Annotated in this window: 278 protein-coding genes and 7 tRNA genes (1 of these 285 cut by a window edge); 117 read left to right on the forward strand and 168 right to left on the reverse strand. The window is 31.2% G+C overall.

Annotated features, from left to right (window positions below; all coding sequences use genetic code 11):
- The 7 genes from V9L04_RS07400 to V9L04_RS07430 all read right to left on the reverse strand — a co-directional run.
- Positions 1-48 carry the start of a hypothetical protein gene (locus V9L04_RS07400; RefSeq protein WP_338793452.1) on the reverse strand. It extends 1122 nt beyond the left edge of the window, so the window shows 48 of its 1170 coding nt (coding positions 1-48); the start codon lies at positions 46-48; the stop codon falls past the left edge of the window.
- Entirely contained in the window at positions 41-979 is a 939-nt protein-coding gene (locus V9L04_RS07405) for a MoxR family ATPase (RefSeq protein WP_338793453.1), read from the reverse strand. Before V9L04_RS07405 ends, V9L04_RS07400 begins: the two co-directional genes overlap by 8 nt.
- Positions 979-2064 carry a hypothetical protein gene (locus tag V9L04_RS07410; protein ID WP_338793454.1) on the reverse strand — a complete coding sequence of 362 codons (1086 nt, stop codon included), beginning with the start codon at positions 2062-2064 and terminating at the stop codon, positions 979-981. Before V9L04_RS07410 ends, V9L04_RS07405 begins: the two co-directional genes overlap by 1 nt.
- A gap of 9 nt (positions 2065-2073) precedes the next feature.
- Positions 2074-3456 (reverse strand): caspase family protein, encoded by a 1383-nt coding sequence (locus V9L04_RS07415; protein ID WP_338793455.1) that lies wholly within the window; start codon positions 3454-3456, stop codon positions 2074-2076.
- A 103-nt stretch (positions 3457-3559) separates the two neighbouring features.
- Complete coding sequence (locus V9L04_RS07420; protein ID WP_338793456.1) at positions 3560-4213, reverse strand: metallophosphatase domain-containing protein; 654 nt, start codon at positions 4211-4213, stop codon at positions 3560-3562.
- A 27-nt stretch (positions 4214-4240) separates the two neighbouring features.
- Positions 4241-5029 (reverse strand): metal ABC transporter ATP-binding protein, encoded by a 789-nt coding sequence (locus V9L04_RS07425; RefSeq protein ID WP_338793457.1) that lies wholly within the window; start codon positions 5027-5029, stop codon positions 4241-4243.
- A 62-nt stretch (positions 5030-5091) separates the two neighbouring features.
- A complete protein-coding gene (locus V9L04_RS07430; protein WP_338793458.1) occupies positions 5092-5649 on the reverse strand; it encodes a hypothetical protein in 558 nt (185 codons plus the stop codon).
- A 288-nt stretch (positions 5650-5937) separates the two neighbouring features.
- Here V9L04_RS07430 and V9L04_RS07435 point away from each other — a divergent pair, with 288 nt between their 5' ends.
- Positions 5938-6672: a M50 family metallopeptidase gene (locus V9L04_RS07435; protein WP_338793459.1), complete on the forward strand. Its 735-nt coding sequence runs from the start codon at positions 5938-5940 to the stop codon at positions 6670-6672.
- Positions 6673-6750: 78 nt separating this feature from the next.
- Here V9L04_RS07435 and rffA read toward each other — a convergent pair whose 3' ends face one another.
- The 11 genes from rffA to V9L04_RS07490 form a co-directional block, all read right to left on the reverse strand.
- The gene (gene rffA / locus V9L04_RS07440) at positions 6751-7881 is read right to left on the reverse strand and encodes a dTDP-4-amino-4,6-dideoxygalactose transaminase (protein ID WP_338793460.1); all 1131 of its coding nucleotides are present in this window, start codon (positions 7879-7881) and stop codon (positions 6751-6753) included.
- A gap of 106 nt (positions 7882-7987) precedes the next feature.
- Complete coding sequence (locus tag V9L04_RS07445; protein ID WP_338793461.1) at positions 7988-9166, reverse strand: acyltransferase; 1179 nt, start codon at positions 9164-9166, stop codon at positions 7988-7990.
- A 16-nt stretch (positions 9167-9182) separates the two neighbouring features.
- The gene (locus tag V9L04_RS07450; RefSeq protein WP_338793462.1) at positions 9183-9821 is read right to left on the reverse strand and encodes an acetyltransferase; all 639 of its coding nucleotides are present in this window, start codon (positions 9819-9821) and stop codon (positions 9183-9185) included.
- Positions 9818-10759 carry a glycosyltransferase family 2 protein gene (locus V9L04_RS07455; RefSeq protein ID WP_338793463.1) on the reverse strand — a complete coding sequence of 314 codons (942 nt, stop codon included), beginning with the start codon at positions 10757-10759 and terminating at the stop codon, positions 9818-9820. Before V9L04_RS07455 ends, V9L04_RS07450 begins: the two co-directional genes overlap by 4 nt.
- Before the next feature lie 14 nt (positions 10760-10773).
- Complete coding sequence (locus V9L04_RS07460) at positions 10774-11418, reverse strand: HAD family hydrolase (RefSeq protein ID WP_338793464.1); 645 nt, start codon at positions 11416-11418, stop codon at positions 10774-10776.
- A gap of 3 nt (positions 11419-11421) precedes the next feature.
- Positions 11422-12414, reverse strand: coding sequence for an ATP-grasp domain-containing protein (locus tag V9L04_RS07465; RefSeq protein WP_338793465.1), 993 nt, complete (start codon positions 12412-12414; stop codon positions 11422-11424).
- 128 nt (positions 12415-12542) lie between these two features.
- The gene (locus tag V9L04_RS07470) at positions 12543-14069 is read right to left on the reverse strand and encodes an HTTM domain-containing protein (RefSeq protein ID WP_338793466.1); all 1527 of its coding nucleotides are present in this window, start codon (positions 14067-14069) and stop codon (positions 12543-12545) included.
- 19 nt (positions 14070-14088) lie between these two features.
- The gene (locus V9L04_RS07475; RefSeq protein ID WP_338793467.1) at positions 14089-15198 is read right to left on the reverse strand and encodes a BT_3928 family protein; all 1110 of its coding nucleotides are present in this window, start codon (positions 15196-15198) and stop codon (positions 14089-14091) included.
- A gap of 52 nt (positions 15199-15250) precedes the next feature.
- Positions 15251-15865 (reverse strand): DUF1599 domain-containing protein, encoded by a 615-nt coding sequence (locus V9L04_RS07480; protein ID WP_338793468.1) that lies wholly within the window; start codon positions 15863-15865, stop codon positions 15251-15253.
- An 82-nt stretch (positions 15866-15947) separates the two neighbouring features.
- A complete protein-coding gene (locus tag V9L04_RS07485; RefSeq protein ID WP_338793469.1) occupies positions 15948-17333 on the reverse strand; it encodes a tetratricopeptide repeat protein in 1386 nt (461 codons plus the stop codon).
- An 18-nt stretch (positions 17334-17351) separates the two neighbouring features.
- Positions 17352-18605, reverse strand: coding sequence for a SpoIIE family protein phosphatase (locus V9L04_RS07490; RefSeq protein WP_338793470.1), 1254 nt, complete (start codon positions 18603-18605; stop codon positions 17352-17354).
- Positions 18606-18791: 186 nt separating this feature from the next.
- Between V9L04_RS07490 and V9L04_RS07495 the strand changes: the two genes are divergently transcribed.
- From V9L04_RS07495 to V9L04_RS07515, 5 genes are all read left to right on the forward strand, one after another.
- The gene (locus V9L04_RS07495; protein WP_338793471.1) at positions 18792-20006 is read left to right on the forward strand and encodes a hypothetical protein; all 1215 of its coding nucleotides are present in this window, start codon (positions 18792-18794) and stop codon (positions 20004-20006) included.
- Positions 20007-20388: 382 nt separating this feature from the next.
- The gene (locus V9L04_RS07500) at positions 20389-21714 is read left to right on the forward strand and encodes a hypothetical protein (RefSeq protein WP_338793472.1); all 1326 of its coding nucleotides are present in this window, start codon (positions 20389-20391) and stop codon (positions 21712-21714) included.
- 120 nt (positions 21715-21834) lie between these two features.
- The gene (locus tag V9L04_RS07505) at positions 21835-22416 is read left to right on the forward strand and encodes a Crp/Fnr family transcriptional regulator (protein WP_338793473.1); all 582 of its coding nucleotides are present in this window, start codon (positions 21835-21837) and stop codon (positions 22414-22416) included.
- 83 nt (positions 22417-22499) lie between these two features.
- Positions 22500-23441 (forward strand): 2-dehydropantoate 2-reductase, encoded by a 942-nt coding sequence (locus tag V9L04_RS07510; RefSeq protein ID WP_338793474.1) that lies wholly within the window; start codon positions 22500-22502, stop codon positions 23439-23441.
- A gap of 47 nt (positions 23442-23488) precedes the next feature.
- The gene (locus V9L04_RS07515; RefSeq protein WP_338793475.1) at positions 23489-24259 is read left to right on the forward strand and encodes a metallophosphoesterase; all 771 of its coding nucleotides are present in this window, start codon (positions 23489-23491) and stop codon (positions 24257-24259) included.
- Positions 24260-24391: 132 nt separating this feature from the next.
- On the opposite strand, the gene sppA is transcribed toward V9L04_RS07515, so the two are convergent.
- Together sppA and V9L04_RS07525 are read right to left on the reverse strand one after the other, a co-directional pair.
- The gene (gene sppA / locus V9L04_RS07520) at positions 24392-26350 is read right to left on the reverse strand and encodes a signal peptide peptidase SppA (protein WP_338793476.1); all 1959 of its coding nucleotides are present in this window, start codon (positions 26348-26350) and stop codon (positions 24392-24394) included.
- A 764-nt stretch (positions 26351-27114) separates the two neighbouring features.
- Positions 27115-27564 (reverse strand): hypothetical protein, encoded by a 450-nt coding sequence (locus tag V9L04_RS07525; protein WP_338793478.1) that lies wholly within the window; start codon positions 27562-27564, stop codon positions 27115-27117.
- A gap of 255 nt (positions 27565-27819) precedes the next feature.
- Between V9L04_RS07525 and mdh the strand changes: the two genes are divergently transcribed.
- The 4 genes from mdh (at position 27820) to bshC (ending at position 33817) form a co-directional block, all read left to right on the forward strand.
- Complete coding sequence (gene mdh / locus V9L04_RS07530; RefSeq protein WP_338793479.1) at positions 27820-28761, forward strand: malate dehydrogenase; 942 nt, start codon at positions 27820-27822, stop codon at positions 28759-28761.
- A gap of 212 nt (positions 28762-28973) precedes the next feature.
- On the forward strand, positions 28974-30056 hold the full coding sequence (gene galE, locus V9L04_RS07535; RefSeq protein WP_338793480.1) for a UDP-glucose 4-epimerase GalE: 1083 nt from the start codon (positions 28974-28976) through the stop codon (positions 30054-30056).
- A 457-nt stretch (positions 30057-30513) separates the two neighbouring features.
- Positions 30514-31884, forward strand: coding sequence for a hypothetical protein (locus tag V9L04_RS07540; RefSeq protein ID WP_338793481.1), 1371 nt, complete (start codon positions 30514-30516; stop codon positions 31882-31884).
- A gap of 310 nt (positions 31885-32194) precedes the next feature.
- Positions 32195-33817 (forward strand): bacillithiol biosynthesis cysteine-adding enzyme BshC, encoded by a 1623-nt coding sequence (bshC, locus tag V9L04_RS07545; RefSeq protein WP_338793482.1) that lies wholly within the window; start codon positions 32195-32197, stop codon positions 33815-33817.
- Between the two features lie 22 nt (positions 33818-33839).
- Here bshC and V9L04_RS07550 read toward each other — a convergent pair whose 3' ends face one another.
- The 3 genes from V9L04_RS07550 to V9L04_RS07560 form a co-directional block, all read right to left on the reverse strand.
- A complete protein-coding gene (locus V9L04_RS07550; protein WP_338793483.1) occupies positions 33840-35948 on the reverse strand; it encodes a TonB-dependent receptor in 2109 nt (702 codons plus the stop codon).
- A 69-nt stretch (positions 35949-36017) separates the two neighbouring features.
- On the reverse strand, positions 36018-37403 hold the full coding sequence (locus V9L04_RS07555; RefSeq protein WP_338793484.1) for a sorbosone dehydrogenase family protein: 1386 nt from the start codon (positions 37401-37403) through the stop codon (positions 36018-36020).
- A 157-nt stretch (positions 37404-37560) separates the two neighbouring features.
- Positions 37561-38610 (reverse strand): alpha/beta hydrolase, encoded by a 1050-nt coding sequence (locus tag V9L04_RS07560; RefSeq protein ID WP_338793485.1) that lies wholly within the window; start codon positions 38608-38610, stop codon positions 37561-37563.
- Between the two features lie 282 nt (positions 38611-38892).
- Between V9L04_RS07560 and V9L04_RS07565 the strand changes: the two genes are divergently transcribed.
- Together V9L04_RS07565 and pyrR are read left to right on the forward strand one after the other, a co-directional pair.
- Positions 38893-41790 (forward strand): DNA translocase FtsK 4TM domain-containing protein, encoded by a 2898-nt coding sequence (locus V9L04_RS07565; protein WP_338793486.1) that lies wholly within the window; start codon positions 38893-38895, stop codon positions 41788-41790.
- A gap of 169 nt (positions 41791-41959) precedes the next feature.
- Positions 41960-42493, forward strand: coding sequence for a bifunctional pyr operon transcriptional regulator/uracil phosphoribosyltransferase PyrR (pyrR, locus tag V9L04_RS07570; protein ID WP_338793487.1), 534 nt, complete (start codon positions 41960-41962; stop codon positions 42491-42493).
- A gap of 87 nt (positions 42494-42580) precedes the next feature.
- Here the strand turns inward: pyrR and V9L04_RS07575 are convergent, their stop codons facing one another.
- Both V9L04_RS07575 and V9L04_RS07580 read right to left on the reverse strand, forming a co-directional pair.
- Positions 42581-43003, reverse strand: a complete 423-nt coding sequence (locus V9L04_RS07575; protein WP_338793488.1) for a hypothetical protein — start codon at positions 43001-43003, stop codon at positions 42581-42583.
- A 10-nt stretch (positions 43004-43013) separates the two neighbouring features.
- Positions 43014-43871, reverse strand: a complete 858-nt coding sequence (locus tag V9L04_RS07580; protein ID WP_338793489.1) for an energy transducer TonB — start codon at positions 43869-43871, stop codon at positions 43014-43016.
- Positions 43872-44155: 284 nt separating this feature from the next.
- On the opposite strand from V9L04_RS07580, the gene V9L04_RS07585 reads away from it, so the two are divergent.
- The 4 genes from V9L04_RS07585 (at position 44156) to V9L04_RS07600 (ending at position 46781) form a co-directional block, all read left to right on the forward strand.
- The gene (locus tag V9L04_RS07585; protein WP_338793490.1) at positions 44156-44680 is read left to right on the forward strand and encodes a hypothetical protein; all 525 of its coding nucleotides are present in this window, start codon (positions 44156-44158) and stop codon (positions 44678-44680) included.
- A gap of 55 nt (positions 44681-44735) precedes the next feature.
- Entirely contained in the window at positions 44736-45167 is a 432-nt protein-coding gene (locus V9L04_RS07590) for a hypothetical protein (protein WP_338793492.1), read from the forward strand.
- Positions 45168-45252: 85 nt separating this feature from the next.
- Positions 45253-46068: a hypothetical protein gene (locus tag V9L04_RS07595; protein WP_338793493.1), complete on the forward strand. Its 816-nt coding sequence runs from the start codon at positions 45253-45255 to the stop codon at positions 46066-46068.
- 119 nt (positions 46069-46187) lie between these two features.
- Positions 46188-46781, forward strand: a complete 594-nt coding sequence (locus V9L04_RS07600; RefSeq protein ID WP_338793494.1) for a hypothetical protein — start codon at positions 46188-46190, stop codon at positions 46779-46781.
- A 36-nt stretch (positions 46782-46817) separates the two neighbouring features.
- On the opposite strand, the gene V9L04_RS07605 is transcribed toward V9L04_RS07600, so the two are convergent.
- A complete protein-coding gene (locus tag V9L04_RS07605) occupies positions 46818-47999 on the reverse strand; it encodes a hypothetical protein (RefSeq protein WP_338793495.1) in 1182 nt (393 codons plus the stop codon).
- A gap of 182 nt (positions 48000-48181) precedes the next feature.
- On the opposite strand from V9L04_RS07605, the gene V9L04_RS07610 reads away from it, so the two are divergent.
- The gene (locus V9L04_RS07610; RefSeq protein WP_338793496.1) at positions 48182-49297 is read left to right on the forward strand and encodes a hypothetical protein; all 1116 of its coding nucleotides are present in this window, start codon (positions 48182-48184) and stop codon (positions 49295-49297) included.
- 105 nt (positions 49298-49402) lie between these two features.
- Here V9L04_RS07610 and V9L04_RS07615 read toward each other — a convergent pair whose 3' ends face one another.
- The 6 genes from V9L04_RS07615 to V9L04_RS07640 form a co-directional block, all read right to left on the reverse strand.
- Positions 49403-49819, reverse strand: a complete 417-nt coding sequence (locus V9L04_RS07615) for a hypothetical protein (protein ID WP_338793497.1) — start codon at positions 49817-49819, stop codon at positions 49403-49405.
- Between the two features lie 33 nt (positions 49820-49852).
- Positions 49853-50719, reverse strand: a complete 867-nt coding sequence (gene murI / locus V9L04_RS07620; RefSeq protein ID WP_338793498.1) for a glutamate racemase — start codon at positions 50717-50719, stop codon at positions 49853-49855.
- A gap of 108 nt (positions 50720-50827) precedes the next feature.
- Entirely contained in the window at positions 50828-51250 is a 423-nt protein-coding gene (locus V9L04_RS07625) for a YraN family protein (protein WP_338793499.1), read from the reverse strand.
- Between the two features lie 4 nt (positions 51251-51254).
- Positions 51255-51650 carry a hypothetical protein gene (locus V9L04_RS07630; RefSeq protein ID WP_338793500.1) on the reverse strand — a complete coding sequence of 132 codons (396 nt, stop codon included), beginning with the start codon at positions 51648-51650 and terminating at the stop codon, positions 51255-51257.
- A 222-nt stretch (positions 51651-51872) separates the two neighbouring features.
- The gene (locus V9L04_RS07635) at positions 51873-52946 is read right to left on the reverse strand and encodes a M42 family peptidase (protein ID WP_338793501.1); all 1074 of its coding nucleotides are present in this window, start codon (positions 52944-52946) and stop codon (positions 51873-51875) included.
- A gap of 262 nt (positions 52947-53208) precedes the next feature.
- Positions 53209-53748 carry a GNAT family N-acetyltransferase gene (locus V9L04_RS07640; RefSeq protein WP_338793502.1) on the reverse strand — a complete coding sequence of 180 codons (540 nt, stop codon included), beginning with the start codon at positions 53746-53748 and terminating at the stop codon, positions 53209-53211.
- Between the two features lie 301 nt (positions 53749-54049).
- Here V9L04_RS07640 and V9L04_RS07645 point away from each other — a divergent pair, with 301 nt between their 5' ends.
- From V9L04_RS07645 to V9L04_RS07660, 4 genes are all read left to right on the forward strand, one after another.
- Positions 54050-55366: a 7TM diverse intracellular signaling domain-containing protein gene (locus V9L04_RS07645; protein ID WP_338793503.1), complete on the forward strand. Its 1317-nt coding sequence runs from the start codon at positions 54050-54052 to the stop codon at positions 55364-55366.
- A gap of 11 nt (positions 55367-55377) precedes the next feature.
- Positions 55378-55602: a SpoIIE family protein phosphatase gene (locus tag V9L04_RS07650; protein WP_338793504.1), complete on the forward strand. Its 225-nt coding sequence runs from the start codon at positions 55378-55380 to the stop codon at positions 55600-55602.
- Positions 55603-55800: 198 nt separating this feature from the next.
- Positions 55801-57705: a M23 family metallopeptidase gene (locus V9L04_RS07655; protein ID WP_338793505.1), complete on the forward strand. Its 1905-nt coding sequence runs from the start codon at positions 55801-55803 to the stop codon at positions 57703-57705.
- Positions 57706-57813: 108 nt separating this feature from the next.
- On the forward strand, positions 57814-58458 hold the full coding sequence (locus V9L04_RS07660) for an oxidoreductase (RefSeq protein ID WP_338793506.1): 645 nt from the start codon (positions 57814-57816) through the stop codon (positions 58456-58458).
- 60 nt (positions 58459-58518) lie between these two features.
- On the opposite strand, the gene V9L04_RS07665 is transcribed toward V9L04_RS07660, so the two are convergent.
- The 8 genes from V9L04_RS07665 to V9L04_RS07700 all read right to left on the reverse strand — a co-directional run bounded on the left by V9L04_RS07665 (position 58519) and on the right by V9L04_RS07700 (position 67059).
- The gene (locus V9L04_RS07665; protein WP_338793507.1) at positions 58519-59244 is read right to left on the reverse strand and encodes a hypothetical protein; all 726 of its coding nucleotides are present in this window, start codon (positions 59242-59244) and stop codon (positions 58519-58521) included.
- A gap of 84 nt (positions 59245-59328) precedes the next feature.
- Positions 59329-60951, reverse strand: coding sequence for a thioredoxin-like domain-containing protein (locus tag V9L04_RS07670; protein WP_338793508.1), 1623 nt, complete (start codon positions 60949-60951; stop codon positions 59329-59331).
- A 124-nt stretch (positions 60952-61075) separates the two neighbouring features.
- Positions 61076-61645 carry a glutathione peroxidase gene (locus V9L04_RS07675; protein WP_338793509.1) on the reverse strand — a complete coding sequence of 190 codons (570 nt, stop codon included), beginning with the start codon at positions 61643-61645 and terminating at the stop codon, positions 61076-61078.
- Between the two features lie 176 nt (positions 61646-61821).
- The gene (locus V9L04_RS07680) at positions 61822-62331 is read right to left on the reverse strand and encodes a DUF6691 family protein (RefSeq protein WP_338793510.1); all 510 of its coding nucleotides are present in this window, start codon (positions 62329-62331) and stop codon (positions 61822-61824) included.
- Between the two features lie 70 nt (positions 62332-62401).
- Complete coding sequence (locus tag V9L04_RS07685; RefSeq protein ID WP_338793511.1) at positions 62402-62965, reverse strand: YeeE/YedE thiosulfate transporter family protein; 564 nt, start codon at positions 62963-62965, stop codon at positions 62402-62404.
- A 67-nt stretch (positions 62966-63032) separates the two neighbouring features.
- Positions 63033-64454, reverse strand: coding sequence for an MBL fold metallo-hydrolase (locus tag V9L04_RS07690; RefSeq protein WP_338793512.1), 1422 nt, complete (start codon positions 64452-64454; stop codon positions 63033-63035).
- A 401-nt stretch (positions 64455-64855) separates the two neighbouring features.
- Positions 64856-65899, reverse strand: a complete 1044-nt coding sequence (locus V9L04_RS07695) for an IS630 family transposase (RefSeq protein ID WP_338790635.1) — start codon at positions 65897-65899, stop codon at positions 64856-64858.
- 149 nt (positions 65900-66048) lie between these two features.
- Positions 66049-67059: a M23 family metallopeptidase gene (locus tag V9L04_RS07700; protein ID WP_338793513.1), complete on the reverse strand. Its 1011-nt coding sequence runs from the start codon at positions 67057-67059 to the stop codon at positions 66049-66051.
- A 713-nt stretch (positions 67060-67772) separates the two neighbouring features.
- Here V9L04_RS07700 and V9L04_RS07705 point away from each other — a divergent pair.
- The 6 genes from V9L04_RS07705 to V9L04_RS07730 all read left to right on the forward strand — a co-directional run bounded on the left by V9L04_RS07705 (position 67773) and on the right by V9L04_RS07730 (position 74752).
- Entirely contained in the window at positions 67773-68243 is a 471-nt protein-coding gene (locus tag V9L04_RS07705) for a hypothetical protein (RefSeq protein ID WP_338793514.1), read from the forward strand.
- Positions 68244-69086: an AraC family transcriptional regulator gene (locus tag V9L04_RS07710; RefSeq protein WP_338793515.1), complete on the forward strand. Its 843-nt coding sequence runs from the start codon at positions 68244-68246 to the stop codon at positions 69084-69086. It abuts the gene before it with no gap.
- A gap of 104 nt (positions 69087-69190) precedes the next feature.
- A complete protein-coding gene (locus V9L04_RS07715) occupies positions 69191-69736 on the forward strand; it encodes a YbhB/YbcL family Raf kinase inhibitor-like protein (RefSeq protein ID WP_338793516.1) in 546 nt (181 codons plus the stop codon).
- Between the two features lie 145 nt (positions 69737-69881).
- Positions 69882-70685 (forward strand): hypothetical protein, encoded by an 804-nt coding sequence (locus V9L04_RS07720; RefSeq protein ID WP_338793517.1) that lies wholly within the window; start codon positions 69882-69884, stop codon positions 70683-70685.
- Positions 70686-70832: 147 nt separating this feature from the next.
- Positions 70833-74015: an N-6 DNA methylase gene (locus tag V9L04_RS07725; RefSeq protein ID WP_338793518.1), complete on the forward strand. Its 3183-nt coding sequence runs from the start codon at positions 70833-70835 to the stop codon at positions 74013-74015.
- Positions 74015-74752, forward strand: coding sequence for a hypothetical protein (locus V9L04_RS07730; protein WP_338793519.1), 738 nt, complete (start codon positions 74015-74017; stop codon positions 74750-74752). The genes V9L04_RS07725 and V9L04_RS07730 overlap by 1 nt, the downstream gene beginning before the upstream one ends.
- A gap of 88 nt (positions 74753-74840) precedes the next feature.
- Here V9L04_RS07730 and clpB read toward each other — a convergent pair whose 3' ends face one another.
- A complete protein-coding gene (clpB, locus tag V9L04_RS07735; RefSeq protein ID WP_338793520.1) occupies positions 74841-77456 on the reverse strand; it encodes an ATP-dependent chaperone ClpB in 2616 nt (871 codons plus the stop codon).
- Between the two features lie 437 nt (positions 77457-77893).
- Positions 77894-79219, reverse strand: a complete 1326-nt coding sequence (hemA, locus tag V9L04_RS07740) for a glutamyl-tRNA reductase (protein WP_338793521.1) — start codon at positions 79217-79219, stop codon at positions 77894-77896.
- Between the two features lie 359 nt (positions 79220-79578).
- On the opposite strand from hemA, the gene V9L04_RS07745 reads away from it, so the two are divergent.
- The gene (locus V9L04_RS07745; protein ID WP_338793522.1) at positions 79579-80763 is read left to right on the forward strand and encodes an RsiV family protein; all 1185 of its coding nucleotides are present in this window, start codon (positions 79579-79581) and stop codon (positions 80761-80763) included.
- A gap of 78 nt (positions 80764-80841) precedes the next feature.
- Here the strand turns inward: V9L04_RS07745 and V9L04_RS07750 are convergent, their stop codons facing one another.
- Complete coding sequence (locus tag V9L04_RS07750) at positions 80842-81705, reverse strand: TauD/TfdA family dioxygenase (RefSeq protein ID WP_338793523.1); 864 nt, start codon at positions 81703-81705, stop codon at positions 80842-80844.
- A 278-nt stretch (positions 81706-81983) separates the two neighbouring features.
- Positions 81984-82775, reverse strand: coding sequence for an alpha/beta fold hydrolase (locus V9L04_RS07755; RefSeq protein ID WP_338793524.1), 792 nt, complete (start codon positions 82773-82775; stop codon positions 81984-81986).
- A gap of 588 nt (positions 82776-83363) precedes the next feature.
- Here V9L04_RS07755 and V9L04_RS07760 point away from each other — a divergent pair.
- Entirely contained in the window at positions 83364-84038 is a 675-nt protein-coding gene (locus tag V9L04_RS07760; protein ID WP_338793525.1) for a regulatory protein RecX, read from the forward strand.
- A gap of 432 nt (positions 84039-84470) precedes the next feature.
- Here V9L04_RS07760 and V9L04_RS07765 read toward each other — a convergent pair whose 3' ends face one another.
- Positions 84471-85718, reverse strand: a complete 1248-nt coding sequence (locus V9L04_RS07765; protein WP_338794191.1) for a GTP-binding protein — start codon at positions 85716-85718, stop codon at positions 84471-84473.
- Positions 85719-85855: 137 nt separating this feature from the next.
- Here V9L04_RS07765 and V9L04_RS07770 point away from each other — a divergent pair, with 137 nt between their 5' ends.
- From V9L04_RS07770 to V9L04_RS07780, 3 genes are all read left to right on the forward strand, one after another.
- Entirely contained in the window at positions 85856-87493 is a 1638-nt protein-coding gene (locus tag V9L04_RS07770; protein ID WP_338793526.1) for a hypothetical protein, read from the forward strand.
- A 130-nt stretch (positions 87494-87623) separates the two neighbouring features.
- Complete coding sequence (locus V9L04_RS07775) at positions 87624-88889, forward strand: methyltransferase domain-containing protein (protein WP_338793527.1); 1266 nt, start codon at positions 87624-87626, stop codon at positions 88887-88889.
- 74 nt (positions 88890-88963) lie between these two features.
- On the forward strand, positions 88964-89596 hold the full coding sequence (locus tag V9L04_RS07780; RefSeq protein ID WP_338793528.1) for a hypothetical protein: 633 nt from the start codon (positions 88964-88966) through the stop codon (positions 89594-89596).
- A gap of 29 nt (positions 89597-89625) precedes the next feature.
- Here the strand turns inward: V9L04_RS07780 and V9L04_RS07785 are convergent, their stop codons facing one another.
- The 5 genes from V9L04_RS07785 to mazG all read right to left on the reverse strand — a co-directional run bounded on the left by V9L04_RS07785 (position 89626) and on the right by mazG (position 94468).
- Positions 89626-90153: a hypothetical protein gene (locus tag V9L04_RS07785; protein WP_338793529.1), complete on the reverse strand. Its 528-nt coding sequence runs from the start codon at positions 90151-90153 to the stop codon at positions 89626-89628.
- 17 nt (positions 90154-90170) lie between these two features.
- Positions 90171-90590 carry a hypothetical protein gene (locus V9L04_RS07790; RefSeq protein WP_338793530.1) on the reverse strand — a complete coding sequence of 140 codons (420 nt, stop codon included), beginning with the start codon at positions 90588-90590 and terminating at the stop codon, positions 90171-90173.
- Positions 90591-90794: 204 nt separating this feature from the next.
- The gene (locus V9L04_RS07795; protein ID WP_338793531.1) at positions 90795-92186 is read right to left on the reverse strand and encodes a bifunctional UDP-3-O-[3-hydroxymyristoyl] N-acetylglucosamine deacetylase/3-hydroxyacyl-ACP dehydratase; all 1392 of its coding nucleotides are present in this window, start codon (positions 92184-92186) and stop codon (positions 90795-90797) included.
- A gap of 274 nt (positions 92187-92460) precedes the next feature.
- The gene (gene lpxD, locus V9L04_RS07800; RefSeq protein ID WP_338793532.1) at positions 92461-93489 is read right to left on the reverse strand and encodes a UDP-3-O-(3-hydroxymyristoyl)glucosamine N-acyltransferase; all 1029 of its coding nucleotides are present in this window, start codon (positions 93487-93489) and stop codon (positions 92461-92463) included.
- A gap of 85 nt (positions 93490-93574) precedes the next feature.
- On the reverse strand, positions 93575-94468 hold the full coding sequence (mazG, locus tag V9L04_RS07805; RefSeq protein WP_338793533.1) for a nucleoside triphosphate pyrophosphohydrolase: 894 nt from the start codon (positions 94466-94468) through the stop codon (positions 93575-93577).
- A gap of 343 nt (positions 94469-94811) precedes the next feature.
- Between mazG and V9L04_RS07810 the strand changes: the two genes are divergently transcribed.
- A complete protein-coding gene (locus V9L04_RS07810; protein ID WP_338793534.1) occupies positions 94812-95789 on the forward strand; it encodes a MoxR family ATPase in 978 nt (325 codons plus the stop codon).
- A gap of 199 nt (positions 95790-95988) precedes the next feature.
- Here the strand turns inward: V9L04_RS07810 and V9L04_RS07815 are convergent, their stop codons facing one another.
- From V9L04_RS07815 to V9L04_RS07845, 7 genes are all read right to left on the reverse strand, one after another.
- Positions 95989-97761, reverse strand: coding sequence for an ATP-binding protein (locus tag V9L04_RS07815; RefSeq protein WP_338793535.1), 1773 nt, complete (start codon positions 97759-97761; stop codon positions 95989-95991).
- Between the two features lie 188 nt (positions 97762-97949).
- Positions 97950-98351: a response regulator gene (locus V9L04_RS07820; RefSeq protein ID WP_338793536.1), complete on the reverse strand. Its 402-nt coding sequence runs from the start codon at positions 98349-98351 to the stop codon at positions 97950-97952.
- Between the two features lie 55 nt (positions 98352-98406).
- On the reverse strand, positions 98407-102273 hold the full coding sequence (locus V9L04_RS07825; protein ID WP_338793537.1) for a PAS domain-containing protein: 3867 nt from the start codon (positions 102271-102273) through the stop codon (positions 98407-98409).
- 65 nt (positions 102274-102338) lie between these two features.
- Positions 102339-103004, reverse strand: a complete 666-nt coding sequence (locus V9L04_RS07830) for a redoxin domain-containing protein (protein ID WP_338793538.1) — start codon at positions 103002-103004, stop codon at positions 102339-102341.
- 615 nt (positions 103005-103619) lie between these two features.
- Positions 103620-103895, reverse strand: coding sequence for a PIN domain-containing protein (locus V9L04_RS07835; RefSeq protein ID WP_338793539.1), 276 nt, complete (start codon positions 103893-103895; stop codon positions 103620-103622).
- Between the two features lie 106 nt (positions 103896-104001).
- Positions 104002-104250 carry a hypothetical protein gene (locus V9L04_RS07840; RefSeq protein WP_338793540.1) on the reverse strand — a complete coding sequence of 83 codons (249 nt, stop codon included), beginning with the start codon at positions 104248-104250 and terminating at the stop codon, positions 104002-104004.
- 75 nt (positions 104251-104325) lie between these two features.
- Positions 104326-104655: a hypothetical protein gene (locus tag V9L04_RS07845; RefSeq protein WP_338793541.1), complete on the reverse strand. Its 330-nt coding sequence runs from the start codon at positions 104653-104655 to the stop codon at positions 104326-104328.
- Between the two features lie 516 nt (positions 104656-105171).
- On the opposite strand from V9L04_RS07845, the gene V9L04_RS07850 reads away from it, so the two are divergent.
- The 3 genes from V9L04_RS07850 to V9L04_RS07860 are packed head-to-tail and all read left to right on the forward strand — an operon-like array spanning position 105172 to position 107415.
- Positions 105172-105513, forward strand: coding sequence for a PadR family transcriptional regulator (locus V9L04_RS07850; RefSeq protein WP_338793542.1), 342 nt, complete (start codon positions 105172-105174; stop codon positions 105511-105513).
- Positions 105503-106096 (forward strand): hypothetical protein, encoded by a 594-nt coding sequence (locus tag V9L04_RS07855; RefSeq protein ID WP_338793543.1) that lies wholly within the window; start codon positions 105503-105505, stop codon positions 106094-106096. The genes V9L04_RS07850 and V9L04_RS07855 overlap by 11 nt, the downstream gene beginning before the upstream one ends.
- 2 nt (positions 106097-106098) lie before the next feature.
- Entirely contained in the window at positions 106099-107415 is a 1317-nt protein-coding gene (locus V9L04_RS07860) for a serine hydrolase domain-containing protein (protein WP_338793544.1), read from the forward strand.
- 89 nt (positions 107416-107504) lie between these two features.
- Here the strand turns inward: V9L04_RS07860 and carB are convergent, their stop codons facing one another.
- The gene (carB, locus tag V9L04_RS07865; RefSeq protein ID WP_338793545.1) at positions 107505-110318 is read right to left on the reverse strand and encodes a carbamoyl-phosphate synthase large subunit; all 2814 of its coding nucleotides are present in this window, start codon (positions 110316-110318) and stop codon (positions 107505-107507) included.
- 498 nt (positions 110319-110816) lie between these two features.
- On the opposite strand from carB, the gene V9L04_RS07870 reads away from it, so the two are divergent.
- The 3 genes from V9L04_RS07870 to V9L04_RS07880 all read left to right on the forward strand — a co-directional run bounded on the left by V9L04_RS07870 (position 110817) and on the right by V9L04_RS07880 (position 113052).
- The gene (locus V9L04_RS07870; RefSeq protein ID WP_338793546.1) at positions 110817-111338 is read left to right on the forward strand and encodes an outer membrane beta-barrel protein; all 522 of its coding nucleotides are present in this window, start codon (positions 110817-110819) and stop codon (positions 111336-111338) included.
- Positions 111339-111971: 633 nt separating this feature from the next.
- Complete coding sequence (locus tag V9L04_RS07875) at positions 111972-112499, forward strand: outer membrane beta-barrel protein (RefSeq protein ID WP_338793547.1); 528 nt, start codon at positions 111972-111974, stop codon at positions 112497-112499.
- A 91-nt stretch (positions 112500-112590) separates the two neighbouring features.
- A complete protein-coding gene (locus tag V9L04_RS07880; protein WP_338793548.1) occupies positions 112591-113052 on the forward strand; it encodes a macro domain-containing protein in 462 nt (153 codons plus the stop codon).
- Between the two features lie 93 nt (positions 113053-113145).
- Here the strand turns inward: V9L04_RS07880 and V9L04_RS07885 are convergent, their stop codons facing one another.
- Positions 113146-116232 (reverse strand): glycosyl hydrolase, encoded by a 3087-nt coding sequence (locus V9L04_RS07885; protein WP_338793549.1) that lies wholly within the window; start codon positions 116230-116232, stop codon positions 113146-113148.
- A 542-nt stretch (positions 116233-116774) separates the two neighbouring features.
- On the opposite strand from V9L04_RS07885, the gene V9L04_RS07890 reads away from it, so the two are divergent.
- Together V9L04_RS07890 and V9L04_RS07895 are read left to right on the forward strand one after the other, a co-directional pair.
- Complete coding sequence (locus V9L04_RS07890; protein ID WP_338793550.1) at positions 116775-122360, forward strand: translocation/assembly module TamB domain-containing protein; 5586 nt, start codon at positions 116775-116777, stop codon at positions 122358-122360.
- 307 nt (positions 122361-122667) lie between these two features.
- A complete protein-coding gene (locus tag V9L04_RS07895; protein ID WP_338793551.1) occupies positions 122668-125895 on the forward strand; it encodes a tetratricopeptide repeat protein in 3228 nt (1075 codons plus the stop codon).
- A 110-nt stretch (positions 125896-126005) separates the two neighbouring features.
- Here the strand turns inward: V9L04_RS07895 and V9L04_RS07900 are convergent, their stop codons facing one another.
- Complete coding sequence (locus V9L04_RS07900) at positions 126006-130019, reverse strand: hypothetical protein (protein ID WP_338793552.1); 4014 nt, start codon at positions 130017-130019, stop codon at positions 126006-126008.
- A gap of 264 nt (positions 130020-130283) precedes the next feature.
- On the opposite strand from V9L04_RS07900, the gene V9L04_RS07905 reads away from it, so the two are divergent.
- Positions 130284-131474, forward strand: a complete 1191-nt coding sequence (locus V9L04_RS07905) for an ATP-grasp domain-containing protein (protein WP_338793553.1) — start codon at positions 130284-130286, stop codon at positions 131472-131474.
- Positions 131475-131557: 83 nt separating this feature from the next.
- Here the strand turns inward: V9L04_RS07905 and V9L04_RS07910 are convergent, their stop codons facing one another.
- Both V9L04_RS07910 and V9L04_RS07915 read right to left on the reverse strand, forming a co-directional pair.
- Complete coding sequence (locus V9L04_RS07910; protein ID WP_338793554.1) at positions 131558-132055, reverse strand: DUF6252 family protein; 498 nt, start codon at positions 132053-132055, stop codon at positions 131558-131560.
- A gap of 260 nt (positions 132056-132315) precedes the next feature.
- Positions 132316-134691, reverse strand: a complete 2376-nt coding sequence (locus V9L04_RS07915; RefSeq protein ID WP_338793555.1) for a two-component regulator propeller domain-containing protein — start codon at positions 134689-134691, stop codon at positions 132316-132318.
- 228 nt (positions 134692-134919) lie between these two features.
- On the opposite strand from V9L04_RS07915, the gene V9L04_RS07920 reads away from it, so the two are divergent.
- Together V9L04_RS07920 and V9L04_RS07925 are read left to right on the forward strand one after the other, a co-directional pair.
- The gene (locus V9L04_RS07920) at positions 134920-135162 is read left to right on the forward strand and encodes a hypothetical protein (RefSeq protein ID WP_338793556.1); all 243 of its coding nucleotides are present in this window, start codon (positions 134920-134922) and stop codon (positions 135160-135162) included.
- 206 nt (positions 135163-135368) lie between these two features.
- Positions 135369-136457 carry an alkane 1-monooxygenase gene (locus V9L04_RS07925; RefSeq protein ID WP_338793557.1) on the forward strand — a complete coding sequence of 363 codons (1089 nt, stop codon included), beginning with the start codon at positions 135369-135371 and terminating at the stop codon, positions 136455-136457.
- 116 nt (positions 136458-136573) lie between these two features.
- Here the strand turns inward: V9L04_RS07925 and rplI are convergent, their stop codons facing one another.
- The 4 genes from rplI to V9L04_RS07945 form a co-directional block, all read right to left on the reverse strand.
- Entirely contained in the window at positions 136574-137017 is a 444-nt protein-coding gene (gene rplI / locus V9L04_RS07930) for a 50S ribosomal protein L9 (protein WP_338793558.1), read from the reverse strand.
- A gap of 53 nt (positions 137018-137070) precedes the next feature.
- Entirely contained in the window at positions 137071-137328 is a 258-nt protein-coding gene (gene rpsR / locus V9L04_RS07935) for a 30S ribosomal protein S18 (protein WP_338760526.1), read from the reverse strand.
- 66 nt (positions 137329-137394) lie between these two features.
- Positions 137395-137778 carry a 30S ribosomal protein S6 gene (rpsF, locus tag V9L04_RS07940; RefSeq protein WP_338793559.1) on the reverse strand — a complete coding sequence of 128 codons (384 nt, stop codon included), beginning with the start codon at positions 137776-137778 and terminating at the stop codon, positions 137395-137397.
- Positions 137779-137863: 85 nt separating this feature from the next.
- Complete coding sequence (locus V9L04_RS07945) at positions 137864-139093, reverse strand: hypothetical protein (protein WP_338793560.1); 1230 nt, start codon at positions 139091-139093, stop codon at positions 137864-137866.
- Between the two features lie 283 nt (positions 139094-139376).
- On the opposite strand from V9L04_RS07945, the gene V9L04_RS07950 reads away from it, so the two are divergent.
- On the forward strand, positions 139377-139571 hold the full coding sequence (locus V9L04_RS07950; protein ID WP_338793561.1) for a hypothetical protein: 195 nt from the start codon (positions 139377-139379) through the stop codon (positions 139569-139571).
- A gap of 22 nt (positions 139572-139593) precedes the next feature.
- Here V9L04_RS07950 and V9L04_RS07955 read toward each other — a convergent pair whose 3' ends face one another.
- On the reverse strand, positions 139594-140514 hold the full coding sequence (locus tag V9L04_RS07955) for a hypothetical protein (protein WP_338793562.1): 921 nt from the start codon (positions 140512-140514) through the stop codon (positions 139594-139596).
- Between the two features lie 226 nt (positions 140515-140740).
- Here V9L04_RS07955 and V9L04_RS07960 point away from each other — a divergent pair, with 226 nt between their 5' ends.
- Positions 140741-143596 (forward strand): OmpA family protein, encoded by a 2856-nt coding sequence (locus tag V9L04_RS07960; protein WP_338793563.1) that lies wholly within the window; start codon positions 140741-140743, stop codon positions 143594-143596.
- A gap of 39 nt (positions 143597-143635) precedes the next feature.
- On the opposite strand, the gene V9L04_RS07965 is transcribed toward V9L04_RS07960, so the two are convergent.
- The 5 genes from V9L04_RS07965 to V9L04_RS07985 all read right to left on the reverse strand — a co-directional run bounded on the left by V9L04_RS07965 (position 143636) and on the right by V9L04_RS07985 (position 147228).
- Positions 143636-144475, reverse strand: a complete 840-nt coding sequence (locus V9L04_RS07965) for a hypothetical protein (RefSeq protein WP_338793564.1) — start codon at positions 144473-144475, stop codon at positions 143636-143638.
- A 28-nt stretch (positions 144476-144503) separates the two neighbouring features.
- Positions 144504-144983, reverse strand: coding sequence for a hypothetical protein (locus tag V9L04_RS07970; RefSeq protein WP_338793565.1), 480 nt, complete (start codon positions 144981-144983; stop codon positions 144504-144506).
- Positions 144984-145085: 102 nt separating this feature from the next.
- A complete protein-coding gene (locus tag V9L04_RS07975) occupies positions 145086-145601 on the reverse strand; it encodes a hypothetical protein (protein ID WP_338793566.1) in 516 nt (171 codons plus the stop codon).
- Between the two features lie 293 nt (positions 145602-145894).
- Positions 145895-146200 (reverse strand): hypothetical protein, encoded by a 306-nt coding sequence (locus V9L04_RS07980; RefSeq protein WP_338793567.1) that lies wholly within the window; start codon positions 146198-146200, stop codon positions 145895-145897.
- A 155-nt stretch (positions 146201-146355) separates the two neighbouring features.
- On the reverse strand, positions 146356-147228 hold the full coding sequence (locus tag V9L04_RS07985) for a DUF2911 domain-containing protein (RefSeq protein WP_338793568.1): 873 nt from the start codon (positions 147226-147228) through the stop codon (positions 146356-146358).
- A 220-nt stretch (positions 147229-147448) separates the two neighbouring features.
- On the opposite strand from V9L04_RS07985, the gene V9L04_RS07990 reads away from it, so the two are divergent.
- Entirely contained in the window at positions 147449-148312 is an 864-nt protein-coding gene (locus V9L04_RS07990; RefSeq protein ID WP_338793569.1) for an undecaprenyl-diphosphate phosphatase, read from the forward strand.
- A gap of 470 nt (positions 148313-148782) precedes the next feature.
- The gene (locus V9L04_RS07995; RefSeq protein ID WP_338793570.1) at positions 148783-150573 is read left to right on the forward strand and encodes a PDZ domain-containing protein; all 1791 of its coding nucleotides are present in this window, start codon (positions 148783-148785) and stop codon (positions 150571-150573) included.
- Between the two features lie 90 nt (positions 150574-150663).
- On the opposite strand, the gene V9L04_RS08000 is transcribed toward V9L04_RS07995, so the two are convergent.
- The 3 genes from V9L04_RS08000 to V9L04_RS08010 form a co-directional block, all read right to left on the reverse strand.
- Positions 150664-151464, reverse strand: a complete 801-nt coding sequence (locus V9L04_RS08000; protein WP_338793571.1) for a hypothetical protein — start codon at positions 151462-151464, stop codon at positions 150664-150666.
- Positions 151465-151560: 96 nt separating this feature from the next.
- Entirely contained in the window at positions 151561-152406 is an 846-nt protein-coding gene (locus V9L04_RS08005; protein WP_338793572.1) for a hypothetical protein, read from the reverse strand.
- A gap of 55 nt (positions 152407-152461) precedes the next feature.
- Positions 152462-153310: a hypothetical protein gene (locus V9L04_RS08010; protein WP_338793573.1), complete on the reverse strand. Its 849-nt coding sequence runs from the start codon at positions 153308-153310 to the stop codon at positions 152462-152464.
- A 178-nt stretch (positions 153311-153488) separates the two neighbouring features.
- Between V9L04_RS08010 and V9L04_RS08015 the strand changes: the two genes are divergently transcribed.
- Positions 153489-154586: a VWA domain-containing protein gene (locus tag V9L04_RS08015; protein ID WP_338793574.1), complete on the forward strand. Its 1098-nt coding sequence runs from the start codon at positions 153489-153491 to the stop codon at positions 154584-154586.
- A gap of 320 nt (positions 154587-154906) precedes the next feature.
- Positions 154907-156433, forward strand: coding sequence for a TonB-dependent receptor (locus tag V9L04_RS08020; protein WP_338793575.1), 1527 nt, complete (start codon positions 154907-154909; stop codon positions 156431-156433).
- Positions 156434-156504: 71 nt separating this feature from the next.
- On the opposite strand, the gene V9L04_RS08025 is transcribed toward V9L04_RS08020, so the two are convergent.
- Positions 156505-157575 carry an alanine/ornithine racemase family PLP-dependent enzyme gene (locus V9L04_RS08025; RefSeq protein ID WP_338793576.1) on the reverse strand — a complete coding sequence of 357 codons (1071 nt, stop codon included), beginning with the start codon at positions 157573-157575 and terminating at the stop codon, positions 156505-156507.
- 181 nt (positions 157576-157756) lie between these two features.
- Positions 157757-159751 carry a proton-conducting transporter membrane subunit gene (locus V9L04_RS08030; RefSeq protein WP_338793577.1) on the reverse strand — a complete coding sequence of 665 codons (1995 nt, stop codon included), beginning with the start codon at positions 159749-159751 and terminating at the stop codon, positions 157757-157759.
- Between the two features lie 53 nt (positions 159752-159804).
- Here V9L04_RS08030 and V9L04_RS08035 point away from each other — a divergent pair, with 53 nt between their 5' ends.
- Positions 159805-160290, forward strand: coding sequence for a dual specificity protein phosphatase family protein (locus V9L04_RS08035; protein ID WP_338793578.1), 486 nt, complete (start codon positions 159805-159807; stop codon positions 160288-160290).
- 7 nt (positions 160291-160297) lie between these two features.
- Here V9L04_RS08035 and V9L04_RS08040 read toward each other — a convergent pair whose 3' ends face one another.
- From V9L04_RS08040 to V9L04_RS08050, 3 genes are all read right to left on the reverse strand, one after another.
- Complete coding sequence (locus tag V9L04_RS08040) at positions 160298-161236, reverse strand: hypothetical protein (RefSeq protein WP_338793579.1); 939 nt, start codon at positions 161234-161236, stop codon at positions 160298-160300.
- A 330-nt stretch (positions 161237-161566) separates the two neighbouring features.
- Positions 161567-162733, reverse strand: a complete 1167-nt coding sequence (gene aroB / locus V9L04_RS08045; RefSeq protein ID WP_338793580.1) for a 3-dehydroquinate synthase — start codon at positions 162731-162733, stop codon at positions 161567-161569.
- 118 nt (positions 162734-162851) lie between these two features.
- Positions 162852-164972, reverse strand: a complete 2121-nt coding sequence (locus V9L04_RS08050; protein ID WP_338793581.1) for a GAF domain-containing protein — start codon at positions 164970-164972, stop codon at positions 162852-162854.
- A 290-nt stretch (positions 164973-165262) separates the two neighbouring features.
- Between V9L04_RS08050 and V9L04_RS08055 the strand changes: the two genes are divergently transcribed.
- The 3 genes from V9L04_RS08055 to V9L04_RS08065 all read left to right on the forward strand — a co-directional run bounded on the left by V9L04_RS08055 (position 165263) and on the right by V9L04_RS08065 (position 170741).
- The gene (locus V9L04_RS08055; RefSeq protein ID WP_338793582.1) at positions 165263-166063 is read left to right on the forward strand and encodes an alpha/beta hydrolase; all 801 of its coding nucleotides are present in this window, start codon (positions 165263-165265) and stop codon (positions 166061-166063) included.
- Positions 166064-166281: 218 nt separating this feature from the next.
- Positions 166282-169779, forward strand: coding sequence for a DUF4175 family protein (locus V9L04_RS08060; RefSeq protein ID WP_338793583.1), 3498 nt, complete (start codon positions 166282-166284; stop codon positions 169777-169779).
- A gap of 17 nt (positions 169780-169796) precedes the next feature.
- Positions 169797-170741 carry a DUF4393 domain-containing protein gene (locus V9L04_RS08065; RefSeq protein ID WP_338793584.1) on the forward strand — a complete coding sequence of 315 codons (945 nt, stop codon included), beginning with the start codon at positions 169797-169799 and terminating at the stop codon, positions 170739-170741.
- Between the two features lie 90 nt (positions 170742-170831).
- Here the strand turns inward: V9L04_RS08065 and V9L04_RS08070 are convergent, their stop codons facing one another.
- Positions 170832-171845 (reverse strand): IS110 family transposase, encoded by a 1014-nt coding sequence (locus tag V9L04_RS08070; RefSeq protein WP_338790811.1) that lies wholly within the window; start codon positions 171843-171845, stop codon positions 170832-170834.
- 415 nt (positions 171846-172260) lie between these two features.
- Here V9L04_RS08070 and V9L04_RS08075 point away from each other — a divergent pair, with 415 nt between their 5' ends.
- The 4 genes from V9L04_RS08075 to V9L04_RS08090 are packed head-to-tail and all read left to right on the forward strand — an operon-like array spanning position 172261 to position 173964.
- On the forward strand, positions 172261-172497 hold the full coding sequence (locus V9L04_RS08075) for a DUF433 domain-containing protein (protein ID WP_338793585.1): 237 nt from the start codon (positions 172261-172263) through the stop codon (positions 172495-172497).
- A 1-nt stretch (position 172498) separates the two neighbouring features.
- Positions 172499-172840, forward strand: a complete 342-nt coding sequence (locus V9L04_RS08080) for a DUF5615 family PIN-like protein (protein WP_338793586.1) — start codon at positions 172499-172501, stop codon at positions 172838-172840.
- A 27-nt stretch (positions 172841-172867) separates the two neighbouring features.
- Positions 172868-173197: a barstar family protein gene (locus V9L04_RS08085; RefSeq protein WP_338793587.1), complete on the forward strand. Its 330-nt coding sequence runs from the start codon at positions 172868-172870 to the stop codon at positions 173195-173197.
- A 29-nt stretch (positions 173198-173226) separates the two neighbouring features.
- Positions 173227-173964 (forward strand): hypothetical protein, encoded by a 738-nt coding sequence (locus V9L04_RS08090; RefSeq protein WP_338793588.1) that lies wholly within the window; start codon positions 173227-173229, stop codon positions 173962-173964.
- A gap of 13 nt (positions 173965-173977) precedes the next feature.
- Here the strand turns inward: V9L04_RS08090 and V9L04_RS08095 are convergent, their stop codons facing one another.
- The 5 genes from V9L04_RS08095 to V9L04_RS08115 all read right to left on the reverse strand — a co-directional run bounded on the left by V9L04_RS08095 (position 173978) and on the right by V9L04_RS08115 (position 179660).
- Positions 173978-174787, reverse strand: a complete 810-nt coding sequence (locus V9L04_RS08095) for a 2OG-Fe(II) oxygenase (RefSeq protein WP_338793589.1) — start codon at positions 174785-174787, stop codon at positions 173978-173980.
- A gap of 33 nt (positions 174788-174820) precedes the next feature.
- Positions 174821-175750: a hydroxymethylbilane synthase gene (gene hemC, locus V9L04_RS08100; RefSeq protein ID WP_338793590.1), complete on the reverse strand. Its 930-nt coding sequence runs from the start codon at positions 175748-175750 to the stop codon at positions 174821-174823.
- Positions 175751-176030: 280 nt separating this feature from the next.
- Entirely contained in the window at positions 176031-176642 is a 612-nt protein-coding gene (locus V9L04_RS08105; protein ID WP_338793591.1) for a phosphatase PAP2 family protein, read from the reverse strand.
- Positions 176643-176752: 110 nt separating this feature from the next.
- Positions 176753-178186 (reverse strand): phosphoglucosamine mutase, encoded by a 1434-nt coding sequence (gene glmM, locus V9L04_RS08110; RefSeq protein ID WP_338793592.1) that lies wholly within the window; start codon positions 178184-178186, stop codon positions 176753-176755.
- Between the two features lie 136 nt (positions 178187-178322).
- On the reverse strand, positions 178323-179660 hold the full coding sequence (locus V9L04_RS08115; RefSeq protein WP_338793593.1) for a glycosyltransferase family 4 protein: 1338 nt from the start codon (positions 179658-179660) through the stop codon (positions 178323-178325).
- A gap of 166 nt (positions 179661-179826) precedes the next feature.
- Between V9L04_RS08115 and cdd the strand changes: the two genes are divergently transcribed.
- Complete coding sequence (cdd, locus tag V9L04_RS08120; RefSeq protein WP_338793594.1) at positions 179827-180324, forward strand: cytidine deaminase; 498 nt, start codon at positions 179827-179829, stop codon at positions 180322-180324.
- Between the two features lie 227 nt (positions 180325-180551).
- Entirely contained in the window at positions 180552-184604 is a 4053-nt protein-coding gene (locus tag V9L04_RS08125) for a LamG-like jellyroll fold domain-containing protein (protein WP_338793595.1), read from the forward strand.
- A gap of 110 nt (positions 184605-184714) precedes the next feature.
- Here the strand turns inward: V9L04_RS08125 and V9L04_RS08130 are convergent, their stop codons facing one another.
- From V9L04_RS08130 to V9L04_RS08140, 3 genes are all read right to left on the reverse strand, one after another.
- Complete coding sequence (locus V9L04_RS08130) at positions 184715-185359, reverse strand: HAD family phosphatase (RefSeq protein ID WP_338793596.1); 645 nt, start codon at positions 185357-185359, stop codon at positions 184715-184717.
- A 129-nt stretch (positions 185360-185488) separates the two neighbouring features.
- A tRNA-Val gene (locus V9L04_RS08135) sits at positions 185489-185563 on the reverse strand.
- 53 nt (positions 185564-185616) lie between these two features.
- Positions 185617-185691: transfer RNA gene (locus V9L04_RS08140), tRNA-Val, on the reverse strand.
- 351 nt (positions 185692-186042) lie between these two features.
- Between V9L04_RS08140 and V9L04_RS08145 the strand changes: the two genes are divergently transcribed.
- Positions 186043-187728: an Ig-like domain-containing domain gene (locus tag V9L04_RS08145; RefSeq protein WP_338793597.1), complete on the forward strand. Its 1686-nt coding sequence runs from the start codon at positions 186043-186045 to the stop codon at positions 187726-187728.
- A gap of 60 nt (positions 187729-187788) precedes the next feature.
- Here the strand turns inward: V9L04_RS08145 and ftsA are convergent, their stop codons facing one another.
- From ftsA to V9L04_RS08195, 10 genes are all read right to left on the reverse strand, one after another.
- A complete protein-coding gene (gene ftsA, locus V9L04_RS08150) occupies positions 187789-189132 on the reverse strand; it encodes a cell division protein FtsA (protein WP_338793598.1) in 1344 nt (447 codons plus the stop codon).
- A gap of 76 nt (positions 189133-189208) precedes the next feature.
- Positions 189209-189979, reverse strand: coding sequence for a cell division protein FtsQ (locus V9L04_RS08155; protein WP_338793599.1), 771 nt, complete (start codon positions 189977-189979; stop codon positions 189209-189211).
- Positions 189980-190152: 173 nt separating this feature from the next.
- On the reverse strand, positions 190153-190752 hold the full coding sequence (locus tag V9L04_RS08160; RefSeq protein WP_338793600.1) for an OmpH family outer membrane protein: 600 nt from the start codon (positions 190750-190752) through the stop codon (positions 190153-190155).
- 131 nt (positions 190753-190883) lie between these two features.
- Positions 190884-191405: an OmpH family outer membrane protein gene (locus V9L04_RS08165; protein ID WP_338793601.1), complete on the reverse strand. Its 522-nt coding sequence runs from the start codon at positions 191403-191405 to the stop codon at positions 190884-190886.
- A gap of 67 nt (positions 191406-191472) precedes the next feature.
- A complete protein-coding gene (locus tag V9L04_RS08170) occupies positions 191473-192051 on the reverse strand; it encodes an OmpH family outer membrane protein (protein ID WP_338793602.1) in 579 nt (192 codons plus the stop codon).
- A gap of 149 nt (positions 192052-192200) precedes the next feature.
- Positions 192201-192563, reverse strand: a complete 363-nt coding sequence (locus V9L04_RS08175) for a four helix bundle protein (RefSeq protein ID WP_338793603.1) — start codon at positions 192561-192563, stop codon at positions 192201-192203.
- Between the two features lie 132 nt (positions 192564-192695).
- Complete coding sequence (bamA, locus tag V9L04_RS08180) at positions 192696-195323, reverse strand: outer membrane protein assembly factor BamA (protein WP_338793604.1); 2628 nt, start codon at positions 195321-195323, stop codon at positions 192696-192698.
- 75 nt (positions 195324-195398) lie between these two features.
- Positions 195399-196235: an isoprenyl transferase gene (locus tag V9L04_RS08185; protein WP_338793605.1), complete on the reverse strand. Its 837-nt coding sequence runs from the start codon at positions 196233-196235 to the stop codon at positions 195399-195401.
- 395 nt (positions 196236-196630) lie between these two features.
- A complete protein-coding gene (locus tag V9L04_RS08190; protein WP_338793606.1) occupies positions 196631-197797 on the reverse strand; it encodes a SpoIIE family protein phosphatase in 1167 nt (388 codons plus the stop codon).
- Positions 197798-197986: 189 nt separating this feature from the next.
- A complete protein-coding gene (locus tag V9L04_RS08195) occupies positions 197987-198436 on the reverse strand; it encodes an OmpA family protein (protein WP_338793607.1) in 450 nt (149 codons plus the stop codon).
- 44 nt (positions 198437-198480) lie between these two features.
- On the opposite strand from V9L04_RS08195, the gene V9L04_RS08200 reads away from it, so the two are divergent.
- The 3 genes from V9L04_RS08200 to V9L04_RS08210 are packed head-to-tail and all read left to right on the forward strand — an operon-like array spanning position 198481 to position 200319.
- Positions 198481-199077, forward strand: a complete 597-nt coding sequence (locus tag V9L04_RS08200) for a Crp/Fnr family transcriptional regulator (RefSeq protein ID WP_338793608.1) — start codon at positions 198481-198483, stop codon at positions 199075-199077.
- Positions 199078-199132: 55 nt separating this feature from the next.
- A complete protein-coding gene (locus V9L04_RS08205) occupies positions 199133-199582 on the forward strand; it encodes a DMT family transporter (RefSeq protein WP_338793609.1) in 450 nt (149 codons plus the stop codon).
- 2 nt (positions 199583-199584) lie between these two features.
- Positions 199585-200319 (forward strand): GNAT family N-acetyltransferase, encoded by a 735-nt coding sequence (locus V9L04_RS08210; RefSeq protein WP_338793610.1) that lies wholly within the window; start codon positions 199585-199587, stop codon positions 200317-200319.
- Between the two features lie 73 nt (positions 200320-200392).
- Here the strand turns inward: V9L04_RS08210 and V9L04_RS08215 are convergent, their stop codons facing one another.
- Positions 200393-202192, reverse strand: a complete 1800-nt coding sequence (locus V9L04_RS08215; RefSeq protein WP_338793611.1) for a M14 family zinc carboxypeptidase — start codon at positions 202190-202192, stop codon at positions 200393-200395.
- Positions 202193-202548: 356 nt separating this feature from the next.
- Here V9L04_RS08215 and V9L04_RS08220 point away from each other — a divergent pair, with 356 nt between their 5' ends.
- The 3 genes from V9L04_RS08220 to V9L04_RS08230 are packed head-to-tail and all read left to right on the forward strand — an operon-like array spanning position 202549 to position 204929.
- Positions 202549-203094, forward strand: a complete 546-nt coding sequence (locus V9L04_RS08220) for a hypothetical protein (protein ID WP_338793612.1) — start codon at positions 202549-202551, stop codon at positions 203092-203094.
- 37 nt (positions 203095-203131) lie between these two features.
- Positions 203132-204175, forward strand: a complete 1044-nt coding sequence (locus V9L04_RS08225) for an IS630 family transposase (RefSeq protein WP_338793613.1) — start codon at positions 203132-203134, stop codon at positions 204173-204175.
- A 58-nt stretch (positions 204176-204233) separates the two neighbouring features.
- Positions 204234-204929, forward strand: coding sequence for a transposase (locus tag V9L04_RS08230; RefSeq protein WP_338793614.1), 696 nt, complete (start codon positions 204234-204236; stop codon positions 204927-204929).
- 241 nt (positions 204930-205170) lie between these two features.
- On the opposite strand, the gene V9L04_RS08235 is transcribed toward V9L04_RS08230, so the two are convergent.
- From V9L04_RS08235 to V9L04_RS08260, 6 genes are all read right to left on the reverse strand, one after another.
- On the reverse strand, positions 205171-206694 hold the full coding sequence (locus V9L04_RS08235; protein ID WP_338793615.1) for a hypothetical protein: 1524 nt from the start codon (positions 206692-206694) through the stop codon (positions 205171-205173).
- Between the two features lie 230 nt (positions 206695-206924).
- Complete coding sequence (locus V9L04_RS08240) at positions 206925-207629, reverse strand: hypothetical protein (RefSeq protein ID WP_338793616.1); 705 nt, start codon at positions 207627-207629, stop codon at positions 206925-206927.
- Positions 207630-207634: 5 nt separating this feature from the next.
- On the reverse strand, positions 207635-209821 hold the full coding sequence (locus V9L04_RS08245) for a M48 family metallopeptidase (protein ID WP_338793617.1): 2187 nt from the start codon (positions 209819-209821) through the stop codon (positions 207635-207637).
- Positions 209822-210293: 472 nt separating this feature from the next.
- Positions 210294-211859 (reverse strand): Rne/Rng family ribonuclease, encoded by a 1566-nt coding sequence (locus V9L04_RS08250; RefSeq protein WP_338793618.1) that lies wholly within the window; start codon positions 211857-211859, stop codon positions 210294-210296.
- 748 nt (positions 211860-212607) lie between these two features.
- The gene (locus V9L04_RS08255) at positions 212608-213546 is read right to left on the reverse strand and encodes a tetratricopeptide repeat protein (protein ID WP_338793619.1); all 939 of its coding nucleotides are present in this window, start codon (positions 213544-213546) and stop codon (positions 212608-212610) included.
- Between the two features lie 164 nt (positions 213547-213710).
- Entirely contained in the window at positions 213711-214049 is a 339-nt protein-coding gene (locus V9L04_RS08260) for an HU family DNA-binding protein (RefSeq protein ID WP_338793620.1), read from the reverse strand.
- A gap of 902 nt (positions 214050-214951) precedes the next feature.
- Between V9L04_RS08260 and V9L04_RS08265 the strand changes: the two genes are divergently transcribed.
- Complete coding sequence (locus tag V9L04_RS08265; protein WP_338793621.1) at positions 214952-215572, forward strand: chemotaxis protein; 621 nt, start codon at positions 214952-214954, stop codon at positions 215570-215572.
- A gap of 12 nt (positions 215573-215584) precedes the next feature.
- Here the strand turns inward: V9L04_RS08265 and thrC are convergent, their stop codons facing one another.
- The 4 genes from thrC to V9L04_RS08285 form a co-directional block, all read right to left on the reverse strand.
- A complete protein-coding gene (gene thrC / locus V9L04_RS08270) occupies positions 215585-216892 on the reverse strand; it encodes a threonine synthase (RefSeq protein WP_338793622.1) in 1308 nt (435 codons plus the stop codon).
- Positions 216893-216978: 86 nt separating this feature from the next.
- Entirely contained in the window at positions 216979-218469 is a 1491-nt protein-coding gene (locus V9L04_RS08275; protein WP_338793623.1) for a SpoIIE family protein phosphatase, read from the reverse strand.
- Positions 218466-219122 carry a hypothetical protein gene (locus V9L04_RS08280; RefSeq protein ID WP_338793624.1) on the reverse strand — a complete coding sequence of 219 codons (657 nt, stop codon included), beginning with the start codon at positions 219120-219122 and terminating at the stop codon, positions 218466-218468. Before V9L04_RS08280 ends, V9L04_RS08275 begins: the two co-directional genes overlap by 4 nt.
- A 12-nt stretch (positions 219123-219134) precedes the next feature.
- On the reverse strand, positions 219135-220877 hold the full coding sequence (locus tag V9L04_RS08285) for an FAD-dependent oxidoreductase (protein ID WP_338793625.1): 1743 nt from the start codon (positions 220875-220877) through the stop codon (positions 219135-219137).
- A gap of 274 nt (positions 220878-221151) precedes the next feature.
- Here V9L04_RS08285 and V9L04_RS08290 point away from each other — a divergent pair, with 274 nt between their 5' ends.
- A complete protein-coding gene (locus V9L04_RS08290; RefSeq protein WP_338793626.1) occupies positions 221152-222480 on the forward strand; it encodes a deoxyribodipyrimidine photo-lyase in 1329 nt (442 codons plus the stop codon).
- Between the two features lie 104 nt (positions 222481-222584).
- Positions 222585-223826: an exonuclease subunit SbcD gene (gene sbcD / locus V9L04_RS08295; RefSeq protein WP_338793627.1), complete on the forward strand. Its 1242-nt coding sequence runs from the start codon at positions 222585-222587 to the stop codon at positions 223824-223826.
- 104 nt (positions 223827-223930) lie between these two features.
- Here the strand turns inward: sbcD and V9L04_RS08300 are convergent, their stop codons facing one another.
- From V9L04_RS08300 to V9L04_RS08320, 5 genes are all read right to left on the reverse strand, one after another.
- Positions 223931-224470 (reverse strand): DUF1573 domain-containing protein, encoded by a 540-nt coding sequence (locus V9L04_RS08300; protein ID WP_338793628.1) that lies wholly within the window; start codon positions 224468-224470, stop codon positions 223931-223933.
- A gap of 136 nt (positions 224471-224606) precedes the next feature.
- Positions 224607-224912 carry a YtxH domain-containing protein gene (locus V9L04_RS08305; protein WP_338793629.1) on the reverse strand — a complete coding sequence of 102 codons (306 nt, stop codon included), beginning with the start codon at positions 224910-224912 and terminating at the stop codon, positions 224607-224609.
- A 172-nt stretch (positions 224913-225084) separates the two neighbouring features.
- Positions 225085-226257, reverse strand: a complete 1173-nt coding sequence (gene nusB, locus V9L04_RS08310) for a transcription antitermination factor NusB (RefSeq protein WP_338793630.1) — start codon at positions 226255-226257, stop codon at positions 225085-225087.
- Positions 226258-226494: 237 nt separating this feature from the next.
- A complete protein-coding gene (locus tag V9L04_RS08315; RefSeq protein WP_338793631.1) occupies positions 226495-226896 on the reverse strand; it encodes a hypothetical protein in 402 nt (133 codons plus the stop codon).
- 106 nt (positions 226897-227002) lie between these two features.
- Positions 227003-227815 carry a sulfite exporter TauE/SafE family protein gene (locus V9L04_RS08320; RefSeq protein WP_338793632.1) on the reverse strand — a complete coding sequence of 271 codons (813 nt, stop codon included), beginning with the start codon at positions 227813-227815 and terminating at the stop codon, positions 227003-227005.
- 340 nt (positions 227816-228155) lie between these two features.
- Here V9L04_RS08320 and V9L04_RS08325 point away from each other — a divergent pair, with 340 nt between their 5' ends.
- From V9L04_RS08325 to V9L04_RS08345, 5 genes are all read left to right on the forward strand, one after another.
- Positions 228156-229031, forward strand: coding sequence for an RNA polymerase sigma factor (locus tag V9L04_RS08325; RefSeq protein WP_338793633.1), 876 nt, complete (start codon positions 228156-228158; stop codon positions 229029-229031).
- 68 nt (positions 229032-229099) lie between these two features.
- Complete coding sequence (locus V9L04_RS08330; RefSeq protein WP_338793634.1) at positions 229100-229864, forward strand: SDR family NAD(P)-dependent oxidoreductase; 765 nt, start codon at positions 229100-229102, stop codon at positions 229862-229864.
- Positions 229865-229875: 11 nt separating this feature from the next.
- Positions 229876-230346 carry a hypothetical protein gene (locus tag V9L04_RS08335; RefSeq protein WP_338793635.1) on the forward strand — a complete coding sequence of 157 codons (471 nt, stop codon included), beginning with the start codon at positions 229876-229878 and terminating at the stop codon, positions 230344-230346.
- 4 nt (positions 230347-230350) lie between these two features.
- Complete coding sequence (locus tag V9L04_RS08340; RefSeq protein WP_338793636.1) at positions 230351-230812, forward strand: anthrone oxygenase family protein; 462 nt, start codon at positions 230351-230353, stop codon at positions 230810-230812.
- Between the two features lie 18 nt (positions 230813-230830).
- On the forward strand, positions 230831-231325 hold the full coding sequence (locus V9L04_RS08345) for a hypothetical protein (protein WP_338793637.1): 495 nt from the start codon (positions 230831-230833) through the stop codon (positions 231323-231325).
- Between the two features lie 176 nt (positions 231326-231501).
- On the opposite strand, the gene V9L04_RS08350 is transcribed toward V9L04_RS08345, so the two are convergent.
- Complete coding sequence (locus tag V9L04_RS08350) at positions 231502-232776, reverse strand: patatin-like phospholipase family protein (protein WP_338793638.1); 1275 nt, start codon at positions 232774-232776, stop codon at positions 231502-231504.
- A 268-nt stretch (positions 232777-233044) separates the two neighbouring features.
- Between V9L04_RS08350 and V9L04_RS08355 the strand changes: the two genes are divergently transcribed.
- Both V9L04_RS08355 and V9L04_RS08360 read left to right on the forward strand, forming a co-directional pair.
- Entirely contained in the window at positions 233045-234685 is a 1641-nt protein-coding gene (locus V9L04_RS08355) for a hypothetical protein (RefSeq protein WP_338793639.1), read from the forward strand.
- A gap of 156 nt (positions 234686-234841) precedes the next feature.
- On the forward strand, positions 234842-235651 hold the full coding sequence (locus V9L04_RS08360) for a hypothetical protein (protein ID WP_338793640.1): 810 nt from the start codon (positions 234842-234844) through the stop codon (positions 235649-235651).
- A 61-nt stretch (positions 235652-235712) separates the two neighbouring features.
- Here V9L04_RS08360 and V9L04_RS08365 read toward each other — a convergent pair whose 3' ends face one another.
- The 3 genes from V9L04_RS08365 to V9L04_RS08375 form a co-directional block, all read right to left on the reverse strand.
- Complete coding sequence (locus V9L04_RS08365; protein WP_338793641.1) at positions 235713-236507, reverse strand: hypothetical protein; 795 nt, start codon at positions 236505-236507, stop codon at positions 235713-235715.
- A gap of 90 nt (positions 236508-236597) precedes the next feature.
- Positions 236598-237134 carry an NAD(P)H-dependent oxidoreductase gene (locus V9L04_RS08370; RefSeq protein ID WP_338793642.1) on the reverse strand — a complete coding sequence of 179 codons (537 nt, stop codon included), beginning with the start codon at positions 237132-237134 and terminating at the stop codon, positions 236598-236600.
- A gap of 56 nt (positions 237135-237190) precedes the next feature.
- A complete protein-coding gene (locus tag V9L04_RS08375) occupies positions 237191-237961 on the reverse strand; it encodes an SH3 domain-containing protein (RefSeq protein WP_338793643.1) in 771 nt (256 codons plus the stop codon).
- 227 nt (positions 237962-238188) lie between these two features.
- Here V9L04_RS08375 and V9L04_RS08380 point away from each other — a divergent pair.
- The 4 genes from V9L04_RS08380 to V9L04_RS08395 all read left to right on the forward strand — a co-directional run bounded on the left by V9L04_RS08380 (position 238189) and on the right by V9L04_RS08395 (position 239681).
- Positions 238189-238261 (forward strand) — tRNA-Lys (locus V9L04_RS08380).
- A gap of 55 nt (positions 238262-238316) precedes the next feature.
- A tRNA-Leu gene (locus V9L04_RS08385) sits at positions 238317-238399 on the forward strand.
- Positions 238400-238435: 36 nt separating this feature from the next.
- Positions 238436-238508 (forward strand) — tRNA-Lys (locus V9L04_RS08390).
- Positions 238509-238637: 129 nt separating this feature from the next.
- Positions 238638-239681, forward strand: a complete 1044-nt coding sequence (locus V9L04_RS08395; RefSeq protein ID WP_338793644.1) for a M28 family peptidase — start codon at positions 238638-238640, stop codon at positions 239679-239681.
- Between the two features lie 264 nt (positions 239682-239945).
- Here V9L04_RS08395 and V9L04_RS08400 read toward each other — a convergent pair whose 3' ends face one another.
- Entirely contained in the window at positions 239946-241805 is a 1860-nt protein-coding gene (locus tag V9L04_RS08400) for a BamA/TamA family outer membrane protein (protein ID WP_338793645.1), read from the reverse strand.
- A gap of 172 nt (positions 241806-241977) precedes the next feature.
- Here V9L04_RS08400 and V9L04_RS08405 point away from each other — a divergent pair, with 172 nt between their 5' ends.
- Both V9L04_RS08405 and V9L04_RS08410 read left to right on the forward strand, forming a co-directional pair.
- Positions 241978-242865 carry a transglutaminase-like domain-containing protein gene (locus tag V9L04_RS08405; RefSeq protein ID WP_338793646.1) on the forward strand — a complete coding sequence of 296 codons (888 nt, stop codon included), beginning with the start codon at positions 241978-241980 and terminating at the stop codon, positions 242863-242865.
- 217 nt (positions 242866-243082) lie between these two features.
- On the forward strand, positions 243083-244342 hold the full coding sequence (locus V9L04_RS08410) for an acyl-CoA dehydrogenase family protein (RefSeq protein ID WP_338793647.1): 1260 nt from the start codon (positions 243083-243085) through the stop codon (positions 244340-244342).
- Positions 244343-244442: 100 nt separating this feature from the next.
- Here V9L04_RS08410 and V9L04_RS08415 read toward each other — a convergent pair whose 3' ends face one another.
- The 8 genes from V9L04_RS08415 to V9L04_RS08450 form a co-directional block, all read right to left on the reverse strand.
- Positions 244443-245003, reverse strand: a complete 561-nt coding sequence (locus V9L04_RS08415) for a hypothetical protein (RefSeq protein WP_338793649.1) — start codon at positions 245001-245003, stop codon at positions 244443-244445.
- Positions 245004-245132: 129 nt separating this feature from the next.
- Positions 245133-246860: a hypothetical protein gene (locus tag V9L04_RS08420; protein WP_338793651.1), complete on the reverse strand. Its 1728-nt coding sequence runs from the start codon at positions 246858-246860 to the stop codon at positions 245133-245135.
- 61 nt (positions 246861-246921) lie between these two features.
- Positions 246922-247665: a tetratricopeptide repeat protein gene (locus tag V9L04_RS08425; RefSeq protein WP_338793652.1), complete on the reverse strand. Its 744-nt coding sequence runs from the start codon at positions 247663-247665 to the stop codon at positions 246922-246924.
- A gap of 69 nt (positions 247666-247734) precedes the next feature.
- Complete coding sequence (locus V9L04_RS08430; protein ID WP_338793653.1) at positions 247735-248865, reverse strand: CapA family protein; 1131 nt, start codon at positions 248863-248865, stop codon at positions 247735-247737.
- Between the two features lie 3 nt (positions 248866-248868).
- The gene (locus V9L04_RS08435) at positions 248869-249129 is read right to left on the reverse strand and encodes a DUF3098 domain-containing protein (protein WP_338793654.1); all 261 of its coding nucleotides are present in this window, start codon (positions 249127-249129) and stop codon (positions 248869-248871) included.
- A gap of 86 nt (positions 249130-249215) precedes the next feature.
- Positions 249216-250103, reverse strand: coding sequence for a tetrahydrofolate dehydrogenase/cyclohydrolase catalytic domain-containing protein (locus V9L04_RS08440; protein ID WP_338793655.1), 888 nt, complete (start codon positions 250101-250103; stop codon positions 249216-249218).
- Positions 250104-250245: 142 nt separating this feature from the next.
- Positions 250246-250806 carry a hypothetical protein gene (locus tag V9L04_RS08445; protein WP_338793656.1) on the reverse strand — a complete coding sequence of 187 codons (561 nt, stop codon included), beginning with the start codon at positions 250804-250806 and terminating at the stop codon, positions 250246-250248.
- Between the two features lie 416 nt (positions 250807-251222).
- Positions 251223-251876, reverse strand: coding sequence for an RNA ligase family protein (locus V9L04_RS08450; RefSeq protein WP_338793657.1), 654 nt, complete (start codon positions 251874-251876; stop codon positions 251223-251225).
- A 195-nt stretch (positions 251877-252071) separates the two neighbouring features.
- Between V9L04_RS08450 and V9L04_RS08455 the strand changes: the two genes are divergently transcribed.
- Positions 252072-253091, forward strand: coding sequence for a hypothetical protein (locus V9L04_RS08455; RefSeq protein WP_338793658.1), 1020 nt, complete (start codon positions 252072-252074; stop codon positions 253089-253091).
- A gap of 170 nt (positions 253092-253261) precedes the next feature.
- Positions 253262-255502 carry a cytochrome c biogenesis protein CcdA gene (locus V9L04_RS08460; RefSeq protein WP_338793659.1) on the forward strand — a complete coding sequence of 747 codons (2241 nt, stop codon included), beginning with the start codon at positions 253262-253264 and terminating at the stop codon, positions 255500-255502.
- 106 nt (positions 255503-255608) lie between these two features.
- Here the strand turns inward: V9L04_RS08460 and V9L04_RS08465 are convergent.
- Positions 255609-255683 (reverse strand) — tRNA-Val (locus V9L04_RS08465).
- A gap of 304 nt (positions 255684-255987) precedes the next feature.
- On the opposite strand from V9L04_RS08465, the gene V9L04_RS08470 reads away from it, so the two are divergent.
- Both V9L04_RS08470 and V9L04_RS08475 read left to right on the forward strand, forming a co-directional pair.
- A complete protein-coding gene (locus V9L04_RS08470; protein WP_338793660.1) occupies positions 255988-257148 on the forward strand; it encodes an efflux RND transporter periplasmic adaptor subunit in 1161 nt (386 codons plus the stop codon).
- 54 nt (positions 257149-257202) lie between these two features.
- Positions 257203-260424, forward strand: a complete 3222-nt coding sequence (locus tag V9L04_RS08475; protein WP_338793661.1) for an efflux RND transporter permease subunit — start codon at positions 257203-257205, stop codon at positions 260422-260424.
- A gap of 329 nt (positions 260425-260753) precedes the next feature.
- On the opposite strand, the gene V9L04_RS08480 is transcribed toward V9L04_RS08475, so the two are convergent.
- From V9L04_RS08480 to V9L04_RS08540, 13 genes are all read right to left on the reverse strand, one after another.
- A complete protein-coding gene (locus V9L04_RS08480; RefSeq protein ID WP_338793662.1) occupies positions 260754-261575 on the reverse strand; it encodes a hypothetical protein in 822 nt (273 codons plus the stop codon).
- A 42-nt stretch (positions 261576-261617) separates the two neighbouring features.
- Positions 261618-262430 carry a hypothetical protein gene (locus V9L04_RS08485; RefSeq protein WP_338793664.1) on the reverse strand — a complete coding sequence of 271 codons (813 nt, stop codon included), beginning with the start codon at positions 262428-262430 and terminating at the stop codon, positions 261618-261620.
- Positions 262431-263074: 644 nt separating this feature from the next.
- On the reverse strand, positions 263075-263797 hold the full coding sequence (locus V9L04_RS08490) for an RNA pseudouridine synthase (RefSeq protein ID WP_338793665.1): 723 nt from the start codon (positions 263795-263797) through the stop codon (positions 263075-263077).
- Positions 263798-264325: 528 nt separating this feature from the next.
- Positions 264326-265651 carry an isocitrate lyase gene (aceA, locus tag V9L04_RS08495; RefSeq protein WP_338793666.1) on the reverse strand — a complete coding sequence of 442 codons (1326 nt, stop codon included), beginning with the start codon at positions 265649-265651 and terminating at the stop codon, positions 264326-264328.
- Positions 265652-265866: 215 nt separating this feature from the next.
- On the reverse strand, positions 265867-267504 hold the full coding sequence (gene aceB / locus V9L04_RS08500; RefSeq protein WP_338793667.1) for a malate synthase A: 1638 nt from the start codon (positions 267502-267504) through the stop codon (positions 265867-265869).
- A gap of 798 nt (positions 267505-268302) precedes the next feature.
- Positions 268303-269634 carry a hypothetical protein gene (locus V9L04_RS08505; protein ID WP_338793668.1) on the reverse strand — a complete coding sequence of 444 codons (1332 nt, stop codon included), beginning with the start codon at positions 269632-269634 and terminating at the stop codon, positions 268303-268305.
- On the reverse strand, positions 269621-270580 hold the full coding sequence (locus V9L04_RS08510) for a type III pantothenate kinase (RefSeq protein WP_338793669.1): 960 nt from the start codon (positions 270578-270580) through the stop codon (positions 269621-269623). Before V9L04_RS08510 ends, V9L04_RS08505 begins: the two co-directional genes overlap by 14 nt.
- A 105-nt stretch (positions 270581-270685) precedes the next feature.
- A complete protein-coding gene (locus V9L04_RS08515) occupies positions 270686-271780 on the reverse strand; it encodes an AAA family ATPase (protein WP_338793670.1) in 1095 nt (364 codons plus the stop codon).
- Positions 271781-272466: 686 nt separating this feature from the next.
- Positions 272467-273060 carry an NAD(P)H-dependent oxidoreductase gene (locus V9L04_RS08520; RefSeq protein ID WP_338793671.1) on the reverse strand — a complete coding sequence of 198 codons (594 nt, stop codon included), beginning with the start codon at positions 273058-273060 and terminating at the stop codon, positions 272467-272469.
- Positions 273061-273148: 88 nt separating this feature from the next.
- Positions 273149-273673: a Crp/Fnr family transcriptional regulator gene (locus tag V9L04_RS08525; protein ID WP_338793672.1), complete on the reverse strand. Its 525-nt coding sequence runs from the start codon at positions 273671-273673 to the stop codon at positions 273149-273151.
- A 145-nt stretch (positions 273674-273818) separates the two neighbouring features.
- Positions 273819-274955, reverse strand: a complete 1137-nt coding sequence (locus V9L04_RS08530; RefSeq protein WP_338793673.1) for an ATP-binding protein — start codon at positions 274953-274955, stop codon at positions 273819-273821.
- A gap of 82 nt (positions 274956-275037) precedes the next feature.
- The gene (locus V9L04_RS08535; protein WP_338793674.1) at positions 275038-275736 is read right to left on the reverse strand and encodes a response regulator transcription factor; all 699 of its coding nucleotides are present in this window, start codon (positions 275734-275736) and stop codon (positions 275038-275040) included.
- 277 nt (positions 275737-276013) lie between these two features.
- Positions 276014-276086: transfer RNA gene (locus V9L04_RS08540), tRNA-Met, on the reverse strand.
- A 209-nt stretch (positions 276087-276295) separates the two neighbouring features.
- On the opposite strand from V9L04_RS08540, the gene era reads away from it, so the two are divergent.
- The 4 genes from era to V9L04_RS08560 all read left to right on the forward strand — a co-directional run bounded on the left by era (position 276296) and on the right by V9L04_RS08560 (position 279661).
- A complete protein-coding gene (era, locus tag V9L04_RS08545; protein WP_338793675.1) occupies positions 276296-277231 on the forward strand; it encodes a GTPase Era in 936 nt (311 codons plus the stop codon).
- A gap of 115 nt (positions 277232-277346) precedes the next feature.
- On the forward strand, positions 277347-277700 hold the full coding sequence (locus tag V9L04_RS08550) for a hypothetical protein (RefSeq protein WP_338793676.1): 354 nt from the start codon (positions 277347-277349) through the stop codon (positions 277698-277700).
- Between the two features lie 46 nt (positions 277701-277746).
- On the forward strand, positions 277747-278988 hold the full coding sequence (locus V9L04_RS08555; protein ID WP_338793677.1) for a CDC27 family protein: 1242 nt from the start codon (positions 277747-277749) through the stop codon (positions 278986-278988).
- 97 nt (positions 278989-279085) lie between these two features.
- Entirely contained in the window at positions 279086-279661 is a 576-nt protein-coding gene (locus tag V9L04_RS08560; protein WP_338793678.1) for a DUF4199 domain-containing protein, read from the forward strand.
- A gap of 69 nt (positions 279662-279730) precedes the next feature.
- Here V9L04_RS08560 and V9L04_RS08565 read toward each other — a convergent pair whose 3' ends face one another.
- Together V9L04_RS08565 and V9L04_RS08570 are read right to left on the reverse strand one after the other, a co-directional pair.
- Positions 279731-281362: an NADH-quinone oxidoreductase subunit M gene (locus tag V9L04_RS08565; protein WP_338793679.1), complete on the reverse strand. Its 1632-nt coding sequence runs from the start codon at positions 281360-281362 to the stop codon at positions 279731-279733.
- Positions 281363-281404: 42 nt separating this feature from the next.
- A complete protein-coding gene (locus V9L04_RS08570) occupies positions 281405-281941 on the reverse strand; it encodes a hypothetical protein (protein ID WP_338793680.1) in 537 nt (178 codons plus the stop codon).
- Between the two features lie 147 nt (positions 281942-282088).
- Here V9L04_RS08570 and V9L04_RS08575 point away from each other — a divergent pair, with 147 nt between their 5' ends.
- Positions 282089-282844: a SiaC family regulatory phosphoprotein gene (locus V9L04_RS08575; RefSeq protein ID WP_338793681.1), complete on the forward strand. Its 756-nt coding sequence runs from the start codon at positions 282089-282091 to the stop codon at positions 282842-282844.
- A 1-nt stretch (position 282845) separates the two neighbouring features.
- On the opposite strand, the gene V9L04_RS08580 is transcribed toward V9L04_RS08575, so the two are convergent.
- The 5 genes from V9L04_RS08580 to V9L04_RS08600 all read right to left on the reverse strand — a co-directional run bounded on the left by V9L04_RS08580 (position 282846) and on the right by V9L04_RS08600 (position 288087).
- Positions 282846-283763 carry a sterol desaturase family protein gene (locus tag V9L04_RS08580; protein WP_338793682.1) on the reverse strand — a complete coding sequence of 306 codons (918 nt, stop codon included), beginning with the start codon at positions 283761-283763 and terminating at the stop codon, positions 282846-282848.
- A gap of 79 nt (positions 283764-283842) precedes the next feature.
- On the reverse strand, positions 283843-285087 hold the full coding sequence (locus tag V9L04_RS08585; protein WP_338793683.1) for a competence/damage-inducible protein A: 1245 nt from the start codon (positions 285085-285087) through the stop codon (positions 283843-283845).
- A gap of 106 nt (positions 285088-285193) precedes the next feature.
- Complete coding sequence (locus tag V9L04_RS08590) at positions 285194-285856, reverse strand: DsbA family protein (RefSeq protein ID WP_338793684.1); 663 nt, start codon at positions 285854-285856, stop codon at positions 285194-285196.
- 82 nt (positions 285857-285938) lie between these two features.
- Positions 285939-287213 (reverse strand): site-2 protease family protein, encoded by a 1275-nt coding sequence (locus tag V9L04_RS08595; protein ID WP_338793685.1) that lies wholly within the window; start codon positions 287211-287213, stop codon positions 285939-285941.
- A gap of 301 nt (positions 287214-287514) precedes the next feature.
- On the reverse strand, positions 287515-288087 hold the full coding sequence (locus tag V9L04_RS08600) for a ferritin (RefSeq protein ID WP_338793686.1): 573 nt from the start codon (positions 288085-288087) through the stop codon (positions 287515-287517).
- A gap of 371 nt (positions 288088-288458) precedes the next feature.
- Here V9L04_RS08600 and V9L04_RS08605 point away from each other — a divergent pair, with 371 nt between their 5' ends.
- Together V9L04_RS08605 and V9L04_RS08610 are read left to right on the forward strand one after the other, a co-directional pair.
- On the forward strand, positions 288459-288851 hold the full coding sequence (locus tag V9L04_RS08605) for a hypothetical protein (RefSeq protein WP_338793687.1): 393 nt from the start codon (positions 288459-288461) through the stop codon (positions 288849-288851).
- 190 nt (positions 288852-289041) lie between these two features.
- Positions 289042-291996, forward strand: a complete 2955-nt coding sequence (locus tag V9L04_RS08610) for a glycosyl hydrolase (protein ID WP_338793688.1) — start codon at positions 289042-289044, stop codon at positions 291994-291996.
- 118 nt (positions 291997-292114) lie between these two features.
- Here the strand turns inward: V9L04_RS08610 and V9L04_RS08615 are convergent, their stop codons facing one another.
- The 5 genes from V9L04_RS08615 to V9L04_RS08635 all read right to left on the reverse strand — a co-directional run bounded on the left by V9L04_RS08615 (position 292115) and on the right by V9L04_RS08635 (position 295369).
- Entirely contained in the window at positions 292115-292558 is a 444-nt protein-coding gene (locus V9L04_RS08615; RefSeq protein ID WP_338793689.1) for a hypothetical protein, read from the reverse strand.
- Positions 292559-292783: 225 nt separating this feature from the next.
- The gene (locus V9L04_RS08620; protein ID WP_338793690.1) at positions 292784-293500 is read right to left on the reverse strand and encodes an ATP-binding cassette domain-containing protein; all 717 of its coding nucleotides are present in this window, start codon (positions 293498-293500) and stop codon (positions 292784-292786) included.
- The gene (locus V9L04_RS08625) at positions 293451-293750 is read right to left on the reverse strand and encodes a rhodanese-like domain-containing protein (RefSeq protein WP_338793691.1); all 300 of its coding nucleotides are present in this window, start codon (positions 293748-293750) and stop codon (positions 293451-293453) included. The genes V9L04_RS08620 and V9L04_RS08625 overlap by 50 nt, the downstream gene beginning before the upstream one ends.
- 149 nt (positions 293751-293899) lie before the next feature.
- Positions 293900-294415: a hypothetical protein gene (locus V9L04_RS08630; protein WP_338793692.1), complete on the reverse strand. Its 516-nt coding sequence runs from the start codon at positions 294413-294415 to the stop codon at positions 293900-293902.
- Between the two features lie 177 nt (positions 294416-294592).
- On the reverse strand, positions 294593-295369 hold the full coding sequence (locus V9L04_RS08635) for an IS5 family transposase (protein WP_338793693.1): 777 nt from the start codon (positions 295367-295369) through the stop codon (positions 294593-294595).
- 373 nt (positions 295370-295742) lie between these two features.
- On the opposite strand from V9L04_RS08635, the gene V9L04_RS08640 reads away from it, so the two are divergent.
- From V9L04_RS08640 to V9L04_RS08650, 3 genes are all read left to right on the forward strand, one after another.
- Positions 295743-296126, forward strand: coding sequence for a hypothetical protein (locus V9L04_RS08640; protein WP_338793694.1), 384 nt, complete (start codon positions 295743-295745; stop codon positions 296124-296126).
- A gap of 132 nt (positions 296127-296258) precedes the next feature.
- Complete coding sequence (locus tag V9L04_RS08645) at positions 296259-297347, forward strand: alkene reductase (RefSeq protein ID WP_338793695.1); 1089 nt, start codon at positions 296259-296261, stop codon at positions 297345-297347.
- 106 nt (positions 297348-297453) lie between these two features.
- Positions 297454-297972 carry a metallophosphoesterase family protein gene (locus tag V9L04_RS08650; RefSeq protein ID WP_338793696.1) on the forward strand — a complete coding sequence of 173 codons (519 nt, stop codon included), beginning with the start codon at positions 297454-297456 and terminating at the stop codon, positions 297970-297972.
- A gap of 2 nt (positions 297973-297974) precedes the next feature.
- Here the strand turns inward: V9L04_RS08650 and V9L04_RS08655 are convergent, their stop codons facing one another.
- Both V9L04_RS08655 and V9L04_RS08660 read right to left on the reverse strand, forming a co-directional pair.
- Entirely contained in the window at positions 297975-298571 is a 597-nt protein-coding gene (locus tag V9L04_RS08655) for a hypothetical protein (RefSeq protein ID WP_338793697.1), read from the reverse strand.
- Positions 298572-298674: 103 nt separating this feature from the next.
- Positions 298675-300429, reverse strand: coding sequence for a phospho-sugar mutase (locus tag V9L04_RS08660; RefSeq protein ID WP_338793698.1), 1755 nt, complete (start codon positions 300427-300429; stop codon positions 298675-298677).
- Positions 300430-300827: 398 nt separating this feature from the next.
- On the opposite strand from V9L04_RS08660, the gene V9L04_RS08665 reads away from it, so the two are divergent.
- A complete protein-coding gene (locus V9L04_RS08665) occupies positions 300828-301916 on the forward strand; it encodes an IS4 family transposase (protein WP_338791486.1) in 1089 nt (362 codons plus the stop codon).
- 256 nt (positions 301917-302172) lie between these two features.
- Here V9L04_RS08665 and V9L04_RS08670 read toward each other — a convergent pair whose 3' ends face one another.
- Positions 302173-303222 (reverse strand): hypothetical protein, encoded by a 1050-nt coding sequence (locus V9L04_RS08670; RefSeq protein ID WP_338793699.1) that lies wholly within the window; start codon positions 303220-303222, stop codon positions 302173-302175.
- A 327-nt stretch (positions 303223-303549) separates the two neighbouring features.
- Between V9L04_RS08670 and V9L04_RS08675 the strand changes: the two genes are divergently transcribed.
- On the forward strand, positions 303550-304365 hold the full coding sequence (locus V9L04_RS08675; protein WP_338793700.1) for a hypothetical protein: 816 nt from the start codon (positions 303550-303552) through the stop codon (positions 304363-304365).
- A gap of 218 nt (positions 304366-304583) precedes the next feature.
- On the opposite strand, the gene V9L04_RS08680 is transcribed toward V9L04_RS08675, so the two are convergent.
- The 4 genes from V9L04_RS08680 to V9L04_RS08695 all read right to left on the reverse strand — a co-directional run bounded on the left by V9L04_RS08680 (position 304584) and on the right by V9L04_RS08695 (position 307874).
- Positions 304584-306065, reverse strand: coding sequence for a leucine-rich repeat domain-containing protein (locus V9L04_RS08680; protein ID WP_338793701.1), 1482 nt, complete (start codon positions 306063-306065; stop codon positions 304584-304586).
- Positions 306066-306269: 204 nt separating this feature from the next.
- Entirely contained in the window at positions 306270-307253 is a 984-nt protein-coding gene (locus V9L04_RS08685) for a hypothetical protein (RefSeq protein ID WP_338793702.1), read from the reverse strand.
- Positions 307254-307344: 91 nt separating this feature from the next.
- Positions 307345-307656, reverse strand: coding sequence for a membrane protein insertion efficiency factor YidD (gene yidD, locus V9L04_RS08690; protein ID WP_338793703.1), 312 nt, complete (start codon positions 307654-307656; stop codon positions 307345-307347).
- The gene (locus V9L04_RS08695; protein ID WP_338793704.1) at positions 307653-307874 is read right to left on the reverse strand and encodes a DUF4177 domain-containing protein; all 222 of its coding nucleotides are present in this window, start codon (positions 307872-307874) and stop codon (positions 307653-307655) included. Before V9L04_RS08695 ends, yidD begins: the two co-directional genes overlap by 4 nt.
- 256 nt (positions 307875-308130) lie before the next feature.
- Between V9L04_RS08695 and V9L04_RS08700 the strand changes: the two genes are divergently transcribed.
- The 8 genes from V9L04_RS08700 to V9L04_RS08735 all read left to right on the forward strand — a co-directional run bounded on the left by V9L04_RS08700 (position 308131) and on the right by V9L04_RS08735 (position 319071).
- Entirely contained in the window at positions 308131-309501 is a 1371-nt protein-coding gene (locus V9L04_RS08700) for a hypothetical protein (RefSeq protein ID WP_338793705.1), read from the forward strand.
- 148 nt (positions 309502-309649) lie between these two features.
- A complete protein-coding gene (locus V9L04_RS08705) occupies positions 309650-310057 on the forward strand; it encodes a hypothetical protein (RefSeq protein ID WP_338793707.1) in 408 nt (135 codons plus the stop codon).
- Between the two features lie 80 nt (positions 310058-310137).
- Entirely contained in the window at positions 310138-311607 is a 1470-nt protein-coding gene (locus V9L04_RS08710) for a hypothetical protein (RefSeq protein WP_338793708.1), read from the forward strand.
- Positions 311608-311670: 63 nt separating this feature from the next.
- Positions 311671-315498, forward strand: a complete 3828-nt coding sequence (locus V9L04_RS08715) for a hypothetical protein (RefSeq protein WP_338793709.1) — start codon at positions 311671-311673, stop codon at positions 315496-315498.
- Positions 315499-315609: 111 nt separating this feature from the next.
- Positions 315610-317274 (forward strand): hypothetical protein, encoded by a 1665-nt coding sequence (locus tag V9L04_RS08720; protein ID WP_338793710.1) that lies wholly within the window; start codon positions 315610-315612, stop codon positions 317272-317274.
- A 116-nt stretch (positions 317275-317390) separates the two neighbouring features.
- Positions 317391-318113 (forward strand): hypothetical protein, encoded by a 723-nt coding sequence (locus V9L04_RS08725; protein WP_338793711.1) that lies wholly within the window; start codon positions 317391-317393, stop codon positions 318111-318113.
- Positions 318113-318625, forward strand: coding sequence for a hypothetical protein (locus V9L04_RS08730; RefSeq protein ID WP_338793712.1), 513 nt, complete (start codon positions 318113-318115; stop codon positions 318623-318625). Before V9L04_RS08725 ends, V9L04_RS08730 begins: the two co-directional genes overlap by 1 nt.
- A gap of 5 nt (positions 318626-318630) precedes the next feature.
- Positions 318631-319071: a hypothetical protein gene (locus V9L04_RS08735; protein WP_338793713.1), complete on the forward strand. Its 441-nt coding sequence runs from the start codon at positions 318631-318633 to the stop codon at positions 319069-319071.
- Here V9L04_RS08735 and coaE read toward each other — a convergent pair.
- From coaE to V9L04_RS08750, 3 genes are all read right to left on the reverse strand, one after another.
- Positions 319056-319703 (reverse strand): dephospho-CoA kinase, encoded by a 648-nt coding sequence (gene coaE, locus V9L04_RS08740; RefSeq protein WP_338793714.1) that lies wholly within the window; start codon positions 319701-319703, stop codon positions 319056-319058. The genes V9L04_RS08735 and coaE overlap by 16 nt on opposite strands.
- 93 nt (positions 319704-319796) lie before the next feature.
- Complete coding sequence (locus V9L04_RS08745; protein ID WP_338793715.1) at positions 319797-320471, reverse strand: DUF3124 domain-containing protein; 675 nt, start codon at positions 320469-320471, stop codon at positions 319797-319799.
- A 104-nt stretch (positions 320472-320575) separates the two neighbouring features.
- The gene (locus V9L04_RS08750) at positions 320576-322306 is read right to left on the reverse strand and encodes a cation:proton antiporter (protein ID WP_338793716.1); all 1731 of its coding nucleotides are present in this window, start codon (positions 322304-322306) and stop codon (positions 320576-320578) included.
- 474 nt (positions 322307-322780) lie between these two features.
- On the opposite strand from V9L04_RS08750, the gene rpmB reads away from it, so the two are divergent.
- The 5 genes from rpmB to V9L04_RS08775 all read left to right on the forward strand — a co-directional run bounded on the left by rpmB (position 322781) and on the right by V9L04_RS08775 (position 325798).
- Entirely contained in the window at positions 322781-323047 is a 267-nt protein-coding gene (gene rpmB / locus V9L04_RS08755; protein ID WP_338793717.1) for a 50S ribosomal protein L28, read from the forward strand.
- Positions 323048-323255: 208 nt separating this feature from the next.
- Entirely contained in the window at positions 323256-323438 is a 183-nt protein-coding gene (rpmG, locus tag V9L04_RS08760; RefSeq protein ID WP_338760108.1) for a 50S ribosomal protein L33, read from the forward strand.
- Positions 323439-323531: 93 nt separating this feature from the next.
- Complete coding sequence (locus tag V9L04_RS08765; RefSeq protein ID WP_338793718.1) at positions 323532-323690, forward strand: DUF4295 domain-containing protein; 159 nt, start codon at positions 323532-323534, stop codon at positions 323688-323690.
- Between the two features lie 304 nt (positions 323691-323994).
- The gene (gene ftsY / locus V9L04_RS08770; RefSeq protein WP_338793719.1) at positions 323995-324954 is read left to right on the forward strand and encodes a signal recognition particle-docking protein FtsY; all 960 of its coding nucleotides are present in this window, start codon (positions 323995-323997) and stop codon (positions 324952-324954) included.
- Positions 324955-325078: 124 nt separating this feature from the next.
- Positions 325079-325798 (forward strand): hypothetical protein, encoded by a 720-nt coding sequence (locus tag V9L04_RS08775; protein ID WP_338793720.1) that lies wholly within the window; start codon positions 325079-325081, stop codon positions 325796-325798.
- A gap of 103 nt (positions 325799-325901) precedes the next feature.
- On the opposite strand, the gene V9L04_RS08780 is transcribed toward V9L04_RS08775, so the two are convergent.
- The 4 genes from V9L04_RS08780 to V9L04_RS08795 all read right to left on the reverse strand — a co-directional run bounded on the left by V9L04_RS08780 (position 325902) and on the right by V9L04_RS08795 (position 332336).
- Entirely contained in the window at positions 325902-328430 is a 2529-nt protein-coding gene (locus V9L04_RS08780; protein ID WP_338793721.1) for a ribonucleoside-diphosphate reductase subunit alpha, read from the reverse strand.
- Between the two features lie 474 nt (positions 328431-328904).
- Positions 328905-329258 (reverse strand): hypothetical protein, encoded by a 354-nt coding sequence (locus tag V9L04_RS08785; protein ID WP_338793722.1) that lies wholly within the window; start codon positions 329256-329258, stop codon positions 328905-328907.
- Between the two features lie 202 nt (positions 329259-329460).
- Entirely contained in the window at positions 329461-329934 is a 474-nt protein-coding gene (locus tag V9L04_RS08790; protein WP_338793723.1) for a hypothetical protein, read from the reverse strand.
- A 965-nt stretch (positions 329935-330899) separates the two neighbouring features.
- Positions 330900-332336 (reverse strand): Glu/Leu/Phe/Val dehydrogenase, encoded by a 1437-nt coding sequence (locus tag V9L04_RS08795; RefSeq protein WP_338793724.1) that lies wholly within the window; start codon positions 332334-332336, stop codon positions 330900-330902.
- Positions 332337-332572: 236 nt separating this feature from the next.
- On the opposite strand from V9L04_RS08795, the gene V9L04_RS08800 reads away from it, so the two are divergent.
- The 5 genes from V9L04_RS08800 to V9L04_RS08820 all read left to right on the forward strand — a co-directional run bounded on the left by V9L04_RS08800 (position 332573) and on the right by V9L04_RS08820 (position 337140).
- The gene (locus V9L04_RS08800; protein WP_338793725.1) at positions 332573-332989 is read left to right on the forward strand and encodes a hypothetical protein; all 417 of its coding nucleotides are present in this window, start codon (positions 332573-332575) and stop codon (positions 332987-332989) included.
- Between the two features lie 202 nt (positions 332990-333191).
- The gene (locus V9L04_RS08805; protein WP_338793726.1) at positions 333192-334193 is read left to right on the forward strand and encodes a hypothetical protein; all 1002 of its coding nucleotides are present in this window, start codon (positions 333192-333194) and stop codon (positions 334191-334193) included.
- A gap of 154 nt (positions 334194-334347) precedes the next feature.
- A complete protein-coding gene (locus V9L04_RS08810; protein ID WP_338793727.1) occupies positions 334348-335028 on the forward strand; it encodes a hypothetical protein in 681 nt (226 codons plus the stop codon).
- Between the two features lie 232 nt (positions 335029-335260).
- Positions 335261-335842: an ISAs1 family transposase gene (locus tag V9L04_RS08815; protein ID WP_338793728.1), complete on the forward strand. Its 582-nt coding sequence runs from the start codon at positions 335261-335263 to the stop codon at positions 335840-335842.
- Between the two features lie 665 nt (positions 335843-336507).
- Positions 336508-337140 (forward strand): DNA-3-methyladenine glycosylase 2 family protein, encoded by a 633-nt coding sequence (locus V9L04_RS08820; RefSeq protein WP_338793729.1) that lies wholly within the window; start codon positions 336508-336510, stop codon positions 337138-337140.
- Positions 337141-337189 lie beyond the last annotated feature (49 nt).

Raw genomic sequence — 337189 nt, forward strand, 5'->3', positions numbered from 1 at the left:
GGAAATGAAAGTATTATATAAAGGCAAATCATCGTTTTGGCTATTCATTTTCTTTGTATTTGTTTCTACTTTCTACTGTTTTGAGTAAAATCTGACTGTATGGAATCATATCATTGTCTCCCTCAAATTTTTCTAATTCTTCTATCAAAAGTTTTTGCTGGTCGCTAAGTCCTTCATTATCTCTAATAGAATTATAATAACTTATCATCTTAAACCAATCTATCAGTTCGCTAGTAGAAGGTTTTTTATCGTCTATTTCTGTATTGAGTTCTACAAACGTATCAAGAGCTTTTTCAAAATGTTTGTATTCCTTCAAAGCTCCATAATGAGCAAGAACAATTTTTTCTAGGTCTTCTTTATTAGGAAATTTAATAAAATGAAACAAACAACGTCTCAAAAATGCAGGAGGTAACTCCTTTTCTTCATTGCTAGTAATGAAAATCAAAATATTGCTTGTGGCTTTTATTGTTTTCTCTAATTCTTTGACTTCAAACTCTTTTTTGTCTAGTTCTAAAAGCAAATCGTTTGGAAAATCAATATCAGCTTTATCAATCTCATCAATCAATAAAATATTAGGTTGGTCGTTGTGGGGTTCTGTTTGAAAAGCGTCTGCCAGTTTTCCATAATTGATGTATTTATCAATCTTTTTGAGGTCTTTTACATTGGCATCGTACATTCTTTCAAGTGTATCTACTTCATAAATTCCATCTTGTGCTTTTGTGGTAGATTTTATGTTCCACGTAAAAAAATGGTCGTACATCTTTTCGCCATGTAGTTCATACGCCACAGCTTCGGCAAGACGAGTTTTGCCACACCCTGGTTCGCCCATAATGAGCAAAGGACGGTTTACTTGAAAAGCCAAATGAACAGCTTTTATGAGTTCTGGAGAAGGAAGATAAACGTCGATTATTTTTCCATTTTCTAGAGGTATTTTTTTCTCTTTTAGGGTTTCGCCTGTGTAGTTTAGAGTTTTTTTCATTAGTAGGTATAGTTAATTAAGCTGCAAATATCATCGATTATCTTTTTTGGATTGCCATTTTCATACTCTTCTTTCAGAAGCCTTTCTATGGTTTCTTTGTTTTTTAATTTTTGTTTAATAGAAATCTCTGTAATTTTATTTCTACGCCAATTCCATAAAAGATTTGTATCAAATGCTTCTATTCTATGCAAATCTATGATATAAGGTTTAGTAATATTTTTTTGCCAATCAGCATCAAACTTAGTGTCGTCTTTTCCAGTTTCACAACACCAATAATTGATTTGTTCTGATATTTGATAAGAAGTATCTGTCGAATCTTTTAGAAATAATATAACTTTAGCTTCTAGCTCACTTGCTGCACGAGGAGTAATATGAGAAATGAAATTTTCATAAAAAACACAAAACTCTTCAGTAGTAACAAAACCGTGAGAACAGTCTATAACTATATAATGGTCTTCCTTTTTTTGATTAGACAACTTTTCAGCTATCATTTGTAGCTTTGTACTGTTTTCATACTTGATACCTTCTTTGAATGTCGCTTTTGCATATTTTTGTAGTTCTTCGATAATTATTTCTAAGGTAATTTGACTAAGTGAACCAATATTTATTTTTATCCCTTTGGGAAAGTTTTGTTCAGCTAGTTGATGAATAAGCCATTCCTGTCCACAATTTTCTTTACCACGAATAAAAAAGGTAGCAAATTTTCTGTAACGAATAAAACTTTTAAAAATTTTTTCTTGGTTTTCAAAGTTTATGGTTGCTATGATTTCGAACAACTCTTCTGTTGTTATTCCATCTTCTTCATTATGTATTTCTTCTTCTTTCATGGCTACTGAATATTCAGCAAACTCATCAATTAAGTCGAATATATTATCTTCTATTTTTGAGAAATACTTATTGTATTCTTCTTTAGTCAATTCCTCTTTTTTAAACTCTTTTCTACTTCTTTTCCATTTATTTTTTTGACTTAATAAAGTATTGAAAAAAGTATCCTCGTTTTCTAGTATTTCTTGCATATACTTGAAAAATGCTTTTGTATCATCAGAAAATAACTCTTTAAGTTTGTTTTTTTCTTGCTTGTTCATCAGTAAAATCTAGTTTAATTCATCAATCATTTCTAATAAATATCGCTCTACTTTAGTACAACCTATATCATAGGCTTCCTTAGTAATAAGCTCATCTTTAAAATCTTTTTTCAATCGTTTGAGTTTGTTTTTCTTTTGCAATAAACTATTTTCTTTATCCAAATCACCATCTACAATATTTTCCATTTTTTCGAAGAATAAACCTATGTCTTCTGACAAATCATTTTTCAATTCTTTCTTGTTTACTTGAGGCATTTCTACTTCTCTTTTAGTTTCTGAAATTATTTGTTCCTCTTCTACCTTTGCAGAGTCGTTTGTATTTGTCTTAGTTTCTTGTGGTTTACTTTGATTGTTTCTGTTGATTGCAAAAATAATATTGTCGCCTTCATTATCTGCTCTGTGTGTAGGTCTTGGCAAATCAATTTCACTTTCTTGGTAAAGATATTTTATATTTTCATAAACATCTGAAGTAGTTAGAAAACCTTCTTTTCCTTTTATTCCTTCTTTAAGCGTTTGGATAATACTTTCTGTAAAGTAAGTAGGACGATTGGGATTTTTTGAATCGAATAAAGATGTTTTGGTTCGTTCAGAAGAAGTTATCACAAAATAACCTTTTATTTTTTCTGCTAAACTACTAATTTCTATTCTTACTGTTTGCTCAATAGAAGCCATTTTATTATTGAAATCTCCACTAAAACAACAGTCCAAAATAATTATTTTTCTATCAATTCGATAATTACTGATTATCTCTCTGATTGAAGAAGCTAAAATACCTGTTCCTTGAATAGTTTTTGTACGACTTTTTGGTGTTGTAAAATATAATTTATGGTCTTTTTCTCCTAGCACACCATGTCCTGCAAAATAAAATATAAAAGTAGATTTCGGAGAGATTTCTTCTAAAATTGTACATAACTCATGTTTTATATCGTCTCCTGTTTGATTCAAAAATGAGCGTATATTTTCTTTTTTTATCCCTTGTTCTTTTGTAAAGACTTCATAAAGCTGCTTTAGATTTACCTCTACATTGAGCATTTGAGAAAGCTCTGAGTCTTCTGCATACTTACTTGTTCCAAAAAGAAAAACATAGGTTTGTTCGTGCAGGTCAGACGTAGTAAAGTTATGAGTAGTATTCATTTTTTCTTTTGGTTGCTGTGTATTTTTTCTAATATCTATCTGCTGATTTTCTTCAAGTTGCTTGTTTAGTTCTGATGAAAAAGCTCTTAATTGTTGGTCAAAATTCCACTCATCTTTTCCTGCTATAAACTTCCCTTTATAAGTAGCATAGATTGTTTTGAGAGATTTTGGAATAGAAATTTTATCAATTTCATCAAAATAACCTGCATAATTAGCATTTTCAAGACAACCTAAAGCTTTTTCTATAATCGGATTCACTCTACTGTTTTATGATAATTTTGAATATCTATTTTTATTTGAAATACCAATATAATCATTTTCTTTTTTATGTAAATTTTATTGTAATAAATCATATATTAATTTATAACTCTTTCCAATCTATCAAAATAGACTGATTTGTAAGTTTGTAACGTATATCTAAAACACTAGCATTTATAAATAGGGTATCAGAATTATTTGATTTTCCGTATGCTTCATGAATATGCCCAAAAGCGTGAATTTTGGGTTTTATTTTTTCTACAAATCCGATAAGTTCTTCACAACCCACTTGCAAACCGTTTATCGTTTGATCTAAAATTCCATAAGCAGGTCCGTGAGTAAGCAAAATATCTGTATCATTGGGAATTTGCTGCCAGTGTTTTCTTATTTTTTCACCTCTATCACAGTTGAAAGCCCAATCATAAAAACGAGGCGTAATGGGCGAACCCCAAATTTTGATTCCTTCTATTTCGACAGAAGAATTATTGAGATAAATACAATTATCAGGAATAAATGATTCGGCTAAAGTAGGATTCATTTCAAATAAAAAATCGTGATTTCCAGCTATAAAAATTTTGTAGGTGTAATCTTGGACTTCAAACCAGTTCAAAAAATCTATAATTTCATCTTCTTTTCCTCTCTTGCTAATATCGCCTGTATGAATTAGCATCGTACTTTCTGCATCTGTTACATCTAATTTTGGCAGTTTAAGGCTTTCATGTTCTCCATGTGTGTCTGAAATAAAAAGGATTTGCATAATTTTTATGAAATTTTAAAAATTGAATTAATCTTCCCTTGAAGGAAATTGTGCTTTCTTTAATAAATCGCCTACTTCGGACAAAACGGTCAGTCTTCCTCCATACGTTTCTTCTAAAAGAGCTTTTGTAAGTGTTGTTTTTGTTTGTCCACTAGCTACCAAACGCATATTGAGAAGTACCACCCAATCAAAATATTCGGCTGCTGATTGCAAATCGTGATGAACAACAATAACTGTTTTGCCTGCTTCTCTCATTTCTCTCAAAAGGGTAATAATAGCTGACTCAGTAGCTGCATCTACTCCCACAAAAGGCTCATCCATCAAATACAAATCTGCTTCTTGTGCCAAAGCTCTAGCCAAAAAAACTCGTTGCTGTTGTCCTCCAGAAAGTTGTGAAATTTGGCGAGAAGCAAAAGCACTCATTCCGACCTGTTCCAAAGAGTGCAAAGCAATTTCTTTATCTTTTTTAGAAGGACGACGCATCAAACCCATTTTACCATAACGTCCCATCAAGACTACCTCAAAAACAGAAATTGGGAAATCCCAATCTACTGATTCTCGTTGAGGAACATAACTTATTTTGTCTCTTACCTCATCAAGATTTTTGTCCATAAGTTTTACATAACCACTACTCAATGGCAAAAGTCCCATGACAGCTTTTATGAGTGTTGATTTTCCTGCTCCATTAGGACCAATTATTCCTACTAAAGAACCTTTTGGGATGCTCAAATCGATGTCCCAAAGAACAGGCTTGCGCTCATAGCTAACTGTAAGATCGTGTATTTCTAAAACTGGATTTTCTACTTGTGTTATCAATTTCTTTAATTATTAATGGTCAGTGATTAATTATAAATGAATTTCAATCTAATTTCTATAGTCTAATATTTTCCAAAAAACCAATTTCCTAACGCATTTTCATCATTACTTTCATAAAATTCTCTCCAATAATTTGTTATTTGTTCTTCTGTTAAATATCCTTTTTTATTTATATCTAATTTCTCAAATGTTTGTTGAGCAAGCTCTTTATCAATTCCATAAGCTCCAAAAAATTTCTCAAAAACAGATACATCTATCTTAAAATCTTCTTTTTTATTTTGGTCTGCAAAAAGACGAATTACATAACAAGTAATAGGTAAAATATCTTCTTCATACGAGTCTTTTTCTATCAATGAATTGCAATAGGCGACCCATTCATCTATACTAATTTGTTCATTTTTATCACTATCAGCAAAAAAAAGCATCTTTTTCCAACGATTTTGATAGAGATAGTTGAGTCCACGATAGGTTTCTGACTGCCGAGAAAAAGGAACAACTTCAGCTAGTTTATTTAAAATCAAAGTAAAATCATTTCTTTCGACAGTTCCATCATTATTCATATCAAAAACTTCAAACATGCGTCTAGCTTTTCGTTCTTGAAGTGGAGTAAGTGTGTTCATTTAATAGTAGGATTAAGGATTTGGTAGGATAAAAATGATAAGGCAAGTTACTTAAAAAATAAAATTCTGTTCAATAAAATTATAAATTCTCTAGCAGTCTATCAAGAAATATTTCATTTCTTATCAACAAGGAAAGTATAAAAAAACACAAAATCCTCAAAAAAAACGTTAGGAATTAAAACACCTAGTTGTACTTTCCAACTTTTTACCTATTTTTTTCGTAAATTATACCATACATTGTTAAGCAAAGTGGCAAGCATACAGTTTTAAACTTTATAAATTAAATACATGAAAAATTCAGCCTTAGACAAAGATTATACTTCTTTATCATCCAAAAATTCTCAAGCTGCTCAACACAGTTCACTTACAGGACTTTTAATCGCTGCTGTTATTACAGTCGTTCTTTTTAATGTTCCTTATGGACAATATATAAGTTATCCTTTTTTAATTTTGGGTACTTGGTTTCACGAAATGGGACACGGACTTATGGGTCTTATTTGGGGTGGGAAATTTTCTCACTTAGATATGTTTCCAAATGGCTCGGGAGTAGCTTATACAGCTACTTCTGGTATAATGTCTAGGGCTTGGGTAGCTGCTGCTGGACTTATGTCACCTCCTATTGTTGGTGCTATTTTGATTATGGCTGGTCGTACTCAAAAAGGTGCAAAAATAGCTATGAGTATTTTGGGTGCAGTTCTGCTTTTATCTGTTGTTATTTGGGTTCGCTCTATTTTTGGAGTTGTTGCTGTGGGGCTTTGGGGAGCTGTTATTATGGCTTGTGCTTTCAAATTACCTCACTCATATAAACCTTTTGTAGTTCAGTTTTTGGGAGTACAGGCTTGGGCAAGTGCTTTTGTAAGTTTAGATTATATGTTTAGTGACAATGCTGGTTCATTGGGCGTTTCAGATACACAAGCTATTGCCAATCTTCTTATTTTACCTTACTGGTTTTGGGGTGGAGCAATTGCAGCTTTTGCTATTGTGATGCTTTTGGTAAGTCTGAAAGTTGCCTTTAAGAAATAAATTTTTAGGTAAAAAAGCCGTTTTGTTATTCTTTTGTGGAATAATAAAACGGCTTTTTTATTGAAAATATCTATTTCTCTAAGAATAAAATTCTGATATTGTATTGATTACTCTTTGTATTTCTTCTTCTTTCAATTCGTAATAAAATGGAAGACGAACCAAACAGTTTGCATATTTATCACAGTTTGGAAGTTCTCTTCCATCGTGTTTGTCTCCATAAAAAGGAGATTTGTGTAAAGATAAATAATGAAAAACAGCATATATATCATTTTGTTTTAACTTTGAAATTAGTGCAGAACGTTCTTCAATATTCTTGCAAACTAAATAAAACATATGTGCATTATTGGTCGCATAGTTAGGAATTTGAGGAATTTTGACTACTCCTTTTTTATCTAACTCTTTCAACCCTTCATAATATTTATTCCAAATATCAGTTCTACGTTTTTGAATATCTTCCAAATTTTCTAACTGTGCATACAAAAAAGCTGCAATAATATCAGAAGGCAAAAAGGAAGAACCAATATCTACCCAACCATATTTATCTATCTCTCCTCTAAAGAAAGCAGAACGATTTGTTCCTTTTTCTCTAATAATTTCAGCTCGTTTGATAAATCTATCATCATTGATGACTAACATTCCACCTTCTCCTGAAATAATATTTTTAGTTTCATGAAAAGAAAAAGCAGCTAAATGTCCGATACTTCCAAGAGGTTTTGTATTATAAAAACTATCTACAGCCTGCGCTGCATCTTCAATAACAAAAAGATTGTGTTTGTTTGCAATTGACATTATTTTGTCCATATCACAAGCCATTCCTGCATAATGAACAACTACAATTGCTTTTGTTTTTTCAGTAATGAGTTCTTCTATTTTATCAGCATCAATATTTGGTGTGTCTTTTTCACTATCTGCAAAAACAATTTTTGCACCACGCAAAACAAAGGCATTTGAAGTAGAAACAAATGTATAAGAAGGCATAATAACCTCATCTCCTTCTTTCAAATCAATAAGCAGAGCTGCCATTTCTAGTGCGTCTGTACAAGAGGTGGTCAGTAAACACTTTTTGAAGCCATATTTTTCTTCAAAAAATTGATGGCTTTTTTTAGTAAACATACCATCTCCAGAGATTTTCTTACTTTCGACAGATTGACGAATATACTCCGTTTCTTTACCTGTCATATAAGGTTTATTGAAAGTTGTAGGGTTCATAATTAAATGAGTAAGATAAAGATATTACAGACAAATAAATTTACTGATGCTATTTATGTAAACTTATAAACTTTATTTCAAAAAAGACACAAAATAGATTTGTTTTTTAGTTCTCTCCACTTTTTACTTTAGAAAATTTATGTTTGAAACTTAAAAAGTATTTTTCAAAATAAGTATACGACAAATAACTTATTCCAATAGTTAGAAAAATAATTGAAGAATAAACCAAAATATTATATAAAACTAAATTTTGAATACCTAATGAGTTTATTAAACCAAAACATAAAAACATTATGATAGGATGATACATATAGATACCGTAAGAAATTTTACCCAAAAAATTCAAAATTGTTTTTTGATTTTCTAATACTCCTTTTGCTGTAATTACATGAAGTATTATTCCTCCAAATAATACAGGAAGTCCGTGATGCAGAATACGAATAGGATAAAAAAGTAATATACCTGTTGAGATATAGAGTCCAAAGACAATAATTTTATAGCTGAATAGTTTAAGAACAATTTCTTTATGATAATAAAATAGATAGGCAAATAAAGCTCCTACACACATAAAATGCACAGGAAATGTTTCAAAATAAATTAGTAGATATTGAAATAGTTTGAAATCAAATATAGGATAATGGTTTACTAAATAATTTAAAAGTTTTACTCCTAATGGTCTAAAGACAATAATACTTATGGCAACATAGATTATATTTTTCTTAAATACTTTCAATAAAATAGGCCAAAAAAGATAAAATTGTTCTTCTACACTAACCGACCAAGTTTGAGATGCTCCTGCTATATAATATCCAGATGATAGAGCAATATGAGAAAAGAACACTAAAAAAAGACCTAATTTGAAATAAAAAGAATCAGAAATGATATTTATTCTATTCATATAACTTGTTTCGCCATTTAAGAAGGGAAGCAAATCGGGAAGCAGAGGTACAATAAAAAAAGATAAAAAAACAATCATATAATAAAGAGGCCAAATACGAAGCACTCTTCGTACGTAAAAATCTTTTACATTTATCTTATCGTATCTTTCTTGCTCTGCAAATAATAAATAAGTAATTAAAAAACCACTCAAAACAAAGAATAAATAAACTCCATTTTTACCTATTGTAGATATAAAATAAGAAAAATAAGTAATATCCAAGAGGGATGGCAAATCTCCCATTCGTTTATAAAGTTCAATATGATGAAAAACAACTGCTAATGCTGCAATAGCCCTAAGTTCATTTAGTCCTTTAAAAAAAATTCGTCCTTCTTTATTATTATCCATTATTTTTATTGTTGTTTTATGATTTTATTTTTTTAGCAGGTACTCCTACATACAGACCTTTATCTGTAATGGATTTAGTAACAACAGAACCTGCTCCAATTTGTGTATCTTGACAAACAGAAATATTATCTATAATAGTACTATTAATTCCTATAAAACATCTCTTTTCTATTTTGATAAACCCTGCTAAAGCTGCCGAAGGAGCAACAAAACAACATATTTCTATTTCAGTATCATGGGCAATACAAACAGCTGTATTAAGTAAAACACCATTACCTATCTTACAACCAGCATCCACAGTCACATGAGGCAAAATAACAACTCCTTTACCTATTTTCACACTAGAATCTACATAGGCAGAAGGATGAATAATAGAAGCTAAGGGAATATTCTCAGACAATAGTTTTTGAAGTATTTGCTCTTTAAATTTAAGATGTTTGTAGCCTATGGCAATACTAATTTCATCAAACTTATTTACTTTAAAATCGTTTTCTATATCAGAAATTTTGCCTAAAAGAGTAAATTTATCGGCAGCATTTTCACTAGTTTGAAAATCATCATAAAAACCGACTACTTCAAAATTACAGGATTTAGCGTGATGTGCAATAAGTTGTCCTAAGTCTCCTGCTCCAATAATGGCTAACTTTATTTTCATTTTTCTTCTAAATTAGTAACTGTTTTGACTGAGTAGAGAGGTCTTTGTTTGACTTGTTTATATATCTTACCTACATAAACCCCAACAATTCCTACCATTATTAATTGAACACCAAACCCAATGAGCATAGAGACCATAATAGAAGCCCACCCCATTTGAAAGTCAATGAGAAGAAGTTTGGCAACAATAATAAAAAAAGCTGCAAAGAATCCAAACATAACCATATAAGAACCTATACGAATAATATTTTTGAGAGGAAGGTCTGAAAAATCTAAAATAGCATCAAAGGCTAGGTTGAGTTTTCGGCTAAAGTTAAATTTACTGACTCCTGCAAAGCGTTCTCTTTGTTCGATGGTAATTGTAGTTTGTTTCATTCCAACATGCATAAACATTCCTTCTATAAATCTGCTAGACTCATTGTATTTTAAAAACTGATTTGTAAAGCGACGATTAAAAATACGCATAACAGCTAAACCTCTAGGTAGATTAAGCCCTGTAAAATGTTCTAAAATCCACCAAAAAAGTTTAGAAAAAATCACATTTATAATATTGTCTTTTTTCTCCTTACGTACACCAAACACCAAATCATATCCCTCTTCAATTTTTCTTATAAAGTTAGGGATTTCTATAGGAGGGTCTTGTAAATCTGGATCCATCATTAGCAAATAATCTCCCTTAGCATAGGTTATTCCTGCCGTAAGTGCTGCTTGTTTGCCATGATTGTATGAAAATTCTACTAATTTGAGGTTTGTATTATTTAGAGCTTGTGTTTTTATCAATTCTACTGTATTATCTTTACTTCCATCATCAACAAAAATGATTTCGTAATTGATAGAATGCTCTTCTAATACTTTCGTAGTTTCAGTGATAAATTGTTTGATACATTCTTCTTCAAAATATACAGGAACAACTAAAGAAAGTAATTTGTCTTTTAACATAATCTAAAAATGAATCAATCTAAAAATGTAGAAAGTTGATGTAATGAATTAATTTTAGGTTCTTTATAATATGGAAATACATTTTCTCTATCAATCAGAATGGCTTCTATTCCTAGTTTACGAGCTGGCTCTGTATCTAATTTTATAGAATCTCCCACATAAAGAATTTGGTTAGCAGGGCAGTCTAGGTTTTTGATGGCTTTTTTATAAAAATCTAAAGCTGGTTTTTTAATTCCTTCTTTTTGTGAACCATAAATTTCAAAAAAATCACGATTAAAGTAAGATTTTAATTTTGACTCTAAAGATATATCCCAATTTGAAATAATACCTGTTGGTATAGTAATTTGATTGAGAAAATCTGTATCATCAAACGGTTGCCATTCCATATAGGTACAGGCAGCAAAAATATCTTCTAAGAGTTTGAAGTTTGGTAAAATGCCTACAGCATACAGTAACTCTGTATTGAAATGATGATAAAATTCTTTAGATGTTTTGTCAGGAAAAATAATAGTTTCACTAAGAAGTTTATGAATACGTTTCAGATAATGAATATCTATTTCATAGCCGTGTTCTACTAATACTTGATGTATTTTTGCAAATAGTTGAGGTTTTTGAAGTAGTGTATTAGCAACATCAAAAAATATATAATTGTAAGGCATTTTTTAATAAATAAAATGGTCTGTTTGATTGTTTTTAGGTTCTTTCAGTTCTGAATTTGGATAAATAATATCCATCAAAATACGTATTGCACTTCCTTTTGTAATTTTGGGAACAGTCGGTTCTTTATCAAAAACATATTCTTCTAGTATGTATTCTATGTCTTTAAATCCAAATTGTGAGCGTATAGAATTTGTTCCTGATATTCTTCCATTGATTTCGAAAGGCATAATTTTTCCTTCTTCAGTAACAATAGCTTGAATATTACAAGAACCTACAATTTTTAAATGAAGCATCATTTTTTTAATGATTTTCTCTAATTCTGAATCATATTTTTGTATCACTTCACAAAAAGCAGTTGCTCCACTTTGCAATTCTCTTTCAAAGGTAATAAATCCATGCAATTTTTGTTGGCGAGTAACATAGAAGGCACAAGTAATTTCTTTTCCTGTCCATAACTCTTGAACCATATAGTCATCACTAAAATCTTTTATATTCTTAGGATTAATATGTATTCCTCTTGAACCTCTTCCTTCTTTTGGCTTGAGTATATAGGATTGAAAAGCGTTTTCTGGATAGGTAGAAGGTAAATAGGAATGAGCAAAAGGAATTTGATGTTTGGCGAAAAACTCCCATGTTTTGTATTTATCTAAAAAAACTTCATTTGTTTCTGTAGGAGAAACAGCCATTTTAGGTAATTTATGAGCATTTTTACTCAAATAATAAACTTCATAATCTGTACTGGGAAAAACAACATCTATCTTTTCAGTCTCACAAATAGCAATAATTGAAGGAATATAATTTTCATCATAAGCATATTCTATTTCATAGGTTTTATCACAGAGATGATTTCCAGCCGAAATGGGTATTACGTTTATACCTATAATACGAAAAATAAATTGCTCATTTTCTTTTGCGTAAGCCTGTATATTTCTCAAAATGCCTTGTCCAACATTTCCTCCTATTCCAGTAACTAGTATACTAATTGTCTTTTTCATCAACTATAAGATTCTTTATTTGAGTTTCTAGATTATTTTTTGGTATAAAGTTAAGTTTTTCTGCTAAACAATAAAAAAAGTAATAAAAATACCTTATCAGACTGATAAGGTATTTTTATTACTTTTTTTTATAGAGATTCTATATCTGGAAGATCGATAAAATATTTACCATCTATCCATTTTGCTTCACTTACATCTTGCCATGGTTGTGCCATTTGGGTCTTAAGAAAGTCTTTTTCCCATTCCATCGGAATATCGATTTTTTTAACTTTGACTTTGAATGTAGCATCCTCTAAGTCAATATCATTTTTCACAGCATAAAATTCTGTAAAGCGTTTTATACCATTAGAAAGAGCTGTAGAATCTACTTGAGGACCGACCATACCAAAACCAATATATGTCCAATTTCTCCCTACATTATACCAAGAAGCTTGTCCTTGAGGGTTAGTAATAGGTAGCCAAGTTTCTGATCCATTTTTTTCAATATAAGTTATTGCTATAATATGATTATATCCTGTATAATGAAAATCAAGAAATACACTATGACTAACTATACCAAAGAAACCTTGACTTATTAAAGGACTTATGTTTGAAGAGATTTTAGCAAAAACCTTGTTTGGAAAAGAAACTGTCCAACCATTATTGATTACAACCTTTTTGACAAGTGGAGAACGATAGATTACTCCCAACTGTAAACTCATAATTAGCACAAAATAGGTAATAATAGCATAAATATGTATTTTTTTGAATAGTGGAATCTGTAAATTATCTCTAATTTGCTGTTCTGTTGTTTGTCCAAATATTCTATTCAAAAAAGCCTTATAAGATGTATTAATTTTTTTGATAAAATGTAAAGGTATTAATAATATATATAAAGCTATCATAGTTAAGGCAAACCCAGGAATTGGAAAAGTAATAAAAATACCTATATGTAAACCTAAACCCACAATAAAAATAGGTAACCGAGCTTTCTTATTCCAAAATATAAATATAAATATGAACTCTAAAAATAACGTTAAATAGCTCAAAAAAACTATTATATATTTTTGGTTCATTAACCAGTTTAAATCTAAAAATGTAAATTGGGGCAAGGATGCAGGTTTCCATACTCCCAATCCAGTAGTCCAAGTTACAGAAGCTAATTTATGAAAAATTGAATCAAAATATATAAAACCTATACCCACCAAAACAATAGAAAAATAATTAAGGACTGAAATATCACTAATGAAAACAGGTTGATTTTTTATTTTACTTTTATAAGCTTTAATAAAGCTATCTACTGATAGAGTTTCAGATGATGAAGTAAAAATCAATAAAAAACTAACTCCTATGTATATATAATCTGCATGATAACTAGCTATTAAAGATGTTCCAAAGATAAGTACACAACAAACATAACTAACTATAGCCACATAGCGTGTAAATAAACCTATGACAAGAAAAAGAAGACTAAAACACCAAATCCATAACAAACCATCAAAAATAAATACCTTACCAACAGTCATTTGATTTATAAAAATCAAATATTTAAAATTAAATATTTGTACCACTTCTCCCAAAAGAACTAAACCAAAAAACATGCGAAAAAGAGCCAATCCAGTAGGATCTATTTTCTTATCATATAGCTTCTCAAAAAGGTTATATATCTTTTTCATATGATAACTAATAAAGTGGTTATTCAAATAATCTTAATACTTCTTGCGATTCAGGAGTTTCATTAGGAGAATATTTTCCTATGACAGTTCCTTCATTGAGCATCCAAAGTGCAGGATTTGAGCGAGCTATTGTCTTGATAACAGTTGCATCAATATAATAAAAAGGAAAATTAATATTCTGACTCGTTTTAAAAGAATTAATAGCTTCTTGGGTGTCAGAAGTAAGAATGGCTACTTTTATATTTGCATTCTTAGCTGTAGTTTCATTAATCAACTTCTTAATTTCCTCAAATTTATCAAAGTTTCCTTTTGCTACATTCTGAACCAAAATAAAAATACGTTTTTCTGTTAAAGATTCTTGTGTAAAATCTCCTTCGTCATTCCAAAGACTATAATCTGTAATTTTAGGTTTACTTTCAGCTTCATTCAAAAGTTCATTACTCACATATTTATAAGCAGGGTCAGTTGGATATTCTTCCATACGAAACTCTTGCCCATCCTTTTCCATTACATAAATATAACGAGCAGGCTCTTTAGATTTCATTTGTTCAGAAATATTCTTACCTACTGCATAGGCTCTAAAATCAATAGGAGCTTCATATTCAATAGCATAATAAGTCAAAAAACCTGAAAGAAGTGTTATCGAACTCAAAACTACAAAAGTGAGAAAGTTAGATTTATTAGTTAATTTCTTTACCTGAACTAATAGAATTGTAATCAAGACAAACAGAACTACATCTTTTGTAAAAGACTCCCAAGGCTTTAGAGGAAGAAAATCACCAAAACAACCACAGTCAGTTACTTTATTAAAATAAGCTGAATAAAAAGTCAGAAAGGTAAAAAAGGTAATCATCAAGAATAAAAGCCAAACCGTAATTTTTCGTTTGAAACCAATCAAAAGAGCTGTCCCCAATACTATCTCAGAAACTACAAAAATGACAGCCAAAATAGTTGCATTTTGATTAAGGAAATGAAAAAAACCGTGCAAAGAAGGCACATCAGTTGCAAAAACTTCAAAGTATTCACCTAGTTTGATAGCTGTTCCGATAGGATCAATAGCTTTTACAGCTCCTGAAAAAATAAATAATGCACCTACAATAAAACAAATGATTTGGTTGAGGAATTTCATAGCGTTTTTTGATTTTTCTTTACTGTTGTTGATATTTTACTAACAACATGTTTTATTTTTGTTCTTGTAATTTTTTATCGGCATTTTGTTCTTGCATATTGACCGAATTGCCTGCTTGGTTTTGGTTTTGTTCCATCATCAAAATGAGAGCAAAAACAGAATAGTTTATCATATCCTTATATCCTGCATCAATACCTTCTGAAACCAATGTTTTGCCTTGATTATCTTCAATGCGTTTGATACGAAGCAATTTCATCAAAATAATATCTGTAATACTGGTAATTCGCATAACACGCCAAGCCTCTCCATAATCGTGATTTTTACGATTTAAGAGCTGTTGTGAAACTTCCGAATGTTTTTGATAATATTCTGTTACTTCTCTAAGTGGAATCTCCAAGCGAGCATCACTTCGAAGCTGAATTTGAATTAAAGCCATCAAAGAGTAATTTATGATTCCAATAAACTCTGAAGCAATATCATCACCTACCATTTGTGAACCTTTATCTTGAATAGTTCGGATGCGTTGTGCTTTGATATAGATTTGATCTGTAATACTTGGAAGACGCAAAATACGCCATGAAGTACCATAATCTTTATTTTTTTGGTCGAATAGTTGCCTACACGTAACCATTATTTGGCGATATTGAGCTAGTGTTTTGTCAGTCAAGGCTTTTTATATTTTTAATGACTAGTTTTGATTCTATCCACAAAAATACATAATCTAGTTTATTTATTCGAATTTATAAAGATTACTCTGTTTTATTTTCTTGTTTACTTTTTCCAATAAAAATAATCATCAACTTTTTTTCTAGCCAACTGTGTAAAGGTACAATTGGAAGTGCAATAATTAAGTTTGCAATGAGTTTTATTAGAATATTTCCTGCAGATAATACTTCTATTTTTGGCTCTAACAAAAGAAGAATAAACTCAAAGAGAAGTAACAAAACGAAAAACAAACCTGCTTTAAGCACATTTTCAGAAGCATTTAATGTTTTGAGAAGATATAAAAATCCAATAATTACTATGAGAATAATTGTTATTCCTGTATAGATAAGCATATTTTGTCTTTCTATTTTTTCCTTTAATAGTTGGCTTTTCTTTTCTTCCTCTTCTTTCTCTTGGGCTACTTTTCTTTCTATTTCAAAATTTCCCTGTAAACGAGCAGCATCCTTTTGACTTTCTAAATTATTTATGGAGTCTGTATATATTTGTTGCTGACGTTCGTGAAATAATGCTTTTTCATACTCTTTAACTGCCTCATTGTATGTAGTTGCTAATCTATGATACTGTAAGGCTATGTTTATATCATAATTATTTTCTAAAAAATAAGCTATTTGATTTAATACATCTCTTGCTTGCTCATTTTTATTTTGTAGTAAGTACAATTCAGTTTGAATCAATAGGAGACTATTTTTTGTAATCTTTTCTTTTACTATTTCTATTGTTTCTAAGCCTTTTTGCACATAGTATTCAGCAGAATCGTAATTTCCTAAATACATGTAATCTGTTGCTATATTCTCACATACCATTGCAATGCTACTATAATCTTGTAGTTTTTCATAGATTTGTTTTGCTTGATAATTATAATCCAAAGAAGTTTTATATTCTTCTCTGTCACTATAAGCAGCTCCCAAATTTTGTAGAACCCAAGAAGCTCTCAACAAATCTCCATCTTCTTTATACAGTTTTAATGATTTTTCATAGTAAGGGAAAGCAACATCATATTGTCCTTGTATATCATAAATTGCACCTACCACAAGATATACCCAAGCACGAGTTTGTAATGTAGTAATTTTGGCAGAATCTAATAATTTAGCAGATTGAATACCATAATCAAAGGCTTTATCAATTTGTCCTCGTAACTGATAAAACCAGCTTAGATGAGAAAGTGAAACTATTTCTCCTTCTGTGTAATTTATTTCCAAAGATTTTTGATAGGCTTTTTGAGCATACTCTCCATACTTTTCTGTATCAACCATAAAATAAGCCCAACCTATCTTATTGAGTAAATCAATTTTTTCTTCTTCTGTATTTGTCTTTTTTAGCTCTATTGAAAGGCTATCTATTGTTTTTGTTTGACTATATAAATAAAACGGAAATAAAACAAATAAAAATAATAATAAAAAATGTTTCATCAGTGTTGGGTTTAAAACTTACCTTTTCACTCTACAAGAAAGCAAAGTAATATCATCAGGATAAGGAGTATTTCCTTTAAAAAGATGAAGTTTATCAAATAAGCGTTCATGAAGCTCTTGATGCGAATGGTCAAAATTTTCTTTTACTCCTTCTAATAGATTCTCTTCTCCAAATTCTTCTCCATCTTCGGCTGCCGTTTCAGTAAATCCGTCTGTATAACAGAAAATTAAAAAATCATCTAATCCATTTAGATTTGCCACAGAAAGAAAAGGAAGTTTGTCAAATGTACCTAAAATGGTTGTTCCTTCTTCTAAGTGCTGAACTTGATGAGCATTGAGCATCAAAATAGGTGCATTATGACCAGCATTGATATAAACTGCCGTTTTTTGACTCTTATTATATAGAAAAAAGAAAGCTGTAATAAAATGTCCACCACCTGAATTTTGAATAATTAAATGATTGAGTTCTTCTACAATTTTTTTCAAATCTGTTGTTTGACGTGCCATTGTACGAAGGGCTGCTTGAAAATTTGACATCAGAATAGCAGCAGGAAAACCTTTTCCAGAAACATCAGCTACACAAAGTAAAAATTCATTTTCATTAATTTGAATATAATCATAATAATCTCCTCCTACATTGTGGTGAGGATAATAGCTTGCCACCACACTAAACTTTTCTTCATTAGGCAAATGCTTTGGTAGAAGTAATGATTGTACTTCACTAGCAATTTCTAATTGACGATTAAATGCTTCCTGCACTTTTTGTTTTCTAGCCATCTTTTTATTCTCCACAGCAACAATAATAATATCACTGAGTGCTTGAATAAAAGGCAAATCCAAATCTTCTTCTAATAAATTATCATAAGCTCTTCCTAAGAAAAGATACGCCAAAACCTCATCTTTATGATGAATTGGAATAATAAAGCAAAATTCATTAAAAGGAGCTAAATGATTAAATTCATTAGTAGCTGAAACTTTATGAATATCTAAAATTTCATTAGGCAAAAGTACATCTCTATAATTTGCCAGCGTACCAAAACTTTCTTTATTAAACCACTTATTTCTATTTGCATCTACTTCTGTATCTTCATCCAAAACATACAAAGTCATTTTCGAAATATAGGGATAAGAACGGAGTGTAAACATAAAGGTACGGTACAAATCCTGTTCAGCAATATTTCCATTGATAGACTTTATAATATCGATAAGTGAATCCAACTCAATTTTTTTGAGTTCTAATGCGTTTACTGTTTCAGTAGTTTTTTCTGACATAATTAATATAGAAAGAGTAATATACTCTACTTGTATTGGTTAATACTTTTGTTTGTATTTTTTAATACTCGTTGTTTATAGTGGTTAAATTTGATAGGCAATTTACAAAAAAGGAATGTATTTTACAGCATTGTTTTTTATCTTGTTTGGTTGAGTTATTTTCACTCTTGTTTTCTATTCATATCTATGCCTTCTAATTTACTATTTTTAAAATCATTTTATAAAAATTTAGCTTCTAACTCTAAAGCTCGCTTCCTAACAGGGTTTTTGATTATTCTTATTTTTCAAATTTGGAGTACCTATAAAGGAGAAGGAGTAGCCAAAACACACGATTCACTTCAATATCTCAAAACGGCTGAAAACTTAATTTTACAAAACGATTTTATTCAGACCAATTCTCAACCTTATATTGCTTGGGCTTTAGGATTTCCTTTTTTACTGATTCTTTTTAAAGATTCTATTTTTCTTAATCTACTTTGTATCTTGACAACTTATGTCTTTTATTTTGATTTAACTCATAAATTATTTCAAAAAACCTGTATAAAATGGTGGCTTATTGTAGCTTTTGTTTCTGCTACTCCTCTTTATCTTATTCATCATTTTGTTTGGTCAGAACCTCCATTTTTACTTTCTTTGATAGGCTGTATTTGGGCGTTTTATTATTTAGTTGATAATCTGAATAATAAAATCCCTACCAAAGCCATCTATTTATTCTGCTTTTTTGGTTTTCTTTTTTGTGCTATGCGAAATGCAGGACTTTATTTTGTGATTGGGATAAATAGTGGAATAATTTTATTTTATCTGATTCCATTTACACTTAAAAACAACAAAGGGTTTGTAAATTCTATTTTATGGAAAAATCCGTATTTCAAACCTCTACTTTATTTTTCCTTATCTTCTATTTTACCTATTTTTTTGTGGTGGTTTCATGCCAAAATCAAGACACAAGGAAATTTTGATACGATTTATAACCTTGCCCTACGGACGTTTTCAGAAGAATGCATAAATTATGGAGATATTTTGAGTCGTTGGTTTCTTCCTCCTTCTATTACTTTAGAAATTCGAATTTCTATTCTTTCGTTACTAATAGTATTATTTCTTATTTTTTTTATTAGAAAAGTAAAATTAGAAACTGACAAAAACTCAAAATTCATTCTATTTATTTTTTGGATAACATTTGTTTATCTAATCGGAATGCTTTTCAGTAGGGCAGGAATGAAAATAGATGCAGAGCGTTTTTTGGCTATTGTTTATCCTTTTTTGTGTATTTTAATAGGTTTTATTCTTAATTTATCTTTGGATAAAATGAGAATCAATAATATCTTAAAATATGGAATTGCTTTTTTGTGGCTCGTTTATCCCTTCTTACGAACATTAAAAAACATTGTTTTTTGGAATTGATTTTTTGTAAGAAGAAGTTGTTTTAAAATAATAATGAATTTTAAGAACTATAAATAGATTTGAAGTAACTTATACTACAATTGTGGCGTACCTATTAATAGGCTCTTTACACATTTATTTTGCAAAAAAAGAAGAATGCAATATTCATTTTTGAAAAAAAATTACTATATTAAGTATTGAAATAAAACAAGAATAAAATTGATTCAATCAAGATATATTTTTAAGAAAAAAAATAGAATATTACGTATTTGTTGATGTATCTACACTAACAAAGACAGAAATTATGAGTTTTAAGATAAAACAAGCCCTTTTCCTTAAAAACCTCCTAAACTAATTTTAGCCAATAGCTAATGCAAGACTTAGGTAACAGAAAAATTATAGTATGAAAGATTTTATAAATGATTTTAAACCCTCTAACACAAATCAGAGGAAACCTTATGTTCCAGATTATAACTCACCTTACACATCTACTTATGCAAAGGATGCTGTTTATGAGTTGGATACAATGCGTCCAATGAGCAATATTTTTATAGGAAAGCTCGTCATGGGACTTACGTTTGCATATAGCATGATTTGGATGCCTCTTTTTTTCAAAATTTTATTATGCTTTGTAGCTGTTTCTATTCTAATACCACTTGTTAAAGAATACTGGACAAAACAAATAAAAGCTATTCGTTTGACTAATAAATATTTAGAAATCCGAAGAGGAGCAAATAATGATTCTATACGAGTAGATTTGAAAGATATTAAAAAAATTGAACTCATAGAAAGACAAAAACATCGTAAATATAGACGCAGAAGTGGAGAAGTAGCTACAATTCTTTTCGAACGTCCAAATACACGAACACAAGATTTTCACCCAGAGACAAAATGTGTAGTTACTGATACAAGAGGAAACAGAGTGGAAATTGAATATCGTTTCTTTTTAGAAGGTGATTTTGAAGAGTTTTTAGGTGTTTTGGAAGATACCTATTCAAAAATCTATAATAAGCATATCACAACAAAAGATAAAGACAAAAAAATTGCTCCTATTTCATTTCAAGAAGCTAGTAAAACAAAGGAAAATCCTTTCAAAGAACAAAAAGATGAACCTCCTTATGATGAAAATATTGCTAGATTAGATGATTTGATTACCAAAAATAATTCTATGTTAGAAAATGGAATTATGCTTACTGAAAAGCTAGAAGAAAGCTTAGATGAGATTTATAAATCAATCTATTATATTAGAAGTGCTTTTGATATTGCCAAAATGCCAAATGCTATCATTATTTATGAATTTAAGAATGCAAATAATTTGACTTCTTATATTTTGGAAAATGATTTTTATAAAGAATTAGATGAAGAAAATATAGAAATGGGTTTGCAACTTATAGAGACAGCAGAAAAAAATATTAGAGTTGCTCAAATGCGTATTAATAGCTTCAAAAAAATTAATAAACGTTTGAGAAATATTAAATTTCAAAAAGAACGTCGCTTACAATTGCAAGGAATTATGCACCGTCTGAATGACTTACAAGAACAAAACACAAATCAAGATATAGAACAAAAAACAAATCCGATTCAAACAGACGAAGATATTGATTTACATTTATTGGACGAGTTGGAAGATTTGTCCTATCAAGTAGATTCTGCTGATGACCTGCAAAAAGCAATGTCTTTAAATGAACATATTTCACTTTTCGATGAGGAAAATAAGAAAAATGATTAGTAGAAAAACAGAAACTCCAAGTTTATAATTTCATAAAACCGTATTCTATCTATTGTAGAAATACGGTTTTTATTATTGTGCATTTTCAAACAGCATTCCGTATTAAAAGAGCATTATCTAATGGATAAAACAATACTTAATCACTATTTCCATTCTTTATTTCCTATTCAAGAGGAAGTGGTAAACAAGATAACAGAAACTTTTACTCATTTTAGATTAGATAAAAATTCTATATTACTGGATATAGATACAGTTAGTACAAAGACCTATTTTTTAGAACGAGGTTACATGCGCTCCTATATCCTAAATGAAGATAATGAAGAGATAACTACACATATTTATTCTGCTCCATGTTTTGTGAATGATTTTTTGTCATTTTTTAAGCAGCAGCCAACGAATCAAATTTATCAAACTTTGTCAGAATGTTCATTTTGGGAAACAAGTATTGAAAATGTTCAATCAAACTTTCATACTATTCCTGATTTTAGAGAATTTAGTAGGCTTTTATTTGTCATTAATTATCATAAACTCAATGATAGACTCATAGAAACAGTAAGCCAAAAAGCAGAAACACGCTATCTAAAACTTTTAAAAGAGCAACCTCATATTTTTCAAAATATCCCTCTCAAAATAATTGCTTCCTATTTAGGTATTACAGATAGTAGCCTAAGTAGAATTAGAAAAGAAATTAGCAAAACATAATTTCTTGTCATTTATCAAGTAATCATTCCAAATTATAGTAGGAAATTTGACAAAATAGAAATTTCAAAAAAAACAAGCAAAACATGAATATTGTAATAATTGGTCTTGGTGGTGTTGGTGGTTATTTTGGGTTCAAAATTAACCAAATCAACGAAATTGATAAAAAACACCAAATAGCATTTGTGGCAAGAGCCAAAACATATCAAACTATCAAAGAGAAAGGACTTAAACTAATTTCTCCTGAACATATAAATAGTGTAACCACTCCTGATGCCATTTACCAAGATATAACAGAAATACAGAATCCAAACTTAATTTTAATTTGTGTCAAGGAATACGATTTAGAAAATGTTTGTACTCAGCTTAGTGGTGTCATCACAAAAGACACTATTATATTACCCATGATGAATGGAGTAGATATTTATGATAGAATAAGGAAAATTCTACCAAATACTGTTATTCTACCTTCTTGTGTTTATGTTGCTTCACATATCAAAGAGAAAGGTAGTATAGAACATAAAGGAATAGCTGGTAAGTTAATTTTTGGTAGAGATCCTGAGCATTTTTCTGAAGATATTAATTGGGTAGAAACAATAATCAAAAATAGTGGAATAAAATACGAATTTAAAGATAATTCCTTAGTAGATATTTGGACTAAGTTTATTTTTATTGCAAGTTTTGGTTTGGTAACTGCTAAATACAATTCATCTATTGGAGCTGTTTGTACTAATGAAATCCAAAGAAAAGAAGCTACTGAAATAATGGAAGAAATTAGGTGGATTGCAAATCAAAAAGGAATTCCTTTGCCAAATGATATTGTTGATATAACTTTTGAAAAAGCATCTTCATTTCCACCAACAACACCAACATCTTTACAGTTAGATATAAATTCTGGAAAAGAAAATAGTGAATTAGAGTTATTTGCTGGTGCGATTTTAAAGTATGGTGCTGATTTTAATAAAAAATGTCACTTTACTCAAAAAATATATAATGAAATAAAAAGTAAACAGACTCTCAATTATTAAACAGCTTTTCTATTAACAAAAAGCATTTGTTCAAAAATATCATAAAAATGAAGCCCCAAGTATTCCCAAAATCATTAACTCAAGAAATCACAAAAAATACAGGAAGACGTTTTGCCATAAGTGACATTCATGGTTGTGGCAAAACATTTATTTATTTGGTGGAAGATATTCTAAACCTTAAAAAAGACGACCAACTTTTTATTTTAGGAGATTTGATTGATAGAGGAAAAAATTCTATTCTTTTAATAAATTATATTATTGAAAAGCAAAAAGAAGGGTATGCAATTTTTGTTTTGATAGGCAATCACGAACAAATGCTTTTAGAGTTTTATCAGAAAAATAATAATGAACTCTCAAAGAAAATACTAGCTCATAATTATTTAGAAGACTTAGTCAATAAGGAAAGAGAAATCAAACCAAAATACGCTGAGTTTTTTAATAAAATGCTTTTCTATATAGAATTAGAAAATTGTCTTTTAGTGCATGCAGGTTTTGATGTAAATTATGAACCTATCAATGGAGAAAATCTTTTTACAAATGCACATGCTATGCTTTGGGTAAGAAAATTTAAAGGAAATCTATACAAAACCAAGCAGAAACCTGTTGTTCATGGTCATGTTGTTCATAACTTGGAGGAGATAAAAGAAAATCTAAAACTAGCAAAGGAAAATAAAACAGCTATTGTTCCAATTGATAACGGTTGTGTCTATGTAAGTCTAGGAAAATATCAAAAATATAAGGGAGCAGTAGGAAACCTTTGTGCAGTAGAATTAAATACATGGGAGCTTTTTTATACGCCTTTTCGTGATAGAGATTAGTTACTCAGCCTTGCAACTTTGACAAAAAAAGTTATTTAAATTTATTTATCACTAAGTAAAACAAGAAAAAGTCAATTCAAAGAATCCTTTGAATTGACTTTTAGCTTAAATAGAATTTGATTTCAAAATTAATTATTCAATATTTTGAACATCTAAAATCAAACGAGCTTGCATTCCCTGCATTAATTTTAATTCATTATAATAATGATAGAATTTATAAAACTCACCCATTTCTTCTTTTATAGCTCTTTGTTTAGCCTCTTGACCTTGATTTAGAATTTGCTCTAAAAATGTTTTTTCTTCAGGGTAATAACGAACTTGATAATCTTCACCCAAACCTGCACTAGTTGCAGCAATTTTGATAGCATCATCCAAATCTCCTAAAACATCAACTAAGCCACGCTGTTTGGCATCAATTCCAGTCCAAACACGTCCTTCTGCATATTCTCTTAATTTTTCTACTGGCATCTTACGTCCTTGTGCAGCCTTTGTTGTGAAATCAATATAACCACGATTTACAGAATTTTGGATAATAGAATCTTCTGCTGATGAAGGCTGACGAGTAGGATAACCCAAATCTGCAAACTCTGCTGTCTTTACACCATCAAATGTAATTCCGATTTTGTTTTCGGCAAACTGGTCTATTCCGAAAAGCATTCCAAAAATTCCTATTGAACCTGTAATTGTATTCGGATGTGCCACAATGGTATCACAAGCCATTGCCATATAATATCCACCTGAAGCAGCTACATCAGACATAGAAGCAATAATAGGTTTTTCTTTCTTAGTAAGCATTACTTCACGCCACATAATATCAGAAGCTAATGCACTTCCACCACCCGAATTGATACGTAAAACTACAGCTTTCACTCGTTTATCCTTACGAGCTTTGCGAATAGCTGCTGCAATGGCATCTCCTCCAATTTGTCCTTGTCCTCCATTTCCATCAACAATATTTCCTTCTCCTACAATAATAGCAATACGTTTGTCTGTGTCGCCTTTATTTTCTTTATTTATTGTTTTGATGTATTTAGGTAGAGAAACAAAAGAAATTTTCTCTTTATCATCATCTTCATTTTCTTCTATTCCTAAAGCAGTTTTGATTTTGTCTTCTACTTGGTCGTAATAAAGTGTATCATTAACAAGTTTGTAATTAACTGCATCTCCAGCTTCTCTGATAAGCATTTTATTACTAATTTCTCTTAGTTCTTCTGCTGACATTTTACGACCACTTTTTGTGTTTGTAGTAGCTACATTATTCAAATAAGTATCATACAAAGAATTTAGATATACACTTGTTTGTTCACGATTTGCTTCACTCATTTCTTCTAAAATAAATGGCTCAACAGCAGATTTGAATGTTCCTACTTTATAGATTCTTGGTTCGATATCTAGTTTTTCAAGCATTTTTTTGAAGAAAGGAATTTGAGAGAAAAATCCATTCATTTCTAAAGCTCCTTGAGGATAAAGATAAACTTGATCAGCTGTAGAAGCTAAATAATATCCCTTTTCACCATAATATTTACTATAGGCATAAATAAATTTATTAGAAGTCTTGAAATCTTCTAAAGCTGCATGAATCTCTTCCAACATAGCAAAACCAACAGGAACATCTGTTACTTCTAAATAAACACCTTTGATATTATCATCTGTTTTAGCTTTTTTGAGAGCTGCTTTTATACTTACTAAACTTAGTGGTGTAGAACTTCCTTGTAATTCTGCCATCAAATCAGCAAAAGGATCATCTTTACTATATTCTGCAATTGTTTGGTTCAAAGAGATTTTTAAAACACTGTTGTTATCAATTTTGACTTCATTATTACTTGTTAAACCAGCAATTAAGAATAAAAATCCCATTACTAAAAAGAAAATTCCGATGCCAAACGCACAAGCAAAAGCAACTTTTATAAATCCTAATATTTGCTGACCAATAGATGGACGGTTGGCATTTCTCTGACGGGCTGCTGCTTGTCTTCTCTGACTAGCTTGATTTTGACTTTGTTTTTTCTCAGAATTTATATTTTCTGATGGATTGCCTTGATTAGACAAATTAGAATTCTCTGGATTTAGTGGGTCGGTTGGCTCACTCATAAATTTATTATTTGTTATAGCGTTATTTTGAATTGATTTATATTAAAACTAAGTAATTACTGCTCTGTTCAGAATAGGTAGCCAAAAGCATTTCTTTATTACATTTTTGGTTAAAAAATCTATAATTCTTATTTTTTTGGGAGTTTTGTTTGTTTTGAATAAAAATAGATTTTACCTTCGCTTTTACATTTACAGAATACTAAGAATAATACAATTTTTTCAAAATGAAAATTCAACCCTTCCAAAATGAAAAAATAAGTCATTCTGAAAAAAAGCTGTAAAATAGAAAAAATGCGTTTTTGAACTCTAAACGCCTATTTGATATTATTTTTCAAAATAAATAATAAAAAACTCAAGTTGGCAAATAGATTGAACTATGTTTAATACAATTCCAATAAAAGATTGGAAATAAAAGACTTTCGCTTCACAAAGATTTTGATTAGTAGTTTATAAATAATAAACCATCTAAAAATTTTAACAAAAACTTTATTTTTTGAAGCAACAGACAAAGGAAATAGTAGTAGAATAACAGGACGTTTGCGATAGAAAAATCTATCAACTTTTAGCAGCGACTTATCTTTTCAGTTATTCAACTAGATTTTCTAATAGTTAAGTAGTAAAGTAAGTAAGTGGACAGAAAAAACTCCTTTCAATCGAAAGGAGTTTTTTTATTGATTTTGGTAAAGAACTCTAAACATATTTGTTTTTTGAGGAATTATATAGCAAAATGTAGTTTGCTTTTTTGAGAACCAGTCAAATCAAATTTAGCAATCGTTTGGTAATTTTCCATCTCTCCATTCATCAACAGTTATGTAATTATTCCACTCAACTTCACAACTGTTATAGTTAAAAGTCCATTCAATCCAAAAATCACCTTCTTTATCAGTAAAGCATCCACTAAATTTAATTTTTTTAGCTGTTTCGTCTATTATACTCTCACCAATTGCCTGCCATAATTTTACAATATCTTTTGGAGCTTCAATCGATTTTGTTATTCCTTCTTTACTAAAATAACCTGTAAATTCTTCATTTGAAATTCCTTTTATACTCAATTTAGTTGCACCTAATATTATTGCTTCTGCGATATTACCTTCAATAAAATTTTCTAATTTTCCCCAATCAAAAGCCAGTTCGATATTTTGTCCTATGCGTTCTAGGTTTGTAAAACAAGAGTCATTCAAAGACAGTCTATTTAGATTTGAGTATAGTTTCAATTTAATTGCTTTTTGAATTATAATTATGGATTAGTTTCTGAGTGTTTGCTTATCCAATAACACACAAATCTAATAGAATATACAAAGAAGATAAAATTATTTTTTCTTAGTAATTCAGAATTCCGAAAAATCTATAAAGTTTTGTACCTTTGAAGCATAAGAAAAGGTGATTTATTCAAAAATTTTCCTTTTCGTTTTAATCGTATCTTAAAATTGTATTTGTAATACTATTTTTTATAAAAAATATATAATAAAATGACAAAAGTAACCGTAGTAGGCGCAGGAAACGTAGGCGCAACTTGTGCAGATGTATTAGCAACTCGTGAAATATGTCAAGAAGTAGTTTTAGTAGATATCAAAGAAGGTTTTGCTGAAGGCAAAGCATTAGATATTTGGCAAAAAGCTCCAATTAATGTTTATGACACTCGTACAGTAGGTGTTACAGGCGATTATGCTCGTACAGCAAATTCTGATGTTGTTGTTATTACTTCTGGTTTACCTCGTAAACCAGGTATGACTCGTGATGACTTAATTGCTACAAATGCAAAAATTGTAAACGAAGTTACTTCAAAAGTAATTGAGCATTCTCCAAATGCAATCATTATTATCGTTTCAAATCCTTTGGACGTAATGACGTATGCTGCTCACTTAGCTTCTAAAAAAGACCGTCGTCAAGTAATGGGAATGGCTGGTATCTTGGATACAGCTCGTTACCGTGCATTTTTGGCTGAAGCTTTAGATATTTCTCCAAAAGAAATTCAAGCTATTTTGATGGGTGGACACGGTGATACAATGGTTCCACTTCCTCGTTATACAACTGTTGCTGGTATTCCTGTAACTGAGCTTATTGATGCAGATAAATTAGACGCAATCGTAGAACGTACTAAAAAAGGTGGTGGAGAACTCGTTAAATTAATGGGAACTTCTGCTTGGTATGCTCCAGGTGCTGCTGCTGCTCAAATGGTAGAAGCTATTGTTAAAAATCAGCGCAGAGTATTCCCTGTTTGTGTGAAATTAGAAGGAGAATATGGTATCAATGATTGTTACTTAGGAGTTCCTGTAATTTTGGGTAAAAATGGTATCGAAAAAATCATTGAACTTGACCTTAACGATGACGAAAAAGCACTTTTAGAAACTTCTCGTCAGCACGTTAAAGAAGTAATGGATACTTTTGACAACATGAATGCAACTGTATAAAGAAAGAATAAAAAATTATAAGTGGTAAATTGATTTCAATTTGTTTACTTTAATAACATTCTATTTATAAAAAAGTCCATAATTTATTTTGTGGACTTTTTTTGTTATTTTTATTTTTGAAATTCAAGCGAGGACGCTTGAATCAGAATAGATTTTATAAATTATAAATGTCTAGTTTAAGCGTCCTCGCTTGAACTACTTTTTCTATAAAAATGCAAAAGAAAATAATTATTACAGGAGGTTGTGGCTACATTGGCTCGCACACCGTTGTCGAATGCTTAGAAAATTACACAAAAGAAAATGGCTATGAGCAAGATTATCAAGTTATTTCTATTGATAGTCACTTGAATTCTTCTTCTTCTGTCATTAAAAATATTGAAAGTCTAACAGGTAGAAAAATAAAAAACTATGATGTAGATTTGTGTGATTACGAAAAGACAAAAGAAATTTTTGAAAAGGAAGTAGGTATTAATTCTGAGTCAAATTCTCAAATCATTGGAATTATTCATTTTGCAGCTCTAAAGTCTGTTCCTGATTCGGTGGCTGATCCTGTTTTTTATTATCAAAACAATCTAAACTCTTTACTCAATATTTTGAAGTTAAGTAAAGAGTATAAAGTAGAGAATTTTATTTTCTCTTCTTCGTGTTCGGTGTATGGAAATACAACTGAATTACCTGTTTCTGAAAATACAGCTTTTGGAAGTGCAGAATCCCCTTATGCTTACACCAAACAGGTAGGCGAAAGAATGATAATTGATTTTGCCAAAACATCTAAAAGTCAAAAATTTGTTTTGCTTCGTTATTTCAATCCAGTTGGAGCACATGTTTCGGCACAAATTGGAGAAGACCCAAAAAACCCACCAACTTCGCTTGTTCCAATTATTACACTAACGGCAGCAGGAAAAAGAGATAAAATGTTAGTTCATGGAAGTGATTACGGAACTAGAGATGGTTCTTGTATTAGAGATTATATCCACGTTTCAGATATTGCAGAAGCTCACCGTTTGGCGATTGATTTTTTAGTTAAGAATAATTTAGATAATAAAAAAATAAATCAAGTAGAGATATTCAATCTAGGAACAGGAAATGGAGTAACCGTTTTAGAAGCCATAAAAGCCTTTGAAAAAGTAAGTAACAAAAAACTCAATTATGAATTAGGAGGACGAAGAGAAGGCGACGTAGTAGAGATTTATGCAGATAATGCAAAAGCAAAAACTCTTTTAGGCTGGATTCCTAAATATGGAATTGAAGAAATGATGCTTTCAGCTTGGAAATGGCAAGAGAAGATTTTGTAAAAATAAAAACTTAGTTTTTATTTTCTACTTAAAGGTCGGTGGTGAGACAACAGCAAAACTCGTTTGAATGGAGTTTGAACATTTTTTTAAAACTCACAACCAAAGTTGTGGGCAATCTTTTGACTACTTTCGTATTTTATCTAATAAAATTATCAATTCTATATTGCTATTATCATTTTTTGTCAATTTTTCTCATTTTATGTCATTTTTAGCCTTTTTTGGCACTTTTGCTTTACCCAATAAAAATAGCCTTTTACCTTAAAGTATATTTGTGTTTATCGAAAACGAAAGCAGTTTGGCACTTCTACGTAATTTCTTGCGTGGATTTTGAATAGTATCTATCAATTCTGAGTAACTCTAAAGCAGCAAACTTAAATTTAAGAATGTAGTAAGACTTACAAGAATTTCTCAAAGAAATTTATACTATAAAGACCAACTAGCTACACGATTTTCAATTATGATAAACTATATATTCTATAAATCCGAAGAACTATTCTATCAGCTATTTTCAAATAATAGTCGTTATCGCAAGACTGCTGAAGCAATGAATGCAGAGAACTATTATGAATTGCAAGCTGTTTTAGAATCACATCTGCGTAGAGGATATGGATATGCAGAATTTCAAAATTGGAATGATGCGGTCAGAGAATTTGAAAAAGTATTGGGCATTCATCCTAATCATACAGAAGCTCTTTTTGGATTAGCTGTTTCATTTTATAATCGTTGGTTGGATTATGGAAAAGCAACTGACAAATATCGTGCAGCAGGCTTAGCTCGTCGTTGTGTAGATAACGAACCTCAACATTATAAAGCCATGCAACTCTTGAGTCAAATTTATAAAGGAGCTGCCTTTGAAGAGGCAATGAAAAAACGCTCTTGGCACACTAACATTATGATGGGGCTTGTTGGTGTAATGTTTCTTTCTAGTGGATATTTAGGATATAGTTATTTAGAGCAAAATTCTAATCAAACTCCATTTGCAGATGAACTACTAACTTTAAACAATATTACTAATAATACAGCCAATTTAGCATTTGATAATGAGAATGCTCCTATGCAAGCAGAAGGTTCATTAAAATCAATTACTATTTTGGAAGATGAGGGACTTCATTTGCCAGTAGAATGGATAGTAAACCCAAAATTTGAAGGTCTAAAGTTAGAAGTAGAACAGTCTAAATTCAAAAACTTTAATGGTTCATATTCCTATAATTTATTAGCTGATTTGTATGTTTCTAGTGGTGCAATTTCTAGTCTCAAACTCAAAATTGAGCTTTTAGATAGAGATGGAAATGCCATCGCACAAGATGTAGTACAAGCTATAGAAACCTTTGACCCAATTGCTAGAAAAGGAGAATCAATTCCGTTTCGTTATTTGGAATACAGAGAAGAATTTGTAGAAAATGCAACACTCGTACGAGTACGAGTAGAAAAAGTAGAATATCAAGCAAATACAGAAATGAATACTGTTCCCGTAAATTTGGAATGGAATAATATGAGCAATTTTAATCCTAATATTTTGCTTTCTGAAAGAGTAAGTAATTTACAAGAAGCAGATGAAAATGGTACAACTGGAGCTTTTCAACACTTTGAATGGGAAATCCAAAATGCCACTGAAAAAGGACAAGTAAAATTATTACAAGCAGAAATTAAATGGATAGGACATCAGGGACAAACATTAGACAGCAGAACAACTTATTTAATAAACTCTTCTGAGCCAACTTTAAAAGCAAATCAGATTCGTAGTATTGGAAGAGCCTACCGTTTGGAAGGAATAAATAAAGAAGATATTGCTCGTTACTCAGTAACGATAAAAGAAATTGAAGATTAAGTAATGCTGTCATTGGTGAGTACACCAACAACAGCATACTAATCAAACAAAAGACATTCAAGATTAAGGATAGGATAGGATTGAAAATGGCGTAGGAATTTTTCCTACGCTATTTTTGTGTTTTTAAATTCCAACTTACAGAATCAAAACAGTAGTTTGCAGCATAAAAAATCATAATTCAAAATGGAAGAATCAAGTAGAAAGTTAAAAAGTCTGTATCTTACCTCTTTATTTTAAGACTTTCAAAACTTACTTTAGTTACTTGTCGTTACTCAAGTTTTAACCTCAACGCTACCCTTATTTTTTGCTTATGCGCTCCAATTATTCTACCTACCAATTAGATTTTTCTAAAACCAATCAGTTTTCTGGACTATTTTTAGACTACATTTCTCAGAAAGAAGAGCTAAAAGAGTTTTATGGAAATTTACCTCAACTAGAATACTTTGAAAAACAGATTGATTTAAAGATACAGAATAATTCATTTACTATTGAAAAACGAAATATTTTAGTAAATGCTTTGCATAATCAGTATGCTAATACAGAAAATCCACCAACAGAAACTATAAATTTACTCCAAAGAGAAACAACTTTTACAGTTACTACAGGTCACCAACTCAATATTTATACAGGCACACTTTATTTTCATTACAAAATTCAGACAGTGATTAATGCCTGTAAAATTTTGAAGGAAAAATATCCACAATATGATTTTGTACCCATTTATTGGATGGCGACTGAAGACCACGACTTAGAAGAAATTGCTTCTTTCAATATGTTTGGAAAAAAATATACGTGGCAAACTGAACAACAAGGCGCAGTTGGAAGAATGAACACAAAAGGTTTAAATGATTTGGGTTTTAAGGAAGAAAAAGCAAAAGAGCTAGGAAAATTTTATAAAACAGCAGAAAGTAAAAACGAAAATCTAGCACACGCCACACGAAATATTGTGCATTCGTTTTATAAAAAAGATGATTTAGTGATTTTAGATGGCGATGATGCAGCTTTGAAAAGACTATTTATTCCGATTATTAAAAATGAATTAGCAACTCAAAAAAGTCATTTAAAAATTGAGGAAAGTAGCAAAAAATTAGATAAACTAGGTTATAAAACACAAGTTACACCACGAGAAATCAATCTTTTTTATTTAGAAGATAATTTGAGAGAACGAATAGTAAAAAATGAAAACTCTCAGAATAATGAAATTTCTTTTGAAATTCTCAATACAGATATTAGTTTTTCAGAAACTCAAATGATGGATTTGGTAGAATCAAATCCTGAAAAATTTAGTCCTAATGTTGCACTTCGTCCTGTTTATCAAGAAATTATTTTACCAAATCTTTCCTACACAGGAGGACCTGGTGAGCTGGCATATTGGTTGCAACTCAAATCTATGTTTGAGTATTTTGAGGTAGATTTTCCAATTCTTTTACCTCGTAATTTTGTCTTATTTATTCCCAAAGTCATTCATCAGAAAATGACTAAAACAAATCTTTCTTTGGAAGATATTTTTAATCCTTTTGATAATCTAAGAATTGATTATGCTACTAAAAATGCTCAGAACGATGTTTTATTAGAAGACGAAAGAAAGAGTTTAGAACAAATTTTTGATAAAATAGAATCTAAATCTATAAAGTCTATAAATACGACAGATAATTCTCTTCAAAAATCTATTGCAGGTGAAAAACATAAAGCCTTAAAGCGAATGGAACACATATCTAAAAAGCTGCGAAAAGCAGAAGAAAGAAAATTATCAGATTCTATCAATCAAATAAAATCAGTAAAAGAAAATTTGTTTCCAAAAGGTAGCTTGCAAGAGCGTCATGATAACTTTTTGAGTTTTATAATAAATGACCCAGCATTTTTAGATAAAGTACAAGCAGTTTTGAATCCTTTTGATTTACGTTTTTTGGTGCTTGTAGAAAATGATATTTGATTATCTGAATTTAATGATAAAATCAAAATCTGTATTCAAACCTCAAATTACCAAAGTAATTTCTAGGCAAACCTGAGTAATAAAAACGTGGTTCGTTGTTTCCAAAACCTGTTGCATTAATCAAGATAGAAGAAGCATACTTTTTATTTAATAGATTATCAACTCCTACACTTGCCTTTATAAAAATTGTGTTGAGCAAGCTGATTTGATAATCTACTTTCAAATTTAATAGATTATAGGCTTCTGAATACAATAAATTTGCATCATTCATAGGCATTTTTCCAACATGTTGATAAATGAAATGAAAAGCGAAACTTTTATTCTGTTTGAGAGAAAAACCTGCATAGAGTTGTTTTTCAGGAACTCCTGTAAGCTGATTTCCAGAAAAATCTTTTTCTTCATCTACAAAATCTACAAACTCGTGAAAATTAAGTGTTCCATTGGCAAAAGTTTGAAACAACCAATTTTGATTTAGTTTTAAAGTATAATCTGAACTTAGCTCTAAACCTTTGTGCGAAGTTTTTCCTGCATTTCTACCAATATATTGGTCTTCATTAATTCGTTTGGCAACCAAAAGACCATTAATTTGAAGTAAATATGCTGAAAGATTAAAATGTAGATTATTGTTTTTTAGAAAAAACAAATCTGTTCCTATTTCATAGTTCCACCCTTTTTCTGCTGTAATTTTTGGGTTTACAAGTCCGTTTGGTGTGAGTGTTTCCTCTAAACTAGGATAATTAAAACCTCTACTCACATTGGTATAAATACTTTTTTGAGGTGAAAAAGAATAGGTAAAACTAATATTTGGAGCAAGGATAGGTTCAAATTTTCTATTTATATCCGAATTATCCAACTCATTTTGATAATCGTAATAAGTATGATTAAGATTGAGTCCAAACTGTGAAGATAATTTTTCAGAAAGCTGTAAAGTTGTTGTCGCAAAAACAGAATAATTCCATCTTTTTTCTATGTTTTTACTCAAATTGTTTCCTTCTAAACTTCCATTTCCATTATTCTGTTGATATAAATTTTCGTATGTTTTCCAGTCATAATTATCATAATAAATTTCTGTTCCTGTGCTTATTTCTGCATCAAAAAAAGAAGGAAGAGAAACTGCAAAAAGTGTTCTTGTGCCTAAACCATCTGTATTTTCTGTTAGAATATTAAATGGGCGAGGCTCATAATTTTCATTCTTACTATAAAAAACGCTTGTTGTATTACTAAAATTAGAATTGAAACGATGTGTCAAAGTGATGGCAGAAAACAACTGTTTTTGATCTTCGTAACCTTTTGCTTCTTTCCATGTAAAAGCAGCTTTTTCAGGATTTTCTTCAAAATCTGTTTTGGAAATAGAGCTTGGAATCTGTCCAAAATAATCTACATAATTAAATAGGAGACTAATTTCTGTCTTTTTGGAAAGATAAAAAGTAGGTAACAAGAAATAATTTTTCCTATCAAAATTACTATTTTCTCTATATCCTTTTTGTTCAAAACGGTCATAATCGAAATGTAAACTAAACTTTTCACCTCCATAATTTCCTCCTATATTATTTTTCATTAGTCCAAAAGAACCTAAAGTCAAGCTATTTACAATGGAAGAACTTCCTTGTTTTGGAGTTTTAGAATTTAGTAAAATTGTTCCACCCAAATTTGTTCCGTATTGTGTCGCTTTTGCACCTTTTACAATCTCTACACTTTCTAAGTCTTCAGGATTAAAGATATTAATCACTGTTTCACTCACCCCATTTGTAATTGGAATTCCATTAAAGTAAGCACGAATTTTATTTGTTCCATAAAGAGTTCTTGAACCTACTCCACGAATCGTAATTCGGTTAGTATTTATTGCTCCTTGCTGAATAAAAACTCCTGCCGTCTGATTCATTATGTTTACCAAATCTTTAGGAGAATGTCTATCAAAATTTTCTTTTTTTAGTTGAGTTGTAGGAATAATTACCTCGCTACTTTTGAGATAATTAGAAGAAATAATGACACTTTCTAAAGTTTTATCTAAAGAATCGGTATCATTTTGATTTATTGTTGTTTGACCCAAAACAGTGTTTTGGAAAATGAATGCAGTAAAAAAGATAGCAATTAGAGATTTAATTGCTATCTGTAAATTTAAAAATTTCATTGTTTAATTCATTTGTCGCTCAGAGAAATATTATATCTAGTCGTCATTGAGATTTATGCAATCTATTTTCTATTCTGAATAAGAAACTTTCCAAATAACTCCACCTGTATCATCATTAACCAACAAATCTCCATTTGGCGTTACAGTAGTTGCAACAGGGCGACCAAAAACGGTTGCTTTTTCTCTGTCATCAATAAATCCTGTCAAGAAATCTTCAGCTTGTCCACTCGGTTTTCCATTTTCGAAAGGAATAAAAACAACTTTATAACCTGCCATTTCCGAACGATTCCAAGAACCATGTTGCCCTACAAAAGCTCCGTTGTGATATTTTTGAGGAAACTTAGTATTATCATAAAAACCCAAACCCAAAGAAGCCGTATGTGAACCCACAGGAACATCAGGCATAACTGATTTTGCAACTAATTCTGTTTCTAGTCCAGACATGCGAGGGTCTTCTATTTGTCCATAATACGAATAAGGCCAACCATAAAAAGCTCCTTTTTTTACACTTGTAACATAATCAGGAACTAAATTATCGCCAAGCATATCACGCTCATTAACGGCTGTCCAAAGCTCTCCACTTACAGGATTCCAGTCCATTCCAACAGGATTACGTAAGCCATTAGCATAGATAATTTCATTTTTTCCATCCAAATCTACCTCCAAAATATTCGCTCTTCGAATCTCTTCCTTCATTCCATACTCTCCAACATTAGAAGCCGAACCGACCGAAATATAAATTTTGTCTTGTGCTTTATTAGTAATAATATTTCTTGTCCAATGATGATTGTAACCACCAGCAGGAAGTTCTACTATTTTTGTTCCTTTCACATCTTTTAGAGAAGTTTGTCCTTCTTTGTATGGATATTTCCAAAGTCCGTCTGTAGTTGTTACATAAAAATTATCTCCAATAATGAGCATTCCGAAAGGTTGATTTAGATTTTCTATGAAAACTTCACGCATATCAATTTTCCCATCATTATCTGTATCTCTCAAAAGAGTAATTCGATTGGCACTCTTTACTGTGTTTGCTTCTGATACAAAATAATCTCCATTTGTAGCAATATACGTCCAACGAGGATTATCCAAATTATCAGCAAATTTTGTAACTGTAAAACCAGCAGGAGCTTTTGGTGTTTTGTCTTCCCACTTGCTAAGTCCATATCGTTTGGCAACTGATTCGGTGGCATAAGGTGCAGGAATTTCCAAATTACCAACAGCTGTTTCTACTGTCGAAGGAGTGTAATTTCCTTTAGCTTTGGCTTTATCATTTTCTAGAGCTTTTTGATTTTTAGATTTTACGTTTTCAGCTTCAAGAGCATCATTGATGAGTTCGAAGTCAGTTACTACTTCAACTTCTGATGCTTCTGTTTTATTTTGAGGAGTAGATTTGCAAGCTGTTAGTAGGAAAAAAGCTACAAAAAAGAGGGAAAAATATAAATTAAGTTTTTTCATAGTTCTGATAAATTGAAATAAAAATAAGAGTTTAAAAAATAGTTTTTTGTTTAGAATCAAACTGTCAAGACACTTCTGAGGTATCAGACAGTTTATAGCAGGTTTATTTAATTGTCTGACTCTTTAAAGTTTACTGACAATTTTTAACAAAAGATTTTTACTCTTCAATAAATTCTATTAAAGGAGTAATAAATTTTTCAAAACTCTCAATATGAGGCAAATGCCCAATATTTTTAATTTCGACAAGTTTTGAATTTGGAATTTTCTGTTGTGTTTTTTTGCCTAACTCTTCATATAAGCCCATTGTTTTACGAACTTGTTCATCTACCAAAGGTTTTCCTAAAGCTGTTCTGTCTCGTGTGCCAATTATCAAAAGAGTAGGACATTTGATATTTTCAAATTCATATAAAACAGGCTGCGTAAAAATCATATCATAAGTAAGAGCTGCATTCCAAGCAATTTTTTGATATTCCGAATTGAGTGTCCAGCCTGCCAATAGGTTTACCCATTTATCATATTCGGGTTTCCATTTTCCATCATAATAACTTTCTAATTGATACTTTTTGATGTCTTGAGCTGTCTTTTTGAGTTCGCTTTGATACCACCATTCTATATTTTGATAAGGAACTTTAAGTTTCCAATCTTCTAATCCAATTGGATTTTCCAAAATTAATTTTTGTGTAATTTCAGGATACATCAGCACAAAACGAGTAGCCAACATTCCACCCATTGAATGTCCCAAAACAATAGTTTTCTTGATATTCAAACTATCTAAGAGTTTTTTTGTATTCTGTGCAAGGGTTTGAAAAGTATATTGGAAATTATCTGGTTTAGATGATTTTCCGAAGCCAATTTGGTCAGGAATGATTACTCTAAATCCTTTTTTGGTAAGTTCTTTTGTTGTTTGTTCCCAATATGCACCATTAAAATTTTTACCATGAAGAAGCAAAATTGTTTTACTCTCACTTTCTTTATACTCTGTTGGCTTTACATCCATATAAGCCATTTTTAGTTCTTGTTTTTGGCTATTAATTGTAATATAATTTACCTCAAAAGGATATTGATAATTAGAAAGCATTATATCCAACCAAGCGAGTTCTGCCAAGTCATTGGGTACTTTATCAGAAGCAGTAACTTCATTTTGAGCAAAAGCAGAAATAGAAAATAAATATAAGAACAGAAAAAATGTAAAAAATTGAATTTTCATTAGGTTAAAAAATTAGATAAAACAAAGTTATTTCAAATCATTAATTCTAACCTTAAAACCTTCTTAATTGTTAGGTTATTCTTAAATTAGAAGAACGACTTGATATATGAGGTTTTGAACAGTTTATATTTTATATAAAAATTAGATTCATTTTTTGATAAAAATTTAAGCAAAACAATAAATTATAGTATTAAACTCTAAAAAATTGCTATTTTTGTTAGTTACTCATTCTATACTATAAAGACATTTTATATAAGCCAATATTTTAGATATTTATTTTTTATGGCAGATAATTCATTTAAAAAATCCATTTTCGATAATCAAAATTCTTCTCTAGAATCAGAAGAAAAAATACTAGAAGATGGAGACACACAAAGCTCTACTTTTTCATTTTCTCAAAAAATGAAAGATACTTTCTCGGCTTCAAATCCAGAAAAACAAAACTCAACACTTATCAATTTGCTTTCTGCAATTGGTATTTGGGTTTTTGTTGTACTTCTAGCTGTTTCTTTTATATCTTTCATTTATACAGGAGAAGCTGACCAAAGTCTTGTTTTGGGATTCTTTTCAGACACACCTACTGAGGAAACACCTCAAAACTGGTTAGGAATGTTTGGAGCTGTGCTTTCTCACTTTCTGATTGAGCGTTGGTTTGGAATTGGTGCATTCTTACTTTTGGTTATTGGTGCAACTTCTGGACTTGTTTTGATAAAAAAATATGAATTAAATAAATGGAAAGAATTATCTATTAGTCTGTTTTTTGTCATTTTTGTAATGAGTTCTATTTTGGGTTATTTGGTCTATATGACCGAAACTCAAACAGCTTGGGCATTTCTTTGTGGTGGCATTGGTTATGCTATTTCTGCACTTTTTGGACAGATTTTTACACCTGTTTTCATTATTGCTGCCTTAGTTGGCTTTGGTTATTTCTTTGGAAAAGACCGTTTGAATATAGAATTATATACGAATTTTTCAGATAAAAAAGACAGAAATAAATATAAGGAACAACAAACTCAAAACCCTGTTCCCTCAGCTGCTGTTGATGCTTTTAAAGAAGTTGAAGCAAGTAAAACACAAACTACTGTACAAGAGAATGATGAAAAACCTAGAGATGAAAAACCAAGTAAAGAGGAAACTAACCCAAATACGGTCACTTCTCCACTAGTAAAAATTGAAGACAAAACACAAAAACAACCTAATGTAAAGATTATAAAAGACAAAAAAGAAAGCAATCAGCCTAAAAAAACATCTTTCTTTGATAAAATATTTGGTCAAAATTCTGAAATAGATAAACAAGAAGAATCAAAACAAAAGGAAAAGAAAGAAACAAATCCATTTGAGAGTACTACTAAAATAAAGGATAACCTTAATAGACAACTTCCTCAAAAAGAAATTAAAAACGAGCAGTTTGGAAAAGAAATCCAGAAAGAAGAACCTGCAACTGATTTGAGAAGCGAAATTGAAAAGGCTAGAGAAGAGGCAAACTCTAAAAATAAATATAATAAGAAAGACGGAAAGAAAGAAGAAGACCCAAAAGACAAAGATGGTTTCTTTATTCCATCAGCTAGAGATTTTGGAATTAATAGTGAAGATAAAGACAATAAAGAAGAGCAAGAAGAAGAAAACCCTTTTGCTATTCATATTCCATCTACCAAAACAACAAGCCAAGAACTTCCAAAAGAAGACACAACAGAAAAAGTAGAAAACACTATACAAAATACAGAAAAAGAGCAACAGAAAAATCAAAACGTCGAAGAGCAGGAAGAAGAAAAACAAGACGAACTAGATTTGGATTTGCCAATGCCTCCATCTGTAAGCCGAGTAAGAGATTTGTATGGTGAAAATGTCGAAGAGTTGATAGAAGAAGAAAATGGGAAACCTCTTTATACAGGAATTACACCTTACAATCCGAATGATGAACTTCCAAAATATGCAACTCCTCCAACCGATTTATTAGATAATCCAGTTGTAAAAAAACATCAAATTGATAAAGAAGAACTTACTGAAACTAAGTTAAGAATTGAACAAACTCTCAAAAATTTCAAAATTGATATAAAAAGGATTCACGCAGAAGTAGGACCAACTGTTACACTTTACGAAATTGTGCCAGCACCAGGGGTCAAAATTGCACAAATCCGAAATTTAGGAGATGATATTGCGCTTAATCTTTCAGCTTTAGGTATTCGTATTATTGCGCCAATGCCTGGGAAGGGAACTATTGGAATTGAAGTTCCAAATAAAGATAGAGAAATTGTACCTCTCCGAACGCTTTTAGAACACGAATCTTTTAAGCATTCAAGAAAAGAATTACCTTTAGTTTTGGGAAGAGATATTTCAAATCAAATTTTTATTGCTGACCTTACCAAAATGCCTCACCTTTTGATTGGAGGAGCAACAGGACAGGGAAAATCAGTTGGTATAAATGTAATTTTGACTTCGCTTATCTATAAAAAACATCCAAGTGAACTCAAATTTGTGATGATTGACCCTAAAAAGGTAGAATTTTCACTCTTCTCAAAACTAGAAAAGCATTATCTTGCTCATCTTCCAAATGCTGAGCCGATTGTTACAGATTCTGTTGATGCTGTCAAAACTTTAGAAGCTCTTTGTAGAGAAATGGATAATCGCTATGACCTTTTGAAAGATGGTGATTGTAGAAATGTAAAAGAGTATAATCAAAAATTCAAAACTCATCAACTTTTAGATGAGCAACATCGCTATTTGCCTTATATTGTTTTGGTAATTGATGAACTTGCCGATTTGATGATTATTGCAGGAAAAGCAGCCGAAAAACCAATTGCAAGACTAGCTCAAATGGCTCGTGCAATTGGAATTCATTTGGTTGTCGCTACGCAACGTCCGTCTGTAAATGTTGTTACAGGTATTATTAAAGCCAATTTCCCTGCTCGTATGGCATTTCGTGTTACTTCAAAAATTGATTCTAGAATTATTTTGGATACAGGAGGAGCAGAACAGCTGGTCGGACAAGGTGATATGCTTCTTTCGAATGGTTCGGATATTTTACGTTTGCAATGTGCCTTTGTAGATACGCCTGAGGTAGAGCGAATTTGTAAACACATTCAAGACCAAAAAGGATTTTTTGCTGCTTATCCACTTCCAGAAGAAACTAATTTTGATGTAGGAGAAGATGAATATTTGGCTGGCGATGAGCTTTTTTAAAAATTAAAATTCAGTATATTCAATATTGTGTAACATAAACTATTTTGTATTTCTTTGTAAAACTGTTCAATTTATAATTCTGCCATTGTCAGTAAAACGCAAACAAACGCATTTTACACTGTATTCAATTATTTTATATAAATAACTTTTGCTTTCAACTATCAGTACAATGAAAAGATTACTTTTTTCTTCTGCATTATTAGACCTTACAGTAAGTCGTCTTTGTGAACAACTTATAGAAAACTATTCCGATTTTTCTGATACTGTTCTTTTGGGAATTCAGCCACGAGGAACACTCTTTGCAGAGCGCATTCATCAGCGTTTAGAAAGTCGTTTGAATAAAAAAATTCCTTTTGGAAAGCTAGATGTCACTTTTTATAGAGATGATTTTAGAAGAAGAAATGAGCCTTTGAGAGCCAATATGACAGAAGTTCCTTTTGTAATAGAAGATAAAAAAGTCATTTTGATAGATGATGTTCTTTACACAGGAAGAACAATTAGTGCAGCGATGAGCGCAATGGCAGCATTTGGAAGACCAAAAAAAGTAGATTTGTTAGTATTGATTGATAGAAAATATACGAGAGATTTGCCAATTGCTCCCAACTACACAGGAAAAACTGTAAATACTATTTTATCCGAACACATAGACGTAGAATGGACGCAAGAAGGAGCAAAGGAAGATAAAATTTGGCTCATTTCTTAGTAGCAAGTTATCGTCGGTGGAGACACCGACAATGGCAAAAATAGCTGTTGTTGGTGTCCCCACCAACGACAAATATCTATCTTATGTTTATTCTGAAAGACGAATAATAATAGGCAAGTTCATTCTAAAAAACACTTTTTCCCCTTTATGAACAGCAGATTTCCAATTATAATTCTCGTTTATAAAGTCTAAGGTTTTCAAAAACCCTTCATTATTTTTTTTAGAGAAATTACTTTTTAATATTTTAAAATCTGTCATTTTTCCTGTTGTGTCTATTACAAATTCTATAAAAACTCTTGAGCCTATTCCATTAGGTTCTTCTGCTATTCTGAGATTTTTACTAAAAATTTTATAAAAATTATTTGTTCCTCCTCCAAAAATAGGTAGGTTTTCAACCATTGTATAAATTTTAGTTTCTTCTATCTGTGTAGTATCTTTTTGCTGTCCAAAAACAGGAAAACTAAATAGACAAGTTGATAAAAGTAGTAGTTCTAAGATTATATTTTTCATTGTCTATAAATTATTTCTGTGTTGATTTTTTCTTTTTGTCTAAATAGAATTTAATAGGAAGAGTCATTCTAGCTTTTATTTTTTTACCTCGTTGTTTGGCAGATTTCCAACTATAGTTTTCATTTATTAGGTTCATCACTCTCAAAACTTCGTTACTATTTTGCTCACTTGGACTTTCCATTATTTCAAAATCTGTCATTTTTCCAGTTGTGTCTATTACAAATTTGATAAATACTCTTCCTACTTTTCCTTCTTCTAGAAAACGTAAATTTTCTTTAATGACCTTATAAAAATTATTCATTCCACCTTCAAAAGTAGCAATAGAACCATCAAAATGACAAAAAACTATTTCTTCCTCTTCTTCCTCTCTTTTTATTTCCACAGTAGGAATTTTAATCGAATCAAGAAAATACAAATCAAGTTCTACATTTTGTAAAGAATCATTTATTTCTATTGGAATCGTGTTCTCTTCTTTAAAAACGATAGGTAAAGACTGTTTAGTTTTTACTTTTTGTCCCCTAACCAAACGAGGTTTCCAGCTATAATTTTCATTTATCCAATTCATCAACCTTAAAACCTCAGCATCACTTTTTTCAGAAAGTCCTTTTAAAATCTTAAATCCTGTCATTTTTCCAGTTGTATCTATCAAAAAATGAACAAAAACTCTCCCTATTTTATCATCAACAGAACGAAGGTTTTTATTTACAACTGTATAAAAATTATTCATTCCTCCCTCAAAAACAGGAGGGTTTTCTATTACATTAATAAGAACTTGGTCTCTTTGCTCCTCATTTTGTCCAAAGACAGAGAAATTAGAAACAAAAAATACTAAAAATAAACGAGTAAAAGACTTTACAAATCGTTTCATAAAATTGAATTATCAAATCAGATAAAAAATAACTCAAGTTATGTATCACAGACTTCCTAGTCTGTGTAACTAGTAAAATGCTATTTATTCAGACTAGAAATTCTGAAATACTTATAACCCACAAATTGAATTAAAAAATAAAGAATCTACTTTTTACAATTCGGAGAAGCCAAGAAAGTAACATTTTGATTTGTTCTACATCTAAAATTTTGTTTTGTACTTAGCTTGTTATTGTTTTTGAAATAGAATTTGATTATTATGCACACTCAAATACTATTCAATTTATGATTTTTGATACAAACCCAGATTTATACGAACGTTTTATGCATGCTGATGCCATTATTAAAGAAAATAAGATTGGCGAAGCTGTAAAAGAATTACAACAAATTCTTAGAGAAGACCCTACTTTTGGAAGGGCTTATAATCATTTAGGTTGGGTCTATCACAACAAATACCAAGACTTAAAAAATGCTGAAGAGTGCTATAAATTAGCCTTGCAATATTCGCCTGATTATCCTCCTGTTTATTATAATTATGCTGTTTTGCTTTCTTCTACAAAAGCATTTGATGAGCTAAAAAAATTACTAAACAGAGCCTCAGAATTTGAAGGAATCAACTTGGGAACAATTCATAATGAATATGGAATTATGCACGAAATAGAGGCACACTATTCAAAGGCTATTGAGTCGTATAATGAAAGTATAAAATATCTTTTTGATACGCATCAAATCGAACAGCGTTTGGCTTCTATTGAAAGATGTAAACGAAAAAGTGGAATCTTTGGTGGTTCACACGTTTCGGATAGGTAATAAAAGTAAGTCCAAATTTATAATTAACAATTTATAATTAATCATTAGAAAAATTATGGCATTAGAAGATAATAATCCTGCAAACGGAGGAAGTGGTGCAGTTGTTCCGACCAACACAAGTATTAATAGTGTTGAGAAAACAAATGTAAGTACGTTCCAAGATTTCATTAAATACGTCGAAGAGCGTGTAGTAGACTTGACAAACCTAGAAATCAAGACAATTGTAGGCGATTTTGATGTAGATGTAAACGAAAAGGTTTCTTTAAAAAGAGATCACGATTACAAGCTCATGAATAGCCGTATCAATTTGATTGATGGAGATATTACAACACATATTAGTAAAGAGTTGGTAAGCGATGAATACGAATGGATGCGTAATTTCCATGCTCATAAAGAAGAAAAAGGACACGAAATTATTCAAGGAAACATACAAGCAATTGCTTCTTTGATTGACCTTTTTAGAGAACTCAATCGTTCAGAAAAATAAGTAAATACTATTTCTTTCTTATTTGTTTATTAGTTTTATACTATTGAGTTAATTATTTATAAGGTTAAAGCGTTTTGTAATTTTTATGAAAAAGGATTTTATTACCAATTTGGCAAATGACCTTTTACGATTAGAAGTAAACACTATCGTAAAAGACCAATTACTGTGTGACAAACCTCGTTCGCACCGTTGGGAACTTTATGATATTGCTAGTGGATATCGTGAGCTACTTACTTCTTATACTGTTTCTCCTATCAATCCAGAAATTGGAGAAAGTAAAGACAGTCAAGAAATGCGAAAAGAATTTAAAAACTTGAATGCTGGTTTGGATTCTTTTTTAGAAATTCAGCATTTTGCAGAAGTAAAACGAGATGAGTTTAAGCAAGAATTAGAGCGTGTTCACCTTACCGATTTAGAAACAGATATACTCAACGAAAGAGTAATGCTTTGTGAACGTATTGTAAGACAAAGCCAACAAATGATTGATATTTTTTTAGATTTACAAAATGAATCTAATGATCCTATTGAAAGTGATAATGACTTTCCTGTTATGCGTCTGAATCATTTGGAAGATTTGAAACTCAATCCTAGTCAGATTTCTATCATCAGAAAGGCAAATGAAATTGGAACTCAGCGAGTGTTGCTTCAAACAGTTGTTCAAGTAGAAGGAGATATTACTTCTTATATCACAACACGCTTTTTACACTTTCCAGAACGAGAACAAAAGATGATTAAAGAAGTACATGAATCTTCAATAATGACTTCTATCCGAATGTGGCAATATCTATTTCAAGCTGTTTCTAGGCTTGCAGGAACTGTATTTACAAGTGTAACAGGAAAGCAAGTCAATACAGGAAGTGCTGCTGATACTCTGACGAGTAAACCAAAGCGAATAGGATAATCAGTAAGTAGTAACCAGTTAATTTTAATTTATAAACAAACTGTCAAAACTGTATTCTCGCTGTTCTACTTAACTCTGTGTTAAAAAATCTTTTTTAATTTTTAATTTGTAATTGATTCGTGTGGAAAATAATCCTAAAAAACTTCTGGGTTAAATTTAAAAGATGGCTAGACATTCGTTTAGGTTATATTTCTGCTGCGCCACGTCTTATTTTATATTTGATTGAAATTATACGATATGGAGCTTATACGATTGATACAGAATTTGAATATGTTTTGGAAGATGGAGTAAGTACCGAAAAATTCCTTCTTCGAACACTCATAGAACTAGATGGCGATGTTACTAATTTTGTTCCTGACCCAACAAAATATAAAGAAGAATCATGGTTTTGTTGTTTTGAAGATGCTTTTAAGTTGCATTCAGAAAACATCAAGTTTTTCTTTACCAAGCTAGAAGAAAGTGCTACTTTTTGGGCATTTATGACTACACTTCCTTTTCTTATTGCTGTCAATTATCGTTTATTAGAAGATATTTGGCTATTCATCACAACAGGACATTTCTCTGAAAAGCTACAAGACCAAGTTTTGGAAATCGGTCTTTTTGTAGCTTCTGCTATTCTTTTACCTCAACTTATTAGACTCCTTATTCCTCGTCTTTTAGCTCTTGTTTTAAAACGAATTGAAAGGTATTTAACAGAAGAAGAGAAAAAATAATTTGTGATTATTTTTTTACAATTTATTTTAAATAAATCATTTCCAATGCTTAACAAAAGCAGCTCTCCACATAAAAAAGCGAATAGAACAATATAAAGGAGCTAAAATAAATCCTGCAATTGAGCCAAAAAAGATTACTATGAAAATAAGTAGTTTAGTCAGAATTTGAACACCTACAGCTTTTATAGTCGGAATTTGCCTTTTTAGAGGTGCAAAAACGTACAAGTTAGCACCCAAAACAGCAATAGCAATTCCTAAAATTGGAATAAAACCTAATGCTATACTCAAAGGAAACCAAAGTGCATAGCGTTTTTGTACAAACATAATATAGGCTTTTCTATTTTCAGAACTATTCAAAATATGTTCTTTTCTACACGTAGGACACACTTTTTTATTTGTCTTTACTGCACAATATCCACAGCGTTCTTGAGTAAGAAGACTAAGCATTTGTTTTTTTCTAGCTTTCGCATCATCATTTATTTGCTCTTCTTTTTTCTGTCCTAAAAACCCTATTTTATAAATTTCTTTTTGTGGAGTATGGCAGTTACTACACTCTAACGCAAAAGGAGGATTTTTATGCTGACACGAAAAACACGTAATTTTTTGTTTTTCTTCATTGGATTTGATTTTTCGTTGCCATAAATAAACAATACCTACAATAATTCCAAAGAAAATAACAGCTCCTATTCCTGTCGCCAAAAGTAAAAGAAAACCAAAGAAAACAAATGTATCTTCAATACTAGAAAATATAAAATTGAGAAAAAGATCACCATCTCCATCAATTTCTAAAAGCCATTGTTGTATGGATGCTCTCAAAATTGTAAGTCCATAAACAGCACCTGCTGTAAAGAAAATCATTACATAATCTCCCATTCCTGCTTGATAAATTCCTTGCATAATTGCCTCCGAATCATTATCAACAACGCCTAAAAGCATTATTGAATAAATAATTGGTTTCAAAAAAGGTTCTGCTTGTAACCAAAGAACTTTTATATCTGTATTCTTATCTGCCAAAATCTCTAAAACTGCCAAAATACCAAGGACAATAATTACAGGAGTTTGTGTAATAAAAAGTTCTGCCGAAGGGGCATCTACCTCTGTAAAAGGAAAAATATTCGGAAATCTAAAAAGCAATGAAGTCAGAAAAGCAGGTAAAAAGGCACGAGAAGCAAAAAGTGGAATTGTTCCGACGGCATGCAAAATAATAGCTAATGACATAATAGTAAAATAAGAAGTTAGACTTTAGGAATAAAAGAGTTTTCTGAAATAAGAATAGAGTTGTTATATACGTATATTTCAGAATTTTATTAAACAATAAATAGGATTTTATTGTTATAAAAGAGTATTTTAATCAATATAAAGATATTGATTACCATTTTTTAACCTTAATTTTTATAGTTATGAATCGCAACGAAATTTTAGAACTCGCCTCACAAGAATCCAAACATTGTGTTAGTATTTATATTCCTACTCATCAGAAAGGACACGAAGTAAAAGAAGGATACGACAAAATTAATCTAAAAAACCAAATCAAGGAAGCAGAACAACAACTGCAACGAAAAGGTCTTTTAGAAAACGAAATTACAACATTTTTAAAACCTGTTCAAAATCTTTTAGAAGATAGTAATTTTTGGTCAAATCAAAAACAAGGATTAGCTATTTTTGTCGGAGATAATTTTTTTAAGACTATTTCTTTGCCTTATGAAGTAGAGGCGCATACAACCGTAAACGGACGCATGCACATAAAAGAGCTTATCAAAGATATAGAAGACAACGATAAGATGTATTATATTTTACGTCTTTCTCAGCATCAACCTGCTGCTTTTATGGTTTCGAATGGTGCAATTTCGCCTATTGCTTGTGATATGCCACAAGATATTAAAGAAGTCACCAAATTTTATGATGTCGAAAAAGAAGTTCAGGGTCGCCCTTACACAGGAAATGCAACTCATGCAAATGCACCAATAGAAGACCGAGAAAAAGAGTTTGTTCTTGAGTTTTTTAGAAGAATAGATGAAGCCATTCGTCCTGCTATCAATACGGGTGGAAGTTTTGTTCCTTTGGTTTTGGTAGGCGATGAGCGTATGCATGCCATTTATGAAGAAGCTAATACATATCCAAACTTGATTGCACATCAGTTTACTAAAAACTTTGATAATCATTCAGAAAAAGAAATTTTGGAAGCTGTCAATCCTACTGTTTCACTTCGCTTTTCAGAAGACAGAAATAAGAAAATGGAACAATACAACTCTAAAGCAAAACCAACAGTTTCAGAAATTGCTGATGTGGTAGAAGCTGCTTATGAAGGTCGTGTAGATACCCTTTTTGTAGGAAAAGGACACCGTTGGGGAGAATTTGATAAAGAAAATTATAAAGTTAGAACCAATCAAGGTAGTGAATGTCTTTACAATGAAGCTGCATTTTATACACTTAAAAATGGAGGAGAAGTCTTTGTAGATGATGCCGAAAAAGTAATGGGTGGAAAAGAAGAAATTGCAGCTATTTTGAGAAACTAAATTTACAATATTCTGCATTCTAAAAAACCAATTTCACTTTTGATGAAATTGGTTTTTTTGTATCTGATACTTTTTGTCGCTCGTGAGGACAACGGCATAAAAGATTTAAAAACGGGGAAATATATCATGAGGGTTATCAATTCTAAACCATTGTCCATTTTGAAATAAAGCACCCTCTGGATTTTCAAACCAAATAGCTATTTCATTTTTCTCTCTCTCATACACTATTAAGGCAACAAAATCATCTAAATATAATTTTGAAGAAGCATTTTCTAAACCCTCTATTTTGAGTAATAAACTATCAAATTCGTTTGCATTATAATCATCCTTATTATAAACAAATGGTTTGGATGTAAAACTGTAACAATACTCTTTTTTATAGCGTTTAACACTTATGCTTTTAACACTTTTGAAACCTCTAAAGATGCGTAAAATCTCATTTCTTTCTGCCTCTTTTGTTCGATAATAGTTTTGGCAAGAACTAAAAGCCAAAATAAAGAAAAGTAAAATTATATTTTTCATAAGAAATTTGCCTTTAACTGGTAACTGTAAAAATCACTCCCAAAGTTTATATAACTCTAATTCTACCTGCTTTCTGAAAAAAATTTTTGTTGTTTCTTCAAATGATTTGGTAAGGTCAGACACATAAAAAATATCTTCTTTGGTAGAATAAGGATTCAATAAATTATTTTGTTCTAAGAAAATTCGAACTTCTTCAGCTACAATAAAAGAACCATCTATAATTTCCACTTTTTGAGAAAAATTTTCTTGAAAGAATAAATCAATATCTTTTTTAATGAGTGGATAATGCGTACAACCCAAAATCAGACCTTCAATATTTTGTAAAGATTCATCTGATAGATATTCTGCAATAACTGATTTACTAATCGTATTATTAAAAAAACCTTCTTCAATCATAGAAGCCAAAAGAGGTGTTGCAACGGATGAAAGATTAATATTTTTATCTGTTTTATCTATTTTTTGAAGGTAGGCATTTGAATTTATAGTTTGACGAGTGCCAATAAGACCAATATTTTTTCCTTCAAAACGATTAGCAACATAATTTACAACAGGCTGAATAACGTCAATTACCTTTGCTTTAGTTGCTGTGTATTCTTTTATAAGTTCGAAAGCTGCCGAAGAAGCCGAATTACAAGCAAACAAAATTACCTTACAATGATGTTTTAAAAGAAAATCAACAGCTTTGATAGAATAAGCCTGTAAAGCTGCCGTAGATTTTTCGCCATAAGGTAAATGTGCAGTATCTCCAAAATAAATAATTTGTTCGTGTGGCAAAAGTTCTTTGACGGCATAAGCCACTGTAAGTCCTCCAATTCCACTATCAAAAATTCCTATTGGGTTAGTATTTTTGGTTTCTTGAAGATAGGTTTTTAGAGTGTTTTGTTCGTCTTTATTTGACATTAATTTATGTAAATCTGCTTACTTAATAATTTTGAATGAGGAATGTAAAAGTACGACTATTTTACAAAAACCCTAAGATTATTAAAGACTCTTAGGGCTTAAATTTCACTAAAAAGCATCTTCTAAGTGCAAAATTTCTTTTAAAATATCCTTTTCAAAGAGTATTGAGATTATATCAAACTGAATAAATCCCTTAAATCCATAAGTAGATTCTTGATTGTTTTCTTCTTCCAATTTCTCTAAAAATAATTCGGCTGTTTGGGAGATTTTTGAGGCTTGTGCTTCACTTACAAACTCTTCTGGATTGCCAAAATTATCATTTTTTATTGTCTTTACTTCTACAAAATGAATGACATTTCCTTTTTTTACAATAATGTCAATTTCGCCATTACTTCCTATACCGTTTCCTTTGCCAGCTCTATAATTTGTAGCTAGTTTTTCAAATCCATTTTCTATTAAAAATTGTAATGCTAACTCTTCGCCTTTTTTACCTGTGTTTTGTTTTTGAGTGAGTTTAGGTTTTTCTTTCATAAAATTATCTTTTTCTGACATCCATGGAATTAAAACTTATCCTTTCAGGAATTTTGCCTTGACAAGGACGATATGCTAAAAGTGTAACCGAATGACGTGGATAAATTGCTGTTTGTATTCTCCCCTGCAATTGCATTTTGCTTTCTCCTTCACAACCAAAAGAAGGTGTAAAACTTACCTTTACCTCATATGTATTTGTGTTTCGAAGTCTAACAAGTGTATTATAACGAGTATCGTACATCGAACTTCTATGCTGAATATAAAACTCTACTCCACCTTCTTTTTGAAACAAAACCCAACGATTTATAGGAATTGGGTCTTTTGAAAATACAGTAAAAGAGCTAGACAGAAATAAAATTGATAGAAGAAAAAAAAGAAGTAAAGTAAAATTTAATTTCATGAGTTGTTCTTGAAGTGGTAGTATTTTTATATAAATCTTATCCTTTATTATAAATTATTCAAGATAAAATAAAATTAAGATTAGATTTGTTAATTACTTGATTATCAGTAATTATAAAGTAGATAAAATTGCAAAAAATAAGCCTAACTCAAAAACTGTAATTTAATTAGCATAAAAAATAAAATGGATTCAAGCATTGAGACTTAAACCCATTTTTCCAATTTATTTTATATATCTAAAATCTGTTCCACCTTTCAAACTAATTACACTTTGGTAAATCAGATCAATAACTGCTTCTACATCTTTTTTAGAAGCTGTTTCTACTGTTGTGTGCATATATTTCAAGGGAATAGAAATAAGCGCAGAAGCTGTCCCTTTTCCAGAATATGCAAACGCATCTGTATCTGTTCCTGTGGCACGACTTGATGCCAGACGTTGGAATGGCACTTTATTTTCTTCAGCAGCTTTAACAATATGCTTTAAAAGATTGTTCTGAACAGCAGGTGCATAAGTAAGAACTGCACCACGCCCACAACGAATATCACTTTGTTTGATTTTGTTATACATTGGAGAAGCAGTATCATGACAAACATCTGTAACAATCGCTACATCTGCTTCAATAGTACGAGAAATCATTGTTGCTCCATTTAGACCTACTTCTTCTTGAACAGCATTTACGATATATAAACCAAAATCTAGCTTATCTTTATTTTTATGAATTCTGCGTGCTACTTCTGCAATCATAAAACCACCAATACGATTATCTAAAGCTCGTCCAGTCCAAAATTTATCATTTAAGTCAATAAGTTCATCTTCAAAAGTAGCTACACAGCCTACATGAACGCCTAGCTCTTCGACTTCTGTTTTGCTTGTTGCACCTACATCTAAAAAAATATTATCTATTTCTGGAAGTGTATCTGCTTTTCCACGCTCACGAACATGGATTGCAGGCCAACCAAAGACACCTTTTACAATTCCTTTGTCTGTATAAATATTTACACGTTTTGAAGGCGCAATGATAGCATCAGAACCTCCATTTTGTTTGACATAGATATAGCCATCATCAGTAATATAATGAACAGTCCAAGCAATTTCATCAGCATGTGCTTCAATGACGACTTTATATTTTGCTTCTGGATTAATTACAGCCACAGCAGTTCCGTATGTATCAGTAAAATAAGAATCAGTATAAGGCTTGATATAATCTAACCAAATTTTTTGTCCACTTTGCTCATAGCCTGTTGGAGAAGAATTATTGAGGTAATTGAAGAGAAAATCACGACTTTTTTTATTCATTTTTGCCATTTTGTTTTTTTAGGAATGTTTTAGTTATGTTTAATTTACTACTACACTTTTGAAAGTGTGTTCTATGGTAGAATATAAATACCAATATAGCAAATCTAATGACTATGAAAAAAGTTTTTTTTGATACTGTATTTTGATTTTTGGATGTATAAGTAGCTTCAATGGGTTCAATCTTTTAGAGAAAAAGCATTAATTTTATTCTAGATGCCTGTCAAAATATTTATCTTAAATGAATAAATAAGCTACATTAAATTTAATGTATTTTGTCTAGTTTTAATTTATTAGATGAAGGTTGTTTTGTGGAAAAATATAAAAATTCTTCTCCATCTAAAGCTCTTTTGTCTATAAAATGTAATCCAATTTTTGATAGAATTTTCTGAGAAGCCAAATTTTCTTCTGTTGTGAAGGCTACTATTTCTTTTAGATAAAGTTTATCTTGTCCGTATTCTAAAATAGCTTTTGCTGCTTCACTTATATATCTTTTACCTTCATGATTTGGTAAAATAGCATATCCAATGTCTGGAAACTCTAAGTAATCACGTTTCAAAAATCCAATAGCTCCAATTGCTTGATTAGTTTCTCTTAAATTCATTTTATAGAATCCATAGCCATTTTTTCTGTAGTTATCTATCAAAGATTCTTGAACATATTTAGTCGCATCTTCTAATGACTTGATGTTTCTATCTCCAATAAATTCTATCCAATTTGGACTATTTAATAACCGAAGAAAAAAAGGTGCATCACTCAAATTAGCTTCTTCGATAATCAATCTTTCTGTTTCTAAGATTTTCATGTTTTCTTGTAATTAGTATTTTATATTGATTTTCAATCAAAGTTAAGCACAAAATATTATATTAATCCATTTTAACCAAATAATAACAAATAACACTCAAAAATAGCACTTTTAAAGAGTTTATTTCATAAATAAAAATTATCTTTTGTTATTTAATACATTTACCAAATATGATGTAACCTTCAAAAAAGAGTCTTTTTAACTTGTATAGGCTATTACAATTGTACTTTAATAAAAAAAATTATTCTTTTTATTAAAGCAATTTCAATAGGGCTACTATTTTGAGTTCTTGTGGAGTTCTATGCCTATTTTTAACTTTTATATTCCTGTGGTTTCTTCCACAGCAATAATTTTTATGTTACTCTTTGCAAGAACTTTTTTAGAGTTAAAAAATAATAATCCTATATTAGATAAAATTTTTTATGTATTAGTAGGATTATCTGTAATAAGTGTAATACTAGGTTTAATAGGCATATACGATATAAGTGCTAAAATTGGACAACTTACAGTAGTTTTAATAGCTATTTATCTTTTAGGAACAAGTATATACTTACTTATAAAAGGATACAAGCCTGCTCGTTTCTTCTTAGTAGCTTGGTTTGCTTATTTAATAGAATTGATTGTATTTATTTTACAACTTAATGCAGTTATTCCTAATACTTGGTTTACAGATAATTCTGTTCTTTTTGGCTCTGCCATAGAAGTAGTATTATTATCTTTTGCACTTGCAGATAGAATAAACGTCTATAAAAAACAAAAAGAAGAAGCACAAAAAGAAGCCTTAGAAAAGACAAAAGAAAACGAGAAATTAGTAGTAGAACAAAATAAAGTTTTAGCTATAAAAGTAAAAGAAGCTACTGAGGAATTGAGTATTTCGAATGAAGAACTCAACTCTACTAATGAAGAACTCAATGCAATGCTAGAAACTGTACAGAAACAAAAAGATACCATTGAAGAGCGTTCGGCAGAAATTGAGTCTATCAATGAAGAAATAAAAGCCACTAATGAAGAGCTAAATTCTACTAATGAAGAACTTTACTCAACAGTAGAAACAGTAAAACAGCAAAATAAACTGATTGCAGATGCTAACCGAAGTATTACAGATAGTTTGCGTTATGCACAGACTATTCAAGATGCAATCTTACCTTTTGAGGAACGTATGGATAGTCACTTAAAAGATTATTTTACATTTTATCGTCCAAAAGATATTGTTTCTGGTGATTTTTATTGGCTAACAGATCTCAAAGGAAAAGTTTATTTAGCTGTTGCAGACTGTACAGGACACGGCGTACCAGAAGCATTTATGTCTATGATTGGTTCGGCTGCTCTTGATGCTCTTGTCGATAGAAATGAATTAGAAGCTCCTGATGATATTTTGGCAGAACTTCATCTCACTATTCAAAAAGCTCTAAAACAAGAGAATAGCACAAATGATGATGGAATGGATGTTGGTTTGTGTGTAATAGAATATTTGACAAATGGAAGATGTAAAATTCTTTTCTCTGGAGCAAAACGACCATTATATTACTACAAAAAATCTACTCAAGAACTTATAGAAATAAGAGGAACACGCCAAAGTATTGGAGGATACTCAAAGAAAGAAGAGATTTTGAGGTAAACGAACTTATTTTGGAAGAGGGAGATTGTTTTTACTTGTCTAGTGATGGATATGCAGACCAAAATGATAAAAATGATTTGAAATTTGGTTCTCATAAACTAAAACAACTCATTCACGATGTAGCTCATCTACCTATGAAAGAACAAGGAAATATCATTAAACAAAAATTTGATCAGCACAAAGGCAAAGAAGCACAACGTGATGATATTGCTATTATTGGTGTACGTATTTCATAGAAATCTGTTCTTATAAATACTCATTGAATAGTGAATCCTGTAAAGGTTCACTATTTTTTTTAAACACAAATCAAACATTACGAGTTAACTTTCTTGATACATAATTTTATAGTTGTTTACTTTACATACTGTTTGAGTCCTCAAAAAAACTCTACCTATTCTATTTCATATTTTTATATTAAAACTCCTTATTTCCAATTGAAGTCTATCCATTTTTTGCTTATCTTTCTCATTTCCTTTTTATTTGTTTCTTTTAGTTTTGCCCAAAAACGAGGAGAATATATGTATCCTATCAATCCAAATACAACAAATTCGCTATCAGGTGGAATGGCAGAACTTCGTTCAAATCATTTTCACATGGGAATTGATGTAAGAACTAATAATCAAATTGGTTTGCCTGTCCATGCAGCAGCTGATGGATATGTAGCTCGGGTAAAAGTAAAAGGTTCAGGCTACGGAAATGCCATTTATATCAAACATAAAAATGGAACAACTACACTTTATGGTCATTTGAGTGAATTTAATAAAGAAATTGCAGCTTATGTCAGAAAAATTCAATATCAACGAGAGAGTTTTGAAGTAGATTTATATCTTTCGCCCTCTCAATTTCCAGTCAAAAAAGGAGAAATTATAGCTCTTTCTGGAAATAGCGGTTCATCTGGAGGTCCTCATGTACACTTCGAAATTCGTGATGCAGGCGAGCGAGCTTTGAACCCTTTAGATTATGGCTTTGATGAAATTAAAGACAATATCGCACCAATTATGGATAGAGTAGCTTTTATTCCATTAGAAAAAAATGCAATGATAAGAGGAGAGTATAATAGAGAAATTGTGGGAGCTTATTCAACAGGAAAAAACAAATATGGTTTACGAGTTCCTAAAATGACAGCTTACGGATTGATAGGATTAGAAATTGATGCAAAAGACAAAGCTGATGAAGTTTACTTTAGTTATGGAATGGATGAAATTGAAGTTTTTGTAAATGAAAAACAGACTTTTAAGGTTCATTTTGATAGAATTTCGTTTGCCAATCAAAGGCACATGAATAATTATATGAATTATGAATACTATGTCAAGACAAGAAAAAGATACAGAAAATGTTATGTACCTGATGGTGGAGAACATTTACATTTTTACGCAGCTTCTAAAAATAAAGGGAAATTATTTATAGAAGATGGCAAAACCTATCAAGTCAGAATCCGAATGACTGATGCTTATGGCAATGAATCAAATACAGAATTTGAAATTGTGGGTGATAAAAATCAAAAAGCAGTCAAAAATTATCCTGTAAAACTCAATGATTATAAGATTGAAGATAATTATATGATTTTTAATGCACTGACTTCTGATAAACAACAAGAAGCAGAAGTTTGTGTATCCCATTTAGCTTATAAAATCAAACCTCAATTTGAAGTAGGAAGCACAGGAACATTTTTTTGGGATTTGAGAACAGGCTTACCTGATTCTTTGGTGTTGCCAAATGGAACAACCATTTATCCAAATATAAAAGCACAAGTTCCTTCAAATACTAATTTTTCTTTCTATCATAAAGATTTTGATATTTACTTTCCAAGTGGAGCATTATACGACACTACTTATTTAGCTTTTCAAACAAAAGAAAATTATCTCAATACAGAAGATTTTGTGATTGACCATTCTGATTTGGCTCTTCAAAAATATATTACTGTCAAATTAAAACCTAAAAATCCTTCTTCTATCAAAAATAAATCAAAAGTTCATGCCTATGCTGTTTATGGAAGAAGTTTGGGCTTTGCTGGTGGAAAGTGGAAAGGCGATATTTTTGAGTTCAAAACTCGTAATTTAGGAACATTTCGCTTAGTAGAAGATGACGATAAGCCAAATATTAGAATTACTCGTAAGAATTCGAAGAGTATAATTTGCAAAATTTCTGATAGTCGTTCTGGAATAGACTCTTTTCGTGCAACAATTGATGGAAAGTGGCTTTTAATGAATTTTGATGCAAAAACAGCTTCACTGACTTCTGAAATGTCTGACCAAATGGAAAACTTGAAAGGCGAATTTGTATTGACAGTTACTGATAATGCAGGAAATAAAGAGGTTTATACAACTACAATTTACTAGAAAATCATTATTTTGTCTTTCTCAAAAAAACATTCACATCCTAATTTGTTTTAATAGAATAGAATCATACACATTTTTTAGAAACAACTCTTTAATCAGAAAAATAAAATGGGAAAAACAGCCGTAATTGCAGGAAGTACAGGACTTATCGGACAACAGCTTATCAAACACCTTTCAGAAGATAATCGATATGATAAAATTTTGGCTCTCACTCGCAAAGCAAAAGCATCCGATTTGCCAAAGGTAGAATATGTAGTTGTAGATTTTGATCATTTACCTATTTATCAAAAAGAAATAAATGGTGATGATGCCTTTTGTGCATTAGGAACAACACGTCAAAAAGCAGGAAGCAAAGAAGCATTTTACAAGGTTGATTACACCTATATTTGGGAATTTGGGCGTATAATGGCACAAAATCAAGCTCAATCTTTTACTTTAGTCTCATCAATGGGAGCAGATAAAGATTCTTTTTTTTATTATAATGAAGTAAAAGGAAAAATTGAAGATTCTATTTCTCAATTAGATTTTGAAAAAATAACGATTGTTCGTCCTTCACTTTTATTAGGAGATAGAGAAGAGGAACGCTTGGGAGAAGGAATTGCACAAACTTTTTCTAAACTTTTTAGTCCGATTATTCCAGCAAAATACGATGGAATTGAGGCTTCACAAGTTGCAAAAGCAATGATAAAAGCTGCCAATGATGGAAAGAACGAATTAGAAATTATTGAGAATGATGAATTGCAGAAGATGTGATTTTGTTTTTTATAGACGAAGTAATTACCCACGAATAAATTCGTGGGTTTTATTTGGTTATCAGCTTATTGTTTTAGGTTTGTAATATCCATCTCTTTTTTTGTCTATACTTCCTCCATCATATCCACAAATTCCAGCTCTAGGTGAATTGACTATTTTAGTTTTTGCATAATCATCAAAATCCTCACACTCTTTAGCATGTTCTTTAGAACATTTTTTACAAAAATATCCATCTTTATAATCGTAATCGATATCAACTAAACAAATTTCTCTTGCATATTCTTTCTTACACATTGTACAAACAATAGGTAAAGGTTCATTACGAGAGATTAATTTGATTTTTTTCTTCTGTTTTGGCAAAATATATTCATTTACAAATTTGACTTTCAAATAAGTAGTCGAACCAAAATCGTATTCATAGTCCATAATCAGTCCCTTTTCATATATATCTGAGAGAGGAGTCTTCATGGATTGTGAATCATAATCAGCATCCATTATACTAATACCTGATTTTGTTCTAAAACTACTCATATGTCCACAACACTCTACCCAAATATCTCTCAAGAAAACATCTAAGGTAGTAAAGCTAACTTTACTTTCTATAATTATTACCAAAAACATTTCATCTGCTGTTATAGAAATTTGATAATAAGTATCTGTACTTTTTGTATCATAATTTATCTCTTTTTCCATCTTTTTAAGATGAGAGGATATATGCTTTGTTATTCCTTGTTTGCTTACTATTTCATTGCAGTAGAAGCAAACGCCTTCTGATTTTAATGCCATAATTTTATTTCTTATAGTGAAAATACTATTCGCACCTTGAAAAGTACGTTACATTTTTTATATCTTCTCACGCTAAAGCGTAAGCTACAAAATCACTTCTTTTTCAAAAGTCTTTGTATTTACTCTCAAAATTTGATGATTATTTGTATCGGAAATATATAAATAATTTCCAATTAAAAGAACATCATTTGGCTCTGAAAGTCCACTTATTAACGTTTTAACTCTATTTTTTTCTAAGTCTAAAACTTTTATTTTTCCATTATAGGTATCAGCAATATAAACTTCATTTTTTGTGTAAAAAACTCCTATTGGATGCTGTAAAACTGCTTTTTGTGCTGTTCCATCTGTATCTCCAAAATCAAAAAGTCCTGAACCTACAAGCGTTCTGACTTCTTTTTTCTGTAAATCTACCTGACGAATCGCACTCGCTTCTGCATCAGCTACATACAAGAAATTCTCAAACTGTGTAAGTCCACTTGGTTGATTAAAGGCTACCTTTTTAAAATCATCACCATCTGTGAGCTGTTCTCTTCCACTTCCTGCAAAACGTTCAGTTTTGTAATCCTGCAAGTTCATTTTCAAAATTTGATGATTTCCTGCATTAGCGATATACATTGTATTTGGGTATTTTTTATCGATAAGCAAATCCCAAGGCGAATTCGGATTTACATTTTCTCCCCATTTTTTGTCTCCAAAATAATAACTTGTTTCACCTGTTCCACTGATGGTCTTGACTATTTTATTTATTAAATCAGCTTCTTTGATTACATTATTTTTTGTGTCAGCAATATATAATTTTTCTCCATTTTGAGAAAGAGCCAGTCCATGAGGTTCATAAAAAGTAGCTTCTTCAAAATTTCCATCTGTGTTTCCTTTTTTACCATTTCCAATAGTCTCTAAAACTTTGCCTTTCAAATTTATTTTTAAAACCCTATTATTTCCACTATCAGCAATCCAAAAAATAGGTTCATTTTCATTGCTATCATTTTCTGCTGTTGCTTCTATTATTTTTGAAGGAAACATAAGTTCTTTTTCCTCTACTTGAGCAAGCTGAAATTCAAATTTTTGCGTATTTAGTTCTGCTTTGTGTTTTTCTTTTAAAGCTAATATTTGATTGCGAGCATCTTCATAAAATGATTCTCCTGCACGTTGCCAAACAACTTTTCCAGTCGGCGAAATAAGTGTAATAGTAGGCCAAGCACGAATTCCATAGTTCTGCCAAACTTTCATATCTGCATCATTAACAACAGGATGATGAACTCCAAATTTTAAGGCAGCTTGACGAATGCGTTGTGTAGATTGTTCTGCACTAAATTTTGCTGAATGAATACCAATAACGACAAGTTGATTTTCAAATTCTTTTTCTAATTTCTCAAGGTTTGGAATAATATGTTGGCAATTGATACAACCAAATGTCCAAAAATCTAATAAAACTATTTTTCCTTTAAAGTCTGCTAATTTATACGATTTTTCAGTATTTACCCAGCCAAATTCTGTATCAATTTCGGGGGCAGTAGTCGGAGGAACAACCATATATTTTGGATTAATTTTGATTACTTTTTTTTCTGATTTGTCTTTATTGAGTTCATTTGCCGAACTAGATTTTTCATTGCAAGATGTAAAGGAAAAAATGAGTAAAAGAGAAAAAAGTAAGATTTTTATGCCGTTGGATGGAACACCAACCACGGCGAGTTTATAATTTTTCATTGAATTGGTGTTTTGGTATATTAAAAGGAATTAGGATTTTATTTTATAAAAAAAGGAAAAGGCAAGCCTTTTCCCTACAAATTTGAAATACAATTATTCATTTCTGAGTAAATGAACACACATTTTATAATTTCTCTGCAATTTCCATTGGGTTTACTCTTGAATTATAAAACTGAACTGTTTTTCCGTCTTCACTCACAATATATTTACAGAAATTCCAAGAAGGCTCTTCACCTGCTTTTTCTACTAACCACGTATATAATGGCGCACGGTCATCTCCTGTAACAGAAATTTTTGAGAACATATCAAAATCTGCATTGAACTTTGTCGAACAAAATTCTTTAATCTCTTCATTTGACCCTGGTTCTTGTCCCCCAAAATTGTTAGCAGGAAAACCCAAAACTGTTACTTTGTCACTGTATTTTTCTTTTACGTTTTGTAAATCTTCATATTGAGGAGTAAAACCACATTTTGAAGCTACATTAACAATCATTAATTTTTTACCTTGGTATTGTGATAAATCAACTTCGTTTCCGTCGATATCTTTTACTTTAAATTCATAAATTGTTTTTGCTGAAGTTGGATTTGTAGTCGTCATATCTGATGCATTTGAGGTTTTTGGAGAATTATTGCAGCTTGCTAAAAATAAAATTAGTGAGCTTAAAAGGAATAAATTAGAAAATAGAATTTTCATATCTTTAAAATTGGGTGGAATAAATGAATATGGTTTACCTGCTAAACGTTTGAATAGATTTGAATGTTTATTTTTCAAGATGAGATTTAGAAAATATAACACATAAAAAAACCATCCTTCATCAAAAAGAATGGTTCTACTTTAAACTCTAATAATTTGTATTTTCAATTATAAATTTAATGAGGCAAACGTTCTCTCAAAAATCCATACGTCCAAGTTCCGAAAATAGCACTCAGAAGTGTAATCAAAACCACTGTTGCACCTGTACCTATTTGAGCAAACAAAGGACCTGGACATGCGCCTGTCATTGCCCAACCCAAGCCAAAAATAAGTCCTCCATAGATTTGCCCTTTGTTAAATACTTTATCTTTAAAGACTATTTTCTCGCCTGATAAAGTCTTGATATTAAATTTTTTGATGATAAAAACAGAAAGCATTCCTACCAAAATAGCTGTTCCGATAACACCATACATGTGGAAAGATTCTAAACGAAACATTTCTTGTATTCTGAACCAACTAATTATTTCAGCTTTGACAAAGACAATTCCGAAGGCAATACCAACAAGTAAATATTTAAAATTATGATACCATTTTTCTGTTTTATCACTTTCATTGACACAAATAGCATCCTTTCGGCGAGTTGTGTCTGCTATCGTTTTCTGAAATGGCAGTGTTTGATTTTTCATTCGTATTATTTTTATCAGATAAGAAATACTTTTTGTAAAGATTGTAAAGGGATATAAATAAACACATTTTTTATAATGATAAAATTAAAGGCAAAATCCAGTTTGCCATAATGAATCCTCCTATCATAAAACAACAAGTGGCTACAAAAGAAGGAAATTGAAAGGTAGACATTCCCATAATGGCATGTCCACTTGTGCACCCACCTGCATACCGAGTTCCGAAGCCTACCAAAAAACCTCCTACTACCATCAATAAAAATCCTTTAAGTGTAAAAAAACTATCCCAATTCATAATATCTAAAGGAACAAGGTTTGAATAATCTATAATCCCGTAAGTAGTTAAATCTGCTTGTAAAGTTGCTGCAATCTGAACATCATTTGGATTTGATAAAAAATTGGCTGCAATCATTCCACCTAAAAGAATTCCTACTACAAAAAACAAATTCCATATTTCTTTTTTCCATTCATATTGAAAAAATGGAATTTTGGCAGGAATACACATCGCACAAACATGGCGCAACGAAGAACTAATTCCAAAAGATTTATTACCTATTATTAAAAGTGTAGGCACAGTTAAGCCTACCAAAATACCTGCCACGTACCAAGACCATGGCTGTGTTATAAATTCTATCATTTTTTATTTTTTATATAAACCTATAAGGTTTTCAAAAACCTTATAGGTTTGGCACCTGAGAAAAAATCTATTTAGAAAGTGTTTTGCTCTGACACACAAAATTTGAAGTAGGGATAGCTTCTTGTTTTTGGATTTGTCCAAAACCACCTTCAATTTCTGTAAAATTACGGTAACCCCTTGCTTGCAAAATACTAGCAGCAATCATAGAGCGATAACCACCTGCACAGTGCATAAAGAAATGTTCATCTGGATTAATATCTCTTACCCACTCATTAATAAAATCTAACGGTTTATTATACGCTTCTTCTACGTGTTGGGCTGCATATTCACTCTCTTTTCTGACATCAACAACTTTGCTTGTTTCTTTATCAAATTTTTGAGCAAACTCTTCAGGAGCAATTCTATCAATTGTATCAATTTCTTTTCCTGCTGCTTTCCATTCTGCAAAACTACCTTTGAGGTAACCCAAAACATTATCAAAACCTACTCTGCTAAGTCTAATAATTGTTTCTTCTTCTCTTCCTTCGTCTGTGATGAGCAAAATAGGTTGTTGTACATCCATAATCATCGCACCTACCCAAGGCGCAAAACCTCCATCAATTCCGATATTGATAGATTGTGGTACAAAACCTTGATAAAACTCTTTTGGGTTACGTGTATCCAAAATAAGCGCACCACTTTCCTCAGCTGCTACTTCAAAAGCATTTGGTTCTAACGCCTGTTTACCTTTTTTCATAACATCGTCCAAACTATCATAGCCTTTTTTGTTCATGGCTACGTTCATTCCAAAATAAGCAGGAGCTGGTAAAAGTCCATCTGTAACTTCATTTACAAATTCTTGTTCTGTCATGTCTGCACGAAGGGCATAATTGAGTTTCTTCTGCTCTCCGATAGTAGAAACTGTTTCTTTACTCATATTCTTTCCACACGCACTACCTGCGCCATGTGCAGGATAAACGATAGTTTCGTCTGGCAAAGTCATGATTTTATCTCTTAACGAATGAAAAAGAGTTGCTGCTAATTGCTCTTGTGTCATGTGAGCTGCTTTTTGAGCCAAATCTGGGCGACCTACATCGCCAATAAAAAGTGTATCACCTGAGAAAATAGCATGTTCTTTTCCATTTTCATCTAAAAGCAAATAGGTTGTACTTTCCATCGTATGCCCTGGTGTATGAAGAGCTTTGATAGTAATATTTCCTACTTTGAATGTCTGTCCGTCTTCTGCAATGATAGCATCAAATTCGGGTTGTGCTGTCGCACCATAAATGATTGGTGCACCTGTCTTTTTAGATAAATCTAAATGTCCTGAAACAAAGTCTGCATGAAAATGTGTTTCGAAAACATACTTAAGTTTGACATCATCTTTTGCTAAGCGATCAAGATAGGGTTGCACTTCACGAAGTGGGTCAATAATGGCAGCCTCGCCATTTGAAGTAATATAATATGCACCTTGTGCCAAACAGCCTGTATAAATTTGTTCTATGTTCATAATTTTGGATTTTTTTCTAAAAAATGGTCTTTAGAAATGATAAGTTTAAAAAAATTCGTGTAAAGTAATTGATTATACGTTTGTTTTTCATTCTAAGATACTACAAAATTAAGCTATTAGTTGTTTGGGTACAGTTACTTTTGTTACAGAAGTTTTTTTTTAGTCTAAATTTTAGCACAAATACTATTTTATACATTGAAAGACCTAGCAATATACCCTTAACAAACTGAAAAACAAACACTTAAGCAACAAGCTATTGTTAGAGTTGTTTTGAGTTACTAAAAAATTACTATTTAACTCCTTTATCTTTACAGTAATTAATTATTGTAAAAACAGCAAACAATGAAAGTAAGTGTAATAAAAAAAATATTCAATTTAATTACTTGAATTTTAATTTATACTCAATAGAAATTGGTTTTCGAAAATTGGACGTGAAAATTAGGGGCTAAAAGTGTTTCTAGCTCATCTTTATAATCAACGATATATTCAAAAAATGCAAGGACGTTAGTCCTAAATTTTTCAAATGTATTGTAGTATTCATAATCAATTATTTTCTTTCTCATCAACTTCCAAAGTCTTTCAATTAAGTTTAAATTAGGCGAGTAGGCAGGCAAGTAAATGAGTTCTATTTTAGAGCCATATACCCAGTCTTGCACCAAATAAGATTTGAAATAGGAGGCTTGGTCTAAGACCATATACACCTTGCTTTTATCTAAATACGCTGCTTCTACTTTATCTAAAAATTCTCTTACACTCTCTGAATCAACTGTTTCTGATTCACTAATGAGTATATCGCTTGGATTTTGAATGTTTACTGTACCTGTCAAATTTATGCGCTTTCTACCACTACTACTTTTAATTTCTCTTTCCTCTCCTGTTGGAATCCAAGCATAATTACTTCGGGTATTCCATTGAGGATGAACAGCATCTGCGTAGAGTAGAACAGCATTTTCTGAATCTAAACGCTCTATCAAAGCCTCTATATCTTCTATAAAGTGAGTTTGAAGTTCTTTATCAGCTTTAGCAGGAACTGTTTTTGTCTTTTTATAAGAAAAACCTAGACGTTTCATCAAACTAGGAAGACTTTTAATAGCGTAATCAATACCTAAATTTTCTTTTATCCAATAAGCAATAGACTGGCAGTTTTTATGCAAGTGAGAACGAAGTTCTTTATCTAAAGCTGCCAAATCAAAACTATCCAACTTACCCCAAAAACCTAAATAATTAGAAGAAATAAAACCAGAAAGACCACAGGAATTATAACTTTTTACATAATTATAAAAACTACTTAAATCAACACCTAAAAGCTCTGACAACTCTTTTGCTGACTTACCTTGGTCAAGACCTAAAAGAACAGTACAACGAATATAGTCCTTCTTTCCTGAAGAACTTTTACGATAATCTTTTAAAATATCTCGTTCAGAAATACTAAGTTGAAAATTCATAAGCTAAAAATAATCAAAATTTAGATATTTTTGAAATCTAATTACGGATGAGTATAAACTATATTTTGTAGAATTAAGAACACAAAAAAAGCATTATAAAAAATATAATGCTTTTTTGTATCTATGAAAAATCTAAAATTAAATCTTTATTACTTAATATGATTGTGGTCTTCTTCGTCTGAACCACCACCGAGTGATTGTCCATCATGAGAAGAAAGTTCTACTAATTGTTGATATTCTGTTGGCGACAAATCATTAAAGAAGTAATTAATTGGATTTACTGGCTTACCATTATAGCGTACTTCATAATGCAAATGAGGTGCTACTGAAAGTCCTGTGCTTCCTACTTTTCCTAATAACTGGCCACGTTTTATTTTTTGTCCTTTTTTACAATCAAAAGCTGAAAGGTGAGCATATCTTGTGATATATCCATAACCGTGATCTACTTCTACTAATCTTCCGTATCCACTAGACCAGTCTGCTTTAATAACTACACCATCTCCTGTTGCATGTACAGCTGTTCCTGTTCTTGCGCTAAGGTCACAACCTGCATGCATTTTACGAACTTTATAAATAGGGTGTGTACGCATTCCAAAACCAGATGCAAAACTTGTTTGGTCTTTTTTGGAAAGAGGCTGAATAGCTGGAATAGAAGCCATCATATCATTTTTGTTTTGAGCCAGTTTCATAAGCTCATCATACGATTTGGTTTGGATATACATTTGTTTTTTCAAATTATCCAACTTCTCGTGTGTATTTACAATAAGTGTTTCATTTACTAAATTATCATCTAATAAATGCTTATACTTTTCTGCTCCTCCTGTACCACCTTTTCGCATTTCCATTGGAATAGGTTCTACTTCAAACATCGAACGATAGAGTTTATTGTCTCGCTGTTGAAGGTGTGAGAGCATATCAGTTGCCTGACTAATTTCTTTATTAAGAACTGTATATTTTGTAAGAAGTTCCTGTTTTTCTTCTTTTAATTGTGCCACTTCCTTTGAAGGGAACATTTGAGTGTAAAATGTCGCAAAACCGACTGCTAATACTGCTGAAACTACTAAGAGTCCAAGGATATTGAAGGCTATATCTGCTTTAGACGCTTTTACTTTTTCGTAACGACACGTTTCGGTATCGTAATAATATTTTACTTTTGCCATATAATTAGTGTTTGTTTCTAATCTTTGTCAGAAAAAATAACTAATAATCAAGTTTGTTTGGGTTCAAAACCTACTTCAATACTTGGGTTAAAATTTATTTAAAGAACATTTATTAAACTGTCTTTGAGTTAAATTAGAATATATTTAATATACTTTTCTTTATTAACTAACTACGTGTGTTTTAATAAATTGAATATTTTTTAAAGGAATGATAAGTAATTGATAATCATAACATTTGTATGTATCCAACTAAAGATTAGTAATGCAAAGAAGCAAAAAAAATAGAAAATTTCCAAGAAACCTAAAACTTTTTTCGATTAAATACCGTATTGTAGCCTCAAATTTTAAAAAAACCTCTTATATTGAACTAATAAAAGTTTTTTTTGTGTTTAGAAAAGAATTTTATTTTCCATCCAAAAAAAGTATCTGATTTGTAGTGAGTAATTTTTGTTAACAATGTTAATACGTTAATAATCATTATCTCAAACTATTACTTTCTCAAAAGCTTTTCGTTCAAATCTAAAAAGGCACACACTATTCTCACACCATTTTATAATTTTACTAAATTGTAAAAAGAAGTATTTTTTTTGAAATCTGGAAGTAGAATAATTAGCAAAAAGGAAGTAATTTTGTATGTTTTCTAAAATCAAAAGGATTTATATTAAAAGAGCTATAAATTATATGAATAATTCTAACTTCACAATTTTCCAACAATGAACTCAAAATTAAATTTCGTTTCCTTTTTACTTATTTTCTTTTCTTTGGTTGCCTGTACTAGCAATTCAGATAATAAAGATAATACTCTAGTTATAGCAGAAAATAAAGAACCAAAAGATTCTATTTTAGTGCTAGATGAAGAGCAAAAAAAGACGATAACAAACTTAGAACTTTTGCAGGGAAAGTGGCAAAGTACGGATGACGAAACAAACTTTCTAAAGTTTGAAAATAATCATAGAATGGAAATTGCTGCAGGAATGACTCAATGGAGTGATGAAATTTTCACTTTATCTGATAAATGCACCAATGAATCTGATAAAAGTAAAGATTTGAAGCCTGAAAAAGACCTTTATATTACTTCTGAAAGTTCGGATATGTGTTGGTATATTATAGACCTCAATGAAGAGATCTTGACAATTGCTTATATGGCTCGTGGAAACACACTAGCTTACAAAAGAGTGAAATAAATGAATACCTATTTGCTTCCTAATGACTTATTTGAAAATGCAAATAAAACAGAAGACAAAACCTGTATTTATGACTATGTGATAAATAATTCTCTTACGAGAAATAAAATTACGCTTAATCAGAATGTGTTTAGTTTTTTGCAAGATGGAACAAAAGAAGTTGTGCATTTTGACAAACAAACAACAATCAAAAATAATCAATTTCTTCTCATTAAATCAGGTAAATGTTTGATGACTGAAAAATTATCACAAGCCAATCAATATAGAAGTTTGTTGTTTTTCTTTGATGATAATTGGCTTATTGATTTTATAGAAAAATACAAAATCAAAATTCAATCAAGCAGCGAAACAAATCCGTTTTTGGTATTTGATTATGATAATTATATCAAGAATTTTGTGTTTAGTGTCCTACAAATCAATCAGCAATCTCTAGCTTTACAAAAACAGGTTTTACCTGTAAAACTAGAAGAAATTTTCCTTTATTTAATTCATAAAAATGGAACAGATTTTCTCTATAAGTTTTTAAACAGCAATGTTTACAGTAGAGAACATTTTACATCAGTCATTGAGAATAATATTTATACAAACTTGAGTGTAGAAGAATTAGCTTTTTTATGTAATAAAAGCGTTTCAGCTTTCAAAAGAGAGTTTAAAAAAATATACAATGATAGTCCAATAAAATGGTTTAGAGAGCGAAGGTTAAAACACGCTGCATTTTTGTTAGAACACAAAAAACTTCGTTCTAGTGATATTTATATGCAAATTGGTTATGAAAATTTATCTTCTTTCATACAAGCCTACAAAAAACAATTTGGCAAAACTCCCAAACAACACTTTATATAAAATGGACGTTTAGCAACACTTTTAGAACGTCTATCTCTATCTCATCAGCAAGGCAATACTGTAACTTTGTATTTTAATCTTAGTAAATCTAAACCCCAAATAAAATGCAAAAAGTAACATCATTCTTATTTTTCTTTCTTATCTCTACCCTTTCTTTTGCTCAAGAAACTTTTACTCTTAGCAGTACAGATATAGGAGGACAAGCCACAAAGACAGAAGAATTTAATGGATTTGGCTGTACAGGAGAAAACCAATCACCTCAATTATCTTGGACAAATGCACCAGAAGGAACAAAAAGTTTTGCCATTACAGTATATGACCCAGATGCACCAACGGGAAGTGGGTGGTGGCATTGGGTAGTTTTTGACATTCCTGCTAACATAAATGAGCTAGTAACAGGTGCAGGAAATTTGAAATCTAATCTTACTCCAAAAGGAGCTATTCAAAGCGTAACAAATTATGGTGTAGCTGGATATGGTGGTCCTTGTCCTCCAGAAAATCACGGTTTGCACCAATATATAGTTACTGTTTACGCACTCAAGACTGATAAATTAGGCTTGGATGCTACTACAAACCCTGCAACTGTGGGATATTATTTGTGGAATAATACTATTGCAAAAGCGAGTTTGGTGTTTTATTACCAAAGATAATTTTTGATAATATTGTATGATTTAGCAAAACCTCATTTCTCTTTATTTATTGAAGAGGGATGAGGTTTTCAAAAACATATTTATCTTTGTTGTTGGTCGTCATAATAGCATTCCAAAACTAAATACCAGCCACAACATCTAAAAAATGAGTCATTCACACACTCTTACTGAACATCATCAAAATTTTCTAAACCAAAACCGAACTGACCCTATCACAGGAGAAAAAATAGAAGAAGGTCATACAGTCGTGATTTGTGCTGCTTGTAAATCTGCTTTTTTTATAGAGAGTTGGGAATACTTAGGAAATTCTCACTGTGACCAAACCGAAACTCTCAAATTTTTGCCTTTACCTCAAACTCTTTATCTTAAAGCGAATGATAAATATACACAAGAAGTACTAAGTTTTGGCTTTGCTGATAGTCCTATGTTTATGAGTAATAATAGTGGAGGTTGCTTTTTATCTATTGTATTAGGATTCGCATCTATAATAGCAAGTAGTTTTATAGGAGAAATTTTTGGTGGGGCTATAGGGCTTCTTTCATTTATGCTCTGTTTTATGGCTTGTATAACTTTTGGAATAATCAGTATTATTCCAAAAAATAGAAATATATCTATCAAAGAAATGGAAAATATAGAATCCAAACTGACTATTTATATAGATTATAAATCAAAAGGATTAGTTATACAACATATCAAACAAAAAGTCTTAAAAAGTTTTTTTGCCTTTGAAGACATAACAGAGTTTAAGTATCATATTATTTATCATCCTAATACAGACATTGATGCACTTTATTGTCAATTGCAAATAAGAATAACAACGAGAAGTGTATCAAAAAATTATTTTGCAACTATTCATAGAGATACTATACCAGAATGGAGTGATTTTATTTCAAAGTTACCTACTGATTTGAGAATTATTAATACGCCTTTTGTTTATGAATTGAGGTGATTTTGTATGAATGAAATGCCTTATTTGGTTAAACTAATTGTGATTTTTTTTAAATTATTTTAGGTTATTTGTCATAATTATTAGTAACTTTGCAAGTTTTTTTATATTATTGCTAATTATTAGAGCAATGTTATTCCCAAATTGAATATGTCTGCTACCATCTCATTTTTAGAGGAAGATTTGAATAAGTTACATTTTTCTGAACAGACAGGATTAGTAACATTAGCTAACTATGAGAAAATTTACCAGCACCCTGCTGAAAAATTGCACATTCAAGAAAAATTTAAAAGGCTATTAATTGATAATCAAGAAGGAATTACACCTTATGGTGTTCTTTTTAGAAGGTTCTATAAAGATATTAGTTCAGAAAGCCCCTTCAATTCTCAACCTGCTGTTTATATTTTTGGCATTACGAATAGAGATTTTATAAATAGTAAAGAACATCAGGTTTTACATTCAAAGATTTGGAGTGCAAATGAGATTGAGGTTTATTTATTAATAGAACAAAATCAAATACATATATTCAATGCTCGTTCTCCTGCAAGTAATAAAGGAAATGAAATAGATTTATCTTCTTTAGAGTTAGCAAGTGAAAGTGTTGATAATTTAAATAAAGAACAATTTTCTGCTCATGTTTTTGCAAAAGGTTTATTTTGGGAACAAGAAGAAGCCACATGGGATTTAGACGAAAAGCAAACTCCTTTCTATCATTTTCTCAAACATCTTGAAGATACAAGAAAAGAATTACAGAATATTCATACTAATTCAGAAAATAGACTGGCTTTAGATAGACTACTCCTTTTGAGTATCTTGATAATGTTTTTGGAAGAAAAAAAAGATAAAAACAACCAATTTGCACTCAAGAAAATCTATCAAGAATATAAAAAAGAGTTTGGTGTAGAAAACTATTATGAGATTCTAAAAAAAGATAATAATGGAAAGTTATGTATTCATTTTTTGAAAAAATTAGCTTCTACGTATAATGGAAAAATATTCGATATTCTTGATTCTGATGAAGTAGAATTTATAGAGAATACAGATTTAAGTGGTATTGCTAATTTTGTTGAAGGTAAAATTTCTCCAGAAAATAGACAAATATCAATTTGGAGAATGTATTCTTTTGATTTTTTGCCTGTCGAAACGATTAGTGCTATTTATGAAAATTTTCTTCAATCAGAAATCATAGAACAAGGTAAAGACAAAGATAAAGGAGTAGTTTATACACCTCCATTTTTAGTCAATTTTATGATTGATGAGGCTATGCCTTTAAATTTGGATTGGTTAGAAAATGAAAAATCTTATATAAAAAATGGCAAGATAGATTATAAGATTCTTGACCCAAGTTGTGGTTCAGGTGTTTTTTTGGTGGCTGCCTACAAAAGATTATTAGAATGGTGGTTGATTAATAATTTTGATAAAAGTCATAATGAAAATTATAAATCTGAAAAATTTGCTGAAGTATTCAAGCAGATATTAGAAGATAATATTTATGGTGTAGATATAAACAAAACCGCTGTACAAATTACAATATTCAGTCTTACGATTGCTTTTTTGGATAAAATAGACCCAAAACTTTTATGGGAAGATTTTCATTTCAAAAATTTAAAGGAAGAGAATATTACAGAAAAAAGTTTTTTTGAGTGGACTACAACAACAAACAAAAGATTTGATTTAATTATTGGTAATCCTCCATTTAACCATGATAAATCAAAACATAAAAAGTTTAAAAATTACAAAACGAAAGAAATAACGCCTTATAAAGAACAAATAACTGACTTCGATTATTTAAGTAAAGTTCCTGATAATTTTGCCTTTTATTTTTTAGAATTTAGTCGTTATTTACTTAATACAGATAGTAAATTATGTTTGGTTATTCCTACGACACTTCTTTTGTATAGTCCTCAAGCTACTTCTCAAAAATATCGTCAAGCCTTGCTAGAAAAAACGAATGTAGAGAAGATATTTGATTTTACTCATTTAAGAGAAGTTTTATTTAGAAAGTCGGTAAATACTGTAAAACTATCAAGTTCTAAGAATTCTAATAATGGTAGAACAGCAGTTTCAGTTACTGTTTTGAATAATAAAGAACCTCAAAAAAAGGATATAGAACATATTGTAGTCAAACGTCTTTTTGAAACAGAGAAAAAAAAGCGTTTTGAAATAGATGAATATGATAGACATAGTGTAAAATGGCAATGGGCATACAATTATTCATTTATTTGGAAATGTAATCTTTTAGGAGGTGGAAGGCTATTTCATCTTGCATATAGATTGAGTTTGTTAGATAACTTGAAGAGTTTTATTGATGAGAGAAAAGAAGAAAATAATGAATGGATTTTTCAAGATGGATATAAAGACTTTGTTGCTGATGATAAACTAGGAATAGTAGAATATATATATAACAGGGATAAAGTTTCTAAAATAGAAAATGGAAACATTATTTGTAGTAATAAAGAAGTTCGAAAGTTTTTTAAAACTCCTCGTCCTAAAAAATTATATGAATTGCCTTTAATTATAATTCATAAGAAAATAGGAGAGAATCATTTACCGATAGGAATTAAAGAAAGTCATGAGGATGAATATTTAGTATTTCCAAGCAGTTTCGTTGGAATTCATGCCCCTAAAAAAGATTATGAGAAATTAAAACATATATATGAACGATTTATTAAATATCCTTATACTTATCTTTTTTGGATGGTAGTAAATAGTTCTGCAAGTCTAATTAGGCAAGAAACGGTTGTCAATAAAGCTGATTTAGAAACTCTACCTTTTCCACCCTTTGAAGAAGAAGAATATTTAGAATTATCTGAAATTGAATCAATATTAAGAGATGATGTATTGAATCATTATATTCATTTAGGTAAATCTATCAAAATTGGAGATGATGGTTATGAACCATTAGAAAGAAAATTAAGAATTACTAAAAAAGAAGATAAAGTAATTTTAGGAAATTTTGGAAATACATTTTGTCTAATACTCAATGAAAGATATGCAAAAAATGAAAAATCTTGGCAAATAAAAGGCATTCATCAAACTACGAATGAAGAGGAAGTTTTGCCACAAGGTTTTATTATTTATCAATTAGGTTTTGGCGAAAATAAAGATTTATCTATTTCTAACATTGATGAAAAAATCTTAAAAAATCTTGTTTATGATACTCAAACAAGTAGAGGAGCTATTTTTACAAGGTCAATCAGATTGTATGAACACATAGATGGATATGATTCTGTTTTTCTAATTAAGCCTAGTAATATCCGTTATTGGTTGCCTTCAATTGCTATTAAAGATGCAGGTTATACTTTTCAAGACCTAAAAAAATCTGGATTCTGATGATAGAAGATTTCAATCAATTAGAAGGTTATGAACCTATAAAAGAGATTGTTCAACTTATAGAAAATAGGTTGGATGATTTTGCAGCTTCCTCAACACTTCGCAAACAGACAGCTAAAACTACAGGAGAAGGACAACACTCTACAGCTTATTTTAAATTTATGTCAAAAGAAGATAGTATTTACAGTTTTTGTAGAGAAGTTTCTCAAAAAGGTAGTTCTTCTGTTGATTTTGGAATTTATGATAAAGACACAGACGATTTAATGTTTACAGTAGAAGCAAAGGTGTTGCCTACTCCTAAAAAAGGAAATAGAGATGAACACGAATATATTTATAGAAATCAAGGAAATGGTGCAGCAATAGAAAGGTTTAAACACGAATTTCACGGACTAGACGATAATAAAGATTTATTACCTCACAATGCTATTTTAGCCTACATAAAAGAAGAAGATTATAAATATTGGCTAGAAAAAATTAATGGGTGGATAAAGGATTCTAATTGGAATAAAGAAAGCTTGTATTTAAAATTCTTTTCAGAAGAGATAATAAAGAATCATCAAATGGATTTTAAAGAATTAGTAAAGAAAAGTGTCTTGATAGAAAATACTACTGAAAATCTAAAATTAAAATACTCTACAAAAGAAAATATTTTGCAGTCTGTACATCGTCGTAAAAGTGGAGCAACTGTTCATTTACATCATTTTTGGATAATTGTTCCTAATTTAAAGAAAAAGTGATTGATAAAAACCATAAAAAACCTCATTAATCCTTCCCAAAAAAAGAGAAAAGAAAAATGAGGTTCTAAAAAATCGTATAAAGAAAAACTTACTCTTCAAAAACAGAATTTACAAAAGCAATTTTTCCATCTTCCAAAACTACACCCACAGGCGAATCTTTCGTTACTTTTCCTGCTAGTATTTCTTTTGAAAGTTCGTTTAAGATTTCTCGTTGAACAACTCTTTTGAGTGGTCTTGCTCCAAATTGTGGGTCATAACCAATCTTTCCGATATAATCTAAGGCTTCTTTCGAAACTTCTAAAGTGATTCCGTTTTCGTCTAATCGCTTCTGAACTTGCTTTAATTGTAAATCTACAATCTGACGAATTTCTAATCTTGAAAGTGGTTTGAAGATTAAGACTTCATCAATACGATTCAAAAATTCTGGTCGCATACTCGCTTTCAAAAGCTCTGTAACTTGTATTTTTGTATCCTCATAAAGTTGTTCTACTTGCTCATCTGTTTTTTCAGTAGCAAGTGCAAAATTATTTTGAATAATCTGCGAACCTGTGTTTGAAGTCATGATGACAATCGTATTTTTGAAATTCGCTATTCTGCCTTTATTATCAGTCAGTCTTCCATCATCCAAAACTTGTAACAAAATATTGAAAACGTCTGGGTGTGCTTTCTCAATTTCATCAAGTAAAATAACACTATACGGTTTTCTACGAACAGCTTCGGTAAGTTGCCCACCTTCATCATAACCCACATACCCAGGAGGTGCACCAATCAAACGGCTTACACTATGGCGTTCTTGGTATTCCGACATATCAATTCTGACCATTGCATCATCGTCATTAAACAAATATTCAGCTAAGGCTTTGGCAAGTTCTGTTTTTCCTACGCCTGTTGTTCCCAAAAATATAAACGAACCTATCGGACGATTTGGGTCTTGAACGCCTGCACGACTTCTACGCACCGCATCAGAAACAGCTTGAATAGCTTCGCTTTGTCCTGCTACTCGTCTTCCTAACTCAGCTTCTAAGTTTAATAATTTTTCTTTATCACCTTGCAGCATTTTAGTAACTGGAATACCTGTCCATTTTGAAACCACTTCAGCAATATTTTCAGCCGTTACAATTTCTTTGAGCATTGATTCTTCTGTTTCTTGCTGCTCATGTTTTTTCTGTAATTCTTCTAATTTCTGTTCTGCATCTGTAATTTTCCCATAACGAATTTCGGCCACTTTTCCATAATCTCCTGCTCGTTCGGCTTGTTCAGCTTGTATTCTAAGATTTTCTAGTTCTTTTTTGGTTTCTCTTATTCCATCTATTGCACCTTTTTCAGATTCCCAACGTCCCATGAGTGCATCTTGTGTAGTGCGAAGGTCTGCAATTTCTCTTGAAAGTAATGTATTTTTTTCTTTGTCACCTTCTCTTCTTATTGCTTCTCTTTCAATTTCAAGTTGCATTACTTTTCTACGAATCTCATCTAATTCTTGAGGCATAGAATTCATTTCTATTCTCAATTTTGCTGCTGCTTCATCCATTAAATCAATTGCTTTATCTGGTAATTGACGGTCTGGAATATAACGATGAGAAAGTTGTGCTGCTGCAATCAAAGCATCGTCTTTTATCTGAACCCCATGATGCAATTCATATTTTTCCTTGATTCCACGCAAAATAGAAATAGCATCTTGTACGCTTGGTTCATCTACTGTAACGGTTTGAAAACGGCGTTCTAGAGCTTTGTCTTTCTCAATATATTTTTGATATTCTTTGAGTGTTGTCGCTCCGATTGCACGAAGTTCGCCACGAGCCAAAGCAGGCTTTAATAAATTGGCTGCATCCATTGCCGAATCTCCCCCTGCACCTGCACCGATAAGCGTATGAATTTCATCAATAAATAAAATGATTTCTCCGTCAGAATCTGTAACTTCTTTGATGACAGATTTTAAACGCTCTTCGAACTCTCCTTTATATTTTGCTCCTGCAACGAGCATTCCCAAATCCAAAGAAGCAATTACAACTGACTTCAAATTTTCTGGAACATCGCCATCAACAACACGCTGTGCCAAGCCTTCAATAATTGCCGTTTTTCCTACCCCTGGTTCTCCAATAAGCATCGGATTATTTTTGGTTCTTCTTGAAAGAATTTGTAGAACTCTACGAATTTCATCATCACGACCAATAACTGGGTCTATTTTTCCTTTTCGTGCAAGTTCTGTCAAATTATTAGAATAACGCTCTAAAGAACGATATTTTGATTCTGCATTTGGGTCAGTTACTTTACGCCCTCCACGAAGTTCTTTGATTGCTCTTACCAAATTATCTTCATTGAAACCAACTTCACGCATGAGGTCAGCCGTTTTGTCTTTTCCTTTCAAAAGTCCTAAAAGAATATGTTCAACGGCTATAAATTCATCTTTGAATGTTTTGAGATAATTTTCAGCTTCACGAATGGCAGCATGAGAATCGTTAGATAAATATGGGTCTGCACCACTTGATTTTGGATAAGAAACCATGTATTCGTCCAAAACTTGATTGAGAAGAGTTACATTGACTTCTAATTTACTGACCAAAAACTTTGTCATATTTTCATCAGCGTCTAAAGCAGCTTTCAAAATATGACCTGTCTGAATGATTTGTTGTTGCGAACTTGTCGCAATTGTTGAGGCTTTCTGAACTACGTCTTGTGCCTTTATAGTGAATTTATTAAAGTTCATAATTGAATGTTTTTAGTAGTTTTAAGTATTTGTTTTCTGATTGAATACATCGCACCTTAAAAGGTACGATACATTTTTTGTAAGCTAAAGTGTACGCTACATATATATTACATTCTTATCAAAAGCTATACAAATATCTCAAAACTGACTTTTTGGCTAGTTGTATTCAATTTAAAACTTCAATAGTAGAAATTTGTTTTTAAATAGTGTCACATTGACACTTACATTGTTTTCAAAAACTAATACTTTCTTATTTTCTATGTCATATTGTCGTTTTTTCGAAAAGAAAAAACCCACATTCAAAGAATATAGGTTTTTTTATGCACTTATGAAAAACTATTACCGTCCGTAGTAACGAACAGTATTAGGTTAAAATTGTTTAAGGAAGAACAAAAAAAAGGTGTTTTTTTGAAAAAAAAATTAATCAAAACAAAGTTTTATACTTTTTCATCTTGTTCTAGGTTGAACAAATCATTCAAAACATCGACTAATGTTTCTGCTTCTCCACGCTTACAAGCTGCTTTAAGCTGAATGACAGGAAGTTTAATTATTTTTTGCATTATTCCTTTTGTTATCATTTCTATTTTTTCTATTTCTTTTTCGTCTAAGTTTTTCAAATGACGATTTATTTCTTCTTTTCTGATTTGCTCTAACGCATTTTTCAGACGATGAATAGTAGGCGAAACTATCATTTCTTTACTCCAATCTTCAAATCCTTGTATTGCTTCATCGATGATAGATTGGACATGTGGAATAGCTGATTTTCTACGTTCTATTACCTCTGCTGTACGATTTTGTATTTGATCGATGTTATATACCATAACATGAGCAATCTGTTCTACCTCTGGCTCAATACTTCTAGGAACAGACAAGTCAATGAAATATTTGAAACGAATATCTTGTACTTCTTCTACTAATTTCTTTGTCAAAATTGGTTCATTGGCAGCCACTGAACAAATTATAACATCTGCTTTTTTGACCTCTTCTTTTAGGTTTTCTATTCTTGCTACTTCAAATCCCTCTGCATTTGCAAACTCCTTTGCTTTTTCGAAAGTACGATTCATAACTGTTACAGTATGATAATCAGTGGCATCTAGGTTTCGAACTACATCTCCTCCAATTTCTCCTACTCCAATAACCAAAATTTTTGGTTGAAGAACCGTTTGTGCAAGTTCAGAGGTCATTTCTGCTGCTGCATAGGCTACAGAAGCAGCTCCATCTCTAAAACTTGTCTCTTGTGCCACACGCTTGTTTGTAAAGAAAATGGTATGCAAAAGACGATGTAAAAATGGACTTGCAAGGTTCAAGTCTGCGCTATATTGATAGGATTTTTTTACTTGATTACTAATTTGAATATCTCCAATTACTTGTGATTCTAATCCCATTGAAACCGAAAAAAGATGTTGTACAGCTTCTTTATGCTCTTCAATAGATTGGAAATAAGGAAAGTAGCTTTCAGAATCTGAAAGTCCCTTTTGAGTAATAAGTAATGCAATTAGCTTTTGAGAGAGTGGCTTAGAAGATGAAAAAGGACAGGCTTTAGGAATATTTGAAGTTGCATTTGCAACACTATTTTCTGGTAAACTATAATAAATTTCTGTCCTATTACAGGTAGAAAGCACAAAAAGCTCACTCAAAGCAAACATCTCAGAAGCCTTTTGCAAAAAGCTATGGCACTCTGTTTCACTCAAAGATAATTTTTCACGTACTTCGACAGGAGCAGTTTTATAATTTATGGTTAAAGCCTTGAAATTCAGTTGCATAGTAGGTGTTATTTTTATTCTATACTACAAAATTACTACGCAAAGAACTATAAGTAAAATCATTTGTTCTTTTTGCACCTTATTTAGAATTAATACAAATAAATGACATAGCTAATTCCTAAAAATATATTCATTTTTTATAAAAAGATACACAATGTACTAAAAAATAGCATCGTTATTGATTTAATATTAATTACTACTGATTATACCTACTGTTTTTAGTCAGTAGATTGTTAATTGCTTATATTTGTGAATCTTAAAACTATTTATGATATAGAGTTTTAAACAAATTTAGAGTTTTGCCTATCCAAAAGTTAGATAAAAATTATTTTAATTTACATATTTAATAATTTCTTACAATGAAGTTAAATAAATTTACTCATTTCTTTTTTTTCAAGAAAACATTTTTGTTGATATGTATTCTTGTTTTTGCAGGTTCTTTCTTGTGTTTAGCACAAAATGAAACGAAAAAGGAGGAAAAAAAACCTGTTAAGATTGCCAAATATTTCTATAAAAAATTGGATGGACAGCTTGGTGACCAACGTATAGAGTTTGATTTGATGCGTTTTGGTTCTACCTTAGAAGGACATTTTTATTTTTTAGATAAGGAAGAAAAAGGAACTATCAGAGGAACAATTTCTGAAACGGGGCGTGTCTCCTTAGAAGAAATTGAAGGAAATACAGCAGAAGGTGAGCCAAATGTAGTTGGTTTTTTTGATGGAAAATTTATGTCTCCTACAGAAATTGCAGGTACTTGGCATTCGTTTGATGGTGAGCAGTATAATACATTTACTGTAAAAGAAAATTATCCAGAAAAATCATCTAGTTTTTGGGTGGTTCACGAAGGCAGAAGTTATAGTGGTACAGCTACTGTTGATTTGGTGTATATAGTAATGGGAGAAGAAAAGCATAAAGCAACTGCCGAAAAAATCAATGCTTTTATTAATAGTCATATCTTAAATTATGACCATCCTAAAAGTGCTAAAAAACAGTTTGGTGACCATAGTGAATTTTTAGATGATTTTGTAAATCGTTATAAAAAGGCAAGTGAAGAAGCTCAAAAAGCAGAAGGACAAATGCCAATATGGGATAATCATCATCAAATTATCTTAGATTATAATAACCATAATATTATAGTTTTGGAGTTTATAGAAAGTGTTTTTGAAGGTGGTGCTTATGCCCATGAAAAAGTGAACTTTGTGAATTTTGACTTGGGAACAGGCAACCATATAAAATTAGAAGAGCTTTTTGAGAAAGATTTTATACCAAAACTCACAAAAATAGCAGAAAATATTTTTCGTAATAAATATGGCTTTAAAGATATTGAAGACTTCTCAAAAGAAGGAATCAATTTTAAGGACAATAAATTTACTTTAAATGATAATTATGCGCTTAGCAAAGGTGGAATTATATTTCGTTTTAATGAAGATGAAATTGGAGTACATTCAATGGGTTCTTTTGAGATTTTCATTCCTTATTCAACAATCACTGACCTAGTAAAAAAAGATAGTCCATTACAAGAAATTATGGAAAATCATTATTAAAATAAATTGAGAGGTTAAAAGCTAGATTTTAGAAGTAATGCCAAAGGTAACTTCTAAAATCTAGCTTTTAAATAAAATCTATTTGGCATAGGCTTGTGTACGATACATTAAACGAGGATAATTTCCATATCCACCCAAACTACGGTGCATGGTTGAAGTATTATCCCACATCAAGAGGTCATTTGGACTCCATTTGTGTGCATAAACATATTCATTTTTTTCTACTTCTGCCATTAATTCTTTTAAAAGCTCTTGACCTTCTTCTCTACTTAGTCCTTCAATATCAGAAGCCGTACACCCAAAATACAAACATAGTAATTTAGTTTCTGGATGTAAATAAGCAATATTATGATACGCATCTGGTGGAAGTTCAGACTCTTTTGCACCTTCGAAATCGGGAATATTTTTAGGTGAAACCCAAACACGAAGATTCTTTATTTTATCTTTTAATTCTTGGCTAAGTCCATTATATGCCAATCTTAAATCTGCAAAACCTGTTTCTCCTCCCGATGGTGGCACTTTTTCAGCATACAAACAACTGAAAACATAGTTTTTTGGTGCTTGCCAAAAATCGCCATCACTATGCCAATATTCTGCACCTGAATAGTTTTGTAATAACTCTCCATTAGGCAAAATATTTGAAATACGTGTAACCTCTGGATATTCTTTATGAAAATTATTAAAACGAAGTCCGTCAGGAAGTTCGACTGGCTCACCAAAACGTTTTGTCCAAGCTACCAATTCATCTAAAGAAAGGTGTTGGTTTTTGATAAGAATAACACCATTTTGAGGAACTGCTTTACGTATTTCTTCAAATTCTTCATTACTAAGATTTTTGACATCTATATTTTCAAAAACTCTACAAGGAAGTGTATAATTAGGGAAAGCATCCGAACTTTTTACTGTCGGTCTTTCATTTGTTGTTTCTAGATTTGTATTCATTATGAATTAGATTTTAAGTGTAATAAGTGTAAATAGATAAAGCAAAATACAAAATTTCAGTTGAAAAAAGTAATTTGATTAAATTATGAATTGTGTTTTTTTGAAATCTGTACGTTCTACACAACTAAGAAACAAATAACATTTTTTTGCTCTTCTTATATTTAATATTCCCTATACTTGATAGAGAAAGTTTCTCAACAACCTTCTCTCTGAATAGAAAAGGAAAGTCAAATTTTATCTAATTTTTTACCTGCTTTTCTATCTTCTTCTAAGAATATTTAACTTTGAAGAAAGCTCATCACTACTTCAAAAAACTCTTTTGGAGTTTGTGCATGTACCCAATGCCCAGCTTCTTCAATAGTATGTATATGAGCATTTGGAAAATATTTTGTAATCATAGTAATATCTTTCTCTTGAATATAACGAGACTGTCCTCCATTTATAAACAACACAGGTTTTTCATTATAATCTACTGACGAATCTACATTTTTATTCTTAGTCACTGCACCTCCTATTTTTAGTATAGATTTTTCTAAGATAGGTAAGTTCATTTTCCACTCATATCCTTCTTTTGTACGAGCCAAGTTTTTGAGTAAAAACATTCGAACCCCTTCTTCATCTATATATTGTCCTAACTTTTCATCAGCATCGTTTCTACTTTCTAAATTTTCTATATCAATTGCCTTTAATCCATTCAAAATAGCTTCATGATGCGAAACGTTATATTTTCTAGGAGCAATATCGACGACTACCATTTTTTCAAAAGCTGTAGGATAGGTTAAAGCATATTGCATTACAACCTTTCCTCCCATCGAATGTCCAATAAGAAGTAGGTTTTTGAGTTGATGTTCTTCTATAAAATTATGTAAATCATCTGCCAAGACAATATAATTCATTTTATCATCGTGTGGTGAGCGTCCATGATTTCGTTGGTCTATTAAAAATACTCGGTATGTTTCTGAAAACTGACGACCTAAAGTAAGCCAATTATCAAGTGAGCCAAATACGCCATGTAAAATAAGCAAAGGTGGTGCATTTACATTTCCTAATTCTTTATAATTGAGTTTCATATTTTATTTGATGGTTTTACAATGAATTTGATATTTTTTATACATAAGTGAAATCACTCATTTTTGACCCCACTAATCAGACAAAGATAATGCTTTATCAACTACTGTATTTAATCTGTCCTTATGAATTGTTTTTTTGAGTGTAAAATTGAAAAAATAAAATTGACTCTTCTGACTTTTTAGCAAAACATTGTGTGTTCAGTTCCTCAGAACTGAAAAAAATGCTTCCTCAGAAGCGTGATTTAAGCAATATCACGCTTCTGAGGAAGCGTTTCATGCGTTTTTGAGAACGGTGTAACCCTCAGCGAAGCTAAAACGAACGCACACCCTTTTATAATTTCGCTAAATTGTCGGAAGAGCCATAAAATTTGTAAAACGAGGATAAAAAAATGAGAGAAATCTTGTTTTGCTTTTTCACTCATTTTTTTAAGTTCCACTCTTAAAAGTTATCTTAAGATAACGTGAACTTGGGATTAGAAATGAGTTGATAAATAGTTTAGAAGTATTTAAGAAACAAAATAAATAAAATAGAGTTAGATTGTAACCATTGCTTATGTTCTCATGAGTGATTTTTTATAAGAAATAGTTATGGCTAAAAAAAAACAAAAACCACTAAAAAGAACGCCTTTAAAACGTACACCACTAAAGAAAAAAGAATATAATCCAGATGACTATAAAAATGCAGATGGTTCTAAGAAAGAATACAAACCCAAAACCTACAAAAAAAGAGAGTACAAAGTAAAAGATTATAGAGAACTCAAAAAACGAGAACCAAAACCCTTTGTACAACTCACACCCAAAGAAGCCTTTTTAAAACTAGCTGCCTTTTGTGCCTATCAAGAAAGATGTTATCAAGAAATTTATGCAAAATTAGAAGAATGGAAAATGGATGAAGGTGACCATTATGCCATCGTGACACTTTTGGAAGAAGAAAATTTTTTGAATGAAAAACGATTTGCAGAATCGTATGTGAGAGGAAAATTTAGCTATAAAAAATGGGGAAAAAGAAAAATAAGATATGGACTCTTGCAAAAAGATATTTCTGAAAACATGATTCAAGATGCTTTTCATTCAGAAATTGATAACCAAGAATATTTCTCAACTCTAGCCGAACTTTTAGAAAAAAAATGGTCAGACTTACTAGAAAAAGAAGATGATAATTTTAAAAGAAAACACAAGGCTACTAACTATGCTCTTCAAAAAGGATATGAAAATGAGCTTATTAGAGAGATTTTGGAGGATATAAGTAGAAATAACGAATAATAAAACAAAAAATCCCTTTTTTCAAAAAATGAAAAGGGATTCTTCTTGTTTCTTATAAAAGTATAACTGAATAGTTAAAAAATAAGGAGTTGCTAAAAATAATCATTACTGATTGACAACACACATACTATTCAATTTTGACTTTCCTAATAAATGATTCTTAAAAAATAAAGTTACTGCTAAAAATTTTTTGTTAGACTTTTCAGTTTTACAAATCAGTTACTTTGAAAATCACTTATTTTGTTTTGCTTACTTGACTTATATATTTCAATAGGCTTGCCAATGCCAAAAGTTAGTTGAAAATAACTTGAAATAATTGAAAAACACTGTTTAAAGCTCATAAAAGGCAATTTTAACTTTTTAATGATTAATGAGCAATCCTTATTTTTTTTCATAATGGAAAGTTTTTTTTCTATTTTGAAAAAAAATGAATTAAATAATCATTCCAGCAGCTACTGTAGCATTTGTCTGTAAATCTATCAAAATCAAACTTCCTGTTCGCTTGTTTTTGGAATAGCTATCATAAAAAATTGGTTTTGCTGTTCTTATTCTGATTCTTCCAATATCATTCAAGCCAATAGTTAAATCATTTTCAGTTCTATGAAGTGTATTAATGTCAATTTTATAAACTACTTCTTTCAGAATAGCTTTTACTTCTTGAGTTGTGTGTCTTAGTAAATATTTTCCATTGGGTTGTAATTTCTGTTCATTGAGCCAACAAATCATTACTTCTAAATCTTGTCCTATTGTTGGTTTGTTGTCTGCCTTTACAAGCATATCGCCTCTACTAATATCAATATCATCTTCCAAAAGCATTGTTATATTTTGAGGAGGGAATGTTTTTTCTTGTTCTCCATCAAAAGAATCTAGTTTTTTTATAGTCGTTGAGAATCCAGAAGGCAAAACAGTAACTTTATCACCTTTCTTAAAGACACCTCCCAAAACTTCGCCTGCATAACCTCTATAATCATGTAAATCCTCTTCTTTAGATTGTGGACGAATAACGTGCTGAACAGCAAAACGAGAATTTATAAAATCCCATGTGTTTCCGATATAAGCATTTTCTAAGTGATACAAAAAACTTGTTCCCTTATACCATTTCATATTCTCTGATTTCTCAACCACATTATCGCCTTTCAATGCACTTATTGGAATAAAACTAACTTCCGAAATACGTGTTTTTCGTACAAAACTCAAATATTCGGCTTTTATTTGTTCATAGATTTTTTCATCATATTCTACCAAATCCATTTTATTGACACAAACTACTAAATGTTTGATTCCTAAAAGTTCGGCAATGAAAGTATGACGACGAGTTTGCTCTACAATTCCCTGTCTTGCGTCAATCAAAATAACTAAAAGTTGTGCCGTCGAAGCACCTGTTACCATATTGCGAGTATACTGAATATGCCCTGGACAATCGGCTAAAATAAATTTTCGTGATGGTGTAGCAAAATAACGATAAGCAACATCAATTGTAATTCCTTGTTCACGTTCAGCACGCAAGCCATCAGTAAGCAAAGCAAGATTTACATGTTCTTCTCCTCTTCTTTTACTAGCAGCTTCAATGGCTGTCAGTTGGTCTTCAAAAATACTTTTTGTATCATATAAAAGCCTTCCAATAAGTGTACTTTTTCCGTCGTCGACGCTTCCTGCTGTGGCAAAACGCAATAAATCCATCTTTTTACTTTTGTTTGTTTTGAGTTGATATGGCAAAGTTATGAAAAGGAATTTTAAAATACAGTTTTCCATTTCTCCCAAAAAATCACTACATTCAATAAAAGAAAAAGTCATTTTTGAATTTTAATAAAAAAACAATGAAATTACCTGTTCGATTTTTGGCTATTGCATATATTCTAGCCATTCTTGTTTATTCTTATATGAGTTTTCCTGTTCTGAATTATGGATTTTCGGAACTTCCTACGGTACTTATATTTTTTAGTATTCCATTTTTTAGTATGTATTTTGGGAAGAAATTTGTTGCTACAAAAGATAAATCTATTCTCAAAGTGATTATGGGAATTGGTGCAGTAGCAGCTTTGTATGCAATTGTTTGGGCTTCGTTTGTTTCGTGGTCAATTTTTAGAGCTGATGATTACAGAAATTTGATAGGGGAAATAGCAATAGGAGAAAGTTTTGCTAGTGAAGTTGCGCCTGTTTCTACGGATAATATTCGTGTAGTTGATGAGCAAGTAGCACAACGATTAGGTGATAAAGTAATGGGAGAAAAGGCTTCTTTGGGTAGTCAGGCTTATTTAGGAGAGTTTCATATTCAGAAGGTAAAAGACAAACTCTACTGGGTTGCTCCTCTTTTGCACTCTGGTTTTTTGAAGTGGCTTACAAATACAGAAGGAACTCCAGGTTATGTAATGGTTTCGGCAACTAATGAGCGTGATGTAAAACTAGTTCAAGAAGTAAATGGCAAACAAGTAAATTTAAAATATCAAACGGCTGCTTTTGCGTTTGATGATTTGCACAGGCATGTTTATTTTAATGGTTATATGACAAAAGGTTTGGCTGATTTTACGTTTGAAATTGATGATGAAGGAAATCCGTTTTGGGTACTTACTCAATATGAAAAAAGAGTTGGTTTTTTGGGTAGTGATGCTGTTGGAGTTGTGGTTGTAAATGCTCAAAGTGGAGATATACAAAACTATTCTATAGCTGATGCGCCTCTTTGGATTGACCGTATCCAACCAGAAGATTTTATTGAAACACAATTAGACGACTGGGGAGAGTTTGTACATGGTTATTTCAATTTTGCCAACAAAGACAAACTTACTACAACCCCTGGAATGTCGCTAGTTTATGGAGAAGATAATCGTTCGTATTGGTACACAGGTCTGACTTCTGTAGGTGCAGATGAAGGAACAGTAGGTTTTGTTTTGGTAGATACTCGTACAAAAGAAGCAAAATGGTATCGCCAAACAGGAGCAACAGAATGGGCTGCACAGCGTTCAGCAGAAGGAAAAGTACAGGAAAAAGGCTATTATAGTTCATTTCCAATAACTTATAACATCAATGGAGTTCCTACTTATGTGATGTCTTTGAAGGATAATTCTGGACTGATAAAAATGATGGCATTAGTTTCTGTTCAAGATTATACAATTGTGGGAGCTGCTGATAATTTGCAGGAAGCTCTTCGTGAATATAAAAGCTCATTGAATAGTGTAGGAAATTCTATTCGTCCGACAAGTGAAAGCAAACTCAACGAAATAAAAGGGCGTGTTTTGCGTGTTGCAGAAGATGTAAATGGTGGAACAACTTTTTATTATTTACTTTTAAATAATGAACCTAACAAACTTTTTGTAGCTTCTTCGTCTGTCTCTCAAGAACTTCCAATTACACAAGCTGGCGATTCGGTAACTGTTTTTTATGATGAAGCCATGCAATCAGTTGTAGATATTATGTCGTTTGATAACCTTGAAATTGGTTTGAAAAATGATAAAAAGTAAATAATCTTGTAAGAAAAATAATTTCTAAAAAAACAGTTCTAGCCAAGTGTTAGAACTGTTTTTTGTTTCCGAATAGAAAGTAGCGTAATTTTATAGTTTCTATCAAACTTCATTTTCAAAAAATACTTCTATGCGTTTACATCGTAATTTAGTTTTGGCAGTCATTGACTCACTGTCTCAAATTTTTAATCAAGGTAAATATGCTGATAAAGTCGTGGCTACTACATTAAAACAAGACAAACGTTGGGGAGCAAGAGATAGAAATTTTGTGGCAGAAACCATTTATGAAATTGTCAGATGGAAACGTTTGTATGCAAAACTAGCAGGGTTAGAAAAGCAATATGATAATGATGATTATTCTACTCAAAATCTATTTCAACTTTTTTCTATTTGGGCAATCTTAAATGAAATTGAATTACCAACTTGGGAAGAAGTTGAAGGAATAAATCAAGAGAAAATAAATGAGATAAAACAAAATTTAGGTCAGCTTCAAGAAATTAGAAAGTATAAAGAATCTATTCCAGATTGGTTAGATAACTTGGGAGAAACAGAATTAGGAAATGAAACTTGGACAAGAGAAATTGCTGCTCTAAATAATCAAGCTCCTGTTGTTTTGCGTGTCAATACATTGAAAACAAGCATCGCCAAACTTCAAAAACAACTTTCAGAACAAAACATTGAAACTAAGAAAATTACTCAAAATAATACGGATTATCCAGATGCACTTCAGTTAGTGCAGCGAAAAAGTATTGTCAGAAATTCTTTGTATAAAGACGGATTTTTCGAAATCCAAGATGCTTCTTCACAGCTTATTGCTTATTTTTTGGATGTAAAACAAGGAATGCAAATCATTGATACTTGTGCAGGTGCAGGAGGAAAATCTCTTCATATTGCTTCTCTTTTAAAAAATAAAGGACAAATAACAGCAATGGATATTTATGAAAATAAACTCATTGAACTACGAAAAAGAGCCAACCGAGCCGACGTTCATAACATCAAAACACATACTATAAAAAGGCAAGATAATAAAGTAGATTACAATCAATTTAGTCAGTTTCATAATTCGGCTGATAGAGTTTTGATAGATGCACCTTGTAGTGGTTTGGGTGTTTTGAGTAGAAATCCTGATGCAAAATGGAAACTTAGTCTTGCCTTTTTGGAAGAGATAAAACAGACTCAGCAAAACATTCTACAAGAATATTCTAAAATGACTAAAAAAGGAGGAAAACTAGTTTATGCAACATGTTCTATCTTACCTTCTGAAAATCAAAAACAAGTAGAAATATTTTTGAATAGTGAAAATGGAAAGGATTTTAAATTTGTTGAAGATAAAAAAATACTTTCTCATCAAACAGGTTTTGATGGATTTTATATGGCTTTGTTGGAAAGAATATGATTTAGTGTAACTTAACAGGATTAAAAACAAATTAATTATCGTATATTGAAACACTAACTTAAACAAAAAATAAGATGACAGATAAAATTCTAAAAGCAAAACATTGGCAATTATTTTTCCTTTTGGTGGGTGTGCCTGTTGGTTTATTCCTTACAATAGGAGTAATTATATCATCCATAATAAAAGGAGGAACACCACCAGAACCAGAAGATTTTTTTAAGCTAATCAGTATAGCAAAGTTTTTTCCATTAATAATGGTACTTTTTGTTTCATTGATTTTTAGTTGGTTTTGGTCGGTTTCTGTCGGACTGCAAAACAATATGCCAAGTAGCGTAGAAATGAAAACCACAAAATTCAAAATCTTTTCTTGCATTCCTTTACTCTATGTTAGTGGATTTTGTGTTTTTATGTTTGTCGCACTTAGTAAAGTAAAACCACAAGTACTACTACAAGACCTACCTCAAATTCCTATGGAATGGCTAACACCAATTCTTTTTATTTTACATATTTTGTCTGTCTTTGGAATATTTTATTCTATGTATTTTGCTGCAAAGACACTCAAAACTGCCGAGTTACAAAGAGAAGTAACTTTTAAAGATTTTGCTAGTGAGTTTTTTATGTTTTGGTTTTTTCCTATTGGAGTTTGGATATTACAACCTAGAATTAATGAAATGGCTGAGAAAAATGGTGTTGAGAACAATGTTTAAAATAAAGAAATATTATATCTTATTTGTAATTATCTCCTTAAACTAAATGAGTAAAATATAAATTCATTCTGACTTACTGTTTCTGAACGTAAAGTGTATTCTTCATCATTTTCATCTTCAAGTCCTTCTAATATAAATCCTAGATGTACTCCAGATTCTAGTTCTAGTCTGACAGATTTTGATTCATATTGATTAGTTTTTTTGCTAAAATTAATTCTTTCTACGTTTAGATATTCAATGACACTGAGAAGATTGATTTTATCTGATTTTTCTAAAAACCATTTCTTAATTTCAAGATATTCTCCTCCATTTAGGTCATTTTCATCTAAATATTTTGAATGAAGTAGTATCAGCTTTTCTTCATGAAAGATTAGCTCCACATTTCCATACCTCCAAATATCGTTCTGATATATTTTATCATCTTTCCCAGTAAAGAAATCAGGATCAGGAAAATTATTTATTATCCATTCTTTAGTTTTACCAATTTTGAGATAATCAAATTTACCTGTTTTCAGAAACTCTTTAAAATCTATTACCATTTTGTTGTTTAAATTCATTTTATCTTTGGTATTAATTAATCAGAGGATTTAGAAAAAGGTTTCCAAGCTTCAAAAAACGCCATAAATAAGGTAGCAATTCCTATTATAATCATTCCCAAAAACACAAAAATATAAGAATAATGTCCTTCTGTATATCCATATAAAAACGTATCTTTCTCCTCACTATAAATAAGTTTAATAATTTCTCCCTTTTTGTAATCATTACTTCCTCCTTTCACATAATAGGTTTCTCCTTGAAATAAAACATCCATTGAGTGAATTTTATTTACATAACTTTTAGACAGGACTTTGACTTTTACTTCTCTGCCACTTTTTTTTATATCCTTTAAATCCATATAATCTTGAATAGAAAAATAGGAAATAAAGCCTCCAAATAGTATTGCAAAAATTCCAGTAATTACATTTATTTTATTCAATCGTCTGATAAAACTCATCTTTTACAGTTTTATGTAAAAAAACGCATTTACCCAAAAGCAAATGCGTTTCAAATTTTTAATAAATATTCTATCTAATAAACCTTATCACGCTTTATATTAAGGTAGTTCAGACTTCCAGTCTGAACATCAGAAACAGTATTTTATCAAATTCAACAGTCTGGCAGACTGTTATACAAAAAATAACCTTGATAACCTTTAATCTTAGTCTTTCTTTACAATACCAGCTGTAAGTGTAGCTTCACAAACTAATTTTCCTGCTACGTAGGCTTGTCCTTTCATTTTGGCAATTCCTCTGCGAATAGGCGCAACAAGTTCACATTTGAAAATAATTGTGTCCCCAGGTAAAACTTTCTGACGGAAACGACAATTATCAATTCCGATAAAATAAGACCAATAGTTATTTGGATCTTCGACTGTATTTAAGACCAAAATACCTCCCGTTTGTGCCATGGCTTCTATTTGCAAAACCCCAGGCATTACTGGATTTTCTGGAAAGTGTCCTTGAAAAAATGGTTCATTCATTGTTACATTTTTTACTCCAATAACCGAAGTTTCATCTAAATAGATGATTTTATCGACAAGCATAAATGGATAACGATGAGGAAGAATTTTAGATATTTGATTTACATCTAAAACTGGAGGTGTTTTTGGATCGTATTTTGGAATTTGAACGCCTGATGCTTTCTGAATTCTTTTCTTTATTTTTTTAGCAAAAGCAACATTTGCAGCATGCCCTGGGCGAGCAGCCAAAATTTGAGCTTTCAATGGACGACCAACTAAAGCCAAATCGCCAACTAAATCTAATAGTTTGTGTCTTGCAGGTTCGTTTTTATAACGAAGTTCTACATTATTCAATGTTCCTTCTTTCTTAACTTCTATTTTGTCTTTATTGAACATTTTTGCAAGACGAGCCATTTCTTCATCTGACAAAACTCTATCTACAATTACGATGGCATTATCAAAATTGCCTCCTTGTATAAGATTATTGTTATAAAGCGTTTCTAATTCGTGTAAGAAACAAAAAGTACGACAACTTGCAATTTCCTTTTCAAACTCTGAAATATCATTTAAAGCTGCATACTGACTTCCCAAAACAGGCGAATTATAATCTACCATTACAGTAAGGCGATAATTATCTAATGGAAGAGCTGCAATTTCTATATTTTTATCAGCATCAGAATAATGAATGCTTGTATCAATTTCGAAGAAGTTACGAGGTACATTTTGTTCTTCTAGTCCTGCTTCTTTCAAATGATTAATAAAATCGATAGAGCTTCCATCCATAATTGGAGGTTCAGGACCATCCAATTCAATCATTACATTATCGATTTCCAAACCAACAAGAGCAGCCAATGTATGTTCCACAGTGTTTACTCGTGCTTCTCCTTTTTCGATAGTTGTTCCTCTTGACACATCAACTACAAAATCTACGTCTGCATCTACGACAGGTCTTCCTTCTATGTCTATTCTACAAAATTTTATTCCATGATTTGGTTTGGCAGGTAAAAAAGTCATGGTAGATTTTACGCCTGTATGCAGACCGATTCCTGAAACGGTAACGGATTTTTGTATAGTGTGTTGATTGGTTTTCATATATATAAAGACAGATTTAAAAGCAAGTTATTGAGCCAGTTATGACCTTATTATCAATTTCTAATACAGATTAAGAGAAATAACGAAATAGGCTTAGTTTATTAGTTTTACAAAGGTAAAAACTTCTTTTGAATAATGGATTATTGATAATGGTTAATTGTAAATGATAGAGTATAAATGAATATAATTCTTTTTCTAGTAAATAGCATTTTTCTTTTCATAGAAGTTTCAGTAATTCCTGTATCACTTACAATTTACAACCTATCACTTATCACTAACCATTCACTTTCCTATCCAACTCATCTACTTTTTTCTTCAAAGAAGCTAAGTTTTTAATGACGACAAAGTTTTTTATTTGTTGTCCGTGTTCGTTGGCAGGAGAACCTAAAAGGTTTCCTCCTTTTTTGGTATAGGTTTTCGAAACGCCACTTTGTGCAGCAATGGTTACTTTATCAGCAATTTTGATATGCCCGACTACTCCAACTTGTCCAGCCAAAATACAGCTTTCTCCAATTTCAGATGAACCAGAAACGCCAGTTTGTGCAGCAATAACGGTATTTTTTCCTATTTGAACATTATGAGCAATCTGAACCAAATTGTCAATCTTGACACCTTGTTTTATCAAAGTAGAACCCATTGTAGCACAATCAATGGCAGCATTTGCACCAATACTGACATTATCTTCCAAAACTACATTTCCAATTTGAGGAATAGCTTGGTACGAACCATCTTTTTGAGGCGCAAAACCAAAACCATCACTTCCGATGACTGCGCCCGAATGAATAATGCAATTTTTACCAATTTTAGTGTTTGAATAGATTTTTACGCCTGCATAAATAACAGTATCATCATCTATTTTACAATTATCTCCAATATAAGAGTTAGGATAAATCTTTACATTATTTCCTATTTTGGTATTCTCACCTACATAACTAAATGCCCCCAAATAAACATCTTCGCCCAAATCACTTGTGCTAGACTGAAAAGAAGGCTTTTCGATTCCTACTTTTTTCATCAATGTCATTTGTTGATAAGCTGTAAGGAGTTTTCCAAATGCTGTATAAGCATCAGGAACACGAATAAGTGTAGTAGAAATAGGTTCTTTTGCTTCAAAATTTTCACTTACCAAAACAGCCGTTGCTTTGGTTTCATAAATGAAGTTTTCGTATTTTGGATTTGCCAAAAAAGCAATCGCACCTGCTGTACCTTCTTGTATTTTGGCAACTGTATTAATTTTTGCCTTCTCATCTCCTTCCACTTTTCCACCTACCAAATTGGCAATAGCCTGTGTAGTTAGTTCCATTTGTTATGTATTATTTCCCTACTTTCTATTAAACCCTAAGGGTCTTCAAGACCCTTAGGGTTTTGAATTGTTATGTATTTATTGGTTATATTTTCTTTGCCTTTTGCCAGTAATTTTCCATTTCAGCTAAGGTCATTTCTTCTAATTTTTTTCCGTCTTTATGTGCTTCTGTTTCCAAAAACTCAAAACGACCTATAAATTTTCTGTTTGTTTTTTCAAGTGCATTTTCAGGATTTATACCCAAAAAACGAGCATAGTTAATCATTGAAAAGAGCAAATCGCCAAATTCTTGTTCGGCTTCTTCTTGATTGGTTACTTTATGAATAGTTTCATCAGAAGTATCAATATGTTCGAATAATTCACTTTCTTCTTCCTTGACTTTCTCCCAAACATCAACTGCTTTATCCCAATCAAAACCCACTCCACGAGCTTTTTCTTGAATTCGGATTGCTTTTACAAGCGCAGGCATAGATTTAGGAACACCTTCAAAAAGACTTTTATTTTTTTGTTCAGAATTTGATACAGAGTCAGAATTATCTAAACTACTTTTTTCTTGTAATTTGATTCTTTCCCAATTTAGTTTTACTTCTTCCTCTGTTTCTGCAATAATATTGCTATAAATGTGAGGATGGCGATGAATAAGTTTTTCACAAACAGAATTTAAAACATCTGTAATATCAAAATCATTAGTTTCAGAAGCAATTTTGGAATAAAAAACCAAATGTAGCATCAAATCGCCTAGTTCTTTTTTGATTTCTGTTTTGTCTTTCTTATCTTTTTGTGATAAAATGGCATCAGAAAGCTCATAGACTTCTTCAATTGTAAGGTATTGAAGCGATTCTAGTGTCTGTTTTTTGTCCCAAGGACAGTTTTCTCTAAGGTCTTCCATCACAAAAAGCAATCTTTGAAAAGCCTTTGTAGGTTCAGTTTGGGTTTCTTTTACCCGAGCAAGAAGAGATTCTGATTTAGTTTTTTGCAAGAGATATATTCAAAAGTAACTAAAATTACTAATCATCAAAAAAGAAACATGTATTTTCTTTCAAGTTATTTAATTCGTAATTTTTAATTTGTAATTCGTAATTGATTTGTACAAATTTCTTAAAAAAAACTGGATTGACAAAAGATAGCTAATTATTACTTATCTTTCAGAATAATTCTTAGAAAGAAACTAAAAGAAATGGCTACAATTTGCAAAATACAATTTTTAAACAAATCTTTGTCTTATGTTGTATTCAAATTTTAATTAGAAAGTTTTTATACCAAAATCATTCATGTAGAAGTTTGATTTATCAAACCCTCAAAAAACGTAATTTATCATTAATATGACTGCTGATAATCAAGAGCTTAGAGCTAAAATAGAACAGGTTTATACAGAAATGGGAAAAGTTGTCGTGGGACAGCGTTATATGGTCAATCGTCTTTTGATTGGACTTTTTACACAAGGACACGTACTTTTAGAAGGTGTACCAGGTCTTGCCAAAACTTTGACTGTCAATACACTAGCAAAAGTATTGGATTTAGGCTTCCAACGTATTCAGTTTACGCCAGACCTTTTGCCTGCTGACCTTATCGGAACAATGATTTATAATCAAACAAGAGGAGAATTTGAGGTAAAAAAAGGACCTATTTTTTCAAATATCATTCTTGCTGATGAAATCAACCGTTCTCCTGCCAAAGTACAGGCTGCACTTTTGGAGGCGATGCAAGAAAGGCAAGTTACGATTGGAGAAACTACTTTTAAGTTGGATAAACCATTTTTGGTATTGGCAACACAGAATCCAGTCGACCAAGAAGGAACATATCCTCTTCCAGAAGCACAAGTCGATCGTTTTATGATGAAGGTTTTTATTACTTATCCTGATAAAAAATCGGAATTAGAAATTATGCGTCGTATGGCAAATACGAATTATAAAGAAGAAGTAAATCCAGTTCTGTCTAGTGATGAAGTTTTTGCTATTCGTGAAGCTATCAATCAAGTAAAAATGAACGAGCAGCTTGAAGAATATGTAGTCGAACTTATCTTTGCTAGTCGTTTTCCTAAAGATTATGGCTTGAAAGAAGAAGCAAAATATGTTCAGTTTGGTGTTTCACCTCGTGCAGGTATTGCTCTTAATCGTGCTGCAAAAGCAATGGCATTTATGGAAGGAAGAGATTATGTAATTCCAGAAGACATCAAAGAAGTAATTTATGATATTTTCGGACACCGTATTATTCTAAACTTTGAAGCCGAAGCAGAAGGAATAACTACAAGAAATATCATTGATGGAATCTTGCAGAAAGTAGCTATTAATAAAGTGTAATTTATTGCAAATTATGCTTTTGTGTGAGCTTTTAAAAAGCATGAAAGTCCTTATTTCATTTTTTAGAAATAAGGACTTTTGTATTTATATTAACAAGGTTGTGTCTATAAGTCAATGGAAATAATACAGCCTTTATTGTTTTTTGCAGTATAACCACAGCGATACCATTAAACCTATCCAACTTACTACTTTTCGAATCTTAAACACTTTCTAAAAGTAGAGGAATTTCAATAAAAAAAGTAGTTCCAATTCCTTCTTCTGTTTCAAACCAAATTTTTCCATCATGTTTATCTATTATTTTTCGTGTAATATCTAAACCCAAGCCACTTCCTTCTCCTATCGGTTTGGTAGTAAAGAAAGCATCAAATACTCTATCTTGAATTTTTATTGGAATTCCACTTCCTGTATCTTGAATAGAAACCAAAACCATTTTCTTGCCTTGTTTTTCGATAGTTTTGGTAGAAACAATCAATTCTCCTTTGCCTTTCATAGCTTGAATAGCATTATGAATAAGATTTGTCCATACTTGCAAAAGTTCATCTGGGTATCCTAAAAAAATAGGTACATAATCTAAGATTCGATTTATATCAATTCCCTGTTTAATTTGATTATGATATAATATTAGTGTCGTTTCTAAACTTTGATTGATATCAACATTTGATTTTTCTTCTGAATGATCTTGTCGTGCAAAATTTTTGAGAGCAAACACTGTTTTTGCAGCTCGTTTAGTGGCTTCCTTTATGGTTTGGTTGCTTCTGATAACTGTAGAAAGTTGATATGCAGTTTCGAAAACTTCTTCTTTATTTTGAGTTTGAAGTAATATTTTAATTAACTTTTTCTCTTCGTGCATGTTCAAATCAGCAATCAAATCAGCATATTCTTCTACATTCTCAAAACCTAGATTTTCTAATTCATCTATCAATTCATATTTTACAATTCGCTGTTCTCGTGTAGAAAGTAAATCCGTCTTTTGGGAAGATTTTTCGACAAACTCATTAAATACAGCTACTGTATTATCATCTAATTTTTTGAGAAAATTAGATAGATTGGGAAGAGTTTCTAATAGAATATTTTCAATGCTATCAGCCGAAGAACGAATTGCTCCTAAGGGTGTGTTTATCTCGTGTGCAATATTTGCAATGAGCTGTCCTAAGCTGGCAAGTTTTTCGGACTGGATAAGTTGTTCTTGAGTAAATTGAAGTTCTTTATATGCGTTTTCTACTTCTGTTTTTTGTTTTTTTAGTTGTTCTTGAGTAGCTTTTAGTTCTTCTAAATTTCGCTTTAATTCTTCTTCAGATAATTGTAATACTTTGTTACTTTCTTGAATAGTCAATGTTTGTATTTGTATTTTTTTGCGTTGTTGCTCTCTGTCTTTAGATTTTTTGTAATATGAATGTCGGTCTCTATCTACTAAAAAAGCAAATACAAAAGCTAAGATGATAGCACTTACTAAGTCGTTGAGGCTATATTTTGAAATATCCTGCATAATATTAACCTCTAACAACAATAAAGTGATAAAGAAGCAAATTACAGATAAGGTCAGAGCAAGATAATACACATATATGCGAAGAGGAACAAACAAAGAAGCCACCAAAACCATACAATAACCTCCCATATAAGAAGGATTGCCTCTTGTAAGACCTGTAATAATAGCTGTACTGATAAGAGCATATGCTCCTAATACACTCATCAAATAAATAGCTTTTTTTCTAAAAAACGGAATCCAATACAATCCAAAAGCAATAAAGCTAACTACAGATAAGCCTATTCGGAGGTAAAAAATTCCATTTACATTTGGATACAATTCTGCATCTAAAGGAATATAACCTATCCAAATAAAACTAAAAACTAAACTAACAAGTGGCAACAGCCTTGCACATTGGTAACTTTGTTCTTCAAAATAAGTATCTGGATATTGTCTATTATCATCTCCATAAACAATAAGACGCAATACTGTTTTTAGTTTATTCATGTTGTACTTGTAGTAATAGGAATTTCTACAAAAAAAGTAGTCCTTACTCCTACTTTACTTTCAAACTAGATTATTTGTTTAAAATCTATTTTTTTTGTCAGTTCCATTAAAAAAGAGTTTTTCTAAGAATTAATTTCTGACAATCAAAAAGAGGAATTGATTGTCAGAAATTAAGTACTACAAATTAGTTAACTTTTTAGTATTTCATTCACTTTATCAACCAAATCTTGTTTGTTCCATGGCTTAGAAATAAAATATTTTAGATTGGAGTTTTTAAACGCATTTTGTACGGCTTCATTTTGAGCTTGTCCTGAAAGCATAATTTGTCCTACTTTCGGAAAACGATCTTTTATTTTTACTAAAAGCTCATCACCTTTCATTTTTGGCATCAGCCAGTCGCTAATAATTAGAAGTGTATCAATATCTCTTCCTCCCAAAAAGTCTATAAGCTCTAAAGCTTCTTCTCCACTTTCTGCTGTTTCTATGATAAACTGACCATCAAAACTTTGAGTAAGCTGCAATTTGAGACTCATCAATATCATTGGATCATCATCTACACAGAGAATTGCTTTGTTTTTTTTAGCTGCCATAATTTAAATTTTTAAATAAGGTAAGTGAATAATTATTTCCTGATTTTTATTATATTTAACTAAGAGGAAGTTGGATGAAAAATGTTGTTCCGATTCCTTCTAAGGTTTCGAACCAAATTTTTCCATTGTGTTTTTCTACAATTTTTTTAGTAATATCTAGCCCTAGACCACTGCCTTGTCCTGCTTGTTTGGTAGTAAAGAAAGCATCAAAGACACGGTCTTGAACTGCTTTAGGAATACCTCCACCGTTATCTTGGATAGTTACTAAAACATTATCTTTCTCTAGGCTTGACTGAATAAATAACCTACCATTATTTTTCATAGCTTGTAGTGCATTATGAATAATATTTGTCCAAACCTGTACAAGTTCATCAGGATAACCCATAAATTCAGGAATTTCCCCTAAATCACGAGTAACATCAATACCATGTTTGATTTGATTGTGATAGAGAGTAAGTGTTGTTTCAAGACTTTCATTAATATTAACTACTGATTTTTGTCCTGTTTGGTCTTGACGAGCAAAATTTTTGAGAGCAAAAACAATTTTTGCAGCTCTGTCTGTTGCTGTTTTGACAGTTCTATTACTTCTCACAATGGTAGAAAGCTGATAAGCTATTTGGAAAATTTCTTTTGCATTTTCGTTTTTTAGAAAAGGAATAAATAATGCTTTTTCTTCATACATATTCATGTCGACAATTCTGTCAGCAAATTCATTTACATCATCTAGTTGAAATTCTTCAAATTCTTCTACCAAATTATATTTTATTGTTCGTTTTTCTCTACTAGAAAGTATATCAGATTTTTGAGAAGATAGCCTTACAAACTCATTAAAATTATGAAGAGTAGCATCATCTAACGTTTTCAAAAATTTTGGTAGAGTAGGCAATGTTTCTTGTAGAATATCTTCAATACTAATAGCCGAAGAACGAATTGCACCTAGAGGTGTATTAATTTCGTGGGCAATATTAGCAACAAGCTGTCCCAAACTTGCCATTTTTTCAGATTGAATAAGTTGGCTTTGAGTAGTTTGAAGTTCGTTAAAAGCACTTTCTATATTTTCTTTCTGCTGCGAAAGAAGTTGATTTTGTTCTTGTACAGCTATTTCAGTTTTTTTAATATAAGTGATATTACGAGTTACACACAAAATATCTTCTACTTCTTCTTGTTGGTTTAAAATAGGAGAAGCTATCAAACTAAACCACTCATCACCATGAAATAATTCAAGTTTGTACTCAGCAGTTGCTTTTTCCTTATTTTTAAGAGCTTTCTGTAAAGCTGTGATAATATGATGTAACGGTTTTTCAGGAAAGCCAACTTCTGTAATTTTCTTGTTTAGGAAATTTTCAGGCTCTAAGGCTAAATCTTTATCAGATGAAGCATAGTATTGCTTAAATACTAAATCACTATCTAATAAAAATACTAAATCACCTACATTTTCGATAAGATTTTGTAGTCTATTGTTAGTCGCTTTAATTTTATCTTCAAAGTCTTTTTGGTCATTATAGTTTGAAGCTACTTTAATAATTTTTACTACCTGACCTTCTTTATTTTTGACTGGGCAATATGCACCATAGAGCCAAACTTCTTTTCCTTCTTTATTTTTTCGTTTAAAAACATCTGTAAAAGTTTCTCCTTTTTCAAGGGTTTGCCAAAGTTTTTCATATTTTTCTTTGTCTTCTGATGTATCTGGAATAAGCTCAGCATGTCTGTGTCCTTGTAATTCTTCAACAGAATACCCCAACCAATCAGCAAATAATTGATTTACTCGTTCTATTTTTCGGTCTGTATTCATTTCTACATAGCCAAGTGTTGTGCTTATAGCTATAAACTGAGCATCAAGTTCTGAGAAAGCATTATTTATAAGTTCTTGTGTAGTTTGAAGTTCTTCATAATTTTGCTGCAACTCCTCTTCTGATGCTTGTAGTTCTTGATTTTTAGCTTGAATTTCCTGTTCTAATTCTTTGTATTGAGTTATTTCTTGCACAATTCCACTCCAAATAATACTTCCGTCTTCTTGCTTTTTAGGCTTTGAATTTCCTCTTATCCAATATTGTTTACCATTGATTACAGCACGCAAATCAGCTTTCCAATCGGTCATGTTTTGTGCAGACTCTCCCAAACTATGTTGAAAAAGTAATCTATCGTCCTCATGAATAGATGAAATAACAGAAGTTGCATCATTCATAATTACTTGAGGAGATAATCCATACACTAACTCTGAACCTTTGCTCACAACAGGAAAAGACATATGCCCATTTTTTTCTAGTTTAAATTGATAAATCATAGCAGGAACACCATCAAAAATCTGTTCTAAACGTTGCGTTTGAAAATGCAATTCTTCTTGTGTGGTTTGAAGCTCTTCATAATTTTGTCTTAATTCTTCTTCAGAGGCTTGTAATTTATTATTTTGTTCTTTTATTTCTTGTTCTCTTTTTTGCTGTTCAGTTATATCTCTAGATACAGCTACCATAAATCCTTTATTATTGATTTCTGTATATTTTATAGAGACCTCAACAGGAAACTCTCTGTTTGTCTTCTTATCCAAATTTGTGCTTTGCAAAATAAATGTATCGACAGTTTTCACTTCTTCTACATGTTTTTGCCAAGCTCCTTTTTCTTTAAAGACCGACTCAATATCGGCTGTCGTATAATTTGTAATGTCTTTACCTAATAATCCAAGTCTACTCCTTCCTACATCATTCATATAAATAAAATTTCCCTCAGTAGAAGCCACTTGTACAGCATCAGACGTATTATTAATTAATGTTCTTAAAAGCTGATTATCTTCTTCTCTTTGCTTTGTTTCTGTAATATCTTGCACAGTACCTAGAAGTTTTTCAGGGTTACCTATTTGGTCATATATAAGTTCTCCAACGGCTCTATAATATTTATATTCTTTAAAATTTGTTCCTTTCGAACGATAGCAAATATCATAATTTTCTATTTCACCTTTGACAGCTTGTTTTAATGTATTAACCACTGTATCAGCATCTTCTGGATGAGCAATTTCGATAACTTTTTGCACATCGTTTAATTGACTTTCTCCATAGATAAAAGGCAAATTATCAGAATGAGTGAGTTTTTGAGTAACCAAATCAATTTCGTAGCTTGCTAATCCTACTAACTTTTCAGCTCTATTCAATAGTTTTTGTTTTTCTTCTATTTCTCTTTGAATAACAAACATTTGGTCATTTGTACTCTGTAGTTCTTCTGAGTTTTGACGTAATTCTTCCTCTGATGAGCGTAATTCTTCATTTTGTGCTTGTGTCTCAAACTGTTTTTCCATCAGTTTAATGCTGTTTTCTCTAAAAATAACAGCCCACCAACCACAAACAAATCCCATCATGGAAGCGAGTCCAAAATGAAAGAACAATTGAAAAGTAGTAATATAAGGTACAGTTTCGCCTTCAATTGTACGCCCTGAAAAACCAATAAAATAATTACCTAGATTTATTCCATCTAAGAATCTCAAATCAGTCGCATTAGCTTGAAGAATAGCCAGTATGCTATGATGACCAATAGCAAGAAAGGTGTAAGGAATCATAATACGCCAATCTTGATAAATAATCAGAAGGGCAATATTAATGAAAAAGAAAAAATGAGCTTCTGCCATTCCGTGCATCTGTCCAATAAATTGCAGCATAAAAACTGCATAGACTACACTAATAATCATGCGAGCATGAAATTTATTATTTAAAACAAAACGAGCTATCGCATAAAGTCCTGCTATAATAATGCTGTTAGCAATTGTGAATGTCCATGTACCATACACAGGAGCAAGACATAAACCTAAAATAAAAAACATTACCACAAATCTATCTGATATTTTATCAGCCTTATTTTGTACATTGGATAAGTAGGTTTCCAACTCTAAGGTATAGATGGTTGGTTTTTTATCACGAGGATTTGTCAATGGTTTCATAGATTAAAAAATGAATTCTCTTAATTTTTTTAATTTTATTTAGTATTGTTTTACTTAAAATTGTTTTACTTAAAATAGTCTTCTGGAAGCTCACAGCCATATGCTTTAGTAGCTAGTTCTCCAAAGTCAGGAGGATTTTTTCCTTCCAATAATGCACCTAGAGCTTGTTCAGCAAAATTTGTATCTCTATTATTACAATATCTACTAACATTATAATTTCCTTTATAGAATAATTTGCCTTCTGATGTAATAATGGCAGCTTGAGGGGTTGCATAAACTCCACAAGAAGAAGCAATCATATTTTTTTTATCTAAAATAGTAGGAATAGAAATATTATATTTTTCTGAAAAATCAATAAATTCCATATCGTATTCTGAATCATTAAAAATAATAGCATAAAAGTGTACTTGTTCTCCATATCTTTCAACAAGATAGTTAATATGAGCAATATTAAACTTCGAACAAGGACAAAAAGGACTAAAAAAGTGCAGAAAGATAGGTTTCTGTGTAGTCTCTTGTTTGTTATTTTTTTGAAATTCAGAAAATTGAAGTAAAACTTTTTGAGGAATTTGTTTGCCTACAAAAACATCTTGATAACCTTCAGGAATAGGAGTAGGGAGTAAATACTGCCATTCTTGCCACCAAAAAGAAGCAAAAACAGCACCTATAAGACCAAGACAGGTTGCCAATGCCAAACGTTGAAACCATTTGGTGTTTTTTATTTTTTGCATATTTCTTAACACTTAACAATGGGGAATAAATAGGAAGTAGATAACACTAATCCATGAGATACAATTATTTAATATAAGGGAATAAATACTTGTATATAAATCATTTAGCTACCTAATTGTTTGATAAGAAAACAGTTCAATTATGTAACCAAATTAACCATTTTTTAGAAAAAAACAAGTTTTTTAGATGTTTTATTCGATAAGATATTTTATTGCAAAACTTGTTAATATATATATTCTTGTTATTATCCTATTTTTATTCCTACTACTAATTTGTTATTCCTAGTCTTCTTGTAATTACCAAAAGTAACTATTTATTTTTCTTCTTTGAATTCTAACACTTCTATATAGTTTTTACTTTTTGTTTAGAATGACGAGGTAATTGATGCTTCTGTTGAATAGGGAAAATTTTAATTTATACAAAAAAACTACTTGCTTTTTTAAACTTTGACAGTCCTTTCAGAAGGCTGTCAATAGTTGAAAAAGATACATTTGTACGAAACTATTGTCAGAGTTATTTTGGATTACCAAAAAACTACTGACAAAGATTTTATGAATATGCCCTAAATTGGATATGAAGTTCTGTTTTTTTTAGAAAAAACAAAAATAAAGACTCTACTTTTTAAAATTATCTATGTTAGAAACAGTAATTGAATTATTTATATTTTGAAAATCATCCCAATCATCTGTTATCAACTCTGTATTTAGGTATTTTGCAGTAGCTAAAATAATAGCATCAGGTAATTTGATTTTCTTATTTTTATTCTTGCGATAGATAATTACTTGTTCTGCTATTTCTCTATTTACCTCCACAATTTCTAATCCTTCAAAAAAAGAATCTATCAACTGTTTTTCCTCTTGACTTTCAAATTCATAGCCATAAATCTCCATATAAGTAATTATGGAAACATAAAACTCATCATAGTTTTCTAATAATTTTTAAAAATCAATAGTTTGCTTAGATGCAAATATGATAACATTTGTGTCTAGTACTACTTTATTCCCACTCATTACGTAATTTTTTTTGCCAAGTAACTGGATTGTCTATTTTTGAAAACATATTAATATCAGTCATTTTCTGAAAGGCTAAACGTAATTTTTCTTTCTTATTTATTGAATTTTCGTTTTCTACAGACTTTTTTATAAGCACAATTACCTGTACTTGCTCTTGGTCATAATCTTTATATTCTGACGGCAAACGAATAATTCCCTTTTCTATTTTTCCTTTGAATTCTAATGCTTCCATATAGTTTTTACTTTTTGTTTAGAATAACGAGAGAAGAGAATTTTGAGTTGTGGTTATCCAATCATTAATCATTTTCTAGCAAAGGATTTTGTTCAATTTTCCATATTCTTCTTTAAGTGATTCTAACCCGTTTATCATTTGATTTTCTTTTAGACTATTCAATACGATTTTTGGATTAAATTTCTCTTCATTAATTTCAAGATGTATATCAAGGTAGTCTTTCTGCTCCCAAATAAGATTGACATTAAATTCAATTTGCTCTTCTAATATAGGTTTGGTTATGAAATAGACCAAATTATCATCAATAGTAATATCTAAATTATCAATTCCATTGTACTCCTTCAAGACAGCAATAGGAAATCTAAAATAATAACTTTGTTTGTTGGGAATGTAATAATGAATCAAAGTAATAGGATTTAAGTAGCTAATCAAAATTAATTATATCTATTTTCTATTTTAAATTGGTCTGTACTGAAGGTCTAACCAGTTTAAAATCAGCGTTTAAAGCTCTTAAAAGACTTATTTTCTCTAAGTCAGACCTAAAGGTACAGAATTAAACAAAATACAAGATATATTTTAGGTGTAAATAATTAAGCTCAGTTATTTATTGTAGAAAAATGTTTACAAGACTAGCAGTTTTAACTATACAAAAAAGTTAATCCTATTTTTGACAAGGAGTTAAAAATTTATCTCAATTAAAATGAATTAAAAGAGTGGGATTTTCTAAAATCCAAATATACTACCTTTAGTTTTTATAATCTTAATATGACGTTATAATTAGCAATATTTTTTAAAATTATAAAGTGTTGATAATCAAATTGTTATGGATATAAATAAAAAAAATCTTAATTACCTTGCAATACTATGTATCTTTTTCTATATTTACATCGTAATACTAGGTACTAACTAAAACGATGTATTTTGAATGAATTTTTAGACAAATGGAAATCACAAGTCAAAAAGGGAACACTTTCCTTTATTGTCTTAAATGCCATCAGTAAAAAAGAATTGTATGGCTACGAATTAATCGAAATTATAAAGCAATCTACTGCCATTGAAATAGCAGAAGGGACTTTATATCCTTTGATGAATCGATTAAGTAAAGAAGGCTTAACCACTTCAAAATGGGTGGAACAAGAATCGGGCATTCCTCGCAAGTATTATCTAATTACCCTAGAAGGTAAAGTTACTTTAAAGGAAATGCGTAACTATTGGAACGAGCTACAAGAATCAATCACTAAAATAACTAGCCATGAAATTTAAGAAAATAGAATTTGAAGACAAAAATGCTCAACGAATCTATGACAACTACATTAAAAGTTTGCAAAATACATTAAAGCCTATTCTTGAATCAGACCAGCAAGATGTATTGATGGAGTTTAATAGTCATATTTATGAACATATTCAAAATAATGATTCTGACTCTGAATTAAGCAAATTATTAAATGCCCTAGATAAATTGGGTTCGCCAGAAGAGGTTTTGAAGCCTTTGATAGCAGACAAATTAATGGAAAAAGCGACAAGATCCTTTAATCCATTGCATATACTAAAAGCATTAGTATTCAATTTTACTAACGGTATAAGTTACATTATTTTCTTTTTGCTCTATTTGTCATTAGGCACTTTTGTATTTCTAATTTTTGCAAAACTGTTTAGCAACAATGTAGGATTGTATTTTAAAGATGATAAGTTTCAAGTTGTAGGATTTGTCAAGGAGACAGCAGATTATCAAGAAGTTTTGGGGTATTGGTTTATACCAATAATGATACTTTTGACAGTCATCTTCTACTTTATAATAACCCTTTTATTAAAATTTAAAAAATCAGTAACCACAAAAAAATCATAACCATGAAAACCTTAATCACATTGGTGCTTTTACTAGTAAGCACAAGTTTATTTGCACAAAACAACATTATTACCTCTGATAAACAGAAACAAATTGTAGAGTATATCAACCATTTTGAAACCAACAAACAATTGATGGGAAATGTATCTATTTTTGAAGATGGAAAAGAGATTATCAACAAAACATTTGGAGATAAAAATAATACAGATACGACAAAATATACAATTGGGTCAATAACAAAGATGTTTACGGCTGTACTTTTTGCTCAACTGTCTGAAAAGAAGAAAATTGACTTAAATGAAAAATTGAGCAATTATTTTCCTCAAATTCCAAATGCAAAAGAGATAAGCATCAAGCAAATGCTTAACCATACAAGTGGGCTACAGGATTATGTAGTAAAACAAGATACTTTATACACTTGGCTTTTCGAACCTGTAAAACATGAAGATATAATGACCGAGATTATTCGTCAAGGTTCTGCTTTTGCTGCTGGCGATACAGTTAGTTATTCGAATGGAGCATATTATCTTTTAGCACGAATTTTAGAACAGAAATACCAAAAAAAGTATAAAGAAATAATAGCTAAGAATATTATTAAGCCATTACATCTCAAAAATACAATTAGTATTGATGAAGAAAATAATTATCTAAATTCTGCGAGATCTTACCAAAAGAAAAATGGAGAATGGCAAGAAATAGCAGATTTTTATTTTCCAAATGTTTCTGGAGTGGGAGGTATTATCTCTAACACACATGATTTGAATGTATTTGTACAAGCATTATTTTCAGAAAAATTAATCAAATTATCTACACTAAAAAACATGCTACCTGTTGATAAGGATTGGTTTGGAATGGGAGTTATGAAAGTTCCTTTTTATGAACATATTGCTTATGGTCATGGAGGAGATACCTTTGGAACGCACTCAGTAATGTCTTACAATTCAAAAAATAAACTAGCTATAAGTTATATCATAAATGGTGAAAATTATCCAACAAATAATTTTGCAGTGGGTTTATTGAGTATTATCTATGACAAAAAATTTAACCTGCCTGAGTTTAAAGAATACATACCTGAAAAGAATCTTTTAGAATTATATCAAGGAACATATGGTGCAGAGGTTTTTCCTATAAAAATTAAAATCTATTTAGAGGAAAATGAATTAAAGGCAAAAGGAGAAGGTCAACCTTCTTTTACTTTGACTGCCATCGAAAAAAACATTTTTGAATTCGCTCAAGCAGGACTACAAATAGAATTTAAACCTTATGAAAATAAACTTATTTTAAAACAAGGAGGACAAGTTTTTGAACTGAAAAAATAATAAAGTATAGTTTTGGCTTATAATTTCAAAATCCTTTAAAAACAAATTAATGTCTTTAAAGGATTTTAAATTGCCAAAAAATACAAGAATTACCTACTCAAATACAAATTACGTTCATTATAAATCTCTTTAAAGAAAGGGTCTTTTAAGTGATGAATAAAATAAATGGCTTCTCCAGTAGATTTCATTTCAGGTCCTAATTCTTTGTTTACATTAGGGAATTTATCAAAGGAGAAAACAGGAATTTTGATAGCATAACCGTTTTGTTGTGGCTCAAAATTAAAATCTTTTACCTTTTTGTGGTCTAGCATTACCCAAGTGGCATATTTGATATACGGTTCTTGGTAGGCTTTACAGATAAAAGGAACTGTTCGGGATGCTCTTGGATTGGCTTCAATGATATAAACAATTCCATCTTTAATAGCGAATTGAATATTAATGACACCTTTTGTTTTGAGAGCCAACGCAATTTTTTTGGTGTGGTCATGAATCTGTTTCATGATATTCTCATCCAAATCAAAAGGAGGCAAAACGGCATACGAATCGCCAGAGTGAATCCCAGCAGGCTCAATATGTTCCATTACACCAACAATATAAACATCTTCGGTATCACAAATTGCATCGGCTTCGGCTTCGATTGCACCATCTAAAAATTCATCTATCAAAATGGTTTGTTGTCCCAAGTCTTTAAAAATATTGATGATGTGTTCTTCTAATTCTTGCTCATTAATAACGATTTTCATACGTTGTCCACCCAAAACATAAGACGGACGAACAAGCAAAGGAAATTCCATTTCAGCAGCTTTTTCGATGGCTTCTTCTGCCGTTTTGATAGCGTGGTATTTTGGATAAGGAATATCATTTTCTTTCAATAAATCAGAAAAACGCCCTCTATCTTCTGCCAAATCTAAGGCTTCATAACTCGTTCCCAAAATTGGAATTCCATAACGCTCTAATTTTTCAGCAAGTTTTAGAGCCGTTTGCCCTCCTAATTGGACGATAACACCTTCTGGTTTTTCATTCAGAATTATATCATAAATGTGTTCCCAAAAAACAGGTTCAAAATAGAGTTTATCAGCAATATCAAAATCTGTAGAAACGGTTTCAGGATTACAATTTATCATAATGGTTTCGTAACCTGCTTCTTTTGCAGCCAAAACACCATGAACACACGAATAATCAAACTCAATTCCTTGTCCGATACGATTAGGGCCTGAACCCAAAACGACAACTTTTTTCTTATCACTTCGGATGGATTCATTTTCGGTTTCGAAAGTAGAATAGTAATAAGGCGTTTGTGCTTCAAATTCGGCTGAACAAGTATCCACCATTTTCCAAACACGATTTATTCCTAAATCTGTTCTTTTTTTATGAATATCACTTTCTAAGCAGTTCATCAAATGTGCAATTTGACGGTCTGCCAATCCTTTTTTCTTTGCTTTTAGAAGTAAATCGTAAGGAAGTGTATCTAATTTATATTTTTGAATTTCGTTTTCTAATTCTACAATTTGTTCGATTTGGTGTAAGAACCATTTATCAATCCTTGTCAAATCAAAAATACGTTTCATTGGTATTCCTAATTTGAAAGCATCATAAATTCTGAATAATCTATCCCAAGAAGGCACTTTTAGTTTTTGATGAATTTCTTCTTGATTTGTAACTTCTTTTCCGTCTGCACCTAATCCATTTCTGCGAATTTCTAAAGACTGACAGGCTTTTTGTAGTGCCTCTTGGAAATTGCGACCAATTCCCATTGCTTCTCCTACCGATTTCATTTGGAAGCCCAAACGAGAATCCGAACCTTCAAATTTATCAAAATTCCAACGAGGAACTTTTACAATTACATAATCAATAGAAGGTTCAAAAAATGCAGAAGTTGTTCCTGTAATGGCATTATCTAGCTCATCAAGATTATAACCGATAGCTAATTTTGCAGCAATTTTAGCGATTGGATAACCTGTTGCCTTTGAAGCAAGGGCAGACGAACGAGAAACACGAGGGTTAATTTCGATAGCAATTATATCATCGTTGTCAGGATTGACAGCAAACTGAACATTACAACCACCTGCAAAATTTCCGATTCCGTTCATCATTTTTATAGCAAGGCTACGCATTTCTTGATAAACAGTGTCAGGCAATGTCATTGCTGGTGCAACTGTAATTGAATCTCCAGTATGAACACCCATTGGGTCAAAATTCTCAATCGAACAGATAATGATTACATTTCCTGCCGAATCTCTCAAAAGCTCTAACTCAAATTCTTTCCAACCTACTACACATTGTTCTATCAAAACTTCGTGAATAGGCGAAGTATGCAAACCTCTTGAAAGTGAGCTATCAAATTCTTCTTTGTCATAAACAACACTTCCTCCTGTTCCTCCAAGTGTAAAAGATGGACGAATTACCAAAGGAAAACCTATTTGTTGAGCAATTTTTTTTCCTTGTAAAAATGATTTTGCTGTTTGTCCGACAGCTACTCCAACTCCCATATTTTCCATACAGAGTTTGAATTTATCTCTGTCTTCTGTTGTATCGATGGCTTCAAAATCTACTCCAATTACTTTGACATTGTATTTTTCCCAAAGTCCAATATCGTTACATTTTATGGATAAATTTAATGCCGTCTGACCTCCCATGGTAGGTAAAACGGCATCAATTTCTTGTTCTCGTAAAATGGTTTCAATAGAATCTGGTGTGAGTGGCAACAGATAAACGTGGTCTGCATTGATAGGGTCGGTCATTATCGTTGCAGGATTGGAATTGATGAGCGAGACCTTTATTCCTTCTTCACGAAGCGAACGAGCAGCTTGCGAACCTGCATAATCAAACTCACAGGCTTGTCCAATGACAATAGGACCACTTCCAATAATGAGAATATGACGAATAGATTTGTTTCTAGGCATGAGAACAGTTTTTTGGTTTCCTTTTTATGATGGTTGTATCTATAAATTCTACAAAGGTAACAACTTTATGGTTTTTGAAAAATTTCTTTTTGAGGAAATTGTTGTAAGTACAAAGGAAATATATTTCTAATTACTCCCCAGTTCTCAGATTCACTTTATCGTATAAAAATCTTTATTAGGAGAAAGCTTTCTCTATTATTTGATTTGTTAGTGAAGTTTTTTGAAAAAAAATATTCATACTGACTATAGAACAAAAACGAAAATTGAATTTTTCAGTAGAATGAATTTACAAACTTTAATTCATGGAAAATACAACCTTTTTTATGTTTTATTAATTGATTTCAACCAATAAACAAAGCTTATAGTTAAATAACTCCTGTAAATTTTTTTTATACTAAAATGACCTATTCTTCAATTTAAAGTTGTAAGGTAAGATGTAGTCACTTTACGACTATACTTTGTTATATAATTCTTACAAATAAACTATCACATTTTTTAATGAAAAAATTAATTGTATTTTTAATCGTATGCTTCTCTTTCTCCTTTACTTTATCCACTGCTCAAGCTCAATATGAACAAGGTCAAATTGATGCAAATCTTGGAGTAGGTTTTTTATCTACTTTTTATGGTTCTGGGTTATCTCAAAGTATCCCACCTATTGGTCTTAGTGTAGACTATGGTGTTACAGATAATATTAGTGTAGGTGGTTATGCTGCTTATGCTTCTACTAAGTTTGATACTTTTGATGATTGGAGATATACTTACACTATTATAGGAGTTAGAGGTGCATATCATTTTGATTTAGGCCATGAAAAGATTGATACTTATGGTGGTGCTTTGTTAGGATATAATATTATTTCTTTTAGTGGAGATGATTATTTTCAAGGAACTGCGGCTAGTGCTGCTGCTTTCTCTGTATTTTTGGGTGGTAGATACAGATTTACAGAGAACTTAGGAGCTTTTGCAGAGTTGGGTTATGGCATATCTGTTCTTCAACTTGGTTTAAATGTAAAGTTCTAAACTTCTTTGAATCAAGTTTGAGCATAATTGCTCACATAAAAAACCATTCTAATAAATTATTAGAATGGTTTTTTATGTGAGCTTATTCTATGAATTACAAAAAAGGAAATATCCTAGAATCAAACACAGAAGTAATCATCAATCTCAGTAAATATAGTGTGTGATGGTAAAAGACTTTACAATTCAAATAATCCATTAATCATTACTCTGAGTATTTAAACAAAGATTATTTTTTGCTGAAAACAAAATTTTTCAAAATAAAATATACTTAAATACTAAAAATCAGAAATAATTCACTTATTACACAAAAACAAACATTAATTTTTTTATTAAAAAATGGCGTAAGTTAAGAATTAAAAATAAATATTTATTTTATTCTGTGGTTTGAAAACAATCAGATATTTGCTAAAATTTATTTTTTTTAGAAAAAAAAACAACTTTTTTGAACAAAAAATTATAAAACAACGTATAAACTTATAATAAATCAAAAAAAACACGTTTCTCAAGAGAATCCCAATTAAAAGCTATTTTTTTAAAATAAGTGTTTATTGGTATTTGTTTCTTTTGTTTTTTTACTTAATATTGCATTTTATTTGCGATTTATTCATCTTAAACTTTAATTATTACATTTCAATGAAAAAATTATTTGCTTCAGTACTCATGTGTGCTTTGTTTATTTTTAGTTTTTCTACTGCTCAAGCTCAATATGAGCAAGGACAACTTGATGTAAATCTTGGAGTGGGTCTTCTTCCTACCTTCTTAGGCGCAGGAACTACTGCAAAACTTCCACCTATAGGACTTAGTGTAGATTATGGTGTTAGTGATAATATCAGTATTGGTGGGTATGCTTCTTATGCTTCTGCAACAGTAGATAGTTTTGATGAATGGAACTATACTTATACTATTTTGGGTGCTAGAGGTGCTTATCACTTCAATGTGAGCAATGATCGTTTTGACCCTTATGGTGGTGCTTTATTAGGTTATAACATTGTTTCTGTAGATTATGGAGATAGCGCATTTACTAGTGGTGGTGCTGCTAGTGCTTTTACTTGGTCTGCATTCTTAGGTGCTCGTTACCGTTTTACTGATAACCTTGGTGTTTATGGAGAACTTGGATATGGTATATCTATTCTTCAACTTGGTGTAAACTTAAAGTTCTAAACTTCTTTTAATCAAGTTTGAGCATAATTGCTCACATATAAAAAAACCATTCTAATAATTTATTGGAATGGTTTTTATGTTACCTTATTCTATGAACTACACAAAAGGAAATATATTAGAATCAAATACAGAAGTAATTATCAATCCTGTAAATATAGTTGGAGTGATGGGAAAAGGACTTGCTTTAGCGTTCAAAAAACAGTTTCCTCATAATTACAAAATCTATAAAGAAGCCTGTAAAAACAAAACTATCAATATTGGAAAGTTGCTTTTGGTCAGTGATTTTAATAATGAATCTAATTTGGAGAGAAAACAATTTATCATAAACTTTCCTACAAAAAAACATTGGCGCAGTCCTTCCAAAATGGAATATGTTGAAGAAGGTCTAAAAGATTTAGTTAGAATTATAGAAACACAAAAATTTGAAAGTATGGCTATTCCTGCTTTAGGATGTGGCTTGGGAGGATTAGAATGGGAAGATGTACGTTTTTTATTAGAGAAATATTTAGAAAAAATAGAAGGGATTAAAATTACAATTTATGAACCTTCTTAAAAAATGATTTGTAAAGGTTGTACAAAGAACAATTGTAAAAAACTCCCCATCTAATCAGTAAAAATTAAACAGGGAATTAAAAATACCATTTCTTTATTTCTCTACCTCAACAGCAGGAATATTTTTATCAGCAACTAATTTATTAAAATTAGGAATATCAGTTTTCAAAATTTCATAATAAATCTTCAACTGCTCATCAATTTTGCTTGTAATATCTGCTTTTACTTCTTTTGCTCCTTCATTGGGAGGAAAATTCCCATAACCTACCGTAGTGGCTAAAGCACTCAATTTATTATTCAAACGAACAGGAAAATTCAAAGGGTCTTGTCCACTTCTGTTTTGAGTTTGGTACAAAGTTTCTTCAATTTTTGTTAGATTTTTGACGATACTTTCTGCCGAATCTGCAACTACTTTCCATTCTTCTTTTGCACTCGCTTTTGTTTTCCAATCATTCAAACTAGAGCGAATTTTACGAATATTAATAATAGCTTCGTGCGTTTCGGTAAGTTTGTCTCTTACTTCCTTCAAAAACACAAAACGCTCTTGTAAACCTTCATCAGAAACACTCCAACGTGGGTCTTTCAAGAGTTTAAAATCCGTTTCTTGGGTTTTTCCATCAAAAGTAATTTTTGCTTTATAGTCGTTTGGCATAGCTTGAACGCCTTGCGTTCCACCAAACCAAAGAATCATTCCATCAAACTTCTTTGCATCTTCATGACGCATATTCCAAGTGATTGTATTTGCGCCTTTTTGAGCATCTAATTTTTTAATGTTAGAATCTTTATCTTTTGTTACCTTATTATCATCAGAAGAATATTTTTGAATTAAATTTCCATCTTTATCCAAAATTTCAACTTCCAAAATCTTTGATGTATCTGGTTTTTGATTTAGATAAAAATTCAATTTCATATTTCGTTCGCTCAAATAGGTATCAGATGGCTTAAAGACTAAGAAATTTTCGGTTTTGATTTTTTCTAAAGTTGTTTTATCAAAATTACGAAGAGGATTCAAATCATCAAAAATCCAAAAACTTCTGCCTTGGGTAGCTGCAATCAAATCATTTTCCTTTACTTGCAAATCTGTAATCGGAACAATCGGCAAATTATAGCGCATCGGTTGCCAATTCTGACCATCATCAAAAGAAACATACACATTACTTTCTGTTCCTGCATACAAAAGACCTTCACGCACAGGGTCAAGACGTAAAACTCTAGTAAAATCAGTATTTGGAATTCCGTTTGTGATTTTTGTCCACGTTTTGCCATAATCTTTTGTTTTGTACAAATAAGGCGCAAAATCATCAGACTTATAACGAGTAGCTGCAATATAGGCAACACCTTTTTTAGTTGGATGCAAATCAATAGAGTTTATCATTGCCCATTCTGGGAGAATTTTTGGCGTAACATTTTCCCAATTCTTGCCTCCATCTTTTGTAATCTGAATAAGTCCATCGTCCGATCCTGTCCAAATAACACCACTTTCAGCAGGCGATTCGGCAGCAGCGAAAATAGTCCCATAATATTCTACACTTGTATTATCTTTTGTGATTTCTCCTCCCGAAGGCTGCATTTTTGATTTATCATTTCGTGTTAAATCTGGACTAATGGCTTCCCAACTTTGCCCTTCATTGGTAGTCTTGAACAAAACATTTGCAGCAGCATAAAGTGTATTTTGATTGTTTGGCGAGAAAAATATAGGGAAATTCCACTGAAAACGATATTTCAATTCAGCAGCTCCCCAACCCATGTGATTATCAGGATAAATATCAACCAAACGAGTTTCTTCTGTTTTGTGATTATAACGCATCAAAAAACCACCATACGAACCACCATAGACAATATCATTATTTTTTGGATCGGCTACAATATGTCCACTTTCTCCTCCTGCTGTTTCTTCCCATTTGCCTTGGTCTTGTGAAGAAATACGAAGTGCAGAATTATCTTGCTGACCTGCATAAAGCCTGTATGGAAAATGATTATCTGTACTTACTCTATAAAACTGTGCTGTTGGTTGATTCATATACGTAGAAAAACTCTTTCCTGCATTTTTCGAAACTTGTGCCCCTCCGTCATCTCCAATAATCATGCGTTCTGGATTTTGTGGGTCAAGCCAAAGGTCGTGATGGTCGCCATGTGGGGTATCTATTTCATTATAACTTTTTCCTCCATCAGACGAAAAATGAAAATTTACATTCAAAACATAAACGCCTTCTGGATTAGTTGGATGTGCATAAATACGAGTATAATACCACGCTCTTTGACGTAATTTTCGTTCATCGTTTATTTTTGCAAATGTTTCTCCCCCATCATCAGAACGAAAAACACCACCTTCTTTTGCTTCAATAATTGTCCAAACTCTATCTTTTTGAGCAGGAGAAACAGTTACACCAATGATTCCCAAATCTCCTTTTGGAAGTCCTTTAGCTTCTTTTGTAAGATTTTTCCACGTATCGCCACCATCTGTACTTTTCCAAAGTGCTGAACCTTCGCCACCACTCTCTAAGCTATATGGAGTTCTTCTAATTTTCCACGTACTTGCATAAATTACTCGTGGATTCGTTGGGTCTAAAATCAAGTCTACTGCACCTGCGTCTTTGTTTGAAAATAAAATTCTTTCCCAATTTTTGCCTCCATCTTTACTTCTATAAACTCCTCTTTGCTCACTAGAACCAAATAAATGTCCCAAAACAGCAGCATAAACCAAATCAGGATTTTTTGGATGAATTCTAATACGTGTGATATGACGAGAATCTTCTAAGCCTATTTTTTGCCATGTTTTTCCTGCATCAAGACTTTTCCAAGCTCCATTTCCATGTGAAACATTTCCACGAACTGTTTTTTCTCCTCCTCCTACATAAATCACATTATTGTCATATTCACTAACTGCAATCGCACCAATCGAACCTCCAAAATCTGGATCAGAAATATTACTCCAACTCATTCCTCCGTCTTCTGTTCGCCACACTCCACCACCTGTTGCACCAAAATAAAATAAGTCTGGATTTCCTGCTACACCTGTTACGGCTGCCGAACGTCCACCACGAAAGGGACTTATTTGTCGCCATTTTGTAGAAGAAAAATAAGTGGTGTCAGGTTTGAAAACTTCTTGTGCCTTTGTGAATGTGATTGTACTTCCTAGAAGCAATATTGCTATGAAGTACGTTTGTAATTGTTGTCTCATTTTTTGGGTTTTGTTTGGGTAAGGGTATTTTTATAGAATATTGTTTCCTTGATTTGTCTTTTTGCTAAGATAAGGATAGAAAAGAAACTTTTTAGTGTTACATTTTGAGTAATTGCAAATATTTTCTCTCACCTTCTTTATTATAGTTTATGATAAAATAATAAATGAACAAGAAATGATTGTAGTAGGATTTTGAAAAACTGAGTGTCTTTCGGACAAATTTACCTACTCTTAGTCTTAGTCTTAGTCTATTATTCCCTCTTTTACGAACTAAGTTTTCTGAACCACATTTACGGCAAGTAAATTAATCATCTGTGAAAAAAAAATAAAAGCTAGGAAATAAAATAAAGATAACAAACCACTCAGTAAATTACCCTACCTACTTTTTTTCTATATTTTCTGATTATACAGAATCTGTGTAAGCGACCAAACAAAAACCTTAATCTACACGTTAAATAGGCTATGACGTAAAGTATTTTGATCACAGATTAAAATACTATTTTTAACGTCCATTTTTTTAGCTTACTATTTTGTGTACTTTTATGAACTTCTTTCAAAAAATAAAAAACAAATTTTCAAATAAACCTACTGAAAACCAACCCACTACTCCACAAAAACCTCAATCTAAAACAAAACGTGTTTTGTGGAAAATAGCAAAGGTTTTTATGTGGATTTTTGGCTCTATTTTCGGTCTTTTAGCCCTTGTTTTTATTCTTCTTTTTCTTCCTCCAGTTCAAGATTACCTAACAGAAAAAGCAGAAGATTTTCTCTCTAAAAAACTAACTACAAAAGTAGAAGTAGAAACAATTCGACTTAGTTTGCCTTTGGGTTTATCTATAAATGGACTTTATATTGAGGATTTGCAACAAGATACACTACTTTATGCAGGACATTTTGAAGCCGACATAAATCCGTTTGCACTGTTCAATAAAACTCTTCAAATCACAGAAATAAAATTAGATGATGTTTATGCAAATATTTGGATAGCCGAAGATAGCACTTCTAATATTGATTTTTTGAATACTGCTTTTGCGCCTACTGATTCTGCAAAAATGAGCGAAGACCAAACAACTACACAAATTGAAGCTAATGATACAACTTCAGGAGCAGGTTTTATTATTTCTCTAGGAGGTGCAGATTTACAAAATATTAATGCAAAATTTGATGACCGTTTTAATGGAAATGATATTAAAGGAAAAATTGGAAGATTAAAAATTGATGTCGATGATTTTGATTTGAATAATTTGAGCTTTACTGTAAAAGATGTTTTGCTTAAAGATACAGATTTGCGTTATGTTCAAACAAAAAGTCCTCCTCAAAAGCCTGAAGAACCTGATACGACCAGTTCAGAAATTGGTTTTCAGGTTGATTTGAACAAAATTAATATTGAAAATGTAACAGCATTTTATCAAAGCAATGTTACAGGGCAACAAGTAGATGGGAAAGTAGGAAGCCTTTTTATAAATGCGCAACAAACTAATTTAGGAACTCAAAAAATTGTCATTCAAGACGTAGAACTCAAAAAAACATATATTTCTTACAAGCAAGGTATCGTAACAACTGCTTTAGATTCTGCCATAAATGAGTCTGCCAAAACAGTAGGGGAAGAAGCTCAGCAAATAGCAGGAACAAAAGAAGATGAAGGAAAACCTTGGGTTATCGAAGTCAAAAATGTTTTGTTAGAGGATAATGAAATTGTGTTTGATAATGATAAAATTGACAAAATTGACTATGGTTTTGATACTAATCATATTCATTTTAAAGGAATTGCATTAGAAGCTGAAAATTTCAAATTCTATCCTACTACCATTGCAGCAGACATAAAAACAATTCAAGCAACAGACAACAGAGAACAATTTGAACTCAAAGATTTTGATGGAAATATTCGAATGGATTCGAATGGCGTGGCTGTTACAGATTTATACATTCAAACTTCAAGAAGCAAAATAGGACAGAAAGTAAAACTAGCAGCTTCATTAGAAAATATTGCTAATGATTGGCAAAATGCTGACTTAGATATTAATTTAGATGGAACAGAAATCGCTTTAGCTGACGTATTTTATTTTGTTCCTGATTTGGCAAAACAAGTTAGCCTATCAAGACAAACAACCGAAACTATCAAAATCTCTGGGCAAGCCACAGGAAAAGCCAACGATGCTACTCTCAAAAATTTTCAAATAAAAGGATTAAATAATACCCATTTAATTGTCAATGGAAAAGTAAAAGGCTTGCCAAATGTAGAGAATATGTATTTGGATGCCAAAATCAATAAACTGACTTCTTCACGAGAAGATTTAAGAAAAGTAATTCCTACTGGAACACTTCCAGCAGGTTATAATTTTCCTCAAAAAATTTCTATGACAGCTTCTGCAAAAGGTTCTATGAATGATATGTTTGTAGAGTTTTTGGCAAATTTGGATAATACAAAAATAGAATTAGGTGGAACAGTCAAAAATCCGACTGACCCACAAAAAATGTATTTAGATATTTCAACAAAGCAATTTTTGGTTTATTTGAGTGATGTAAAAAATTGGTTACCCGATACGCTTATTCCTTCAAATCTTAATCTTACTCCAAAAATAGACGGAAATATTGTCTTTACAGGATTATTGAATGATTTTGAAACGGATACAAAATTCAATACAGCATTAGGAAATGTGGGTGCAAAAGGAACAATGAAAAACGCCATTTCTGAAACACAAACGCCTATTTATAACATTACAGCTTTAGTAGAAAATGCACAATTAGGAAAAATTTTGCAAGACACAACATTAGGAATTGCTGATTTGAAGATTACAGCTGATGGAAGTGGTTTTGAGCCTGAAATTATGAAAGCTACTCTTGACGGAAACGTAAATAAGTTTGAGTATCAGAAATATATCTATAAAGATTTAAAAATTGATGGAATAGTAGATGGAATGTCTTACAATGGAAAGTTAAATATGAGAGACAAAAACCTCACTTTTGATTTTGATGGAAACGTAGTTTGGGATACACTCAATCCTAAGTTTGTTGTTGATTTGGATTTGAAAAAAGCTGATTTACAGGCTCTAAATTTATATAAAGAACCTCTAACAGTTGCCCTAATGCTGAATGGAGATATTACAGGAATGGATTTGGATAATATCAGAGGAAATGTCGGACTTCAAAAAGTAGTTATCAATACAAAAAATAGAAATTTTAGAATAGATTCGGCAGCTTTTGTATCTATTTCTCAAAAAGGGGAAACAAATATCAATCTTCGTTCAGATATTGTTTCTGCCAAAATTGAAGGAAATTTAGACTTTTCTACCTTTGTAGCGACTCTCAAAAACCATATCAATACCTATATTGAACTTGACCCTGTGCAGCCCAATAAAGAAATCGGAACTCAAGAAATGGATTTTTCTATTCAGATTCATAAATCTGAACTGCTGACAGCTTTAGTTCCTGATTTAACAAAATTTGAACCTGCTTCTTTTGATGGAAAATACCGTAGTGATTCTAAAAAATTTGAGCTAAATGGAGATTTTCCTTCTATTGTTTATGCAGGAATTACAATGGATTCTTTGACAATTAATATTGACTCAGATAGAGAAGCCTTGAATTATAGAATCGGTGTAGCAGAAGTAACTAACGGAACATATCAGTTTGAACATCCACTCATTTCTGGAAAAGCAGCCAATAATAAAGCTGACTTAACTATAAACCTCAAAGATGAAGAAGGAAAAGAGCGTTTTGAAATTACAACCTTTTTAGAACGTCCAGACACAACAAAATTTATTGTTTCTCTTGCTCCCACTCAAATTCTGAATTATGATAATTGGACAGTAAGAAAAGGAAATCAAATTATTTTGCCAAGTAGCGAAAATCAAAATTTGAGTATAAAAGACTTTTTATTGAGTAATCAAAATCAGACACTTAGCGCACAAACTACTGATAATGATAAAAATCTAGTAGCTAGTTTTACAAATTTTGAACTCGCAACTATTACAGATATTGCTGCACCAAATGATACTACAAAACTAGCAGCAGGTAGATTAAACGGAAAAGTAAATCTACAAAACTTTCAAACTGAATTGCAGTTTTTGGCAGATTTAAGAATTGATGAGCTTACTGTTTTGAATAGTAAACTAGGAAATTTATCTATCAATGCAGAAAATAGTAATGCTTTAAATCGTTATGATGTAAAGGTAAATCTGACTGGAGAAAATAAATTCGAATTGACAGGTTATTATAACGCTGCACAAAATGCAAGCGATGCTCTGAATATGAATTTGGATATTCAAAGGCTTTCACTTCCGACTTTAGAAAATCTCACTATGGGAAATTTAGAAGATATGGAAGGAACAGTTACAGGAAATCTGAAAATAAAAGGAACAACTACAAAACCAGCTATTTTAGGGAAATTAGATTTTAATCAAACTTCTTTCTTTCTTACAGCTACAGGAACATATCTTGAGTTAGAAAAAGAAACTATCAATTTTGATAATAATGGAATCGCTTTCAAAAACTTTACTCTTCAAGATAAAAAAGAAAATGCACTCTATATAAATGGTAGAATAAACACACCTACTTTTACAGACTTAAAACTGAATTTGAATGTAAAGAGTGATAAATTTCTGTTTGTAGATAGTGAAAAAAATGACAATCCAAAAGCGAAGCAAATGTTTTTTGGAAAAGCTCTTGCTGGTCTGAACGTAGATGTAAAGGGAAGTGCCACAAGTCCAGTAGTGACAGCAAATGTAAATGTTTTAGAAGGAACAGATTTAACATATTTATTACCTGAATCAGAGATAGCAACGATTGATAAAGAAGGGGTTGTAGAATTTGTAGATAGAGACTTTTATAGTGATTCTCTTATTTCAGTTGCACCTGTTGATGAAGATAGTACACAATATGGAACAGATATGGATATTCGTGCTGTCATTACGATTAATCCTGCTGCCAAAGTAAATGTAGAAATAGATCCTTCTAATCGTTTGGAAGTACAAGGAGGAGGAGATATTAATTTCAATCTGAATCCTAGTGGGGAAATGTCTTTAACAGGACGTTATGAAATTACAGATGGAATTTACAAACTCAATTTCTTTAATATTGCTAAGCGAGATTTCAAGATTCAAAAAGGAAGTGCAATTACTTTTTATGGAGATATAATGGACATGAAAGCTGATATTACAGCAATTCATACAGTTGAAGCAGCCTCGTATGAGCTTATGGCAAATCAACTTGGTAGTGCTTCAGAGTCAGAACTTAATAAATACAAGCAAAAATTGCCTTTTGAGGTTGTTTTGAATATGAATGGTGAAGTTTTGAATCCAAATATTAATTTTGATATTGATATTGCTGATGCAGAACGTGGCGCAATGGGAGGAACAATAAATACACGTTTGCAACTTTTAAACAAACAAGAGTCTGAACTCAACAAACAAGTTTTTGCACTTCTTATTTTGGGTGGATTTATTTCAGAAAATCCATTGGATAGAGCGCAAGGAGAAATGGGTTTTGCAGAATCAACAGCAAGAAATACAGTAAGTGGACTTTTGACAGACCAGTTAAATAAATTAGCTGACAAAAACCTTTCAGGTATTGGTCTTTCTTTTGACCTCAACTCGTATGAAGATTATTCAACAGGAGAGTCACAAAATAGAACAGAATTAGGAATCAATCTTTCAAAATCATTTTTAGACGACCGTCTTACTTTTCAAGTAGGTACAAATGTAGATTTGGAAGGTGATGCAGCATCACAGCAACAACAACAAGGTCTGAGTAGTATTGCAGGTGATGTTATTATTTCTTACCTAATTACAGAAGATGGGCGTTATAAAGTTCAGATTTTTAGAGAAAATAGTTATGCTGGTGTAATTGATGGACAGATTATTCAAACAGGAGCTTCTCTTATTTTTGTAAGAGAATATGATGAGTTTAGTGAGCTTTTCGAAAAAGACAAAGAACTTGAAAAAATAAAAAAAGAAAATAAAGAGCGAGAAAAACAGCGTAAAGAAGAACAGAAACGTAAAAAAGAGGAAGAAGAAAAGGAGAAAGAAGAACGCAAAAACCAAGAAGAAAATACAACATCTTCTTCATTAGATTTGATTTTACAGAACCGAAAAGAAGACTTTGGTTTGGAAATTGATGTTTTCCTCTAAAAGCCTCATAAATAGCTAACATAAGTTTTCTACCTTGTATTTTTTGTGTGAAAATTTCTGTTTTAATGTAAAATAATCAGATAGTCTATTACTATTAAAAGTATTATATATAATCTCACACTAAATTTTTGTAAGTGTGAAAATTATTTAACATATTGAACTATTATTAATACCAATCAAATGATAGTCAGTAATTTATTTTTTTATGTAGCTTTCCACTCTGTTTTTTCATTTTATGAATATCATTCTCATTAATCATATAAAAAGTAATTTTTATTCAAAATTGAATTTTGGATTGCTTTTTTTTATGTTTTTTATTTTTTCTACTACTAATGGAATTGCTCAGACCTTAGACATGGAGCAGTTAGAAGAAGAGTTTCAAAAAACAAATTCTGATAGTGTAAAAGCACACCTCAAAAATCAAATGGCTGCCATTGAGATTGAGAAAAAAAACTATGAACGTGGACTTTTACATGCTCAACAAGGATTTAGTTCTGCACTTCAATCCAATGCACAAACTGAACTAACAACAAGCATTATTCATTTTGCTCATATTTATAGAGGTAAAAAGCAGTTTACAAGTAGTTTACGGTGGTATTTACAAGCTCTAAAAAATATAGAAAAAACAGGCAATAGAAAACTTCTAGCAGAAACCTACCAAGAAATAGGTGAATTTTATCAAGAACAAGAAGTAGCAGGAAAGGCACTAGAGTACCTTACCAAATCAAATGAGATTTATGAAGAATTGGGGGAAACAGTTCATCCAAAACTACTCTCAAATATTGCTTCAACCCATCTTGAACTTAAAAACTATGACCAATCTTTAGCCTATTATACAGCCGTTTTGGAAATTTACAATTCTAATAATGATATAGAAGGTAAATTAGAAACTTTAAGAAGTCTTACTGATTTGTATAAAATAAAAGGCGATTATGAGACAGCATTGGAATATAACGAGCAAGTTTTGGCAATCCATAAATCTAAAAAAGACAATAATGGAACAGCAATAGCACTTAATAATATTGGCTTTTTGAATAAATTTTTGGGAAACTATGATAAATCATTAGAAAACTTTAAACAATCGTTGGCTTTTAATCCTGTTGATAAACCTAATACTACTACACTCACAAATATTGGTGTAATTTATCAAGTTAAAGGAGATTATATTAATTCATTAAATTACTTTACACAAGCACTAGAAACAGCTAAGAAAAATGGAAATGCTGATGAGGTTGCTCAAGCCTATAATTATTTAGCAGCTATTTATTTATTGCGTAGAGATTTTCAAAATGCTCGTGCCTACACAGCAGAAGCGATAAAACTTGCCAAAACAACTAAAAATGCACAAGTTTTGACGACAAGTTATCGTACTATGTCCGAAATTTATCAGCGTCAGAATGACTATAGAAATGCTTATTCATATTATGGACAATATGCAGCTGTTCGGGATTCACTTTCTCAAAATGAAAAACAAGAGCTACAAAAATCATTACAACGCCAAATTGCTTTTGAAAAAAATGAAAAAGAATTAAAATTACTTTTGGTAGATGAAGAAATTCAAGACCTTGCCTCTAAGAAAAAACAGTTAGAAACAGACAAAAAATTGCAAAGTCTTGAACTAGAATTACAAGACAAAAAAATACAACAAACAACACTACAAAATATTCGCTTAGAACGTCAAAAAACACAGCAAGCTCTTTTACTTACCCAACAACAACTTGAAAGTGAAAAAAGAGAGCAAGCCATAAAAGACCTAGAAAGAGAACAGGAACTCAAAGACCTTGCACTCAAACAAGAAATTTTGGAAAAAGAAAAACAAAAAGAATCAATTAAAAGCCTTGAACTTGAAAATAAACTGAAAGCCGAAAAAATTGAAACTGAAAAGTTAGCTCGTAATGAAGATAGATTATTGCGTTATATTCTTTATGGTGCAATTGCTTTAGCTCTGTTTATTGGTTTAATTATTCTCTTTGCCTTATTTCAAAAACAAAAAGCAAATAAACTATTATCTGAACAAAATGAGCGCATTACAAAACAAAAAGACCAAATCAGTACGCAGAATCAGGCACTAGAAACACAGAAACAAGAAATTTTGGTTCAGAATGAAGAGTTAGAACAACAGCAAGAAGAAATTTTAAGTCAAAGAGATTATATAGAAAAGAAAAACTCTGAACTTGAAGAACAAGCTATCGTATTGGTACAAAAAAACAATGAAGTAGAAGAGTCGTATCAAAATCTAAATACACTTTCTGATATTGGTAGAGAAATTACAGCATCTCTTCATTTAGAAGCAATTGCTAAAACGCTTTATAAAAAAGTAAATCAACTCATGTCAGCAGAGGCATTTGGAATTGGAGTTTATGAACCTGCTGAAAAGCGTATAAAGTTCAAGGGTTTTATCGAAAAAGGAGAAATTCTACCAGACCATTCTGATTATGTCGCTAATAAAAATAACTTATCTGTACAGTGCTTGGGTATGCAAGAAGTTATTTTGATTAATGACTTTGAAAAAGAATATCCTGAAAAATTTTCTACTTATCAAGTGGCAGCAGGAGATTTGCCAAAATCGCTAATTTACCTTCCTTTATCAGTTGAAAATCGTCCTATTGGTGTAATTACAGTACAAAGCTTTGAAAAAAATGTCTATGATGAGAAAAAAGTAGCTCTTCTGAGTTCACTTGCTTCTTACACAGCTATTGCGATTGATAATGCAAAAGCGTATGACACTATTCAAAACAAAAATAGAAATATTACAGATTCGATTCGATATGCTCAAACGATTCAAGAGGCTGTTTTACCTAGTCATGAAAGAATGAGCCAATATTTGCCTGATTATTTTGTTCTTTTCCGTCCTAAAGATATTGTTTCAGGAGATTTTTATTGGTTTTCTCATATTGATAAGTATACATTCGTTGCCACTGTTGATTGTACTGGACATGGAGTACCAGGAGCATTCATGTCTATGATTGGACATTCGATCCTGAATGAAATAGTAAATGAGAAAAAAATATTCGATCCAAGTGAAATATTAGAACAATTGAATATTCAGGTTAGAAAAGCATTAAAACAAGAACGTCAATTAAAAGGCGAAAACGATAGAGCAAATGATGATGGAATGGATGTTGCCTTTTGTAGATTAGAATATAAAGACAATCATACAGAAGTTGCTTTTACAGGTGCAAAACGTCCATTTATTTATACACTGCCAAATGATTCGAATGGAAGAGAAGCCTTTTATTTGCGTGGAGATAACAAAACGATTGGAGGTATAAGAAATAAATTAGATAAAAATTTTAAAACTCAATTTATAGATTTACCAAAAGGAGCTATGATATATCTCACAACAGATGGCTATGCAGACCAAAATAATAATCAACAAGAAAAATTTGGTACACCTAAATTATTAAGGTTATTACAAGAAATTTCTGTACTCAAACTCTACGAACAAAAAGCTAAAATGGAACAAACATTAGATTTACATCAAAGAGGAGAAGAACAACGAGATGATATTTCTATGATTGGAATTAGAGTGTAAAAGAGAACTAAAAAACTAGACACAAAAAATATCCTTTTGAAATAGCTTAAAAAACTATTTCAAAAGGATATTTTTGTTGAAATCAGGCTTTATAAAGACTAGAAATGAATTTATTTGACTAAAAATTTTCCACTCGCAAAGTCAGATTGATTTTCTAATTCTATTTTATAGACATAAATAGCTTTTGATAACTTTATAGGAATAACAAATTCATTTCCTCCTTCTTTTAAAGCTATTTCAAATCTATCAATTGTATTTCCATTCATGTCATAAATCTGAATTTTTGCATTTGTTGCTTCATTAAGATTAGCATACAGAATAGTCTTGTTTTGATAATTTGTAATTCCTAGCTTTCTATTATCTTCTATATCTATTGTTTTTATGTTGGAGTAAGTGAACTTTCCATTTTTATCTATTTGTTTAATACGGTAATAGACTTTTGAATGTATAATTTCAAAATCCCAAAACTGATATTTTTTGATAGAACGGGTATCTAAACTTCCTTTTTCAATACCAATTTCTGTAAAATCAATTCCATTTTCAGAACGCTCAATAGCAAAAGATTGATTTTGATATTGTACTGATGTCGCCCACTCTAAAAGAACATTATCTTGTTCTTGATTGTATTTAACATCAAAAGAAAGCCATGTAACAGGAAGAAGATTCAAATTATTAATTGTCCCCAACGTAAAAGGACTAAATTGAGTAATAATATCATCTGACTTTACTGTGCCTGCTGTTATGTTTCCTGTTGTTAATGAATTACCTCTGCTTTCCCATTGGTCAGCATCTGTCCAATGAGCAACAACTAAACTTCCCAAACTACCTACCTCACTTTCTATGCCCCAAGACAAAGTGATTTGTGCATCTGCTATATTAGGTGTTGTTTCAAGAGTTTCTCTATTTAATATCCAATATTCTATCTGACTGACATGATCTAGTGGTGTAATTACAGGTTGAAGGTCTGCATAATTATCAAAAAAGTATTCAGCAAAAAATTGAGTTTCGATAGCATTATTGGTAGTATGGATAGTAAGAGGACGATAAACTCCATTTTTTCCAATAGGAAATGTAAAATCTTCAATACTTCTAGACAATCTTCTTGATGCGCCTCTTATATGTCGTTTTGCACTCGCTCCATCATAGTCAGCAGCATACGTAAAAGTAATAGGGTAGGTATTTGGAAAAGTAGCACTAGAAAATATATTGCCTTTAACAAAAGTCAGTCTACCTCCTTGTGAACTTACTCCATCTGAAGAAGTTTCTAATTGTACTTCATTATCGATAGTCAAATCATTTGTACAATTGAGTGTTAAATCATAAAAACTTTCAATTCCTCCTGCTGTAGTTATAGATTGCGTTGCTCCACCTTCAAAAACAATTAATGATTCTCCTTCTTCAAATGCTGAAGTACCAATTTGGTTTATCCAATTTCCTCTTATATTTATTGTTCCATCTTCGACAAAAGCAATTTCATCTTCCATATCCAAAAACCCATTGTTTCTAATGGTTAAATCTTCATAGATACTTAATTTTGAACTTCTAGCATCATTGATATACAGTATTTGCTCTTCTAAGATAATATTTTTAACTTCTGCTAAATCACTGTACTCATCTGAATAGTCTGCATCTGCATTTATTCTAGCTCCATCTGTGGCTGATGTAGTAAAAATAACATCTTGGCGTTTATTTGGAACATAAAAATTTTCCCAGTTGGTGCATAAAAACCAATTGTCTCCATTAGTGGTCACACTTCCTCCTCCTATCCATTCTATTTGAGCTATTGTATTTGGTGTAACTGTAAAAGTGCTAGTATGAACGCCAACAGGAATAGGTACTGCATCTGTCCAATTAGCCATATTTATTATATTTGATAAAATTTCTCGCTGTGAACCTGCGTGTAATGCCCCAATATTATAATATGAGCCATCTTCAATAGCAGTATGTCTAGTATTTAAGCAAAGTATATTAGGATGCGCTCTTGAAGTACGAAGTGTAGAGACATCATTTGCCAAAGGAATCCAATTCGAACCATTTGTCATTCCGAAAAGAACATAGCCATCAAAATCAATTCCTTTAAAACTTCCTTGAGTAATAAAAATTTGGTCTGCACCTCCTGTACTTACATTTACTCCCCCTGATTCTGTGCCAGTAACTCTTATTCCTTCTAATGTAGTTGTCGGAACAGTTGAATTATTGATACGGATATTAGTAGCAGGGTTAGAAATATTAACAGGAAGTTCGAAACTAATTATACTACCAACAGCCAAATCAGTTACAGCTTTATAAGTAAACTCCATGATTTTAGTATTTTGCCATTCATTATCACGAACATTGGCTACTGAACCATTTTCATAAGTAGCGTTTACTACTTGAAACTTCGTACCTTGAGTCAGTGGAACTAAATTAGTAAGTACAAATTCATCTACTCCACTTCCTACATTTGCATTCCAGCCTATAATAGCCATATCTCCAGGGAAAAGTTGTGTTCCTACAAAGTTAGACACATTTATTTGTACCTCATTAGAAATAGAAGATTTACCACATTCAAAGTCAGTTTCAACCACCATATAATAAGTTCCATCTTCTGTAAAATAAGGAGTTTCAGATATATCACTACCTAAGAATTCTGTATAAACTGTACTTGGAGCTTTACGATATTTCCATCTTCTTGATTGAGCAGGTTGTGATTCAGTAGCTGTAATAGTATCTCCATTTTGAAATTCAGTCAGATTTTGTGTAACAGTAGGTGAGATAGAAACTACTAATAAATTAATAATAATATCTGAACCATTATCTGCCCCTTCTACATCAGGAACAGAACTCACTACACGAATACGATAATTAGAACCTTGTGGTGTAGCAGCAGCAATAGTGGCAGAGATAGTCTGGTTACCTGAACCATCAGAAACTATTGAACCAATAGAAGTAGATATAAGAAAACTTCCTGAGGCATCAGACAGTTGAGCTGTAAAAGTTGTTCCTGTATAGACTCCTTTGGGAGAATAGGTAAAAGGAACATTGATTGGTTCGCCTTCAGTAGGAGTTATACATAAAGAAGTGGGTACTGTGCCTGTAGTAAGTCCAATAATAGTGTGTACATTTCCAGATGCTGCTGTTCCTGTTTTATTACTAGGAGAGGCAAAGGTAAAATCTGCTATTGTAGTGTTGTCTATCTGGATAGTATTATTTATGACTGCGTTGGCATCAACATCAACTGTTACAAAAAGAAAATTAAAGCTAGAGGTAGGTAAAGCCTGTGAAAGTCCTGTAAATGTAATAGTTTCGCCATTTCCTGAAACAGAACCAGTAGCTGCAATTTGTGTATCTGCTGCATTTAGAAAATTATCAGCTGAGTACCAAAGTTTGAAGCCATTTGTTTTTATATCAGAACTAGAATAGTTTCCAGTCGTTCTCAAAACTACTTGGTTAAGGGTTGCATCTGCTGTGGTTATTTGTGCAAATGTTCTGAAAATTACATTGTTATTACTTCCTCTTGCAATATTTGCATCTCCTGTATCATCGAAAGTAAGAGCAATATCAGGAGGAGATGTAGAAGTTACTGTACCTGTTATAGAAAAATCATTTGTTATACTATTGTTTCTTAGATGCCAAGTTCCTCCAGTAGCTTCTGCATTATAGCCATAAATACGAATAGTAATGGATGTAGTAACATTAGAAAAAGCAGCAGGAAAAGTAAAGTTTTGATCACGTTGAGAAGTATTATCAGGAACATTAGTAGAAAAATAAGAGGTTGCATAACCATCTAAACTTGTTCTGATTTCAAAATCACGAATACCACTTGCAGAACGTCTTTCTCTAAAATTTATATCATTCAAATCTAGTTTAAAACCTCCTAAAGGAGTAAGAGTCAGTTCATAATAGTCATTATTTAAGTCTATTGCACCTGTTGACCAACCACTCGAATTAATAGTATTGCTAGAAGCCACTGGAGCTATCCCACTTCCTCTAGAAATGACACTAGCCAGCATATTAGCTGCTGAGAAAGAAGGAGGGGTTGAGCCTTGATTTCCAGGTTGTCCTGTAAAATCATAGGTTACTAAATTTTGTCCAAATGCAAAACTACTTATAAAAAGTAAAAAAAAGAGTAAAGAATGTTTCATAATTATATATATATATTTTAAAGGTAAAGGGTTGATTTAAAGCAAATTGAAGTTTTGTAATAAAGAAAGACTCTACAAAAATAACCATTTAGTTAATCAAAGAAGTATCTTGATATTTAACATTTGATTAAAATTTGAGTTATATTATTTAATCGTCAAAAATAAGTAGAAATAGACTTGCTATAATTTGGATAAGTCAATTCAAAATAAGTAGATTTATGCTTGTATTATTCTATAAAAATCACTTCAAAAATTTATTTCGTTTTGCAAACAGATAAAAAAAATACAGTATGGATATTAGGTAATCGTTCTGATGCTATAGAGATTGCTAAAAATAATAATTTGCGTGTCATTCTTCTGTACAATAAAAAGCTCAAAAATCATAAAGCTGACACCTTAGAACAAATCTCTTTTACATGGTCTAAACAAGAATGGAAGCATTTTGTTGAAGAATTATTGAAAAAAGAACTTAATCCCATAGCTATTCTTGCACCAACTGAAAAATCAGTTCTTCCTGCTGCTTGGATTAGTGATATAATACAACCAAATTTTTATACTTCTATTGAAGCTGCATTGCATTGTACCCACAAACCAACAATGAAAAGAGTAGCTCAAAAAAATGATATTCCGTGTGCTAATTTTTTAGAAAATGAAGTAGGAAATAACAAAATATCAAAACAAGAGCTTATTGAAAAATTAGGCTTGCCAATGGCTTTCAAAACCTGTACAGGGTCAGGAAGTAGAGGAGCTTTTATTGTCAAAACAGAAGATGAAGTCCCTCAGCTTTTGAAAAAAGGCTATATGGCAGAGAGTTTTGTAGAAGGTATTGAATGTAGCATTGAAGCTGTTGTACAGAATGGAGAAGTATTATTTCAGAATATTACAGAATATACAGAACCTAAATTTGCAAATCTTGTTCCTGCTACTTTTTCATCAGAAATTCAGAAGAAAATTTTTGAGTTTAATAAAAAAATAATTGCAGCTTTGGGAGCTAAAAATGGAATTACTCACACCGAAGTTTTTATCCAAAATTTAGAACAAAGTGATGTAGAAAAAATAAATTTAGTGTTTGGAGAAATGGCTATTCGCCCACCAGGTGGTTATATTATGGAACTTTTGAAACTGTCTTATCAAAAAGATTTTTGGCAAGTTTGGCTAGATACTTTTTTAGGAAATAAAATAGATATAGAAACTACTAAAGCTAATTTTTATAGTGGTTTGCGTCTTTTTCATCCACCAGCAGGAACGCTGAAGTCTGTCAAAGGAAAAGAGTTTATCAAATCGATTGAAGAGTTACAAGAATTTACACTTTCTGTTAAAAAAGGTTCTATTATTAATCAGCGAGAAGGAACAGGACAAAGTATAGGGCATATTGTCATACAAGGAAAAGAGAGTACAAAAATTAAATCTTTGTTAGAAGAAGTTAAGGAAAAACTTGTCTTTGAAATGGAATAAAACAAAAATACCTTTATCAAATAGATGATAAAGGTATTTTTATATCTTTTACTTTTCGAAAGTAAAAAAGTATAAATAAATGATTAATTATATTTTGCACCATTTATTTTTCCTTCTGTAATTTCTACAGAATTGTTCAGACCACATACTTTTGTTTTGAATGTTCCTGTAACAGTTTTGTTTGTAGTATCGATATTTGTAATGGTAATTGCAGCTCCGTCATTTGAAGCACAAGTATTTGAAATAAGTGAACTTCCTCCAATAGGAAGAGTACGATAAACAATAGAAGGAATAAGATTGACACCACTTGTATCAACAGAAGCATTTAAGGCTTGTGTTCCTGTTTGGGCTTTAAATGAAATGATAAAAGTGCGTCCATTGCCACTTGCAGCAGTTAAAGAAATGTTGTCTCCTGTTTTGATGCCAGAAGAAAGAGAAGAAGCATTCCAAGGCTCACCATCAATAAGTGCAGAAATTACTGCTTCTGGATCTATTTCGTCATCGCCTTGACAAGACCACAAAGAAAATGAAGTAGCTAAAAAAGCAATAAGAAGCACTGTATTTTTCCAATTAAATTTCATAGGTATAGATTTTTCGGATAATATAATATAAGAATAAATAAGATAATAAAACTGATTTATATAATTCAGTTAGAGAAAATCAACTTAATGTGTGTAAATATGTAAAGTACAACTACAAAAACTAGCGCAAAAATTGAGATTCTAATTAATAATAAATAAATCAAGATTTGTAAAAGAATGTAAATATACAATATTTCATTTTTGTCTATACGCTTAAATATGAATTAATGCTGCTTTTTACTTTATAATTTAGTTACAAATTATTCGATAAAAACAATTTTCCCCACAAAACCTTCACTTCCATCTCGCCTAGAAACATATACCAAATAAACACCACTTTTTGATTTGGCATTATTATAATCTACTCCATTCCAAGTAGCTGTCCCACCAAAAGAATTAGTTTCATAAACCAATCTTCCACTAATATCAGTAATTTTGACATTTGCATCTTGTGTAAGACCTTCAATAGCAACTACTCCATTAAATTCTGGTCTTACAGGATTAGGAAATATTTTTACAGTCGAAAAATCAGTTTTAGCTACTGTTGAAGTACCACGGTAGGAAATAATGCCACTGGGAGTGGCAAAAAATACTTCTCCAGTTTCATCTTGAACTTCAATATCCAAAATTTGATTACTAAAAAGAGGGCTGTTTTCTACTGTAAAGTGTAGAAACTGTTTTGAAGCATCTTCTGAAAAAAGCCATGCTCCGTTTGTCGTTCCAAACCATTTTCTATTTCCTCCATCTAATGAAATACTGGTAATGGTTTCATCTCTCAATAATTGCCTAGATTCAAAAAAGACATCTCTAGCATTCAAATCTTGACTATTGAAGATACCAAAAATATCAGAAAAAGTACGAACACTAGCACTTACTTCGGCTGATGTTCCTATCCAGATAACACCATTTTGGTCAGATTTGAGAGCTGTTATGTTATTAGAAGCTAAATTTCCAGCATTTACAGATTCTATTAAAATTTTACTTTCACCTTCTTCATTAAAAACCAAAATTCCCCCTTGTACAAAACGACTAAGTCTTGCCCAAACATTATTATTTTCATCAATTTCAAGTGATAGAGGAAAAGTAGTTCTAGTTTGATTAAAACGAAATCCTTTCCAAGAAGCAGCTGTATCATCATTTGGTTGTTTTCTCAAATAAGCATCTTCTCTTAAATTACTTCCAGAGAGAGCTACCCAAATATTACCCAAATTATCACTTTCTACATCAATAACTCGGTTATGAGGTAAAGGAGAGTTGGTAGAGTCAAAAACTGAAAATGTGTCATCAGCCAAATTCCAAACTAAAATACCATCTTGAAGAGAAGCAAAATAAACTCTATTTTCTGTTTCTGAATAGGTTGCTCCTACTAAATCTCTAACATTTGGAATGGGTTTACTTGTAATATCTCTGTTTTCTGCATTATAGTTTGTCCATTCTCCCTTTTCAAAAACATAAAAGCCTGTTGTTCGGTTCAATGGATTAAAAGGCTCTGTATATCCACCTGAAAAAGCAATAATTTTTCCTTTTGCCTGTATAAATCCCCATGTATTCTGACTATATGTTCCAGACGGAAATAAGGAAACAAAATTAGTAGAAGTGTTTGTAACTAATCCAGTTCTGTTATCAGCTATCCAAAGGCTTCCACTTTCAGAAATGGCTTGGCGAGGAGCTTTTATTAAGTCACTTTCTATCTTATTTATTTGAAGAGAAGAATTAGCTCCTTCAATTTGATAAAGCCCAGTTTCAGACGATATAAAAAGAGTTGTTAAATTTGTTCTATCTTCACTTATATCATACACGTTGGAAATTGGGATTTGAGAAATTGGATTACTTGTCGTTCCATTGTAAGTAAAAACGCCTTCATTTTGGATTGAAAAAAGAATTATTGTACTATTTGAACCAATAGACTCCACCACTTTATTTTGAGTAGAAGGAATTGTTTGCCAGTTTCTAAAGTCATTTTTATTGACAGAAGCATTGAGAGAAATATATCGAACACCCTTTTCTGTTGCTGCATAAATAATATTATCTTGAATAGTTGTAGCAAATACTTTTATTATTTCTCCATTTTCACCTAAGTTTTGGTAGGAATTTCTGATGCGTTTGTTTTTTGAATCTTCTACATCAATTTCTAAAATTCCAGCATTTGTACTTACCCAAACTATATTTTGAAGATAGTAAACATGATAAATCTGCTTATCTAAAATGGCTGCATCTTCGAAAAAAACAGGAAAGTTCTTAATTTCATTATCTGACAAAAAATCTATATTTCCATTCGTATAAGCAATTAAAAGTTGGTTTATCTTGGGTAAATACTGTAAATAAGCAATCCCAATATCCGAAAGACCATCTATTCTTGAAATGACTTCAAGGTTTGAAAACTCTTTATCATAAAAAAATAAACCATTTTGAGAAGCCACATATACTTTTTCTTCACTTGTAGCAACTGTTTGAGCATCAAAATAAGTTAGGTGTGTTCGCCATTCCCCTAAAGCAATATTTTCTTCATTCTGTGCTAAAACTAGGCTGTGGAAGAAGAAAGTAAAATAGAGAATACTGAGAAATAGAGCATAAACCAAATTCTTGTAAATGAGTGAGTTATTTAGGTGTAAATTTTTATTTATTATACTTTTCATATATTTTTTATAAACTTATAGGTAAAATTTTCATAATGCAGAACGCATATTTATTCACGTTCCAAAAAAACAAAATTAATTTTAATTAATCTTTGCTTTTCTGATTTTTTAAGTATTATTTTGTGCCTTTAATCGTTGGAGGTTATGCAAGGTGCAATACTTCTTTAACAATTACTACTTACTAATTTTAGTTTTCTCTAAACAAACGAATCTTTAAACAAAGAAAATATGAAATCTATCAAAACTCTTGCTTTTGCTTCTCTTGTTGCTTTTTCTACTTTGACTCTTGTTGCTTGTGATGGTACAAAATCAAGTGATGCTACTAATGATACTACTACTGTAATCATTGATGAAACTATCATCGACGAAACTGATGATGCTTCTAATATGATGGAAGCTGCTGGTGACTCTTTAGAAGTTGCTGCTGATTCTTTGGGTGCTGCTGCTGAAGAAGTTAAAGAAGGTATGTAAGAATATAAAATAAACGTATATAGGTTTATTTTTATAAAAAATAGTTAAAGGTTATCATTTAGAAAGTGATAGCCTTTTTTCATGCCCATGATTTTGATACAAAAAAAGTAGTTAAGATTATAAATTATTGATATTATTTTGTATTTTAGAGTGTTCAAATTTGACTATGTACAGTTGATTCAAAAAACTAATTTATAAAAATAGCAATGAAACTCTCCAAAAAACTAGGCTTCTTCAGTGCTTTTTCACTTCCCTTTATGCTCATTTTGGGATACTATTTGGGAGGAATGGGAAATTATTTGACAATTATATTCGTTTTTGGTATAATCCCACTTTTAGATTATTATATTGGAACAGATACCAAAAATATCGAAAAAGAAGAGGAGGCTAAATTAAGTGAAGAGTTATTTTTTAAGTTTGTCCTTTACTGTTGGGTTTTTATTCAGCTTGGACTTCTGACTTGGGCTATGTCTGTTATAATTTCTAACACTCTTGTTTGGTGGGAAGCTGTTGGGTTCACTATTTCGTTAGGATTGGTTACAGGAGGTGTAGGAATTACAGTAGCACACGAACTTGGACACAAGACCGACAAGCTAGACCAGTTTTTTAGCAAAGTCTTGTTGTTTACAGTTGGCTACATGCATTTTTTCATAGAACACAACAGAGGACATCACGTTTGGGTAGCTACTCCACATGATGCAGCTACCTCTCAAAAGAATGAAAATTTTTATCACTTTTGGAAAAGAAGTGTAAGCGAAAGTTACCAACATGCTTGGAAATTAGAAAACGAAAGGCTAGAAAGGAAGAATATATCAAAGAAAAGTAGTGAAAATGCGATGATTTGGTACACAGCTTTACCTATTTTTGGAGTAATTATTTCTACCCTTTATTTTTCAATTTATAAAGGTAGTTTGGCTTGGGAAGTTCCTATTTTATTAGTTTGTCAAGCTATTATCGGGTTTTCACTTTTAGAAGCTGTCAATTATGTAGAACATTATGGAATTGTTAGAAAAGAAATTGCTCCCAATCGCTATGAGAGAGTAAATCCATTTCATTCTTGGAATAGTAGTCATAAGGTAAGTAACTTTATTCTGTTTCAACTTCAACGTCATTCTGACCATCATGCATTTGCTACTAGAGAATATCAAGTTTTAAGACATTTTGATGAAAGTCCTCAACTTCCTTCTGGTTACCCTACCATGATTTTGATAGCTCTTATTCCTAGTTTATGGTTTAAGAAAATGAATCCAATTTTAGAACATTGGAAAGAAGCTGTTTATGAGAAGCCAAATTAGAAGTATTTTTATACTTTCATTATTGCTGTTTGTACGAAACAAAAAAATTCCCTTTATTCAGTAGATTAAATCAATAGAATAAAGGGAATTTATATTAAAGTAATATAGAATAAAGATTATTCTTCAATTACGTTTAATTTAATTTCTGGTTGTACTTCTTTGTGAAGATAAACAGAGATTGTATATTCTCCAAGCATTTTGAGGTCGTTTGGCATCGTGATATTTCTACGATCCACTTCAAAACCTTTTTCTTTAAGTGCTTCTGCAATTTGAATAGGAGTAACTGCACCGAAGATTTTACCAGACTCACCTGCTTTAGTACGAATTTCTAAAGTTACGGCTGCTAATTGGTCGCCCAATGTCTGAGCATCTTCTTTGTGTTTGGCGAGCTTACGAGCTTGTTGGCGTTCAGTTTCAGCTACCGATTTACGGTTAGACGCTGAGGCTACCATTGCAAGTCCTTGTGGAATAAGATAGTTACGAGCATAACCAGGTTTTACTGATACGATATCGTTTCTATCTCCTAAGCCTTTAACGCCTTGTTTTAAGATAATATCCATAATCTATTTTTGAATTATAGGTTTTAATAAATAAAATAGGAAAGAAGGCAGGCTTATTTTCCGTTGTCATCAACAAATGCCAATAGACCTAAGTGTCTAGCACGTTTTACAGCTTGCGCTACTTTACGTTGGAATTTGAGGCTGTTACCTGTGATACGACGAGGTAATACTTTACCTTGATCGTTCAAGAATTTTTTCAAAAACTCAGCATCTTTGTAATCAACATACTTGATACCTGATTTTTTGAAACGACAATATTTTTTGCGACGCTCTTGTCTTGAGCTGTGGATTGGTTCGTTGATTAAAGGCATAATCTATGAATAGTTTTTTGTAAAAAAAAGGAAATGAGATTGAAAAAAAATCAAAACAAAAAGAAATTATTTTCTTTTTGGCTTATCGTTTTCTTCTTCTTTAGGAGTTTCTTTCTTTTTATTAAATTCTCCATTACGACGACGCTCATTAAAAAGCATAGAATGCTTGTCAAGAGCTACCACTAAATGGCGCATTACATGTTCTTCACGTTTAAATTCTGTTTCCAAACCTTTTAAAAGTTGTGGGTCAGCTTCAAACTCAAAGTAGTGATAATGTCCACTATGTTTCTTTTGCATCGGATAAGCAAGTTTTTTCAAACCCCAGTTCTCACGATTGTAAATGTTTGCACCGTTATTTGTCAAGTAGTTGTAGAACTTATCGCTAATTTCTTGCAACTGACTCTCGGACAATACGGGCGTGAGAATAAATGTTACTTCGTAATTTCTCATACCAAATCAGTTAATAGTGTAAAAAAAATGAAGTGCAAAGGTAAGGTTTTATTTTTTGATTTGCAAAAAAAGAATTGTTTTTTAACTAAAATCCAAAAGGCATTTTTGTATTTCCATATATAAAATCCATTTTTTCTTTATAGGCATGTTCTTTTGCATTTCCACCAAAAATCAAAGCAAAAATAGAAAAATCGTCTTCCTCTTCTACTTTATGTTTTAGCGATTCTTTCCAATTTTTGAGAGAAGAAAATGTAGTTTCATTTTCATGTTGGCAAATTTCTTTTTCAGAATTTATTTTTTCTTTACAACGTCTTATAACTTGACCTAAACGTTGTGGCGAACCTCCATAATAATCATATAAAAAACTCTGTTTTAGAGCTTTTATATTCATTTTTAAATCTTTTATTTGAGATTTCAAGATTTGATTATAATATTCAATTTCTTGGTCTGCCAATTTAGATATATCTCCTTTATTACGTGTTTGGTGTTCGATATTGAGCTTCAAAAGCTCAAAAAAATCATTGTCATTGTAGGCTTGAGTAATGCGCTGCATGAGTTCATTTTTTCGTGCTTGTTCGTCTATATCAGCTTCTAAATCGGGGTGTAATTCTTTTACTAAACGCTTGTAAATGCCTTTTACCGTTTTGGTACGTTCTTTTTCTTCTTCTTTTTCATTTTGCTTTTTAGCAGCAAATTTTTCATCCGTTTCTATTCTCTCTTGTTCTCTTTCACCTTGTTCTTCCTTTTGTTTTTCAAACATGGCTTCCATTATTTTTTTCATTCCGTCCATACTAAAATCAAAATCTTCAAGGTCTATACCTCCCAGCCCCATCTCTTCTAAATCATTTTTCATTGTTCCTAACATATCTTCTTTTGCTTCATTTTGGACTTCTTCTATAGTCATATCAGCATGTTTATCATGCAATTCTGTTACTCTTTCTTTGATTTGTTCATCCATTGGATACTCCATAGATTCACCTATTACCACATCTAGTTCTTCGAAAAAAATGTCCATTAGTTTTTCAGTATGTTTTTTTGATAATTTTTGGTCAAAAAAAGCATCCATTTTTTCTAATTTTTCTACACGCAATTTTTGCAAAGTATCTAATTCTGGAAAAATTTCTGAATGAACACGTTGCTGAATTTTTCTGATTTCTTTTTCTAATCCCTGTAATTCTAATTTTCTTTTATCAATTTCTTTTATATTCCTATTATAGGTTTTTTGAGGAGTTGATAAAGTTGCCTTTTTTGAAGGAATTACTAATACATCAGTTGCAGAGCTTTGAGTTGCTTTTTTTGTGGTTTTCTTTGCCATAACAAGTAAAATTGATTTTTTTATAGATGAAAATACAAAATCTTTATCTGTCCTAGAGTTTATCACAAAGGTAAAAATATCTATACTTTTTTTATGTAGTAAGAAGATAAAGTTTTTCCTTATAAATTTCACTCCTCCGAAGATTAATACATATCCTTAAATGTCATTTTGCTACTTCAACATAAAACTCAATAATTTCGTACCTTTAGTTAGAACAAAAAGCAATAAAACTATACAGAAGAATGGGATAGAGAAGATAAGTTTTTATAAACAAATTCCTAGTTTGGAATATTACGTTTTGATTTTACAGGACAAGCCACAAGTAGAAATATACAGAAGAATGAAGCTAGAAAAACAAGACATCAATAAATCCTCATGGCAAATCGAAACCATCACAGGAATAGAAAAAATGCTATCTTTTCCTACTTTAGATATAAAAATTCCATTTACAGATATTTATAGAAAAGTAGAGTTTTAGGTTTGTTATCTAATAGTAGTTTTTAGACAACATTTGATGATGGAGGAAACAAACTTTTAGTAAGCAAAAAGCTAATATTATTTTTTATAAGCTCTAAAAGTATTTCAGAGCCTATTTCTCCTCCGTCATACGAATAATGGTAAACTCCAAAAGTAATCGTGAATTTATTCTTTAGATAATTTGAGAATTTTATCAAATCAGAAAACAAGACATCATAATTAATATCATCGTGAATTTCTATGCTAAGTATTAATTTTTTCTTTTCTATATCTTTACTCCATTGTTGAATAGAAGAATATCTATTTTTACTTTTTTCTTCCCACAAAGTAACTATATTGTTCATTTTTTCATTTGAATCTATATCTGTAAAGATTAATTGATCGTAATTATAATACTCATCAGCCTCTTCGATGTATGGACTACTGGCAGAAGAGTTGGTAGATAAAGAAGGAAGTCCTTTTTGGAGAAATAATAGTTTGTTTAAAACACTTTTTTTGAGTAAAATGCTATCATTATAATAGTTCCATAATATCAAATCTATTTCTCCAATTTCTTTAGATAAACCATATTCCTCTAATTGGTTGTAGTTAAGAATAAGTTTATCTAAAAAAAGTTCTAATTTTTGTGCTAAATTATTCCCTTCAAAATGTAAAGTAATATTTATTGTAGGTAGTTCAGAATTTATCCTAGAAATATTTATTGAAAATTTTTTATCTTCTAAAACAAAAATGAGCTTTTTTATAAAATTTACTCCGTTCAGTGTCAAATTATTAGTATCAAAATTAGTATTGTCAATAGAGTTATAAATTTGATGTTTAAAATAATTAATTGACTGAATAACAGTAGCACTTGTAGAATTTAGTGCTTCATTTGCAATTATAAATCCTAATGTATTAGGTTCTATATAAAAATCTATACTAATAACTAATTTGAAATCATTCATATATTTGAGTTTTGTTTTACTATTGAGTAGCAGATTTTTAATGTTAACAAATATAAAACTTTGTCAGTAGTTTTTTGGTAATCCAAAACAACTCTGACAATAGTTTGTAATAGAACTATTGACAGCCTTCTAAAAGGACTGTTAATGTTTTAATAATTAATAACCAAACAACTAGCATTAATTTTGAGTAATTTAGAAACAGAATCATCTAAAACACAAAATCTATATGCGTTTTTTTTTACTTGTATTTTCTTTCTGCTTATTTTTTCAGACTTTTGTATTTTCTCAAAATGAGAATACGCTAAAAGAAGGATTACAAAACCTTCAATCCAAAAATTACCCAAAAGCAATTTCTATTTTTGATGGATTACTACTCAAAGAACCTCAAAATACGGCTCTGCTTTACAATCGTGCGTATGCTACGCTGCTGCTGCATCAGTCTAATAAAGTCATCGAAACCAAAACAGAAGATTTGCGTTTCAAAAACTTTCAATCTCAACACGATACACTAAAACACGCTTATAATTTGGCTTCTCAAGCCTTAGAAAATTATAGAGCTTTGTCAGAATCAGACAAAAACAAACTCATTTCGGAAGGAATAGGCAATTTTAAAGATGTTTTTAACCTCAAAGAAGGCATTGCAACAGCAGCTTCAAATTTGATTGTCGATGCTTTTTATTATGTTCCTTTTCAGCGTTTGCCACTTACGCCTCCTTACAATCGCCCAGAAAATGCAGATACGACACAGGCTTTGCGCCATATTTTGGTCTTACAAGCAACTGATTTTTTGGAAACCTATCAAAAAACTCGTCCATACAACGGAATCAGAAACGCTCGTCGAAGTCTGTTGAAAGAATTTATAAATATTCCAGATTTACGTGCTAGAGGAACAGGAAATGGTTATTTGTATGAAAAATATTGTGATTGTATTTTGGAAGATTACACCGAAGACGAACTAAGAAACATTATTCCAGAATTTTATGGTGCAGATTGGAATTTTCCTGAATATGGCTACAAAAATAAAGAAGAATACAAAAAATTAGAAGCCTTTGCCAAAACAAAAAACATGACAGTTTTGCAGCTTTTTTGTAAACTGAATCTTCATTATAAAGGAGTTATTTATGAATCTAATAATGATAAGTGTATAAATTGTGATTTGTATGAAGGTTTTATAAAAGAGTTTGCACCTCATCAACTTGCCTTTGTAGCCGTTCAGAAGTTGGCTAGTCCGTTGATTGTTGATAAAAAATGGAATGAAGCCAGTGCAGTTTATCAAAAATTCAAGCCTTTATTTGTTCAAAATAATAATGAGAAAAACTTTGGTGAAAACGATTTTGATAAAATAATTGCTCTTCTAAATGCAAAAGAAGACAATCTCAACTTAAAGAATTTAGGACAAAACGTAAATACAAAAGGCTACGAAACTGCACCAGTTCCATTTTTAGATGCGTATGGAAATGAAGGACTTTATTTTTGTAGAATGGATTTGGGAACAGGGCAAGATGTGTATTATTCGATGTTTGAAAACGGTAAATATTCGAAAGCAATTCGTTTGCCTGATGGCGTAAATACAAATACGCATGAAGTTCCTCAAAGTGTCAGTTTTGATGGAAATACGCTTGTTTTGTTCGGAAATTATGGAAGTCTTGATGCCTATAAAATTGAGTTACGACAACAAAATAACAAACTAGGAAATGGAGATTTGTTTTTTGCAGAACGAAATATAAAACAAGATAATACTACAAATTCTCCCACTTGGGGACGTATAAAAGCCTTTCCTTTTCCTGTCAATACACCAAATTATGAAGCAGGTTTGAGTTTTTCAGTTGATGGAAATGCTGTTGTTTTTTCGTCGGATAGAGAAGGCGTAGTAGGAAATTATTTACCCAAAGCTCCTAAAGACCGTTTGTATTTTCACGGAAGAGAAGAATTTAATATTGATATTTTTGTAAGTGAAAAAAATCAAGAAACTGGAGAATGGAACGAACCAATAAACTTGGGCGAAATTATAAACACTCCTTTTGCCGAAACGCAGCCATTTTTGCATCCAGATATGAAAACGCTTTACTTTGTTTCGGACGGACATTATGGACTTGGGAGTGGCGATATTTTTATGTCAAAACGTTTAAATCCAAATTCTTGGACAGAATGGTCTGAACCTGTAAATTTAGGAAAAAGCATCAATACGCCATTTTTGGATGGTTTTTATATGGGAACTTCTGGAGAGTTTGCTTTTATTGTTTTGAAAAACACAGAAACAAATAATCAACAGAATCAAAATAATTCTTACAAGACCAATTATGACATTTATCGTTTTGAAGTGCCTGAGCGTTTTCGTCCAGACCCTGTTTTGCCACCTACAATTATCATAGGAAAAATTGTTGATAAGAATGGAAAAGGAATTCAGACACAAATTTTTATAGAAGATTTGACAACAGGAAAAATTATTTCTTCAACAAAAAGTAATGCAAAAGATGGCTCATTTCAAGTTCAAATTTCAAGTAATTTACTTTCTAACTCAAATTCTACTTCTTCAAAAATAGGAATGTATGCAAAACAAGAAGGTACGTTTTCTACTTCTCAAAATATTTCTATCAATCAGAATGCAAGTCAAGGAAATAAAGGAGGAAATACTGAAAATAATAATGGAACAAATCAAACAGGAATAAAAGACAAACCGATTATTTTTAACGCCAATCAAAACCTAGAAATTTATGAAATATCCGAACTCATAGACGACCAAAAAACAGTCCGACTAAATAATCTATTTTTTGATTTTGATAGTTATGCACTACAAGAAACTTCTTTACCTGAAATATATCGTCTTTTTGAAATTTTGAAAGAAAACCCAACGCTGAAAGTAAATATTGAAGGACATACTGACAACACAGGAAAAGCAGATTATAATTTACAACTCTCAAAAGACAGAGCAAAAGCAGTTTCAGAACAACTTATTTCTTTAGGAATTGATAAAAGCAGAGTAAGTTATGAAGGATTTGGTTCTCAAAAACAAATAGCTGATAATTTTAATGAAGAAGGAAGAGCCAAAAATCGTAGAGTTGAATTTAGATTGTCTAAATAAAAAATAAAACCCACGAGTAAATTCGTGGGTCAAATTCAGTTACTTACAATATTTAGCTTTCAGTTCAGCGACTTCATTCCCATATTGATTAGCATACCCTAATTCTTCAGCTATCTTTAGATCAGCACAAGCTTTCTTTAGCTTATTTTTTTCTATCAGAATCAAAGCTCTGATTTTATAAGCATAAGAGTTGGTAGGAAATAGTTCAATAGAATAGTTAATGTCTTCTAATGCCCCTTTTATATCTCCTATTTTGAGTTTGCTATAACTTCTATTACTATATCCTAATGGCTTGTCAGGAGCTAGTTTTATAGATTTGTCAAAAAACTTAATAGATTCTTGATACTTACCCATAACTTGATATTTGAATCCTATATTTACATAAGCTGGGACATAATTAGAATCAATTTTAATTACTTGATTCAAGTATTTTAGAGTTTCATCAGGTTTGTTTACCTCATCACAAACTGCTGCTAAATTATTTAACGCATCAAGATTAGTAGAATCTGTTTCAATAGCTTGAATAAAGTCACTATATGCGCCTTCGTAATCCATAATATAAACCTTCATTTCACCTCTACTTGATAAGAAAAAAGCTTTATTTTTTAGATTATAAGCTTTTTCTATACCTAAAGAATAATCTAAAATAGCTTTATCATACAATTTGAAAGCTTGGAACAATGATCCTCTCATGCTATAAAGATTCATAGAATCAGGCATTTCACTAATAGCAAAACTTAGTATATCTAAAGCTTCTTTATATTCCTTTTTCTCAATTTTTTCGTTTGCTTTATCAATATATCTAGTAGCACTTTCTGATTGTGCAAAACTAAAAGTTGTACATAGAGAAATTAGCAAAGCTATTACTATTGTTTTCATTTTGTAGTCTTAGAGTTAAAATAAAATCTTACAACTGCTTAAATGATTTTGCAATTTCAACCATTTGTTTTTCAAATAAGGCTCTCTGATTTTTGGCAGTCCATTGAGCAATCTGATAATAATTGTCTTTTCCTTTTATGATTGTAAAGCTATAATAGACAGCAATTTTATCTTGTGTTTGTCCTTGAATGGTAAAGTTTTTGGCAGCTAAACCATTAATTTCCCAATCTTCGATTTCAGTACGTGCGCTGATAGTTATGGTTTCACCAATAGAATGATTTATAATATCTGTATAGCCTTTTAAATTTGGTGGATATACTTCTTCTGCATTATTATCTATTATCTTTTTAGTAAACTCTTTACGGTCTTCTTCTATTACAATGACAAAAAGTTCTTTATCAAGATTTTGATATTGAAGTGAAGCATTAGGGTTTAGAGAATCGGTTGTACTCAAGAAGTCAGGCAATTCTAAAGAATAGTCGTTGTTGATTTCTATAATTTTGTTCATAATTTAGTATTTTTAGGTTTTATAGAAGCAAAGTTAGTCATTTTAAAATCTCATCATTAGAATTTTTGAAATGACTTTATAGTTTTATTTTTTATCAAAAAGCTATACAAAAAGTAATAATAAAGTCAGAATAACTCCTGCTAAGGTAAAATACAAGCCTTTCTTGAAAACACTTGTCTTAGGTAAAAACATAAAGAATGAAGAAAATGAAAAGAATAGTAGCGCAATTCCAAAAAAGATATTAAGAAAAAACAATGAATCACCAGATTTTGACTTGTGTAGATGTGTCATTTTATCCAAAATAAAAGGTAGTTCTTTTACTTTATAGTCAGCTATTCCAGTTTCTTTATCATATATTCCATTTTGAAAATAGATTTTATTACTTTCTTCTTTAGTAACCTTTAGTCTCCTCATTTCTAATAATTTACCTAACTCATCTGAAGAAGCATTTACTTTTATTTGTTTTGTAACTTCCCTTTCTTGCTTGAACGCATCCGAATCTCTAAAAATCAAAATAATTCCACTAAGCGCATACACACTCATAATTCCAACTAGAAAAAAGCCTAAATAGCGATGAATAATTCGTATCTTTAAAGACATAGAGTTTTTATTTGCCATTGTTTTTTTGATTGAATTTTATAAGAATAGTTTTGTAGTCTATAAAAATACATTTATTTAGAATGATTATAAACAAAGTCAAAAGTAATAAATCTTTTGGGTTTTGCTACCACTCATATTGCTTTTTAAGTTATATTCTATTTTAACCACATGGCATTCTGTGTGAAACAGATTTTTTTTTATTAGTTTGAGTATAAAATGGTAGGCAAATCAAAAAAAGCACTTGTTTTTTACAAAAAAAAACTCACTCATTTGAAATAAGTGAGGAAATACTATTAAGAAAAATATTTTTATTAACGCAATTTAAAGCGTTTGCTATCTCTTACTTGACTTACTGTATTCTTGATACGAGTAATATCTTCCATAGAAGCTCCTGCTGTAAGAATATCCAAATCTGCACTTGAGACAATTACTTCTACATTTTCCAAACGTTGGCGCAGTTCATCATTTTCTTGCATTATCATATCAAGTTGTTGTTGTTCTTGTTGACTAAGACGACGAGCAACTTCTAGTTTTTTTACTTTATAGAAATAATTTGTGACAATAGCACTTGTAGCAATTCCAAATGTACTACCAAATATAATTAATAGCTCTAGCATAAATGTTGGATTAAAGTTGATTCTAATGTTATCCTAATGTACGAAAAAAAACTAAATCAAGTTATATGAAAAAAAGCTATTCACTCAAATTTCAATGAATAGCTTTATCAGATTTATTAAAATAGTTTCAATTTATACTTTTTGCTAAAACTACTTTACTTTTTTTTCCATTGCAATAGACTAGTTTCAATGCTTGCTTTACGAGCGTCATAAAAACCACCACCATTTTTTGCACCCATTTCTTGTGCTTTTTTGGCATGTGCAATAGCTTCTTTATATTTTCCTTGTTTTGCTTTTACTTGTGCCATAATCCACTGAGGAAAGAAATGTTGTTCATTTAATTTTGTAGACAGAGTAGCCCAAGTAGCAGCTTTTGCTATATCCAAATCATTCTGAACATAATATTCAGCAGCCGAAGCATAATCATACCATGCTCTACCATAAATACCCATTCCTTTATCAATAGAAGCAACAGCATTTGCTTTTGTGTCTGTCGTAATTTTTACAGCAATGCTCAATTTTTCCCAACTCATTACTAAATGTGCTTCCATATCTGACTGAGGCAAAATCATATAAGATAAATATTCACGCATATCAGTTTCTTTTGGAGTTACTTCTACACGAATTACATCATCTTCTTCTAAATAAGAAAACACACCATTTCCTTTAGAATCTTTATTTAAAATAACAGTCCATTTTTTTTCATTTGGAATAGTGATAATTGTATAAGAACCAGCCTCTACTTTTTGTCCTTCTACCATAACATCAGTACTGAAAGTAATTTTTGTAGGTGAGTTTGCACCTGTACGCCACATTTCGCCATAAGGAATAAGTTTTCCCCAAATCTCACGATCACGAACAGCAGGAGAAGAGTAATCTACTGAGATTTTGGTAACCCCAATTACTTGTGAAACCGAAGCTGCTGGACTAGGGACAGGCATTTCTACTTGAGCACAAGATTGTTGAATGGCAAGCAAGAAAAGTGCAATGATAATGGGAACGATTAAGAGCGTATGTAAATGTTTCATAAAAAAGAGAGAAATAATAAAAAATAGTGAATAGTAAATATTGTCTTTAAAATTACCCAAAATTTACGTAAAAAATTGATTCAAAGATAAAACAATTCTTTATTTATGAAATGATTTAGTTTTTTTTACGAAAAAGTAGTTGTCTTGTTGCCAAACTCTTTTAATTTTGTGCCTTTGATTATGAAAAACAAGACTTTAGAAATAAAATAAAAAAGAATTTATGGAATGGTTGGAAGCTCTCATTTTAGGTATTTTGCAAGGATTAACAGAATTTTTGCCTGTCAGTAGTAGTGGACATTTAGAACTAGGAAAAGCTCTTTTGAGAATAGAACCCTCTGACGATCTTCTTTTTTCTATCATCCTGCATGCTGCAACTGCTCTTAGTACAGTTGTTATTTTTAGAAAAGAAATTGGTTTTATTTTGAAAGGAATGCTCAAGTTCAAATGGAATGATGAATGGGAATTTGCTGTAAAAATAGTTATTTCGATGATTCCTGTCGGAATAATTGGTGTGTTTTTTAAGAAATGGGTAGAGTCTTTCTTTGTAGGAAATATTCCTTTTGTGGGTGGCATGTTGATGATTACAGGAGTTTTGTTACTCATTACTCGCCTAAAGCAAGAGAATAGTGTTCCTACAAGTGGACAACAATCTATTTTAGATGATGAAACAACTCTAAAAGAAACACATAGCCAAACGGCTGCTCTCAATCAAAATATTTCTTATTTACAGGCTTTTATTATCGGACTTGCACAAGCAATAGCTGTTTTACCAGGAATTTCTCGTTCGGGTGCTACCATTGCAACAGCTCTTTTGATTGGAGTTCCACGTAGTGAAGCTGCTCGTTTTTCGTTTTTGATGGTTCTTGCACCTATTTTTGGAGCTACACTTTTAGAAGTAAAAGATTATTTTGAAAGTCCAAATCCTGCTTCTTTAGATATTTCTTTTCTCTCCATTGGATTTATTACAGCTTTCATAGTCGGACTGATTGCTTGTTATTGGATGGTAGAGCTAGTTAAGAAACGTAAACTTATTTATTTTGCTATATACTGTTTGATTGTTGGTTTGATTGCGTTTTTTATATAATATTTTTCTAAGGAATAAGAAGTAAATAAACTACTATTTTCAAATATTCAATTAACTGGTACTCAATAAATTAAATTCGTAATTGTTCCTAAAGTTATTATTAGCAAAAAATCATCCTTCAAAATCATTTTTTCATGAAATGATTTTGGAGGATTTTTTTTATGGAAAATAAATTTTAATCTTTTTCACTAAAGAGTCTCTTTGCTATCCTCATCTTAGCAAACAGACAAATCAAGAAAACTATATTCTATAAAAATATCTTTACACAAACAAAAGCAAAAAAAATATATTCTTTTTTGTTGGAATAATTCTGAAATAGCTATAAAAGTGTTATTTCCAGTCAAATAATGAACAGATTTTTAATTTTGCTTTTAAAAACTCTTAACTTGCCTACTTGTTATATCATTTTCAACTAACAAACCCTAAGGGTCGCTGAAGACTCTTAGGGTTTCGAAACTAACTAATCAACTATGTTATTCCGAAATTTTAAAACTGTTTTATCAGTATTGCTCTTTATGAGTATTTGTTTTGCTGGTTTTTCTCAAAAAATCAATTATAAAATAGAATTTCCTGCTCCACAAACGCATTACACAAGCGTTACGATTGAGGTAAATGAAATTCCGAAAGACAAAGAAACAATTGACTTTGTGATGCCTGTTTGGGCTCCAGGGTCGTACCTGATTCGTGAGTTTGCAAAAGGTGTAGAGAGTGTAAAGTCTGATTCTGATATTGAAAAAACATCAAAAAATGTATGGAAAGTCCAAACAAATGGCAAATCAAGTGTCAAGATTATGTATGATGTCTATGGTTTTGAGCATTCTGTAAGAACGAGTTTTATTGATGCTTCTCACGCTGCACTTATTCCAACAAGTATTTTTATGTATGTCGACGGAATGAAAAATGAACCTGCCATTTTAGAAATTGAAAAGCCGAGTGATTGGAAAACTATCTCTACTTCGTTAAAGAACAAAGATGGAAAAGAAAATATTTTTGAAATTCCTAATTATGATATTTTGGCAGATTCTCCTATCGAAATAGGCAATCAAGATATTTTAGAGTTTGAGGCAGCAGGTGTAAAACATTCAGTAATTATGTATGGAAAAGGAAACTACAACAAAGACCAAATCACAAAAGATATGGCGAAAGTAGTAGAAGAAGCAACAAAAGTTTGGGGCGAAAATCCAGCAGAAGACTATAAGTTTATTGTTCATAATTCAAGATATGGAGGTGGAGGATTAGAACACCTCAACTCTACCAGTTTGGTTGTCGATAGAATGTCGTATGGAACAGAGAAAGGTCATTTACAGTTTTTAGGTTTAGTTGCTCACGAATATTTTCATCTTTGGAATGTAAAGCGTTTGCGTCCTTTTGCGCTTACAAATTACGATTACACACAAGAACAGCATACTAATTTGTTGTGGATTTTTGAAGGATTTACTTCGTATTATGATGAATTGCTACTTACTAGAGCAGGTTTTGTAGATGATAATTATTATCTCAATACACTTTCAGGGAATATTTCTTCAGCAGAAAATAAAAAAGGAAGACACGTTCAGCCAGTTACAGAAGCAAGTTTTGATGCATGGATAAAAGCCTATCGTCCGAATGAAAATTCTGGAAATACTACTGTTTCTTATTATGGACAAGGAAGTGTTTATGCTGCCATGTTAGATTTAATGATTATTGAAGCGACTGATGCAGACAGAAATTTGGATGATGTAATGCGTTATTTATACAATGAATATTACAAAAACCAAAAAAGAGGTTACACAGATGAAGAGTTTCAGGCAGCAGTTGCAAAAATTGCAGGAAAACCTTTCAAATCATTTTTTGATAATGTAGTTTATGGAACACAGATGCCAGATTATGCAACTTATTTGGGTTATGCTGGTCTTAAACTAATGGTTTCTGAAAATACAAGGAAGGCTACTCTAGGAATCAGAACTTCTGAAAGTGGTGGAAATCTGAAAGTAAGAAGTACAGAAAGAGATGGCGCAGCTTACAAACAAGGCTTAAATGTAGATGATGAAATTATTGCAGCCGATAATTTTAGAGTAACTTCAAACGGCGAACTTTCAGAAGTTTTGCAATATAAAAATGTAGGTGATGAAGTAACTTTGCTTATTGCTCGTGATGGGCTTTTGCAAACGCTTACTATAAAATTAGAAGCTGATGACACAAAAGGCTACAGAATTGATAAAATAGATAAACCTTCTAAAACACAGGAGAAAATCTATAAAAAATGGTTTGAGAAAAAGTAAAAAACAGCTTTTCAATCTTTTTTAAAAGCAAAAAACCAATCTTTAAATGTCTTTAGAGATTGGTTTTTTTGTTAGTTTGATTTTAGAGGTTTAATCACAATTGTATTGGTAATATATTACATATGATAAATCTACATCATCAGAACGATTATAAGAACGAGATTCTATTAATCCATCTTCATTATATTCGTTTATATATTCGTCTATATTATTATTTGTGTCATTTGAATAGTTTACTCTTTTCACAGGGCAACCCGATTCGCAATCCACAAAAATAGATGTGATATCACCAATAACTTGTATCAAATTCTTAGAAACATATTTCTTATTTTTAATCAGACTACAGTCAGCATATTCAGATATATATGGAGGTAATGTATTACCATCTGTGTCTTGAAAGTAAATTATAGTAGGCTGCCCTGCTGAATTATATTCTTGCACTATATGTTCTCCTATATAAACTTCTCCTTCATAGTATTTCATTGTTTTTAGTCTATCTTGACCATCATACTCAAAAACTCTTACATACTCATCATTTGATTGCTGATTATTATCATAATATATTTGTGTAATGCTCTCAAGTTTTCCATTACTATTATATGTATATTTTTGTTCAGCACTAAGCTTGTTTGGTATTCCTTTATATTCTCTGTACCCAGTACAAAAATTGCTACTATTATACAAAAACTCTTTAATATAATTATCAGAGATATTTTTATCTAAGAGCTTCTCTCCATTTACAGTCTTATACTCCCAAGTAGTTTGAATTTCTTCTCCACTTATATATATCTGTCTAGTACTGCTCACGTAACACCTAGGCGCATCACAGCCTTCTTCTACTGTTAGACTTTCATTCTCATCGTCTTCATTACAGCCATTAGACAAGAACACAAGACACAATAAAAGCAGAGATAATAATTTAATAATTTTCATTTTTGTATAAAGATTTGTTTTGAGTTTTTTTAAAATAAAATTTTGGTTAGAAGATTAATCACATTCGTATTCAAAATATGTTACATACTTAGTTTCTCCACGTTCAGATTTAGTTGTACGAGAGTCTAACAACCCTTTCTCATCATACTCATATAAAAATACAGGTGCAGATTCTCCCTGCTCATTAAAAGATATCTGTTTGCTTGCAAGACAACTTGATTCACAACTAGGAAAATAAAACTCTAATCCAGTAGTTTGTCTGATATTATCAGAAACATATTGTTGGTTTCTAATTGCATTACAATTATTATATTCAACTAAACTACTATCTACTAGATTATTATCTTTATCATATTGATAAGTTAGAGTACCTTCACCTGCTGAATTATATTTTTGTACAATAGATTTTTGTGTGTACTCGCCATCTTCGTAAACTTCCATTGCTTTTAGTTTTCCTTCTGAATCATATTCAAAGACAAACTTATATTCACTAGTAGATTCTAAACTATTAGAATTCTCATAATATAATTGTTTTAGAGTTTCTATTTTTTGAATGTTATTGTAAGTAATTTTACTTTCAGCTTCAAGCCTAATTCCATTATATAGTTTATTTCCTATGTAATTATTATTAACATCATACTGAAAAACTGAGAAACTCTCCTCATTTTGTTCACGAACTAATTTGTCTAACAGTTTTTTTCCATTTACTATTTTGTATTTCCAAAGAGTTACGCTTTCTGTTCCTCCTTCATATACTTTTTTAGAACGTGTTACATAGCATTTAGGAGCATCGCAGCCTTCCTCTATTTCTAGATTTTCATTCTCATCGTCTTCATTGCAGCCATTAGACAAGAACACAAGACACAATAAAAGCAGAGATAATAATTTAGTAATTTTCATTTTTGTATAAAGATTTGTTTTGAGTTTTTTTTAAAATAAAATTTTGGTAAGAGAATTAATCGCATTCGTATTCAAACTCTGATTCAGAAAGAATTTCTCCATCTTCATCATAGACAATATTTTTTTTTAATAGTCCTTGGGTGTTATATTCATAAATGATGTCGTAACTTTTACCTGCAAATTCTCTTGTTGTTTTTGACATTGAACAGTTTACATCACATTTAGGAAAAAAAGGAAATAAATCAAAGAATAATATATTTTCTCTCAAATTATTTGAAACATATCTCTGGTTACCAGTAGTATTACAGTTGTCATATTCAAACTCAAATGTTTGAAAAATATTGTCTTCTCGGTCATACATATAAATTAGAGAATACTGACCTTCTAAATTATAGCTTTGAATAACTCTTTTTCCTTCATAGTTACCATCTTCGTATTCTTTTACAGAGACTAATTTGCCCTCTGAATTGTAACTGTATTCGAAAGTGTGCGTTTTTTCACGCCCTCCAGAATAATAGTACGTTTCTGTAGTTTTACCTCTTTTTCCATCTACGGTATAAAAAATTGTATACTCGCTATCAAATCTTCCAGTTTGTGTATAATTTTTACGTCCTATCATACGATTATTATCATCATAAAAGAACTCTATATAGTCATTCTTGGAAGTAATTCTATCTAACGTTTTTTTTCCACCTATCATTTTATACTCAAATATATCTTCGTATACGTCTTCATCAACTGAATCATCATCATAGTAAGTTTCTGTATGCTTACTCACATAGCACCTAGGCGCATCACAGTTTTCTTCTACTGCTAAGTTTTCATTCTCATCGTCTTCATTACAGCCATTAGATGAGAAAACAAGACTTAAAAGAAGCAGAGATAATAATTTAGTAATTTTCATTTTTGTATAAAGATTAAAATAATTTTGATTTTTTATTAAAAGGAATGCAAAGGTAAGTTTTATAGCTTAGAAAGCGAATTTACTACTTTAAATAAAACAGATAATCCAAAACTAAATTTGTATTCAATTCGTTCCAATAAAAAAAACAGCTAAAAAATTATATAAAAAATATAGAATTATGGAAGGTTATCGCTTCGGAAAATATACACCACCCAAATCAAAAAAAAATAGTGGCTTTGATAAATTATTAGATATTTTTCTTCAACTTTTATCAATGGCAGGAGGAGATGTCGGAAAAGCAATGTCTTGGCTTACTGATTTGGACAGACAGCACTCACTTACTTCAGAAGGTTATGGAATAGGAGATTTTTTTGAGGATTTGAAGGAAAAAGGCTACTTAGAAGAAAATGCAGCCACTGGAGAAATAAAGGTTACACCAAAAAGTGACCAAACTATCCGAAGAAGTGCATTAGAAGAAATATTTGGAAAACTCAAAAAATCTAAAGGAGGAAATCACAGAACGAAGTTTCACGGAAATAGTGGCGATGTTTCGGCAGACGAACGTCCGTATCGTTTTGGAGATGATTTAGATCAAATTTCTTATACAGAATCTATCCGAAATGCTCAAATAAATGGTGGGATTAGAGAGTTTCGCATGACAGAAAACGACCTTACTATCAGAGAAAAGGAATATTTAGCACAAACTTCAACCGTTTTGATGATTGATATTTCGCACTCTATGATTTTGTATGGAGAAGATAGAATTACACCAGCCAAAAAAGTAGCGATGGCACTTGCCGAACTTATCACAACCAAATATCCAAAAGATACATTAGATATTATAGTTTTTGGAAATGATGCTTGGCAGATTGAAGTCAAAGATTTGCCTTATTTGGAAGTAGGTCCTTATCATACCAATACAGTTGCAGGTTTGGAACTAGCAATGGGAATTTTGCGTCGTAGAAAAAATCCAAACAAACAGATTTTTATGATTACAGATGGAAAGCCAACCTGTATAAAACAAGGTTTAAAATACTATAAAAATAGCTTTGGATTGGATTCAAAAATCTTAAATAAGACATTGAATTTGGCTGCACAATGTAAAAAACTCAAAACACCAATTACTACTTTTATGATTGCTTCTGATCCTTATTTACAGCGTTTTGTAAAAGAATTTACAGCTACAAATGGTGGAAATGCCTATTATTCGGGTCTGCAAGGACTAGGACAATTAGTTTTTGAAGATTTTAAAAGAAATCGTAGAAAACAATTTTAATAGTAAAAAATTCAAACTTTGACAGACCTTTCAGAAGGCTGTCAATAGTTTAGAAAACGAACAGTTTTTATATAAAAATGATACTTTCAAAAAAGTATCATTTTTTTTTGGTTTCATTTCAATTTAGCTTTTTCGATAAAAAAAGCTGATTATCAGACAAATAACTTTATTTTTTCTGTTAAAACATTCTTAAAAATCAGTAGTGTAAAATTAACACTAATATAATAGGCTTTGTTACCTCTTTTTTGTAATTTTAAGTCTGATTTTTGCTTTATTATGCAATAATTACTTTCCTCTAAACAAAAAGACTTCATATAACTATGAGTAACAATACTTCTACTACAACAATTGATCGATTACTAACTACTAAACAGAAAGCATTAAAAATTAATCTTGATGCAAGTATTTATGGCTCATTTGCCGAAATTGGAGCAGGACAAGAAGTAGCTGCACAATTTTTTAAGGCAGGAGCAGCTTCTGGAACAATTGCCAAAACTATGTCAGCGTATGATATGGCTTTTAGTGATGCTATTTATGGAGCAGAGGAAAGTGGACGTTATGTTTGTGAATCTCGTCTTATAAAAATGATTTCACACGAATATGAACTTGTAGAAGAGCGTTTGAGAGAACACCGTCCTGATACATGCTTTTTTGCTTTATCGAATACGATTGAAGTTTTGAATTATAATAAAACCAATCGGGGACATGGTTGGATTGGACTTCGTTTTCAATTAAGACCAAATACACCTCCCAATGAAGTAATTATTCATATTAATTTATTAGATAATCATAAGTTTTTACAAGAACAAGTTGTTGGAATTATTGGTGTTAATCTGATGTATGCTTGTTTTTATCATTCCCATACTCCTGACTTGATGCTTACTTCGCTGATGGATAATCTTTCTAGAGATAGAGTAGAGATTGATATGTTTAGAATGACTGGTGCAGATTTCGAACACGTAGATAATCGTTTGATGAGTTTGAAATTAGTAAAAAATGGAATGAGTAATGCAGCTATGTTTGGTGCAAATGGAAATGTTTTGCAACCTTCAGAAGCTCTTTACAAGAAAAATATTTTAGCTCTTCGTGGTCGTTTTCGTCCACCTACCCACGTAAATGTGGATATGTTAGATAAAGGTTTGGATATGTTTAAAGATGAACCTGATGTAGCTAATAAAGATGTGTTGGTCTTGGTAGAACTTACTCTTGCCAACCTTCGTGCAGAAGGAACAATTAGTGATGAAGATTTCTTGGATAGAGTAGATATTCTTTGTTCGATGGGAAAGACAGTAATTATTTCTAATTATCAAGAATATTATCGTTTGGTAGAATATTTATCCCTCTTTACTCGTGGTAAAAAAATCGGAATTATTCTAGGTATTTATTCACTTGCTGATGTTTTTGAAGATGAGTTTTACACAAATTTGAATGGTGGAATTTTGGAAGCCTTCGGAAAACTATTTGGCTCAAATGTAAAAATGTATGTTTATCCTTCACGTATTCCAGGAACAGATAAAATTTTGGGTTGTGAAGACTTTGAGGTTTCTCCTAAACAGACATTTTTGTACAAGTATTTATTAGAAACTCAAAAACTAGCTACTATTCAGAATATTAATACTGAAAACTTGCATATTTTCTCTGATAACGTATTAGAAATGATAAAATCAGGAAAAGAAGGTTGGGAATCAATGGTTCCTGAAATTGTAGAAAAAGCAATCAAAGATAAATGTTTGTTTGATTATCCTTGTCCGACTGATAAACTTTCAGAAGCTGAAAAAGAACGCAAACAAGCCACTTTGGAAAGAGAACAAAAAGAAAGACAAAAAGTAATTGATAATAATTTATAGAAATTCAAATAAAAAAAACGCCTTATAAATCAAAAATTATAAGGCGTTTTTACTTTTAGAGCAATTCCATTTTACTCTACAATTTTCTCTACATAATTTGAATTCATCAGAGAAAGTGCGCCCATATATTTAAGTCTGAAAGCAACCACATCTCCAATTTTATAATTATTTGGATTCGTTTTTAGGTCAATAACAAGCATATCTGAGCTTGCTCCTACAAGTTCAATTGTTTCATCTTTGGGAATTAAAAATTCGGGACGGATATCAAGCAAACCTACATCGATGATACAACGATAAGACATCTTTCCATAATCCTCTTCATTGATTTGAAACATTTCACCACTTGGATTTTCTGCCAAAACACCTGTCGGAATAAGAGGTTTTTTAGTGATTTCTACAATTTCAGCAAAAAACTCCAAAATATCAGTTTCCATCCCTTCAATATAACCATTTGAAAAAATATCATTTCCCCAATAAAGAGCTTCTCCAATTCTAAAATGGTTTACTCCCTTTGGAAGCTGTTTTCTCAATAAGAGAGGAAGTGTTACAGTTGTTCCTGCCGAAACCCAAGGGATTTGTCTACCAAATGTAAGTTCAATGATTTTTTTATAAAGAGAAAGTTGAATAAGTTTGTCCTCTGAAGGCAAAACACCGTGCAAACAATTTAGATTTGTTCCCAAACCAATAACACGAATATTTGGAAGTTTGAAAATTTGAGCATAAAACTCAACGACATCATCAGGCATGACTCCTTCACGAAGGTCGCCCATTTCTATCATAATAATAATTTTGTGAAGTTTGTCTTGTCGTTGAGCTTCTTTTGAAAGCATTTCTATGGTATCAAGTTCTGTATTCAAACTCACATCAGCATAAGAAATAATATCTTTAATACTTCTTTTTGCAGCAGGTTTTATATAGACAGTCTGAATATCAGGCTTTAATTCTTTGAGTTTTCTGAGATTACTAATTCGTGAATCGTGTACTTCTATAACCCCCAAGTTTACTATTTCTTGAAGGTATTTTTCTGTTCCACAAAATAGTTTTGTTACCACACCCCATTCTACACCTTCTTCTTTGAATAGTTTGTTTAAAAATGCGTGATTGTGTTCTAACTTTTTCTTGTAAAGTTTTACGTAAGCCATAATTTGTTTTTTTATACTGGATTATCAATAATATGAAATAAATTTTTCATATTTATTCTAATCCTTCAATACGAAATAAAATCTACTCATTAATCAAAACAAGTAGTTTAATCGTTTTACTAAAAGTAAACAAAAAGTAGGCTATATTGTTTTTATGGGGGAATTTGTCAGGTTTCTACATCTAATCCATTAACCAAAATAGTAAAGAAACTAATATAGAAACAACAATAAAAAGATAAAACTGTACTTTTCCATTTTGCAAACTCTTCAACTGTTTGCCTGTATAGTTTATTAAAAAGACTACAAAATGAGTCATAAAATCAACTATATATTTGTCTGTCCAAGCCAAAAAATAACCACTAACCACAGTAATTTTTGAAAAAGTATCAACAAATGAATCTAATTTTCTATCCAAGAGAGAGAGAATTGCTGCTATGCCTACCCAAAGGTTAGCAAACTTTTGAGTAGTAACCACAGATTGTTTTTGTGCTGTTAAGTAAGCTACTTGAGTCATTGGCTTCCAAAAACAAAGAATAAAAAATTTATCTTGCCATAAAAAATAATTTTTAATACTGGCTATAAATTCTATTTGATTTAATCTTTTATTTATTTTTTTAGAGAATCCTAATATCAGTCCTATAACAGTCAGAAAGATAGCCAAAATAGGAAGCCAAATTTTAAAATGATGAGGAGCATGGGAAAATAATTTTGGCAGTTGTTTGAGCCAATAACTTTCATCAGGTTTGAGAGGATGAAGCGAAAAGGCAAACCAAAAACTTCCTACAAAAAGGAGTATCAAAGGCAAATACCAAAACCATTTTTTAGATGTAGAAATTATTTTTTTATTTGAATTATCGTTATCCTCCTCATTAAAAAAAAGTGGTTGAAGTTGTCTTCCTCCATAAAATGCTGTTAGAAAAGTAGCTATAAACAAACCTATTCCTACAAAAAAATGATTTGATAATGTTTCTTTTAAAATCCATTCTTTAGACAAAAAACCTGAAGTGAGAGGAAAACCAACCAATGCAGCTAATGCAAAAATATAGATGACAGAAAATAAAGGTAATTTTTTATAATTAGTATTTCCCATTTCTGACATTTCTTTTGTTCCATTTTTTTCTATCAAAAAACCAGCTCCCAAAAATAGAGTTGCCTTAAAAAAAGCATGTGTAAAAAGATGTAAAACAGCAGCCTGCCAAGCTCCAACACTGACTGCAATTGCCATAAAACCGAGCTGGGAAACTGTCGAAGCTGCTAATTCTTTCTTTAAATTAGTAGTAAAATAAGCTGCTAGAGCTGAAAAAATAGTAGAAAAAAGAGCTATCCAAACTAAAATCTCGGTAATGATTTTGACTTCCTCAAAGACAAATTCCATTCGTATCAAAAGATAAATTCCTGCTGCAACCATTGTAGCAGCATGCAGAAGTGCAGAAATGGAAGTTGGTGCTTCCATAGCATCAAAAAGCCAAGTAGAAAAAGGAAATTGTCCAGACTTGACCAAAGCAGCTAACAAAATTCCTATCGAAATAAGAAGTTTTGAAGAAGAAGGAAGTGTAACAAAAATATTCTTTAAATCAGAAATAGACAGCGAATACTCAAACAGTAAAGCTATTGCAATAAGTAAACCTACATCACCAATACGATTGAGTAAAAATGCCTTTGTAGATGCACGAGAAGAGCTTTTTGTTTTGTCAAAATCAATTAAAAGAAAAGAAGCAAGTCCGATAAGTTCCCAAAACACAAAGAATAAAACAAGATTATCTTGTGCTAAAAGTAGTTGCATGGCAAAGACAAAAAGTCCTAAAACTCCATAATAAAATGTCTTTTTATTTTTTATATAAGCCAAAGAATAAATATGAACAGCAAAAACAATAAGACTAATTACAAACTGAAAAAAGGCTGTTAGAGAATCTATCTTTATCAAAATATTTATTTCTCTTGTTCCTGTATTTGCCCATACAAAAGAATTTTCAATGATTTTTTCTGTATTAAAAATCTCAAAAAGCTGCGTGCTTGTAGCTAACAACGCAAAAAAAGAAAAAATAAGAGCAGCATATTCTACCTTCTTTTTTGAGTAGTCTGTTTCTTTTTTAGCAGAAAAGAAGATGGAACTCAGTAAAGAAAATAGGAAACTAAAAAGTGGAAAAAGATAAACTAGAAAATAAATAGAATTCATATCACAAAAATAATCAAATATACAATCAAAAAAACTTTAAACCTTACTGAATTATGAAAATGAGAATATTTTGGATTACTAAAAACTTGGCAATTATGCCAAAACCAAATTCAGATAACTTTTTAGAAGAAGATATTATCCATTTTTCCAACCAAAAACTAAACATTTTAGTCAGTTTGCTGACAAGAGAAGAAAGTTTTGATTTGGGATTACAAAATGAAAAATCTATCTGTGAAAAATATGCTATTGATTTTATTTCGCTCCCAATTATTGATAGAAGTGTTCCCACTGAAAAACAAACTGCTCAGATTAGAGAATTAGCAAAAAAATTAGTAGAAAGAATCAATAATATTCTTGATAAAAACGAAAAAATAATTATCCATTGTAGAGCAGGAATTGGACGTGCTGGAATGCTTTGTTCAGCTATTTTGATAGAACAAGGAGTTTCTAATTTGAAAGCTATCGAAAAAATAAGTGATGCTAGAGGATTGAGAATTCCAGATACAGAGGAACAAAAAAACTGGATAATGAAGTATTGAATAATGTCTATTTAACTAAAAACTTGCCTCTTTTTATTACCTCACTATCTGTTTGAAGAATCCAATAGTAAATTCCTTTTTCAAGATTTTGTTCCAAAGTAAAAGGAGTTGTAAGATTTTCGAATGTTATTGTTTCTTTCCTTGAGTTGATGACTTCCAAATAAATTTCTTCCTCGCTTGTTCCACTCCATTCAAAAATTAAATTTTGAGTATAATTTTCGACATCAGTATTGGGAGATTTCAAATTAATTGAACTACGAGTATTTTGATTGAGTTTATTTTCTAATTCGGCTATTGGCTGAAAAGCAAGTAAATTTTCTGTTTCTGAAATTGTTTGTTGTTGTTGGGAAGTAGTAGTTATATCTTTTTCAGTTGTCGAATTTTGTGCTATTACTTCTTTATTTTTAGAAGAAAAAAGAGAATTATCTTCTGTTTTATCTAATGCATCAGCTGGATTAGTTTCTACTTCAACAAGCGTAGGAACACTTATTTCTGCTTGTAATGCTTTTTCATTTTGCTCATCAATAAGACTAGTGGCTACTACAAAAACACTTGTTCCAATAGCTATTGCCCCAAAGAACACAGCAGCTATCTTATAAATCGATGGCTGATTAGATTGAGCAACTTTACGTTCCCAACTTTGTTGTTGTTCTGTTTTCTGTTCTTTGATTTTCTCAAGTTCTTGGCGAAGTTGATTTCTCCGATAAATACGTTCTTGTTTCATATAATCAACGTCATTTTTTTGGTCTAATAAAGAAGAAATATTTTGCTCTTGTTTTTTTTTCAAAAGTTCCACGAGCTTTTTATGTTTATACAATTCTTCTTGCAAAACAGGGTCATTTTCCAGTCTTTTATTAAATTTTTCTAATTGTTTAGGCGAGAATTTACCTTTCAGAAAATCTGAAATAAGTTGCAAACGCTCTAATTCTTGGTTGATATTTCCCATTATTTATACAACTATTCATACAAACAGAGTTTTTAGTTTACTTAACTATTTTAATTCCCAATTATTTGCATACAATTTACTTCTAGCTTTAGATGAATTGCATTTTTATTCATAAATACTTACCTGCTTCAAAGAAACTATTTACTTTTAAAGATACAAATTATAAAGATAAATAGAGTTATTTTTACACAAAAAAAACTGAATTTAATCTCATTATTTCCATTAAAAATTAAATTTTTATTCTTTTCAGAGGTTTTAAAATGATTGGGAGGGTTTGTATGATTTTTTTTTAGTGTTAATAATAGCAATATCTTATCCAATTATTATTTTCTAAATATTTTTTAGACATTCCAAAATTTGTTTTTCTGAAATAGAAATATCAAAAGTTGCTTTTCCAATTTCTTCTAATGCACAAGTCAAAATTGTATTTTGAGCATTTTTTTTATCTTGTTTTGCCCACTCCGTTATTTTTTGTGCTGTATTTTCTGTTTGAATAGCTTTTCTAAAATCGATAATTGTATCTTCAAAAATAGAATTGATATAATTTCTGATTGCTACAAAATCATTTTCTGAAATAAATGTTTGATGTGGATATAATTCTTTACACAGATAAGCTGAAAAATAACTTTCTGCTATCATGCCTAGTGCAATAGCTTCTCCATGCAGAAAAACAGGTTTGGTAATAGTACCTTTTTTACTCTCTTTCATATTTTCCTCTATAAAATAAGATTCAATAGCATGTCCGATTGTATGACCAAAATTGAGAATTTTGCGTAATCCTTTTTCAGTTGGATCAGCTTCTGTTACTTTAGCTTTTAGAGCAACCGAGTGAGCTACAATTTTATCTATCAATTCATTTTTTATATCAATTTCGCTTTGATTTTCAAAACTATTCTTAATTATATCTTTATCGTCTAAAAGTTTTTGCCATGCCTTTTTATCTGCAATAAGTGTATGTTTTATTACTTCTGCGAAACCTGATCGCATTTCATTTTGAGGTAATGTTTTTAAAAAAGGAGTATGAATCCAAACTTTTGAAGGCGTTTGAAAAATTCCGATATGATTTTTAAAACCATTAAAATCGATTCCTAACTTTCCTCCTACACTAGCGTCTACTTGTGATAAAAGTGTGGTAGGAATCTGAATAAAATCAATTCCTCGTTTGTAAGTAGAAGCACAAAAACCTCCCATATCTCCAATTACTCCACCACCTAAATTAATCAAAATGGCTTTTCTATCAAAATGATTTTGAGTAAGTTCGTACCAAATATGTGTACAGGTTTCTAGTATTTTATTGGTTTCTCCTGATGGGATTTCTATCAATAAAGGTTTTTGAAGTTTAGCCTTTTCAAAGACTTTATCTAAAATAGGATAGCAATCTCTTTTCGTATTTTCATCTACCAAAACAGCTACTTGCTTGTTTTGAAGCAATGAAATTATTTTTTCTAAAGGCTCAAAGGTAATATAAGTGGGCAGGAAATTAGTTTGCTTTATCATTTCTAGTTATCTTATTCAGTTTTTGATAAAAACAGAAATTTGTAATTGTAGTTTCATTAATTACAAATTAACCATTAATAATTGACAACTAGAAGTCCAGATAGCTATTTTTTAATCATTATTTCTGCTCTAATTCTTCAATACGTTTTTGTAGAACTTCTTTTTCTGAGTTATGTCTAGCAATTAACTTTTCTAACATATTTTTTTGAGCTTGCAACGCATATTCAGAACGTCTTTTTTCAGCATTTCTACTCTCTTCTATTTTTGTAGTTTGTTCTTTTACTTTTGCTTCGTTAGCTTTGAGTTGAGAAATATCTGCCAAAACAAGTACATAACGATCAATTGTTCCAGAATTATTAAAAAGAGCCACACCGATAGCCTGAATCCAAATTTCTTCTCCTGTTCGATTAAGCATTGTTGTTTCAGCTTTCCAAATTGTACCTTGTGCCATTGTATTAAACCCTTGTTGAAGCTCGCCTTCTTGTGCAAAAATTCCAAAGGCAGAACGCTCTAAAAGAGTTGATTTGGAATACCCTAAAACATCAATAGCCAAATTATTTATGCTCGTAATATTCTTTTTGTAATCTAACTCTAACAAGTAAAAGCTAGATTGGATAAGTTCGTTTCTATATTGTAATTCTTTCTGAACCCTTCCCATTTCTTCTTGGGTAGCTTGAAGTTCTTCCATATTTTGACGCATTTCCTCTTCCTGCGCTCGTAATTGTTGTGTCATTTGTTCAGATTCTTGAAGCAAACGCTGACCTGTGACATTACTTTGTAAAATAGAAAGCGTAGCTGCAACTGTTTCTCCTATTGTCTCTAAAAATTCAATTTGATACAATTCAAATTGCTTAAAAGAAGCTATCTCTATCATTCCATATACTTGTTTGTTGAGAAGCATAGGAATAATCAAAATAGAACGAGGATTTGCTTTACCAAGACCAGAAGTAACAGTAACATACTCCTTAGGCACATCTGTAAGGTGCATTGTTTGTCCTTCCTGCCATGCTTGTCCTGTCAAACCTTCGCCTAACTGAATGGTACTATCCAAAAAGCGTTTTTTATCCCACGCATAATATGCCATTAGTCGCAATTGTTCATGTCTTCCTTCCATTTCTTTCAAGAAAAAACCTCCTTGATTTGCTTCTAAATAGCGCACTAAAGCTGTAATGAGTTCGTCTGTAATTTCTTCAAATGAACGATTACTATTTCTTAGAATATCTGAAATAAGCATTGTACCTTCATTTTTCCATCGTCTTTCTTTTGCGCTGTCTTCTGTTTCTCTCAGATTATTACGCATTTTGAGCAAGGAATTCCCCAAAATATCTCTTTCAGAAAGGGGCATAAAATCAGATTGATAATGACCTTGACCAATTTCTTTCGCAAAATCTGATGTATCTTTTAATCCAAGTATAAGCGTTTGTAATGCAATTTCCATTTCTCCAATTTCATCTACTTGAGCATTTTCTTTATCATCTTTATACTTTTCAAAACGTGGCAAAACTCCTTCACTCAATTTTTTTATACTATCTTTTACTACTTTTATGCGTGAGATAATACTTTGAGCCAAGAAAAATGCCAATGAAAAGCCTAAAATAATAGCAATTATACTTACAAAAATAGCTTCATTTCGAAGTGTAACAGAAGCACGATTAACGGCATCTTGTGTTTGTTGTCCTGCTATTTTTTTGTTTTCTATTAAGACTTCTAAATCTAATTTTATCTGTTCAAAAATAGCATTCAATCCCTGCATTTGGAGTTGAAAACCTGTTTCTTGTACTAAAAGATTTTTTTCAGTTGCATTCTTATTGTTTAATATGGAAATAATACGCTGTTCGATACTGTGCATGCTGTCTACTGCAATAAAGGTATTATTCAAAATTTCAAAAGAGGTTTCTTCATCATTTTGCCAACCTTCTGAAAGTGAAATGAGCTTATCTTTGACAGCAGGATAAGTTTTGCTTTGGAGTTTGCGAAGAGAATTTTTGGCTGCATCGTTTTGACTTTCACTCTGAAAATAAACATAACTTGTAATGAGTCGCATAGAATTATTGGCAAGACTGCGAAGCTCTTTCAAATTTTCAACAGAAGGCTGAACTACTTCTGTATATTCGTCTATCTGTGCTACATTTTGATTGAGCTGTACAATCAGCGTAACTGCCCCTACAATAAAGAGCAGAAGGAGAATAGAAAATCCTCCAAAAATGCGTTGCCAAATAGTAAGACGAAAATTATTCATTAATCTGATTAATACGTTTTTTTGTTTCTATTTCTTGAATGAATGACAAAATACGAATAATTTTTTTGAATAGAAATAGTTATTTTTAAATTCTTTTTATGAAATTATAAGGATTTGAACATAAAACAGTTGGTAAAGAACAATGTTCTTCATCTAAAGAATTATCTACTTTCTTACTTACCTTCAACTACTTAACCTACATGAATCAATTTTTCAAAACTATCTTTCGTAGAAAACGAACTTATATTTTTCTATTCTTAATAATAGGTTTACAATTAATTTCTAGCTGCATGCAATTCCGAATTAGTGATCGAAAAGTAAGAAAAGAATTTAAAGATCAAAAATTCAAACCTACCTTTGACTATGTAGAGTTCGAAGAGCGCAAGATTCATTATGCCAAAATTGGAAATGATTCACTTCCCACATTATTTTTTATACATGGTTCTCCAGGAGATTGGAGTGCATTTTTAGATTATTTCAAAGATTCTACTTTACTTTCTCGTACAAATATGGTTGCCTTGGATAGAACAGGATATGGAAAATCTGATTTTGGAAACTATGAAAAAAACCTAAAAGAACAAGCTCGTTTTTATAAAGGAGTTTTAGAAAAATATCAAGATTCTACCAAGCAAAAGCCTATTTTAGTTTCTCATTCTTATGGTGGTGCTGTTATTCTTCAAATGGCTATTGACTATCCTGATATGATGAGTGGCATAGTAAGTTTAGCAGGTCTTTCTTCGGCAGAACTAACTGTTCCTCGTTGGTATAATGGTGCTGCAAAGTCTGTTTTTGTGCGTTGGTGGCTTCCTGCTGCACTTACAGTTTCAAATAAGGAAATGTTACACCTACAAGAAGATTTGAAAGTGATTGAGAAGGATATTGATAAAATAAAAGTTCCACTATTAGTTTTGCACGGACAAAAAGATAAGATTGTACCTTATGGACACGCTCTTTTTTTAAAAGAAAAATTAGCAAACAATCCTTCTTTTGAACTTAACACTCTTCCAGAAGCAAATCATTTTATTCCTTGGACACATCAAGATACTGTCAGGACGCTGATTTTGAAAATGCTAGATGAAACGAAAAAATAGTATTTCATTCGTTATTATAAAATTAATACATATATCGACACTAACAAAGAACAACTACTTTTTTACTTTACGATTTGAAATTAAATAAAACTTTAACTTTTTTAAAGTACAATCTTTTTTCAATCTATCTTGAAATTGAGTAACTTGTATAGTTATTATAACTCTCAAACCTATAAGGTTTTGAAAACCTTATAGGTTTAAATGAACAGAATAAAAAAATGAAAACATCAATAGAGGCATTATATGCCAATATCCAATCCTATAAAAGAAAATATTATAAAAATTTACTCCTAAAAGGTTCTCTACTTGCTATTTCGGCATTTTTGGGAGCTTTTGCCATTGTGAGTATTTTGGAATATTTCGGTAATTTTAGTTCTACTTTTAGAGCTGTTTTGTTTTATAGTTTTATTTCGGTCAGTATTTTTTCCCTTATTTATTGGGTAATTATTCCGATTTATCAACTCTTTACGCTAGACAAACAGCTTCCTCACAACGAAGCAGCAAAACAAATTGGACGATACTTTCCACAGGTTCAAGACCGTTTATTAAACGTTTTGCAACTTCATTCTACAAATTCGAATCCTCAAAATTCAGATTTGTACCAAGCCAGTATCGAACAAAAAGCCTCACAGTTTGCACCTATTTCTTTTGCTGATGCCATTAAGTACGAGCAAAACCGTCGTTATCTTCGTTTTTTATTTATTCCTATTGTTCTGATTGCTGCTTTTTTGATTTGGGATTTGGATTTTTATAAAGCAAGTGCCGTTCGTTTGGTCAATTATGAACAAGATTTTGCGCCTAAAGCACCGTTTCAGTTTTCGCTAGATACAAAACAACTAATTGCTTTTAAAGGCGAAGATTTGAATTTTGATGTAAATTTGAGTGGAGAGGCTTTTCCAAATGAAGTATTTTTGATTACAGAAAATGGTCGTAAAATTAAATTAGACAAAAATTCGGCTTCTTCATATTCCTATCAATTTACAAATATTCAACGTCCGTTTGAGTTTTCATTGGAAGGCGAAGGTTATACTTCAAAGATGTATGAAATTATTGTTCGTGAGCGTCCACAACTTCGCAATTTTGTAGCTTATCTCAATTATCCAAACTATACAGGGAAAAAAGATGAACGTCTGGAAAATACAGGAAATCTTATCGTTCCAGCAGGAACACAAATTGAATGGCGTTTTCAGACACAAGAAACCGAAAAATTGAATTTTGTTTCGATTATTTCAGACGATTCTACCAACGTAAAAACAGCTAAAAAAGCAGATGATGGATTTTTACTTCAAACTACAGCTTTGAAATCCGAAGCCTTTGAAATAGAATTGGAAAATAAATACAGCAAAAACAAAGAAAAGATTAGTTATTTATTGACAGTTATTCAAGATGAATTTCCGAAGGTTTCGCTCAATCAATTTCAAGATTCGGTGATGTACGATTATTTGATGTTGGGAGGAAATATTTCTGATGATTATGGAATTACGAATTTGCGTTTTAACTATCGTGTTACCTCAGGGACAAACTCAAGTAAGAAAACAAGTGAATATAAATCATTGCCTCTTAAATTCAATCCAAATGCGATTAATCAACAATATTTCCATCAAGTAGAATTAACGCCTCTGAATCTTCAAGCAGGAGATGAATTGGAGTATTTTGTACAAGTTTGGGATAATGATGGTGTAAAAGGTAGAAAAAGTAGCAAAACAGGAAGTTATCGCTTCAAAATTCCGAAAGAATCTGAAATGCGTGAATCGGTTTCAGAAACAAGCAAAAGTGCAGAATCTCAAATCGATAAAACGCTAGAAGAAGCACAAGATTTGAATAAAAAATTAAAGAAACTTGCCGAAGATTTGAAAGGTAAAAAGAATCTAAATTGGCAACAGCAAAAAGATTTGGAAAAACTTTTAGAGCAAAAAAAGCAATTAGAAGAAGACATCAAAAAAATGCAAGAGCAAAACAAAAAGCTCAATGAACAGCAAGAAAAATTTACAGAACAAGACGAACGAATTGCTGAAAAATCAAAGAAATTGCAAGAATTGATGGACGAACTTATGGACGAAAAAACAAAGGAATTGTACGACAAACTACAAGAACTTTTGCAAGAACAATCGAATAGTGAAGAAATAAAAGAAGTTTTAGAAAAACTCCAAAACAAAGAAATGAATCTTGAAAAGGAGTTGGATAGAACGCTTGAAATGTTCAAAAAATTGGAAGTCGACAAGAAAATGCAAGACATTGCAGAACAGCTTGAAGATCTTGCCAAAGAACAAAAAGATCTCGCTAAAGAAACTAAAGAGCAGCAAGAAAAAGAAGAAAAACAAAGCAAGAAAGACGCTGATAAAGATGCTGAAAAAGACGCTGCCAAAAATGAGGAAATCAAAGAAGAACAAAAAGAACTCAACGAAAAATTTGAGGAAATGAAAGAGCAGCTAGAGGAATTGAACAAAATGAATGAAGAACTCAAAACTCCAAAAGACTTAGAAGACACCAAGAAAAAAGAAGAAGAAGTTTCGAAAGACCAAGAGCAAAGTAGTGAGCAATTAGAGCAAAAAGAGAAGAAAAAGGCTTCTCAATCTCAAGAAAATGCTGGCGAAAAAATGGAACAAATGGCTCAACAGATGCAACAAATGACTTCTTCTGCTGAAATGGAACAAGCACAAGAAGATTACGACGATTTGCGTCAGCTTTTGGAAAACCTTTTGAAACTTTCTTTTGAACAGGAGGAAATTATGAATGGTTTTAATGAAATTGACCAACGTGACCCAAAATATATTACGCTTAGTCAAGATCAATTAAAACTAAAAGATGACGCAGAGATTGTTGAGGATAGTCTTCGTGCGTTGGCTTCTCGTGTCTTTCAGATTGAGAGTTTCGTTATGCGTGAACTTACTGATATGAATGATTATATGGATCAAGTTACGCAGGAAGTAAAAGACCGTAAAAATCCTCGTATGCTTGCTAGTCGTCAGCAATCTGTCATGACTTCGATTAATAATTTGGCGTTGATGCTCAATGATGTTTTGGAACAAATGCAACAATCTATGTCACAGATGGGAATGGGAAAACCAAAACCGAGTAACCAAAGTGGAAGTCCGTCGATGAGTGAGATGCAACAATCTATCAATCAACAAATCGAAAACCTAAAGAAAAGTGGAAAATCGGGAAGACAGCTTTCTGAAGGTCTTGCCAAAATTGCAGCCGAGCAAGAAGCCTTACGCAGAGCCTTACAAAAAGCCATGCAACAAGGAAAAGGCAAAGACGGAAAAGATGGTAAAGGTAAAGATGGTAAGGAAGGAAAAGAAGGAGGTCAGAAAGGACAAAATGGAATGCAAGATGGAGAAGGGGAAGGAGGCGAAAACGGAAATCAAGACGGAGGCTCACAGGGCAACGGTGGCAATATGTCTAAAATGATAAAAGACATGGAAAAAACCGAAGAAGATCTAGTAAACAAACGCCTAACCCAAGAACTCATCGAACGCCAAAAGCAAATTATGACACGCCTTTTGCAATCTGAAAAAGCCGAAAGAGAACGTGATTTAGACGAAAAAAGAGAAGCTGAACAAGCAAAAGTAAACAAGCGAAGAGTTCCACCTCAATTTGAAGAATATTTCAAGCAAAAGGAACAGCAAATCGAACTTTTAAAAACAATTCCTCCTGCGCTTAGTCCGTATTATAAGCAACAAGTGAATGAGTATTTTAAGAAATTGGAGGAGTAATAATTTATATAAACACTTTGACTACTAGAAGAATAAATATTATGAATGAAGAGGACTTGAAGGGATTAAAACTTTTGTTAGATAAAATCCCTGTAGATAAATTATATGATGACTTATTCAGTCCCCCTTTGAAAAAAGTAGGAGAGCTTTTGTCCAATGTGATTGGTGTAGGAAATATAATCCCTAAACTAGCAAACGCTCGTTCTGAAATTTATCTTGAAAATAATTTAAAAAAATATAAAGAAAAATTAGATCAGATTCCTGAAGATGATTTGCAGAAAGTTCCTGAACAAATAGGATTACCTATTATTGACAAACTTACTTCTACTAACGATGAAAATTTGTCTAACGCTTTTATCAATTTATTGACTAAAGCATCGTCTAAAAATAATGTTGCAACTGTACATCCTTCATTTGTCAGCATAATTGATAATTTATCAGTAGATGAAGCTATTTTACTTTTCAAGTATAAGAACCAAGAAACGATACCTTGTATAGATATTGTTCATACAAGGGAGCTTTTTGCTAAAGAACCTCCAAAACAAACTCACTCAGAAGTAAAGTCTAGAGAGGAATTGCTTGCTCAAGTAGAACATTTAAAAAGTAGAATACCTACCAATCCTGTTAAAGTTATGTGGAATTTAACAGGTATTGAGTATGAAGAAGATATAAAATTATATTTCCCTCAAAATATCGACTTATATTTAGATAATTTACAACGTTTAGGAATAATATCTTTTTCAGATGGGCGTGAACTAAAACGTAGGGATGAATATGAGAAGTTAAAAGATTTTTATAAAAAAGTAATAGATGATAAAAGAAATAATTTACCTAAAGACACCCCAACAGATAAGCATAAAATAATAATTACTTATAGATTTATTGAGTTTACTTCTTTTGGACAGGCTTTCATAAATGCAGCTATAAAAGATATTGGAGAAAAGTCAGAAGAAGTTGATTAAGGATTTCTCCCTGCTCTCACTCGGCAATTTTGTAGCTCCCCCTAGCTGTCACTCGTAAGATTGCTGTCGAAAACTATGGTAAAACCAAGCCTATCCTTTAGAAAAATTGTTAAAATTTATTCCGTTTCTATCGTATAGCGTTTTGTTTTTTACACAGGCAAAAATGCGTTGTATAATTTTATTTCGTAAGGCATTAATAACACTCATTTTATTCTTGCCTTCTGCTACTTTTCTTAGGTAATACTCTCTCATCTCCCCCTCTACTTTCATAGCAGATAAAGCGCACATGTGCAAGGCTGTTTTGAGGGTTTTATTAGCCATTTTTGATACTCTTGCCCTGCCTTTAAATTTCCCAGAAGAGTTTTCAAAAGGCACAACACCACAATAAGAAGCGAGTTGTTTGGCAGTATCAAATTTGGTAAAACCATCAGTAGCTACCAGTAACTGAATCGCTGTTACTTTTCCAACACCTACTACAGAAGTGGTGAGCCGATAGAGTTCTTTCAATTCAGCATCCTCTTGAATAATTTGATGCATCTGCTTTTCTATTTCTTCTATGCGAAGGCTAAAGTGTTCCAACGTTGTTTTAGAGCTTTCCTCTAGAAGCTGCTGAATAGACGCTTTGCTAAATTGGCTCTGCTCACCAACGTAAGTTTCTAGCTCCTGTCTGTGAGTAACTAGCTTTTTTCGTAGTGTCTGCAAGGTTTTTAGGGTTTCTAGTTCTTGAGTAGGAGGAATATATAAGTTCGCTTTGTCTTGAAAACGAAAGGCATAAGCTCCGATATTTTCAGCATCAGCTTTGTCATTTTTAAGCTTTTTGACACCCATAGAACGTTTAATTTGAATGGCATTTTCTACCCAAATGGCACAATTAAATTCCATCAAAGCAATGACAAGCCAGTTGATATACATTCCTGTATGTTCCATACAAAACAAACTTTTCTCTAGCTCATAAAGGTCTTGAAAAGAAAAAAGATAGGTCTGTATTGCGTTCAAATTGTTCTCAATGCGTTTATGATTTACTACTTCTCCTTCTTGAAGAATAGCAATATCTAAATGTTCTTTGCTCACATCAATGCCTATAAAATTTTGGTAAGTTTGCATAAATAAGTTAATTTAGAGTTACCTAATTTAAAAAGTGATTCATCGTATTCAATCAGACTTAAAACCTTATCTAATGAGTTTATTTTTAGGTCAATAAAAATACTCCGAAAACTATTTGAGTTTGAGATTGAATAAAGGTAGGAAGAGGCTGTTTCGAGAGATAGATTTTTATAGTCTGGCTCGGCTATAGGTTCTCTTCCTACTAGATGAATTCTTAAATACAAGATAAGAAATTACATCTATTTTATCTACTACAAACCTAAAGGCTTGGCTTTGCCGAGTGACTTTTATGTATTCGGCATCCTGCCGTGTAGTTTGTATTTTAATATTGCCATATCTCATTTATTTCTTCTACAACTTTATCCCTCCAAGAATCGTTTTGTAAGAAAAATAGCAAACTAAAAAATAAAACAAAATGGAATATTTAACAGAACGAATTACATTAGATGCAGACCTTTGCAATGGAAAACCTACCATTAGAGGATTAAGAATTACAGTACAGACTATTTTAGAATTTGTAAGAGCAGGAGAAAGTACAGAAGAAATTTTGTATCAATATCCTTCTTTAGAAGAAGAAGACATAAAAGCCTGTTTGGATTTTGCGATTGCAATGGTAGGAAATACTTTTTCGATACGTAAAATAGCAAGCTAAAATGACGAAATACTTAATTGATGTAAACTTGCCGTATCATTTTAGTTTGTGGAATAATGAAAATTATGTTCATCAAAAAGATTTAGATAGTAAAGCAAAAGATAATCAGATTTGGGAGTTTGCCAAGGAAAATAATCTTACTGTAATTACAAAGGATAGTGATTTTTCGAACAAAATACTTTTACAAACTCCTCCTCCAAAGGTCATTCATATCAAGTTTGGAAATATGAAAATGGCTGCATTTTATGAATTAATAAATAAAATTTGGGACGAGGTTTTGGAACTCAACAAAACCAATAAACTCATAACAATTTATGAAGATAGAATAGAAGTAATAGAGTAATAGCTATTGTTATTTAAAAAATATAAAATGCAATACATAGAAAAAATAAATGACGAAGATTATTTTGTAACAGAAATAAATGTTTCTAAATTTAAAGGCTATAGAAATTTGATAGAAGAATTTAGCCTTGCTTTTTCTATTCCTTCTGTTATTTCAAACCTTCATGCCTTAGATGAATATTTATGTGGTTTGGAATGGATAGAACAGAAAAACTACAAACTCATTATCAAGAATATGAATAAAGTAGAAAAGAACAAAAACGACTATAAACAGTTTTTCTCTATAATTGAAGGTTTAGAAAATCATTGGAAGACCAAAGAGAATGATTTTATTGTAGAATATGTAGGTAATTCTTAACCACATATCAATTCATAATTTAAAAGAAAATGCTGCCAGAAATAGAAATAGATTATCTAACTGAAGATGAAGACGAAAAAGAACTTTGTCGTTGTTATTGGCTTTTAAATACGGAAGAACAAGAGCTTTTTGATGCAAAAGAAAAATTTCGTTATACACTTGCCGAACTTTCATTAAATTTTCGTTTGAAGCCTCGTCAGATTCATAATAAAGTAGCAAAATACAGTCGTGCTTATATCAAAAAATCAAAGTGTGATTTGTGTGGAATGCCTACTCACTTTCTGAATCGTAGAAATGATTATTATGCTAATAGAAAAGTATATGAATATCAGCCTTGGGAAAACCCTGTGCCTTACTTATGTGACAACTGCAAAGATGCTTTAGAAAAAAGACAAACACAGAAAGCAAAAAACAAAAATCCATTACAGTTTTCAGGAAAAGTAAAATCTATATTTCCCACCTCACAGCATTTGCAGTTTTTTAAGCAACTTCGAAGAGAAGAACACTTTGTTTATCCTCAAATTGCTATTTCTGTTTTCTTAGAAGAAAATTACTCTGAAATAATAGAAGGATTTGAAAACTTAAAAAATGAAACAATCAATTTTTTAGTTTGTGATGGACAAGGAAATCCCAAAAAAGCAATTGATTTTGTAGTGGTTAATCAAAAAAATAATAGAGAACTAACAGAAGGACAAAAAGAAATATTCTATCAAAAAGAAAATCTATTTGATAGAATAGGGCTAGAATATAAAATTGAATTTTCTTAAAAAATTAGTTCTTCTACTTCTTATTAATACGTTCTAAAAATGCTCTTACACCTGTTTTGAGGTTTTTTACGCTACCTTTCATTCCTTCTACATTTACATAAACTGTGTTATGGTCATGTGCAATTTCGTTCTTTGGACGAGTTTTAGTGTAGTAATAAGCTGCTATTGACTTTCTACTTTGTCCGTCAGGAGTGTTGAGTGAATGAGGATGTCCATGAAAAGAAATTTCATTGGTTTCAAAAATCACACAGCGATTAAAACGAGGTTCTACATTTTCTATCTGAACTTTTTTATCCATATCCCAAAGCTCTAAATATCCTTCATATTCTCTTTTCCAATCTTTATTCATGTAGATAATAATATTCATTCTACGATGATAATTCGTTTCAGGATGATAGTTAAAATCAACGTGTACATCCAAGAAAGCTCCTTTTGTAGATTGATGAAGTCCACCACCAAAAAGTTTTGGATCAGCTTGTAAGTCTTCTATTCCTGTAATTTTTTCTATTATTTGAAGTAACTTATCACTATTAAGTTCTTCAAAAACTTGTTTGATAATAGGCTGATTATCAAACTCTGTCATCACAAATTTATTATTCTGATTGATATAGGTCGTATATTTCCAATTTGGATCTTCCTCAAAATTACCAGTTGGGTCTACTTGTTTTACTTTCGGATAATTTTGATGTATTTTTTCAGCAGCTTCTGAGCTAAAAAAGTCTTCAAAGACAATATAACGAAAGGCTTTTTTTTCGTCATTCCAACTTTTAGTAAGCTCTTCTTTTCTATCTTCTAATTTTTGATAATTGATGAAATTTTCCATAATTGAATTAAAAATTATTTTAAAATATTTATTCTATTTGTTTTTTATTCTTGCCAAAATTTTATCTCCACCAGCCTCCAAAACTTCTTGAGCAAGCTGAATAGCTAGTTTTTGTCCTTCATTTTTATGAATTTTACCTGACTTACGAATAATTTTTTTACCACTAAGACTAATCAACCCTGCATCAACTTGAAGCATATCACCTTCTAATTTTGCCAAAACAAAAGAAGGAATACTACAGCCACCATCTAAATGCTTGAGATAAGCACGTTCGGCAAGCAAACAATATTCAGTTTGTTCGTCATTAATAATCCTTCGAATATCTTCTCTCAGTTGATTGCTTATTTTGCTAGAAACCTCAATTGTCATTGAGCCTTGTCCTGCTTGTGGTGTAAACTCATTTAATGGTAAATGATCAACAATGTAGTCTTCAAAACCCATTCTGTGTACACCTGCATATGCCAAAAGAAGAGCATCACATTGTCCTTCTTCCAGTTTTCTCATGCGTGTTTGAAGATTTCCACGCATATTTGTAGTTCTGATATTTGGATAATAATGTTTGAGCATTGCTATCCTACGTGTAGAAGAAGTACCTACAAGCCATTTATCAGCAGCATCTAGCCTAAAATCTGAATTATAACTTACCACTACATCGTGCGCTTTCTCTCGCTCAGTGTAGGCTATCAATTCTAATCCATCTGGAAGTGTCGAAGCCATATCTTTTGCACTATGGACAGCCAAGTCTACCTTACCTGTATGTAGCATTTCTTCAAGTTCTTCCGTAAAAACGCCTTTGCTTCCAATTTTGGAAATTGCTTTGTGCAAAATTTTATCTCCTTTGGTTTCGATAGCAATTATTTCAGTAGCCAAGCCATGGGATTCAAGCAAACGTTGTACATGTTCTGCCTGCCACATAGCAAGCTGACTGTTTCGTGTTCCGATTTTGATAGTTTTTTTAGCCAATTTTTTTGCGCTTAGATAGTGAGCGATAAATTGAAAGTAGTATTTAATAGAATAGGAAAATAACTCTCTTTATCAAATTTTTCTACAAAAAAGTTACATAAAAGGCAACTTTAGTGCTTAGTCAGAAATATTCAAAAAAAAATGATTATCATGCAAGTTTTTTGAGTTTTTTTTTGTATAAAACTCACTTTTTTTTAAAAAAACGTATACTTTCTATCAAATGTTTGCCATTTTTTACTAAATACTTGATTAAAAGGATATTATTTTGAATATAATCTTTTTATAGAACCATAGCAACTATTCCAAAGCAAGTACCAAACCCTATCAAAAAACCACTCCAAACTTCATTCGGTGTATGAGCTTTTAGATACAACCTTGAACTCATTACCATTCCAGTAAGGAAAAATAAAATGACAATAGGCAATAAGAGTGCAAGCGATGTATTTGCTGCTTGGAAGCCAAATAGAAATCCCAAAAGCCCACTAATTCCGATGGTATGAACACTTGTTTTGTGAAAAAGTGTAACAAGTGTAGTCAAACACATAGAGAGTGCAACACCACCAGTCAGTAAAACTACTTGAATTTCATAACTTACTTTTTGTATCATCAGATAAGCCAAAAGCGTATAAAAAATAGTAGTAAACATAAACGGAACAGCTCTTTCTTTTCTATTTTCCATATTCAGAGAAGAAATAAAACCTGTGTAACGTAGAGTCAGCAAGAAAAAAGCAGGTACAACAAAAGTACCTAAGAAAATAAGGCTTAAAAACAGCATTTGTCGTTGTCCAAAAGGTTCACTGCTTAGAAGAAAGAAAAAAAGCAAATACCCCACAACTGGCATTAGTGCAGGATGAAAAATATAAGAAATGAGTTTACAAATTTTTTGAATCATATATCAAAAATACGAATGTTTTGATTTGAATGTTTATTTCTGAATGAAAAAACCGTTTTACTTTATCAAAAAAGCAAAACGGTTTTTATCAAAATCTGTATATATAAAAATTATTGCGTAATAATTTCTTTAATATCTTGCATAATTTTTTGTGCTAAATGTTCGGCTGTTGCTTCTGATTGTGACTCAGAATAGATACGAATAATTGGCTCTGTATTCGATTTACGAAGATGAACCCACTCACTATCAAACTGAATTTTAACACCATCAATTGTATTGACTGGATAGTTTTTGTATTTATCCAAAATCTCTTCTAAAACATTATCAACACTTATTTCAGGAGTAAGTTCGATTTTATTTTTCGAAATATGATAACTTGGATATTTCGAACGAAGCATTTTTGTAGTTCCTTTAAACTTTGCTAGTTGAGTCAAAAATAAAGCAACTCCGACAAGTGCATCACGTCCATAATGTAACTCAGGATAGATAATTCCTCCATTTCCTTCTCCTCCAATAACAGCGTTACACTCTTTCATTTTCTCTACTACATTTACCTCTCCAACAGCAGCAGCAAAATATTGCCCTCCTGCTTTTAAAGTTACGTCTTTGAGTGCTTGTGTAGAAGAAAGATTAGAAACTGTATTTTTTGTCTGTCCTTCTTCTTGATGTTGCAACACGTAATCAGAAATAGCAACAAGTGTATACTCTTCACCAAATGGAGTTCCATCTTCACAAATTAGAGCTAACCTATCTACATCTGGATCAACTACAATTCCTAAATTATAATTTCCACTTTTGATAGTAGAACAAATATGAGTTAGGTTTTCAGGAAGTGGCTCTGGGTTATGCTGAAAAATTCCTGTTGGTTCGCAGAAAAACTTATCTACTTGTGTTACTCCTAAGGCTTCTAAAAGCATTGGAATAGCAATTCCACCACTAGAATTTACACCATCAACAGCTATTTTGAAATCTTTTGCTTTTATTGCCTCTACATCAACTAAAGGAAGTGCTACTATTTTTTCAATATGTTTTTGAATGTAACTATCATCAGTAGTATAACTTCCCAAATCAGAAACTTTTACAAATTCAAAATCATCATTTTCAGCAAATTTTAAAATTTCCTCTCCTTCTTTTGCTGAAATAAACTCCCCTTTTTGATTCAAAAGTTTGAGTGCATTCCAATTCCCTGGGTTATGACTTGCAGTAAGAATAATTCCACCACTTGCATTTTCCATAGGAACAGCCATTTCAACAGTTGGTGTTGTAGAAAGACCTAAGTCTATCACATCAAATCCCATTGATTGTAAAGTAGAGCTAACAAGCTGCGAGACGAGCTGTCCAGAAACTCGTGCATCACGTCCAATTATTATTTTTTGGTTTTGTGGTGTAGTTTCTACTTCTTCAGATATATTTTGAGTTGCACTAACACTAACCCATTTTCCATAAGCAGCAGCAAATTTTACTACATCAACTGGAGAAAGACCTTCGCCTACTTTTCCACCAATTGTTCCACGTATTCCAGATATTGATTTTATTAAACTCAAAATTTCAGTATTTTATATTTAGCTAGTTTTCAGACTTGCAAAAGTAGTGAGCAAAAAGCAATTTTCATAGTAAAAAAACATCTTTATTTTTTTTAAAAACTTGTTTTTGGCAGATATACATTTCAAGAAATAAGTTTTAATCAAATAACTCCTTTATATTCTTGAATTGAACTTCTTTATCAAAACTATATTGAGCTGCTCTTCTTCCATTTTCCCCAAAGATTTGTCTTTCTTTAGAAGAGAGCTTTTTCAAGTGTTGTATTTTAAATTCAATTACCATTTTATCAGCAATTGATTTCATTTTATCTTCTAAGGTACGAGTATCTACAAACAAATGTTCAAAACTAGACAATGAAATATTAGATGTTTGTGTAGATATTGTAATTCCTAAATTATATTTTTTAATTAAATAGGCACTCTCTCCACTTCCAAACAATAAAATAGGCAATCCTGCTGCCATAGCTTCATATATTTTTGAAGGAACAGTTCCTAAAATTTGTTTTTTCTGAATGATAATAGCTGCATCATAATCAGCTAATTTTTGGGCAATTTCTTTTGAAGGGATGGCATCATAAAGAAATACAGTTTGTTTTTTACCAGTATTGAGAAATTTAGTTTGGATAAATTTTTCTATCAAATCTCGTTCATTTCCATTTCCATACAAATGCAACTGAGCATTTACTTTTTCAAAATCTATATTTTCTATCACTTCCAAAATTCCTTGTGCAACACCCAAAAGTCCTGCATAAACCAATTTTATAGGTTCTCTTCCTTTTATTTTATAATCTTCTTTTACCTTAAATGATTGAGAATATACACCATTTCTGTATAAAAAAACAGGCATAGAAGGCACTATTTCTTTAACATAATCTACTATTTCATCAGATTGACCAATAATAAAATCCATTTTTTTATAGATAAATGCTTCAAAATTCAAAAGTAGATTGTATATTGTATGCCCTTTTATTTTGTCTAAATTAATTCTACCCAAATCTAAAAGCACACGAGGATAAAGGTCGGAAAGGTTTAGGATAAGTGAAGGAGAATATCCTTTTTGGGTATTTAGCTTTATTAGTTGCGATAAAATCCAAACTGTAAAAACAGGTAAAAGAGGAGGACTCTGAACTAGAATAATACTAGGATGCTGTTTTTTGAGTGATGGAAATGCAAAAAACCAACTCAAAGCTAAAGTTAGCATGCTAAAAAGACGAACAAAAGACGAAGAAGAATTGGAAGGGTAAAAAGAAAAACGAATCACTTTTATTCCATTTATATTCTCTCTATGAATGATTTTTTTTGAAAGAAGATTTCTATAATCTGAAAAAATATTTCCTGTTGGATAATTGGGAAATGTTGTATAAACAGTAACTTGATTACCTTCTTTTTGTAAACGTTCTGCCAAATGCTGAATACGGGAGGCACATGCTCCGAGTTCAGGGGAATAATTGGGCGAAAAAATGGCTATTTGCTTCAAAAAAAGTAAGGATTATAATATTCTAAACTCAAACCCTAATAAGGGTCTTGAAGACCCTTAGGGTTTAGACGCTACAAATTTACGCAAGTTTTTAGAACAAAAAACTAACCTAGTTGCTTTCTACTTTCCCATTAATCATATCAAAATTATTAAACATATATTTTTTATGTCAAAAACACATCAAATACAAATTCAGATTACTGTTTTCGAAACTGAAAATGACCTTTCAAAAGAAGATTTATTTTTATTAAATGAAGCTAGAGAAGCCACAAAAAGGGCTTATGCTCCTTATTCTAAGTTTTCAGTTGGTGCAGCTATTCAATTACAAAATGGAGAAATAGTATTGGGAAGCAATCAAGAAAATGCTGCTTATCCTTCTGGACTTTGTGCTGAAAGAACAGCTATTTTTTCAGCTTCTACACAATTTCCTAATGAAGTAATAGAAACAATTGCTATTGCAGCCAAACCACAACAAGCGACAGATTTTATTGCTATTTCACCTTGTGGTTCGTGTCGTCAAGTGATGTCTGAGTATGAAAATAAACAAGTAAAACCTATTCGGATGATTATGCAAGGAGAGGATAAATATATCTACATAATAAGTTCGATTGCAGATTTATTACCTCTAAAATTTACTAAAGAAAGTTTGTTTTTAGAAAACTAAAATAGTTTAAAACAAAAAGTAAAAAAGTTTAAGTTAGTAGTTTTTTTTTTTAAATGGACAAAAAAAATAAAAAATTAGATTTAAACATGTAGAAATTTAATGTTCGTCGAAAACTTTAAAGTTAGCTTTAAGAGACAAATTTATTAGCATAAGATTTGACTATAAATTAGTTTATTTTATGTAATTCTTTCCCTTATATATTCTCTTATTTCTTCAAGCCGAACATCATGAAAAATCTATATATTTTTATCTTCTTTTTTTTCTTGCTTTCTGCTATTTTTAAACCTAGTAGTAGTTATGCACAAATAGATACACGTTTTTGGTTTGCTGCTCCCGATATTACTTCTGGACACGGAGATAATCCTATTTATTTACGTTTTTCTACTTTAGATAAACCTGCTACAGTCGTTATCAGTATGCCCAGAGATGCTTCATTTCCCACACAGGTAGTGAACTTAGCTGCTTTTGCTACAGGTGAAGTCAATCTTACAACATGGATAAATTTAATAGAAACTCCTCGCATGACGGTTGCTGCGACTGGAAATACAGATGCAAATAGAAATTATAATAATAAATTTCCTAGTGGAATTTTAGTAGAATCGACATCAAAAATAACAGCTTATTATGAAGTTGGATATGGTAGTAATCCAGATATTTTTGCGTTAAAAGGAAAGAATGGATTAGGTACAGATTTTTGGATACCTATGCAAACAGCTTGGGCGCATCAAGGACTTACTCCAAATGGACATTCAGGCTTTGTAATTGTTGCTACTGAAGATAATACTTCTATTACTATTACTACTACAAGACCTACTCGTACCTTTAGTGCTACAGGGGCATCAGGGGCGACAGCAGTAGCAGGTACTCGTACCATTATACTTAATAGAGGAGAAACATTCAATGTAGCTTCCCAACAGCCCACAGTAGGTAATACGCCAGCAGGCTCTCATATAACCTCTACCAAACCTATTGCAGTTACTCTCTTCCACGACTCTATTAAAACTGGAGCTTCAACTGGGTGTTATGATTTAGCAGGCGATCAACTTGTTCCTACAAATATTATTGGAAAAGAGTATATTGTTATGCGAGGTTCTTTGGGAGTAGGAGGAACTGCACAACCTGAGAAAGTATATGTTTTGGCAACTCAAGCAGGTACTGTGCTTACAATAAATAGAGGGGGAACAGCTATTGGAGGTATTCCAATTTTAGCAGCAGGAGCGCAGTATGTTTTTGATATGGATTTTACTACTCATCCAAGTGCTTATATTAGTTCGAATAAGCCTGTATATGTACTTCATATGTCGGGTTATGGATGTGAAACTGGAGCAGCTATTTTACCCCCTATTAACTGTACAGGTTCTCGTTTGGTGCAAGTAAAACGTTCAACAGCAGATAATTTCACCCTTACTCTTTTAGTCAAAACAGGTGGAGAAGCTAATTTTTCTTTAAATGGAGGAGCTGTAAACACAGCAATTCCAGCAAGTGCTTTTACTAACGTAGCAGGTGCAACAGGTTGGAAATCAGCTCGCATCACCCTAACAACTGCTCAAGTAGCAAGTTTAGGAGTTGCTTCTATTACTAATACAAGCACTCTTTTTCATTTGGGAGTAACAAATGGAGCTGCAACTAGTGGTTGTCGGTATGGTTATTTTTCTGCCTTTAACTCTCTCAATTTAGGTCCTGATATTAGTATTTTTTATGGTTCGAATACTACTTTAGATGCTGAAACGTATGGAGCTATTGGTTATTTGTGGTATCCAACCTTAGAAACTACACCCCAAATCACAGTAGACGTACGAAGAACAAAAGATTATATTGTAAGAGTAGATTTGGGGCAGTGTTTTGTTTATGATACAATTTGTGTAGGAACAGTAGAATATGTTTGGGTAGGTGATGACCTTACAAAACCTGGGGAATATGGGGCTTTTTCTAATTGGAGTGCGCCTTGTGGACAAACAGGAATTCCAGATTGTAGCCAAGATATTGTTATTCCTGCTTTAGTAAATGGAGTAGCTCCAGTATCTTTTCCGATTGTAAAAGCGAATCGTTCATGTAGAAACATCATCATAGAAAATGGTGCAAATATAACTATTAATCCAGGACAACGTTTAGATGTTTGTGGAGATATGGTGCATTCAGGAACTCTTTTTATGCCTTTGGGTTCTACTCTACAATTTATTGGTCTGCAACCACAAACCTATACACGAACAGCTACAGGACAAGGAAATTTTGAGAATTTACGCATCAATAACCAAACTAACTCCCTTGATGTTCCACGAGTAAAAGTATCTGATGCAGGAACTCAAAATATGGTTATTAGTAAAACAGGTTCACTTAATTTCATAAGAGGAATATTACAAACAGAAGGAAATAAAGAAGTGGTAGTTCATAATCCAAATCCAAATTCAATACTAGGGTTTGTTGCAACTAACAGTTCGAATGACCGTTTTGTAGGAGGAAAATTAAGAAGAGCCATAAACACAATGGGAATATATGATTTTCCTGTTGGATTAGCTGTTGAAAATTTGGGTAATGCTGTAATAGCAACTAATAAAAGAGCAAGCATTGTAAATACTATTGCCACCAACTGGGTAATACCTACTGCAACAGCTGATAAATTTTGTCAGTTAAATCCATTTCCTAACAATCATATTATTCATCTAACAGATAATTCATCTGCTGTAACTGATGCTGTTAATGCAAGACATTTACAATTTCCTGCTGATGTAGCTATTTTGGGAGACAATCCACGTACTTTAGAGGCTTGGGTTTCCATAAACCCAAGTCCAAGTAATGGAGCAATTTTTTATATGGGTACAGACAAGCCCAAACAACTCTTTGCACTTCGTAAAAACGGAACAACTAATCAGTTTAGAATAGATTTAGGAGGAGGAATTGTAAAAGATTTTACGTATAATGGATTGATTAGTACAGCGACAACTACTTATAATTGGCATCACTTTGCCATGACATACAATGGCTCAGAAATAGTAGTGTATATAGATGGAAATGAAGTTTCTACAGCTAGTTATAATGTCACTAACTTAAATACTACTCTTACGGCTGCAACAAATAACAAATTTTATGTAGGTAGATATAGAAGCGATGCAGGAAGTAATTGGTATTTATCTGGAAAATACGACAATATACGTATTTGGAATGTAGCTAGAGCGCAAGCAGAAATAGCTTCTAACTATTGTGTGCGTTATGAATGTACAATACCACCAGAACTTATAGGAAATTATGACTTAGAAGATGGCTTTGGAATTGCAGACCATAAAACTAGAACCTGTACTATTTCTCCTCTACAATATGAGAGAGCAAAAGTAGAGTTTCAAAATCCAATTACAGATACAAAATACATACTGAGTTATTTTAATCAATATGGAAGTACGCCTAATTCGCCTACTGAATATCGCTGTCAAGCTACCTTTGGAAGTTGTCCTGTTTTAGACCATGGTTTTTGGACACTTTCTGCGTATGCCGATTCTACTTTGACTACTAAAGTTACTGGAAATGGAAGTTATAGACTAACTCTCTATAATAATGCCTATACCAATGCAGGTACTTGTGGAAGTACAAAAACAGCAATTATGAAGCGTTCTTTAAATACAGATCCTTGGTCAATTCCAAATTTTCCAGCTCTTTGTTATGATAATTCCGTTGTTTCGACATCGATGGAATGGATGTCTGGATTCTCTGATTTTGGTGTTCCGATGACCTTAGACTTAGTTATTTTACCAATAGAATTACTTTCTCTTACTGCAAAACCATTACTTCCTAGTTCTATTTTGATAGAGTGGAAAACAGTAAATGAAATAGATAACAAAGGTTTTGAAGTTTGGCGTTCAACTGATAACAAAAATTTTGTAAAAATAGGATGGATGGCTCAAAACAAGTCAAATGTATATTCTTTTGAAGATGACGAAGTCAAGACAAATCAAATCTATTATTATTACCTCAATCAAATTGATAATAATGGAAAAGTAAAAGCAAGTCCTGTAGTAAGTGCCAAAATTGATGGAAGTGTAGAGGGAGGAATAAAAATTTATCCAAACCCTACAGATAATGACTTTACAATTGATTTGAATGAAATTTATCTAGCAAATACAACCTATAAAATAGAAATTTATAATAGTATAGGAATGCTCTTAAAAACAAAAACAAGCATCAATTCATCTAAAATCAATATGTCTTTAGAAGGATTAGCAAAAGGAATGTACTTAGTAAAAGTAACTACACCTACTCGTACCAAATTTGTAAAAGTAGAAAAAGAGTAATTATCCTGTTGTTGGTGTCACTTCGCTAAAATCCCAACAACGGCTTTTCTATCTAAAAGTGAAATATCCTTTATCAAAAAAATGATGAAGGATATTTTTTTATGTCAAGTTTAATTCAAATCTAAAATAGAATGCGTAGAAACTTCCAAATGATACGCATTCAGACCTGTCAAGAGTGCGCCTTCAATATGTTGTGGACTATCATCTATAAAAAGTGTCTTTTGAGGATTCAAGTTATTTTCTTGAATTACAAAATCAAAAATTTCTCTGTTTGGTTTTCGCATTCTGACCAAATGAGAAAAATAAGCCTTTTCGAAAAGTGATTCTAAGCTGTCCATTTGATGAGATTCTAAAACAATTTTATCAAAAGCCTTTTTATGAATTTCATTTGTATTGCTCAATAAAAAAATACGTTTTTCTTTTCCAATTTTTTGTAAAAGCTCTATTCTTTCTTTGGGAATATCCAAAAGCATAGCATTCCAAGCTGTAATAATTTCTTGATGTGAAATTTCTTTAGAAGATAAATTTTTCATAGATTCTACAAACTGTTCTTCAGAAATATCTCCTGTTTCCAATCTATTAAAAATCTCTGTCTGTCCTTGCTTTGAATACATTTCTGAAAAATCAGTTCCAAAAAGTCTTTTAAATTCTTCTTCTGTTTTTTTATAATTCAGATTAATGATTACTCCTCCCAAATCAAAAATAATAGCTTCGTAATCATCTAGCTTTGGTAGTTTTGGAATTTTTACTGACATAATTTTTTAAAGTTGATTTTGAAAAAATAAATTCACAAACAAAATTAGACATAAAAAAAAGGTTTTAAAAAATAATCAAGTGAATAATCTTGAGTAGTTTTTTAAAACCTTTCTAATTTTCTTAAAATGTGGGCCCAATAGGATTCGAACCTATGACCCTCTGCGTGTAAGGCAGATGCTCTGAACCAGCTGAGCTATAGGCCCATTTTAATTTTCTCAATAGTATAGAATAAATAAAAATAATTTTCTAAAAAATGTGGGCCCAATAGGATTCGAACCTATGACCCTCTGCGTGTAAGGCAGATGCTCTGAACCAGCTGAGCTATAGGCCCATTTTTTAGCTTTTGCTATTTTTTTCTTTATTTTTAGATAAATTTGTCTTTACTTTTAAGACTTGTTTACCCGAATTGAGAATGCAAAGGTAGCCACAAAACTAATATGAGTCAAGTATTTTATTAAAAAAAATGATTTATTTTTGAATTATTTTTCACAAATCTCATAACTTGCTCACTATCAGCGTTTAATGTCATTTTTATTTTCTTATTTTTTTCTCTTTAGAGTTTTTACTTATTTTTAATCGTCTTTAATTTTCAGAAATACTGTTCTTGCTAAACGAATTTAGTAATTTTGAAGAATTATTCAGCTACAACTTTTTATTCTGACATTATTCGATTAGTTAATATATGAAATTCAATCATTTCGTTTGCCCTTTTACTTATCTGTTGGCTTCTATTACGTTTATTTTTTTCTTAGCTGCTTGTGCAAGCCAAAGTATGCCCACAGGAGGCTTGAAGGATATTACACCACCAAAACTCATTTCTACGTATCCAAATGACCAATCGACTAATTTTAATGGCGATATGATTATTTTGGAGTTTGATGAAGATATTACAACACAAAAGTTACAAGAAGAGTTACAAATTTCGCCTTTTATAGAGGGTACATATAAATCAACTGTCAAAAGAAATCGTCTGACTTTAAAGTTTGATAAACCTTTTGCAGAAAATACAACTTATACATTTTCTTTTGGAAAAGGAGTAGTTGATTTTAATGAAAAAAATGTTCCTAAAAATATCAAACTTGCTTTCAGCACAGGAGATAAAATAGATTCTTTACTCATTACAGGAACAGTTTCAAGTCTTATGAGAGGAAATAAGCTAGAAAACGCCATGGTAGGACTATATGCCTATAATGATAGTGAAGCAGATTCTTTTGATATTGATAACCGTCGTCCTCTTTATTTTTCTTTGACTGATTCGATGGGAAGATATGCTATTGAAAATATAAAAGCTGGAAAGTATAAAGTTTATGCTTTGGTAGAACCTAAGGACAAAAGAGATTACATTTATAACAAAAATACTGAATTGATTGGGTTTTATGAAGAGCCTTTGCAAATAAAATCAAGCTATTCAGGAGTTGATTTTAAAGTAATACGATATGATATTTTACCTTTTAAATTGTCAGGTGCAAGGCAACGAGCACAGTATTTTGAAATCAAATTTAATAAGAATGTAGCTGATTATACCATTGAATATCAAGATGAAGGAAAAGACGCTGATTATGATACCTTATTTTATCCTGTTTTACAAGACGAATATATCAATTTTTATAATCGAAATATGAATACAGAAGATTCTATTTCTGCTCTCATGTCTTTTACAGATTCGATTGGAAATAGAATTGATACAACTCTAACTGTTCAGTTTGGCACAGTTAGAAAACCTCGTGAATCACCTTTTACTTTCCGAGAAGATCCTCCCTCAAACACTCCTATTATTCCTACAGAAGGACTTAATTTGAAATTTCTATTTAGTAAGCCTATCCTAACTATGCAATATGATAGTATTGTAATAGGTTTTAAGGGAGATAGCACGGGAAACCGAACCACAGCAGCAGATTGGAAGTTTAATAAAAACAGAACTGAAATTTCATTTATCAAATCAATAGAACTTTCTACTGAAAAAGAAAAAGCATTTCAATTACAAATTCGTTCAAATACTTTTGTTTCAGTAGAAAATGATACCCTAAAAGACAATAAAAATTTAGAATATACGCAGGGAAAATTATCTGATTATGGTGTAATTAGTGGCGAAGTTTTAGGTAAATATGACAATTTTATCATTGAAGTAATTGATGCTAAAGGAAATGTAGAACAGACACTTCAAAACATAAGAAAATATAGGTTTGAAAATTTATTACCTGGAAAAAAGACTATACGAGTGCTTGTTGATACAAATGCAAATGGAAAATGGGATAACGGAGATTTTAAAGAACGTACTATACCTGAACCTGTTCTAACCCTAACAAGAGAATTAGAACTCAAGGCGAACTGGGAACTGGAAGATATAAATATAGATTTGGGTTACTAATTTAATTTCAATCAAAAAAAACAGACTTAAAGTAAAGTTTAAGTCTGTTTTTTATTTTTATTAATAGGTGCTTTTATCATCAAAATCATCAATGAGAAGTTCTTTTGTCTTTTTTAAGATATTTGCAAAAAATCCTCCTGCTACTTTCTCAGGTTGTTTTTTTACTTCTTGTCCTTGGCTATTAATTTCATAACCTGTTGTTGGTGTTTGGCTTATTTGATCATAATTTCTTTGATAAACATCTCTGTCATCTAACGTTCTAAAACCTGCCAAAACTAAGCCTACACCTGTTGCATACATTGGATTTTTGACCGAATCTGACTGACTTCTTCCCAAATATTCGTTTGGATAACCAATACGAACATCTAAGCCTGTTTTGTACTCAAAAAGTTCTTTCAAATACTGTAAAAGCGAACCTCCACCAGTAAGAACAATTCCACCAGCCAATCGATTTTTGTAACCCGAACGAACGATTTCACTATAAACAAGTTCTACAATTTCTTCCATTCTTGCCTCAATAATATAAGACAGATTTTTGATAGAAATTTCTTTTGAAGAACGATTGCGAAGCCCTGGGATAGAAACTACTTCATTATCAGGTGCATCTTTAGCCAAACAACGACCAAATTTTACTTTTAATAATTCTGCTTGATTTTGCATTACAGCACAACCTTGTTTGATATCCGAAGTAATAATGTTTCCACCAAATGGAATAACGGAAGTATGACGAATAATTCCATCAATAAAAATAGCCAAATCAGTAGTTCCTCCACCAATATCAACAATAGCAACCCCCGCTTCTTTTTCTTCTTCACTCAAAACAGAAAGTGCAGATGCCAACGGTTCAAGAATCAGATTTTCAATTTCTAAACCTGCTCGCTGAACACATTTTTTGATGTTTCGAATCGCATTTGTTTGAGCTGTAATGATATGAAAATCAGCTTCTAGCTTTACGCCAGCCATTCCGACAGGGTCTTTTATATTTGGTTCATAATCCACAGTATAATGTTGAGGCATAACATGAATAATATCTGTTCCTGCTTCAGTTACGATGCGATACATATCATTTGTAAGACGATTTACATCAGAAGGAGTAATTTCACCATCTTTTGAGCTTCTTGTAATGCCTCCATGATGCACCGAACTTTTGATATGCTTTCCTGCAATTCCTACGTTTACGATACGCAAATTTACGCCTGAATTACGTTCAGCTTCTTCCACAGCTTGCGTAATGGCTGCAACCGTTTTATTAATGTTGCTAATAATTCCTTCTTTTACACCTTCGGAAACAGCTTGTCCTACGCCTAATACTTCTAGTTTGTCGTATTCATTCATTCTGCCTACGATAACACAAATTTTTGTTGTTCCGATGTCTAATCCTGCTACTATTCTTTGATTTTGCATACGTCTTTATATAAAAATGAATGTCTTGTTTTTATGAAAACGATTGACATCATTAATTGATTTTATATTTTAAAGTTTATTTACAGACAATCTGATTGTCGTATCTAACACTTACCATTTGATAACTTCCCCATCCTTTTATTGGAATAATTTTATCATAAAACGTTTTCAAACGAGTAAGTTTATCTTCCATATTTCTAGCTGAGCCTAACTCAATGAGCTGTTCGCCCACTTGTGGATAAGCTATCAAATTTCCTTTACTATCTCTTTCTAGTTGTGTAATCTGAGCTTTCCAAAATGTTCTTTTATCTATTTCTTTGAGAGCATTTATAAATAATTTTCCATCTGGAGTTCTCCAAAAAGCAGTATCCAAAAGCTCTGTATCATTACTTTTCTGACTAGAAAGTAACATAACTCGTGCTGTGAAATTAGTAGAAAGAGGAATTAGTTTTCCTGATTCGGTAATATAAGCACCATTTGCTGAGTTTTTGTTCAAAATTCGTGCAAGAGGTTTGAGTTCTTCTACTTCTATATGTAAAATTCCTTTTGAATCTATAGCTACTTGACAACTTGCTACAAAGTTATTGGTTTTTATGGAGTTTTCAATTTTTTCGGTATCTATCTCTTTAACTTTGAGGTTGTTTACATCAATTTTTGCATCCTGACGAACCAATTTTAATATTTCTACTTCTGTCAAAAAATGAGAAGTATCTTGAGGATTTTGTGCTGCATTGCGTACCAAAATATGGACACTATCTATCATTTGTCCACGTTGATATACTTCTGTTGCTGCAATAGTAACAAGAATAACTAAAACAAATAAGATTATTTTTACAGATATTTTCATGATTTTAAATATAACATAAATTTTCTACAACTCCACTTAAACCTATAAGATTTTGAAAACGGTATAGGTTTGTAATTAATCAAATAAAGCTATCGTATTTCTATCAAAAAAGCAAAAAACCTTATTCTTTTTCAGAATAAGGTTTTGTCTGATTTAAAAAATCAATTTTAATCTTAGTTTTGAGCAGCTTTTTCAGCAGCTATTGCTTCTGCTTCTAATTTAGCATTTGCAGCTTCTAACTGCTCTGCTGTCATTTTTATGCCTAATTTATTCAAAACCAAAAGAGTTACATCAATTTTATCAGTAGAGAACAAAAAGTTATCTTGTCCCATTCCGTCTTGACTACTCAAAATAAATGTATAGCCATTCTCTTTTCCTACTTCTTCAATAGCAGTTTTTACTTTTTGAAGGATTGGAGTTTGTAATGCAGATTGCATCTTTTGAAGCTCTTGAGTGTATAGATCACGCTCTTGTGCAATTTCTTGTTGCATTTTTTGTAAGTCTCTTGCACGAGTTTCTAAAAGAACAGGAATTGCATTTGGGTCTTGACGATCCACTTCAAACTTTTTTACTTTAGCTTCAAACTCTTTTTGTTTCTCCATAAGCGTATTTGTAAGAGCAGTTTCAGTCTTTTTGAGTGAGTCTTGCGCTTTCATATAAGCAGGAACGTGAGGCAAAATCAAATAAGCACTTGTATAACCAATTTTTATATCTTGTGCTTGCACTGAAGCAACGAACACAAATAAAGTGAGTAAAAGGAATATCTTTTTCATCGTTTGTTTTATGATAAATGAATTATATAGATTTTATGATTTTCCTCTATTATTAGTAGGCTTTCATAAAAATAATTCTGCAAAGGTAAGTAATTAATTAAATTTAATTGTTGTGAGAATTCAGAAGTTGATTAAAGTCCTAATTTTTTGACAACTAGGTCAGTAATATCTGTTCCTTCTGCTGAATATAAAATATAGGCAGTATTTGTACCATCAAGTTCATTCAAAATAAGAACATAGTTATTTTCCTTTCCTACTTCTTTAATTGCTTCACGGATTTTGGCGTAGATAGGAAAAAGTAAGTCATTTTGTTTTTTATTAAAACGCTCTTCTGCTTGCTTCTGTTGATCTTCAAATTTTGCAAACAACTCTTGAAGTTCTTGTTGTGCAGCAGCTTGTTGTTGTTCGTTTGTTACCGTTTTTTTCAATTCTTCTTGTCTTGCCTGTAATTTTTGATATTCTCCTTGCAAATTTTTCTGAATTACTTTTTGTAATCCTTCTAATTCTGAACTAGAGGCTTTGTATTCAGGCATCATACTAGCTACCGAATCTACTTGTACATAACCAATTTTAAGGTTTTGAGCTGTTGCTTGTGTATTTTGGAATACTACAAAAGCAAATAAAAGACTTAGAGATAAAATTATTTTTCTCATAATTTTGATACAATTTGTTTTAAGTGAGTTTGAAGGGAAATTTATTTTTATTGTTGTAATTACTTGTTTATCCTTTATCAATAGAAATATTAGGGTCTTGTATTCCTAATTCTTCTAAGACAAAATCAGTAAAGTTATAAGTATCGTCATAGAAAAGCATGTGTAAGTCACTTGCTTTATCAAACATAAAATGAAGCTTCTTTTGTAAGGAAACAATACGAACAGCCTCCATTATTTTGTCTTGAATTGGACGAATAAGTTCACGTCTTTTCTTAAAAAGCATTCCGTTTGCACCAAAGATACTTTCTCGGTAAGCAATCAAATCACCTTCTTTTTTCTGAACTTCTTTTTGTTTTTCGACATACATTTCTTCTGTCAGAAGCACTCTTTCAGCTTCCAATTTTGTGCGACTATCCAATATTTCTTGTTCTTTCTTGGCTAGTTCGGCTTTCCATTGCTTTGTCATTTCTTCAAGCTCTGTATTGGCTTGTGAATATTCGGGCAAACGCTCTAATATTTTTTGAGAATCAATAAAACCAAAACGCTGTGCAGAAGCTGTATTAAAACTACTCAAAGCAAATAATCCTACTAAAAAAAGAGTAGAAAAAGTAAAAGCGATATTTTTTTTAAAAGGAATTTTCATCATATATAAGTATAAAATTCAAAATCATTGCCAAGTTTTTTACAGTTACCAGTAATCAGTTAATAGTAACCAGTTAATACGTATATTTTAACAATTACTAAGATAAATTGACTGTTTTAGTTTCAGTTTATAGTCATATAGAAATTGACTGGTCACTGTTTATTGATTCTTGTTGTTTTTAAGATAGCAAATAGCATTTTAGAAATTTCTTCTGCATCGATTATCATACTTTCAAATATTTTGATGTCTATATAGCCTGTATCTTTCAAAAGATTGAGCCAATATTTAGTTTCTAAACATTCTTTATAAGCAATACTCATTTTTGCAGAAAAATCATTATCAGAAATTGCACCGTTTGCCTCTGCTATATTTGCACCTATGGAAGTTCCACATCGAACGAGTTGATTTGATAAGTTATATTCTCGCTTATCATTCTGTAAAAACTGAAATGCTTTTACAATACGAATAGCAAAAAGATACGCCTTATCATAAACCAAACTCTTGCCTTTTTCCATAAGCTCTTTTTTTCATTTAATAATTCAATTCCAAAAGTAATTAATTCTGTATTAGAAATTAACTGGTTACTGATAATTGGTAACTGATTACTGTAAAAAACTGATTACTGGTAACTATTTACTGATAACTGTTTAACGAATCATTTGTCCAATAGTAAAGTGGAATTGCGCTCCATTTGCATTTGGATTTCCAGGTATTTGGTCAAAACCATACGCCCAGTCAATACCTAAGAGACCAAAAGCAGGCATAAAGATACGTGCGCCAACTCCTGCCGAACGTTTCAAATCAAAAGGTTGAAAAGTCTTAAAGCTACTCCAGTTGTTTCCACCTTCTGCAAAAGCAAGTACAAAAATAGAAGCAGCTTGATTAAGAGTAACAGGATAACGCAGTTCCATTACAAATTTATTATAAGCTACACCACCTTCACTTCTAGAATCACTCGGAACAACTGAATTATCTTCGTAACCTCTCAGTCCTACAATATCAGAACCTAAAAGTAAGTTACCAAATCCTAAACCAGAACCACCTAAAATAAAGCGTTCGAAAGGACTAATAGGAACTTTTTTATTATATGAACCAATAAAGCCCATGTGTGACCTTGCACTAAACACCAAATCACCCACAATTGGTGTGTACCACGAATTATCAAACATCCATTTGTGATATTCTACAAATTTAAAAATTTCTGAATCTTCTGCTGTTTCATAATTTATATTTCTAAAGGAAGAAAAAGGAGGTGTAAGTCCTACACTAAGTGAAATACTTGCTCCATTACGAGGATAAATTGGACTATCTACACTTGAACGTGACAGAGTAGTATTGAAAACTATACTATTAAAACTACCATCAGTAATATTTCTAAAATTAGCTCTTGTATAGTTATTTAGACCATAACGCAGATACGCCAATGAATTACTAAGTGTAAAATAGTTATCAGGAACTCTTAAACGACGACCTAATGCAAGTGTAATACCTGAAACTTGAAAGTTACCTGTGCTTTCTCTAGTAAGACTACTAATCTGATTCTGAACTGAATGTTGTAAGCTAACAGAGAATGAGTTTGGTTTTTTACCTCCTAACCAAGGTTCTGTAAAAGAGAATGAATAAGTTTGAAACTGACGTCCACTTGCTTGAAAACGTAAAGAAACTTGTTGTCCATCTCCTTGTGGAAGTGGTGACCACGAACTAAAGTCTAATAAACGACTAGAAGAAAAGTTGTTAAAGGTAAGTCCTAGTGTTCCGATAAAGCCAATTGCTCCACCTCCCCAACCACCAGAAAGTTCGATTTGGTCATTTGGTTTTTCTTCTACTGAATAATGAATATCTACAGTTCCGTCGGCTACATTTGGAATTGGGTTGATTCCGATTGTTTCTGCATCAAAATAGCCTAACTGAGAAAGTTGTTGTTGTGTACGAAGAAGTGCTGAACGACTAAATTTCTGACCTGGTAATGTATAAACTTCTCTCAGAATAACATGATCTCTTGTACGAGTATTTCCTGTAACAATTACTTTGCTAATTGTTGCTTGGTCGCCTTCATAGATTCTCATTTCAATATCAATTGAATCATTATCTACTCTAACTTCAATTGGTTGAACATTGAAGAATAAATAACCATCATCCATGTAAAGAGAAGTAATATCCAAACCTGTAGGATTATAAGACATACGTTTTTGTAAATCTTCTGGGTTATAAACATCTCCTTTACGAACACCTAGAACAGAATTTAAAAGAGTATCAGAATGAATATAATTGCCTGACCAAGTAATGTTTCTGTAGTGGTACTTATTTCCTTCATTGACAGTCATTTTTATTTTTACTCCGTCTTCTACTGTTTTGACAGTATCTGAAATAATATAAGCATCTCTATATCCTTCTTTATTATAATAAGCAATAAGGCTTTTCTTATCATTTTTGAATTCACTAGGAATAAATTTGGAAGACCTAAATATATTCAAAGGTGAATATTCTTTTGTTTTCTTGAGTTTACGTTTGAGCTTTTTATCTGTAATTGCTGCATTTCCTTCAATTTCAATGTCTTGTATTCTTACTTTTTTGCCTTTGTTTACATCAATCTCTAAACGAACACTGTTTGCTAAAGTAGTATCTTTTTTCTGAACAATATTAACTTCTACATTTCTAAATCCTTTTTGAATGTAATGTTGTTTGATAGCTACTTCTGTATTTTTGAGAATAACATTATTGACAATACGTCCACGAACAAGTGTTACTTTGTCTTTTAATGTGCTTTTTTGACCTTTAGGTATTCCTGTAAACTCAAAGCGAGAAAGTCTAGGTCTTTCTGTTAAGATAAGTTTTAAAAATACTTTTTCAGCTTCAATTTTGTCTACTTCTATGCTAACATCTCCTAAAAGTCCTTGTTTCCAAAGTTTGCGAATAGCAAGTCCAATATCTTCTCCTGGAAGTTTTATTTTATCTCCAATACGCAACCCTGTAAGTGAAATAAGTGCATTTGGGTCAAGATAACTAGCTCCTTTTACACTAATTCCTCCAATGGTATATTCTTTTGGGTTAGCATAATCAAAATCTTTTGTAGAGGTAGTTTCAAATCCTCCCAAACCTTTAAAAGGAGTTGTTTGAGCAAAAACAGATACAGAACTGCTCAAAAATAAAAAAGAGATAAGAAGAAAAAAAACAAAACTAATTGAGTATTTATTTTTTATAGAATGCAATGAATTATATGAATACATAAAATCGTATGAAGATAGTGAATGAGTAGAATAGCGTAGCTTTTTCATAAATGTAGTTACTACAAACTTTTTATTTTTTAGAGCTAATTTGATATTTGACTATTATTATTTATTGTGTTATTTTTATGTGTTTGATTTGTCTTCGAATTGTTCGCTTGTCTTACCGAAACGTCTTTCTCTATTTTGATAACTGAGGAGCGTTTCAAATAAATGTATTTTTCTGAAATCAGGCCAAAGAACATCTAGAAAAGCAAGTTCAGAATAGGCAAGTTGCCAAAGTAAGAAATTACTAATTCTCATCTCACCACTTGTACGAATAAGAAGTTCTGGATCAGGAATAGAAGCTGTATAAAGATGATTTGCAATTAAATCCTCATCTATTTGACTTGATTTAATTTCTCCTTGTTCTATTTTCTTAGCAATTTTTTGAATAGCCGTTTTCATTTCTGTACGTCCACTATAACTCAAAGCAAGTGTCAAAACTAGTCTATCATTGTGTGCTGTTTTGGCAATAGATTCATCAAGCTGAATTTGGCATTTATTAGGAAGAGATTCTAGTTCACCTATTGCTCCCAATTTCACACCTTTTTCACTCAACTCTTTTACTTCACTTCGCAATGTTGAAACTAAAAGCTGCATCAATCCGTTTATTTCATCTTCAGGACGCTGCCAGTTTTCAGTAGAAAATGTGTAGAGAGTTAGGTATTTTACGCCCATTTCCACACAGCCTTCTATTGCTTCTCTGACTGCTTTGACAGCATTTTTGTGTCCAAATATTCTAGAAAAACCTCTTTGTTTTGCCCATCTTCCGTTTCCATCCATGATAAGAGCAACGTGAGAAGGCATACGACTTTTATCCAATAATTCTTGTACTTCTTCTTTTGTACGAGAAGATATTGGAACAAATGCTGTAAAGTTTTCTATCTTTTTTGAAGTGTTTTCTTTTTTAGCTGATTTCATAGTTTAACTTGCCTTTTTGCTTTCCTTTTGGTTATTATAACCACCTTTTAAATGCCTAGTTACAGATTACTTTCGTAACAAAACTATACTACTTGTAGTTTAGTCAGATTTAAGACATTATAATTTGGGGCGCAAGTTACAAAAAGATTCACCAAATTCAGTTTTCTATTTTCTCAAAACCTTCAAAAAGGCATATTAATTAGTAAAATTATTGAAGTTCTTGACTAAGAAGACAAAAACTTACCTAATTGTTAGAAAGACGAAAGGAAGTAAAGAAGTGTGGCAATTGGAATAAATTTACTGTCTTAAAAAATGTAAATAGATAAAACGAAGAGTTAGGATAAATTATCTTTTGAAATATATTTCTGTAGATAAAGTATGACTTATTCACATTATTACTTTATTTTAATTCCTACCACCACTACATCATCTGTTTGTGAAGTTTGGTATTTCCATGTTTCAAAGGCAGATTTTATTTCTTTATGTATTTGACTCATTGATTCAGAAGGATTTTCGTTTAGAAGTTGACGAAAACGTTTACTTCCAAATTTTTTATCATTTTTTCCTCCAAACTGGTCAGGGTAGCCATCAGAGAATAAGTAAAAATGACTCCCTTTTTGATATTCTAAAGTATTGAGTGTAAATATTTTTTCTTTCTTTCTTCTCTCTCCTCCTAGTGCAGCACGACTTCCTTTAATCACTTGAATAGTTTCATCCATAGGACTTCTATAATAAAGAGGACGATTTGCACCTGCGTAATATAATTTTTTATCTGATTCATTCACAACTAAAATAGATGCATCCATTCCTTCTCTTACTTTTATACTTCTATCTGAAGATGAAGAGGATGTAAATGCTTCTGTAATGCCTTCATTAAGAGCTTCTAAAATTTCGTTAGGCATTACAATTTTTTCTTTTTCTATTATTCTTTCTAACAAAAAATAACCTACAATTGTCATAATTGCTCCTGGTACGCCGTGTCCTGTACAATCTGCTGCAATTATTATTTTATACTCTTTGTTTTCTAGAGTAACACTTCTGAACCAATAAAAATCACCACTAATAATATCTTTTGCCTTATAGAAAATAAATACTTCATCAAAAGCAGCTTGCAAGTTTGAGAGGTCTGGAAGAAGAGCAAGTTGCAACCTTTCAGCAGTACGAACACTTGCTTGTATATCAGAAAAAAGTTTTTCTACTTGTACACGTTGGTCTTTTATTTTATCACTTTGCGCTTGTAGCTCGTGCGAATACTGTGTAACAATTTGATTTTGTTGTAATAATTCTTCATTATATGTTTCTACATCTTGTCTTACTTCAGTTACTTCATCAAGATTACGTCCTGCAAATCCAAAAGCTATTCCTAAAAAAATAGGCGCACTATCTATTATAAAATGAAGTGGATTTAGATGATGAATACTTACAAAACTCTCAGCACTAAAAGGCAAGTCTTTGAGAAATAAAGTATCAAAGAGTAAGGAAAAAACAGGAAAACAAAAACCAAATGCTATACCAAATAAAGAATATTTAAAAGTATAAGATTTTCTAGAATATACAGGCATTTAATAGTAAAAGGGATAAATTAATTTTAGCAGACGAGGTGCTTAAACATTTACTTAGAAGAATTTAATCCTAAATTCTAAAACAAATAGATTTAACAATATACGTTTTTTTTTTGAAAAACCTTTATATAAAAACTGAATAATTCTATGTTTTAATTAAACTATTTTACCAATCTATTTTTTATTTTTTCAAAGGAGTATAACTTCTACTAAACCATTTGTAATCTCAACTTTTTCCTCTTTACATTCATTGCAATCTTGGCAATCTTTGAAAAGGAATCTTCCATACCCTTTTGCAAAAAGCCTACTTTCATCTATTACTTTTTCTCTTAAAAACTGTTTTATAGAATTTGCTCTTCGCTCTGTAAAAAGTAAATTGTATTTTTCACTTCCTCTACAAATTGAATAAGCTGCAATCTCAATTTTCAATTCTTGATGTTTCTTTAAAAAGAAATATAAACTATCTATTACAATAATGTTTGAATTGTCATAAACTCTACAGGATAACTGTTTCAAATCCAAAGTTTTAGTTTGTCCTTTGTAAAATTTTTCATCGTCATAACTAAATGAAGCAGGGTGCGTTTGATTTGATGAATTAAGAATTAATCCAAAGAATAAAATTATAAATGGTATTTTCATAAGGTAAAATTTATTTATTTTACAAAAATTATGATTCAATAACTATGAAGTTAACAGACGAACATTTCCAATTTTTGAAAAAATTTATTTTGCAGTATTATCCTGCAAGTGATGAATCTATTGCATTACTTGAGTCTAATGCAAATATTGAATATATACATAAAAAAGATTTTTTGCTTACTATTGGACAAACAGCCAAAACACTTTATCTGTTGTACAGTGGAAGTATTATAGCTTATTTTATTTGCGAAGACGGAAAAGCCTATCATAAAAATATCTTTTTAGAGGGAAATTTTGTGGGTTCGACAGTATCAATGTTAACCAATAAACCTTCTGAATTTAGCTTAGAAGCAATTGAGAATTGTACAGTAATTAGCTTTGATTATAATGAATATAGAAAATTGATAGCAAAAGATATTGACCTAAAAAACTTTTACATTGCATATCTTGAAAAAAACTGGGTAATAGATAAAGAAAAACGTGAAATTGATATAATAACAAAAGATGCTAAAACAAGGTATTTAGAGTTTTTGGAACAACATCCCAATATTGAAAAAAGAGTTCCTCTTCATTATATAGCCTCAAATCTTGGAATTACTCCCACACAACTCAGTCGTATTCGAAATGAGTTAAAAAAATAATTTCCTCTCAACCTATGTAAAGGCAAAGCATAAATCTATCGCTTAATTTTGGGATATGAAATTATTACTCTTATATCTATTAGCCTTTACAGGTGGTGTTTTTTTAGCCATTCAAGCTGGTTTCAATTCTCAACTAGGCAGTTTATTAAAGCAACCTGTTTTAGCTGTGATTGCTACCTCAATAAGTAGTGCTTTTTTTGGAAGTCTATTTATTTTTTCTATGACAAAAGATAGGATAACATTTAATCTAATTTATCAAATACCGTGGTATTTATGGTTTATTGGAGGACTTTTTAGCTTCATTGGAATTTCCTTATATTTTTATACAATTCCTAGATTAGGTGTTTCTAAAATGATTGTTGCTGGACTTTGTGGACAACTTCTTTTCTCTTTACTTGCTGGGCATTTTGGGTGGCTCAATCTACCATTAGAACCTATCACAACCAAAAGAATAATAGGCATTTTAGTGATAATAACTGGAATTATTTTAATTAACGACAACTAATAATGAATACAATACAAGCAAATATCACTAATCTAACTTCTCTTTGGACAACAACAAGCAGTATTTTTAAAACCTATGATGTTCAGCATAACATTAGTTATGGTTATATCCAAAATTCTCAATGGCCCAATAAAATTTGGTTAAATAATGACGCTGAACTTAAATCAGAAGATTTATCTAAAATATCAGAGTTGATAAATCTTAACTCATCAATGCTTATATTTTCTTATTTTGATACAAATGGAGATAAGAACAATGATTTGATTACAAGGAATGGTTTTATAAAAAGAGGAGTTCAGTATGGAATGAATTTATACCTCAATGATTTATTTGAAGTATCAACACCATTGATATTGAAAAAAGTAACTAATTCTGTAGATGCAAAAACTTGGTCTACCACATTTGAGCAATGTTTTGGTTATCTTATAAGCGAGGAAACTCTTAACAAAACCTATCACAAAATAAATTATTTTACTGTTTACTCTCAAGACGAGTTGGTAGGCACAGTGCTATTACATTTTACAGAAAAGGTAGTTGGAATACACAGTTTAGGAATATTGCCTACTAAGAGAGGAAAAGGATTTGCAAATCAAATTATGTCTCAAGTTCTTAATGAATCTATTCGTTTAGGAATGAATTTGGCAACTTTGCAAGCCTCCTCAATGGCAAAAAAAATGTACCAAAGAATAGGTTTCTCAGAAGATTTTTTGGTGCAACATTATCAATTAGAAAAATAATAAAGGCTACAAATCAAAACTAGCACACAGAATGCTTTATCTGTGTGCTAGAAAATTAGATAAAAATCAAAAATTATCCTCCTATTCTAAAGATAGGGTATTTTAAATGTGTTTTTTCATAATGTATAGAATGTTGATAAATAAACTCTAATTGCAAATATGCACTTTTTGCCAACTCTTCATCGTTTGCTTTTTTATCTTCTAGCTCTTTTCTCAGAGCAGGATTTTCTTCCAAAATTTGAGCTGCAATATCTTCAAAAACATAAGGCGAAAAATGTTCTTTTTGCTGCAAGATTCCATCAAAGAAATTCCATGCAAAAAATGAATCTTTCCCTTGTGGCTCTAACATTTCGAAAATATATCGATTAGCTGCTTGATTCATTTTGACCAAGACATATTTTTGTTCTGGATAGCGTAGAGCTTCTCCAAATGTCATTATCTCTTTCGAAAGCTCAACATCATAATGCACATAATGACTTTCATAAGCTGATTGAGAGGTTTTATATTCTTTGATAGAATAAACACCTACTTTATGGTCTTTGTGCTGCTCGTTGATTAAAGTATCTATTTCTACTTCATTCCATTTCAAACGCTCCAAAACTTCGGTATAAGCAAGTGGAATCAAATATCCCTTCGGTACATCAATTTTTAAAGAGGGTTTAAAAGCATCATAATAGTTTACTTCTTTCTCATAAGGTTTTGAAGTATCGTATTTCATTCTATCCAAACCTGAAACTTTACTTTTTTCTGTTGAAGATTCATAGCCTTTAAAATTTAATATTCGATGTCTTTCTTTGTCCAATTCCCAATTTAAAACAAATTCTTTCTGCGTTTTGACTTCTTTTTGGTCTTCTGCCTTTATTTTTTGAAGTTCTGTTCCATTAGTTTGAACGTATTTTAAAAGTTCTTCCATAAAAATAGAAGTTGCTTTTACTCGTTTGTTGTAAGGCTTCAACATGTGCGTTTCGGTCAGCATTGAAAAGGTTTGAAAAAGAGCTGCATAGCCAGTCGAATAACGAGGTGAATCCATAAAACCTTCCCACCCATTTATAGGGTCATAACCAAAAACATTTACATACGGAGTCATTTCTTCATTACGACTAATCATCGCTTTTTCTAAAGCTGGGGTGAAATTTTTATTCAAAAACTCTCCCATTTTTCCTCCTAATTTATCAGCTTGAGTGGCTAAGTGTGTCATTGTATATTGATAATCTGCCCCATTCGAAACATGATTTTCAAGATAAACTAAAGGCTGCCACTTTTGAAACATTTTGGTAAAACTCTCTGCATTTTTGGAATCACATTTTACAAAATCACGATTTAAGTCTAAATTTTTGACATTGCCACGAAAACCATATTCTTCTGCTCCATTTTGATTGGCTCTTGTTGTTGAGTTTCTTGTTAATGCACCACTCACATTATAAAATGGAATAGCTACCAAAACGATATTCTTATACTGATTTCTAACTTCTTCTTTTGTACACAAATCTCTCAAAAGTAGTAGAGTTGCATCAATTCCATCTGATTCTCCTGGATGAATTCCATTATTTATAAAAACAACAAACTTAGTTGATTTCTCTGCTTCTGAAAGTGGACTAAATTTTCCATTTACCTCAAAAATAATTTCGTGCAAAGGTTCACCACTATCAGTCATTCCAAACGCATTGACTTGCAAAAATTGAGGATAAGCAGCTGATAATTCATTCAAAAATTCAATTCCCTCTTTATAAGTAACTGTCTGATTTTTATTTGTGTCAAAAGGAATGGAAAAGTCATTCTTCGCTGAAGATATTGTTTTTTGAGCCATAGAACAAGATGAAAATAGAAACGTAGAGAATACTAAAGTAGAAAAGAGTAAAGGTATTTTTTTCATAAAAACAGAAATGAAGGGTAAAAAATGAAATTAAGTCTTCAAATTACAGTTTTTTGGAGAATAGATTAGGTTTTTAATAATTTTTTGTAAAATTGGATTTCAAAATTCTATACACACCACATTTTGAAGTTTAGAAAAATGAACTTCATTTTTTTAAATAAAGCCTAATGAAATTGAATTCCATTAGGCTTTATTAAATTGTAGAGTTTAAAATTGCCGTATTTTGCTGAATATCAACTCTGTACGGCAATTATATTTTGCAAAAGTCCTATATTTGTTTTTACCACAAAATAAATAATTAGATTTTGTAAAATACACTACAATGATAAAAAAAAATAGCCACAAAAATAGTTTCTTTGACAAAAAAATATTTTGAACAGGAATTTTCAGCTACTTCTACTCTTTTTCAGAACTCTTTTTCAGAATTAGATATTTCTAATGTAGATGAATCTGATACATTACTTTTTGAAAAAATGCAAACTGTATTTTTTCTAGGTCAGTTACTAGGTTTGCCTACCTTGAAAAGTATTTTAGTCAAATTTGGTATCACAAGTAGTCAAGTATCCATCAATTACAAAAAGTTGTATAAAAAACTGACAATCAACAAAATACGTGTACTTTATGAATATGTATTTAAAACTCAAGTGGTTCATTTATTGAAAGAAATGGCTTCAAAAGATAGTAGTATTTGGTCAAAAAAAAGAGTTACGGCAGTTTTAGATGACAGTATTTTTCGTCAATGGCTCTCTGAGTTAGGTAGAGAAAATGATTATTTTGGAAGTTTCTTTAGTGGACAGTATCGTGCTACTACTCTAGGCTTTAAAGTGGTTTGTTTCGGATTATATATTGAAGATGTTTTTTATCCTTTATTTTTTGATTTTGTTATACTCATCCGTAATTAGATTTCAAAAATATCTAAATTTTGATTATTTTTAGCTTATGAATTTTCAACTTAGTATTTCTGAACGAGATATTTTAAAAGATTATCGTAAAAGTTCTTCAGGAAAGAAGGACTATATTCGTTGTACTGTTCTTTTAGGTCTTGACCAAGGTAAGTCAGCAAAAGAGTTGTCAGAGCTTTTAGGTGTTGATTTAAGTAGTGTTTATAATTATGTAAAAAGTTATAATTCCTGTGGTCTTTCTGGTTTTATTTCTTCTAATTATTTAGGTTTTTGGGGTAAGTTGGATAGTTTTGATTTGGCAGCTTTAGATAAAGAACTTCGTTCTCACTTGCATAAAAACTGCCAGTCTATTGCTTATTGGATAAAAGAAAATTTAGGTATTGATTACGCTATTAAAAGTCTTCCTAGTTTGATGAAACGTCTAGGTTTTTCTTATAAAAAGACAAAAACAGTTCCTGCTAAAGCTGATAAAGAACTTCAAACTCACTTTATAGAAGATATAGAGGCTTTGATAGAGCGTTTAGATTCAGAAAATGCTGTTCTACTCTACGCAGATGCTGTTCATCCTCAATGGAATACCCGAAGTAATTATGCTTGGATTCCAACAGGAGAGGAAAGAGAAATTAAAAGTAGTAGTGGTAGAAAGCGCATAAATTTGACAGGTACAGTAAACATTCAAAATCCAAGCGATATACTCATTAGTGAATCAGAAACAGTTGATTCAGAGAGTGTAAGAGAATTTTTAGATAAAGTAGAAGCAGCCTATTTAGATAAAAGCAAGGTGTATATGGTCTTAGACCAAGCCTCCTATTTCAAATCTTATTTGGTGCAAGACTGGGTATATGGCTCTAAAATAGAACTCATTTACTTGCCTGCCTACTCGCCTAATTTAAACTTAATTGAAAGACTTTGGAAGTTGATGAGAAAGAAAATAATTGATTATGAATACTACAATACATTTGAAAAATTTAGGACTAACGTCCTTGCATTTTTTGAATATATCGTTGATTATAAAGATGAGCTAGAAACACTTTTAGCACCTAATTTTCACGTCCAATTTTCGAAAACCAATTTCTATTGAGTATAGAAAAAAAGGAAAAGCTGATAAAAAAGAACCTATTCAAATAGCTAAAAAATTAGTGAATCGTTGGGGAAAGTTACAAGAAAAATTAGCTAAAGAAAATAGTGTATTACCTTCTATTCATTTTAGTTGTGATAGTGGCTATAGTGATGTTTCATTGAGTGAAGAATGTACCAACCAATCAACAAGTTTGATTTATATTAGTGTACCTAAAAAAAATCATATTATTATAGTAAATAATAAAAAAACAAACTCAAAAGAATATATAGATCGTGTTTTTTTAGAAAAAGAAAAAAAACATCAAGAAGCGCAAAGACATCTCAAGGAAGAAGAAAAAACACCTTTTACTTTACGTCTAAAAGCGTTCTATCAATGCCAAAAAAGAGAAGTTGTTTTATTATTTTTTAGGTTAAATGGCTCAAAAAAAGTAAGTGTTATATATACCCCAAATTTGACCGTTTTTGCAAAAACATTACGAAGACATTGGTTCAATAGAACCTATATAGAACAGTTTTTCAAAACACTCAAACATGTATTAAAAATTAGTGAACCTAGAACAAAAAATAAAGAAGAATTTGAAAATAAACTTTTAAAATTTGCATTTTTGGCGATTGAAGTTCAAAAAATAGTCCGATTTATTAGAAGAAAATGTAAACAATTTAAACAAAAAGGATTTATTTCTTTACAAAGGATACTCTGCTCTAACAAAGAAATACTAGACCTTTTGCAAAAGCAAATCAATATAAAAACTTGATAATCAAAATAGTAAACTAAAATCAAACTCTACAAATTAAATGTTATCACAGTTAATTATTCATGTGTGTTCAGTTTAGCTTCGCTGAGCACTACGTCGTTCTCAAAACTGAACAAAAACGCTTCCTTAGAAGCGTGATTAAAGTACAAAATGACGCTTCTGAGGAAGCGACAAATTCGCTTGCTCACAAACGAATGCACAAAACCTTATACAAAAATAACCTTGATAACGTTTATTATTTTTAATCTAATATCTCTGTGAAGGCTTTTCCTGTTTTTAACCTTACAAGTATATTCTTTTTGCCTTTTGTGTATAATGCATAGGTATCATTATTTTTATTCATGAATCTCTGCATTGATAAGTATTTGTACCCGTCAATCTTACTCGGAATTGTAAATATTTTAGTGGTAATATCTCCACATGTAGCCTTATAGATTTCTATTTCGTCATCATTAACCATAAACGTAATATATCTGGCTTCTGATTGAGCTTCTCTATTAGCTGAAGATAATTCTAAAGAAGTAATATCTTCTCCTCTTCCTATATGTAGTAAATCCCACCAATCAATTGTATTATCTTTATCTATACAAAGGGTAATTTTCTCATATCTATTTCTTCTTTGTTGATTATCCGAATATAGACTTGACTCTATCGTCATCAGAATAGCTTCATTTTCTTCTTTTTTGAGTGGGGTAGAAACCAAGGTGGCTAGTGCTATACTACCATCAGACTCTGTTACAGCTTTTTTCTTTATTTCTGCATTTAGTACAATTTTTTCATCGATATTTTTTTGTCCATCCTTAAAAGATTGTACAAATATTCCTTTTACATTATTGGTATAAGTAGATTCAAACCTCATCATGTGGCGAGATAAAAGACGAGTTTGTGGTAAATCCGAATAAAGCCCTACACACTGCAATTCTCCATTTTCTAATAAATAGTTTTTTGCTTTTCCTACATAATACTTAGACTGATCTATTTGGTACTTCTGTACTTGATCTGTTCCTAATTTCTGTACGTAGAAAGTTTGTATATGTTTTCCAATCTCGTCACTATAATATAAACTCAAATGTTTTGTTGCTTTTTTCTCAAACCTCTCATGTTCATATTCTTGATAAACCACATACTTACCATCACTAGTTAGGTCATTGAATACCTGTGATAATGAATTAAAATTAGGTTGAGTTTTTATAGACAAAAAGTTAAAAATCTTTCTAGTCTTTGGATCTACTAAAATAAGATGACTGCTTGATTCTCCTTTTATGTCAAAGGAAAGTATAGCAAGTACACCCTCTTTAAGCGATTTAACTTTATAGATAACGTCCTCTCTCAGCTTAACGTCGGTCAAAGAAGAAATATCTAGTGTCCATGATTGATCTCCTTCTAATTCTTCTTGGTATGAAAAATAAAATAAATTAGGTTTATTTTTTTGTTTGAAGATATAAATTATACTGTCTTTTTCAGAAAAAGAAGACAGACCTATTCTTTTATATTTTTTCCCATTGTATCCATCTCCTAATTTTTGATAGGTTATCTCTTCTACCTTACCACCTTTTTTAAAATCTACCCAAAAATCTTGATTTCTTACAAAACGAGGACTAACTCTAAGACTTTTATTCTGCTCGTCGTAATAAATAGATGGTACAGTATTAGGATCTATTCTTTGCTCAAACTCTCCTATAATTTCATAGTTTTGAGCAAAGCTAGAAGACAAGTATAAAAACAGAACAAAAGATAATATTATGACTTTATAAATAGATTTCATTTTTTTTAATTAATTATTTGTGAAAATTCTATTGTATACTAAATCTATTTAAGAATAGAAAAAACTACGTTCTTTGACACACAGAACATAGATAGAAAATTCATTTTACATAGAACTACGTTTGCAAACCCAGTTTTCTATGGAAAAATAGCCATTCTTAAACAACCTCACTATCCAATGAAGTTTATACTATACAATAGAAATTATTTTTAGAATTTGTGGTTTATGATTTAAAATAGTGGAACAACGACTCCCAAACGAGCAGTAAAGAACATACTTCCAAAAGCATATTGAACTGCACTAGAAGCACCCATAGGTGTCATAAAATCTGCACCTACTGTAAAAAGAGGTATTTTTCCCATTCCAAAATTGAAACCTACACCATAACCTAATAGAGTGGTAGTTTCAATAGAAGTCTTATTGTTCGAAGAAACATAACCTTCTCCAACTCTAACAAAATCTTCTCTATCTCCCATTAATCGTTGGACACGGAGCTGTTGATAGAATCCTACTGGAGCTAATCCACCTTCTCTTTTTAAGTAATTTTTGACTCCTATTGATATACTGTTAGTTCTTACTTTAGTCATGTTATCCCTGTCAGATTGCTCTGGATCAAAAGCAGAAGCACGAAAAGAAGTAGAACCTAAAGTAACACCAAATCTACGATTGATAATGTATTCTCCTTCTAAACTCCATGCTGCAGGAATTTTTATAGAAGAAAGAAAACCCTTGGTACCCGTATTATAAGGTAAATAATAATCTCCAAAAGGAATAAAGTTAATATTAGAATAAGCATTAAGAAGATAACGCTTGCCCATATATCCAACTGATGTATTTTTTGCACGTTTGTTTTGGGCATATAATGAAGAACTCACTAACATAAAGCTAAGAAGTATCAACAAACTACTCATAATTTTTTTTATAGAAATAGTCATATTTTTTATTTAGATTTTATTTGAGAAAGTTGGAAGAAAATATTTTGTTTCATATTAGTTTTCCCAAAAGGTTTTCCAGAAACGTTATACATCACTAATGGTCTAGCTCTATCCAAATCATACACTTCTGACAGAATGATAGCATCATGATTTACAAAAGTTCTGTATATATTGTAAGGGAAAAAGTAAATTGTAGGAAGCGTAAATATAAACCCAGCAGCACCAACAAAACTGTATTTACTCTGTTCGTAAGGAACTTTCAAGTCTAACATTGCCATACGAACAAAATGTCTTGTCCCAGTTCGTTGCGCTAGTTCTTCTATTTCTGTATAATTACTAGCCACAAAAGTGTACATTTCTTCTTCGTCAGGTTGAGCAATGTACCAAGAATTCACAGTAGCCAAATCATTAAAGACAGCTAACGTAATTTCTGATTTTTCTAATCCTCTTGGATCAAGAACAAGCGCATTGAGGTCTAATATTTCTGCACTTTCCTTTATAGCTTCGATAGCGTATTCTTCTTTATCAATCAATGTTTTGAGAGGAGCAAATTTCCCTCTTCCTACATTCATTTTTAAATAACGAACATCTGTAATCATTACGTTATCTATACCCAATTTAAAACCATTGTACCGAGCCTTTGCTACTCTTTCTCTGTATTCCTTCATGCCTTTACTATTTTCTTTGAAGTCTTCCCATTCTTGGTACTCGTCAAATTCTATTTTCGCTTTTTCCGAGAAACCATCAAAACGAGAATGCTTAACTATTTGATTTGTCCAAATAGAATCCAAATTATTGGTTAGTCTCAAGTTCTCTTTCAACAATTCGTCATGATAAATATAAACGTCTATCAACAAGTCAGTAATTGCCTTTTTTGCGTAAGCTGTATCTATTTTATTATCCAAGTTTGAAAAAAGATGAGTAAGTGCAAAAATAGTTTTATCTCTTTCAGTCATTTCTCCCAAAGCAGCATACCAGTTTTTATCCTTCCAATCTATTTCTGCATAATCATAATTCATGCTTATTTTCTCTTCTATATTTCCGTATTTTGCTATTCCATAGAGAGATTTAGCAATAGCTACATCAGTAGAAATACTTTGATTATATTTTCCAATAAGAGAAAAACTTTGGTAAATAGCATCTATATATTTATTTTGTACTAGTTGACTCTGTAATATTTCGTAATCAGCTATTTTTTTTAGGTCTTTAAACTCTGCTTCTGCTGCAACCACATACAAAGCATTCTGATTTTGGGTTTCTGTTATCCTTTTAGAAATATTTTTGATACGTGCTTCTATGTTTGGATGAGTAGAAAGTTCTTCGTCTTTATCTTCATTTTGGTAATCAGCTTCCAAACCAATCCATTTTCCAACTTGTGCATAAGGAGGAGTTCGCTCTCTAAATACAGAATCTCCAAACTCTTTTATATACTCATTCATAAAAAATGTTTTTTTGAAAGCTATATCATTTTTCAGTGTATCAGAATTATCTAACATTTTGAAGCCACTAACAGAAGCATCTTGATCATACGATGTCTTTCCAAAAAGGTCTAATCCATATTCGTCTGCTTCTATTTCTTGAGATTTAGAATAATTGCTAATATTGAGACGTGCTGTATAATCTACTTTTTCTCTATTAGAATTTTTCCAAGTAAATCTACCTACATTTCTTTGCTCTTCTTTACTATAAGTATATCGGTTTACACTATGCTGTTTTACATAATGTGAAATTTCATGGGCTAAAATATAAGCCAATTGGGCTTCATTTTCACAACTTGCAATAAGTCCAAGATTTACAAAAATAAATCCTTCTGAAGTAGTAAAAGCGTTAACAACAGTAGATTTAACAGTATAAACCTGAATTTTTTGACGTAAAGCTGCATCATCTTTTAAAATAACATCAACAATATTATTGAGGTAACGAGTAACTGTATCTCCAAAAACAATTTTACCACTCCAAAGAAGCTGATTAATAGCATATCCACTAATAACATTAAAATCATCTAACTCTGCATCCGTTCTGGTCTGAGAATTTATTGCATAGTTTTCCTTTACAGTATTGAGAAAAGCAGGTGGGATTTCACCTTCTGATTTAAGAGACTGGTGTAGATAATCTTGTTGTGCATAAAGATTTGAAGTATCTACAATCAATACACTAAATAATAATAGTAAGACAAGTAAGATTTGTTTCATTAATATGAATAAATAGATTTTTGAATAAAAAAGAATTACAAATTTAGTAAAAAAAATTAACTTTAATTTAAATCACGACATTACTCTAGGGTAAACGCACGAAAAAAAATTGTACTCGTTTAAAGCAAATCAAGCTAGTTTTTAACTTTGCAAAGTTAATATACTCTGATAATTAAAGTGCGTTTAAACACACTGAAAGCAGTATAAAAAGTTTCGTGCGTTTACCCTAACATTACTCTAAAACATTATATTAGGGTGGAAAATTTTATCAAAAAAAAACCTTAGCCGTTCCGTTGGCTAAGGTTTTTCTTGCTTTTGCACAAAAGGAGAGGGAAATATTCTCTTTTGTTAAGTCTTTTGTAGTTCTCTAAGTAGGTGACAATTAAATGTCTTTTTTTATATAAATGAAAGTGAATAAATAGAATTAATACAACTATTCAATCAACTTTGTAAGTTTTCTGTTAAAATGGGATTATCCCATTTCTATTTCTTCTCCATTGGCATTATAAAAATGATGCTGTGTGAGAGCTAAAGAAGAATCTTTTACTAATGTTACCCATTTGTAATATTTAAAAAACCATTTCATACGTTCGGAAATAAATCCTGCTGTAAAAAAAGCATATAAATAAGGATGTAAAGCAATAGTAACTTTCTTCTCATTTTGTTTGCCTAAGATATAGTCTAGCTTGTGTGTAATAGCTTCAGCTACACCAATAGATGCCGAAATTTTGCCTGTTCCGTTACACGAAGGACAAATTTCTCTAGTTGCAATGTTTAGTTCGGGACGCACACGCTGACGTGTAATTTGCATCAATCCAAACTTAGAAAGTGGTAAAATAGTAAATTTGGAACGATCGGTTTGCATGACTTTTTTCATGTGGTCATACAAGGCACGACGATTCTCTAATTTTCGCATATCTATAAAGTCAATCACAATAATTCCTCCCATATCACGAAGTTGCAACTGACGTGCAACCTCTGCTCCAGCCTCCATATTGACTTTAAGTGCAGTAGTTTCTTGGTCGTTTTCTGAGGACGATTTGTTACCACTATTTACATCTACAACGTGCAGAGCTTCTGTATGTTCGATAACCAAATATCCACCACTTGGCAAACTTACTGTTTTTCCAAATAGCAATTTGAGTTGTCTTTCAATACCAAAGGTTTCAAAAATTTTGCCTCTTCCGTTATACATCTTTACGATGCGTTCTTTATCAGGGGCAATTTTATGAATATATTCCTTTATAGTATCAAATGTACTTGCGTCATCTACTGTAATGCTATCAAAACTCTCATTTAAGAGGTCTCTGAGCATAGAAGTTGCTTTGCTAATTTCTCCAATTACTTTATCTCTAGGCTTTGCCTTAGCAAGATTTGCCATTCCTCCACGCCATTTATCAGAAAGTGTACTCATATCTCTGTCGAGTTCTGCTACATCTTTTCCTTCTGCAACTGTCCGTACAATTACTCCAAAACCTTCTGGCTTGATAGAATCTATAAGACGTTGAAGACGACGGCGTTCGGTTTTGCTAGTAATTTTACGAGAAATAAGAACACGTTCATCAAAAGGCACTAACACCAAATATCTACCAGCTAATGAAAGCTGACACGACAAACGAGGTCCTTTTGTTGAAATTGGTTCTTTAACTACTTGTACCAAAACAAGCTGATTTGGCTTCAAAACATCACCCATTTTACCGAGTTTATCTATTGGCTTTTCAAGCTGGAAGTTGGTAAACTTGTAGTCTTGCTGTCCGTTTTTTGGATTATTACTACGTACTTGCTTCGTATATTTTATCAAAGAACTTACATTTGGACCTAAATCCAAATAATGCAAAAATGCATCTTTTTCATATCCAATGTCTATGAAAGCTGCATTCATGCCTGGAACAATACGTCTTACTGTTCCTAAATACATATCTCCTACTGAAAACTGATGATTTCCCTCATCGTGATGAAACTCTACTAAGTTTCTATCTTGCAAAAGCGCAATTCGCCCTCCTTCAGGAGTGGCATTAATTACTAATTCGTTACTCACATTCGTAATTCGATTAGTTGAATAATTTATCTAAACTAACCTGCGCTTTAACTCGGTTAGGAAGATTCTTTGCTTCGTTTATGGCTAGGCATAAAGAATGCAAATTTTGTAGCAGACAATCCAATACAGTTGTTTTGCTTGTCTTAAATAGTATTGATAAGAGTTTTAATAATCTATCTCAAAAATACATCAGAAAGTGTTTGCTACATTTTGCCACAAACGCTTTTCAATACCAAAAGCAGAAACTTTCAGAAACAGATAAAATCTGTTTATATAAAAGTGTCTGCTTTTGTAAAGAGTGTCAATTATTTTTTCTTATGACGATTTTTACGAAGACGTTTTTTACGTTTATGAGTAGCAATCTTGTGTCTTTTACGTTTTTTTCCGCAAGGCATAATGTTTTGATTTAAATGATTAAAATTTTATAAAAATGATTTTGAAATATAATTATTAATAAATGACTGTATTAGAAAAAACACAATCCAATTTATTATATAAGTCAAATAAAGTATAAGGTTGATTTAGTGAATTTTGCCGTTTTTCAAAAGAATTGAAATCTAAATCATAAAAGGCTTTGTTTGAGTAAAAATTTGAAACAAAATATACTCAAAAATTGTAAGGAAACCAATTTTAATTGATTTTAATTACTCTACACCTAATTTTGGCAAATATACCATAAATAGTGCAAAAATCATACAATTAATAAAAAAATAGTAAGTTTTACACAATTTGTCAGTTTATTTCACGTTTAGAGTCCTTTTAAATACTCTTTAGCTGCTTCTTTCAAAGCTGGGTCAGTTGCATTATCAAAGACAAACTCTAATTGTTTTCTAGCTTTTTCTTTTGCTCCTGTTTCTTTGTAGCTTACTCCCAAATACAAATGAGCCGAGACATCATCGGGCTTGAGTTCTACTAATCTCTCAAAACGAGTAACAGCTTTGTCATACTGCCCAGACTGTACAGAAAGTAATCCTAAATTCTCAATCGCCTTTGTATGATTTGGGTCTTGCTCTACAATTTCTCTAAGCATTGCAATTCCCTTCATCGGATTAGGAGTTGTTACATAGGTCATTGCAAGTTGTGCCTTTGCATCTGTATTTTTTGGATTTTCCTTCAAAACTAACTCATAATACTTCCTTGCTTTTTCAGAGGCTGCACTTGCTTTTGTTGGATTAATAGCAAAAACAGAGGCTTCATAATAGGCATCAGCAGCAGCAAGATTATGTCCTAAAGTTGGATTTTCTTCTGCTTCAATAGCCAAATAATAGGCTGCACTATCAAACAAGCTAATTTTTTTGAGATTTTCAATAAAGTTCTCTAAGGCTTGATGTTTATCATTATGACTTACATTTTTTGTATTAGAAACTTCAAAATAAAGAGTACGAGCTGAGTTTAATAATTCTTTATCTTCTTCTGAAACAGTCATCATGTGCTGTGTAGTAGCATTTTGAGTGTCTTCATTTGCTTCTGAATTACTATGGTCATGTCCGTCGTCTTCACTATGTCCATCAGGAATAGTATTTTCCTGACTAAATTCTTGATTGAGAGAAGAAGAAGCCGAAACCACACCTTTATCACGATTTGCAGAAGTATCAGAATCATTTTTTACAACCCCTTTGGGTAAAAAAGCCAAAAGAGCTGTTAGTCCAACTCCTGCTGCGATAAGTGAATACTGTTTGATTTGCATAACTTGAAAACAATGGTAAATGATTAATGATGAATGGTAAATTATGAAGACAATACGTTAAATATATTTTTATTAAAATAGGTTTTATTAAAAAATATACTTCAATATTAAACTATGACTTAATGAAATTTCATAATTTACCATTTATAATTCATAATTATAATTTAAGCTGTTGCTTTCATTCTTCTATCAGACTCTTCTAATTCTACTTCTGCAAGTAGTTTTTCGCTAGTTTTTACAGCTTCTACAAATGTTTTGGCTGGTTTGAAACTAGGAACAAAGTGAGGTTCGATAACCATTGGTTTTTTGGCTGCAATATCACGAGCTACTTTTCTAGCTCTTTTTTTATTGACAAAGCTTCCGAATCCACGAACATAAATGTTCTCTCCCTCTGCCATGTTGTCTTTTACTACATTAAAAAATTCTTCTACGATATTTTGAACGTCGAATTTATCTTTTTCGGTGCGGTTAGCAATTTCTGCAATAAGATCTGCTTTAGTCACTGTGGTTGTTTTTTTAGGTTAAAAGAATGAATTTTAAATAAAATTGATGCTGAGTTTGATGTATCAAAACCAGTTTATCAAAAATAAAATTCAATAAGTATGATAACAAAAATCAAAATAACAGATAGAATATTCTATCTAACTCTAATTTTTATATAGAATTTGGTGGAGTATTTAATAAAATAGTTTACTAACTAAACTATTTGCATAAACAATTTCCCAATTATATTCAATTGATATTTAGTTGTTTGTGTTCCAAATAAGGATAAAATAGCAAAATCAAACAAGTAAGAAAAATCAATATATAACCAAACAAACTATTGTAAAAAATATCAAACTCAGAATATAAAATCATGTAATAAGATTTCTGCGTATATTCTAACTTTAAAACTCTATTTTACAGTCCATTTTTAATTATTTTTTTTTATCTTTTTTGAAGTTATAGTTTAATAAATTAACTTTTATTTGATAATATACCAAAACTAATCACTTCATTGTCAGATTGTTGTCAATCCTTTTGGGAGTGCAAAGGTACTTTTGTAATTTGTATTTAGCAAGTAAAATTCTATTAAAAATTTGTTTTTATAGTAAGGTAACATCTTGAATTAAATTATTCTCAAGAGAAATCCTGTTGTTTATCTATTTTTTTCACAAGTTTTGAATCATTTTTAGTTGCAAAAATAGTTTGAAAGTCATCTTTCTAATTCACAAATACTAAATTACTGAAAATGAATGAATTAGCAAGTTTTTTTTATTAAAAAATAATATAACAGGAGTTGTTGTGTCTAGTTTATTTAAAATTGAATGAAACAAAATGATAATTGATAGTATTACTATAAACTTTTTAGTAAATGTAGAGTTATGAGTTTCTAAAGGTTCATCTCATAAAAAAAGGTTTGATTATGAAAAATACTGTCAAGAAAATAATGTGGATAACTGGAATATTATTTATTTTTTTACTGGTCTTAGCCACTAACCTAATAGATAGAGACCATATTAAAGGCATCAGAGCTTCTGTTTCTACCATGTATAAAGATAGATTGATTGTCAAAAACTTGATTTATAACATTTCTAACCTTACACAAGAAAAAAGAATTGCCTTTTTACTTTCAGATTCTAATTTTTATTCTACGAAAAATGCTGCTATAAACGACTCTATTTATACTTTAATTGATAAATTTTCAAAGACACAACTTACTTCCAACGAAACACACTACTTAGAAAGGTTGTATAACAATTTTAAAGATGTGGAAGTATTAGAAAACCAATCCTTGAATAATAGAGATATTTTGCAAGATAAAGAGTGGAGGAACACCATGGAAACAAAGTTATTACGACTCAGAAATAACCTTAACTCTTTATCTGATATACAAATTAATGAAGGAAAAAGAGAGTTAGCTAGAGTAAACAGAGCCTTTAATACAATAGATTTATTTACCAATATAGAAATTGCTTTTCTTGTTATAATTGGTATTATTACTCTTCTAATTGTACTTTATCCTACAAAACAAGAAAAACAATAGTTTGATTAGAGTTTAATTTTTTGTTAGAAATTCTTTCAAATCATCAAATTTAGAAGACAGAGAAACAACTTCTTTATCTTTTCTCAATACTTCTTCCAAAAAAGGAGGCATTTCTAATTCGACATCCAAAATGGTTTGTTTAACTACTTCATAATACTTGGCTGGATGAGCTGTAGCAAGAAAAATTCCTACTTCACTTTCTGGTGTAAGATAGTTTTTGAGTGCAGCATAAGCGACTGTAGAATGAGGATCTGCCAAATAATTATAACCTTCATAAAGATCCTTGAGGGTATTTTTTGTTCTTCGGTCAGTTAGCCTATAGCCTGCAATATCTGCCGAAAAGCGAGTATAAGAGTGATTGTATAGAGTCAGTAAACGTCTAAAATTAACTGGATTGCCTGTATCCATCGAACTAGAAATAGTGCGAACAGCAGGACGAGGTTCAAAACTTCCATTGAGTAAATACTGTGGAACAACATCATTTATATTCGTTGCAGCAATAAACCGACTGATTCGAAGACCCATTTTTTTGGCAATAATTCCTGCTGTTATGTTTCCAAAGTTACCACTTGGGACTGAAAAAATAGCTGTTCGTTTTTCGCCTTTCAACTGAGCAACAGCCCAAAAATAATATACACATTGTGGTAAAAGACGAGCAATATTATAAGAATTAGCTGTTGTAAGTTGTATTCTTTTATTGAGTTCTTTATTTGTAATGGCTTCTTTGACAAGCCTTTGACAATCTTCAAAAGTTCCATCAATTTCCAAAGCTATAATATTCTTGCCCCATGTATTGAGTTGTTTTTCTTGCAATAAACTCAATTTATTTTTTGGATAAAGAATACAAAGTTTTATACCTTCTTTTTCGAAAAATGCACTTGCTGCTGCACTTCCTGTATCACCTGTTGTGGCTACTAAAACAGTTATTTCTTTTTTGTCTTTATTTTTTGCTAAAAAATAACTCATCAATGCTGCCATAAAACGCATTCCTACATCTTTGAAAGAAAGTGTACTGCCATGAAAAAGCTCTAATGAATACACTTCTTTTTCATAAATTTCTACTAATGGAATTTCAAAATCAAATGTCTTTTCAATTATTTCTTCTAAATCTTGTTCAGGGATTTCATTTCCAAATAAATTCAAACAGATTTTCAAACAAATCTCTTTAAAAGAAAAAGTATGAAGATTCAATAAAAATTCTTTTGGTAAAAGATTTATTGTTTCAGGCATCAAAAGACCTCCATTTGAGCTAAAAGTTTGAAATAAGGCTTCACTTAGTGAACCGACCTGTGCATCTCCGTTTGTACTAGAATAATTCATTAAAAGTAATCAAGAAAGGACTAAAGAATAAGATTTTGATAAAAATAAAAAATCATTTTGCCAAAACCTATATTATCATTTATTTTTTAGTTAATTCCTTTTCTATCCACCTTAAAACCCATCAATAAAATATCATCTACCTGATTTTCTTCTCCTTCCTTCATCCAGTTCTCAATAGTAGACGTAAATATTTCTTTTTGTTTTGAGAAAGGTTGAGCATACTGCTCTAAAGCTATTTTTTTAAGATTTTTCTTCATAAACTTTCGTCCTGCTTTTCCTCCAAATTGATCTTGATATCCATCTGAGCCTGTGTAAAACACTGTTGGTTTTGAAATATCAATTATTTGTTTGGAATATTGTCTGTCTTTTCCATAATGATTACTACCTATTGGTTTTTTGTCAGCTTTCAGTTCTATCAACTCATTATCTTGAATAAAATAAATAGAATTCATAGCTCCTGCAAATTCAGCAATTGGAATAGAATCATAGATAACCAAAACACTTACATCCATTCCATCAGCACTTTTTCCTTCTTCTTGTTGTAGCGATTTATAGATATAATCATGTAAATGGTTGAGAATTTTGTCAGCTCTGAAAATGCCTTCCTGAAAAACAATAGAATTAAGTCCTGTAACACCAAGCATAGACATAAATGCCCCTGGCACTCCGTGTCCAGTACAGTCTGCTGTTACAATGATAGCACAGTCTTCTAATTTTTCAAACCAATAAAAATCGCCTGAAACTATATCACGTGGTTTGTTAAGTATAAAAAACTCATCCTTAAAATAACCTTTAATTTTTTTATCGATGGGTAAGAGTGCATTTTGAATACGACTAGCATACAAAATACTTGACCTTACTTCTGTATTTTGCTTTTCTATAAGTCTGTTTTTATCTCGTACTACTTCAAGAATAGTTGCAAGTTCTTCTTTTTGTTGAAATAACTCTTCATTACTTGCTGCTATCTCATCTTGTTGTTCTGTGAGTTGTAGATTTTTTTCTTCTACAATCTTTTTGAATTTTTCTTGCTGTTTGAAAAAATATTCTAAAACAAAATAAAAAATTGCAGGAATAACAATACTATTACTAACAAAAAATAGTAAACTTATATTTTTTGGAACATTACTAGAAGTATTTTGCAAAAATATAAACTCTAATACTCCTGTTAATATTACTACTAAACAATAAGAATAAAAAAATAAACGAGAAGCTCTTACACTTTGAATAGTTAATGCACTAATTGGAGCTAATGAGGAAGCTAAAATTACAGCACTACCAGCCACAAAACCTCCTAAACTAAGTTGAGAGCCTATTGGATTAATTAGTAACATTATTAATCCAACTATACGAAAGACTTTATAATTATGAGTAAATTTTAAGTAAGTTAGATTTAAGGCTACAAACATCAGATAAATAAATCCTGTAATGACAGCTCCATATTGATTAAAAAAGATATATGTACTTCCCCACAAAATACCTCCTAAAGCAGAGAATACAGTAATTCTTAAAAATGCATTTCTTTTAGTCTGTTCCTCAACAGATAACTTTTCAAATCCAAATATACTAGCAACACTCATATTTTTTCTTTTCTAAATTTCCCTACAAGGTATATATAAATAATATCTAGTATAAATGTAATTACAGTCATGGCAAGCATAAAATGTTGGTCTGGATATGCCCAAAAACAGAATACACTCGTTAAAGTTGTTCCTAACATTTTATACCAAGCTACGTCATAACGTAATGCAATAGCAATTTCTTTTGGTTGCCTAAGAACAAGTAAAATAAAAAGTAATGACATATTTGCATTTACTAGATACGCTGCAACTGCACCAATAGGATCTATATATTCTTTAGTAAAAAAATATATTCCCACCATCCAACCTATTACACCAAAAATAAACAGAGGTTTAAAGGCTTGTCGTTGATTTTTGTTATCTATTTGTTTATAACCATACTGGAATAACAAATAAACAATTACTATATCTAGTATGCACCAAATTCTATAGCCCCATTCAAAAAATAATCCCATATCAGTATGAAATACTGTACTCCATAGAATTTCCCAAGCAAAATTAGCAGCAATAGCAGCAATAGGGATACCAACATATTGTTTTTTGAAACCATCTTTGATTACAAGAATATAAGTTATTACCCAAAATAGAGCTGCTATTCCAAATAAAACAAGTTGTCCAACAGAATATCTCTCAAGATTAAACCACTCATTCATAAAATTAATTGTTTATAAAATCCCCAAAATATCTTTAAAGCTTACCCAAGCTATATTCAGCCAATTTACAATATTGTATGGAAAAGGTAGTTTTCCATCTTTTTCTACTTTCCAAGGAAGTCCTTTTCGAAAACGAGTAAGGTCATACCAACGATAAACGTGTAAAATATCTGGCTCGTGTAAATCCCAAATTTCACAATACTTGCCAGAATAATTTTCATAATTTAGAATTGCATTGACTGCTCTTCGTGCAGCTTCATTTGCTCCTTCCATAGTTGCAAGGTCAGTATTTGTTCTTACATAATCCGAAGCTAAGAAAAAATTAGGAATATTGGTGTAAGCATCTGGGCGAAGTATCCAAGTATTTATCTTATTTACAAGTAAAGGTTCTTCATTTGTGGTTGCCATATTTTTCTGAAACCCAATATCTCTATCAAGATAATAATCTTCCAGCATGTCATCCGTCAAAACTTCCTGTCCGTCTACATTAAGACTTCGTTTGAGTTCTGCCCAAACTTCATCTTTTACCTCATCTTTAGAAATACATTGACTTGCTTGTTTACCATTAAGACCCTCTGTAAACCAATCTGAAATATCTACTGAAAAAACACCTCTGACCTTTCCATTACCTCTGTCTTCAATAGTATAATTTGTCCAAAACTGAAGTTGAGAAATAGAAGTTAATGCCCAAGGCGAATCAGTATAAATAGTATGTCCTTTATTAAGTTTTACGTCTTTATTTAAATAAAATTGAATTCCTGTCATCCAAGAAACATCATTTGTAAGACTTTGGATACCTTTTAAAACAGGATCTGCCTCTAGTATTTCTTCTGTCAGAAGCTCATTCATTCTTTCAACAGGAACACAAGAAATAAAATAATCTGCTAAAACCTGTTTTTCATTTCCTTCTTTATCTTTTACAGTAGCTGAATTTATTTTTCCATTTACACATGAAATATGAGTTACTTCATGATGATGAAAATAATTTACTCCTTTTTCTAACAAATAATCTCTCCAAGGATAAAGCCATGCTTCATTGGTAGGTTTATTCAAAACTCTATCAGCATGTGCCTTAGGGCTTCCCATCAAGAATAATAATTGCAGTAGAATATCTCCACCTGTTTTTGTACTTACTTCTTTTGCTTTAGCAGCTACCAAAGTACGTGTAAGTCCTCCTACAAAATAAGTTTGATAGGCTTCACTTTGGTTATCAGCATCTGTATATTCCCACCAAGAAATGCGTTCGTAATCACTTTTTCGACGTTGATAAGAACTTGTAGCTAATTTCCATAATTTTTTAGCAAAAAATTCGGCATCTTGATGTGTAAGTCCTGTAACTTGTGGAGCTTCTACAAAATCGTGAAGAATTATTTTTAAGTCTTTAAGAGATTTGGGGAAATTCACAAGGGTAACCAAAGGAGGTTTATCAAAACTAGCCATCATAGCTGTTTCTGAAAAAACTAAATTATCAAAACAAGTTTGTTTTTTTCCATCTGCATCTATGAAAGGTGTTCTTTGCATAGTATCAACAATATGACGATAAAATCCAGGAAAAAAACGAAAACCATGTTCACCAGGAAGAGGTTTTAAATAAGGGTCTTGCTCTTCTCCAAAATAATCCACACTACGAGCTTTTCCACCTACATAATGAGGTTGTTTTTCATAGACTTCTACTTCAAAGCCTCGTTCAATAAGCTCATGTGCTGCACTCATTCCAGCAACACCACCTCCTAGAATAGCTACTTTTTTAGCCATTGTAATAGAATTATTTTAATAATAGTTAAGTAAATTTTATAGTGTAAGAAAGGAATTTTTTACAAAAAAAGCAAGTTTTTTTATTTCCAATTCATTTTTCCTAAAACTTTCAACTCAATAAATTACTATTTTTTTTTCATAATTTTATTGTTAAAATGTATTTTTTATTCTAGACAGAAAAATAAGATTTTGTCATCACATTTTTTCAAAACAATAAAAATAAATAGAGAGTTAGCAAGACATTAAAAAAAATAAAAACTATTCTTAAAATAATATGCCTAGTAAAAAACAAATTTCTATCTTTTGGTTTCGTAGAGATTTACGTCTTGATGATAATGCAGGATTGTATCACGCCTTGCGCTCAGAATTTGAAGTATTGCCTCTTTTTATTTATGATACAGAAATTTTGGAGCAGTTAGAAGACAAAGATGATGCACGCCTAACAATGATTTTTAGGTATTTAGATAAGATAAAAGAAGAATTAGAAAGTAAGAAAATAGGCAGTTCGTTGTGCATAAAAATAGGAAAACCCATAGAGATTTATAAAGAATTAATTGAAATCTATGATATAAAAGAAGTTTATACCAATCATGATTATGAACCTTATGCACAAATTAGAGATGAGAACATAAATGAGTTTTTAGCAGAGAAAAACATCAAATTCAAAACTTTTAAAGATCAAGTTATTTTTGAAAAAGATGAAGTTTTGAAAGATGATGGAACTCCTTATGTTGTCTATACACCGTATAGTAAAAAATGGAAAGATGCTTTAAAACCTTATTATCTCAAAAGTTATCCAACAGAAAAATATTTTGATAATTTCCTTAAAATAAATGCCTCAGAAGTATTTGATTTTCCTACTTTGAAAGAAGTAGGCTTTGAAGAGAATAAAAATCCTCATATTCCCTCAGATGATTTTCCTAAAGATATAATCAAAAATTATGAAGAAACAAGAGATTTTCCAGCAAAAGAAGGAACAAGTAGATTGAGTCCACATTTGCGTTTCGGAACAATTAGCATCCGAAAACTAGCACGACTAGCCAAAGAAACCAATGAAAAATATTTTAATGAACTAATATGGAGAGAATTTTATATGACTATTCTGTATCATTACCCAAAAGTAGTTGATACAGCTTTTCGTTCGAAATATGATAGAATTCCGTGGCGAAATAATGAGGCTGAATTTGAAAGTTGGTGTGAGGGAAAAACAGGTTATCCATTAGTAGATGCAGGAATGCGCCAACTCAATGAAACTGGTTTTATGCACAACCGTGTCAGAATGGTAGTGGCTAGTTTTCTGACAAAACATTTGCTTATCGACTGGCGATGGGGAGAGGGTTATTTTGCTAGAAAATTATTAGATTATGAGCTTTCTTCGAATAATGGAGGTTGGCAATGGGCTGCAGGAAGTGGTGTAGATGCTGCACCTTATTTCCGTGTTTTTAATCCTGAATCACAACTCAAAAAATTTGATAAAAATCAAAAATATATTCGCACTTGGATAAAAGAATATGATACCAAAAATTATCCAAAACCAATTGTAGAACATAAGATGGCACGAGAACGAGTTTTAGAAACCTATAAAAAGGCTTTAAATGATTGAAATAGAAGCATTATTAGTTTGTTTATTTTATCACTAAATTGCTCAAATTATACTAGTATCAAAGTTACTTTAAATAAAATAACTTCTGCATTAACACTAAAAACATGAAAATTCTTCACACAGCAGATTGGCATTTAGGAAAAAAATTAGGTGATTTTCCTCGTTTGGAAGAACAAAAAATCATTTTAGATGAGCTTTGTCAGATTGCTGATGCTCAAAATGTTGATGCAGTTTTAATAGCAGGAGATTTATTTGATATTCCTTTGCCTTCTAATGATGCTAATCAATTATTTTTAAAAACACTTCAACGTCTTTCAAAGAATAGTTCTCGTCCTGTGATTGCTATTGCAGGAAACCACGATTCGGCTCAATATATTGCTAATTTTAGTGTTTGGGGAAGTGAACTAGGAATTTTTCTTTTAGGGTATCCAAATGATAAACTACCAAAATTAAAGCTAGAAAATGGATTAGAGATTCTGAGAAGTGAAGAAGGTTTTTTAGAATTGATGATGCCTTCATGGGAATGTCCATTGCGCCTTTTACTTACTCCTTATGCAAATGAATTACGTTTGAAAACGTATTTTAGTTTGGATAATCAAGAGCAAGAGTTAAGAGAGTTTTTACAAAACCTTTGGCAACAGCAAGCTGACAGTTATCTTGATAAAGATGGAATCAATATCTTGATGGGGCATTTATTTGTCATGAAAAAAGGTGAGCCACAGCCAAAAGAATCTGAGGATGAAAAGTCCATTTTGGTAGGTTCTGCACAACCCATTTATACAGAAAATTTCCCTAAAACTGTTCAATATGTCGCTTTAGGACATTTACATCGTTATCATTCTACTCAAAAAGAGCCTTTTCCTGTGGTTTATAGTGGTAGTCTGTTGGCATATAGTTTTTCAGAAGCCTTTCAGAAAAAATATGTGGTTTTATTAGACGCTAAACCTGCAAAAGAAGAAGAAATAATAAAATATGAAAAAATAGAACTAACGGGTTGTAAAGAACTCAAACGAAAAACTTTTTCAGAAGTAGATAGAGCAATAGAATGGCTCAATGAAGACCAAGCTAGTACAAAACCATCTCTTATAGAACTTACTATCGAAACAGACAATTTTCTTTCTGCTGCTGATGCACAGCTTTTATATGCTGCTCATAAAGGGATTGTAGGAACAATTATTCCAAAAGTAAAGGGAAGAAATACTAATTCTGAAACTCAAATGGATTATTCAAGAAACATTGGTGATTTGTTCGTAGATTTTTTTAAAAAGCAGAATAACGGACAAGAACCTAATCAAGAAATTATGCAGCTTTTTGAAGAGGTTAGAAATGGAGAAATTAAGGAATAAAAAATCAAATATTCAGACATAAAGATTTTGTCCAACAAAAAAGCATATTCTAAAAAAAATAGAATATGCTTTTTTATTTGATTACAAAATTGAATCAATTATTTTTATTTGTAAGGCGCACCACTTGTTTTACTTTCAGCACCTTCTACATTTCCTTTGAAAGAAATAGTAGTTTGTCCACCTTCAATGTTTGCTTTTACGGTAGCTGTTTTGTTTTGCGCTCCTACTTTGCCAGAAGAATTAAAGCTAAGAGAGATTGTTCCTTCTTCACCTGGTGCAACTGGGTCTTTTGTAAAATCGGAAGCCGTACAACCACAAGAAGGCTGAACACCTGTAAGAATAAGAGGAGTTTCTCCTACATTTTTGAATTTAAAAATATGTTCTACTACTTCTCCTTCTTTGATATTTCCAAAATCGTGAACAGTTTCTTCAAACTCAATAGCAGCCAAATTTGCAGCTACTTCTGTTGTTGTTTCTGCTGTTACATTTGCAGTAGAAGCATCATCAGTTATTGTATTTGTAATTTCTGCATTTGCATTTGTTTCATCTGTGCTTGCTTCACTTGATTTTTCTCCAGAACAAGCTACAAAAAAACTACTCATTCCTAAAATAAGAAATGTTCCGATAATTTTGTTCATTTTCATATATGATTGATTTTTTGATGGAATAATTTTGATTAACAAATAGTTTTACAAAGATACTACAAATTATTTTGCTTAAGATAAAATTTAAAGCACAAATAAAATTTTGTATTTTTTAATGGTAAAACATCTTTCAAACCTACTTTTGAGTACGAATTTGAGAAATAAGTGCATCAATTTCAGAGCGTAAATCCTCTGTGCGTTCTCTTACTTCTTCAATTACTTTTTTACCTTCTTCTTGTGCATCTTTCGAAAACACACTTTCATTAGTAGAATTTATTTTATCTAAAAGAGAGTTTACTCTATCACGAGTACGATAAAGACGATAATTGAGACGACTACGAGTATTTTTTCCTTTGTCTGGAGCATATAAAATCCCAAAAAATGTTCCAATAGCTGCTGCACCCACTACGCCAGCAAGCAATCCGATGTGAGATGGTTTCATAATAATGTTATTTTTGTCAGTAATTGAGAATAAAATGAAACTCAATTACCTTTACCTTAATTTAAGTTTGTGTTTTAGTAAGCCTTGTTATTTGAATCTACTAACGCATTTTTTGATGTATTAGTTTGACAAAAAACAGATTTTGGTTTTAAGAAAACGTATTTTTCAATTTTTATTGATTATCCAAAAGTCCACGTCCACTTTTCTTAATTTTTCCTTCATTAACCAAATATTCAGAAAGTGTATCCAAAATACCATTTACAAACTCTTTACTTTTAGGAGTGCTATAGTTTTTGGCTAACTCTACATATTCATTTATCGAAACCTTTACAGGAATACTTGGACAATGTATCATTTCACTAATTGCCATTTTCAAAATCAATGTATCTGTCATGGCAACTCTATTGATATCCCAGTTTTTGAGTCGTTCACTAATAAGTTGTTCGTTCTGTAAGCTCTCATTAACTGTATTCTGAAAAAGTTCTTCAAAAAATTCTTTGTCGTCTTCCCAGTTACGTGAAAGCAAATACAATTCCACAGGTGTATTATTTACAACATTCTCTTCTTCTATATTTTTGACCGTTTTGAGAAGCATATTACGAAGAACACTACGATTTTCTGACCAATAAATATCATTTTCGTCGAAAAAGCTATCCAAAACCTCATTTTGCATAATAAAATCTCTTGTAAGACTTATCATAAATTCTTTATCTTCTAAAAAAGTAGGTTGTTTGATAGCTAGATATTTTTTATAAAACTCTTCTTCTCTAAGAAGTTTAAACCAATGTTTTATGTTTTCTGTTGCCCAGTTTGAGCCTATCAATAGCTCTTGTAGTTCTTTATGCCCTATTAAATGTTTTATTAGAGCATTATTTGTAAAATGAAGTTCTGATTCAAAGACTACTTCTTTAGAATACTGTCTTGCCTTACGAGAATTGTAATCGGCTTCTGAATGGTCAGCCAAAGACATAAGAAGTTTGAGTAGTTTGAGATAATCGTCATGAATTCCTTCTGTTTTCCTTACCATTTCTTGTTTTTGGAAACGTCTTTCCTTTTGGATTTGGGTATTATACATGCGCATAGCTTCACTAACAGCCAAATCTACATCTCCATGTTCACTTTTAGCTTCCAAAGTTTCGTTTTGATAATTTGCTTCGAAAAGTTCTTTACCTAATTTTCTTTTTTGAGCTACTTCTTCGGCTGTCGGAATGACCATCGAATTAAGATTGGGTTCAAATTTTTGATGGATATAGTCCAAAGCTAATTGATAATTGGAACGTTGAGCTTGCTCTAAAGCATACAAAGCCTGCATAGCTTTCAGGCGTAGAATACGACGATTTAACATTTTTGTATATGGAAAGTATCAAAAGGAGTGAAGAAAAAGAATAGCCATTTGCTATTCCTATCATTTGTCTAAGTTCATTTTTCTCTGTTTATTCATTTATACCGTTGTTGTTGTATTAATTCCCAACGGTATAAATAATATATTAGCGTACAAAAGTACGAAAAATGTTTGAGTAGAGATAAACTAGTCAGGATATTTTATCAGGATATTCTTATTTTACTCAATTAATTATGTTTTTTATTGAACAGGAATAGTCTGATTGATGATTGGCAAAATAGCATTGTGCAAATAAGTTCCTTTCAAAAATGCGAACAATGAACCACGAGTAGTAGAAATAGCAGTTTCATTAAGATCTAAAATAAAATCTGTTGGTAGATTGAGTTTTTTATTTGCTGCATCTACATGATTTGATAATCCTTCTATTTTATAAACCGTATTGGTTTTAAACTTAGCAAGAACATTTTCTTTTCCATTTGTATAAATAGAAATATTAGTAACCACAATAAGAATTTCATCATCTGTATTCCAACGATGTTCTAAATTAACATCAAATTGAAAAATAATTTCTTTTGGTAAATTCTGAGTAGGTGCAATAAGATTAGCTTCTAAAACGTCTAGGGCTACGATTCTGTATTCCATAATAAATGAGTTTTTGGTTAATTTATAAAAATATACTGCACAAAACTACTTGTTTTATGTTTCCTATAAAAATAGCAGCAAATAAAATTCTGAATTTTGAATATTTTTAATGAATAAATTCTTTATAGAGAATAAAAAAAGCAATCACTAAGACCATATAACCAAAAATTTGTTTGAGCTTTGCAGCAGGAACATATTTACAAAAATGAGTTCCTAAAAGAATTCCTACAATAGTAAAACTTGTAAAGGGAAGAAGAAAAGCCCAGTCAATTTCATGGTGTTGCCAATCTCCCAAAAAACCTAAAAGTGAATTAATCGCAATAATAAAAAGAGATGTTGCAATGGCTTCTTTCATCGGAATACGAGCTAAAAAAACAAGTGAAGGAACAATCAAAAATCCACCTCCTGCACCCACCAAACCAGCAATCAGTCCCACCAAAGTAGCATCTAAAACCAAAACAGGAATATTTAAGGCTTTATTCGAAACAGCTTTTGGAATGTGATTTTGTTCTTGTTGTTTTGCTCCCTTTCGAATCATGATGGTGGAAGAAATCAACATTACAATAGCAAAGAAAACTACAATTGCTGCATTTTTGGTAAGAATAAAATAATCAAAACTCAAAAAAGGATCAGGCAAAGCAGGAACAATGTATGCCCGAGTCAGATAAACCATTACCAAAGAAGGAGCACCAAAAACAAGAGCTATTTTCAGATTAACTAAATTTTGTTGAAAGTATCTATATGCACCTACAAGTGCAGCAGCACCTACCACAAAAAGTGAATATCCTGTTGCAATAACAGCTTCAATATTTAAAACATAAACAAAAATAGGAACAGCCAAGATAGAACCTCCACCACCTAACAATCCCATTGTAAAACCGACTACAATAGCAATCAAAAAACCTAAAAACTCTTCCATTTTATATTATTCTTACTTTTTATTGTTCTTTTTAAAGAAAAAAACCTATTTTTATTTATTTATGAGAATACAATTTGAATAGCTCAAATTCAAGCCCAAAAATTGTTAAAAATAAGAGCTATTTTAATTTTGTGATAAGATATCAAAAGCATTTTTGGCTTTTATCTTTAAAAGTCTTTACACATTGTATTTTTGTTTGTCTAATAATTTAAATTTAGATGTCTGTTCTTTCTTATGTTAGGTACATCAGTTTGAAAAAATAATGTCTTCTCAAATATTCCAAACCGAAAATACTGGTCTATATAATTTATCTTTTCAATTATTATAAAATAACAAAACAATGAATCCATTTACTCAAACCTACTCTTCTGATAGTTCTGATAATCAGCTTATTGAACAAATTTTGCAAGGAAGTAAAATTGCTTTGACAAACCTTATCGAAAGACACCAGCCCTTTATTTATAATCTTGCTTGGAAATTGACAGGAAATGATGCTGATGCTGAAGACCTTACACAAGAAGCCTTGATTAAAATCATCTCCAATTTGAGTAGTTTCAAACAGGAAAGTCTTTTTCGTACTTGGGCATATCGAATTGTCAAAAATCATTTTCTCAATGAAAGAAAAAAACTCTCCAATCAGTTTGCTAATAACTTTGACGAATTAGGTCATCTTCTTGATAATTCGCCTAGCGTTGATTTATCTGAAAACGAAAAAGTAGAAAAAACAGAACTTATAAGAGAAGTCAGATTACAATGTCTATCAGGAATGTTGCTTTGCCTAACCAAAGAACAGCGTATGATTTATATTATTGGGGAAATATTCGGAGCTGACCACACAATTGGTTCTGAAATAATGGAAATTAGTAAAGATAATTACAGAATGAAACTCAGTAAGGCTCGCAAGGATTTGTATAATTTTATGCAAAACAAATGTGGATTAGTCAATAAAGCAAATCCGTGCAGATGCCACAAAAAAGTAACTTTTGCTTCTGAAAATGGAATGGTAGATGCCAAAAATCTACTTTTCAATAAAAAAGAATATTCTACATTCAAAGCAGAGTTAGAAACTGATGCTAATTTTTTGGTCGATGAATCTGAATTGAAGATAGCTGAATTACAACAAGACCATAGCTTCAAAACTACATTTGAAAAAAAGAACTTTATCCTCAAAATTTTGGATGATGCACAATGGAAAAATAAATTGAATCTGAATTAATTTCGATTTTTTTTTCAAAAAGTCTTTACACATCGATACATCGGTTGTCTAACTAAAAAAACTCAAAAATGAAAACTTCAAGACAAACCGTTTTAATTACAGGAGGAGGTTCAGGAATTGGACTTTCTCTTGCCAAAAAATTCTTAGAAAATGACAATACTGTTATTATTACAGGAAGGAATTTATCAAAACTAGAAGAGGTAAAAAAAGAATTTCCACAAATTAATATTTTTCAAAGTGATGTTACAAAAGAGGCAGAAGTAAGAATGTTAGCTGATGATATACTTCAAAAATTTGATGGAATTGATGTTTTGATAAATAATGCAGGAATAATGAACCTTTTGGATACAGGAAATGAGAGTAATGACTTGAAAAAACAACTTGAAGAGATTGAAATCAATTATAACTCGCCTATTCGTATGTTGCATTATTTTTTACCTCAACTAAAAAAGAGCAAAAATGCCGTTTTGGTTAATGTTTCTTCTGGTTTGGCGTATGTTTCTTTTGCTCAAGCTCCTGTTTATTCAGGCACAAAAGCAGCCGTTCATTTTTGGACACAAGCTATCCGACCACAACTAAAACCACATAACATAAAAGTAATTGAGCTTTTGCCTCCTGTTGTAGATACGCATTTAGCCAAAGAAGCCGACCTAACAAACGATAGTCTTACACCGATGCCTACTGAAAAACTATCTGCTATTTTTTGGAAAGAATATTCAAAAGGAACAGAAGAAATTACCCCAGGAATTTCTACACAACTCAAATTTATAAGCCGATTAGCTCCTAAATTTGGTTTTAATCAACTCAATAAAGAACCTATACCTAAAAAATAAATCAGACAATTATGAAAAAAATATTACCTGAAATAGCCGTTTTTACCATTTGTGGTGCTTTAGGCATTTTACTAGCTATGGGTTTAGGATTTGGAATATTTTGGAAAACACTTGAGCCGATTGCATTTATGCATGTTTTTGCAGCCGAATTTCCTTATTTTATTTTGCCTACTGTCTTGATGCTTCAACCTGCCTTAATTTCGTCTATTGTCTTATTTATCAGATTCAAAAACGAGAAAGAAATTCGCAAAACTTGGCTTTATGTAATGAGTGGAATGATTGCAGCTTTTGTAATTACAAGTGCTTATCATCTGCCTGTAAATATAGGTTTTATTCAATTAAAATATACGGCAGAAGAAATTACGACACTACTAAATATTTGGCTTTTACTACACTGGGTGCGATTTGCTGCTGTATTTATGGCTGCTGTATTTGCTCTAAAGGGTTTCAAACAAATTAATCAAGTCGTTCAAAAAATATAAAATTATGAAAAACACAATTTCAATCATCGCCATTCTTGGTATCGGAGCTTTTGCTGGAAATATGATAAATATTGGTTTGAGCCACGCTATGTATTGGCAATCACTTGAGCCAATAGAGTTTATGAAGTTTTTTAAAATTGATTTTCCATTACTGTTACAACCTACGGCTGCCACACTTTTACCTGCTTTTTTGGGTAGTCTTTGGGTATTTCTTAAAAGTGAAAAAGCGTCTGAAAGCAGGAAATATTGGCTTTATGTTTTTATTGGATTAGCGATTATCAATATTCAAACACTAGCTTATCATTTGCCTATGAATTTAGATTTTGTGGAGTTGAAATATGATGCAGCAACAGCTACAAGCAAATTACAAGGCTGGATAATTTTACATTGGGTAAGAGTTGTTGTAGCTATTGGTTCAGGTGTTTTTGCTCTTTTAGGTTTTCAAAAATCAAATCAATCAATTTAAACAAAAATTCAAATCAATATGGATAATTTCGTTATTTTCAATATGCAATCCGTAGCAGGTTTGCTCACTTTTTATTTTATATTTAAGTGGTATGTATTTCCTCGTTTAGCCAATCTAAACATTTATGATGCACTTGTGCCAATGGTACTTATTCACGGTCTTAGATATTTGGGTATGGTCTTTATGGTGGATACACAAGTCTATGATGCTTTTCCTGATGACTTAGCTTTTACAGTAGGAATTTGGGATTATACGACTGCTATTCTAGCCTTAATTACTGCTTTTGCCTTAAAGAACAAATGGAAATTTGCAATTCCTCTGGTTTGGGTATTTAATATTTTTGGTTTTACAGACCTTATAGTAGCTTTTCCACAAGTATTTGCGATTGAATTTTATAATTATGATTTGGGAACGATGTGGTGGGCGTTCACAACTATTGGAGTAGTAAATATGATTAGTCATTTTTATATTTTTTATAGATTAATCAAAGGAAGCCCCAAACAGGATAAATAACTGATGTTGTGCAACGATAAAAACTCTATATAAATTTCTTGTATAAATAAACAAAACCCACGATTTTAATCGTGGGAAAACAGGCACAGAATAGCAGAAAACAGCCTGTTTTATTTTCCCATAACTAAAGTTATGGGTTTCGTTTTTTGACTGCGTAACATCAGTAAATAATAAAATCAAGAAGGAATACTAAAATCATCTTTTGGAGGAAGAATGGTATATGGACTTTGTGCTGCACGAGTGTCTTTGTATTTCTGCCAATCAAATGTTTTCAAAAAATAAGCTGCTGCTTTTGCACCACGAACAAAAAGATCTAATTTGTCATCATCAGAAAGCGTAAAATCTATCCAATTATGGCTTCCAATATCTATCCAAGTGATAAGCTGTCGATAATCTGGATTTCGAAGAATAAAATTATAATCTGCAATTTGTCGCATTGACTCTACAATTGCTCTAGTAAAAATAAATGGATTTGAAATATCGTTTGGACGATGCCTTTCTGTTCCTAATTTTACTCCAAAAGAAGGCAGTCTTGGCACGTGAGATTTATGAAAGACATCAGCAGGGAAATTTGAAATAATTCCACCATCTACAAAAAAGACTTCTTTTGGAATATCTCCTCTATAAGCAACTCTACTTTTCCAATTTTCTTGTGCCTTTTTTCCATTTGGAATATCTGTAACTTTAAAAGGAGTAAAAAAGAAAGGAATAGACATAGAAGCACGTACAAAGTTAGTAGGATTTATCAGATGACTATTTTTCCAATAAAGCGAACGCATAGCAGGAAAAATAACCTTTGATTCGGTTGTAATGTCAGTCGCAATAATAGAAATAGATGCTTTTACTCCTTCAATAGTGTGATTGACACCTTGGCGAATACGTAACGATTTTGGTAAATCTGCAACAGCTTTCTCTAAATGTTTTGAGGTATAAATTCCTTCTTTTCCTAGGGCTTCTGTAAACCAATAGTAAAAATGCGTCCCTGGGTTTAGTCCCCAATCTTCCCATAATTTACTAAATGCTTTTACGCCTCTCCATATTAACTTACTCCAATGAATCTCTCCATTATTTTCACTAATTGCAATGGCAAATTCTCGTGCATTTTCATCTCCATCAATAAAATCGATAAAATTTTTGTTGGCAATTAGTTCTATCATTTTGTCAGTTTTGAGTTTGGTTCTATCACCAAGAGAAGCCATATAAATTGTATTTATTGCTCCTACAGAAGTTCCTGCATAACCCAAAAAACGGATTCCCATTTGTTCCAAAACATGTACATAGCCAATCAAAGCAATTCCCAAAACTCCACCTCCTTCTTGTACCAAATCTACATATTGATGTCCTTCATCATCCAAAACATCTGAGAAAATCTTGCGATGAACACCCTTTTTTTTGAGTTGTTTGATAAGATTGGTAATAATGTCGTGCTGAGTAAAATCTTCGGCTGTCATGTTTTTTATAAGGAATACTGAAAAGACACATAAAATAATAATCCAAAATGAGACGACTATTTTGAAAGTAAAAAGGATTCTAAAACTACAAATAAAATTAGATTTTGTTTACTTTAGGCAAATACAAGACGTTCTCATTCACAAAAATTTAAAAAAACATAACTTTTATTTTTTATTTATGTATTTTAATCTAGAAAAGCATCATTTTTTAGAACTCGCCGTACTGGCTAGTGTATTTTATTTTTTAATCTTAACCCAATAATTGTCTATGTATCACAAATCAATAATCTTTAGTATTTTATTATTTTTTATTTCCTCTACTTTTATGATAGGATTTTCTCAAACAAATAATGATAAGGGACAACGAGTAGCCGTTTTTAAAAATGGAACTGGCTTTTTCTTTAACCCAATGAGTCTGAAAGCTGAAAAAGACGGAGAACAGAAAGGAAAATTTATTATCAAATCTTTACCTCAAGCTCTTTTCGGAACGTTTTGGTTTTATACCAATGGAAAACCTATTAGTAGTCTAAAAAGCTATGAAAGCGAAGAAAGTACAGAGAGTAAAAAATCAACTAGCCTTCCTGAAATGTTGTATGGAAATGTAGGTCAAACTGTGGAATTGACTTTAAAAGGTAATACTGAAAATCAAACTGAAATTGTCGGCAAAATTCAAGATGTAAACTTACAAAGTGGAATGATTTTCTTAGAAACAACAAAACCAAAAGTAGGTTTTATGGCAATTTCTATGAATGAAATAAAATCAATTTCATTTACAAAAAAACCAAATACAGACTATTCTCCTACTGAAAAACAGCGAATTATTGAAGTAGAAATTGATAACGCTTCTTCACAAGAAAATGTAGAAATGGCATATTTACAACGTGGCATTGGTTGGTTGCCGTCTTATTTGGTTCATTTAAAAGATGATAAAAAGGCACAGATTGTCTTACGTGCCGAACTGGTAAACGATGCAGAAGACATCAAAGATGCTACACTTAGTTTAGTGGTTGGAGTTCCAAATTTTAAGTATGATAAATTGGTTTCTCCTTTTGTTTCTAATCAAAGCTTAGAATCATTTCTGAATCAGCTTAATGGTTCTGGCAATAATTTATATAGGAGACAACAAGGAGCAATGTCAAATATGATTACTACTCAATCTATGAACTATGAATCGATGGATATGGATGTTGTTGGAGGTGGAGGAAACACAGACGAAATAGAAACGCAGTCTCAAGAAGATTTATTTTTCTATACTAGAAAAGGTGTTTCGCTGCCAAAAGGTGGACGAGCTTTATATTCTCTATTCAATGAAGAAGTAGATTATAAACATATTTATGAAGTAGAATTACCTCAAAACAATGGTTATAATGTAGTTTATAAACAAGAAAATGAACAAAAAAACGATGTTTATCATTCTTTAGAACTCAAAAATACAACTGGTTTTCCTTGGACAACAGGAACGGCAATGGTTACACAACCTAGAAAAACAAAAGAAGGAACTGTAAGTACGACAGCAGAGCCACAAGTTTTGAGTCAAGACATGCTAAAATACACAGCCAAAACTTCAAAAACAATGTTGCGCCTGACAGTTGCACCTGATATTATGGTAAAAGACAACGAACAAGAAACAGACAGAGAAACTGATATTAAGAAAAAGAAAATTGTCTATGATTTGGTTACAGCAACAGCAACCATTGAAGTCAAGAATTATAAAGACAAGGAAATAAATCTGAAAGTAAGTCGTACAATTATTGGTGAAATGCTCAAAACAGATTCAGATTGGGAAACCAAAAAACGTCCCAATTATTACGCTATCAATCCTGTAAATGATGTCACTTGGGAATTGAAACTAGCTAAAGGAGAATCAAAAACGATTACCTATTCGTATCAATTTTATGTAAGGAAATAACATCAAGACATTTTAGAAATATAAAAAAAGCAGATACTTTTAAAGGTGTCTGCTTTTTTTTGTAATAATGAGCCTTTTTAGGATATAAATTTTGTTTGTAGAAAGTAAATACTTCTTCTTGAAATACATCAAATTACTCAACTAAAATAATTTATTATGAAATCAGTCTCAGCAAAAGTAATTCTGTTTTTAATTTTTCTAGTTATTTCATTTTCAAGCTGTCAGAACAAAAAAACAAATGAAAACAGTCAAGAAAATGCAACAAATAGTTCCATTTCAGAAGAAATAACTTCTTCAAATTCTGCCTCTGTTTCTTCTAAGGCGAGCGAATTTCAAACAAAACCATGTGAACTTCTCACAGAAGAAATTATCAAAAAATATGTAACTATTGATAAGGAAATTGAAAAAGAGTTTTTTGAGTATAAAGACAGTAAATATCCAATGCCTGCTCGTTGTTCTTATTCTTGGAAAAAACCAAATGCAGATGAAGCTACAAAAAACAGTGTAAAAGAAGTAGGAAAAATGGTCAAAACAGATGGAAAACATGAAATGGATATGAAAAAAATGACTCCTGATTATAGTATCGCTATTTCTATTCATAACTATGCAGGCAGCGCACAGAGTTTTATTCCTATCAAACTTACTGACGAGCAAATTGAAGCACAAGCCAGAAAATCAAAAGAAATGGCTATGAAAAATAAGACTTTTCAAAATATGAATGCAGCCGACCAAGAGAAAGTAACTAATTTGGCTGCTGAAAAAACACGAAATACACTTACCAACATGAGAGATAAAACTGTCGTTGTAGAAGGAATTGGAGAAGCTGCTTACTGGAATCCAACAGGTTTTGATAATACATTTATGATTCTTTCTGGTGGAAAATCAATCAATCTTGAAATCTATGTAAGTCCTAATCGTGAGGAAAATATTGAAATTGCTAAAAAAATAGCGAAAGAAATATTATAAGAAAAGTAAAAACTTTGTAGGAAGAGAAAAATAGAAGATTTTTCCTACAAAGTTTTTAGTATTACATTTCCCCTTCTTTCAAATAATGAATTTTCTCTTTTTTGAATTTTGGACAGTTTACAGCATCATTATTAAAAGGCGTAAAAGTAATTCCAATAAAACCTAAAATCGTATTATTTCTATATTCATCATTATCGTTAAAGAATTTTTCAGGTGTCAAATATTCTGTCAGAAGATATTGTATTCCTACACGCAATCGCCAACGAGGATTGAATTTGTAACCAACAAACAGTTCATTATTAAGCGTTCCTCTAACTTTAGGAAGTTGAACTAAAGAACGAACTTCTGCCTCTGTAGAAAGTGTATCTTTAGTTAAAGAATTAATAAGAAAAGCTTTTTTTTTACTTCCAAAACCAAAACCGACCAAATCGGTACTTGCTCCAATTTCCCATCTATCATTTATGTCATAACTCATATAAAAACCCAAATTAGCACTTCCTAAAAATGGTTTTTCTACCAAAAGAGAATCTCTATATGAATTACCTGAACTATCTTTATACTTTTCGGAACAATAAGGAACACTATCTGTAAGTCCCAAAACCAAATTGACCCGAACTCCTGCTCCAATACGAAAACGCTGTGACTCTCCAAAGCCATACATAGCAGCATAACCCAAAGAACCAGCACCAAGCTGTTCTCCTGCTCCCAAAGCAAGTGTAAAACGATGCTGCCAATGAGAAATAGTTTTTTCTTTCTTCACTTTTACCATTTGTCCAAACGATAAGTTTGTACAAATAAAAAGCATCAAAAAGCAACTAAGAAGAGAAAATACTAATTTTGAAGGTAATTTTTGCATAAGTGATTAATGTATAACAGACTTCCCAGTCTGTTGAATAAATAGAACTTTTTTCGAACAGACTGGGAAGTCTGTTATACATATACTACATCAAAAAGCAATGATTTTTTCAATCTGTAAATCTATCAAATCATTATATTTGGCATACTCATTATCATTGACAATTTCATCATTTTGGAAATGTTTGTCAATAAATGGCATTCTAGCACGCAGTGGCAAAACAGTTGCTCCCAAATAGCCAAAAATATCAGCTAAATGACTTGTTGCCAAAACTGCACCTTGCGAACCCGAAGAAAGACCAACTAGAGCGACCATCTTATCTTTTACTCCATTAGGAAATTCTAATCCATCTAAAAATGATTTGATAACACCAGGGAAAGAACCATTGTACTCTGGAGTAACAACAATTAGTTTTGTAGAATCTTTTAGAGGAGAAATAAGTCTATTGAAACCTTCATTTTTTCCTGTATTTTCATAAAGAGCCGAAAAAGTAAAATCATGAGGAAGTTCTTTCAAGTCAATTATAGTAGCATGAACACCTTTTTCTTTGAGTTTTCTTTGATATAGAAGAGCCATTTGATAAGTTACAGAGTCTTTTCTATTTGTTCCAGAGATAATAGTTGTCATTTATTTCTTGGTTGTGGATATAAATTTTAAAGTCTAATTATATTTAATTCATTGTTTTACTGAACGACTAAAGTATTGTGCAGACGTACATAACCAGTCTGATTGTCTATTGTTACTTTATACCAAGAATCTTCTTTATCCAAAATTTGATAGCGATTTCCTTTCTTGACCACCTTCAAAACAGGAGAAGCAGCCGATGGATTTTCAACAAAAGTAGTATAATCATTCTGAATAATACCTAAAGTACGCTGTGTAGCAAAATTATGAAGTAAAAGCAGAATAACAACAACAGAAAAACCAACAGCTAATGGAGGCACAATCGTTCTTTCTTGTCGTACTCTACTAATAAGCCAAATAGCCATAATAAAAATAATAACTCCAAAAAATGAAATAATATACCAACGATACGAATCATAAAGTGACAAAAAATAGGTTTTATCTGTATATTGATACCCTTCTAACTGATGAGTTTGGGCAAGCTCTTCTAGTTTTCTCAAAACTTGCTTATCAGGACTAACTCTGTAATGAAGATTGAGATAATAAAGAGCTTTAGGATAATTATTTTTACTTTCTTCTACAAAAGCCATCCTCAAAAGCATTTGAGGACTAAATTCTTTGCCCTTATTTAATAAATGTTCGTAGAGCAGAAGAGCTTCTACATAAGCTCCAGAATTAAATAAAGAATCACCTTGTTTGAGAAATTTTTCATTTTGAGCCTGACTTCTAAAAGAAATACTAATAAATCCTACTAAAAGACAAAAAACAAAAATGCCTTTATAGAAAAACTGAATACTTTTACTTTTTTTTGTATTATTATTTTGCATCATAAAATTATTGTATTACCTTTGCAACGCATTTGAGGGAAACGCCTCTCAATTTTTATTGAATTTTAAATGGTTTTTGAGATGATTTAGGAACAAATATAAGTTGAAATAATTCAGTTTAAAAATAGTTTGAAGATATTTTGAACTATTTATAATTTCAATCTGTTGTTCGTTCAACTATCAAAACAAAAATTTATTTGTTTTCAAATTCATTAAAGATTTGCAAATCTGATTCCGTAGCTCAGCTGGTAGAGCACAACACTTTTAATGTTGGGGTCCTGGGTTCGAACCCCAGCGGGATCACTTATCGTAAAAACTGATTTTATTTTAGATTGCTTTTAAAGTGAAATTAGTTTTTGCTCACGTGGTGGAATTGGTAGACACGCCATCTTGAGGGGGTGGTGCACTATGTGTGTGAGCGTTCGAATCGCTCCGTGAGCACGTAAAGATTTAGTAATTAAGTTGATAATTTGTTTTGATTCCGTAGCTCAGCTGGTAGAGCACAACACTTTTAATGTTGGGGTCCTGGGTTCGAACCCCAGCGGGATCACTCTAATTAGTAAAGCCATACAATTTTGTTGTATGGCTTTTTTTATGTTCTTTTCTAAAAGAAATTTATCAAAAATGGCTACCTTTAGTTTTTGTTTTGCCTTTTTACTCTATCAAAAAATATAGTTTTATGTCTTCTCCTAACTATTCTCATTTTTTACGTGCTATACTCTCATCTTTTTTATTTCTATCACTAATCGGAATAGGAATATTGAGTTTTGTTTCTTGTAATGGAACTTCTACTACTGAAAAGCCTATAAAAAACACAAATACAGTTCAAGAAAAACCTCTTTTATCTGTTCCTGCCTTCAATCAAGATTCTGCTTATCATTTCATAGAAGAACAAGTAGCTTTTGGCGCACGTTTTCCAAATAGTGAAGCACACCAAAAAACAGGAGATTATATTATAAATAAACTCAAGGGATTTGATAAAATAAATGTTCAGGTTCAGAACTTTACAGCAACTTCTTTTGATGGTAAAATACTCTCAGGTCGTAATATTATTGCTTCATTTAATCCAAGCGTTAAAAAACGTGTTTTGCTGGCAGCTCACTGGGACACTCGTCCTTTTGCAGACCAAGACGACGAACGTAAAGATGAGCCTATTTTAGGAGCAAATGATGGAGGAAGTGGAGTAGGTATTTTATTAGAGATTGCTCGTACTTTATCTATTTCTACCGAACAACCACAAGTAGGGATTGATATGATTTTCTTTGATTTGGAAGATTATGGAAACAATACACAAGACTCATACTGTTTGGGTTCTCAATATTGGGGCAAAAATAGAATGCCTGCAAATTATACAGCCTATTACGGAATTTTATTGGATATGGCTGGCGCAAAAAATGCAAAATTTGCTCAAGAAGGATATTCTAGGCAAACAGCACCATCTGTGGTAAAAAATGTTTGGAATATGGCACACCGAATTGGGTACGGTGGATTTTTTCCTTTTCAAGAAGCTCCTGCCATTACAGATGACCACGTTTATGTCAATCAATTAGCACAAATTCCGATGATTGATATTATAGAATATTCAACAGAAGGAAAAGGTTATTTTGGAGCTTACTGGCATACTCACGATGATAATATGGATGTGATTGGAAAAGAAACCCTAAAAGCTGTTGGGCAAACAGTAACTCATGTTATCTATAATGAGGAAAATAAAGTACAGTAGTATTTTATGTTTTGAAGCTAAAAAAAATTAAGAAAGACGTTTCTACTTTTGTATATAGTTACTCTACTTTATTAGAATCAAAGTTTTTTGTACTTTTGCTAAACTATTACCGTCCAACAGAAAGCAGATAATCAATTCGATTGATTATCTGTTTTTTTTATTTAGTTTACTCCTAAATTAGGAATAGAAATAAATAAATCGCCATTTTTTAATTTGTAATTAATTGATAAACAACAGTTTAAATTCGTAATTCGTAATTGTTATTTAAAACTGGCTAATCAAACCAAAGTGAATTTTTGAGTTAATCACTGAAACAGCCTGTGTCTTTGAATTTCCCATCGCATAAATAAAATAGAAAATACCTGTTTTGGTAGCAAAACTAATTCCTGCACCTGCCGAAGTAGGTAAATCTAAGTACACCTCATTCCGACGAGTGTGCGCACGAACAACAGCCTGTTCGGCAAAAGCCATCAAATACGAACGCTCTTCGAAATAAAAACGCCATTCTGCTCCTAAAAGTCCATACCGAGAAACAAAAAAACTATTTGGATCGAAGCCACGAAGATTTTGTAATCCTCCCACTCTTAAAAGTTCATTCAAAAATAAATTTTTACTTTCTATAAACTGAACCTGTGTTTTTAGTCGCAGAGAAGATAGTTTATTCACTTTGAAAAATAGATTCATTTCTGTTATAAACTTTAATTGAGGGCTTTTAAAATCATTTTCTGCATTCGGATTTTGTGTATCTGATATTCTGCTTCTACTAAGTGAATCTGTAAATGTCTTATTTCCTGTCGATATTTCGGTAATAATTTGAAAGCCTTTTCGTGGAAAATAAATATCATCTAAGGTATTGTAAGAATGTGAAATTCCGTAGTGCCAAAAACGACTGTCTGCTGTCGGAACGTTGGCTGTATCTGCATTTCTGATAATTCCTGTACGTGTAGTTGTGAGAAGAGAAGTAAAAAAACCTATTTTGCCAAACTTTGCACTCGGATAAGCTATGTTTGCACGTCTTTCGACAATACTAAAAGTAGAATCTTCTTTGATAAAATTAAATATTCCACCAATCTCAAGATTAGTCTTTAAGAAATTGGGATGCTGATAATTTGCATATAGAGTTTGAGATTCTGGGCGAATTCTTTGCCATTCAAAAGCAATTGTTTTTCCTGCTCCAAACGGATTTATAAGGTTTAGTTTTACTTGTCCTGTTAGAAGTAAGTTAGAACCCTTTGAACTTGAAGAACTTGCTGCTGACTGACTTTTGGGTAAAAAACCAATTACGCCATCAAACTGACTACTTTTCACTCTTTTTAAAGGAAGTCTTAAATAAGCTCTATCGTATCTAAATTCTACCTTTGGTTTGCCATTTAGTTTTAGATAAGGCATTGTTTTGAGTAATCGAGCTGCATTTTTGACCGTATTTTCTTGATAGACTTTGCCTTGTTGAATGTGTAAATAGTTCATCAAAAAATCTTTTTTTATTTTTGCATCTCCATCAATAATTAATGAATCAAACTGAATAAATGAACCACTTTGATAAGTCAGATTTGCAGAAAAATAAAGACGTTTTTCAGTTTCGATAATCTCTGCACTATCTAAATTTGTTCTTGCCATTGGATAACCATTATTTTCGGCATAAGTAAGGATAGCTTCTTGTAATTTTTTTATATCTTGAGTTTTTACAGGAACATTAATATCATTTTTTGAAAGCTTTTTTAGAAAATCCTTCTTTTCAAAATCTGAAATAACATTTCTTTTTATTAAATTAGGAATTGACTTGGTCTTTAGTTCTTTCCAAAAAGATTGCTTGCCCAAATCAATAATAAGTTCTATTCTCTTTTTAGAATTTGATTTATCAAGGCTATCAATAGCAAAGGGAAGTAGTTTTGCATTCCAATATCCTTCATTATGTAGATTTTGAATTAGATTTGTAGATAACTCTTTTAGCTCTGAAAGTGATTTTAATGTTTTAGGAATACTAACAACAGGTAATTTTTTTTCAAAGGAATTTTGATAAGAAACAACAAGCTCAACCTGAGCAGCTACTTTTCCTACACTAAAGATTACTAAAAAAATAAATAAAGTAATAGAAAACTTTAAATCTGTAAAACAAGTATTCATAAGATTAGGATAATTTGACTGTCTGAAAGTTGGATTCGTCAGTAAGATACCGACATTGCATTTTTTGGAAACCAAGTTTGTTTGTGTATCAGTAAAGCAATAACAAAATAAAATTTGGTAAGTTATTCACTTAGTGAAATTAAAAAAAATAAAATGAAGCAGACATAAATATATGAAAGAACAAAATGAAGATTCAGTAAACAAAAAATTAGATGAAAAGGAATTAAAAGCTCTAATTTCTCTTTTAGAAGATGACGATGCTCAAATTTTAGAACACGTAGAAAACAAAATCTTGTCTATCGGACAATCAATTATTCCTCTCTTAGAAGACTCTTGGACGAGCAGTTTTAATCCAACATTACAACGTAGAATAGAAGATATTTTACATACATTGCAGTTTGATATTTTGAAAGAAAAGCTGCAAAAATGGTACGAAAATGAGCAAGACGATTTATTAAAAGGATTGTGGATTTTGGCAACCTATCAATATCCAGATTTGCGTTTTGATGAACTTCAACTAAAGATAGAACAACTTTATTTTGAAACATGGGTGGCTTTCCAAAATGTAGAACATCCGATTGACCAAGTAAGAAGATTGAATAGTGTTTTTTTTGAAAAACTAGCTTTTAAAGCCAATGTAAATAATTTTCATTCAGTTAATAATTCGATGATAAATCAAGTTTTGGAATCAAAAAAAGGAAACCCTCTTAGTTTGGCAACTGTATATATGTTGATTGCTCAAAAGCTCAAACTTCCTATTTTTGGTGTAAACCTTCCCAATTTGTTTGTCTTGATTTATAAAAGTGATGAACTAGATTTTTATATCAATGTATTTAATAGAGGAGTTATTTTTTCGAAACAAGATATTGATAATTATCTCAAACAACTCAAACTTCCTAAAAGTGATGTTTTTTACTCTCCTTGTGACAATTTAGCTATTCTTCGTAGAATGATTCATAATTTAATGCAGTCTTTCGAACACGCAGCGCAAGGTGAAAAAATTCCAGAACTGATAGAACTATTGGGCATTTTGGGAGAGGTTGTAAGCAATAGAGAATAAAACAATCTTGTAAGCTGACTATAACAAACTGAAATTCAATCAATTAAAACTTTTCGTTTCACAAAACATTATCTATATAAAACATAGTTTTTATAAAGAAATACGTATTTTTGCAAAATAAATCTAATGTATTCTTTAAGAGTGCAAAAATATACTACAGAATTTAATCTGTATCCTTATAAGAAAAAGAAATCAATTCAAAAATATAAAAATAAGAATGAACACAACTATCGAACACAATAAAACACAAAAAAACGGACAATACACACCGTCTGAAAAATCTAGCATTACTCCAAAAAATGTAAACGACCAATTCGTTTCTCCAGATTTTTATGCTTTAGATTCACTTCTTACTGAAGAACAAAAATTGATTCGTGATTCAGTTCGTGAATTTATCAAAAAAGATATTTCTCCTATCATTGAAGAATGTGCAGACAAGCATATTTTCCCAAACTGGTTAGTACCTAAATTTGGTGAAATGGGTTGTTTTGGACCTTCTATTCCTACTGAGTATGGAGGAGGTGGAATGGATTATATTTCGTATGGTTTGATTATGCAAGAAGTAGAACGTGGCGATTCAGGAATGCGTTCGATGGCATCTGTACAATCTTCACTTGTTATGTATCCAATTTATAAATTTGGAAATGAAGAACAACGCAAAAAATATTTACCAAAATTAGCTACTGGCGAATGGCTAGGCTGTTTTGGACTTACAGAACCAAATCACGGTTCTAATCCTTCTGGAATGCTTACAAACATAAAAGACATGGGAGACCATTATCTTTTGAATGGCTCAAAAATGTGGATTACAAATTCTCCTGAGGCTGATATTGCTGTTGTTTGGGCAAAAAATGAAGAAGGACGTATCAAAGGTGTAATTGTGGAAAAAGGAATGGAAGGTTTTTCTGCTCCAGTTATTAAAGACAAATGGTCTCTTCGTGCAAGTGTTACAGGCGAACTTGTTTTTGATAATGTAAAAATTCCTAAAGAAAATTTATTACCAAATAAAGATGGTTTGGGCGCACCAATGATGTGTCTGGATTCGGCTCGTTATGGCATTTCTTGGGGTGCTTTGGGTGCTGCAATGGATTGTTATGATACAGCTCGTCGTTATGCTGGAGAGCGTATTCAATTTGGCAAACCTATCGCTTCTTTCCAATTGATTCAGAAAAAATTAGCTGAAATGCTTACCGAAATCACTAAAGCACAGCTTTTGAGTTGGAGATTAGGAACTTTAATGAATGAAGGAAAAGCTACAACTGCACAAATTTCGATGGCAAAACGTAATAATGTAGAAATTGCTATCAATATTGCTAGAGAAGCTCGTCAGATTTTGGGTGGAATGGGAATTACAGGAGAATATCCAATTATGCGCCACATGGCAAACCTTGAATCTGTCTTGACTTATGAAGGAACACACGATATTCATTTGCTTATCTTAGGAAGAGAAATTACTGGAATTCCTGCATTTGAATAAAGGTAATTAGGTTGTTGGTGAGAATACAACAATAGCAATTTATTCAAGATTATATAAAAAAACCTATTTGATAGAAAATTATCAAATAGGTTTTTTGTTTTTATGCCAAAACAGCATTTGTATTTTGAATTTTACTAACCGAATCAAACATATTTTTGGCTAAACTAGAAAGCGTATTTTGCTCTTCTCTAAAAACCATCCATTCATATAAAAATTCTTTTCCAACAATATGCGCTCCTACTCTACATTTGGCTTGACTAAGCAAAAGTATTCTTTCAAAAAGAGCTACATTATGATTACTGATACAGAAAAGATAATCAAATTCTGCTGAGATAAATTTTTGTACTGCCACTACATCCATATTTCCACTCCAATCCATTTGCTCTGGATGAACCAAAAAAAAGCGATACGAAACTTGTAGTTCTTCTTTTACTTTTTTGGTTTGAAATAAAATAACTTCTACTTTTTTATTGTCTTTTTGAAGTTTTTCTATTATTGGACTGATTTGTTTTGCATCTTCTGCACTTTCTATTTGCAATAAAATGCCAAAACTCTTTGCCTCTTCATAAGGCAACGTTTGATGCTTGGAAGTCGAAGGACGGACTTTTCTATTCTTACGACTAACCAAATAGTTTTTTATGGGGTAAAGTAAATTATTCATTTTCATAATAGGCTGGTGAATATTGTAAAATTACTATTTAAAAATATATTTTCTCTTTTTCGATAGAAAACACATAGTTAATTAACTTCATTTAGTAATAAAATGTTGTTTTTCAAGCATTTTACTTTTTTAAAACTCATACAAACGCTGCCCAATATTCAAACGTAGCCCTACTGAAAAAACTGTCGAACTCAAATCTCTAGCTACAATTGCAGATGTTTTGTTTCTCTGAATGACATCAGCATCTAAAAAAAGATTGTGATAAAGCTGATAAGTTGCTGTCAGACGACCAAACAAAATGCTTGTTTCTACGCCTTGTCCAATTGTATTTCCATATTCATTGGTATCATCTACATCTTCATTTGAGATAAGAAGATTACCTCCCCAGTTACTGCCATTCGAATCTTCTCCAGTTTTGGCATAAATAAATTTACCTGTAAGATTAAGTCTTGGAATAGGTTGATAACGCAAAATTCCCAAAAACTCCATAAAATTAGCTCCTAAAGGATGTGCAAGAGGTTGTCTATAATTTACAAAATTAGAAAGCTGCTCATCAGAAGAGTGTGTGTAGGTATAAGGACGAACAATATTTGTTTCCATCTGCAAGTCCAAATTCTTGATATTTGCTACATCAATATAATTCAAACCTAACTGAATTCCGTATTTATTTCCCCACCATCCATTATTATCTATCAATTCTCCTACCTTCAACTCATCCAATACAAACTGTCCATAAAGTTGAAAATCTTTTAAAGCAAGCCATTTAAAATCTGCGCCAACAAGTGCATTATCTATACTTCCAATTCCTTGCTCTACGGCACGATAAAAAATAAAAGGATTTAGATATGTCAAATCAAAAGTATCATTCTGTCCTTGGTCTTTTCGTCCATAAGCTACACTTTCAAAAATACCTAAATTAAATTTCTTAGAAAAATCTATACTCAAATGATGATAAATAACGTATTTTTTAGGATATAATGAATTTGCACGCTGCACATCAGCCACCATTTGTGTATAAAGATTGGTATAATTGATTTTCCAAAACTTAGTTTGAAGTTTCAAGAATAAATGAGGTGCTGCAAAATCTGATAAAACAAGCGAACGATAGCCATTTCCAATAAAATTTTTATCCTGTCCAAACTGTACATCCACTACTTTTGCTACATTAAAAGTAATATAACCTGTTGCTCTCAAAAAATCTACACCATTTTCTTTAAATGGTTTTGCAAAGGCTTCATTCGGAACTACAAAATTTTCTAAAGAACGATCAGGACTAAGTGAATCAATTAAGTTCTGTACATAACGGGGAAAAATAGCCTGTGTTTCGGTTACAGAAGCATAAAAACCAATACGACGAGCCACCACACCATGTACTTCTGCACCTCTAGTGTTTAAAGTAAGCATTTCATCTCTTGTATTATCCTTTCCAACTCCTAAATGTAAAATTGGATTGGCACGAATGACAAAATCAAACTGCCCTTTTTCCAATTTCATATCATAATTATCATTCAGAAAAGAAAGAAAATCAGGTTTTCTTTTATAGAAATATTTCAAAATTCCTTTCTGTTTTACACTATCTTTTTTAGTAAACTCATAATTATCAGTCAATAAATAATTGATATTGAATTTATCAGATAAGGATAAAATTTTTGTACTATCATTTGCCAAGGAGTCAGCAAAAAGTGCAATGTTATAGCGAGAAATTGGAAGTGTTGAGCTATGAAAAGGCTGAAAAAATTTACCTCGTTTTATTTCATAGCGTTTCAAAAGGTGATAATAATCTGTTTGATAAGGAACAAAACTAGAAGTGTTTGTTTGTGCAAAACTAGATTGAGCAGTAAAAACTAAACAACTCAATGTTATAATAAGAAAAAAGGGATAATAAATCTTCATTAGGTAATTACTTTTTTATAAGATTCTATTTACAATGTTTTTTAATTAATTCTTCTACTTCATTTTGGTCAGATTCATTTCCAAATTCTTTGTAACCTAAACTTTTAGCTTTTTGTAGAGATTCACAAGCTTTTTCTAAGTTATTAGTAGCAAAATAGTAATAAAATAAATTTTTGTAGGTATAAGGATTATTTTCTTTTAAATATAAAGAAGACATAATCATTTTTTTTCCTTCCTCATGTTTTTTGAGTCTAATCAAAGCAAGACCTGCATTATTGTATGCATAAGCTGATTTAGGATTTATTTCAAGGGCTTTTCGTGCTGCTTTGAGGGCTTTTTTATTTTTTGATATTTGTAAATATTCATAAGAGAGGGTTGTCTGAACTTCAAAGAGCATATTGTTGTATTTTAGGCTTTTCTTCAATTCTGAAATGGCTTTTTTGCTATTTCCTTGATTTGAATATATACGAGCATAGAGAAAATGAACTTTACTCAAAAAACGATTAGGTTTGTATTTTTTTAATAAATTATATGATACATCTAAATAAGTAAGTGCTTTTTGATAGTCACTTTCATTAAAACTCTTGAGAGCAAGTTCACGATATAAAACTCCATCAATTATTTGTTTCAAATCTTCTTTTGGTACTTCTGCTATTGCTTTATAATCTATATCTTTTGATGAACTATTTGTTTTTTCATCAATACTTTGAGGTTGAGCAAAGCAAGTTGAAAGAGAAAAACTAAATAATAAAATGAATATAAATTTCATAAGAAGACTTTTTTGAGAGAAATAATTGAAATAATATAGTTTGATTATTAGAGTGTTAGCAAAAGAATATTACTTTTTATATATCAAAAATCCAGAAATAGGCAGCAAGTCATTTTCGTATCGTTCGAAACGAACAGTTTTAGATATTTTTTTTAATTGATTTTCAAAGATAGATTTTTCTGCCGAATCTTTATCCAAATTTGAAAAAAATTGAGGAACAGAATTTTTGATTTGCAGAGGATAAAGGGAAATAGTATTTATTTTTTTACTTTGAATTTCAAAACCAACTAAAATACACCTATCTCTAAATTCTCCTTCTTGGTCAAAAACAAAATTGCCTAAGCTATAAAAAACAGGTTTTTGGTTTACAAACTCTATGCTTTGTGTCACGTGTGGGTGATGCCCAATGATAGCATCTGCACCTGCTAGAGTGAGCAAATGAGCTTCTTTCCGTTGCTCTGCTTTTAGCGAAAATTTATATTCTGTTCCCCAATGCAGCGAAATAATAATAATTGTTTGAAGTTCTTTTGCTCGTAATTCTTTTATTTTTTGTACTAATTCTTGTGTTGATAACTGGCAAATAGAAGGCTTATCTTCCATTCGAAACCAATTTTCTAAAGGAACTCTGACAATTGAAAAAATTGCAACTTTTTGATTATTTCTTTCTATAAAAACAGGCTCACAACTTTCAGAATGTGTTTCTCCATATCCAATTCCTATAATTCCAGCTTTTTTGAGAGAATTAAACGTGTTTGAAAGTCCTTTTCTATGATGGTCGTTGGTGTGATTGTTTGCTAAAAACAAATGTGTAAAACCTGCTTTTTTGAGAGAATCTGCATAAGTAGTAGGCGCACGAAAACTAAAACGCTTAGGAATAGGCGAAATTTCATCTGTCAGTGGACATTCCAAATTTGCCGAAATAAAATCATATTCAGAAAAAACAGATTGCACACTATCGAAGAGCGAAACAATTCCTTTTTTTTCTATTTCTATTTGCACTCCTCTATCCAATAAAATATCTCCACCAAAAAGTAACCTTATTGGTTTATTTTTATCAGAATTCTGACAAGAAAAACAGAGAAATAGACCTAAAAATAAAATTACAAAGTATTTATGTAAAAAGTATTTGAAAAAGATATTTAGCTTTGCTGCTTTATCAGGTTTCATTTCTCTATTTTCTCTGTGAACTCTGTGTTTCAAAAATCATTTTTTCTTTTTATAAAGAATCGCAAAGATTTCGAACATAAAACCAGCAAAAGTGACAATAGGTCCTAGTGTAAGTCCTAAAAATCCGAAGCCATGTTTTGCATCTTCCATTGCCATAATGGTAAAGCCTAGTGTAATAATAACTACTCCAGCAATCATCATAATATAATTGATTTTTTCGAAAGCAAAAGCAGGGTTTTGTATATTTTCTACCTTATGAATAGGTTTTTTGTTAGGGTCAGGTTTTTGATATTCCATAATATAAATTTAGAATTAAGATTTTAGAAATTAGAATTGAAATTCAGAATAAAGTAGTGATAAGAAATTTTATTTACTTCTAAAATCTAACTTCTAAATTCTGACTTTCTTTTTGCAGCTTCCAATGTATTAAATAAAAGAGCTGTTACTGTCATAGGACCTACTCCACCTGGCACAGGCGTAATAAATGAACATTTTTCAGCTACTTCATCAAATTTTACATCTCCCTTGAGTGAAAAACCTGATTTTTTGCTTGCATCTGGAACTCGTGTTGTTCCTACATCAATGACAATTGCTCCTTTTTTTACCATATCTTCTGTTACAAATTCAGGTTTTCCAATGGCTGCAATGATAATATCTGCTTGTAGTGAAATTTCTTTTAAATTCTTGGTTCTGCTATGTGTAAGTGTAACGGTACAGTTTCCTACTTTTTCATTTCTTGCTAATAAAATGCTCATAGGCGAACCTACAATATTACTTCTTCCAATTACAACAGCATGTTTTCCTGAAGTTTCAATATTATATTGTTCCAAAAGTTTTACAATTCCGAAAGGTGTTGCAGGTAAATAACACGGTAAACCCAAAACCATTTTACCAATATTAGAAGGATGAAAACCATCAACATCTTTTTCTGGCAAAATTGCTAACGTTATTTTATCAGCATCAATATGATTGGGTAGAGGAAGTTGAACAATAAATCCATCAATATCTTCATTTTGATTAAACTCTTCTACAATTTTTAATAACTCTTCTTCTGTAATAGTAGCAGGAAGATGTTTGAGAGTAGAAGCAAAACCAATTTGTTCACACGATTTGACTTTACTATTTACATAAGTCTGACTTGCTCCATCTTCGCCTACCAAAATAGCTGCAAGATGTGGAGTTTTGAATCCTTTTTCTTTGCGCTGTGCTACTTCAATAGCTAATTCTTTTTTGAGTAATTCGGCAGTATTTTTTCCGTCTATTAATTGCATGTAGTTTTGTAGGAATTTCTTCTTAGATAAGAATGAGTATAAAATACATTTTGATGCTTACAAAGGTAATTAATTCAAACTCAATTAAGAAGTTATGATTTTGAATTTAATTTTTAAGAGAGTTTTTTAACATGAATAAAATTTACAATGTATTTTTTTTATTACTTTCTTTACGCTCTAATTGAATCTCCTCTAAAGCAGTTATAGCTTCTAGAGTAAGTCCCTGATTAATTCTTCTTTCTATTTCTTTATCAGATAGCTTTTCAAATTTACGTTTAAAGTTTATCTTTTGCTTCGACTGCTGTTCTATTTTTGATGACTCGATTTCTCTAACTATATTTTCCCAATTTTTTTTTATATCTTTTCTAAAAGCATAAAAGTAAATACATAAAGCTATACATGGAATAATTTGAAAAGAAATTGAATTTAGAGTAAAGACCAAATGATAAATACTAAAACTGACAACATTAAAAACACCCAAAATTATCATTAAAAAAGTATAAATAGCATATATTTTGTTTGGAACAACACGTATAAAAAATAAACTAATTCCAACTATAGCTATTCCGAAACCTATATATTCTTTATAATCAAGTGTATAATCTGATATTAGATTTATTAAAACGGATAGAATAATACATATTCCTAAAAAGGCAGTAGGCAAAAATTTAAAAATATCTAACTTTTCTTCTTTATTACTCATATGCTTTTTTTTATTGTATAGATATAAACAAAAATCTTCTTTATAATTATGGGTTGTTATTGGGAGCTTTTTCTAAAATAAGAGTGAGTATAAAATACATTTTGATGCTTACAAAGGTAATTAATTCAAACTCAATTAAGAAGTTATGATTTTAGATTTAATCTTTTTTGATAAGTAAATAATTGGGCATAATTAGCGAGTGATTTTTATGATTACTATGATGATTACTATGATAATTACAGGATAATACATTAATACTTTTTTTTAAAATTTAAAACAACAGAAAGTATTTTTATTGTATTTATTTTGCATTTTATCATACAAATCACTTGCTAATCAGTTCTAGTAATTTTTAATTTTCTTTGACTAATTACATAAAACCTAACTAAAAATTTTAGAACTAATCCTCAAATTTCTCATACTATTTTTGTCCAAATATTCTGATTATTTCTTAATTGATTGAGTGTCTTGGCTTCATAACGCCAATGTTTGTTTGTCGTTATTTCAAAATCATCACAGACATACTTTGCAACTGACTTAGAAAAGTCTTGATATAAAAAAGAACTTTCTAATCTAATTACAAATCCCTCTACTTGCCTGTTTTTCTGATTTCTATATTCTTCAAACTTTTCTAAAATGGCTTTTGTTGCGTGCCAAGATAAAGAATAATTTGATTCCTGATTTTGATTTTCTTGATTTTCTATCCAAATAGAATATCCTAAAAAAACACTTTCCAAATCTTGATAAGAAACAGTATGTTTGTAAAACATATTTTCACCACAAATTCGCCAATTATGAAACTGATTTAATTGAGGGATAATAAAATTTTGAAATCGTTCTAACCAACGATGAGATTCATCTTTCACACTATCTATCGAACGAGCATGCAAATGATTGGTGTAGATAGTTGTGTTTTCTCCATCCATTTTTTCTAGTACAACAATGTACTTTCCTTCAAAATCAGAGTCATCAATCAAAACTTTGTCGTCTGAACCACGTTTTGGAGAATAAGGCAAATGAAATGTACGAGGATATTTATAATAGCTTATTTGTTTTATTTGAGATTCCATTTTATATTTTTGTTTGCTTAGGTATAATTTGAGAAAACAAATTTTGTTTTATGCCTTTGATTTGCTAGTTTTCCTATATTTTTGACTAAAACAATACGTTTTTTTGAATCGTTCCTCTTTACACTTATAAATCATACAAATTTTTAGGAATTTGAAATATACTTTGTTCATCTATTCTTCTTAATACATTAAATCTTGGGAATTCGTCGTACTCTGAAAGACATTTTTAAAGCTATTTATAAATCTATTCCACTTATACGTACTTGGAATTGGTCTCGTCTTTTTCTGTGTATTATTATTTCCTGTTTTATATGGAGTTTTCAAGCTCTCAATAAAGATAATTATCATTCTACAATAAATTTTCCTTTAGTAATTAATTACGAGCGTCAAGATGTAGTTGCTTTAGAAGAGCCTCCCAAATTTATCTCTGTTCAAGTAAGTGGAAGTGGTTGGCGATTGCTTCAAAAAACACTTGGTTTTGGAATAACTCCTCTTCAAATAGAAATAGAAGACCCAACACAAGTAAAATATTTTACTGCCAAATCTTTAATGCCTGATATTGTACAACAACTTAGTGATGTACGAGTGGATTTTATTGCAGAAGATTCGATTCATCTCAACTATGATAGTACAATAAGTAAGCAAGTTTTACTTTTTATCGATAGTTCAAAAATTCCTTTAGCTAAAAATCATCGTATTGCTTCTCATATTTTTCTTGACCCAGATTCTCTAACAATTAGTGGTGCAGCATCTTTTGTGCGTGCCGAACCAGATAGTTTTGAGATTTTTTTAAATGAAAATACACTTGATGAAAATTATGATGAAATGATTGATATTTCTTATGAACCTCCTAGAAAAGTAAGTTTTTATCCACAAGGTGTACAAGTAAAATTTGATGTTGATTTGTATTTCAAAAAAACAATTACAGTTCCTGTAAAACCTCTTAACTTCCCACAAGATTCTTCAGCATATCTTGCTCGTCAATTAGCTGTTGTTGAATATGATGTCAGAAGAACCAATGAAATGCTTACTATTCCTGATAGCTTGTCTATTTTAGCAGATTACAAGAATAGAAATATGAATGATTCGACAATAGAACCTACTTTTCAGCCTCCTAGTTTTATGGAAAATGTAAAAATTATCCCTGAAAAATTGATTCTTATTTTTCCTAAAAAATTAAGTGATAAAAGAAAAAACAGATATAGAAATGAATAAAATTTAAGAAATACTCTGAATCATTCACACGTTAAGATTCAATAAAAGAAGGATAAAAAAACTAAATTAAATTAAATTCATAACTTTAAAGTGATGATTGCTCGTTATGTTCGTAAATTGAGCTTTCAAATAAACGTATGTTAATGTATTCATTTGTTTCTGCATAAATTATGAAAAAAATTTTCCCCTCTTCGTTTCTAACTCTACTCTTTGTAGTTAGTATTTTTCTTTTCTCTTCTTGCTCAAATGTTTCTGCTCAGATAGAACAGCATTCGCAGTGGAAAACTTATACTCAGCCTAGTGATTTATCAAATGTCAAGGTAGGCGAAACAATAAAACTTTATTTTGAAGTAGATATTGAAAAAGACTGGTATGTCTATTCTTCTGACTTTGATAAAAATTTAGGTCCAATAGTAACTGAAGTAGCTTTTGAAAAAAGTGATGCTTTTGAAGTAATTGGAGGTTTGAAAGCTGTAAGTCCTAAGAAAAAATACGATGACCTTTGGGGAGGAGAATATACATATTTTGTCAAAAAAGGTAAGTTTTATCAAGTTGTAAAGATTTTGAAGTCTACTACGACTATCAAAGCTACCTTAACTTATCAAGAATGTTCAGAAGTATCAGGAAAATGTATCATGCAAGAACCTGAATTTGAATTCAATATAAAAGCTCAAGCAACACAAACAGAAAAAGTAGAAGAAAAAAAAGAGGATAAAAACGATAATCAAACACCAACTACTGCACAAAATGACAAGGTTGATGAAAATAAAAACGATGATACAAATACTGAAATTTCAAATGTAGTCGAAATAACAAGCAATGATAGTTCACTCCTTGAAAATCTTACCAAAACAGAAACTACACAGACAGAAACTGTAACATTAGACAAAACAAAAAACTACATTCCAGCAGGTGACCCTTTTAAAGAATTGCCAGAAGTTACGACAGATTTGAGTGGAGAGAGTGAGAGTTTGTGGGGATTTATGATAGCTGCTTTTTTGAGTGGTTTGGTGGCTCTTCTTACACCTTGTGTTTTTCCTATGATTCCAATGACAGTTTCTTTTTTTACGACACGAAGTAAAAATCGTTTTGAAGGAATTGCTCGTGCGATGTTTTATGGTTTTTCTATTATTGGACTTTATACACTAATTGGTTTTATTGTATCTCGTTTTTTAGGAGATGATGCAGCAAGTATTTTGGCTACACACTGGATTCCAAATGTTTTGTTTTTTCTTGTTTTTATAATTTTTGCAATTTCATTTTTTGGAGCATTTGACATTGTTTTACCTTCAAAAATGGTAAATAACATTGACAAACAAGCTGATAAAGGAGGTTATGTAGGAATATTTTTTATGGCTCTTACACTGGTAGTAGTTTCTTTTTCCTGTACAGGACCTATTGCAGGAAGTATTTTGGTAATGTCTGCACAAGGAGAAGTTATCAAACCTGTCTTGGGAATGTTTGCATTTTCTTTAGCTTTTGCGCTTCCTTTTACGCTTTTCGCTATTTTTCCTTCTTTGCTCTCTAGTCTTCCTAAATCTGGAGGTTGGTTAAATACTGTTAAAGTAGTTTTAGGTTTTATAGAGTTAGCTTTAGCGTTTAAGTTTTTGAGTGTAGCTGACCAAGTTTACCACTGGGGAATTCTTGACCGTCCGATTTATATTGTAATTTGGATGTCGACAGCTTTCTTTTTGGGTCTTTATCTTTTAGGAAAAATTCGTTTACCACATGATAGTGTTATTGAAAAATTAGGAGTCGGAAGACTTTTGATGGCGATTGCTTCTTTTGCTTTCTTTTTATATTTAATGCCAGGGCTTTTTGGTGCGCCACTTAGTCCACTTTCAGGATATTTGCCACCACAAAGCACTAACGAATTTGATTTAGTTGCACTTATTAGAGGAGAAGAAAATGCAGCAGTAAATAGTAAAGCTAAATATTCGGATATTTTACATTTGCCTCACGGCTTAGAAGGACATTTTGAATATTTTGAAGCAATTGAAGCAGCTAAACAAGCAAACCAACCTCTTTTTATTGACTTTACAGGACACGGCTGTGTAAATTGTAGGGAAATGGAAGCCTCTGTTTGGAATCAACCAGAGATTTTGCCATTGCTTAAAAATGAACTTACAGTTGTTGCCCTTTATGTAGATGAACGTCAAGAACTAACAGAAGAAGAAAAATATACCTCTGATAGAAATGGAAAAGAAGTAACCACAGTAGGAAAACGAAATTCAGATTTTCAGATTCGTCGTTTTGGACAAAATGCTCAACCTAATTATTTTATCATCAATCCTTATACACATCAGCCTTTAGTAAAACCTGTTGGAAGGGTAAGCACACAAGAGTTTCAAGCATTTTTGAAAAAAGGAATTAAAGAATTTCAAAAACAGCGTTTGAATAATGGATTGTAGAAAAATAGGATTTTGAGAAAAAACTTGTAATGCTGTTCTAGGACTAGACACTACCAAAATAAAAAAAGCCTAATCATTGACTTGATTAGGCTTTTTTATTATCTTGTGGACCATATTGGATTCGAACCAATGACCCCTACCTTGTCGAGGTAGTGCTCTAAACCAACTGAGCTAATAGTCCTTTTTGCTCTACTTTTCACTTCTTAACAACCTTTACAATAAAGAGTGTTAATTATCTGCAAATATACGCACATAGCTCGTAACTTTGCAAACACTTAGACTACTTATTTTCTTAAAAGAAAGGTGGTTTTATTTCTATAGTCTGTCTAACACCTGATTATAAACTAGTTATAAGGCAATTCTTGTTTTTTTTTATTTCCTTATTTTGCCAAATTTTTAATCAATAATTTATTTTTTACTTTCTGCTATTTGTAGTTGAAGGTTTTATACAAAACTCTATTTCCTTAGAGTTCTCATAAAATGTTATGAAAAACAAAGTTTTACTCTCTCTTGCTGCTGCAATTATTTTTTTAGGTGGAGGCTATGGTCTTTATGTATGGCTTGGTAGTATGCAACAAGAACCACCCAAAAGAGCAGCCAAACCACAAGCCATAGCTGTCAAAATCCAAAATGCAAATCCTTCTACTATAGAAGCCGAAATAGTTACATTCGGTAGAGTAGAATCGGAGCAACCTGTTGATATTGTAGCTGAAGTTTCAGGCAAAATTCGTGAAAGTGTTCATTTACAAGTAGGGCAATCTGTCAGAAAAGGACAAGTTTTGTTTACACTTGGTAAAGAAACATTTGAATTAGGACTTCAATCACAAAAAAGTAATTTTATGCGAGAAGTTGCAATGATTTTGCCAGACATGAAAATTGACTACCCAAATCGTTATCAAGCTTGGAGTAGTTATTTTGCTAGTTTGGAAGTAGATAAATCATTACCAAAACTTCCTTCTTATGAATCAGAAAAAGAAAAAACATTCCTTGCTACAAAAGGAATACTGACAAGTTATTACAATATAAAAGCGCAAGAAGCTACCTTAGATAAATATGTTGTAACTGCTCCTTTTTCAGGTTCAATTAGTGAGGTCTATTTACAAAACGGTTCGGTAGCTCCTCCAAACGGTAAAGTATTGCGTTTGGCTCAGAATAGTCAATTAGAACTCAAAGTTCCTGTAGATACTAGAGATGTACATTGGCTCAAAACAGGAACGAAAGTAGGAGTAGCCACAGAAGATGATAGCCAACAATGGATAGGAACAATTGCACGTATAGGCGATATTGTCAATCCAGCCACCCAATCTTTAGATGTGTATGTAAAAATTCAGAATGGAAAAAATCCGATTTATGCAGGAATGTATTTGCGTGCAACTATGCAAGGAGGAACAATCCAAAATGCTATTGAAGTACCAAGAAGAGCTGTTTTTAATGATAATGAAATTTATACAGTCAAAAATGATTCTGTTTTGCATCTTCAAACTGTTCAAGTAAAGAAATCCAATAAAGAAACATTGATTATTTCAGGCATAAATGAAGGTGAAAAAGTAGTAACTGAGCCTTTAATAAATGCTTATGATGAAATGATTGTCAAAATTTTGAAGGAAAATACAGGAAGCACTGACGCAAAATTATCTGTTAAATAAAAACATAAATCCTAAAGGTCTTTGAAGCCCCTTAGGGTTTTAATGATAAATACTATGAAAAAACTTGTAGAATATTTTGTAAAATATCCAATTTGGGCAAATGCCATCATTTTTACCATGGTAATATTTGGTGCAGTTTCGTATGGTTGGGTCATGAAACGTTCCTTTTTTCCTGAAACCGACCCTACTACAATTACAGTAGGTGTAGTTATGCCAGGAGCATCACCCGAAGAAATGGAAGAAGGCGTAACCATCAAAATTGAGGAATCCTTAAAAGGAATTGAAGGAATTAAAGAAATTACTTCTACTTCCTCTGAAAACAATGCAAATATTGTCGTTCAGTTGGAGCGTGGTGTCGATGCTGATGAAGCACTTGCTGAAGTAAAAAATGCTGTAGATAGAATCAACTCTTTTCCAACTAGCGCAGAACGACCTTTGGTTTTCAAAGTAAAGCCACGAAGCAGAACCATGTACTTGGGTTTGAGAGCAAGAGAAGGAAAAGATTTAGATTTGTTTCTCTTAAAAAAATATGCTGAACAAATTGAAGATGAAATGTTGGCATCAGGAGTTATTTCTCAGCTTAATATTAGTGGTTATCCTGATATAGAAATTTCTATTGAAGTTCCAGAGGCTACACTTTTACGTTATAATTTACGTTTTGAGCAAATTGCAGCAGCAGTTAGATCAAATAACCGTGATATTTCGGCAGGTGCAATCAAATCTAAAGAAGAAGAAATTCTAATCCGTTCAAGAGCCAAAGAAAAAATGGCTGAAAAAATTGGAAATATTGTTCTTCGTGCTAATACAGATGGAAGTAATCTTCGTTTGAGAGATATTGCTACTATCAAACAACAGTTTGCAGATGTTCCGAATGCCTTACACATCAATGGAGAAAGAGCTGTTTCACTAGAAATTACAAAACTTAAAGAAGAAGATTTAGAAGAAATCTCAATTTATGCGAATAATTATGTCACAGAATTTAATAAAAAACATTCTGATGTTGAATTAGTCGTTTCGTTTGATTTCTTTGATTTGCTTTCGCAACGTCTTCAAATGCTAATCGATAATGGAATCATGGGACTTGTTTTGGTTCTGATTTGTCTAGGACTTTTTCTTAGTCTTCGTCTTTCCTTTTGGGTAGCTATGGGTATTCCAATTTCATTTGCAGGAATGTTTGTTATTGCTGCCTTAATGGGAATTACGATTAATATGATTTCCCTTTTCGGAATGATACTCGTTGTCGGTATTTTGGTAGATGATGGTATTGTGATTGGAGAAAATATTTTTACGCACTTTGAGATGGGCAAGTCGCCTATGCGAGCAACTGTTGATGGTACTTTTGAGGTAATGCCTTCTGTTTTTACGTCTGTCCTTACAACAATTGTAGCCTTTTTGCCTATTGCTATTGGTATTGAAGGATTTGATTTTCTTCAAGAAATGGGACTTATTGTAGTCCTTTGTTTGGGCGTTTCGCTGATTGAAGCCTTTTTTGTTTTGCCTTCTCACCTTACTCATAAAGATATGGGAGATACAAAAAGTGAAGGAAAATTTAGAGGAACACTAAATAAAGGCATTGATTTTTTACGTCATAAAGTTTATGGAACTGCACTTGCCCACGTTTTACGCTTTCGTTATGTGTATGTTTTTGTTCCTGTTGTTTTTGTGATGCTTGTTCTAGGACTGATAAACGGGCAATTTATAAAAGTAGTTTTCTTTCCAAATATTCCTTTTGATAGTTTTGATGCCAGTATTGCCTTTAAAGCAGGAACGCCAAAAGAAAAAGTTATTTCTTATTTAGAACGCTTCGAAAAGGCTACTTGGGAAGTAAACGACGAACTCAAAAAAGAATATAAGGACGAGAAAAATTTTATCAATTACACCTTTAGAAACTTAGGAAGAACTTCAGATGGAAGTGAAAGTGGTTCGCATGCAGGACATGTTTCTATTTCGCTTTTGGATATGGATGATAGAGAAATTACCAGTAATGAAATTTCAAACCGAGTAAAAGAAAAAATAGGTAAGATTCCAGAAGCCGAAACCTTTACTGTTGCAGGGAGAAACCGTTTTGGAAAACCTATTTCAGTTCGTTTATTATCCAAAAATAATGAAGCCTTAGACCAAGCTACCGAAGAACTTAAAAGAGAGCTTGAAAATTTTTCAGAGCTTAAAGAAGTCACAGATAATCAGCGAGTAGGACGAAGAGAGCTTCAATTAGAACTCAAACCTAAAGCCTATTTCTTAGGACTTACACACGCAGATATTACTAACCAAATCAGACAAGGTTTTTTTGGAGAAGAAATACAACGACTTCAAAAAGGAACAGATGAGGTACGTGTGTGGGTGCGTTATCCAGAAGCTAGTAGAGAAACTTTAGGACAACTTGAAACTATGCGTATCAAAATGGCTGATGGAAAAGAAATTCCTTTGTCAGAAGTTGCTTCTTATACCATTGATAGAGGGATTGTAGATATCAAACACTTCAATGGCTCAAGAGAAATTGCTGTAGAAGCAGAATTAGCTGATCCAAATGGTTCACCTGTTAGTATTATCCAAAAACTAACAGATTCTACATTTGTAGATATGAAAAGTAAATATCCAAGTCTTTCTTTTGAATTTGGTGGACAACAGCAACGCAGTAGTCAGTCGCAAGAATCGTTGAAGTTTGCACTTCCAATTATGCTTTTTGTAATTATTCTTTTGATTACACTTACTTTTCGTTCGCTGAGTCAGTCGCTTTTAGTAATGTGTTTGATTCCTTTGGGACTGTTTTGTGCTGTCTTTGGTCATTTCTTTGCTGATAAGCCTGTTTCTCTTTTGAGTTTATGGGGAATTTTGGCACTTTCAGGTGTAATTATCAATGATGCCGTAGTTTTGGTCAGTAAGTTCAATTCCAATTTACAAGAAGGAATGACAATGCCTGATGCCATTTATAATGCAGGAATTTCTCGTTTTAGAGCAATTTTACTTACAACTATCACGACTGTTGCAGGACTTGCACCACTTATCATGGAAACAAGTTTTCAAGCTCAATTCTTGATTCCGATGGCTGTTTCGGTGGCTTATGGAGTTGGTTTTGGTACGTTCTTGATTCTACTTATTTTCCCTGTTATTCTGCTTGTTGTAAATGATATGCGTAGAATGATTGTTTATTCTAAGCGTTGGGTTAAACACACTTGGAAAGGATATAAAGGAGAAGTTCTTTATCCCACTTCCGAAGAAGTAGAACCTGCCAATCGTGAAATGATACGTTTGAAAATTATGAAGGAAATGGAGTAATTTTTATGTGTCGTTTGTGCAGACACCATGTCCGTCAAGTTAAGAAAACTGTTCTCTATTTTTCCCATTATCAACGTCCATTTTGGCTTCGCCGACTTAAAAGTTCTTCGAAAATACACGATTGCTAAGAGAGAAAAGTGCTGATTTTGTTTATTTTACCTTATCAATCGTCAGTTATCGAAGATAACAAGACGTTGATAATGGTAGAATAAACAATAGCTTGACAGCTATGGTGGAGACACAAACAAAGGCTAGATAATTTTATCATGAATAACAAAAAAATTGCCTTACTTTTATTATAGAAGTAAGGCAATTTTTTGTGGAAATTTTTAGCAACCACAATAACCAGAAATTGTCAAAATCTTATTTTTGTTTTCTATAATACTTATGTAACAACCTGCTCCTTGATCACTCGGCTCAATAGATATAATTTTTGTTTTTTTATCAAATGTAATTGTATGAGGTATTGTATTTTCATCATAATATTCTTGATAATATAAAACAATAGCAAAAAAGTAAGCTTCTCTCAAAGATAAATTTGGAATCATCATATCCCAATCCATTCCTCCTTCACCACAACTATTTTGTTTATATTGTATATCTTTTTTGCTCCCAAATTTTTGTTGAAAAGCACAATCGTATTCATCTTCTCCATCATACTTTTGCCTTTTTATTTCATATCTATCATGATTTTTAAAATTACTTTGTAGATAATATAAATCACTAGATAAATAATCATTCTCTTGTGTTCCTCTATAATCCAAAACAGGCACAGGAAATTTAGTCAAATACCCATCAAAAACATAGCCTTCTAAATTATTCAAACTATCAATCTGACTGATTACTTTCACTTTTTGCATTCGTCCTTTTATCTCAAAATATTTTGTTTCTTGAACTGTTAGTTCATCAGAAATTGTATCTTGATTTAATAAAACTATTTTAGTGGCGTAGGGAAGTTTAGCTAATTTATTACAGGTCAGATTTGCACTATCTCTCAAATAAATTCCGTGAGAAGCCATAATATTGAAAGTGTCTTTTTCAATTACAGATTCTGTTTTTTTGCTTGTTGAAATGGAATTTTTAGGAATAGAAAAGCTAGTCAATGCTAAAAAGCTAAAGACTAAAATGAGTAGTAAATAATTGGTTTTCATATCGTTGTTAGTTTTGACTGATTTTAATAAATTGGTTCTTACTTAACACGCCCAACATTCATATTCAATAACTAATTCATTCGTATTATTTTTAAATATAGAATAATAACATCCCACTCCTGAGAGAGGTTCTATAATAAAGCTATTATTATTTTTATCAAAAATTACTACATCTCCTTCATTATATTCGTTGTTTTCACTAAAGAATAATACTAGAGAGAAAAAATAGGCTTCTCGTATCGACAAATTAGGAATTATTATTTTATGTATAGGAACATCGACAGTTGTAGATTCATTGTATTCATAAGTTATATTTTCGCCATACCTTTTCTTCCATTTAATAATCCAATCTTCATTTTCCTTATGTCTTTCAATAGCATATTTTTCAGACTCCTTAAAGTTACCTTTCAAATAATTTAATTCAGAACTCAAATAATCATTTTCCTTTGTTCCTCTATAATCCAAAACAGGTACTGGAAATTTAGTCAAATACCCATCAAAAACATAGCCTTCCAAATCATTCAAGCTATCAATCTGACTGATTACTTTCACTTTTTGCATTCGTCCTTTTATCTCAAAATATTTTGTTTCTTGAACTGTTAGTTCATCAGAAATTGTATCTTGATTTAATAAAACTATTTTAGTGGCATAGGGAAGTTTAGCTAATTTATTACAAGTTAAGTTTGCACTATCTCTCAAAAAAATTCCGTGAGAAGCCATAATATTGAGGGTGTCTTTTTCAATTACAGATTCTGTTTTTTTGCTTGTTGAAATGGAATTTTTAGAAATAGAAAAGCTAGTTAAGGCTAGAAAACTAAAGGCTATAAGAAGTGATAATAAATAATTGATTTTCATTTTTGATGATTCAAGTTGTAAGTTATTTTTTATCAGTACGGCTAAAGTACTGGTTTCGTTAAAAAAATCGAATAAAAAAACCTTTCCTAAAAAGAAAAGGTATTTTTTGTCCACTTACTTACTTTACTTACTACTTAAACTGTTCAGAAAATCGAACGACGATTTCATTCCTCAAAAGAAAGTGTAAAAATTGTCAGTTGCTAAAAATTTGTTTATCTAATAAATAAACGCTAACTAACGGCTTTCTTTCTTGATTTTCCAGAATTTTAGTTTGCTATGATTTTAGTATGAAACCAAAACAAACACTCACAAAAAATAAGATTTTGATAAAAATGGTGTAATTCCCAATAAAGAGAAGCTACAAACAAAAATCTTGGTGAGTAAATATCTTTTCATTCTACATCTTTTTGTAGAAGTTATTATCTATATTTCAATCTGTTTGCCAAGCCAAATTAATTATGCTATTTTTTTGATTTTTTCTATGAATTAATATAAAAACGTTTATTTAAGCAAATAGAGCTAGTTTTTTAAAGAAGTTTTTTTTTTCTTAGTTTTTTCGATTCTATTTTTATAGTCAATTCCTTTCCAAAATGAAAAGGTGTTTTTTTCATTGTGAAAATTAGATAGAATAAGTCTAATTAAAACTACATATCAAATTTACCAAGTTGCCTTAAAAGTGCATTAAAATCTTTTGGGTATTCTGTTATTGCTTTTATAACTTCTCCATTCATTCCATTAAAAGCTAATTCTTTTGCATGAAGAGCTACACGCTGCATCAGAGGAAGTTCTTCTTCCCATTTTTTAAGATTGAATTTTTTGCGCTTGATTTCTGACAAGAATAAATCTTTTCCTCCATACGCTTTATCAGCCACCAAAGGCGCACCTATAGTCTGTGCATGCACACGAATTTGATGCAAACGCCCAGTAATCGGACGACATTCCAAAAGTGTATAATGACGGAAAGCCTCTAAAGTAGTAAAAAATGTAAGTGAATGCTTTCCTTGTTTGTAGTTAACAGCTGAAAGTCCATTTTTCATTTTGTGTAAAGGAACTTCAACAGCTTGCTCTTGAAAATCATGCACTCCCACAGCAATAGCATGATAAACTTTTTCTACCTGACGTTCTTGAAATTGAATAGAAAGATGACGATAGGCTTCAAAGTGTTTTGCTATTGCAACAGCTCCACTTGTTTCCTTGTCCAAACGGTGTCCCAATTTTGCTTCTGGTAGTTCTGCTCTGACAATCTGTAAAAGATTCATCGCATTTCCTAAGCGTTCATCTAAAGAAGACAAAAAAGGAGGTTTATCAACAATTAAATAATCGTCGTTTTCAAAAATAACAAGGTCAGAAAGTTTATAGCGTTTCATAAAATACTCTACAGAATAAAGAAAGTCAAAAAATAAAGACTACAAAATTACGTATTTATTTGATTCAATTACGAATTACAAATTAAAAATTACGATTTGTTGAGTATTCTAGTTATAAATGAAATGTTTTTGATTTTTTGGTATTGCTAAGAATTTCGTAGATTGTGTATTTATTGTTTTTAATTAAAAGATAAAAATTTGCCTTGTATTAGATGTTATCACAGTTAATGTTTATGTCCCTATGTTGTACTCTCATATTGTGTAATGCAACTGCAATTCTAAATATTCGTTCTCTCACCTTAAAAATTTTGAATCTAATTTTGTTCTGTATAGTTTTCAGTCATTTTACACCTATAAATGTGTGTTCTACTGTCATTCTTAAAATTATATTACTTTTTTAGTTTTTGTCTAGTAGTATGTATTTTCACAATAAAAAACGAACCACCTCTTTTTTTGAGATAGTTCGTTTTTTATTATTTACTTTATACCTGTACTGACACTTTAAAATGTCTGCCAGTTTACTTTTATTTAAGCATCAGCTTTTGCGTCATGAAATTGCTCTTCTTCCGTTGAACCTTTCAAGGCAGCAGTAGATAAACCTTCGCCTACGATAGCTTGAGCTACTTGATCAAAATAACCAGCACCTACAAAACGTTGGTGTTTAGTTCCAGTATAGCCTTTTTCTTCGTAATCAAATTCTTTGTCTTGAAGACGAGAATAAGCAGCCATTCCTTCAGTTTTGTATTTTAATGCAAGTTCGAACATTCCCATGTTTAAGCTATGGAAACCTGCAAGTGTTACGAATTGGAATTTGTAACCCATTTCTCCTAATTGCTGTTGGAAACTAGCAATTGTGTCTTTATCTAAATTAGCTGTCCAGTTGAAAGAAGGCGAACAGTTATACGCCAATAATTTACCTGGGAATTTTTCATGAATTTTTTCAGCAAAATAACGAGCTTCCTCTACATCTGGCTTACCAGTTTCACACCAAACTACATCAGCATACGGTGCATACGCCAATCCACGAGCAACAGCAGCTTCAATTCCACCTTTCAAAACAAAAAATCCTTCTGAAGTACGAGGCTCATCAGAAATAAATGGAGCATCAGTTTCGTCAATATCACTTGTAATCAAAAATGAACCATTTGCATCTGTACGAGCAATCAGAACAGTAGGAACATCCAAAACATCAGCAGCCAAACGAGCAGCTTTCAATTTTTGAACAGCTTCTTTAGTAGGAACTAATACTTTTCCTCCCATGTGTCCACATTTTTTAGCAGAAGAAAGTTGATCTTCAAAGTGAACACCTGCTGCACCTGCTTCAATCATTGCTTTCATAAGTTCAAAAGCATTCAAAACACCCCCAAAACCAGCTTCTGCATCAGCTACAATTGGAGCTAACCAATGAATTGGTTCTTGCCCTTCTGCATTTTCAATTTGGTCAGCACGTAAAAGAGCGTTATTGATACGAGTTACCATTTTTGGAACACTATCAGCAGGGTACAAACTTTGGTCTGGATACATTTGTCCAGCATTGTTTCCATCTGCTGCTACCTGCCAGCCACTCATATAAATAGCTTTCAAACCAGCTTTTACTTGCTGTACAGCTTGGTTTCCTGTAATTGCACCTAATGAATTTACATAAGGTTCATTGTGCATAAGATTCCACAAACGCTCTGCGCCCATACGTCCTAATGTATGTTCTACTTTTACTGAACCACGTAATTTAGCTACATCTTCTCCTGTATAATCTCTAGTAATTCCTTTCCAACGAGCTGATGTTTTCCATTCGTTTTCTAATTCTGACACGCTTCTGTGAGCAAATTTGTTCGAAGTTCCGTTTGTCTTAGACATAATATTTCAGTTATCAGTTTTTCAGTTATCAGTTATCAATTACTCATAATCAGTAAATCACAATCTAATAACAGGTTTTAAATTATTTTTTTATGTTAGAAATACAGTTTGGCGTGTGTTTGTGCTTGTCGATTTATTGTGTGTCCAGTTAAGGATTTTGGTTTTTCTTTTTACTAGACCCTAAGTGTTTCTGAAAACCCTTAGGGTCTAAAACTTTATATTAAATGGTATGCTTCTGTTGTCAAAAAGTCTTTGTATTCTTTTGTGAAAACCAATCCTTCCATAAGCTCTTTTGCTTTTGGAAATTTTGAGTTTTCGAAGTCAAAGTTTGGATATTGAGCAGCTTCATCTTTTATAGATTGATACTCTTCTTCCATACATTTTCTCAAATATTCTTCTGTAATTGGCTTACTGCTATCTCCATCCAATACAGCATTTGGATTGTTGAGCCATTGCCAAAGTTGTGTTCTTGAAATTTCGGCTGTTGCTGCGTCTTCCATTAAATTAAAAATAGCTGCTGCACCAACTCCATCTAGCCAAGAAGCGATATAACGAATACCTACATTGAAGTTCATTCTGACACCTGCATCAGTAATTTTTCCCCCTTCGATATCAAAGTTGGTAAGATTTTTTGCAGTTTCTTCTACATTTACATCTTCTCTCAAACGGTCTTTTTGGTTGGGTTTGTCTCCAAATTTAGCATCAAAAACATCTTTTGCTACTTTTACCAAATCTGGGTGCGCTACCCAAGAACCATCAAAACCATCATTGGCTTCACGTTCTTTGTCTTTCCTTACTTTTTCGAAGGCTTGTTTGTTGATTTCCTCGTCGTGTCGTGTTGGAATAAAAGCAGACATTCCACCAATAGCGTGCGCTCCTCTTGTATGACACCCTTTTACCAAAAGTTCAGTGTAAGCTCTCATAAATGGAACTGTCATTGTAATTTGTCCACGGTCAGGAAGTGGATTTTTGACTACATTTCTGAATTTTTTGATAGCAGAGAAAATATAATCCCAACGTCCTGCATTGATTCCTGCCATGTGGTCTTTGAGTTCGTATAAGATTTCCTCAATCTCAAAAGAAGCCATAATAGTTTCTAAAAGAACAGTTGCTTTAAACGTTCCGATAGGAATATCAAGATAATTTTCAGCAAAAACAAAAGCCTCATTCCAAAGACGAGCCTCTAAATGAGATTCTATTTTTGGAAGGTAAAAATAAGCTCCCGAACCACGATTCATAAGTTCTTTTGCATTGTGGAAAACATATAAACCAAAGTCAAAAAGACCTCCAGAAATAGGTTTTCCTTCAATCAATAAATTCTTTTCATTAAGATGCCAACCACGAGGACGAACCAGCAAAACAGCCGTTTCTTTATTCAATTCATAGTGTTTATTTTTCTTTTCATCGTGGAAAGTAATTGTTTTGCGAATAGCATCATAACAATTTATCTGACCTTGAACAGCATTTTCCCAAGTAGGTGAATTTGAATCTTCAAAGTCTGCCATAAAAATATTTGCACCCGAATTAAGTGCATTTATCATCATTTTTCTTTCAACAGGTCCTGTAATTTCTACTCTTCTATCTTGTAAGTCTTTCGGAATTGGAGCAACTTTCCACGTTTTGTCTTCTCTGATATGCTTCGTTTCGGCTAAGAAAGTAGGCATTATTCCATTATTGATTTGCTCTTGTCTTTTATTTCTTTTTTCTAATAATTCGTGGCGACGAGCATCAAATTTTTGGTGTAACTCTGCCAAAAAAATAAGGGCATCATCAGTAAGTATTTTCTTAAATTCAGGCGTAACTTCTCCTTTCACTTCTAGATTCACTAGAAGTTCAGATTTTGTGTTAGACATAATTGATTGTGTTGATTTTTTGAATGAAATATATTTATTTCTATGATAGAATTTCTTGTGATAAGATTTACTAAAAACAAAGCGACAAAAAAATAGTGAAGTTTGGAAACCAAACAACAAGGTAGCTTTTGGAAAGAATTTATATCTAAATAGATAACCAGTCTTTTTATGTTTTTTAAATCTAAAACGTGTATCACAAAACGGATGATTAGCGATTAATTAGCAATAAATCAGAATTTATTAAATTCGATTCAATAAAATTAAAACTAGAACTAGACTAGAACACTAAGACCCTAAATCGAATTTCTTATCTATTTATAGTAAGAATAGAGCGATTTTTTTTACAGTAAAGCTAATTTAGAAAAGGATTAACTTTGTTAAGAAAAAGTTAACTACTTATTATGTTTTCTAAAATTGTTATGCGTGCAGCGTATTTATTGGTATTTTGTTCAAATAAAGTCAATTATTTGGATAAAAGCAAATTTGAGTATAAAAAAATTATGTATTTATTCTAATAAGTAATTTTTGATTTGGCTATAAACAAGGCTTCAAAAAAGTAAGAGACAAAATATTGATTAATTATGCCACAAAAAAACTCCTTATTCATTTTTAGACAAATAAGGAGTTTTGAATAAACGTTATCACAGTTGTTTACAGGTCTAATAATTAGCAAGTTATAGAAAAACAAATCAGTCTTATTTTTCCATAACGCAGGGTTTGCAAACCCTGCGCTATGGAAAAATGAACATTACTAATTTAATTGTGATAACGTTTAATATATATTTATTAAAAAAGATATTAATCAAATCTAGAACGAACAAACCATCTATCACTAATAGAAATTCCTAAACCAAATTTTACATATTGTTCTTTTATAGTGTTCAAACTTCCACGCTGACCAATTGCTCCATACATATTAAGTGAAGAGAAGTTATTCTTGACAGGAAGTGAAAAGCCAATACTTACACTCATATCTTCAATTGATTCATTATTGACAACTAATGGTGTTTGAGAATAAGAAAACCCTGCTCGGTAAGTTGTTCGGGCTAGATAATTAGAGTTACGAACATTAGGTGTAATTTCTCCTCCTACACTAACTTTATAACTATTCTGCAAACGATTATTTCCTACAATAGAAGAGCTATTTGAGATGCTCCAATCTTGCATACTATAATCTATACCAAAACTATAAGCTGTATTTTGAGTTCCTGATGCAGCTTCTAGATAACCACGTTGTAAGCTAATACCAAACGTAATAGCATCAGGAATTTGAATAGCTTCTTTCTTTTCTGAAAAAAGTGTATCTCCATCGATAACTATATCACTAAAATTTTTGCGTTCGAAGGCTCTGAAATGAGTTGCTTCAAAGTCAGCAGCTCCATCATAACTTACTCCTACATTAATCTGTGAATTATCAAAAACAGGAATAAAATAGTGTACTCCCAAACGATACGTAAAATCACCATAATTATAACGGTCACTGAGTTGAGCTATAAAACCACCTCTAAAGTCATCTAAGGAAGCAGTAGAAGTATTACTGACTGCTCCAAAATTATAATTGATTTGTGCACCTACAGAAAGATTTTGAATAATTTTATATCCTGTACTCAAAAATACTTGTGAAACACCTCCTGAGCCTGCATAATCATATTTTACAAAAGTGGGAGTATTTTGTAAAAGTTCGTAACTAACAGCATTATAATTGACAGAAGAAAAGGGTTGAAAGCCAATATTGATAGCCATATTTTTATAAACAGGAAAAATAAGTGATAGATAACCCAAATTTCCACCAAAATCATTTGTCTGAATAGTATTTGTTCTTAAATCTTTGTATTCTCCGATTCCAGCAGCTTCAAAAACAGTAAGTTTATGATAACTCAAAAGAGCTGGATTTTGAAGGTTTGAATATTTTACTGTCGGAAGACTCACCCCTACTCCTCCCATTCCAAGATTGGAAATAGAACGCTGTGAAGAAATTTCTCCTAATCCAATTCGTGAAAAAGGATTATTTGCTGTTTGAGCAAAAACTGAAAAAGATGCAGAAAAATAGGTAAACAAGATAAAAATTACTACCAAAACAGGAGTAAATAACCTTGAACTAGAACGGAGATAAAAATTAGTTGTCTTCATTATTTTTTATAAACTGGAAAATTCGTTGTAATCCTATCAAAACCAAATTTGATTCGATAGTCCATTTTGGGTAAGTGTGAGAATTATTTGGAAAACGTATTAAATATTCCTCCCACCATTTTTTTAAGATTTGAGCATCGCCACCACAGACGACAATATTTAGCTCTTTATTTGTGTTGTTTTCATTAGTATTTATTTGATTCTTTTTTATAGAAACTTGATTCTGATAAAAATCAATAATACCCTTTATTTCAGAAATAAGTCCAAACTGAACCCCACTTTGCATTGCTTCCTGTGTTGTTTGTCCTATAGGTGTAGGCAATATTTCATTTGGTTCAAACAAAGGTAGTTTTGCTGTAAAATGATTCAGAGCCTTAAAACGCATCTGCAAACCTAATGAAATGCTTCCTCCTTCAAAAATTCCTTCTGACTGATTTGTATCAATAAAATCAAAGGTAATACAAGTTCCTGCATCAATTACTAAAGTAGGCTGTTTGATAACTTGTTTTTGTAAAAAAAAAGCACCAATTACAGCAGCCAAGCGATCTTTACCTAAAGTTTTAGGGGTTTTATAATTATTTTGAATGGGCAAAGGCGTATTTTCATCTAATAGCATAACTGATACTACGACGCTAACTCCTTTACTATCTGTTGCAATTTCTTTTATTTCTGAATTTGATTTTATGATTAATTTAGAATTATCAAGATGAGTAGAAATTAATTTTCTTTTTAAACTTTCCACAAAAGAAAGTTCAATCTCTTCATTTTTTCTAACAGAACTTATCATTATACCTTCTAAAGAAGCAGAAAACGAATTTCTAATTTCATTTATCCAATTCTCTAAGTCAGTAGTAGAAAGAGAATAACGCACTTCTAAAAGCACTTCACTTTCGAAGAGTGCTGCTTTGAGCGACGTATTTCCAAAATCTACTGCCAAAAGAAGCATAAAATCATTTTGTATAAAAAAACCTCATTCGTAAATCAAATAAGGTCGCAAATTTCGCTTTTTTGTAGCGAAATAGAAAATATATAAAGAAATTAAAACAATAAATCATTTTTTTTCTAAGAAAACCACCTCATGAGCTTCTTGTATATCAGGAAATTCTAAACGCTGGTGCATCTCCCAAATCTTTTTAGTAGGCACAATCTCTTTTTCTTCTCTTGCTTTATTATCTTTTACAATCTGATTAATATTTTTATGAAGAAACACAATCTTGATTTTGGGTTTGTAAGGAAGCCAAATTGAAATCAAACTACTTCGAACTTGTTTTGTCAGATTGGTAGCATTCCAAATAAAAGATTGTTTTTTTCGGCAATATTCTCGGCTTCGTTCTTTGGCTGCTTGAATGATTTTACCCTGATTATCAGTTGGTTTTACTTTTAGTTCTCTTCTCAAATTATCCATTGCAACGATAGGCAAATCTTCATTCATTTCTACTATGAAACTATCCTTTCCACTAGCAGGAAGTCCACAAAGCATCGTTATTTCAAAATCATAACTGGCATAAAGCTGTGTATTTGGAAAATTATCTTCTTTTCTAAAATATTCAAATCTATCATAATCTGAATGAAAAGTATAAGGCGCATCAAAACACTCATTTTCTAACCCTAATTCTTTAAAAACTTCTAAGCGATATGCCCACTCTTCCCAGTCTTTACAAATACGTCCTCCTAAATCAGCTTTTCCAAAAGCATACAACCATTTATTATTTGATAAAATACTAGTCAAAATCATATTCTTTTGAGGATTATCTTTTGAGTATGCCCAAAATGGATAACCGTGATAAAAAATAGTTTGATAGACTTTATAGATTGTATCAAAATCATAGTTTTCTTTATCTAAAATCTGTCTTGTTAGTTGTGCACCTTTTCGTGCATGGCTTGGGTGACTAATACCTCCATCAGCTTCATGTGTAAGTGTATGAGGTTTGCAAATGTCATGAAAAATAACTGTCAAGAGCAAAATATCTTGTTCTTCTTTAGAAAATGTATTCCATTCTTCTGTCTTTAATATAGAATCCAAAACCATTTGAGTATGTGTAAAAACATCTCCTTCTGCATGTTTTATTGGGTCTTGTATGGTATTTTTCATATCCTCAAAAAAAGGATTATATTTTTTCACTAATTCAAAGTCTTCTAGTTTCATTACTTCTATTTTTTATTTGATATTCAATTGAAAGAATACTTATACTCATACGTTTTTGGTTTTCGAAAAAGTAAACCTTTCAGACAGTTTAACTTCATTGAGGGCTAAAGCCGTTCATAAGTATCAATACAGTTAAGAAAACAAACTATCTCACACCTTATAAGGTGTACTGATAGAAGAAAATTTTCGAAATCTAATTACGAAGCAGTATAAAGCACACAAAAACTGATTTAAGTGTCCTTGCTTGAACAATTTTCATGAAAAAATAGTGCAACTTGTGGAACAGTCTATAAAAATAATTTGGTATTACTATTTAAGAGCAGACATATTTCTTAGATAATCGATTTTAATTTGCCTAGAAATTAGTTTGTAGGAAAGGAAATGGAAACAGTAATATATATATTATTGGAGTTACACACTCTAAATTTATGTAATACTATAACTTCTTAATAATCAGAATACTATGTACTTTTAAATGATTTTATTTGAACAAGAATTTCAAATTTATAAATCAAAATAAAACCATAACTATCTAAAATTCAATGTTTTAAAACTTATATAATATTAAGGTGCGTAAATCCTAATATTAAGTTTTGAGTAATGGAAAAAACAAAAAAGGTAAAAGAAAAATCTTGTACCTTTTTTTATTTTGAAGTGATGTCGTTATTAGTCTATCTGTTTTAGACCTATTTAAGTTTTGAGAAATTACTTTCTATGTTTGTTAACCACTTTTTCCTTTTTTCTGGAGAAACCATTTTTACTCTATTAAGACTTATCCATTTACGGTTTTTATATCCTAATTTCCAAAAAGTACCTCTTAATAGTGCTTTTTGAATGGCATTTCCAAAAATCCAATTATATAAAATACTAGGAGTATTCATTGTGGTAATTACGGTAATTCCTTTTACTTTATCCCAAAGAGGTTTCATTTTGGTGTTACTAGCATTAACATAATCGTATGCTACACCTGGAAAAATTACTTTATCAATGAATCCCTTCATTAATGCAGGCATTAATTCCCACCAAATAGGAAAAATAAAAATTAAATGTTCAGCATCTTTTAGTCTATCTCCAAATTCAATTACCTTCTCATCAATAGGATTTTTATTGATAAAAGCTCTAAGGTCTTCACTTCTCATTACAGGGTTAAAATTTTCTTTGTCAAGATGTATAACATCAACTTGATGATTTGCTATTTGAAGTCCAAGTAAGGTAGATTTTAGAATAGCATTACAATAACTGCCCTCATAAGGATGATTAAAAATAATTACGACTTTCATTTTGTATTGTTTTATTAGTTAGATAAATTTTACAATACAAAGGTCTTGAATCAAAAATGCTCTGACGATAACAATTGTTAAAAAATGACTACTTTCTATTTCTTATTCTACTTAATGATACTGAGGTAATTCCTAAAAAAGATGCGATATAATGTTGGGGAATTCTTTGAAGTAATTTAGGACTATTCTCTAAAAGTTCTTGATACCTTTCTTTTGGCGTATTTTTGATACGAGATAAAAAGAGTTTTTGATAAAGTAATAACCTTTGAAATATCTGATTTTCCATAATTTCCTTTATTTCTAAAGACTTATTTATTAGCAATTCAAAATCTCTTTTAGATATAGAATATATTATACAAGGTTCAATGCTTTCAATAGCAAATAAACTTGGCTGATTTGTTTTGAAACTTTCAATAGATGAAACAACCTCTCCTTCGAAGAAAAATTGAAATGTTATATCTTTACCTTCATGGTTGAAATAGAGTCTTAAACATCCTTTTTCAATAAAAAAAAACTTCGTAGAAATTTTACCCTCTTGAAGTAAATTTACTTTAGACGGAATTTCTTGTTTCTTTACTAAATGTCCAAATTGACTTAATATCTTATACAACATATTTTATTATTATTCTTTAATAATGATTTTTATGAATAAAATACATAAGAAGCAGAAAACACAGAAAGAAATTTCAGAATATTTTTTGCATCCAAGATATATAACAATAGATAAAAAATTGCCTAACAGAGAGCAACTATTTTATTTACTCCTCCTCTACTACTTCGGTACGCTGCAATTTAAAAGTAAACTGTGTTCCTTCTCCCATTTTACTTTTAACACTAATTTTAGAATCGTGCTTTTCAATAATATGTTTTACAATGGCAAGTCCTAAACCTGTTCCTCCTTCTTGTTTCGAACGGCTTTTTTCTATTCTATAAAAACGCTCAAAAATACGAACTAAATGTTCAGGTTCGATTCCATTTCCATCGTCTTTGATAGATATTTTTAGATTTTTGGTGGTTTGAGTGAGTGTAACTGTTACCGTTCCGTTTTCTTTTCCATATTTGATAGCATTAATAATTAAGTTTATCAAAACCTGTCGGATACGATTATAATCAGCATATACATAAACACCTTCTTCGTACTGACTGACTAGTTTTAGTGTAACTCCACGCCTTTCAGCCTTATTTTCAAGCTGTTCGAAGACTTCCAAAACTTGGTCTTGCATTTCATATTCTTCCAAACGCATCGTAATGTCGCCTGATTCTATTTGGGAAAGAGTCAATAAATCTTCCACCAAAGCAGCTAAAGCCTTTAAACTACGGGCAGCTTTACCCAAAAAAGCATCACGTACATTTTCATCATCTACTGCACCATCAATAAGAGTAAGAATAAAACCTTGTGCCGAAAAAATAGGCGTTTTAAGTTCATGTGAAACATCTGCAATAAATTCTCTTCGAAAAACTTCCATTCTACGAAGCTCATCAATTTCTTTTTGTTTCTGTCCTGCATACGCTGTAATTTCTTGATTTACTCTGCGAATAGGATTTGCAGAAGGAAGAAGGTCAGAAGAAGGAGGAACAAATTTGAAATCTTTCTTTTTTATCTTTGATAGCTTACTATATACATTATTTATTTCCTTGAAAATAAGAAACTCAAAAGCAATATAGATTAAGATGAAAGAAGATGAAAATGAAACTAAAAAACAAACTGATAAAGCCACCGAATTAACACTAGGAATTAGCGATAAAAAAGCACTCGTTACACTACTTACCAATAAAGAAAGTATAATGGCTACAGCTCTTGAGCTTACCAAAGAACGTTTGATAGCATTCATCAGACTTTCATAAATGCTCTTATTTTTTTTTCCTTCTAGCAAGGTTTTACTTTTTATTATCATGTAATTATGATAAATTCTTAAATACATTGATTTTCTGCCTTTGTTGATATTTTAGAGAAACGAGACCAACAAAAGTAAATTTCTACATTTCATCAATTGACATAAATTTATATCCGACTCCTTTTACAGTTTTGATATAATTATCTCCAATTTTTTCTCTGATTCTACGGATATGAACATCAACAGTACGAGCCAAAACATACACATCTTGTCCCCAAATATTTTTCAATAAATCTTCACGATTATATACTTTATTTGGACTTTGAGCTAAGAAATAAATTAGTTCAAACTCTTTTTTAGGAAGTGCAATCAGTTCACCATCTTTCTGTAAGGTATAACTTGTTTTATCAATATACAAATCCGAAATTTCAATTACTTCATGAGATTGTGTCTGCTGCTTTTTAAACTCTCTACGGAAAAGCGCATTAATACGGCTCATCAACGCACGAGGCTTGATAGGTTTGTTCAAATAATCATCTGCTCCAACATCAAAAGCTGCTACTTCTGAATATTCTTCAGCACGAGCCGTCAAGAAAATGATATAAGAATCTATCATATCAGGCATTTCACGAAGCAAACGACAAGTTTCTACCCCATCCATTTTGGGCATCATGATGTCCAAAAGAATGAGTTCAGGTTTAAAAAACTCAGCTTTTTTTATAGCTTCTTCGCCATTGGAAGCGACCTCTACTTCATATCCTTCACGTTCCAAATTGTATTTGAGCAAATCCAAAATATCGGGTTCATCATCTACGACAAGTACACGGTTGTTATTCTGCATGAGAATGGGGTATTTTTTTGATTGATAGAAGTAAAAATAGCATGTGTAAACTTTTATACGTCTTAAGGTGTGTATAAAACTATACAAAAATGCCTCTATTCTTTTAGTTTTGCAAAAATAAAGTTAATTAGGCAGTTTTCTATCAACAAATAAATAAACTTATTATGAATTTTTGAAATATTTGTTTTTGATAGATTAACATCAGGGAAATATAGAAACAAAAAAAAACCATTTTAGAAACTAATCTAAAATGGTTGATGTCAATTTAATGACTTAGTAGCGAGAACAGGACTCGAACCTGTGACCTCCGGGTTATGAGCCCGACGAGCTACCAACTGCTCTATCTCGCGCCGTAATTGGTACAACCAAGATTTATTTACCCTGATTGTTTTACAAAGGTACGAAAATATTTTTAATCTGCAAGTATTTATCTAAAAAAAAGTAATTATTTTCTATAAAAAACCTAAATTATAGGTTTTTATCAATTTAGTTGCCCTTTTTTTGAGCAAAAAACAACAATTATACTATATTATTCTATAAAAAAAGCGAACTTTGTAGTATGAAAGAACTTGACTTAGATGCCATTTTAAATGCTGGCAAAGAATCTGAAAATCATAAAGCTGGTTTTGTAGCGTTGGTAGGAAAACCAAATAGTGGCAAATCTACACTTATGAATACTGTATTAGGAGAAAAATTAGCTATCGTAACTCCCAAAGCACAAACTACTCGCCATCGTATTATGGGGATTTTGAATAGTGAAGACTATCAAATTGTGTTTTCAGATACACCAGGGATTATTTCTCCAAAATATGAGCTTCATGAAAAAATGATGCGTTTTGTAGAAAAATCATTAGAAGATGCTGATGTAATTTTGCTTGTAACTTCCCTTGATGAGAGTCATGATGAAGAAAATGCTATCGAAAAACTCCGAAAAGCATTAGATAAAAAGAAAATCCCTCTCATTGTTCTACTAAATAAAGCTGATTTAGTTGATCAAGATATCATTGATGAAAAAATTGCTCGTTGGAAAGAGGTATTAAATCCACAAGAAATTTTGCCTATTTCTGCCTTAATTGGTTTTAATGTAAATGAAGTATTAGAACTTATCTTAAAATATCTTCCAAAACATCCTGCTTATTACGACAAAGAAATGCTGACAGATCGTCCAGAACGTTTTTTTGCAGGAGAGATTATACGAGAAAAAATATTTTTACACTATGATCAAGAAATTCCCTATTCTACTGAAGTAGGAATTTTAGAGTTTAAAGACGAACCAAAAATTCTTCGCATCAATGCAGAAATACATGTTGAAAGAAAATCTCAAAAAGGTATTTTGATAGGTAAAAATGGAAGTGCACTCAAAATAATTGGACAAGCAGCACGATTAGACATGGAAGCCTTCTTTGGTAAAAAAGTATTTTTAGAACTTTATGTCAGAGTAAGTGAAAACTGGCGTAAAAAATCTGATAAATTGGGTTGGTTTGGCTATAAATAGTCAGTAACTAGTTATGTAGTTATCCTTAGTCAGTCAATTTCACTGAATTTCACTTCATAATTTTTAATTTTTAATTAGCTTCGCTGATTATTTCATAATTCGTAATTTATATATAATGAAAGATTCAAATTTCCGTATTCCAACTGTTCATTCTGATAAAAATATTAAAGTAGAAATGTCTGGTTCATTAGCTTCTATTAAAGAAAGTGAACGTCAACTCTCTAAATTTATAATTGATGAAAAAATATACTTTGTTCTTACTCAAAGCGATATTGAAAAGCTAGAAGATGATAGTTTGGTTATAAAAGGATATGCTGTTTGGGTTTTTGAAAATGAAGCTAAAGAAGAAAACTATGTGGGTAAAATGGTAAATATAGGAGGGAAAGAACCTGAAATGGAAGCTAAAGAAGAACACCAGAAATATGTTTTTGTAGTTTTAGATATAATTAGAGAATGGTTAAAGAAGTAATTAGCTACGCTGACTTTCAGTTGTAAATGATAAATGTAAATTGTAAATGTCTAGAAATACTTTTAGTTTCTTATTGATTATAGTGGTTTTCTGCTTTTTATCGGCTTGTCAGTCTGATACGAAGCAGTTTGTCGAAACATTACCTCCTCTTCCAGATTCTGTTACAACAATTATTTCTAATCAAGTTCAGTTTCTTAATAAGCAAATTGAACGAAGTGAAAATACAGACAACAAAGAAAATACAGCTCATTATTACTATAAACGAGCTTCTTTGTATCTATCTTCTGGAAAAGAAAATATTGCGTTAGAGGATATTGAAAAGGCAATTTCTTTGGATAGCACGAAAAGTAAATATTATTTTGCATTGGCACAGGCTTATCAACAAAGAAACGAACCTCAAAAAGTTCTTAGTGCTGCTCAAAAGGCGATTGATTTGGGTTTTACAGACTTAGAATTATATCGCTTGTATGCCTATTCTGCATTTAATCAAAAAAAATGGTCTGAATCTTTGACTGCCTTTGAGAAAATTGCAAACCGAACAGGAGAGAAAATAGAAACACTCTATTATCAGGGAATGATTTGGAATAAGAAAAGTGATACTACAAAAGCAATTTCATTTTTAAGAAAAGCAATTGAAAAAGATAGCACCTATCTGCCTGCGTACATAGAAATCATCAAAACTTATAATGCATCAGAACTTCCAAAAAATGCATGGAAAGAAGCACAAGTTGCTTTTCAAAAGACAAGTTATACTGCTTCAAATAAGAAAGACAATAAACTAGATAATAAAATTCGTTCTCAACTTTCTCTTCAATATGGAAATACTTGGCTGAACCTAAACAAGCGAGATAGTTCTATTGTATGGTATAGAAAGGCAATTCGACAAGATTCTACATTAGATGAAGCTTCTTTACAAGTGGGCATTTATATGTTTGAAAAAAAATATTATCCTCAAGCAGAATATTATTTCAAAAAAGTAATAAAACAAAAACCACTACAAAGTACAGCTAATTATTTGTTAGGTTTTTTATATGAATACAAGCTCTTCGAACCTCAAGATAAATTAGAACGCTTCGAACTAGCAGAAACCTATTTTAAAAATGCCTATAAAACAGATAGTTTAAAAACTGACTATAGAGAATCTTTAAATAGAATAGAAAAAAAAATAGAGAGAGAAAAATACAAACTCACTCCAGAATATGCTGAACAAATGAGAAAAATCAGATTGAGAGAACAACAAAGACAAGATTCTATTGGAAGACTTATTTTATCTAATCCTATTTTTTAAAAATAAGAATTTAGCATAATTGTAATAAAACTTAATTAGTGTGTACTTATTAGTTGTAAGAAAAAATTATTTTTATTTCTCAACTAACTATTTTATTATGCAGGTAGCAATTCGTTATGGTTTGATTTTAGGTGTTATAAATATTTTATTAGCTGTCTTTGGTTATATAATGGGCGTAGAATTTTCAATGAGTTATTATGCTATTATCTCAGGAGTGTTCTCTATTGCAGCTATTATTTTTGTTTGTATTCGTATTAAAAAAGAAAATAAAGGAATAATAAAGTATTTTGATGCTGTCAAAATGGTTTTTGTAGCTTTAATGTTGAGCTATGTTATTGGTTCTTCATACAATTATGTATTCAATAACTTTGTTGCTCCAGAATATACAGAGCAAATAGCAAAAGCTTCATTAGATAAAGCAGAAAGTATGTTAGAAAGTATGGGGATGGGAGAAAGCGAAATAGATAAAGCGATGAAAGAAGCTCGTAAAAGTTCAAGTGAAGCACTCGAAAATCCTTTAATGCCATTTCTTCAAAGTATTATGGTAGGCGCAGTTGTGCTTTTTGTAATTGCTTTACTTGCTGCTATTTTTGTCCAAAGAAAACCTATAGAAGGAGAGTTTCTATATGATGATGAAATAGTAGATAATAATTCTGAAAAGGATAGTTGGTAATTTTAAACTAGCTTGATACAAAATAGCCTACTTATTTTTATTAAAATTGGTAGGCTATTTTTTTATGTTTCAAAACCATCCAAAAACTAAAGAAGGAAAGATTCCTAAAAGAACAATAAAGAAAATCAAGATAGAAGCAATTACTTTTTGAGAAGTAGAAATATCTTGTAAATTGATATTTTTAAGGTTATGATGTAACCAAAAATCACCTAAGAACATTCTTTTATATGTCCAAAGAAAATAACTAGCTGTCAAAATTAATGTTATGGCAGACAAAATACCCAACCAAATTGGTAAATAATCTGAAGAAAATACGCCTAAAAAAACGGTTAGTTCAGCTATAAAACTAGAAAAAGTAGGCAGTCCCAAACCTGCAAAAAAAGCAATTCCTACAAAAGCTGTATAACGTGGTAGCTTATGAAAAAGTCCACTATAATTAGTAATAGTAAGGTCATTTGTCTGTTCATAGAGAAAACCTACCAAAAGAAAAAGCAAAGGCGAAATAACTCCATGACTGAGCATTTGATACATCGCTCCATTAGTTCCTTCTGCATTAATAGCTGCAAAACCCAAAAGAACAAAACCCATGTGGGAAATGGAAGAGTAAGCAATCATTCTTTTTAGATGAGTCTGTCCAAGAGCTAAAAAAGCTCCATATAGCATTGAAAAAATGCCCCAAGCTCCTATCCAAAACGAAAAATCTATGGCTACATCAGTAAAAACAGAAAAAGGAAGACGCAAAAGTCCATATCCTCCTACTTTTAAAAGAACTCCTGCCAAAACCATTGAAATAGGTGTTGAGGCTTCAACATGGGCAATCGGTAGCCAAGTATGAAGAGGTGCAATTGGTAATTTGATAGCAAAACCAATAAGAAGCAAGAAGAAAACAATAGCACGAGTAGTATTTCCTTCATAAGAAAAGAGAGCAGATTGAGGAAGAAAATAGTTTGCATCTTTGAAAGCAAGCATATCAAAGGAATGCACAATTTGAGTAGAATTTTGAGTAATGAGAGTAGAATTTTTGAGTTTTAAAACTACTTCCTCCGTAGAAATGCCTAGTTCTAAAGCTGTTTTTTGTATATCTATTCCAGAATTTACAATGATGATTCCTGCCACCAAAATCAAAACAGAACCAATTAATGTATAAATAAAGAACTTGATAGCTGCATATTCTTTGCGTTTTCCTCCCCAAATTCCTATCAAAAAATACATAGGAAGTAACATAAACTCAAAACAGATAAAGAAAAGTAAAAAGTCTAATGACAGAAAACTTCCCATTACAGCAGAAGAAAGCAATAGATACAAGAAAAAATATAAACGAGGACGAGAAAGTATTTTTTTAGAAAAAACAGACACTAAACTTCCTACCCACAAAACAAGTGCAGAAAGAGCAATTAAGAGAACATTTTTAGCATCTATTCCTAAAAAATAATCAGCATGCAAAATTCCAAATTTCCCCACACTGACATGCCACCACGTATATTTTTCTGACAAAAGCAAATTTTGTTCATCAAAAACAGACATATCTAAATTAGTCTTGGCAATGAAAAGCATTATTGCTACCAAAATAAGTTCGATAGACAGAATACCTACTCCAATCCATTTATAAAAATGAGATTTGTTTTCTTTGAAAGGAATTAAACAAAAAGCAGCTCCCAAAAGTGGAAACCAAAAAATGAGAGACAGAATAAAATTATCCATTATAAATAGTTATAGCTACACGTATATTGAACTACAAATTTACTATTTTTCTTGTTCCGTTCTATTAAAGGTTTTTTCTAATTTCTCTTTTGCTCTTTTTTGAGCTTCTGGTGTTGTAATTATATAGACTGTTTTACCATTTTCTACAAAAACAACTTGTTCAAAATTCTTTTTTTCAATCAAAGCCATTCCTACAAAAGGAGAATCAGCTTTTACATCTGAATATTCATCTTCATAAAGCCAAATAATTTCATTTTGTGCATAAGTGATATGCTGTGTATTGATTTGAGTAGGTTTTTTTTCATATTTTACAACAGCTACAACAATCTGCTCAGAAAAATTAATCTCATGTTTTATGTTTCCAAATGATTCTTCAAAATTCTCTTTATTTGTAAAGTACATAAAACGAGTAGTATCAACAGTAGGATTATACTCTTTGTTTTGGTATTCATATCCTCTTAAATCTGAATATTTCAACCTTTCTAAATCATCATACGAAGTAAAAGAAACACAACTGGATAAAAAAGTAGAGACGATAAAAAGGCAAAAAATAGAAGTTGTAAAAAATAAATTTTTCATAGAATAAAAAAAGAATGCGAATTTTTGATTGAATTACTTAAAAATGGATAACCAAATAGAAGCAGGTAAGTTAGTTTTTTTTGATTAAATTTCAATAATTCTTGAAATCAACAGTTTTTTCTAAATTTTTAAATTAAAAACTACTTTATGGAAAATGAAATGTTAATAAAAAGTAAAGCAAACCAACATGGTTTTAAAGCTAGTGTTTATGCAAATACAATACAAAGAAAAGTTGTCATTTCAGATTGTGCAAACTGTTTTACAGAACAAGAACTTTTACCTTTTAAAAATTGGTTAGAATACTATTTCAAAAACAATAAAGAGTTATTGACTATTGAGTTTGTTAATGTTTTCGATTCTCTTCCATTTGTACAGCCCAAAGAAGATAATTTTATAGTAAATAGACATTTTAGAGAAAATACTGAAAATCCGTTAGCAAAGGTTATTCAATCACTTTCTAGCTTTAATTTTTTGATTGAAGGCAAATGGGGAATGGGAGTTTATGTTTCAGGACAGTTTCCCACAATAAAAGGTAATATTAAAACTGGAGTTATAGAACTATCTGGAGAGATGTATAATTCTTACTCTTTAGACTTTATGCACCCTTTCTTTTGTTGGTTTGAAAAGCTACTTCAAAGCGACATACAGCAAACTCATGTCTATCTTAAAATAGGTTATCTCTCTACCTCTTATATGAGACGACTAGCAGAAATAGCAACAGCATTGTCTAGTTGGTCAGCAAGAACAGGGAAGAAATCCTTATGGACTTGGTATTGTTTAGAGGATGATGAAGATACTAAAGAATGGTTCAACGATATTTTCAAGATGAGCGATAACCTTTCACATCTGAAATGTGAAGCTATTGAATTAGATGAAAGGCAGTGGGATAAATTATTGAAATAATTTATTTATTCTTCTTCATCTCATTTACCAAATCCTTAGTAGTTTTTCGGCTTCCATCATGACTCCAACCTGGGGGCTTTATTAGATAATTAATTCTATGTTTCCACGAAATAGGCTTTTTAATATCTGCCCAAATCTTCTCATACTCATGGGAAGCGATACGAATTGGATTATAAGTTTCCAAGTTTTGAACAAGTCCGTAGATTGGTTTTTCTTCATCTTCTATTATAAATGTTCCAAAAAGTCTATCCCAAATAATAAAAATTCCTGCATGATTTTTATCTAAATATTTTACATTAGTAGCATGATGAACTCTATGATGAGAAGGTGTATTCATAAAAAATTCTAAGAAACCAAGTCTTCCAACTGCCTCTGTATGTAGAAAGAATTGATAAATAAGACTTATAGACATCATTACAAACATCATAACAGGATGAAAACCAAGTAAAGGCAGCCATAACCAAAAGATATATTTATAAAACATTTCTGTCCAACTCTGACGCAGCGCAACAGCTAAATTATAGCTTTGTGCTGAATGGTGGTTTGAATGAGCAGCCCACAAAATACGAACTTGATGGCTTAATCTGTGATGCCAATAAAAAGAAAAATCATCAGCAAAGATAAGCAGAATCCAAACCCACCAGACATTAGGCAGCGTAAAGAGACGGAAATTATCATAAATCCACATATAAATTCCGATATAAAAAATCTTGGCTAAAAGACTCAAAAACACAGAACCAATTCCCATAACAATTGAAGCCCAAGCATCTTTTTTATTGTACCATTCTTTTTTTTGCGCTAAATCAATTCCTAATTCTAAAAGAATAAGAAATATAAAAAAAGGCGCAAAATAGGTAATCGGGTCGCTTTGGCTTATTTTATCAAAAGAATCTTTTATATGTTCGTAATTCCAAATCATTATTTACTTTATCAATTATTTTATAAATATCTTTATATAATACAAAATTACAAAGTATTTAATGAATCAGAAAATTTGCCTACTTTTCAATCAACTTTTTTCTAAGCAAATTCAAAACTGCATTTGTACTCAGTTGAATATTTAAGTTTCTGTTTTTGGTTAGTTGATAGGTTTTGGCTACTGTTTCATTTTCATCAGAATAAGCAATCCAAACTGTTCCCACTGGTTTTTCAGGCGTTCCTCCACCTGTTCCTGCTACTCCTGTTGTAGCAATTCCAATTTTTGTTCCTAGTGTTCTTCTGATTCCTTCAGCCATTTCTAAAGCTGTTTGTTCACTTACTGAACCATATTTTATGATGGTATCTAATTTTACGCCTAAAATCTTTATTTTTACATCATTTGAGTAGGCAATTATTCCACCCTCAAAAAAAGCAGATGCACCTTCGTGCTGAGTAAATGTACGGGCTACATAACCACCTGTGCAGCTTTCTGCAATTCCTAGAGTAAGATTCTTTTCTTTTAATAAATCAGCTACTTTTCCCTCTATTGTTTCATCATCAAAACCATAAACATATTTTTCTATGAGAGGAATTACTTTTTTAACTTGATTATTTAATTCTTCCTCAATTTTTTCTTTGTCATCTCCTTCACTTGTCAATCTCAAAGTTACTTTTCCCAAATGTGGAAGGTACGCCAAACGAACATGAGAAGGCAAATCATTTTCCCAATCTTCAATAGTTTGTGCTAAAATAGACTCAGGAACTCCAATTGTCTGTACTTTTTTGTGTACAATAAAAGGAGGTTTGAAAAAATCTAATAAACGAGGAATTACCTCATTGCTCATTATATTTTCAGTTTCATAAGGCACACCAGGCATTGAAACGAAAATACAACCATTTTTTTCAAACCACATTCCAGGAGCTGTTCCATACATATTATGAATGACAGTGCAATTTGTCGGAACGTCTGCTTGTGATTTATTCAAATCAGTCATCATTCTTCCTCTACTAGAAAATAAATTTTCGATATGCTTTAAAACAACTTCATCTCTTCGCATTCCTACATTAAAATATTCTGCAAATGTTTTTTTTGTGATGTCATCTTTTGTAGGCCCAAGTCCTCCAGTAATCAAAACTATTTTAGCTACTTTTGACATTTCTTCGAAAGTATCCAAAATTGCCTGTCTCTCATCAGCGATAGAAATGTGTTTGATAACTTTAAAACCAACATCAGTTAGCATTTTGGAAAGAGAATAAGCGTTTGTATTGAGAGTTTGTCCGTAGAGAAGTTCGTCGCCAATAGCAACAATATAAGCTGGAATCATTTTATTTTTTATGATATAACAGACTTTCTAATCTGTTTTTGTATTAGTAAGTAGGAATAGAAATTTTAGACTTGAACAGACTAGGAAGTCTGTTATCCTTTAGTAATTACACAGAAGTTTTCATCGCTTCAAAACGCCTTTCTAGTTCTGCCAAATCTACAAAACCTCTAGCAAATAAATAATATTCTTCGTCTTTTTGAATAATGAGAGTAGGAAAACCATTGACACCAAAATTTTGCGATAACTGAAAATCTTTTTGAGCTAATTTTTCATAGTCTGAATGATTCATTTTTTCTACAAAATCAGTTTTATCCAAACCATATTTTGTTGCCAATTCGCCGTATTTTGAATAGTCTTTTGGTTCTATGCCATCAAAATAAATAAGACTTTGAAGCTCTTCGGCAAAATGAAGAATTTTCTCATTCTTTTCTCCTGCTAGTTGTGGATTTTCTTGAGTTTCTTTTTTGAAAATAGAAAGAGCAATGGATGGAGGAATAGAAGTGAAAATGGCACTTCCTTCTTCCAAAATATCCTTTAAAAATTTCTCTCCAAATTTTACTCCTGTTCGGTTTTCTACGTCTTTGTAAGCCGTTTTGATGTAAGGAGCAACTTCTCCAATTGCACCAATACGTTCTCCTGTAATCATTCCACCAGAAATAACATCAATGGTTTCAAAGTCGTTTTTGTGGTTTTGATAAAAATCACGCATCGCAGGTGCAAAACCATAACACCAGCCACAAAGGGCATCATAAATATAGATTAGTTTCATAATCTTTAAAGCAAATTTTGAAGAAAAATGTTTAAAAACGAATGGTTCGATATAAGTGAACTGTTTGTTAATTTTTAGAAATCTAAGAAATCACAAAAGGCTGAGGCGAAAAGCAAAGAGCAAAAATAATAAAAGTAATTACTCCCAAAATCATTCTACCTTTTGTAAGTGGTGTAACTTGGTTTTGTGTAGGTGGATGTGAAAGTCCTAAAATTCGTCCTAAGAGAAAACCAAAAGCCAACCAACCATAGTAACCATGAACTTCTGGAAAAATACTTACAAGCACAAACTGAAAGGCGTAAATTCCTAGCGCAAAGACAACAGCAGTAATCGGTTTTTCTGTATTTTTTAGAAAAATAATAAACAAGAAAAAGAGATAAAAAATACTGTAGAGAGCAATATCTTCGATAGGGTCTTGAGGCGAAATAAGCCCTAGTCCTGCATAGGTCAAGAAAAGTGTAAACATTCCCATAGATATTTTTTTATGCCATTTTTGACCAAACATAGCATACAAAACATGTCCTCCATCAAGCTGACCAATCGGCATCAAATTTAAAGCTGTAAAAAACAAAGCTAAATAACCTGCCAATAAAAAAGGATAATGAAAAATTTCTCTATTATTTGGCACCCATTCAGGATTTGGAGCAACATAATTTTTGAAAAATTCAAATAACAAATTTGTTCCCAATTCCATATTTGCACCTTCTGGAATAGATTTATACACTTGAGAAGCATAATCTAAACCATATTTTTGCCAAGATGGATGTGCTACTTCAATTACATATTCAGGAGAAGGAAGATTCAAAAAACCATAAAAAAGTACGACTAAAGCAATTATAAAACCTGCCAAAGGACCTGCTACACCCACATCAAAAAGTGACTTTTGAGAGGTAAAAGGAGATTCAATTTTAATAAATGCACCCATTGTTCCGATAGTAGAAGGCATTCCCAAAAAACCAAGCCACATCGGAATATAAAAAGGCAAAGAAGCCCGAATATTATGATATTTAGCAGCAAAATAATGTCCGAATTCATGCACTGTTAATATTCCCAAAAAAGGAATAGAATAAGCCAAACCAGCCACAAAGCCATCAAAACCGAGTCCTCCACTTCCAATGCCTGCAAATCCATCTGCATCAAAGAGAAGAGCAATAAAACTTTTTTCTCCAAAAATCCATTCTGCTCCAGCCAAAGTAGTTGCAATGAAAGTAATCACAAATAACAAAATATGTAACCAATATTTAGGCTTTTTCTTCTTATATAGAACTTCTTCATACAAAAATGGATTTGAAGCATCATCTGCATCTGAATAGTTTGAAAAAGAAGGATAAGGCAAATTTTTGTTTTCTTCTTGCATATTTTTATTATAATACGTTTTTGCAGACTGAGAATTTTGATTAAGCTGTTCTATCTATTATTTTGTTCAAATTTTAATTAAACGCTCTAATTTATAAAGTTACGAGTAATAAAGACTATTTCTATAAAGAAAATCACTTTTAAATATTTTTTTTATTTATCTAAACTCAAAATAAGAAAAACAGTTTAATTTTTGAAATGTAGTACTACATAAGATAGCTTAAAAATTATTAGAATAAAAAAAATCACTACAAAAATAAATTTCATAGTGATTTCAAATATTATTGTTTTTTTATAATAGTTTAGGCTTCTGCATCTGCCCCTTCTGCTTCTTGTATCTCAGCTTCTATTTTTCCGATTGCTTGATCAATAAGCCAAATTCCTTGACCTTCTTCACCAATAATATCAAAAAGCTCTACAGCACGACGAGAAATTACCTCTTCTTCACGCTGTTCATTGACAAACCACTGCAAAAACTGAAAAGTAGCAAAGTCTTTTGCTTTCAAACAGGCATCTACAAGGTCATTAATTGCTAAAGTTACTTTGATTTCGTGCTTTAAAGCTGTTTCGAAAACATCTCTTAACTTCTCAAAATCATAACGCATATCTGTAATTTCGGGTGCTAGTGCATGTCCACCTGCATTATTTAGATAATTGAAAAATTTCATCATGTGCATGCGTTCTTCTTCTGCATGATTGTAAAGATATTTAGCCGAATTGACATATCCTTCTTTATCACACCAAGAAGCAGCAGCTAAATAAGCCCAAGAAGAACGAGCTTCTAACTTAATTTGCTCATTGATAAGGTTTTGCATTTCTTGTGTAACTGATGTTTTCATCGTTACAAACGGTTTTTGAATTCCATTTTTTGACATAATTTTCTTGTATTTTTGTTAATTATAATTCATAAATTTTAAAAGTAGGCAACATATCACATTTTCTCCTACTCTATCTCTATAACGAAAGCAATGAAACAAAAGATTTGTTTTTGAAAAACGAATACAAATATGGAATTAGAATTAGTCAAAATAAAGATTAGACAAATTAACCTCCAATCCATATCAATTTATATAAAACAAAACCTTGTTTTTTCAGAAGCTACTAAATGTTTTTTTAATAGTTAAAAAATATTTTCAAAACATTTTTAGAATAGGTACGTTTATATAATTGTAAATCAAGTCATACTTTTGGCTTGATTTATTTATTTTTTAAACTGTATTTCAAATTTTTTAAACTGTATTATACTATGAAAACGAACAAAATCTTAATGTTCTTCGTGCTTGCTTTTATGGCTATTTCTTTTACTTCTTGTGATGAAGATGATGTAATTAATTATGCTGATGACCTTCCAGGAACATATAACAATCTGTTATTAGGTGATATTAATGTAGAAGGAGCAGTTAATGTAATTACACTCTCAAATAAAGGTGACAGCGAAGTGCTTACAAAAAATATTGTTGTGGAAATTACAGACAAAACAACTGAAACAAATGGAGGAGTAGAAACAGTGCGTTATTCTACTAATAATAATGATGTAGATATTACTCGTGTTGAAAATACAATTTCTATCAAAGTTACAGGTAGCGAATATGTACAAAATCTCACAAATATTTATATTGGAACAAAAACAGTACAATAATCTGTTCTGAAAAATATAACTTCAAGAGCCTAGCAATTTTATAAAAAATGCTAGGCTTTTTTTTGTCCTTATTTTTTCTTTTGTGTTAAAAAAAAGAAAAGTTATTCGATCATTTTTTTAAGCAACGAATTTGTTTGCAAATTGTATCAAACTAAAGACAAAACAGATTTTAAACCTTAATCAAACTAACATGAAAAGAGTTTTTCTTACTTTTATTTCCTGTGCATTGCTTTCAAATACAGCTTTTTCACAGGATATTGAATTAGAATTTACGACAGCTCAAGACCGTATCAATTCTCAAAATAAAATTAATTCATCAACCTCTTGGCTCAAAAATATTCCTATAAAATCAATAGGACCAACAATTATGAGTGGAAGGGTTGTCGATATTGAAGTAAACCCTAATAACCCAAATGAGTTTTTGGCTGCTTTTGCTTCTGGTGGACTTTGGCATACCAATACAAACGGAACTTCTTTTACTCCTTTGTTTCAAAATGAAAAAGTAATGTCTATTGGAGATATTGCTGTTTCGTGGGAAGATTCTACCATCTGGATAGGAACTGGAGAAAATAACTCTTCTCGTTCTTCATATTCTGGAGATGGAATGTATGTTTCGTATAACATGGGCAAGACGTGGGAACACAAAAATGACACAGAATTAAATGAAACGCAGCATATTGGTAGAATAGTTTTGCATCCAACTGATAAAAATACACTTTTCGTTGCTGCGCTCGGTCATCTATATTCGAAAAATAAAGAAAGAGGAATCTATAAAACAACTGATGGAGGCAAAACGTGGAAAAAAACACTTTTCATTGACGAAAATACAGGTGCAGTTGATTTAATAATTGACCCCACAAACCCGAATACACTTTATACAGCTACTTGGCAAAGACATAGAGCAGCGTGGGATTTTGAAGAAGCAGGTGCAGGAAGTGGAATTTATCGTTCTGATGATGGTGGCGAAAATTGGACAAAAATAACGACAAAAGAAAGTGGTTTTCCTATTTCAGAGGGAGTTGGAAGAATTGGTTTAGCTATTTCAAAAGCAAATCCTGATTGGGTTTATGCGTGTTTGGATAATCAAGACCGTAAACCTAAAGATGAAATCAAGAAAGACGGTAAAAAAGAGAATAATAAACTAACTCTTACCAAAGATGCTATTTTAGCAATGAAAAGTGAAGATTTTTTGAAAGTTTCTGATGCAGAAATAACTGAATATTTGAAAGAAAATCACTTTCCAAAAAAATATGATGTAGCTTTTGTAAAAGAACAAATCAAACAAAGCAAAATAGAGCCAAAAGCATTAGTAGAGTTTTTGGGAGATGCTAATTCTCGTTTGTTTGACACACCCGTAAAAGGTTTAGAATTATATTTATCAAAAGACAAAGGCAAAACATGGCAAAAAACACACGAAGGAAGCATCGATGAAGTCGTTTATTCGTATGGTTATTATTTTGGACAAGTACGAGTTTCACAAAATAATCCTCAAAAACTCTACATTGTCGGCGTTCCAATCTTGACAAGTGATGATGGAGGCAAAAACTGGAGAAGCATAAATGGAGATAATGTCCATGCAGATCATCACGCCTTATGGATTAATCCAAAACAAGAAGGACATTTAATAAATGGAAACGATGGAGGAATAAATATTTCGTATAACGACGGCAAAACATGGTCAAAATCAAACTCTATTCCTGTTGGTCAGTTTTATAGTGTAGCAACAGACAGAGCAGAACCCTATAATGTGTATGGAGGTTTGCAAGATAATGGTGTTTGGACAGCTTCACATCAATACGAATATTCAGATTCATGGCAACAAGAAGGTAATTATCCTTACAAACGACTTTTAGGAGGTGACGGAATGCAAGTTGAGATTGATTTTAGAGATAATAATACTGTCTATACCTGTTATCAATTTGGAAATTGTTATAAAATCGATAAAACAACGTTAGCATCTGACTACATTACACCTTCACATGAACTAGGACAAAAACCATTTCGTTTCAACTGGCAAACTCCATTACACCTTTCAAAACATCAGCAAAATATTTTGTATATGGGTTCGAATCGTGTACACCGTTCGTTTGACCAAGGAAAAACATGGGAAACTATTTCAGAGGACTTAACAAGAGGAGCAAATCCAAAAGAAGCAAAAACTGGTGATGTAGCTTACAATACACTTACTTCTATTGATGAATCTGCTTTGCGTTTTGGTCTTTTGTATGTTGGTTCTGATGATGGAATGGTTCATGTGAGCAAAGATGCAGGATATAGTTGGGAAAATATTTCACAGAATTATTTGAAACAGTTTCCTCAGTATAAAAACTTTTGGGTAAGTCGTGTACAGGCTTCAAAACACAAAATGGAACGAGTTTACATTAGCTTGAATGGATACCGTTTTGATAATTTTGAATCAATTATTTTTGTTTCGAATGACTTTGGTAAAACTTGGACACGCATTGGAACAGATTTACCTTTAGAATCTGTAAATGTTATTAGAGAAGATTTTAAAGAAAAAAATTTACTTTTTGTTGGAACAGACCATAATTTGTATGCTTCTCTTGATGCTGGAAAGTCATTTATGACTTTAGGAAAAGATTTTCCTCGTGTAGCAGTTCATGATTTATCGGTTCAGCCTGTGGCAAATCATTTGGTTGTCGGAACTCATGGACGTTCGCTTTATGTGGTGGATATTGCACCTCTACAAAGTCTTGTAAAAATGGATAAAGAAAAATCATTTTTCTTAGATAAAGAAAAAATTACTTTCAATAAAAACTGGGGCAAAACCTATTGGAGCAAGTGGTTTGGAAATTATGAACCAAATGAGGAAGAGCAAAAATTTATTTTCTTTACTACTCAAAAATCAAATGTAGAACTTCGTATTTTAGATAAGAACAATGTAGTTCTGTATTCTGAAAAACTAGAAGCAAATAAAGGTTTGAATTATTGGAAATATGATTTGACAATAAATGAAGAAGCTGCAAAAAAAATATCAAAATCCCTTTCTACAAAAGAAAAACCTTTTATTGTCTCTAAATCAGATAATGAAAAGTATTATTTGCCTATTTCTACTTATAAAATAGCTTTAGTAGAAAATGGAAAAACAATAGAACTTCCTTTTGAAGTAGTAGAGAAAAAATAAAACTATTGTATCACATTCAAAATAAACTCCATAAAAAAAGACTTTTCCTTATTCAAAAAATAAAGAAAAGTCTTTTTTATAATTTATTTTCCTAAGAATACATTAGGAAAAATTTAAATTATCTAGGTACAAGAGTAAACTGTACAACTGGTTCTGGTTTGCCATCAGCAGCAGCTTCATTGTAACGAATAACAAGTTGAGTAGAAGAAGCACTTACTAAAGTAGCAGTAGAACCACTAAAAACAATTGAAGTAGGATTCTCATTGTTTGGAGCTAATGTCCAGTCACCAGAAGTGTTTGGTGCAAAGTTATAAGCCAAACCACCTGTAGTAATGCTATATGTAGTAGGAGCATCAGCATTTTGATTCAATGTAAGTGTAAAGCCATCAATATCCTCAGTAACAGCATCACCATTTACTGTAAGTGTGCTAATTTTCCAAGATTGAGAGATTTGAGCTACTAAAGATTCTGCATCATCAGTGTCATCATCACATGTACATTTTACAAGAAACAAAGAACAAAATAATACTACTAAAAGAAAAGGGTTACGAAATACGTTCATAAATTCAGGATTTAAAGAGTTGAGATTGAGTTAAAATTTAAAATCAAATTTAAGTTAAGATTAAAGCAAGGTTTAGTCGTTAATTTTAATTTTCGATTATATATTTCTAATGACAATTTTCATTCAAAATTAATAATCATTAAAGATAATGCGAATTTTTGAATTTCTAAAAAAAAGCAAGTAAAAAAACAGAAACTTAATACAAAAATACAATTTTTTACAAGTTTACGGCTTTAAGTTCTGAATATCAATGATTTGTGAACAAAAATAATATTCAGATTCTTGATTTGATGCAATAATAAGTGTTTTTTTGCCAAAAACTGTATTTATTTCTTGCAAATACCACTCACTATTTTGTTTATCAAGGTTAGAAGTAGGCTCATCTAAAAACACTATTTTGGCATCAGAATAGATTGCTAAGGCTAATTTTAGTTTTTGTTTCATTCCTGAAGAGAAAAAACGAATTGTTTTACTCTTCGTGTTAGAAAAACCTAATTTTTCAATTATTTCTTCTATCTCTATATCAAAAGATTTAAAAGACTGATGAAATTTTAATTGTTCTAAAAGTGTAAACTCTTCTATCAATTCAGTATAAGGAGCAGCCCAAGAAATATGAGACTGCCAATCTTCTTTTTGGATTATTTTTTTATCTGTCTTGGAATCAAAAGAATAAACTAAGTTTCCCTCTGATAAAGGCAAATATCCAACAAGCGTTTTGATAAGAGTTGATTTACCACTCCCATTACTCCCTACGATAGCTGTAGGTTGTTTGCTGCAAAAATGACAAGAAAGTTTTCGAAAAATCCATTCTCTTTCGAATCTTTTTCCTATATTTTCTGCAGAAATAACAATGGTGTTTTCTTTTTCTAAGGACGTAGTCAAAATACTTTTTTTATGATAATTTCTTATATCCTTCTGCACCTTGTAAAAGATTTCTGACATTTTTAAAGCCTTTAGAAATCAAGAAGTTTTTAGCTGTTGCACTGCGTCCTCCAGATTTACAATGTACAATGACTTCTTTTTCTTTCCAGTCTTGCAATTCTTCTAAACGTGTAGGCAGCTCTCCCAAAGGAATAAGTTTGCCATCAAGATTATATTCATCATATTCAAACTCTTCTCTGACATCTAAAAGCTGTATTTGTTTTCCTTCGTCTTTCAGAGTTTTTAGCTCTTGTGGTGTAATATCGTTCATCTAGTAAAGTAATAATTAGAATTGATTATATATTACAAAGTTACGCAATTTGTATAAAACTTTATGTTCTTTAACTCAAAAAAACTGAGCTTTTATTGTTTTGTAATCTTGAATTGATATAAAGTTCATAATTTTGATTAGAATTAGAATCAAAATTCTATCTCAATAGGAATATCTTTTCTTATCCATTTCTCACCTTCTTTTTCATAATACGAATAGTCTTTATAAGGAACATAATAGACATTTGCTTCAAATGAAATTAGTTTGAAATAAGATTGATACTTAATTTGATTAGAGTTTTTATCAACTCCATAAGAATACGAATTTGATTGAACAACTAATTGATTATCAGTTACTAAATTGCAATAATCAAGATAAACAGGAAGTTTAGCCTCAATATTAAGTTTAGAAAAAGCATACAATAAGTGTGTATTAAAATTTACTTTTGAAATGTAAAACTCTTCTTCTCCTTTCATTTTTAAATATTCATATTTATAACTTGTTGCTTCTAATTTAGAAAAAGAATCTTTTTGATTTAGCTTTTCAATTTCTACAAGTTGATTTTCGATAAAAGGCGTTTTATTCTTAGAGTCAGTTTGAGAAATTTCTATTTTATGATAAGGTAGCACGAAACTTTTTATACTACTTTCAGTGTGTTTAAACACACTTTAACTATCAGAGTAAATTCAATTTATAAAGTTAAAAACTAGCTTGACTTGCTTTAAACGAGTACGTTTTTTTTTCGTGCGTTTGCCCTAACAAACTCTTGATCTTCTTTCTATTTCTTTGTCAAGTAATTTAGAGCCTGTTCGATTTTTTATTTTTTATTTCTTCTAGCTCCTTTATTTATTGAGATTCAAAATCATAGCTAAATAAATAAAAGCCTTCGCAGATTGTATGGTTTTCTCATAATCAACCTTTAATCTTCGGTTTTGATTGAGCCAAGCAAAAGTTCTTTCCACTACCCATCTTTTGGGCTGAGGACTGAACGATTTATCTTCTTTATCTTTTCTTCTTGGGCTATTGACAACCTCAATTTGCACACCCGTTTGACTAAATATTTCACTAGCTAAGCTAGTGCTTCTATAGCCTGCATCGGCAAGAATTTTAAAAAACTTTCGTCCTCTAAATTGCGCCAAGTAAGCCAAATAGGATAGCTGATTTACGTCAGCTTCATTCGCTGGACTAATCTCTATTTCTAATAAATTTCCTTGCATATCTACTAGAATATGGCGTTTTCGCCCTTTTTTTAGCTTATAACCATCTATGCCTATTGCCTCACCTCCATAAATGCTTTGTACACTTTGAGAATCTACACAACCCAAAGAGGGTTTAGCATCTCTACCTTTTGCGAGTCGTTCTCTTTTCACTAGTTTGTCCAATAATTGCTTATACCAACCCAGCTTCTGCCACTTGCTAAAGTAATCATACAAACTACTCCAAGGAATACCATAACTGCTAGGGAGTAGACGCCAACTACTTCCTGAACGTGTCAGATAAAAAAGATCTGAAAATAAATTATACAAGCTGTGTTTACGCTTTCTTTTCAAATACGAAGAAGGTATAAATTTTTTCATATATTGCCAAAGAGCATCAGATAAATATTCAGTAGTAAACATAAGAATTGATATTTTAATTAGTAACTGAAAATCAATTACTTAACTAAGAAAAAAATCTGATGTTCTTTTTATTTAACTAAAATCGAACAGGCTCTTATCAACATTGAATTTAAAGTTACTATTTGTTTTTCAAATTTTTATATAAAAATGTCTCTTCATTATCTTTTATAGCTATTTTTTGTATTAGCTTTTCTTTACAAGGATGTACGAAATCTACTAATACAGAAAATACACAAAAATCTGATCAAATCTCTACTCAAGATAGTACAGAACTGACAACACATATAATTGGGTAGAAACAGCTGACCCAGCAGTTGGTGGTTTTGAACCTATTCAAACAAATCTGACAGATACTATTTATTCAGGTATAGATATGGAAGCGCAAAAAAATAGTATCAAACGACTAGAAAAAAGTGGCTTTTTTGCAAAAGAGTTTTTAGAAAATTATGAAAAACTATCAGCTACAATGGATGAAAAACTCAAAAATGGGAGTGCTGTTTGGCAAGTTGGTGATTTACCTCCTTTTATTGATAGTGGTGTAAATGCCTTGTGTAACTGTCAAGATTATCCAGAAAAATACTGGGAAAAACTCCTTCTTTCTAAATTTGAAAAACAAGGAGAAGAAACAGCTTTTATTTGGACTTTAGACAATGGCTTCATTTATAAGGTTAGAGCAAAAAAAGAAAACGAAATTTGGAAAATCAGTTATTTAGAAGGTTTTGACAAGAAAAATTCTGAAGTAGAAGTAATTGAATAAATAAACTAAATCAGTTTAGATATTTTAACATAACCTTTAAACAAATCAATGCGTTAGAATTTTGGAACAAACGTTCTATTATTATTCAACATATTTTTTATTCATTGATTTTTCATAAATTTTATAGACATTATGCTTTTTGATTCATTCAAACTTGGAAATATAACTCTTCAAAATCGTGTTGTTATGGCACCTCTTACTCGCTCAAGAGCAATAGACAACATTCCAAACGATTTAATGGCAACTTATTATGCTCAGCGTTCTAGTGCTGGTTTACTTATTACAGAAGGAGTTAGTCCTTCGCCAAATGGTTTGGGCTACCCACGTATTCCTGGTGCTTTTTCCGATGCTCAAACTAAGGGTTGGAAAAAAGTAGCTGAAGAGGTTCATAAAGGAGGAGCAAAAATTTTCATGCAATTGATGCACACAGGTAGAGTTTCACACCCTCTTAATATGGCAAAAGATGCGAAAGTATTGAGCACAACTACAACTCCAGTAGAAGGTGAGATGTATACTGATAAGGAAGGTTTGAAATCGTACCCAGCAGCAAAACTAATGACTGAAAGTGAAATCAAAAACACGATTCAGGAATATGTAGATAGTGCAAAGAATGCTATAAAGGCAGATTTTGATGGTGTCGAATTACATGGTGCAAATGGTTATTTAATAGAACAGTTTTTAAATCCTCTTGTAAATTCTTTAGACAATAGTTATAATGGAAACAATGAAGCAAGAGCAAAATTTGCATTAGAAATAGCAAAAGCAACTATTGCAGAAATTGGAGCAGAAAAAGTAGGTATTCGTCTTTCTCCTTATGGAGTTTATAATAGTACAGGAGTTTTTGAAGGTGTCGAAGAGTTTTATGAGTATTTGGCAAAAGAATTAGGTAAACTTAACCTTGCTTATATTCATATTGTAGATCATTCTTCAGTAGGTGCGCCTGAGGTTACTCTTTCTGTAAAACAAAAAATTAGAGACGCTTTTGGAGGAACAATCATTATCAGTGGTGGTTATGATAAAGAAAGAGCTGAAAAAGATTTGAAAGATGGTTTGGGACATTTAGTAGCTTTTGGTCGTTCATTTATTTCTAATCCTGATTTAGTAGAAAGAATGAAAGAAGATGCTCATCTTAACGACCCAAATCCAAATACATTCTATACATCAGGAGCAGAAGGATATACAGATTATCCGACTTTAAAAGAAGAAACTCAAAAAGTATAATTTAGTTTTCTTACTAAAAAATTCACAAATCCTTTTCTAATTTATTTAGAGAAGGATTTTTGTTTGTAAATTGGTCATTATTCCAAAAACAGAATCAAAACAGAAAATGAAAATAGGAATTATTTCAGACACACATTCATATTTAGACCCACAAGTAAAAAATTACTTTAAAGATTGCGATCAACTTTGGCACGCAGGAGATATTGGAAGTATAGAAGTAGCAGATGAATTAGAAGCCTTCAAACCTACTATTTTTGTCTACGGAAACATTGACGACCAAAAAATGAGAGTTCGTTATCCCAAAAATCAGATTTTTGATTGTGAAGGACTGAAAGTTTTTATGACACATATTGGAGGTTATCCACCAAATTATAAACCAGAAGTGAAGAAAGAATTAGATGAAATAAAACCTAGAATTTTTGTGTGTGGGCATTCGCATATTTTAAAAATAATGCCTGATGCTAAAAGAAATTTGATACATTTTAATTCGGGCGCAGCAGGAAAACATGGTTTTCATCACATGAGAACACTTATTCGATTAGAAATAAACAACTCCAAAATCACAAATGTAGAAGTGATAGAACTAGGAAAACGAGGAACAATTACAGAGGAAGATAACTTATAATTTTATCTACTAGCACTTCTCAAGTCAATCCAACCTCTTCGAACCCACTCTTTAGCAATTTCTTTGATTGAAAGAGGATTTGCAAGGCATTTTGCATTTTTGTCTTGTTCTCCATTACTACTCACAAAACAGGTTGCTTTACAAGAAAAGCAAATTTTCAAAACTGAAATAGGAACTCCATCTTTATAAAAAACTAAAATATCTCTATATATAGCTCCACAACGAGTTACTGAATAACTCTCACAGCTCGTTGTAGGAAAAATTTGTACTAATTGTTGAATATCTGATACATTTGTCAAAACAGCTCTTTTTTCAAAATAACTTTCTAAAAGTGGTGCAGGATTATCAAAAGGAAACTCATCATTCCTAAAATATAGTTCTAAGTTTTGGCTTACATGTTTTGTACTATCAATCTTTTCAGCCTCTTCTTTTGCTATTGCTCCATAATACCACTCCACAGAATCTACTTTTTGTTTTGGAAAATAATCTTTATAAGAAAAACTATCTTGTGCATAAGAAAAATGACTTACTCCAATAGTTAGAGTAAAAAAGAGATATAGTCTTGTAAGACAACGAATAAGTAAGTTTTGTTTTAACATACACAAAGGTAATTATATTTTTTAATTTCACGTCTGTATGTTGTTAATTTTTTTCATCAAAAAACCCTAAGGGTCTTCATAGTCCCTTAGGGTTTGAATAGCTTTAATTAATCCCCAAATCAACAATCTGTTTTTGAATTTTTGCTTGAAGTTCTTTTTTTACTTTTTCATAATCCTCTGTTTTGTCTAAATCATCTTTTACAGAAAAATAGAATTTGATTTTTGGTTCTGTTCCCGAAGGTCGCATACTTATCTTACTTCCATCTTCTGTATAAAAAGCAAGTACATTAGATTTTGGTAAGTCTGTTTCCATTGGCTTAGAAGTTCCTTTTTGAACATCTAAAATAGTTTGATTTTGATAATCATAGACAGATAATAAATCACTTCCAGCTAATTTCTTTGGAGGATTTTGTCTAAATGTTTTCATCATTTCTTCTATCTGAGAAGCACCTTGTTGTCCTTTTTTAGTGATAGAAACGAGCTGCTCCAAATAAAAACCGTATTCTTTGTAGATTTCAATCAGCCATTCGAAAAGAGAAAAACCTTTGTCTTTTGCATAAGCAGCCAAAAGTGCAATACTTGCACACGAAGCAACTCCATCTTTATCACGAACTTCATCACCAATCAGATAACCATAACTTTCTTCTCCTCCTAAAATAAACTCTTCCTTACTACCTGCTTGTTTTTTGCTTTCAATAAGTGCAGCAATATGTTTGAAACCTGTCAAAGTATCGTAGATATTTACGCCATATTTTTGCGTAATTTCTTTTATCAATTCTGTCGTAACAATGGTTTTGATTACCATTTGATTACCATTGATTTTTCCTGCATTTTTCCATGCTTCCAAATTATAGGCTACCAATAAAGCAAATGTTTGATTTCCGTTCATTAATACAAAATCGCCTTCCTTATTCTTTACTGCAATTCCTACACGGTCAGCATCTGGATCAGTTGCCATCACAACATCAGCATTTACTTCTTTTGCTTTTTTGAGTGCTAAAGTCATTGCTTCAGCTTCTTCTGGGTTTGGATAAACTACTGTTGGGAAATTTCCGTCTGTTAGAGCTTGTTCTTCTACTACATGAATATTTTCAAATCTCAATTTTCTCAATGCCTTTGGTACAAGTGTAATTCCTGTTCCGTGAATTGGTGTATAAACGATTGATAAATCTTTTTGACGTTTTACAATTTCTCTTGTTTTTTTATCAGCTAAAGGTTCTAGTATTTGATACAAATATTCTTTATCAATTTCTACTCCTATGCTTCTTATCAAATCTGGTTTTCCTTCAAATTTTATTTCATCTACACTTTTTATCGCCTGTACTTCTGTGATAATGTTTTTGTCGTGAGGAGCAACTACTTGTCCACCATCTTCCCAATAGGCTTTATAACCGTTGTATTCCTTTGGATTGTGTGAAGCTGTCAAGACAACACCACTTTTGCAACCCAAATGACGAATGGCAAAAGAAAGCTCTGGAGTAGGACGCAGTGCAGTAAATAAATATACTTTTATATCATTGGCAGAAAAAACATCGGCTACAATTTGAGCAAATTCAGGTGAATTATTACGACTATCATAAGCAATAGCTACACTAATATCTCCTTCTTTTTTATTTGGAAATGATTTTTTGAGGTAATTTGAAAGTCCTTGAGTAGCTGCACCGACTGTATAACGGTTCATTCGGTTCGTGCCAACTCCCATAAGTCCACGAAGTCCACCTGTTCCAAATTCTAAATCTTTATAGAAAGCGTCTGCAAGGTCTGTTTCAGATAGTTTTTTGATAGCTTCCTTAGTTTCATTGTCATAATTTCCGTCTAACCAATGATTAACTTTTTGTTGAATAGTTGTTTCTAGCATAAAAAATAGTTTCTATGTTGTTGGTGTCGCTACGCTAAAACACCAATAACGGCAAGGTTTATAAAGAATATTGTTTGAATGTCATTTATTAATAACTTCAAAAATAAGTAAATGAATTTTGATTTTAATAATTGTCAGAATTTTCATCACAGAAAACTAGTTTTGTTTTGCAAATTTGCTTGAAATCAACATAAATTTGGATAGTTAGCTTTTATTTTGACTTTTGAAATGTTATTTTGAATAAAACTAATAGAATAACCAAACAACTTAAAAAATGACAAATAATTATGAAAGCAAACTCATCTAACTCAGTCCTCTGACAAAAGATTTTGAAACGAGATAAAAAAAAGCCATAATTGAGTTTCTTACAAAATTTTTCTCACAAAATTTTCTCAATTATGGCAAAAGCAAAGTATGCTTCTAGTGGTAAAGTTACAAAATTAGTTACTGTTTTATCTTCTCATTTAACAGAGTTTCATTTTGCACGAGTTCAATTTATAGGTCTTTTTGTAATAGCTGTTATAAAAGTAGGATTAGGAGGGTTGATTCAAATTGCTACAGCTTTTGAACGGAATGTAGAATGCAGCTCCTCTTTACGTCGTATTGAACGCTTTTTAAATCACTATAACCTTGATTTTAAGGCAATTACTCGTTTAATTGTTTCTTTACAAGGTATTGATAAGTGGAAGGATATTGTTTTATGTCTTGACCGTTCCAATTGGAAAGTGGGTAAAAAAAATATAAATATTTTGTTACTTTCAGCAGCTTATAAGAATGTTTCAGTGCCTCTTATTTGGTCTGTTTTTCCAAAAAAAGGAAACTCTTCTACTGAAGAACGCATCGAATTAATAGAACGTTTTTTATCTATTTTTCCTAACCTATCTATTTCTTCTATTGTAGCAGATAGAGAGTTTGTAGGTCAAAAATGGTTTACTTATTTATCAGGAAAAAACTTTGATTTTGTAATGCGACTAAAGTCTAATTTTAAAGCGACTAGAAAAGGTAAAACAAAGTCAATTGCAGCATGGTGTAGAGGACTGGCTATTTCAGAAACGTATCATTTAGAGGGTGTTTTTATAGTCAATGGTGTAGAAGTATATTTATCTGTAAGCAGAACACAAAAAGGATATATTTATCTAGCTTCACCTGTTTTTTTAGAAAACGCTTTTGAAATTTATAAACAACGTTGGGAAATAGAAACGCTGTTTAAAGCACTAAAAACACAAGGTTTTAAGCTAGAAAATACAAAATTGACAGAACCAGAGAAAATAGCTAAATTACTTGCTCTTTGTTCTATTGCATTTGTTTGGTGTTACAAAGTAGGGGAGTGGAAACATAAAAAAACGAAAATAAGAGTCTGTTCAAATGGATATAATGAATACTCTTTTTTCCGATATGGATTACTAGAAATCAAAAAAATACTCAATAATCCAATGAGTAAAGAAACTAAATTCAATCAGAAAATTAAAGTTTTGTCAATGGAGTGAGCTCATCTAATAAAGAGTATATGTAATTACTCATATTGTTACTCTCTAAATTATATTTTACAAATAATAATTTTTCTAAGAGCCAAAATAACTCACCTATTAGTAAAATTGACAAAAAAATAAACACAAAATAAAATGCCTTTTTCATTCTAATATAAAAATTATGATTTGTGAGCTATCAAATACGGCTATTCAGTTCTGGGGAACTGAACTCACAACAACCTTACAGAAATGAATTTTGATTTGTAAGAATGATTTAGTTTTCATAATCTAAAATCTTACGAGTTTCTACCTCTCTAGTTTTGACAGGAATTACAAAACGAAGCGAAAATGCATGGCGATTGAGATTACTAATTACTTTATCTAAACCTTGTGGAACAAAGAGAAATTGATAAGAATAAGTAAGATGTAAAGCATTTCCTATTTTACCAGCATTACCACTTCCAAATAAAGTTCTAGGAGAAACTCCCATCAAAATACGTGCACCAGGATTTATTTTATCACCATCTGAGTGAACAGTAAGTGCACCTCCTAAGGCTACCCAAGATTGAGTCCAACCTGTAAGAGCCAATCCATAGTAGTTTTTCCAAGGAGAAGTTTGAATAGAATCAATTGTTCCTAATGAGTTTTCTCGCAATTCAAACTCTTCTTTAAATGAATTATTAAAAGGAGCAATTTCTCCAGAGAGAGAAACAGCAAAAAAAGTTTTTTTCCAGTTCCATTTTGCTTTAGCAATTCCAATTTCTAAAACAGGACTTTTGTAATACTGAATTCCTCCAACAATTCCCCAACCTATAGTTTCTTGAAAAAGAGAACGAGAATCATAAAACTGACTCACATCATTTGCTTTACACTCTGCATAAACTTCTAAATATGTATTTCGCTGAGTAATATCCAAAATAGCCATACTGTCAAAACTACTTGTAGAATTTGATTGTGATGAAATACCATAAATTTCATATCTTCTAAGCACTTTACCATTTGGTTTCTTCAATACAAAAGTAGAATCATTTTCTGTTTGCCAAGTTCCTTTTTCTGTTCTATCAAAAGCAGAAAAATTATAACTTTTGTCTTCCTTTAGTTCTAAAAATTCTTTTTCGCAATCTCTAACACTGAAAAGTGTGTCTGATTCATCAATATAAACTTCTATGTAATGAGCTAATCCCCATTTTTTACCTATAATATTTTTCATCTTATTTTCTAATTTCCCTTCTAGTTTTTCAGTTGTATCTTGAGCAGCCACAAAAGAAAAAGAGCAAATAGTAATCACAAAAACAGCAAAAAATAAAGTGAATTTAATTTTCATTTTAAAAATAATAAATACAGATTGAAGAAATAGAAAAAAATAAAGTTTTGATAGAGCAAAAATACTACTCTAATTTAGAATCTGCTCAAAAATTAGAATCTTTCTTTTGTAGTTTTACAAAAAAGCTCTCTTTTTGTAAGAAAAGAAGAAAATTATCTCCTAAAAAAAATAACAGCAACAAAAATTTACAAAAAATCGCTTTAAAAACACTTTTAGTTCTGTGTCGTTAAATGAAAATAGTATTGAGATATTCTAAAATATCTATATTTATTTTTTGGGGAAAGCATCAAATTATTTTTTATTTTTATTATTTTTCAATATTTCATCATGAAACTAACACATTCTATCAAAAACACTCTATTTACAGGTATTAGTCTTTGTTTTTTGGGAGCTTCTAGTTGTCTTTTTGCTCAAAATACAATTACTTCTTTTTCTACTAATAATTTAAACTCTGAGTTTTCAAATGCTATTGTTCAAAACTCTTCTTTTACTAACTTTTCTTCAAAAGATATAAAAGAAACAGATATGGCAATTTCTCCTTGGGAAAAACGAATTGGTATTACTGGAGCTTTTGGGGAAGCCACAACAAGTCTGACTTTGGGTTTTTCTCATGTATATGGGTTTGGCTCTTCTCGCCGTTTCAAATTAGGTTATGGCGTGCGCTTATCTTCTTTTTTTGGTTCAGATAGACAATTTACAGCAGCTCCACCAGATTTAGCATCAGAAGAAAATCCTCAATCTTTTTTTGTTGAGAGTAGTCAATCCAATGCAATCAACTTAGGACTTTATACTGATTATTCTATTACAGAAAATATCCTTATAGGTTTTAATATTGACATAGTAGGTCTTAGTTTTGGAGGAGAAAAAGATGGAATTGTTGTAGATCCTACCATAACTAGCTCTGCTATTTCTGATACAGGAAAGCCAACAGGTTTCAATTTACTTTTGGTAGGTGATAATGATAAGGGAACGCTCAACTCTGAATTTTGGATTGGATATAAAATCGCTTCAAATGTAATGGTAAGAGGAGCATTTTCATACCTTTTTGCAGAATATACAACAAATGGAAAGTATCAAGATGATAATGATAGATTTAGATATAAGGCTGCACAAGGTGCTGTTGGAATTAGTTATAGTTTTTAGTAGAGTTTTAGTAAAAGTTTATCTTATCAAAATTCCCTTTATTTTTTACAGATAAAGGGAATTTTTTATGAATGAGAAAGACTAAAAAAATAAACTTACATTTTTAGCTATACTATAAAAACAGGGTTTTAACCCTGTTTAGTAATGTCTCAATTTTTCAAAGTGTAAATTTATTTTATATTCCTTAGAAAGAAAGCCTTTAGATTTATTTTCAGATTTTAATAATCGTCGCCTTCGCCTTCTTCTTCTTCTATTTTTTGTTGTAATGGTGTTCCTTTAATGTACAATTTCTTAAGACTTTGTCTTTTGAGTTGTTCGGCAACTTCCATATTATCTAATTTTGTATCTATTAGAATAAGTTCTTGAAGATTTTTACAAGTTTTGATGGGTGTCAAATCTTGTACTTCTGTTTTTTGGGCATCTAATATTTCCAAATTTGGCTTATTTTCTAATCCTTCTAAAGTCTTTATTTGTGTTTCTCCACAAAATAATTTTTCTAGTTTTACTAATTCTGAAAGAGGCTTTAAAGTTTTTATTTGAGTTTGATAAATATACAAATCTTTTAAATTCACTAAATTTTCAATTCCTTTTAAAGAACTTAACTGTGTTTCTCCTGCTTCTAAAAGCTCTAGTTGTGTAGCATTTTTGAGAGAAGAAATACTTTTGATTTTAGTCTTATTGAGAAATATTTTTTTCAAATGAAAAAACTCTTCCAAAACATCAATTTTTTCTACTTCTGTTTCTGAAACAGAAAGAATTTCTAAATTCTTAGCATTCTTGAGAGGTTCTATATCTGTAACTTTGCTATCATTTAATTGAACTTCGGTAAGCTGTGTCATATTTGAAAGCGCAGAAATACTACTTACTTTTGTGTTGCCCAAACCAATTACACGAAGGTTTATAAGATTTTTGAGAGAAGAAATATCTTCTACTTGTGTCCAGTTTAGATAAAGTTCTTCCAAATTTACCAGTTTTGATAAAGGAGAAACATCATCTACAGGAGTTCTCCAAGCCAAAATTGATTTTAGATTTTTGAGCTTTGATAAAGCAGAAAAATCTTTGATTCCAGTTGCTGTAAAACTTACTTTTTCCAAATTTTCAAGATTTTTGAGAGCAGAAATATCTTTTACTTTTGTATAAGCCAAATACACACGTTCTAGACTAGAAATAGAACTCAAAGGCGAAATATCAGTAACTCCAGTGGCAGAAAGCGATAATTTTTTAAGATTTTTGAGAGCAGAAAGAGAATTGACCGAAGTAATTCCTGCACATTTTTGCACCCAAATTTCCTCTAGGTTTTCTAGTTTGGAAATAGGAGAAAGATCTGAAACTAAGGTTCGTTCTGCATCTATTTTACGCAAGTTTTTCGCATTTTTCAATGGCTCTAAAGAACTCACAGGACAGTACGAAAAATTAACTTCTTCTAAAAAAGGCAAATCTTTCAACGGATTGATGTCTAAAATAAGTTTGTTATAGTATTCTTGTGTTCCTGCACAATCTATTTTTTTAAGATTATAGATTTTTTCTAAATTTTGAGCTGTCGGAACGCTGTCTATTTCGTGATTGTACCTAAAATAAAGCTGCCAACCTTCGTTCAAATCATTCCACCATTTTTGATTGATATTGTTTTGTTGGGCGAAAGCTGAAAGAGAAAGAGATATAAAAACAGAGACTAGAACAAGAAAACGAAGGTTTTTCATAATTTTTTTAGAAGAGTAGTTTTTTATTAATTCAAGTATTAACACTTAAATTAGGTAACGACAAAAATCTGATTTTGATATATTTTTTATCAAATAGAAAATTGATGCCAAAAAAGGTGGCTTATGTATATTCTAATCTCAAACTAAGTCTTCTTTTACAAAAATTTCTGCTGTGTAGGAGTCAATAAATCGTTTGCTTGTTTTTTATCTAGCATTTTCAAAATGAAATTTTAGGTTTTTTTCTTTTGCCCAAAAATAAGTAGATTCAAAAGGTAAACCTCTATAATTAAATTTACACACTATATGAGGGCAATTGTCAATTCCATTACCATCCATATCATATCCTACTATATCTGAAAAATTAATTTGCCCAACCTCCCAAACACCTATTTCATCAAACTTCTCATCCTCTTTGTCCAAATTTGAAGTCCAAGAACCATCTTCGAATACTCTTATTATTTTAGCCAAAGGATAATAAATAAATTCCATTCCGTTATGATATAAACTCTTTATTTCTGCTTTAAAGTACGAATATTCGCCATATTCGTTAGGTTCATTATTATCAGGACATTGATTATCTTTCAAAGAGCGAATTATCATCCGTCCTCTCCTTTTCCAGTTCCTGGGAGAGTAACTCAACCAGTCTTTAAAATCTTTTTCAATCTTTTTTTTGAGAGATAAATTTCTCAGAAATGTAGCCTCTTCAGAGCTTTGTTCAATAATAAAGTCTGAGTAGTATTTTTCTAGTAGATTTTTTTTCCCTTTCAAATATCTTTGTATTGTATCCCATCCCCAGTATTCAAGACGAAAGTTAAGATTTCTTTCTTGTTTAATTTTCTTTGTGTACTCTTCAAGGTGAGTATCATCTCTGAAAGTTGATATAAATATTAATCTATCGAAATCAAATTGGAGGTTTTTAATTTTGCCTAAATCCTTATCTATATCTGCTTTAATATCTTTTCTAATGGCATCATCTTTCTTGCTAATATCTTTCAATTTACATTGAATTACAGTATTTGTTTCATAAGAAAAAATATCTATTCCTTTTTGATATTGACCTTTCACACCAAAGGTTTGAAAAGATGTGTTAGAGTAAGATTTTGTCTTCTCTATTTCGTTAAATAAATCACAAATGAATTCTTCAAATTTTTTCTCGTCTTTAAGTGGTGGTAATTGATATTCTGACATTATTTAAAGTATATTTTTAGGTTAAATTTTAGCTAGATAATTTAAGAAATCATCTAATTACAACGTAATTATGTTCGAAACGTTATACTCTTTATTTCAAATAATCTTCCAATGAAAAATTAGGAAGTTCGATACTTTCAGATATTTCAGAGTTTAATAGAACATCTCCATTTTCTAATATAATATCAAAATTATTATTGGCTGTATTAAACGAAAATGTATATCCTACTCTACAAGTTTGAAATCTATAATAAAATGCTTTTAAGCCTTTTTTTGTTCCTTCCTCTTCTAGCTTACGATATACATAATTCGAACAACTTTCTTTAAATAGACAATTACGAGCTAATTTTTTAGAAAAATGCTTTTGATAGAATTTGATTACAAATTGTAACAGTTTTTTCATCTTTTAAAAATTACTAAATTGATTGTTTCAAAATAGCCTTGCTTTTGATTGAAACAAGCACTATTCCCTTTTACCCAAGTACTGACCTGCTCAACACCATGCAATTCCCACCCTTGTTCTGCATGTTCATTAATCATAGTTTGTAGTTGCTTTGTAAACTCACTTCTATCTGAGTTGTGATTACGAGCTGCATTAATTGACCTTACTGAATATTCCATATTAGATTTATTAGAAAATGAAGAAAAAATTGAAGATTGATACTTTATCTATTATTTAATGACAAAAACTACCTGAAAATCACAAACTATGTAAGTTATTTGTAAAGGTTACATTTTTATAACTTTTATAGAAGAACATTTTGTAGGCTGAATTTACAAAAAATCCCTCTCCCCTACTTTCCTATCTAAAAAAAAAATTACATATTGCATACGATTCTACTTCTGTTTACAAACAAAAAATAAAATAAAGAAATCTATGTCTAAAGTAAAATATGATTGGTTATTAGGAATATTCGTTTTGTGTTTTTCTTTGTATTCTTGTGGTGGAGCGTGTCCGAATGACGATGTAGATTATGATAATGTAAGTGATGTAATAGATAATTGTGTTTCTAGTGAGCCTGTCGAAAATTCGGATTTGATAGACCCTTGTACAGGTTGCAAAAGAGATACACTCAAAATTACGTCTAGTAAAATTGATAACTTAAATGTCTATTTAGAGATTTCTGGAAGTATGAAAGGCTATATGCCGAAGCAAACAGGTAGAAGTACAGGTTTTCAGAAAGAAATGGCAAGTCTTTTTTCGTGGTTTGTAACGAGTGTAGAATCAAAATCTAAAAACTTTTACGGCATAAAAGACGACCAAACGACATTAGAATTTGAATCAAAAGATGATATAGCCTCAAAAATTTCAAGAGCAGAATTTGATTTTGGAAAAACGACAACCCTTCCCGATTTAGTAGAAAAAATTATCAAAAAGAACAATCAAGAAGATGTTAGTATTATCGTTTCCGATTTTTTGTATTCTCCTCCCAATGTTCTGAATTTGGAAGGAACACTCAATGTTAGATTAAGAGAAATGTTTTTGAAACGTCCAGAAATGGCTCTTTCTGTCTATGCTTTTAAATCAGATTATTCAGGAAAATTTTATACAGTAAGTAATCAAGTTGTTGAAAACTGCTGTAATGACAAACGTCCGTATTATGTTTGGGTATTGGGAAAACAGCCTTTAGTAGAACAGATTGATAAACTGATTAGTGAAAAAGTGAAGTTTTCGGAAGAGCTGCATATTGGCAAAAAATATGAAACTGTTCAAGGCGAAATATTAGCACAATCGGGCAGAAATCCAGAGTCATTGTGGCAACGAAAATCAAATTGTACAAGCATTATTGCAGAAGCAAAATATATTTCTGAAGAAGAAAAACTAACTTATACGATTGGACTGAATTTGAGCAAGTTACCCAAACAGCATCAAGATTTAGAATACTTGAAAGCGAATTTATCTGTTCGTTCGCCAAACTCAAAGAGTAACATAAACAAAGTTTATACGTATAAAGAGTTTGAGCCAAAAGTGGCAAAAGAAGATATTGTTCTTGCCAAAAAATATACGCATTTTGTAGAAATAGAAACTTATTCAGTAGATATTCCTTGTAAAGCAAGTCTAAATTTGGAACTCAAAAACAGCTTGCCTACTTGGATAAACGATTGGAATACAGAATCTGACGAAACAGATGCAGAGCGAAACGAAAGAACGGTACTTCTTAAAAGAGTTATATCAGGAATTCAGGAAGCACACGATAATGAAACATTGTTTTCATATCCTTATATTATTACTGCAAGTGCTTTATAAAAAACTTAGACCGTCAACGAGGCTAAAGCCGTCGTTGAGGTAATAAAGTCCTCGTTGACGGTTTCATTTGAACCTCAACGACGGTTAGAAATTTTTTAAAGAAATTACTTTCGTAATTCGTAATTTTTAATTCGTAATTGATTTTTTTATGAGAGATTTTTTGATGTTTATTTATGAGAAGTTTTTGAGAAGTGTGGCTCAAATTCCATCGAATACAGTTGCTACTTGGCGAAACGATGTTTTTCCTCTTACACTTTGGCTTCTTTTGGCAATTACTATTGTGATGGCTATTCTTTTCTATTTCTTTTACAATCGTTTGTATTCTTCTTACAATAGTTTTGGGAGTTGGTTCAGAACATTTCTACTCAATGGCTTTCTTACTGGAGTAGTTGCTTTTATTATTGCTTATTCTGCTTTTTCTAAAGCCTTCAAACCTGTCTTAACACTTTCACTTTGGTATGCTGTCATCAATTTATTGTATGGTTTTCTTTTGTTTTTTGTACTTTCTATGATTTTTAAATGGTTTTCTACCAATGGACGAAAAACGCCTTTTTAAGATTTTTAAACCTATATCCAAACCTATAAGGTTTTCAGAAACCTTATAGGTTTAATGTTAAAACAAAAAACACAAAGAAAATGAGCAGCAAAAACAATCTTTTTATATTCGGAATTGGTGGAACAGGAACAAGAGTAGTCAAATCTTTGATTATGCTTCTTTCGGCAGGCGTAAAAATAAACGCTGAAAAAGTAATTCCTATTCTGATTGACCCACACGAAACGAGTGATGAGTACAGAAAAGTAAAAATGATGTTGGAACAATATGAAAAAAACTTCCAACACGCCAAAACGACAAATTCTTCGTTTTTCTCTACCGAAATATTGCCTTTAGGAAAACTACATAGTGAAACTATCAACGATACCGAAAAAATAGATAATTCTTTTGGTCTTAATTTTAGTAAATATGCCAAAAATACCTTTGAGGAATTTATCGGTTATAATAAAGATATGTCTAATCAAGACCAAAGTTTTGTGTCGTTGTTCTTTTCAGAAAAAGACCGAAAAAGTGAAATGGCTGTCGGTTTTAGAGGAAATCCAAGTATGGGAAGTGTGATTTTGAACAAACTAGAAGATTCAGAAGAATTTAAGTTTTTCAAACGAGTTTTCAATACTGGAGATAAGATTTTTTTAGTCAGTTCTATTTTTGGAGGAACAGGCGCATCAGGTTTTCCTCTGCTTCTCAAAAACCTACAAAGTGCTGGCGATAATATTCAAAAGGCTGTAAAAGGTGCTGTTAGTGTGATGCCTTATTTTAAGCTCAATGAAAATAAGGATAGTTTTATCGATTCCAACTCGTTTATTACCAAAACAAAGGCAGCTTTATCATTTTATGAAAATCAATTAAAGGGAATTGATGAACTCTATTATATTGCTGATAGTCAATTAGCAATGCACAATAATGACGAAAAAACACAAGAAAACGCATCTCATTTAGTAGAAATGATGGCAGCGATGGGAATAATTAATTTCTCATCTATGCAAAAAGGATATGATACAAATGTAGCTTCCACATATAGAGATAGTCATTTTCATGAATGTTCTGTTGAACTAGATAATAAAGAACTTTCTTTGTATAATCTTGATGAAGAAACACTCCGAATTATTCATAAGCCAATTATAAAATTTTTATTTCTAACTTATGTTTATAATAATTTGGGTAGAAATGCAGACTCTCAACCTTGGTTTAAGGAAACATTAGGAAGCGAACACGAAGATGGTTTTAAGAAAGGAAATGGAGAATTTGAACCGTTAGTAAAATTTTTGATAGATTATAATGCTTGGCTGAGAGAATTAGGCGTAAAAGAAAGAAAATTTCTTCCTTTTAATGTAGATACAGATATGAACGAGTGGGTAGTTGACCATGGAAAAATTGTCAAGAAAAGTTTTGCTACCAAATTATTTAATACTCGTCTTTCTGATGATAGAATAAATGTAATTATGAATGATGAAGTAAGAAACCTAAAAACTGACCAAAAAGGATTTGAAAAGATGTTGGAATTGATGGATAGAGCAACCGATTCTATTTATACAAAATATTTTAAAATATAATTTCAACTAAACCTATAAGGTTTTCAGAAACCTTATAGGTTTGAGCATAAAAAAACACTCACTATGGCACAACCTCAAAATAACAGTCGTCATTTACTCACATTACGCAAAGAAAGAAGTACCGACAAAAAAGGCTGGCATACTACCGAAATTTATAATTCTTCACGTATAGAAGAAATAGACGACCCCAATGGCTCAAAAGTAGCGATTCCACCAAGTTCAATTCCTACGCCCTTTGCACAAATGCACCTTTACGATATTGCTTTCAAAATGGTAAATCGTTTGGGACACGAAGGAAGTACAATTTATCATCAACTGGTTTCAGAATGCCTTGATGCCATAGATTTAATTTATAATCTTAGAGAACATTTACAAGCTGATAAAGACGGACATTTTTCGCTTGTAGAATGGAATTTGGATGAAAGAATAAAAGCTCTCAAAAATTCTGATAATGATGGACACCGACTTTTAGGAAAAACAATAGACCTTTTTACTGGCGAACTTTCTCCTTTTGGAAAAAATAATCAAGGAGAGCGCAAAACGCCTAGTTTTTATATTCTGACTTACGATTCTACGCCAATTATTGCTACTTCGCCTCTTACTTTTGCTTTCGTTTCCAAGACAGCCGAAGAAGAAGAGAAGCATTTTTTAGACTTAATTAGTCCTATCAAAACGTTAGATGGTAGAGCGATGTTTACAGGTTTGAAACCGTTGCATCAGCGTCCGATGGAGTTTCAAATGTATGTGCATCGTCTTTTCTATTTGCATAAAGGACTTCTCAATCAAATGGACAACCTACACGAATACATGCGTGTACAAAGAGAAAAATTCCATAACACAAAAGGCGACGAGATAAAAGATATTTATGACGAAAACTCTAAAATGGGAGCTTTCGAAATGGATTATAAAGATGTTGTTATTGGTGGAAAAACGCCACGTATAGAAAGAGTTGCATGGAAAAGTTGTGCGCCAATTATCACAGATGGCGATTTGGATAGTAGTTATTTGATAAAACCAAGTATTTCAAAAGAAAAAACGGCTCGTTTGGAAATTGGCGAAGGAAGTAATGTCAAAAAAGTATTGCCTTTGGTTTTACAAGAAGGTTTTGATAATCCAAACTTTAGTTATTTCAAAGGAAAAGAATGGAACAACAAAACAAAAGTAGAATTTTCATTACCAAAAAATAATTGGGCTGATAGAAATTTACCACAAATAGGTTATAATTATCCGTATTTGGTAACGACAGATTTATTAGCCGAAGATTTGATTAGAATGCCTTATCTTATCAATCCTGATACTTTTGTTGTTCCTGAAAATCATATTCATGCTCATAGTGTAGATTTTCTTTTGCCTGTAACTGATTTGTATTTTAAGTTTTTTGATGAAGAAACACTCATTGAAAATTTAGCAATTGAGGAAGTAGAATCCGAACAAGGAAATATAAAAGTAACATTGAAAGTTCCGATAAAAGGAAGTAAAAATGTTTCGTCTGCCTTCATTACTTTTACTCGTTTTTATGATTATGGAAATCCAAGAAATGCGAATAATGGAAAAATAATCAATTTGGTAGATGATGGAAAAGATGAAACTATGGATGATATTCCGTCGCCTTTTTCTATCTCTATTTATCCTTTTGTTCGTACTGGCGATGCTGAGTATGACACAATGTATAAAATAATGTTGCTTTCTTCGCAGCTTGATAATGTAGAAGAATATGATTTGTTGGCATATAATGAAGAAAATGCAATTTCTACAAGTGATAGTGCGATTGAAAAAATAAGTAGATTCGAACGAAAAGTAGAAGGTTCTCACTTGTCGGTTTATTCTGTTTCAGGAACTTGTTTTGATGCTTTAGAAATAATTACTCCCTATCAAGGCAAAACAGGCGAAAAAGCAAGAGGTTGGATTGTACCACGTTGGAAAAAACCACCACACAGAGGAACAAATCCAAAACCATTTACAGTAGCTGTAGATTTTGGAACAACAAATACATTTGTAGCCTTTACAGATGATGATGCTATGGCAGCAGGAAAAATAAAAACCTATCCATTTTTCATAGGAGAAGAAGACATGCAAGCCGTTACGCTCAACAAGCCAACGGCAGACAAAAAACATGTGATGTTAGAAAGATATAGTTTTGATGATAATGCAATCGGACTTGCAACGACATTTTTTCAAGATAGAATGTTTATGCCAAATCTAATTGGAAATCCTCCAGCACAAGAAGCATTGTATCAAAACTGGCGAAATGCTTTCCCTATCCGAACGGCTCTTATTCATTCCAACGACGTAAAGTTTGATGTTTTGCTTAATTCATCTATCGGATTTTTGTATGAAAAGGACAATTTAGACATAGCAAGACACGGACAAGAAGTAACGACAAATTTGAAATGGTCTGCCGAAAACTCAAAATTAGTAGAAGTATTTATCGAACAGATACTTTACATGATTCGCAACAAAGTAATTTTGAATGGTGGCGATTTATCAAGAACTCGTTTAGTTTGGTTTAAGCCTTTAAGTTTACCAAAAACATTGACCGATAAATTGACCAAAGTTTGGAACGAAAACAGTAGAAAAATTTTAGGTAAAAATGTTACCATTCGTCTAGTAAACGAGTCCGAAGCACCTTATTTTTATTATCGTGCAACTGGAAAAATAGACAAAAGTAGTTCAGTAGTTTCGATAGATATTGGTGGTGGTTCTACTGATATTGCACTTGTTTCTAATGGTGGAAAAAAACGTTTGGCAACTTCTGCATTTTTTGGAGCAAATACACTTTGGGAAGGAAGAGATAGCAAAGATTCCAATCAAACAACAGAAGGAGGAATTGTGGCAAAATATCGTCCTTGGTTTAAAGAACGAATTTCTCTTACCAAAAAAGGAATTAGTCAGGCAGCAGGTTCACGTATAGAAATGATTTTTAATGAAATTATGGATAGTGGGCGTTTTGATTCTGGCGACAAATCTAGTTTTATGTTTTCAGCAGAACACATCAATTTTGCTGAAAAATTGAGCGAAGATAAAGATATGTTACTTTTATTCTTACTTCATTATTCGGCTTGTATTTATCATGCTGTTCAGCTTTTAGCTGTTAGTGGAATGCCTTATCCAAAAGATTTTTGTTTTAGTGGAACAGGTTCAAAGTACTTAAATCTTTTAGACCATAGTGAAGACAAAAATGGTTTACAAAAGTTTACAGAAATTTTTGCTCAAAAAACCTACGAGAAATACAAAGAATTAGGAATTAATGTCAAACCCAAAGCTGAAAATAGTTTTGAGGTAGAAGAAGAGGAAGAAAATGTATTTGCAGGTTTTGGAGAATTAGAAGGAGGTTTGCCAAGTTCAGATTCAGAAGATACAGGCGAAATAGGAGGGAATATCAATCTTCACATGACCAAAGAACCAAAAGAAGCGACTTGTTTTGGTGGAATTCATAGCTTTTCAGATTCCTACAAAGATTTAGGTTTGGGGCAGAATATAAATACCGTATTTTTGGGAGAAATAGATGCAACAGCAGACGAATTATTACCTCAAAAAAATCTAACTTACGAGGAATTAATAGATGAAAATGGCAGACCGACGAAAGAAGGAAATCAGATGGCAATTAGAGTAAGTAAAAATTTAGACCAGTTTTTAGAACTCTTCTTAGATATGAACAAAAATCCTCAAACTCGTTTTGAAGATTTTAATATTGAAACCAATTTGGCAGCTTTCGAACAGGGTTTTAAAGCTATCAAATCAAAAGAACTTGCCAAAGGAATGATATATGAGCGTAGCAATGCTTCGGGTGGTTATACGCCTGTACGTGAGTCGTTTTTCTTTTATCCTTTGCGTATTATTATTAGAGATTTGGCTCTTGCCATGGCGAAAAATACGACTGTAAATATGTAATTTATAAATAAAATCGAACGGTTCGCTCAAAGCGAACCGTTTGGTAAATACAAAACAACAACTTCCATGAAACCCTTTTACATTTTTTTATCTCTAATTGGAATATTTTTTTTGAGTAACAACACTGCATTTGCTCAAACCCAAAAAACAAACAAAGAAGTAGTTCATAAAGCTATCGATAAGATGAATTATGAATTTGCTATTGCTGTTTTGAAGAGAATAAAAAAAGGCGACCCAAATTCTGTCATTGAAGTAAATCAAAAAGTAAATGATACTACTTTTGCAAGAGTCAGAGCATTAGAACCCAACATAAAAGCAAATTCTATTAAAAGAATGTTTAGTAAGGAAAAATTGAGTGATAATGTTACAGGCTATATTTATGAAATAGATTATATAAAATTTAGCTCAAAATATTATCCTACCAATGATGTCCTTTCTGCTGTACAATCCCTAGAAAAAATTGTAGATAAAATTATAACTAGAACTAAAGATTTTGGAGATGAACAAAAAGCATTTACGCTAAAAGATGAGGAAATAAAAGCCTTAAAAGAAAGACTGAATAAAATTAAAAATTCGGCAATTAGTCAGTTAAATACAGAACCAACAGACGCAGAAAATCAAACAGATTCAATAAAAGCAGATACAACCAAACAAAATTCAACACTAGAAACAAAAGTAGTTGAAGATTCAACGCAAACAGCTTCATCTGAGATTATGTATTATAGAATCAATCAAGATGAAGAAAAAGAACTTGTTGGAACAAATGAAACATCAGAAGGCGAAAAGACTACTTATAAATTTGGCTTAGACATAAAAAAAACGGATTCTATTCATATTCGTATAAAAAATAATCCTACCTTAGATACTACATTTTTAGTAGCAAATGCCAATACTTCACTTATTTTAGAAGGAAAAGACAACCGTTATATTATTGATTTGAATATTGCAACAACACAAGAAGACGATTATATGATGTGGATTATATTTGGGGTAATAGCTATTTCAATTATTGCTTTTGTGATGTATAAGCAATATGAAAAAAATAAGCCAACTGTTCCTAGAGAAGCTAAAAAAGATATTGTAAAAAAAGACCCTTTGAGTAGAGATAATATTGTAGTTAATACAGTTTCTTCAACAAATCAAGATACAGATAATAAAGAAAGACAAACGATACTTATTCAGAATCAAATCAAGGAAGAAAAAAGCCGATTGACAGCCATTCTGACTAATTCTAATCTATCTGATGAACAAAAACTCAAAGAAGCTAGAAGCAAAAATATAGCTTTAGAAGTAGCTAATAATGCAGAAATAAAAGAATTAATGAGAGTGATAGGAGAATTATCAACTAAAACTAAAATCGAAAATACAGAAAAAGAAGCAATAAAAAACCAAGAAACTACAAGCACTCCAAAAGTAGAAACACAACCTAAAAATAACATAACTTCCCAAGAACCTTTATATGTTTCTTTGTCAGATATTGGAGAGAATGGAATAAGTTCAGAACGCACAAAAGGGATGAGTAACAGTATTTTTGTAATTCGTCCGTATAATGACAAAAACAATGAAGCAAAAAAAGCAGATTTGATGCTCCATTCAGATATAAAAGATATGGCTTTTGAGTCTATTTTTCGTTCTATTGAAAAGCTAGATCATGTTATGGAACATTCAACATTTAGTGAGAGTGCCAAAAAAATAACGCAAGAAGAAAAAGGAGAATTGATAAAAGAAGATAATGTCTGGAAAGTGAAAAAGCGTTTGAAGGTGAAATTTTCATAATCTATTTCTAATTTTGGTAAAATAGTTTTTCATACAAAATTTTGGTTTTATTAATTGAACAGGGTTTTAACCCTGTTTTTATAATAATTCTAACTCAATCAAAAAAGATAAATCTCATGGACGATAAAGAAATCGCAAAATTTAAAGAACAATTACGCCTTCGTAAATTGGGTGTAGCGATGTACGAACTACAAACTATTTTAGGACAAAAAATAAGTGCAGAAGAAAAAATACAAAGAGCAAATAACTATTATAAAACACTTGATAATGGAATAAAGAATGAAGGAGCTATTCTGAATTTGATGTATAGAATTACAGGACAGAAAATAGAACCCAAAGAATATACACCACCAGTAAATCAACAACCTGTACCGATTAGAAAAAATCAAGCTATTATCAATCAACAATTACAGACTAATGAAGTAGAAAATACAGCACAAACAAAACCACAAACTCAGAATCAAAATATATCAGTACCTACACAAATAACAACTTTTCCAATTACGAGTTATCTTTCAATAAGAGATGTAGAGGAACAAGACGACGAGAAACTTTTAAAACAAGGCAGAGAAAAACCTGTCAGTAATAGTATTTTTGTCATTAATCAGATTTCTAGTACCGAAGCAACTTTAGAAACATATAAGGAAATGAAGACAAATTTTTTCAACTCTTTTTATCGTTCTCTGTCTGGTTTTGTTTTTGCTTTTGAAGTTATCGGCTCTCCATCTTTTGAAGATAATGCCGTCGAAACGGTAGAAAAAGGAAATCTAATAAAAGAAGGCGAATATTGGAAAATAGAACAAAAAGCCAAAATACAATTTAAGAAAGAAGAAGAGTAATGTTTGATAGACCCCAAGAAAGAAGTCCTAGAAATACAGGAAGAGTTAATAACACAACAGAAAATCCAGTTCTAGTAGAATCTAGAAATAATTATTTGTATGCATTGGTTGGTATTGTGGTGATTACTTTATTGATAGCAGGAGGAATTTTTGTTTTTAATTTAGGAAAAAAATCAAATTCATCTTATACTCCAGAAAATGAAACAGCAATTTCAGAAATCACAGCTACTCCTTCAAAAATTGAATCAATTCCCTTTCAAGAGCTAATAGGAGAATACACAGGAAGTATCAATAATAAAATAATTACAGTCAAGATTTTTTTGGAGGGTACAAAAAAAAGATATACTTATTCAGAAAACAAACGACTTTCCTATATGCTTTCTCATTTTGAAGCTACTAACGAAATGAGTTTTCATAAACCCAAAGAAGGTTTGGCAGAATTTAGAGCTTTCAAAGAAGGAAATACGATTGTTTTGCGTTCTCCAAAAGTTGAATTACTAAAAACAAAATAATTCAAATGCCTATAATAAGAAGTAAATATCAATCTGAGACAACAACTATTGAAGAGTTTTATGCGAATGAAGATGTAGGAATGGCTCTTGTAAGGTTAGGAAAAGAGATGCTCAAGTTAATAGAGTTTATCAATAAAAACTTTACTGAAACAGAGTTATTTGTTTTTACATCACATTATAGAATGTGTATTCAAGCGAAAGATTCTGAGCGATTAGAAGAATTTATTACTATTAATGCTTCTCCATTTCTAGAGAATTATCATTTCCACTACAAGTTACCTATTGAAAAAAGTCCTTGGAAAGATGCTTGGATTACTGGTAAAGCAGAAAGTATAGAAGAAGGCTTAATTTTTCTTATCAAATCAATGATTGGTACAGAGAAATGGAAAAATAATAAGGAACTAAGAAGTTTAGCTAAGAAATATAATATCTATAATAAGGATTGAAATTTTTCATGAAGCTCCAAAACCTGCTTAATCAAAGGATGAGAAGCATCATTATAAATTACAAAATCGGCACGCTTTAGTTTTTCACTTTCGGGAAGTTGTTTGGAAATAATATCTTTTACTTGTTCTTCTGTTCGGTGGGAATCTCTTTTCAAAACTCGTTTTATACGTTCTTCCAATGGTGCATGAACTACAATAATAGCATCCAAAACCTTGTATGAATCTGACTCAAACATCAGAGCTGCTTCTTTCAAAAGATATGGACTTTTATCTTTGTTTTCGTTGTACCAAGTCTGATAATCTCTTCCTACAGCTGGATGTACAATAGAATTAAGGATTTCTACTTTCGAATTATCATTACTATTATCTGGTTGATTTGAAAAAACTGTTTTTACTAAAAAATCTCTATTAATTTCATTTTCGCTTAAATAAACTTCTTCTCCAAAGGCTTCTTTGAGTTCTTGTTTTAAGATATTATCAGTTATCATTACTGATTTTGCACGGCTGTCAGCATCATAAACAGCTATTCCTAGCGTTTCGAAGATTTTACAAACAGTGCTTTTTCCTGTTCCTATTCCTCCAGTTATTCCTAATTGAAGAATTTCATTTTTCTTTACTATTTGTTTTTTCATTTTAATCTATAATACAAAATACTTATAAATGATTTTTGTTAAGGATTAGTAGGGTTTACAGGATTTTGAATACAGATAAATGCATTTCTACAATTAATAAGGTCGAAGTATTCTACCATAATTTTCTATTGTTCTTGAGGTAGCCGTAAAAGAAAGCCCCCAATTAGACTCTGTACTAATCATAATCGATTCTACCATAGGCGCAACAATCGGCTTACTACTTCTCCATTCTAAAATAAAATTTGCTCCTACGCCTCCTCTATCATCATAAAGCGCAATAACGTGATTTTTTGTTTCCAAACTATTTACTTTTATAGGCAGTTCGGAGGCTTTTATTTCCTTCAAAATATTTCCTTCTGTATCGTAATATTCCAAACGAGTAATATAAAATTCGCCATCAAGATTTACATTTCTGATGCTTAGTGTAGAAGAAAGTCGCTCTGTTCTATGGTGTCCGATGCTATAAATTTCTGAATAAACAGGAACGTATAAAAGCTGTCCAAAAGCTAAAGAATCTTTGAGTTCTTGGGGAGGAAAAGTGTTTGAACTAAGCGAATTTTTATTTTTTGCATTAGTAAGTTTTATCAAACTCTTTGAGTTGAGTTCTTTTATATAGTTTACATCTGCATCTGTATATGTTTTTTCATTGTCTGATTGAGAAATAAACTCTTTCGAACCTGATTCACATGAAGAAAGTAGAAATAGATTGAAAAAACCTATAGAAAGAATACAAAGAATTGATAAAAAGGATGAGTTTTTTTTGAGCATTTTAATAGAAAAATTTATATATAAAAACGAAATTTTTGATAAAATTTTATTTGACAATTGAAATTCAACTTAACATTAACCCTTAATAAGTTATCACTAAATTATCATTCATCAATAAGGTCTTCTTTGATTTTTGAAATTAAAGCATACACTTCTCGTTGTGGTAAGTAATAATACTGTAAGGCTTGTGTAAAAAGCTCCAAATTAGTTTCTAGTTCATCAGTTACGATAACATCAGCCCCTGCTTTTTCAATGGCTGCAACATCTTTAGCACGTTTATTTCTTACCAAAACACCTACTTCTGGATTAAGATATTTTATTTTATGAGTAAGTACCTTAGTAATTTCTAAATCAGTCAGAGTAATTACGACAATACGAGCTTTTTCAAAACGAACCTGATGCTGAACTTCTTCATTCATTGCATCTCCAAATAAAATATTTTTTCTATATAAGCTATCTTTTTTTACTTTTTTAGGGTCAGTTTCAATGACTATAAATGGAATATTTGATAGTTTAGCAGCTTTTGCGATTGTTTTTCCATTGTAGCCAAAACCTATTATTATAATATGGTCTTCTAAGTTTTTATCTTTAAACTCTTGTAAAAATTCAGGTAGCTTTACTCTTTTTGTAGCCCAACGGTTTATTATTTTTGGTTTGGGTAATTTATAAATCAAGAAATGAGAGATTGGTTTAGAGTTTAATATCAAAATAGGTGCAAATGCCATTGTCAAAACAGAAGTAGAAAGAAAATACTGATACAGTTCAATAGGCATCAATCCGATTTCTGTTCCAGACTTTGCAAGAACAAATGCAAATTCTCCTATCTGACAAATAGAAAGACCAACAAGCATAGCCGTTTTAGCTGTTACTTTCAAAGATTTAGCAGCCCAGAAAGCTAAAAAAGCCTGAATAGCAATACTCATTAGTGTAAGTAAAAGAATTTCTATAAGATTGTGCCATAAGAAATTAATATCCATCAACATTCCAATAGAAATAAAGAAGATACTTGTAAAAATCTCTTTAAAAGGCAAAATATAACCTGTTGCATCGTGTGAATATTCTGACTCCGACATTACTAATCCAGCCAAAAAAGCACCCAAAGCAAGTGACAGACCAGCCAAAGAAGTAAGATAAGCCACCGAAAAACAAATTACGACAATAGTAGAAATAAAAAGCTCTTTACTCTTGGTCATGACAACCAAATTAAGAAAAGGTTTTAAGACAAACTTTGAAACCAAAACTAAAAATGCAAGTACACCAGCTGTTTTGGCAATCATCAGAAATACTTCTTGTAGTACATTATCTGCTTGTCCTGCTAAAATAGGCATCATGAGCATCATTGGTACAACAGCAATATCTTGAAAAATCAAGATAGCAAGAATAATCTGACCATGTGGACTTCCCATTTCCCCACGCATTTGCAAGAGTTTCAAAACAATTGCTGTACTACTCAGTGTAGAAAGAAAACCGTAAAAAATAGCAATTGGCAAGTAGTCATACGTTCCAAAATAGGTAATTGCACCAAAAACAACTGTTGTAAGAACAAGTTGAAGAGAGCCAGCTAAAAAAACAGCCTTCCTAATACGCAAAAGATTGGGTAGAGAAAACTCCATTCCAATAGTAAAAAGAAGTAAAATAACTCCAATTTCTGCTAAAATATCAATGTGTTCTTGACTTGTAACCAGTTTCAAAACATAAGGACCTGCAATAACACCTGTTACCAAAAAACCTACAATACTTGGCAAGCGCATTTTATATAGAAGTAAAATAACAGGAATGGCTAAAGCCAAAATAACAACTACATCTGTTAGGATAGGGGGAATATTGAGAAGCATTTCATAAAATTTATAAAAAATTAATAGGATATTTTTAAAGCACTGCAAGTGAAGTTCAACTGATTCTAAAGATAATAAATTCTAACAAAGCAAAAAACTAGAATTAATTTTGTTTATCATCTTTTTTATTTTAATAATTGCAATTCACAAAAAAAGGGTTTACCTTTGCAATTCTATTCAAAAGAGTAAAAGGTTGAAAATGAGCCTTCTCAGCAAATTATATTTTTATTTAAAATTCTTTTTAGAGATTATTAAATAAAAAAGTAGGCAAGAAATGCTTTTAGAAATGATGCAACTTCTGAAAAAATAATTTTTGTCTTAGTTCATTTTGCATTCGTTTTCAAAAAAATATTTACTTCTTTTAAATTAAAATTTAAAAATACAACTCGTATTTCATTTATATTTACAACTTAGAGAAACAAAAGCAATTTATCATATATATAAACTTTTGTTTTACTATAAATTTTATTCATTATGGCACGAGTGTGTGATATCACTGGCAAAAAAACGCAGACAGGAAACAATGTTTCTCATGCAAACAACAAAACTAAACGTTGTTTTTATCCAAACTTGCAGAAAAAACGTTTTTATATTGCTGAAGAAGATCGTTTCGTTACTTTGAAAGTTTCTACTTCTGCAATCCGTACTATTAGTAAAAACGGTATCCTTCCTACAATGCGTAAAGCAGTAGCAAAAGGACATTTGCACAAAAGTTTTTTAAAGCCTGCTCAAGAAGCATAGGCTTAACAATTTGATTTGCTTATATTTTTTAATATATTAATTAAAAAATAAAAATTTAATAAGGTAAACAATCGCAAATAGATTTTTATAAGTCTGATACAATTGTAATTCTTACTTATTTTTAAGCATCTTAATTAGAATATAACTTTACATCTCTACTTTTGAAATTTTATTTTTATAAAACTCAGAAGTTAATTTTATTATTATCATGGCTAAGAAAGGCAACCGAGTACAAGTGATTTTGGAATGTATGGAACACAAAACATCTGGCGTTCCAGGTACTTCTCGTTACATCACTACAAAAAATCGCAAAAATGTAACTGAGCGTTTGGAGTTGAAAAAATACAATCCAATCCTTAAAAAACATACAATGCACAGAGAGATTAAGTAATTTTTTATTATCTTATCTTTCATTCAAATTAGATTTTAATCATATTAGATAGTCAGACTATTTAGTATTCTCACTCATTTAAGTTTAACTATTATGGCTAAGAAAGTAGTAGCAACCCTAAAAAAAGAAGGTACTCAAAAATATGCTAAAGTAATCCGTACTATCCGTTCGGAAAAAACTGGAGCTTATACATTTAAGGAAGAAATCGTTCCTGAACAAATGGTACAAGAAGTATTGAACCGTAAAAGCTAAATTTTATTTTTTATAAATAAAATAGCATTTAAGTTTATTAATACTTCAATAGTTCTTACAAATGGTATTTCTCAAAGCAAAAGACTAAAAAGTCCCATTACAGTAATGTTTTTAGGGACTTTTTTTCATTTACTACTTCAAGCATCTGTATTTTAAACTAGTAAACAAAAAATACTAAGTTAAGAATACCTAAAGTCTGAATACAAATCTGTATTTTTGCATTTCAAACAATCTAAAACTTTAAGCTCTTATGGTTTAAGTTTTCAAAGTTACTTCTCTTCTCCACCTATTTTCGAACAACAGTATGTCTATTTTCAAGAAATTTTTTACTAAAGAACAAAAACAAACGCTAGACAAAGGTCTTGAAAAATCAAAAACTAACTTTTTTGATAAAATTGGAAAAGCCATTGCAGGCAAATCAAAGGTCGATGACGACGTTTTAGATGAACTAGAAAATATTTTGGTTGCTTCAGATGTAGGTGTCGATACAACTGTAAAGATTATCAATCGTATCGAAAAGCGTGTTGCAGAAGACAAATATACCACTACATCAGAACTTGATAGAATATTAAGAGAAGAAATAGCTGCACTTTTAGCTGAAAATAATTCTTCTGATGTTGAAAATTATGACCTTCCAAGTAATATAAAACCTTATGTTTTATTAGTTGTTGGAGTAAATGGTGTAGGAAAAACTACAACAATTGGAAAACTAGCTGCTAAATACAAAGCATCTGGTAAAAAAGTATTGTTAGGTGCTGCTGATACATTCCGTGCTGCTGCCGTTGATCAGCTTATTGAATGGGGACGCAGAGTAGATGTTCCTGTTATTTCAAAGGGAATGAATGTCCACCCTGCAACTGTCGCTTACGAAACGGTAGAAGAAGGAATTAGACAAGGTGCAGACATCGTAATCATAGACACAGCAGGACGTTTGCAAACAAAGGTAAACTTGATGAATGAGCTAACAAAAGTACATAAAGTAATCAAAAAACACATTCCAGATGCACCACATGAAGTAATGTTAGTTTTGGATGGAAGCACAGGACAAAACGCATTTATGCAAGCAAAGGAATTTACAAGAGCTACCGAAGTTAGTTCTTTAGCTATCACAAAATTAGACGGAACAGCAAAAGGAGGCGTAGTAATTGGAATTTCTGATCAATTCAAAATTCCTGTAAAATATATTGGTGTAGGTGAAAAAGTAGAAGATTTACAGATTTTCAATAAAAAAGAATTTGTAGAGTCGTTCTTTACAAGAGGATAATTCTAGTTTATTTAGCGTCAAAACTAATCTAAAGAGCTTACTTAAAAAAAACCACTTAGAGAATCAGAAAATGATTTTTTAAGTGGTTTTTTGTATATTTATTTTTCAATCAATTAATCTAAAAATGAAAAAATATAGCATTTCAGAAAAAATTATTAAAAAGTCATTTTATTTGTCTGTTTGGATAATAGAAAAAATATGTGATACAGAAAAACTAAAGTCTAAAATCGCAGAACTAGAAAAACTAGAACAAGGAACTTTAGGAAAAGAAATTGCTAAAAATTTGAAAGAGAATAATCTAAATTTAGTACCTAATTTTGAAAGTCATGACTTAAAACACTCTCTTTTGGGTTTTAAAATGACTCCATTAGATGAAATACGAATGCAAGCATTTATGATAGGTAATGGTAACTGGTCTTTGGTTAGTATTCTGATATTTCTTTATGGTGTCATTCTTTTACCTAACAAATGGAATATATTTTTACAAGATCTTAGAAAAGGTCAGCAAGCAATACCAATCAAAGAATGGAGGATTGATGAGTTTGCAGATAAACAAATCGATGAGCTTCGTCAAAGTTTATTTAATCCAAAAACACAAAAAGTATATAGTATGAAAAAATGGACAGTAAGAGAAATTAGCCAATATGGAAGTTTTGCTATAATTGCAGCAGGAATTTTTGGAATGTTATTTTGTCTTCCGTATTTATGGTCTGCTAATATTGCAGATTTAGTGGGAGCAGGTTTTCCTTTTGTAGCAGGAGCAATATTAGTAGTTGGAGGATTAATAAACCTTTCTATTTTATCACAAAAAACAGAGCTAGAAAATAGTATTCCTAAGAAATAAAACATTCAAATTTGTAAACTAAAAAACCACCTAAAAACTAATTTTTAGGTGGTTTCAAAATATAACTTGCCGTTGTCGGTGTCTCCACCGACGACATTATTATTTAACTTCCACAAACCAAACAATCTTCGTCGTCTAGTGAACAAGCTGCTCCTCCTAGTCCGTCTTTTAATTGTTCTTCTTGTGCTTGTCCGTTTTGGCGTTTATGGATTCTAGCGAGTGCAAGATTTGATTGTTCTTCCATATCTCCAGCTCCAGCCATTTCTAACATTTCTTCGTTGCTTTGAGCAACTATTTTTTCAGCCTTTGCTTTTGTTGCACTTGCACCTTTGTTTATTTCTAAAGCATCTTTATCTACTGTAAACTTAATTGCATCAGCAGCAGCTTTTGTACGAAGGTAATACATACCTGTTTTCAAACCTCGTTTCCAAGCGTGGAAGTGCATAGAAGTCAATTTTCCGAAAGTAGGATTTTGAATATGAACATTCAAACTCTGACTCTGACAAATATAAGCTCCTCTATCAGCCGACATGTCAATAATTGTACGCTGACTAATTTCCCAAACCGTTTTGTAAATATCTTTTAATTCTTGAGGAATACGCTTGATACTCTGAACCGAACCATTTGCAGAAATAAGTTCATTTTTCATTTCATCATCCCACATATCAATTTCAATCAAATCTTTCAAAAGATGTTTGTTTACCACAACAAATTCCCCAGAAAGCACACGACGAACATAAATATTAGATGTATAAGGTTCAAAACATTCGTTATTTCCCAAAATCTGAGAAGTAGAAGCTGTTGGCATTGGTGCAAGTAAAAGCGAGTTTCTAGTTCCATGTTTTACTACTTCGCCACGCAATTCTTCCCAGTTCCAACGTCCATTATGATAATCTTCATCTACATTCCATAAATCAAATTGGAATTGTCCTTTTGATAATGGCGAACCTTCAAAAGTTTCATAAGCTCCTTCTGTGATAGCTAAATCTTTAGAAGCAGTCATGGCAGCAAAATAAATGGTTTCAAATATTTCTTTATTCAATTTTGCAGCTTCTTCCGACTCAAAAGGCATACGAAGTAAAATAAACGCATCAGCCAAACCTTGTACACCCAATCCGATTGGACGGTGACGCATGTTTGATTTACGAGCTTCTTCGATTGGATAATAATTTCTATCAATAATTCTGTTCAAATTGACAGTTGCTTGATAGGTTACATCATAAAGTATTTCATGATTGAATTCTAATTTGCCTTCTTTATTTTCGATAACGAATTTTGGAAGAGCAATAGAAGCCAAATTACAAACTGCCACTTCATCAGGTGCAGTATATTCCATAATTTCAGTACAAAGATTTGAAGATTTGATTGTACCCAAATTCTTTTGATTTGACTTATTATTTGCGTGGTCTTTATAAAGCATATACGGAGTTCCCGTTTCAATTTGTGCTTCTAAAATAGCAAACCAAAGTTCTTGCGCTCTGATTGTTTTACGAGCTTTTCCTTCTAATTCATATTTTGTATATAAATCTTCAAATTCTTTTCCATAACAATCTGCTAAACCTCGTGCTTCATTCGGACAGAAAAGCGACCATTCGCCATCATCCTGTACACGTTGCATAAATAAATCTGAAATCCATAAAGCATAAAACAAATCTCTTGCTCTAGCTTCTTCTTTACCATGATTTTTCTTCAAATCTAAAAACTCAAAAATATCAGCATGCCAAGGTTCTAAATAAACAGCAAAAGCTCCTTTGCGTTTGTTTCCTCCTTGGTCAATATAACGAGCTGTATCGTTGAATACTTTCAACATCGGAACAATTCCGTTTGAATAGCCATTTGTACCACGAATATATGAACCTGTCGCACGTACATTATGAACACTTACACCAATTCCACCAGCCGATTGAGAAATTTTAGCACACTGCTTTAATGTGTCATAAATTCCATCTACACTATCACCTTGTATTTCTAATAAGAAACAAGAAGACATCTGAGGTTTTGGAGTTCCTGCATTAAAAAGTGTTGGTGTAGCGTGTGTAAACCAACGCTCAGCCATCAAATGATATGTTTTGATAGCTGCATCAATATCAGCCCCATGAATGCCTACAGAGACACGCATAATCATTTGCTGAGGACGCTCAGTTACTTTACCATCAAGACGCAAAAGGTATGAACGTTCTAAAGTTTTGAAGCCAAAGTAGTCATACTCATAATCTCTACCATAATCAATAGCTTGATTCAAAACATGTGCATATTTACGAACTACTTGTACAACCTCATCAGAAATAAGACCTGCTGGCTCATTTGTCTTTGGGTTTACATAATTATAAAGCTCTTCAATCGTTTCTGAAAAAGCATCTTTAGTTTCTTTATGAAGATTTGAAATAGCAATTCTTGAAGCTAAAATCGCATAGTCTGGATGAACAGTTGCCATAGTGGCTGCTGTTTCGGCTGCAAGTTCGTCGAGTTCTACGGTAGTAACATTATCATAAAGTCCTGCCAAAACTTTATAAGTAATTTCTTGAGGTTTTATATAACGATTATCCAAATTATCACAAAGCCTTTCAATTCTGGCTGTGATTTTTTGCATAATCACTTCTTCTTTCCTGCCGTCTCGCTTGATTACGTACATATATATATTTTTTTGAAATAAATTAATTTTGATGGAGAACGTATTTTCTAGTTTCTTTTAAACTCATTTTTCTAACTGATTCTGAATGAGTTATCATTTTAAAAATACGCTATCGGATTTTGGTACAAAAATACGCATCTTATTTCAGAACTGAATTATTTAGATTCAATCTAAGAAAGATTACTTTGTTGGTAACGAAGAAAAAATATTTTTGTTAGGAAGAGATTTGTGTATCGGTCTTTATAAAAGCAACGAACAATAAATTGTTTTTAGTGAAATTTTCCCAATAAAAATAGCCTTCTGTTACAAATTTCTGACAAACATTAATTTACGATTTTAGATTTGTAAAGACAAAGAGCATCCAAAAATTTAATATTAAATTTTGTTGATAACTTTTTATATATCAAAAAAGCCTTATTCAAAACCGAAATATACGGATTGAATAAGGCTTTAATTATTTATAAAATTAACAATTTAGATTGCAATAAATTGTGTAAAAATAAAATATAAAGCAGCTATAAAAATAGCGATTAAAAGTCCTGCAAAAACATAAAAGCTAGTGTAATTGTATTTCTGTTTTGCTGGCTTTGGCTTCTTGTTATGCTTTTGGATTTCTTTGTCTAAAGCAAAAATTTTCTCTTTGTGATGATTCTGATGATTTCTAATCTCCAAAATACGTAACTGAATTCCTTCTAATTCCTTTTCAAAATCAAAGAAGTGTTTTTCGTGCTTTGCTTTTTGGAAGTAAAGATTTTCAAGAACTTCTTTTGTGGTTCTGAATTTAGGTTGATTTTGGATTTTCTGATTTTTGGTAAATAAAGCAGTCATAATAATAGTAGTTAAGATTGATAGGATTTAATTAAAAGCTAATTTTATTCCTTCCCATTTTTTTGAAGGTTTTAGATTAAATTAACTACCTCTTAACCCAACTATATATTTATTAATTCCATAATTATCAGTTATTTATCTATTATCATCTTATTTGTATTAATTCTGAATATACTTTTTATTTGACTTAAATGGAACTTTTTTAAAATTTTATTTCGTAAAAAGGTTGTTTTTCTTCTTGTGGTTGTTTAGTTAAACTAATAGTAGATTCTATAAATTTCAACTCATTTATTTTGTAATACGAACAACAAGATGTGATATTTGCTTTCGTTTTTTGGGTTTTCAAAACAAAACTTCCTATATACATATCTTTAATCCATAGTTTAAATAGCTTATCAGTAATATACCCTTCTTCATCAACTCCTACAATTAAATAAGGAGGATTATCATACCAAGTTGTTTCTCTTACTGTTGCATTTACCTTATTATTAAAACTATCAGTTAAATAAAAATCTCCTATAAGTGTATCATATTTGATTAAAATATTTTCTCCTGTTATTTTATCTATGGGTCTGAGATAAAAAGCCTCTGTCGTTTCCCAACATTCATCTCCACAAGCACAACAACTTGTACATAAAAATAGAATCAAAATATTCAGAATTATTTTGTAGGACATAATAGAATTAAGTTTAAGGTTCGATAACATTTATTCCTTTCTCCACGAAATTCGAATACAAGTTGCTGCAATTACATCAGAAATAAAAAGTGAAATAATTTTCAAATCCATCTCAAAAAAAATTTTTTTCTTCTCAATTTCAAAACTTATTCACACACTAATTAATAAGAAATTCTATTTTTAAAAACCCCCTACTATTACTATTATAGTGTTGATAAGTTGATAAGTCTAGTTATAAACATGTTATCCACAGAAAAATAGAGGTTATCCACACTTTTTTAAAAGTTATCAACCTGTTAATTTGCTGATAATCAGTTTATTATGTGGTTTATCCACAGTATCAACATTTGATAAGCACTTTTTATACACATTGTGGATAACCTGTTGATAACCATAAACTTACTGTTGGTAACGTTATCAACATCTGTTAGTAACTACTTCTTAACATGAGTTACACACAATCGATAGACGAGTTATGCACAGATATTCACACAAATTGTGTATAAGTGTGGAAAAAGTGAATAACTTTCGTTTTTACAAGAAAAAAGAAGTTGAAAGTGTTGAAAACAAAGAAGTTATCCACATTTTATTGTGGATATGTTGATAAGTCTGCAAATAAGATTAGTTTTTAAAAATAACAAGTGAAAAAAACTAAAAATAGATTTCAAAATGTGGATAACTTTTGTTAAAATGTGAATAACTCTAAAAAATATCGAATAAAGTTTGGATTTCTAATGTTAATAACGTGTTAAATCAGAAAAAAGGAGAAAATAAGGCTAACAATGTGGATAACTTTATTCAAAATGTGGATAACTCTAAAAAATGTGAATAAAATTTGGTTTTTGGAGGTAAAAACAAACAAAAAACCATTCCTCCTTGCGAAGAAATGGTTTTTTATAAATTTCATAAAAAATAACTCTATACTTTGAATAACAAAGTTTAAGTTGTTTTCTAATTTGGTCAAATCAAGGAAAAATTCCTGATTCCATATAAGCAATTGCAATTTTATCAATCGAAGTAATAAAGGCTGCGTTACGCAAACTCTTTACATCTTTATAGGTTTTGAAAGTTTCTCTTACTTGATGGTATGAAGTAATCATAGTTTCCTCTAATGCAGAGTTTACTAAATCACGCTCATCAGCACCACGCATAATCATTTTACGAAGATCATCACCAACTCCTTTTCCTGTCGCAGCTTCAATCGCTTGAACAATACGAGTATTTTCCATTTGGTCATAACGTTTAGTTATTTTACCAAAAGAAACACGAGAAAGATTTTTTAGCCATTCCAAATAAGAAACAGTAACACCACCAGCATTTAAGTAAAAATCAGGCAAAATCATTTTGCCTTTAGCTAATAAAATTGCTTCTGCTTCTCTAGTAATAGGACCATTTGCACCTTCTCCAATTACCTTTGCTTTTATTCTTGGTGCATTTTCTTCTGTGATTTGGTTTTCTAATGCAGCAGGAATCAAAATATCACATTCAAACTCCATAAGTTGATTACTTGGTTTGACTTCTTGTGCTTTTGGGTAACCCATAAGAGAACCTGTTTCTTTACGATGACGGAACAAATCTTCCACATCAAAACCATCTTTGTTATATACTCCACCTTCGTACTCAGCAATTCCGACTACGATTGCACCTTCTTGTTGTGCATAAAGTGCTGCATGATAACCAACATTACCAAAACCTTGTACGATAACTGTTTTTCCTGCTAATCCAGGTTCTAAACCTAAATCCTTCATATCCTCAGCAATACTCATTGCTTCACGAATACCATAAATTACTCCTAAACCTGTTGCTTCAGTACGCCCACGGATTCCGTGCATAGAAAGAGGCTTACCTGTTACACAACCAAGGGCATTAATCCCTGGGCGAAGAAGTGCATACGTATCTGCAATCCAAGCCATTTCTCTTGCTCCTGTTCCGTAATCTGGTGCAGGAACGTCAATAGAAGGCCCTATCATTTCTTTTTTTACAAGCTCTGTTGTATAACGGCGTGTAATTGTTTCTAATTGGCGAGCAGTATATTTTTTAGGATTGATTTTTACTCCTCCTTTAGCTCCACCAAAAGGAACATTTACGAGTGCACACTTAAAAGACATAAGTGTTGCCAGTGCTTTTACTTCATCTGCGTTTACAGCTTCAGCAAAACGAATACCTCCTTTTACAGGAAGTTTGTGATGAGAATGCTGAACTCTCCAAGCCTTAATTACTTGATAGTCTCCATTATCTAAATGAAGTGGAAAACTCATTTCATATACACTATTTGGAACAATAATTTGTTCAAGCAATCCTTTTGGGTGCTTTGTTAGTGCTGCAGCGTTATTTAGAGAGCCAACAACATCCTTATAGAATTTTGCGCCTTGTTCTAAATGTTCTCTATCTTTATCTGTCATATCGAACGTGTGGGTTAGGTGTGTTTGAATTTGTATTTATATATTTTGGCTTAAAGTTACTTCATTTTTTTATTCCAAAAAATACAAATCTTATTCTTTAGAAACAATTTTTTTTCGATAAAAATAAATTATTGTCTATTGAGCTTTTAGCCTTTGTTTATTCTCCTTTATAGAATAGGAAACTTTAAATTGCGATATTTGAAACCTAAATTATTTGCCAAAAAATCATTATTGAAATGAAAACTATAAAATCATTTTTACTTCTTGCTATTTTATCATTCTTTTTATTTTCGTGTCAGAACAACTCTGAAAAAATGAAAGATGAATTTGCTAAAAAATTTGAAGGAAGTTGGAAACTTTTTCGCCTAACAGGTAAACGTGGAGTAGCTGATTCTGTTATAAAAAAATTTCCTGTAACATTAAATGTAGAAGATACTGCTTTTTTATTCCGACAAGCCACACAATATGGAGGAACAACGTACAGAAACTGGATTTTTGAAGATTCTATTTTGCTTTTACCTTATTCTAATCCTTCAAGAAAAGAAGACACTTTGAAATTCAAAGTTTTAGGATTAAATTTAGAACAATTGATTTTACAACGAAGAGATAGTCTACTTATAGAATTTGATACACTTTATTTTGAGAAGTATTGATTTGACTAGAATAAATTTTATTTCAATAAGACTTATTTCTAAAAAAATAAAACTTTTTTAAGTTTTTATGAGCTAGTTTGTACGTTGTTTTTTGTATGTAGTAGTGAAGGCACTAATTGACTAAGTACTTACCTGAGTTTAATTATTGTTTTCACTTTTATTTTAAATCACTACTACTCTAATCAATTTAATCAAACTAAACATGAAAACTTATTTTTTAATTGGAATTCTAAGTCTTATTTTTTCATTTTCTACACTTGAAGCAATGGCTCAAAACCAAACAGTAGAAAAGACAAAAGAAAAAGCAAAAAACAAAACAAATAATCGTATCGATAACAAAATCGATAATAAACTTGATGAAGGTTTGGATGCCATTGAAGGACTTTTCAAACGCAAGAAAAAGAAGAAGAAAAAAGAGGAAGAAAAGAACGACAATAACTCTGAAAACAATTCGAATCAATCCACAGAAACACAAAATAATACGGGTTCAGGATTTTTGGATAATCTTCTTGGAGGAGGAAATGGAGAAAAAATAGATATAAAATCAAGCTATAATTTCAATTCTAATTTTGTGATGCGTATGCAGATGTACAAAAAGAATGGAAAAGAAGATGGTGATATGTTTATACGCTACTACAACTCTGCTGACCCTAATTATATGGCAATGGAAGTGATGGAATCGACTAAAGATGGAAAAATCAAATCTTTAGAATCAAAAGTAATTGTTGATGGTTCGCAGCAAGCTATGATAACAATTATGGAAGACCAAAAACAAGCTATTGCGATGAAAATGCCAAATATTGAAAATTATGAGCAGGCACAAGAACAAGAACAAAATCCTGATCAGGCAATGAAAGATGTCAAAATTACTCGTACAGGACGTACAAAAAACATTTTGGGTTATACATGTTCGGAAACCATTATGGAAAGTAATGATATGAAAGCTACTTCTTGGACAACCAAACAAGTCAAATTATCTCAATTCAAAGCCTTTGCAGGAATGATGATTCAAAATAAAAAAGATAAAAACCAACTTATGGCTGTTCCATTAGAGTTTACGATGGAAATGGAATCAATAGATAAAAAAACAGGAGAAAAAACAAAAATGACTGTTACAGAGGTAAATGAAAACCAAAACTCCACAATTGATATGAGTAGCTATAAGGTTATGGATATGTCTGGACTTACAAAAGGTGGAAACTAACATAGTAAAAATAAAAAACCAAATTTATCTCTTTCTGATAGAGTAGTTTGTATCAAAGTGGGCTTAGGCTTTGCTTTAGCTCACTTTTTTTCACAGACACTTCGCAGAATTAGTAACCAAATATAAACTACTTATTAATTTAAAAAATATTCAAATGAAAACTCAATTTTTAATATACTCTGTTTTATCATTTTTCGTTCTTACTTTCGTTTCTTGCAATCCTAAAAAGTATGTAGAAGACAAAATCAATGAAACCATTGCAGAAGAAATTACGGGTGCAATGATAGGAACAGATGTAGAAACCTCTAATATATCAGATACAGAAAAAGCTACAGGTCAATTAGACTTGACTATAGATGGAAAGCATCTGAATAGTAAAATCAATCAACCTGTTTTTCAAATTGCTTCTGGAGCTGGTAAGGAAAGTGAGAAAGTTGTGATAGCTACTATGTTATCTATGCAAACACAAGATGGAAAAGAAAGTGGTTTACAGTTTGGTATTTCTGGAAACAAAAACCAATTTAAAACCTCAATGGTAATTAATTTTGAAGATGTTGGAAAAGATGATAAAGTCAGTCCAACACTACAAATTATAACTACTGGTAAAGCTACTGATACTAATCCAATGGGTATGCAAATAATTGTAGTAAAAACAGGAACTCTTAAAGTTCTTTCTTTTTCTGACGAAGAAGTAAAATTTGAAATAGATGCAATGGGAGGACCTAATACAGCCGAAACCCATGAAGGAAAAAATCTAGTTCCAATAAAAGGTACAATAACTTGCAAATATCCTGTTATGACATTTATGGGAGTAAAGAAAGACGAAATTTTCTAAGTTTTTTAATATCATTTTATTTTTTAATAAAGCCGTCGGTAAAGTAATCGCTTTTACGACGGTTTTTTCGATTCAAACTTTAACTTTTTACCAATTATGAAATTTATTTTCTGTAGTCTTATTTTTTTATGTTTTGCTTATACAGGATTTCCACAAAATGTACAAACACCTATTAAAGATTAGGGTAAACGCACGAAAAAAAATTTATCTTTATTGGTTTATTTTCTATTTAATGCAAGACTCTATTAATTTTTTGTTTTCTGATAAAGATTTCAGACAACCTTGGAAAGTTCTACATAAACTTTGTGATATACTTTTTATAGCTCTTTGCGCCTTGATATCTAATGGTAAAGACTTCGAAGATATGGAATCTTTGGGAAAAGAATGCTTTGAATGGCTCTTACAATTTATAGAACTTCCTAACGGTATTCCTTCTCACGATACTTTCAACAGGGTTTTTCAACTTTTAGAACCCTCTGTTTTGATAGAAATTTTAAAAAATGATGGTTTTGATTTTATTGATAGTTTGGTAGGTACACCTATCAGTATTGATGGTAAAAAAGTAAAAGGCTATTCGCCTAAAAGTAAAGGTAATGAGGGACTTTATATTGTTAGTGCTTGGGTAAATGAACATAAATTATGTGTAGGTCAGACCAAAGTAGCAGAAAAAAGTAATGAAAAGACCTCTATACCTATTCTACTTAACTCAATAGATATAACGGGTAGTACGATTACTATAGATGCTATGGGAACACAAGAAAATATAGCGCATCAGATAATAGATAAAGGAGGAGATTATATTTTAGCCTTGTAAAAGAACCAAAAAAAGCTATTTGAAGAAGTAAATGATGAATTTGTTTGGTCAAAAGTAGCACCAGAACAGACCGATATAACAGAAGATACTCTACACGGAAGGACTGAGATTAGAAAATGTAGTATTATGAAAGCTGATCAGCTATTAGAAACTAATTTTTTGGAAAAGTGGAAAGGGTTAAAAACACTTGTTAGAATAGAATATGAGCATATAGAAAAAAATATAACTATCTGCAAAACAAGATATTACATAAGTAGCAAAATAAATACGGCAGCTTATTTTAATCAGTAGGTTAGAGGACATTGGGGAATAGAAAATCAGCTACATTGGCACTTAGATGTAACATTTCAAGAAGATAAAAATAGAAGCAGAACAGCTCATTCACAAGTGAATCTAAATATTTTAAGAAAAATAGCTTTAAATAAAGTAAAGCGTTCGGATGAAAAATTAAGTCTAAAAAAAAGAAGATTTAAAGCAAGCTTAAATAAAGACTACTTAGAAAAACTGATTTTCTCATAAATCTTTCGTGCGTTTACCCTAAGAGTTTGTCAGAATAAGCCATATTTTATTATTTACAACAATTCTCATATTACTATTTTGAGGAAATGCGTTTTTTCGTTATGTTACATCTTAATTATAGATAGAGTATTCAAACTAGAAAAAACATGCTTCAAAAAGCTAAATATCATTTGTCTAAAGATCCTTTATTTGTTCCTATATTAGAGAACATAGAAATTAATACATTTAAAGACTTTGAGAATGAAACTGTCAAAAGTGAAGTAAATGTTATGACTGCTCTTATAAAATCTATTGTTTCTCAACAACTTTCTGTAAAAGCTGCAAACACCATATATAAACGTTTTCTAGATTTATTTGATGGAGTCTCACCAAATGCAACTATTTTATTAGAAACTGATGCCGAAATTCTAAAGTCAGTAGGATTATCGAAACAGAAAATGACTTATATAAGAGAGGTAGCTTTATTTTCTCAGAATAACGACATATCTATAGAACTTATCAATCAAAAGAACAATGAAGAAGTAATAAAGTACCTCACACAAATAAAAGGAGTAGGAAGATGGACAGTTGAAATGTTATTAATGTTTACTTTATGGCGTCCAGATGTTTTTCCTGTAGCAGATTTAGGAATCCAACAAGCGATGCAAAAACTTCTAAAAACAGATGAAAAAGGAAAAGAGTTAATAAAGTTAATGCATTTACATTCTGAAAAATGGAAACCATATCGAACTTTTGCAGCAATGTATCTATGGAAATGGAAAGATAGTGCTAATTTGTAAGCAATTTTACTATATAATATACCTTATCATAGTTGCCATTTATAGTAGT

It is taken from the genome of Bernardetia sp. MNP-M8, assembly GCF_037126285.1.
Lineage (GTDB): Bacteria > Bacteroidota > Bacteroidia > Cytophagales > Bernardetiaceae > Bernardetia.

Coding starts and splice junctions, on each gene's coding strand:
- V9L04_RS07900 (WP_338793552.1), bottom strand. CDS start 130,019: ATGAAACATTCTTTACTCTTTTTTTTACTTTTTATAAGTAGTTTTGCA.
- V9L04_RS07695 (WP_338790635.1), bottom strand. CDS start 65,899: ATGAATTTTCAACTTAGTATTTCTGAACGAGATATTTTAAAAGATTAT.
- V9L04_RS08460 (WP_338793659.1), top strand. CDS start 253,262: ATGAAAAAAATTTTCCCCTCTTCGTTTCTAACTCTACTCTTTGTAGTT.
- hemA (WP_338793521.1), bottom strand. CDS start 79,219: ATGCAACTGAATTTCAAGGCTTTAACCATAAATTATAAAACTGCTCCT.
- V9L04_RS07855 (WP_338793543.1), top strand. CDS start 105,503: ATGAAATTTAAGAAAATAGAATTTGAAGACAAAAATGCTCAACGAATC.
- V9L04_RS07495 (WP_338793471.1), top strand. CDS start 18,792: ATGCCTTCTAATTTACTATTTTTAAAATCATTTTATAAAAATTTAGCT.
- V9L04_RS07625 (WP_338793499.1), bottom strand. CDS start 51,250: ATGAAAGAAAAACCTAAACTCACTCAAAAACAAAACACAGGTAAAAAA.
- V9L04_RS07730 (WP_338793519.1), top strand. CDS start 74,015: ATGATAGAAGATTTCAATCAATTAGAAGGTTATGAACCTATAAAAGAG.
- V9L04_RS08620 (WP_338793690.1), bottom strand. CDS start 293,500: ATGTCAGAAATCTTTTACAAGGTGCAGAAGGATATAAGAAATTATCAT.
- V9L04_RS08290 (WP_338793626.1), top strand. CDS start 221,152: ATGCCTAGTAAAAAACAAATTTCTATCTTTTGGTTTCGTAGAGATTTA.
- V9L04_RS08210 (WP_338793610.1), top strand. CDS start 199,585: ATGAATACAATACAAGCAAATATCACTAATCTAACTTCTCTTTGGACA.
- V9L04_RS08015 (WP_338793574.1), top strand. CDS start 153,489: ATGGAAGGTTATCGCTTCGGAAAATATACACCACCCAAATCAAAAAAA.
- V9L04_RS07745 (WP_338793522.1), top strand. CDS start 79,579: ATGAAGTTAAATAAATTTACTCATTTCTTTTTTTTCAAGAAAACATTT.
- V9L04_RS08105 (WP_338793591.1), bottom strand. CDS start 176,642: ATGATTCAAAAAATTTGTAAACTCATTTCTTATATTTTTCATCCTGCA.
- V9L04_RS07445 (WP_338793461.1), bottom strand. CDS start 9,166: ATGGATAATAATAAAGAAGGACGAATTTTTTTTAAAGGACTAAATGAA.
- V9L04_RS08025 (WP_338793576.1), bottom strand. CDS start 157,575: ATGGCTTACGTAAAACTTTACAAGAAAAAGTTAGAACACAATCACGCA.
- V9L04_RS08275 (WP_338793623.1), bottom strand. CDS start 218,469: ATGAGTGTTGCTAGTATATTTGGATTTGAAAAGTTATCTGTTGAGGAA.
- V9L04_RS07690 (WP_338793512.1), bottom strand. CDS start 64,454: ATGAACATAGAACAAATTTATACAGGCTGTTTGGCACAAGGTGCATAT.
- coaE (WP_338793714.1), bottom strand. CDS start 319,703: ATGAAAAAACAAATAGTAAAGAAAAATGAAATTCTTCAATTAGGAATA.
- V9L04_RS07725 (WP_338793518.1), top strand. CDS start 70,833: ATGTCTGCTACCATCTCATTTTTAGAGGAAGATTTGAATAAGTTACAT.
- V9L04_RS08815 (WP_338793728.1), top strand. CDS start 335,261: ATGCAAGACTCTATTAATTTTTTGTTTTCTGATAAAGATTTCAGACAA.
- V9L04_RS08785 (WP_338793722.1), bottom strand. CDS start 329,258: ATGACTGCTTTATTTACCAAAAATCAGAAAATCCAAAATCAACCTAAA.
- V9L04_RS07550 (WP_338793483.1), bottom strand. CDS start 35,948: ATGAAATTTTTAAATTTACAGATAGCAATTAAATCTCTAATTGCTATC.
- V9L04_RS07485 (WP_338793469.1), bottom strand. CDS start 17,333: ATGAAACATTTTTTATTATTATTTTTATTTGTTTTATTTCCGTTTTAT.
- V9L04_RS07840 (WP_338793540.1), bottom strand. CDS start 104,250: ATGGAAGCATTAGAATTCAAAGGAAAAATAGAAAAGGGAATTATTCGT.
- V9L04_RS08565 (WP_338793679.1), bottom strand. CDS start 281,362: ATGGATAATTTTATTCTGTCTCTCATTTTTTGGTTTCCACTTTTGGGA.
- V9L04_RS08665 (WP_338791486.1), top strand. CDS start 300,828: ATGGCAAAAGCAAAGTATGCTTCTAGTGGTAAAGTTACAAAATTAGTT.
- V9L04_RS07960 (WP_338793563.1), top strand. CDS start 140,741: ATGCGTTTTTTTTTACTTGTATTTTCTTTCTGCTTATTTTTTCAGACT.
- V9L04_RS08435 (WP_338793654.1), bottom strand. CDS start 249,129: ATGGAATATCAAAAACCTGACCCTAACAAAAAACCTATTCATAAGGTA.
- V9L04_RS08280 (WP_338793624.1), bottom strand. CDS start 219,122: ATGAATGAGTGGTTTAATCTTGAGAGATATTCTGTTGGACAACTTGTT.
- V9L04_RS08710 (WP_338793708.1), top strand. CDS start 310,138: ATGAGCAGCAAAAACAATCTTTTTATATTCGGAATTGGTGGAACAGGA.
- V9L04_RS08020 (WP_338793575.1), top strand. CDS start 154,907: ATGAGTAACAATACTTCTACTACAACAATTGATCGATTACTAACTACT.
- V9L04_RS07760 (WP_338793525.1), top strand. CDS start 83,364: ATGGCTAAAAAAAAACAAAAACCACTAAAAAGAACGCCTTTAAAACGT.
- V9L04_RS08125 (WP_338793595.1), top strand. CDS start 180,552: ATGAAAAATCTATATATTTTTATCTTCTTTTTTTTCTTGCTTTCTGCT.
- V9L04_RS08075 (WP_338793585.1), top strand. CDS start 172,261: ATGGAATATTTAACAGAACGAATTACATTAGATGCAGACCTTTGCAAT.
- V9L04_RS08645 (WP_338793695.1), top strand. CDS start 296,259: ATGCTTTTTGATTCATTCAAACTTGGAAATATAACTCTTCAAAATCGT.
- V9L04_RS08315 (WP_338793631.1), bottom strand. CDS start 226,896: ATGGAATACAGAATCGTAGCCCTAGACGTTTTAGAAGCTAATCTTATT.
- V9L04_RS08080 (WP_338793586.1), top strand. CDS start 172,499: ATGACGAAATACTTAATTGATGTAAACTTGCCGTATCATTTTAGTTTG.
- V9L04_RS08050 (WP_338793581.1), bottom strand. CDS start 164,972: ATGAATAATTTTCGTCTTACTATTTGGCAACGCATTTTTGGAGGATTT.
- V9L04_RS08480 (WP_338793662.1), bottom strand. CDS start 261,575: ATGAAAACCAATTATTTACTACTCATTTTAGTCTTTAGCTTTTTAGCA.
- V9L04_RS07830 (WP_338793538.1), bottom strand. CDS start 103,004: ATGCAAAAAATAAAAAACACCAAATGGTTTCAACGTTTGGCATTGGCA.
- V9L04_RS08340 (WP_338793636.1), top strand. CDS start 230,351: ATGAAAAACACAATTTCAATCATCGCCATTCTTGGTATCGGAGCTTTT.
- V9L04_RS07595 (WP_338793493.1), top strand. CDS start 45,253: ATGAAAAAGGATTTTATTACCAATTTGGCAAATGACCTTTTACGATTA.
- V9L04_RS07755 (WP_338793524.1), bottom strand. CDS start 82,775: ATGAAACTCAATTATAAAGAATTAGGAAATGTAAATGCACCACCTTTG.
- V9L04_RS07560 (WP_338793485.1), bottom strand. CDS start 38,610: ATGAAAATTCAATTTTTTACATTTTTTCTGTTCTTATATTTATTTTCT.
- V9L04_RS07880 (WP_338793548.1), top strand. CDS start 112,591: ATGAACTACACAAAAGGAAATATATTAGAATCAAATACAGAAGTAATT.
- V9L04_RS07645 (WP_338793503.1), top strand. CDS start 54,050: ATGCCTATTTTTAACTTTTATATTCCTGTGGTTTCTTCCACAGCAATA.
- V9L04_RS08165 (WP_338793601.1), bottom strand. CDS start 191,405: ATGAGAAAAATAATTTTATCTCTAAGTCTTTTATTTGCTTTTGTAGTA.
- V9L04_RS08655 (WP_338793697.1), bottom strand. CDS start 298,571: ATGTTAAAACAAAACTTACTTATTCGTTGTCTTACAAGACTATATCTC.
- V9L04_RS08520 (WP_338793671.1), bottom strand. CDS start 273,060: ATGAAAGTCGTAATTATTTTTAATCATCCTTATGAGGGCAGTTATTGT.
- V9L04_RS07630 (WP_338793500.1), bottom strand. CDS start 51,650: ATGAAATTAAATTTTACTTTACTTCTTTTTTTTCTTCTATCAATTTTA.
- V9L04_RS07515 (WP_338793475.1), top strand. CDS start 23,489: ATGAAGCCCCAAGTATTCCCAAAATCATTAACTCAAGAAATCACAAAA.
- V9L04_RS07775 (WP_338793527.1), top strand. CDS start 87,624: ATGCGTTTACATCGTAATTTAGTTTTGGCAGTCATTGACTCACTGTCT.
- V9L04_RS07815 (WP_338793535.1), bottom strand. CDS start 97,761: ATGAATAAACTAAAAACAGTATTGCGTCTTATTGTTTATGGAGATGAT.
- V9L04_RS07750 (WP_338793523.1), bottom strand. CDS start 81,705: ATGAATACAAATCTAGAAACAACAAATGAAAGACCGACAGTAAAAAGT.
- V9L04_RS08090 (WP_338793588.1), top strand. CDS start 173,227: ATGCTGCCAGAAATAGAAATAGATTATCTAACTGAAGATGAAGACGAA.
- V9L04_RS08535 (WP_338793674.1), bottom strand. CDS start 275,736: ATGCAGAATAACAACCGTGTACTTGTCGTAGATGATGAACCCGATATT.
- V9L04_RS08375 (WP_338793643.1), bottom strand. CDS start 237,961: ATGATGCAAAATAATAATACAAAAAAAAGTAAAAGTATTCAGTTTTTC.
- V9L04_RS08750 (WP_338793716.1), bottom strand. CDS start 322,306: ATGCTTCTCAATATTCCCCCTATCCTAACAGATGTAGTTGTTATTTTG.
- V9L04_RS08775 (WP_338793720.1), top strand. CDS start 325,079: ATGAAAAAATATAGCATTTCAGAAAAAATTATTAAAAAGTCATTTTAT.
- V9L04_RS07610 (WP_338793496.1), top strand. CDS start 48,182: ATGAATCGCAACGAAATTTTAGAACTCGCCTCACAAGAATCCAAACAT.
- V9L04_RS08610 (WP_338793688.1), top strand. CDS start 289,042: ATGAAAAGAGTTTTTCTTACTTTTATTTCCTGTGCATTGCTTTCAAAT.
- V9L04_RS08660 (WP_338793698.1), bottom strand. CDS start 300,429: ATGCTAGAAACAACTATTCAACAAAAAGTTAATCATTGGTTAGACGGA.
- V9L04_RS08255 (WP_338793619.1), bottom strand. CDS start 213,546: ATGCAAATCAAACAGTATTCACTTATCGCAGCAGGAGTTGGACTAACA.
- V9L04_RS08670 (WP_338793699.1), bottom strand. CDS start 303,222: ATGAAAATTAAATTCACTTTATTTTTTGCTGTTTTTGTGATTACTATT.
- V9L04_RS08510 (WP_338793669.1), bottom strand. CDS start 270,580: ATGCTTCTTTTGGCAGTAGATTTTGGAAATACGTCGCTCAAAGCAGCA.
- V9L04_RS08625 (WP_338793691.1), bottom strand. CDS start 293,750: ATGAACGATATTACACCACAAGAGCTAAAAACTCTGAAAGACGAAGGA.
- V9L04_RS08475 (WP_338793661.1), top strand. CDS start 257,203: ATGAAAAAACTTGTAGAATATTTTGTAAAATATCCAATTTGGGCAAAT.
- V9L04_RS08300 (WP_338793628.1), bottom strand. CDS start 224,470: ATGAAAATGAACAAAATTATCGGAACATTTCTTATTTTAGGAATGAGT.
- V9L04_RS07705 (WP_338793514.1), top strand. CDS start 67,773: ATGAACTCAAAATTAAATTTCGTTTCCTTTTTACTTATTTTCTTTTCT.
- V9L04_RS08590 (WP_338793684.1), bottom strand. CDS start 285,856: ATGAAACTAATCTATATTTATGATGCCCTTTGTGGCTGGTGTTATGGT.
- V9L04_RS08715 (WP_338793709.1), top strand. CDS start 311,671: ATGGCACAACCTCAAAATAACAGTCGTCATTTACTCACATTACGCAAA.
- V9L04_RS08285 (WP_338793625.1), bottom strand. CDS start 220,877: ATGGCTAAAAAAGTAGCTATTCTAGGAGGTGGTGTTGCTGGAATGAGT.
- V9L04_RS07640 (WP_338793502.1), bottom strand. CDS start 53,748: ATGAAAATCTTAGAAACAGAAAGATTGATTATCGAAGAAGCTAATTTG.
- V9L04_RS08780 (WP_338793721.1), bottom strand. CDS start 328,430: ATGTACGTAATCAAGCGAGACGGCAGGAAAGAAGAAGTGATTATGCAA.
- era (WP_338793675.1), top strand. CDS start 276,296: ATGAAAGAACTTGACTTAGATGCCATTTTAAATGCTGGCAAAGAATCT.
- V9L04_RS08400 (WP_338793645.1), bottom strand. CDS start 241,805: ATGAATACTTGTTTTACAGATTTAAAGTTTTCTATTACTTTATTTATT.
- V9L04_RS08450 (WP_338793657.1), bottom strand. CDS start 251,876: ATGGAATCTCAAATAAAACAAATAAGCTATTATAAATATCCTCGTACA.
- V9L04_RS08585 (WP_338793683.1), bottom strand. CDS start 285,087: ATGATTCCAGCTTATATTGTTGCTATTGGCGACGAACTTCTCTACGGA.
- ftsY (WP_338793719.1), top strand. CDS start 323,995: ATGTCTATTTTCAAGAAATTTTTTACTAAAGAACAAAAACAAACGCTA.
- V9L04_RS07675 (WP_338793509.1), bottom strand. CDS start 61,645: ATGAAAATTCTATTTTCTAATTTATTCCTTTTAAGCTCACTAATTTTA.
- V9L04_RS07670 (WP_338793508.1), bottom strand. CDS start 60,951: ATGAAAAATTATAAACTCGCCGTGGTTGGTGTTCCATCCAACGGCATA.
- rpsF (WP_338793559.1), bottom strand. CDS start 137,778: ATGAGAAATTACGAAGTAACATTTATTCTCACGCCCGTATTGTCCGAG.
- V9L04_RS08055 (WP_338793582.1), top strand. CDS start 165,263: ATGCAATTCCGAATTAGTGATCGAAAAGTAAGAAAAGAATTTAAAGAT.
- cdd (WP_338793594.1), top strand. CDS start 179,827: ATGTCAAAAACACATCAAATACAAATTCAGATTACTGTTTTCGAAACT.
- V9L04_RS07885 (WP_338793549.1), bottom strand. CDS start 116,232: ATGAGACAACAATTACAAACGTACTTCATAGCAATATTGCTTCTAGGA.
- V9L04_RS08650 (WP_338793696.1), top strand. CDS start 297,454: ATGAAAATAGGAATTATTTCAGACACACATTCATATTTAGACCCACAA.
- V9L04_RS08675 (WP_338793700.1), top strand. CDS start 303,550: ATGAAACTAACACATTCTATCAAAAACACTCTATTTACAGGTATTAGT.
- V9L04_RS08725 (WP_338793711.1), top strand. CDS start 317,391: ATGGACGATAAAGAAATCGCAAAATTTAAAGAACAATTACGCCTTCGT.
- V9L04_RS08415 (WP_338793649.1), bottom strand. CDS start 245,003: ATGAATAATTTACTTTACCCCATAAAAAACTATTTGGTTAGTCGTAAG.
- V9L04_RS07510 (WP_338793474.1), top strand. CDS start 22,500: ATGAATATTGTAATAATTGGTCTTGGTGGTGTTGGTGGTTATTTTGGG.
- V9L04_RS07875 (WP_338793547.1), top strand. CDS start 111,972: ATGAAAAAATTATTTGCTTCAGTACTCATGTGTGCTTTGTTTATTTTT.
- V9L04_RS08820 (WP_338793729.1), top strand. CDS start 336,508: ATGCTTCAAAAAGCTAAATATCATTTGTCTAAAGATCCTTTATTTGTT.
- V9L04_RS08580 (WP_338793682.1), bottom strand. CDS start 283,763: ATGATTTGGAATTACGAACATATAAAAGATTCTTTTGATAAAATAAGC.
- ftsA (WP_338793598.1), bottom strand. CDS start 189,132: ATGCAAAATCAAAGAATAGTAGCAGGATTAGACATCGGAACAACAAAA.
- aroB (WP_338793580.1), bottom strand. CDS start 162,733: ATGATAAAGCAAACTAATTTCCTGCCCACTTATATTACCTTTGAGCCT.
- V9L04_RS07975 (WP_338793566.1), bottom strand. CDS start 145,601: ATGGCAAATAAAAACTCTATGTCTTTAAAGATACGAATTATTCATCGC.
- V9L04_RS08245 (WP_338793617.1), bottom strand. CDS start 209,821: ATGAAACAAATCTTACTTGTCTTACTATTATTATTTAGTGTATTGATT.
- V9L04_RS08365 (WP_338793641.1), bottom strand. CDS start 236,507: ATGCAAAAATTACCTTCAAAATTAGTATTTTCTCTTCTTAGTTGCTTT.
- V9L04_RS07980 (WP_338793567.1), bottom strand. CDS start 146,200: ATGCTAGAGCTATTAATTATATTTGGTAGTACATTTGGAATTGCTACA.
- V9L04_RS08685 (WP_338793702.1), bottom strand. CDS start 307,253: ATGTCAGAATATCAATTACCACCACTTAAAGACGAGAAAAAATTTGAA.
- V9L04_RS07685 (WP_338793511.1), bottom strand. CDS start 62,965: ATGATAGAATTTATAACACAGCCATGGTCTTGGTACGTGGCAGGTATT.
- V9L04_RS08205 (WP_338793609.1), top strand. CDS start 199,133: ATGAAATTATTACTCTTATATCTATTAGCCTTTACAGGTGGTGTTTTT.
- V9L04_RS07555 (WP_338793484.1), bottom strand. CDS start 37,403: ATGAAAAAACTTAATTTATATTTTTCCCTCTTTTTTGTAGCTTTTTTC.
- V9L04_RS07835 (WP_338793539.1), bottom strand. CDS start 103,895: ATGGAGATTTATGGCTATGAATTTGAAAGTCAAGAGGAAAAACAGTTG.
- V9L04_RS08130 (WP_338793596.1), bottom strand. CDS start 185,359: ATGTCAGTAAAAATTCCAAAACTACCAAAGCTAGATGATTACGAAGCT.
- V9L04_RS08160 (WP_338793600.1), bottom strand. CDS start 190,752: ATGAAAAAGATATTCCTTTTACTCACTTTATTTGTGTTCGTTGCTTCA.
- aceB (WP_338793667.1), bottom strand. CDS start 267,504: ATGTCTAACACAAAATCTGAACTTCTAGTGAATCTAGAAGTGAAAGGA.
- V9L04_RS07475 (WP_338793467.1), bottom strand. CDS start 15,198: ATGAAATTCCTCAACCAAATCATTTGTTTTATTGTAGGTGCATTATTT.
- V9L04_RS08170 (WP_338793602.1), bottom strand. CDS start 192,051: ATGATGAAAATTCCTTTTAAAAAAAATATCGCTTTTACTTTTTCTACT.
- V9L04_RS08505 (WP_338793668.1), bottom strand. CDS start 269,634: ATGAAGACAACTAATTTTTATCTCCGTTCTAGTTCAAGGTTATTTACT.
- V9L04_RS07715 (WP_338793516.1), top strand. CDS start 69,191: ATGCAAAAAGTAACATCATTCTTATTTTTCTTTCTTATCTCTACCCTT.
- sppA (WP_338793476.1), bottom strand. CDS start 26,350: ATGAGTGAGCCAACCGACCCACTAAATCCAGAGAATTCTAATTTGTCT.
- V9L04_RS08235 (WP_338793615.1), bottom strand. CDS start 206,694: ATGAAATCTATTTATAAAGTCATAATATTATCTTTTGTTCTGTTTTTA.
- V9L04_RS08240 (WP_338793616.1), bottom strand. CDS start 207,629: ATGACTATTTCTATAAAAAAAATTATGAGTAGTTTGTTGATACTTCTT.
- rpsR (WP_338760526.1), bottom strand. CDS start 137,328: ATGCCTTTAATCAACGAACCAATCCACAGCTCAAGACAAGAGCGTCGC.
- V9L04_RS07700 (WP_338793513.1), bottom strand. CDS start 67,059: ATGGCAAAAGTAAAATATTATTACGATACCGAAACGTGTCGTTACGAA.
- V9L04_RS08525 (WP_338793672.1), bottom strand. CDS start 273,673: ATGTTGTATAAGATATTAAGTCAATTTGGACATTTAGTAAAGAAACAA.
- V9L04_RS08805 (WP_338793726.1), top strand. CDS start 333,192: ATGAAAACTTATTTTTTAATTGGAATTCTAAGTCTTATTTTTTCATTT.
- V9L04_RS07780 (WP_338793528.1), top strand. CDS start 88,964: ATGACAGATAAAATTCTAAAAGCAAAACATTGGCAATTATTTTTCCTT.
- V9L04_RS08350 (WP_338793638.1), bottom strand. CDS start 232,776: ATGACAGCCGAAGATTTTACTCAGCACGACATTATTACCAATCTTATC.
- nusB (WP_338793630.1), bottom strand. CDS start 226,257: ATGTTAAATCGTCGTATTCTACGCCTGAAAGCTATGCAGGCTTTGTAT.
- V9L04_RS08085 (WP_338793587.1), top strand. CDS start 172,868: ATGCAATACATAGAAAAAATAAATGACGAAGATTATTTTGTAACAGAA.
- V9L04_RS08470 (WP_338793660.1), top strand. CDS start 255,988: ATGAAAAACAAAGTTTTACTCTCTCTTGCTGCTGCAATTATTTTTTTA.
- V9L04_RS07410 (WP_338793454.1), bottom strand. CDS start 2,064: ATGAACAAGCAAGAAAAAAACAAACTTAAAGAGTTATTTTCTGATGAT.
- V9L04_RS08795 (WP_338793724.1), bottom strand. CDS start 332,336: ATGACAGATAAAGATAGAGAACATTTAGAACAAGGCGCAAAATTCTAT.
- V9L04_RS08800 (WP_338793725.1), top strand. CDS start 332,573: ATGAAAACTATAAAATCATTTTTACTTCTTGCTATTTTATCATTCTTT.
- V9L04_RS08010 (WP_338793573.1), bottom strand. CDS start 153,310: ATGAAAATTACTAAATTATTATCTCTGCTTCTTTTAAGTCTTGTTTTC.
- V9L04_RS07580 (WP_338793489.1), bottom strand. CDS start 43,871: ATGAAACGATTTGTAAAGTCTTTTACTCGTTTATTTTTAGTATTTTTT.
- rpmG (WP_338760108.1), top strand. CDS start 323,256: ATGGCTAAGAAAGGCAACCGAGTACAAGTGATTTTGGAATGTATGGAA.
- V9L04_RS07575 (WP_338793488.1), bottom strand. CDS start 43,003: ATGAAAAATATAATCTTAGAACTACTACTTTTATCAACTTGTCTATTT.
- V9L04_RS07490 (WP_338793470.1), bottom strand. CDS start 18,605: ATGTCAGAAAAAACTACTGAAACAGTAAACGCATTAGAACTCAAAAAA.
- V9L04_RS08485 (WP_338793664.1), bottom strand. CDS start 262,430: ATGAAAATCAATTATTTATTATCACTTCTTATAGCCTTTAGTTTTCTA.
- V9L04_RS08445 (WP_338793656.1), bottom strand. CDS start 250,806: ATGAGTAATAAAGAAGAAAAGTTAGATATTTTTAAATTTTTGCCTACT.
- V9L04_RS08765 (WP_338793718.1), top strand. CDS start 323,532: ATGGCTAAGAAAGTAGTAGCAACCCTAAAAAAAGAAGGTACTCAAAAA.
- V9L04_RS08745 (WP_338793715.1), bottom strand. CDS start 320,471: ATGCTCAAAAAAAACTCATCCTTTTTATCAATTCTTTGTATTCTTTCT.
- V9L04_RS08195 (WP_338793607.1), bottom strand. CDS start 198,436: ATGAAAATACCATTTATAATTTTATTCTTTGGATTAATTCTTAATTCA.
- V9L04_RS08040 (WP_338793579.1), bottom strand. CDS start 161,236: ATGGGAAATATCAACCAAGAATTAGAGCGTTTGCAACTTATTTCAGAT.
- V9L04_RS07450 (WP_338793462.1), bottom strand. CDS start 9,821: ATGAAAATAAAGTTAGCCATTATTGGAGCAGGAGACTTAGGACAACTT.
- V9L04_RS07465 (WP_338793465.1), bottom strand. CDS start 12,414: ATGAAAAAGACAATTAGTATACTAGTTACTGGAATAGGAGGAAATGTT.
- V9L04_RS08395 (WP_338793644.1), top strand. CDS start 238,638: ATGTCTTCTCCTAACTATTCTCATTTTTTACGTGCTATACTCTCATCT.
- V9L04_RS07910 (WP_338793554.1), bottom strand. CDS start 132,055: ATGAAATTTAATTGGAAAAATACAGTGCTTCTTATTGCTTTTTTAGCT.
- V9L04_RS07860 (WP_338793544.1), top strand. CDS start 106,099: ATGAAAACCTTAATCACATTGGTGCTTTTACTAGTAAGCACAAGTTTA.
- V9L04_RS07585 (WP_338793490.1), top strand. CDS start 44,156: ATGATTTTTGATACAAACCCAGATTTATACGAACGTTTTATGCATGCT.
- V9L04_RS08595 (WP_338793685.1), bottom strand. CDS start 287,213: ATGCAAGAAGAAAACAAAAATTTGCCTTATCCTTCTTTTTCAAACTAT.
- V9L04_RS08190 (WP_338793606.1), bottom strand. CDS start 197,797: ATGCCTGTATATTCTAGAAAATCTTATACTTTTAAATATTCTTTATTT.
- V9L04_RS07455 (WP_338793463.1), bottom strand. CDS start 10,759: ATGTTAAAAGACAAATTACTTTCTTTAGTTGTTCCTGTATATTTTGAA.
- bshC (WP_338793482.1), top strand. CDS start 32,195: ATGCGCTCCAATTATTCTACCTACCAATTAGATTTTTCTAAAACCAAT.
- V9L04_RS08185 (WP_338793605.1), bottom strand. CDS start 196,235: ATGAAATCAGCTAAAAAAGAAAACACTTCAAAAAAGATAGAAAACTTT.
- rpmB (WP_338793717.1), top strand. CDS start 322,781: ATGGCACGAGTGTGTGATATCACTGGCAAAAAAACGCAGACAGGAAAC.
- V9L04_RS08360 (WP_338793640.1), top strand. CDS start 234,842: ATGAAATCAGTCTCAGCAAAAGTAATTCTGTTTTTAATTTTTCTAGTT.
- V9L04_RS07710 (WP_338793515.1), top strand. CDS start 68,244: ATGAATACCTATTTGCTTCCTAATGACTTATTTGAAAATGCAAATAAA.
- V9L04_RS08030 (WP_338793577.1), bottom strand. CDS start 159,751: ATGAATTCTATTTATTTTCTAGTTTATCTTTTTCCACTTTTTAGTTTC.
- V9L04_RS07970 (WP_338793565.1), bottom strand. CDS start 144,983: ATGAACAAAATTATAGAAATCAACAACGACTATTCTTTAGAATTGCCT.
- V9L04_RS08320 (WP_338793632.1), bottom strand. CDS start 227,815: ATGGAAGAGTTTTTAGGTTTTTTGATTGCTATTGTAGTCGGTTTTACA.
- V9L04_RS08790 (WP_338793723.1), bottom strand. CDS start 329,934: ATGTCCTACAAAATAATTCTGAATATTTTGATTCTATTTTTATGTACA.
- V9L04_RS08405 (WP_338793646.1), top strand. CDS start 241,978: ATGAAAGAACAAAATGAAGATTCAGTAAACAAAAAATTAGATGAAAAG.
- V9L04_RS08305 (WP_338793629.1), bottom strand. CDS start 224,912: ATGAAACCATCTCACATCGGATTGCTTGCTGGCGTAGTGGGTGCAGCA.
- V9L04_RS07965 (WP_338793564.1), bottom strand. CDS start 144,475: ATGAAAACAATAGTAATAGCTTTGCTAATTTCTCTATGTACAACTTTT.
- V9L04_RS08635 (WP_338793693.1), bottom strand. CDS start 295,369: ATGTTTACTACTGAATATTTATCTGATGCTCTTTGGCAATATATGAAA.
- V9L04_RS08225 (WP_338793613.1), top strand. CDS start 203,132: ATGAATTTTCAACTTAGTATTTCTGAACGAGATATTTTAAAAGATTAT.
- V9L04_RS07435 (WP_338793459.1), top strand. CDS start 5,938: ATGAAAAATTCAGCCTTAGACAAAGATTATACTTCTTTATCATCCAAA.
- V9L04_RS08490 (WP_338793665.1), bottom strand. CDS start 263,797: ATGAAACGCTATAAACTTTCTGACCTTGTTATTTTTGAAAACGACGAT.
- V9L04_RS07820 (WP_338793536.1), bottom strand. CDS start 98,351: ATGGCAGCTAAAAAAAACAAAGCAATTCTCTGTGTAGATGATGATCCA.
- V9L04_RS07680 (WP_338793510.1), bottom strand. CDS start 62,331: ATGAAAAATCAAACACTGCCATTTCAGAAAACGATAGCAGACACAACT.
- V9L04_RS07945 (WP_338793560.1), bottom strand. CDS start 139,093: ATGGCAAAGAAAACCACAAAAAAAGCAACTCAAAGCTCTGCAACTGAT.
- V9L04_RS08215 (WP_338793611.1), bottom strand. CDS start 202,192: ATGAAAAAAATACCTTTACTCTTTTCTACTTTAGTATTCTCTACGTTT.
- V9L04_RS08355 (WP_338793639.1), top strand. CDS start 233,045: ATGTATCACAAATCAATAATCTTTAGTATTTTATTATTTTTTATTTCC.
- bamA (WP_338793604.1), bottom strand. CDS start 195,323: ATGAAAAAGCTACGCTATTCTACTCATTCACTATCTTCATACGATTTT.
- V9L04_RS08155 (WP_338793599.1), bottom strand. CDS start 189,979: ATGAAAATATCTGTAAAAATAATCTTATTTGTTTTAGTTATTCTTGTT.
- V9L04_RS07890 (WP_338793550.1), top strand. CDS start 116,775: ATGAACTTCTTTCAAAAAATAAAAAACAAATTTTCAAATAAACCTACT.
- V9L04_RS07995 (WP_338793570.1), top strand. CDS start 148,783: ATGTTATTCCGAAATTTTAAAACTGTTTTATCAGTATTGCTCTTTATG.
- V9L04_RS07540 (WP_338793481.1), top strand. CDS start 30,514: ATGATAAACTATATATTCTATAAATCCGAAGAACTATTCTATCAGCTA.
- V9L04_RS07405 (WP_338793453.1), bottom strand. CDS start 979: ATGAAAAAAACTCTAAACTACACAGGCGAAACCCTAAAAGAGAAAAAA.
- V9L04_RS08330 (WP_338793634.1), top strand. CDS start 229,100: ATGAAAACTTCAAGACAAACCGTTTTAATTACAGGAGGAGGTTCAGGA.
- V9L04_RS08605 (WP_338793687.1), top strand. CDS start 288,459: ATGAAAACGAACAAAATCTTAATGTTCTTCGTGCTTGCTTTTATGGCT.
- V9L04_RS08325 (WP_338793633.1), top strand. CDS start 228,156: ATGAATCCATTTACTCAAACCTACTCTTCTGATAGTTCTGATAATCAG.
- V9L04_RS08550 (WP_338793676.1), top strand. CDS start 277,347: ATGAAAGATTCAAATTTCCGTATTCCAACTGTTCATTCTGATAAAAAT.
- V9L04_RS08560 (WP_338793678.1), top strand. CDS start 279,086: ATGCAGGTAGCAATTCGTTATGGTTTGATTTTAGGTGTTATAAATATT.
- V9L04_RS08695 (WP_338793704.1), bottom strand. CDS start 307,874: ATGGAATATTCAGTAAGGTCAATTAATGCAGCTCGTAATCACAACTCA.
- rplI (WP_338793558.1), bottom strand. CDS start 137,017: ATGGATATTATCTTAAAACAAGGCGTTAAAGGCTTAGGAGATAGAAAC.
- V9L04_RS07665 (WP_338793507.1), bottom strand. CDS start 59,244: ATGGCATTAAAATCAGAAGGCGTTTGCTTCTACTGCAATGAAATAGTA.
- V9L04_RS08265 (WP_338793621.1), top strand. CDS start 214,952: ATGAAAAATACTGTCAAGAAAATAATGTGGATAACTGGAATATTATTT.
- V9L04_RS08640 (WP_338793694.1), top strand. CDS start 295,743: ATGGAAGCGCAAAAAAATAGTATCAAACGACTAGAAAAAAGTGGCTTT.
- V9L04_RS08810 (WP_338793727.1), top strand. CDS start 334,348: ATGAAAACTCAATTTTTAATATACTCTGTTTTATCATTTTTCGTTCTT.
- V9L04_RS08070 (WP_338790811.1), bottom strand. CDS start 171,845: ATGCAAACTTACCAAAATTTTATAGGCATTGATGTGAGCAAAGAACAT.
- V9L04_RS08735 (WP_338793713.1), top strand. CDS start 318,631: ATGCCTATAATAAGAAGTAAATATCAATCTGAGACAACAACTATTGAA.
- lpxD (WP_338793532.1), bottom strand. CDS start 93,489: ATGGAACTAACTACACAGGCTATTGCCAATTTGGTAGGTGGAAAAGTG.
- V9L04_RS07720 (WP_338793517.1), top strand. CDS start 69,882: ATGAGTCATTCACACACTCTTACTGAACATCATCAAAATTTTCTAAAC.
- V9L04_RS08145 (WP_338793597.1), top strand. CDS start 186,043: ATGAAATTCAATCATTTCGTTTGCCCTTTTACTTATCTGTTGGCTTCT.
- V9L04_RS08700 (WP_338793705.1), top strand. CDS start 308,131: ATGTCTAAAGTAAAATATGATTGGTTATTAGGAATATTCGTTTTGTGT.
- sbcD (WP_338793627.1), top strand. CDS start 222,585: ATGAAAATTCTTCACACAGCAGATTGGCATTTAGGAAAAAAATTAGGT.
- pyrR (WP_338793487.1), top strand. CDS start 41,960: ATGAAAAGATTACTTTTTTCTTCTGCATTATTAGACCTTACAGTAAGT.
- V9L04_RS08095 (WP_338793589.1), bottom strand. CDS start 174,787: ATGGAAAATTTCATCAATTATCAAAAATTAGAAGATAGAAAAGAAGAG.
- V9L04_RS07795 (WP_338793531.1), bottom strand. CDS start 92,186: ATGAAAACCAATCAACACACTATACAAAAATCCGTTACCGTTTCAGGA.
- V9L04_RS08555 (WP_338793677.1), top strand. CDS start 277,747: ATGTCTAGAAATACTTTTAGTTTCTTATTGATTATAGTGGTTTTCTGC.
- V9L04_RS08730 (WP_338793712.1), top strand. CDS start 318,113: ATGTTTGATAGACCCCAAGAAAGAAGTCCTAGAAATACAGGAAGAGTT.
- aceA (WP_338793666.1), bottom strand. CDS start 265,651: ATGTCTAAGACAAACGGAACTTCGAACAAATTTGCTCACAGAAGCGTG.
- V9L04_RS08570 (WP_338793680.1), bottom strand. CDS start 281,941: ATGAAAAATTTATTTTTTACAACTTCTATTTTTTGCCTTTTTATCGTC.
- V9L04_RS07615 (WP_338793497.1), bottom strand. CDS start 49,819: ATGAAAAATATAATTTTACTTTTCTTTATTTTGGCTTTTAGTTCTTGC.
- V9L04_RS07430 (WP_338793458.1), bottom strand. CDS start 5,649: ATGAACACACTTACTCCACTTCAAGAACGAAAAGCTAGACGCATGTTT.
- V9L04_RS08515 (WP_338793670.1), bottom strand. CDS start 271,780: ATGAAACTAGAAGACTTTGAATTAGTGAAAAAATATAATCCTTTTTTT.
- V9L04_RS07870 (WP_338793546.1), top strand. CDS start 110,817: ATGAAAAAATTAATTGTATTTTTAATCGTATGCTTCTCTTTCTCCTTT.
- murI (WP_338793498.1), bottom strand. CDS start 50,719: ATGTCAAATAAAGACGAACAAAACACTCTAAAAACCTATCTTCAAGAA.
- yidD (WP_338793703.1), bottom strand. CDS start 307,656: ATGAAAAAACTGTTACAATTTGTAATCAAATTCTATCAAAAGCATTTT.
- V9L04_RS07460 (WP_338793464.1), bottom strand. CDS start 11,418: ATGCCTTACAATTATATATTTTTTGATGTTGCTAATACACTACTTCAA.
- V9L04_RS07505 (WP_338793473.1), top strand. CDS start 21,835: ATGGATAAAACAATACTTAATCACTATTTCCATTCTTTATTTCCTATT.
- V9L04_RS07765 (WP_338794191.1), bottom strand. CDS start 85,718: ATGGATTTATTGCGTTTTGCCACAGCAGGAAGCGTCGACGACGGAAAA.
- V9L04_RS07895 (WP_338793551.1), top strand. CDS start 122,668: ATGTTTTTTATTTTTTCTACTACTAATGGAATTGCTCAGACCTTAGAC.
- V9L04_RS07500 (WP_338793472.1), top strand. CDS start 20,389: ATGAAAGATTTTATAAATGATTTTAAACCCTCTAACACAAATCAGAGG.
- V9L04_RS08060 (WP_338793583.1), top strand. CDS start 166,282: ATGAAAACATCAATAGAGGCATTATATGCCAATATCCAATCCTATAAA.
- V9L04_RS07660 (WP_338793506.1), top strand. CDS start 57,814: ATGGGAAAAACAGCCGTAATTGCAGGAAGTACAGGACTTATCGGACAA.
- V9L04_RS07770 (WP_338793526.1), top strand. CDS start 85,856: ATGAAATTACCTGTTCGATTTTTGGCTATTGCATATATTCTAGCCATT.
- V9L04_RS07985 (WP_338793568.1), bottom strand. CDS start 147,228: ATGAAACATTTACATACGCTCTTAATCGTTCCCATTATCATTGCACTT.
- mdh (WP_338793479.1), top strand. CDS start 27,820: ATGACAAAAGTAACCGTAGTAGGCGCAGGAAACGTAGGCGCAACTTGT.
- V9L04_RS07955 (WP_338793562.1), bottom strand. CDS start 140,514: ATGAATGATTTCAAATTAGTTATTAGTATAGATTTTTATATAGAACCT.
- V9L04_RS07810 (WP_338793534.1), top strand. CDS start 94,812: ATGACTGCTGATAATCAAGAGCTTAGAGCTAAAATAGAACAGGTTTAT.
- V9L04_RS08370 (WP_338793642.1), bottom strand. CDS start 237,134: ATGACAACTATTATCTCTGGAACAAATAGAAAAGACTCTGTAACTTAT.
- carB (WP_338793545.1), bottom strand. CDS start 110,318: ATGCCTAGAAACAAATCTATTCGTCATATTCTCATTATTGGAAGTGGT.
- V9L04_RS07470 (WP_338793466.1), bottom strand. CDS start 14,069: ATGAAAAAGATATATAACCTTTTTGAGAAGCTATATGATAAGAAAATA.
- V9L04_RS07925 (WP_338793557.1), top strand. CDS start 135,369: ATGAAACTCTCCAAAAAACTAGGCTTCTTCAGTGCTTTTTCACTTCCC.
- V9L04_RS07920 (WP_338793556.1), top strand. CDS start 134,920: ATGAAATCTATCAAAACTCTTGCTTTTGCTTCTCTTGTTGCTTTTTCT.
- V9L04_RS07590 (WP_338793492.1), top strand. CDS start 44,736: ATGGCATTAGAAGATAATAATCCTGCAAACGGAGGAAGTGGTGCAGTT.
- V9L04_RS08005 (WP_338793572.1), bottom strand. CDS start 152,406: ATGAAAATTACTAAATTATTATCTCTGCTTTTATTGTGTCTTGTGTTC.
- V9L04_RS07785 (WP_338793529.1), bottom strand. CDS start 90,153: ATGAATTTAAACAACAAAATGGTAATAGATTTTAAAGAGTTTCTGAAA.
- V9L04_RS07790 (WP_338793530.1), bottom strand. CDS start 90,590: ATGAGTTTTATCAGACGATTGAATAAAATAAATGTAATTACTGGAATT.
- V9L04_RS08425 (WP_338793652.1), bottom strand. CDS start 247,665: ATGAAATTTATATTCATTTTATTATTTAGTTTTTCTCTTTCAACTTGC.
- V9L04_RS07565 (WP_338793486.1), top strand. CDS start 38,893: ATGGCAGATAATTCATTTAAAAAATCCATTTTCGATAATCAAAATTCT.
- V9L04_RS08410 (WP_338793647.1), top strand. CDS start 243,083: ATGAACACAACTATCGAACACAATAAAACACAAAAAAACGGACAATAC.
- V9L04_RS07420 (WP_338793456.1), bottom strand. CDS start 4,213: ATGCAAATCCTTTTTATTTCAGACACACATGGAGAACATGAAAGCCTT.
- galE (WP_338793480.1), top strand. CDS start 28,974: ATGCAAAAGAAAATAATTATTACAGGAGGTTGTGGCTACATTGGCTCG.
- V9L04_RS08680 (WP_338793701.1), bottom strand. CDS start 306,065: ATGAAAAACCTTCGTTTTCTTGTTCTAGTCTCTGTTTTTATATCTCTT.
- V9L04_RS07825 (WP_338793537.1), bottom strand. CDS start 102,273: ATGAAACCATTGACAAATCCTCGTGATAAAAAACCAACCATCTATACC.
- V9L04_RS08345 (WP_338793637.1), top strand. CDS start 230,831: ATGGATAATTTCGTTATTTTCAATATGCAATCCGTAGCAGGTTTGCTC.
- rffA (WP_338793460.1), bottom strand. CDS start 7,881: ATGAACCCTACAACTTTCAATAAACCTTATATGACAGGTAAAGAAACG.
- thrC (WP_338793622.1), bottom strand. CDS start 216,892: ATGAATTATTCTAGTACAAACGGAGATGCACAGGTCGGTTCACTAAGT.
- V9L04_RS08705 (WP_338793707.1), top strand. CDS start 309,650: ATGAGAGATTTTTTGATGTTTATTTATGAGAAGTTTTTGAGAAGTGTG.
- V9L04_RS08175 (WP_338793603.1), bottom strand. CDS start 192,563: ATGGAAAAAGGCAAGAGTTTGGTTTATGATAAGGCGTATCTTTTTGCT.
- V9L04_RS08530 (WP_338793673.1), bottom strand. CDS start 274,955: ATGATAATAAAAAGTAAAACCTTGCTAGAAGGAAAAAAAAATAAGAGC.
- V9L04_RS08335 (WP_338793635.1), top strand. CDS start 229,876: ATGAAAAAAATATTACCTGAAATAGCCGTTTTTACCATTTGTGGTGCT.
- V9L04_RS08035 (WP_338793578.1), top strand. CDS start 159,805: ATGAAAATGAGAATATTTTGGATTACTAAAAACTTGGCAATTATGCCA.
- V9L04_RS07915 (WP_338793555.1), bottom strand. CDS start 134,691: ATGAAAAGTATAATAAATAAAAATTTACACCTAAATAACTCACTCATT.
- V9L04_RS08600 (WP_338793686.1), bottom strand. CDS start 288,087: ATGTCAAAAAATGGAATTCAAAAACCGTTTGTAACGATGAAAACATCA.
- clpB (WP_338793520.1), bottom strand. CDS start 77,456: ATGAACTTTAATAAATTCACTATAAAGGCACAAGACGTAGTTCAGAAA.
- V9L04_RS08575 (WP_338793681.1), top strand. CDS start 282,089: ATGGAAAATGAAATGTTAATAAAAAGTAAAGCAAACCAACATGGTTTT.
- V9L04_RS08200 (WP_338793608.1), top strand. CDS start 198,481: ATGAAGTTAACAGACGAACATTTCCAATTTTTGAAAAAATTTATTTTG.
- V9L04_RS08615 (WP_338793689.1), bottom strand. CDS start 292,558: ATGAACGTATTTCGTAACCCTTTTCTTTTAGTAGTATTATTTTGTTCT.
- V9L04_RS07990 (WP_338793569.1), top strand. CDS start 147,449: ATGGAATGGTTGGAAGCTCTCATTTTAGGTATTTTGCAAGGATTAACA.
- V9L04_RS07605 (WP_338793495.1), bottom strand. CDS start 47,999: ATGTCATTAGCTATTATTTTGCATGCCGTCGGAACAATTCCACTTTTT.
- V9L04_RS07635 (WP_338793501.1), bottom strand. CDS start 52,946: ATGAATAAAAAAAGTCGTGATTTTCTCTTCAATTACCTCAATAATTCT.
- V9L04_RS08440 (WP_338793655.1), bottom strand. CDS start 250,103: ATGCAATTAATAGACGGAAAAAATACTGCCGAATTACTCAAAAAAGAA.